Genomic DNA, 404,282 nt, shown 5'->3' with positions numbered 1-404,282 from the left:
CCGGCCAGACCAGCCTGGCCGGGATGGTGCCGTACTGCGAATACCACCACGTCATCAAAGACACCCCCACCTGGGGCTGGAACACCACCACCCACTCCGACGGCACAGTCACCCTCACCACCCCCACCGGCCACCGCTACACCACCGTCCCACCCGCCCGCGGCCCAATCGCCCACGACTCAACCACCGAAACACGCCGCCCTGCCCCAAGTGGCCGCATGATCCCCGCCGACCTGAAGCGTGATCCCACCCCCGCAGATCCGCGAACCACCCCGGAAACACCGCAATCAAAGGACATCTGCCAGCCTCCACCCGGACCCCCACCCACACCAGCCACGCGCCCAACCACCCGCCCAGTCACCGATCCCCGACAGCAACTCTCGCCGTCACCGCCGCCACAACGTTCTTCCCAACAGTCGACGGCCGGCCCACCACCGTTCTGAAACAACCGCGACCCCTGATCGGCGCGCACCGCCAATTCGAAGTGCTGATTACTCGGCATCGGGCTGCCAATGCTTGAGGGTGCTGATCGGGCCTGCTCAGCTCCAGCGCCCAACAGGCGAGGGTTCCTGCGTCGGACGGTGGTGCGTCGGCGCGACCACGCTCGCCACACGTTCCCGGCTGGAACCGGCGGCGCACACAAACACACCTCAGCCCGACTCACACCCGGCCCACGGCCGCACTCGAGCCCGTGCCACCCCACCCGCGCCCGCCCGTGCTCAGCCCACCCGCACTTGCCCCCCGCCCCTGCTCAGCCCACCCGCATTTAGTCGCACTCAGCCGCGCCCTCACCTACGCCTAAAGGCCCCGACGGTGCGCGAGCGTTGCCGGGGCTCGAGCGCTGCCGAGGACCGGGGCTCCATCCACGCTTGGGTAGCACCAGCATTCCGCTGCGTCTGGACAGGCTGCGGGGTGACTGCGGGTGGTCAGGCCTGGGTGATGGTGCTGATGCGCCAGGTGCCGCTAGGCGAGCTGGATGTGCTTGCCGGGTTGATGGTCAGGGTGATCAGACGAGTGGTTGGACGGCCCGGTGGGAGTGGGGTTCTGGTGCCGGTCTGGTCGACGATGTCGCCGTCGGTGAGGTGGTCGGTGGTTCGCAGAGTGATTGTGGTCGCCGTACGACGGGTGACGGTGGCGCTGTCGATCTTGATTCGGAGGCCTCGGATGCGGACGTTCTGGTTGCGGTAGTCGGACAGCAGAGCGCGATCGGCGGTCCACGGCGAGCTGCCCCGTACGTAGATGTTGTCGAGGGCATCCAAATCGAGAGTCCAGAACGCCTGCGCACGTTGGGCGTCCAGCGTCTGCAGGGTTCGAACCCAGGGTGTCGCATCCGTGGACGCGCTTGCGGGCCCGCCCGGTGGTCGCACACCTACAGTTGACGACTGCGTCGGCCGAACGGGCTGGGTCCGCGCCGCCTCGGTCGGGTTTGCCGGCTGCGTGGGCCGGGGCGATGTACCGGCCGTTCGCTCCGTCGATTCCTGGGAGGAGGGCTGCCCCGACGAAGGTTGCGTCGAGCTACCTGCGGAAGGCGACACAAACGTTGGTCGTTGCGAAGGCCCCGCGGAGGTTGGCTGTGTCGAGTGCCCTGCGGACGGAAGCGTGGAGGTCGGTTGCGTCGAGCCTTCCGTAGACGGCGACCCGGATGTGCGTTCCCTGGATGGCGTCGTGGATGTGGATTGCGCCGAGGCGCCGGAAGTCTGCCCTGTCGTTTGAGAGTAGATCGGCTCGGACTGTGCGGTCGGCGAGGTGTCGATGGTCCGAATGGTGGCGATTCCGAGAACGAGCACGATGATCGCGCCAAGGGCTACAGCGGCGAGAATGCCGTACGCCGGATGCGCGAAGCGACCGAACCTCCGACCGCCGACAGCAGCCCGCCCGCGACGACGGCCCCAGCCACCACGATCCCTGCCACGCCGCTCCCCGGCCCGCCGCTCCCCGCGCCGCCGTTCCCCGCGCCGCCGTTCCCCGCCCCGCCGTTCCCCGCGCCGACTGAGCCCACCGAATCGACCTCCGTCAAGCGGTATCCCTCGCCGAACGCGCTCAGTGAGCCGACCTTGGCCATGCGGCGTCCCCCGCCGAACGCGCGCGCTGATCCGACTCCGGCCGTGCGACCTGCCGCGTTGAACAAGCCGACTGAAGCTACTCTCGCCTTGCGGCATCCGGCGCAGACCGAGCTCGCCGGACTGACCTTCGCGATGCCGAATCGCGCGCCGAGGAAGCTCGTCAGAACGACGCTCTTCGTGCTGGAGCTCACGTGGACGAAGGCCCCCCGCACCGTCCACGTCATCGCCGACCTCGTGTCGGGGCTCGCCGGATCGATCCTCGTCATGCCAAATCCCGCGACGCCATACATCGCCCTGCCGTGCATCGCCACGTCCTGGATCGCCACGTCCTGGATCGCCACGTCCTGGATCGCCACGTCCTGGATCGCCACGTCCTGGATCGCCACGTCCTGGATCGTCGTCTCGGAACCAAGAGCTGCGTTTCAGAACGTCGTTGCGAAGACGCTCTCCTGGATGTCGTGGGGCCTGGGTAAGGCTGGCACTGTTGTTGGGCGTGTGTATCGGTTCGTCCGACTGGTTGTGCTGGCCGTCGGGTGTGGCGGTGACGTTGGTCGAAGGTCGCTCACTGCCCGGGGCATACCCGTCTACCGGCGACTCCTCGATGGCGTGTGGGTCGCGACGATCAGATGCATCACCCGCACCATGAACAGGTTCGGAATCAGCTGCGCTGCTCGGAGCGTCCATGTCCGCGGGAGACTTCGTGGTCGCAGGAGGCTTTGTGGTTGTTGGGTTTTGGGTGGTGTAGGTGCCGCGGGTGGAGTGGATGGTGCGGATTGTGTTGCCGGTGGGGGATCTTGTGTGCCGGGTGGTTCGGGGGCGGGGGGATGGTCGCATGGCGGGTGGGGTGGGTTCTGGGGTTGGGCGTTCCGGGTGGCGTGGTTGCGTTTTGGGAGACGTTGCGTCGGGCGGAGGTACCGGAGTGTCTGCGGGCGCGTCGGGATTGCCAGACGCGTCTTGGTTGCAGGAAGCGTCGTTGTGGCCGGGTGCGTTGGGAGGGTGGGGTGTGGGGAGCCAGGTGGGAGAAGTCGGTGTGGTTGGGGTGTTTGGGTCGGGTGGGGTGGGTAGCCAGCCGGGGTAGGTGGCGGTTGTGGGGTCGTTGGTGGCGGCGGGTGGTGGGGGCTTCGGGTTGTTCGGCGGGGATGTGCCTGCTGGGTGGATGGTCGCGTCGGAGCAGGTTGGGGGTGCGGTGGTGTTTGGGGGCCAGGGTGGAGGTAGTAGGCCTCCGGGTGGGATGGCTAGGTCTATCGGGGTTGGTGGGGAGATCGGTAGGAGGCGGGTGCGGAGTAGGTGGAGGGGCGTTGTTTCGAAGAGGGCTTGGGGGAAGGAGTTGGGGTCGGTGGCTGCTTGGCGGGCGATGGCTGTCAGGGAGTTTGCGTCGGCGGTGGCGGTGCTGGGGTGTAGTGCCGGGTCGGTCAGGATGGGGCGGCCGTCGGCGTCGAACATGATGTTGTTCGGGGTGACTCCGCCGTGGGTGAGGCCTGAGTCGTGTAGGTGGGAGAGGGCTTCGGCCAGGGGGATCAGGAGGGTGACTGTCTCGCCTTGGGTGAGTTTGCCTCGGCGGGTGAGGAGGGCTGCGAGGGTGCCGGCTACCAGGTGCTGGGTGATGAGGACCCAGCCGGCGTCGGTTTCTCGGTAGTCGATGAGGCGGGCGATGTGGGGGTGGCGGAGGCGGGACAGCATGCTGAGGTCTTCGCGGACGCGGCGGCGGTCGGGGAGGGCGCTGATCGGGATGTGTTTGAGCACGGCGTTGCGGCCGGTCGCGCGGTCCCGGACCTGCCAGACGGTGCCGGTCGGTCCGGACCCGAGTTGCCGGCGCAGGCTGTAGCCGTCGAGGTCTGCGAGGTCCATGCCCAAGAGGATGCACCGATCGTCACCTCAGCCGTGGAAGTTATCCACAGCCTCATCTCCTCGCTCGCGGTGTGACCGGAGGGAGGGGGTGGGTTGGGGGCGCATACACTCGGCTGTGTGAGTGCTATCGAGTATGTGGATGCCGGCGTTGTCGAGTACGAGACTGCGTGGGCTGAGCAGCGGCGGTTGCATGCGGAGGTTGCTGGGGGCACGGGCGGGGATACGGTGATTCTGCTGGAGCATCCGCCGGTTTATACGGCGGGGAAGCGGACTCAGCCTCATGAGCGGCCGGTGGACGGTACTCCGGTGGTGGATGTTGATCGGGGTGGGAAGATCACCTGGCACGGGCCGGGGCAGTTGGTCGGGTATCCGATTGTGAAGCTGGCCTCACATGTGTACGTCGTGGACTACGTGCGACGGCTCGAGGAGGCGCTGATCGGGGTTTGTGCCGAGCTCGGCGTGAAAACGGGTCGGGTCAAGGGGCGCAGCGGGGTTTGGGTCGCGGCTGATGATCGTGGGCGGGAGCGGAAGATCGCGGCGATCGGGATCCGGGTCGCGCAGGGTGTGACGATGCACGGGTTCGCGTTGAACTGCAACAATGATCTGGCGTGGTTCGACCGGATCGTTCCGTGCGGGATCTCCGACGCCGACGTGACCACGCTGTCGAAGGAGCTGGGGCGCGAGGTGACGGTCGCGGAGGTTCGCGAGCCGGTTCGCCGGCATCTCGACGTGCTCCTCGCGTGGAACGAGTACGAGCGCAGCCCGGACATCGACCACCACGAGGAGCCGCCGACGGCGATCACCTACGGGTTGACGGTCTGAGGGTCCAGCCCTACTTCGGCGCGCCAGTTGGTGTGCAGGGAACGTAGACGCTCGGCGATTTCCGGCTGGGCCGAGAGTTCGTTGCGGGACTCCCCTATGTCGTCGGTCAGGTTCGCGAGGAACCAGCCCTCCCCCATCGGTGCGTGTTCGTAGTCGCGTAGGTGGCGGGTGTTCTCGTCGTCGTCGACCCAGCTGAGCTTCCAGTCGCCGGAACGTACGGCCCATTGGAAGCCGCAGTCCCAGTGCAGGTTCTCGTGGGCGGCGTCGGCGGTTCCGGCCAGTACCGGCAAGATGTCGAGGCCGTCGACGCCTTCGACGGTTCCGCCCGCGGCGGCCGCCAATGTGGGCACCAGGTCCATGGTGCTGACAAGCGCATCAGTACGACGGCCGGCGGGTAGCTGTCCGGGCCAGCGCCAGAGCATCGGGATGCGGATGCCGCCGTCCCAGAGCGTGTACTTCGTACCGCGCAGTGGAGTGTTGTCGCCGAAATTGCAGGTGGATCCGCCGTTGTCGGTCACGTACACCACGATCGTGTCGTCGCCGGCCGCGTCCAGCAGGCGGCCGATCTCGGCGTCCATGAGCTCCAACTGAGCCAGGTAGTACTCGCGGCCGTGCGGGAGGTTCGGCACGATCACGTCGTCGTACCACTCCGTGAACGGGCCGTCCGCCTCCGGCGACCAGTCGCGGAACGTGGGCAGGCCGCGCTTCTTCAGCTCCTCCTCCGGCAGCTGCCAGCAGAAGTTGTGTACGGCGTTGAAGGCGACCATGCAGAAGTACGGCCGCCCGTCCTCCGCGCTCATGAACTCTGTTGCCCGCCGCCCGAACTCTGCCGTCAGGAACCCCTCGTGCTCGACGGGCTCGTCTCCTGAGAGAAGGGGCTGCACAGCCATGTGGTGCGCCGCAGGCTGGCCGTAGGACTCCACTGCGTCCTCAGAGTGGTGCAGGTAGTTCAGCCGGCCGAAGGACTGCCCTGCCAGCCCGTAGAGCGTCTCCTCGAAGCCGTGGTGCGGCGGACATGCCCTGTCACCAACGTCTTCCTTGCCGTAGTGCACCTTGCCGAAGTAGCCAGTGCGGTAGCCCTGGTCACGGAGGACCTCTGCCAGAGTCGGTACGTCGTCCGGCGGGAACTGGGCCGAGTCGAACCATTGGCCGCCCCACCGTTGCTGGTACCGGCCGGAGATGATCGACGCGCGGGAGGGGCTGCAGATCGGCGCCGTCACGTACGCGTCGGTGCAGGTCACCCCTTCCGCGGCCAGCCGGTCGAGGGCGGGTGTCAGTACGTCGGGGTGTACGCCGAGGCCGCCGCGATCGGCGTACCCGTGGTCGTCGGACACGATCAGGAGAATGTTCGGGGGACGGTCCATGGCAACAGCCTAGGCAAGCGATTGCCTATCTGTACGGTGCCGAAGTGTCTGCGGGGTGTGACGGCAGTTCGTCGCTACCTTGGGGGTGTGTCCAAATTTCTTGGGTTCTTGCTCGGCTTAGCCGTTGCTCTGGCCGGACCGGCCGTGTTCGGGGTGCTCGCGGCGCCGGGTGGTATGGAGCTGAACGCTAAGGGGATGGCGCTGGCCTTCGGCATCGGCGCGCTCGTCTTCTGGGCCGTCGTGTCGTACTTCTCCGGAGCCGGTGCGCTCGGGGCGTTCGTGGCCTTCGGCACCCTGGTCTACTGCTGGCTCTGGATCCCGAACCGGACCACGAACTTCCTGAACGACGTCCCCGGCGTCACGAACGGGATGATCGACGGGTCGAAGCAGTACACGCTGAACGGCGTCGTACCGATCCTCGGGGTGATCTCGCTGGTGTACGCCGTCCAGCTGATCGTCCGCGGGGTGCAGCGGCGGCGACGTGAGCGGGCCGAGGCCGAGCGGCTGCAGCGCGAGCAGGAGGCTGCGCAGGCGCAGCAGGAGGCGGACGTCGCGGCTGTCTACCCGGTTGCTGCGGGCACCTATCAGGCGCCTGCCGCGTACCAGAGGCACAGCTCGTACGACGATCTGTTCGACGAGCCGGAACCGGTACAGCCGGTGCAGCCGCGGAACCAGGCGGACGAGCGGACGCGGCAGTTCCCGGTGGGTGGGGACGACGAGTTCGAGCACACCCGGCCGTTCCCGGCGCCGGATGCCGAGAGCAACTACTCCGAGGAAACGGTCGTCGCACCGGCACCCGTCGCGGAGGAGCAGGAAGAGGAGCCGGTCCAGCAGGAGCCGGTAGCCGAGAAGCCGGCTGCGCCTGCGGAGGAGCCTGCGGCCCAGCAGGAGCCCGTCGAGGCGCCGACTCCCGCCGCGAAGCAGGACCAGGTCGCGGAACCTGAGCCGGTGGTGGAAGAGCCGACTGTTCCCATGAGCAAGCAAGAGTCACCCGCCGAGCCTGAGCCAGTTGCGGAGGAGCCAGCTGCTCCTGCTGCGAAGCCGGAGTCGGGTGTTGCGTCCGCGGTGGTGGTTGAGGAGCCCGAGGCTGTGGCGGCGAAGCCGGAGCCCGCGGCCGAGCAGACCAAGCCGATCGAGACCAAGCCGATCGAGTCCAAGCCGGACGAGTCCAAGCCGGACGAGACCAAGCCGATCGAGACCAAGCCGGGTGAGGCGCAGGTTGTGGAGGGTTCCAAGGTTTCGCCGAAGGAACAGATGGGGTCTCAGTACCGGGAGCGGATGGACAACCCGGAAGACACCGGTGAGTTCTTCATCGCGGCCTTCGAGAACCCGGCCGTCAAGCCCGTCTAAGTACGACTCACGCGACGTGCATGCGCTGCTGGTGGGCTGCTCCCCGGCGCGCATGCTCGGTGATCGCCTCGTCGTACGCCGCGGTCGTCATCGCGAGCACCTCCCGCGCTATCTGAGCCCGCGGTGAGTCGGTGCTCCAAGCAAGCACCAGCTTGCGGTGAATCGGATCTCCGGCCAGCGTCCGCGTGGTCACGTCCGACGAGAGCATCCGGTACGACGTAGGCGAGATCAACGCCACGCCCTGCCCACTGGTCACGAACCCCATCAGCACCGACGTATCAACGGAGTGATGCTCCACCCGAGGCTGGAACCCAGCCGCCTCACAAGCAGCCCGGAACAGGACGTGGAACCCGCTGTCGTCCGGCGGCTCCCCGATCCACTCCTCGTCGCACAGCGCCGCCAGCTCGATCTCGCCCCGCGTCCGCGACGCCACCGGGTGATCGGCGGACAAGGCGACGTACGCCGACTCCGACTCGACAACCGTCGTCGACTCCACCCCGGCAGGCAACCGCAGCTCGAACCCGGGAAACTCCCGCAGCAACGCGAAATCCAGCCGGCCGCTCTCGAGCTGCTGCAGCAACACGCTCGAGGACCACTCGACCTCGACGCTGACCTGCTCGATCTCGCCGTGGTCCCGCAACCGGGACGCGATCCCGGACATCGGCGCGGTCGGGAATCCTCCGAGCCGGACCGCCGATGACTCGACCGCGGTCATCGCGGACACCGTCGCCGCGAGATGGTCGACGTCGACGAGAATCGCCCGCGCGCGGTCGACGGCGTACCGCCCCAAGGGAGTCGGTGTCACGCCGGTCCGCGAACGTTCGAAGAGCTCTCCCCCGAACGCGGCCTCGATGCGCTTGAGCTGCGCCGTCAGGCTCGGCTGGCTGACCTTGAGCCAGCGGGCGGCCCGGCCGACGGACCCCGCTTCGGCCACCAGGACGACCACCCTCAGATGGCGCAGCTCGACGTTCATGCGTTGAGACCGTAGTCGAGGTCTACGCACAGCTCACAGGCGACCTACATTGCGGTTTCGTCACAGCCAGGCCCAGTCCTGTAACGCCGGACCCGGCTGTGACGATGTGCTACGACGCCTTGAGCGCCAACGCCTCGCGGTAACCGAGCCGGCGGCCTGTCTGCAGCAGAGTGCGCTCGTACAGCCGGGCGCCGACCCGGACGATCAGTACCGTCGCCGCCAGCAACAGTGCGATCGCGACGAGCGGCTGCCAGACCGGTACGTGCTCGGTGAGCATCCGCCCCGGCATCGACATCGACGACGCGATCGGGATGAACGACGCGACCGTCTTCGCCGACGACCCCGCGAACACCGAGAAGAAGAACGGGATCATCAGGATCATCTGCCCGGGCAGCGTGGTCGACCCGAGGTCCTCCTGCCGCGTCGCCAGCGATCCGGCGACCGCCCACAACCCGGCCAGTGCCACGAACCCGAGGACGAAGAACACCACGAACCACCCAGCGACCGGCGCCACCACTTCGAGGATGGCGGCCTGGTCCGTGGCCAGCAACCCGATCAGCGACGCCCCTGCGATCACGACGATCTGCGCGAGCGCCAGCGCCGTGTTGCCGAGCACCTTGCCCCACAGCAGCGACCGGATCGGTACCGCCGCCGCCAGGATCTCGACGACCCGGCTCTCCTTCTCCTGTACGACGCTCTGCGCGATCATCATGCCGAACCCGAGCGCGGTCATGTAGAACACCAGCGCGAGCCCGACGTTCACGAACTGCGAGACCATGTCAGGCAACGGACCGGGTTTCAGCAGGCTGACCGAGACCTTCGTACCGGCTTGCAACTCGGCCGGGGTGAGCCCCGCCTTGGCCGCGTTCGCCGCAGTACCCACCGACGCCGCGGCCTCTCGCAGCGCGCTCTCGATGCCGCTGTCGACCCGGTCCTTGCCGAGTACGACGTACCCGTTGTCGCCGGGCACCAGCGCCGCCTTCACATCGCCGCCGGTAACGGCCTTCTCGGCAGCCGGGCGGTCGGTCAGCCGGACGACGTCGTACCCCTTGCCGCCGGCAACGGTCGACGCCTGCTGTACGACCTTCACGCCCGCGTCATCGACGACCCCGATCTTCGAAGCACCGCTCTTGCCCACCAGTACCGTCGGCAGGATGGTCGCCGCCATCACGATCAGCAGCATCACCACGGTCGAGCCGAGGAACGTCTTGTCCCGCAGCTTCGTGCTGATCTCGCGCTCGGCGATCAGGACCCACGGCCGGTCGAGTGCGTTCATCGGGTCGCCTCCCGGAAGACGTCGCTCAGCGCCACCCGCTCCGGCCCGAACTCGAGCACCGGCCCGCGGCTGATCGCCTCCTGCAGGATCTTCTGCTCCATCGCGGTGTCGAGTACGTCGAACAGCGCCGTACCGCCGGCCACGTCCCGCACCTGGATTCCGCGCAGATCACGCAGCCAGCCCGCGTCGCCGTCGACCACCAGCCGGTAGGTCGACGCCGCGCCGGCGGACAGGTCCGCCACGGAGCCGGCCGCAACCACCTTGCCGCGGGCCAGTACGACGAGGTCGTCGCACAGCCGCTCCACCAGGTCGAGCTGATGGCTGGAGAACAGCACCGGTACCTCCGGCGTGACCTCCTCGCGCAGCAGGTCGACCATCGCGTCGACGGCCAGCGGGTCGAGGCCGCTGAACGGCTCGTCGAGTACCAGGGCGATCGGCTGATGGACCAGCGCGGCCGCGATCTGGACGCGCTGCTGGTTCCCCAGCGAGAGCGTCTCGAGGACGTCGGTGGCACGCTCGGCCAGCCCGAGCCGGTCGAGCAGCTTGTCGGTGCGCGCCAAAGCGCGCTCCGGGTCGAGCCCGTGCAGGCGGCCGAAGAACACCAGCTGGTCGCGGATCTTCATCTTCGGGTACAGCCCACGCTCCTCGGGCATGTAGCCGAAGTCGCGGCGGACGTCCTGCGTCAACGGCCCGTCCTGCCAGCGCACCTGACCGGCGTTCGCGGCCAGGACGCCGAGGATGATCCGCATCGTCGTCGTCTTCCCGGCCCCGTTGGCCCCGACAAATCCGGTCATCCGTCCCGGTACGACGTCGAAGGTCACGTCGTCCAGCGCCAGATGATCACCGAACCGCCGGGTGAGCCCACTCACCCTGAGCATGTGTCACCGTTCCCATCAGCCAGGCCGGACGCCCCTCGTCCGACCCTGCCCAAGTTAGTGAGCCGGCGCCTACCGGCACGTCGGCCGTGAGGGTGATCGCCGGGGTCATCCGCGCGGCGGACGGGGTCAGCTGGAGGCGTCGTCCCCTGGAGTGACCAGGCCGCACTCGTACGCGAACACGACCGCCTGGACGCGGTCGCGGAGGCCGAGTTTGAGCAGCACCCGGGAGACGTGGGTCTTCACGGTGGCCTCGCCGACGTACAGCTGGGAAGCGATCTCGGTGTTGGTCAGGCCGCGGGCGATCAGCCCGAGGACCTCCCGTTCGCGCTCGGTCAGCTCGGCGAGGAGGTCCGGCCGGTAGACGCGTTCGCCGCCGCCCGCGAAGCGCTTGATGACGCGGCGCGTGACCTCGGGGGCCAGCAGAGCGTGACCGGAGTGCACGATCTCGATCGCTTCGACCAGGTCCTCCGGCGCGGTGTTCTTGAGCAGGAACCCGCTCGCCCCGGCGCCCAGCGACTCGAACAGGTAGTCGTCGCGGTCGAACGTGGTCAGGATCACGACCTTCCCGGCGTCCTCGGCGACGATCCGCTGGGTCGCGGTGATCCCGTCCATCCCTGGCATCTGGACGTCCATCAGTACGACATCGGGCCGCAACGCGAGCGCCAGCTCGATCGCCTTCTCGCCGTCGGCCGCCTCACCGACCACCTCGATCTCCGGCTCCACCGACAGGATCATCCGGAACCCGGCCCGCACCAGATCCTGATCGTCCACCAGCAGCACCCGCATCGGGTCACTCACCTGCCACAACTCCAATAGCGCTCGTCAACGGGATCCTTACCCGGACCCGGAATCCTCCCACGGGGCGCGGGCCGATCTCGCTCTCGCCGCCGAGCAGCGCGACCCGCTCGCGGATCCCGACGTGGCCGAGCCGGCTGCCGACCGGTGCGTGCTTCGGCCGTCCGTCGTCGATTACCTCCAGCTCCACCGCGTCACCGAGATAACGCAGCGTGAGGTGGGCGCTGCGGGCCGTCGAGTGCTTGCGTACGTTGGACAGCGCCTCCTGGGCGATCCGGTACACCGACACCGACACGGTCTGCGGCAGCTCCGCCGGCGACCCGATCTGGTGGAACCCGACCTCCAGGCCGAGTCCGTTCACCTCCGAGATCAGCGCCGGCAACCGGTCGGCACCGGCCCGTGGCTCCTTCGGGTCCGGCGTACCGACGTCGAGGTCGGGATCGGCGGCCCGGAGCATGCCGAGCAGCTGGCGCATCTCGTTCACGGCGCTCCGGCTGGAGTCCTCGATCACGTTCAGCGCGTTCTTCGCCGCGTCCGGGTCGGTGTCCATCACCCGCCGCGCTCCCCCGGCCTGGATCCCGATGCTGCTGATGTGATGCGCGACCACGTCGTGCAGTTCGCGGGAGATCCGCAGCCGCTCGTCGATCACCGCGCGCCGGGCGTTCGCCTGCTGCTGCGCGGCGAGTTCGGCCGCCTGCTGTTCCAGTTCGTACCGCTGGCGCGCTGTGGCCCACGCCGTACGGCCCCAGAAGTACGCGCCGAAGAAGTACAGGACGTTCAGCGCGACGGTGATGATCACATTCGACACGTACGGCGAGAACAGCCCGTGGTTCGGGCCTTCGATCGAGTTCGCCTGCAGAGCCTTGACGAAGTTGATCGTCAGCCAGCCGAACATCCCGATGAAGACCAGCGCGACCGCGGCCTTCATCAGCCGCCGGTCCTTGGCCCAGGCGACGGCAGCGTAGATCGCCATGAACATCGTCGACTGGGTGACCAGGTTGCCCTGGAAGGCGAACAGCGCGCGCTCGCCGTTCACCACGAACAGGACCGCTACCGCCAGCAGCACCGGGATCGGCCAACGGCGCCGGAAGCACAGCGGCAGCGCGATGGCGGCGCTCAGCACGTACGGCTCGACACCGCCGATGCCGAGGCTGACGTGCTGCGGCCACCCGCCCCGGGCGAGCTCGGTACCGAAGACGCCGGCGGCCGCCATTCCGAGTCCGAGCAGGACGTCGTACCGCTGCTCACGGGCGTTCGGCGCCGGACGTGTCCACATTCTCATCAGCGTACGGGTGAAACGCCGCTGAACCGTGGCGCGTACCCTTGGAGTCGTGACCATCGCCCCAGAAGGACGGAAGCTGCTCAGGCTCGAGGTGCGCAACGCGGAGACCCCGATCGAGCGTAAACCCGAGTGGATCAAGACCCGCGCCAAGATGGGCCCGGAGTACCAGGCGCTGCAGAAGCTCGTGAAATCCGAGGGACTGCACACGGTGTGCCAGGAAGCCGGCTGCCCGAACATCTTCGAGTGCTGGGAGGACCGCGAGGCCACCTTCCTGATCGGTGGCGACCAGTGCACCCGGCGCTGTGACTTCTGCCAGATCGACACCGGCAAACCCGAGGCGCTGGACCGTGACGAGCCCCGCCGGGTCGCCGAGTCGGTCCGCAGCATGGGCCTGCGGTACGCGACCGTCACCGGCGTCGCCCGCGACGACCTGGACGACGGCGGCGCCTGGCTGTACGCCGAGACCATCCGGCAGATCCACGAGCTCAACCCGGGCACCGGCGTCGAGATGCTCGCGCCGGACTTCAACGCCGTACCCGAACAGCTGGCCGAGGTGTTCTCGTCGCGGCCCGAGGTGTTCGCGCACAACGTCGAGACGGTGCCGCGGATCTTCCGCCGGATCCGCCCCGGATTCCGGTACGAACGTTCGCTGGACGTCATCACCCAGGCGCGCGACTACGGCCTGGTCACCAAGTCGAACCTGATCCTCGGCATGGGCGAGACCCGCGACGAGGTCAGCCAGGCGCTGAAGGACCTGCACGCGGCCGGCTGCGAGATCATCACGATCACCCAGTACCTGCGTCCCTCGGTGCGGCACCACCCGGTCGAGCGCTGGGTCAGGCCCGAGGAGTTCGTCGAGCTGGACGCCGAGGCCCAGGAGATCGGATTCGCCGGAGTCATGTCCGGACCGCTGGTACGGTCCTCCTACCGCGCGGGCCGGCTGTACCGGCAGGCGGTCGAGTCACGTATGAACACCGCTCAGGCTTAGAAACAGGACAGGGTAGAGATGGCCAAGAACGACGCTCCCGCGGAGAAGACCGGCAGGCTGAAGCAGATCCTGCAGGCCTACCAGATGACCAAGAAGTCCGACCCGAAGGTCGGGCTGGTGCTGGCCGGGATCTTCCTCGGCATCGTCGCGGTGTTCGTCGTGCTCGCGCTGCTGGTCGGGCCGGTGCTGATCTGGCTGCCGCTCGGCGTCGCGATCGCGTTCCTGGTCACCACGATCATCTTCGGCCGCAAGGTCGAGAAGGCGGCCTACAGCCAGATCGAGGGCCAGACCGGTGCGGCCGCGTCCGCGCTGCAGACGCTGCGCCGCGGCTGGACCGTGACGCCCGCGGTCGCTGTGACGAAGAACTCCGACATCGTGCACCGGGTGGTCGGCCGGCCCGGCATCATCCTGGTCGGTGAGGGCCAGGCGAGCCGGGTGAAGAACCTGCTCACCGCCGAGGCGAAGAAGCACAACCGGGTCGCCGGCGGCGCGCCGGTGACGCAGATCATCGCCGGTCAGGGCGAGGGCGAGATCGACATCCGCAAGCTGACCAAGTACGTGGTGAAGCTGCCGGCCGTCCTGCAGCCGTCCGAGATCACCGACCTGCTGCAGCGGCTGAAGGCGCTGGACGCGGTCCGTCCGCAGGTCCCGATGCCCAAGGGCCCGGTGCCGACAAGCCTGAAGGGCGCCCGCCAGGCCATGCGCGGCCGCTGACGGTCCGGCCCCGCACGACGGGTTTCGCACCAGGAAATCCTCTCGATCGATCGTTTGCTTACGCTGTGACACTACCGCCACGGCAGGTCACTGGTATGTACCGCAATCGCCCGGCGGTGGTGATTGCGGCGGTAACCGATCGGGGTCAGGGACGTTTCTCTAGGGTGAGAGATTTCTGTGCCTGGTGTTGCGCCACTCGACGGCCGGATCGGCCTTACAGTGCAGCCAAGGGGGCAGCCAGGACAGAACGAGGGGTGGGGTAAACAGCGATGACGGACCTGATGCCACGGATGCAGCATCTCGTGCACGAGCCGGTGCACGAGACCTGGCCGACGTTGGCCCGTCCGCGTTCCAATCCGGTACGCCGGTACGGCGCCGCGACGGCGATCCGGCTGATCGCGAAGGATCTGCCCGCGACGATCCACCTGGACAGCAACCGCTCGTACGGGCTGGGTGGCCCGGCGATGCGGGTGCACCGGACGTCGGCGTTCCTGGACCGGCTCGGGCAGGACGCCGGGTCCGGGTTCGGAGAGGCGTACCTGGCCGGCGACTGGGACCCGGAACCCGGTACCGACCTGGCCGACCTGCTCGTCCCGTTCGCGGAACGGTTCAGCAACGAGGAGACCCGGCACCTGCTGCCGAAGTGGGCGCAGTCGCTGCGCTGGCTGGTGACCAGGTCGCAGCCGGGCGAGCAGGAGAACGACCGGGCCGGCGCCCGCGAGAACGTCAGCCGGCACTACGACCTGAGCAACGCGATGTTCGGCGAGTTCCTTGATCCCACGCTGACCTACTCGGCGGCGTATTTCGGGGACGCTGACGCGTCCGATCTCGCAACTGCAACGTACGAGGAACTCAACGATGCACAGTTGCGCAAGCTCGACTCGATCCTCGACGCGGCCGGGGTGCGGTCCGGGTCGCGGGTGCTCGACATCGGCTGCGGCTGGGCCAGCCTGGCGATCCGGGCCGCCCAGCGCGGCGCGTGGGTGACCGCGATCACGATCGCCTCGCAGCAGGCGTTGCTCGCCCAGCGCCGGATCGCCGAGGCCGGCGTCGGCGACCGGGTACAGGTCGCACTGCGCGACTACCGCGACCAGATCGGCGAGTTCGACGCGGTGCTGAGCGTGGAGATGATCGAGGCGGTCGGCGAGAAGTACTGGCCGGTGTACTTCGACGCGATCGAGCGCCGGCTGGCACCCGGCGGGATCGGCGTCGTGCAGGCGATCGTGATGCCGCACGAGCGGATGCTCGCCACCCGGAACACCTTCACCTGGGTACAGAAGTACATCTTCCCGGGCGGTCTGATCCCGTCGATCGAGGTGATCGAGGACGTCACCGCGCAGCACACCGGCCTGCGCGCCGAGGTGCTCCGGCACCTGGGCTCGGACTACGCTCGCACACTGCGGATCTGGCGGAACCGGTTCATCGAGCGCTGGCCGGCGATCGCGGACCTCGGCTTCGACGACACCTTCCGGCGGATGTGGGAGTTCTACCTGGCCTACTCCGAGGCAGGCTTCCGCACCGGGTACCTGGACGACGTGCAGCTGGTGCTGACCCGGCGTTAACGCCGTACGACGATGGTCTTGGCGGCTAGGTCGTGCAGGCCGCGGCGCTCGCGGTCGAAGATGACGGCCGGGATGAACAGGCAGATCAGCAGGCTGCGGATGATGCCCGCGATCAGTCCGGGCGGACCGTCGTACGTCTTGTTGTCGCGCACCGGAGCGACCCGCAGAGCACACAGACGGTGGCCGATCGTGCTGCCGGCCAGCCCGGCGAGGATCGCGGACATCGCGAAGAACGCGGCAGTGTGCATCAGGCTGTAGTTGTTCCCGCCCGCCCACATCGGCCGGCCGGTCAGCGCGGACGCGATCAGGCCGGCGATCAGCCAGTCGATCACCAGCGCGAGAACCCGGCGTCCCCAGGTCGCGACCGAGCCCGGACCGTCCTCCGGCAGCCCCAGCCGATTGCCCGGGTAACGGAATTCTTCGGAGGGTCCGGTTGCGGCTTCCGGGGATGATGCCATGATGTCTAGCCTACGGACATGCTCCGAGGCTGCCCCATGTGGGCTGCAATATCTCAGGGCGTAACCGCCGTACACCAGTGGGTCAGCGCGGACACGCTGGGCGTAACATCCGCGAAACATCAGGGTCACGACGGAGAAACCGGCGGGCCCTACGTTCAGATGAATCTCTGAGCCACCCTAGGAGTACGTATGTTTTCCAGCGCGGAGGAGCTGCTCGCCTACGTCAAGGACGAGGGCGTCGAGATCGTCGACATCCGGTTCTGCGACCTTCCGGGCATCATGCAGCACTTCACCGTCCCGGTGTCGTCGTTCGGTCCCGAGGTCTTCGAGGAGGGCCTGGCCTTCGACGGTTCGTCGGTGCGCGGGTTCCAGCAGATCCACGAATCGGACATGAAGCTGCTGCCGGACCCGACCAGCGCGTTCATCGACGAGTTCCGGACCGCCAAGACGCTGGTCGTGAACTTCTTCGTCCACGACCCGCTGACCGGTGAGGCGTACTCGCGGGACCCGCGCAACATCGCCCGGAAGGCCCAGGAGTACCTGAAGTCGACCGGGATCGCGGACACCGCGTTCTTCGCGCCGGAGGCCGAGTTCTACGTCTTCGACGACGTCCGGTTCGAGACCAAGTCGAACGGTGCGCACTACTCGATCGACTCGATCGCCGGCGCCTGGAACACCGGCCGGGTCGAGGACGGCGGCAACCGCGGCTACAAGGTCCGCTACAAGGGCGGCTACTTCCCGGTCGCGCCGACCGACCACTTCGGCGAGCTGCGCGACGACATCACGCTGGCGCTGGAGCGGTCCGGGCTGACCGTTGAGCGCGCCCACCACGAGGTCGGTACGGCGGGTCAGGCCGAGATCAACTTCCGCTTCGACGAGCTGCTCAAGGCCGCCGACGACGTGATGAAGTTCAAGTACATCGTCAAGAACACCGCCTGGAAGGCCGGCAAGACCGCGACCTTCATGCCGAAGCCGATCTTCGGCGACAACGGCTCGGGTATGCACTGCCACCAGTCCCTGTGGAGCAACGGCGACCCGCTGTTCTACGACGAGTCCGGGTACGGCGGCCTGTCCGACGTGGCCCGCTGGTACATCGGCGGCCTGCTCAAGCACGCCCCGTCGCTGCTGGCCTTCACCAACCCGACGGTGAACTCGTACCACCGTCTGGTGCCGGGCTTCGAGGCGCCGGTCAACCTGGTCTACTCGTCCCGGAACCGCTCGGCCTGCATCCGGATCCCGATCACCGGCTCGAACCCGAAGGCCAAGCGCATCGAGTTCCGCTGCCCGGACCCGTCGGCGAACCCGTACCTCGCCTTCTCGGCCCAGCTGCTGGCCGGCCTGGACGGCATCCGCAACAAGATCGAGCCGGCCGACCCGGTCGACAAGGACCTGTACGAGCTGCCGCCGGAGGAGCACGCGGGCATCGCCCAGGTGCCGACCTCGCTGCCGGCCGTGATCGACTCGCTCGAGGCCGACCACAGCTTCCTGCTCGAGGGCGACGTGTTCACGTCCGACCTGATCGAGACCTGGATCGACCTCAAGCGCGAGAACGAGATCGCCCCGATCCAGCTCCGCCCCCACCCGCACGAGTTCGAGCTGTACTACGACGTCTGAGTCGTCGCCGAGTTTCAACTGGAAGCCCCCGTCCGGATCCGTTCCGGACGGGGGCTTTCAGGCGTTAACCGAGCTTGTCGAGTTCGGCTAGGTCCGACTCGTCGAGCATGACGTCGGCCGTTCGGAGGTTGTCCTCCAGGTGTTCGACGCTGCGGGTGCCCGGGATCAGGGCGGTGTGGTTGTCGTGGGCAAGGATCCAGGCGAGGCAAACGGCGGCTGGTGTCGTGCTTCGGCGGTCGGCGATCCGGCGTACGGCGGGGTGCTCGGTCGGGGACGGGATGCGGTCGAAGGCCGAGCCGAGGGGGAAGTACGGGATCCAGGCGATGCCGTTCGCGGCGCAGAGCTGGAGTTGGTCCTCGGACGAGCGGTCGAGCACGCTGTAGGCGTTCTGGACGCAGACGATCCCGGCCGGCATCGCCTGTTCGAGCTGCGCGGTGCTGATGTTGCTGAGGCCGATCGCGCCGATCAGGCCTTCGTTGCGTAGGGCAATCAGTTCGGCGAGCTGGTCGTCGAGCGGGACGACCTGGTCCCCTTCGGCGATCAGGCCCGGGCCGTGGTCCGCCCGGCGGAGGTTGACGACCGGCACCTGTTCGAGGCCGAGCGACGTGAGGTCGAGGTGGATCTGCTCGCGCAGTTCGTGCGGCCGCTGAGCGAGTGTCAGCTGTGCGTCCACACGGCGGGCGCCGACCTTGCTGACGATCACCAGGTCGTCGGGGTACGGATGCAGGGCGGCCCGGATGTGCTGGTTCACGGTGGTGTGGCCGTAGAACGAGGCGGTGTCGAGGTGGTTGACGCCGAGCTCGACAGCGCGGCGCAGTACGGCACCGGCCGCGGCGGTGTCCACGTGTTCGAGCTGCATCGCGCCGTACCCGATCCGGCCGATCTCGTACTGGCCGAGTTTGACGTTGCCGCCTGGTCGTTGCGAGGTCATCAGCGTGTCCCCAGGTAGAGTAAGTGGAGGTTTCTCCAATTACCGTAGCACTAACTGGAGGTTTCTCCACTTATGCGGGCTGACGCGACGCGCAAGCGTGAGCAGGTGGTCGCGGCGGCCGTGGACGAGCTGTCCGAGCTCGCCGTGGCCGCTCGCGCGGGCGAGCCCGTCCGCCTCTCCCTCGACCGGATCGCTGCCCGAGCCGGTGTCGGCGTGGCCACGCTGTACCGGCACTTCCCGACCCGCGAGGCGCTCCTCGAGGCGGTCTATCGGCAGGAGCTCACCCGGTTGTGCGAGGCGGCCCCTTCCATGGCAGCAAAGGGTCCCGCCGACGACGCCCTGCTCGCCTGGATGCACCGCTACCTCGCCTGGGTCGATTCCAAGCGCGCGATGGGCGTCAGCCTGCGCACCATGGTGGCCTCCGGCGCCATCACGCAGACGGATACGCGCAGCAGGCTCACCGAGGCCGTCGCCCACTTCCTGGATACCGGCGGATCCATGTTCCGCCCCGGCATACCACCAGGCGACGTGGTAGCTGCTATGGCCGGCGCGGTGGTCGCCGCCGACCCCGACCAACAGCGTGCCCAAACCGAACGTCTCCTCGGCCTGCTACTGGATGGCCTCCGAGCGCGTTAGGCGAAGGGTCTGCGTACCGATGAAGCAGAGGACGTCGAGCTCGTCGCGAGCGGCGCGCCTTCGACTGGGAGAAGGCCCAGATCCAGAAGTCGGCCAGAGGCGGGAGGGTCTCGCAGGTCAGGCTTTGTAAGTCGGCACGGGATGCGGGACGTGTTTGCTACGGAACCGACGTACGGCCACCTCGTGACTGCGCCAGCGATCACAGAACTCCTCGCTGTGGGCGAGCAGCGCCTCGACGAAGTCGTACACGTCGGCACCATTCGCGATCAGCATCGCCGTCAGATAGTGCCGCAGGTCATGGAACGTTGACGGCCGTCCCAAGACGTGTCTGCGGCACGGGAACTCGTCCGGGGCAGCGACGGGTGGCCGATCGGCGTGCACGCCGTCTTCGCGAGCGCGGGCCGAATCCAGGACTGAAGCGGGAGCAGTCTGCGGGATCCCGTCACCTGGCTCGCAGCCACATAAGGCTCATGCAGCCCCAGAAAATCGCGGTGATATGTCTGTGGCGCGGGGTTACGCTCTATACATGAGCCTTCCAAACGCTTACCTCACGTCCTTCAAGAACACGTCGGCGATTCTGAAGGCCATACAGGCAGCACAGGCACCACCGCGTTTCACCCAGAAGTTCTTAGAAGGCCTGGGGTACCAGAACTCGAACGATCGGGCGATTATCAACGTCCTGAAGGCCCTTCGGTTCCTGGATGACTCGGGTGTCCCCCAGGCCCGATATCACCAATACCTCGACCAGACGCAGTCCGCCCTGGTGCTGGCCGAGGGGATCCGGGAGGCATACGAGGACTTGTTCCGCATCAATCGGAACGCGCACGAGATGTCCCAGGCCGACGTCAAGAACAAGTTGAAGACCCTCTCGGAGGGCGCGTTCACCGACCGTGTCCTCACGCAGATGGCCGGGACATTCACCACCTTGGTCAAGGCAGCTGATTTCTCAGCGGCCCCGACGTCGGCGGCCAGGCCGGATCCCCAGCCTCAAACAGACAAGCCCGATATCCCGCCTCCCTCTGATCTGAACACCCAGCCACTCGGACCAGCCTCACCGTTCGGCAGCCTCGCCTACAACATCAACATCCAGCTACCGGAATCCCGCGATCCGGCCGTATACAACGCGATCTTCAAGGCGCTGCGAGAGCACTTCCGATGAGCGCGTCATCACACGACCACGTTTACGACTTCGTCTACCGGGCGATGCTCGCCGAAGAGGCCCTCGACGCTGCAGGACGGGTGCGCCACGTCGACCTGGACGAGACAGAGGTCTCCGGTGCGCTCAGCTTCGAACTGTTTGACGAGGACCTGCTTCGTCAGGCCCGCCTGATGTCCACGGTGTACACCGCGATCGCAGCGTTCGAGATGTCAGTGAGGCGCTTCGTCAAGAAGGTGTTGATCGACACCTATGGCGAGGATTGGTGGGACAAGGGTGTCTCCGAAAAGATCCGCAAGTTCGTAGATACCAGGCGCAGTGACGAGGAGAAGGTCAAGTGGCACGGCGTCCGGGGCGAAGACCTCCTGAGTTACACCGAACTGGGCCACCTGCCTCAGATCATGCAGCAGAACTGGGAGCTCTTCGACGCGTACGTTCCGAGGGTGGACTGGGCAACCGCTCTCTTCTCCACCTTAGAACGGTCGCGGAACGTCATCATGCATAGCGGCTCGCTGGCCCTACCAGACGTGGAGCGGATCGGCATGCATATCCGCGACTGGAACAAGCAGGTGTCACTCTAGATCGAGACTGCACGGCCCTTGACGCCTTCTTCGTCCGAGTCACCGGGCCGGCCGAGCGGCGGAGAGATTCGGCCTGGTTACCGGTGCAGGCGGTCCCGCCGGACATCGATTCAGTTGGTAGCGTGGGTACACACGAAGGGCTCGGCACAGACAACCTGTCTGAGCAGCACAGCTAGGCGAAGCTCTGCGTGCCGATCACGCGGAGGAGATCCAGCTTCTCGCGGGCGTCGGTGCCTTCGACGGGCAGGAAGGCGCGCACGCGAAGGTCCGCGGCGGGGGTGAGCAAGGTTTCGCAGGTCAGGTCCAGGTTGCCGGCCTCGGTGTCCACGAAGCGTTTGCGGGGCAGGTGGACGGCGACGTCGTGGCGGGACCACAGCGTGCGGAACTCCTCGCTGTCGGCGGTGAGGGCATCGACCAGCTCGGTGACGTCCCGGTCGCCCATCCGGCGGGAGTAGGTCGCACGGAGATCGGCGACGTGGAAGGCGGAGTGAGCGTCCCAGTCCTCCGCGGGGAAGATCCGCCGGATCGCCGTGTCGGTGAACCAGAGCCAGGTCAGGTTTTGCCCGGTGCTGGGACCGATGACGACGTCGGCGAGCGCGTTCTGCCAGAGCACCTCGTCGAGGTCCGTGCAGATCACGACCGGAATGTCGGTGAGGCGGCTGACCAGTGCCATCAGGCCGGGTGGGATGTGGCGGCCGGCTCGGCGTAGCGGTGGCGTGAGGCCGGCCAGGTGGTACAGGTGGTCGCGTTCGTCCAGGTCGCAGCGGAGCGCGCGGGCGAGGCCGGCGATGATCGGCTCGGACGGGTTCGCGCCGCGGGACTGCTCCAGCCGCGAGTAGTAGTCCGTGGACATGCCGGCGAGTTGAGCGACCTCCTCGCGGCGCAGTCCCGGGGTACGGCGGCGTGCGCCGTCGGGAAGTCCCACGTCGGCCGGGCGCAGCACCTCCCGGCGCCGGCGGAGGAAGTCGGCCAGGCCGTCACGATCGATCACATGGTCCATCATCCGCGACGCCCCAAGGCCTATCCAGGGACAACCTGTCCGTGGATGAAGTGGGCCTTCTCCGCCACGCTCGGCCGGCAGAGGGTGAAGGAGAACCCCCAAGGAGGAACCCATGCACTACCGCACGCTGGGCCGGACCGGTATCAAGGTCAGCCCGTACGCCCTCGGCGCGATGATGTTCGGTGCCGTCGGCAACAACGACCGCGACGAGTCGCTCCGGATGATCGACAAGGCACTCGACGCCGGGATCAACTTCATCGACACAGCGGACTTCTACTCGCACGGCGAGTCCGAGGAGATCGTCGGCGCGGCGCTCAAGGGCCGTCGCGAGCATGTCGTACTGGCCACCAAATCGCACCTGCCGATGGGCGACGACCCCAACCAGCGGGGCAACTCGCGGCGCTGGATCATCACCGCGGTCGAGGACTCGCTGCGTCGCCTGCAGACCGACTACATCGACGTGTTCCAGATGCACCGGCCCGATCCGGACACCGACATCGAGGAAACCCTGTCCGCGCTGACCGACCTGATCCGGAGCGGGAAGGTTCGCGCGGTCGGTTCGTCGGCGACCCCTGCGAGCGAGATCGTCGAGGCGCAGTGGGTCGCCGAGCGTCGCGGCCTGGAGCGGTTCCGGACCGAGCAACCGCCGTACTCGATCCTCAATCGTGGGATCGAGCGCGAGGTGCTGCCGATGGTGCAGAAGTACGGGATGGGCGCCTTGGTTTGGAGCCCGCTCGCTCAGGGGCAGCTGACCGGGCGCGCGCCGGCCGACCTCCGGCGGACGGCGATCTTCAAGCACATGACCGACGAGCGGCGGCTCGAGGTGGTGGAGCAGCTGATCCCGGTCGCCGACGCGGCCGGGCTCAAGCTGACCCACCTGGCCATGGCCTTCGCGATCGCACACCCGGGCGTCACGTCGGCGATCATCGGCCCGCGGACCATGGAGCACCTCGACGACGCCCTGGCCGGGATGGACGTCACCCTCGATGACGCCATCCTCGACCAGATCGACAAGATCGTCCCCCCGGGCACCGATGTCGGCCGGCTCGACATGGACTACGACACCCCGGCCGTCCTCGACGCAGCGTTGCGCCGCAGGACGATCACCGATCGCGCTGCTGCTTAGTTGTACGTCGCGGTGACGTGGTAGACGCGACCGCCCCAGCCGTCGTTCGGGAACGAGTCGGAGATGCGGACGTAGCCGGCCTTGGTCGTGCCCAGATACGGCGTGAGGTCGAAGGTGCGGGTGGCCTTGTTCTGGCCGTCGTGGTACTGGTTCGTCTCGGTGGCGACGGTGGTCCAGTTCTGGCCGTCGCCGCTGAGCTGGACGACGAACTCGTTGTCGATTGTCAACAATACTGATGCCGACACTGTGTCGGACGGGAACGGGAACCGGTAGACGAAGTACGAGTTCCCGTCGGCGAAGCGGTTCTGTACGCCGTTGCTCTGCGACCCGTCGGCGTCGTACAGCCACGGGGTCTCGGCCGCAGTACCGGTGTCGAAGTCGGCCGTGTGCGCGATCAGGATGTCGGAACGGGTGGTGTACGACAGCTGCGATCCGGACGTCACTGTGGCGGTCACCGAGTGCAGGCCGTCCGCCGTACCGGCCGGGATCGTGACGTCGAGGTCGACGGACGTGTCGACCGGTACGGCGTTGCCGCGGGTCGTCAGCGTTACCGTCGAGCGGGCCGGTGTCACCGTCCAGCCCGAGGGCGCCGCGGCCTGGACGACCGCCGTGGTCAGGTCACCGACCGGGCCGGTCGCCTGGACGCCGACCGTGAGCTTCACGTGTGTCGCGCTGCCGGTCGCCGGCATGACCACGGGCAGGGCCGGGTCGGTTGTCGCGGACAACGAACGCACCGGTGGCGTCGCGGGTACGGCGGCGAGCAGGGCGCTCAGTGCGCTGGCTTGCGTACGCCAGTCGAAGACGTTCGGGGCCTGGCCGGACCACCGCTCCCCCAGCCGGTCCGATGCGTCGCGGTCGTTGTCCCACACCGTTGCGGCCTGCTGGGCGACGAAGGCGGTGTAGCGGCCGTCGTGCGTGGTGTCCGCGAGATCCATCCAGTACCGCATGAAGATGCCCTTGAACTGCTTGCCGTTGTCATCACACGTCCGGCCCGGCGCATCGCAGTACTCCGTGAGTACTCCGTCGGTGACGAGGCCGCCCGGGGCGATCGCGGCGTCGGCGAGCCGCCGTACGATTGTCAACAATGCAGGGTTGTGGGTCGCCCGCCACAGTTCGAGGCCCGCGCCGATCGCGAGACCCTGGTTGTAGGACCAGACCGTGTCGCCGTTGCTCTCGCAGTTGTCCTTGAGTCCGTCGTTCACCAGGCCGGCGGAGTTGATCATGCCGCTGTTCGTGAACCAGTTCCAGCCCTCCTGCGCGCGGCCGAGCCAGCGGGTGTCGTGCGGCATCCGGTTGTGCAGCTCCGCGGTCAGGCGGATCCAGAGGCCGTTGGTGACGGCGTTCTTGTACGTACGTTCGGCGTTCCACCAGACACCGCCGCCGCAGGTGCCCGGATCCCAGTAGCCCTCGACGTACTCCGCGATCTTCACCGCCATGTCGAGGTACTTCGGGTTCTTCGTCAGGTCGTACGCCTGGACCCAGGTGAGGCCCCACCACTCCGAGTCGTCGATCGCGCGGCTGGTGAAGTTGCCGAGCAGCTCGTCGCCGGACAGGTACCCGGCCGGGAACGCGCCCTTGTCCTTCTCGAACGTGTTGTCCAGCTGGGGGCAGGTAGCGGCGGTCGCCGGTGCGCTGCATGTAGTCGCCGATGGTTTGCAATGCGACAGCCGAGTTCCACCAGCTCGACGGGAACCAGGCCTTGTTCGGCTCGTACGAGCTCATCAACTGGTCGGCGGCGACCCGCGCACGGGCGACGGCAGTGGAACCGGACCCAGCCTGGTCAGGGCTGGCGCCGGCCGGCGGCGCCACCAGCCCGAGAGCCAGTGTCACCGCGCCGGCAACGAGCAAACGGAAGGTAGGACGACGAACGGACATGGGCGGATCTCCTCGAGCTTGGAAACGTTTCACCGAGCTTCGAGCAAGTATCGTCGTCCCGCCAGACAACGATGTCAATGCCTCACGATGCGGACCGTGCCGAAGTGCTTGGTCAGGCGTAGAGCGAAACCGCCGCGCCCACCGGAGCGTCGCCGTACGAGTCCACGACCTTGTTGAGCTCGCCTGGTAGTACAGCGTGCCGAGACCGAGCACGAACATCAGCAACAGCCCGACCCCGGCGCTACACGTCACCGGCAGACCCGCAACGCGCTGGCTCTCCGCGATCCGCGTACCGGCGCGGGCCGGCGCTCTGTGTTACAGGTTCAGACGCCGGTGCGGGCTTCTAGGCGGCCGGTTTGGGCTGCTTTGGTGAAGGTTTTGTGGTCTTGGGCGTTCAGGTCGGCGTAGGTGGTGGCGAAGGTGGTGATGGCTTCGTCGAAGCGGGTTGATTTGCCCAGGTACGCGGCGAGGGCGAAGCGGTCGCCGGAGCGGGCGTGGGCCCGGGCCAGGGTCCAGCCGCAGAGGCGGGCGTACAGCGTCATCGCTTCGGGGTCGAGGGTTTCAATGTCGGCGGAGAGTTTCCAGTCGCGGAGTTGGCGGACGTAGTAGTCCTGCTCTCCGTCGGCGGTGTCGGCGCGGAGCCAGCCGAGGAAGATGTCGCTGGCTGCCTGCATCAAGCGCTGGCCGGCGACCACCCGCTCGCCTTGGTTGGCATGCGTGGACGGGACGGCGTACGTCGACAACGCGGACGGACCGGCCTGCTTGGCCTGCAAGAGCAGCGCCTCGTCGGCGACCGTCGACTCGAGCAGCATGATCCACGCGCGCGTCCCGACACTGCCGACGCCGACGACCTTGTGCGCGATGTCGGTAAGCCGGTAGTTGTCGAGCAGATGCCGGCGATCCTGCTGCAGCGTCCCGCGGTACTCCTCCATCAGGTCCTGCAACTGCCCGAGCACCGCCGTACCGTCGAGGTCGGTGAGCTCGTTCATGGGGACGACCAACGGTGGGTTCGAGACGATCCGGCGACGCCCGTCGACCAGCGTGGTCAGCTTGCCGATCGCCTGCATGCTGTTCCGCGTGTACGCCTTCGCCAGCTTTCCCTCGGCCGCCTTCAGCTCCTTCCGCTTGCTGGACTTCACCGTCGCCTTGTACCGCCCGACGAGCTCCTCGATGTCCAACCGCGCGTACCAGACCGCAAGAATCGGCTGCGCGGCGAACTCCCGCATCGCCTCGCGATAGTGGCGTACGACGGTCCGCACCAGCTCACTGCAATGCGTGGCGTCGAACCCGTTGTCCCGCCCCGCCACCACGAAGCTCGCCGCCAGCCGCTTCACGTCCCACTCGAACGATCCCGGCAGCGTCTCGTCGAAGTCGTTGATGTCGAACACCAGCCGCCGATCGGGCGACGCGTACGCACCGAAGTTCGACAGATGCGCGTCACCGCACAGCTGCACCTCGAGCCCGGTCGGCGTCGTCCCGGCCAGATCGGCCGCCATCACCAGCGCCGCACCGCGGTAGAACGTGAACGGCGCCACCAGCATCCGCCCGTGCCGGATCGGCACCAGCGCGGGCACCCGCCCCTCGGCCTGCGTCAGCAGCAACCCGACCGGATCCCGCGTCGGGCTCAGCCGAACCTCCGCATGCGCCTCCAGCGGGACCTTCTTGCGCACAGCCTTGCCCCGCGCCGCCCGCTCCGCCGCCGTCGGTTGGCCGTCCATGAACTCAGCGTCCCACGATTTGCCGGCACCCGTCGCGACCACGACCCGAGACACTCAAAGTCGACTAATCAAATAGACTTACTCTGCTGATCATGACCTTCCTCTGGTACATCCCGAACCAGGTCGACCCCGGCCACCGCGGGGACGACACCGTCCAGGGACACAACAGCGTCGAGCGGCTGACCGAGCTGGCCCGGCTCACCGAGGACCACGGCTGGTCCGGCGCGCTGCTCGGCACCGGGTGGGGCCGGCCCGACACGTTCACAGTGGCGACCGCACTCGGTGCCCGTACGACGACCTTCCAGCCGCTGGCCGCGATCCGCCCCGGGTATTGGCACCCCGCGCACTTCGCGTCCGCGGCCGGCACGCTCGACCAGTTGATCGGCGGGCGGCTGCTGATCAACATCGTCTCCGGCCAGGACAACCTCGCCGCGTACGGCGACAGCGAGGGCGATCAGCCGCAGCGGTACGCCCGTACCAAGGAGTTTCTCCAACTGGTACGGCGGTTGTGGACCGAGGAGGACGTCACGTACGACGGCGAGTACTTCTCCGTCCGCGGATCCACCGTCGCCACGCGTCCGGTCGTACGGGAGGGCCGCCCGCATCCGACGCTGTACTTCGGCGGCGCGTCCGACGCGGCGCAGCGGGTCGCCGCGACGGATGCCGACGTACAACTCTTCTGGGGCGAACCACTCGACGGCGTCGCCGCCCGGATCGCCAAGCTGCGCGAATTGGAGACCGAACTCGGCCGCGAACACCCACCACTCGAGTTCGGCCTGCGGATCACCACACTCGTCCGCGACACCACCGACCAGGCCTGGGCCGACGCCGAGGCCAAGGTCGCCCAAATGGCCGAAAAACAAGGCTCCCGAGACCACCGCTGGTTCAAGGCCGTCGGCCAGCAACGCCTTCTGGACCTCACCGAACGCGGCGAGGTCCAGGACGACAACCTCTACACCGCTCCCGGAAAGTACGGCGGCGGAGGCGCCGGCACCACCTGGCTGGTCGGCTCCCCCGACGACGTGGCGAAGTCCCTCCGCCGCTACCGCGACCTCGGCATCACCCATTTCATCCTCTCCGACACCCCGTACCGCGAGGAGACCATCCGGATCGGCGACCAACTGCTCCCCCTAATCAACTGACTCGCACCCCTCGGACTGGTTGGATGTGATCATTGCTTGACGCCTGCTGCCTAGTGTGATCGGTTGATTACCGAGCGCCAACGGTGGGTATGTGGCGCTGTGAGGCATGTGAGGAGCGCTGATGGTCGTATATCTGCCCCGGTCCGCGTGGAACGCGCGGCCGCCGAGACCCGGGCCGGGCAACCTGATCCCGTCGCATGTCGTCGGCGAGGTCATCCATTGGCCGGGTACCGGCTCGACGAAGGTCATTCACACCCAGGCGGCGGTCGCGTCGGCACTGCGTGGGTGGCAGGACTACCACATGGACACCCGCGGCTGGTCGGACATCGCGTACCAGATCGCGGTCGACCAGGCAGGCCGGGCCTGGACGCTGCGCGGGATGCACACCAAGTCCGCCGCGAACGGCGACGCCGACGTGAACGACCGGTACGGCGCGATCCTGCTGGTGCTGGTCACCGGCGAGCAGCCGTCGGCCGCGATGAAGGCGACCACCCGCGCGGTGATCGCCGATTTCCGTAAGCTCTACCCCCGCGGTACGGCGATCCGGCCGCACTCCGCGGTCCGCCCGGAGCCGACCGACTGCCCCGGCGATCCCGCCCGCGCCGCGATCGCCCGCGGCGACTTCACCCCAGGTCACGTGGAGGACGATTTGCCGTACACACAAGCTCAGCTCAGGGCCATGATGCAGGCTGAGATCGAGGAGTACATGAAGCGGTTCTGGGCCGCGCCGACCGGCACCGGTACGGCGCTGCGCAAACAGCTGAACCGGATCGAGGCCGCCGTCACCCGCGCTGCCATCAGCGAGACCAACGGCCTCGACCAGCCCCTGGTTCCGGACGCACCACCGGTGGCCGACGCGGAGCAGCCGACGGACGGGCAGCCCGCTGCCCCACAGCCCGCGACTGACCAACCGTAACCTTCCGACACTGCCCCGCCGACAATCGTCGGCGGGGTCTGGTTGGGTCGGGCTGGTCTACGAGGTCTGACGTGAGCGGTCGGGGGCGGCGTTCTTGATCAGCAGGACCAGGACCGCCAGTTGGGCCAGCGCCAGCAGGATCGCTAGCGGGATGCCCAGCCAGAGCGGCATCGTGAAGCCGAGCGGCGTCATCGCGACGAAGTACACGAGGCCGAAGCCGAACGGCCAGACGAACGTGCCGGTCCACTTCTCGGCGCGCGTCCAGCGGTCCGAGGTCCAGAGCAGCACGACCCCGATGAGCCAGCCGAACAACAGGACGAACCCGCCGAGCTCCAGCAACGTCAGCGCCAGCACCTCCCGGCCGCGGAACGTCGGCCGGTACCGGTCGACCAGTACGAGCCCGTCCGTCGACGCCGCGACGAGTTCGTCCGGATCGCCCAGCCGCTGGAGCATCCGCCGTACGTCGTCCTCCGAGGTCACGCCGGCCGCGCGCGCCTCGGCGATGTGGGAGGTGACGTCGGCCAGCAGGTCGGTACGACGCGACTCGGGCAACGGCTCGGCCGCCTTCGTCAGGTACTTCACGTACGCATCGACCAGCCGGTCGGCGTCGTTCATACCCGGGCTTCCCTGATCAGCGCGACGTAGATCGCGATCTCGATCAGGCCGCCCACCAGCAACTCCAGCCAGACCGGCGGCTGGACGAACTCCATGCCGACCGCCACGGCGTAGCCCAACGGCCAGGCGACGGTACCGAGGATCTTCCAGACCGTGGTCCAGCGGTTCGAGGTCCACAGCAGCCAGACGCCGACGAGCCAGCCGATCACGACCACGAACGGCCCGAAGAACAGCAGCCCGACCGTGATCCAGTCGCGTGTCCGCATCCGGGGCTCGGAACCCTGCACCGCCGCGCCACCAGTCATTTCCATGTTCATCCCCGTCTCCCACTCTGCAAGATCTTGTCGACCGAGGCGCAGAACCGTTGCCAGTCCGCGGTGAACGCGGCCAGCGCCCGGCTGCCCTCGGGTGTCGAGGTGTAGTACCGCCGCGGCGGGCCCGCTTCGGACTCCTGCCAGGTCGTCTCGACCAGGCCTTCGCGGCGCAGCCTGGCCAGCAGTGGGTAGATCGTGCCCTCGGTCGTGACCATGCCGTCGACCTCACCCAGCGCCTTGACCAACTCGAAACCGTAACGGGGCTCTGCCTGCAACAGCGCCAGGACGCAGAACTCCAGCGTCCCGCGGCGCAGCTGCGTGAAGACCTTCTCCGCTACCATGCGAGACAAGGTACCTGTCCGTGCCAAGATCTGGCAAGAACGCCTGATCTATCAGGCAGTCTTCGGGCGGACGCTGAACATCAGCATCACCACGACGGCCGGGATCACCGTGACCCAGAGGCTGCTGAGGTTGAGCAGTACCGGCGCCAGGCAGAGCACCAGGAGGTCGAAGCCACGGGCCGGCTGCGAGAAGAGGCCGGGCGGGATCGCGCCCATCGGCGACGTGACGAGCGGCCCGGCGTACGACGGAGGCCGCGCGGACGCCTGCCGGACGGTGCCGGTGAGGATGCCGGCGGCAACGGCGAGGCTCGACGCCGCGCTGCCGATCGCCGGGTACGCGCAGGCCGCCCAGAGGATCGTGACGCCGGCCGGTACGACGGCCATCACCACCCGCAGCTCGCGGAGGTCCCAACCGAGCGCCCGCACCAACCCGGTCGAGCGGCACGCCGTACGGAGGCCGTCGAGCAGCGGCCGTACGGCGATGAACCCGGCGATCGCGGCGGCGATCGGTACGAGTACGTGGAACCCGGCGCCGTGCACGGCGTACGGAACGACGAGCAGGCCGAACGCGACCGCGAGCCGCCGGGGCCAGCGCAGGATCCGCCGGAACTCGCGCTGCACGATCGCGGCCCCGTTCGCACCACGGCCGCGATGCGACCGCACCCGCCCTTTCAGACGCCAGTGCCGCCCGGCGATCACGTCACCGAGCATGCTGATGTCCAAGCTGCTCGCCGCACCCGCCAGCCCGGCAAGCAACTCGCCGCCGGCGATCACACTGATCCGCCCAAGCTTGTCGAGCGTCCGCGACGCCAGGACGGCGAGCACCAGCGCGACAACCAGGAGCGCCATGCCGACGAGGAACACCCGCGTTTCCGTGTCGGTCACCAGCGCGACCAACCCGGTCGAATAGTCGGACGTCGTGTACACCGCAGTCGCGGTGATGACGTGGTTGGAGAACTGCTCACCACGCTGCCGGAAGGCCAGCAGGACGGTCGGGACCACGGCAATCACCAGCAACAGGTCAGCCACTCGCAGCGTCCACCAGGTACGTCGCTCGGTCTGCTGCGACCACGCCGTCACGACTGCGGCCAACACCAGGAGCGCCCCGATCAGCAGGGCCACCCCGAGAACGTCGACCAGCGCCGCTCCGAGCAAGGCCGCGACGAGGGCGCCGACGATCATGCCGATGATCGCGACGGTCGCGATCACCAAGCGGTAGGCGGGTCTCAGCAAGGAAGCGCGGCTGATCGGGGTGGCGAGCAGCCAGAAGCCGGTGGCTCGGGACGCCGACACCGGGCCGACGGCGAGGAGCACCCGGAGTGTTGTTGCCAGTAGCAACGGTATGACGATCCACGGGACCGACGACGTCAGTTGGCCACACGTCCACGACGTACAGCCGGCAGCGTTCGAGTTCAGGTGGCGTACGACGTTACCGGCGGTCGCGCCGGCCATCAGCAGCGTGAAGACGACCAGGTAGATGTCCTCGAAGATCTCCCAGAACGAGCGGTCCGCGTGCTGGCGCCGGGTGTTCCGCATCCACTGCCGGATCGACCGCGACGTCGGGATCGCGCCGAAGTCCGCCGGGTCGAACTGCACCGGTCCGTCCGCTGCGCTCATGGCAGCGGGGTGAGCGTGACGACGGAATCCGCGACGGTCTCGACGAGGCGCGGGTCGTGGCTCGCGAACAGGATCGCCGTACCGGACTTCTTCTCCTCGACCAGGCGCTCGGACAGCCACTGCACACCGCCGGTGTCGAGCCGGGCCTCGGGCTCGTCGAGCACCATGAGCTTGCGCGGGCGGACCAGGGCGGTCGCCAGCGCGAGCCGGCGGCGTTGCCCCGACGACAGCGACCCGGGCAGCTGGTCGGCGGCCGGGAGCAGGCCGATGTCGTCGAGGATGGTGTCGACCAGGTCCTCCGGCGCGGCGTTGCCGTGGGCACGCGCGAGCAGGTCCAGGTGTTCGGCCGCGGTCAGGTCCGGGAAGAAGTCGAGGTCGTCGAGCAGCGTGGCGACGTCCCGCCGTACCGTCTCGGCGCGCTCGTCGATCGGCTGGCCGTCGAGCAGGATCTTCCCGGCCGCCGGGACGGCCGCGCCGACGATGCACTTGAGCACGGTCGTCTTGCCGGCGCCGTTCGGCCCGACCAACGCGATCGCCTGCCCGGCGGCGAGGGTGAAGTTCAGCCCCTCGATCACCGGGCGGTCGCCGTACTTGTGCTGCAGCCCCGACACAGCGAGCCTGGGCGCCGCCTTCTTGCTCACTTCTTGCGGACCAGAGTCAGCCCGTCGCCGATGCCGAGCATGATGACGTCGACAGAGGCGTCCTGGGCGACGTGCGCGTTGAACTCCTTGCGGTCGGCCGGCCCGTCCGCGTCGATCACCCGGCCGCCGGCCAGCGTGTTGTCGAACAGCAGCAGGCCGTTCGGCCGGATCAGCGGCAGGACTGTCTCGTAGTACTTGATGTACCAGTCCTTGTCGGCGTCGACGAAGGCCAGGTCGAACGAGCCCTCGAGTTTCGTCACCGACTCGTGCGCGTCCCCGATCCGCAGGTCGATCTTGCCGGCCACCCCGGCGCGCTCCCAGTACTTGCGCCCGATCGACGTCCACTCGTCGCTCACGTCCAGGCAGATCAGCTCGCCGTCGTCCGGCAGCCCGCGCGAGATCGCGAGCGCCGAGAAGCCGGTGAACGTACCGATCTCGACCGCCCGGCGCGCTCCGATCAACCGGGTCAGGGTGGTCAGCAGGCCGGCCTGGTCGGCGGTGGTCAGCATGCCGGCCGGGCTGCCGAGCCGCTCGGTCTCGGCCCGCAGCTGGGTCGCGATCTCGTCCAGCGGCATCCCGTGGGCGAGCATGTAGTCGTGCAGTTCCTCGGTCACCGGCACCTGATGGCCCATGGGAATTCCGCCCTCCGTGTATTAAGTCGTCGCCTTGTAGTCTCTATGGGTTGTCGCAAGCCGCCGCACCCCACCCCACCCTAGGGAGCACCCAAGTATGCGTATCGCCATCGCGGGATCGATCGCGACCGACATCCTGATGACGTTCCCGGGCCGGTTCAAGGACCAGTTCCTCGAGGAACAGATGCACAAGGTGTCGCTGTCCTTCCTGGTCGACGAGCTGGTCGTGCACCGCGGCGGGGTCGGCGCGAACATCTGCTACGGCATGGCCCAGCTCGGATATCCGTCGCTGCTGGTCGGCTCGGTCGGCGCCGACTTCGCCGAGTACGGCGCCGCGCTGACGGAGGCCGGCGTCGACGTGTCGCATGTCCGCGTCTGCGAGAACGTACACACCGCGCGGTTCACCTGTACGACCGACCTGGACGCCAACCAGATCGCCTCGTTCTACACCGGCGCGATGGCCGAGGCGCGGGAGCTCGACCTCGGCGCGATCCACCGGGCCGCGGGTGGTGTCGACCTGGTGCTGATCGGCGCCGACGACCCGGACGCGATGCTCAAGCACACCGAGCTGGCCAAGCAGCACGGGATCGCGGTCGCGGCCGACCCGTCGCAGCAGCTCGCCCGGATGGAGGGCGACGCGATCCGCAGGCTCGTCGACGGGGCGGCGTACCTGTTCAGCAACGAGTACGAGTCCGGTCTGCTGGTACAGAAGACCGGCTGGAGCCACGACGAGATCCTCCACCGGGTCGGCGTCCGGATCACCACGCACGGCGGCGACGGCGTGGTGATCGAGGACGCGAGCGGGATCCTCGCCAAGGTTCCCGCGGTGCCGGCGCCGAACCTGGTCGACCCGACCGGCGGCGGCGACGCCTTCCGCGCCGGCTACCTCACCGGTCGCGCCACCGGTCTGGATCACGAGGCCGCCGCCCACCTCGGGTGCACGCTCGCGACCACGGTCCTCGAGACGGTCGGCACCCAGGAGTACACGCTGGACCACCCGACCTTCCTGGACCGGCTCACCAGCGCGTACGGCGCAGCCGCGGCCGCCACCGCGAAGCAGGCGCTCAAACAGGCCTAACCGAGGCGGGCCAGCGCGCCCGTCTGCGCGAGCAGCGCGAAGCGGTCCGGGTTGCCCCAGTGCTCGACGATCCGACCGTCCTGCACCCGCGCCTGCTCGAAGAGCGCGATGTCGATCGGCGCGTTGCTGGGCGGCCCGAAGAACGCGCCGGTCGCCGTACCGCGGGCCCGGCCGCGCGCCCAGACCAGGTCGCCGACGACGACCGAGTCCTCCAGCGTGTAGACGATGTCCGGCATCAGCGCGTGCACCTGCCGGATCGCGGCTTTCACCTGTTCCCGGGCCTGCTCCCCGCGGCCGGCCAGGCCGAACTGGTGCTCGATCAGGTCCGGTGCGCACACCTCGTCGACGATCGCGTCGTTCCCGGTGGCGAACCCCTCGTGCAGGATCCGTTCGAGAACCGCCAGTGGTCCTTCCATGACTCCCCCAATTCAGTAGTCGTGCACTCGATGCAGTATCACTGCACTGAACACAGTGATAGTGTGCCGACATGGCCGAACCTGTCAAGACCTACCGCCAGGTGCAGGCGGAGGAGACCCGGCTCCGGATCGCGCAGGCCGCGCGCCGGCTGTTCGGTGCGCAGGGGTACGGCGCCACCAGCATCGACGCGATCGCCAAGGAGGCCGGCGTCGCGACCCGCACCGTCTACTCGGCGTTCGGGACCAAGCGGGAGATCCTCTCGCTGATCTGCGACCAGTGGCTCACCGAGGCGAACGCCCGGGAACGCGCCCAGCAGGTGTTCGCGATCGCGGACCCGGTCGAGCGGCTGCGCGGTGCGGCCGGCTGGCTGACCAATCTGTACTCGGCCGGCTTCGACGTCGTGCTGATCTTCGAGGCGGCGACCGACGAGAGTCCCGAGACCAAGGCGCTGCTCCGGTCGAAGCTTGCCGGGCGCAACGAGGTGATGGACGCGATGATCGCCTCGCTGGAGCCCAACCTCCGGGTACCGCTGAAGCAGGCGCAGGCTGTGTACCGCGCGCTCGCGGCGCCCGGTGTCTACCAGGAGCTGGTCGACGAGTCGGGCTGGTCTCCGGAGGAGTTTCAGAGGTTCGTCGCCGACTCACTCCACCGTCAGCTGCTCTGAGAGCGGGCCCACAGGCCGCGGACATGACTGATGTGGCGGCGCATCAACTGCTCCGCGCCTTCGCCGTCGCCGGCTTCGACCAGGTCGAGCAGCTCGTGGTGTTCGGTCGCGGACGGGACCAGGCGGCCGCTCTCCAGCAGCGGGGTCAGCCCGAGCAGCCGGGTCTGGGAGCGCAGGTCGGACACGACGTCGACGAGCTTCTGGTTCCCGGAGTACGCGAGCAGCGTCACGTGGAAGACCCGGTCCGCCTCGATGTACGCGATCAGGTCGCCGGCCTCGGCCGCCACGACGATGTCCTCGGCCAGCCGGCGCAGCCGCGGGTAGTCCTTCGCGGGGATCACCGGGACCACGTCCCTGACCGTCGGCGGCTCGATCAGCTGCCGGACCGCCGCCACGTTGTCCAGGTCGTCGTCGGACACCTCGGTGACCCGGAAACCCTTGTTCCGCAGCGAGATCACCAGGCCCTCCCGGACCAGGTCGAGCATCGCCTCCCGGACCGGCGTCGCGGAGACGCCGAACCGCGCGCCGAGCGTCGGCGCCGAGTACACCTCCCCCGGCTTCAGCTCGCCGGAGATCACCGCCGCCCGCAAAGCGTTCGCGACGCTGTCGCGCAGGTTCTCGCGGTGTGCCAGCCGCCGTACGCTCGGCAGCGGCCCGATCGAATCGGCAGCCATCTCCTCACCTCCCTGGTGGCCTATTGTGAAACACACCGGTCACCGATCCCGGACGCCACCCCCGAGCGACGCGACCAGCTCGGCCAGCCGCTCGAACACCCGGTCCGCGCCGAGCCCGTCGTGTTCGTACTCGTTCGTCACCCAGGCCTGGACGTTCCCGACCCGGCTCGCGGTGTCCAGCTGCAGCCCGGAGTCGACGTACATGTCGTCGAAGTAGACCGCGGCGGCGACCGGTACGGCGTTCGCGGCGAGCCTCTCGAGGTCGTACAGAGCCGGCCAGTTCGGACGCTGCGCGAGCAACTCGACGGCGCCCTGGAACGGCCGCAGCCCGCGGATCTCCTCGAACATCCAGGGGTACATCATCTCCCCGGTGAAGAGCAGCGGCCGGGCGTCTTCAGCGAATTCCGGGTGCAGCGCCCGCTCCGCCTCGGCCGCCCATGCGGTCGCGCCGTCGCCGGATCCGTAGATGCTCTCCTGGAGCGCAGCGAACAGCGGATTCCCCAGGTACGACGACTGGGCCAGGACCTGGCCGAGAAAGGTGTCGCTCAGTTCGTCGCCGTCGAACGCTTCGTCGACCAGCCAGTGGATCCGCTCGTACCCGGGCTTCATCCCGAAGTCGATGCCCAGCGACTGGAACCGCCGTACGGTCAACCGGTCGCCGTCCGGCAGCCGTACGTCATCGGCCGCGAGCCGGTCGGCGATCCGCCCGATCCGCTCCACGTTGTGCGGGTAGCGCCGGTAGAACTCCCGGTTCTTGGCGGCGACCCGGGGATAGGTCCGTCGATAGACCTCGGCGGACGACGGGTCGATCGATGCCAGGCCGCCGGTCACATAACAGGCACTCAGACCTCCAGGTGCTTGCGACAGGTAGGTGAGTGTCAGGAAGCCACCGTAGCTCTGGCCGAGCGTCGACCAGCGCTTGCCGCCGAAGACGGTCTTCCGCAGGTGCTCGGCGTCCGCGACGATCGAGTCCGCCCGGAAGCAGGCGAGGTACGCAGCCCCCTCCTCGGCTGTCATCGATGCCAGCTTCCGGCCGGTCACCGGCGTACTGCGCCCGGTGCCGCGCTGATCCATCAGCACAACCCGATACGTCTTCAACGCCTGCCCGATCCACCCGTCCGCCGATGTCGGCCGTGGGCCTTTCCCGCCCGGTCCACCCTGCAAGAACAGCAAGACAGGCAGCTCGTCGTCCTTCCGCGTCGGATCCACCAACTCCCGCGCGAACAGGCTGATCGACTCCCCTGGGTTCTCCCAGTTCAACGGGACGTCGACGGTGTGCTCACGTACGTGCATCCGGGGAATCGTGTAGCTGATCATCGAACGCCCTTCTGCCGGCGCTTGGCGTCCCACTCGGGATTGATCCGCGGTACGGCCGCCAGCAAGGTCTTGGTGTAATCGTCCTGCGGCGCGCCGAACACCTGGTCCCGCGACCCCAGCTCCACGATTCTGCCCCGGTTCATCACCGCGACCCGCTGCGAGATCTGCCGGACCACGGCCAGGTCGTGCGCGATGAAGATGTAGCTGAACCCGCTCTCCCGCTGCAGCCGCATCAGCAGCTCCAGTACCTGCGCCTGGATCGACACGTCGAGCGCCGACACGGCCTCGTCGCAGATCACCAGCTTCGGGTTCACGGCCAGCGCCCGCGCGATCCCGATCCGCTGGGCCTGCCCGCCGGAGAACTGCGCCGGGTACCGCCGGCAGTGGTCCGGGTTGAGCCCGACCCGTTCCATCAGCTCCTGCGCATACGCGGTCCTGTTGGGGGTCGGCGTGATGCCCTGGTAGCTGAGCGGCGCGGTGATGATCCGCTCAACCGTGTACCGCGGGTTCAGCGACGAGAACGGGTCCTGGAACACCACCTGCACGTTGTTCCGGAACGCCGCGAGATCCTTGCCCTGGGCCCGGGTCACGTCCTGCCCGTCGAACACGACCGAACCGTCTGTGGGTTCGAGCAGCCGGGCCGCGATCCGCGCGGTGGTGGACTTCCCGCTGCCGGACTCCCCGACGATCGCCAGCGTCTCGCCGAGCTCGACCTCGAAGCTCACGTCGTCGACCGCGGTGAAGGTCGACTTCCGCGCCCGCGCGCCCTCGCCCCGGGTGACGAACTCCTTGGTCACACCCTTTACCTCGAGCAATGTCATGACGCTACCTCGTCATCGATTCTGGGTACTGCGTCCAGCAGCATCCGGGTGTACTGGTGCCGAGGGTCCGAGAACACCTGCTCGGCCGTCCCGTACTCGACCGGGTCGCCGGACTGCATCACCAGGACGCGTTGCGCGATCGAGCTGATCACCGCGAGGTCGTGGGTGATGAAGATCATCCCCGTACCGGTCGTCGACTGCAGCTCGGCGAGCAACTCCAGGATCTGGGCCTGCACGGTGACGTCGAGCGCGGTCGTCGGCTCGTCGGCGATCAGCATCGACGGCGAGCAGCACAACGCCATCGCGATCATCACCCGCTGCCGCTGACCGCCGGAGAACTGGTGCGGGTAGTGATCCACCCGGCGCGCCGGATCAGGAATCCCGACCCGCTCCAGTGCCTCGATCGCCACCTGCTTCGCCGCGCGGCGCGATCCACCCCGGTGCGTCTGGTACATCTCGGAGATCTGCAGACCCACTGTGTAGTAGGGATTGAGCGACGACAGCGGGTCCTGGAAGACCATCGAGATCGCGTTGCCCCGCACCGATCTGAGGTCCCGATCCGAGCGGCCGAGCAGCTCCTTGCCGTCGAGCTTCACGCTGCCCGACGTCCGGGCGCCGCGTGGCAGCAGTCCGAGTACGGCGAGCGCGGTCATCGACTTGCCCGATCCGGACTCGCCGACGATGCCGACGGTCTCGTCCCGGCCGACCGTGAACGACACGTTCTTCACCACGTCGACCGGCCCGCGGCTGGTCGGCAAGGTGACCGTCAGATTGTCAACAATAAACAGTTCGTCACTCACGACGACACCACCCGTACTCGCGGATCCAGAGCGGTGTACAGCAGGTCCACCACAACGTTGCCGATGACAACGAAGAAGGCGGCCAGCAGAGTCACCGCCATGATCACCGGCTGGTCGTTCTTGGCGATCGAGTCGGCGGCCATCTTGCCGATCCCGTTCAACCCGAACACGGTCTCGGTGATCAGCGCGCCGCCGAGCAGGCCGGCGAAGTCCATCCCGAAGATCGTCGTGATCGGCGTCAGCGCCGGGCGGAGCGCGTGCCGGCGCATGATCAGCGAACCGCTCAGCCCCTTCGCCCGGGCGGTCCGGTAGTAGTTCTCGGACAACGTGTCGATGACGTTGCTCCGGGTCAACCGCGCGTACAGGCAGGCGTAGCCGACCGCGAGCACGACCCACGGCATCAGGTACGACTCGAACCAGACCATCGGATTGTCAACAAAAGACACGGCGGACGGGAAGGGCAGCACCTGCAGCTTCACGACCAGGACGTACTGCAGCACGAGCGCGAGCACGTAGTTCGGGACGCTGACCCCGCCGAGCGCGAGCGCCATCGCGGACCGGTCCCACCAGGTGCCCTGCTTGACCGCGCTGATCAGTCCGCCGATCACGCCGGCGAGCAGCCACAGTACGGCGGCACCGACTGCGACCGTGATACTCACGGGCAGCCGCGCGGTGATCATGCTCCACACCGCCTCGTTGGTCTGGAAGCTGTACCCGAGACACGGCGCCGAGCAGTGCACCGACCCGTAGTCGCGGCCGGCGAAGATCCCGCTGACGAACTCCCAGAACTGGGTCAGGATCGGCTGGTTCAGCCCGAGCACGTTCCGGATCGAGTCGATGCGTTCCGGCGTACACGTCTTGCCGCAGATCATCACCGCCGGATCCGGCGACAGCTCGAAGAAGATCAGGTACGTGAACAGGCAGACGGCCAGCAGGATCAGTACGACGCCGCCGAGCCGGCCGAGAACATAACGCGTCATGCGGCCTCTCCCTGGTCGATGAGCGTGCGGATCTTGTCGCCGAGCACGGTCAGCGACAGCACCGTGAGGAACAGGAATGCACCGGGGATCGCGAAGAACATCGGGTCGACCGAGTACCAGCTCACCGAGCTCGAGATCATCTGGCCCCAGGACGCGGTCGGCGGTGAGACGCCGACGCCGAGGAACGACAGGCCGGCCTCGGTACCGATGTAGCCGGGGATCGCGAGCGTCGTCATCACCACGATCGAGCCGCGCAGGTTCGGCAGGATCTCCCGAAACACCACCTGGCTGTCCTTCGCCCCGGACGCCCGCGCGGCCTCGACGAACTCACGGTTGGCCAGCGTCATCGTCTGGCCGCGGATCACCCGGGCCAGGTACGGCCAGCCGAACGCGCTGATCACCACGACCAGCAGCACCGGCCGGTTCCCGGACGGCAACGACGACAGGATCGCGATCATGAAGATCAGCGCCGGGAACGCCATCAGGAAGTCCATCAGCCGGGAGATCACCTGGTCGACCCAGCCGCGGTAGAACCCGGCGAGCATGCCGAGCACGACCCCGAGGATCCCGGTCAGCAAGGTTGCAGACAATGAGATTGTTATCGATACGCGGGCGCCGTAGACGATCCGGGCGAACAGGTCGCGGCCGTTCTGCGGCTCGACACCGAACCAGTGCGAGCCGCTGATCCCGCCGAGCGCACCGTGCGGTACGCCGCCGAGGTCGGAGTTGATCGCGGCCGAGTCGAACTGGTACGGCCCCCAGCCGCTGAGCTTGGTGATCAGTGGCGCGGCGACCGCCATCAGCACGACGATCCCGAGGAACACCAGGCAGGCGAGCGCACCCTTGTCCCGGGTGATCGAGCTGAGCAGCCGCCTGCCCGAGGCCGGCGGCCCGGCGGCCGAAGCCGCCGGTGCCACCTCCTCGATCTCGGCGAGCGTCGGGCTCGTGGTCACTTGCTCGCGTCCTTCAGGCCGACCGACACCAGGTCGATACCGCCCGAGAACCCGTCATGAAGGTAGGCGCCACCAATGTTGCTGCCGACAAGCATCAGGACCTTTTCGTACAGCAGCGGGACGACCGGCGCGAGTGCCATGATCTGCTTGTCGAGTTCGCCGTACGCCTTGTTCGCCGCGGTCACGTCGGTGAGCTTGGAGATCTCGTCGATCTTCGCGTTCACGCCCGGGTCGTTCAGCTGCGACAGGTTGGAGTTGCCCTTCGGAGTGATGTTGCGGCCGTCGAACAGCGGCGGCAGGAAGGTCGCACCGGACGGCCAGTCCGGGCACCACCCGGTGATCGCGGCGTCGTGCTGCTGCGACGTCGTACCGATGACCTCGTAGTACGTCGAGGTGTCGATCGTGTTGATCTTCACGGTGATCTTCAACGGCTCGAGGGCCTGCTGGATCGCGACCGCCATCGCCTGCATCTTCGGTTGCGCGCGGATGTCGAGCGTCATCGTGAAGCCTCCTCCGAAGCCCGCCTCGGTGAGCAGCTTGCGGGCGCCGTCGACGTCGCCCTTGTGGTCCGGGCTCGGGTACGGGTCGTAGTCCACCCGGCCGGCGATCGTCGGCGGCTGGATGCTGGTGGCGATCTCGGCGAGGGTCGATCCGCCGACCGCGTCGCGGACGGTCTGCTTGTTCACCGCGAGGTTGATCGCCTGCCGGACCTTCACGTTGTCGAGCGGCTTCTTCGTGGTGTTCAGCCCCATGTACGTCGTACAACCGCCGAGACCGCTCATCGTGCGCTGCTTGAGCTGCGGGGTCTGGATCCGGGCCACGCTCGCGGCCTGGACCGTACCGGCGATCGCGTCCGCGTCGGTGCCCTGGCCGGCGATCATCCGCTCGTCGATCGTCGCCGGGTCGAGGCCGAAGGTCCACTGGAACGCGTCCGGGCTCGCGGTCCGTATGTCGTCGGTCTTCTTGTCCCACTTGTCGTTGCGGACCAGCTTGAGCGACGCGCCCGGCTTGTACTCGGCCAGCTTGTACGGACCGGACGCGATCGGCTTGCTGTCCAGCGTGTTGCCCGCGCCCTGTCCCTTCGGCACCGGGACGAACGTGTTCTGCGCGACCACGCTGCCGAAGTCCGCGAACGGCTTCTTCAGGTGGAAGACGATGGTCTTCGCGTCGGGTGTGAGGATTGTCGACAGGTCACCGGACTTGTACGGGCCCTGGTACGACGCGGGCGCCGCGATCAGCTGCTTCGCGTACGGCGAGCCGATCCCGATCTCCGGGTCCCAGGCACGCTCGACGCCCCACTTCACGTCCGCGCTGGTGATCGGCGCACCGGTCTCGAAGAACAGGCCGTCCTTCAGGGTGAACGTCCAGGTCTTGCCGCCGTCGGTTGGCTTGCCGGTGTCGGTCGCGAGGTCCGGAAGGATCTTCGTACCGTCCGCGCCCGGCGCCGCGCCCTGAGTGGTCAGCGTGCGGTAGATCAGCCGGTAGAAGTTGTTCACGCCGCCGTCGAACCCGCGCGCCGGGTCGAGGTGCGAGAACGCCGCGTTCGCGAGTACCTGCAGGGTTCCGCCCTTGACGGCCTTGGCGCCGGGGCCGGCTGCTTCGCTCTTGGTGCCGGACGTTCCGCCGCCGCCACACGCGGTGAGGGCGAGGGCGGCTGTCGCCACCAACCCGACCAGCTTGGAGGTTCTCTTCATCAGTCTTCTCTTTCGGTTCGCAGCCACACACGCATGGCCAGGGGCTGACGGTTTCCCCACAGGAAGTACGGCACGAACGTCACCGGCACGTGCCGCGAGGCGGTTTCCTTGGGCGTTTGGGTCATCACCGGGTACAGGTCCGGCGCCGGCTTCGGCGCGACACCACCGGTCAGTTCGAGTACGAGATGGTCGTCCTGCTCGCGCGCGACCGCCTTCTCGACGGCTGCCGGCGTCACCAGCAGGTCGTCCACCGGCGCATCGACATCTTGTTGCTCAACGCAATAAACCACCGGCCCGCGCGCGACTGCGATCGCGCCGCGGGTCGCGTCGAGGTACGGATGCGACCCGTGCGCCCTCGGTGCCATCGGCAACGTCAGCCTGATGACATCCCCCGGCACGAAGGCCCGGCGGACACGAACCCACCCGTCGTCCTTCGACTGTGGACCAACAGGTTCGGTCGCTCGGCCTGGTTCGGTGAGGGTCGGGTCGGTTGCCCAGCCCGGGATGCGGAGGGCGATCGTTCGATTGTCGACTGGTGCATTGTCGACAATCAGCGTGATCTCGCCGTCCCACGGGTAGTTGGTGGTGACGGTGACGGTGAGGTCTTCGGTGGTGATGCGGGCGTTCGCGTAGATGCCGATGTGGAGGGTGTCGTCTCGGACGGTTGCCACGTGGTCCTGGAGTTCGGACATCCAGCGGATGATGTTGGGTGGGCAGCACGGGCAGCCGAACCACGAGCGGCGGAGCAGTTCGCCGCCGTCCTCGGCGCCGGAACGCTGCTCGTGGTCGGGGCGGCGTTGCAGCGGGTTGTCGTAGAAGAACGCTGTACCGTCGACCGAAAGCCCAACGGCGTAAGCGTTGTAGAGCACCGTCTCGTAGACTTCCAGGTACTTCGCGGCACCGGTCGCGCGGAACATCCGCCACGCCCACTGCATCGTCGCGATCGCCGCGCACGTCTCGGCGTACGCGCGTTCGGACGGCAGTTCGTACCGGTCGCCGATCGCCTCGTCGGAGTGCCGGCTGCCCAGTCCGCCGGTGAGGTACAGCTTGGTCGCGGCCATGTCGTCCCAGAGCCGCTCGAGCGCGGCGAGCAACGTCGGGTCGCCGGTCTCCAGGTGTACGTCGGCCGCACCTGCTGCGAGGTACGCCATCCGTACGGCGTGCCCGGTAACGGACGGCAGCTCGCGGAAGGGCACGTGGTCCTGGAAGTACTCCCCCGGGAAGATCGTGTGCTTCAGCTTCCCGTGGCCGCGCCGGTCGACGAACAACCGCGCCTGGGTCAGGTAGTCCACCTCGCCCGTTTCACGATAAAGCTCGACCAGCGCCATCTCGACCTCGGGATGACCGTCGACCACCTCCGCGCCGTCCACCCCGTACTTCCGGACGACGAGATCCGCGAACCGCCGGGCGATTGTCAACAATCTGCTGTCCGACAATCTGCGCTGCGCCGCGACCGCCGCCTGGATGAGGTGGCCGAGGTTGTACAGCTCGTGTCCCCAGCCGAGGTCCGACCACGGTTGCTTCGGCTGATCCGGGTCCTGGAAGTACGAGTTCAGGTAGCCGTCGTCCGCCTGCGCCTCCTCGAGCAGCCCGACGACCTCGTCGTAGAACTCCCGCGCCCCGGCCGGGGCATCCTCACGACCGACCTCGTAGGCGAGTCCCTCGAGCGTCTTGTACAGGTCCGTGTCCAGGAACGGGTAACGCCCGCGGTACGGACCGACCGGCTGATCCTTCAGCCGGCGGAGGTTCTCCAGGTTCCCGGCCTTCCGCAGCTCGGCGATCGCGTGCGGGATCGTCGCCACCCGGTTCCGCTGCTGCCAACCGTGCAGCAGCCCACCGGTCAGCTCCACCTCAACCTCTGTACCGTGTGACATTGCACAGACCCTAAGTGCAATGTCACACCTTGCCAACCCCTGACGGAAGACGTTTACACGCCGGAAACCAACACACCGGAACCCGAGTGGCCCCTCTGAGCGCGATCGTGGTCCTCGTGACCGCCCCGCGTCTCAGTCTTCGTAGGCCGGTGGGCAAGCCCGCCGGCAACCTGTACCGCGTCACCGCCGCAGTGAGCTTCCTGACATTGGGCCTGTTCTGGGTGCTTCCGGTGCTGCTCCCGAAGGCGGATTCGCCGGACCCGTGCAAGGGTCTCGCGAACGGATCCGTCTGTGCTCCGGTCCCGGCCGTCGAGAACAGCGGATCGGTCGACAGCCTGCAGCTGTTCCTGTCAACGACAGGCGTCGAGCTGGCGGTGATCGCCTGCTACCTGGCCGTCGCAGTGGCGCGCCGGACGATCGAGCTGCGCGCCGCGCTCCGCTGGTCGCCGGCCGCGATCGCGGTTGTCACACTTGCCGTCGGCGGGTTCGGCTGGCTCCTCGACGACGGGGACCTGGCCGACCTCGGCCCTATCGGCCTCGGCTACCTCGTTCTGTTCGCCTGCTGGCTGCTCGCCCCGCTGGTCCTGTACGACGTTTATCGCGGCGATCGAGCGGCCGTCGTTCCAGTCGCTCTCGGCCTCGCACCGACAGCGACCGCAAACGCCCTGTTCTACGCGGACCCGCCGGCCACCGCTCTGCCTGCCGTCATGCTCGTCATCGCGACCGGGACAGTCGTCGTCGTGCACCTCCGCCGAGGGCAGTAGTCAGAGCCGTGGGTCGATCGGCTCCGATTCGAGGGCCAGCACGGCGAAGACGCATTCGTGGATGCGCCACAGGGGTTCACCGCGGGCGGCGCGGGCGAGGGACTCCAGGCCGAGGGCGTACTCGCGGAGGGCGAGCGAGCGTTTGTGGCCGAGGTTGCGGTCGCGGAGCCGGTTGAAGTTGGCCGGCTCGGTGTAGTCGGGGCCGTAGATGAGCCGCAGGTACTCCTGCCCGCGCACCTTCAGCCCCGGCTGCGCCAGCCCCTTCCCCGTCCGGGTCAGGTTCGCGGCCGGCTTCACGACCATGCCTTCCCCCTCACCCCGCCCCTCTCCCCCGGCGCCGGTCAGCTCCTCCCACCAGGCGATCCCGGCGTCCCAGTTGTCCGCGTCGACGAACAGCCGGCGGGTCGGCGTGATCAGCTCCGGGCCTTCGGCAACCATCCGGTCCGCGATCCCGAGGTGCCACGCGTGCGGCTGCTCCTCGTACGTCGCCCCCTCCGAGGCGAGCACCTGGAACGGCGCCACCCGCACCCCGTCGAGCCCGTCCGTCGGCCAGCAGTACCGCCGGTACGCCGCGGTGAACCGCTCAGCATTCGCCGTACGACGCTCCGTCGACGCCAGCAGCTCACCGACCTCCAGCCCGGCATCACGAGCGGCCCGTAGCGCAGCCGTTGCAGCGGGCAACGACGTACGCGCGGCCGCGCCGACGGCGGCGTACTGGTTCCGCAGCAGGTCTTCCGCCTTCGCGCTCCACGGCAGCAGTTCCGCATCGAGCAGCAGCCAGGACGTGTCGAGTTCGTCGAAGAGACCAGCTGCCGAGGCCACCGCACGGAGCCGGAGCAGAAGTTCGTCGGTCAGCTCCGCGTCGAAGAACGAGCGCCCGGTGCGCGTGTGGATCGCGCCGCGGCCGGCCAGCCCGAAGCGCTTCTCGGCCACGTCGTCGTCGCGGGTGAGCAGTACGACCGCCCGCGAGCCCATGTGCTTCTCCTCGCACACCAGCTCGGTCACGCCCTGACCGCGGTACGTCTCGAACGCCTGCCGCGGGTGCTCCAGCAGCCCCGGCTCGGGCGACGTCGCGACCGGGCTCATCGTCGGCGGCAGGTACAGCAGGAACCGCGGGTCGATCGCGAACCGGCTCATCACCTCCAGTGCTGCACCGGCCTGCTCGGCGCGGACGCTGAGCCGCCCGTGCGTCGCGGTCTCGATCACGCGGCGGCCGGTGACGTCGGTCAGCTCGAGTACGTCGGGTTCGCGCGCCGGAGCAGCTCCTGAAGTTGCCGAGTGCAACGGTTTCGCGGGCGCGTAGTACTCCTCGGCGGCCGGTACCGAGACCAGCTCCCGTTCCGGGTACCGCAGCGCGGTCAGCGACCCGCCGAACACGCACCCGGTGTCGAGGCAGATCGTGTTGTTGATCCACTCCGGCTCCGGCGTCGGCGTGTGGCCGTAGACGACCGTCGCCCGGCCGCGGTAGTCGTTCGCCCACGGGTAGCGCACCGGCAGCCCGAACTCGTCGGTCTCGCCGGTCGTCTCGCCGTACAGGCAGAACGAACGGACGCGTCCCGACGTACGGCCGTGCATCCGCTCGACCAGGCCGGCGTGCGAGACGACCAGGTTGCCGCCGTCGAAGACGTAGTGCGAGATCAGCCCGTCGATGAACGTGGCGACCTCGTCGCGGAACTCGGCCGGCTCCGCGGCGAGTTGTTCCAGAGTGGTCTCCAGGCCGTGGCTGATCTTGACGTTCTTGCCGCGGAGGGCGCGGAGCAGTTTGTCCTCGTGGTTGCCGGGTACGCAGTACGCGTTGCCCTGCGCAACCATTCCCATGACGAGCCGGAGTACGCCGGGCGTGTCCGGGCCGCGGTCGACCAGGTCGCCGACGAAGATCGCACGGCGGCCAGGCTGTCCGGCGTGGACGGCGTCGACCGGGCGGCCGGCGTCGTCGCGGATCAGCGTGTAGCCGAGGTCGGTGAGCAGGCGCTCGAGCTCGGGACGGCAACCGTGGACGTCACCAATGATGTCGAACGGGCCCGGCTGGTCGGTGAGGTCATTGTAGAGCCGGGTGCGTTCGATGCTGACGGCATCGATCTTCTCGACGGTGTCGAGGACGTGTACGGTGCGGAAGCCTTCGCGTTTCAGGCTGCGGAGGCCGCGCTTCAGCTGGGAGCGCTGGCGGACGATCACCTTGCTGCCGAACTGGCGGTCCGCGCGGTGCTCGTTCCGCTCGACGCAGACCCGCTCGGGTGGGTCGAGGACGATCGCGACCGGGAGTACGTCGTACTCGCGGGCCAGGTTGACGAGCTCCTTGCGGGCGTCCGGCTGGACGTTGGTCGCGTCGATGACGGTCAGGCGACCGGCGGCCAGGCGCTTCCCGGCGATGAAGTTCAGCACCTCGAAGGCGTCCTTCGTGGCCGCCTGGTCGTTCTCGTCGTCCGACACCAGCCCGCGGCAGAAGTCGCTCGAGATCACCTCGGTCGGCAGGAAGTGCTTCCGCGCGAACGTCGACTTCCCGGACCCACTAGCCCCGACAAGCACCACAAGACAAAGCTTGGGAATCTGCAGCTCAGTCATCAGCCCGCCACCTCGTCTACGGTCAGGTCGCGCGGCTGCGCCGCGCGGGTGGAGAGGGACTCGCGCGGCTGCGCCGCGGAGGTGGGGAGGGTGAAGAGGGCCAGCTGGGTTGGAGGGCCGACCTCGGGGTCGTCGGGACCGACGGGGCGGAACTCGACTGTGTATCCGTAGCGAGTGGCGACCTGGTTGCACCAGGTTCGGAACTGCGTGCGGGTCCACTCGAAGCGGTGGTCGGGGTGGCGGAAGTTGCCGGCGGGTAGGGATGGGAAGCGGATGTTGTACTCGCTGTTCGGGGTGGTCATCACGACCGCGGCCGGGTGGGCGGCGCGGAAGATCGAGTGCGCGAGGGCGGGCAGGCGGAGTGGGTCGACGTGTTCGACGACCTCCATCAGGACGACGGCGTCGAGGCCCGCGAGGCGTTCGTCGGCGTACGTCACCGAGGACTGCAGGAACGACAGCCGGTCGCGCTGGCGGTCGGGCAGGTCGTCGTAGTGCAGTCGGCGCTTGGCGGAGATCAGGGCGCGGGCCGACACGTCGGTCGCGATGAGCTCGCCGATCATCGGGTCCTTGAGCAGCTCGCCGACCAGCGCGCCTTCGCCGCAGCCGATGTCCGCGATCCGCCGCGCTCCGAGCTCCCGCAGTACGCCGGCCACCGTCGTACGTCGCTCGACCGCGAGCGACACCGTCCCCTCCTCGGACGACTCCTCCGCGAGCGCGATGCCGTCGGCTTCGGCGAGTCGTTCGAGGGCCGCGTCGGCCAGGTAGCGCCGGTGCGCGAGGTAGCGCCGCGAGATCAGGTCCTTGTCCGGGTGCGCCGCCAGCCAGCCCTCGCCGGCGCGGATCAGCTTGTCGACCTCGTCCGGTCCGACCCAGTAGTGCTTCGCGTCGTCGAGCACCGGGAGCATCACGTACAAGTGTTTGAGTGCGTCCGCCAGCCGCAGTACGCCGGTCAGCCGCAGGTCGACGTACCGGGAATCGCCCCACGCCGGGACCTCCGGGTCGAGCGGTACCGGGCGGGCGTCGACGGTCCAGCCGAGCGGCGCGAACAGCCGCTCCGCGAGGTCCGTACCGCCGTTGCAGGGTAGGGCCGGTACGTGCACGTCGAGCGGGATCGCCCGCGCGGCGAGTTCCGGACGGGCGTCGCAGCGGCCGTTCATCGCCGTACGGAAGAGTTTGCCGAGCGCGACCGCGAGCAGGCTGGAGGCAGCGTACGGGCGGTCGTTCACGTACTGCCCGAGCGTGAACCCCTCGGCGGCCTTGCCACGCCCGGCCTTGACCAGGCCGATCGGGTCGATCTCGAGCAGTACGGCCGCCGTACAGCGTTCGTCCGTGGCCTCCGGATAGAACACATGGGCCGATCCACCGGTGACGTCGATCGCCTGCGGTCGCGCCGGGTTCTTGTGCAACAGGAACCCGAAATCACTCGCGGGAGCGGCCACTCCGGACAGGTCGGTACCAAGCGTGAGGAACACCTGAGGTATTCGATCATGTGTCGCGGATCGAGACACGCGGATTAGGGTCTGGCGTGTACGGGCAGATTAGCTCTAGCTTGAATACAGAAGATGAGTCGCTACGGACCGTTCTTCCCCGCTGACATTCGGTAAACGTCCCCGGTTTGTGGCGAAAGCCCACCCACGCCACCACAACGGGGAAAGGACCATGGCAGCTTTATCGCTCCACACGGGGTACCGCCGGTGAAACCCCAGACGTTCGAACTCGTCCGCTACACCGATATCAGCGGGGTCTCCGGGACCGGCGTCGTCGCCGAAGGCTGTGTCTTCACCGACGGCTCGGTCGCGCTCCGCTGGCACGGAGCCAACCCCTCCACGGCCGTCTGGCCGGACCTGGACTCGATCCTCGCCGTCCATGGCCACCACGGCGCCACCGTCGTCCGCTGGCTCGACGTCTCCGAGATGGAACCAGTACCAGGCACCGACCTCCTGCCCGGCGAGCTCACGCACATCCTCGCCACCGGCCGGCGCACCCACCACCACCCACCAGCCGTCGCCTCGGCCTGACCGTACTTCGGCTGACTGCCCTTACGGGGTGAGGCCGGTCAGCGCGAAGAACTCGGCGCGCGAGCTGGGGTTGTTGCGAAGGGTTCCGTGGAGCGCTGACGTGACGGTCCTCGAGCCGGCCGCCCGGACGCCGCGCAACGACATGCACTGATGCTCGGCCTCGATCACGACGCCGACGCCCTTCGGCTCCAGGTGGTCCTGCAGCCAGTCCGCGACCTGCTTGGTCAGCCGCTCCTGCACCTGGAAGTCACGCGCGAACAGCTCCACGACCCGGGCCAGCTTCGACAGCCCGAGGATCCGGTCGCCGGGCAGGTACCCGACGTGGGCGACACCCTGGAACGGCAGCAGGTGGTGCTCGCACAACGACTGCACCGGGATGTCCTTGGCCAGGACGAGCTCGTCGTACCCCTCGTCGTTCGGGAACGTGGTCAGCTCGAACTCCCGCGGGGTGAGCATCTCCGCGTACGCGTTCGCGACCCGGCGCGGGGTGTCCGCGAGGTGGGCGCTGTGCGGGTCCCGCCCGAGCGCGGTCAGCAGGTCCGCGACGGCACGCTGCGCCGCCGGCAGGTCGATCTGCTCCCGGCGGGCGACGATATGGAGGGGGACGGACTCGAGGTCGGCCGAGATCGCCATGCGCTACTCCCTGAGGTATCAACGAACTGACATCATACTGTTTGACCAACCGAAGTTGTCGATAGAATCATCCCGTGGACAGCTCCTGGGACGCCGCCGTACAGGCCGTCGCCGTACTGGAGGAGCCGACGCGGCGCCGGCTCTACGAGTACGTCACGGGCCGCGCCGGGCCGGTCAGCCGGGACGACGCCGCCGCCGCGCTCGGGATCCCGCGGACGACGGCCGCGTTCCACCTGGACCGGCTGACCGACGAGGGGCTGCTCGACACCTGCTACGAGCGCCGGAGCGGGCGCACCGGACCAGGAGCCGGCCGGCCCGCGAAGCTGTACCACCGCTCCGACCGCGAGATCGAGATCACCCTCCCCGAACGCCAGTACGCCGTCGCCGGCCACCTCCTCGCCGCCGCTATCCAGGACGCCGAAACCACCGGCATGACCCCACGCGAGGCCGTCCACCGAAGAGCCCGCGAGTACGGCGAAACGCTCGGCCGCACAGCCCGCGAGCGCGGGGACCAACTGGAGGAGGTCCTGGAAGCGCACGGCTTCGAACCGCGGGTAGGTGCGAACGGGATGGCGTTGGGGAACTGTCCGTTCCGGCGGTTGGCCAAGGACCATCCGCAACTGGTGTGCGGGATGAATCTGCAGCTGGTCGCGGGGCTGTCGAGCGGGCTCGGCTCGCCGTTGCAGGCGGAACTCGCGCCCGCGCCGGGCTCCTGCTGCGTACGTCTCGTAAAGTCACCCCGTGGCGAAAGCTAAGCAAGGGCAGGGGACTCCGGCGACGGTCGCGTTGACGAAGGCGAAGGTCGAGTTCACGACGCACACGTACGAGCACGACCCTGCGGCGAAGTCGTACGGGCTGGAGGCGGCCGAGCTGCTCGGGCTCGCGCCGGAGCAGGTGTTCAAGACGCTGCTCGTCGAGGTGGACGGCAAGCTGACGGTCGGCGTCGTACCGGTCGACAAGCAGCTCGACCTGAAGGCGATCGCGGCCGCGGCGGGCGGGAAGAAGGCGGTGATGGCCGACCCGGCCGCCGCCGAGCGCACCACCGGATACGTCGTCGGCGGCATCAGCCCGATCGGCCAGAAACGTGCCCTGCCGACCGTCGTCGACAGCACCGCCACCGACCACCCGACGGTCTACGTGTCGGGCGGCCGGCGCGGTCTCGACATCGGCCTGTCCCCCGCCGATCTGATCACCGTGACCAAGGCCCGTACGGCGGCCATCGCCCGCTGATCCAGATCACTCGTCGAGCGCGTCGGTGGGGATCTCCTCGGCTCCGGTGATGAACGACACCACGTCACTCATCGACACCTTCTTCGGATCGACGACCCCGGTCCGCTTGCCCAACCGGTGCACGTGGATCCGGTCGGACACCTCGAACACGGCCGGCATGTCGTGCGAGATCAGTACCACGGGCAGCCCGCGATTGCTGATCCGCTTGATCAGTTCGAGGACGTGTGCGGTTTCCCGAACGCCGAGGGCGGCGGTCGGCTCGTCCATGATCACCACCTTGCTGCCGAACATCGCCGCGCGGGCGACCGCCACGGCCTGCCGCTGACCTCCCGACAGGCTCTCGACCGGTTGGGTGATGTCCTGGATCGTGGCGATACCCAGCGCGTCGAGCTGGTTGCGTGCCTCGGTGCGCATCGCCTTGCGGTCCAACATCCTGAGCTTGCCGAGAATGCCGTCGCGACGGATCTCCCGGCCGAGGAACAGGTTGGTGGTGATGTCGAGCGCGGGCGCCACCGCCAGTGTCTGGTACACGGTTTCGATACCGTTGCGCCGGGCATCGAGCGGCGAGTGGAAGTTCACCGGCTTGCCGTCCAGCTCGATGGTTCCGGCATCGGGCTGCAACGCACCGGTGAGCGCCTTGATCAGACTGGACTTGCCGGCGCCGTTGTCGCCGACGATCGCCAGTACCTCGCCCGGATAGAGGTCGAAGTCGGCGCCGTTGATCGCGGTGACATGGCCGTACCGCTTGACCAGACCGCGTGCGGTGAGCATCGGCGTACGAACAGCTGTGGCCTGTTTGCGTGCCTCGGTCTCGGTCATCGGCTCCTCCTCCGGGTCGCCTGGTCGAAGGCCACCGCGGCGATCACCAGGACGCCGGTGGCCAGGTTCTGGTAGTTCGAGTCGATGCCCATCTGGGTGAGGCCGCTGCGCAGTACGGCGACGATCAGCGCGCCGACGACCGTACCGACGACACCGCCGCGGCCACCGAACAGGCTGGTCCCGCCGATCACCACGGCAGTGATGCTGTCCAGGTTGCCGGTCTGGTACGCGTTCGGGTCGGCGGTCGGCGTACGTCCGAGTGCCATCCAGGCTGCGAACCCGTAGATGATCCCGGCCACGGCGTACACGCTGACCAGGGTCCGGTCGATGTGGATACCGGTCAGCCGCGCCGCCTCCGGTTCGTTGCCGACGGCATACACATGCCGGCCCCATCCGGTCTTGGCGAGGACGAACCACATCAGCACGAAGAGCACCGCCGCGACGACCATGCCCATCGTGAACTGGATGCGCCCGAACAGGTAGAGCGACGTACCGAGCCAGGTCAGCAGGCCGTTCGGCACCGGCCACGTGGTGCCCTTGCTGTAGAGGTTGGTGACCGCGGTCATCACCGCGAGCATGCCCAGCGTGACGATGAACGGCGGCAGTTTGATCCGGCTCACCAGGAGCCCGGACAGGGTCGCCACCACGGTGCACGCCACGATCCCCAGGATCAGCGCCAACGGGCCGGGCAGGTGACCGGTCGCGACCCGGGTGATCAGCAAGGTGCCGAAGACAGCGATCGAGGCGTTCGCCAGGTCGATGCCGCCGGTCAGGATCACCAGCGTCTGGCCGAGCGCGAGGGTCCCGACGACGATCGACTGCTGGACGATGAAGGAGAAGTTGTCGACGTTCGCGAACGTACTGGTGGCCAGCGAGAAGAAGACGACCGCGACGAGCAGCGCGGCGGTCGGGCCGAGCACCGGGTTGCGGGCGAACAGCACCCGCAACGAGTCGGTACGGCGGCCGTGGTCAACGGTGGTCGTTGCCGTGGACATCGATCGTCACCCCCAGCAGTTCTGTGCGCCCCAGGCGGTGTCCTTGGACGCCAGACCCGCGACGGGCTTGTCGGTGATCAGGGTGGCACCGGTGTCGATGAAGCCGGACGGCTTCTTGCCCGACTGCGCGTAGTCGAAGACCGCGTTCACGCCTTGCTCGGCCATCTTCTTCGGGAACTGCATCACGGTGCCGACGAACAGGCCGTTCTTCACATCCTGCACGCCTTGGCAGCCACCGTCGATGGCGCCGACCAGCACCTTGCCGGCCAGGCCCTTCTCCTTCAGCGCCTGGTACGCACCCCGGGCCGCAGGCTCGTTGATGTTGTAGACCGCGTTCACCTGACCGCCGACCCGCTGCAGCAGGTTCTCCATCGCCGCCTGGGCCTTGGTCTGGTCGCCCTGGGTGAGTGCGGTGCCGATGATGTCGGGCGTGTCCAGCGGCAGGCCCATGCCCTCGAGGAATCCGTTGTGCCGCTGCTTGCCGACACTGGCACTCGGGTCGAGGTCCATCATCACCAGCTGCGGCTTGGTGCTGCCGAGGCGGGCCTTGACGTACTGGCCGATCAGCTTGCCGGCGGTCTCGTTGTTGGTCGCGTACGTCGCGGCCACCGCATCCGCGGGGGTGGTCTGGGTGTCCAGCGCGATCACCACGACACCCTTGTCCTGCGCCTGCTTGATCGCTCCGAGCACACCGGCCGAGTTGCTCGGAGTGATCAGGATGCCCTTGACGCCTTGCTGGACGAGGTTCTCGATCGCGGTGACCTGTCCCTCGTTGTCACCGTCGAACTTGCCGGCCAGCGCGATCAGGCTGCCGCCCTTCGCCTCCGCGGCCGCCTTGGCCGATTCGCGCAACTTGACGAAGTACGGGTTGGTGTCGGTCTTCGTGACCAGGCCGACCTTCACCGGTCCCGAGCCGCCTCCCGAACTGGACCCCGGTCCCGAGGTCTTGGTCGTCGTACAGGCGCTCAGCGCCACCACGCCCGCACATACGAGTGCGGCCGCGGCGGCGGTCGATCGCCGGAATCCGGTGCGCATCATCGGGGGGACCTCCTGCTGTTCCTGGTCAAGTTACTGATCAACTCCTCACGACCGGACGGTCGCGCGGTGCAGCACAACCTAGGACCGCTCAGATGAGCACGGAATGATTTGCGCAAAAGATTGCGTTGCAGTTTCGCCGTCAGCGACGATGCCCGCATGGCCGGTCCACGTCGCGGAGCACGGCTGGTCGACGTGGCCAAGCTGGCCGAGGTGTCGATCAGCACCGTCTCCCATGTCCTGAACGGCACCCGGTACGTCGCGCCGGACACCAGGGAGCGCGTACGGCACGCCCTCGAGGCGCTGGACTACGCCCCGCCCGCGCCCGTCGTCGCGAAGAGTTCGGGGCGTGCGCTCGGGCTGGCGATCACCGGAGCATCCAATCCGTACTTCGGCGATCTGATCGCCGGCGTGGAGTCCGAGGCAAGCCGGGCCGGCTTCGCGCTGTTGCTGTGCGACACGCACGACGACACCCAACTGGAGGCGAAAGCGGTCGCCACGCTGCTCGCACACAACGTCGAGGCGGTGATCATCGCGCCGACCCCTGGCTGGCAGGAGACAACGTTGCCGGTGTTGCGCAAACACGCGACGCCGTTCGTGCTGGTCGACCGGATGAGTGACGTCCGGGCCGATCAGGTCGGCACCGAGAACGAATCGGTGTCCGCCGCTCTGGTCGACCACCTGATCGAGATCGGCCATCGGCGGATCGGCATGCTGGCCGGCCTGGCGGGCCTGTCGACCACGGACGAGCGCTGCGTCGGCTACCGGCGGGCCCACCAGGCCGCCGGGATCGCGATCGACGAGTCGTTGATCGTCGACGCCCACTCGACGGTGGCCGGCGGCCGCGCCGGCGTCCTGTCGCTGCTGCGCCTTCCGGATCCGCCGACCGCGATCTTCGGCGGCAACAACGCGATGACCATCGGTGCGTTGCTCGCACTGAAACAGACCCGGCGGCGGATCCCGGACGACATCGCGCTCGTCACGTTCGACGACTTCGAATGGGCCAGCGCGATCTCACCCGCGCTCACCGCCGCGTCGCAGCCGTTCCACGCGATGGGCGCCAGAGCGGTCCAGTTGCTGCTGCGCCGGCTCGCGGACCCGTTTGCGCCCCGCCGGATCGAACGGCTCCCGGCCGAGATCGAACACCGCGAGAGCTGCGGCTGCCGAGCGACTGAGGTCTTCAGATGACAGTGCGGTACGACGAGACGGCGGCCCGGCTCCGGGCGCTCGAACTGTTGAAGGGCAGCCGGCGGTCGATCCTCGGCGTTGCCGGATCACCGGGCGCCGGCAAGTCGACGTACGCCGAGCGCCTGGTGCGAGACCTGGCAGCCGAGGGCCATCCGGTCGCCCTGGTGCCGATGGACGGCTTCCACCTGGCGCACGCGCAACTCGTCGAGCTCGGCCTGACAACGGTGAAAGGCGCGCCGCAGACCTTCGACATCGACGGCTATCTCGCTCTGCTCCACCGGCTGCGGACCCCGTCCGGACGGACCGTCTGGGCGCCGCGGTTCGACCGGGATCTCGACGAGCCGATCGCCGCCGGCATACCGGTCGGCGACGAGACCCAACTGGTGGTGACCGAAGGCAACTACCTGCTGCTCGATCAGGGGCCCTGGGCAACTGTCCGGTCGCTGCTCGACGAATGCTGGTTCCTCGACCTGGACCCAGGGCTCCGGCGCGAACGGCTCACCGCCCGGCACATCCGGCACGGCCGCGCCCCCGAGGAGGCGCGGGCCCGGACTGCCGGCAGCGACGAGGCGAACGCCCGCCTCATCGAAGCCACCCGGACCCGCGCCGACGCGGTTCTGGACCTGTTCAGCCGGTGATGGTCGGCTTGCCCGTTTCCAGGTGACCGGACAGCCGGCGGCGGTACGTCGTGTCGTCGGGGGTGGTCACTTCGACGTCGTACCAGCCCTGGTCAGTCGGCCAGAACAGGGGGAGGGACTGCTTGCCGCGGAGTTCGACCGTCGTGGTCTTGCTGGTGTAGCCGCGGGCCTTCAGCTTGACCGTCAGCTGTTTGCGGGACGTGTTGACCAGGTGGAGTTGTAGGGCGCCGGCCCGGTTCTCGACCCGTACGTCGAGACCGGCTGCCTCGCCGTCGGATGAACCGGCTACCTCCGCCCAGAAGCGATTGGGGCCCTGGATCGCAAGTTCGAACGGTCCGTTGACCGGGATCTCCACCAGGCTCGGCGTGTCACCCGGGGTCCTGTTCGCCGCCGGGTGGTGGACGTCCAGGTGCGTCGGTGCGGGGAGTTCGCCGCCGTACGGGTAGATGGTGAAGTGTGCCGACTGGGCGCCGTGGTTGCTGAGGGCAAGCATGAGCTTGCCGTCGGCCACGGACCCCGAAACCGACGGTCCGTAAGGGAGTGCGCGCGCCGGACGGCGGCCGGGCTCCTGCGCCGGCAGGGCCTGGTCGACGGGCGGCGACGGGTGCCAGCGGTTGATCGGTGCCGGGATCGGGCCGGGCTTGTCGACCGACGGCTGCCGGTAACCGCGGTCGAAGTCGAACGTCGACGTGAGGTCGCCGCACGCGGTCCGGCGCCAGGTGCTGATGTTCGGTTCGCGGACACCGGTCCACTGCTCGAGGAACCGCAGCACCGACGTGTGGTCGAAGACCTGCGAGTTGACGTGGCCGCCGACCGACCACGGCGATACGACCGTCATCGGTACTCGCGGGCCGAGGCCGATCGGCTTACCGGCGTACCAGTCGTCACCGTCGCCCGAGCTGGGCTGGGGTGCGACCGGCGGCGGGACGTGGTCGAAGTACCCGTCGTTCTCGTCGAAGTTGATGAACAGCACGGTCTTCGACCAGGTCTCCGGATCGGAGGCGATCGCGTCGAGGACGTCGTAGATCAGGTTCGCGCTGCCGACCGGGGTGGACGAGCCGGGGTGTTCGGAGTCGACTGCCGACGGCACGAGCCAGCTCACCTGCGGCAGCGTGCCGGCCTTGATGTCGGCGCGCAGCCGCGGGACAAGCGACTCCGGCTCGGAGCGGTACATCGCCTTGCGGAACAGCTTCTGGTCCGCGGCGGACAGCTTCTCGACGGCGGCGCTGAACTGCTGCAGCGCGACAGTTCGCTCGGCATCCGTCTTCTCGAAAAGCTTGTCGTAGAACTCCTCGGTCGTGCGGTACCCGCCCGGAACGTTCGCGAGGATCCGGTGTCCGACGCCCTTGAACGTCTTGAAGTACTCGACCGCGTTGTCGGTGAAGTTGTCCCACTCCTGGTAGATCTGCCAGGAGACGCCGGCCTTCTCCAGCCGTTCCGGGTACGACGTCCAGTCGTAGCCCTTGTGGTCGTACGAGTACGCCGCGTTCGTCACCGCGCGCTGAGTCGTACCAGGCTCGTAGCCGACGGTGCCGGACCACAGGTAGTTGCGGTTGGGGTTGGTGGAGCCGTTGACCGAGCAGTGGTACGCGTCGCAGATCGTGAACGTCTCGGCGAGCTCGTACTGCAACGGGATGTCGCGGCGGTCGTAGTGGGTCATGGTGGCGGCGGTCTTCGCCTGGACCCAGTCGTCGTTCCAGCCGCCGGCCCAGGCCTGCGTGGCGTCGCTGAAGCCGTGCGCCAGCGCACCGAGGTACTGGATGTCGTCGGGGTTGCGGCCTTCGTCGGCGGCGGCCTTCCGGAGCGAGAACGGCAGCACCTCGCCACCACCGGATTTCGGCTGGTGGAACACGCTCTTGCCGTTTCGAAGGCGCAGGGGCTGGCGGTCGCCGTACCCGCGGACGCCGCGCAACGTCCCGAAGTAGTGGTCGAACGAGCGGTTCTCCTGCATCAGCACGATCACGTGCTCGATCGCGCGCAGACCACCACGCCTCACAGGTTGCGCCATCGCGGTGTGCAGTGACGGCGGGAGCAGCGAGACCGCTGCCCCACCCGCCACCGAACCGAGCACCAGACGCCGGGAGATCTCAGTCATGGTCCGGACCTTAAGAGGGTCCTGTAGCCGCTGTGAGACCTCCAGGTGAACAGCTATCCGCGTCGGGCGATTGCTGCGTCGCGCAGGTTCTCCAGCGTGCCGACCGTCGTATCCCAGCCCATGCAGGCGTCCGTGATCGACTGGCCGTAGGTCAGCTCCCGGGTCGGGTCCAGGTCCTGGCGGCCCTCCTGCAGGAACGACTCCAGCATCACGCCGACGATCGCCCGGTTCCCGGCCGCGACCTGCGCGCCGATCTCCCCCGCCACCACCGGCTGCCGCTTGTGGTCCTTGCGGCTGTTGCCGTGGCTCGCGTCGACGACGACCCGCTCGGCCAGGCCGCCCTTGCGGAGCAGTTCGACGGCGCCGGCGACCGACTCCGCGTCGTAGTTCGGCCCGCTGTCCGAGCCGCGCAGTACGAGATGGCAGTCCGGGTTGCCGCGGGTGTGCAGGATCGCCGGGGCGCCGTCGTGGTCGATACCGGTGAAGACGTGCGGTACGGCGGCCGCCTTGATCGCGTCGACCGCGGTGGCGATCGAACCGTCGGGGCGGTTCTTCATCCCGATCGGCATCGACAGGCCGGACGACAGCTGCCGGTGCACCTGGCTCTCGACGGTCCGCGCGCCGATCGCACCCCAGCTCACAACTTGTGAGATGTACTGCGGTGTGATCGGGTCCAGGAACTCGCAACCGACCGGCAGACCGAGCTCGGTGACCTGGGTGAGCAGCTGAAGGGCGATCCGCAGGCCGCGGTTCACGTCACCGGAACCGTCGAGCCCCGGGTCGTTGATCAGGCCCTTCCAGCCGAGCGTGGAGCGCGGCTTCTCGAAGTACACCCGCATGACGACCAGGAGGCCGTCGGACAGCCGGTCGGCGACCGGTGCGAGGCGTTCGGCGTACTCGAGGGCAGCGTCCGCGTCGTGCACCGAACACGGGCCGACGACAACCATCAGCCGGTTGTCGACGCCGTTCAGTACGTCGGCCACCGCCTGACGACCGTTCGTGACGGTACGGGCGAGCTCGTCGCTGAGCGGGTACTCGTCGTGCAGCGCGAGCGGTGTGACCAACGGGACGGTCTTCTCGATCCGCCGGTCGACCACAGCGGCCTGATCGCGGCTCTGCTGGGTCGGCTTCGGGAGGGTGTTCATCAGTGGGACCTTTCCGCCGGTCCGCTCGCGTTGCAGCGCAGGCAGCCGGCTGTGGATACGAGAAAAGGCAAGGACGATGTCCTTGCCTTCGTGCCGGCTCTGGTGTCTGCGGTGGGCGTCAGCGATCGGCTGAGTCGCCCGGCACCGAGGCCGGCCGCTCAAAAAATCGCCAATAGCAACGCTTCACGGAGACGACGATAGCACCACCACCCAGAACCACTGACCAGTAACCATCCGGGGCATGCCTTCGTTGACTGCTGCAAGACGGGTCGAGACATCGGGGAGTTGCTGACAGGTGGTGAGGCCGCGGACCTTCGAGTTGGTTCGGCATCGGGATCCCAGTGGTGTGTCGGGGACAGGCGTGGTGGCGGAAGGGTGTGAGTTCACCGATGGTTCGGTGGCCCTGCGCTGGCGCGGGGACAATCCGGCGACGGCCGTCTGGCCGGACGTCGAGTCCGTCCTGGCCGTGCACGGGCACCAGGGGGCGACCGAGATCCGCTGGATCGACACACCGAGGGCACCGGGCAACCTGTTCGAGGAACTCCACCAGATCCGGTCCGCGACAACCGCCAGCGATCCGCTCTCGCCGCCGCCCGGCCACCCCCGTGGATGGGCAGGGGCACGACATCTGAGGTAGAACGTGCCCGTGATCCAGATCCATCCGGAGCAACGCCGACGCCCGTGACGCAGATCTACCTGGTCCGGCACGGTGAGCCGGACTACGAGCCGATCGACTCCCGTGGTCTCCCGGGACCGGCAGCCGACTCCGCTCCGCTCACCGCCGTCGGCATGAAGCAGGCCGAGGAAGTCGCGGACCTGCTCGGCGGCATCCGCGCGACGTACCTGGTCAGCTCGCCGTACACCCGCGCCCTGCACAGCGCCGCGATCATCGGCCACCGGCTCGCCCTCGGCGTCAAGGTCGACCACGACCTGCGCGACTGGTCGCCGGACCACAACGGCCTCTGGCGCGGTGTCGCCGACGTCCGCGCCGCACGGGCCGAGTTCGACGCGTACGACGGTGAGTGGCCGGGCGGCGTCCAACGGCCCTGGGAACCACTGTCGCGGGTCCGTGAACGCGCGCTGGCCGCCCTCGCCCGGCACACCGCGAGTACCGACGGACCGGTCCTCGCGATCACCCACGCGACCGTGATCCAGGCCCTGACCGGCGAGCGGAACATCGCGCACGGCGCCCACGAGTACTACCGCTACGAGCCCTCCGAAGCAAGCTGATCGGGGCCATTGGCAAGGGCTTGAAACGGTGCCTGGGCATCTGCACGTGCAGACGACTTTGCACCGTAGAAGTGACCTATGTCACATCAATTGATGACGTGAACACGCTTTCCGCCTGAAAACCGCCGATTACGGCCCGCGACGGCGCTCTGCGGGAACTCTGCGATAACGATGCGCCCGAACTTCGAGACGACAAGGGTTGAACTACGTAAGAGATGAGCATAGTTTTCACCGAGCGCCCGTCCGCGCTTACGGTGAGTCAAGGAGGTTGCCATGTCGAGAGGGATGCCTCGCCTGCCCCGCCCGCTCATGGATCTGTGGGACTGGCAGTCGCAAGCCGCCTGCCGGGACGTCAATCCCGAGCTCTTCTTCTCACCCGAATCGGAGCGTGGCGTTCGCAAACGCGCTCGCGAGATGGTGGCCAAGTCGCTGTGCGGCACCTGCCCGGTCCAGCCCGAGTGCCGGCAGCACGCGCTGTCGGTCGGTGAGCCGTACGGCGTCTGGGGCGGCACGACCGAGTCCGAGCGCGACAACACGGTGCTCCCCGAGCACCGCAAGTCCGCGTAGGAGCCGCTGTCCCTGCTTGATCGCGTCCGACCGCAAGGCCTGTGGAAACTCAGGCCTTGCCGTCGTCGCTGTCGGGCGGGGAGTCGTCGGAACCCTTGGTGTCCTTGGGCTTCGGCTCGTCGTCGGGCGGCTTGATCGTCGTCCGCGGGTCCCGGTAGCGGTCCAGCGACTTGAGGAAGTCCGGATCGTCGTCGGGCGCCGTCGGCCGTGCGGCCGGTGGCGACGCGGGCCGTCGTACCACGGCCTCCTGCGGGTTGCCCTGGGCGCGCGACATCAGCAGCCAGACGATCGGCCCGGCGAACGGGACGAACACGATCAGGACGATCCACAGCAGCTTCGGCAGGTGCGGTACGTCCTCGTCGGGTGTCTGGATGCACGAGAACAGCGCGTACACGGTCAGGACCAGGCTGATCAGGAACGGCAGAAATCGGACCACGTTCCAACAGTACGGCTATGTGGGCGACAGGGTGCGTCAGCGTGCGGAGGCGGTGAGTCCCCGCGCGCGCAGCACGCTGTTCTCGAGCGGGCGGAAGACGAGCAGCTCGATGCCGACGCCGACCACGAAGATCAGCACGATGCCGGCGAACACGATCGAGATGTCGGACAGCGACATGCCGTTGTGCAGGAACTGGCCGAGGCCCTCGCCGAGCTCCGGTGAGGTCGCGATCAGCTCGGCCGCCATCAGCGACCGCCACGAGAACGCCCAGCCCTGCTTGAGCCCGCCGAGGAACCCGGGCAGCGCGGCCGGCAGCAGGATGTACCGGATCCCGCCCCAGCGCCCGGCGCCGAGCGCCTTGCCGACCCGCGGCAGGATCGGCGGCACCTGGTCGAGCCCGGACACCAGCCCGCTCGCGATCGACGGCACCGCGCCGAGCAGGACGACCCAGTAGATCGCCCGGTCGTTGATGCCGAACCACAGGATCGCGGCCGGTACCCACGCCACCGACGGCAGGCTCTGCAGTCCGGACACCAGCGGCCCGATCCCCCGCCGGACGACCTGGATGTTCGCGATGGCCAGCCCGAGCGGTACGGCGATCAGCAGCGAGAACGCGAACCCGATCACGGCCCGGTGCACCGACACCCAGAACAGCCCGAGGATGTCGCCGCTCGACACGACCTGCCAGATCTGGCTCCCTACCGCGGCCGGCGCGGGCAGCTTGTACTCAGGCCAGAACGCGGCCGCCCACAACACCTGCCAGATCGCCACGAACACCACGACCGCGCCGATCGGCGGGAGGACCCGGGCCGCGATCCGCCGCAGCCGCGAGCCCTCGACCGCGTGGACCGGGGTGTCGAGGGCATCGAGTCCGGCCTCGACCGCACCTTCTTCCTGCAGGTCAAGCTGCGGCATGGCTGCTGATCACCTTTCGCAGCGCGGTGTTGATCTCGTCCGCGGTGCTGCTGGCGTCGGGCGCGTCCTCGACATCCCACTCGCGGACGACACGTCCCGGACGCGAGGACAGCAGTACGACGCGTTGCCCGAGCCGCACGGCCTCGCGGACGTCGTGGGTGACGAAGAGGATCGCCGTACCGGTGGCTCGCCAGATCCGCAGCAGCTCGCCCTGCAGGACGTCCCGCGTGATCGCGTCGAGGGCGGAGAACGGCTCGTCCATCAAGAGCAAGGACGGCTTCCCTGCGTCGCCGCTGTCCGTCGTGGACGCGAGTGCTCGTGCCAGCGCAACTCGTTGCCTCATGCCACCGGACAGCTCGTGCGGGCGCTTGTCCCCGAGCCCCTTGAGGCGTACGAGTTCGAGCAGCTCGGCCGCCTTCGCCCGGCGCCGCGCCTTCGGTACGCCGGCCATCCGCAACGGGAGCTCGACGTTGCCGGCCGCCGTCAGCCACGGCATCAGCGCAGCCTCCTGGAAGACGACCGCCGGGCGCGACGAGTGCAGCTCGATCCGCCCGGCGGTCGGCCGGTCCAGACCCGCGACCAGGTTCAGCAGCGTGGTCTTGCCGCACCCGGACGCGCCGAGCAGGCAGACGAACTCCCCGGCCCGCACCTCGAGATCGACACCGTCCAGCGCGACCACCGACTTGCGGCCGCTCCCGAACGCCTTGCCTACTTGATGAAACCGCACCGGGCTCAGCTGGTCCGGCGGCGCGTCCACGGTCGCGGTCATGGTCTCTCCCCTGCTACTTCGAGTCCAAGCCGGCGGCGTCGACCGCGGGCTTGCCTGCCTTGGCGAGTACTTCGTTCAGCGGGCCGAGGTCCGCGAAGCCGGCCACGTTCGGCGCCTGCTTGGCGATGCCCGCGGTGACCTGGTCCTTGGCGAGCTGCGGGAACGTGCTCGCGATCGGGTCCGCGGTGAGCTTGATGTGCTCGAACGCCCGGTCGATGACGGCCGGCTTCAGCGCCTTGCCGGTCGCTTGCTTGAGCTGGTCGTTCACGATCGTCTTCGCGTCGGCTGTGTTCGTGCCGCTGTAGTCGATCGCCCCGAGGAGCCCGGACAGCAACGCCTTCACGGTCTCCGGGTGCTCCTGCAGGAACTGCGTACGGACGATCAGCACGGTGGTCGGGAACTGCCCGCCTGGCCACAGGGATGCCTCGTCCACCAGCACCTTCGCACCGGCGTCGAGGACGAGCCGCGACGACCACGGCTCGGGCAGCCAGGCCGCGTCGACGTCGCCCTTCTTGAACGCGTCGAGGGTCTGCGCGTTCTCGAGGTTGGTGACCTTCACCTTGCCGGTCAGGTTCTGGCCGGCGAGCCACTTCTTCAGCGCGACGTCCTGCGTGTTGCCGAGCTGCGGCGTGACCACGGTCTTGCCGATCAGGTCGGCGGGCTTGGTGATCGACGGCTTGACGACTAGCTGCGCGCCGCCGGACGTCGCACCGGCGATCAGCCGGACCGCTTCGCCGTTCGACTTCGCGTACGCATTGATCGCGGGACCGGAGCCGATGAAGCCGGCGTCCAGCGAACCGCCGAGCAACGCACCGACTTCCTCGGGGCCGGCGTTGAACTTGGTCGGGACGAGCTTGGTGTTGCCGAGTTCCTTGCTGAACAGGCCCTTGCCGAGACCGATCAGCGCGGCGGCGTGGGTGACGTTCGGGAAGTAGCCGAGCCGCAGCTCGGTCGCGGGACCCTTGTCGCTGGACGCGGCCTGGGTGTCGTCGCTGCCGCCGGCGCGGGAGCAACCCGCTGCGGCGACGGTGAGGGCCAAGGTGGCGGCGAGCAGGCGGAACGGACGGATGATGCTCACAGGAGACCTTTGTGTTTGTAGGAAAAGTCAGGAGACGAGCTCGAGCGCGCGGTCTTCGACAGGTACGGTGCGGCGCGTCGAGGTGCGGACGCCGTACGTGACGAGTGCGGCCCAGCCGAGGACGAGGGCCGCGTACACGGCGTACCGCGGGCCGGCGGCGACGTCGAGGCCGTGCAGTACGGTGCGGGCGTTGGTGAGGATCAGCACCAGGCCGACGCCGACACCGAGCCAGCGGGTCGCCAGCCGCGACACCAGCCAGGCGGCGAGTGGCGCGGCGATGACGCCGCCGACCAGCAGCGCGGCGACGATGCCGAACGGCAGGTGCTCCTTACCGAGACCGAACAGGAAGCCGATGCTGGCGGCGACCGAGACCAGGAACTCGGCCGCGTTCACCGACCCGACCGCGCGCCGCGGCTGCAGCTTGCCGCTGGTCAGCAGCGCCGAGTTCGCGACCGGGCCCCAGCCGCCACCGCCGGTGGCGTCGATGAAGCCGGCCACCAGACCGAGCGGGCCGAGGAACTTACCAGCCAACCGGCCCTCGACCACCGCGCGGACCTTCCCGGTGCCGAACCGGACCAGGATGTAGACGCCGAGCAGCAGCAACAGGCCGGCCACCCACAGCGAGGCCGACTCGGTCGACAGGCTGGACAGGAACGTCGCGCCGGCGAACGCCCCGACCGCGCCGGGACCACCGATCAGCGCGACCACGCGCCAGTCGACGTTCCCGAACCGCCAGTGCGACAGGCCGGAGGCGAGCGTCGTACCGACCTCGGCCAGGTGCACCGAGGCGGACGCGACCGCCGGGGTGATCCCGGTGATCAGCAAGGCCGTACTGGCGGTGACGCCGTACGCCATGCCGAGAGTGCCGTCGACGAGCTGGGCGATCGAGCCGAGCAAGGCGATCAGGACGAGACGACGCATGGAGCTGCTCCTGCGGGTCGGGAAGGAAACGGCCGGACGGATCTATGCCGTCGGTCGACAACCCGCGGAGTTCACGCGCAGCAGATCCACGTGCCGGCGCCGTGTCAGGGCGTCCCCGGGCGCGTTCGCGATGATCTGCATAGGTCTATGAAAGCGGACAAAGTCAAGCAACCTGCTCTGGTTTCGCGATGTGAGACGAGAAATCGAATGCCGGAAGCGGTCAGAAGGGTTGAACCCGTCGGGAGGACGCTCATACGGTCGTCAACGTGCTGATCCCCCGCTCTCTCAAGACCGAGTACGCCGTCCGGCCGCTGGGCGTCGACGTACCGCGCCCGCGTTTCAGCTGGGTCGCCGAGGCGCCCGGGTACGGCGCGACGCAGGCGGCGTACCAGGTGCTGGTCGCGACCGCGCCGGAGCTGCTGACGCCGGAAGGCGCGGACGTGTGGGACTCGGGCCAGGTCGAGTCGGCGCGGACGTTCGGGATCTCGTACGACGGGCCCGCGGCGCCGCGGACGCGGTACCACTGGACCGTACGGCTGTGGTCCGCGGACGAGGCCGGCGAGTGGGCCGAGCCGTCGTGGTTCGAGACGGGACTGCTCGACGAAGGGTTCGGGACCGCGCAGTGGATCGGCGGGGTGACCGACAGCGCTCCCCTGCTGCGGTGCGACTTCACCGTGGACGGGACCGTGCGGCGTGCTCGACTGTACGCAAGCGGCCTCGGCTACGCGGACCTGCGACTGAACGGGCAGGCCGTCAGCGATGCCGTCCTCGATCCCGGCTTCACCGCCTACGACCATACCGTACTGTATGGTACGCACGACGTGACGGCGCTGCTGCGCGCCGGGGACAACGCCGTGGGGGCCGAGCTCGGGCGGGGGTTCTTCGGGCTGACGTCGGTGAACGTCTGGCGCTGGCACGACACGCCGTGGACCGCCGACCCGCGCCTGATCGCGCGGCTGGTGATCGAGTACGACGACGGCCGCGTCGACGAGGTGGTCACGGACGAGACCTGGCGGATCACCGGCGGGCCGACGCTGTCCGACTCGCTGTACCTCGGCGAGACGTACGACGCCCGTCGCGCGCTGCCCGGCTGGGATACGGCCGGCTTCGACGACTCGGCGTGGGCCGCGGCATCGGTGGTCGAGGCACCTCGCGGGACGTTGAAGGCCCAGGCGCACGAGCCGATCCGGGTGATCGAGACGGTCGACCCGGTCGAGGTCACCGAGGTCCGCCCGGGTGTCTGGATCGCCGACTTCGGGCGAACCGTGGCCGGGTGGACAAAACTCACGGTCACCGCGGAGGCCGGGACCACGATCGGCCTCACGCACGGCGAGACAGTTGCTGATGGCAACGTGATCGCCTGGAACGCGCACGTCGACGGCGATCGGATCCAGCGCGACGAGTACATCGCCGCCGGCACCGGCACCGAGACCTGGGAACCGAAGTTCTCGTACAAGGGCTTTCGGTACGTGCAGATCGAGGGCGCCGCAGCCCAGGTGCAGATGCGGGTGGTGAACTCCGACGTCGCGTCGGCGACCACCTTCGCCTCGTCGCAGGCGACGTACGAGCAGTTCGAGCGGGCGATGCGGCGGACGATCCTGAGCAACCTGCACGGGATCCCCACCGACACGCCGTACTTCGAGAAGAACGGGTGGACCGGCGACGCACAGGTCGGCGCGCCGACGATGCTCGCGACGCTCGACCTGGCCCGGTTCTTCACCAAGTGGCTCGGCGACATCCGGGACAGCCAGGCGGACTCCGGGCAGCTGCCGGTGATCGTGCCGACCAGCGGGTGGGGCTTCACCGACCTCTCCCCCGCGACCGAGTGGCCGACCGTGTATCCGTTCCTGCTCCGCGAGATGTACCGCTGGTACGGCGACGACCGGCTGCTGCGCGAGCACTGGGACTCGCTCACCCGGTACCTGGCGTGGGAGCTCGACCGGGTCGAGGACGGGCTGTCGGTGAGCGTACTCGGCGACTGGTTGCCGCCCGGGTTCGGCAACGGTCCGGCACCGGAGGACCGGCGGCTGACCGGTACGGCGTACCTGTACCGGGCGCTGATGGTCGCGGCCGAGATCGGCGAGGTGATTGGACAGCCCAACGACTACCGGAAGGCCGCGGTCGAGCTCGCCGACGGGCTGAACCGGACCTTCCTCGATCGGGACGCCGCCCGCTACCGATCCGATGCCGATCCGGACTACCGGCAGACGTCGAACGCGATCCCACTCGCGTTCGGGATCGTGCCGGACGAGCTGGTCGACCGGGTGGCGGCGGGGCTGGCCGCGGATGTCGAGGCGCGCGGGTTCCACCTGAACACCGGTTGCCTGGGCGTCGGCGTACTGCTGCCGGTGCTGACCGCGCACGGATACGGCGACGTGGCAACGAAGGTCGCGCTGCAGCGGAGTTACCCGAGCTGGGGGTACTGGTTCGATCTCGGCGCGGACACCATGTGGGAGGCGTGGGAGGACGACTCGCGGTCGCGCAACCACTACTTCCAGGGCACCGTCGTGCAGTGGATCTTCGAGAACGTCGCCGGGCTCCGGGTGGTCGACGCCGGCTGCGAGCGGATCGTCGTACGGCCGGACGCCCGCGGCGAGGTGGGCTCGGCGAGCATCCGCACCGAGACGATCCGTGGACGGGTCGCGGTCTCGTGGAAGCAGGCGGGTCGCGTACTGGAGCTGGACGTGCAGGTCCCGGTCGGTACGACGGCCGAGGTACACGTCCCGTCGGCGCAGGCCTCGGACGTGGACGCCGTACCGCGGTCGTTCGCAGGCGAGTCGTCGTACGACCAGGGTTACACCGTCTACACCGTCGGCGCCGGGCGGTGGTCGTTCACGAGTCGGTCCGCTTCGTGAAGATGAGGTCGCGGACGTCCCGGCCTTCCGCCTGGGCGCGGGACTCGAACTTGGTGACGGGACGCCACTCCGGACGTGGCGCCCAGCCGTCATAGGAGTTGCGCAGCAACGGCTCGGCCTCGCACACCTCGAGCATCCGATCCGCGTAGTCCGCCCAGTCTGTTGCCAGGTGCACCGTTCCGCCGGGCCGCAGCCGGGACGCGATCAGCGCGACGAACGGTGGTGTGACCAATCGACGCTTGTGGTGCCGCTTCTTCGGCCACGGATCCGGGAAGTAGATGCGTACGCCGGACAGCGTCTCCGGAGCGACGTGGTCGCGGAGGAAGTCCACCGCGTCGCCCTGCAGCAGGCGGACGTTCTCGAGGTCGTACTTCTCCACCCACAGCATCAGCTGACCGAGACCGGCCGGATAGACCTCCGCGGCCAGGTGATTCACCTCCGGCGCGGCGACGGCCAGCTGCGCCGTCGCTTCACCCATCCCGGACCCGATCTCCAGCACGGTCGGCGCTTCCCGCCCGAACCAGCCGGCGAGGTCGAGTACGCCGGGCGGCAGATCCTCCTGCGTCCGCCCGAGCTCGGACCAGTGCGACTGCCAGACACGCGTCTGTCCCGCCGTCATCCGCACGCTGCGGCGGACGGTGCTGAACACACCCGCTTGCCTGACCTGATCCGTTGCTCCCACCAGGTGGATTCTAGGAGCTCTACAACTGGAGGGTGTGGCCGGTCTCCAGGTAGGTCTTCAGGTTGGCCAGGATCGGGCCCCAGCCGTTCCGCCAGCCCTCGACCGTGTCCTCGGCGATCTCGTCGTGGACGACCTCGAGCTTCACCACCGTCGTATTGCGCGGCTCGATCGTGAACGTGACGCGACCCGGGGCGGCGGGCGACTCCATGAACTCGTTCTTGAACGTGTACGCCAGCGTCTTCGGTTCGTCGTACACCAGGACCTCACCCGAGTCCGTCAGGCTGTCGTCGGCGCTGTCGTAGAACCGCACCGGCGCGCCGACCGTCCAGTCGGACTCGATCCGGCGGCCGAACCAGTACAGCTTGGTGAACGCACCCGAGGTGAGTGCCTCCCACAGCTTCTCCGGCGTGGTCTCGATGTAGGTCACATGAATCATGGCCGGCTTGCTCATTTGTCCTCCAAGGCTTCCTTCAGTGCGCTGAGGGCGCGGAGTTTGTCGCGCTCGTAGTTGCTCAGCCACCGTTCGGCGATCTCGTTGATCGGCACCGGGTTCAGGTAGTGGAGCTTGTGCCGGCCGCGCTTGACCGTGACGACGAGGTTCGCGTCCTCGAGGATCCGTAGGTGCTTGGTGACGCCTTGCCGGGTCAGCTCGGGCAGCAGTTCACACAGGTCCTGCAGGCTCTGCCCGTTCCGCTCCCGCAACGCGTCCAGCAACCGCCGCCGGCCCTCGTCGGCGAGCGCCTTGAACACCAACTCCACGCCTTCGACAATAGGCAACCAAAAAGTTGCCTGTCAAGCGGTCAGTCGTCCCAGAAAAGATGAGCGACGGTGTTGTGGGCGCGGCGCGTGGTGCGGAGGTAGTCGTCGGCGAAGCGGCCGGACTCGCCGGGTGGGTAGCCGCAGATGCGGGCGACCGCGGCCAGGTCGCGGGGGTCCTGCGGGAGCGAGTCGCCGGGCCGGCCACGGACCAGCATGATCGCGTTCCGGATCCGGCTGGCCATCTCCCAGGCGGCGCTGAGCGTGTCCGCCTCGGACGCGTCGACCAGGTTGGCCTCGACGCCCGCCCGGAGCGCGGCGAGCGTACGTGTCGTCCGGAGGCTCGGCACCCGGTGGGCCTCGCGAAGTTGCAGGAGCTGGACCGTCCACTCGATGTCGGCCAGCCCGCCACGGCCGAGCTTGGTGTGCGTCGCCGGGTCCGCGCCGCGTGGCAGGCGTTCGGCGTCGACGCGCGCCTTGATCCGGCGGATCTCCATCACATCCCGCTCGCTGATGCCTTTCTCCGGGTAGCGCAGCGGGTCGATCAGCTCGCGGAACGACTGGCACAGGCCGGTATCGCCGCACAGCGGGTCCGCGCGGAGCAGCGCCTGCGCTTCCCACACGGCGGACCAGCGGGCGTAGTACGAGGCGTACGAGGCGAGCGTACGGACGAGCGGTCCTTGCCGGCCTTCCGGGCGGAGGTCGGCGTCGATCGCCACCGCGGGGTCGGCGCCCGGCAACGCGAGCATGCGGCGGAGCTCGGTCGCCGCCTGGGTCGCGAAGTCGGTCGCCTTCTTCTCGTCGGCGCCGGGGAGCGGATCGTGGACGAACATCACGTCCGCGTCGCTGCCGTACCCGAGCTCGTGCCCGCCGAACCGGCCCATCGCGACGATCGACATCCGGGTCGGCGCCGGTTCGCCCTTGGCGACTGCTCTGCGGGCGACCTCGAGCGCAGTCGTCAGCGTGCCGACCGAGGTGATCGTGATCGCCTCCCCGACCGCCTCCACATCGAGCAGCCCGGACAGGTCGGCGGCCGCGATCCGGAACAGCTCACGGCGCCGGACCGCCCGGATCGCGGCGACGGCGGTCTCCGGCGTGTCCTGCCGGCCGGCGGCCGCGGACATCTCGGTCAGCAGCGCGTCGAGGGTCCGGGGCGTCAGCTCGCGTTCGTCGGCGAGCATCGCGGTCGCTTCCGGCGCGCGCTGCAGGAGGTCGACGGCGTACCGGCCGCTGGCGAGCAGGTGGGCGAGGCGCTCGGCCGAGGCGCCTTCGTCGCGGAGCTGGCGCAGGTACCAGGGAGTGGAGCCGAGCGCGTCGGAGATCGTCCGGAACGCGAGCAGGCCCGCGTCCGGGGCGGGCGACTCCGCGAACCAGCCGAGCATCGCGGGCAGCAGAGCCTTCTGGATCGACGACCGCCGGGACACGCCCTCGGACAGGGCCTCGATGTGGCGCAACGCCGACGCGGGATCGGCGTACCCGAGCGCGGTCAGCCGTTGCTTCGCGGCCTCGGGCGTCAGGCGTACCTCCTCGCCGGGGATCCGCGCGACGGCGGCGAGCAGCGGGCGGTAGAACAGCTTCTCGTGCAGGCGCCGTACCTCGAGCGCGTGCTTCTTCCAGGCCGCGGTCAGGTCGGCGACCGGGTTCTTCGTGAAGCCGAGCGAGCGGCCGAGGCGGCGCAGGTCGGCCTCGTCCTCGGGGACGTGGTGGGTACGGCGGAGGCGGTACAGCTGGATGCGATGCTCCATCGACCGGAGGAAGCGGTACGCGTCCGCGAGTACGGCGCCGTCCGTGCGGCCGACGTACCCGCTGGCGGTGAGGGCGCCCAGCGCGACCAGCGTCGTACCGCTGCGGACCGACTCGTCGCTGCGGCCGTGGACGAGCTGCAGGAGCTGTACGGCGAACTCGACGTCGCGCAGGCCGCCCGGGCCGAGCTTGAGCTGCCGGTCGACGTCGGCGGCCGGGATGTGGTCGATGACGCGGCGGCGCATCGCCTGGACGTCGTCGACGAAGCCCTCACGATCCGCGGCGGACCAGGCGAGTTGGCCGATCCTGTCGGAGTACTCGCGACCGAGTTCCGCATCGCCGGCGACCGGGCGGGCCTTGAGGAGAGCCTGGAACTCCCAGGTCTTTGCCCAGCGCTGGTAGTACGCGAGATGGCTGTCGAGGGTGCGGACGAGCGGGCCGGACTTGCCCTCCGGGCGGAGCGCGGCGTCCACCGGCCAGAGTGTTCCCTCGCCGGTGTGCGCCGAACAGATCCGCATCGCGGCCGCGGCCAGCTGGGTCGCGGTCTTCAGCGCCGGGGCCTCGGCGTCGCCGTCCAGCGGTTCGGCGACGAACAGTACGTCGACATCGCTGACATAGTTGAGTTCCCGGCCGCCACACTTGCCCATGGCAATGATCGCGAGGCGGCAGTCGGCGGCGCCGGGGTGGGCGGCGAAGTAGTCGTTGCGGGCGATGTGCAGAGCGGTTTCCAGCGCGCCGGCGGCGAGATCGGCGAGTACGACGGCCACCTCGTCGACCAGCAGACCCTCGGCCAGGTCGCGGGCCGCGAGCCGGAGCAGGAGCCGGCGGTACTCGATGCGCAGGGCATCGACCGGGTTGGGCGCGTCGATCGCGGTGGCGAGCTTGGCCGAGACGTCCTCGACGGACGGGCGCGCCCCGGCGAGCGACGGGTCGGCGAGGTCGTACCAGTGCCGTGGGTGGACGCTGAGGTGCCGTCCGAGCGCCTCGCTGGCGCCGAGCACGTACACGAGCCGGCGGCGGAAGCCGTCGTCCATCCCGAGCGTTCGGGCGAACGCGGAGACGTCGTGGCCGTTGCGGTGCAGCGCCTCGGCCATCGCGCACAGGCCGTGCAGGGCGAGGTCGGGATCGGCGGACTCGGACAGCGTCGTGATCAGCTGTTCGGTCGCCATCGGGGTGTACGAGTCGAGCGCGTCCAGCCCCTCGAGCATCCCCGCGGCCCGCCGCGGGTCCTCGAACCCGAGCCGGACCAGCCGTCCCTCCCACGATCCTCTCCGAGGTTCAGCCACCCCCGCAGGTTACCCAACGCCACTTCGCGTACCGGATCCGCACCCTGCAGCTCCCACAACGCGGATCCGGCGCCCGAAGTCGCGGCAGGATCTCAGCTGGATTGCGGTGAATACACGGTGTTGTGTAGCGGATCCATTGAGTAGTCGGGCATCATGACTGTTCATGGTCATGATGACGGGGTCGCTCGCGGTGAGCGGGATGATGGTCTGGTTGACGCCGCAGCAAGGCGGGCGGGTGTCCGGGCCGCCGGACCCTGACTACGACTACGACTACACGGCGACGGCGTACCTTCCGCCGCGTACTGCGGAGGACGGGCAGGCGGGGATCGCGCTGCGGCGGTTCGCGCCGGGTGCGTGGCGGACGCCGGCCGAGGGGATTCTCGTTCCTGGCAAGGGGAATCGCGCCCAGCAGGTGATCCCCGGCTGCATCGTCGTCATCACCGAGGGCGTCCGCCCGGTCGGCCTGCTGACCGTCGAAGAGGTCCACCTGCTGGCCGCCGACGGTACGCCGGTCGTACCACCCGCCGTTGTCCCCACGCCGCCTGCCCCCGCCGTCGTGCCGCCGGTCACCGCCGTCGCTGCGCCGCCGGTAGTCCCCGTGGCCGAGGATGCGCCGGCGCCTACTGAGCCGCCGTACAGGCACTCCACCGCGGCCGCCCGCTGGACGTCCCGTCACGCCTCGGACGACGTACCGTCAGAGCCTGCCGGGGTCTGACCGGCAGGAGATCTCCGAGGTAACCAACCGAGTAGACCAGGCCCGCCTCGACAAACTCCTCACCGAGCACGACCCCTTCCGGGTCGACAGCTGACTACAGGACAGGGAGGAGCTTGTTCAGTTCGAACGGGGTTACCTGGCGGCGGTAGTCCTGCCATTCGGCGCGCTTGTTGCGGAGGAAGAAGTCGAAGACGTGTTCGCCGAGGGTTTCGGCGACCAGCTCGCTGTCCTCCATGGCGCTGATGGCTTCGGCCAGGCTGCCGGGGAGAGGCTTGATGCCGAGGGCCTTGCGTTCGCGGGGCGTCAAGGACCAGATGTCCTCCTCGACCTCCGCGGGAAGCTCGTACCCCTCCTCGATCCCCTTCAGCCCTGCAGCGAGCATCAGAGCGAAGGCCAGGTACGGGTTGGCGGCCGAGTCCAGTGAGCGGAACTCGACCCGCGACGACTGCCCCTTGTGCGGCTTGTACATCGGCACCCGCACCAGCGCGGACCGGTTGTTGTGACCCCAGGAGATGAACGACGGCGCCTCGTCCCCGACGGCCAGCCGCTTGTACGAGTTCACCCACTGGTTCGTCACCGCGGTGATCTCCGAGGCGTGCTGCAGCAGCCCGGCGATGAACGCCCGCCCGGTCTTCGAGAGCTGGTATTGCGCACCGCCTTCGAAGAACGCGTTCCGGTCACCCTCGAACAGCGACATGTGCGTGTGCATGCCGGAGCCCGGCTGATCGGACAGCGGTTTCGGCATGAACGACGCGTAGATGCCCTGCGAGAGCGCGACCTCCTTCACCACGACGCGGAACGTCATGATGTTGTCGGCGGTCGACAGCGCGTCGGCGTACCGCAGGTCGATCTCCTGCTGACCCGGGCCGCCCTCGTGGTGGCTGAACTCGACCGAGATGCCCATCGACTCGAGCATCGTGATCGCCTCGCGGCGGAAGTCGTTGCCGATCCCCTGCGGCGTGTGGTCGAAGTACCCCGACGAGTCGACCGGTTCCGGGGTCGTGCCGGGAGCGCCGACCAGCGACTTGAACAGGTAGAACTCGATCTCCGGGTGCGTGTAGAACGTGAACCCGAGCTCGGCCGCCTTCGACAGGGTCCGCTTCAGCACGTGCCGCGGGTCCGCGAACGACGCCGACCCGTCCGGCATGTTGATGTCGCAGAACATCCGCGCGGTGCCCATCGTCTCGCCGCGCCACGGCAGGATCTGGAACGTCGACGGGTCCGGCTTGGCCAGCATGTCGGCCTCGGTGACCCGGGCGAACCCCTCGATCGCCGACCCGTCGAACCCGAGCCCTTCGGCGAACGCGCTCTCCAGTTCGGCCGGCGCCACCGCGACCGACTTCAGGAACCCGAGCACGTCGGTGAACCAGAGCCGCACGAAGCGTACGTCGCGCTCCTCCAGCGCGCGCAGCACGAACTCCTGCTGCTTGTCCATCAGTCCACCTCTCAACCGAGTCTGGAGACTCTCACAGTGTGCCTTGCCGTTGTTAACCAGACGTTACGTGGCGGCACCACGCGTCGTACGTTCAGGGCCTAGCGTGTCCTCTTGTGCAGACGATCTTCGACGCCGCCCTGATCGTGGCGGCGGTGCTCTGCCTGAGCGACCTGCTCGTCGGTACCGCGCGCTTCGTCCAGTCGCTGCGACGGAAGCGACCGGCCGAGCGGGACGTGCTCGGCCGCCGCTGGCTGCCGGTTCCGGAGCTCGGGTTCGGCATGGTCGCGTTCTGCTGCCCGGGCCTCGTCACGCTTGGCCTGACGCATCACGACGCGACCAACCTGCCGACCCGGCAGATCCTGCTGGCCGCTCTGGTTTTCGGGTACGCCGGTGCCGTCCTCTCCCGGGTCGTCCGGACACCCGGGCCCGGCGGGCGGCGGTTCAAGCTACGCGCCGGCCTGCTGCTCGGCCTGCCGGCCCTGTTCGGGCTGGTCTTCGGCCTTTCGGGAATCCCTGTCTGAACGGTCTGACCGGCGCGCGCGGTACCAGGGCACGATCCGTTCGAGGGGCGCGAAGGCCAGCCAGCAGACCACGGTGGGCAGGAAGTGGATCAACAGGATCGCCGTGTTCGCCGCGTGGAACCCGAGGAAGAACAGCGCCCCGAACAGTTGCCACCGGCCCTTCAGCCACAGGATCACAGGTGAACAGAACTCCCCGATGATGCCGACCCACTGCATCACGCGCAGGACCCACGGGTAGTTCAGCAGCCACTCCCCGACCGGGTGCGGCCGCCGCACGATCGCCCAGGTCAGTACGGCGCTCCCGGGCCACGTTAGCGCCCATCCGGCACTGCGCAGTTTCGCGATCGCGGACAGGAAGTACGTCGCGATCACGCAGAGCTGGATGCACCGGATCACCCAGCCGGCCGCCTCCGACTTGGTCTGGTCGCCGTACGACGCCCGCCCGACCGTGGGCAGCACCCACAGTGCGATGACGAGGGCGAGGTGGTCGTGGTCGACCTTGCCGTCGCTCATCCCGATCAGTACCCACCAGGTGAACGCCGGCGCGACCACCCAGCCGGCGATCCGCGGGAAGCGGTTCGTCGCGCCGATCAGGCAGGCGACGATCAGGACGACGTACAGCGTGGTCGTGTTCGCGACCGACGGCTTCGGGAGGTCGAGCAACCGGGCCAGCAGCAACGGTTGGTACAGCCCGGGGTGCTGCCCCTTGTCGAGCGTGTCGCGGACGAACGCGTGCATGTCGAGGATGACGAACAGATAGAGCACTGTCCGCAGCCAAGCGATCCGGCCCATGGCGATCGCGGGGGTGAACAAGCTCATCGCCGGACCTCCCAGGTCGCCAGTACCTGCGACGTCGGCGGTCCTTCGACCCGGCCCTTGACCAGCTGGGTCGTGTCGCGGATCAGTTCGAGCTTCACGTACTTCGGCTTGTCCGGGTGCTTGCGCGCCCACCCGTCGGCGACCTCCTGCAGCAGCGACGGGTCCTTCTGGATGTCCCCGGCGCGGGCCTCGATCTCGGCGCGGGCGACGCCGGCGCCCTCGATGTTCAGCGGTACGTCGACCGTCGTACCGGCGTCGGTGAGCGCGCTGATCCGGGTGTAGTCGATCTTCGCGTCGTCCGGTACCGACATCGCGTACTGCGACATCGGGCCGAACGGCCAGGCGTCGTCGCTGGCCCGGACCGATCCGTTGATCAGCAGACCGATACCGGCGACCGCGACCAGGACCCGCACCGCCTTGCCGGCCCGCCCCAACCGGACCACCCCGGTCCGCTCACCTTCAGTCACGTCGGCCATTAGATCATTCCGGTTTGGCGGCTCGGTTCGTAGGGAATTTTCTTATACATGACCGCCCCAGAAAGTATCCAACGTGCCCGGGTCACCCGGCGTACCCTGCTCGGCGCTTCCGCCGGCGGCGTACTGCTCGGCGGACTCACCGGCGCAGTCCTGCCGACAGCAGCGCACGCCGCTCCCGCGCCGCGCTGCTACACGCGCACCGAGTGGTCGGCGCGCCCGCCCAAGTCCCCCACCCAGGTGATCGGCAAGCCCGACCACATCGTCATCCACCACACCGCGAGCGCGAACGTCACCGACTACTCGCTGGCCGCGGCGTACAAGGTCCAGCACTGGATCCAGGACCTGCACATGGACACCAACGGCTGGATCGACATCGGCAACCAGCTGACGATCAGCCGCGGCGGGTTCCTGATGGAGGGCCGCAGCCAGTCGTTGCCGGCGATCAACAACGGCCAGAACGTACTCGGCGCCCAGACCGCGAACAACAACAGCCACACGATCGGGATCGAGCACGAGGGCATCTACGTCAGCGAGGACGTACCGGTCGCGCTGTTCGACATGTCCGTACTGACCTGCGCCTGGCTGTGCACGAAGTACGGGCTCGATCCGCAGGTCGCGATCGTCGGGCACCGGGACTACAACACGACCCAGTGCCCGGGTGACGTGTTCTACGCCCGGCTGCCGGAGCTGCGGGACCGGGTCGCGGCGGTTCTGCTCGGCTGATGTCAAGGTGACGGTGACTGCTCCGACTCCTGGGTGACAGCAGCCCTGGACGAAGAGGAGCAGTCCCATGTCACAGGTCCGGATTCACAACTTCGCGATCTCCCTGGACGGGTTCGGTACTGGCGAGGGCCAGTCCAGGGAGACGCCCTTCGGTCACGCCGGCGAACGGCTGCACGAGTGGTTCGTCGGTACGCAGTACTTCCATTCGATGGACGGGCTGCCCGGCGGCACGCAGGGCGTCGACAACGCGTTCGCCGAGCAGCACGAGCACGGGATCGGCGCCGAGATCATGGGCGCCAACAAGTTCGGCCCGCCCGGATGGCAGGACGACGCCGACTGGACGGGGTGGTGGGGTCCGAACCCGCCGTACCACAGCCCGGTGTTCGTCCTCACTCATCGCCCGCGGGCGTCGGTCGAGATGGAGGGCGGTACGACGTACCACTTCGTCGACGCGACACCGGAGGACGTACTGGCGCAAGCTCGCGCGGCGGCGGGCGACGGCGACGTACGGCTGGGTGGTGGAGCGACGGTGATCCGCGAGTTCCTGAAGGCGGGGCTCGTCGACTACATGCACGTGGCTGTGGTGCCGATCGTGCTCGGTCGCGGGGTTCGGTTGTGGGACGAGCAGGAGTCGCTCGAGCAGAGCTTCGACATCCAGAGCGTGTCCTCGCCGAGCGGTGTCACCCATCTGACCTTCACCCGGAAGCACTGACCCGCGCGGGGCGCCGATACGTGCTGCGGCGGATCAGGATTTCGAACGGGCCACGGTAGTTCGCGCGCCGCATCCGGTCGGCCAGCGCGATCGTCGCGAGCCAGGTCCCGATGGCAAGAAGCGCTGTCGTGGAGGTGGTGAGGGTGCTCGAAAGGTCGAGCAGGTACGGCGTGAACGCGACGGCCCAGACGACCGACTGCGACAGGTAGCACGTCAGCGAGCGCTGTCCGACGGCGGCGATCGCTGTCGTGATCGGGCGCGGGCCGAGCCGGTGGGCGATCAGCACCATCAGCGCGGCGTACCCGAAACCGCCGAACACACCGGTTGTGTCGTGCAACGGTCCGAGGATCGTCAGGGCGTGGTCGCTGGGCCGGGTGAGTACGCCGCCGACGACCAGCGACATCGGGAGCGCGCCGGCCGTCGCGATCGTGAGGCCGAGCAGGGCGGTCGTCCGGAGCAGGGTGAGGTGTTCGGCGGGGCGTTCGAGGATGCGGCGGCGGCCGGCCCAGAGGCCGAGCAGGAACGGAGTGACGAATCCGATCCAGCCGACGCCGGCGATGAACGGCTGCACGGTGATCCGCTCCGCGAACTGGCCGAGGAGGCTCGTCGGCAGCATCGACGGGTCGGGTCCGTCGGACAGACTCTGGTTGCTCGGCAGCGCGGTCAGGATCAGCACGAACGCCGCGACGACGAACAGCCAGCGGTCCTTCCAGCGCACGGCCCAGACGCCGAGGAAGAGCAGTACGCCGTACGCGGCGAGGATGTCGCCGATGTAGAGCAGCAGCGCGTGGGCGAAACCGAGCACAACGAGGACGAGGCTGCGGCGCCAGAGCAGCTTACGGATACCCCACCAGGTGTTGCCGGTCTCGCGCTGCCGACGGACGATCTGCGCCACGCCGTACCCGAACAGGACCCCGAACATCGGGAACGCCCGGCCGTCGACGAAGGTCGAGATCACCGTGCCGACGATCCGGTCGACGGTGCCGCCGTCGGTCGGGAAGCCCGCGAAGTAGGTGCCGCCGGAGATGAAGTAGTGCGAGTTCGCCAGCGCGATGAACAGCAACATGAACCCACGCGCAAGGTCCGGACCAAGCGCACGTTCACGGAGCCCGGTCGGGCCGCCCAGGGAGCTCATGCTCCCCAGTCAATCCGTCCTGGACCGGTGTCACATCCAACCAAAGTCCCCGCCGCGTGAACCTTCGTCGTTGCCCGAACACCTAAGGCGTTGGTAAGAGGTTGGTGACGGGCGTGGGGTCGGGCGGGGGGAACCAGTAATGTGCTCTCGTGCCTCAGCTTCGGGTTGCTCTTGCTCAGATCGATGTGACCGTGGGTGACATCGACGGGAACACCGACAAGATCGTCGCGTGGGCCCGGAACGCGGTCGAGCAGGGTGCGCATGTGGTGGCGTTTCCGGAGCTTGGGCTGACCGGTTATCCGGTCGAGGACCTGGCCCTGCGGGCGTCGTTCGTGGACGCGTCGCAGGCGCGGATCAGGAGTCTCGCGCAGCGGCTCGCCGACGAAGGGCTCGGCGAGATCGTGGTGGTCTGCGGGTACCTCGACCGGGCGAACGGTCTGGCGATGGGCGTCGACCGGCTGGGCCGCCCGAAGGGTTCGCCGACCAACTCGGCTGCGATCATCCACCAGGGTCGGGTCGTCACCAGCGCGGTCAAGCACCACCTGCCGAACTACGGCGTCTTCGACGAGTTCCGGCACTTCGTTCCCGGCAACACGCTGCAGGTCGTCCGCATCCACGGCGTCGACGTCGCGGTCGTGATCTGCGAGGACCTCTGGCAGGACGGCGGCCCGGTCGCGGTCACCCGTGAGGCCGGCGCCGGTCTGCTGCTGGTCGTGAACAGCTCGCCGTACGAGGCGAACAAGGACGACGTACGCGGAGATCTCGTACGGCGCCGCGCCCGCGAGGCGGGTTGCGCGCTCGCGTACGTGAACCTCGTCGGCGGCCAGGACGAACTCGTCTTCGACGGCGACTCACTCGTCGCGGATGCCGACGGCAAGATCTTCGCCCGCGCACCGCAGTTCGAGCAGGGCAGCATGATCGTCGACCTCGAACTCCCTTCCGCGACAGGCACTCCGGCCGGAACCCACGAGGGCATCGAGATCGTCCACACCGTGCTGCAGTCCGACGAGCTCCCGCCGTACGAACCGATCGCCCCGAACCTCGCGCCCCGGCTGTCCGACGAGGCCGAGATGTACGGCGCGATCGTCCTCGGGCTGCGCGACTACGTCCAGAAGAACGGGTTCAAGTCCGTGCTGCTCGGGCTGTCCGGCGGGATCGACTCGTCGCTGGTCGCCGCGATCGCCTGCGACGCGATCGGCGCCGAGCACGTGTTCGGTGTCTCCAACCCGAGCGTCTACTCCAGCGACCACTCGAAGGACGACGCGGCCGAGCTCGCCGCCCGGACCGGTCTGAACTACCGCGTCATCCCGATCCAGCCGATGGTGCAGCCGTTCCTCGAGACGCTCGGGCTGACCGGCCTGGCCGAGGAGAACCTGCAGGCCCGGGTCCGTGCGGTGATCTGGATGGGGCTGTCGAACTCCGACGGCCACCTGGTACTTGCCTGCGGCAACAAGTCGGAGCTGTCCGTCGGGTACTCGACGATCTACGGCGACGCCGTCGGCGGGTACGCGCCGCTGAAAGACCTGCCGAAGACCCTGGTCTGGCGACTGGCGAAGTGGCGCAACGAGGACGCGAAGGCGCGCGGGCAGCAGCCGCCGATCCCGGAGAACTCGATCGCGAAACCCCCGTCCGCCGAGCTCCGTCCGGGACAGCAGGACACCGACTCGCTGCCGCCGTACGACCTGCTCGACGACATGCTGGACGACTACGTCGAGCAGGACCGTGGCAGCGCCGAACTGGTCGCGGCCGGTTTCGACACCGAGCTGGTCACCAGGGTGATCCAGCTCGTCGACAAGGCGGAGTACAAGCGCCGGCAGTACCCACCGGGTCCGAAACTGACCCACAAGGCCTTCGGGCGGGACCGCCGGTTGCCGATTACTAACGCATGGCGTGAGGACGCACGGAAGGCAGCCGAGCACTGAGCGACTCATGGCGGTACCGCCCATCCCAGCCCGACGACCTGGGCCAAGATTCCCCGTGGGGTTCTCCGGAAGAGCCCTACGACCGTTCCGGCCTGCCCAACCAGGATGCGGGCTCGGCTACGGCCGGTGGCGCTCACCCTCCGCATCGGTGGGACGATGAGGCCATGGCTGACAGCTCGGAGTACGAGGACGACAACTGGCGGGACCGCGGTCTCGGTCTCGACCCGTCGCCGTCGCTGCCGAACGCGCCACGGACGTACGAGCGCGGCCCGGTGCCGCAGCAGCCGTACGTGCCGAAGCCGCCGTACCTGCCGAGTGCGCCACCACCTCCCGGCCAGCAGCCGTACTACGAGCCGCACCGCGATGAGCAGTACGGACGGGAACACCAGGAGCAGAACCCGTTCCGCCCACAGCAGCCGCCGCCGGCGGCACCGCCCGCGCAGGGCCGGCCGAGTCCGTTCGGCCCGGGATCGAACGGGAACGGCGCACCGCCACGCCCGGCCGCCGGGAACGGTACGCCGCCGCGCCCGCCGTCCAACTCCTCTTCCAACGGCTTGTCCAACGGCTCGTCCAATGGCAGTGGGAGCTGGAGCAGCCCCGCGCCGCAGCCGAACCCGTTCGTACCACCGCCGCCGCCACCGAGCAGCAACGGTCACGGCAGTAGTAGCAGTAATGGTGTGAGTAGCAACGGTTTGCCGCCGCAGCAGCCACCGCGTCCGCCGCAGCGTCTGCAGCCCCCGGATGCGCCGCGTGCACAGGAAGAACCACCCCGTCGGTACGAGCCGGGTCCCGGTCCCGAGCCGGTTTGGGGACACGAACGCCGCCCCGAGCCGCCGCAGCAGCGGCCGCGGGAGACGTCGCGGCTGAGTGATGCTGCGCAGGCTTACGGCGCGGGCCGCTCGCAGGAAGGTTCGCGGCCGGACGAGGCGGCGCGGCGCCGCGAGGCCGAGCAGCGCTACGAGGCACCGCCGCGGCAGGTGCAGCCGCAAGAACCAGCACCGTCGCGGGCGCAGGACGCGTGGCAGCGTGCGCAGGATCAGCCCGCTGCGAGTGAGGCTCCGGTTGAGGAGTCGACCCGGCCGCAGGAGATTCGGCTTCGGCCCGAAGGGCAGCCGCGGGAGTCCGGACGGCCGCGCGACAACGGATATCTGACCGATCCGAGCGCGGAGTACGAGATCCACGCGCCGGTGACCGAAGAACCGTCCGGTGAGCAGTCGCAGGCGACCGAAGCGTCCCGGCCGATGGGTGCGCGGCGCCGTGCGGACGTTCAGCAGGACGCGCCGAGCCAGGTGTCGTCCGAGCAGGTCACCTCGCACCGGGCCGGGCGGCGCGCGTTCGCCGCGGCGGCCGAGACCCGGGCGACCGCCCAGCCGCAGCCGGCCACCCCGAACACCAACGCCAACGCCGGCAACAACACGAGCAGCAACACCACGGACAGCACTGTGGGCGGCGAGGCCGAGGTTTCGCCGTACGGCGGGCCTTCGGCCAAGCCGGCCCAACCGGTCGCGCCGGGCCAACCGGCTCAGCCGGCCGGCGACCAGGCGAAGCGTCCGCGGCGTTACCGCGTCCATCACCTCCGCGACTTCAAGAGCCGCGGCGAGAAGTGGGCGATGCTGACGGCGTACGACCAGTACACCGCCGAGATCTTCGACCAGGCAGGCATCCCGGTGCTGCTGGTCGGCGACTCCGCCGCGAACAACGTGTACGGCTACGACACCACGCTCCGCGTCACCGTCGACGAGCTCATCCCGCTCGCCCGCGCGGTGGCGAACGCGGCCGAGCACGCGCTCGTCGTCGCGGACCTTCCGTTCGGTTCGTACCAGGCATCGCCGGAGCAGGCGTTCCACACAGCCGTACGGTTCATGAAGGAAGCCGGCGTGCACGCGGTGAAGCTCGAGGGCGGGCGCACCGTCGTACCGATGGTGGAGAAGCTGACGCAGTCGGGCATCCCGGTGATGGCGCACATCGGGTTCACGCCGCAGAGCGAGCACAGCATCGGCGGGTACCGCGTGCAGGGCCGGGGCGAACAGGCGGCCGGCCTGATCGACGACGCCGTCGCGCTCGCGGCGGCCGGGGCGTTCTCGCTGGTCCTCGAGATGGTCCCGGGTGACGTGGCGGCCGAGATCACCAAGCGGATCCCGATCCCGACCATCGGCATCGGCGCCGGCCGCGACACCGACGCCCAGGTGCTGGTGTGGCAGGACATGGCGGGCCTGCGGTCGGGCACCATGCCCCGCTTCGTCAAGCAGTACGCCGACCTACGCGGCATCCTCACCAGTGCGGCGACGAGCTACGCGGCGGAGGTCGCCAACGGCGCGTTCCCGGCGGACGAGCACACCTTCTGACCCGAGGTACAGATCTCGTAGCGCTGCGCCGAACCCTTGTCCGGCCAACCTCGGTGGTTCAGGATGTTGGGCGGCGAAGGGGAGGCCGATGATCATCCGTCGATTCGTTGTTGCCGCAGGGGTTTCGTTCGCACTGGTAGCCGGAGCGATGACGTCGCTTCCGGCGGCGACCGCCGTACCGGACCGGGCGAAACCGTCCAGCTACACACCACCGCCGATCACCTGGGGCGCGTGCGCGAGCCCTGGACTCGCGCGACGTGGTGCCCAGTGCGGATCCGTCTGGGTTCCGCTGGACTACAGCCATCCGAACGGGAACCTGATCAAGCTCGCGGTGTCGCGTATCAAGCACAAGACGCCCGACGCGCAGGCGCAGGGTCCGATGCTGGTGAACCCGGGCGGACCGGGTGGGTCCGGACTGACGCTCGCGGTGCTGGGCGAGTTCGTCCCGAACCACGGCGGCGACCCGTACGACTGGATCGGCTTCGATCCACGCGGTGTCGGTTCGAGTGTTCCGTCACTGCACTGCATCCCGGACTACTCCGGGTACAACCGCCCGTTCTACATCCCGGTGACGCGGCAGATCGAGCAGGTGTGGCTCAACCGCTCCAAGGCGTACGCCAACGCCTGTGACAACGCTCAGCACGCGCTGCTCCAGCACCTGACCACGCTGGACTCGGTGCGCGACATGGAGAGCATCCGCAAGGCGCTCGGCGCACCGCAGATCAACTACTACGGCTTCTCGTACGGCACGTACCTCGGCCAGGTGTACGGCACGCTGTACCCGAACCGTCTGCGTCGCGCGGTCTTCGACGGTGTCGTGGACGCGACCCGCGTCTGGTACCAGGCCAACCTCGATCAGGACATCGCGTTCAACAAGAGCGTCAAGGTGTTCTTCGCGTACGTCGCCGCGCACGACTCCACGTGGCACCTCGGGACCACCGAGGCCGCGGTCGAGAGACTGTACTACCAGCAGATGCTGAAGCTCGTCGGGCATCCCGCCGACGGCAAGATCGGCCCGGACGAGTGGACCGACATCTTCACGCAGGCGGCGTACTACGTGTACGGCTGGGTCGATGTCGCGGACGCGTTCGCGGCCTGGGTGCACAACGGCGACGCCGCTCCGCTCGAGTCGCTGTACGGCGGCCCGCCGTTCGACGACAACGGCCTCGCGGTGTACCTCGGGGTGTCCTGCACCGACGCCAAGTGGCCGACCAACTGGAACACCTGGCGTCACGACAACTGGAACTACTTCGCGAAGGCACCGTTCCTCACCTGGGCCAACGCGTGGTTCAACGCACCGTGCGCGTTCTGGCCCGCGAAGGCCGGCCACCCGGTCAAGGTCGACGGCAGGCGGGTCAAGAGCCTGCTGATGATCAACGAGACGCTCGACGCGGCAACGCCGTACTCGGGCGCGCTGCAGACCCGGAAGACGTTCCCGCACTCGGTCCTGATCGAAGGCGTCGGCGGTACGACGCATGCCGGCTCGCTGTCCGGTGTCTCGTGTACGGACGACCGCATCGCGGCGTACCTGCTGACCGGTGCGCTACCGGCACGGGTGCCGGGTAACCGGTCCGACGTACAGTGCGACCCGGTGCCCGCGCCGGAGCCGGCCGCCGCACTGAGTCCGGCCGCGAAAGCCGCAGGAAGTGTGGCGGCCCAGCGTCATGCGCTCACGCGGCTGCTAGATCCACGGCAGGGCTGATCGTTCGGTCCAGTACTCCTCGGGTTGCTGTACGAACTCGAGGAGCGGGCCGTCGACGTGGTACGCGAGATTGCTCTCGAGCTGTTCGGCCGTGGTGGCTCCACTGAGGACGACGTCCGCCCAAGGTTGGGCCACCGCGGCGCCGATCGCCAACGCGTCCGGCGCGACACCGTGCTGGCGGGCGAACTCGTTGAACGGCGTCTCGCCCGCACGCGCCGTCAATCGGCCGTTCGCAACGGCCTCCTTCACGACGACGAACCAGCCGGCGTCGTGTGCTTCGGCCAGTGCGCGGCCGACCGAGGTCTCCAGTACGTTCCAGGTCGCCTGCACTGCGGAGAACGGCGTACCTCCAGACAGCGCCTTGCGCAGCGTCTCTGCCTGCCGCGGTCCGCTCGTGGAGAGACCGACGCGTACGCCGGTGTCCGCCAGCTCCCGTAGACGATCCAGCAAGCGCTTGTCCTCGAGTGCGGGACTGTCGGCCGTCAGGCTGTGCACGAGGTAGAAGTCCGGCTGCCCGCGCAGTGCTTTCAAGGTCTCCGGCCACTGCCGTTCGAAGGTCGCGAGGTCGTGACTCTTCACCTCGTGCGTTTCGGCGTCGTGCCGCCAGCCGGCGACGTACGTGTAGCCCCACTTCGAGCCGACGGTCAGCTGGGTACGGCGTTCCGGTGTCAGCCATTCGCCGAGGAACTCTTCGGCAAGGCCGTACGAACGCGCGGCGTCGAAGTACCGAACACCTGCTTGCCAGGCCTGCTCGAGCAGCTCGTGCGTGCGCGTCCGCAGGTCCTCGACCGCACGCTGCGGCGGCAGGTCCTCGTCGTGCCCGAGATTGATGTACCCAGGACGCCCCAGCGCCGCAAGACCGAGCCCAATCGTTGCCATGTCCTCGATCGTAGGTGTGTGCGGCAACAACTGTGAGACGCGCCGCCTCGGGCAGCCTGCGGTCGCCTGTTTCGTCTAGCGTTTTGTGGTGTGACTGACTTGACGGTGAGGCGGCGGACGACAGCCCGCGTACTGCCGGTGCGCCCGGACGGCAGGGTATTGCTGCTGCACGGGTGGGACCCGCTGAAGCCGGGCACGACGTACTGGTTCACCGTCGGCGGCGGCGTCGAGGACGGCGAGACGATCGCCGAAGCGGCCTGCCGCGAGCTGCGCGAAGAGGTCGGTATCGAACTGCCGGCCGGCGACCTCGGTGTACCCGTCGCGACGAACACGATCGAGTTCGAGTACAGCGGCAGCCTGATCATCCAGCGGCAGACGTTCTTCGCGGTCGCGGTGGACAGCGTCGACGTGACGTTCGCCTACCAGGAGGAGATCGAGCAGCAGACGATCAGCGAACACGGCTGGTGGTACGGCGACGACCTCGAGGCAACCGGTCTCGCGGCCCACGTGACGATCCCCGGTCTGCTCCGTCAGGCCACGGACGCGATCACGTTGCGCCGGGCCTCCTGAGCTCTCAGCGCGCGCGGGCTTCCTTGAGGACCTTCTTCGGGATCTTCTTGTCCACCTTGTAGTGCACGCGATCGAGCCGCTCGGCGCACCCTGCCTTGGACAGGCGCATCAGGACCACCGGGCACTTCTTGCACCTCGGCTTGTCCTTGCAGCACTTCTTCTTCGCGGTCATCGACGGCACCCGGCGAGCGTAGGTGAGGCATACCTAACCCGTCCAGCCGCTGAGCGGTGATGGTGGCGGACATCACGCCAGCTGTCCGCTCAGCAATCCGCGTGCTTCGACGAGTGACGGTCCGTACCAGGTCAGATGGCGGCCCGATACGCACTTCGCGGGTTTGCCGAACGCCTCCGGTCCGTCGTTGTCGGAAAACGCATACGGCTCGTCCGGGAGTACTACGACGTCATACTCCGGTAAGGCGTCCGGATCGAATCGTGGATAGCGTTCGGCGGAATCTCTCAGGACGTTGTCGATACCGATCCGCTGCAGCAGATCACCGGCGAAGGTGTCGCGGCCGAGTGCCATCCATGGTCTACGCCAGATCGGTACGACGGCCCGCCGGCGGATTCCGTCGTACGGCGCACTCCACACCTCACGCGCTTCGTGCAGCCACGGTGGTTCGGTGCCGATGATCGCGGACAGCAGGCGGCCGAGCGAGTCGAGTGATTCGGGCACCGTCGTCGGTGCGGTCACCCAGACCGCGATTCCACTCGCACGCAACGCGTCGAGATCGGCCGCTTTGTTCTCTTCGGCGTTGGCGACGACGACGTCCGGTGCGAGTTCGCGGATGCGATCGAGATCGGGATTCTTGGTACCGCGAACGCGCACCACGTCGAGGTCCGCGGGATGCGTACACCAGTCGGTCGCACCAACGATTATGTCGGCGTCGGTGACCGCGATCGACTCCGTCAACGAGGGCACGATGCTGACCACCCGACGTACCTCGGGCGGTAGTTCGACGACGTCGTCCAGATCGTCGTACACGTGCTTCAGCTCCTCCGTGCGCAGGACGTTGCCGAGGACAACACTCGCCGATGCACCGGTTTTCGGGCAACGAGTGCCGCGTGTCGCGAAGAAAATATTCCGGGCATCCGGCATGCTCGGGGCGCGGCGGAATCCCTTCTGCACAAGGATTTTCGGCATTTGTGCCTGATCACGCCGCCGGTTCCCCTTAGCCTGGGTGTGTTTCCGGTGCTTTACGTAACGCACAAGTGTTGTCATCATCAGGACGACGAGGAATCCACCGTGGTTTTCCTCAGCCGCACCAAGGAGGCAGAGTGCCAGCCAAGAAGGCAGCCGCAGGGAAGGCGACAGCCAAAAAGGCTTCTCCCGCCAAGAAGACTGTCGCGAAGAAGGCCAGCGCCGCGAAGACGACAACCGCGCGCAAGGTCAGCGCAGCAAAGAAGACAGCGACGAAGAAGGTGAGTGCGGCCAAGAAGACCGCGACGAAGACGGTGGCGAAGAAGGCCCCGGCCAAGCGGGTTGTCGCAAAGAAGGCCACCGCCACGAAGGCCGTTGCGAAGAAGGCCCCGGCGAAGAAGGTGACCGCCAAGAAGACGGTCGCGAAGAAGGCGCCGGCCACGCGCACCACCGCTGCCAAGAAGACGACGGCTGCTGCGAAGAAGACGACGACGGCCGCGAAGCGGACCACCGCCGCCAAGAAGACCACGGCTCGCAAGACCGTGGCCAAGAAGGCCCCGGCGAAGAGGGCTCCGGCCAAGAAGGTCGCCGCCAAGAAGGCCCCGGCGAAGAAGACGGTCGCGAAGAAGGCGCCCGCGAAGCGCGTTGCCGCGAAGAAGGCCCCGGCACGCACCGCCGCGAAGAAGACCGCGGTGAAGCGGACCGCTGCGAAGAAGGCCCCGGCGCGCAAGGCTCCGGCCCGGAAGGCCGCTACCAAGCGGGTCGCTCGCTGACGTCAGCAACACACACCGAGGGGCACCACCGGAGTCGGTGGTGCCCCTCGGTACGTCGTACGGACGGACGTCAGTCGTCTTCCCACTTCGGGTCGTTGTCCCAGTCCTCGTTGCGTTCCTGGACCTTCTCCAGCGCGCGGGCGGCTTCCTCCGGTGAGCTGTACGGACCGAGCCGGTCGCCCGACTTCGCGCCCTGGTAGGGCTCCACCTTGCCGGTCTTGGTGTTGTAGTACCACTCGTTGCTGTGATCGTCGCTCATCTGGATGACCACCTCCCGGGGTCTTTGTCGAGGCGCACCTACAATGATCTCACCATGTCTGTCCTCACTTCTGGCGTCATTTCGCCGCGCCGCGACGTACCTGCTTCCATCACCCGGCCGGAATACGTCGACAAGCCCGCACCGACGCCGTTCGACGGTTCGTACGTGACGCCGCCGGAGCTGATCGAGAAGATGCGCGTCGCGAGCAAGCTCGCCGCGCAGGCGTTGCAGGCGGTCGGTGCGGCGGCGAAGCCGGGTGTGACGACGGACGAGCTGGACGCGGTCGGGCACCAGTACCTGATCGACCGTGGTGCGTACCCGTCGACGCTCGGCTATCGCGGGTACCCGAAGTCGTTGTGTACGTCGGTCAACGAGGTGATCTGCCACGGCATCCCCGACGACCGGCCGCTCGAGGACGGCGACATCGTCAACGTCGACATCACCGCGTACCTCGACGGCGTGCACGGCGACACGAACGCGACGTTCTTCGTCGGCGACGTCGACGAGGAGAGCCGGCTGCTGGTCGAGCGCACGCAGGAGGCGCTGAACCGCGGCATCAAGGCGGTCCGGCCCGGGCGGCGGGTGAGCATCATCGGGCGCGTGATCGAGTCGTACGCGAAGCGGTTCGGGTACGGCGTGGTCCGCGACTTCACCGGCCACGGCATCTCGACGTCGTTCCACTCCGGCCTGATCATCCCGCACTACGACGACGAGCGTTTCGACGACGTGATCGAGCCCGGTATGACGTTCACGATCGAGCCGATGCTCACCCTCGGCACGTACGAGTACGACCTCTGGGACGACGGCTGGACCGCCACCACGAAAGACAAGTCCCGCACCGCCCAGTTCGAACACACCCTGCTGGTCACCGACACCGCCGCCGAAATCCTCACCCTTCCGTGAACGCCGAACCGCACCTCGAAGGCGCGTCGGCCGGGCGGGTGTGGATCATCGGTTGGATGACGCGGTGATGAAGGTGCCGAGGTCGGTGGATTGTTGGATGCGGGACTGTTCGTGGACGTACATCATGTGGCCGGCGGGGTAGTACTTGGTTTCGATGTTGGTGGTGAGTTCCGCCGGGATCTGCAGGCGGGCGAGGGTGTGTTCGGTGGCGAAGTACGGTGTGGCGCCGTCGTAGTGGCCGGAGGCAACGTACACCTTCAGGTGCGGGTTGACGCGCATCGCCTCGGCGAGCTTCTCCGCGACCGTGATCTGCTGGCCCTCGAACTCCTTGTACGACCAGTTCTTCGCGGCGTCCATGTTCAGGATCTCGTACGGTACGTCGTTCTCGTAGCCGAGCTCGACCCGCACGTAGTGGTTCAGCGCGGCCGAGTACGGACCGGTGATCGCGTTCATCGACGGGTCGCGGTCCGGTTTCTCCGAACCGTAGTCGGCGCTCCAGCCGGTGAAGCGCCCGTCGATCCGGCCGACCGTACGGCGGCGCCCGCGCAGCAGCTCACCGAAGAAGCGCATGTGCTCGATCCGCAGGTTCACCCGGTCGATGTAGTCCTCACTGAGCCCGGTCAACGCGGCCAGCCGGCTGACCACCTCGGCCCGGTAGTCCGCCGGAATCCTGTTGCCCTGGGCAAGCGCATTCGGGTACCGCCCGGCCGCGAACCGTTCCGCGTCGGCGAGCAGTTCGTCCAGCTCCCGGTCCGGAACGAGTCCGTGGTAGTGCGCGATCGCGGCGTACGTCGGGAGGAACAACGTGTACGGCAGGTCGTTGCCCGGCGAGAAGTCCAGCGTCCCGAACTCGAGCACCATCGAGATCAGCATCACGCCGTTCAGGTACATCCCGTACCGCTCCTGCAGGTGCGCCGCGAGCCCGGCCGCGCGCGTCGTGCCGTACGACTCCCCCGCCAGGAACTTCGGCGACATCCACCGCCCGTTCCGCGACGTCCACAGCCGGATCACCTCGCCGACCGACTCCAGGTCGCGGGTGAAGCCGTGGTAGTCGGCCGGCTTCTCCCCCTCGGCAGCCCGCGAGAACCCAGTCGACACCGGGTCGATGAACACCACGTCGCTGTACTTCAGCAGCGTCTCCGCATTGTCGACAAGCTCGTACGGCGGCGGTGCGAGCTCACCGGCGTCGCCCGACACCACGCGGCGCGGCCCGAGCAGACCGAGGTGCAGCCAGATGCTCGACGACCCCGGCCCGCCGTTGAACGCGAACGTCACCGGCCGGTCGTTCGCGCCGGCATCGTCCAAGGTGTACGCCGTCAGGAACACCTCCGCCTTCGGCTTCCGTCCCTCGAACTTGCCGTCGGTGTACACGTCCTCGCGGAGCACGATCCGCCCGGTGGTCGCGGTGTACCGCAACTCCTGCCCGTCGACGGTCAGCGTGTGCTGAGTCGTGACCAGGTCGTCGGTGGGTTGCGCCGGCTTGGTCTCTTCGGCGTCGCTGTCCGTCTGCTCCTCGGTGGCCATGTCGAGCACCTTAATCCACCCGCGCAGGCACTAGCGTTGGGTTTATGGCGACGATCTTTCACATCGCGTTCCCGGAGCAGTGGGAGGCGGCGGTCGAGGCCGGGTGCTACCGGTGGTCGACGCGCGGCAAGAGCCTCGACGACGGCGCGACCTTCATCCACGCCTCGCGCCCCGAACAGGTCGCGATGGTGGCGAACTTCGCGTACGACGACGTCGACGTACCGCTCTGCCTGCTGGTGATCGACACGGCGCGGCTGGTGTCCGCCTTGTGCGACGAGGACCTGGACGGGACCGGGATGAGTTTCCCGCACATCTACGGCCCGTTGAACCTGGACGCGGTGGTCGACGTACGGCCGTACCACCGCGGACCGGACGGCCTGTGGCCGGAGGTGTCGGCCGAGGCCGTATCCTGAAGGTACGGAACGGGTCGGTCGGGCGATCGCGTCGTCCTGTTCAGCTTGCTGATCGGGGCGCCGAGGAAAGTCCGGACTCCACAGGGCAGCGTGGTGGGTAACGCCCACCCGGGGTAACCCGCGGGACAGTGCCACAGAGAACAGACCGCCAGCGGCTCCGGTGAACCCCGTGGTTCACCAGAGTGCGGGTGAGGGTGAAACGGTGGTGTAAGAGACCACCAGCTCCGCAGGTGACTGCGGAGGCTAGGTAAACCCCACGTGGAGCAAGGCCAAGAAGGGCGGCGGGAAACCATCGCCCGCGCGAGCGTTCGAGGGCGGCCCGCCCGAGCTCGCGGGTAGGCCGCTGGAGGTGCCCGGCAACGGTCACCGTAGATGGATGATCGCCTTCAACAGAATCCGGCTTACGCACCGACCCGTTCCCCCAACCCCACCCCACCCCACCCCACCTCCCGCGCGTCCGCCTCGCCGGCCCGAGTCACCGGGGCCGGAGGCGACGCCGAGTCGTGGGAACCGGCGCTCGCGGACGACCCGAATCCACGACTCGACGATCAGCCCGACAGCCGATCGCCACGACTCGGCGGCTGATGTATGCCGACGATGGACACACGGACGGGCGCGAAGCCGGATCGGTCATGAGCGATCGTCGGATACCGGCCTGCGCGACCGGTCGTACAGGCAAGCGCTGTTGGCGCCCGCATCGACTGGGGTCGGCGACGACATGGTCCCGTGCGCTTTAATCCGCCGGTGACGATCGGGTTCGGTGGTTCCGAGGTCGCGGGTGCCATGGGCTGCTCCTCGTCATCCCACGGATCGGGCGGAACCAGCGGTCCTGAACTGGTGCGCGGTGTGAGCACGTCATCGTCGCCCCACGACTCGTACGGGACCAGCGGCCGTGGGCTCGTACGTGGCGCAGGCAGGTCGTCGTCCGATCAGCCAGCCGACGCGGCCGGCGTAGGCAGCTCGTCATCGCCCCACAGGTCGAGCGGGATCAGCGGTCGTGGGCTGGTTCCCAGTGCAGGACAGCGCCGCAGACGTGGTCGTCTGGGACGCGGCCGGCAGCTGGAGCGCGGTGACCGTCGATCGTGGAGACGAGCGCGGCAAGGCGGAGATCGGTCGGCGATGCGAGCACTGCGGTCGGAGCGGGCACCGGGATCGTCGGTGCCGCAGTCGGCGAAGGTGGCGGCGAAGGACAGGCAGGCACCTCGTCGTCACTCCACGGCTCATGCGGGACCAGCGGTGGCGGGCTCGTACGTGGCGTACGCAGGTCGTCGTCGCCCCACGACTCGCACGGAACCAGCGGCCGTCGGCTCGTACGTGGCGCAGGCAGGTCGTCGTCCGATCAGCCAGCCGACGCGGCCGGCGTAGGCAGCTCGTCATCGCCCCACGGGTCGAGCGGGATCAGCGGTCGTCGGCTGGTTCGCAGTGCAGGCACCTCGTCGTCACCCCACGGCTCATGCGAGACCAGCGGTCGTGGGCTCGTACGTCGCGTACGCAAGTCGTCGTCCGATGTGGCTGTCGATGCGGGCGGCGCGGCCAACTCCTCCTCACCCCACGGATCGTCCGGGACCAGTGCTGGCGGGCTGGTGGACGGAGTAGGCACCTTGTCGTCGCCCCAGGGGTCGTGCGGGACAAGGGGTTGTGGGCTGGAGCGTGACGTCGGCACGTCGGCGTCACGCGGAGGGTGTGGGGGCGGCGGTGGGTTGGTGCGTGGGTTGGGTTGGTCGTCGTCCCAGGGGTTTATCGGGGTAAGTGGGGTGTGGACGATTTCTGCGGTGGGTGGTTGGTATTTGCCGGGTGGGATGTGGCTGGGGTTGGTCCAGGTGGGGCGGGTGACTTGGACGACGCCGTTGAGGATGCGGATCTGCCAGTGGCCGTCATGGACGGCTATGTGGTCGCGTTTGCAGAGCAGGGCCAGGTTGGTGATGGCGGTGGGGCCGCCGTCGGCCCAGTGGATGATGTGGTGGGCTTCGGTGCGGGCGGGTGGCGCTCCGCAGATGATGCAGCCTTTGTCGCGGGCGTTGAGGGCGCGGCGCATGGGGCGGGTGACGAGGCGTTGGGTGGTGCCGACGTCGAGGGGTTGTGACTTCGTGCCGAGGACGATGGGGAGTATTTCGGCGTCGCAGGCGAGCCGGCGGACGGTCGCGGCGGACAGGTCGTCGCCGAAGACCAGCGCCCCGGTTCCGTGGCCGCCGGCGTGGCTGGTCACGTTGGCGGTGGCGTTTGTGGTTGCGGCGATGAGGTCGTTGTAGTTGATGGTGACGCTGATGTGGGGCTTCGGGCCGTGGCCGGGTATGACGTCGTTGCGGGGATTCCAGTGGGCTCTTTCGGGCGCGTTGTTGTGGGCGTCCTCGACTGCGCCTGCAGGTGAACCTGGGTCGGTCCCGGTGGGTTGTTCGGGTCCACCTGGTTGGGCTGATCGGCTGGGCGGGAACGGTAGTACGTCGCAATAGCTGGAGGAGCAGGCTGTGCGAGTCTCGGTTGCGGCCGCGAGTCCGGCTTCGTCGCCATTCCCGTCCTGAGCCGTGTGGCCGGTCGTGTGGGTGATGGTCGTGCTCGTGGCGGTGGTGGGTGTACGGCCCGCGGGCGTCGGGGCGGATTGGCCCGAGGTGTTGAGGATGGTGGTCAGGGCGTCGGCTTGGCGTTTGGTGAGGGGGCGGGGGTCGAGTTCGCCGTCGAAGGTTTTGTGGGGACGGGCGTGGGCGTGGATCAGGGTGCGGAGGAGTTCGGCGTTCTCGTTGGCGAGGTAGCCGTGGAACTTCACGCCGCGGTCGGCGTTCTGGAGGCTGAGGGACTCGCGGTCGTAGGCGGCTTTCTCGTCGGGTTCGGGGCCGTCGGGGTCGAGGATGTCGCGGATCCGGCGCCCGGCGCGGCGCAGTTGTGCCGGGGTGTGGGTGGCGGCCAGACCGATCAGCTCCCGCTCCGCGACAGCGAGGTCTGCTGCCGGGACGGTGTTCGGGACCTGGTCGAGGACCGAGACGATCGCCGCCGCCTGGGCAGGGCTCACCCGCCAGCCACGGCCCGCAGCATCCGCGCCACCGGCATCCCCGGTATCGGCATCCCCGGTATCGGCACCGTCGTCGGCGTCATCCGCGGCACTGGCACCGGCATCCGTGTCGGTGGCACATGCATCAGGGGGATCGGCGGCGGGCTCGTCGGCGATGGCGTGCGCGGGGTTCTGGAATGGGACAGCCGGGTCGGGAAGGGCCGCGCCGGTGACCGTGTACGTCGTCAGGCGGTTGGCGAGGCGGACCTCTCGGCGGGCGTCTTTCAGGTCCAGGCGGTACCGGTCCGACAACAAGCGGGCGGTGTCGGTGGCACCCAGTTCCTTGGCGTTGCCGGTGGAGTCCAGCGAGGTCGTCAGTTGCCAGATCAGGGTCTGCATCCGGGCGTGCTCGGCGACGGCCGCATCGAGAGCCGACAACTTTTCGCTGTCGCTCATCGACCAGACGGGTCGTGCGCCGAGGATCTCCATGCCCACAACTCTAGACACGCCCTCCGACAGTTTTCCAACGCCAGAAGCCCTTGTTTTCAAGGATATCCAGAACAACCAGTTATCCACAGGCCGGTCCCGCTGTCCACAGCGGACCAGACGGTTGCCAATAGCAACAGCTCTCCAATGCGTGGCGGCGACCCCGCACGGACCCGCACAGTTGACGGCAGAAGACAAGCCCAGGTGGGCCGGATTTGATCGGTTATCACCTGATAAGAGGAGTGTTGCGGGCTCCAAGTCTTGTTCGCGCTCGCGGCCGCAGCCAAGCTCGGGGATGACGACGGGCGTCGCGCTGCGCTGGCCGCCGTGCCGCTGGTGGCGCGTACCGGTACGCACCTGTTCACGTTCGCGGGCTACCTGGAGCAATTTTGGTGGTGGGGTCGTGGTACGCGCCGCGCGATCGGCAACTGGTACGTCGGACCCAGTGTCGACGCGCTCGCCTACCAGGTGCTCAAGTACCGTCAGCGCAACGGCTGGTCGCACGCGGACCTGCTCCGGCTCTCGCACCCCAGGACGACGGAGCCCGTACGGCGTGAGCTCTTCGACTGGATCCATGGCCGACCCAACGACCTGTCGGCGCTCCCGCTCGTTGCGGCGTTCGAGCGGATCCAGGCCGCGACCGATGTCACCGCGGTCGCCGAGGTGATCGCGCTCAACCGGGCACTCCGCTCGGAGATGATCCCCGACCAGTTTCCTGAACGAGCCGCAGATCTGGGAAGCCCTGCTCGCCAACGGCCTCCCGCAGACCGCGCTGCTCCGGCAACTCCCCCGCCTCACCCCGGCTGGGCCTGTTGGAGCCGCTCGGCCCGTGGACACGGATCGTCGCGGACCAGCTCAGCGATCCTGCCCGGCTGCGGAAGGCATGCGTGCACCCGGTCGGCGTGCTCGTTGCCCAGCGCACCTATCCCGGCGGTCACGGTGCTCGTGGTGCCCAGACCTGGACGCCGTCGAGTCCGATCGTGGACGCGCTCGACGCCACGTTCTACAACGCGTAGGACGCGGTCGAGCCGACCGGCAAAGCGGACCCTGCTCGCGCTGGACGTGTCCGGCTCGATGGGCTCACCGGTGTCGGGTCTGCCGATCAGCTGCCGTGAGGCATCGGCGGCGCTCGCGCTCGTCACGGCCGCGACCGCGGCGTCGTACGAGATCGTTGGTTCACCAGCAAGCGGACGTTCAGCGACACCGAGCTCACGCGGCTCGCGATCAGTCCGCGGCAGCGGCTGGACGATGCGATCCGCACGGTGTCCGAACTGTCGTTCGGTGCAACGGACTGTGCGCTGCCGATGCTGTACGCGACCCGGCGGAAGCTGGCGATCGACACGCTCGTCATCTACACCGACACCGAGACCTGGTACGGCGATGTTCACCCGCACGACGCCCTGCGGCAGTACCGCCGGGTGATGGGGATCGACGCCCGGCTGATCGTGGTCGCGATGACTGCGAACGGCCGGACGATCGCCGACCCGTCCGATCCGGGGATGCTGGACGTGTCCGGTTTCGACAGCGCCGTACCCAGGCTGATCGCCGACTTCGCCCGCTGAGCCGGCGGGCGCGCTGCGCCACGCGCCCGCCGGCCGCTCAGTGACAGTGCTCGTCGTGCGGCGGCGGTACGGCGCGGCCGGCCGGTTTCTCCCAGGGCTCCTGGCGACCGAGGGCGGTGAGGTCCAGGGCGGTGACGGTGAAGGTCATTGCGTCGGGACCGCGTCCGTACGTCGAGTACGTGTGGTAGATCTGCTCGTCCACGCGCAGGAAGCAGCTCAGGCCGTGCAGGTCGAACGGCTGTTCCTGCTGGACGAAGTCGGCGTTCGGCCGCTTGTCCCACTCGGCCTTCGAGCGGTAGTTGTACTCGAACGGTACGACGGACTCGTCCAAGGTCACGTGGTAGTCGTAGTTGAAGTCGCTCTCGCTCGACGAGTACCACGGGTACTCCCACCCGCGGTCGGCCTTGTACGCGGCGAGCTTCTCGTACGGCGCTCGCGAGATCAGTGCGAACGTGGTGTCGGCCTCGCCCATGTATCGCGTCGACCCGATCTCGTCGACGAACCCGGTGCAGTTCGGGCAGGCAGCGTCCCACTCCGGCGGGTACATGATGTGGTACACGACCAGCTGATGCCTCCCCTCGAACATGTCCACCAGCTCGACCGGCCCGTCCGCGCCGGTGAACGCGTACGGCTTGTCCACCAGCACCATCGGCAACTCCCGCCGCCGCGAGTTCAACGCGTCCCGCTGCTTCGTGAACTCCTTCTCCGCAGCCAGCAACTCCCGCCGCGCCACCAGCCACTCGTCCCGCCCAACCACATCCGGCAAACCCATCCCAGTCCTCCTCAGTCAGAACTAACACCCGATACGTCGGAGCCGTCCCCCAAGGTTCGACATCGCCGTACCATCGAGGACGTGGCAACCGAGGAACTGCCGCGGCTGATCCTCCAGGAGCGCCCGGCCAAGAACCTGGCGGCCCGCCTCGAAGGAACGTTGACGGTGGACGAGGTGTCGAACTGTGTAGGCGTCATGTCAGGCGGGCGTCTCGTCGAGGTCGCCTGGCCGCCGGGCTGCACGGTGGCCCGACGTGATGCGTCGGTCGCGGTGCTCGACGGCAACGGCCGGACGGTGGGCGTCATGGGCGCTGTGGTGGTGCTGGGCGGCGGGCATGCGGGACCGGAGCGCGCGAAGGCCACCTCACCGACGGGCCGGGCAAGAGTGTTCGCAGTCGCGGGCGAGTGGGGACTTCGGACCGGATCTGTCCGAGGCTGAATGTTGGTCCTCGGGTGGACCCGATCGGAGTGAGAAGGTTGGGGTATGCGGAGGCGGGTGCGTACTGGGGTCGTGATCCTGCTGCTGATCTTGTTGCTGGGTGGGGCCGGGTATGTGGGCTGGGTGCTGGTGCAGCGGTCCGAGCCGGTTTCGTTGCCGGAGACGACCGGTGGGTTTCAGGTCGGGCGGCGGACGTTCGAGTGGACGGACGCGCGGCGCCGTGATCCGTACGCGGACGGTCCGCGCCGGCTCGCCGTCTGGGTCTGGTATCCGGTGGCGAAGACGACCACCGGCCAGCACGTGCAGTACGCGCCCGACGACTGGAACGGGCTGCACCTGAAGGCCCCGATCTCGGTCCTCCAGGGCCCGTTCGACACCCTCCAGGACCGCGCCCTCGACCGGGTCGCGATCGCGCCGGGCAAGTTCCCGGTCGTCGTACTGATGCCGGGCATGGGCCTGTCCGCCCCGATGTACGCCGCCCTCGCCGAGGACCTCGCCAGTCACGGCTACTTGGTCGCCGGCGTCACCCCGACGTACAGCGCGAACCTGACCGTGCTCGGCGGTCAGGTCGTGACGAGCAAGCCCGAGGCGAACCCGTCGAACCTCGGCGACAGCAGCGAGAGCTCGCAGCAGGTCGGTGACCATCTCGTCGGCGTCTGGGCCGCCGACGCCCGGTTCGCGGCCGGCATGGTCGCGAAGGAGCTGCCGAACTCGGTCGAGCCCGCGGTCGGTCCGGCGTACGTCGGCCACTCGTTCGGCGGCGCCGCGTCGCTGGAGGCCTGCCGTCTGGACGCACGCTGCGCGGGCGCGGTCGACCTGGACGGCAGCCAGTTCGGCGAGGTGGTGAAGAAGGGCGTGAAGGCACCGATCATGCTGCTCGGCGCCGACAACTCCTGTATCACCAGCGTCTGCGGCCCTGACGCCAAGGACGACACCGACCGCGACCGCGCCCTGTCGTTGCTGAAGGCAAGTACCGGTACGTCGTGGTGCGCCACGATCCCCGGCACCCGCCACTTCAACTTCACCGACTACGGCGTGTACTACCTCGCCTATCCGCTCCGGAGGTTCCTGCCGCTCGGCAGCGTCGACCCGCGGCACGCCCTGACCGTCACGAACGGCTACCTCAACACCTTCCTCTCCCACGTGATCTACAAGACTGCAGCACCCGGCGCACCGATGTGCAAGAGCTAGAGATCCAGCTCGTACGTCTGTCCCATCAGACGATCGCCCCACATCTCGTGTACTTCGGAACCCGTCAGCCGGAAGCCTCGCGACAGGTAGACGTGCCGCGCCGCGACCAGTGGATCGTTCGTCCACAGCACCATCCGCTTGTACCCGGCCGACCGTGCGAACTCCAGGCACGTGTCCACCAGCTCCGCACCGAGCCGCAGCCCGCGCGCCGCCGGCGTCACGAGCAGCAGCCGTAGCTGCGCCGTCGTCTCGTCCGGCCCCCGTACGCAGAAGATGCTCCCGGCCCGTTCCCCGTCGACCTCGGCGATCCAGGCGGCCTCGCGCTCGTCGTCGTGGTCGGTCGCGTACTGCGCCACGATCTGCGCGATCAGCGTCTCGTACGCAACGGCCCAGCCGTACTCCTGTGCATAGATCTCCGCGTGCGACTGCACGACCCAGCCGAGGTCTCCGGGCTGCCCCAGCTTCCTGATCAGTTTCGTCATCAACCCTACCCGATCTACTGACACGACTGTTTCAGTGAGCAATACTAGCCTTGTGCCGACCACAACGGAAGCTCCTCCTTCCGCGCGCAAGCAAGAACTGCTCGAGCGCGCGTACTCCTATTCGCTCACCCACGGGCTGGCCGACCTGTCGCTGCGCCCGCTGGCGAGCGCGATCGGCTCCAGCCCGCGCGTCCTGCTGTTCCTGTTCGGCAGCAAGGACGGCCTGATCCGGGCCCTGCTCGCCCGAGGTCGCGCCGAGCAGCTCGAACTCCTCCGCCAGACCGAGCAGCGGTACGACAACCCGCCCGGGCTGACCGTGATCGCCCGGGAACTGTGGATCTGGCTGGCCGCACCCGAACGCCGCCCGCTGATGACGTTCTGGGTCGAGGCGTACGGCCGCTCCCTGGTCGCACCCGGCGGACCGTGGGCAGACTTCGCCCGCTCGACCGTCGACGACTGGCTCGAACTCCTCAAGGCCAGCGAACCCGGCCAGACCGAGGCCCGCCGCACCGCCGTACTGGCCATGCTCCGCGGCGCCCTGATCGACCTGCTCGCGACAGGTGATCTGGAACGGACGACCGCCGCGGTCGAGGACTACCTAGCCAACTAATTCGAAGGCCACGGTCCGTTTGGCGATGTCGGCCTCGACGAGTTTGACGCGGACCTGCCGGCCGAGCGGGAGTGCCGTACCGGTGACGCGGCCCTCGATCGCGAGCGTGCTGAGCGCGACGATGCCGCGGTTGCGGTCCTTCTCGTCGACGTCGGTGATGACGCCGTCGAACGAGGCGCCGACGTGGTCCGCGACCAGGCCCGCTTCGACCATGCTGACGATCGACCGTTCGTACGCGTGTGCGCGCCGGTCGGCGTCGTCCATGATCTTCGGGATCTCCTCGATCGACTCGCGGACCCAGGCCGGTACCTCGACGTCGGCCGACAGCGCGACGCAGATCTCCCCGGCCCAGCGGTCCACCAGCCGGCGCAACGGCGCGGTGACGTGTGCGTACTCCGCCTTCATCGCGGCGTGCTGCGGCTTGTCCGGGACGGTGCCGTCGAAGGCGGTGTAGCCGGCGCCGCGGAACAGCACCGTGCAGGCCGCCAGCATCGCCGCGTGCGCGGGTACCTTCGGGTCGAGCCCGTGGATGAACTCGGCGTACGACAGGTCCGCGGGCCAGTCGATCCCGAGTGCCTTCGCGGTGTTGCCGAGTTTGCGGCGCAGGTCGTCGTGGGACTCGGGCAGCGTGCGCAGGATGCCGATCTTCCCTTTCATCATCAGCTGCGCGGCGGCCATCCCGGTGAGCAGCGAGATCTGCGCGTTCCAGCCCTCGACCGGCAGCGGCGCGCGGAACTCCAGTCCCCAGCCGCCGTCGGAGGTGACGACCTCCTGGTCCGGGATCGGCAGGTTCACGCCGCCGCGTTCGAGCTCACGCTGCTCGCGGAGCTGCCCGACCTCGCCGAGCAGTTGCAGCGACTCCGACGCCGTACCCGCGTCGAGGTCCTGCTGTACGCCCGCATAGTTGAGCTTCGCCCGCGACTTGACCCGCGCCCGTTGGCAGCTGACCCCGGTGATCTCCCCAGTCGCGTCGAGGGTGACGGTCCACAGCAGTGCGGGACGGACCTGGTCGGGTAGCAACGATGCGGCGCCCTCGGACAGCTCCGGCGGGTGCAGCGGGGTCCGCTTGTCCGGCGCGTACAACGTCTCGCCCCGGCGCCGCGCCTCGGTGTCGATCGGGTCGCCGGCCTGGACGTACGCCGCCACGTCCGCGATCGCGTAGTACACCGTGAAGCCGGTACCGTTGCCGCTGCCGTTGCGCTCGATGTGCAACGCCTGGTCGAGGTCCATCGAGTCCGGCGGGTCGATCGTGACGAACTCGAGGTCGGTCCGGTCCAGCTCCGGCAGCCGCGGGTTCTGGGCAGCCCGCACCGCCGCGGCGGTCACCTCCGGCGGGAACTCCGCCGGCACCTCCTGCTCCCGGCGGATGTCCTGCAACGACGCCCGGAAGACCTCCGGCACACCCTCGGCGAATCGAACCCTCTGCAGCGGCATGGGGTCAGACTAGCTGTGGCACCACATTGAAAGAGCGGAGCGACGCCAGGCCGTCGGCGTACCAGTGGGCTTCGGTGATGGTCGCCGGGCGGAGTTCCATCCGGAAGATGGAGGACATCGGGGCCTGGAGCACCGATCGGACCATCAGCTTGATCGGGGTGACGTGGGTGACCACGACGACCGTCTTGCCCGGGTGCCGCGCGAGCAGACCGTCGCGGGCCGCGCGGGCCCGCCGGGCGCACGCGTCGAACGACTCACCGCCGGGCGGTGCGACCGTCGTCGACTCCATCCAGGCGTTCAGCGCGTCCGGCCACTTCTCCTGCACCTCGGCGAACGTGTGCCCGTCCCAGTCGCCGAACGAACACTCGATCCAGCCGTCGTCGACGACGACGTCCAGCCCGAGCTCGGCCCCGACCACGGCCGCCGTCTCCTGTGCCCGCCGCATCGGAGACGTCACGATTGCGTCGATCCCGCCCAGCCGAGCCAGGTACGCCGCGGCAGCCGCCGCCTGCGCCCGGCCGTTCTCGCTCAGCGACGGGTCGTCGCCGCCGGAACCGGAGAACCGCTTTTCCGCGGTGTGCGGCGTCTCGCCGTGCCGCAGGAAGATCAGGTGCGTCGGCGGTTCCGCGGGGCCACCCCAACCACGCATCGCCTTCTGCTGATCGGTCGGCTGGGCGACCGGCTGCGCCGCGGGCACCTGCGCATCGGCCGGCTGCAGCGGGATCGGTACGCCGTCGAGCGCGTTGTTCGCCAGCGCATCCGCCGCGGCGTTCTGTGCGCGCGGCACCCACGTCCACTCGGTCCCGAACGGCGCGAGACCCTGAGCCTTGATCGCCAGCGGCTGCAGGTCCGGGTGCTTGATCTTCCACCGCCCGGCCATCTGCTCGATGACCAGCTTGGAGTCCATCCGTACTTCGATCGACGCGTCCGGCGCGTACTCTGCGGCGAGCTCGAGCCCCGCGATCAGGCCTGAGTACTCCGCGACGTTGTTGGTGGCGATCCCGATCGTCTTGCCCTGCTGGACGATGACCTTCCCGGTCACCGGATCCCGGACGAGGGCACCGTACGACGCCGGCCCCGGGTTCCCCCGCGATCCACCGTCAGCCTCGACGATGACGTGCTGATAGGTCATACCGCGCTGTCCGCCGTCCGGACCAGGATGCGGCCGCACTCCTCACACCGCAGTACCGCATCTGGTGCCGCGGCCTTGATCGCGTTCAGGTCGGACGGTGCGAGCTCCATCCGGCAGCCCATGCAGCGCTTGCCGACCAGCGGCGCGGCGCCGATGCCGCCGTTGTGTTCACGGAGCCGCTGGTACTGCGCGATCAGCCCCTCGGGCAACTCCGCCACGACCACGGCGCGCTTGTCCGCGAGCCCGGTGCGCTGCTCGTCGAGCTCCTTGATCGCGGCGTCGCGAGAGGTCTCCAGCTCGGTCTGCCGGCCGGCGAAGGCCTCGGCGCGAGCGCGCAGGTCGGCCTGCACGACCTCGGCGGCCTCGAGCTTCTCCATCACCTCGAGCTCGTTGTCCTCCAGGTCGGAGATCCGCCGGTCCAGCGAGCCGATCTCGTGCTGCAGGTTCTCCAGGTCGCGGGGTGAGGTGACCTGACCGGAGTCGAGCCGCTGCTGGTTCCGCGTCCGGCGCTGCCGGACCTGCTCGACATCGGTGTCGGCCTTCTTCTGCTCACGCTGCAGGTCGCTGACCTCGGTGTCGGCGGTGACCAGTTCGCGGTCGACCACGGACTTCTCGGCGGCCAGTTCCTTGAGCGCCTGGTGCTCCGGCAGCGACGCGCGCTTGTGCGCGACCTGATCGAGCTGCAGGTCGAGATCCTGCAGGTCCAGCAGCCGGCGTTGGACGGCGGGCTCGGCGTTCAGAGTCGGCTCCTTCACTCAGATCCGCAGCGTCCAGGCGTCCGTGCAGAGTGTTGAGATGTGAGTGTCCACGGTACTGCCTCGGGCCGCGAGACCTTCGAGCAGGAGGCGTTCCGCATCCTGCAGCCACGGCCATTCGCTGGCCCAGTGCGCCACGTCGACGAGCGCGGGGTCGCCGTACGCCTGTGCCTCGGTCGCCGGGTGGTGCCGCAGGTCGGCGGTCAGGTACGCGTCGACGCCGGCCGCGCGGACCCGGGCGAACTCGGAATCGCCCGCTCCCCCGACCACCGCGACGGTCCCGATCATCCGGTCCAGGTCACCGGCCACCCGCACCCCGTGCTCGGTCCGCGGCAGACTCTCCGCGACCAGCCGCGCGAACTCTCGGAGCGGCAACGGTTCCTCGAGTACGCCGACCCGCCCGCCGCCCCGCTCGCTCGGCGCGGGCGCCAGCTCGTAGATGTCGTACGCCGGTTCCTCGTAGGAATGAGCCGCGACCAGTGCCTCGACGACCGCGCGGCGCCGGCTCCGCGGGAGGATCATCTCGAGCCGGTTCTCCGGTACGACCTCGATGTCGCCGACGGTGCCGATCGTCGGGTTCGCGCCCGGCAGCGGGCGGAACGTGCCCTCACCGGTACCGCTCCAGGCGGCCCGTTCGTACTCGCCGATCCGGCCGGCGCCGGCCTTCGACAGTGTGTCGAGCATCGCCTGCGTCTCCGCGACCGGTACGAACACGACGACCTTGTCCATCGGCTCGGCCGGCATCGCCTTCAGCGGGCGGGTGTCGCGCAGCCCGATCGCGGCGGCGAGCGCGTCGCTCACACCCGGGTTCGCGTTGTCGGCGTTCGTGTGACAGACATGTAAAGCGACACCGGCGCGAATCAGGTCGGTAATCACCCGGCCCTTGGGCGTCGTCGCGGCGACGCTGTTCACGCCGCGCAGCAACAGCGGATGGTGCGTGACCAGCAGGTCGAACCCACCGGCGATCGCCTCGTCGACCACGGCCCGCATCGGATCCACGGCGAACAGCACCCGCCGTACCTCTTGCTCCGGGTCGCCGGTCACCAGACCGACGGCGTCCCACTCCTCCGCCCAGGCGGGGTCGTAGAGCCGATCGAGGACCGCGAGCACATCGCCTAGCGTCGTCACGACGCTTATCCTGACATTCCCTGCCAGCGCATGGATCGTGACGGGGGCAACCGCCCGGTGCCCCCGCCACGACCATGTCCGCCGGTACCGGTGTACGCGTGCTGGTGCGGCCGCCCCGCCGCATCCACCACAACACCCGCACCGGCGGGTACGCCCCGGTCACACAGGGGGAGGACCGTCTCGGGACGGCCGACCGGGGCGCGTTCGGTGGGCCTGGCTCAGATCAGCCAGGCCGTGGTGTCGCTCGGTAGCTTGTCGCCCTCGAGCGGCCCGCTGGACAGGACCACTGCGGCGTCGGGCAGCTCGACAGGGGCCGCGCCGAAGTTCGTCACGGACTGCCAGCCGCCGGAGCGGACGAAGTGCAGTACGTCCTCGGTGCCGTTGATCCAGGTCAGCGCGCTGCCGGTGCGGAGCCCACGCCGTACCGCAAGGGCCTTGCGGTACAGGCTGAGCGTCGACTCGGCGTCGTCCTGCTGCGCCTCGACCGAGTACGCCCCGAACCACTTCGGCTGCAGCAGGTGCGACCCGCCGGTACCGAAGCCGAACGACAGCCCGCCGACCGTCCACGGGATCGGGACGCGGCAACCGTCGCGGCCCTTCTCGGCACCCTTCGACCGGAAGTACGCCGGGTCCTGCAGGTTCGCGGCCGGCAGCTCGCCGACCTCCTGCAGCCCGAGCTCCTCACCTTGGTACAGGTACGCCGATCCCGGCAACGCGAGCATCAGCAGCGTCGCGGCGCGCGCCCGGCGCAGGCCGAGCGCGACGTCGACGGTCGGCTCGGTGCCGTTGCTGAGCAGCCAGTCCTTACCGTCCTGCCAGCCGCCCTTCGGGTTCTTCGGCAGGCCGTACCGGGTGGCGTGCCGGACGACGTCGTGGTTCGAGAACACCCAGGTGGACGACGACCCGTTCTGCTCGGCGAACGCCAGGTTCTCCTCGATCACCTTGCGGAACTTCTCGTACTCGAAGTCGGCCTGCAGCAGGTCGAAGTTGAACGCCTGGCCGAGCCCGTCGGCACTCGCGTACCGGTGCCGGCGGGCGGCCGGTACGAACGCCTCCGCGACCGCGGACCGCGGCGGGTCGTAGCTGTTCAGCAGCTTGCGCCAGTCCTGGTAGATCTCGTGCACGCCGTCCTGGTCCCAGAGCGGGTGCTTGCCGTACGACTCGGACTGCCGCGGCAGCGTGGCCTTCGACGGGAACGGCTCCGACAGGTCCTTCACCAGCGCGTGCGCGACGTCGACGCGGAAGCCGTCCACCCCGCGGTCCGACCAGAACTTCAGCGTCTCCAGGAAGTCCGCGCGGACCTCGGGGTGCTGCCAATTCAGGTCGGGCTGCTCGGCGGCGAACATGTGCAGGTACCACTGGCCGTCGTCGGTCTGCGCCCAGGCGGAGCCGCCGAACACCGAGTCCCAGTCCGACGGCGGCTGGTCGGGGGCGCCGTCCTTGCCGTCGCGGAAGATGTACCGGTCCCGGGCCGGGTGTCCCTTGGCCGCCTCCAGCGCCTCGACGAACCACTCGTGCCGGTCGGAGGTGTGGTTCGGGACGATGTCGACGATCAGCTTGATGCCCTCGGCGTGCAGCGCCTCGACCAGCTGGTCGAAGTCCGCCAGGGTGCCGAGCCGCGGGTCGACGTTGCGGTAGTCGTCGACGTCGTACCCGCCGTCGGCCAGCGCGGACGGGTAGAACGGGCTGAGCCAGACCGCGTCGATCCCCAGCGCCACCAGGTACGGGACTCGACTGATGATGCCCGGCAGGTCACCGACGCCGTCGCCGTTGGAGTCGGCGAAGCTGCGCGGATAGATCTGGTAGACGACGGCCTGCCGCCACCAGTCGGGGTCGGTCGTCTGCGGACTCGTCACGATCGCCTCACTCGGAATCTGCCGGTAACCCGGGGTTTATATATAGGCTCTAAATTTAGAATCTGCATGTATTCTGCGGTGGAAGAACGACGAGGTCAAGAGGCTTTCATGGCGAAACCACCGACTACCCCGCCGACGGCCACGCCGACGATGTTGCGCCGGGTGAACGCGAGCAAGGTGCTCGGCGTGCTGACCCGCGCCCGGGTGATGACAGGAACCGGCCTGATCGAGGCCACCGGTCTCACCCGCGCCACCGTGCACGCGGTCTGCAACGACCTGATCTCGATGGGCTGGGTGGTCGAGCTCGACCCGGGACGGACGTCGGTCGGGCGGCCGTCGCGGCGGTTCGAGTTCAACAGCCACGCGGGGTACGTGCTCGGCATCGACATCGGCGCGGCCCGGACGACCGTACTGGTCTCGGACCTGCGCGGCGAGACGGTCGCGAAGGCCGGCCGGTCGGTGGCCGGAGCGAGGACGCCCGGCGAGCGGACCGAGCTCGTCCACGAGACGGTGGTCGAGGCGCTGGCGTCCGCGGGGGTGTCGGACGCCCAGGTCCTCGCGGCCGGCGCCGGGGTCGCGGCTCCGGTCGACCGCGGCGGCAACCTGCTGGTCGACGACGAGTTCTGGCGGCGCTTCGACACCGGGTTGTCCGCGCGGCTGACCGAGCTGCACGGCTGGCCGGTGCTGCTCGAGAACGACGCGAACCTCGCGACGCTCGGCGAGCACTGGCGCGGCGAGGCGCGCAACGTCGACGATCTCGTCGTCCTGCTGGCCGGCGAGCGGTTCGGATCCGGGCTGATGGACTCCGGCCGGCTGTTGCACGGCAGTCGCGGCGGGGCCGGTGAGATGGTCTTCCTGAAGCTCGTCGAGGGCGTTGGAGACACCCACGGTATTGCCCGGATCGCGCGCGAGGACGGGACCGCGGCGGTCGCCGACGAGGGCGTGGAGACGTCACTGCGGGAGCTGGCCGGCGACGGTGAGGTGACTGCGGAACAGGTGTTCCGGGCGGCCGCGGCCGGCGATAAGGTTGCCCAGGGCATCCTTCACGGCATCGCCGACCGGACCGCCCGGGTGATCGCCACCCTCGGCACGCTGTTCAACCCGGAGCTCGTCGTCATCGGCGGCGCGGTCGCGCAGGCGGCCGGCGCCCTGCTCCCCGACATCGAGGAGCAACTCCCCCGCTACACCAGTACGCCCCTCCGGGTCGCCGTCTCCTCCCTGGGCGACGCGATCGTCTCGGTCGGCGCCGTCCGGCACGCCCTGAACTACGTCGAGCTACACGCCCTCGACCTCGAACTCAGCTGCCGCCCCACCTGACCTTCCTGCAGCTCGACAGGACGTATACGTCCACTACGCCTGCCCGCCCGCCCAGCTGCGCGTGGCCGGGAGCGTAGTGGCTGTATACGTCCTGTCGACCTGCAGCTCTCAGCGGGTCAGCTGCTTGGCGACGGCTTCCAGGACGACCAGGTTGCGGCCGGAGGTGGTTGCGGACGGGACACCGGCGGGGACGAGGGCCTGGTCCTCGGGGATGCCGGTGCAGAGTACGAAGACGTTGTCGGGGTGACCTTCGATCAGGTGGTTCAGCGCCGCGCGCATCCACGGTGTCCGGCCGGCGTCCTGGACGGCGATCACCAGCGGCCGGCCCTGCGCCGCCTTCGCCGCCTGGGCGATCGCGTCGTTCCGCGGCTCGCCGTTGTCGGTCAGGTGGTGCTCACCGCGCAGTACGACCCCGTCCGCCTGCGGCGCGACCCGCGTGAAGATCTCCGGAAGCCCTGAGAAATAAGGGTTCCACGCCGGGTGCAGCCCCTGCGTGAGATCGACGACGTACGGCGCCCCGCCTAGCGCCGGGAACGTCTGCCCGGCCACCACCCGCGCGGCCACCTCGCGGATCGGAGCACCGTCGAGACCCGGCTGCCGCGTGCGCTGCCCGAGCGAGGCGGCGAGCGTACGGACCCGGGCCGCGGCGTCGGCGACCCGTTCGGCCGGGAGCGTGCCGCTCCGGACGGCGTCGACCACGCGGTCGGTCAGCGCCTGCGCGTCCGCCGTACCGACCGCGATCATCGCCAGGTCCGCACCGGCGCCGATCGACGCGACCGCAGCGTCCTCGATCGAGCGGTTCTTGGTGATCGCTTGCATCTCCAGCGCGTCGGTGGTGATGACGCCGGTGAAGCCGAGCTCCTCGCGCAGCAGCCCGGTGAGGATCCGGTGCGACAGCGTTGCGGGCCGGTCGTCGTACGCGGAGAAGATGATGTGCGCGCTCATCACGACGTCGGCGCCCGCGGCGATGGTCGCGCGGAACGGCGCCAGCTCGACCGCCTGTACCTCCTCGATCGAGCGGTCAACCCGCGGCAGGTCGGTGTGCGAGTCGACGGAGACGTCACCGTGGCCCGGGAAGTGCTTCGGGCAGGCGGCGATCCCGGCGTCGTGGACACCCTCGACGAACGCGACACCGTGCCGGGAGACGACGTCCGCCGTACGGCCGAACGAGCGGGTGGAGATGATCGGGTTCGCCGGGTTGCTGTTCACGTCGACCGACGGCGCGAGCATCAGGTCGATACCGAGCGAGGCCAGGGTCGCGGCCGCGTCCCGGGCGGCGGCACGGGTCAGCTCGACGTCGTCCAGGTCACCCAGCAGTCGCGGCGACGCCAGCGGCCACGGGTTCGCCGGGGCGAGGTGGCTGAACTCGCCGCCCTCGTGGTCGATCGCCACGATCAGATCCGGGCGCTCGGCCCGGAGCGCGGCGGTCAGGGCGGCGACCTGTTCGGCGTCCGCGACGTTCCGGGTGAACAGGATGACGGCCCCGAGGCCGCCGGCCACCGCGCGGCGCAGGTCGTCAGGAGCCGTCGTCCCGGTGAAGCCGACGACCAGCGATCCGGCCGCGTCACGATCCAGTTGAGCACTCATCCCCCAACCCTCTCGCAGCCCGGGCGGCCCGCGCCAGCCAATCACGCAGCGCTGACGATTATCGGCCTGGACGCCCTCCCAGGGGCATCGTTGTCAGGCGCTGACACGACCGTTAGCGGCCATCTTCCTGCGGGTTTTCCGCGATTACCATCAATACCCCTGTCTGTTCGGCCCGACTACAGATAACGTTGTCTCTCGACCTTGACCGCCCTGACGGGGGGACGATGAGCGACGACACCGTAGACGACACGGGGGACGGCACAGCCGCGGCGCGGGAGTCCGTGCTGGGAATCGACATCGGCGGCACCAAGATGGCCGCCGCTCTGGTGTCCGCGGACGGCACGATTCTCACCGGCGACCGGATCCGGACCCCGTCCGGCGGCGCCGGCCAGGTGTTCGCCGCGCTCGCTGAGCTGATCGCCCGCGTCCGCGGCCAGGCTCCCGAGCTCACGCCGCTCGCCGTCGGGATCGGCTCGGCCGGTCCGCTCGACCAGAAGCACGGTCTGGTGTCGCCGGTGAACATCCCGGGCTGGCGCAACTTCCCGCTCGTCGACCGGGTCCGGGAGCTCACCGGCGACGTACCGGTCGCGCTCGCCCTGGACGGGCACTGTTTCGCGCTCGGCGAGTTCTGGAGCGGTGCCGGCCGGGGCGCCCACACCCTGCTCGGGATCGTCGTGTCGACCGGCGTCGGCGGCGGTCTGGTCGTCGACCGCAAGCCCTTGATCGGGCAGTCCGGGAACGCGGCCCACATCGGTCACGTCGTCGTCGACCAGGACGGCGAGGCGTGCGCCTGCGGTTCGTACGGGTGCGTCGAGGCGTACGCGAGCGGTCCGCGGATGGTTGCCCGGGCGCAGCGCAGCGGCTGGCGGGCGGACGAGGACGTGGACGCCGAGGTACTGGCCGCTGACGCCGCGGCCGGGGACGAGCTCGCGCTGGCCGCGTTCGACCACGGCGCGCAGGCGCTGGCCGCGGGGATCGTGGCGACGGCGGTCACCGTCGACCTGACCACGGTCGTGATCGGCGGCGGTGTCGCGAAGGCCGGGCCGGTGCTGTTCGACCCGGTCCAGGCGTGGGTCAAGCGGCTGGCGCAGCTGCCGTTCGTGACGGAGCTGACCGTCGAACCCGCTCAGCTCGACAACGCCGGGCTGCTCGGTGCCGCGCATCAGGCCTGGTCCACTATTTCCTGATCTGCACGTTGTGCTTTCGCGGTAAAGGTTCTCCCGCGCACCTTTGCGCAATTTTAACGAATCTCCCGGATCCGTGTAACGACTGCCCTACCCGTAGCGATTCAAGGGATGGATGGGGTGGGGGCACCGTCATCCACGACCGGCCGAGGGGGCTCGGGCCGGACGGCACAACGGGAGATCGAGGGGGGCCTTGGATCTACCGGAACACGCGAGCGGCGGGTGAGGAGACTCCCCCGCCGCAACCGTGTGCAGCACCGGTCGGGAACCAGCATGCCTTCGGCAACGTCCGACCGTTTCGCACGCGATCGATCCCGTGGAGGGACGGAATCGAGCGCGGGTTCTGCACCGTGAACGGCTGACGCTGGCGGCCGGAGGAGGCAGCCAGCGGCCTGAACCCCCGTCCACGGTGCAGAACTGACGCGGTCCTACGGCCGGAGCCACTCGGGCTCGGGGAGCCGGGCGCGGTCCAGGCGGCCGTTGTCGTCCAGCGGGAGTTCCTCGATCGGGATCAGGTCCGCCGGGACCAGGTAGATCGGGAGCTGCTTGCCGAGGTCAAGCATCAGCCGGGCCAGGACGGCCGGGTCGCTGTCCTCGAGGACGACGTACCCGATCAGGCAGGTCTCGCCGGCCGGGTCCTGCTGGGCGACCACGACCGCGTCGACCACGCCGGGCTGGTCGGCCAGTACGTGCTCTGTCTCGCCGGGCTCGACCCGGTGGCCGCGGATCTTCACCTGGTCGTCGGCGCGGCCCAGGTACTCCAAGGTGCCGTCGACGCGCCAGCGGCCGAGATCGCGGCTGCGGTACAGCCGCGCGCCCGGATGTCCCGGATCGCCGACGAACGCGCGCTCGGTCTCCTCCGGCCGGCCGAGGTAGCCCTGGGCAACGGCGGCGCCACCGAGGTGGATCTCGCCGACCGCGCCGACCGGTACCGGGCGCAGCGCCGCGTCCAGCAGCCGTACGGCGACCCCTTCGATCGGACGGCCGATCGACGGCCGGTCCTCGGCCGGGTCGACCTCGTGGATCGTGGTCACGATCGACGCCTCGGTCGGCCCGTACTCGTTGAACAGCCGGCACTGCGGGTGCGCGTCCAGGAACTCCCGCACCTTGTGCGTCAGCACCATCGCCTCACCACCCGCGACGATCTCCCGCAGCGCGGGCAGCTCGGGCAGCCGGCGCATCGTCGCCAGCAACGCCGTCAACGGGCTGAACGCCATGAACAGCCGCTGGACGCCGTGATCGCGGAGCGCCGCGACGACTGCGTCCGGGTCGTACCGGTCGTCCTCACCGATCAGCACCAGCGCGGCGCCCGACGCCAGCGTCGTGAACATCTCCTGTACGTGGACGTCGAACCCGAACGAGGTCCACTGCAGGGTCCGCAGCGACCGCCGCGTGCGCAGGTAGTGCCGGACCAGGTTGACCGGGCCGCGGTGCGGGACCACGACGCCCTTCGGGTTGCCGGACGAGCCGGAGGTGTAGATGCAGTACGCAACGTCGTCCGCCGCGGCCCGTACCGGCGGAGCCTGCCGCGAGCGCGCGTCGCCGTCGCCGGCCACCACCGGTACGAGGCGCAGGCCGAGCCGATCCGCCAGCGCCGCGTCGTCACCGACCAGCGTGACGGCGGCCGCGTCGTGGACCATGAACGCCCACCGGGACTCCGGTACGCCGGGGTCGAGCGGAAGGTACGCGGCGCCGGCCTTCAGCACCGCGAGCACGGCGACGACCATTTCGGTGCCGCGGGCAACGCGGACGGCGACGATCTCGCCGGGCTTCACGCCGAGGTCGGTGAGCTGCCAGGCGACGGCGTTCGAGCGGCGGTCGAGTTCGGCGTAGGTCAGCTCGCGATCGCCTTGTACCACAGCGATCGCGTCCGGGGTACGGGCGACCTGCTGCTCGAACAGGGTGTGCAGCCCGCTGAGTTCACCCGCGACCACGGCGTCGCGGCGTACCCGTCCGATGGGGCCGACCGGGCCTGCTGAATCAGTGTCGGACTCGAGTTCGCGGAGGAGTTCGCGGTCGGACTCGAGCGGGAGGACCAGCTCGGGCAGCCGCGACCGCGGGTTGGTCGTTGCCCTACGCAACACTTCGGCGAGGTAGTCGAGGAGGCGCTCGACGGTGCGCCGCTCGAAGAGGCCGGTGCGGTAGTCCGCCGTACAGGTGATGCCGGCGCCGTGGTGGGTGATGCGGAACCTGAGGTCGATCGACGGCGGGAGCTCGTCGTCGGCGTCCTCGAAGTCGACGAGGATCTGGAACAGCGGGTCCCGTTCGAAGAAGCCGAGGTCGGCGCCGGCGTGCTCGAACGCGGCCGTGGTGAGGTCGCGGATCCGCTCGGTCAGCTCGCCGAGCTCCGGCTCGCCGGACAGGTCGATGCGCAGCGGGAGCGCCGGACGGGGTTCGGTCGAGGTGTCGCCCTTCGGACGGGTCAACGCCGAGCCGATCGTTACGTCGTCCTGCGCGGCGAACCGGCCGAGCACGGTCGCGGTGGCGGCGAGCATCGTCATTACCGGACTGACCTTGCGATCCCGGCTGTACGCGAAGACGGCGTCGCCGAGCTCTTCCTCCAGCTCCCGCTTGACCGACGCGACCGCGTCGTCCCCGGCTCCGCGCACCCGGTCCACAGGGAGGACCAGAGGCTCGGCTCCTGCCAGTACCTGCTCCCAGTACGCGAGATCCCGCCGCATATCAGCGGTCTTCGGACCGACCGCCGGAGCGTCGTCCCACGACACGGAGTCCAGCACCCGAACCTGCAGGGCATTCACGTCCGGCGCTTCGTCCTCGGCACCGGCGTTCGCCGCTGCCTGGTCGGCTCGCGGAAGGTCTTCCGCACCGGTATCTGTTGGCTCGGTGAGGAGGGCCAGCTGTTCGCGCATCAGCTTGGTGACGCCGTCGACCAACTGGCCGGCCACGCGGAGCTGTTGGGACATGAGCGCGGCCATGCCGCTTCCGGGCAGGTCTGCCTCGCTGGTCGCCGCCGCGGCCTCGTCGACCTTGGCTGCCAACTCCGCGAGGCCCGAGCCGAGCACCGCGAGCGCCGCCCGCGGATCCGGCGCTGCACTCCCGGCCTCCTCCTCGTCGACCTCGGTCTCGTCGGTCTGGGATACGGCCGACTCGGGTTCCTCCGCGACCGGTTCTTCCGGCTCGGCCGTTTGTACGGCGACCGCGGTCGCCAGCTTGTGCGGCGTCGTGTACGTCAGGAACAGATCGTCCGGCACCAGCCCGGCCTCGAAGCGGCTGTTGAGTTCGTCGATCACCGGCGCCATCGACGCCGGCGTCGCGCCCAGCTCCGCGAACGTGTGGTCGACGGTCAGGTCGTAGGGATCGAGGCTGTGCACCTCACACGTCAGATCGAGGACGACGTTCAGCGACTCGCGGTACCGCTCCGCCGACATCTCGTTGCCGGACAGCGACCCGGCCTGAGCCAGGTAGTCGGCATCGATCGCATGCGTCTCCGCCGGCAACGCGAACGCGTCCGGCTCGTCGCGCTCCGGCTCGTCCTCGACCGGCTCGACCGGCTCCGGTGTCACCGGCGGGTCCAGCGGGATGCGCTTCACCGCGGCACTCGACGGCGGCTCGAACACCACCGACTGCGCCCGCGCGGCCCGTTCGAACGCGTTCAGCCGCGGCGCAGCGTTGTCCCCGGCAACGACCGCGGTCCCCGGACCGGCCAGCACCGTCACCGACGGATCGACCGGATGGTGCACCCGGCGGAACGGGTACGTCGGCAACGGCACCCGGCCGCCGTCGGCGTACACCTTCGCCCACGCGATCTCGGTACCCTGCTCGTACAGCTCCGCCAGCCCGTTCATCGTCGCGAGCACCGGGTCCTGCCCGAGCCGCTGCGCCGGGATCCACGTGCTGTTCGGCGCGATCCGGCGGCCGGCCGGGCTGAGTACGGCGTCCGGCCCCAGCTCCAGGAACCGCCGGCACCCGGCCGCGGTGACCGCCTCGACCGCATCCCCGAACAGCACCGGCTGCCGCAACTGACCGACCAGGTAGTCGCTGTCCAGTACCGTCCCGGACTCGAGCAGATCACCCGACCAGCTCGACACCATCGGCGTCCGCAGCGGCTTCAGCGTGATCTCGCGAACGATCTCCGCGAAGTCCGACAGTATTGGATCCACCAACGAACTGTGGAACGCCCGGTCCACGTCCAGCCGCTGCCAGGCAACCTGCAACTGATCCAGTCGCGCCGCCAGCTGCCCGACGATCACCTCGGACCCGGTCAGCACGAACGACTGCGGACCGTTGCCTGCAGCAACCTCCACGCCGGCGGTCCGCGCGATCTCCCGGACCCGGTCGGCGTCGGCCCGTACGGCGACCATCGCTCCGGGCACGGTCCCCCGCTGCATCAGCTCGCCACGCTTGGCGGTCAGGCGTACGCCGTCCGCCACCGACAGCGCGCCCGCGACACACAGAGCGGCGTACTCACCGACGCTGTGGCCCACGACCAGCGCGGGCTGTACGCCGAACGACTGCCACAACCGCGCCAGCGCGACCTCGAACGCGAACAGCGCGGGCTGCGCCGTCTCGGTCGGCCACACACCTTCCGCGCCACTGGCCGGGGTGAGGAGCAACTCGTTCAGGCTGCCGCCGGTCTCCTCGTGGTACACGCGGTCGCACTCGTCGAGCACCGACCGGAACACCGGGAACCGTGCCGCCAGCCCGGCGGCCATCCCGCGGCGCGCGGCGCCCTGTCCGGTGAACGCGTACCCGAGCGGACCCGGCCCGCCCCGCGGTACCTCGGTCGGCTGCGCGGACCCGAGCGCGCTGACGAGCTCCGCCTCGGAGGTACCCGCGACCGCGATCCGGTACCGGTGCGCGGGCCGGCCGAGTGCCGCCGTACCGGCGAGGTCGATCAGGCGGTGGCCGGTGCCGTGGCCGAGGTCGGAGCGGTACAGCTCGACCAGATCGGCCAGCGCGTCCGGGTCCGGGGCGGACAGCGGCAGTACGACGGCGCCGTCGTCGCCGCGGCGGATCTGGCGCGGCGCCTCCTCGAGGATCACGTGCGCGTTGGTGCCACTCGGGTCCAGGGCGCTGACACCGGCGCGCAGCGTCGTACCGCCGGACTGCAACGGTACGGTCCACTCGCGGACGTCGGTGCCGATCACGAACGGGCTGTCGGCGAGCGCCAGCGCCGGGTTGGGCCTGGTGAAGTTGATGGTCGGGACCAGCGTGCGGTGCTGCAGCATCAGGATCGTCTTGATCAGGCCGGCCATCCCCGCGGCGCTGTCCAGGTGGCCGATGTTCGGCTTCACCGACCCGAGCGTGCAGAACCCGACCTTGTCGGTGTGCCGGCGCAGCGCGGTGGTCAGCGCCTTCACCTCGGCGGCGTCCGCGGCCGCGCTGCCGATCCCGTTCGCCTCGATGTAGCTCAGCGAGTCCGCGTCGAACCCGGCGCGCTCGAGGGCACGCTCGATGAGCTCCGTTCCGGTCGGGGCGTCCTCGTTGCTGACCGCCGTACCGCGAATCACGGCGTACACCGTGTCGCCGTCGGTGAGGGCCTGGTCGAGACGCTTCAGCAGTACGGCCGCGACACCGTTCCCGCCGACCGTGCCGTCGGCGTCGTCGGCGAACGCGCGGACGTGCCCGCTCGGCGACAGGATCGAGTCCGGTGCCGGGTGGTAGGTCGTTGCCTGCGGCACCTGTACGGCGGCGGCACCGGCCAGCGCGAGATCCGCGTCACCGGACCGCAGCGCCTGGCAGGCCAGGTGCACCGCGACGAGCGACGACGAGGACGCCGACTGGACGCCGATCGCCGGGCCGGTCAGGCCGAGCCGGTACGCGACCCGGGTGGCGATCGAGTCACGGGACTGGTGCTGGCGGTTGTACAGGTTCATGCCGGAACCGGCGAAGACACCGACACGGTCCGACGTACCCGCGTACCCGCCGTGCTCCAGGGCCTGATGACAAACCTCGAGGAACAACCGCTGCGCCGGCTCCATCAACTCGGCTTCACGATCACTCAACCCGAAGAACTTGGCGTCGAACTCCTCCACGTGCTCCAACACACCGGAAACCGCAACAACCCCGTCGCCCTCCGGCCGGCCCCGCCGAACACTCTCCACACCCGCCACAAGGTTCTCCCAGAACCCCTCAAGCGTCTCCGCCCCCGGAAACCGCCCAGCCACCCCCACCACAGCCACCGGCTCCACAACCTCAGCCCGAGCCGCCTCCCCCACCCCACGCGCAGCAGCCTGGCCCACCGCAGCGCCCGTACCAACGCGCCCACCGGCGCCCGCGGCAACATCCGCACTCTGTACACCCGCACCCGCGACACCATCGTTGCCCTCAGCAACATCAACGCCGTCAGCATCATCAACCACACTGTCGAACTGCGCGCCGTCCTCAGCAGCGCCCGCGTCCGCGTGCTCCGTGGCTGCAGCTACCTGCGCCTCCGCCGCAACGTCCGCCTCCTCGGCAGGGGCGACATCTTCGCCGGCATCCGCATCCTCGACGGCATCCGAATCGCCGGCCCCATCGGCATCCGCGGCACCGACTGCGATTGCGTCGTCAGCGGCCTCTGCTTCATCGGCAGCGTCCACAGCACCTTGGACCTCGACGCCGGCGTTCGCACCCTCCGCGTCCTCGGGCACGCCCCCCGCTACCGGCGCCCCCGCCGCAACGTCCACGCCAGGGTCGTCGTCGGTGGAGTCCGCGTCCTCGAGCGCTGAATCAGATGTAGGTACGTCAGATCCACCGGAGTCGCCCTGGACCGAGTTCGCCTGCAATTGCTCAACTGGCGCGCTGTCTGCGTCACCATCAGCCGCGGAGTCATCCTCAGCGCGCGCCACAACCGCTTCTGCGGCGACCTCGCGTTCGGCGCTTTCACCCGCATCAGCCGAAGCGGCCGCGCCTTCCTGCGCACCACCCTCGTCCGACGCCGCGCCGACCTTCTCGACCGCTACGTCCTCGCGAGCAACATCCGCCCCCGGCTCCTCATCCGCAGAAACCGCGCCATCCCCGCCGGGTGCCTCCTCCTGCGCAGAGGCCGTGCCGCCCTGGTCGGGCTCCACGCCCTGGGCACGAGCCGCATCGACCTCGTCAGGCTCCGCCGCCTCCGGCGCTGAGGTCCTACGTTCCTCGCCCAGCTCCACCAGGTTCCGGGCTCGAGCCACACCGGTCTCATCAAGCTCCGCCGCATCCGGCGCAGCCACCGGGCCTACAGCAAGAGCCGCATCGACCTCGTCGGACTCTGCCTCGTCTCGCGCGCTCACCGCATCGCCCGCGGCCAGCGCCTCACCCTCCGCGGCCTCGTCCGGACCACCCGCGGCGGCATCCCCGTCGGCAGCCGCGGGCTCGGTCGCAGCGGCAGAGCCGTCCTCGCCAGCAACTACCTCGCGATCAGCAGCACCCGAGGCATCCTCACCAACAACCGCCTCGCGCTCGTCGGCGGCAACCTCCGGGTCGACGCCGGTCGCGTCCTGGGCAGCGGCCGGGTTGTCGTCAGCAACCATCTCCTGCTCGACGGCGGGCTCTTCCGCATCCTCAACCAGTACGTCTTCGCCAGCAGCCGGCGCATCTGCGCCGACAACTACCTCGTGCGCGGCGGCAGTGTCCGGGTCGACGCCAGTCACGTCCTGGGCAGCGGCCGGGTTGTCGTCAGCACCCGGCTCGCGCTCGGTGGCAGGCTGTTCCGCATCCTCAACCAGTACGCCTTCGGCCGCAGTCGAGGCATCCTCGCCAGCGACAGCCTCGTCGTTGGTGGCGGCGTCGTACTTGGTGTCGGCGGGCTTGTTGTCGCGAGGTGTTTCGGCTTCGCTGAGCGTCGGGTCGGCTTGGACAGGTGCCGGGATGGGGAGGCCGGCGGTTTCGTCGCGCTGGGCGGCGGTGGGTTCGTGCTCGGCGTCGGACTGAGCGTGCTCGGCGGTGGCTGTCTCGCCGTCGCGCGCGTCGGCGGAGTCGTCGGTGGCGGGTTCTGCGGTTCGTTCGGTGTTGGGCTCGTCTTCGTTGGTGTGGGCGAAGGCTGCCTGCTCGGAGCTGTCCGGTGCGTCGTCGGTCAGTTCTGCGTCCGCGGTTTGTCCATCGCCAACGTTCGAGTCGGTCGCCTCCGCAGAGTCCGCGTCGGGCGTAACCGCTCGTACGGAGTCGGCGTCCTCGGAGGCGGCGGCGTCCGTACGGTGCTCGTCGGACTGCGGGTCGGCGGCTGCGTCAGTGGGGTTGGGTACCTCGGCGGCGGCCGGGATCACGTCGGCGGCCGTGATCACGTCGTCGGCCGGGGTCGCGTCGTCGGCCGGGGTCGCGTCGTCGGTTGAGGTCGCGTCGTCGGTTGCGGTCGCGTCGTCGGTTGCGGTCGCGCCGTCGGTATGCGTTGCCTGGGTGTCGCGCTCCGCGTCGGGGGAGGTGAGCTCGGGGGCTGCGTGCGCGGATTCGGTCGGGGCGGTGATGCGGGTGAGTACCGCGGTTGCGGGCTCGTCGTCGGCGGGAGACGGCGCAGGGACGTCCGTCGCAGCGTCGGAGGTTGGGTCAGCGGGGTGCGGGAGGGGCGCGATGGCGGGGCCGTACGGAGACGTGGGTACGGCGGGGTGGGCCTCCGCGGTCGACGGGGCGCTCTCGGGAGCTGTGCTGGATGCGTCCTTGGGCAGGCGGTCCGCCTCGGGGACATCCGCCGCGGGGACGTAGGTGATGGACCCTGGGGTCTCCGGCTCGGCCGCACCTGAGGGCTCGGGGGATGGAGCGCCTAGCGTGGGGCGTTCGGGGGGTGTGGGGATGGATTGTTGGAGTTCGCGTTTCCACGCCAGGTGGACTACCGGGAGTTCTGTGGTGCGTTCGGACGGGTCCTCGTCGGCGTACGGGGTGGTCTCCGGCGTGGTTGACGGGCCCTGGCCGGAGGGGCCGCTGGACTGGGTGGCGCCGGCGGGTTCTACGTGCGGGTGGGAGGCCGGGTCGAGGGTGCCGTCGATCCAGCGTTGCTTGAGGAGGGGGCGGAGGATCTTGCCGCCGGGGGTGGTCGGGAAGTCGCGGCGCGGGACGCCCACCACCTGCGCGGACAGGCCCAGGCGGGTCTGGATCAGGCTGCGGATGGCCTGGTCCATGCCGGGGACCGAGTCGGGCGTCAGGGCGTAGAAGACGACCAGGCGGTCAGTGCCGGACTCCTCGTCGGCGATGCCGCAGGCGGCCACCAGGCCCGGTTCGGCGCCGACGACCGTGGCGGCGACGGACTCGATGTCATGGGCGTAATGGAGCTTGCCGGACATGATGATGCGTTCGCTGTCCCGGCCGGTGATGACGAGCTGGCCGCCGGTGATGAAGCCCTGGTCGCCGGTCGCGAGCCACTTGCGGGCGGGCCAGTTGCCGACCGGGAACGCGATCCGATCGGCCTCGAGGTTCCCGAGGTACCCCGGTGTCACCCGCGCCGACGCGACCTGCAGCTGACCGATCCGCCCTTCGGGCAGTACGGCGCCGTTGGGCGCGACGATGCGGACCGTCGTACCGGGTGCCGGCGCCCCCACCGACACCAGCGAGAGAACCCCGGGTGCCTCGACCCGCGGCGCGCCGGGACGGGCGACGGCGACCTTGCCGGAGGACGGGCGCTGGTCGACCCACTCGACGACGCCGGTCGGCGGGATCCGTACTCGATGCACGTTCGGCGTGAGACCCGGGCGCGCGAACGTGATCCCGGTGACCGTCTCGGTCATCCCCCAGGCCGCGACGAACGTCTCCGGTACGACGCCGAACCGGTTCGTCACGCGCAGGAACTCCGACATCACCGGCACCGTGATCTGCTCGCCGCAATTGACCAGGCTGCGCAGCGCCGACAGATCCCAGTGCCGGTCAGGCTCCCCCGCGACCGCCGCCGTCGCGAGCCGGTACCCGAAGTTCGGCGACCAGGAGTGGTTGACCCGGTGCTGTTCCATCAGGTCGAACCAGCGCAGCGGGTTGGCAAGCACCCAGTCGGTGTTGACGTGGACGTTCGTGCACCCGGTGAACACGGGCAGCAGGTGGTACAGCAGGAACGCCCCACTGCGATCCAGCGGCAGCCAGTTCAGCGTGGTCTGCCCCGGGCGGACCGGCAGCATCGCCGGCGTACCGGCGGCGAACTCGACCAGCCCGCGGTGCGTGAGCTGGACCATCTTCGGCGCACCGGTCGAACCGGACGACAGCATCAGTACGGCGACGTCATCCGCGGCCGGGCGGTGGAAGTCGGACGTCGGCTCGTGACCGGCCAGCGCGTCCGGGTCGAGGACCGGGAGGCCGAGGTCGTTCGGCAGGTCGGACGGACGGCCGATCAGTACCGTCCAGCCGAGCAGGTCGGTGATCCGGCGGAGCCGCTCGCGGCCCTCCTCGGTCCGGTCGCCACCGGGGTTCGGGGCGACCAGCAGCGGCCGGATACCGCCGAGCGTGCAGGCCCAGAACGCGGCGAAGAACCCGACCGGTTCGGTGCAGTGCACGACCGCCGGGTCACCGGCCCGTACGCCGTTCGCGCGCAGGCCGGCCAGGATCCGCGCGGCCAGCTCCAGCAGGGTCGGGAAGTCCAGCTTGGTCTCGCGGCCGTCGGGCCCGATCTCGACGACACCGGCGCCGGCGAAGTCACGCGCGGCCCGCAGCAGCGCACTCGGCAGGTCGCGCGGGTATCCGGCGGGAATCATCAACGCCGGCCCGGTGGAGATCGCCGGCCGGTCCGCACCACTTCTCACGCCGATGCCACCACCAGCAGGGCCTCACCAGCGGGTACGCCGGGACGCGGGAAGACGCCGGTCTGTTGGCGACCCACGGACACGTGCCTCCCCAACTGGACGGAGCGGGTCCGGGCAGACCCGCCTCACTTCTCACCGACTGCAGCCCCGTACTCCAGCAGCCGGAACCTATGCCGCGACCGGGTACACCCGGTGCTTCATCGCGCCGACCGACAGCCGTGAACCCTACCAGCCGTGACCCGCCCTGGAGGAGTCCGTTCTCAGCAGCCGATGGTTAAGAATCCCGCCAGATCCCTGGACCGGCCGACACGGGTTCCAACGAGTGACGCAGCGTTCCGGTACGCCCCGTACGAAAGCCGTGCACCGGTACTCCGCGTCAGCACGGTGGCGGTTCGGTGGCTGTCCCGTGTCAGGCCTGACCTGGATCGTCGTCGACGTACCGCACCACATCGACGAGGAGTTACGAATGTCCGTACAGGATCTGCAGCAGGCCGCCCAGGAGTTCGTCGACGCCGGCTTCGGCGGGCTCGAACTGCGGGTACACGACGAACACGGCGAGCAGACCGTCACCGCCGGGATCCGCGAGCTGGGCAGTACCGAAGCGCCGCCGGTGGGCGGCCAGTTCCGGATCGGCAGCGTGACGAAGACGTTCGTGTCGACGGTCGTCCTGCAACTGGTGGCCGAGGGCAAGCTCGAGCTCGACGGTCCGGTGGCCGAGCGGCTCCCGCGGTTCGAACTGGATCCGCGGATCACGGTGCGGATGCTGCTCGACCACACCAGCGGGCTGTTCAACTACACCGGGGAGTACTACCCCGACGGCACGGTCGTCGCGGGTCTGCCCGCGACCGGGAAGGAGTGGGCGGACAACCGGCTGCGCGGGTACACGCCGGACGAGCTGGTCGAATTCGCGCTGTCCAAGCCGGCTCGCTTCGAACCGGGTGCCGAGTGGAGCTACTCGAACACGAACTACTCGGTCGCCGCGCTGCTGATCGAGGCCGTCACCGGTCGTACGTTCGCCGAGGAACTGGACAGGCGGATAGTGAAGCCGCTCGGCCTGACCGGCACGATCGAGCCGGGCGACCGGACCGACATCCCGGGCCCGCACTCGCACGGGTACTTCCGCTACCAGGACGGTGAGGAGTGGAAGGTCGTCGACGTCACCGAGCAGAACCCGTCACTGCTGTTCGGAGCCGGCAGCATGCTCTCGACCACGGCCGATCTTCAGGTGTTCATGTCCGCCCTGCAGAGCGGCAAGCTGATCCCCGCGGACCTGCTCGCGCAGATGCGTACGCCCGAACCGAAGAGCGGACCGCTCAACTACGGCCTCGGCCTGTTCAAGCAGGACCTCGGCGCGCAGACCGTCTACCACCACAACGGCAGCGCCCCCGGCGGCTACGGCGCCCTCATGTACAGCACCCCCGACGGCACCAAAACCCTGACCGCCGCCATCACCATGGCCGACGCCGACGCCAACATCCTGGAGATCTTCCCCCCGGCCCTGGAACGCCTGGTCACGACGGTCTTCGCCGACTGACCTGAGCGAAGAGGGAATCGAACCGTTCCTGCACTGCCGACGAGTCCCGCTCGCCGAGCGACTCCGAACGGTGTTGAGTCGCCTGGTCGCCCGCGTACGACGTCCTGGCCGGTGGCACGGATCGCGTCCGTGGTCCGGATCCAGGTCGGCGGACTCCCTCGCGCCTCGGAGTCCCGGGTCCGGCCTGGGCGGTCCGATGCCCGGCAGCATCCATCTGGTGCTGCTGGGGCGGTGCTGCCTGTCGCCTGATCCGGTGCCCGAGGGCGCGCCTCCCGATCGCGATGGCTGCTGCCTCGTGTCGGGTGGTCTTCTGAGTGGGACTGCTGGTCGGCGTTCGCCAGTGCTCCGCGCCCCATCGACTCGTGTACGCGGGGTCGACCGCGATCACCGCGAATCCGGCTGCGGCAGCCATCGCGAGCAGCCGCGACCGAAGGCGGCTGGTAGGTATGCCGGACACCAAGTGTCGAAACCGCCTGCGGCCGCCATGATGCTCACGCGTTTTCGAGCCGGTGAAGTCCAGATCCTCGACTGCGATCGCCCTGACTCCGGTCTGAGCAGCCCAGCGCAGCAACCTGGTGAGTGCATGGCGGACCTGCGCATCGCGATGATCCGTGGTGCCGGACAGGTCGTAGGTGAAGGTACGAGGCCTGCCAACCGGATTGCCGTGGACATCAAGCCACCAGGCAGCGAGGTGGTCCGCGTTCAGGTCGATGCCGATCACCCCGCCTGCTCGCAGTACGACAGGTGAGGCGACGGCGACGTCCTCCAGCCGCCAGGTGGCATCCAGGTACCATCGCCTCCTGCTCGGGTCGTAGTGGATGCGGTATGCGACGGCCCGATTGGCTGCCACGCGGTCGCGCCACTCGCTCCCACGGTGGGCGAAGGCGATGCGCCCGCGCAGCTCGTATTGCCGGACTCCCCGTCCGCAGACAGGAACCAGCGCCGCGCTTCCCAGCCCTGCCGCCATTTCGCTTCGGTGGTTCCGGCAGCGGCGAGATTGTTCCGCTGCCTGAGCAAGGCCTTGCTGCCGCGTACCACTGAGACGTGCCCGTTCGCGCGGTCCTCCTCGACCGCTGCGAAACGTGCTTCCAGGACAGTCAGACGGCGAGACTTCGCGTGCCACTCCTTCGATGAGCGGTATCCACCAGGCCTGCCTCGACGGCCTGGCTCCCCGACCGGCACGCGCGAGCCTGTCCCGGACTACTCGAATACCCGCGGCGAGCGACTGCGTGTGATCCTGCTGGACGCGCCGGGCCAGGTTCCACTGGTCGTTGGTGGTCTTCGTGATCGACCCTGCCCATCGTGACGATGACGCACCAGTCAGATCGCGCTTGCGGGCTGCCCAGCTGGCGCTGTCATGATCGAGTCCGTCGCGAACACGACGAGCCAGGTCCCTGGACGCCAGCTGCCCCAGATGCTCGCCCACTGCGCGCAGTACGTCCTCGTCGGCCGAGGTGAGATCCCGGATTCGGTCGCGGATGCAGACGCCCGGCGGAGGTGCTGCCACGTACGGCGGTGCAATCGCGCGGAGGGCAGAAGTCACGCGTGACCACCTACCGGACGACACCTCGAAGGCGCCGCATCGCGCGCAAAGCGACCCATGCATTCATCGCTCCGCAGCGCACCGACAATTCCGTCGATGCTGCCGTCGGCGGAGCACGGCCGTTACGCATTGAGCCCGGTCAAGATGATACGGTCTAGCCTCGCGGGCTCCGGCGGGAGTTCTGCGGATCGGGGCTGTTAGCTCAGTTGGTTAGAGCACCTCGTTTACACCGAGGGGGTCGGGGGTTCGAGTCCCTCACAGCCCACCTAAGCCTGCACCACCTGTCGGGGATGGAGTCGCAGGACGACCTATCGAGCGGGGATCGTCAGCACAGCCTTCCCCCGGATCTCACGGCGGGACAAGGCACCGAGGCTGTCGGGGGTCTTCTCCCAATCGAGGAGCAGGCCGATGTGGGGCTTCAGGCGGCCGGTGGCTACCAGGTTGGTGAGGATTGTGAGGTCCTCGCCTTTGGTTTCCTCGGGGACGGGGCTGATGAAGCCGACGATGTGGGCGTTCCAGGCCTGGGCGTAGAAGTCGCCGAGGCGGAGTTCGGACGGGCCGCCGATGTTGCCGTACCACGCGAGGTGGCCGCCTGGGGCAATTCGGCGTACTGCCTGTGCTGTGAGCGGACCGCCGATGCCGTCCATGACGAGGTGGAACGGGCCGAGGCGCTCGTCCTCCAGGGAGGTGACGACCTCGGCGGCGCCCAGCGCGCGGGCTTCCGCCTCACGGGCGATGCTGCTGACCTGGGCGGTGACCTCGGCTCCGGCAGCTACCGCGAGCTGTACGGCGAACTGCCCGACGCCACCCGTCGCGCCGGTGACAAGGACCTTGCGCCCGAGCACGGCACCGCCGACGCGCAGGGCCCGCAGCGCGGTGAGGCCCGCGATCGGCAAGGTCGCCGCCTGCTCGAACGAAACCCGGTCGTCGAGCACCGCGACGCAGTGCGTCGGTACGGCGACGCGCTCCGCCCAGCCCTCCCACTCGAGGTAGCACGCGACCCGCGTACCGACGACCGGCCCACTGCCGTCCGGAGCGGCCTGTACGACAACACCCGCCACGTCCTGCCCGGGACGCCAGCCGTCCGGCCGCCGGGCGATCAGGTTCAGCTCGTCGTGGTTCGCGGCGTACGCGCGGACCTCCACGACCGCCTCGTTCGGCGCCGGAACGGGCTCCGGCAGGTCGTCGGCCAGCCGCAGCCCGGCCTGCCCGGCCGGGTCGGTGATGTATCCGCGCATATCCCGCCTAAGAACGAAGACTTGCCAGCGCGGCAGCGTACTCGTCGAGGTTGCGCGCCTCGGGGATCGGGTTGACGACGGACCAGCGCACGATCCCGGAGCGGTCCACCACGAAGGTGCCGCGGAGGGCGCAGCCGCGGTCGGCGTCGAACACGCCGTACGACGAGGCGATCGCGCCGTGGGGCCAGAAATCGGTCAGCAGGCCGAACGGGAGCTGTTGTGCGTCGGCGTAGGCGCGGAGCGTGAAGAGAGGGTCGCACGAGATCGCCAGGAATTCCGCCGCCGCCAGCAACGAAGGGCGGTCCCGGAGTGCGGTCAGCTCGCTCGTGCAGACCTGGCTGAAGGCGTACGGATAGAACACCAGTACGACGTCCCGCCGGCCGGCGTAGTCGCTCAGCCGGACGGGTTCGCCGTACTGGTTCTGGGTCTGGAAGTCGGGGGCCCGGCTGCCGGCAGCCGGGCCGGCAGCTGGGAAAGTCACCCGCGGCGACCGGACTTCGGGACCACCAGCTTGGTCGCGGACCAGTCGTCGGTCACGCTCAGCGTGCTCGTCGTGGCCAGGCCTGCCACCGGTGCGGCCTCGGCGATGTCGCTGGTCTCGACGTAGCCGTCGCGGCCGACCTTCGGAGTCATCAGCCAGACCACTCCACCGGCCTTGAGGTCGGTCAGGATGTCGAAGAACGAGTCGACCAGGTCGCCGTCGTCCTCACGGAACCAGAGCAGGACCGCGTCCACTACCTCATCGGTGTCGTCACCGACGAAGTCCTCACCGGTGACCTCCCGGATGGCGTCACGCAGGTCGTCGTCGCAGTCGTCGTCGTACCCGATCTCCTGCACCACCCAGCCGGCCTCCAGGCCGAGCCGGGAGGCGCCTGTGTTGGATGCACTGCTCGGGCCGCCGCTACCCTTGCCGTCCGCGTGATCCGCGGTCGCGCTCACGTGTCCTCCTCCGTGGTCCCCGCTTGCCCGGGGGTAGGTGTCATAGCTCTACTACTAGCGATACAGCTAGCGGTAGTCCATCGTGACGTACCGCGTCGCGCAAGTATGCACCAGGGTTCCGTGACGTGTCCGGTATCCGCGTGGCGGGTACCAGGCGTGTCCGCTGAGATCACGCCTGACCTGCCGGAATCGAGCCGGAAAGGAAGGCCAAGTAGAACGCATTCCGAACAGGTGACAGGATTGCGGTGAAGAGCAACCAGAGAGAACGGCAGGACACCGTGGCTTCCGGACACGAACCACCAGCCATCATCACCGAGGGGATGCCCACCCAGCTCCCCGACATCGACCCCGACGAGACGCGTGAATGGGTCGAATCGCTCGACGCCGTCCTGGACGAACGGGGCAAGGCGCGAGCGCGCTACCTGATGCTCAAACTGATCGAGCGAGCCCGGGAGCGACAGGTCGGCGTGCCCGCACTGCGGAGCACCGACTACATCAACTCGATTCCGCCCGAGCGCGAGCCGTGGTTCCCCGGCGACGAGCACATCGAGCGGCGGATCCGCGCCTTCATCCGGTGGAACGCCGCGGTGATGGTGAGCAAGGCGAACCGCAAGGGCCTGGAGGTCGGCGGCCACATCGCCACCTACCAGTCGGCCGCGAGCCTGTACGAGGTCGGCTTCAACCACTTCTTCCGGGGCAAGGATCACCCGGGCGGCGGCGACCAGATCTTCATCCAGGGCCACGCCTCCCCCGGTATGTACGCGCGTGCCTTCCTCGAGGGCCGGCTGTCGGCCGACGACCTGGACGGCTTCCGCCAGGAGGTCTCGCGCGGCCCGCACAAGGGTCTGTCGTCGTACCCGCACCCGCGGCTGATGCCGGAGTTCTGGGAGTTCCCGACCGTCTCGATGGGACTCGCCGCGCTGAACTCGATCTACCAGGCGCGCTTCAACCGGTACCTGCACAACCGCGGCATCAAGGACACCAGCCAGCAGCACGTCTGGGCGTTCCTCGGTGACGGCGAGATGGGTGAGCCGGAGTCGCTCGGCGCGATCGGCCTGGCCGCGCGCGAGGAGCTGGACAACCTCACCTTCGTGATCAACTGCAACCTGCAGCAGCTGGACGGCCCGGTCCGTGGCAACGGCAAGGTGATCCAGGAGCTGGAGGCGTTCTTCCGCGGTGCCGGGTGGAACGTGATCAAGGTGATCTGGGGCCGCGAGTGGGACAACCTGCTGGCCCAGGACCACGACGGCGCGCTGGTGAACAAGATGAACACCACGCCGGACGGTCAGTTCCAGACGTACTCGGTCGAGTCCGGTGAGTACATCCGGGAGAACTTCTTCGGCGGCGACCAGCGGCTGCGGCAGATGGTCAGCGGGCTGTCCGACGAGGACCTGCGCAAGCTGCCCCGTGGCGGTCACGACTACCGCAAGGTGTACGCCGCGTTCAAGAGCGCGACCGAGCACGTCGGGCAGCCGACCGTGATCCTCGCCCAGACCATCAAGGGCTGGACGATCGAGGCGCTGGAGGGCCGGAACGCGACCCACCAGATGAAGAAGCTGACCTCGGACGACCTGAAGGCGTTCCGCGACCGGCTCTACCTGCCGATCGAGGACAAGGACCTCGAGGACGCGTACAACCCGCCGTACTTCCACCCCGGCACCGACTCGCCGGAGTACCAGTACATGATGGACCGCCGCAAGCAGCTCGGCGGTTCGCTGCCGGAGCGCCGGGTGCAGCCGAAGACGCTGACGCTGCCGGGCGACGACGTGTACAAGCCGCTGTCCAAGGGATCGCACGCGCCGGTCGCGACCACGATGGCGCTGGTCCGGCTGTTCCGGGACCTGATGAAGGACCCGGAGATCGGCCACCGGATCGTCCCGATCGCCCCGGACGAGTACCGCACCTTCGGTATGGACTCGATGTTCCCGACCGCGAAGATCTACTCGCCGCACGGTCAGAACTACGAGGCCGTCGACCGCAACCTGCTGCTGTCGTGGAAGGAGTCCACGGCCGGTCAGCTGCTGCACGAGGGCATCAGCGAGGCCGGCGCGATGGGCTCGGTGCTCGCGGCGAGTACGGCGTACGCCACGCACGGTGAGCCGATGATCCCGTTCTACATCTTCTACTCGATGTTCGGGTTCCAGCGCACCGGCGACTGGATGTGGGCGCTCGGCGACCAGCTCGGCCGGGGCTTCCTGGTCGGCGCCACCGCCGGCCGGACGACGCTGACCGGTGAGGGTCTGCAGCACGCGGACGGGCACTCGCCGCTGCTGGCCTCGACCAACCCGGCCGCGGTGCACTACGACCCCGCGTTCGCGTACGAGATCCCGTACATCGTCAAGGACGGCCTGCGCCGGATGTACGGCTACGGGCTCGAGGCGGACAAGCCGTACGGCGAGGACGTGTTCTACTACCTGACCGTCTACAACGAGCCGGTGCACCAGCCGGCCGAGCCGGAGAACCTCGACGTCGCGGGCTTGCTGAAGGGCATGTACCGCTTCAACGTGGGTCAGGTCGCCGATGCCGAAGACGCTCCGCGGGTGCAGCTGCTCGCGTCCGGTGTCGGGCTGCCGTGGGTGCAGAAGGCTCAGCAGATCCTCGCCGACGAGTACTCCGTGGCGGCGGACATCTGGTCCGTGACCTCGTGGAACGAACTGCGCCGCGACGCGATCGCCGCCGAGCAGCACAACCTGCTGCACCCGGACGAGCCTGAGCAGGTGCCGTTCGTGACCGAGCAGCTCAAGGACACCAAGGGCCCGGTCGTCGCGGTCAGCGACTTCATGCGCGCGGTGCAGGACCAGATCTCCCGCTGGGTGCCGAACGACTACACCTCGCTCGGTACCGACGGCTGGGGTCTGGCCGACACCCGGGCCGCGGCCCGGCGCCACTTCCAGGTGGACGCCGAGTCGGTCGTGGTTGCCAGCCTGGAGATCCTCGCCAAGCGCGGTGACGTGAAGCCGGAGGTGGCCGCCGAGGCCGCTCGCAAGTACCGCATCGACGACCCGACCGCGGTCGCCGGCGTGAAGCAGGAGGGCGCCGGCGCCTGACGCCGTACCGCCTCGGCAACCGGGCCGCTCACCACTTGGTGAGCGGCCCGGTTTGCTACGGTCGTGGCCGACAGCAACGATCTTCCGGGGAGCGGTGCGAGATGGCCGAGACGAAGCAAGCCGAAGCGGAGAAGACGTTCTTCGGACATCCGCGGGGCTTGATGACGCTGTTCACCACCGAGTTGTGGGAGCGGTTCAGCTACTACGGGATGCGCGCGATCCTGCTGCTGTACCTGACCGACAAGGCGCACGGGCTCGGGCTCGGTCAGTCGCTCGGGCAGGCGGTGGTGTCGATCTACGGTGCCTCGGTCTACCTGCTGTCGGTGCTCGGCGGCTGGTTCGCGGATCGCGTCTTCGGCGCCCGCCGTACGGTGCTGTACGGCGGGAGCGTGATCGTCGCGGGACATCTCTGCCTGGCGCTGCCGTCGACCGGTCCGGCGTACGCCGGGATCGCACTGGTTGCCCTCGGCACCGGTCTGCTGAAGCCGAACGTGTCGGCGATGGTCGGGACGCTGTACGAGCAGGGCGATCCGCGGCGGGACTCGGCGTTCTCGATCTTCTACATGGGGATCAACATCGGCTCGTTCACGGCGCCGTTCGTGGTCGGGTTCCTGCGCCGCGAGTTCGGGTTCCACGTCGCGTTCGCGGCGGCCGCGGTCGGGATGACGCTGGCGCTGATCGCGTACCTGCTCGGCCGCCGGACGCTGCACGGGCGCGGTGACACCCCGCCGAACCCGCTGACCGCCGAGGACCGGCCGACGATGATCAAGGTGTCGATCGCGGTACTGGCGTTGCTCGCGGTCGTGTTCGCCTGGTCGGCCTGGCGTTCCGGCGGCATCGGACCGAAGCCGGTCGTCGACGCGATCTCGTACCTGTGCTTCCTGGCCCCGATCGCGTACTTCGTGATGCTGCTGCGCAGCCCGCTGGTGACGCCGGTGGAGCGGCAGCGGGTGCGCGCGTACATCCCGCTGTTCGTCGCGGCGATGCTGTTCTTCATGCTGTTCGAGCAGGCCGCGACCACGCTCACGTCGTTCGCCGCGGACCGGACCCAGCTGAAGCTGCTCGGTGCGGAGATCTCGCCGGAGTTCTTCCAGTCGGTGAACCCGTTCTCGATCATCGTGCTGGCGCCGGTGTTCGCGGTGATCTGGATCCGGCTCGCCGACCGCGGGCCGTCGATCGGGCAGAAGTTCGCCACCGGGCTGCTGCTGGCCGGGATCTCGTTCGCGGTCATGTCGCTCGCCTCGTCGGTTGCCGGGAGCAACCTCGCGTCGCCGTTCTGGCTGGTCGGCGTGTACGTGATCCAGACGCTCGGCGAGCTGTTCCTGTCCCCGGTCGGCCTGGCGGCGACGACCCGGCTGGCGCCGCGGGCGTTCCTCAGCCAGATGATGGCGCTGTGGTTCCTGGCTCCAGCGGCCGGCCAGGCGATCACGGCACAGCTCGTCCAGGCGACCCAGGGGGCGTCGGACACGGCGTACTTCGGTGGGCTGGCGGTGGTGACGATCGTGGTGGCGTTCGTCGTGTTCGCGCTTGCGCCGTGGATCCGCCGGCACACCGACGTGCGAGAAATGTCGTAGTCCGGGCCGCTGCGGGATTGGGTATTCCGTCCGACGCGGTGGGTGGGCCGGGATTCCTACCGTCGAGGCATGAACACGATCATCATCGGCGCGGGACAGGCCGGGCTCGCCACCGGTTACCACCTACAGCGGCTCGGTGAGCCGTTCACGATCCTCGACGGCAACGCACGGCTGGGCGACCAGTGGCGTTCGCACTGGGACAGCCTGCGGTTGTACTCGCCGGCGAAGTACGACGGGTTGCCCGGCCTCCCGTTCCCGGGTGAGCCGTGGCACTACCCGGGCAAGGACGAGGTCGCCGACTACCTCACGTCGTACGCCGGGCACTTCGGGCTGCCGATCCGGCACAACGCGCGGGTCGACCGGCTGGAGCGGCTCGACGACCAGTGGGTCGTCACGGTCGGACCGGATCGACTGATTGTCGACAATGTTGTTGTCGCCACCGGGACGTTCGGGCGTACGCCGTACCTGCCGGACTTCGCGGTCGACCTCGATCCGGCGATCCGGCAGCTGCACTCGTCGGAGTACCAGCGGCCGGGACAGCTCAAGGACGGGCCGGTACTGGTCGTCGGCGGGTCGCACTCGGGGACGGACATCGCGTACGAGGTCGCGGAGTCGCATCCGACGATCCTGTGCGGGCGTGATCCCGGGCAGGTGCCGTTCACACCGGGGCAGCCGAGTCAGGCGTTCTTCTGGCCGGTGTTGCTGTTCGTGTGGCGGCATGTGCTCACGCGGCGGACGCCGATGGGGCGCAAGGAGATGGGGAACGTCCGGCACCACGGTGGTCCGATGATCCGGGTCAAGCGGGCCGACCTGCTCGCCCGTGGGGTCGAGCGGGTGCCGGCGCGGGTCACCGGGACGCAGAACGGCCGGCCGATGCTCGCCGACGGGCGCGTGCTGGACGTCGCGAACGTGGTGTGGGCGACCGGGTTCCGGCAGGTGTTCGACTGGATCAAGCTGCCGGTGGTGGGTGCGGACGGGTGGCCGCGCGAGTACCGCGGGGTGGCTGAGGACGCGCCGGGGCTGTTCTTCTGCGGGTTGTCGTTCCAGTACGCGTTCAGCTCGATGGTGTTGCCAGGGGTCGGGCGGGACGCGGGGTACGTCGCGCGGCGGATCGCGGCGCGGTCCCACGCGGACCGGAGCCTTGCCGCCGCCTGATCCAGAGGCGCATGCTCCCACCAGGGGCATGCGATGGGGATTGTGGACGATCTGCGGCAGGCACGCCGGGCCTACGAGGAACGGGACTGGACAACGGCCGCCGACCGGTTGTCGGTGGCCGAGCCAGGCGCGTTGACCGCTGCTGATCTGCTCGCGCTCGCCACGGCGGCGTACCTGATCGGCGACAACGACGAGTGCATCCGCGCGCTACAACGCGGCTACCGGCTGCAACTTGCGGGCAATCACGCGCTCGGCGCAGCGCGGTTCGCCTTCTGGCTGGGCTTCGTGTTCAACATGCGCGGTGAAGCAACCATCGGGAACGGCTGGGCGGCCCGCGTCGAACGGTTGCTCGCCGATCAGACGGAGGACGTCGTGGAGCGCGGGTACCTGCGGATTCACGACTTCTTCGGCCGGCTGGCGCACGGCGACTTCGCCGGCGCGGTGCGGTCCGCGGACGAGATCGTCGAGGCCGGCCGGCGGTTCGGTGATCCGGACCTCCTCGCCCAGGGCCTCGTGTGCCGCGGGCGGATGCTGATGCACACCGGACACGTACCGGAGGGGCTGGCGATCCTGGACGAGGCGATGGTCAGCGTGGCCGCCGGCGAGCTGTCACCGATCTTCGCGGGCAGCGTCTACTGCGCGATGATCGAGGGTTGCCAGGAGGTCCAGGACTTCGCGCGGGCATCCGCGTGGACGACGGCCCTGACGCGCTGGTGCGACAGTCAGCCGGACCTGGTGCCGTTCACCGGGCAGTGCGCCGTACATCGTGGTCAGATCCTTCGGCTGCATGCGGCGTACCCGGAGGCGCTGGCGGAGTTCGACGACGCCTGCAGGCGGTATGCGGCGGACGGCGCCGACACCGCTGCTGGGCTCGCGATGGGTGAGCGCGGGGACGTGCTCCGGATCCGCGGCGACTATCCGGCGGCGGAGGCGTCGTACGACGAAGCGGCCAGGTACGGGTACGAGGCGCAGCCCGGGCGGGCGTTGCTGATGGTCGCGCGCGGGCGCATCCCCGGGGCCGTCGCCGCCGTCCGCCGGCTCCTCGCCGAGACCCCCGACCCGGTGCAATTGTCGCGGTTGCTGGCCGGTGCGGTCGAGGTACTGCTTGCCGGTGATGCAATGCCGGATGCAGACAATGCGGCAATCCAGTTGTCGACAATCGGCCAATCGTTCGGATGTGTGGGTCTGCGCGCGTCGGCGGCGTACTGCGTCGCCCTCGTGGCGCTCGCCAACGGCGACCCGGATCGTGCACTGCCCGCGGCCCGCACGGCGACCCGGCTGTGGGGTGAGCTGCGGGCGCCGTACGAGGTGGCTCGTGCGAAGGTCCTTGTCGGGCGGGCCGTCCGGCTACTCGGGGACGAGGACTCGGCGACGGCCGAGCTGATCGCAGCGTGCCGTACGTTCGCCGAACTCGGCGCGGTGCCGGCCAGGTTGGACGTCGAGCGGCTGGTCGGCCGCAGTACGGCCGGCGGACTCACCGGCCGCGAACTCGAGGTCCTCCGCTTGGTTGCTGCAGGCAACAGCAATACCGAGATCGCGCACCGGCTGGTGCTGAGCGACAAGACCGTCGCCCGGCACCTCACCAACATCTTCACGAAGCTGTCGGTACCGTCCCGCACCGCGGCCGCCGCCTACGCCCACGATCACGACCTGCTCTGACCCAGCCAGGTCGACAGCGCCTCGTCGAGTCCGGTCGTGGTGCCGTCCTCGGTGGCCCAGGCGACGTGGCCGTCCGGGCGGATCAGTACGCCGGTGAGCCGACCTGCGTACTTCGTGGTCAGCACCCGGACCCGCCCGGACGCCGCGTCGCGCAGCCGCGCCGAGTCCGCGAGGTCGAGCAGCAGGGCCTTTCCGTCGGACAGATGCTCGCCGAGCCGCGTACCGTCCGCGAACTCCAAGTCGGGAGCACTCGTGCCGACCAGCTCGTGCTCGCCGTCGATCGTGTACCGGTGCAGCACCCCGGACAACTTCTTCGCCAGGTACGTCGAACCGCTCGGCGTGTTGAGGAGGTCCGTCACGACGTCGCGCAGTGCCGCGGTACGGAAATCCGTACGCATCAAGGCGATCTGCGCCCGGGTCCAGTCGAGCACCCACTCGCCGACCGGGCGCCGTTCGGTGGTGTAGGTGTCGAGCAGACCGTCCGGCGCCGTGCCCTGGATCGTCGCGGCGAGCTTCCACCCGAGGTTGACCGCGTCGCCGATCCCGAGGTTCAACCCCTGGCCGCCGAACGGCGAGTGCACGTGCGCGGCATCGCCGGCGAGCAGCACCCGGCCCTTCCGGTACGACGTCGCCTGGCGCGCGTTGTCGGTGAATCTGGTCGCCGACAGCAGCTTCGTGACCGTGACGTCGACGCCGGTGACGCGGCGCAGGCTGCCTTGGATCTCCTCGGCGGTGATCGGGGCGTCCCGGTCCTCCGGCGGCCCGTCGAACTCGACGGTCAGGATCCGGCCCGGGACCGGTCCGTGGGCGTAGATGCCGGTCGCGGTGTAGTTCCAGCTGGGCTTGAGCCCCTCCGCGCCCTCCAGCTCGACCATCGCCTGCCGTCCGGTGATCGCCGGCTCGGTCCCCGGGAAGTCGAACCCGGCGAGCTTCCGTACCAGGCTCCGCCCGCCATCACAGCCAACGAGCCACCCGGCGCGGACCTGCGTATTGTCAACAATCCCATTGTCGACGCTGCCGACGCTGCCGGCGCGGCTGAGGCGAACGGTGACCCCTTCGTCGCCGGCGTCGAAGCCGGTGACCTCGACCCCACGCCGTACCTCGACACCCAGCTCCGCCGCCCACGCCCCCAGGACGGCCTCGAGCGCCTGCTGCCCGATCACGACGACCGAGGCCGCCGGACCGGCGTCCCGGAAGTCCGGGTCCTCGAAGTCGATCCCCGCGCCGCTGACCATGATCCCGGCGAAGTGCCCGGCCGGCCGCGGTCCGCTCGGCGCCTTGCCGCCGCGGAACGCCTTCATCTGCTCGAACGCCTGCCGCTGCACCTCCTGCAGGGCCGGCAACAGGCCGCGGCGGTACAGCGCCTCGGCGGTCGGCACGTTGATCGAACCCGCCTTGATCGTCGGGTCGATCTCGAGCAGCCGCTCGACCACGAGTACGTCCAGTCCGGCCAGCCGGAGTTCACCGGCGAGCATCAGGCCGACCGGCCCGCCCCCGGAGATGACTACGTCTTTGGTGTCCATGAACAGAATCTTAGACCGAGTACAAAATTTGGTCCAGTATAATTCTCGTCATGGCCGAGCAGGGACTGCGCGAGCGCAAGAAACAGGCGACCCGGCGGATGATCGCGGACATCGCCACCGGGCTGTTCGTGATGCGTGGGTTCGACGCCGTCACGGTCGCGGAGATCGCCGAGGCCGCCGGGGTGTCGAAGATGACGGTCTTCAACTACTTCCCGCGGAAAGAGGACCTGTACCTGGACCGGCACCTCGACCGGCTGCGTGAGCTCGAGTCGGTCGTTCGCGACCGTCCGGCCGGCGAGCCGGTGTCGGTTGCGATGCGCCGCTACCAGCACGAGCTACTGGCCGCCCGGCACCCGCTGTCCGGCGCGATCGAGGGAGTGCGCGGTTTCTGGAGCGTGCTGCGCGAGAGCCCGGCCCTGGTGAGCCGGATGGTCGAGCAGGAGCACGAGATCGCCGAACTGCTGGCCGGCCTGCTGATCGAGGAGACCGGCGACGAGTTCAGGTCCCGCCTGCTCGGCAACCTGCTGACCGCGACGATCACCACCATCTGGCACACCGCGGTCGGCCGGATCATCGCGGGCGACGACGTCGAGCAGGTTCGCCGCGACCAGGTGGCCGTCATCGACGACGCCTTCGACGTACTGGAACGGGGAATCGGTCGTCGGAGGGAGGAGCTTCACTCCGAGGGGTGAGGCGGCATGCGGCCGGTACGCCGATGCTCGGAACGTGAGTACAACAGAACGCCCCGTCCCCCGCTGGGCCTACCACCTCGCCCACGTGGTCCCGTTCCTCACGCTGCCGTCCGGGCTCTGGCGGCTCGGCCTGGTGTTCGGCTCGTCGATGGGCATGCTGGACGACCACGGGCAGCCCACCTACGCGGGCGGCATCGGCACCAAGGTGTACATCGTCTCGCTGACGATCTTCTCCGAACTGGTCGCACTGACCACCCTCGGCCTGGTCAGCCGCTGGGGCGAGGTCGCACCCCGCTGGATCCCGTTCATCGGCGGCCGCCGCGTGCACCCGTACGCCGCGATCGTGCCGGCTGTCCTCGGATCGCTGTCCCTGGTGGCGATCTGGACCTACGGCTTCCGCGGCGCCTACACCGGTCACTTCATCCCGTTCAGCAGCACGCCGTGGAAAGCGCTGATGCTCGCCCGCTACACGCCGCTCAACTTCTGGGGTCCGGCGCTGCTGGTCGTCACCTGGGCATACTACCGCCGACGGGTCAGCGCGCCCGCGGTCTCGGTCTGAGCGTGGTCGCGGGCAGCGGTGGCGCCGGCAGCGGATCGCCTTCGTAGCCCGGAACCATCGGGAAGCGAGGATCGCCGGTGGCGATGGCGGTCTGCCAGGCGTTGCGGGCAGCAACTATCTCTTCATGGGACCGGCCAATGAAGTTCCACCACATCACGAGCTCCTCCTCGAACGGTTCACCACCGAGCAGGAGGAAGCGCACACCGTTGTCGGAGGCAACCAGTTCGATCGAGTCGCGACCGGAGCCGAGGTACGTCATCTCGCCGAAGCCCGGCGACAACTCGCCAACTTTGAGCGATCCGTCGACCACCAGAACGGCGTACTCGTTGGACGGGGTGAGCGGGAGCTCCAGGGTGCGACCGGGGTCGACGGTGACGTCGGCGCCGACCAGCGGGGTGTATGCGGGCGCGGGCGACGTGACGCCGGCAACGGTGCCGACCATCACGGTCGCGTGCGCGCCGTCGAGGTCCAGCTCCGGGAGGTCGGCGTACGCGTCGAAGGCCGGCGGGGTCGTCGTACGGACGCCGTCCGGCAACGCGACCCACAGCTGCGCGCCGTGCAACGTCGGCGGAGCGTCGGGCGTCGAGACCTCGGAGTGCGCGATGCCGTTGCCGGCGGTCATGATGTTCAGCTCGCCGGGGCGGACGAAGGCGTGCGAGCCGACGCTGTCGCGGTGCTCGATCTCGCCCTCGAACAGCCAGCTCACCGTCTGCAGGCTGGTGTGCGGATGCGGCGGTACGTGCATGCCGCGCTCGCCCGGTACGTCGTACGGGTCGACGCGCTGTGTCAGGTCGTCCGGTCCGTAGTGGTCGACGAAGCACCACGCGCCGACCATCCGGCGGTTCTTGTTCGGGAGCAGGCGGCGTACCTTCGTGGTCCGGCCGAGCACCACCTCACGGGCTTCGAGCATCTCCAGCGCGGGGCCTTCGCAGTCGCCCGTACCGATCAGCTCAGCCGGATCCTTCTCGAGATCGCTCATGATGCTGTCCAATCCAACAGGACCTGCTGGTCCCACGTGTTGATGATGCGCTCCGGCGTGACCCCGCAGTCTTCGGCGCGTTCGCAGCCGTACACCTGCCAGTCCAGTTGCCCAGGCGCGTGCGCGTCGGTGTCGATCGAGAACAGGCAGCCCGTCTCGACCGCCATCGACAGCAGGCGTTTCGGCGGGTCCAGGCGTTCGGGGCGGGAGTTGATCTCCACCGCCGTACCGAACTGGCGGCACGCCTCGAACACCACCTCGGCGTCGAACTCCGACTCCGGCCGGGTACCTCGGCCGCCGGTGATCAGCCGGCCGGTGCAGTGTCCGAGGACGTCGACGTGCGGGTTCGCGATCGCGCGCACCATCCGTTCGGTCATCGGCTCGGACGGCATCCGCAGCTTCGAGTGCACGCTCGCCACCACGACGTCCAGCCGGGCCAGGATCTCCGAGTCGCAGTCCAGTGTGCCGTCCTCGTTGATGTCGACCTCGATCCCGTTCAGGATCGTGAACCCGTCCAGCTCGTCCTTCAGTTTCTTGTTGAGCTCGGCAACGACCTCGAGCTGCTGCAGGCGCCGTTCACGGGACAGGCCGTTGGCGACGGTGAGCCGTGGCGAGTGGTCGGTGAGCGCGATGTACGAGTGCCCGAGGCGGTGCGCCGTACGGGCCATCTCCTCGATCGGGCTGCCGCCGTCGGACCACTCCGAATGCAGGTGCAGGTCCGCCTTGAGGTCGGCGCGCAGCCGGTTGCCGGCTGTGGTCAGCTCGCCCGCCGCCTCCTCCAGCTTCACCAGGTACGACGGGGTGGCGCCGTCCATCGCCTCGACGATCACGGCCTCGGTCTTCGGGCCGATCCCGGGCAGTTCGGTCAGCGTGCCGGCCCGGCGGCGCGCCCGGATCTCGGTGGCCGGCAGCGCCGCGATCGTGTCCGCCGCCCGCCGGTACGCCTTCACCCGGTGCGTCGGCTGCCGGTCCCGCTCCAGGTAGTACCCGATCGCCCGCAACGCCGCGACCGCATCCTCGACCCCCGCCTTGTCCGTCATACGCCCATCTTCCGCCATTTGCCTGGCCAACCCACCCACTCGGGGGTTCCACAGCCCACAGCCCACTCCGGAACCCCGCATTTGCCTGGCTTACCCACCAAACCAGGGGTTCCACAGCCCTGACGCAGGTGTGCAACCCCCGACTTGGTGGGTCAGCCAGGCAAATGGGGCGAGCCGGGTGGGGTTAGGGTCTGAGCGTGGTGGAGCGGGCGGGTGCGGCGCACCTGGTGCGGGCGGACCGGTTGCAGGCGGCGACCGGGGCGCTCGCGACCGCGGCGATGGCGGCGATGGAGGCCAAGTTGCCGTGGTTCGCCAAGTTGTCGGCGCAGGACCGGTCCTGGATCGGGCTGGTCGCGCAGTCCGGGATCTCGGCGTTCGTCGACTGGTTCCGCGACCCTGAGGCGCACTCGTCGATGCCGACCCGGATCTTCGGCTCCGCGCCGCGCGAGTTCACCCGGGTGATCTCGCTGCACCAGACCGTCGACCTGGTGCGGACCACGATCGAGACCATCGAGACCACGATCGGCACCCTGCTGCCGCCGGCCGACGTACCGGTCGTGAACGAGGCCATCCAGCGGTACGCACGCGAGGTCGCCTTCGCCGCCGCCACCGTCTACGCGCAGGCTGCCGAGATGCGCGGCGCCTGGGACGCCCGGCTCGAGGCATTGCTGGTCGACTCGGTGATCCGCGGCGAGACCGACGAATCGGTCCGCTCCCGCGCCTCAGCCCTCGGCTGGACCGGCGGCATCGGTACGACGGGATCCGCGGAGGTGGCCGTCGTCGTCGGCCGCGCACCGGCCGCCGAGACCCCCGCCACCGGCAGCTCGAACGTCGTGGACATGGTCCGGCACGCCGCCCGCGAGGCCGGTGCCGACGCGCTGTGTGCGGTCCAGGGCGACCGGCTGGTGGTGGTCCTCGGCGGGACGAGCAAACCTGTCGAGATCGTACAAAAGCTCGCCCACTGGTTCGGTCCCGGCCCGATCGTCGTCGGACCCGTGGTCAAGGACCTGATGTCGGCGGTCACCTCGGCCCGCGCGGCGATTGCCGGACTTCGCGCGGTGGTCGCCTGGCCGGGTGCGCCGCGGCCCGTGTACGCGGACGAACTGCTGCCCGAACGGTCACTCTCCGGAGACGGCCACGCCCGCCGGCAACTCGCGAACGAGGTCTACGCCCCGCTCACCGCAGGCGACGGCGCGCTCCTCGACACGGTCTCGGCGTACCTGGACTCCGGCGGCTCGATCGAGGCGACGGCCCGGACGTTGTTCGTACATGCCAATACCGTCCGGTACCGGCTGAAGCGTGTGGCGGACCTCACGGGCTACAACCCGCTGAATCCCCGCGACAGTTTCACGTTGCGTGTCGCACTGACCTTGGGCCGCCTGCTCAGCCCGGAGCCTGGCCAGCCGGTTTTGTAGGATCTCCACAAAAGAGCCCCGGTAGAATTCGTGCTCGGCGTGCGGCTCGGGGCGGGCCCGGCTGAGGGAGAGTGGTGTCGTGCTCGTCATCGTCGCGCCCGGTCAGGGTGCCCAGACCCCAGGATTCCTCGAGCCGTGGCTGGCGGATCCCGTGTTCGAGAGCCGGCTGAACTGGCTCTCCGCGGTCGCCGGTCTCGACCTCGCCCACTACGGCACCGAAGCCGACGCGGACACGATCCGGGACACCGCGATCGCGCAGCCGCTGCTGGTCGCGTCCAGCATGCTCGCGGCGCTGGCAGTGTTCCCGCACCCGGGCGACGCGTTCGCCAAGGTCGGTGCGGTCGCCGGGCACAGCGTCGGTGAGCTCGCCGCCGCGGCCGGTACGGGCGTACTCACGGCCGAGCAGGCGATGGTCCTGGTCCGCGAGCGGGGCAAGGCGATGGCCGCCGCGGCCGCGCTGACGCCGACCTCGATGACCGCCGTACTGGGTGGCGACCGGGACGAGATCCTGGCCAAGCTCGCCGAGCACGGCCTGACCCCGGCGAACGACAACGGCCCCGGCCAGATCGTTGCCGCCGGCACCGTTGACGAGCTGGCCGCGCTGGCCGCCGACCCGCCCGCGAAGGCCCGGCTGATCCCGCTGTCGGTGGCCGGTGCGTTCCACACCCGGCACATGGAGCCCGCGGTCCAGACGCTGGCGAAGTACGCGACCGCGATCAGCACCCACGACCCGCGGACCCGGCTGATCTCGAACCGGGACGGTCACGTCGTCCACGACGGCCGGGGCGTTCTGCAGCGGCTCGTGCACCAGGTCAACGCGCCGGTCCGCTGGGATCTCTGCATGCAGACCATGTCCGACCTCGACGTGACGGGCATCCTCGAACTGCCGCCGGCGGGCACGCTGACCGGGATCGCGCGCCGCGCTCTCAAGGGTGTCGAGACGTTCGCGCTGAAGACCCCGGACCAGCTCGACGACGCCCGCGCGTTCGTCGAGAAGCACGGCAGCCCGTCCGAGATCGACGCCTCCCCCACCTGGCGCCTGCTGGTCGCCCCGATCAAGGGCACCTTCACCCGGGAGGCCGCCGTACGGCGGGAGTCCGGGGACACCGTCGCGGCCGGTGAGGTCGTGGCGAAGGTGGCGAGCCTGCGCGACGAGGTCGAGGTGACCGCGCCGCACGGCGGCATCGTGGTCGAGTGGCTCGCCGAGGAGGGTGACCCGGTCGCACCGGGCCAGCCGCTGCTCCGCCTGCACCCCGCCGGGTCGGCCTCATGATCACCGCGTCGACCGGCGCGCAGTACGCCGGCATCCTCGGGATCGGGTCCTACCGGCCGCGTCGCGTCGTACCGAACTCGGAGATCCTCGAGCAGATCGACTCCAGCGACGAATGGATCCAGACCCGGTCCGGGATCAAGGAACGCCGCTGGGCCGGCGACGACGAGACCGTGCTGATGATGTCGGTGAACGCCGCCAAGGACGCGATCGCCGAGTCCGGGATCGACCCGGCGCAGATCGGCTGCGTGATCGTCGCGACCGTCACGCACCTGTACCAGACACCCGCGATCGCGACCCGGGTCGCGGTCGAGGTGGGCGCCCCGACGGCCGCCGCGTTCGACATCTCGGCGGCCTGCGCGGGCTTCTGCTACGGCGTCGCGATGGCGAACGACCTGGTCCGCGGCGGCAGCGCGAAGTACGTGCTCGCGATCGGCGTCGAGCGGCTCAGCGACATCACCGACCGGACCGACCGCAGTACGGCGTTCATCTTCGCCGACGGCGCCGGTGCCGCGATCGTTGGCCCGGCCGACGAACCGGGGATCGGGCCGGTGGTGTGGGGCTCGGACGGTACGCAGCACCAGGTGATCAGCCAGAAGGAGTCCTGGCAGGAGGTGTTCGGCAGCTTCAACTGGCCGCACCTCACGATGGACGGCAATCCGGTGTTCCGCTGGGCGTCGTTCGAGATGGCCAAGACCGCGCAGCAGGCGCTGGACGTGGCCGGCGTGAAGGCCGAGCAGCTCGACCTCTTCGTACCGCACCAGGCGAACATGCGGATCACCGACGCGATGCGCCGGGCGCTCAAGCTGCCCGAGCACGTCAAGGTCGCGCGCGACATCGAACGGCAGGGCAACACGTCGGCCGCGTCGATCCCGCTCGCGATCACCGCGATGCGCGAGAACGGCGAGGCGAAGAGCGGCGACCTCGCGCTCATCATCGGCTTCGGGGCCGGGCTGGTCTACGCCGCCCAGGTCATCAGGCTGCCGTAGTCCATAGTTGTCCGGGGCGGCTCAGGTGGCCGAACCGGCAGTAAGTCAGCAGAAATCCGAAAGGGAAACCAAGAGATGGCCAGCACCGAAGAGATCCGTTCCAGCCTCGCCGAGATCGTGAACGAGATCGCCGGCATCCCGGTCGAGGACGTCCAGCTGGACAAGTCCTTCACCGACGACCTCGACGTCGACTCGCTCTCCATGGTGGAGGTCGTGGTGGCCGCCGAGGAGAAGTTCGACGTGAAGATCCCCGACGACGAGGTGAAGAACCTGAAGACCGTCGGCGACGCGGTCGCGTTCATCGAGCGCGCCCAGAACGGCTGACCTCCGCCGTCATCCGTTGCTGGCCGGGGTGCTCGTCGGACCCGTTCGATGAGCACCCGCACCGGCACTGCAGTAACCACCCCCTCGCTCCCCAACCGCACAACGCTCATGTGAAGGATGAGGTAACCATGCCGAAGACCCGAGTCGTCATCACCGGGCTCGGAGCCACGACGCCGCTCGGTGGCGACGTGGCCAGCTCCTGGGAAGGGTTGCTGGCCGGGCGTTCCGGCGCACGGCGGCTGACCGACGAGTGGGTGCAGAACCTGGCCGTGCAGATCGCGGCGCCGGCCGCGGTCGAGCCGACCGAGGTCATCGAGCGGGTCAAGGCGCGCCGCCTGGACCGGACCGCGCAGCTCGCTGTGGTCGCCGCTCGCGAGGCCTGGGCCGACTCCGGCCTGGCCGACTCCGGGCTGGACAAGGAGCGGCTCGGTGTCGCGGTCGCTTCCGGTATCGGCGGCCTGCACACCACGCTCTCGAACTACGACGCCCTCCAGCAGAACCCACGCCGGGTGTCGCCGCTGGCGATCCCGATGCTGATGCCGAACTCGTCGGCCGCGTACGTGAGCCTGGAGTTCGGCGCGCAGGCCGGCGTACACACCCCGGTCTCCGCCTGCGCCTCCGGCAACGAGGCGATCTGGCTCGGCCTGGACCAGATCCGGCTCGGCCGCGCGGACGTGGTGATCGCCGGTGGCGCCGAGGGCGCGATCATGGCGCTGCCGCTGGCCGCGTTCGGGATGATGCAGGCGCTCAGCAAGCGCAACGACGACCCGGAGCGGGCGTCCCGCCCGTGGGACGTGGACCGGGACGGCTTCCTGCTCGGTGAGGGCGCCGGCATCCTGATCCTGGAGTCGTACGAGCACGCCAAGGCGCGCGGCGCGAAGATCTACGCCGAGCTCGCCGGTGCCGGTATCTCCGCCGACGGCCACGACATCGCGCAGCCTGACCCGACCGGCTCGGGCGCCCGGCGGGCGATGCTGCGGGCGCTGTCCGAGGGCGACCTGACCCCGGCGGACATCTTCCACATCAACGCGCACGCCACCTCGACGCCGCAGGGCGACATCGCCGAGTCGATCGCGATCCGGCAGGCGCTCGGCAAGGACGCCGACCACGCGGTCGCGACCGCGCCGAAGTCGATGATCGGCCACCTGCTCGGCGGCGCCGGTGCGGTCGAGTCGATCGCCACCGTACTGGCCCTGCACCACCGGGTCTCGCCGCCGACGATCAACGTCGACAAGCTCGACGACCAGATCGAGCTGGACGTCGCGACCGAACAGCGCAAGCTGCCCGAGGGCGACATCGCGGCGCTGAACAACTCGTTCGGCTTCGGCGGCCACAACGCCGCCATCGCCTTCAAGTCGGTCTGACCGACTCGCCGCCCGGCGTCCACCGGCGCCGGGCAGCACCTCAGTTCCTCACCCACCCCCGGAGGACGCATGACGACCACCGCCGCAGCCAAGCCGGCCAAGCTCCCCCGGGAACTCGACCCACGCAACCCGATCAGCCGGCTGACCAACCTGCTCGATCCCGGCAGCCTGGAGCTGATCACGCCGGACAACCTGTCCGGGATGGTCGCGGCCCGCGGCACGGTCGAGGGTGCGGCCGTGGTCGCGTTCTGCTCCGACGCGACCGTGATGGGTGGCGCCATGGGCGACGAGGGCTGTGACGTCGTCGTGCGAGCGTACGAGGTCGCGCGTGCCGAAGAGGTGCCGATCATCGGGCTGTGGCACTCCGGTGGCGCCCGCCTCGCCGAGGGTGTGCTCAGCCTGCACGCCGTCGGCAAGATCTTCTACGCGATGACGCAGGCATCAGGGAAGATCCCGCAGCTGTCCGTCGTACTAGGACCGGCGGCCGGCGGAGCGGCGTACGGCCCTGCGCTCACCGACATCGTCATCCTCGGACCCGAGGGCCGGATCTTCGTCACCGGTCCGGACGTGGTCCGTTCGGTCACCGGCGAGGACGTCGACATGCTCCGGCTCGGCGGTCCGGAGCCGCACGGCCGGCGGTCCGGCGTCGTCCACATCACCACCGACTCCGAGGCGGCCGCCCTGGAGCAGGCCCGGCGGCTGACCGACCTGCTCGCGAACCAGTGCACGATCTCCACCGACATCCCCGACACCGACCTGTCCGGATACCTGCCGGAGTCGGCGAAACGCGCGTACGACGTGCACCCGCTGGTCGGCGGGGTGCTCGACGAGGACTCCCCCGTCGAGCTGCACCAGCGCTGGGCGCCGAACATCGTCACCACCCTCGGCCGGCTCGGCGGGCGTACCGTCGGTGTGATCGCGAACAACCCGCTCCGGCTCGGCGGCTGCCTGGACGCGCTGTCCGCCGAGAAGGCGTCCCGGTTCGTCCGGATGTGCGACTCCTTCGGCGTGCCGCTGGTCGTCCTGGTCGACGTACCGGGTTATCTGCCGGGTGTCGGTCAGGAGTGGGACGGCGTCGTACGACGGGGCGCGAAGCTGCTGCACGCGTTCGCGGAGGCCGTCGTACCGCGGGTGACGCTGGTGACCCGGAAGACGTACGGCGGGGCGTACATCGCGATGAACGCCCGGTCGCTGGGCGCGACCCGGGTGTTCGCGTGGCCGCGGGCCGAGGTCGCCGTGATGGGCGCGGTGGCCGCCGTCCGGGTGCTGCACCGGCGCCGGCTGGCCGAGGTGGACCCGGAGCTGCGGCCCCAGGTCGAGGCCGAGCTGGCGGCCGAACACGAGAAGATTGCCGGCGGCATCGACCGCGCCCGGGAGATCGGCGTCGTCGACGAGGTCGTGGAGCCGACGCGGACCCGTACGGCCCTGGCTACGGCGCTGGCGAAGGCCGAAGCGGGCGGCCCGATCCGCGGTGCCCACGGCAACATTCCGCTGTAGGACAAAGCCACGGTATTGAACAGCCTGAAGGGCGCGAACCCTGAGGTTCGCGCCCTTCACGTGGTGCGGCCGCTGTTGTTGACAACCACCGGGGGTGTCCCGACACCCGGTGGCCCAGCGGCCACGGCCCCTCCCACCCTTGTGCAACGTCAGATGCTCAGTTTCACCGAAAAGTTCGAGGAAAGCTCTGTACTTCACGGCTTTCTTCAGAAGTTCTCAGGATCTGCTTAGGTCCTGTCTGGTGATCCAGCGCCGTAGCGAGGAGGTGCTCGGTGCGGTGCATCGGCGCGCGGGGGCGAAGGTCTCGATGCGGAGCATCGTGGCCTTTGCACCCGTGCGGCGAGGTGCCGTGCCGAGTGCCCCGCAGTAGGCGATGGATTGCCAGACAGGGCCTAAACGACCTGGTGCAGCCAGCGCACCGGGGCGCCGTCGCCGGCGTACCGGAAGGGCTCGAGTTCGTCGTCCCAGGGGCGGCCGAGCAGGCGCTCGACCTCTTCGGTCAGGTCGGCCTCACCGGCGGCCGCCTTCAGCATCGCGGCCTTCAGCCGCTCCTCCGGGACCATGATGTCGCCGTGCACGCCGGTGGTCGCGTGGAAGACCCCGAGCTCGGGCGTGAACGAGTACCGCTCGCCCTCGACGCCGTTGCTCGGCTCCTCGGTGACCTCGAACCGCAGCTTCTGCCAGCCGCGCAGGGCGGACGCCAGCTTGGCCGCGGTACCGGCCTCGGCCTGCCAGGACAGCTCGGCCCGGTACGTGCCCTGGGCCGCTGGTTGCGGCGTCCAGTCCAGTTTCACGGGCACGCCAAGGATGCCGCCCGCGGCCCACTCGACATGCGGGCACAACGCTGACGGCACCGTGTGGACGTACAGAACGCCACGAGTCGTCGCCACCGGGACCTCCTGTGCTCGAGGGGCGCCTTCCCCAGCGTTCTCGAAGCAGCTCGTCGATCTCGGTGCTTGTTCAGTACTCAATCTCGCAGGGCACCACAAGATCACCCGCGAAACTCTGGACCATCTTGCACCACCGCCACCGCGAACACCAGTAACCTCGCCGTGTCAACCACATCACCATCGTGTCGCGACGACAGGTAGCGTGCGGGACGACCGAGCTACACACTGGGGCTCAGAACGGCCTGCCTGGGTACTGGAGTGGACATGGGTGAATTCCAAGCCGTCGGCGGCAAGCTCGAGCGCGGCCTCATCTGGGTTTTCATCGTGGTGCCGACGCTCGCACTCGCACCGGCGATCTTCTTCGCGTGGGGCGGCTGGATCGGCTGGCGCGACATCGTGCTGCTGGTCGCGTTCTACGTGATCACCACCACCGGTATCGGCGTCGGCTATCACCGGCACTTCACCCACGGATCCTTCAAGAGCACGCGTGGCCTCAAGATCGCCCTCGCGGTCGCCGGGAGTCTGGCGCTCGAAGGTCCGCTCATCCGCTGGGTAGCCGACCACCGCAAACACCACAAATTCTCCGATCGGGAGGGGGATCCGCACTCGCCCTGGCGCTACGGCACGACTGCGTGGGCGGTGACGAAGGGGTTTGTCTTCGCCCATGTCGGGTGGGTGCTGTGGGGGCAGGATCGTGCCGACCCCAAGCACTACGCCCCGGACCTGCTGTCGGACCGCGACCTGGTGTCGGTCTCGCGGCACTTCCGTCCGCTGGTTGCGATCTCGCTCCTGGCGCCGGCGCTCCTCGGTGGGCTGTGGGACAGGTCGTGGCACGGTGCGGCGACCGGATTCTTCTGGGGAACTCTCGTCCGGATCGCCCTGATGCACCACGTCACGTTCTCGATCAACTCGATCTGCCATGTGACGGGCCACAAACCCTTCGTCTCCCGCGACCGGGCGGGGAACGTCTGGTGGCTGGCGATCCTGAGCCAGGGCGAGTCCTGGCACAACCTCCATCACGCCGATCCCACCTGTGCACGCCACGGCGTACTCAAAGGTCAGATCGACATCAACGCGTGGATCATCAGGCAGTTCGAACGGTTCGGCTGGGCCTACGACGTCAGGTGGCCGAACCAGGAACGCCTCGAGCGAAAGCGCGCCGCTGCGTGACCGAGGCGTAGACTGCGCACCATCCGGAATCGATGACATCCCACGCCGAGGTGCCAGACGATGAGGCGATGCCCGATGACCATCCGACCACGGCCCAGCCTGCTCAACATCGAGCGGCGCACGTCAGCCGATCAGGATCTCCTACATCTGTACGGCGAGGTCACGTGCGCGCGCGAAGCCGATCGACTGGCTCGCAGTACGCCGCGTACGGACAGCATCTTCCGTCGCGACTCGCTGCGCATCGCCATCTCGCTCAACGCCTACGCCAGGGCACTGGAGCGGTACGGGTTGCCCGTACCGCAAGGAATCAGCGAGGAACTTCGCCTGCGCAGTGGCTTGGCGTCATGACCGGGTGACGGCAGACCGCATTTGAGCGCAGTCGGCCTACGGGAAGCGGGTGGCCAACGCGATGCAGGCGCCGGCCGCGGCCAGGGTCAGGAGCATCGCGATGCCGGCGAACCGGGCGGTGATCTCCTTGTCGACCTTGTCGTAGCCGACCGACGAGCCGATGTCCTTGTAGACGTCCTTCAGTTCGCCCGCGGATTCGGCCGTGTACGCCTCGCCGCCGCTGATCTCGGCGATGCTGCGCAGCTCGGTACGGTCCGGTGGGACGCGCTGCCGGATGCCGTCCATCTCGATGAAGCCGGAGTCGGTCCCGAAGCAGATCGTGTAGATCGGGGTGTTCTTCGCCTTCGCCGCCTGTGCGCCTTCCTGCGCGGTACGGCCGACGGTCCGCTTGCCGTCGGACAGCATCACGATCCGGGCCGGTGCCGGGTCGTTCGGGTGCGCCGGGTCCGCAGGAACCTGGGTGAGCGCCTGCAGCGACGTGAAGATGCCCTCACCGGTCGCGGTCGACTCGGCCAGTTCCAGCCCGTCGATCGACCGGTCGACCGTGGCCCGGTCGGTGGTCGGCGGCACGATGATGGACGCCGTACCGGCGAAGTTGACCAGTGCGACGTTGAACTTGGCCGGCAGCGAGTTCACGAACTCCTTGGCCGACTCCTTCGCCGCCTCCAGCCGGTTCGGCTCGATGTCGGTCGCCATCATCGACAGCGAGACGTCGATCGCGACCACGATCGTGGCCCGCTCGCGCGGCACCTTGACCTGGTCCTTCGGCTGCGCGAACGCGACGATGCAGGACAGCGCGGCCAGCAGCGCCAGCCCGACGGCCAGGTGCCGCCGCCACTGCGGCCGCCGCGGCGCGACCCGGTCCAGCAGCGCGATGTTGGTGAAGCGCAGCGCGTACTGGGAGCGACGGCGCTGGAGGAAGATGTACCCCGCGACGACCAGCGGGATGAGCAGCAGGAACCACAACCGCCCTGGAGACAGGAACTGCATCAGCGAGCCACTCCCTTCGGCGGTTGGTGCAGGCGGGGCGCGACCCTCCGGTACGCGAGCACGAACCGCACGGTGTCCGCGACCCAGTCCCGGTCGGTGCGCAGTACGAGATGTCCCGCACCTACCCTACGCAAGGCGGCCCTCGTTCGTTCCCGCTGCGCCAGCGCGGCCACCGCGAAGGCTTCGCGGACCTTGCGCCGGCGGGTGTCGATCTCGCGGACCTCGCCGGTCTCGGGGTCACCGATCGTGACCACGCCGATGTTCGGCAGCTCGAGCTCGCGCGGGTCGACGATCTCGACCGCGAGCACCTGGTGCTGGGCCGTCAGCTTGCGCATCGCCCGCTCCCAGGACGGCTCGATCTGGCTGGCCACCTCACCGTCCTGCGGGGTGAGGAAGTCGGAGACGATGACCCGCAGACCGCGCTTGCGCTGCGTCCGCGCCATCGACTCCAGCGCTGCGGCCAGGTCGCTGCGGTGCGCTTCCTGGTCGCCGTCGAACTGCTCGGCCAGCAGCGCGCGCAGCAGGCCGTACAGCGCCAGGCGACCGGAACGGGCCGGCCAGCGCCGGAGCGCCGAGTCGCGGAGCATCAGCCCGCCGAACCGGTCACCGAGCCGGTGCGTCAGGAACCCGACGGTGGCAACGGCCGCGACGGCGAGCTCGCGCTTCTCGAGGTTCGACGTACCGAAGTCCATCGAGGCGGACAGGTCGACCAGCGCCCAGGTCTCCAGCTCACGGTCCGCGATCAGGTCGCGGACGTGCGGGATCGTGGTTCGCGCGGTGACCGCCCAGTCCATCCGGCGGACGTCGTCGCCGACCTGGTACTCGCGGGCCTCGGCCAGCTCCGTACCGGGACCCGGCAGCAGGCCGAGGTGCTCGCCGTGCAGGTAGCCCTCCAGCCGCCGTACGACGGTCAGCTCCAGCCGCCGCAGCGCACGCTCGGGAGCGAGCTGCGAGATCGTCATCGCAGCTCGTGGATCGGGACGGTTCTGCACTAGACGAACTCCGGGCGGCCGGTGCCGTCGGCGCCGTCGCGCCAGACCGGCTGCGGCGGCGGGACGGTGGCCAGGATCCGCTCGATCACGGCCCGCGGGTCGATGTTGTCCGCGACCGCGTCGAAGGTCAGGCCGAGCCGGTGGCCCATCACGTCCAGCGCGACGGTCTGGATGTCGCTCGGCAGCAGGTAGTCGCGACCATGGATCAGGGCCAGCGCGCGGCCGGCCGCGATCAGGCCCAGGGTGGCGCGCGGGCTGACACCGAGCTCGATGATCGGCTCGAGGTCGGGCAGGTGGAAGTCGGTCGGCGTCCGGGTCGCCATCACCAGGCGGACGGCGTACTCCGCGACCAGGTTGTGTACGAACACCTGCTCCGCGGACCGCTGCAGCTCGAGGATCGTCTCCGGCTTCAGCACCTGCCGCGGCTCCGGCGGGTCGACGCTCATCCGGCGGAGGATCTCGAACTCCTCGTGCCCGCGCGGATGCGGTACGTCGATCTTCACCAGGAACCGGTCGCGCTGGGCCTCGGGCAGCGGGTAGACGCCCTCGGACTCGATCGGGTTCTGGGTGGCGATCACGATGAACGGCTTCGGCATCGGGAAGGTCTGGCCGCCGATCGACACCTGCCGCTCGGCCATCAGCTCCAGCATCGCCGACTGCACCTTGGCCGGCGCGCGGTTGACCTCGTCGGCGAGGACGAAGTTCACGAACGTCGGGCCGAGCTCGATGTCGAACGCCTCGCGGGTCTGCCGGTAGATCCGGGTGCCGACGATGTCGGAGGGGACCAGGTCCGGGGTGAACTGGATCCGGGCGAACGAACCGCCCACGACGCTGGAGAACGTCCGGACCGCGAGCGTCTTCGCGACACCCGGAACGCCCTCGAGCAGACAGTGACCCTTGGCCAGCAACGACACCATCAGGGTCTCGACCATGTGCTCCTGGCCGACGATCACCCGCTTGACCTCGCCGATGGCCTCACCGATCAGCCGGGACTGCTGGGCCACCGTTCCCGCCGGCACCGTGGTTTCGGTCATCCCTGTCCTTCCGGGGCCCGCGTACGGGCCTTGTCATTCCCCACTTGCAACACCGGCCATTCCATCAGATCCCCGGGGCCAGGGCCCGCAGCGCCCCGTCCCATCCTGCCCCCGCGACCCAAATCGGTCCTGTCGCGACAGTGCTACCAGGCATGTGGTGGGATTGGGGGTGATGACCGCGACCGAATCCCAGACCGAGGTGCAGCCGGCCGCCGAGCCGGAGCCGCAGCCTGCGCTGGAGATTCCGGAGGCGCTCCCGCTGCAGCCCGAGGACCCGCCGCGGGTCGGCGAGTTCTGGCTGCGCGGCCGGCTCGGCGCAAACGCGGCCGGTTACCTGTACACCGCCAGCACCGACGACGGCCGGGACGCGATCGTCGCGATGATGACCGAGGGCTCCGCCGACGACGCCGCCGCCCGGGAGCGGTTCGTGAACGCCGTCGACGACCTGCCCGAGGACGCCGTACTGGCACACAACGATGCCGACGACGACGATCTCGCGCTCTGGGCCGCGATCGGGCCGATCCGCGCCGACGACGGGTCCAGCGCGGCGTCCGACGAACGGCTGATCGCCGAACGTCGCGGCGAGGACATCCTGTCCGCGGTGCTGATGGACCGGCTCCCGCAGCCCGGCAAGCTCCGTGGCCCGGACTTCCGGCACTACTGGGAGAGCCGGCGGCGTCCCGGGCTGTTCCGGATCTGGCCACTCCCCTGGCCGGACGCCCTGCGGCCCGCCTCCCGCTGGGCGCTGGCGCTCGCGTTGCTGACCATGGCCGTGATCATGGCGCTCGCGGTGTTCCTGGCCTGGCTGCTGTTCCGGAACGCGCCGCCGCTGGAGCCGCCGCCCGTAGTACCGACCCCGACGAACACGGCGACCGTCACGGTCACGCCGACCACCCCGCCGCCGGGGAGCACGTCGCCGAGCGGCAGCCCGACGGTGTCGGTGACGCCGACGACCGGAGTTCCGACGCCAGGACCGACCGATTCACCGAGTGGTACGGCTACCGATCCCGGATCGAAGTTCTAGCTGAGGCTCTGGGATTCCTAGGTCAACAAGCGGATCAGGTCCGGATCCTTCCAGAGCCGCTCGGGTACGGGCTGGCGGACGAGCGCGGCATCGGCGCGGATCTCGGCCGGCGACGCGGCGGCGATCATTACGGACGTGACGGCCTGGTGCCTGCTCGGGAACGCGAGCGCGGCCTGCGGCAGCGAGACGCCGTACCGCTCGCAGACGGCGGAGATCCGCCGCGCGTGGACGGTCTCGGGTTGGAGCACGAGGGCGCCGGCGACGATCGCTGACACGCCCCGTGCCAGGCAGCGGTCGAGGAGCGGCTTGGCTTGCTGGTCGAGCAGTGAGTAGTAGCCGGTGAGGAGTACACAGTCCAGCTCGACGTCGCGGACCAGTTGGTCGAGTCGCTGCCAGTCGTCGGCGACCGCGCCGACCGCCTTGATCACGCCGTCGCGCTTGAGCCGGTCGAGGGCGGGGTACGTCGCTGGGTCTTCGGCTAGGACCAGATCCACCGCCAGGCCCAGCCGTTCGCTGCTCGTCCGAACGTCGGCTTCTGGGTCTTCGCCGAGGGTTCTGGTCGACAGCAGGTACTCGCCGCGCGGGCGCCGCTGGAGCGCTGTACCGAGGCGTGCTTCGGAGTCGCCGTACGCGGGGGACGTGTCGAAGAACCGGATGCCTGCCTGGTACGCCGCGTCGACGGTGGCGATCGCTGTCTGCTCGTCGGAATCACCGAGATGCGAGCCGCCAAGCCCGAACCGTGGCGGCCGGAAGCGGACCGTCGAGCGCGGCGCGAGCACCTGGCTGGGTACGGCCATCGCACTCACCTCCGCCGGTCGACTACCTCCAGGATCGGGTCTCGGCGCCTTCTTCGCATCTCGAACCCACCTGCCCGGTAACCAGCGGCCCGCCGCCGCTCGGCCACGTCGTGCTGTCGCGATCAAACGGCTCGCACCCACCAGCCTGCCGGACCGAGACGAGCGCCGCCGCGAGACCGAAGAGTGCGCCGCAGCCGACCATCACGAACCCACCGGAACGAGCGCCACCGTCACGCCCACCAGCACGCACCGCCCGACCATCACAAACCCACCCCGACAAGTACCACCGCCAGACCCACCAGCACGCAGCGGCCGACCATCACAAACCCACCGCGACCAGCACCATCGCGAGCCCGCACAGCACCCACCGACCCACCATCACAAACCCACCGCGACCAGCACCACCGCGAGCCCGCACAGCACCCACCGACCCACCATCACAAACCCACCCCGACCAGCACCACCGCGAGCCCGCACAGCACCCACCGACCCACCATCACAAACCCACCCCGACCAGCACCACCGCGAGCCCGCACAGCACGCCGCGCCCGACCATCACAAACCCACCGCGACGAGTGCCGCCGTGAGGCTGACCAGCACGCAGCGACCCACCATCATGAACCCACCGGGATGCTGATCGTCGACGGGTCGCCGGCCGGCGAGCTGAACGTCACCGTCGAACCGATCACGCTCCGGCCGAGGTATCGCGGATCGACCGTGTCGACCACGAGCACCAGGTTGTGGCCGGCCGGCACCTCCCAGCTCGTCGCCTCCAGCTGTACGTCGACCGTGACAGCCTTCCCCGGCGTTGCCCCGCGCAACGTGTACGGCTTGTGCGACATCAGCGACCCGACACCGAGCGCGTCCACGTCGTACAGATACGCGAACAGCGACGTATCCGGCGCCGACGGTTGCACGGTGAGATGCAACTTCGCCGCACCGTTGACGACCGCAGCCCGATCGAACGCCGGACCGGACCACACCCCCGCGAACGACCGATCGACGAGCGGCGTCGCGACACCTGTGGGGATTGTCAACAATCCTTGCAGCGCACCGGAAACCAGCGCCACACCACTGTCCGCCACCGTAGGCACACCGGCCCCGATCGCCCGGCTCCACCCCGTCGATTCCGTACCCTGCAGCGCACCCGCCTTCGTCAGGTACGACGTACGCGCCTGACCGACCGCCGCCCAGTCGGCGTACCCGCGCCAGGTCCCCCGCTGCGACTTGAGCTGCACCGGCGGTTCCCGGTCGGCCCCGTTGTCCGCGCCCGTCAGGTAGTGCCGCAGCCAGCCGGCGAGCTCGTCCCAGGTCTCATTGGGCAGACCCACCGCCCCACTCGCCTCCGGCGTGGCGTGGTCGCCGTGCGCGAGCAGCAACCGTTTCGGACCGGTCAGCCTGGTGAAGAAGTCCGTGTACTGCGACGGCGGGAAGATCGAGTCCTCGAACGCATTCGCCAGGAACACCGCCGGATTGTTCGCATTCAGATTGTCGACAACCGTCGCGGCCGACCGGACCGGCGAGAGTTGCTTCGCCTCCGCGATCGCCCCGTCGAAGTCGCCGGTGACGAACTTCGACTGCAGCGACGCCATCTCCGGCCCGGGCCGGCCGGTGACGTTGCCCAGGGCAAGCAGACCGGCGACGGCCTGGAGCGCAACCGTGTCGTTCGGGTCCAGCGAGCGGATCAGGTCGGCCCATCCGCTGAGCGCACCGACAGCCTTGATCCGCGGATCCTTCGCGGCCGCGAGCAACGCCGTACCGGCGCCGTACGAGATGCCGACGGCCGCGACACGGCTCGTGTCGGCGGGCGTGTGCTCACCGGCCCAGTCGATCACCTTGCTGACGTCGGCCACGGTCGGCGGCCCGGCGATGTCGATCCCGCCGCCGGTGTCCCAGAACCCGCGGCTCGAGTACGAGATCACCTGGAACCCTGCGGTCGCCAGCTTCGCGCCCTGGCCGACGTACTCGGCGTTCGGCACACCCCAACTCGACGGCATCACCACGAGCGGGAACGGGCCGTCGCCCTGCCCGGTCGGTGTCAGTACGACGGCGCCGATCGTGATCCCGTCGACGCCGGGGATCCGCTCGTACGCCGTCCCGAAGCCGACCGTCTGATTGTCTGCCGTCGGATTGTCTACAGCCTGACCAGCTGCCGTCCGAGCTGCAGCAGTCTGGCTCGCATCGGCCCGCGGGCCGACCGTGATCAGGGCCAGACCGACCGACAGGGCGGCAGCAAGAACGGCGGCAAGTCTGCGCACGAGGAACCTCCGGCATCGGGAATTACCGGAGGGTAACCAGAAAGCTGCCGCTGTGTCACTAGCTCGGCACGGTGAGTACGGGATTCACCCCGGTCGCCTCGACCGACCATGCCCACAGCCGCTGCGCCAACTCCGGGTCCTGAGCGGTCCGCGTCGGCAGCACGAGCTTCGGCGTACCGCGGTACTCGAAGAAACTCGGCCCCACGAACGATCCCGGACGCAGATCGACGTACGTCGCGGCGTACAGACTCGGCCACGCGCCGGCCGCGGCGGACTGCGCGACGAGCCGGGTCGCGGCGCCCACGAACTGCGCCTGCCGAGCGTGCCCGGCGAGCTCGGGACCAGCGGCCTGCAGGTGCGTCGACGCATACCCCGGGTGTGCGCCGACGCTCAGCAGATCGGCCCCGGCAGCGCGGGCGCGACGGTCCAGCTCGAGCATGAAGAGCAGGTTCGCCAGCTTCGACTTCCCGTACGCCTCCCACTTCCGGTACGTGTCGGCCGGCCGCCGCAGATCGCCCTCGCTGATGCCGCGGACGGTCTTGTGCATGAACGAGCTGACCGTCACGACCCGGCTGCCGTTGAGCAGCAACGGAAGCAGCCGGCCCGTCAGCGCGAAATGACCGAGATGGTTGGTCCCGACCTGCAGCTCGAAGCCGTCGGCAGTCTGCCGGTACGGCGGCCCCATCACGCCGGCGTTGTTGATCAGCAGATCCAGCCGGTCGTACTTCGCGAGGACCTCCTCGGCCGCCCGTTGCACACTCGCCAGATCGGCCAGGTCCAGCTCGAGCACCGTCGGCGCTCGGCCGCCCTTCTGGGTCAGCGTCTCCGCCGCCCGAGCGGCCTTCTCCGGGTTGCGCGCGGCAACTATCACCTCGGCGCCGTGCCTGAGCAACTCCAGCGCCGTCTCGTACCCGATTCCGCTGGTGGCGCCGGTGACCAGCGCCCGCCGCCCCGTGAGGTCAGGAATGTCCGCCGTACTCCAGGTCATGCGCCCACCCTAGTCGTGGGCGCACGGCCTGGTCTGCGCTACAGGATCTTGCGAGCCTTGAACGCGTCGGTCACAGTCTGCGCGGCGGCCTTCCCGTACATCAGCCGCGCGGCCTGAACGGTGTCCTGCGCCGCACCCGCGAACGACGTGTCAGGGTCGTAGAAGAACGTCGCTTCGAGGATCAACTTGTCCGCCTTGGCCCGACCGAGCGACTGCTGGATGTCCCACAGCGCCCGCGACCAGATCTCGCCGTCGTCGTGGACCTCGCCGTCGATGTCGTCGGTGGTCTTGGTCCCGTCGGTCCGGCGCAGGCAGTGTGGCTCGTCGCTCGTGTACGACGTCGCGTCCCAGTCCATCACGCACGGCAGGTTGAAGCCCTTGCTCACCGGCACCGAGTTCGTCACGGCCCAGTAGTCGCCGAAGCCCTCACCGATCGCGCCGGCCTGCTCCGACTCGCCGAAGCCCGGCACCACGTCGTCCTGGATCGCGTGCCCGTACTCGTGCCAGATCACCTCGGCGTCCTCGGCGTCGTCGACCCCACCCTCCCCAGTGGTGATCATGTCGGTCGACGGGTCGTAGAACGAGTTGTCCCCGGCGTACGTGTCGACGCTGAAGTCCTGCGACTCGTTGTTGACGTCGGTGAACCCGAGTTGCTGGATGTACTCCTGCGTCTGGTTGATGTGGTAGTACACCATCACCTGCTCGAACTTGTCGTTCGCGCGCTGGTAGACGAACGTGTTGGTCTTGCTCTGGGCGATTCCGCCCTTGGCCTCCTTGATGTTGACGTAGGGACCGTCGAGCTTGCCGGATCCGTCCAGGTTGCGCAGGATCACGTTCTTCTGGGCGAGGAACAGTACGTCCTGGTTCTTGTCGTTCATGTCGGTGAGCTTCTCGTTCTGCTCGCTCACCACCGGGTTCGGGTCGAACACGGACCCGCGGCCGTCGATGTTGTCGCTGATCACCTTCGACTCGACGACACTGCCGGTCTTCGCGTCGACCAGCGACCGGCTGACACCTTCGGTCGAACGGCTGGTCACGTTCCAGACCAGGCGCGCGTTCGGCCCGCCGATCACCGCGAGCTGCGCGGCACCACTGGTCGCGGCCGGTTGCTTCACCAGACTCTTGTTCGGCCCGGCGTCCCGCTGCGCGCGAGCGGTGACGGTCGCGTTCGCGGTCTGCGTCGCGGCGGCCGGCGCCACCTTCGCACTGACGTCGAGGTTCGCCGGTACGGCGTCCCGCCCGTCGGCCACCTCGACCGAGCCGTCCTTACCGACATGCTTCGCGTAGTACCCGTTGACCACCGGCAGACCCTTGAAGGTCTGCTCGTACCAGTAGTGCTTGCCGAGCAACGAAGTCTTCGTCTTGATCAGCTTGAGACCGTTCGGGTTCGTCGTCGGGGCCGCCCCCGCAGCACTGGTGAACGACAACCCAAGCGAAACAGAGGCCAGTCCGACGGTGACTGCCAGCAGCGCCTTACGGCGTCTCGTCATGCTTTCCCTCCCACGTTAATGCTGCGTAACGCAACCACTACGATCCGTCGACCCTAGTTCCGCGCAGTACCCACTGTGAAGCAGATCGTGACGAGCCCCACCCGCGGCAAGGGAAAACCTTGTCAGTCAAGCGGGAGCGGCTTGGCCGGGTACTCCCGAAGCACCAGAGAAGTGCTCACCGGCCCGAGCCGGCCGATGCTGTCGACCACCTGCTCGAGCCTTCCGGCGTCGGTCGTGTGGATGTCGAGCAGGAAGCAGTCCTCCCCGGTCAGCCGGTACGTTCTCGCGACCTCGGGCAACGACGCGAACAGCTCAAGCGCCTCCCGGATCCGTGCGTGCGTCGTACGGACGCGTACAGCAGCGTGAATGTTCAGCCCGATCCGCGCCGGGTCGACGACCGCCCGGTACCCGGCGATCACCCCGGAACGCTCCAGCCGCTGGATCCGCGCCGACACCGCCGGCTGCGACAACCCCACCTTCCGCCCGATGTCGGCCCCACTCAGCCGCCCGTCGGTCTGCAGGATCGCCAGGATCGCCCGGTCGATCGCATCCAATGAACCAGTCGTTGCCTCAGTCATCGACCTTCATTTCATCAGCTGACGCCGCCGTACGGCGATGACTCCTGCATCATGACAGCCATCCCACCCTCATGGAGGCTCGATGACCTACATCATCATCCCCGGCCTGGACGGCTCCGACGAACACCACTGGCAGTCCCACTGGGAAACCTCACTCCCCGGCGTACGAATCCAGCCCACCTCCTGGACCTCCCCCGACCTCACCGACTGGACCAACGCCATCACCCGAGCCGTCGAGGCAGCCCCCACCCCCATAACGTTCATAACCCACAGCCTCGGTTGCCACGCCCTCTCCCACTGGCTAACCACTCAGGCCTCTACTTCTGTCCGAGGCGCCTTCCTGGTAGCCCCTCCGGACCCCAGCGCCCCCACGTTCCCCGCCGACCGCCTACCAACCTTCGCCTCACTACCACCCCAGCCCCTAGGCGTCCCGGCCGTCCTGATAGCCAGCACCAACGACCCGTACTGCACAATCGACGCCGCCGCCCGCCTGTCCAAAGCCTGGAACGCACCACTGATCCCCCTGGACGACCTAGGCCACATCAACTCCGACAGCAACCTCGGCGACTGGCCCCTCGGCCGCCAGCTCCTAACCGCCTTCCAAGCCGGCCTACACGACCGCTAAAACACAACAGCCCGACCCCAAAGGGATCGAGCTGCTGTACCTCGCACTTACGAGCGCCGAACCTGCAAAAGCAGAGCCGACCCCGCAGCCACGAGCGGCAAAAGCCCCGGACAGAACACCCCGACCACGGCAACCACGATCAGGACAACCTGAGCAGCCCGCCAAAGCAGACCAATCAAACTCCCCATCAACAAAGTCAACGCAACCAGATTGGCATCCCAACGCTCAACTCTCTTTTCGAAAGCAGTGCGCGTACGGCGGGTGTTGGTAGTAACCATGGACTCGACTCCTGGTTAAGGTGACGAATCGCCAAGAGGTTGCACCAACAACCACACGGCGAATCGATCACAAGTGAACGAAAGCACCATGTGGTACTTCTGTCTTTGTCCTAGAGGCTAGCAAGTAAGCCGCCCGAATCGCCAGGCGGTGGGCAGTACCCCCCTCTGCTGATCAGGTAGGCTTCACACGTCGGAGGAGGCGCACCAACGCCGTTGATGCCGATGAGACCGCGGCGCATCTTTGGACTCGACTCCGTGCGCCGCGGTCTGCTTCATCCGCGCAGGTTGACCAGCACCGGTCCCACCCGCGCACCGTTCGAACGGGCGAGCGATATCAGGGCATGACCTGGTGGTACGCCGGTGATGATGTCGGAGACGGTCCAGCGGGCTCGCTCGATACGCCGCGCGCTGTACCCGGCGGTGTGGCTCTCGGTTCGGCCGCCGACCGATCCGTACTCGTCGTAACGGACACCCGAGGTCGAGCTTCGGTTGATGGTCGTCTCGGTGACGTACTGGTCGCCGAACCACCGCGAGAAGATGTCTGCGTCGGCCGGATCGATGCCGCCGAAGACCGCCTTGCAACCAGTCGATCCGAAGACCGTCGCACGCACGTCGATCGGAAAGTCCGACATCGTTTGCGTCAGCAACACCAAGCCCGCGTTGTTCGATCGAAGCTTCTGGACGCCCCGCGCGACATAGTCGTCAACGAACCGACCGGCCTCGTCGATGACGAGGCTCTTGAAGATCGACCGATCAGCTTCAGATGAGGACGTAATCTGCACGAATTGCGAAACGACCAGCCTCGCCAGGATCCTGGACGCGTCTGGATACTCCGCTTCCGGGAGCGAGACCCGGACTCGAACCGGGCGGTTGAGATCACGCATCTCGAACGTTGGCCCAGGATGATCCAGGAGCTTGCGAAGCGACGGCCGGTCGAGAAGTGCGAACCGTTCCACCAGACTCGCCGCCGGGTCAGCGGTCCTCTGCAGCTGCGCGCGGCGAGTATCCAGGAGAGCCTTCAGATCCTTGGCACCTGGGCCCTTGAGCCTCGACTTGACCGCATCCATCGCGCCTTGGTCGGCACGAAGGAGCCCCAGCAGCTCGGGCACCGTTGGCCATCGCTCGTACGCTGAGTGAAACGGCTGAAGACACGCGTACAGCGCGTTCTTCGAGGCATCGATGAAGTAAGCCTTGTCATCTGTGACGCGCGGTGGCAGCAAGGCCGATGCGAGCCGGTCGGCTGCAACATCAGCCGTCTTCGATCCGCCGAACAGGCTGAATCCACAAGTCGGGTTCAGCGGGTCGATCGTGACGTCGAACCAACCGTCGTACGCGAAGTCCGTCGCCTTCGGATCGACGACCACCATGCTCGCCTTGCCTGTCAACGCCGCCAGCGACAGATGCTCGACGATCGGGATCGCGATTCCTCGCGTCTTTCCAGAGCCCGGGGGACCGATCACGAGCAACGAGGTGCGGAGAACATCGAGGTCGAGTCCAAAGTCTCCCTCAACTTCGTAGTCACTACGGTGGTCCGGTATGACCTCGCCCAACCTGACCTGGCCGGCCAGCAGGTTGTGCATGGCAAAACGCCGGCCTGGAAGGTTCCGCTGCTGCGACGGATGGACCAAAGCCGCACCACGATCGAGTCGGATTGCCTGGGTCAATTGCTCAAGCTCCTCCGGGTCATGCTCTGATCGTCGGAGTGCGTGCGCAATTCGGGCGCGATCAACGTCGCCGAACTCTGCCGACGCCGCCAGTTCGTCCAAGTGCCTAGCCAGCTCGCTGTGAGACTTGCGGATAGCATCCCAAGGCTGGCTCGCAGGAGCCAGAGGCGCAGACCGCGGACTCGCCGCCTGCCCCTCACCGACTCCTGCAATAGCAGCGAGCTTCTTTTTCAGAGCCTCCAGTTGCTCGCGGCGCTTGGTCATGATCGAGCCGTCTGAACATAACGCTCAAGCGTCCGGATTCGATCGGCGAGGCTCGGGTGAGTCGCATACAGCGCGCCACGCCACCCCGCCGCTCGCCGAGCGACATCCTGACCTTGCGACTGCAGATCGTAGAGGAACGCGATTGTGTCTCGCGCATATCCCAGCTCGGCAGCCACTCGGTCCGCCATCGTCTCGGCGCGGCGGCTGAACCAGGCCAACGGTATTGGGACAAGGAAGGGCAGAACCGCATATCCGGCCCAGTCCCATTGGCCGAAGACCATCGAGTACAAGATCAGTCCGGCCAAGGACAGCGCGAAGAAGCCCACGATCAGGCACCCTAGTGCCGGCACTCGTCCGCCGAGACGGAACAGCGATTGCACGAACGAGACGACGAGCCGTCCGGGCTGGGCGTACCAGAACACGAGCAGCGTTGCCCATGGGTGACCTCCACGGTGGTGCCCGAGCTCATGAGCAAGCACTGCTTGTAACTGCCTCGGCGGCAGGTTGTTCACCGTCCATCGCGTGACAGCCACGGAATGGCCTGCGACGGCTGACCCGTTGATGCTGTCGGACTCCTCGATCCAAAGTTTGTAGTAGCTCGGATCGACACCCGCTCGGCCACAGACGGCACGCCATGAGATGTCCAGCTTCTGCTGCTCCATCAACGTCGGTCTGCGAAGACGGTAGAGGTACTTCACAATCAGGTCCTCGGTGCCTGGCCAGACGATCACCAGGCCGGACAGTACCCACGCGACGACGATCGTCAAGCTGAGCCAATCCTGCGAGAACCACGATGCGATCGACGACACGACACCGAAACTCCACAGCGCCCACGGAATGCCGAGCAGGAGCTCTGCGGCCGACGGCACTGATATCCGCACGCCTTGCGACGGCGATTGCGGCGGAGGAGCGGGACGGTCACCGAAGTTGAATACGCCGGGGGCTGTGTCCGGCGCATCAGGCGCTCCACCACCGACCGGGCCTTGTGGTCGCGGTTGCCAGTCGTCGGCGGAAAACGACCCTGGCCGGTCGTCGGGTCCGTCAGACGGACTCATACGACACCTCCCACGCCCTTCGGTGACCCACAGTCGAGAATCCCTTCGCATCTTTCTGTCACCGTCGCCCGGTTCCAGTCGACCTGCACGGCAGCAAACTCAATAGATGGAGACGTGCACGTGGTCATAGTGTCCACCGGTCGCGTCCGACGGGTTGTAAATGCCTCCGCCGTTGTAGGTCATCCATTGTCCAGTGCGAGCACTCCAGATCTTCCCGTACCAGATGACATAGTGCACACCAGTCCGGCCCGCGGTCTGAACCGCCCAGTTCGCATAGCGATCACCCTTCTCGCGAGCCGCCGGGATCTTGCGCGAGTCACCGCCGACGAAGACGTCGCACGCGAGACCCTTCGGATGATCGCTCGTCGGATTCCATGCGTGAGCGTCCCAGCAGGACATGCTCGGGTTGTCCAATGCAGCTCGAGCAGCGGCTACCCAAGCCGCTGTACGGGGAGTGACCAGACCACCGGTGCCGGTTGGGTCCGGCACTGTCTGGTCTTCCGGCGGCCACTTGCCTCCGACCGGCTTTCCGGTGATCAGACCACCGCCGCAATCCTGGTCAGGCTGCGGAGTCGACGAGACCCCGCTGGTGCCACCAGGCGAACCGCCTGCACGTCCCGCGTACGGATCACCTGACCGGTTCAGATCGATCCCGGCAGCGTCCGCGATCTCTCGTGCCTCCTGCTCCCGCTGCGCGTATCGATCAGGAAATTTCGACGCCTGGACCGCCTGGGCGGCATCTCCCAACGCCATCGACGGCCACCCGTTGATGTCCACGAGGCCAGGCGGATCAGGTGCATCCGATCCACCGAAGAAGGCGTTCGTTGCGTACTCGGGATCGAGGATGTGGTCACGATCCCCCCACCCTGCCCCGGGACGCTGCTGGAACAGGCCGACGGAGTCGGCGTCGCCGTACGTCAGGTTCTGCAGATCGGACTCGACCAACGCCGTCATCAAGGCGATCAGTGTCGCCTGCCCCGGCAACCCACGTTTGATCGCAACGCTGTCGATCAGCTTAGCGAATGCGAGCTGTGTGGTGCGCAATGATCCCTTGGAGTCCAGGTTCTGGGCTGCTCCTGGCACGCCGGGAGGACAAGCTGCATTGATTTGGTCGCCGCCGGCTCCGAACGGAGCGAGAATCACAACCGCCAGGATCGCTAGTATCGCCCCAACTCCAGCGATCTTCGGCCCGATGCTCTTGGCGCCGGCCAGTCCGGCTGCCTGAGCAAGATCTCGACCGCTAAACACTCTTGCCGTCCACGGACGCCGTCACGGTCCGGTCCCTCCATCGACCGAGCCAACAAGCCATCGCTCATCAGAGCGGACGACGGTCACGAGTAAGGGGACGTCGAACGTTCCTGCCTGCTTGCCGGTGGTCTGGACCTTGACAGTAACAAGGCGGGTGATCCTCGTGGGGGTATCGGTCGGCGCAGTGCCTGGCCGTGGGGTCGTAATTGTCACGGAGACCACCTTCGAGGTGCCCCCGGAGGTTCGGAGCGCGTCGTACGTCGGATCGCCGGCGCTCGCGAAACTCTGCGCGAGCTCAGGCGTCGTGAACTGAGTCGCACGGCCCACCAGCTCTTCATAGGTCTCGCTCGCCGGAGTGCGCTTGTAGAACAGATTGGCCCAACTCCGCGTGGTTGTATCGACAGCCGCGGTTGCTGCTGCCCCCGGCCGCTCCGTCTGCGGCGGCGGAGTCGTCAGGGGGGCCGTGGACGAAGGCGTCCCCTCAGGGTTGTTCGACTGCGTCTCGGTCACTGGCTGACTTGCTTCCGGTGCCGACTGTGTCAACAAGCCCACTGGACCGGAATCTGACTTACGCCCGAACAGGTGAGGCAAACCTCCCCCCACACCGAGAACGACGATCGCAAGCAGAACGATGACCACAATGACACCCATCGGACTCGCCGGCTCGCTGCGCCTGCGGTCACGGAGTTCCTGACGCTGACGTGCCGCATCCTCTCGGCGACGGTCTCGACGAGACTGCTTCTCCGCAGGGTCGTCGCTCACTCCTGAACCTGCCTCTGGTTCAAAACGCCCGTCTGGGTCTTCGCGCCTTGGCATAGGTCATCACCGTCCGCCGGACGGACGACCCACGGGAGCCCTGACGGCTGAGTACTCCCGGAAGTTCCTCGAGGTGGTCGCAGGCTGTTTGCGGATCTCACGTGCCCGTTTCGGAGGTCCTTCGCGCAGGCTTGCCGTGTGTATGACAGTCCTTCGCGGCTCGTAGCCACCGTTGCGCAACTGAACTGCAGTCGAGGACGGTTTTGCGTGGCGTCCTGTACTGCGGCCGTCGGATGAGGAGGATGAACCCGTGCTGACCGTCTTGGGCCGCTCGATCGAACCGCCCTGATAGATCGTCTCCTTGGCACCACGTCGCGAAGAGTCATCGCGCCTGCCCGGCCTTGGACCGGCCGACGACGGAAGCATGATTGCCGGCGACCGCTTCGATCCGGTGCGGCTGCTGCCTGGTCGACCGATGCTCGTCTCCCCACGAGATTGGCCACCTGCCACTGGGACCCGTGTGCCGTTTGGCGTTCGCTCTTCGTCGCCCTGCGGAGCACGGCTACCAGCCGGAGGCATGGTTCGGTAGTTCCGGTTTGTCTCGACGCGCTCATCAGGCGTGCCGCCGGACGGCCGCCGGCCCGCCTTGGGACGCTCTGTCTGGCTCGGCGAGGAACTCCGGCTGCGAAGAGCCGTCACCACGCGCCGAACTGCTTGAACCGCACCGCGACGCGCATATGACCCCATCACCATGCTGCCCAAGCCCGGCCGCATGCTCGATGTCACGCTTTCAAGCAGTCGCCGCAAGCGATACGCAGCAACCAGCACGACGAGTGCAAGACAAGTGACCGGCAACCAACCGAGAGTGTCGGTCATTGTGAAGACCGCGGTCAACATCGAGAGCGCTATGCCGAAAATGAGCATGGCAGCCACAGATTGCAGTATCAGCCCCAGAAGCGATTCAAGCCAATTCATTCCCCATTGTCGCGAGCGGCCTGGGATGATGAACAAGCAAGCGAAGATGACGCCGACGACCAGCAGAACAAGGCATCCAACGAACGCCATCAAAGCCGTGGCAGCCAGTCCGATGATGAGATATGCATAGATAGCGGCCGCGACCGCGGCGACCAACAGGACACCAACCCGGCCGAAGGCGTTCTCACCCTTGGCCCATTTAACAGTCGGCGCGTCTGAGCTACCTTCGCCCTTTGCTACCGTGTTGTTGATGTAGTCCAATCGCTTGTCGGAATCAACGCCGAGATCGAGCAAGCCCTTTCCATATTTCTCGCAGGCTTTGATCGAGCCAAACTCGGCGATACACCACGGCGTAGCCGCGAATCCTCGCCATGACGCGTCGCCCGATTTTCGGAGCATCGTGTCCCTGGAGCTTCCCGGGAACGCCGGCGCCGGCATTTCAATCGGAGTCTTCAGCGGCGGGCCGAGCACCTGATCCGACGCGCCCATCACGGTCTGCGCTCCGATTTGGCGGGCACCGTCGACGCCCTTGATCCAAGTCGACGCGCCAAATGCGAGGCTCACCGCTAGCAGTCCGGCGGCGAACACCCAAACCAGTTGACCGAACGCGGTTCCGGTCGAACGCCGAGACACGTACGCCGCGATGGCGCCGAAGGCGAGAGCCGACGGCAACAACCATGCGGTCAACTGTCCACTGATACCGCCGATCCCGCCCGAGGTCGCATTCATCAATGGATGGATGTCGGTAAACGAGAACAACCACCACCCGACCGAGATACCGGCTCTCGTCGCTGCCACAACGAACATCATCAGGAGTTGGGCGAACGAGTTGAAGATCGGCCGCAATGGGTCGCGCAAGCTCCCTTCGTAGTCCAGCGAGAACGCCATCGGGTTGTACTGCTCGAAGAGGGTCCGAGTGTCGCCGTGGGTCAGGTCAGGTGCCGGCAGCAGGTCCGCGAACCCGGCCGGGGTCGTCTGCTGATTCCCATCCGCCGCCAGTGCAACCTGGCTCGTGACGATCAAGGAGATTGCAAGAACGGTGACCGCGGTGCGAGCCCGCCGCTGCCACCTCATGCGACGTGTTCCTTGTTGCCGCCGGGACGGGGGGATTCTTTGTCTGACGCGTCGGAGCTCGGAGTGCCGTGGGCCGGGTACATTGCCTCGTTGTATGCCGCTTCGTCTGCTTCTTGGTCGTAGACCTCGTCTGGGCCTATCGGGGACTCGTAGCGGACCGGATGGCGGTGATCCTCGCCGTCGGCGGGGCCGGGGGTCGGCGGGTGGCCGTTTTGTTGGGCTACCGCCAGTTCGGGGGCAGTCGGCGTCGGCTGATTGACGGCATCGGCCGTCGCAGCGGGAGTCGAGGGGGCGGAGACTGAGGGTTTGGCCGGAGCTCCTGAGGGACCTGAAGAGGCTGTCGACGCGGTACCAAGATCGACCGAGGCAGCGGCAGGGCCTGCAGGTCCGGGCGCGGCTGACCCATTGCCGCTTCGGGCCAAGGACTCTCCCCCGTTGAGGACACCGCCGTAGCGAGCTGCAGAGGGCGCGCTGTTGGGAGGTGCGGGGCGTGCGTCGTCAGGCGCTGACGCGACGGCGTCGTTGGCTGCGGTGTCCGTGTATGTGGGCGCGTAGCGGTCTGCGTCGCTGTCGGACGCCGGCTGCCGAGAGGTGAAGGCCTCGGCCTGGGCGGTAGCAGCTGGTTCTGGCGTTACATCCTCGTCTTCTGCGAAGGGGTCTCCTTCGATATGGGATGGAACGACTGCCTGAGTGGGTTCGATGCTGTGTTCGGATTCCGGAGTTGTTTGGAGGAGCGCCGCCACCTGCTGGCTGGGGATGTCTATTTGGACGGTGGCTACTTCGTCCCAGCGGTCTCGCATGATGCAGTGGCCGTGGCGGATGGATTTGCCGTTGGCGGCGGTGTTGATGCCTCGGACGAGGGTTTGGTACGGGGCGGTTTGGGGGCGGCCGAGGAGTTCGAGGAGGGAGTCGACCTGTTCGCGGGAGCGGAGGCTGAAGGCGAACAGGGTGGTGATCTGCTCCACCAGGCCGGGCAGCTTCAGGATGCTGGCCGGGTCCTGGGTGTCGAGGACCAGGGAGGCTCCCAGGGCGCGGCCGACCCGGGCGATGTAGTCGAGGAACGAGGCGCCGTCCGGCGTCTTCGTCAGCAGGTGGACCTCGGGGACGATGACGACCTTGGAGCGGCCGCGGAACTCGCGGCGACCGGTCGTACGGATCATCCAGGCCAGGCAGCCGCGCAGGCAGGCCATACCGACGCGTTCGATCGGGGACCAGGACTCGGGGGCCGACTCGGGGGACGGCAGGGTGAGGCCGGGCATCTGGACCACCCAGAGGCCTGGGTTCGTGGTCAGGGAGGACAGGCCGGACGGCGGGCCGGCCACGACCGAGCCGAGGCCGGTTTCGACCAGGTCGCGGAGGGCGAAGCCGACCGTACGGACGGTCTCCTCCTCGGCGTTGCACAGTCGCTGGATGACGCCCCACGAGGACGGGTCCGGTGACTGGATCTCTGCGCGGGTGGCCGCGACGACGGGGGCCTCGGCGGCGCCACGCAGGTGCGGCGGGAGCAGCAGCATGAGCTGCGACGGCGCCTGCAGCAACGCGTCGTCGACCGGGAGTACGCGGAGGAGGTCCGCGGCGCCGGAGAACTGGGCCGTGATCTCGATGACGGCCGTCGGTACGCCGTACTCGGCGGCGACTGCCGATACGCCCGCGGCGTCGCCCTTCAGGTCCAGCAGCGGGACCCAGGCGCCGGCGAACGCGGAATCGAGGCCGCCCAGCATCGCGGCGGTCGTCTTGCCTCGACCGGACCGGCCGAGGAACAACGTCGTCGTCGCGTCGCCGAGCGCCGAACCGGCGGCCGCGTCGAAGCGGACCAGGCCCGGCGTGGAGCCGGTCAGGTACCCGATCGCGGGGCCGGTGGCGTCACCGATCGACGCACCGCCCCAGAACCAGGACCCGAAGAACGCGGTCGACTCGCGGACATGTCCCAGGTCCGGCACGCGGAGCTGGTCGCCGGGCAGCGACTCGAGCCAGAGGTCGCGCTGCTCGTCGGCGCCGACGGCGACCGTGATGCCACGGTCTGCGTAGTGCGCGATGACGGCGTCGACGTACGCCTCGAGGTCCTCCCGGGTGTCCGCGCTGACCAGCAGCCGCGGGTGGTCCTCGACCAAGGTCAGGCCGCTGCGGTTGATGTCGCGCTTGACCTCGCGCATCACCCGCTCGGTCTCGACGATCTCGTCGGCGGTCTCCTCCGCCGTACCCTTCGCGGCCGAGCGGCGCTGTTCCTTCGCGGACTTACGGGTCTCGTCGACCAGGTGCCGCGCGGTCTTCTTGGTCAGTACGCGGAACCGGACCGAGGCCTCGACGGTGACGTCGATCTCGTCGCCGTCGTCGTCGATCGCCTTGATCTCGGACAGCGTCCGCAGCCACTCCCCCGCGCCCGGCGTCTCGAGCTCCTCGGGGAAGTCGGTCATCGCCAGCACAGAGGTGTACGCCGCGATCTGACCGCGGGTGTCGTAGATCCGCAGGTGATCGGTGTACGGCACGACGCGGCCGGAGGTCAGCCGGGCCAGCGAGGCACCGGTGATCAGGCCACGACGCGGCGCCGCGACGGCGCCCCGGTGCATCTCGCGGCTGATCAGCCAGGAGATCACCTCGGCCGGCGCGGTGTGCGCCCGCCAGACGGTCGACCCGAGCTGACGAGCGAGCTTGCGCACCCGCTCGTCCAGGTGCGCGAGCTCCCGCGCACTCACCCGCCACGACGTCGTACCGAGGGCGTCGCTGATCGAACCGCGGACCTGCGCGGTGGCCCGCGGGTCCCGGTCGGACAGGTGGACGCCGAGGGCGACGTACCGCTCCGGCATCCGCATCTCGTCGATCCGGTCGGCCCGGGTCTGCGCCCAGGCCTCGTGGTCGCCGAGCCGGTAGTGGCCGGCCACCGAGTCGAGGTAGTCCTGGCCGGTCGAACGGCCCCAGACCACCTTCAGGTGGCTGAGCCGGTCACCGAGGATGGTCGCGGCCGCGCTGACCGCGGCGTCCAGGGCCGCGTCCTGCTCGGCCTCGGTCGCCAGGTCGGTGTTCGCGACCGAGATCAGGAACCACGCCTCGGCACTGCGTTCGGTCACCAGCAGGCCGTCGGCGATGGCGACCAGCCGCGGCGGTGGCAGGCCGCGCTCGCGACCGACCCCCACCAGGTTCAGGAGCTTGTCAGCGATCTTCATTCAGGCCTCTTCCTGACGACGTCCTGCGACTCACCCGTTGTACGTGTTCGGCTCCCAGCAGCCGGGCCCGCTGGTTGACGGTGATGTCCGCACCCGCGCGGACCCTCGGATCGGCCTCCACCACGACCTCGCGCTCCCACTCGGGCGTGATCCGGGCCTTGGCCAAGTCGGCGACCTTACGGGTCGAGACCCGCTCCCGCCAGGGCAGGTACTCCGACTTGTCGGCAGCCCGGGCGCCGAGGCCGATGATCGGCCGGTGCGCACGCAAGGCGTACCGGACGGCCAGCGCCCACTCGGTGACCCGGCGGCGGCGTTCGTGGAACCTGCCCGGCCGCCAGCCGAACGCGGTGATCACGAACGGCGGTACGACGTACAGGCTGACGGTGGGCTTCTGCGGTACGCCGATGAACGGGAACAGCAGCGCCACCCAGAGCAGGATGACGACCGCGCCGAAGATGATCATCCGGCGGCGCGCGCCTTCGCCGAGGTCGATGCCCAGCAGGTCGTACTGCCGGGTCTCGATCTCGAAGTGGTGGGTGAGGGTACGGCCGACGCGCATCAATTACCTCCGGACAGCAGTCCCCAGAAGCCCTTGAGCACGTTGATGGTCTGGTTGTTGGCGTAGATCAGACCACCGACCAGCACCCCCGCCGCGATGTGGCCGAACAGCTCGCCCCACTCGCGCTTGAAGTAGTGCCCGATCGCGCGCAGCACCAGGATGGCGATGAAGATGTTGCCCGCGATGACGAGGACCCAGTCCTTGAAATCCGCGCCGGTGGGGACGTTGGGGTCGGCCATGGGCACGGCAAGCTGAACCACGCTCGCAGCCAGTTCGTGCGTCATCATTGCGGTGTCTCCCTTGTTGCCTCGGTCGTCCGACGGCCAGTCGCTGGATTCATCCGACGGCAGCCACTTGCCATCTTTGTGCTCCGTCCGTGGCGACAGTACGCCTCAGCGTGAGCGTGTAGGTCTGGTCCAGCGTGGTATCGCCCACGCCGTTCCAGGTGACGGCGGCGGTCGCCTGCCGCTCGTCGTCGTTGCCGGCGTACACCTGCCAGTCCTTGAGTTCGCCGAACTTCACCGCACCGTTCAGGCTGCGGATGGTCGAGCCCGGGGCGGTCACCGCGGACACCTTGTTGTCGGACTCCGCGTACGCGCTGAAGAACGCCTCGGCGTCCTTCTCGGTCGCGGCGGTCAGGTCGTCGTCGGGCTTGCCCGCGTCGGGCATGTTGCTCGGCAACGGGGCGCGCTCGTCGGGTACGAACGTGGGCGGGCCGCTGGCCACCACCCGGCTCGAGGTCCGGGCGACCGGGACCGAGATGCGCTCCCAGACGATCGGGCCGGGGGTGAACGCGTTGCTGCCCTGCCGGGTGAACGTGTGCACCCGGACCCGGACGTCGACCACGGCGGTGACGCCGCTCGGGTCTGGGGTGACCTGACCCGGGTACGCCACGTCGGCGGTCTGCTTGCCGCGGCCGTTCCAGCCGGCCCGGCCGTCCAGCCCGGCGGCGAGGTCGAGCCCGACCTGGGCAGGGCGGGCGTCGGGGTTGTTCTCGTCCCAGGTCAGATAGGCGACGGAGTACCGCGTGGCGACCGCGCGGGCCTCGTCCGACGGGAAGCTGCTCTGCCCGCTGACCACGGTCTGCGGAGCCCGGTTCGGGGCGATCCAGGAGCGGATGCCACTGATCGCGGCCAGTAGCAGTACGACGACCACGAGGCCGCGGAAGAACCGCCGCGCCCAGGTGGAGAACGACGACTCGACCTCGGTCGACCACGGGGTCTGTCCGGGAGCCAGCACCTCGCGGGCCGGACCAGGCGCGGGCGCGGCGTGTGCACCGTGCGGCGAGCGCTGTTTCAAACGCTCGGGTGCGCGCGGGCCCTGGTTCTGCTGCGGTGTGTCCGGAGTACGCGCGGCCGGGCGGCGGGGCGGTGCGATCACGCCACCGTTCGGCGGCGGTGCCGGGTGCTGCGGAGCGGAGTACTGCGCGGCTACCCCCTGCGCCTGGCGAGGGGTAGGTGACACCGGCCCGCCGGGGTGGGCCCACCACTCCGGCGCGGTGCTCTGCGGGCGGCCCTTGCCGGGCTTCTTCGTCCGGCGCTGGTCCGACCAGTGCTCACCTTTTGGCGGCAGATTCAGTACTGTTCGCCACCAACTCATCCCTACCCGCCCCTCAGACAGCAGTTACGCGGACAGTAGCCGGGAGGATACGGCACGCAACCGCCCTCCGGGAGACCTGAGACCAGGATCCGGAAGGTCCATCGCTCCCCGCAGCCATACTGTTACCCCACACGCGGGCAGTGCCACCCTCACCGTCACTCATACCGGCCAAGCGTGACACCTTCGGTACCGTCGTCATAGCTCCTCTCTCATGCCCGCTCAGGTCGACCGGGCAGCGCACACCATGCCACACGCCGCGGACAGGTTCGAAAATCCGTGCGAACAACATGGTAAAGGCATCGGACCATCTGATCACAGATAGTAACCGATCTGGGCCTTGCCTGTGGAAAACTCTCCCGTGGCGAGGGGGTCAAAATCGCCTGTGGACAACCGCTTGCCAGCAGCGGCTCCGGGCATAAGGTCGGTGTGATCCCTGCTACCCCCTGGAGGACCAGGATGGAAACTCGCCGGCTGGGCCGACTCGGCCACCAGAGCTCGGTACTGATCTACGGCGCGGCATCGCTCGGCGGCGTCGACCAGGACCGCGCCGACGCCTCGATCCAGGAAGCTCTCGACGCCGGAATCAACCATTTCGACGTGGCCGCGGACTACGGCGACGCCGAGCTGCGGCTCGGCCCGCGGATGCCGGAGATCCGGGACCGCATCTTCCTCGCTACCAAGACCGGCCGCCGGACCTTCGAGGAGGCCTGGAGCGAGATCAACCGGTCGCTGGAGCGGCTGCAGACCGATCACGTGGATCTCATTCAGATGCACGCGGTCTGCGACCTGGAGAACCTCGATCTCGTCACCGGCAAGGGCGGTTCGCTGGAGGCGGCGATCCGGGCCAAGGACGAGCGTATGGCCCGGGCGATCGGTATCACCGGCCACACCGCGCAGGCGCCGTCGGTGCACACCGAGGGACTGCGCCGGTTCGACTTCGACAGCGTGCTCACGCCGCTCAACTACAAGCTGTCGACAGACCCGCAGTACGCCGCCGACTACGCGGCCCTGGTGGAGGCCGTGCAGGCGTCGGACGCGGCGCTGATGACGATCAAGATGATCGCCCGGCGGAACTGGGCCGACGGCGAGGAGAAGTCGTACGACACCTGGTACCGGCCGTTCGACGAGCAGCGCTACATCACCGCCGCGACCGCCTGGCTGCTGAACGGGCACCCGGAGATCACCGGGCTGGCGACCGCCGGCGAGACCCGGCTGCTACGGCAGATGATCGTCGCGGAGCGCGAGCGCGCGGACCTGACGCCGGAGGACGCCGCGTCGATCCTGGGCGAGGTCCAGGACTACGCGTCACCGTTCGTGGACATGCCGATCTGACAATTCATCAGAACGTGTCCCAGGTCACATACGAGACTCCGCATTCCGGTCAGGTCGTACGGCGCACGACAGCGCCGTGCGCCCCGGGGCCGGGGTGCGGGAACAAGTCGCGGGGCGGTCGGTGTTGACTCTGGCGTACTCATCTACTTTCGGAGGTCGTAGTGGCAACGGTCGAGCTGACCCAGGACAACTTCAACGAGGTGGTCGGTGGCGACGGTCTCGTGCTGGTGGATTTCTGGGCCGAGTGGTGTGGCCCGTGCAAGATGTTCGGACCGGTTTTCGAGAAGTCGTCCGAGCAGCACGCGGACATCACGTTCGGCAAGGTGGACACCGAGGCGCAGGGTGAGTTGGCGCAGGCCTTCCAGATCAGCTCCATCCCGACCCTGATGGCGGTCCGCGACGGCGTCGTCCTCTACTCCCAGGCCGGCGCGCTCCCCGCGGCCAGCCTGGAGGACCTGATCGGCCAGCTCCGCGCGGTCGACATGGACGAGGTCAAGGCCCAGATCGCCGCTCACGAGGCCGAGCACGGCTCCGAGCCGCACACCCACTGATCCACCCCAACCGATCCGGGAGCTCACACCGAGCTCCCGGATTTGTTGTGCCCGGCTCCGCCGGCAGGTCAGCTGTCGCGGGAGCTGAGGACGCAGAATTCGTTGCCTTCGGGGTCTGTCAGGACGGTGAAGGAGGCGTCTGCCGGTTGGCCGACGTCGGCTCGGTGGGCGCCCAGGGAGATCAGGCGGGCTATTTCGGCGTCGCGGTCCTGGGTGGTGTGGGGTGCGAAGTCGAGGTGCAGGCGGTTCTTGACCGTCTTGCCCTCCGGCACCGGGACGAAGACCATGCCGGGGCTGACGCGCTCCCAGGGCGTGTTCTTGACCGTGTCCTCGTCGACCCAGCCGGGGACGTTGACGCACTCGTCGTCGGAGACGTAGATCGTCTTCCAGCCGAAGGCTTCGGCCCACCAGGCCGCTTGCTTGCGTACGTCGTGACAGTCGACGACGACCGAGTACCACCTGAGCACCATGGGCGACACGATCGCACAGGGCACCGACAAAAAAGAAAGAGCGGGCCCTGGGCAGGAGAACGAAATCCAGGGCCCGCTCTTGTGGCTGACCGGAGCGGCGACGTGGTGGCCGGAGGAGGCGCGGGCAGATGAGGCGCTGCCCGAGTGAGGCTCACCGGGAGGGCTGCTCGAGGTGACGGTCAGCAGGATGGAGAGGCCACGTCGTTGGGGCCCCTCCAAGCAATCAGCGCAACGGGTTGAAGGGAAGCAGTTCCTGCGGGGTACGGCCGGTGGTGATGGTCTCGGCCAGCAGCTGACCGGTGATCGGGCCGAGGGTGATACCCCACATGCCGTGCCCGCCGGCCGCGAACACCCGCGGCGACGCGGTCGCGCCGATCAGCGGCAGGCCGTCCGGGGTGCAGGGCCGCGGGCCGACCCACTCGAATGTCCGCGCGTCCAGGTCGGCGTCGCGGAGCAGCGGCCGGGCGGCGTCGACGATCGCGTCGATCCGGCGCGGGTCGAGCTTCGCCTCGGGCTTGCGGAACTCCATCATCCCGGCCACCCGGAGCCGGTCGCCGAGCGGCGTGCAGGCGATCCGCTGCGCCGGGAAGTACACCGGGCCGGCCGGTACGTGCGCCATCGGCACGCTGAAGCTGTACCCGCGACCCGCCTGTACGACGGTCCGTACGCCGAACTGCCGCGCCAGGTCGCCCAGCCACGCGCCGGTCGCCATCACGACCGCGTCGAACGGGTCGGTCTCGCCGTCGGCGGTGACCAGCCGGACGCCGCGGATCTCGTCCACGATGTCCTTCACGACGACACCGCTGATGATCTGTCCGCCGCGGGCGATCACCGAGTCGGCCAGCTGGTTGACGTACTCGCCCGGGTTGATGAAGCGCTGGCCGTGCAGCCGGATCGCGGCGCCGATCTCGTCGGACAGCGACGGCTCGATCTCGCGGGCGTCGTCACCGGTGATCGCCTCGAACTCGATGCCCTGGCCGGCGGCGTGGATCTGCTCGATCTCCTCGAGCAGCACCTTGCGCTCCTCGACGGTGCGGTACGCGGCCAGGAACGACTTGGCCTCGTGGGTCTGCGCCTCGACCCCGGCCTTGGCCAGGAAGTCGAACGCGGTCAGAGCCTGCCGGTTGATCGGAACCAGCGCGTCCATCGCGGTCTTCCAGCGTCCGGCGGTGCTGTTGCGAGCGAAGCGGGTGAGGAACTTGAGGAGCCGCGGGCTCGCGGTGGGTGGCACGTACACAGGGGAGGACGGGCTCAGCACCGCACGGACGCCGTACTTGAGGACCGCTGGTTCCGGCAGCGGGGTGGCGAGGCCGGGGGTCAGCCAGCCGGCGTTGCCCCAGGACGCGCCTGCGGCGACACCCTCGCGGTCGAGCACTGTTACCTCGACGCCGGCTTCCTGGAGGAACCAGGCGGTCGCCAGGCCGACCATGCCCGCGCCGACGACGGCGACGCGATCCGGGACGAGGTGGGAGGAACCAGCTGTGGTCATGTATCGATGGTGCGGCCGCCGCAGGCGTCTGTCATGGTGCGATCACACCATTGCGGAGACAAATGACTGTGCTCAGCGCACAATAACCTGGTGATCTCCTCTTCCGATCTCATCGTCGCTGTCGGTCCCGCGCTCTTCGAGGTGGTGGTGCGCGGAAAGGGCGACAGCGAGGTACGCGACGTGTTCCTCGCCGACCCGCAGGAGCCTGCGACCGGTCAGCCGGGCGACCTGGTGCTAGGACTCGGTCTACGCGACGCGGAGGACTCTGTAGAGCTCGTAGAGCGCTGTGCCGCCGGTCACGCGTCAGGAGTGGTCCTTCGTACGGCGTTGGCGAACGAGCCGACCGTCGTCGCCGCGGCCGAGCGGGAGGCGCTCACACTGGTAGCGCTTCAGCCGAGCGTCACCTGGGCGCACGTGGTCTGGCTGCTGCGCGGTGTACTCGACCGTGCCGCCGCACCGGACTCCCCCGCCGCTGGCGACGCCGGCGTACACCAGGAGCTGTTCGCACTGGCTGACGCGGCCGCGGCGATCGTCGACGCACCTGTGACGATCGAGGACAATCAGTCGCGGGTACTGGCGTACTCCTCCGGCCAGGACTTCACCGACCCGACGCGGGTGTCCACCATCGTCGGACGCCGCGTACCGCCCGAGGTCATCGCGCACTTCCGGGCCAGGGGCATCTTCCGGCGGCTGGCCAGGTCCAGCGAGCCGTTCTTGGTACCGGACGGGCCGAACGGCATCCGCCCGCGTCTCGTCGTACCTGTACGAGCTGGTGGAGAGTGGCTGGGGTCTATCTGGGCTGTAGTGGACGGTCCGGTCAGCGAGGCGGTCACTACTGAGCTCAGCAATGCCGCCTCGGTCCTGGCGTTGCACCTGTTGCGGCTGCGAGCGCAGGCGGACGTAGCGCGTAGGAGTGCGATCGACAGGCTGCGGACGGTCCTGCGGCAGTTCTCGCCTGACCACCCGGTCGACGTACGTCTGCCGCGCCAGCCGTGGCGGGTGGTCGCACTGGGGTCTCCTGACGGGTACGACGTACCGCAGCAGCTCGACCTGTGGGAGTCGCTGGGGCGTCGTCACGGCTGGAGTGAACCGCAGCTGGCTGACCTTGACGGCACGGTTCTGGCTGTTGTCACGGACGCGGACGGACCTGGCTCTTGGCAATGGCTGCAGAAGCTGGTCGTGGAACAGTCCCCTGGTACCTACGCCGCTGCCGGCGGTCCTGCACGGGGCCCGGCTGATCTACCGAGTTCACGTGCGGAGGCGGTCGAGTTGCTGGGGCTGGTACGGCGGGGTGTCGCGCCGGGGCCGGCGTTACGGGTCGAACAGGCGTGGCACGTGCTGACGGTGCACCGGGCCGTGACGTCGCTTGATACCACCAAGATGGATGGTCCGCTCGCGACGCTGTTGCGGCACGACATCGAGCACGACACCGGGTACGTGGAAACGTTGCAGGCCTGGCTGGATTTTCCGGGTCAGCCGCAGCGGGCGGCGCGCGAACTGCACCTGCATACGAACACGTTGCGGCACCGGATGAAACGGATCGGCGAGATCGCGGAGCTCGATCTGTCCGATCCGCGGGAGCGGCTGGCGTTGCAGCTGCAGATTGCCGCGGTGCGGACCGAGCACTGAGATCTACACCACAGGGTCATGTAACAAGGCTTCACATTCCGGCAACTGCTGGGCAACATCCGCCTGACAGAGTCTTCCTTGTCAGCAGGTCCGACCTTTCACCAGGAGGCCGGAAAGGCTGCCCGGTCCGAGCTTTTCACCAGGAAGCTCGGGCCACCCGTAGGCCCGGCGATGTCTGAGCGACCGCCGGGCCTGCGGCATTTTCCCGGCCGGTCGAGGTTGCCTAGGACAACCGGTTGACGATGGTGCGGTAGACGGCCGGGAGGCGTGCGGCGGCCGGGACGATGTGCGGCGCGAGGAATGGGCGGTTGCGGGCCCAGAGCAACGATGCGGTGAGCAGGCGGCACTCCCAGGAGACCCGGCGCCAGGCTGCCTCGTAGTCCTGTGGGCGGTCGGCGCGGAGGCAGTCGACGAGTTCTGCGGAGGTGCGGAGGGCTACGGCGATGCCTTCGCCGGTGAGCGCGTCGACGTACCCGGCTGCGTCGCCGACGAGGAGGACCCGGCCGGCGGTGCGGACGCGGACGCGTTGGCGGAGCGGGCCGGCGCCCATTACGGCGCTGGCCGGTTCGGCTCCTTGGAGGCGGCGCTTCAGCTGTGGGAAGGCTTCCAGGTGCGAGTCGAAGGTGCCGCGGGCGGAGGTGAGCACGGCGACCCCGACCAGGTCGTCAGCCACCGGGGTCACGTACGCCTCACCCAGTGGGGACCAGTAGACCTCCACGAGGTCGCTCCAGGGCGGGACGTGGAAGTGCTGCCGCAGTCCCCTGCGTACCTCACCTGAGTTTTCTAGACAGAGGCCTAGTTGGCGGCGGGTGGGTGAGTGGAGGCCGTCGGCGGCGGCTAGGTAGCGGGCGGTTACGCCGACTGCGGTGACGGAGGTGGTGTTCTGGGTGATGGGGCCGACGCGGGCGCGGAGGACGGGGATGTCCAGCGCGGCCAAGCGGTCTGACAGGGCTGTTTGGAGAGTGGTACGGCGTACGCCGAGGCCAGGGCCGGCTACGAACCGAGCGTCGACGGAGTGGGTGCCGTCGAGGTAGCGGATCCCGTGGAACTCGCGGCCGGTCAGTTCCACGCCCAGGCGCTGCAGGTACGAGACCGCGCTGTGCGCGATGCCCTCACCGCAGGCCTTGTCGATCGGAGCGGCCCGTGGCTCGACGACCACAACCGACAGACCGGCCAGCGAGGCCCGGATCGCCGTGGCAGCACCGGCCGGACCCGCCCCGGCCACGAGCAGGTCGATCATCGAGTCAGCACGGTACCCAGCGCGGCTTCCTCGGTCCGGATCCGGACGGCGAGCAACGGAGCGTTGAGCAGCGTGAACACGATCGCGGTCACGTACGCCGAATGCACCAGCGGCAGCGCGATCCCTTCACCGATCACCGCGAGATAGTTCGGATGCCGGAGGAACCGGTACGGTCCGCGGGTGACCCGGCCGAGCCCCGGTACGACGATCACCCGGGTGTTCCACTGGTACCCGAGCACCGAGATGCACCACCACCGCAGTACCTGCATTGTCACAACGACCAGCAGCGCCGCCCAGCCGATGCGAGGAGCGAACGGCCGGCCGGACACGATCGCCTCCACCACGCAGCCGGCCAGCAATCCGGTGTGCAGCACCACCATGAACGGGTAGTGCCCCTTCCCGAACTCCACGCCACCGTGGGCGAAACTCCACTTCGCGTTCCGCAGCGACACGGCCAGTTCGGCGACCCGTTCGAAGCCGACCAGCACGACGAGAGCGACGTACCACCACAAGGAATTCGTCATCACCACTCCAGCAGGACGAGCTCGGAACAGAAACCGGGGCCCATCGCGAGCAGCAGACCCATACCTGAAGGATGCCGACCGAGCGTGTCACCGAGCACGTGCAGCACCGAGGACGACGACAGGTTGCCCACCGCATCGAGTGATTTCCACGTCAGGTCCAACGCCCCCGGCGGCAACGACAGTGTCTCCGACACCGCCTCCAGCACCTTCGGCCCGCCCGGATGACTCACCCAGGTCCCGATGTCGGCGATCGTCAACCCGTACGAGCCGAGGAACCCACGGACATCCCCACCCAGATAGGTCCGTACCACCTCCGGTACGTCCGCCCCGAGCACGATCCGGAACCCGCCCGCGCCGACGTCCCAGCCCATCACCCGCTCCGAGTCGGGGTACAGCCGCGAACGCGTCCCCACCACCGACGGCCCCGACGCCGAAGGATGCTCCGATCCCGTCAGCACCACCGCCGCCGCCCCGTCCCCGAACAACGCCCCACCGACGAGGTTCGGCAACGACGCGTCGTCGCGCTGCAAGGTCAGCGAACACAACTCCACCGACAGCAGTACGGCGACGTGCGACGGCCACGCCAGCAGGTAGTCGTGCAACCGGGCGATCCCGGCCGCTCCCCCGACACACCCCAGCCCGAACAACGGCAGCCGCTTCACGTCGTCCCGCAGGCCGAGCCGCATCGCCACCCGGGCATCGATCGACGGCGCCGCCACTCCGGTGACGGTGGTGAACATCAGTACGTCGACGTCGTCCAGCGTCAGCCCCGCGTCCTTCACCGCGCCCGCGACGGCCTCCGCGCCGAGGTCGACGGCCGACGCGATCCACGCGTCGTTCGCGGCGCCGAAGTCCTTGAGTGCGGCGTACTCCTCCAGCGGCAACGCCAGGTGCCGGTACGACACGCCCGCGTTCGCGTGCAGCCGCCGGAGCAGCGCCGTACCGGCGCCCTCGGGCAGGCAGATCGAGGCGAAGGCTTCGGTGAGCGAGGACTGCGGATACCGGTACGGAGGGAGCGCGGGGCGGACCGCTGCGATCCGCGTCATCGTGGCATCGTTACCCGGGTGAGGACCATCAAAGGTCTGGCGCTGGCGTGCCACCCCGGCCCGACCGTCGCCGTCACCGCTCTCGTCACGGCCGTCGCCTGGTCGGCCGGGCGAAGTCCGGCCGGGTGTTTCCTCGTCGCAGCAACGATCCTCACCGGCCACCTCTCGATCGGCTGGAGCAATGACGCGATTGATGCCGCCCGCGACACCATTGTGAACCGCCGGGACAAGCCGGTGGTGCGTGGACTGGTGAGTCGCCGGACACTCGCGATCGGCGCGGGCATCATGCTGGCGATCACCGTCCCCGTCTCCCTGGCCAACGGATTCCTGGCCGGGCTGGTTCATCTGCTGTTCGTCGGCTGCGCCTGGGCGTACAACCTCGGCCTCAAGTCGACCGCGATCTCGTGGCTCCCGTACGCCGTGGCGTTCGGCGGGCTGCCCTCGTTCGTGACACTCGGAACCGCACACGTCTGGGCGCCGTGGTGGGCGACCGCCGCGGGTGCACTTCTCGGTATCGGTGCCCATCTCGCAAACGTCGTGCCGGATCTCGCCGACGACCTGGCGACCGGCGTACGCGGCTGGCCGCAGCGGCTCGGCCGGTACGCGCGTCTGATCGCGCCACTCCCGCTCGCGGCGGCGACCGCGCTGCTGGTGATCGCGCCGGCCGGTGCGATCGGTGTCGTCGGCTGGATCGCGCTCGCGGTCGTTGCCGTGCTCCTCGGAACGATCCTGTTGTGGCGGAACGCGCCGTTCCTGGTCACGATCGCGATCGCTGCCGTCAGCATCGTTTCGCTGGTACTGCGTGGGGATGCGTTGACGTAGCCCGTCAGCCCGCGTCCGGCTTGAGCGGCGAGCTGCTGCCGAGGATCGCGGCCGTCAGCGCCTCGGCCGGCTCCTTCGCGGCGCGCGGGTTCGTGATCAGCACCAGGTCGATCGGCGGCAGCTCCGGTAGGCCGGCGCTCGGCGGCGGTTCGACCAGGTCCGCGGGCATCAGCGACCGGGCGAAGATCGCGATCCCGAGCCCGGCCCGGACCGCCGCGAGGACGCCGTTGACGCCGCGGACGATGCAGGTGATCCGGCAGGTACGGCCGGCCTGCTCGAGCGACTGCACACCGAGCGAGCGGCTCAACGACGGCGCCTGGTACGTGACCAGCGGGACCGGGCCGTCGGGCGCGATCCGGGTCCCGGCGATACCGGCCCAGACGAGCGAGTCCCGCCGGACCAGCCGGCCGTTCGGCTCGTAGCCGCCGCCTCCGTGCTTGACGTACGCGAGGTCGAGGTGGCCGGACTCGACCCGGCGGAGCAGGTTCGGGCTCTGTGCGACGGTCAGCTCCAGGTCGATCCGCGGATACAGCTGGCGGAAGTCGCGCAGGATCCTCGGCAGCGGCGTCAGCGCCAGGTCGTCGGTGACGCCGAACCGCAGCCGGCCGCGGAGCTCGGAGCCGGTGAAGTACCCGGCCGCCTCCTCGTGGGCGGCCAGGATGGTCCGGGCGAACCCGGCCATCGCCTCGCCGTCCGCGGTCAGCGTGACGCTGCGGGTGTCCCGGACGAACAGCGGCCGCCCGACGGCCGTCTCGAGTTTGCGGACGTGCTGACTCACCGTCGGCTGCCGGATCCCCAGCCGCTCGGCGGCCTGGGTGAAGCTGAGCGACTGCGCGACGGCCAGGAACGTCCGCAACTGGTCCGGGTCGTACATCGATGCACCTCCCATTACGTGACGCTATAAGACTAATAGGAGTAATTCGCTGTCGAGATCCAGTACCGAACCGTGAGGATGGTGGTGTCCTCCCCTGACCAGCCACTCGTGTAGGGATTACTCTTGACCACCCGGGCCACCGGTACTGTCCCGTCCACCGACTTCCACCTCCACCGCACCACCGATTCGACCGAGCTCCGGGAAACGCAGGCGCGCCGCCCGGGCTTCAAGGACACCTTCAGCGCGCTGCGGGTCCGTAACTTCCGCCTCCTGGTCAGCGGGCTCCTGGTGAGTTCGACCGGCGGCTGGATCCAGCGCATCGCGCAGGACTGGCTGGTGCTCACGCTCACCGGCAGTGCCACCGCGGTTGGTATCACCACCGCGCTGCAGTTTCTCCCCACCCTGGTGCTCGGCCTGTACGGCGGCGTGATCGCGGACCGCTTCCCCAAGCGGAAGATCCTGCTCGTCACGCAGATCACGATGGGCACCTGTGCCGGCACCCTCGCGCTGACCGCCTTCACCGGCAGCGTCCAGGTCTGGCACGTCTACACGATGGCGTTCGTCCTCGGTCTCGCGACCGCTGTCGACAATCCGACGAGGCAGTCGTTCGTCACCGAGCTCGTCCCCCGCGACACCGTCCGGAACGCGATCAGCATGGTGTCGTCGACGTTCCAGCTCGGCAGCCTGATCGGCCCGGCGCTGGGCGGCGTCCTGCTCGGCACGATTGGAGCCGGGTGGGCGTTCGCGCTCAACGGGCTGACGTTCTTCGCGTCGATCAGCGCGCTGCTGCGGATGCGCGAGAGCGAGATGCCCGGGTTCCACGCGGCGCGCAAGGCGAGCGCGGGGCTGCGGATCCGGGACGGGCTGCGCGACGGCGTGCGGTACGCGTTCCAAGAGCCGGCGGTGCGCTGGGCGATCGCGCTGGTCGGGATCTACGGCATGTTCTGTATCAGCCTCCCAGTGACGCTGACCGCGTTCGCCGACCGGGTGTTCCACACCGGCGCTTCGGGGTACGGCGTACTCAACTCGGTCGTCGCGTTCGGCGCGCTGGCAGGGGCGCTGCTGTCGGCGCGGCGCGTACGGCCGACACGGCTGCGGAACCTGATCGGGATCGCCGGTTTGTTGACAATCTCCGAAGTGCTCGCGGCGCTCCAGCCGTCGTTGTGGACGTTCATCCCGGTGCTCGCGTCGATGGGGATGGCGACGCTGATGTTCCTGACCGCGGCGCAGTCGATGGTCCAGCTGACGACGCCGGACGGTCTGCGCGGGCGGGTGTCGGGGATCTACAACCTGGTCTTCATCGGCGGCGGCGCGATCGGCGGTCCGCTGGTCGGGTTCCTCGCGCAGCACTTCGGTGCTCGCTCGGCTTTGCTGATCGCCGGCCTGGTTCCGGCGATCGCCACAGTCGCGATCGGACTGCGGTTGCGGCGGGACGGTCAGTTCCGGCTGGTCCTAGTGCGCACCCGGTCCCCGTGGCACCAGGTCCCGATCCGCGTCAACCTCCAGCAGAGCGACATCCAGTTGTCCGCGCCCAAGAGCACGCCGCTCCCCCGCACCTCTCGTCCCTTCACCCTGGGGCGGAGGCAACACGCACGGACGGACTCACACCTCCGCCCAGTACGCAGCCGCCGCCGTCGGCAGCACCACTAGAAACTCCTGGGGCGGGGCTGGGCATGCCTTCCACATCCCGGCCCTGCCTCAGGTCAGCGTGGGGCAAGTGAGATGTTGTCGAGGCGGAGCCACGTAGCGGCGTCCACGCCCCAGTAGCCGGTGAACACGGTCATCGTCGTGTTGGTGCCGGAGTTGAAGTCGACGGTGAGTTGCCGGTAACCGGGCGGCGCGGAGTAGTTCGTCTCGGCGTACGGCGTGCTGCCGGCGCGGATGCCGAAGTAGCCGCCGGTGAAGTTGCCCGAGCCCTCGACCCAGCCGGTCAACCGGTAGTTGGTGTTCGGCTGCACCGGAACCGTTTGTTTGAAGGCGTTCCAGGTCGCGTCCGACGCGTTGATCCAGCCGTTGTTGCGGCCCTGCTCCGCCCAGGCGCCCTTGTCGTGGTCGATCCCCTTCGTCCCGGTCCCCTCGGTCTGCCATGGCGCCCCGACGGCGGTCGTCGGTTGCGCCTCGAAGCTCGGGTCCGTGACGGCGGAGCCGTAGTACGCCTCGAGTTCACCGATCGACGTGAACGTCTGCGTACCTCCCGGCGTACCGATGATCCGCACTCCGTCGCCCGAGGTGAGGTCGAAGCTGAAGACGTACGTCGCGTTGGTCCCAGCTGCCGAGCTGGTCGGATACGCCGGCGTCGCGGTCTGCCCGGTGACGTCGGTCCACACGCCGTTGCGCCGTACCTGGACCCTCGGCGCGGACGCGAACCAGCCGCCGTCGCTGAACATCGTCCCGGTGGTGTAGACAACCTTGTTCAGGTTGTACGTGCGCGGCCAGGTGTAGCCCCACCAGCTGAGCGGTTTGCGTTCGTCGTTCCAGTCGTCCTCGTTCTGCGCGCGGACGCCGTCGTTGTAGCTCGACTGGCCGAAGTGCGTGGCGCGCTCGATCGGTACGGTGCCTGGTTCGCGCGCGAGGTTCCGGGTGCCGTCGAGGGTGTTGTCCGGAGTCGTCGGTGTGGACGGGGTGAGCGAGAGCTTGCGGAGCGAGAACGTGTACGCCCAGCGGTCGTTGAGGCCGCCGCCGCAGGTGCAGACGTTCGACTGCAGCCACATGTTGTTGCCGTCGGCACTGATGTACTTCGACGGGATCGTGGTCGCGTAGCCGCCGTGCTTCGCGTGCGTCCACGGGTAGCCGCCGAAGTCCTTCGGGGTGAAGTGCGTCCACGGGCCCCACGGCGTGGGTGATTCGTAGAACTCGAAGGTGTACTCGGTCCAGGACGTGTAGATGTAGCGGTTCAACGGCTTGTCGTAGACGACGCCGCCCTGGCTGATCGTGGTCAGGTCGTGAGCGCGTCCCGCCGTACCGACGTTCGTGTAGATGTGGCGGTCGTCGTGCAGTGCGGCGACCCGCGCGTTGATGTCCGCGGTCCACTGCGGTACGCCGTTCGTGGCACCGGCGTAGAACTGCCAGGCCGAGCGGTCCTGCACGCTCGTCGCGGGGACACGGGCGAGCCAGAGGTCGACGGGGTCCGGTACGCGGTTCGAGAACGAGTCGCGCCAGTTGTTGTCGAGGCCGTACGCGTAGACGTAGCCGTCCGGGGCGTTCGCGTAGTTCTTGCCGTAGTCGAGGAAGAAGATCGTGGTGAACCTCGACCCGCCGAACATTGGCGCGCTGGTGTCGAACGTCCAGGTGCGTCCGTGGTCCGTGGACTTCGCGATCGTCGCCGCGGGCGCGTCGTCGAAGTCGAAGGCAAGGTCCTGTACGGCGAGGTAGAGGTTGCCGCCGACGCAGGCCATCCCTGTCGGTTTGCGGCTGTGGTTTGCGGTCCACACCTTGCCGAGCTGATCGCCCTGGGCGAGCTGGGTGCCGGTCAACGATCCCGGCATCCCGGAGATCCGGGTCACGCCGATGTCGCTCGCGATCGACCCGAAACCGATGCCGTCGCCGTACGCCGCGTACACGTTGTCGTCGTCCGACCAGCAGTTGGGCCACAGGTCGCCGTGATCCTTGTCGTCTCCGATCGCGGGCGCCCCCACAGTAGCGCCGGCGTCGACGCCGACGGTCGAGAAGTACGTGCTCTCCGGCGGCGAGGCAGTGGTCGTCGCGCGGGCAGACCCCACGCCGGCCAACCCGAGAGCCAACACAACACAGGCGATCCTTCGCATGCCAACCTCCTGGACCCCGGTGCGGGCGGGGCGGGAGAAATCGATTTCCCGCACCGGGTGCCTCGAAGGTAGTCACCACAAGAACCGCGGTCAAGACCTCACATCACGGTGGTGAAAAGACCGGGGATCAGCCGACGGATCCACCCGATCCGGTGGACGTGGAGGCCGGGGCGCCCAGCGTGGCCAGGTCTGCTCGGGCGGGGTGCGTACGACCCATCGGTCCGGCGGCCATCGCGCGGATCAGGTTCAGCGTGACGGTGCGGGCGAACGCGACCTCCCGCGCGGTCACTGCGTGTTCGGAGTTCGGGCCGTGCAGGGACGGGACCCAATTCATCGAACCGGTGTCGAAGACACCCGCGCCTGACGGTGCCGTGTAGTAGGTGGCGTCGGAGTAGGTGTGGATCGACGGGCCGCAGGACACCGGTGAGTGCGCCACCACCTGGAGGTTCTTCGGTGTGCCCGCGATCGGGTAGGCGCGGTCGACCTCGGTGGCGGTGAGGCCCGGATACGTCGAGCCCTTCGTCGCGCCGGTTCCGGCGTACAGGAAGAAGCCCGGATCGCGGACGGTGAACGAGCCGACGGCCGGGAAGCACTCGTAGAGCATGCCGGTCAGCGAGTTCTCCGGCCGCGGGTACGGCTTGCTCCGCCACTTCGCGGTGGTGTCCGGGCGATTGCGAAGCGGGTCCAGGGTCGCGTCCTTGTAGCCGACCAGCACCCGGCCACCGGACTCGTAGCGCACCCGCCAGTATTCGGCGTTGGCACCGAGGAACGCGAGGTTCGTACCGGCGTCGCGCGCCTTCGTGGCAGCGGCGCGCATCGCGACGGTCCAGTACTCGTCGTGGCCGGGCGACACCATCCCGCGCGCGCCGGCGAGCGCGTTCGGGTCGGTCGCCAGGTCGACGCTGGTCAGGTACGCGAGCCGTACGCCGCTCCGCTCCGCCAGCTGGATCAGCGGCAGCTCGGACTGCACCAGGGTCCGCGCGCCGTTCCCGTCGTACGGGCGGTCGAAGCTGACCCGGTGCGCCCGCGACGCGAACGACTTGTCGGGGCCGTTGTAGAGCGAGTACCCACCCCACTGGTTGTAGGCCTCGTACGTGTTGACGGCGTCGACGATCACGACCGTGTCCCGCGCCGAGTCCGAACGGACGGTCAGCGGGACGTACTTCTGCTTTCCGTCGGCCGCCGTCAGCAGCAACAGATACGCACCGGCCGGCCAAGCGGTCGTCGGCACGGTCAACGACGGCCGCCAAGCGGTGCTGACGAGATGGTCGGACGGCCGTACCACGGCTGCGGGCTGCACCCGTCCCGGAACGCTCGCCGAAGTCCACACGAGCCGTCCGCCGGTCCCGCGGTACCAGCCGATCCGGAACGCCCGCACCGTGAAGGCACCTGCGGCCGACGTCACGAACAACCGGAACGGCTGACCGCTCCGGACGCTGACGTGATCGGCGTACCCGGCGAGTTCGAGCGGCCCGGCGATCCGCCGGGTGTCGATCCGCCAGGCCGTCGTACCGCGCTTCGCGTTCTCCGCCACGACAGCTGACCTGCGAACCTGCGGCTTTGCGGTTTGCAAGGAGGTCGGCGAGGCCGGGCGCTGGGACGCTGCTGCCGGATGTGCACTGCAAGCAGTTGCCAGCAGCAACAGACCGGCAGCCGGCCATCGTCGTACCGCGATCACCGATCCTCCTTCCGGTCACCTCGACGATAGGCAAGGCCCGCTTGGAACAAGCTGAGAGAGGCTCGCGCCCCCGGCTGGATCGTGGCCGGGGGCGCGAGCGTGCCGGCGGGCGGGCCGGCGGTGGCGGCATCAGGGGATGTTGATGACGCCGACCGGGAGCACCTTGACGGTGCGGTGGTGCAACGTGCCGCCGAGGATCACCTTGCGCAGCGCGACGTTGTTGGTCGTGCTGGACTCGTACAGCCGGTGCTCCGGGTTGGCGGTGACCTGGACGTAGTACGTGCCGTTGGCCAGGTTGGTGATGTCGAACGACTGGCCGGGCAGCGTCTGCTCGTACGTGTCGCCGGACCCGACATCGAGGACCTCACGGACCGACAGCGAGCCGTGGTCGCCGCACGCGGTGTGCAGATCGGTGTTGTACGGGTGCCAGTTCGCGTTCTTCACCGTGTAGTCGATCGAGTCCGTCGCGGCCAGGCAGAATGCTTCCTTCTGGCTACGGACGACCTCGGTCTGCTTCGCGTTCAGCAGGCTGTACCGCGCGAAGTCGGTGAAGTGCCAGTGGTTGTGGCCGGGCCGGCCATCCCACTCCAGGGTGCCGGTGTTGTGGTACCCGACCTGCTTGCCGTGCGTGTCGTAGAAGTACTGGTAGGCGTCCATCAGGTCCTTGCCCTGACGACGGAAACCGTCCAGCACGAGCGGCGACGGACCGGCGTTCCACACGGTCGCCGAGAACTGCAGGAAGTCCTTGTTCGCGTCCGGCGTACCCGCGTCGCCACGGGCGACCATGATCCCCCACGCGGGGACCGGCCGCAGGTCCGGCTTCGGCCCGTTCGGCACGCTCGCCTTGCCGGTCGGACGGGCCGCGTTCGGCTTCAGTACCACGGACTTCTCCGCCAGGTCCTTGGCCGCGGCGCACCCGCGGAGGCATTGCTGGGCCTTCTCGACAGTGAGGTTCAGCTTGACCGACGACTCCTTCGCGGGAATCTTGAAGAAGTCACGGTACGCCTTGTTCACTGTGACCGTCGCCTTGTACTTGCCGATGGCAAGCTTTACCGGCCCGCCGGTGTCGTCGTACGTCCGCGTCGACCACCCGGTCTGCAGTCCCCAGACCGCGCCGACCGTGAACGGGTTGGCCCCACAGCCGTCCGGGTACGGCGACGTGGCCGGCGCGTCCGGACGGGTCCGGGAACCCTCGCCGTTCAGGCAGAGGGTCTGGTCCTTCTCGAGCACCTTCTTGCCCTTGGCATCGGTGATCGTGACGTGCAGGAACTTCCCCAGACCGCCGAAGTTCGTGACGAGCCCCTTCGGCAGCCGCCGGGTCGCCTTGCCGTTCACGTACTGCGTCGCGACGACCGGTGACGCGTACGTCGCCCGGGTCGCGCGGATCTCGATCGGCCCGTTGCCGGCCACCAGATGCGTACCGAGATCCAGGTCGACGCCGTAGTCCGGGTCGCTGTCGAGTGTGACGTCGATGCTCCCGGCAACCAGCTTCAGCGGCGGCCGGGCCGCCGTAGCGGAACTCGAGGCCGCCGATGCGCCGGCGGCTGCGAGTGCGACCAGACCGGCCGCCCCGGCCGCGGCGACCGCCGTCCGGCCGAGTTTTCGTGCCTTCACTATGGAACCCCCTCTTGCGTCGGCCGGCGTCCTCACGAGCCGGCCTGCTGCTGGTACGACGCCCCGGAGCCGTCGTGAAGTTGATCAAGGTTCCATGGCAGTCCTGTCACAGGAAGTCACAGCGCTTGAATACTTGACTGCGTAAATTAAGCGCACCTAGGCTCGGCCGGGTCCGCTCACTCCTCCCCCGGAGGACGTTTTCATGTTCTTCAGACGTTCCACGATCGTGCTGGCTGCCGTCGCTCTGGTGACGACCGCAGCCGCAACCACCCCGGCCGACGCGGCCCGTGACCAGCAGAAGCCCACCTACCCGCAGATCGCCGCCAAGCCGTACCTGGGCTGGAGCAGCTGGAGTCTGCAGTCCACCAACTACCCAGGCGTGAACCCCGACGGCCCCGGCAGCTTCATCAGCGAGCAGAACATCCTCACTCAGGCTCAGGCGCTGGCGACCAAGCTGAAGCCGTACGGCTACGAGTACGTGAACGTCGACGCCGGGTGGCAGGACGGCGGTGACGAGTACGGCCGCCCGGTCGCGATGGCGAAACGGTTCCCGCGCGGGATGAAGGCGGTCGGCGACGACATCCACAAGCTCGGCCTGAAGTTCGGGATCTACACGACCGTCGGCCTCGGTACGGACGTGTACCGGGACGGCAACACGCCGATCTACGACGCGCCTGGGTGTTTCACCCGCGACATCGTCTACCCGGACCTGCGAAAGACGAACGGCTGGGACGCGGCGTACAAGATCAACTACGCGAGCCCGTGCGCGCAGAAGTACGCCGACTCGATCGTCGACCTCTTCGCGTCCTGGGGCGTGGACTTCATCAAGATGGACGGCGTCGGCCCAGGCTCGTGGAAGGGTGCGCCGGACGACCCGAACCACAACAACACCGCCGACGTCGAGGCGTGGTGGCGTGCGGTCCAGAACGCCGGCCGCCCGATGCAGTACACGCTGTCCTGGTCGCTCAGCCACCGCTACGTCGACGTCTGGAAGCAGAACTCGAACGGCTGGCGGATCGACACCGACGTCGAGTGCTACTGCGACTCGATCGTCAAGTGGGACAGCTCGGTGAGGCAGCGCTGGTGGGACGTCGCGCAATGGGTCGACGACGCCGGACCGGGGCACTGGAACAACCTCGACGCGCTGGACGTCGGCGTCGGCGCGATGGACGGCCTGACCGACGCGGAACGCCAGTCGTACATGACGTTCTGGGCGATCAACGCCGCGCCGTTGTTCTCCGGCGACGACCTGACCAAGCTGGACGCGTACGGCCTGAAGCTGCTGACGAACCGCGAGGTGATCGCGATCGACCAGTCCGGCAACCCGGCCCGGCCGCTGAACCAGGACCAGCTGCAGCAGGTCTGGTACGCACAGAACGTCGACGGCAGTACGACGGTTGCCCTGTTCAACCTTGCCGACTCCCCCGCCACGGTGACCGGCAGGTTCGACCAGCTCGGGATCGACGGCAAGGCCACCGTCCGCGACGTCTGGGCGGATCAGAACACCCGCGACGTGACCGGGGCGGTCACCGCGCAACTGCCCGCGCACGGGTCGAAGCTGTACAAGATCTGGCCCGCGAACGTGCCGGTCACGATCCCGGCGGACGTCACCGCCACAGATGTCAGCCGTACGACGGTGTCCCTGAACTGGCGGCCGAGCGCCGGCGCCACGTCGTACCAGGTGTTTGCCAACGGCAAGCAAGTGGCGACGCCGGCAACGCCGAACGTCGTGGTGACGGGACTGCTGCCGCAGACGGAGTACACGTTCACGGTCAAGGCCGTGAAGAGCGGCCGTCCGTCGACGGCGAGCGCCCCGGTGACGATGCTGACGTCGGCGTCCGACGGACCGGTGCGGTACGAGGCGGAGGCGCCGACCAGCACGCTGACCGGATCGGCGAGCGTCAACGGCTGCAGCCTGTGCTCGGGCGGCTCGAAGGTCGGCAACATCGGCTATTCGTCGACCGTCACGCTGAACGGCATCACGGTGCCGACGGCCGGTACGTACCTGGTGAAGATCGCCTACACCGACGGCGACACCAGCCGGCAGAGCATGCTCACCGTCAACGGCTCTGACAGCTACTGGGTCAACTACAGCGGACTCGGCGACAACGACTGGGGTACGCCGCAGACCACCTACCTGCCCGTCAGGCTCACCGCGGGCGCCAACTCGCTGAAGATCAGCAACCCGAACGGCTACATCGCCGACATCGACTGGATCACCGTTTAGGTCCACAAAGACCGCGGGGCCGGCACCACCAGGGCCGGCCTCGCGTTTTACTGGGTGCATGAGCGACTACCCCGAACCCCTGATCCCACCCGGCGGCACCGCACCCGTTCCGCGCCGGATCCGCGCACTGCTCGACGACCGCGTCGCCCTCGACACGACCGACGCGATCTACCTCTGGGAGTTCCCGCCGTACCCGCAGTACTACGTCCCGCTCGCGGACGTCGCCGACGGCGTCCTCACCGACACCGGCGAGACCAAGGAGTTCTCCCACGGGGTGGCCCGCGTCCACACGGCCGGGTCCGGGCACGCCTGGGTGTACGACGAGGGCGTCGCAAAGGACCGCGTCCGCTTCCAATGGGACGCCCTCGACAGCTGGTTCGAGGAGGACGAGGAAGTCTTCGTCCACCCCCGCAACCCGTACGCCCGCGTCGACGCGATCAAGTCCACCCGCCACCTGACGGTCTCCGCCGACGACCAGCTCCTGGCCGACTCGGCTTCGTGCGTCATCGTCTACGAGACCGGCCTGCCACCGCGGTACTACTTCCCGCGTACCTCCGTCCGCCTCGAACACCTGACGCCGAGCGACACCGTCACCGCCTGCCCGTACAAAGGCAAAACGAGCGCCTACTGGTCCATCCCGACGGTGAAGGACGTCGCCTGGTCGTACGACTTCCCGACCGCGACGCTCCTCCCCATCGCCGGCCACATCGCGTTCTTCGGCGAGAACGTCGACATCACCATCGACGGCGTACCGCAGGAGCGGCCGATCACGCCGTTCTCGAACCCGGCCCAGCGACCGACCGACGGGAACGTCAGATCGCCGCAGTCGACGCCCCGTCCATCGTGATGATCGAGGCGGTGACGTAGCTCGCCCGCGGAGACGCGAGGAAGATCGCCACGTCCGCGACCTCCTCCGGCTCGCCGACGCGGCCCATCGGAATGTCCTGAACCATCTCTGCGAGCAGCTCGTCCTTCGGCTTCCCGGTCGCGCGGACCGCGGCCTCGAGGCCCTCGTCGACGCGGCCGGTGCGGGTCGTACCGGGGTTGATCACGTTCACCCGCACGCCACGACCCGCGTACGCCTTCGCATACCCGACGGACGCGAGCATGAGCGCGGCGTTGGCCGCGCCGCCACCGATGTGCAGCGGGTTCGCCGCCCGGCCACCCTGACCGACGACGTTCACGACGGCACCGCTACCGCGCTCGGCCATCCCGCGGATGACCGCCTCGGTCGCGTGCATGTACGTGAAGTACTTGGCGTCCATCGTCGCGTGCAGCGCCGCACTGTCCAGCTCGTCCACCGGCGTCCGCCGGGCCGCGCCCGCGCAGTTGATCAGGATGTCCGGTACGCCGATCCGCTCGAACGCGGCCCGGGTCGCCTCCGGATCGGTCAGGTCGACCGCCTCCACCTGAAAGCTCAGGCCCTTCGCGGCAAGCTCCTCCTGCGCCTTCGCCAGGTTGCCCGGATCCCGCGAGATGCCGACGACCGTGGCACCCTCCCGGGCCAGGGCCTCGACACAGGCCAGACCGATTCCCTTGCTCGCCCCGGTGACCACAGCGGTCTTCCCGGCCAGTTCCAGCTCCACGTGTCTCCTCAGGTGTTGGCGTCGTACTCGTCGCGGGCCTGCGCGATCTCGTCCATGTGGTCGTACGCCCATGTCCGCAGGGTCCCGACCGCCACCGCCAGGCTCATCCCGAGCGGCGTCAGCGTATACGTCACGGTCACCGGCACCGTCGGCACGACCGTACGGCGGACCACCCCGTCCCGCTCGAGCTGCCGCAGGGTCTGGGTGAGCATCTTCTGGGTGATGCCTTCGACGATCAGCTTGAGCTGACCGGACCGCAGCTCGCCGTGTTTCTCCAGCGTGCTGATCACGAGCATCGTCCAGGTGTCACCGATCCGCCCGAGCACCTGACGTGTCGGACAGGCGCCCTTGGTGGCATCCCATCTGCTGCTGACCTGGTCTGTATCCATTTGGTGCCTATGGCAGTAATTAGTGCTGTCTTCCGGCCGCGACGAACGATTCGTAGCGTCGTCGGTGAGTCTACGCAAGGAAGGCAATCCCCATGAGAGCATTTCTGCCCACCGGACCGAACGTGATCGCGCTCACCGAGCTCGACGACGTGCAGCAAGGTCCCGGCGAGGTTCTGATCGACGTCGCGGCGTACTCGCTGAACCGCGGCGAGACGTTCCAGCTCGAGAACCCGCCGGCGGACTGGCGGCCGGGCAAGGACATCGCCGGCCGGGTACTGGCGACCGTCGACGGCGGGCCCGCCGTCGGATCCCGCGTGGTGGCACACGTACCGGACTCGGGTTGGGCCGAGTACGTCAGCGCCCCGCCGACCCAGGTCGCCGTACTCCCCGACGAGGTGTCGTACCAGCAAGCCGCCGCTCTGCCGCTCGCCGGTCTGACGGCCCTTCGCCTGCTCCGGCGGGCGGGCGCCGTGATCGGACAGCGCGTCCTGCTGACCGGAGCGTCCGGCGGAGTCGGCCACTACTTCACCGAACTCGCGGCCGCCGCCGGTGCCTCGCTGACCGCGGTCGTGTCGTCCCCCGCCCGCGGCGAGCGCCTCCGGGAACTCGGTGCCGACACGGTCGTGTACGACGTCGCGGACGCAGCCGGGCCGTACGACGTCGTACTGGATTCCGTCGGCGGCGACAGCCTCCCGGTCGCGCTGTCGAAGGTGAAGGCCGACGGGCAGCTGATCTGGTTCGGCCAGGCGAGCCGGAAGCCGGTCGCGCTCGACTTCTTCAGCCTCTTCGACGGACCCGAGAACGCCCGCCTGGAACACTTCCACTACACCGAAGGCGACGACGCGGCCGACCTCGCGACCCTCGTCCGCCTGGTCGCGACCGGCCGGCTGCACCCGGAGCTCGGCCGGGTCGAGGACTGGACCCGGACCCCCGAGGTCGTCGACGACCTCCGCAACCGCCGCATCCGCGGCAACGCCGTACTCACCCTGATCGAAGAGGAGAACACCCCGATGGATCCGAAGAGCGTCGTCACCCAGTACGTCGAGGCCGTCGCGGCCGGCGATCTACCGACGATCCGGGCGAGCTTCGCCCCGGACGTGGTGTGGACGTACCCGGGCGACCTGCCGTTGTCGGGTGACTGGAAGGGCCGGGACACGGTCGTCGACGAGTTCCTCGGCAAGGTCGCCGGGCAGCTGTTCGCACCGGACGCGCCGGTGACGATCAAGCTGACGAACGCGATCGCCGACGGCGAGCAGGTGTTCGCCGAGTGGACCGCCGAGGCGACGGCGCGGTCCGGTGCGGCCTACCGGAACAACTGCGGCGCCGTGTTCACCGTGCGGGACGGGGTGATCGTCGCGGTCCGCGAATACCTCGACACCGACCACGCGCGGCGGGTGCTGTTCGACTCGATGCCCTGAGCAATTTTCTGGATCCGTTGTTGGGGCTTGATCCGGTCAGTACAGTAGGTGATCAGATCGACACTATTAGTTTCGACGCCTGATGCCCATGTAGTTGCACTGAGCACCGACGCCGGAGGAATCCCTCGTGCCGACCACTTCCCATTCACCTCCCAGTGCCGGCCAACGCCTGCCCTGGAAGGACTTCCTGCACCATGATCTACCCGCTTCACTCGTCGTCTTCCTGATCGCAGTACCGCTCTCCCTGGGGATCGCCGCCGCGTCCGGCGCCCCGCTGATCGCCGGCCTGGTAGCCGCGGTGGTCGGCGGGGTGGTGGCCGGCGCGCTCGGCGGCTCCCCGCTCCAGGTCAGCGGCCCGGCCGCGGGCCTGACCGTTGTCGTCGCCGGCCTGGTCGACCAGTTCGGTTGGGCCGCGACCGCCGCCATCACCTGCGCGGCCGGCGCCCTGCAGATCCTGCTCGGTATCACCCGGATCGGACGGCTGGCGCTGTCCCTGTCACCCGCGGTCGTGCACGGTATGCTCGCCGGGATCGGCGTCACGATCGCCGTCCAGCAGTTGCACGTCGTCCTCGGCGGCAAGGCGCAGAGCTCGCTGATCGCGAACGTGACCGCGCTCCCCGCGCAACTCGTCGCGCATCACGGCCATTCGGTCGTGGTCGGCGTACTGACCGTCATCGTCGTGCTCGCCTGGCCGAAAGTGCCCAAATTAAAGTCGATTCCGGCACCGCTGGTCGCCGTCGTCGCGGTCACCGCGCTGGCCGCGTTCTTCATGCCGGACGTCACTCGGGTCGACCTGCCGGACAACCCGCTGCAGAGTCTGATCCTTCCGGCGATGCCCGAGGGTACGCCGCTCGAGATCGCGACCGCCGTACTCACGGTCGCCCTCGTCGCGAGTGTCGAGTCGTTGCTGTCGGCCGTTGCCGTTGACAAGCTTCATCGCGGCGCGCGGACCAACCTCGATCGCGAGCTGATCGGCCAGGGCGCCGCGAACGCGGTCTCCGGCGCGCTCGGCGGGATGCCCGTCACCGGCGTCATCGTGCGCTCGTCGACGAACGTCGCGGCTGGTGCGCGCACCCGCGCTTCCGCGATCATGCACGGGCTGTGGATCGCCGCATTCGTCCTCGCGGCCGGGGCGATGCTCGAACTCATCCCGATGGCCGCGCTGGCCGGCGTACTGCTCGTCACCGGCCTGCGTCTCGTACAACTCGCACACATCCGCACGCTGAAGCGGCACGACGAGCTGCTCGTGTACGTCGTGACCGCCGTCGGCGTCGGCGTACTGGGACTGGCCGAAGGCGTCCTGCTCGGACTGGTCCTCGCACTCGTCCGCGTGCTGTACCGCCTGGCGCGGGCGACCGTGACCGCGACCGAGACGGACGGCCTGTGGACGGTACGGATCCGTGGCGCGATGGTGTTCCTCGGGGTCTCCTCGCTGGTGCGTACGTTGCGCGCGATCCCTGTAGGAGCAGCTGTTCGCATCGAGCTGACCGTGGATCATCTCGACCACGCCGCGTACGAAGCGATCGAGGACTGGCGGCGCGGGCACGTCGCGCGCGGCGGTTCGGTCGAAGTCCATCGCGGCGGCGTCGCGGAACAGCTCGACGACGTACCACTGAAGGCATTGCTCGCGCGGCTGGCCGCCGAGGGACAGCAGCCGGCGCATCTGTTCATCACCTGTGCGGACTCGCGGATCGTGCCGACGATGATCACGACGAGCGGCCCGGGCGACCAATTCTGCGTCCGGAACATCGGGAATCTCGTTCCACCGAAGGGATCCAACAGCAGTTCGGTGGACGCCGCGATCGAGTACGCCGTCGACGTCCTCGGCGTGCGCTCGATCGTGGTCTGCGGTCATTCCTCGTGCGGTGCAGCCGCCGCCGCGCTCGCGGCCGACGTACCGGAAGGATCCGGGCTGGCGAGCTGGCTGCGGCACCTGGAGCCGTCGGTCCGCCGGGCGGTGACGTACCCGGACATCCTCGATCCGGCCACCGGAGTGAAGCTGTCGGCCGCGGACAAGCTGTCCGTCGCGAACGTCGCCGTACAGCTGGAGAACCTGCGTACGTTCCCGTCGGTCCGCCGGGCCGAGGCTCAGGGGCGGCTCGAGCTGATCGGGCTGTGGTTCGACATCGGCGCCGCGAGCGCGCGGTCGGTGGTGGACCGGGCGCCGTACCTGGAGCGGTGCGACGAGGAACTGTTGAAGATCAAGAGCAACGGGATGGCGAGCACGATCGCGACCAGGCCGTCCAGCCAGTAGTGGTTCGCCGTCACCACGACAACCGTGAACGTGAGCAGCGGGTGTGCGATCCACAACCAGCGCCATCGTGAACGGGTCGCGCGGATCATGAACAACGCGACCATCAACGCCCAGCCGACGTGCAGGCTCGGCATCGCGGCGAACTGGTTCGCGATCCCGGAGTGCGTGCTCGGTCCGTACACCGACTGACCGAGCAGCACGCCCGTGTCCACCCACCCCGGCATCATCCGGGGTGGTGCGAGCGGGAAGAACATGTGCCCGATCAGCGCCAGCCCGGTCAGCGACGCGAACGCCCAGCGCGCCTTCCCGTACTCGCCCGGGCGGCGGATCATCAGCCAGAGCAGTACGACCGCGGTGAGCGGGAAGTGCACGCCGGCGTAGAACAGGTTCGCGACCCGGGCGAGGCCGTCGATCCGCAGCGCGTGCTGCTGCAGCGCGGCCTCGCTCGGGAGGCCGAGCCACGCCTCCCAGCGAATCAGTTCGTGTGCGTGCCGGAACGCCGATCCCGAGTGCTCGGCGGACAGGAACCGGCCCAGGTTGTAGACACCGAACAGGGCCGCGAGCAACGCGATCTCCCGTACGATCCGCCAGCTCCCGCTCCGGTGCCTGCCGAGCTCCGGCAGTTCCGGTTGCCCCACCCGCTCCAGCGCCGCCTGTGCCATGCTGCCCCCAGCTCAAACCGAACGTTCGTTCTTTCCAAACTATCGCGATGTGCTGATAGTTGCGAAGAATATGAACCTCCTCACAGCGCCTTGAAAATCCGCTGGCAGCGGGTATGCCGACGCGGGGAGGATCGGCGTCATGCAGCAGGTCTTCATCCGGTGGACGTGGATGCGGGCCGTGCTGCACAACGGCTGGTGGCTGGTGACCAGCGTGTACCTGGTCGTCGACGCCGGGCTCTCCCCCGCGCAGCTGGTGCTGATCGGCTCGGTGCAGGGTGTGTTCGCGCTGGTGTTCGAAGTGCCGGCGGGTGTCGTCGCGGACACCGTCAGCCGCAAGTGGTCGCTGGTGCTCTCACAGGTGCTGATGGGTACGGCGATGCTCACGACCGGGCTGGTCACCGCGTTCCCAGCGCTGCTCGCGACGCAGGTGCTGTGGGGTGTCTCGTGGACGTTCGCGAGCGGATCGGACGTCGCGCTGATCACCGACGAACTCGACGACCCCGGCCGGATCAACTCTGTCCTCGCCCGCGCGGCCCGCGCGCAACTGACCGGTGCCGCGACCGGCCTGGTCGTCCTCGGCCTGGTCGCCTGGGCCACCCGGCGGGACCTCACGATCGTGGTCGCCGGCGCGGCGATGATGTCGCTCGCGGTCTACATCGCGGTCCGTTTCACCGAACACAACTTCGTCCCGACCCGGACCGCCCGCTGGTCGGCGTCCTGGACCACGTTCCGCCGCGGCGTCGCGCTGGTCCGGCGCAGCCGCGCGATCCTGCTGATCTTCGCCGCGACCTTCCTGGTGAACGGTGCCTCCGACGCGGCCGGACGGTTGACGCAGAAGCGGCTCCTCGACCTCGGCCTACCGACGGCGCCGGACCCGATCCTCTGGTTCACCGTGCTCGGCGTGGTGGGACTCGTCCTCGGTGCGGTCGTCCTGCGGCTCGTCAGCGGGCGGATCAACGGTTCGCACGCGGCGACGGACTACGCGCTGGCGTCGGTGGTCGGCGTACTGAGCATGCTGCTGCTCGCCGGTGCGCGCGATCCGGTGCTCGGCGGGGTTGCCGTCGTACTGCTGAACGGGATCGTCACGCCGCTCACGCGGGTGATCAGCACGATCTGGGTGAACGCCCGTACGACGGCCGACGTGCGCGCGACCACGCACTCGTTCCTCGCGCAGCTCGAGTACCTCGGGGAGATCGTCTGCGGTCTGACGATCTCCGCGATCGCCGGCCTCAGTACATTGCCGCTCGCGCTGGTCGCGTGTGCGGTCTTGTTCGCGGTGACCGCCCTACTGATGCGTCAGCATCCCTAGACGAGCTGCCGTCGCGAGGCGACGAGGTTGCCGGTCTCGTAGCCGTCGGCGCGGAGGAGCTGGCCGGGGGCGGCGTCCAGGATGTCGATGCTGAGTGGGCCGGTCACGTCCTCGGAGCTGATCGGCCGGCCCCCCAGGTACAGGTCGACCCGATCGATGCCTTGGGCATCGACCGCGACGGTGAGCGTCGTACCGCTGAGCGAGGTCTTCAGTTCGAGCCGCCGGACCGGCATCGCGGCGAGCAGCGCGCCCGCCTTGTTCAGCAGGTCGACGTTGCCGTCGAGCAGATCGGCCCTTGTCATCCGGTGCGTCTCGTGCGGTTGCACGCCGAGGTCCTCGACCGGCGTACCGGCGAGCTTGCCGACCCGGAGGGTGCGGCGGATCGCGACCCGGAGGTTCGCACCGTTCGGCAGCGCGACGTACGGCGAGGTCTCGTCAGGTGGCGGCGGTTCGTTCAGCAGGGAGGTCAGCAGGCCGTGCGTCCAGACGTTCGCGCCGCCCGCGCCGGTGTTGTCGTCGACGCCGAGGATGATGCCGATCTCGTGGTCGGCGAACCCGGCGGTGAAGATGTCGGTCGCCGAGTAGACCCGGGCGTCGGTGATCAGTACGACCGGTCCGTGGTACTGCTGCCCGATGTCGTTCGCGCCGTCCTCGGGCGTGATCGGCTTGGCCGCCGAGTACTGCGCGCCGGTCTCGATCGCCAGGTCGAGCGAGTCGAACCACGGGCCGAGGTCGATCCCGGACGGGTTGAGCCGGTGCCGCCGGCACAGCTTCAGGTTCAGCGGCGTACTGATGAACTGCACCGGCTCCGGCGCGATTTGCCGCGGCGTCATCGTCTGCAGGGTGAACTCGCTCGCGTAGATGTGCCCGCCGCCGTTGTCGCGGACGTCGACGATCAGCCCGTTCTGCGGCAGCACACCGGCCAGCCGGACGAACTCGTCCCGGAACGCGACCGGATCGGTGACGCTGAACGTGAAGATCCGCAGGTGCCCGAACATCCCGGACGGCGTACTGACCTCGCGAGCGCGGAACACGCCCGGCATCGTCGTCGGCAGGTCCGCGCCGGTGACCGCCGCGGGCGCCGGGAGTTCGGCCGAGCTCTGGCCGCGTTCGAGTTCGACGACGTCACGCACGTACAGCGTCTTCTTCGCGCGGGACTTCTCGTCGGAGTCGAGGTCGAGGCCCATCGCCGCGGAGGTCTCGCTGACCGCGTCCAGGTTCGTCATCGGCGGCAGGTTGCCGGTCACCTTCCACTGCTCGCGCAGTTCCTGGTTCGATCCGTCGAGGCCGACGTAGGTGAGGGTCACCCAGTCCTCGTCGGGCGGGGCCTGGATGACGAGAGGGCGCAACGTCAGCGATTCCAGACCGCGGGCGAGGTTGGCGGCCTGGTTGCTCCCGGCGAAGCGCTCGCCGTTGAGGGCGACGGCACGCGCGATCGGCGTACCGTTCCAGTGCGTCACCTCGGCACCCGAGCCGAACTGCGTCGCCTCGTAGCCGGTGACGGTCTGCGTGATCAGGTAGTGCTCCTCGCCGTCCGGGTCGTAGCACTTCTCGATCATGAACGGCAGGTACGCGATCTTCCCGGCGAACGGCGCCGGCAGCAGGTAGTTGGTGTGCAGGTCGCGGACCGAGTTGACGATGCCAGACATCTCCCGGTGGAACCTCCACTCGGGCTCCATCGTGCCGGCCGTCTGCCGCTCCATCCGGGCCCGCATCACCCGGAGGTGCTGTACCGGGTTGATGGCGTGCATCGCGATCTTCAGCGGCAGGTGGACGTAGTTCTCGCTGAGTAGCAGAAGCGCTTGATCCACAAGGATCTTGCGCTCGTCGAGGGTCAGAGTTCCGGCCGTGTCGAGGAAGTCCGCGAGCGGTACGACGGCTGTGTCCAGCACGGCCTGTGCCGTCCTGGCCCGGCGTCGCCGCGTGCCGGCGCGTTTGGCCGCGGGCCGTTTGATCGTGCGTGGTTGAGACATCTCGCCCCCAAAGTGCGGCAGCCCCTCCCCGGGCCACGATCCCTCCACCGTCGTCCGCGCTCGAACCGATGTCAACGGCGGGCAGTTGACCGTCTGCCTGTAAGGATGGGCGGGTGAAGGAGTTCTGGAGCAACATCACATCGGTGCAGCCGGACCCGTCGTTGCGGCTGGTGATCGGGACGGGCGTGGTTGCGCTGCTGCTGATCGCGTGGCGGCCGATCTGGAAGTACACGCGGCAGGTCGTGACGATCGCGCACGAAGGCGCGCACGGACTGATCGCGGCGCTCGTCGGACGGAAGCTGTCGGGAATCCGGCTGCATTCGGACACCTCCGGTGTGACGGTGTCGCGGGGCAAGCCGACCGGCGGCGGGATGATCGCCGTACTGCTGGCGGGTTATCCCGGGCCGGCGTTGTTCGGGCTGGCTGCTGCGTTCGTACTCAGTCGCGGGTACGCCGTTGCGCTGCTGTGGGGGTTGTTGCTCGCTCTGGTGATTCTGCTGCTCCAGATCCGGAATCTGTTCGGCCTGTGGTCCGTACTGGTGTTCGGTGCGGTTGTGTTCGGCGTTACGTGGTGGGGTTCTACTTCGGTCCAGACTGCGTTCGCTCACCTGCTCACGTGGTTCTTGTTGCTGGCTGCGCCACGGGCAGTGCTGGAGTTGCAGCACTCGCGACGGCGCGGGCAGGGGCGTAGTTCGGACGCTGACCAGCTGCGGCGGCTGACGGGCGTACCGGCGTTGATGTGGGTCGGGGTGTTCGGGATCGTCACTCTGGCGTGCCTGGCGATCGGTGTGATCTGGTCGGGCGTGTTGCCGAGCTAGACCGGCGGGAGCGTTACGCCGAAGCCTGTGACTGCTAGGCGTAGTAGTACCTGGCCTGGTCGTAAGAGGTCGGCTACCTTCGCTGCGCTGAGCACCTCCAACTCAGCAAGCCGTTTCTCGTAGGAGCCGTCCAGACGTGCTTGCTGGAGTTCAAAGGTGTTGTGCCAGACCTTCTGGCGTGACTCACGCAAGAAGCGCTGCGAGGAGAGGCGGTTGAGTGGAGTCAGCACGCGGTCCAGCAGACTCTTCGCGCTACTTGCTGCGAGCTCGTCGTCCTCAGCACCCACCCGCTCCGCCAGCACCCCGTCGATCCGCTCGTGATCCCGTCGCCGCCGATCCATCAGCTGCTTGTCCAGGAAGTCGTCATCACTGATCACTGCGAGCAGAGCCTGCGGCAGGTCGTAGTTCACGTGCGCATTGATGCCGAGCAACACATGCGCCAGCGCAGGAAGGCTGGGAGACGCATCGAACGCCAACCGCCAAGGGCGCGGCGGCGCCGCGGCCTTGTTCTCCTCCGACCGTACTGCGCGATCCGCGTCGTGGGCTTGGAGGTAGAGCTCGGCGAACTTGACGTCCCAGCGCTCGACCCACTCCGGGTCCTCGAAGCGTGCCTGCTCGATCGCCCGGCCCACCGCCTCGGTCGTACGTAGGTAAGTACCGAGGAAGAATCGCCGGTGGGCAAGCTCGTCGGGCAGCACGTCGAGCCGTCGCTGCATCCGCGCGACAACGTCCGCGATCGGACTACCATCGGTCATCGGATCTCCTCAGGGGGAGGGATCATGCGAACAGGACCACTGTCCTTCGACCCGGTGCTCGTCGGCAACCGCGAGACCGACGCCTGGGCCGCGTACTACCGCCACGAATGGCCCAAGTTCCTCACCGCCGCCGTCGGCATGGTCGCAGCCGGCTTCGGCATGCCACCGCACCGGACCCTCGCCGCAGCCTGGTACGTACTACGCGCCAACCAAGCCTGGGCGCCGTACCCGGACAACCACCCGGACGAGGCCCGCGCCTACATGCGCCACTTCTACGAACTGGTCGCCCACACCCTGTCCCTGGAACCGGTCGAGGCCGCCCGCCTTGAGGTGGAATGGTGGCGGGTCCACCGGGCCCACCAACACTCGGAAGAGGTCACCGAAGAAGAACTCGTCACAGCCCTCGTAGACCTCTACGCGTACGTCTACTGCGCCGACCGCGACGCCGTCCGGCCAGCTGCACAGAAGCGGGTCGAAGCGATGGACCTGTCCGACCGCTGGGTCCGCGCGGGGTGCGACCGCGACGACCCGCTGCTCGCGGCTGAGCGGCGTACGTTGGTCGCCTCGTACACCGCCCTCCGAGCTGCTGTCGAGCGTTAGTCGCGACCGCCCGCGATCAGCCGTCCGCGCTGCTCCACGCCCGGGGCGCCGTACGGGTAGTCCGCCGCGCCCGGGTCACTCGCCTCGTCGAGCTTCGCCGTCTCCTCCGCCGTGAGGTGCAGGTCCGCGGCCGCGAGGTTGTCGTCGAGCTGCTCGATCGTCCGCGCGCCGAGGATCACCGACGTCATCGCGGGCCGGTCGACCAGCCAGGCGAGTGCGACCTGCGCCATCGAGATCCCGCGCGCCTCGGCGATCTCGCGGACCGCGTCCACCACGTCCCGGACCCGCTGGTTGCGGCTGCGGCGGTACCACGACTCGACACCGCGATCCGGATTCTCTCCGAGCCGTGTGCTCCCGGTCGGCTCCTCGTCGAACGAGTACTTGCCGGTCAGCCAGCCACCACCGAGCGGCGACCACGGCAGCAGACCGAGCCCGTTCTCCTGCGCGGCCGGCACGATCTCCCACTCGATCTCACGGACGAGCAGGTTGTACTGCGGCTGCAGCGTCACCAGCGGCGACCACCCGCGGTACGCGATCAGGTCACATGCCTTCTGCAGCTGCCACCCGGTGAAGTTCGACAGGCCGCAGTACAGGATCTTGCCGGACCGTACGGCGTCCTCGAGGAAGCTGAGCGTCTCCTCGAGCGGCGTGACCGGATCCCACGCGTGCAACTGGTACAGGTCGACGTGGTCGACGCCGAGCCTTCGCAGCGACGCGTCCAGAGCCTTGCGGAGGTGCCGGCGGGACGTGCCGACGTCGTTCGGCCCGTCACCCATCGGGAACCGGCCCTTGGTGGCCAGTACGACGTCGCTGCTCGTCTTCGCCAGCCAGCGGCCGATGATCTCCTCGGACACGCCGGCCGAGTACACGTCCGCGGTGTCGACGAAGTTCCCGCCGGCCTCGACGTACCGGTCCAGCTGAGCGTGTGCACCGGCCTCGTCGGTCTCGTTGCCGAACGTCATGGTGCCGAGCGCGTACGTCGAGACGACGGCGCCGCTCGCGCCGAGAGTGCGATATTCCACGATGGCTCCCTCTCGTCAGAACTGTCTGAACCGAAGACTACGGTGGCCGGTATGAAGACAAGCGAAGTGCTCCTCGACGGCCACAGCCGGATCCAGGAGGTCCTGCACGACATCGTGACCGGCCTGGACGACAAGACGCTCGCGACCCGGCCCGGGGACGCGGCCAACTCGATCGCTTGGCTGGTCTGGCACCTGACCCGGGTGCAGGACGACCATCTGGCGCACGCGGGCGGATATGAGCAGGTCTACACCTCCGACGGCTGGTTCGAGCGGCTCGGCCTGCCTCTCGACGCCGCCGACACCGGCTACGCCCACACCTCGGAGCAGGTCGGCCTGGTCAAGCTCTCCGCGGACCAGCTCCTGGGGTACTACGACGCAGTCCACGCGCGCACGGTCGAGTTCCTGAAGACCGTGACCGACGAGGGCCTGGACCGGATCGTCGACCGCCGGTGGAACCCGCCGGTCACGCTCGGGGTGCGGCTGGTGAGCGTGATCGACGACTGCGCCCAGCACGCGGGTCAGGCGGCGTACGTGACGGGTCTGCTCGGTTGAGCCTCAGGTGAGCGTCGTCTGCCAGAGCGAGGTGCCTGCGATCAGGTAGAGCTTGTGGTCCGGCAGCAGTACGGCGGCGGTCGGCGTCCCGTCCGGACCTTGTGAGTCCTGCACGGTCCAGTGCCCGTCCTGACCAGTCACCAGTTCCACTTTGTTGTCCTGGGCAATCACTTGGACGATCTTGCCGTCGCTGATCACCGGCGGCGGCAGCTTGTCCTTGTCCCCGACCGGGATCGACGGCACGCCCTGCAGGCGCTTCGCCGTACCGGACGCGTCGAGTTGCCAGAGCGCGAGCTGACCGTCGACGTACCCGGAGATCACGCAGTCCTTCGTGCAGGTCGCGCTGATCGCCTGGCTCCGTCCGCCCGGATCCGGCAGCACGATCCGCTTCCAGCCGGTGTTGAGCTTGGTCGACCGCCACACCGCGGCTTCCTGCGCGACCACACCTGGCGCGAGCCGGACCTGTGAGCCGACGAGCACGATGCTGTCGCCGAGCGTCGTCCCGGAGCTGGGACCGACCAGGAGCGACGGCGTGCTCTGCAGGACGGTCTTCGCCGGGCTTTGCCGCGTCCACTTGCCGTCGCTCTGCGGCAGCCAGACCATCGCGTCGTTGCCCGTCTCCACACCGCCCCACGAGCCGAGGAGTGCGCTGCCGCTCGGGGTGATGACCGCGCTGTACAGGTCGCCGGCGTCCTGGCCGCCGAACGTGAAGAAGTTCTGCGGGTGTTCGGTCAGACCGGTCTGCGGCGTGCCGGTCCACACGGTCCAGCGGGTGTTGGAGTGCGCGCCGCCGGGCGCCCCACCAAGCGCAAGGAGCTGCGTGCCGTCGTACGCGATCGAGTACCAGATCGCTGGGAACGAGTACGGGCTGGCCGGGTTGGGCCTGACCGCGATCGGCGTACGGGTGCCGTTCTCGAGGAGCTGGAGCTCGGGGACGACCTTGGCGCCGCGGTGCCGCAGCCCGATCAGCAACTGGTTGTCGTGTGCCGTGAGGGTCACCGGCTCGGCTTGGCCGACGTCGATCTTCGTCCACGCGACAGGCTCCGGTGCCTTCTTCTCGCTGCAGGCGGCGACAGTCGCGAGGAGCAGCATCGCGACCACGGTCAGGCGGCGCATGTCAGCGGCTCTGCGGCAGCTTGGTCGTCCGCTTCCGGCCGGTACGCGGCGCGGACGGCGGCGGGACGACCGGGCCGATGTCGCCGTCCGGTGCGGTGTCGAGGTCGACGATCACCGGCGCGTGGTCGCTCGGTCCGGTGCCCTTGCGGGCCTTGCGGTCGATCCACGCGGCCTGCACCCGCTCGGAGACGCCGCTCGTGGCGAGCATCAGGTCGATGCGCATGCCGAGGTCCTGGTGGAACATGCCGGCGCGGTAGTCCCAGTAGCTGAAGATGCGGTTGTCCGGCCAGCGGTCACGGACCACGTCGTGCAGGTCCTTCGCGGCCATCAGCTCCACGAGCGCCTGCCGCTCCGGCGGGGTCACGTGCGTCTGGCCGACGTACGCCTCGGGGTCGAAGACATCGGCGTCCGTCGGGGCGATGTTCATGTCACCACAGACGATCTGGTCGTCCGGGCCCGCCGCCACGACCTCGGCCAGAGCGGCCAGCCAGGCGAGCTTGTAGTGGTAGTGGTCGGAGTCCGGCACGCGGCCGTTCGGTACGTAGAGCGAGTGGATCCGGATACCGCCACAGGTCGCGGCGACGGCCCGGGCCTCCGGGTGCGGGAAGCCCGGCGCGCCGGCGACGCCGGTCACCACGTCGTCCAGCCCGACCTTCGAGAGCAGGGCGACGCCGTTCCACTGGGGTTCGCCGGACAGGCCGAACTCGTAGCCGCGGCCGGTCAGCTCGTCACCGAGCAGCGCGGTGAAGGCGTCGTCCGCGAGCTTCGTCTCCTGCAGGCACACGACGTCCGGCTGCCGCTCGTCCAGCCAGTCCAGCAACCGCGGCATCCGCTGCTTGACCGAATTCACGTTCCACGTCGCCACTCGCATCCGACCAAGGTAGCGGGAGCCAGTGTCCTGAGTCGGCAGTTCGGCGAGTGATTTCGGTGGTCAGGTGCGTGCATCGGGGTGCTTGATCAGTGGCCTCGATGCGGAGCATCGTGGGCGCTGGGCAAGTGCCGCGAGGTGCGTGCCTGGGCGCCGAAAGCGCCGTCGAACTGCCGACTCAGGACACTAAGGGACCATTTTCAGTCGAGCACGGGCGCCCGCCAGACCAAAGTGTGCAGAAGGTCGGTGTCCGGCCGTTCCACGCTGTTGTTGTGCTTGGGTTTGTCCTTACGTCCCCAGGCGTCGTTGCCCAGCCACGGCGGTACGCCGAACGGCAGGTCACGGGCCGGGATCGGCGCATAGTCGGCCTCGGCGAACTTCGTACCGTAGTTGGGTCCGGTGTTGTCCCCGTCCGGATCCGGCGTCACGAGCCCACGCAGCTCGGTGATCGCCGCCCGCCAGCTGTCGAGCAGCACCTTCGGACTGCGACTCGACGGATGCGGTACCTCGAACACCGGTACGTCCGGCTTGCCGCTCCACAGATGGACGGCCGCCTTGGCCTGAACGCCGAACGCGACGACCGCCTGCAGCGACGGACCGGTGATCAGTTCGAGCAGCGTGTTGCGCCAGGCCAGCTGATCGGGCTGCGACAACAACGGCATCGCCTGCTGCGCGCGGGCCGGGATGAGCGCGTACGAGTACGCGTTGACCAGCGTGTAGCTCCGGGTCAGGCCGAGCTTCGCCAGGAACCCCTGCACGCGTTGACCGGCGTCGCCGACCAGCGTCCGCCCGGCGACCCGTTCGGTCGGCCCGGGATCGGACGCCACCGCCAGCAGCCGGGCCGTGCCGTCGAGCCGGCCACGGTAGAAAACCGGGCCCCAGTCGTACCAGAAGAATTGCCGGAAGCCCGTGTAACCGGGGACATTCCCGAAGTGCTCCGCCACCGCAACCGGTGGTCCGGGATCGAATTCAGCCATCGAACTACCTCCCCCTCGGCGATACGCTCGTGAACAAAAGGGGCGGCAACGGGGATTCTACGGGAGGGTGGGCCATGTTCGTACTGCGTGGAACCGTGGTCACGATGGCGTACGACGGGGCGGTTCTTCCCGGTGGTGCGGTGTATGTCGGCGACGACGGGCTGATTGCGGCGGTCACGCCGTTGGACCCGGTTCCGGCCGGGTTCGAGAATGCGCCACGGATCACCGCCGGCGGATTGATCTACCCCGGGCTGATCGATTTGCACAATCATTTGATGTACAACAGCCTGCCGTTGTGGACCGAGCCGGCGCGCAAGATTCCGTGGACGTCGCACAACCAGTGGGGCGGCGCGCCGACGTACAGTTCCCGGATCAGCCAGCCCGCCCGGTTGCTCGGCGCGGCCGCGGGGCGGGCGCTGCTGAGGTACGTCGAGACCCGCGCGATCGTCGGCGGTACGACGTCGATCCAGGGGAACCCGCGGGGCGCCGTACCGCCGGACAACGACCTGGTACGGAACGTCGACTCGGAGAAACTCGGAACGCACGAGGATTTCATCCGGGTCAGCACGCTGGTCGCCGACAACGCGGCCGCACTCGCGCCGTACGCCGGTGCGGTCGCGGCGGGGCACGGATTCATCGCGCATTCGGCGGAAGGGTCGGATCCGAAACTACGCTCGGAGTTCCGGCTGCTGGAAGAGGTCGGCGTGGTGCGGCCGCAACTGGTCGCGATTCACGGAACGGCTTTGAATGCGGACGACTTCACCGCGATGCAGGCAGGAAATTCCAGCCTGGTCTGGTCGCCGTTCTCGAACCTCTGGTTGTACGGCGCGACCGCGGACGTGAAGACCGCGCACGCGATCGGCGTACGGTTGTGCCTCGGTTCGGACTGGGGTCCGTCCGGGACGCGGAATGTCCTGTGGGAGCTGAAGGTCGCCGACCTGTGGAACAAGTCCGAAGGTGTTTTCACCGACGAGGACCTGGTCCGGATGCTCACCTCGAACCCCGGCGAAGCGCTGACCGAGGTGTGGCCGCGCGCGATCGGCCGGCTGGAGCGCGGCGCCCTCGCCGACCTGATCGTCGTACGGCGATCCGCCCCCGACCCGTACCGCAGCCTGATCGAGGCAACCGAGGCCGACATCCGCCTGGTCGTCGTCGGCGGGCGCGCACGCTACGGCCTGCGTTCGCTGATGACACCACTCACCCCGGCCGCCACGCCGATCACGGTCGGCCGGCTCTCCCGCGCGATCGACTACGGCGACCCGGCCGTCACCTGGAAGACCGTCCTGGCGGACCTGGAGAAGGTGCGCGCCGATCCGGACGGCGCAGCGATGCAGGCCGCCGACACCTTCGCCGCACTCGCCGCTTCGGGGGCGAACGGCCGACCCGTCCCCGCCGACTCGTTCGTCCTGCTGCCGGACATGCCCGCCCCTGAGCTGTCTGGCGGCGCTCTGACCCGCGAAGCCGCTCCAGGCCCGGTCGTCGTTCCACCTCTCGAGCCGCTGACCACCGGTTCTGTCTGGTTCGACGCGGTCGACGCCAACCCCTTCCACCACGGCCTGCTCAGCGGACTCCGCGCGTACGCCTCGTAGTTATCCACATACTCGAAGTCACCGGTTCTGGGACGCCGGAATCACGGCACTCTCTTGGGTAGGAGATTTCCGGAGAGAGGGACGATGGCTGATCTCGACTGTGATCCGGCGGACGTGACCGCGCTGGTGGCGTACCTGCGCGACATCGGGCAGCACGAACTACTGACCTTGGAGGAGGTGAACGAGCACTCGTACTGGATCGAGGCCGGACTGCTGGCGGCGTCGCGGCTGAGCGGCGATCCGGGGCGCTACGACCAGGACGAGCTACGCCAGGTGGTCACGCTCGGGCAGCGGTCGTGGCAGGCGATGGTCGAGGGCAACCTGCGGCTCGTAGTCTCACTCGCCCGGCGGTACGGCGGGAAGGGCATCTCGCTGCTCGACCTGATCCAGGAGGGCAACATCGGGCTGATGCGGGCGGTCGAGCGGTTCGACCACCGGCTCGGCAACAGGTTCTCGACGTACGCGATCTGGTGGATCCGGCAGGCGATCGGACGGGCGATCTCGGACCGGTCGCGGCTGGTGCGAATGCCCGCCCAGGCGTACGCCGACGCCTCCCGGGTCGGTACGGCCCGGCACGACCTGACCCAGGAGCTCGGGCACGAGCCGAGTACGCCGGAGCTCGCGCGGGCGACCGGCCTCAGCATCGCGCGGATCGAGCGGGCGCAGGCGTGGCGGGTGCAGCCGGAGACGCTGGACGTGGACGAGTCCGAGCCGGTGATCGACGACGACCCGATCGTGCTCCGGGCCGCGCTCCGGCGGGATCTCGCGTACCACCTGGAGTTCCTCGACGACCTGCACCAGTCCGTCCTGCACCACCGCTACGGCCTGCACGGCCACCTCCCGTCGACCCCGGAGGAGACTGCCGCCCAACTCGACCTGAACCCCACCAAGGTCCGCGCCCTGGAACGCGAGGCCTTGCGCCAGCTCCGCCGCCGCGCGCTCCCACAGCTGCGTGACTATGTCGCGTGAGAGCTAGAGGTCGCGCGGAGGGGTGATGCCGTCGCGAGCGTCGTCCCGCGGAGTGCTGGGCAAGGCGGAGGAGGGAGGCAGGACGGAGTCCTGTCGACCGACGACAACGCCGCCCAGTGCCCGCGGGGCGGCGCGCAGCAGGCAGCACCCCTCCGCGGGACCTCCTACTTGGAGGGGCTGGAATGATGTCAGTGTGAGACTTCTGCGTAGCGCCTGGCCCCGGGAGCTGGCGACAGCTGTGTCGGCGGCTGCTCGCGAGTCGACCGGGAGCAAGGAAGACGTCCTCGCCGCCGTGCAGCTGGCGAACGGTCGCTGGGTGGCCGGCACGCGGGCGGCCGTCTACCTGCCGTCGGACTCCGCGGACGCGGACCGCCGGGTCGGCTGGGAGCAGATCGAGCGCGCGAACTGGGACTCCGAGGCGTCGGTCCTGCACATCTACGAGACCACCGACTTCGGTACGCCGCTGCGCGCGACCGAGCTGAAGGTCCAGGACCCGGGCCGGTTCGGCCAACTGCTGCGCGAACGGGTCGACGCGAGCATCGTCGTACAGCGTCACGTCCCGCTGTCCGGCAAGCGCGGCGTACGTATCGTCGGCCGCCGGAATCCGGCCGCGACCGACACCGAGATCAGCTGGAACCTCGTTCTGGACAAGGGCTTGGAGCCGTCCCAGCCCGGTGTGGTGGATGCCGCGGAGGCGGCCCTCCGGGAGGTCCGCGACGAGTTCGGCGTCTGACCCGGCAGCGACCCGAATCCCGTTTTTGTAGTTCGCCGCCCGCCTGCTAACCTACTCAGGTCCTCGGGTTCGGGGCGAAGCAACACCGTGATCCCGCCTAGCTCAATTGGCAGAGCAGCCGGCTGTTAACCGGCAGGTTACTGGTTCGAGTCCAGTGGCGGGAGCAACCTCCTCCAGCCGGGTCCTGCTCCACAGGCACCCGGCCTTCTACTTTCCACACCAGCCACGGGCCACTCAGCCGACAGTTGCCCACGGCATCTCGCACCCGCCGATCACCCCCGGCGCCTGAAGGTCCCGAGACCGCACACCTTCAGCTATTGGCCTAGACCACACCCCCGAGGGCGTACTTTCCTGTAAGGACCTGGGCAAGGTTGGTGTGACCAAGCTTTTCGCCGCCGTGCCCATCGCCAAGATCGGTAGCTCGTTCAAGACCAACAACCCGCTCGTCGGCAACTTCACCCCGCAGCCAGGCACCTGGCTCGCCAACACCACCGCGTTCTCCGCCCCGCACCACCGCCGGCGCGTCCGACACCCGACCCGAACTCGCGCCGACCCGGAACAAGTGAACACGAGGCCCTGGCCGTTCGGGCGGTCAGGGCCTCGTGATGCTCTGGGGAGGAAGTACTACTTCCCCTTCTTCCGGTCGATTGCTCGCTGGATTCGGTGCTGTGGCTGACCGAGGATCTTCGCCAGCAGCGGCACGCGGTACTTGTACGCCGCGATCGCGCCCACCACGATCACCAGAAAAATAAACCAGCCCATCAGCGTTCCCTTCATAGGACCTGCCCCCATCATGCCCGCTCCCCGGTAACCATCCCCTCCGTAAAACCCCTGACCACCCCCTGGTTCTCCGCATGCCTCCCCCGCCCCGACCCTCGACAGGCACGACGCAACCCCCACCAGATACGATCACCCGCACACGGGGCGGTAGCTCAGCTGGTTAGAGCAGGGGACTCATAATCCCTGGGTCACGGGTTCGAGTCCCGTCCGCCCTACTCGGCAGCTGTATGGCCTCGGTTGATGGACGACAGATCGTCCTCGGCTGAGGCTTTACATGTTTTCGGTAGATGCTTGACGGTGGCTTCGGTTGTTTCTTGACACTCGACTCATGTTGCAGGAGTTGAGCGTGCAGGAGCAGAAGTACCGGGCAGTCCTTGCGGTGCTGTCCGACGGCCGGTCGGTGAGCGAGGTGGCCGAGCAGTGGGGCGTGTCGCACCAGTCGTGCATACCTGGCTGCGGCGCTACGCAGACGAGGGCCTGGCCTCTTAATCCAGGCGTCCCTGCGCCCGGAGGTGTAGCGAGTGGCTGCGCCTTTGACCACAAGGCCCTCCGCACGCATCGCGTCGGGCCGGACCTCGAACCATTCGCGGGCCTCGTCCAGGTCCGCGGTCACGGGCGTCAGCTGCATCGGCGGCACCCACGAGCCAGCGATCTGCTCAAGTCGTCTTGTGCGGACGATCCATCGCTGGGTCCGCAGATCCACTCCCCCGATCGCGAGCAGGTCGAAGGCCGCACAGGCGGCGGCGCCTGAACGCCCGGCTGCGAGCTTTCGCCGGCCTGGTCACGAGACGCTGCTGGAGGGGCACCGAAACTCAGCCGGCCATCTGCGCCTAGAACGACGAGCTCGCCATCCAGAACAATGCCGACGACCAACTGCTGCACGGCGGCGGCCACGACGTCAGGGAAGCGGTCGCTGATGTCGTTGCGGTTGCGGGTCCACAACCGCGCACCGTCACCGTCACGGACAATCGCGACGCGGCCAGTTGACTGAACTCGTTCAGCGCACGTTGTTGGGGCCGGTCATGACATCGGGACAGGCCGTCGGTGATCGTCTGTCGGCTGCGGTCAGTAACGAGTGCAGTATGCTGCGTGTTGACTCGACTGGGTCCGCACGGGGGCGGCCGATCATCGGCGCGCCAGATGATTGAGGTGTTATTGGTGCGTCGTCCTGTTGTTGTTGGTCTGCTTGGTCTGGCCCTTCTGGTGATCGCTGGCCCTCCCCCAGCCGCGACCGCAGTGGCTGGGCAACCTGCTGATTTTTACCAGGCGCCGGCACCGCTGCCCCTTGGCCGGCCTGGCACGATCATCCGTACTCAACCCGCGACGGTCGTCGCCACCGCGCTCACGGCCAAGACCACGACGATCATGTACCACTCTCGTGACGCGCAGAACGCGGACATCGCGGTGACCGGCACGGTCTTCACGCCGACGCTGCCCTGGCTTGGGCGGGGCTCGCGGCCGTGGGTCAACCTGGCCGTCGGCACTCAGGGCCCGGCGCAGCAATGCGCGCCCTCGAAGCAGTTCGTCGCCATGACCGAGCAGGAGCTCGAACCCGTCGAGCTCCTGCTCGCCGAGGGATGGGGTGTCGTCGTCAGCGACTACGAGGGCTACACCACCGGTTCCACCGCTACGTATGTCGCAGGAGTCTCCGAGGCGCACACAGTCCTCGACATGGCCCGTGCGGCCGCTTCCCTCCCGGGAACGGGCGTCTCCGCGGCGACGCGGTGGGCCACGATGGGTTACTCGCAAGGCGGCGGAGCATCGAGCTGGGCGGCTTCACTCGCTCCGTCGTACGCGCCTGAACTCAACCTCATCACAGACGTCTCCGGTGGCGTACCGGCCGACGTACGCAATGTCGCCGAATCCTTGGACGGCAGCCTCATCGGCGAAGGCCTGCAGTTGTACGCGCTGATCGGCCTGCAGCAGGCGTACCCCGGCCAATTCCCCCTGAACGAAGCCCTCAGCGCCGAAGGCAAAGCCACCGTGGCGTCGGTCAAAAACCAGTGCGTCGTGCAGACCCTTGCCAGCTTCCCGTTGAAGAGGTTCAGCGATTACTCCACCGGCCAGACGATCCAGCAGTTCAACGCACGGCCCAACGTCGCCGCCGTGTACGCAGAGAACAACTTGATCACGCGGCCCGCGCCCACCGTGCCCGTGTTCCAGTACCACGCTGCACTCGACGAGATCGTTCCCATCGACCAAGCACAAGCCCTCAACCGCACCTGGTGCGCCAAAGGCACACAAACGGTCTTCGCCGTCGTCGCTGGAGACCACATCACCGGTGAAACCACCGGTCTGCCCGGCGCGATCGCCTGGCTCTCCGACCGCTTCGCCGAGCGGCCGCTGTACACCGCCTGCTAACAGCACGTCGAAACGCCAGCCGTGACGGGCGGCAGACATGCCTATGCTCGACCCAGGCTGAGCGTTGCCAGGCCAACCTGAGCTAACGCTCGGGAGTTCAGCGAAGGTAGCCATCCCATTCACTTCGTAGCGTGCTACACCGTTGGCTCGCGGAGGGCTGCGAGGAGTTTGGCCAGGGCGGAGGCGGCAGCGGCTGATCTGTAGGGGCCGATCGCCGTGAGGGCGGCGATCAGAGCTGCGGTCTCGGCCAGGCTCAGGGCGAACTCGGGGCGTTGCCGCGCGACAACGAACCGGTATCCGCCTTGTGGTCCGCGAGTGATCTCGACCGGGATGCCGGCCGCGATGAGTCGCGCGATGTCGCGTTCGACCGTTCGGGTGCTGACTCCCAGCCGTCGGGCGAGGACTGGCCCGGACATGGGGCGGGAGGTGTGCGCGGCGAGATGCTCGATGAGGGCGTGGAGTCGCTCGACCAGTGGGGTCGCTTGGTGCAGTTGCTGCACCCCAGAGGTGCCGGTTGGTCCAGTGACCTTGCGAGGCGGGGGCTGGTTCATGCCGGCCTTCCTTTCGATCCCCGACACGGCGCTGTCGGTGATGTCTTCTTACGGTGATGCCTAACCCCGTGATCGTGCATGGCACGGGATGAAGACGCCTTCGAGGAGCGACATGGAGCCACTGCATGCCGAGCGCATCACCCCCGAGAACGTGCGTGAAGTGTGCGCGATCTCCGTCCGGCCGAGTCAGGAACGCTACGTGGCCTCAGTCGCGCAATCCCTGGCCGAAGCGTATGCACAACCTCAGCATCTCTGGCCGCGGGCCGTGTACGTCGGCGCACAACCGGCGGGTTTCGTGATGGGCGGATTCATCCCCGACCACCCGTTGATGACCTCGACGATCTGGCGCCTGGCGGTCCGGGCGGACGCGCAAGGACAAGGCATCGGGAGGTTCGCTGTTCAAACCGTTGCGGCCGAGGCTGCGCGCCGCGGTCACGACGTCCTCACCACGGCGTACCTCCGCGGCACCGGCTCACCGGAAGGCTTCTACCTGCGCCTGGGGTTCAAGCCCACTGGCCGCTCGGACAAGGACATGTTCGAGGCCGCCATCGAGATCAAGAAGCTCGTCGGCAACCGGAGCATCGAGAACGCGCGGTGGCCGGGGCGCCGCCGATGACATCGCTGCCTCCGCTCCGTTGTCGTGGCGCTACATCGGCGGAGGTGTTGTGCGAATCGTCATTCGTTCGCCGGGGCGGTTGAAAATACTGAGGATTTCCGCGGGCTGGTTGCCTGTGCTGCCGAACCAATGTGGTACCTGGGTGCTGAATTCGGCGATCTCGCCCGGTGCCAGCACCCAGTCCCGATCGCCGAGAACGAGACGCACGCGACCGGAGAGGACGTAGATCCATTCATGGCCGTCGTGTGCCCGTGGTTCCGGGGTGAGGTTGCCGGCCGGGACGACGATCTTCCACGCCTGGGCGCCGCCCGGCTGCCGGGTCAGCGGGATGGCTGTTCTGCCTTTGACGCGATCAGGCTTCAGCCAGATCCGCGGATCACCTTCCTCCGGCGCCGCGACGAGGTCGTCCAGCGGCACCCGGTAGACATGTGACAACGCGAGCAGCAGTTCCAGAGTGGGCCGCCGCTGCCCGGTCTCGAGCCGCGACATCGTGCTCTTCGAGATACCGGTCGCCGTCGCAACATCGGCGAGGGTCATTCGGCGCAGTGTGCGGAGTCGCTTGAGCCGGGCACCGACCCGGCTGAGCACGGCGACGATCTCTGCCCCTGCAGCGTCCTCCACGGAACTCATCTGACGCCCATTTCCCACAAACAGCAACTTTCGTAGGGAAATAGCCCGCGCGCCTCCAGCCTTGAGCCATGAGTCAAAACAAAATAGCGGTCAAGAAATCAAGGTGCTCGCCATGAGCGCGCCAGACAACATCACCATTCGCACCGCATCCCGGACCGTCGACGTCGCGGCGGTCGCCGATCAGTTGCCCATTCGCCGGCTGAACGTCATGCGCTTCGGTTACGCCTTCATGGGAGTGGGACTGGCCATCGTCAAGTGGCCGATTCTCCTCCACGACGTTCAATCCCTGCCGGTGATGGAAGGTGTCGTCACCTGCCTGCTGACGGGAATGTCGCTGCTGGCCTTCCTCGGACTCCGGTACCCCGTCCGGATGCTGCCGATCCTGCTGTTCGAGGTGATCTGGAAGGTCATCTGGGTCGCAGCGGTCGCCGTACCGCACCTGGTCTCGAACGACTTGAACGCCGCAACCGGCGAGGTCCTGTTCAAATGCTCCTTCGACGTCGTCATCATCGCCGTCATCCCTTGGCGATATGTCTGGAAGCAGTACGTCCGGGCCCCCGGAAACGGCTGGCGCTGACCCACCACCGCCTCGGCAGATCGCCACTCTCCTCTCCCACAAATACGTCCGGCTCGCTCTGCAAAGCTCATTCGGCCGCAACGAGCAGTGTCACGAGATCTGCTTCGCCACGCTCGCGACGGTGCGGGCGGCCGATCGTGATGCCGACGCGTCTGATCAGTAGCGCTGCGCGTACCACGTCGGGGGCTCGCCGAACATGGTCTTGAAGTCGCGGATTAAGTGGCCCTGGTCGGCGTAGCTGAGGTCGGCTGCCAGCGCGGCCCAGTCGATCGGGTCGCCGGCGGTCATGCGGGCGGTCACCTCGTGCAGGCGGTAACGGCGGATCACCCACTTGGGTCCGATGCCGACGTACTCCGCGAACAGCCGTTGCAGCCCGCGCGTACTCAGACCCAGCTCACCCGCGAGGCGCTCGACCCTGGTGACCGCCTTGTCCTTGGCGATCAGCTCGACCGCGGCGGCTGCTTGGCGCACCCGAGTGTCGTCGTCCGGCAGGTGTTTCAGCAGGAACGCATCCACAGTTGGCACGTCAAGTGTCGTCGGCGGCTCCTGGCCGAACACCTCGGTCACTGGGACGACGCGGTCGGTGATCGTCGAGACGGAGGCACCGAGGAACGGGCGGAAGCAGCCCGGCCGGAACGCGACGCCGAAGACGTGATCACGGCCCTCGAGGACCTTGATCCGGTAGCGGCTGCACACGCCGTTGACATCCGCGCGCCCGCCGCCGAACGACAGGTGCACGTTCGGGTACGGCACGATCTTCTGCCGGTAGGGCTCGGCGTAGTCCCAGCGAGCCTCCCAGTAGTGCTCCACCCACGGCGCGAGCGCCGGCGAGGGACCGTGAAACGCGTGGCGCTGGTACCGGCTCCACGCACTCGCCAGCTCACGAACGTCCCGTCCCACGCGGCAGAGTGTATGTCGTCTTTGTTCAATACTCCCTCGGCCGATGCTGCCTAGCATCGCCGCCATGTCACACCTTTCCAAGGCGGCCGACGCAATGGCCGCAGTCGCCCGCAACATCACCGACGACCAACTCGCCAACAAGACGCCATGCACGGAGTACGACGTGCGGGCCTTGGTCAACCACCTGCTGTTCTGGGGTCCGTCGCTCGCCGGCGCCGGCCGCAAGGAGTCCGTTCCGCAGCCGGCGACCGCCGAGTCCGAGGTGGACCTGGCGGCCGGCGACTGGCGCGGCCGTCTGCTCGCCGTGCTGGACGACATCGGGTCGTCATGGGCGCCGTCGATCGCCTGGGATGGCGAAACGAGCATGGGCACGCCGCAGATGCTGCCCGCGCCCGTCATGGGCGACATGATTCTCGGCGAGATGGCCGTACACGGCTGGGACCTGGCGGTCGCGACCGGGCAGCGGCTGGAACTGCCCGCCGACCTGCTGGCGCATCTACACGAGTCGATCATCGCCGGCGTGGAGCAGGGGCGGGCGATGGGCATGTACGGACCCCCGATCGCGGTGCCGGCCGACGCACCCACCCTGAACCGCATCCTCGGCCTGACCGGCCGTGATCCCGCCTGGGCGTAGTCCCGGCTCCGGCCGCGCAGCGGCGCAGCGGCAGTCCTGCCGCGTGGTTCTTCCCACCCGAGTATCACGGCGCGCGGATCATCCAACGGGGCCGGCGTGCGATCGATGGGTTGGGCTGAAGCTGAGGGCGTGCACAGTTTCGCTGGGCTGTGGTTGGTCAATTGAAGGGTGTTGGACACCTGGGCTTCAGTTAGGGGCTGTACCGGGCGCATAGGCATGAGGTCGCGCGGACATTGGTTCGCGCCATTCCGATTCCTGGAGAGCCCATGTCGAAGTACACCCGGTCGTTGGTGGTCGGAGTCGCGGCGGCGTCGGTCGTCGCGTTGTGTGGCCTTCCGCTCATCGGTACGAGCGCTCAGGCCGTTCACGCGCCGAGCGTTGGGCGGAGCAAGCATGTGTTGTTGATTTCGGTCGACGGGATGCACCAGAGCGACCTCGACTGGTACGTCGCGACTCATCCGGCGTCGGCGCTTGCGAGGCTGACGCACAGCGGGCGCGAGTACACCAACGCGTCGACATCGAACCCGTCGGACTCCGACCCGGGTGGTACTGCGCTGATGACCGGCGGCAACCCGAGGTCGACCGGCGTCTACTACGACGTCGAGTACAGCCACAACGTGGATGAATCGGGGGCGGCCTGCACCCCGGGTCACGCGGCCACCGGCGGCGACGTCGTCTACGACTCGCCCGATGACGCGCTCCCGGGTGTCCCGGACCTGAGCACCGGTGCGGCCAACGCGTTCCCGTCGTTCGACGAGAACGGCTCGATCTACGGCGCCAACGGTGTCGACCACAACCCGGCGCTGATCATGAACCTGAAGAATGACGCCTCGTCGTTCGACAAGTCGACCTTCCCGGTCGACCCCGCGACCTGCGAGAACGTCATGCCGTGGGACTACCTGGGCGACAACTCGATCTTCCAGGTCATCCACGCCGCCGGGATGCGTACTGCCTGGTCGGACAAGCACGCCGTCTACCTGTCGTTCAACGGTCCGGGATCGCAGGGCAAGAGCATCGACGACTTCTTCGGCCCGGAGATCGACTCGCAGGCAGTGATGCCGGACGGCAAGCCGTACCCGCAGGACGACGACTGGGCGCACATCGACGCCGCCACCAAGCAGTACGACGGCTACAAGGTCCAGGCGATGCTCAACGAGATCGACGGTCTCGACCACTCGGGCAAGGTCCACGTCGGCACACCGGCGATCTTCGGCATGAACTTCCAGACCGTCTCGGTCGCGCAGAAGCTCCGCTCGACCGCGGCGAACCTGATCCCGGACGGTCATGGTGGCTACACCACCAGTGCGCCGCAGCCCGGCGGCTACCAGTGGGTCAACGGCGCCCTGGTTCCCGGTCCGGTGCTCTCGAGTGCCTTCGACTCGGTTGACGTCCAACTCGGCCGCATGGTCGCCGAGCTCGCGAAGCAGCGGCTGGCGAGCTCGACGACGATCATCGTCACCGCGAAGCACGGCCAGTCCCCGCAGGATCCCACCAAGCTCGTCACGGTGCAGGACGGTCCGATCGTCGACGCGATCAACGCCGAGTGGGCCAAGACGCACCCAGGCAAGACGCTGATCGTCGCGGGTACGAACGACGACCTGTGGCAGTCGTACCTGTCGGACAACTCGCAGGCCGCCGGCAACTTCGTCAAGAGCTACCTGTGGAACCACACCGCCCAGGGTTTCGACGTCGACAAGAAGCCCGTCACCGTACAGCACTCAGGTCTGACGCACCTCTGGGCCGGCGCTGAGGCTGCACGGTTCTTCGGCGTTCCCGTCGGCGACGGCCGCTACCCCGATGTCTTCGGCAAGGTCCAGGAAGGCATCGTGTACGCGAAGCCGTCCAAGCTCGCCGAGCACGGCGGCATGAACAGCAGCGATCGCCACGTCCTGATGATCGTCAGCGGTGCAGGCATCAGGCCTCAGGTCGTGCGCGCCCCTGTCGGGACCACCCAGGTGGCCCCGACGGTTCTCGCTCTCCTCGGGCTCAACCCCAACAGCCTGCGGGCCGTTCGGGTCGAGGGCACGCGGGTCCTGCCGGGCGCCGCGCCCTCCGCGCACCGGTGATCGGTCAGCAATAGCTCCGGAGGCTGGGCCTCGGCGAGTAATCGAGGCCCAGCCAATGCGCTTGCAAGTAGGTCAGCTCGTTGGGGCGTTCTTGGGAGGTGGCGCCACGTTGGAGTGGCCGGTGCCGGGCCTGGGGGCGTTGAAGACCTGCGTGTCGTAGGCCATGTGGCCGACCATGTTGGCGAAGGTCTTCGACATCCAGGTCAGTACCTCGGGGTCGTTGTTACTGAGGTTGTCGCACCAGCGGAACGGGTTGTCCACGCAGCCACCGTCGGTACCTGGCACCGTGCCCTCGAAGTTGCCCTCGTAGCCGCCGAACAGGGCGACGTCCGACGCCAGCTTGCAGCAGTCCTGGCCGGTGAGTACGCCACTGGCCGGTACGCCGGCCTGCTGGAACTCGAAGGCATCCGTACCGTCGGCCGAGAACAGGATGTGGTTCTTCCCGATCGAGTTCAGGTAGTCGATGCCGAAGTCACGTCCGATCGCCGACGGAGCGAAGATGCTCGGCGGCATCGGGGTACCAGGGTTGCGCCCGAACAGCGTGACCCCGTCCTTCGGGTCGAGAACACCGGCCACGTAGTTCGGTGTGGCGGTGACGTCGGCGTCGAGATCGAACTTGATCTTGGCGAGCTCCGCGGCCGGGAGCGTGCTGACGTAGTGCTGCGAGCCGAACAGGCCGAGCTCCTCGCCGCCGAACCAGATGAAGCGCAGCTTGTTGCGGGTGCTGGTGTTCTTCAGCTGCTGAGCGATGTCGAGGATCGTCGCCGAACCCGACGCGTTGTCAAGCATCCCGGCGCCGAAGATCGCGTCCAGGTGCGCGTCGATGACCAGGATGTTGTTCGGGTCGCCGCCCTTGGAGTCGGCGATCACGTTCCAGTCGGAGCGGTTCGGGTCCTCGATGGTCTTCACATCGACGGTCATCACCGGGCCGGTGTCCGGCACATACTGCGCGAAGAGTTGCCGGCCCACGTCGTACGACGTGAACAGCACGGGGATGTGCTCGTTGCCGGACAGGCTGCCGTTGAAGACTCCCGTACGGCCCGGGTTGCCCTCGTTGAAGATCACCGCTGCGGTGGCGCCGGCAGCCTCGGCGTTGGCCACCTTCGTGGCGAAGGTGCAGAAACCCCGCTGGATCAAGGCGATATTGCCCGCCTTGAACCCGGCGAAGTCGGCCGCCGTACAGCCGCTGGTCGAGCTGGGCGTGGGGTTCGGGGGTATGACAATCCCGAGCACGGGCTGGAGTTTTGCGGTCGTCGTACCGACGACCGTTGCCGGGTCGAAGTCCGTGCCGACCACGAACGAGTGCGGCGTCGGTGATTCCTCCCGCAGTACCGGGGTGCCGACGAAGCTGAAGTAGTCGAACTTGTACTCCTGCAGCGTCACGTTGTAGCCCGCGGCGCGCATGACGTTCGCGACGTAGTCGGCCGACGCCCGGTAGCCGGGCTCCCCCGAGTTCCGCGACGGGTGACCGTCCGTACCCGGGTTGGCGTCCGCGATCTGCTGGAACTTGACCATGTGCGCCCAGAGGTCGGCCTTGTTCACACAGTCGACCAGCTTCTGCGGGCTGTCGTTGACCCGTACGGAACACGCCGTCGGACTGGTGTCGGTGGCCACTGTCGTACCACTGGCGCTCGACGCCACCGGCGACAAGGCCCCTGCCATCGCGACGGCGGCCGCGGCGGCCATCGCGAGACTCCAACCCCGGTGCCGTCCTAGTCGTGGGCTCATCGTGATTCTCCTCCCCTGACCACGAAACCCGCCGACGTCGTCGTCGACGAGCCTTCAACATCACTGCTGTTGTTGATACGCCCGGTCGGCCGCCGGATGAAGACCTCGCACGACAAATGCCGCCTCGGCGGCAACAACGTCATCTCTCCGCTGTCGAACGAGCCGGATGCGTGACCGTCTACCCTGTCGGATCCGGAACTGCAGGAGCGGCTCAGGCTGGGATCGAGACGTTGAACAGGCGTTCCGCGTTGTGCAGGGACTCGGTGACGATTGCCTGGCCGTTGGTGACGACGTCCTTCTGGTAGGTCGCGAGGTCTTCGCCTGACGTCAGCGCGCGCGTCAGCCGGGCTGCGTCCCACAGGGCGGTGTTCGCGCCGGCGCCTGCGGCTGGGGTCATCGGGTGCACAGCGTCGCCGAGCATCGTTACCCGCGGCGACGACCAGGTCGGCACCGTGAGGCACGTCCGCAGTGTGATCGGGAACGCCGCCTCCGGCTCACCCGCGTCGATGAGAGCACGGATCGACGGATGCCAATCGGCCACCGACCGCTGTACGAGCGCCCACAGGTCGACGGGATCCATCGCGAACAGGTCCTCGTCGGAGGCGCCGAGCACCGCGTTCGTCCCGGTCAGCACCGCCATCAGGTAGTCGCCGTACTCCGCCGGCGGCTCCCGGAACAGCACCGGACCGAACGCAGTACCGAGCCCGGCCCCGTCACTCGCGAAGCAGAACCCACGAAGGAACGCCTCCGGCGCCAACGATCGAACGGCCGGCGTCAGCGGCACCTTCCCGTAGATGCACCGCACCCCGATGTCGATCACGTCCTGCGACGGCACCAACTGCGCCCGCACCCGCGACCCCACCCCGTCCGCTCCGACGAGTACGTCGGCCATCACAGTGGTGCCGTCAGAGAAGGCGATCTCGACCCCGTCGTCCAGCTCGCGATACGACGAGAACCGCTTGCCGAAGCGCAGAACGTGGTCCAGCCCGGTCATCAACGCGCGACGAAACGCATACCGATCCACCGACGTCACGGCGTCCGGTCCGGCGACCGGGAACACCTGCTCGAACTGCGGACTCAGCTGCGCGTCGAACCCCGCCACCAGATCTCCCGGATGAGTAGCGGTCGCGATCACGCGCCGCCGGACCGCGTCCGGCAGCGTCGCCGCGAGCGCCTCCTCCCCCACGTTGCTGATGTGGATCCGGTACCCCTGCTTGCGGTACTGCGGCGACGGGTCCCGCTCGTACACCGCGACCTCCATCCCCGCCTTGCGCAGCCCCTGCGCGAGCGTCAGCCCGCCGATCCCGGCACCCATGATCGCGACCTTCATCACCGACTCCAATCATCCGTCCATCAAACTTTGTCATCCATCTGGATGATTAAGTTAGCACGCCGGATGGCAGTCCGCTAGGATGATTTCGTGCGGAGATCACCCGGCCCCGACGAGCGGCAGCGCGACCCCGAGCGCACCAAGCAGCAGCTGCTGGACGCGGCGGTGATCGAGTTCGGCCTGCACGGGTTCAGCGGCGCCCGGGTCGGCGAGATCGCAGCCCGGGCCGGCGTCAACAAACAGCTGATCTCGTACTACTTCGGCGGCAAGGAAGGCCTGTACCGCGCGGTCGCCGACCGCTGGCGGGCCAATGAGCCGGCCATCGCCGCGGATGCCGAAACACTCGGCGAGGTGGTGGCCGCGTACGCGCGGACGTCGATCGCAAAGCCCGACCTGCTCCGGTTGCTGGTCCGCGAGGCCGTCGACGTGAACACCGGCGCGCTCGACCCGGAAGGGCAGCGTGGCCGGTTCCAGGCGATGATCGACGACTTCCGTCACCGGCAGGCCGACGGTGAGCTCGCCACCGATCTGGACGTCGCCTACACCGGCCTGGCGCTGTTCGGCCTGGCCTCGGCGCCGGTCGTGTTCCCGCAGATCGCCCGCGCGCTCGGTCTCGATCCGGAGGCGGAGGACTTCACCGAGAAGTACGCCGCCGAGGTCACGCGGCTGGTGTCACACCTAAAGGGCCCCTGAGATCGCCCGGTTGCGGAGCTCGGCCTTGTAGGCCTCGAGGGCGATGAGTTCGCCGAACATCCGGTTGTACTCGTCCGCGCGGTCGATCGGGTTGGTGCGCTGCAGCTTCGACTTCAGGTCCGCGATCCGGCGCGCGCAGGTCAGCTCCTGGAGACGGGCCAGCAGCGCGAGGGCGTACGGCTCGTCAGGGTCGCGGCCGAGGCGGAGCGGATCCACGGCGAGCGCGCCGACGACCGCGGCGGCCGGGTCGTTGCCGATCGCGTCGCGGACGGCAACCACCCAGGCCTCGCCCGCGGGTGCGGCGGCCGGGCCGCCGGCCTTCGCCATCGCGGCGCGGATCGCGGCCAGCCACGGGTGGGTGAAGTCGTGGTCGTCGAGCTCGTCGAACGCCTGTCCGACGAGCGCCGGGTGCTGCATGGCGACCTTCAGGACGTCCCACTCGATCACGAACCGCTGATCCCGCGGCGACGGAATCTCGGCGCGTGGAGCGGGAGCACCGGCGGGTACGTCGGGCGCCGCCGGGCCGGACGCGGAGCGACCGCGCACCTCCGGCGAACCGGAGCCGGCGGGGCCACGCGACGCGGCTCGGTACACCTCGGAGCGGACCTGGTCGACCTCCATGCCCAGGTGGCCGGCCAGCTCGCGGGTGAAGGCGTCCACCTTCGACCGGTCGCGGATGCTGATCACCAGCCGCGCCGCGTCCCGCAGCGCGTCGATCCGGGTGTCCGCACGATCCAGGTCGTACTTCGACAGCACGTTCCGCAGTACGAACCGGTACAGCGGGACGCGCCGCCCGATCAGCTCCCGGACCGCTGCGTCGCCCTTCTGCAGCCGCAGGTCGCACGGATCCAGCCCGTCCGGCTCGATGGCGACGTACGTCTGCGCGGCGAACGCCTGGTCCCCCGCGAACGCCTTGAGCGCCGCGCGCTGACCCGCCTCGTCACCGTCGAAGGTGAAGATCACCTCGCCGCGGAACTGGTCGTGGTCGAGCAGGAGCTGCCGCAGCACCCGCGCGTGGTCGTCGCCGAACGACGTACCGCAGGTGGCGACCGCGGTCTGTACGCCGGCCAGGTGGCACGCCATCACGTCGGTGTAGCCCTCGACCACCACCGCCTGGCGACCCTTGGCGATCTCGCGCCGGGCCAGGTCCACGCCGTACAGCACCTTGGACTTCTTGTAGATCGGCGTCTCGGGGGTGTTCAGGTACTTCGCTTCGATCCGGTCGTCGTCGAACAACCGGCGCGCGCCGAACCCGATCACGTCCGACGACGCGTCCCGGATCGGCCACATCAGCCGGCCGCGGAAGCGGTCGTACAGCCCGCGCTGCCCGTCGGCGACCAGGCCGGACGCGACCAGCTCGGCGTTCGTGAAACCGCGGCCGCGGAGGTGGCTGACGAGCGCCTCACCACCGCGCGGCGAGAACCCGACCCCGAACTGCACCGCGGCGTCCTTGTCGAAGCCGCGCTTGTCCAGGAACTGCCGCCCGAGCGACGCCTCGGCCGCGCCGAACAGCTGGTCGACGTAGAACTCGGCGGCCACCTTGTGCGCCTCGACGAGCCGCGGCCGCTGGTTGCCCGGGCCGCGCTGCACCGGCGCGCCGGAGTCCTCGTACCGGAGCTGGATGCCGACCTTGGCGGCCAGCGTCTCGACCGCCTCGGAGAAGGTGATCTGGTCGACCTTCTGGATGAAGTCGATCACGTCGCCGCCCTCTTGGCAGCCGAAGCAGTAGAAGAATCCGCGGGCCGGGGTGACGTTGAACGAGGGCGACTTCTCGTCGTGGAACGGGCAGAGACCCTTCAGGTTGCCTCCACCGGCGTTCTTCAAGGTCACGTACGAACCCACGACGTCGTCGATCCGGGCCCGCTCGCGCACCAGCGCGATGTCCTCTTCCTTGATCCGGCCTGCCACCCCGCGAGTCTAGCCGGGCCGATCACGTAGGTTGACGGGTATGCCACGTACCCTTCGCCAAGGTCAGCGGTCCGAGCTGTACGTCGTCGACGTCACGCGGAACGAGCACCGGCTGGTGTTCAGTTCCGAGGAGGTCCTGTTCGAGGCGCCGAACTGGCTCCCCGACGGCAGGTTGGTTGTCAACGGCAACGGGCTCCTGTACCGGGTGGCCGACGGGCTCGAGGAGATCGAGCTCGGCGGGGTGCCGCCGATCAACAACGACCACGTGGTGAGCCCGGACGGGCGGACGGTCTACGCATCGGCCGGCGACGGGCACATCTACGCCGTCCCGATCGAGGGCGGCGCCGGGCGGCGGGTGACGAACGACCGGGGGGAAGGCTTCCACCACTACCTGCACGGGGTGTCCCCGGACGGTACGACGCTCGCGTACATCGGGCTGGAGTGGGTGGGCGACCGGCGGATCACCAACGTGTGGACGATCCCGGCCGCGGGCGGCGCCGACGTCCAGGTGACCGACGACGAGTATGCCGACGACGGGTCGGAGTACGGTCCGGACGGCGAGTGGATCTACTTCAACTCCGAGCGCGCCGGGCACGCCCAGCTGTTCCGGATCAAGGACGGCGCGGCGGAACAGCTGACGGACGACGAGCGGGTGAACTGGTTCCCGCACCCCGCCCCGGACGGCTCCGCGATCGCGTACGTGAGCTTCCCGCCCGGCACGGAGGGACATCCGGCCGACATCGACGACGTACGGCTGCGGCTGCTGATGCGTGACGGCGAGATCCGCGAACTGACGAGCCTGTTCGGCGGCCAGGGCACGATGAACGTCCCCAGCTGGTCCCCGGACAGCGCGTCGTTCGCGTACGTCACCTACCCGTTCTCATGAATCGCTTCGTGCTCAAGCCGGACTACTCGGTCCGGGCGCTCAAACGGCTCGCCTGGGACCTGGACTGGGACGTGCTGGATTTCCGCCGTGCGGAGGCCGGCGCCTTCGTGGATTCCTGGGTCACGTATGACCAGCGAACCGAGATCCATCACGTCGACGACGAGCCGATCGGTCTTCGGTACCTCACCGTGCGGGGTGATGGGCGCGCCGAGGTCGAGGCGGAGATCGTGGAGCGCTGCGACCTGTGGACGCACGAGGAGGCGCGGGATTCCCTGCGGTCCGCGACGACCAGGGATGAGCGGCTCGTCGGCCTGTACGCCGCGACGCTGACCGCTCCGGCCGAACCGGTCGAGGGTTTCGTCGAGCAGGTCCGCGTGGTGGCGCGGGATGACGACCCGGGTGTGCGCCAGGCCGTGGTCATCGCGACCGGGTATCTGCCCTGGCCGCAGCTGGTGGGTCTCGTCGAGGAGGAGCTCTTGCACGATCCCGTGGAGCACGTCCGGCGGAACGCCGAGCTCCTCCTCGAGGGACTTCGGGTGGGTTAGACCTCGGACAGCTCGACCGAGGTGTCGGCCAGGCGGGTCGGGTCGACCTGTTTGCCGGAGCGGACCAGGTCGCGGATCGGGTCGGTGGCGCCCCAGGTGTTGACGTGCATGCCGGCCAGGACGTGGTGGTCGTCGTCGATCCAGAACGCCACGTAGGCGCCGGACTTCGGGTCGCCGCGCAGGACGACCTGGTACGACGTGCCGCGCGGGACGTCGCCGACGTACTCCATGCCGAGGTCGAACTGGTCGGTGAAGAAGAACGGGATCGCGTCGTGCGAGACGTCCTGGCCGAGCATCGACTTCGCGGCCGCGGCGCCGGTGTCCTTCGCGTTCTGCCAGTGCTCGACCCGGACCGAGCGACCGAACAGCGGGTGGTCCCAGCGGACCACGTCGCCGGCCGCGTACACGTCGGCGACCTTCGTCTGCAGGTCCGGGCCGGTGACGATGCCGGAACCATTGTCCGGGGTCGCGACCTCGATGCCGGCTGCCTCGGCGAGCTCGGTGTTCGGCCGGACGCCGACGCCGACGATCGCCAGGTCCGCCGGAATCACCTCGCCGCCGGTCACCTTCACGCCGGTGACCTTGTCGGTCCCCTCAAAACCTTCCACCCCGGTCCCGAACCGGAACTGCACCCCGTGCTTCCGGTGGAACTCGGCGAACAGCTCACCGACCTCTTCCCCGAGTACGGCGGCCAGTGCGGTCGCCTGCGGCTCGACGACCGTCACCTCGCAGCCACGCTGGCGCGCCGCAGACGCGGCCTCCAGGCCGATCCAGCCGGCGCCGACGACAACCACGCGCGGCTTCGCGGCGTACGCCTCGTTCAGCGCCTGCGACTCCTCGGCCGTGCGCAGGTAGTGCACGCCGGGCAGGTCGGCGCCCGGTACGTCGAGCTCGCGGACGCGGCTGCCCGTCGCGATCAGGAGCTTGCCGTACGACACCTGGGAGCCGTCGTCGAGCGTGACCGTGTGCGCGGCCGGGTCGATCGCGGTCACTGTCGTCCCGAGGCGGAGTTCGATCGTGTTGTCGTCGTACCACTGCTGGTCGTGGAGCTGCGCCGAACCGGTCTCGGCCTTGCCGAGCAGGACGTCCTTGGACAGCGGTGGTCGCTCGTACGGCAAGGACGGCTCCGTGCCGATCAAGACGACGCCGCCCGTCCAGCCGTTCTTCCGAAGGGTCTCGGCCGCGGTCGCACCCGCAAGGCTCGCTCCGACGATCACGATCTGTTCATCAGCCATGCTCGCACTTTAGTCCTCGTCGAACTCTTGTCGGGGACGGTCCACCTGACTACGTTGTCGCAGGACATCAGACGTCCTATGTCCTCCTGGGAGAGTCATGCGCGTACTCACACCGGGCCGTCTCGCGACCGCCGCCCTGCTCGTGTTCGTCAGTCTGACCGCTCCATCTGCTCAGGCCTCGGAAGCCGCTGCTCCGGGGAGCGGGTCCGTCCCGTTCGTCGAGGACAGCGTGCTGTTCCAGCAGAAGACCGAGGGGTACTCGTGCTTCCGGATCCCGGCGATCGTGCACGCGAAGAACGGCGACGTCCTCGCGTTCGCGGAGGGCCGCGTCGCGGACTGCGGTGACGACGGCGACATCGACATCGTGCTCCGCCGCTCGTCCGACGGCGGCAAGTCCTGGGGACCGCTGCAGGTGGTCTCCGAGGGCAACGGCAGTACGAACGGCAACCCCGTTCCGATTGTTGACAATCGGACAGGCCGGATCGTCCTGGTGTCGACCCACAACGGCCCGGACCCGTGCCCGAACGGCTGCGACCGCGACCCGTACGTCCAGACCAGCGACGACAACGGCGCCACCTGGACCGCGCCGCGCGAACTCACCGACGCGAAGCTGCCGAGCTGGAACTTCTGGTACGCGACCGGCCCGATGCACGGCATCCAGCTCGAACACGGACCGCACGCGGGCCGGCTGATCGTCGGCGCGAATTTCGAGGCCGTGGCTGATGGTCCAGCGCCGTCGCGAGGAGGTGCTCGGTGCGGTGCATCGGCGTGCGGGGGCGAAGGATTCGATGCGGAGCATCGTGGCCTTTGCACCCGTGCGGCGAGGTGCCGTGCCGAGTGCCCCGCAGTAGGCGCTGGACCATCAGCCACGGCCTGCACGTACGACGGGGTCGGGCCGCACGTCTACGGCGCCCACCTGCTGTACTCCGACGACTCGGGCGAGACGTGGCACATCGGCGCGACCACCTCGCGGGACGACGGGAAGGTGATCGCCCAGGAGGTCACGGTCGTCGAGCTGCGGGACGGGCGGATCTACGCCCTCGCCCGGGAACGCGGGACGGATCCGGGCAACCGCGCGTACGCGATCAGCAGCGACGGCGGGGAGACGTTCGACCAGCCGTTCAGGACGATTCCGCGGCTGGTGATGCCGGACGTGCAGGGGTCGTTGCTGCGGTTCGACTCGCACCGGATCCTGTTCTCGGCTCCGGCGCATCCGGCCGCGCGCGAGGTGATGACGGTGCGGTCGTCGTACGACGAGGCGCGCACGTTCGGGACCTGGCAACAGGGCAAGGTGTTCTGGTGGGGTCCCTCGGCGTACTCCGACCTGGTGCGGCTGGACGGGGGCCAGGCCGGGTTGCTGTACGAGGCAGGCGTGGCGACGCCGTACGAGTCGATCCGCTGGGCGCGGTTCAACGAGGCGTACCTGTCGACACCGAACGGGACGCCGCCGGGCATTCCGGCTCCGCCCGCACCGGGGCCGCTGACCCCTGATGTTGGACCGGCCCACAATCCGGCGTACGTCCGCGGTGGCGCGACTGTTGCCGAGGGCAAGTTCGGGAACGGGCTCGCGCTGGACGGGGTGGACGACTACGTCGAGGTGCCGTTCGACCGCTCGATCGACCTCGGCGCGGACGACTTCACGATGATGACGTGGATCAAGTACGGGTCGACCACCGGGTCGCACGCGATTCTGTGGGCCTATCGGACCGGGTCCGGGAGTACGCCGCAGGTGTGGTTGCGGGCGGAGCCGGAGAGCAAGCGGATCCGCGCACTGCTGTCGGTCGATCGGTTCAACGTGACTGTGCAGTCCACGTCGGCGTACAACGACAACCAGTGGCATCACGTCGTACTCCAACGCGCGAACGGCAAGCTCCGTCTGCTGGTCGACGGCGTCGAGGTCGGATCGGCGACGGCTCCCGCCGGATCGGTCACCGCGGGCAAGGAATTCGGCGTTCAGGGCATTCATGTCGGCGAACGCGTCGACGGCGCCAACCGCTTCCAGGGCACCGTCGACGAGGTCCGCGTCTACCGCCGAGCGCTCACCGGCAGCGAGCTGCAGCAGATCCGCCTCTACAACGAGCCCAACTACAACCGCCTGGGCCTGGACCTGCCCTTCACCACCATCCACTAACCCAACCCGTCCCGCTGCAGGGGCCGTTGCACAGGAGCTGGCGGCCGGGCGGGGTCAGGTATGGGTGTGGACGAGGTGGGCGTGCCAGGTCTGGGCTGAGGGGTCTGTCAGGGAGGCGACCTGGTCGATGACGACGCGGAGCCTTGCGTCGTCATCGACGGCTTCGGCGAAGTCGGAGCGGAAGGGAGCGTCCAGGTGTTGGGGAGCGGTTTTCCAGAGGGCTTCCACCAACTCGGTGAGGAGTTCGCGCTGGATGGCTCGGCGGGCCTGGCGTTCACCGGAGTTCAGGACGTGGTGCATGCCGATGCCTTTGAGGAGGCCTATTTCGATGCGGATCCCGGCAGGTACCACCAGGTCAGCCTCGTAGCGGATCAGGCGAGCGCGCCCGAAGACGTCGTGGGTTGCCTGTTCGGCGGCGGTCGCGAAGCGGCCGATCAACTGGCTGGTGAGGTCCTTCAGCCCGCCCAGCGCCCGCCGGCTGTCGTCGAACGCGGCGCCCGGCCAGTAGTTGAGTGCCTTCAGCCGGGACCAGCCTTCGTCCAGCTCGGCGTCTGTTGCTTCCGGCAAGTACATCTGCCGGACCGTCTGCCAGTACGGCGCCCGCTCGGCGTCCACGTCCTCGAGGTCGATGTGGTGGGCAACGATTCCGTCCTCGACGTCGTGGACGGAGTACGCCACGTCGTCGGCGAAGTCCATCACCTGCGCCTCGAGGCAGCGCCGCTCCCCCACCCCCGGTCGCAACCAGGTGAACACCGCGAGGTCGTCGTCGTACACCCCGAACTTCCGCTCGCCAGCACGTCGCGCCCACGGGTACTTCGTCGCGGCGTCGAGGGTCGCCCGACTCAGATTCAGCCCGACGCTGCGCCCCTCGGTGTCGAACGTCTTGGACTCCAGGCGGGTCAGCAGGCGCAATGTCTGCGCGTTCCCCTCGAAGCCGCCGATGTCCGCGGCGACCTGGTCCAGTGCGCGTTCGCCGTTGTGCCCGAACGGCGGATGCCCGAGATCGTGCGCCAGGCAGGCCGCGTCCACGATGTCGGGATCGCAGCCGAGCGTCGCCGCCAGCTCGCGCCCGATCTGCGCGACCTCCAGGCTGTGGGTCAACCGGTTCCGCACGAAGTCGTCGCTGCCGGCCGTCACCACCTGGGTCTTCGCCGCCAGTCGCCGCAACGCCGCGCTGTGCAGCACCCGCGCCCGATCACGCGCGAACGCCGTCCGCCCCGGCCGCTTCACCGGCTCGGCGACCCAACGCTCCGCGTCGTGCTCGTCGTACCCCTCGTGCTGCTTCCTCATCACCGCCGACACTAACGGCAACCACCGACAGTTCCGCGACCTTCAGGTGGCTACGCAGTAACGGATCCAGATCACGCCGTCCTTGAAGACTTCGGTGCCGGCGTGCTGGAGGTGGAGACGGTGGGTGTCGTACCAGGGTTCGCCGCCGGTCAGCACCGGATGGACGAGCAGGGCGAGCTCGTCCACCAGCTCTTCGTCCAAACACGTTCTGAGTAGTGCCGGCGAATCCACACGCACGGTCCGAACACCCCGTCGGCCGAGGACGGTGAGGACTTCGAGGAGGTCGACCTCGTCGTAACCCGTGACCAGTTCGCGGGTGGTCGCGTCCGGTGGACGGGCGGGGGTTCGGTCCGCATAGAGGGCCAGCACGTCGGACCAGTAGCCGAGCTCTCGTAGCGCGTTCCAGGTGTGGACGCGGGCGCGGTCGTCGACCACCGCGAGCAGCGGGCCGTCGGCGCGGGTGCCGCGGCTCGGAGCGGCGCGTACTTCGTTCTCCTGGGCAACGATCGTGGCCGCGTCGATCAGCGTCACGTCCTCCTGCCACAGCGTCGCCAGCGCATAGAACCGCGCGAGGTCGACGTCGAATCCCGACGTCGCCCCGTCCAGCGAGACCGCCAGCTGAGCCACCACATGAGGCCGCATACGCCCAACCTAGGGACGGCCACCGACAGAATCATATTGCAGAGACTCCTCTGCAGAGATTACTCTGCAACAATGCGACGTATCGACGCCCGGAGTCTGCGCGGACTCGCCCACCCGCTCCGGATGCGGATCCTGGAGGCGATCGAGCTCGACGGACCGGCCACGTCGAGCACTCTCGCGACGCAGCTCGGCGAGAACACCGGAACGATCAGCTGGCATCTGCGGCTGCTCGCCGAGCACGGGTATCTCGAGGAGGATCCCGACCGCGGTACGAAGCGCGAGCGCTGGTGGCGGCTTCCTCACGGGCCGACCGTCCTCGACCCGGCCGAGTTCCTCGACGACCCGGAGACGCGGCGCGCACTCGACGTGTACCTGCGGGATCTCGTGGAGCGCTACTACAACCGGGTTCGCGCGTACGTCGACGAGGACTGGCCCGCGGAGTGGCAGCACGCGGCCGGCCTGTCGGACTGGCGGCACCTCCGTCTGACTCCGGAGCAACTGCACAATCTCAACGAGGAGATCGGAGCGGTCGTCGACCGGTACGCCGCCGGCGATGCGGCTTCCGGTGCCGAGCGGGTGATCATCCAGCTGCAGTCGTTCCCGCGCCGCTCATGAGTCTGCTGCGGACGCACCGCGACTTCCGGCTGTTCTGGGTCGGCGAGACCGTCAACCGGTTCGGCAGCGCGACGTCGTCGGTCGCGCTGCCGCTGGTCGCGATTTCGATGCTCGATGCAACGACTTTCGAGGTCGGCCTGCTGACCGCGGCGGCGTGGGCGCCGTGGCTCCTGATCGGCTTGCCCACCGGCGCCTGGATCGATCGGGTACGGCGGCGTCCGGTGATGCTCGTGTCCTCGGCCGTCTCGGCCGCCCTGTTCGCGTCGATCCCGCTCGCGGCGGGCGGCCGGCTGTTGAGCATCCACCTGCTGCTCGCGGTCGCCGTCGCCGCCGGAGCATCGACAGTTGTCTTCCAGACGGCGTACACCGCTTATCTCCCGACGCTGCTCGAACCGATGGATCACGCCGAGGGCAACGCGAAACTTCACGGCAGCGCCTCGGCCGCACAGATCGCCGGACTGGGATGCGGCGGTCTCCTCGTCCAATTCGTGGGCGCTGCCAACACTCTCCTGATCGATGCGTCGAGCTTCCTGGTCGCGCTGGCGTGTCTCGCCGCGGTCCGTTTCCGCGAACGCCGTACGACGAGCTCGTCGCGGGTCGGCGCGATCCGGGAGGGCATCGGGCTGGTCGCCCACGACGTCTGGCTCCGAACGTTGACGATCTTCGGCGCGGTCTCGAACCTCGCATTGATGGGGTACCAGGCGATCGTTGTGGTCTTTCTGGTGCGCGAGGGCGGGCTCAGTGCGGGCACGGTCGGCGTCCTGGTCGCGGCGGCCTCGAGCGGCGGCGTCCTCGGTGCGATCGTCGGGCGACGGACGATGCGGTTCGGTACGGCGAGGGCGTTGCTGTTGTGCGAGCTCGGGCTGCCGACACTTGCCCTGCTCATCCCGCTCGCGGCCGCTAGTCAGTGGTTCTATCTGGCCGGTGGATTCGGCGTTAGCCTCGGCGTGGTTGGTGGGAATGTCGTCAAGGCGACCTTCCTACAATCCTATTGTCCACAACAGCTGTTCGGCCGGGTCACCGCGACGACGGCGTTCGTCAACTACGGCACGATCCCGCTCGGCGCCCTCCTCGGCGGCACACTCGGCCAGGCCCTCGGCCTGACACCCGCCCTCTGGATCACCACCGCCGGCGTACCACTCGCCGGCCTGGTCCTCCTCGCCTCCCCCATCCGCCGGAACCGCAACCTCCCAACCCACCAACTGCTGCACGTCCCGGCTTGACCCGGCACAACTCACCAGGGCAGCGGCGTACCGGGGACGACGGCTGATTCCAGCCGGGTGCGTACTGCTTGGCGGGCGCGGTCGTAGCCGTTCTCGTCGTTGTGCAGGATCGACGCCAGGTTGGCGGCCTCGTAGTACGCGTTCAGGTCGAACGCGAGCTGCCGTGCGTCGCCGGCCAGTTCGCCCCGCTCGATGGCCTCGGCGACCGCGAGCTCGATCAGGTCCATCCATTCGTGGTGTACGGCGGCCAGGTACTCGTGGACCGCACCGTCGCGCGCCGAGAACTCGTGCGACACCTTCTGGAAGAAGCAGCCGCCCGGGAACACCCGGCTCCGCGAGTAGTCGAGCCAGTGCTTGCTCAGCGCCCACACCCGGCCGAGACCGGGCTCGATCTCGTACGCCGGGACCACCACGTTGTCCGCGTAGATCCGCCGCGCCGCCCGGACGGTCGCGAGCTGCAACTCCTCCTTGGAGCCGAAGTGTGCGAACAATCCGCTCTTGCTGATCCCGAGCTCGGTCGCGAGCCGGCCGATCGACAGCCCTTCGAGTCCGTCGACCGACGCGATGTCGACGGCACGGCGCAGTACGGCGCGGCGGGTCTGGTCACCGCGCGCCAGCCGTCCGTCGACTTTCTCCACGAGCACTGATCCTAAGTCCGTTGACTGCTACGCTGCCGCAAACTAATAATACGACCGTTCGTATACTTTGGTGAAGGGGTCATCATGCAGAAGCTGGTCAGTGTCGGATTGCAGACAATCGGAACGTTGTCACCGCGGCTCGGCGGACGGCTCGCGTTCAACCTGTGGCGCCGGCCCCTCGCCCGCGGCCGCGTCCGTGTCGACGAGCAGATTGTTCACAATGCTGCGAAGATCGACGTCCTCGAGCTCGACGACGCCGGCGTGGTCGCCGGGGCGCGGATCGGTGCGGCGGTCCGTACGTACGCGTGGGGTGACGGGCAGCGGCCGGTGTTGCTCGTGCACGGGTGGCGGTCGCGGGCCTCGCGATTCGCCGGGTTCGTCACGCGGCTGCTCGAGCTCGGGTACAGCCCGGTGTCGTACGACGCTCCGGCGCACGGGGACTCCGACGGTGAGGTGACGTCGATCCTCGGGCACCAGCGGATCATTCGCGCCCTGGAGGAGCGGCACGGGCCGTTCGAGGGTGTGATCGCGCATTCCCTCGGCGTACCGTTCGCGCTCTACGCGGTCCGCGAGGGCGTGGCCGCGAAGCGGATGGTGATGATCAGTGGGGTCGCGGACTTCGGCTATCTCGCCGACGCGTTCTGCGCCGAACTCGGGCTCGGCCCGAAGCTCAACCGCGAGCTCCGCCGGTCGATCGAACGCGGGTACTTCGACGGCGACGACGACATCTGGACCCGGTTCTCGGTGAGCACCGGCAAGGCCGAACTGCTGGTGATCCACAACGACGAGGACGACATCGTCGACCCCCGGCAGGCGCAGGTTCTACTGCGGAACTACGGCCCCCGCGCACACTTCCTGCCGACGACCGGCCTCGGCCACCGCAAGATCCTCTCGGACCCCGCGGTGATCGCCGAAGCAGTCGCCTTCCTGCAGGACGCCGAACCGAACGCCACGCAGGACACCGCGCAGGGTGCCGAGCAGGGCGCCGCGTAAGACCCGGGCCAGGACCTTGGGCCGGGCTCAGATGTCGCGGAAGGTCTCGATCTGAGCGCCTAGCGAGTTCAGCCGGGTCGCCAGGTCCTCGTACCCGCGGTTGATCACGTAGATGCTGCGCAGCACCGACGTACCCTTCGCGGCCAGCATCGCGATCAGCGCGACGACAGCTGGGCGGAGCGCCGGCGGGCACATCATCTCGGCGCCGGAGAAGTGCGTCGGACCCTCGACCATCACCCGGTGCGGGTCGAGCAGCTTGACCCGGCCGCCGAGCTTGTTCAGGTCGGCCAGGTAGATCGCGCGGTTCTCGTACACCCAGTCGTGGATCAGCGTCTGCCCGGTCGCGGTCGCCGCGATCACCGCGAAGAACGGCAGGTTGTCGATGTTCAGCCCCGGGAACGGCATCGGGTGGATCTTGTCGATCGGCGCGTGCAGCTTCGACGGGCGGGTGGTCAGGTCGACCAGCCGGGTCCGGCCGTTCTCGGCCAGGTACTCCGTACTGCGGTCGTAGTCGAGGCCCATCTCCTCGAGCAGCGCGAGCTCGATCTCGAGGAACTCCACCGGCGCCCGGCGGATGGTGATCTCGGACTTGGTCACGATCGCTGCGGTGAGCAGGCTCATCGCCTCGATCGGGTCCTCGGACGGCGCGTAGTCGACGTCCACGTCGATGTCGGCCTTGCCGTGCACCGTCACGGTCGTCGTACCGATGCCGTCGATCTTCACGCCGAGCAGATCCAGGTAGAAGCACAGGTCCTGGACCATGTAGTTCGGGCTGGCGTTGCGGATCACGGTGACGCCGTCGAAGCGGGCCGCGGCCATGATCGCGTTCTCGGTCACGGTGTCGCCGCGCTCCGTCAGCACGATCGGCTTGCCCGGCGTGATCGCCCGGTTGACCAGCGCGTGGTACTGCCCGCCGGTCGCCTTCACTTCGAGGCCGAACGGGCGGAGCGCGGTCATGTGCGGCTCGACGGTACGCGTACCGAGGTCGCAGCCACCGGCGTACGGCAGCTCGAACGCGTCCTCGCGGTGCAGCAGCGGGCCGAGGAACATGATGATCGAGCGGGTCCGGCGGGCCGCATCGGCGTCCATCGACGCCAGGTCGAGCTGCGCCGGCGGGACGATCTCCAGGTCACCGGCGTCGTTCAGCCAGGTGGTCTTCACGCCGATCGAGTTCAGCACCTCGAGCAGCCGGTTGACCTCCTCGATCCGCGCGACCTTGCGCAGCGTCGTCCGGCCCTTGTTCAGGAGCGAGGCGCAGAGCAGCGCGACGCCGGCGTTCTTGCTGGACTTGACGTCGATCGAACCGGAAAGTTGCCGGCCGCCGACGACACGGAGGTGGACCGGACCGCCACCGAGAGAGACAATTTCGGAGTCGAGTGCCTCGCCGATCCGGGCGAGCATCTCGAGGGTGAGGTTCTGATGACCCTTCTCGATCCTGTTCACCGCACTCTGGCTGGTGTTCAGTACTTCCGCGAGCTGCGTCTGCGTCCAGCCGCGGTGCTTGCGGGCGTCCCGGATGAGGTTTCCGATCCGGCTCAGGTAGTCATCGGTCATGTCCGGGACCTTATCTCACATGTGAGATACACCTGCACCGACCCGCCGGTACCAGGGTAGCGAATCTCACTCGACTCCTTCGCTGTACCCCAGAAGGACCCACCCGACCTGCTGAAACGCCCGCAGCCTACAGTTACCCCCAACTCCCGCCGCCACCCGGAGAGGATCCACCAGATGCCCGACGACAGGTCCGCCGCGGTGGTCAACGAGTTCGAGGCGGAGTCCTGGCCGCTGGACGCGGCCGCGGACAGCCTGCACCAGGTGATCGACGGGTTCTACAACGGCGACACCCGGCCGCTGGTGATCGGCGACGGCGACCAGCCGGTGCTGGTGGTGCTGGCGATCGCGGACCTGGCCGACTTCCGCGCCCGGATCGCGGAGCTGCTCGGCAACCCGGTCGACGCCGGCTGGCTGCGGTACTACCTGCGTTCCAACTTCGACATGAGCTCCGAGCGCCTCGTCGAGCTGCTCGGCGTGGACGCCGACCACGGGCTGTCCTCGCTGGCCAGCCAGGTCAACGTCGAGCAGGCCGCGACGCTGATGCAGGACCACGTACGCCGTACCGAGGCCGGCGGCAACCCGCTGATGCTGATCGGCGACGGCACGATGGCGACCGCCGCGCTCGTGTCGTTCCAGGCGTTCCAGGTGCTGCTGGCGATGGAGGGCGACGGGAAGAACGACGACGACTCCTGCGCTCACGACGACGAGGAGAAGCCGACCACGCCGCTCGAGGTGCTCGCCGAGCGGATCGGGCCGGTGTCGACGCAGCTCGTCGCGCAGATCAACGCGGGCCGCGAACCCGGTCTCCCGCGGTACGAGCTCCACTTCGAGGACGACCTGGTCGAGCACCTGCGGGACCTGGAGGCCCGCGCGCAGAAGGCGCCGGGCGGTGGCGCGTACGACGAGCTGAACGAGCTGCTCCACCAGTTCGACCAGATGCGCAGCGGGCTCGTGCAGGCCGAGGAAGACGCCGAGCCGGACGAGGCGCCGTACCTCGAAGCGACCGATCTGAAGGCGGCGCTGCCGGACATCCGGGATGCGTTCCGCGAAGGCACCGACGACCCGTACCTGGTCGGCCTGGACGGGCGGCCACTCGCGGGGCTGATCTCCTTCGACCTGTACGAGGAGCTGCAGAAGGTCTCGGTCGAGCTGGACGGGACCGACGAGGCCCCGGTGCTCCCGCTGCCCGAGCCGCGCTGGGAGAACGGTCCGCGAGTGGTGCCGTTCGAGCTCGCGCTGGAGCTGTGCGAAGCGGTCTGCGAGGACATCACGAACGGCGAAGGCTCGATGCTGTTCATCGCCGACGAGGACGACGAACCCGAACTCGTCCTCGCTCCGCTGGTCTGGCTCTGGGCCTACGTCGACCACCTCGACCTGGAAGCCGCCGACGTCTGACGTTCGCCGACCGCCCTACTGGCGTCGGTGCAGGATCAGCTGCTGAACGGGAAGAGCGGCTGCCATTCGGCGAAGGTGGCGATCTCGTAGACGTCGGCCGGGGTGTACGGGTCCTTGGCGAGGATGTCGCGGAGCTCGGCTTCGTCAGCCACGTCGTAGACGAGGAGGGCGCCGGTGCCGTCGGCGAACGGCCCGGCAGCGACGAGTTTGCCCGCTTCGTTGAGCTCCGCGAGGTACTCACGGTGCGCCGGCCGGACCTCCAGCCGGCGGTCGGTGTCGGAGGTGTCGAAGCGCAGCTGTACGACGAATTGGGCCATGGCCAGAAGACTACATTGCCTTTGAGACAAAGAGATTTGGTGCGGGTAAGGGAGTCACGAGCCGCCACAGCGGCTGGTTCAGGTCAGACCCGAAAGTCGACGAGTGAACTCCCTTCCCGCCCGGATATTCTGACCAACCGACGCACCGCTATGCAAGGGTTTGGTGAAGAGTAATTCCTACAGACAGTTGATTGAGATAACGCTTCGTGACCGAACCACCCGCCGCGTCGATCGTTGCGCCGATGCAGTCGTACAGACCGTCACGCCGCTCCGTTGTCAAGGCCCGGTGACCGGAATACGACGACAAAAGTTCGAGGTATTCGGCGGTCGTGTAGCTCGCGTCTCAAACGTATCGCCGGCCCTCGCCGAAGGTGCTGAGGAGGGACTCGCGGCTCATCGCGGCAGGCTAGCGGACCTGCACCACTCATCAACCTCCCGCCGGTGCCGCTCCGGAGGCTCGAGTGAGCGTGCGAGGCGGCAGCAGCCGTCGGTTGATGAGTGGTGGGCGTCCGCTTCGGGTTTCAGTCGAGGGCTGCCCGGCCGGCTTCGAGGCGGGCTACTGGGATTCGGAAGGGGGAGCAGGAGACGTAGTCGAGGCCGGCTTCGTGGAAGAAGTGGATGCTGTCGGGGTCGCCGCCGTGTTCGCCGCAGATGCCGAGTTTGAGGTCGGGCTTGGTGGCCCGTCCGCGCTCGACGCCGGTACGGACCAGGGCGCCGACGCCCTCGCGGTCGATCGATTCGAACGGCGACACCGCGAAGATCCCCTTCTCCAGGTAGCTGGAGAAGAACGCGCCCTCGACGTCGTCGCGGCTGAAGCCCCAGGTGGTCTGCGTCAGGTCGTTGGTACCGAACGAGAAGAAGTCCGCCGCCTCCGCGATCTGGTCCGCGATCACCGCGGCCCGCGGCAGCTCGATCATCGTCCCGATCGGCAGCTCGACACCGACGTCCGCGAGCACCCGCTCCACCTCGTCCCGCACCAGGTGCAGCTCCTGTACGGCGCCCACCAGCGGAATCATGATCTCCGGCCGCGGGTCCTTCCCGCGCGCCCGCAGCTCAACGGCCGCCGAGGCGATCGCCCGTACCTGCATCGCGAACAGCCCCGGAACGACCAGCCCGAGCCGCACTCCGCGCAGCCCGAGCATCGGGTTCTCCTCGTGCAGCCGCTCGACCGCCGCCAGCAGCTTCACGTCGTGCTCGGACTCCTCGCCCCGCTCGCGCGCCACCGCGACCTTGACCGCGAGGTCCTCCATCGACGGCAGGAACTCGTGCAGCGGCGGGTCGATCAGCCGGATCGTCACCGGCAGCCCGTCCATCGCGTCCAGCAACTCGAGGAAGTCCCCACGCTGCAACGGCTCCAACTCACCAAGCGCCGCATTCAGGTCCTCGTCGTTGTCGGCGAGGATCAGCCGCTCGACGGATTCCCGCCGCTCACCGAGGAACATGTGCTCGGTCCGGCACAGCCCGATCCCCTCGGCCCCGAACCGGCGCGCCCGCGCCGCATCGTCCGCGGTGTCCGCGTTGGTCCGTACGCCCAGCCGCCGTACGGAGTCGGCGTGCGTGATCAACCGGTGCACCGACGCCACCAACTCGTCCCCCGCCGACGGGTCCAGCGTGCCCTCGAAGTACTGCACGACCGGCGACGGTACGACCGGTACCTCGCCGCGGAACACCTCGCCGGTGGTGCCGTCGATCGAGAGCAGCTCTCCCGCCCGCAGCACCGTACCCCGGACCGTAATGGTGCCCTGGGCAACATTCACGTCGAGCTCCTCCGCACCGCAGACACAGGTCTTGCCCATGCCGCGGGCAACCACCGCCGCATGCGAGGTCTTGCCGCCGCGGCTGGTCAGGATGCCCTGTGCCGCGATCATTCCGTGCAGGTCGTCCGGGTTCGTCTCGCGCCGTACCAGGATCACCTTCTCGCCGCGCTCGGCGGCTTCGACCGCGGCGGCCGACGTGAACACGACCTTGCCCGACGCCGCACCCGGCGACGCCCCGATCGCCTTCGTCACAAGATCCTTCGCGGCCGAAGCGTCGAAGCGCGGGAACATCAGCTGCGCCAGCTGCGCACCCTTCACCCGCTGCAGAGCCTCGTCGGTGTCGATCACACCTTCGTCGACCAGGCTGGTGGCGATCCGGAACGCCGCCGCCGCGGTCCGCTTGCCGACCCGGGTCTGCAGCATCCACAGCTTCCCGCGTTCGACGGTGAACTCGATGTCGCACAGGTCGCGGTAGTGGCCTTCGAGCGTCGCCATGATGTTCATCAGGTCGTCGTACGACGTCTTGTCGAGCTGCTCGAGGTCCGCCAGCGGGACCGTGTTGCGGATGCCCGCGACGACGTCCTCACCCTGCGCGTTCTGCAGGTAGTCGCCGTACACACCGGGCTGGCCGCTCGACGGGTCGCGAGTGAAGGCGACGCCCGTACCGGAGTCCATACCGAGGTTGCCGAACACCATCGAGCAGATGTTCACCGCGGTCCCGAGGTCGGACGCGATCCGCTCCTGGCGGCGGTACAGGATCGCGCGGTCCGCGTTCCAGGACCGGAACACGGCCTCGATCGCGAGCTCCATCTGGGTCCGCGGGTCCTGCGGGAACTCGCGGCCGGTGTGCTCCAGCACCGCCTGCTTGAAGGTCTCGACGAGCGTGCGAAGGTCGGCGGCGTCCAGGTCGAGGTCGTTGCGCGTCCCCTTCGCCTGTTTCGACGCCTCGATCGCGTCCTCGAACACGTCGCCGTCCATGCCGAGAACGGTCTTGCCGAACATCTGGATCAGCCGGCGGTACGCGTCCCAGGCGAACCGCGGGTTGCCCGAGTGGTGCGCGAGCCCGTTCACCGAGTCGTCGTTGAGGCCGACGTTCAGCACCGTCTCCATCATCCCGGGCATCGACACGGCGGCGCCGGAACGGACCGAGACCAGCAGCGGGTCGTCCGCCTGGCCGAGCTTCTTGCCCATCTTCCGCTCGAGCAGGTGTACGTGGTGGTCGATCTCGTCGGCGAGGTCGCCCGGCACCGCACCGGTCTTCAGGTACGCGCGGCAGGCGTCGGCTGTGATGGTGAATCCGGGTGGTACCGGCAGGCCGAGGTTGGTCATCTCGGCCAGGTTCGCCCCCTTGCCACCGAGCAGCTCCAACATGTCCTTGTTGCCTTCGGCGAAGTCGTAGACGAGTTTCGGCACGGTCACTCCCTGGGTTGCAGGTGGGTGTGTTTCAGGCGCGGGAAAGTAGCCCGCTGGCCCGTCGGCAACGGCGGCGGGGGCGTGCTTTCAGAGTAAGCCAGAAAACCAGTCCAGTTGAACACTGGTCTCACGATGCCGACGTGACGCTGCCCACAGGCCGAAGGCCGGAAAACCCTTACAGCGTTGACAACGCGAGACAATCGAACACCTCTCCAACGATTCCCAGCCAACCAGCATCCGGACGCCGACGGACCGGTCGAAAGGACCGCGCCACCGCGCCGAAGGTCCCTTCCGCGGCGCTCCGGACAGCAGAACGGGACCTCCGACACCTGACCGATGTCCGAGGTCCCGCTGGGGTGTTGCGAGGTGCTACAGCTTGCGCCGGGTGCGGAGGTAGTCGCCGACCACCGCGGCGCCGAGGCCGTCCGCATCGGGGGCCAGGACCCGGCCGCCGCTGCGGCGGGCGAGCAGGTCGACGAACGCGTTCAGCCGTGGGTCGTCGCCGAGCCGGAAGACGGTCAGCGAGGCGCCGAGCTTGGCGAGCCGGTCGACCTCGAAGATCGTCTTGCGCAGCGTGGCCGGCTCCGGTGGGTACGAGAACTCGGCCGTCCCGTCCGGCTCGAGGTGGGCGGTCGGCTCGCCGTCGGTCACCATCAGTACGACGGGTTGCGCGTCCGGGTGCCGCCGGAGATGCCGGCCCGCGAGCAGCAGCGCGTGGTGCGCGTTGGTGCCCTGTTCCCAGGTGCCTTCCATCCCGATCAGCTGCGGCAGCTCCACTACCCCGGCGTACCGGCCGAAGGTGATCAGCTGCAGCGCGTCATTGCGGTACCGCGTCGAGATCAGCTGGTGCAGCGCGAGCGCCGTCCGCTTCATCGGCAGCCAGCGGCCCTCCTGCACCATCGACCAGGACGTGTCGACGAGCAACGCGACCGCGGCCCGCGCCCGGTGCTCGGTCTCCGCGATCTCCACGTCCGCCACGTCCAGCTTGACTCCACCACCGCCGCGATGGGCGGTCCGCAGTACGGCGTTCCGCACCGTGCGCGGGACGTCCCACGGCTGGGTGTCGCCGAACTGCCACTGCCGGGTCGAACCGCTCAGCTCTCCGGCCGCCCCGGCGTTGGCGGCGTCGCGCTCTCCGGATCCGCGCGCGGTCCGCAGTACGTCGGCCAGCGCCGTCTGACCGAGCTGCCGCAGCGCCTTCGGCGACAGCTGCAGCGAACCGTCCGGCGCCCGCTCGATCAGGCCCTGGTCACGCAACTGCCGTTCCAGCTCGCTCAGCCGTCGGGCGTCGACCGTGGCCTCGTCACCCAGTTGCCGGGTGAGTGCGTCCAGGTCGATGTCCTCGAGCCGGGCGCCCGGATACGACTGCGCCAACTGCTCGGCCAGCGCATCCAGCTCGGCCAGGTCGGACATCGCCTGCGCGCCCTCGGCGAGGCCGAGCGGATCGTCACCGCTCATCCGCTCCGACGAGTACCAGTCCTCGCCCGGCCGCAACGCCTGCAGCTGCGCGTCCAGCTGGGACAGCTGCTGCGACAACTGCGCGTTGCCGAACGCCTGCTGCGACAGCTCCATCAGCTCAGCGCGCTGCTCGGGAGTCATCGAGTTCAGCATCCGCTGCGCCGCGGCCGCCCGCTGCGCGAGTGCGTCGATCAGTTCCTCGACGTTCTGCGGATTCTCCGGGAAGAACTCGCCGTGCTTGGCCATGAACTCGTCGAACAGCTGCGGTACGTCGGGACGCCCTTGCGCATGCGCCGCGAGCAGCGCGTTGAGGTCCGTGAGCATCTCGTTGATCCGCTCGACGTCCTCGGGTGTGGTCTGTTGCAGCGCCTCCTTCATGCCCTCGAACCGCGACCCGAGCAGTTCACGCCCGAGCAGCTCACGGATCTCCTCGTACTTCTGCCGGGCCTCCGGCGACTCCCACTGGTAGTTGGCCAGCTCCCGTACGGCGGCCGCCGTACCGGACGGAAGCGCGTCGAGCTCGGCCTCCTTGAAGCGGGCGTCGTCCGACGGGTTCGGGAACAGCTCACGCCGTTCGGCCTCGAGCGCCTCGTCGAGCAGCCGCTGGACGTCCTGGAGCGTGCCGTCGAGGTTGTGCCGCCGCTGGATCTCGCGGCGGCGCTCCCACAACCGGCGGGTCAGGTCGTCCAGCCCCTGGGTGTTCCGGGTGCCGCGCCGGAGCATCTCCTCCAGCGCGGACCGCGGCGACGACCCGTTCATCACGTCCCGGCCGATCTCGTCCAGCGCGTCCCGCAGGTCGACCGGCGCCTGGAGCGGATCCGGCCCGTCGTGCCACGGCCCGTACGACCAACCTTCCGGAATCGAAGCCGACATGTCAGGCCCCGTAGACCGTCGTGTCGTTGTCGGCGTCCTTTGCCACCCGTTTCGAGAGGTAGAGCATCTCCAGGGCGAGTTCGACGGCGGCTGCGATCCGTCCGGGTGAGTCGTTGGCGTCCACGCCGGCGCGCGCGGCGACGTCGTGCAGGACCGGCAGTTCGGGCAGCGCCGACAGCACCTCGCGGCCGGGCACCCGCTCCCCGGTGGTCACAAGGTTGCCGTCGGCAACAGCATGGGCCAGCGGGCTCAGGTCGAGACCGGCGAACCGCTCCCGCGCGGTGTCCGCCACCGACCGGCGCAGCAGGTACTCGAGCAGCTCGATCTCGCGTCCTTCCTCACCCGGCTCGAACTCGAGCTTGCCCCGCAGTACGGCGGGCACCGCCTCGAGGTCGACCGGCCGGGCGACGGCCGGCTCCTCGCCGGTGATCGCGGAACGGCGCAACGCGGCGGCGGCGATCGTCTCTGCCGCGGCGACCGCGAACCGCGCGGACACGCCGGAGCGCTGGTCGATCGACGTCGACTCCCGCAGGTGCCGGACGAACCGGGCCAGCACCTCCAGCAACGGTTCGCCGACCTCGGCGGTGAACTCGGCCTCCTGCCGGATCACGTCCACCTCGGCGTCGATGTCGAGCGGGTAGTGGGTCCGGACCTCGGCGCCGAAGCGGTCCTTCAGCGGCGTGATGATCCGGCCGCGGTTGGTGTAGTCCTCGGGGTTGGCCGTTGCCACCAGCAACACGTCGAGCGGCAGCCGGAGCGTGTACCCGCGGACCTGGATGTCGCGCTCCTCCATCACGTTCAGCAACGCGACCTGGATCCGCTCGGCCAGGTCGGGCAGCTCGTTGATCGCGACGATGCCGCGATGCGCCCGCGGGACCAGCCCGAAGTGGATGGTCTCGGGATCGCCGAGACTGCGGCCCTCGGCGACCTTCACCGGGTCCACGTCGCCGATCAGGTCACCGACGGAGGTGTCCGGGGTGGCGAGCTTCTCGGCGTACCGCAACGAGCGGTGCAGCCAGGCGACCGGGAGGTCGTCGCCGAGCTCGGCGGCGCGGCGGCGCGAGGCCGGCGTGATCGGGTCGAGCGGGTGCTCGGGGAGTTCCGCGCCCTCGATGACCGGGGTCCACTCGTCGAGCAGGCCGACCAGGGTGCGGAGCAGCCGGGTCTTGCCCTGACCGCGCTCACCGAGCAGTACGACGTCGTGGCCCGCGAGCAGGGCACGTTCGAGCTGCGGAATCACCGTCCGGGTGAATCCGACGATGCCGGGCCAGGGATCACGCCCGGCCCGGAGCTCTTTCAGCAGGTTGTCACGGATCTCGGCCTTGATCGACCGAGGAAGGAATCCGGCGGCCCGGAGGTCACCGGCTTTACGGGGCAGTTCAGCAGGTGCACTAGTCACCCTGACGACGTTAGCTCGCTGGCCCCAAATCGCACCCCGTTTATCTCACCGCCTGGGCGTGACCCGTCCGGACGTGAAGACATGGGTCGGGGTGAACGTGACCGGGACCCACGGGTGCTGTGGCGACTCGCGGGTGACGAAATGGTTGCCGTCGGCCGGTTCCGTCGGGCGCAGCTCGTACTCGTGCACCGGGTCTTCCGAGAACAGCAGCCGGTCGCCTGTCGCGGTGTAGACCATGACCAGTTCGTCGTCACGCTTTGCGACGTCGAGCCGGACGCTGGCGCGTTCGTACCGTCCCACGTGCCGGTCGTCGACGGGTACGTCGATCGGCTGCGGGGCCGGCGGATGCGCGACCCCGGCGTACTCGGTGAAGACCTCGGAGGCGAGCGGTTCGAACAGGCGGGTGCCGTTGCCGGAGTTCGTCAGCAGGCACATGATCAGCCGCGCCTCCGGGTCGATCCGCAGGAACGCGAGCTGCGAGATCGTCGACCCGTCGTGCCCGAACAGCCGGCGCCCGCCCCAGTCGTAGATCCGCCAGGTCAGGCCTAGGTCGACGAAACCGCCGATGCCGGCCGCGTACGGTACCTGCGGCTCCTGCATCACGGCGTACGTCGGGTCGGTCAGGTGCATCCGCGCGAACTCCAGGACGTCGCCGGCGCTCGAGGTGATCGTCCCCGCGGGCCCGATGCTGCGTGGCAGTTGCCACGTCTTCACCCGCGACCCGTCAGTCGCGGTATGGCCGACCGCGGCGTTGTGCAGGATCGCTTCCTCGGGGAGCGTGACGGTGTGGGTCAGGCCGAGCGGCTCGATCAGGCGGGCCTTCAGCGATTCGTCCCAGGTGCGGTTGTCGAGTACTTCGATCAGGCGGCCGAGCAGGACAAAGCCGGCGTTGCAGTACGAGTACGCCGTACCTGGTTCGAAGAGCTGGTCGACGTCGGCGAGCAGTTCGACGTACCGCTCCAGACAGTCGTCGCCACGGCCGGTGTCGGTGAACAGGTCGCCGTCGATGCCGCTCGTGTGGGTGAGCAGGTGACGGACGGTGACCGTGCTGTCGACAGGTGCCTTGGGCAACAGTTCGACGATCGGGTCGTCGAGTTGCAGGCGGCCCTCGGCGGCGAGCTGGACGATCATCGACGCGGTCCAGGTCTTGCTGATCGAGCCGATCTGGAACAGCGAGTCGGCGGTGGTCGGCACCCCGGTCGTCGCGTTCAGGACGCCGTACGGCGTGATCGTCATCTCGCCGTCGTGCCAGATCCCTAGCACCGCCCCGGTGACGTCACCCGCCACCGCCAACTCGTTCAACCGCGCAGACCAGTCAGGCATGCGCCCAACTTACTTGCCGAAGCCCTCCAGGGCCGCACGGATGTCCTTCCAGGCGGCTGCTTCGTCCAGGCCCTGGTCGAGCAGGATCTTGGTCGCGATACCTGCCTGGTCGCGGTAGAAGGCGAGCAGGAGGTGCTCGGTGCCGACGTAGTTGTGGCCCAGCGTCAGCGCCTCACCGGCCGCGCCCTGCAGGACGTGCGCCGCGCGCCGCGTGTACGGCGGGTTCGCGGCGTTGAGGCTCAGCGGCTCCCCGGTCCGTTCCCGGGCCGGGCTCTGCGTGTCGACGGCGGCCCGCACCGAGTCCTCGGTGATGCCGTGCGCGATCAGGATCTTGGTCGCGATCGAGTCGGGCTGCCGGTACATCGCGAGCAGCAGGTGCTCGGTGCCGACGAAGTCGTGGTTGCGCTCGGCGGCGGCACCGGCAGCTGCCTGCACGACGGCGCGGGCGCGCTGGGTGTAGCGCTCGAAGGCGGGACGCGCGGTCCAGGAGTCGGCGAAGCGCTTGTGGGCGGCTTGTTTGCTGACGCCGAGGACGTTGCTGATCTCCACCCAGGACTTGCCGGCGCCGCGGGCACGGTCGACGAAGAAGCCGAGCGCGGCGTCGCCGGTGCTGGTGAGTTCGCTGATCGTCGCCGCCGCGGTCGCGAGCTGCTCGAGCTCGTCGTCGCTGCCGGCGTCGGTCTTGATGGTGTTGATGAGCTGCTGCAGATCCGGTCCGGGAGTCATGCCGTCAACCTTAGGTTGACAACCTTGCAGCGTCAACCTTGGGTTGACGCTCGAGGTGCGCGTCTAGGGTGTGGGGCGTGGACGGGATTGCGGATGTGATCGGGCCTGGACTGCGGGTGTTGTTCTGCGGGATCAATCCGGGGCTGATGTCCGCGGCGACCGGGCATCACTTCGCGCGACCGGGGAACCGGTTCTGGCCGGCCTTGCACCTCAGCGGGTTCACCCCGCGTCAGCTGAAGCCGGCCGAACAGCAGGAGCTGCTGACGTTCCGGCTCGGGATCACCAACGTCGTCGACCGTCCGTCCGCGAAGGCGGCCGAGTTGTCCCGAGCGGAGTTCCTGGCCGGCGGGGAGAACCTGGTGAAGAAGGTGCTCGACGTACAGCCGGAGTGGCTGGCCGTCCTCGGCGTCACGGCGTACCGGGATGCCTTCGGCGAACGTACGGCGGCCGTGGGCAAGCAGGACCACACCATCGGAGCCACCCGCGTCTGGGTGCTACCGAACCCGAGCGGCCTCAATGCCCACTACACGTTGCCGAAACTCACCGCGGCGTTCGCCGAACTGGAACGGGCCAGCCTCGAACGGGTCAGCTGAGCGCGGCGGAGTAGGTCAGTCGGCCTGCTTCTTCTCGGCGGCTTCGCGGGCGCGTTTGCGGCGTTTGCCTTCGTGCATGGCGGCGACCCGGGCGACCGGGATCGCGCGGCCCTCCTCCAGTACGTCCTCGGGAATCTCCTGCGGTGTCGGCAGCGCGTCCGCCCACGGGTCGCGGTCGCCGAGCAGTTCAGGTGCCGTACGTACCGTGAAGTCCCGCGGTGACACGCTCTCCAAGTCGGTCCAGCTCACCGGGAACGACACCGTCGTACCGGGCCGGACCCGCGGACTGTACGCCGCGACAACCGTCGCCCCGCCTGAACGCGTGGAGTCGACGAACACCTTCCCGTGCCGGTCCTCCTTGATGTACGCCGTGGTCGCGACTGCCGGATCGAGCTTCTCGGCCCGCGCCGCGATCGCCCGCGTGGCCGCCGCCGCATCCTCGATCGTCACATTGTCGACAATCGGAACGATGACATGCACGCCCTTCGCGCCACTCGTCTTCACCGCACCCGCCAGCCCGGAGTCGGTCAGCGCCTGCCGTACGAGCAACGCCGCCTGCACGGCCATCGCGAACGTCTCCCCCTCCGGCGGATCGAGGTCGAGCACCAGATGGGTCACCCGGTCCCACCGGTCGGCACGCATCAGCGTCGGGTGGTACTCGACCGCGCGCTGGTTGGCGAACCACAGCAGCGTCCGCCGGTCGTCGCACAACGCGTAGGACACCTCGCGCTTCGACGCCTCCGCCCAGACCTGCACCGTCTTCACCCACTCCGGGGTGTACTTCGGAACGTTCTTCTGCATGAACTTCGGCTGCCCCGGGCGGATCCGCACCACCGACAACGGCCGCTCCCGCAACTCCGGCAGGATCCGCTCGTGCCCGGCGTCCAGGTAGTCGACCAGATCCCGCTTGGTCGCATCCGCCCCGTCGAACAACGGCTGATCCAGATTGGTCAGCTCGACCCCGTCCCGCACCTCGTCCGGCTTCCTCGCCATCCCCCGAGCTTAAAGGGTCCCTCGGCAACTCCCATCCGCCGGACGGTCGCCGAGAGCACCTGCCACGAACTTCCGGCGTTGGACGCTAGCGAGGCGGGGTCAGGAGCTTCAGCAGGGCGTCGAGGACCAGTTCGCCTTCCCCCGGTTGGACGGTCTGGGGGTTGAGTGCGATCGCGTCTTCGGGCAGGCCGAACGTGCCGACCGAGATGCGCGGGTCGCCGTCGAACAGCGCCTGCACCACCTCGTCACGGTTTCTGGTGAGCCGGAGTACGGCGCGACTGTGCGGCTGCCCGGCCTCACTCGGATGGCCACGCTCCACGACCACGCCCGGGATGTCCCGCAGGCCGGCAATCCAGTTGTCGACAATCTGCTCGTAGCTCGCCAGCAGTGCCTCCTCGTCCTGCGCGAGCGTCCACTCGACCGCCGCGAGCAGGCCCATCAGCTCCTCCTTCCCTACCTTCATCCCGCGTCCGACCTCATGCAGCGGCGAGGTGTGCACCCGGAGCCGGTCGATCAGCCACTGCTTCCCGAGCACCAGCCCGCTCGCCTGCGGTCCACGCAATCCCTTGCCGCCGCTGACAATCACCGCATCCGCACCGACGTCCCGCGTGAACCGCCACAGGCTCGCAACCGGCGGAATCTGCGCCGCGGCATCCACCAGCACGGGTACGCGGGCCCCGCGAGCAACCCGAACAACATCCTCGATCTCCAGCGCACCCGCGGCGTAATGCGCCCCGGCAAACCACAACACACACGCAGGTTTGCGGGCGAGTGCTGTGCGGAGTTCGTGTTCGGAGGGGCCGATCTCGGTGATGTGGGCGCCGAGGAAGCGGGCTGAGTAGTCGTAGCCGTTGCGTTGGCCGGCGAACATGACGACCGCAGCATCAGCAGGGAATGCCTGCGACTCGGTGGTGATGCACGCGGCAACGGCCAGTGTGATCGCGGCCGCTGCGCCGGAGGTCACGTACGCCGCCTCGTTGTGCGTCAGCTCCGCGAGCCGCTCCCCCACCCGCTTGTTCAACTCCGGCAGGTCGACGAACTGGCCGGCCGCGTCCACCATCGCCTGGAGAACCGGCGCCGGCATCAACGAACCGCCCAGCACCGTCACGGTCGCGTTCGCGTTGATGACAGGCCGGAGACCCAGTGGATTCGTCATGCGACGAACTTCGACGTCGCCGGTACGCCGGAACGCTCCGCCAGCCACGCATCGAGGAAGTCGTTGTCGGTGCCGTCGAGATGCGTCACCTGGTAGACCTCGGGATCCGGCAACGCCGTACGCAAGGTTGCACACCATTCCACGTCGTCGACGGACAGCAAAGTACGGCCCGCCACCGAAGGCGCATGCCGTGCCGGATCGTAGTACGACAGGGTTGTCGACAATCCGGCTGTCGACGATCCGCTCCGCAGCTGATCGTTCAGTTCCTCGAGCGGATACAGGCACGATTTCAGCCGAGCCTCCATCGCCCGGTAGAACAGCAGGTCCGTCACCCGTACCGAGCTGAACCCGGGCCGGCGCGCAGCCGTCAGCACGGCGAGATCGTCGCCACTCACCGCGACCCGCATGCGATCGACCTCTGCCAGCCCGAACAAGAACTCGGCTGCTCGAAGGCAGTCGGCGGCGATTCCGCGATAGATGTACGTCGACGGGTCGTCGATGCCCATTGTCAACAATCCCGGGTACGCCGCCGCGAAGCCCTCGTCGGCGAGCCGCTGGCCGCGGTGCATCAGGCTGAGGACGACGTACCGGCTCCGATCGTTCGGATGCGGGACGTTGTTGACACTCCCGTACCGCGGCGTGATCAGCAGGCCGGGGAACGGCCCGTCGCCGCGCGGGATGCTGAGGTTGCCGTACACGCGGTACGGCCCGGTGCTCGTGATCCGCAGCGCGTAGAACGTCGCCTCTTCGGTCGTTCGGGCCGGTACGGCGTCCAGCACCGGGCGGCCGGGGATCGCCGCGAGTTCTTCGTCGACCGCGGCCCAGTACGCGTCGAAGTCCAGCTCGGAGTCCATCAGGTCACCGTCCCGGGGTGAGGTGTTCGGCAAGGAAGTCCTCCACGATCCGCATCACGTCCGGCAGCCCTGCGTGGTGCGCGCAGTGCGGGTACGTGTGCAAGGTCTTCTCGCACGTCAGCACGCGGTGCAGCGCGAACCCGGTCTCCGGCGGGCAGACGTCGTCCTCGAGTCCGAGGTACAGCAACGTCGGCGCCTGGACCTTCGGGGCGAAGTTCAGGCCGTCGTAGTACGCGACCGTCTCGCGGACCCGGTCCACGTCCTTCGGGTGGATCCGCAGGTACTCGTTGATCTCCTCGTACGGGTACGACCTGGTCAGCGTCGGCGCGGTCATGATCCCGCACAGGTACGGCGCACCGGCCGCGACGCAGCGGATCACGTCAGGCATCAGCGCGGCCGTGGAGATCCCGAGCCCGCCGCCCTGGCTCGATCCCTGGAGTCCGATCCGCTGATTGTCGACATCCGGACGATCCAGCAATACCTCGACCGCGCGGACCACGTCCAGGTAGAACCCGCGGTACCCGTAGGTGTTGTGGTCGACGATGTTGTGCGTCAGCAGGCCTGGGTAGCCGGGGTTGAACACGTCGTTCGACCGGAGCTTCCCGCGCGGGGCGATCGCAAGCGTCGCGTAGCCGAGCGCGGCCCACTCCTTCGGGACGGTGGGCTCGGAGATGTACCCAGGGATCGTCACCAGTCCCGGCAGCGGACCGGGCCGGTCACGCGGCACGGCGTACCAGCCGGCGATCCGGAGTCCGCCGTAGCTGGTGAAGCGCAGATCGTAGACAATCGCAGTGTCTGTGGACAGCGCCGGAACCTCGGTGAGCACCGGGTCGAGCGGGTACGACGCGCAGTCGGCGAGGCCGGCCGCCCAGAAGTCGTCGAAATCTTCCGGCAGGTCGACCTCGACGGTCGCGTTCGCGGGGTCTCTCAAGAGCGTTCCTTTCACCGGGTCAGCAGGGGCGGGGCGTGTCAGGCCGAGGCTCGGAGGGTGGGTGCGTGGAGGGCGGTGCCGTCGGTGGCGTTGAACAGGTGCAGGCGGTCGGGGTTGAACCCGACGTACACCGTGCTGTCGTGGCCGAGGCGGAACGGGGTGGGGACTCGGGCTTTCAGCAGTTCGCCTTCGATGTTCACCGTGACCAGGACGTCGGGTCCGAGCGGCTCGGAGACGAAGACCTTCCCGGGGTGAAGGCCCGGGACCGGCGTGGTCGACAGGGTGATGTCCTCAGGCCGGATTCCGAGTACCACAGCTCGCTCCGCGGCCTCGACGCGTGAGCCGGCGGATGCAGCGGTGGGCGAGTTGGCGGACGGAGTGGACGGGGTGAGTGGTTGGGTCAGAGCTTGGGAGCGGAAGGTTCGGGTGCCGGCTACATCGGCGAGTTCGCCGGTGAGGAAGTTCATCGGGGGTGAGCCCATGAACGCGGCGACGAAGCGGTTCGCCGGGCGTTCGTAGATCTCCTCGGGGGTGGCGCACTGCTGGACGACGCCGTCGCGCATGACCGCGATCCGGTCCGACATCGTCATCGCCTCGACCTGGTCGTGCGTGACATAGATGAACGTGCGCGCCACGTCGACATGCAGACGCTTGATCTCGGCACGCATCAGGACGCGGAGCTGGGCGTCGAGGTTCGACAGCGGTTCGTCGAGCAGGTACGCGCCGGCTTGGCGGACGATCGCCCGGCCGAGGGCGACCCGCTGGCGCTGGCCGCCGGACAGTTCGCGGGGTTTGCGGTCGAGCAGGTCCTCGATGTCCAGCGTACGCGCGGCCCGCAGCACCTGCTCGGCGATCGTTGCCTTGGGCACCCGCATCATCTTCAGCGCGAACCCGATGTTCTGCCGCACGGTCTTGTGCGGGTAGAGCGCGTAGCTCTGGAACACCATCGACACGTCCCGTTTGTTCGCCGGCAGCCAGCTGACCGGCTTGCCGTCGAAGAAGATGTTTCCCTCGGTCATCCGCTCCAGCCCGCAGATCATTCGTAGGGTTGTCGACTTTCCACAACCGGACGGTCCGACCAGCGTGAGGAACTCCTGGTCCTCGATGGTGAGACTGAGGTCGTTCACGGCGACCTTGCCGCCGAACGACTTGCTGACATTCTCCAAACGCACTTCCGCCATCGGTTCAGCCCTTCACGGATCCGGCGGCCATGCCCTGCACCAGCTTGCGCTGGAAGAGCAGGGCCAGCGCCAGGGGTGGGACGACCGCGAGCACACCGGCCGCGGCCATCACGGTGAACTGGGTGTTGAAGTCGGTGGCGAAGTTCGCCGCCACCACCGGGATTGTTTTCGCCGCCTTCGTACTGGTCAGGAACAGTGCGAACATGAACTCGTTCCACGCCGTCATGAACGCGAACACCGCGGCCGCGACCAGGCCGGGCGCCGCGACCGGCAGGAACACCGTCCACATCGTCCGGAACCAGCCGCAGCGGTCGACGCGCGCCGCTTCCTCGAGCTCGCGCGGTACCGACCGGAAGAAGTCCTTCAGGATCCAGATCGTGATCGGCAACGCGAACGTCGTGTACGACAGCATCAGCGCCAGGTAGGTGTCCAGCAGCCCGAACGACCGCATCAGCAGGTAGAACGGGATGATGATCGCGATCCCCGGCACCATCCGGGTGAGCAGGTACAGCATGAGCAGCACCTGACTCCCGCGGAACTTCAGCCGCGAGAACGAGTACGCCGCGAACGTCGCCAGCGCAAGGTTCAGTACGGCGGTGGACGTCGCCACGACGAGGCTGTTGCGCAACGAGTACGGCGTTTCCGACACGGCCCGCCCGCCGACCAGCTGCTGTGCCACGTCCGGCCGGACGAACCCGAGGTAGTTCTGCAACGTCGGATGCGTCGGGATCCAGTGCGGCGGCACCGAGATCGCGTCCACCTCGTGCATGAAACTCATCGCGACGATCCAGTAGAACGGCAGCACGAGGTACAGGCCGAATCCGGCCGCCAGCACGTAGAGCACGATCTTCTTCCACGGAATCCGGTAGCGCAGGGGAACGCGAACAACGACCGGCGCAGGGGCTGTCGTGGCCGGAGGCGAGGTCTTCGTTGCAGTCGTCATACGTCGAAGTTCCCCTTTCGGTACAGCAGGCCGATATAGCCGACCGAGATCAGCAGGGTGATCGCGGTGATCACCCAGGCGTAGGCGCTACCAAGGCCGAAGTCGGTGAAGGTGAGGACGGTCTGGACGTCCAGTAAGGCGATCGTCGTGGTGGCGTCGCCGGGACCGCCGCCGGTGAGGACGTAGATCGTGTCGAAGGCCCGGAAGGCGTTCATGGTTTCGAGGATCAGCACGATCAGCAGCGGATGCATGAGCCACGGCACCGTCACCTCGGTGAAGCGCCGCCACGCGCCGGCGCGGTCGACGGTTGCCGCGTCGTACAGCTCCGAGGGGATTGTCGACAATCCGGCGAGCAGAATGATGACCGAGAACGGCAACGTGTTCCACACCTGGGCGAGCGCGGTGAACAGGAACGCACCGGTCCCCGAGGTCAGCCAGGCGTGATAGCTGTCGATCAGCCCGAGTTGCTGGAGCAGGCCGTTCAGCGCGCCGGTCTTCGCGTCGAAGATCGTCCGCCACATCAGTCCGTTCACCACCCCGGGCATTGCCCAGGGCAACAAAGCGAGACTGAGCAGCAGCCCGCGACCGCGGAACCGCTCGTTGAGCACCAGCGCCAGGATCAGCGCCAGTGCGACGGTGAGCCCGAGCACCACGAGGACGAACAGAGCCGACACCTTCAGCGCCGACAGGAACGCGTGGTCGGTGAGTAGTGCCTTGTAGTTGTCGAAGCCGATGAATCGCTTGGCTCGTGGGCGTTTCAGGTTGTTCTTCTGCAAGCTGACGTAGAACGAGTACCCGATCGGGTAGGCGACCAGCAGGGCGATCACCACCATGGCCGGGGCGTTCAGCGCCCAGGCCTTGGCGTTGTCGCCAAGTGGCCGGCGTTCGGTGAAGCTGCTCGGTGCAGCCATGCTCAGGAGTACTTCTTCTTCAACGTACCGACGGTCTGTGCGAGTGAGTCGACCGCGGCGGACGGCTGCGTCTGATTGCTCAGTACGCCCTGCACGACTTTGTGCATCTCGGTTTCGAACTCGGTGTACCACGGCACCCCGAGGACGTTGCGCGGCTTGGCGATCTCCGCCAGGTGCGTGTAGATCGCCGGATCGGCGAACTTCTTCAACGCCGCGGTGATCGTCGGATCGTCGACCATCTTCTTGTAGGCAAACCCGAGTCCGCGCTGCAGGAACCAGAACTTCGCGGTGTACGGCTGCTTCTGGTCGTCGTAGCCGCCGAGATAGGTCAGCAGCTTGAACGCGTTGTCCTTGACGTCGGTGTCCTTGGCCAGGCTGTACATCCGGGTATTGCTGACCGTCGCGTGCTCCTTGCCGTCCAGGCTCGGCACCAGTGCCATCCGGATCTTCCCGGCCGCCTTGGACTTGGCCGGGTCGTTGTAGTCCCGGCTCGGGTACCGCGCGCCGATCGTGTACGCGTACCGATTGGCTTTCATCGCGTTGTCGACAGGCACCGGCAGCAGTTGCAGCGACGCCGGGTCGATCACCTTCGACTTGGTCGCGGCCTGCTGCAACCAGGCGAACACGTCCTTGGTCACTGTGTCCGACGTGTTCATGACCGGGTTCTGCTGATCGTCGAACATGTTCCCGCCGCTGCCGAAGACGAGCGCCCACACCCACGACCACCAGGTGTCGGACAACTGCGCGGGCAGGCCGATCGGATACTGCAACAGGCCGGCGTTCTTGATCTTCAGCGCCTGCGCCTCGAGTTCTTCGAGACTCGCCGGCGGCTTCGAGATCCCTGCCTGGGCAAGGATTCCGGCGTTGTACGTCAGGCAGTTGGCGTCGGTGTAGTACGGCAGGCCGTACCGCTTGCCGTCGTACGTCATCGCCTGGGCGTTACCGGGATAGATGGCGGCGTAGACCTCGTCGACGCCGGCCATCCCGTCGAGCGGTTGCAGGTAGTCGCCGTCGACCCAGGCCGCGAGCGAGTCGTCGTACACGTAGAGCGCGTCCGGACCGCCACCGCCGGTGAACTCGGCGACGACCTTCTGGACGTACTGCGCACTCGTGATCGGGGTGTAGTCGACCTTGATGTTGCTGGTCTTGGTGAACCGGTCGAGGTTCTGCTGGACGAGGGCGGCCTCGTAGTCCCAGCCCTCGAACTTCACACTGCCGTCCCCGGAACCGCCTCCGGAGGAGGACGATCCGTTCGAACAGGCGGCAAGTGCCGGGGCGGCCAGTCCGAGACCGGTCAGCTTGAGGATGTGGCGGCGGGTGAGCTCCATGGTTGTGCCTCCAACGCTTGGGCGATGCGCAGTCGGTACAGACGCGTCGGGCGTCCTTTGGGGTGGTGCTGGGCGGTACCTTCGACGCTCACCAGGCCGCCTGCGTCGAGGGTCCGGATCAGGCGGCGCCCGCTCTGGTCCGTGATTCCGAGGTGACCGGCAAGCTCTCCAGGCGAGAGCGTGCGGCCTTGTAGTTCCTGGTCCAGCGCGGCCAGCCGCGAGACGGTGACGGCACTCAGACCGACGTACTTCGCGAGGTGTTCGACATCGTCGCCGTGCGAACGGTACGAGAAGCGCAGTGCCTCGCCGGCCGGTCCCATCGGGCCGATCACGACGCCGCTGTCCTCGAACAGGTACGCGCACGGTTCGCCGGCCAGCTCTGCCCGCGCGGCGGCCTGCTCGGCGAGCACGACGCAGTTGCGGGCCGACACACCGACGCCGAACCCGGCCGAGAGCTGCGCGCCGAGCGCCGCGGCGGCCTCGGCCAACGCCGGTACGGCGACCCAGTTGCGGGTAATGCGTTCGAACAACGCCTTGTGGGCGAAGACGACGACACCACGGCGCCCGCGGTTCTCGATCCAGGCGCCGGCGAACTCTGGGGTGTTGTGCAAGTGGTTCATCAGCCCGATCCGGGCCCGCTCCTCGTCCGGCGCGTCCGAGATCAGGAAGACGCCGGCCGCGAACCGCTGGGCGCTGGCCCGCTCGGACTCGATCCGCAGCGCGAGCTCGTGCAGTTCGGTCCGGATCGTGGCCGGCACCGGCATCCCGCTCATGATCGGGATCTGCCCGGACAGTTGCTCGCGGACGGCGGCGCGCACGCTGATCACGTAGCTGCGCTCCCCGAACCGCGCGAACGCGTCCCGGTGGAACGCCGCGATCTCGTCGACGCTCTGGGTCGGTGCATAGGGCAAGCAGTCGATCTGGTCCTGATCGAGGTCCAGTGCGGTGGCCACCGCTTCGACTGCTTCGGCCGGAAACGTGTCGATGCTGACCGGCGTACGGCCCCAGCCGCGTTCCTGTGCGCTGTAGAGCGCCAGCGTCAGGTCGAGCGCCGACGAACGGATCACGCCGACCGGGAGTCCGGGCGGGAGCAGCTCCTGGCTCGCGGTGTACGGCACCGGCCCGGCCAGGAAGCCGTCGAGTCGCGTCGTACTCAGGAAGTCCGCGACCCGGTCGCGGATCTCGTCCTCGTGGTCGTAGCTGACCCACTCGAGATCGACGCCGCTCAGCGTCCGCGCGGCGTCGTGGAACAGCTCGTCGTGGGTCGCGTGCGTGACGACTCCGATCACGATGCCCACGGCGCTCCTTCCGCGAACCGGATTCGACGGTATTTATGAACCATGTTCGGAAGTGATTCGTAAATCCATTGCCGTCAAAGGTCCCCTGCCGGACGGGTTCAGGTCAAGGGATCGTGCGGGATTCGTTCAAGCCGCGGCCGCCCTACGGCTCGTAACGTCGCGGCATGATTCTTGTTACCGGTGGGCTCGGGATGATCGGTGCCCATACCGCTCGCGCGCTCCTCGACCTCGGCCAGGAAGTCGTCGTCACGTCGCACCGTCGGAGTGACGTGCCATCGTTCCTCGACGGCAAGGTCACAGTGGAGTCCTTGGACGTCACCGACCGGGACGCGTTCCTCGCCCTCGGGAAGCGCTACACCATCAGCGACATCGTGCACCTCGCCGGCACCATCCCCGGCGCGGACCCGGTCGCGTACTTTCGCACCGACATCACTGGCCTGTTGAACGCACTCGACGCAGCCCGCGCCTGGGGTGTACGCCGGTTCGCGGTCGCGAGCAGTATCGGCGTGTATATCGGCCAGACCGAGAGCCCCTGGCACGAGGGGCTCGCGCTACCGGAAGCGGACCTGCCGCACCTGATCGTCGCGTTCAAGAAGGCGGTCGAACCGCTCACCACCCACGCACTGCAGGGTTCCGGCGTACAGCCGGTCATCCTCCGGATCGGGTCGACGTGGGGACCGCTGATGGATCCCGAGTCGGTGTTCAACTTCATCCCGCCGTACGTCAGCGCCCTGCAGCGAGGCGAACAGCCCGCTCCGTTGCGCGCCGAGGACGGCGGCGACTCGTGCTACGCGCCGGACGCGGGACGTGCCATCGCCTTGCTGACGACAGCGGAGACGCTGAACCACACCACTTACAACGTCTCCAGCGGGCGCCCCGCGATGAACCGCGAATTCGCTGACGCTCTGAACGTCGGAACTGTGCCCGGCGGGCAACTGACCCCGCACCTCGACATCAGCCGGCTCACCACGGACACCGGATACACGCCGGAGTACGACCCCGGCGAAGCAGTCGCCCACTACCTTGCCTGGCGTTCCGAGAACGCCCGCTGAATGGAGGCATCATGCTCGAGCCGAGAGTACGCAGTGTCCTCGACGCCGCGTCGTACGCACATCTCGCGACCGTCCTGCCGGACGGTTCGCCGCACAGCACGCCGGTGTACGCCGGCACCCGCGGGGATCAGATCGTCTTCTTCACCGGACCCTCGATGCGCAAGGCGCGGAACCTGCGGCGGGATCCCCGGCTGGCGCTGTCGATCGTCCCCGCCGACAACCCGTTCGAGCCCGTCGTCGTCCGCGGCCGGGTGGTCGAGTAGATCGAAGGCGACGAGGCATGGGAGATCATCGACCGCCTGGTAGCGAAGTACATCGACCAGAAGTACCCCCGCGACCACGAACGAGTAGTCCTGGTCATCGAACCCGACCACCAAAAGGTCGGCATGAGCTGACCTGCTGCAGCTGGGTCAGGTGTGGAGGTCAGCCGCCGGAGATGCCTAGTTCGGCTTCGGTTAGGTCTGTGGTTAGGCCGTCGGTGTCGTCCAGCCAGCCTTCGGGGAGGGTGATGTGGTCTCGGGGGCTGCCCTGGCGGCCTCGGGGGGCGCCGAGTTCGGCGACCGGGAAGGGGACCGTCGGGTCCAGTTGCGACAGGAGCTCGTCCAGGTGGGCGAGGGTGTCGACCATGCCGAGCGCGGCGCGGAGTTCGCCGCCGGCGGGGAAGCCCTTCAGGTACCACGAGACGTGCTTGCGGAAGTCGCGCAACCCGCGCTGCTCCCCCATCAGCTCAGCCAGCAACTCACCGTGCCGGCGCATCACCGCGGCGACCTCGCCGAGCGTCGGCAACTCCAGGACCTCGTCCCCGGCGAACGCTGCCGCCAGGTCGCGGAACAACCACGGCCGTCCGAGGCACCCGCGCCCGACAATCACCCCGGCGCACCCGGTCTCGGCGACCATCCGCAGCGCGTCGCCCGCCTCCCAGATGTCCCCGTTCCCGAGCACCGGGATCGAGACCTGCGAGACCAGCTCCGCGATCGTCGACCAGTCCGCCTGACCGGAGTACGCCTGCGCCGCCGTACGGCCGTGCAGCCCGATCGCCGCGGCACCCGACTCCTCGGCGATCCGCCCCGCGTCCAGGAAGGTCTGGTGCGAGGCGTCGATCCCGATCCGGGTCTTCATCGTCACCGGTACGCCGTACGGGGTCGCCGCGTGCACCGCGGACCGCAGGATCGCGCCGAGCAGGTTCCGCTTCCACGGGAGCGCCGCACCGCCGCCCTTGCGGGTCACCTTCGGCACCGGGCACCCGAAGTTCAGGTCGACATGCGCGACCCCGTACGAATCGCAAAGGATCTGCACCGCGCGCCCGACGTAAACAGGGTCCACCCCGTACAACTGCACCGACCGCACGGTCTCGCTCTCGGCGAAGGTCAGCATGTCGAGCGACTTCTGGTCGCCCTCGACGATGCCGCGCGACGTGATCATCTCGCACACGTACAGCCCGGCGCCCTGCTCCGCGCACAGCTGCCGGTACGCCGCGTTCGTGATGCCGGCCATCGGCGCCAGCACCACCGGCGTCTCGATGGTCAGATTGCCCAGCTTCAGCACGTCCAGTGTCCCGTCGGCGATGTAGCTTGAACGATAGCGGTGTCCAGGTGCGTGCATCGGGGTGCTTGGTCAGTGGCCTCGATGCGGAGCATCGTGGGCGCTGGCCAAGTGCGCCGAGGTGCGTGCCTGGGCGCCGATAGCGTCAAGTTACATCGCCGACGGGACACTCAAGCCTTCTCCACCTGGACCTGGCCGTTGCCCGTGACCGAGGCCTTGTACGGCTGTACGGCGTTCGCGGTCGTGGTCACGTCGCACCCGATCGGCGGCCCGTCGTGGACGACGATACCGATCTCGTCCATGTCGCAGGTCACCTTCGAGGCGCCGGCGGCGGACCGGAGCACCGCGTCGATCACCTTCGCGCGGACGATCGCGACCTGCGCCGAGGTGAACTTGTACGACGCGCTGTACTGCTTCGCGTCGACCGTCAGCTTCCCGGTGAACGACTTCCCGGAGTACGTGACCGTGCAGTCCAGCGTGTGCTGCCCGGCGGTCTCGACCTTGTCGATGCCGGGGCACGTCACGGACGTCTTCGCGGCCCGGCCGGCCGCGATCTGGGTCTGCTCGGAGATCGCGAACGTGATCCGCTCGGCGAGCGGCGCGTCGTCGGCGGGCGCGCCGGTGACCTTCGGCGTCGGCCACGGCTTGCCCGGCGTCGGCAGCGGGGTCAGCGACGGCGTCGACGCGGTAGGAATGGAGGACTCCCCCACGGTCGGCGCACTGGAGCTCGGGGACGGCGAGCCTTCGGGTTTGCTGTCCGAGCACGCGCTCAGCGCGAACACGGCCAGCCCCGCGAGCAGCCCCCGGGCGACCTTCATCCTCAGCAGCCCACCAGGTGCTGGGCGAGGTACCCGGTGACCTCGGTGAGCGCGACCCGCTCCTGCTTCATCGAGTCCCGCTCGCGGATCGTCACCGCGTGGTCCTCGAGGGTGTCGAAGTCGACGGTGATGCAGTACGGCGTACCGATCTCGTCCTGGCGGCGGTACCGGCGGCCGATCGCGCCGGCGTCGTCGAAGTCGACGTTCCAGTTCTTCCGCAGCTCGCCGGCCAGGTCGCGGGCCTTCGGCGACAGGTCGGCGTTGCGGGACAGCGGCAGGACGGCGGCCTTGACCGGCGCGAGCCGCGGGTCGAAGCGCAGTACGGTCCGCTTGTCGACGCCGCCCTTCGCGTTCGGCGCCTCGTCCTCGGTGTACGCGTCGAGCAGGAACGCCAGCACGTTCCGGGTCAGGCCGGCCGCCGGCTCGATCACGTACGGCGTCCAGCGCTCGCCCTTCTCCTGGTCGAAGTACGACAGGTCGGCGCCGGAGTGCTTGGAGTGCGTGGTCAGGTCGAAGTCGGTACGGTTCGCGATGCCCTCGAGCTCGTCGAACTCCTTGCCGCCGAAGTTGAACCGGTACTCGATGTCGACGGTGCGCTTCGAGTAGTGGCTGAGCTTCTCCTTCGGGTGCTCGTAGAACCGCATGTTGTCCGGGTTCAGCCCGAGGCCGATGTACCAGTCCCAGCGCGCCTTCAGCCAGTACTCGTGCCAGTCCTCGTCGGTGCCGGGCTCGACGAAGAACTCCATCTCCATCTGCTCGAACTCGCGGGTCCGGAAGATGAAGTTGCCCGGGGTGATCTCGTTCCGGAAGCTCTTGCCGACCTGCGCGATGCCGAACGGCGGCTTCTTCCGCGCGGTGCCCATCACGTTCGCGAAGTTGACGAAGATGCCCTGCGCGGTCTCCGGGCGGAGGTAGTGCAGGCCTTCCTCGGACTCGACCGGGCCGAGGTACGTCTTCAGCAGGCCGTTGAACATCCGCGGCTCGGTGAAGGTGCCCTTGTTGCCACAGTTCGGGCAGGCGATCTCGGCCAGCTGGACGGTCTCGGGGTCCTTGTTCTTGCGGCGCGCGAAGTCCTCGCGGAGGTGGTCGTCGCGGAAGCGCTTGTGGCAGGACTGGCACTCGGTCAGCGGGTCGACGAACTCGGCCAGGTGGCCGGAGGCCTCCCAGACCTGGGTCGGCAGGATCACCGACGAGTCCAGGCCGACGATGTCGTCGCGGCCGGTGACCATCGTCCGCCACCACTGGGTGCGGACGTTGTTCTTCAGCTCGACGCCGAGCGGACCGTAGTCCCAGGCCGACTTGGTACCGCCGTAGATCTCGCCGCACGGGTACACGAAGCCTCTCCGCTTGCTGAGGCTGACGACGGCATCGACGGTTTCCACGGGCACTTTTGGACTCCAGAACGGGTACAGACAGATCTTTGGAAGGAACCAGGCTATCGGTCCCCGGCGGCCTCTATCGAATCCGTGCTAACTCAGCAAGTCAACGTAGGCCGTCGGCTCGTCGATCGCCTGCGACAGCAGCGGCACCGCGGTCAGCTTCACGTCGTACGGCGAGAGCGCGCGCCGGTAGCTCCCGACGTTCTCGAACTCGAGCGTCAGCGCGAGCAGCTCCGGGTCGTCGACGTTCCGCCCGGTCCGGGCCGCGACGAACCCCTGCTGCCGCGCGAGCACGTCGACGGCGGCCTGCAACCGCTCTCCGAACCCGGCCTGCTCGGACTCCCCCACCCGGAACCTGATCACCACGAACACCCGGTTCACCTTACGGTAAGCGATCAGGACTTCCCTCCGTGGCCGGGGCCGCCGCACAGTGGCGGTATGCCCGAGCGAGTGGTCGGCCGGACGCGGGAGCTCAGCACTCTGACCGGTCTGCTGGACGAGGTCGAGCGCGGCCGTGGTCAGGGCGCGCTCGTGATCGGCGACGCCGGGATCGGCAAGTCGACCACGGCGGCGGTCCTCGCGGACACGGCGCGCGGTCGCGGGTACGCCGTCGCGTGGGGCCGCTGCCCGGAGACCGAGACCCTGCCGTACTGGCCGTGGCGGCAGGTGTTCCGTGCATTGGGGCTGTCGATCGAGCCGGGCGACGGGGCTCGGACGAGCATGTTCGCCGCAGTCGCCGATCAGCTCGGTACGGCGACCGCCGCGCAACCGGTGGTCATCATCATCGAGGACATCCACCTGGCCGACGGGTCGACGCTCGCGCTGCTCCGGTTCGTCGTCGGGCTGCTGCCGGAGCTGCGCTGTCTCTTGGTCGTCACCAGTCGTGACAACGCGGTCGACGTACCTGAGCCGGCTGCGGAGGCGCTTCGTGCGTTGCCGACTTCCTTCGTACGGGTGCCGCTTGCTGGGCTGGACCGTGCTGCTACAGGCTCACTGGTTGCACAGGTCGTGGGGAGCGCGGACTCCGGCTACGTAGACGCCGTGCATACAAGGACCGGTGGGAACCCGTTCTTCGTGCAGGAGCTCGCACGGTGGCATGCGGCACGCGGTACGACGTCTACGGAGACACCTGTTGGTGTACGACAGGTGCTGGAGCGGCGGCTTGCACGTCTGGGGCAGCACACGTACGACGTACTCGCTGCAGCGGCTGTACTGGGTGAGGACGTGGACCTACGGCTGCTCGCTGCGGTTGCAGATACGGGCGATGTGCTTGCAGTGCTTGGTGATGCGGTGGCTGCTCGCCTGGCCTCTGTCTCGGCGGACCGTCTGCGGTTTGCGCACTCGCTGGTGCGTGAAGTCGTTTATGGCGGTCTTGGCGTGCACCGACGGTCGGAGCTACATCTGAGGGCGGCTGAGTTGCTGGCGGGTCAGAACGATGCTGGGCAGGTCGCTGCGCACTACAGGAGTGCGGGGGCGGTTGAGCGCTCGCAGGAGTTCGCGTTGGTGGCGGCTCGGGCTGCGCGGGGGCAGTCGGCGTACGAACAGGCTGTGCGGTTCTACGGGTGGGCCGATCTGGACGATCCTCTTGTGCAGGTGGAGCTTGGGGCAGCACAGGTACTGGCTGGTGAGCTGACGGCCGGGCGGGACACCCTGCGGCGCGTGGCTCGCTCCAGTGGCGATCCGGAGACTGTGGCGCGGGCCGTGCTGGCGATGGGCGGCGGAGTTGGCGGCTTCGAGGTAGACCTTCGCGATGAGGAGCCAACGGCTCTGCTGGAGCAAGTAGTGCCGCGGCTGCCAGACGGGGCGCTGAAGGCCGCGGCTGTTGCACGGCTTGCTCTTGGGCGGCTGCAGACGGACCAGGGTGAGGGACCACGACACTTGGCCAACGAGGCAGTGCGGTTGGCTCGGGCGACACGCGACGCCGCGGCCGAGGTCGCTGCGTTGGCGGTGTGGTGTGACGTCTTCTCCGGTCCCGATCACGTCGCAGAACGGGTAGCTGCCGCCAACCGAATGCTCACGATCGCAACTGGCGATCTGGGGTCGGTGCTGCTGGCTCGGCGGTTGCTTGTGGTGGGGCTGCTCGAGCAGGGGCGGTTTGTCGAGGCTGATGTGCAGATCGCCGCGTATGCGCGGGCCGTGCTGCCGTTGCGGCTTCCGCTGTACGGGTGGTTGGTACCTGTCTGGCGTGGGATGCGGGCGTTGATGGCAGGGCGGATGGACGAGGTGGTGCTCTGTATCGACGAGGCGACCCAGCTTGCTGACGATGCCGACAGCCCGAACGGGCGGTTGATGGTGTTCGCGCTGCGTGCGGCCCATGCCGACGTGACCGGGGTGATCCCGGAGCTGGGTGCGTACGTGGAAAGTGTGATGGGTCCGTTTGTCGGCAATCCGATTGTTGACGGTCCTTCGTCGTACTACTACGCGCGGACCGGGGCGACCGACCTGGCGCGGACGATCGTGCGACGGCGAGTGCGCGACGGGCTGGACGCGATCCCGCGGGACGCCGAGTGGCTGGAGTCCGTGGCGTTCCTCGGCGAGGCCGGCCGGGTGCTGGGCGAGGACGCGGTCGCGCGGATTGTCTACAACGCGCTCATGCCGTACGCCGACCTGTGGGTGATCGACGGGATCGGCGGGGCTTGTCTGGGCAAGGTGTCGTTGTTCCTCGGCCGCCTCGCCGCCCAGCTCGGCCGACCGGAAGCCCAACAGCTGCTGGAGAACGCACTCGAAGCACATCGCGCAGCCCGCGCCGAAACCCTCGTCGCCGAAACCGAGAAAGCCCTCGCAGAACTGGGCGCGGGACCTGCGCAGGTAGAGGTCGGTGCGGGTGCCGTGGCGCTGGTTGGTTTGGAACGTGAGGTGGGGGTGTTGCGGCGGCTCGGGGTGGGGTGGGAGGCGACCTGGCGGGGAGTTACCGCGCAGGTGGCTGATTCCAAGGGGGTTCGGGATCTTGCGGTGCTGCTTGTGCGGCCGGGGACTCCGGTGAGTGTGCTCGAGCTGTCGGGGCCGGGTCGGGTGCAGGGCGGCGACCTTGGGCCGGTGCTGGACGAGCAGGCGCGTACGGCTTACCGCGAGCGGCTGCGGGAGTTGGAAGAGGACCTGGCCGAGGCGGAGGACGGCAACGATCTCGGGCGGATGGAGAAGCTGCGGACAGAGCAGGAATTCCTGGTGCGGGAGCTGGCCGGTGCGCTTGGGCTCGGCGGGCGGGCGCGGTCCGCGGGCGATCCGGTGGAACGCAGCCGCAAGGCGGTCTCGCTGCGGATCGGCGTTGCGGTGAAGGCGATCGAGCGCGTACACCCGGCGCTCGGGCGGCACCTGCGGGTGTCCGTCCGCACCGGCCGCCACTGCGTGTACTTACCGGAGGACGACGTCACCTGGCATTGCCAGTCCACACCTGGCGCCTCAGGGGTGAAAGCAACTACAACGGGAGGGGCACCATGACCACCATCGACACCAACGCCGGCACCGCGGCAGACGCCGGGGCCGGCGCGGCGGACACGACGGCCGACACCACGGCGGGTACGCCGGACACGGCGGTGGACGGCGTCGCCGGCGCGGCAGCAGAAACAGAAGCAGAGGCGGCCGGAGCGCTGATGGGGCGGATGTTCGGGGCTGCGCTCGGCGCGGCCGAACTGTTCACGATCTACCTTGGCGACGTCCACGGGATCTACCGGGCGATCGACGAGAGCGGGCCGATCACCGCGAGCAAGTTGGCCGACCGGACCGGGCTCGATCACCGGTACCTGGTCGAATGGCTGCAGTCGCAGGCGATCAGTGGATTGTTGACAATCGACGGCACCGACGTGTGGACCGACAAGTTCGATCTGGCGCCCGGGGTCCGGGTGGCGCTGCTCGAGCCGACCAGCCCGGTGTACGCGGGCGGCCTGGCCGCCATCGTGCCCGCGGTCGGCCGGGCCTTCCCCCAGTTGGTCGACGCGTTCAAGAGCGGCGCCGGCGTGCCCTACCCGGCGTATGGCGAAGAGGCCGTCGCGGCGCAGGAGATGCTGAACCGGCCCGCGTACGTGAACGAGCTGGCCGCCGAGTGGATCCCGAACATCCCCGGCCTGCACGACCTGCTCACCAACGGCGCGCGCGTCGCGGACCTCGGTACCGGCGCAGGCTGGTCGGCGATCGAGCTGGCGAAGGCCTACCCCGCGGTCCGCGTCGACGGGTACGACAACGACGAGGACTCGATCAGCCGGGCACGCCGGAACGCCGCCGAACAAGGCGTCGCGGACCGCGTCGGCTTCGAGGTGCGCGACATCAGCGAGGTCGTCGCAGACGGTACGCAGTACGACCTGGTCACGTTCTTCGAGTGCGTGCACGACTTCGCGCACCCCGTCGAGGCGCTGATCGCAGCCCGCACCGCCCTCGCGCCAGGCGGCCGCGTGCTCGTGATGGACGAACGAGCCGACGAGCAGCTCGCCGCACCGGGTGACGAAGTACAACGGTTCCTGGCCGCGGCCAGCACCATCTGGTGCACGCCGCAAGGCCGGGTGGACGAGGACTCGGACGTCGTCGGCGCGATCATGCGACCGCACCAGCTACGTCACCTGGCCGACCACGCCGGCTTCAGCAAGGTCGACGTACTCCCGATCGACCACCCGTTCTGGCGGTTCTACCAACTGACCCCCTGACGGCACCTGGAACAATGGGCGCATGAGCACCCCCAGCAGCCCGTTGCGGCAGCGGATCACGAAGGTCAGTTATCCGTACGTCGCCAGGCTGCACGCCGCGCCGAAGCTGACTCTGCCGGGCATCACCCTGGTGCTGGCGCTGGCGGGGGTGTTCGCGCCGGTCGTGGTCGGCGTACCGGCGCTGGTGCTGCTGGCCCTGCTGCTGGGGTGGCTCGCGTTCCTGTCGTGGCCCGCGGTGACCCGCGGGCCCAAGTTCCTGCGAATCTTCTCGATCGTACTGATCCTGCTCTTCGCGGTGTCCAGGATCGCCAACGGCTAAGGACGCCCCAGGCTGTCGTACGCCGCCTCCACGGCAGCCTCGCGCAACTCCGACACCGGCGTGTGCTCGATCATCACCGCACAGTCGGACAACCCACCGAGCGCGACCATGCAGCGAACCACGTCCTGCAACGACGGCGACGTACCGATCAGGAGCTCGGCGACCGTCCCGCGCCACTCGATGAACCGATCGGCGAGCTTCAGTTCGTGCAGCACCGACAGGTCCCGGATCGCCAGCTGAATCAGCGCGCGATGCCGGTACGCGAGGTCGAAGTACGACCCGAGCAGTTCCCGCGCCGGCACCGGAGCGGCCGCGCGCTGCGCCGCGGCGTACGCCTCGAAGTCGGCGATCATCGGCTCGACCAGGCTGTTCAGCAGATCCTCGCGCGACGCGAAGTGGTAGTACAGCGCCGGTTTGGTGACGCCGAGCCGGTCGGCGATGTCGCGCAGGCTGGTCTGCTGCATCCCCTGGGTGGCGAACAGCTCCAGCGCGGCCTGCTGGATCCGCGCCCGGGTGTCACCGGTCCGTTGTCTCGGCATACCGGCAAGATTATCTGACCTTCCGTTAAGTAAGGCATTGACAACGCCGCACCCGTTTACTTACCTTCCGATAAGTAAACAAATCTCAGGGGGTTGCGATGAAGGTCCTGATCTCGGGCGCGAGCGTGGCCGGCCCGGTGCTCGCCCACTGGCTGCACCGGTACGGAATCGAGCCGACGGTCGTCGAACGCACCCCGGCCGCGCGGCACGGACTCGGCGGGCACGCCGTCGACCTGTTCAGCTCGGCCACCGAGGTCACCCGCCGGATGGGCTGCTGGGACGAGATCGAGGCAGCCCGTACCCGGCTCGACGCGATGACCATCGAGCGGTTCGGCAAACGCCCGGTCGAGCTCGACCTGAGCCGGATGTACGCGGGCATCTCCAGCCGGCACGTGGAGATCCTCCGCGGCGAGCTGACCAGGATCCTGTACGGCGCGAGCCGCGACAGCGCGGAGTACGTGTTCGGCGACTCGATCGCGAGCATGGACGACGACAGCACCGGGGTCGACGTCACGTTCGACTCCGGGCTGGAGCGCCGCTTCGACCTGGTGATCGGCGCGGACGGCCTGCACTCGAACGTCCGCCGGCTCGCGTTCGGTCCCGAGGAGCAACTGACCCGCCCGCTCGGCGGCTACCTCGCGGTGTTCTCGATGCCCGACATCTTCGGCCTCGGCAACCACACGCTCGCGCACCTCTCGGTCGGCAAACTCGTCGGCATCTACGGCGTGCACCAGACCGGCCAGGTCCGCGCGGGCTTCCTGTTCCGGGGCGACTTCCAGTACGACTACCGCAACAAGGACGAGCAGAAAGCCCTGCTGGGCAAGGAGTTCGGCGACTACGGCTGGAAGGCGCCGCAACTGCTGGAGCACCTGCAGCACGCAGAGGACTTCTACTTCGACTCGATCGCCCAGGTCACCCTGGACACCTGGCACCGCGGCCGGATCGCACTGGTCGGTGACGCCGGGTACTGCCCGGGGCCGGCCGTCGGCGGCGGTACGAGCCTCGCGGTCGTCACGGCGTACATCCTGGCGGGTGAACTAGCAAGAGGGGGCACCGACGGACTGAGGAACTACGAGCGCATCATCCGGCCAGTCGTCGACCAGAGCCGCAAGCTCAGCCCGAAGGTGATGGGTACGATCATCCCCAACAGCCCACTGGCGTTGCGGCTGATGCCGGCTGCCGCAGCCGCCCTACCGAAGCTCCCCACAGCAGTGCAGCGCTTCATCTGGTCCCAGAACGCGGTAGGCAAGGCACTGAGCTCCGTACCACTCCCCGACTACTCAGACCTCGTTCAGCCCGAGAGCAGTCAGCCGATCGCGTAGCCACGACAGCTCCTTGGTGATCCGTTTCGCCAACGCCTGCTGGGTTTTGGGCACCCGTGGCCAGACATAGACCTCCGACTCCAAGTGGTGGGTCAGCGGATGGCCCCCGCCGACAAGTCGAGCCAGGCAGTCGTCCAGTACTCCAGTAGTCGCGCTGAGCGGGTCCGGCGGCGCAGCGTGTGCGGCCAGGTGCGCATGCATCCGCCAGGCCGCGTGACCGGACAACAACGAAGCCTGTGCCACGTCGTCCACCCCAGGCCCGCCCCACTCACGTACCTGCCTCAGATACCGAGGTACGCCGAGCTGACCGAACACGTACCGCCCGGAAGCATCACCCGGATCCACCAGCGTCGGAGCGACCGACAGCTGAGCCTTGACCACATCCACGCCGGCTCGCCACAGCAGCTCGAAAGACTCGGCAGGGTCCTCGAACTGCACGGCGAGATGGCATGCGTCGAGCCCCAGCCCGATCGGCGACGTACCGCCGTACGGACTCGAATAGCGATCCAGCCACGCCGCGGCCTGACCGATCATCTCGAGTACGCAGCCAGGCTCGGTCTCGACGGCAATCCGGATCCGCCGGCCGGTACGGGCCTCCGTACGGGCCAAGTGCTGCTCGACCCGATCGAACGCCTCCCGCGCGGCCAGGTTCCGCGCCTTCGACCACGGCACCCGCCACGCGAGCGGAACGGTCGAGATCGAGCCGTACGGCGCATCGCCCGGCAACAGGTCCGCGAGTACGTCGATCAGGTCCAGGGTGTACCGGAGCCGCTCGGGATCGGTCCAGTCCGGGCAGTACAGGCTGGTCCCGGTCAACCCCCCGGCATGCGGGATGCCGTTCAGGGTGACGACCTCCAGCCGGTTGCGATGCAGCGCGCGGCGGAGCCTGCCGAGCGACGCCGGCGAGTTCGCCAGCCGATCGGCCAGCCGGTGCGGGAACCACAGCCCGACCCCGAGCACCGGTACGTCGAGTGCGGACCGGACCGCGCTCGCGCATCCGTCGAGCCCCGCGACGAGCTCGTCCAGTTCGGCGGCCGGATGCACGGTCGTGCAGTACCCCAGATGGACGGTCGAACCGTCCCGATGACGGAACCTCATCAGCACTCCTCACCCCGTGTGGCCACGGACGGTGAGTACGGGCGGACGGTCCGTGACCTAGCTGAAGAGTACCTACGCGGAAGGTGCGGCGACCAGATCGCGCGAGCGGTCCGCGACCGCCATCGCCGCGAGCGCGGTCGTCAGCGGGACCGCGGCGATGATGCCGAGGCTGCCGACCAGGCCGCGGACGATTTCGATCGCGACCTGCTCGGTGGAGATGACCGACAGCATCGGCAGGTCCTGGATGGCGAACACGAGCAGCACCGGCATTGCTGCGCCCGCGTATGCGAGGACCAGCGTGTTCACCACCGAGGCGACGTGCGTACGGCCGATCCGAAGCCCGGCCGACATCAGCTCACGCCGGCTCGCGGCTGGGTTGGCGGCGGACAGCTCCCACACCGCAGCCGCCTGCGTGACCGTGACGTCGTCGAGGACTCCGAGCGCGCCGACCACCATCCCGGCCACCAGCAGCCCGGCCAGGTCGAGGTGCGGCGAGAACTGTTGCGCCTGGGACGCCCCCTCGGCCGCCAGGCCGCTCAGCTGCGACAGGTCGGTGAAGAACCAGCCGAGCACTACGGTCAACCCGAGCGCGGCGATCGTCCCGGCGAGCGCGATCGAGGACTCCGCATTGATCCCATGAGTCAGGAAGACCGCGATCGTCATGATCACCGCGCCGCCGACGACCGCGACGAGCAGCGGGTTCGACCCCCGCAGGATCGCCGGCAGGATGAACTGGGTGAGCATCACCGCGGTCACCGCGAGCGCGATCAGCGCCGCGAAGCCACGCCACCGGGACAACGCGACGACCGCGATCGCGAAAATCACCGAGAGGATCAGCAGCGGCTTGATCCGGTCGTGGTCGACGTACTGGTACTTCTGGTCCGGCGGCGCGTCCTTCTCGATGGCGAGCATCACCATCTGACCCACCTTGACGGGGATGGGGGTGCCACCAGCCTTCGGCACCTGGACCGGGACCGACTCCCCCTTGTCCGCGGTGTTGCTCAGCTTCACCGTGGCCAGGTTGCACTTGTCCTGCTTGCTCGGACAGGGTTTCAGCGCGGTGATCTGGCCGCGCGCCGTGCTGGTCTGGTACGAGTCGACCTTCACGTCACCGCCCGGCCACAGCACGATCAGCGACACCACCGCGGCCACGATCAACGGGACGAGGACGGCGGCGACCACGATCCGGACGCGGCGGGCGACGATCGCATCGTCGTTCACCACCGACGTGTCGACGACATGATCCCCGTGCCCATGGCCGTGCCCGTGACCGTGCCCGGACGGAATTTCCACCGCGCGGCGGCGGTTGCCCTTACGGTCGGCACGCCGTCGACCGACGTTGCGGCTGGCCATCGTGAACTCCCTGTTTTGACAATCAGTTCCAACTAAGATGAAAATGATTGTCATGAGAACTGGTCTTCGAGCAATTATCGCCGGTGCCACCGCCACGGCCGCCGTCGCCCTGGCCGGATGCAGCGGCTCCGTCGCCAACGGCGCAGCCAACGGCAAGCTCGACGTCGTCGCATCGTTCTACCCGCTCGAGTTCATCGCCCGCAGCGTCGGGGGCGACGCGGTGAACGTGACCACCCTGACCGCCCCTGGCGTCGAACCGCACGACCTCGAGCTGACCCCGAAGCAGGTCGGCACGATCGCCGAGGCCAAGGTCGTCGTCTACGAGAAGAGCCTGCAGCCCGCCGTCGACGAGGCCGTCGCGCAGAACGCGAAAGACGCCGGCTTCGACGTCGCCCCGGCCGCCCAACTCGAGGCCACCGGCGCGAACTTCGAGGAGCACAGCGACGAGGCGGCGCACAAGGACAACGCGCTCGACCCGCACTTCTGGCTCGACCCGGTGCGGTACGCCGCGGTCGTCAAGGCCGTCGAGGAGAAGCTCGCGAGCGTCGACAGCAAGAACGCGGCCGGCTACCACGAGCGCGCGCAGGCGCTGCTCGACCAGGTCGGCAAGCTCGACACGGAGTACAAGACCGGTCTCGCGAACTGCAAGCTGAAGACGTTCGTGACCAGCCACGAGGCGTTCGCCTACATGGCCAAGCGGTACGGTCTGACGATGGTCGGGATCGCCGGGTTCACGCCGGACGCCGAGCCGACGCCGACCCGGATCAAGGAGGTCCAGGACATCGTGAAGGCCCAGCACGTGACCACGATCTTCTACGAGGAGCTGGTCAGTCCGAAGGTGGCCGACACGATCGCCCACGACGTCGGCGTCAAGACCGCCGTCCTGAGCCCGATCGAAGGGCTGTCGAACGCCAACTCCAAGGAAACCTACCTGACGCTCATGCAGGAGAACCTGCAGGAGCTCCGGACAGCGAATGGTTGCTCGTGACAACTGAAGAAGCCAGGGCCGTCCAGGTCGACGATCTCTCCGTCGACCTGGGCGGCCGCCTGGTGCTCCGCGGGATCGACCTGCGGGTCCGCCAGGGTGAGGTGGTCGCCGTACTCGGTACCAACGGGTCCGGCAAGTCCACACTGATCAAGACCGTCGTCGGTCTGTTGCCCGCGGCCCGCGGCGAGGTCCGCCTGTTCGGTACGGCGGTCCCCCGGTTCCGCGACTGGCGCCGGATCGGGTACGTCCCGCAGCGCATCACCGCGGCCGGTGGCGTACCGGCGACCGTGTACGAGGTGGTCTCGTCCGGACTGCTCTCGAAGCGGCGGCTGTTCGCGCCACTGGGTGCCGCCGGCAAGCAAGCGATCGAGGACGCGCTCCAGGTGGTGGACATGGCCGACCGGCGCAAGGACGCGGTCGCCGAGCTGTCCGGCGGGCAGCAGCAGCGCGTACTGATCGCGCGGGCGCTGGTGTCCGACCCGGACCTGCTGATCCTCGACGAGCCGACCGCCGGCGTCGACCTGGCCAGCCAGCAGATCTTCGCCGACGCGATCCGCGAACGGGTCCAGCGCGGCACGACCGTGGTGATGGTGAGCCACGACCTCGGCCCGATGGACGCGCTGATCGACCGCTCGGTGGTGATGCGCCGCGGCCGGATCGTGTACGACGGCCCGCCGCACGCCTCCCAGACCCACGCCCACGTCCACCACTCACACACCAGCGACGACGAACCGGGATGGCTGCCGTCATGACCATCTTCCAGCTGGAATTCATGCAGCGCGCGCTGATCGCGGGACTGCTCACCGGGCTGTCGGCGCCCGCGATCGGGACGTACCTGGTGCAGCGCCGGTTGTCGCTGATGGGTGACGGGATCGGGCACATCGCGATCACGGGTGTCGCACTCGGCCTGCTGACCGGGAGCGCTCCGGTACTGACCGCGGTGATCGTGTCGATCGCCGGCGCGACCGCGATCGAGCTCGTCCGCGCCCGCGGCAAGGCCACCGGCGACGTAGCACTTGCCCTGCTCTTCTACGGCGGTATCGCCGGCGGCGTGCTGCTCATAGGACTGGCCGGGCAGGGCGCAGCGACGTTGAACACGTACCTGTTCGGTTCACTCACCACGGTCTCCCAGAGCGACCTGTACGTCGTGGTCGGCCTGGCCGTCGGCGTGCTGGTCGTAGCGATCGGCCTGGGCCCGCAGCTGTTCGCGGTGTGCCAGGACGAGGAGTTCGCCCGTACGACGGGGCTCCGGGTCCAACTGCTCAACCTGGTGATCGCCGTGATGGCTGCGGTCACCGTGACGGTAGCGATGCGTACTGTCGGGCTCCTGCTCGTCAGCGCGCTCATGGTCGTACCCGTGGCGACGGCGCAGCAGATAACCCGGTCCTTCCGCAGTACGTTCGTCACCGCGTGCATCATCGGCGTACTGGCCTGCCTGGCCGGCATCGTCACCTCCTACAACGCCAACGTCGCTCCGGGCGCGACCATCGTCGTACTGGCACTGGCCGGGTTCGTCGTGGCTGCAACCGTCGGGACACTGCTCCGGCGACGGGCCGGGCGTCCGCTGGCAGACGAGGAGCCGGAGGTCGGCGTACCGGCGCCAGAGCCGCATGTGGTGAGTGCCGGGCATCCGCACGCGCACAGCCAGGCCTGTGGTCACAAGAAGGTCGAGCACGGGGACCACGTCGACTACGTGCACGACGGCCACCTCCATGCGGCACACGGCGATCATTGGGACGAGCACTAGCTTGCTGACTTCTGAGAGACTGGAGGGCGGTATGGAGACGACAGGAGGAACGGTGGCTATCGGAACACGCTCGACCCGTCAGCGCGCGGCGGTCGCACACGCGCTCGACAAGATCGACGAATTCCGGACCGCCCAGGAGATCCACCTGGAGCTCCGGTCCGCCGGTGAGGCCGTCGGCCTGACCACGGTCTACCGGACGCTGCAGGCGCTCGCCGACTCGCGTGAGGTCGACGTACTGCGTACCGCCGACGGCGAGACGGCGTACCGGCGCTGTTCGAAGGGGCATCACCACCACCTGGTCTGCCGCAACTGCGGACGCACCGTCGAGGTCGAAGGCCCCGCCGTCGAGCGCTGGGCCGACAAGGTCGCCGCTGAGCACGGCTACGCCGACATCAGTCACACGCTGGAGATCTTCGGCACCTGCGCCGAGTGCCAGAGTAAGTGACCTAGCTCACCTTTGCCTTTGAGAGCACTCGAAGGCATACCGTCGTACTCATGAACACGACCGAGCTGCTGGACCGCCGCGCTGCGATCGCCGCGTACCACCCGGCGCTGGAGCCGGTGGACCCCGAACTGCTCTGTCTACTGGAGCTTCCGGACGACCTGCCCGACGACCTGTCGATCGCGGAGGCCGCCGAGCTCACCGGCCTGACCGCTCACACCCTGCGGTACTACGAGCGCATCGGGCTCGTCGACGTACGCCGGGACGCGGCCGGGTACCGCAGCTACGGCCGGCAGGCGATGGCGCGGATCGCGTTCATCAGCAGGCTGCGCGCCTCCGGGATGTCGATCGGCACGATCAGCCACTACCTGGAGCTCGTGGCCGAGGGCGACGACACCGAACCCAAGCGGCTCGCCCTCATGCAGGAACACCGCGAACGCATCCAGCGGCAGCTGCGTGAGTTGCAGCTCGCTCTTGCGGTGACCGACTACAAGATCGCCACGTACGGCGGCACTGCCGCTCCGTAACAACCAATCCGGCTCAGCCGACCGTCCGTCGTGGCGCTCGGCCGGCGGAGCCATGCCTCGAGTAATAGGAGAAGTCATGAAACTGGGTAGCCAAGGCGCCGAGGTCAGCCGGCTCGGACTCGGCTGTATGGGAATGAGCTTCGCGTACGGCGCCGCCGACGACAACGAGTCGATCGCGACCCTGCACCGCGCCCTAGATCTCGGCGTCACGTTCCTCGACACCGCCGACATGTACGGCTTCGGCGCGAACGAGGAACTGGTCGGGCGGACCATCGCCGACCGTCGCGACGAGGTGTTCCTCGCAACCAAGTTCGGCATCGTCGGCGACCCGCGGAACTCAGCGGTGCGCGGCGTGAACGGTTCGCCGGAGTACGTCCGATCCGCGATCGACGCGTCGCTCGGGCGGCTGGGCGTCGACCACGTGGACCTGTACTACCAGCACCGGGCGGATCCGAACGTACCGATCGAGGAGACGGTCGGCGCGATGGCGGAGCTCGTCCAGGCCGGGAAGGTCCGGTACCTCGGTCTGTCCGAGCCGTCGGCGGAGACGATCCGCCGGGCGCACGCCGTCCACCCGATCACCGCTGTCCAGTCCGAGTGGTCGCTGTTCAGCCGGGACATCGAGGAGTCGGTGCTGCCGGTGCTCCGCGAGCTCGGCATCGGCGTGGTGCCGTACTCGCCGCTCGGGCGCGGCATGCTCACCGGTGCGTTGCCGGCGGAGCTCGCGGCCGACGACTTCCGCCGTACCCTGCCGCGGTTCGCCGAGGACAACCTCGACGCGAACCTGAAGCTGGTCGAGGAGATCCGCGCGGTCGCCGGCCGGTACGGCGCCACGCCCGGGCAGATCGCACTCGCCTGGGTGCTTGCGCAGGGCAACGATGTGGCGCCGATCCCGGGGACCAAGCGGCGCAAGTACCTCGAGGAGAACTGGGGGGCGCTCGGCGTCGAGCTGTCCGCGGCCGACGTCGAGGCACTGTCGAAGCTGACCCCGGTCGGTACCCGGTACCCCGACATGGCCTGGGTCGCCGGGCAGACCGCACCGCAGAACTGATAAACTGTTCGCAGTAAGCCTTCCACCGGACTTCCGGCGGGAGGCTTTTCTGCGTTCATATTTCCTTTGTGAGGAGACCGATGTCCGATCTGCTGGTACGCCGGGTGCAGCCGTCCGACCGTGTCCTGATGGAGCGGCTGTGGCTGATGTTCCGGCACGACCTGTCCGAGTTCCAGGGTCAGCTCCCCCGTCCTGACGGCAGCTACCGCAGCGAGTGGCTGGAGAACGCGCTCACGGGTCACCCGGAGTGGGCCGGGTACGTGATCTCGCTGGGCGAGGTCCCGATCGGCTTCTGCCTCATGCGGGCGCTGCAGCAACCGGTACACGTACTGAATGCGTTCTTCCTGGTACGGCCGGCCAGGCGCCGCGGCTACGGGCTGCAGGCGGTCCAGGAGGTGCTGTCGCACCACCCCGGTCCGTGCGACGTCGCGTTCCAGCGGAACAACGAGAAGGCGGTCCGGTTCTGGCAGCGGGTCGCGACCGAGGTGTCCGGGGACGTGTGGACGCAGGAGGAGCGCCCGATCGTCGGCAGCCCGGACGCCACGCCGGACCTGTGGATCTCATTCAAGGTCTAGCGGCAACTCGAAGTATGCGAAGAGTTCCTGGCCGAAGAAGACCACGTTGTGCGTGATGCCGGCCTTGGTGACCGTGAACACCTGCAGGCTGTGCGCGTGGAAGCGTCCGTCGTCCCCGCGGACGTAGGCGCCGATGGCCGGCTGGTCGTTCGCCACCGTCGGCAGCAGTCGCCAGTCCGGTCCGCGCAGCGCGTACACGCGGGCGATGAACTCGCCGTACGCGTCCCGCCCGACGTACCACAGCGGCGCGGGCGGCATCTCGAGGACGACCTGGTCGGTGAGCAGCCGGGTCAGGCCGCTGACGTCGGCGGCCTCGAACGCCCGGATGTAGTCCTCGATGACGGACTTGACCTCCCGGTCGTCGGGCTCGTCGACGTCGTCCTCGGTGAGGCCGATCTCGGCGAGCTTGGCCCGCGCCCGCTGCAGCGCGCTGTTCACACTCGCGGACGTCGTCTCCAGCGCCTCGGCGATGTCGGCGACCGGCCAGTCGAGGACGTCCCGCAGTACGAGCACGGCGCGTTGCCTGGCCGGGAGGTACTGCATCGCGGCGATCAGAGCGAGCCGCAGACTCCCCTGCGCGACCATCGCCGACGCGGGATCGGTCGGGAACGGCTGCAGCCACGGCACGTCCGTCGACAGCTCGATCGGCGCCTGGGCGTCCTCGGTCGGACTCACCAGCCCCGAGGGCAGGGCCCGCCGGGCTCGGCCCTTGAGGGCAGTCAGGCAGGCGTTCGTGGCGATCCGGTAGAGCCAGGTCCGCATCGACGCCCGCTGCTCGTCGTACGTGCCGGAGGCCCGCCACGCCCGCAGCAGAGTCTCCTGCACCAGGTCTTCCGCGTCGTGGATCGAACCGAGCATGCGGTAGCAGTGCACCAGCAGCTCGTGCCGGTGCGGCTCGGTCAGCCGGTCGAACTCGTCACGGTCCATCGTCGTCACCCTTCCAGAGGTCGCGAGTACATACTGCGCAACCTCGCGAGAATCATCGGTCCGCCACCGATGAATCCAGCAAGCCGGTCAGGTATACACCCACGTCCCGTGCAGACGAGGGAGAACCCGATGACCGCTGTAATCACCGACCGCGCCACCGAAACCCGGCGTGGGCTGATGCTCGCCGTACTGCTGCTCGGCCAGTTCATGGCGTTGCTCGACACGTCGATCGTGAACGTCGCGATGCCGGCCATCGGCGCCGGCTTCCACGCTTCCGGCGCGTGGCTGCAACTGGTTGTCGGCGGCTACCTGGTCGCCTACGCGATGACGCTGATCACCGGCGCCCGGCTCGGCGACCTGTACGGCCGCCGCCGGATGTACCTGACCGGCGCGGTCCTGTTCACGCTCGCGTCGCTCGCCTGCGGGCTGGCGCCGGCGATCCTGCCGCTGGTGCTGTTCAGGTTCGTCCAGGGCGTGGCCGCGGCGATCATGGTGCCGCAGATCATGAGCCTGATCCAGGCCCACTTCTCCGGCCCGGCCCGCGCCAAGGCGTTGTCGGCGTACGGCGTGACGCTGTCCGCCGGCCAGGTCGCCGGGCTGATCGCGGGCGGCCTGCTCGTCGGCGCGAACCTGCTCGGCTCCGGCTGGCGCCCGGTGTTCCTGGTCAACGTCCCGGTCGGTATCTGCCTGGCGATCCTGGTTCCGCGGGCGATGCCGGCGGACCGGCCGGCCGCGACGCGCCGCCTCGACGTGACCGGGCTCGCGTTGTCGACCTGCGCAGTACTGCTGATGGTGTTGCCCGCGGTGGTCGGTCACGAGATCGGGTGGCCGCTGTGGACGTTCGGTTGCATGGCCGCCGGTGTGGTGCTCGCTGCGGTCTTCGTCCGGTTCGAACGCCGTACCGCGGATCCGCTGCTCAACCTGGAGGTTCTGCGCGCTCGTGGGCTGCCCGCGGGGCTGTTGACGATGGCGTTCACGATCCTCGCGCTCGGTGGGTTCCTGTTCGCGTTCACCCTGCATCTGCAGGTCGAGCTCGGTGAGTCGGCGATGCGGGCCGGACTGACCTGGCTCCCGTTCGCGGTGACGTTCGGCCTGGTCGGATACTTCTGGCGGGCCGTCCCCGACCGGTTCCACCACCTTGTCGTACCGGTCGGTCTCGCGCTGTGCGCCATCGGCTATGCGGGCGTCGGAGCGTTCGTCTGGCCCGCCATGGTCGTGGCCGGCGCAGGCATGGGGCTGTCGGCGAGCCCGCTCGTCACCCAGGCCCTGGTCCACGTACCACTTCCGCGTGCCGCCGACGCGAGCGGCATCCTCACCACCGCGATGCAGCTGAGCCAGGTCGGCGGCGTCACCATCTTCGGCACCTTGTACCTGTCGGTGCACTCGTTCCACACCACGAGCGTGGCGGTCGCGGTGACGGCGGCGATCGGTATCGTCGCCGCCGCGTTCCTCGCTAGAGCAGGACGACCGACCGCAGTACGTCTCCCTGGTGCATCTTCGTGAACGCGGCCTCGACGTCCTCCAGTGCGATCGTCTCCGACACGAACCGGTCCAGCGGCAGCCGGCCCTGACGGTGCAGGTCGATCAGCATCGGGAAGTCACGGGTCGGGAGGCAGTCGCCGTACCAGCTGGACTTCAGCGAGCCGCCGCGGCCGAAGAAGTCCAGCAACGGCATCTCGAGGCGCATGTCCGGCGTCGGTACGCCGACCAGTACGACGGTCCCGGCCAGGTCGCGGGCGTAGAACGCCTGCTTCCAGGTCTCCGGCCGCCCGACCGCGTCGATCACGACATCGGCCCCGAACCCATCGGTCAGCTCCTGCACCGCCTCAACGAGGCCGTCGTGGTCGAGGTCCTTCGAGTTGATCGCGTGGGTCGCGCCGAGCTCTCGCGCGGTGGCCAGCTTGCGTTCGTCGAGGTCGATCGCGATCACCTTCGCGGCTCCGGCGAGGCGGGCGCCGACGACGGCCGCCGTACCGACACCGCCCGATCCGATCACCGCGACCGTGTCACCGCGGCCGACGTTGCCGGTGTTGAGCGCGGCGCCCAGGCCGGCCATCACGCCACACCCGAGCAGGCCGGCGACCTCGGGCTTCGCCGCCGGGTCGACCTTCGTGCACTGCCCGGCCGCGACCAGGGTCTTCTCCGCGAACGCCCCGATGCCGAGCGCCGGGCTCAGCTCGGTACCGTCCGCCAGCGTCATCTTCTGCTGGGCGTTGTGCGTGTTGAAGCAGTACCACGGCCGGCCGCGCAAGCAGGCCCGACAGTTGCCGCAGACCGCCCGCCAGTTCAGTACGACGAAGTCACCCGGCTGTACGTCGGTGACGCCGGCGCCGACCGCCTCCACGATCCCCGCCGCCTCGTGCCCGAGCAGGAACGGGAACTCGTCGTTGATCCCGCCCTCCCGGTAGTGCAGGTCCGTGTGGCAGACCCCGCAGGCCCGCACCTTCACGACCGCCTCCCCGGGACCGGGGTCCGGGACCGTGATCTGCTCGATCGTCACCGGCGCACCCTTGGCCGCCGCCACCACACCCCGCACCGTCTGAGCCATACGCCCGACGCTAACCGCCGTACCACCCCCACGCCATCCCCCTGCGCGTGCCCCCACCCCACACCCCATCTTTGAGAAGCCACCAACCGTTTTTCCGCCGGCGAAATGATCGGTGGCTTCTCAAAGACGGGTTCAAGGGAAGGGATGGGATGTCCACCGGTCGGGGGACAGGGGGTCCGTCGGGTTGTGGTCCCGGGGGACGGTGCCGCGGCGGGAGAGTTGGGGCATGGAGAACGACAACGCAGTGAGGGTGCGCGGCCTGGTCAAGCGGTACCCCGACAAGGTCGCGGTCGACGGGGTCGATCTGGACATCCACCGGGGTGAGGTGTTCGCCCTGCTCGGCCCGAACGGGGCCGGTAAGACGACGACCGTGGAGATACTGGAGGGGTATCGCCACGCCGACGAAGGTGAGATCGACGTCCTCGGGTCCGACCCGGCGCGCGCCGATCGGGTCTGGCGGTCCCGGATCGGGATCGTCGCCCAGACCACCCGGGACGAGGCCGTGCTGTCGGTCGCCGAGATGGTGACCCACTTCGCCGGCTACTACCCGAACCCGCGCGACCCGGATCAGGTGATCGCCTCGGTCGGTCTGCAGGACAAGCGCAAGGCCCGGGTCCGCAGCCTGTCCGGCGGCCAGCGCCGCCGGCTGGACGTCGCGCTCGGCGTGATCGGCAACCCGGAACTGCTGTTCCTGGACGAGCCGACCACCGGGTTCGACCCCGAGGCGCGCCGCCAGTTCTGGACGCTGATCGAGGAGCTCCGGACCGAGGGCACCACGATCCTGCTCACCACCCACTACCTGGACGAGGCCGAGCACCTGGCCGACCGGGTCGGCGTGATCGCCGACGGCCGGATGCTCGAGGTCGCGACGCCGGAAACGCTCGGTGGCCGCGGCGCCCGCACCGCGCGGGTCTCCTGGCTGGCCGCCGACGGCATGCGCGAAGTACGTACCGACCAGCCGACGGCCGAGGTCGCCCGGCTGATGGCCGAGTACGGCGGCGCCGAGGTGCCCGAGCTCGAAGTACGCCGCCCGAGTCTGGAAGACATCTACCTGGAACTCATCGGGTCGGTCGCGGCCCCGGTACTGGAAGGAGCGCGTCAGTGAGCGCCGTACTGCCGTCCCCGTTGAAGGTCGGACTCTCGCGAACGGGAATCGAGGTCAAGGAGTTCTTCCGCGAACGCGAGCAGCTGATCTTCACGTTCTTCTTCCCGATCATCTTCCTCGGCATCTTCTCCGCGGTGTTCAGCGGTACCGACTTCTCCGGCGGCGTCACCGCCGCCACCTATTTCACCCCGGGAATGATTGCCTCCGGCATCTTCCTGACCAGCTTCCAGTCACTGGCGATCGCGATCGCGATCGAGCGCGACCAGGACGTACTGAAACGGCTCCGCGGTACGCCGATGTCGCCGCAGTCGTACTTCATCGGCAAGATCGGCATGGTCCTGATCACCTCGGTCCTGCAGTTCGCGCTGCTGCTCGCGATCGCGGGGCTGGCACTCGGCGTCGACATCCCGACCTCGCCGGCCAAGTGGCTGAACTTCCTGTGGATCTTCGTCCTCGGTACGGCCTCCGGCTCGGTCCTCGGCATCGCGTTCTCGGTCGTACCGAAGTCCGGGCGGGCCGCGTCCGCGGTCGTCACCCCGGTCGTCCTGCTGCTGCAGTTCATCTCCGGCGTGTACTTCGTGTACAGCAGCCTGCCGTCGTGGATGCGGACGGTCGCGGAGTTCTTCCCGCTGAAATGGCTGGCGCAGGGTATGCGGTCGGTGTTCCTGCCGGACGGGTTCGAGGTGCACGAGCCGGGCGGGTCCTGGCAGCTCGGTACCGGCGCGATCGTGCTCGGCGTCTGGCTGGTGGTCGGCCTGTTCCTCGCGCAGCGGGTGTTCCGCTGGACCCGGCGGGACGCGGGCTGATGAGCGGGCTCCTGCGGCGAGTCGCTGAGGAGCCCGCCTGGAGCGGGCCTCGTCTGTGGATCCTCCTGTGGAGGAAGATGGGGTCCGTGCAGAACTCACGCGGTGGCGCCGGGCAGCCGGTCTGGACCCGGACGCTGATCGGCTGGCACATCGTGTTCTGGGTGCTGCTCGGGATGACGCTCGCGCTGTCGTTCCTCGGTCATCTCGGTACTGTCCGGCAGGTCGCGTTCGCCGGTACGGTTGTGGTGCTCGGGGCGGCGTACCAGTTCATCGGCCTGCCGGCGATCCGGTCCCGCCGGGCGCTTCCGTCGTACGCCTACCGGCTGGTGCTGATCGGGTGCCTGATCGCCCTGATCGGTATCTATCCGCAGTCGGTGTTCCTGATGTTCATCGCGTCGGCGCAGATCTGGCTGCTTTGCGAGGACGTCCGCGAAGGCATCGGCCTCAGTCTGCTGCTGGTGGTCGGCGTCGGTACCGCGCAGTTGTGGAGCGCGGGGTGGGGCTGGACCGCGTTCTGGGAGATCCTGCCGTGGATGCTGGTCAGCCTCGTGGTGAGCCTGCTGTTCGGGATCTGGATCGAGAAGGTGATCACGCAGAGTCAGCAGCGGGCCGACCTGATCGAGCAGCTCGAGTCGGCACGGGACGAGCTCGCCGAGGCGCATCACAGCGCCGGCGTGATGGCCGAGCGGGAGCGGATGGCGCGCGAGATCCACGACACGCTCGCGCAGGGGATGACCTCGATCGTGATGCTGACCCAGACCGCCGCGGCCGAGCTCGCCCAGGGTGGTGGGGCCGGTGTGGCGGCTCGGCTCGCCGCGATCGAGGACACCGCGCGGGAGAACCTGGCCGAGGCTCGTGCGTTGGTTGCCGCGTTCACCCCGGTTGCGTTGTCGGAGGCAACGTTGACCGAAGTACTGCGGCGGCAGGCGGAGCGATTCGCCGCGGAGACAGGGGTGGACGTACAGGTGTCGCTCGACCTGCCCGACGACGAGGTGGCGGCGCTGCCGCAGGCGCAGCAGGTGGTGCTGCTGCGGTCGGCCCAGGAGGCGCTGGCCAACGTACGCAAGCATGCGGCCGCGACGCAGGTGCTGATCACGCTCGGGTTGTCCGACGGCGGCGTGTGGATCGAGATCCGGGACGACGGGTCCGGGTTCACTCCTGGATCGTCGGACGCCGGTTTCGGCCTGAACGCGATGCGCGGGCGGGTCGAGGAGTCCGGTGGATCGGTCGAGGTCGAGAGCGCACCCGGTCGTGGTACACGTGTGCAGGTGCTGATCCCGGCTGTCCAGGAGGACGTGTGATTCGGGTACTCGTCGTCGACGACCATCCGGTGGTGCGGTCGGGGCTGTCCGGCATGTTGTCGGTGACCGAGGACATCACGGTGGTCGGCGAGGCCGGGGACGGCCTGGAGGCGCTGGCGCTCGTCGACTCGACGTCGCCGGACGTCGTACTCATGGACCTGCGGATGCCGCGGATGGACGGGGTGGCGGCGACCGGGGCGATCGTGTCCTCGTACCCGTCGACGCGCGTCCTGGTGCTGACGACGTACGACACCGACACCGACATCCTGCACGCCGTCGAGGCGGGCGCCGCGGGCTACCTGCTCAAGGACACCCCGCACGCCGAACTGCTGAACGGCATCCGCGCCGCCGCGCGTGGCGAGACCGTTCTCGCGCCACCCGTCGCAGCCCGGCTGATGTCGCGCCTCCGTACGCCGCCGCCACCGGCCGCCGCGCAGCCGTCCCCGCGCGAACTCCAAGTACTGGCCGCCGTCGCCCGTGGGCTCAGCAACGCCGAAATCGGCCGCGAACTCTTCATCGGCGAAGCCACCGTGAAGACCCACCTGCAACGCCTGTTCGCCAAACTGGACGTCGACGACCGCACCCGCGCCGTCACCGTAGCAATCGAACGCGGCCTGCTCCCCTCGCCCGGCCGCTAGAGGCTCTGGCCACTGTCCTGGGCCGGGCCGTCGAGTCGGCGGCTGAGGTCTGACGCCCCCTGCTGCGCGACGGCGTGCTGGTCGCTCCGCGAGGTCGGGTTCGCACCGGCTTCCATCGCCTTGGCCAGGTCGGAAGCCTCCTTGTCCGCCGCTGCGCGCGCGTCGTTGGCGAGGTCGACGCCGAACTGGGCCACGGTGGTGAATCCCGCGCTGTGCGGCGTGACTTCCTCCCGCAGGGCGGTCGTCCTCGCCTTCGTCAGAGCGAGCGAGTCCTCGACCTGGCCGGTGAACCTGCCGAACTCGGCGGAGAGGTTCTGCATGCCGTCGACGTTCGGTGCATGGTCGGCCAACGCGCGCGTCGCAGCCCGGGCTGGTTCGAGGTCGCCCGCTATGGGCTCCAGCCGCTGATGGACCACGCCCACGACTGCCTGGAAGTACTCGACACCCTCGCGGAGCGTCTGGACCTCCGCGGTTCGACGATCGGGCAGCTGCTCGATCCGTTCCAGATCCCTGATGGCGTCCTCGAGGGACTCCGCTCGCTCTGTCAACGCCTGACGGTGATCGGCCAGGTTCTTCCGGGTCCCCCCGATGTGGTTCGACAGGATTCCCGCCTCGGCCTGGTACAAGCGGTAGGTGGTGTAGACATCCTGCCTCGCCGGCTCGATCGCGGCACCCTGCGCGGCGGCGAACGTCTCCTCGGCCACCGCCACGCCGCTGATGCCCCGCTTCAGCGCGTCGAGATTTTCCACATGGCGGTCCAACGTGCGCCCGATCTGCTCCTCGCGGAGGTAGTTCGTCAACGCCTGCAGCGACTGCTCCGTGTCGACCAGCACCTCCGAGATCCGGCCGGTCCAGCTGGCGAATTCCTGCTCGTCGGCCATCAGTGCTCGCCCTTCGTTCCGTCTTCGGTCCCGTCTTCGGTCCCGTCTTCGGTCCCGTCTTCGGTCCCGTCTTCGGTCCCGTCCGGTGACTCGGCCGCCGGCCGGTCGTCCTCCGCCAGCGCGGCGCGAAGCCGTTCGGATACTCTCCGGACCTGCTCCTGCGCGGCGCGTAGCTCCCGCTCCACGATCTGTTGCGGAGTCTCCTCGGTCGGCTGGTCCGGCACGCTGCATCACCCGTTCATGTCGTTGACACTTGCAACGAGCGTAGACGCCGCGGGGTCGAGATCCGTTCCCTGTAAGGGGTCACCTGAGAGGCGGCTCAGGTATCTCGTTCGGCACCGCGCCGCCGTACCGCCGGTCGCGCTGCGCGTAGATCTCGATCGCCCGCCACAGGTCCCGCCGGTCGAAGTCCGGCCACAGCGTGTCCAGGAACACCATCTCGGCGTACGCCAGCTGCCACACCAGGAAGTTGCTGGTCCGCTGCTCGCCCGACGACCGGACGAACAGGTCCACCTCGGGGATGTCCGGCGCGTAGAGATGCCGCGCGATCGTCTTCTCGGTGATCCGGTCCGGCTTGAGCTTGCCTGCGGCAACCTCTGCGGCGATCGACTTCATCGCGTCGGCAATCTCCGCCTGACCGCCGTAGTTCACGCAGAACTGCAGGGTGATCGTGTCGTTGTGCTTGGTCCGCTCCTGCGCGTACTCGAGTTCGTCGATCACGCTCTTCCACAGCCGCGGCCGCCGCCCGGACCACACCACCCGCACGCCCATCGCGTCGAGTTCGTCCCGCCGCCGGTGGATGACCTCCCGGTTGAACCCCATCAGGAACCGCACCTCTTCCGGCGACCGCGCCCAGTTCTCCGTCGAGAACGCGTACGCCGAGATGTACTTCACCCCGATCTCGATCCCACCCTTGATCACATCCAGCAGACTCGCCTCGCCCGCCTTGTGCCCCTCGGTACGGGGCAGCCCCCGCTGCTTGGCCCACCGCCCGTTCCCGTCCATCACGATCGCCACATGCCTCGGCACCAACTCCTTCGGCACCACCGGCACCCGAGCCCCCGAAGGATGCGCCTCCGGCGCCACCACCACCTTCTCCCGGCGCCCCCCAGACCTGTCCCCGAGCCCGCCGACCTTCGTCTCCCCGCGAGCCGACCCGTCCTCCCCCCGCGACCCCAATCCCCGACCCCGACGACGACCAATAGGCGACATACCCCGCAGTCTCCCATCCCCCCTGCAACAACCTGCAACCTGTGGATAACCCACCCCCACGAACACCCTCCGTATGCAACCCTTAACCCACCACCACCCAAGAACGGAGCCCCCACCCCATGCCCCGCCGACCGCTACTCGCAGCCGCCACCACGCTCAGCACCCTCCTCCTGCTGACCGCCTGCAACGGCTCCCCCGAAGCCGGCCGGCCCAACACAGCACCTACCTCGACGTCCACCACACCAAGCCCGACGCCATCACCTACGCCCACAGGGCCCCAATGGACACCGCAGGAGCAGACAGCGATCGCAGCCGCCAAGAAGCAGTACTCAGTCGCTCGGGCCGCTATCGACGCCGCCATGGCGACACCAGTGACCGCGACTCGAGAGAAGCTCGAGCAGGCTGGCAACGGGGGCAAATGGATCTACACGGTCCTCGAGGATCTGATCAACTTCCGTGACTACGGTTGGTACGCAAGCGGAGCTACGAAGGTCACCAACATCCAGGTGTCAACCGTAAACCTCAAGTTGCAGCAGCCCGAGGTTCGCCTGATCAACTGCGTCGACAGCTCGGCGGTCGTGCTTCGTTTCCAGAAGGATGGCAAGCCGGTGCCGGTCGGTCCTGGAACCAGCAAGCGACAGAAAGTCTCATCCCAGATCGTCTACGCCCCATCCGTGACCGGCGGCGGAAAACGCTGGTGGCTGATCGCGGAGCAGGAGCTAGGGGCATGCTAGGACGCCCAACCAGATTCGCCCTCATCCTGGCCGTCATCGTCGTCGTTGTGGTGCCGACCGCTCAGGCGGGCACAAGTGAGACGCGACCGCCAAAACCAGGGCCTGACTACGTGTGGGCATGCGTCAAGCTCTTGCATAGATGCGACTGGTTCCTCAAGTCGCTCCTTCAGAAGCCAGGCACGACGACCAGCGGCGGCGACAAGCCGACCAAATCGACGAACAAGAATCCGAAGCATGTTTGCGAATTTCAAGGCGCCGCTCAGGCGTGCACGACTGAGCTCGGGAACTGGTCGAACAGGGAGCAGTGCTACCTGCAGAGCGTTGAGCCGCAACCGCCGTACAGCGATCCCGTCTGGAAGGGACATACCGATGGGAGAATCTGGGCCTGCGTGCGGGAGCAGGGATACGACGAGGGAAAGCATCTCGTCACCAAGTGGGTGTGGATACCAGGTAAGCCGGATACCGTCGTAGTCGATCCAGTAACACTGGCGTATCAAGCGATTGCAGAAATGCAATTGGCCCCGCCGACGATCAAGACTGCCCCCGCTGCAGGTCAGATCGGGCTCGTCAATATGCCTGTCTGGCTGTGGGTCACGAAGAGTGAGAACACGTGGGGTCCGATCGTGCGGAGTGCGAGTGTGCCTGGGTTGACCGTAACCGCGACCGCCCAGGTCAAGGCGATCAATTGGGCCATGGGGGACGGAAATACGGTGCGGTGTGAAGGGCCGGGGACGCCGTACGACACATCGATGGGTACGAAGAACTCGCCCACTTGCGGGCATCGGTACGTGAAGACCTCGCACAAGCTGCCGAACTGCAAGTATCTGGTGACTGCTGTGGCGCAGTGGGACATCACCTGGCAGAGCACGCTTGGGGACAGCGGGCAGATCTCGATGACCCAGCAGGCCACCACACAGCTGCGCATCGGCGAGGCCGTTCCGGTGATTGTGGATCCGGGTGCTGGGGAGGCTACTGCGCCGGCTGTGGCGGGTTGCTGACGGGCGGAGTGCAGCTGGGGAGGGCGGGTTGACGAGTTGGCCTTCGGTCGGGGAGGTTCGGGGGATTTGGCGGGGGTGCTTGCGCGGTTTCGGGTGGGCGGACGTTCGCGTTCAGCTGCGCCGCAGGCTGTTGTACTCACGTACGACGAGTTCGAGAACGTGGGTGGTGAAGCGAAGTTCACCGTCCCGGACGAGGTGATCGGGGTCGCCGAGGCCGCCGAGCGGCTTCAGGAGTTCGTGGAGGCCGCGCGGACCGGCGACAGCGTGCCGGTGGTGTGGGGCGAGGACGGCGAACCGGAGGCCGTGCTGTTGTCGACGGCGCAGTACCGCGATCTGCGCGGTGACGACCAATCCGCCGACCGGCGTGATCGACGTAGCACCTGATCGCCGGACTCGAGAAGGTCTCTTAGGACCCGCACTTCCCCGGTCGGCGACCAATAGGCGTCCCACCTGGCGTCTGCCATCACTCTCCTGCAACAACCTGCAGCCCTGTGGATAACCGACCCCGCGAACACCCTCCGTATGCAACCCTTAACCCACCACTCAAGAAACGGAGCCCCACCGCATGCCCCGCCGACCGCTACTTGCAGCCGCCGCCACGCTCAGCACCTTTCTGATGCTGACCGCCTGCAACGGCTCCCCCGAAGCCGGCCGGCCCAACACGACCCCGACCTCACCATCGGCCAGTCGTACTCCGACGCCAACGGCCCCATCGACGCCGACCTGGACTCCGGAACAGCAGGGCGCGATCACTGCCGCCAAAGCGCGGTATGCCATCGCCACCGCCGCCATAGATCGGACCTTCACGAATCCGTCGGAGCTGGATCGACCGACGCTCGAGAAGGCCGGGCTGAGCGGCCAGCGGATCATCACCATCGTTGATCAGGCGAGAACGTTGGTGAGCAACGAGTTGTACGTGACCGGCAACGTACAGATTGCCAAGACAACCGTGGTCTCGGTCGAGCTGAAACAGGCCCAGCCGGAGGTCGTTCTCCTGAACTGCCTCGACAGTTCGAAGCAAGTCGTGAGATTCAAGAGCAACGGCAAGCCAGTGCCATCCGGCCCTAGCGCGGGAACGCGCCGACAAGTCACCTCCCATCTGCGTTTTGCTCCCGGCGCAGACGGCCAGAAGTTGTGGTTTCTCATCTCCGATGAGGACAAGGGACCATGCTGAGCAAGGCTAGGCTCGGTTTGCTTGTCGCCGCGGCATCGCTCCTCAGCGCAGTTCTTTGCACGGACAGCGCAATGGGGTACCCGCCGGACACCCCTCCGCCAGGACCGGGCTACAAGTGGATTTGCATCGGCAACTTTTGCCAATGGAAACTCGTGGGCAACAAGACCACCACGGCCACGCCTACCGTGCCCGGAACGCCCGGTACGCACGGCAAGACAACAAGCGTTGAATGCAAGTTTCACGGAGCACTGATGCCGTGCGTTGATCCGGCACTCGGCAGTTGGTCCAACAGCCACCAGTGCTACATGAAGCGTGAGGAACCTCAGCCGCCGCCAGGCGACGAGCGATGGCAAGGGCACACCGACGGGAGCATCTGGGCGTGTACCCGCGAACAGGGTTACGACCAGGGCAGGCACATCGTGACCGAGTGGGTATGGCTGCCCGGCAAACCGGACACTGTCGTCATCGATCCAGTGACGCTCGCGTACGAAGCGATTGCTGAGATGAAGCTTGCCCCGCCGCAGATCAAGACGGCGCCGGCCGCCGGTCAAATCGGGCTCGTCAACATGCCTGTCTGGCTGTGGGTGACGAAGAGCGAGAACACATGGGGTCCGATTGTTCGGAGTGCGAGTGTGCCCGGTTTGTCGGTTACGGCGATCGCGAAGGTCAAGGCGGTCGACTGGTCGATGGGAGACGGTAAGACGATTCGCTGTGACGGGCCGGGGACGCCGTACGACAAGTCGATGGGTGTGAAAGGGTCGCCGACCTGCGGCCATCGGTACGCGAAGACGTCCCACAAGCTTCCGAACTGCAAGTACGCGGTCACTGCAGTAGCACAGTGGGATATCACCTGGCAGAGCACTCTCGGAGACAATGGCCAGATCACGATGACCCAGCAGGCCGCCACCCAGTTGCGCATCGGTGAAGCAGTCCCGGTCCTCGTCGACCCCGGCGGCGGCGACGCCAGCGGGCCGGCGGCGGCCGGCTGCTGACTGGGGCGGGGTGCTGGTGGAAGGAATAGGTTCGGGGCTATGACGAGTTGGCCTTCTGTTGGTGAGGTTCGGGGGGATTTGGCGGGGGTGCTTGCGCGGTTTCGGGGTGGACGGACGTTCGCGTTCAGCTTCGGGGACGGGGTGCCGGAGGCTGTTGTGCTCACGTACGACGAGTTCGAGGATCTGGGTGGTGAAGGGAAGTTCACGGTCCCGGACGAGGTGATCGGGGTCGCCGAGGTCGCCGAGCGGCTTCAGGAGTTCGTGGAGGCCGCGCGGACCGGCGACAGCGTGCCGGTGGTGTGGGGCGAGGACGGCGAACCGGAGGCGGTGCTGCTGTCGACGGCGCAGTACCGCGATCTGCGCGGTGACGACCATCCGCCGACCGGCGTGATCGACGACCCCACCGTGCGTGTTTACGCGTCTGAGCCGTTGCCCGGGAGCCGACCGCTGGATCTGGACGAGTGGGCTGCCGACGATCCGCTGACCCGCGAGCTCCTCGACGAGATCCGCGCCGAGAAGAGATCCGAGGCTGAGCAGAGGTCCGAGGGCGATGACCGATGACGGGAAGTACCTCGTCGTCGGTCTCGAGAAGTTCCATCAGGACCTGCTTTTCCTACGCCGTCAGGCCAATGCGTCTCCAGCTGCGTACCGTCACCTGTACCGCGAGGTCCTGCGAGAGATCGAGAACCTTCGCGACGGGGCCACCGACGGACATCATGCACTCGGGTACGAGCGGGGCTAGGGCGACCTTCGCGACTGCGTGACGGCGTACGTCCGGTCGAATCCCTCTCGCAAACCGGACTACCGCCTGGTGTTCCGTGAGGTCGGACCGGCGGCGCCCGATGATCGGCCGAGGCGCGAACTGCTGGCTATCAAACCCCGTCGCGGGCGGAACAACATCTATGCGCACGTCTGCGCGCGGCTCAGCCGGCACCCGGACGACCGGCAGCCCGGCCTCGATCGCTTCGGTGAGAGGCGACCGGATGCGCGCGGCAGCCAGTCGGCCCGGCAGGCCGAGCTCGACGCCAAGCGCGCGGTCGCGCATGCTTTGACCGGGCAGCAGCCACTGAGCTCGACCCGCCCGCTCACCGGATCGCGCAGCACAAAGGACCGGCCGCCAGACCCGAGCGTGCCGGGAATCGCGTACGCCGACCAGACCAAAGGCCCGGGAGGGTCGAGCAGTCCCGCTGGGACACGCAATCCCAGCCAACCGCCGAACGGATATCCGCGCCTACGGCGCACGCGATCGGAACCGACCGGCTGGCCGCGACAGGATCGCCAGTAAGCCGTCCTGGTCGTTGCGTTCAAGGATCGGTCAGGCCGGTGTGTCGCACTGACTCGGATTTTCCGGGGGCCTTCGTACGACTTCTGCCGATCGTTGGCCAACTAGGATGCGGAGCCGTCAGTGGCGTTCTTCTGGGGTGCGTTGGTGGGTCCTGGGGTTTTGGTTGGCGGTGGTGGCGGTCGGGCTCGTTGGGTCTGGCGCTGGGATGGTGGCGGCGTTGGCTACACCTTGTGTTGTTAGGCGGAGGGAGTGTTGGGTGTCCTGGCGGGCCGGGGTTTCGGGGAGCGGTTCGATGCATTCGGCCAGGGCCTCGCGGACGGGTTCGGCGCCGACGCCGAACGCCTCTGCCATGACTTCGTTCTGGCGGTCGGCGATTCGGGTCCAGTTGATGCGGTAGCCGGCGGCTTCGGCGACGTGGTCGAGGAAGATGCGCTGCGTGCGGCCGTTGCCTTCGACGAAGGGATGGAGCACGTTGATTCCGGCGTACGTCCTGGCGAGGACGTCGACGACCTCAGACGTCGGCCGGTTTCGCAGGTCGGCCGGGTCGCCGAGTTGCGAGAAGACGATGGGAGCCAGCCGTTCGATGTCCTCGGGTTTGACGAACTCGTTCGGGGGCGCGTTGGGATCTTCGGAGGGCCGGACCAGATCTGTCGTACGCAATTCTCCGGCCCAGTCGTACACGTCCTGGAACAGCTGCCGGTGGATCGCCCGTAGATGCTCGAGGTCGAACGTCCGCGGAATCTCGACGTCACCCGCGATGATCTCGGCCGCGCGTTCAGCGCTGCGGAGGCGTTCTTCGTCCTCCAGGCGGGTGGCGTCGTGGATGCCCAGCTTGTTGATCTTGCAGTCGTCGATCTGACCGGGCCAGAAGTAGTCGCCCCAGTTCTCGAAGGTCGGCATCAGCGCAGGTCGTCCAGCAGGCGGCGGCGTTCGTCGGCGGTGATCTCACCCAGGAGATAGCGGGCCAGGATGTCGATTTCCGGGGCGGTGAGGGGGAGGTTCTCCATGCGCCAGGATGCGATCAGGTTGTCGAGTTGGTGGCGCTTCTCGGGGTCGAGACGATCTATGGCGCTGGGCATCAAGTGGCTCCGGTGGTCAGGTCCAGGTGGGGTAGGGAGCGGAGTTGGTGTTCTTGGTGGTAGGTGAAGAAGGCGGCTATCAGGCCGGTGGATTCTCGGCGGGTTCTGGGGTCGGCTTGGAGGGCGGTGGGCCAGTCGCCGGTGAGGAGGGCGGCCAGGTGGGCGACGGTGGCGGGGCTGGGCATGGCTGAGGCTGGGGGGCGGCAGTTGGTGCAGACCATGCCACCGGAGGCGGGGTTGAAGGCTCGGTGCGGGCCTGGTTCGCCGCAGCGGGCGCAGTCGTCGAAGGAGGGGGCGTAGCCGGAGATCGCCAACGATCTCAACAGGAACGAGTCGAGGACCAGGGCGGGTTCGCGTTCGCCGGTCGAGAGGACCCGAAGAGCGCCCGCCAGCAGGAGGTGTTGCTGGGTGGCGGGTTCCTTTTCCTCGACGACGAGGCGGTCGGCGGTCTCCAGCAGCACGGTGCCCGCGGTGTACCGGGCGTAGTCGCCGACGATTCCCTCGCCGTACGCCGCGATCGACTCGGCCTGGGTGACGACGTCGAGGGTACGTCCGGTCGCGAGCTGCAGATCGACATGGCTGAACGGTTCCAGCCGGGCGCCGAAGCGCGACGACGTCCGCCGGACGCCCTTGGCGACCGCGCGGACCTTGCCGTTGGCGCGGGTCAGCAGCGTGGCGATCCGGTCCGCCTCACCCAGCTTCTGGGTGCGCAGTACGATCGCCTGATCCCGGTAGAGCGGCACCCCACCAGTCTCTCACCCGCGACGGACATACTCCTCGAGGCTGATCGGCTCGTGCCCGGTGAGGTCCTTCACGGCGGTGGAGACGTGGCCCATCTCACCGCTGGCGATGGCGGCGTACGACGTCACCCAGCCGGCCACCTCCCATGCCGCGGCGCCGTACGACTCCCGCGACCGGTAGGCCTCGTCCAGCGTCTCCGCCTCGTACCGCACCTTGCGCCCCAAAGACTCGGTCAGTACCGCGGCCGCTTCCGCCAACGTGAACGCCGACGGCCCGGTGAGGTCGTACGTCTCCCCCGAATGCCCCGACGACACCAGCACAGACGCGGCCACCGAGGCGATGTCGTCCCGCGCGACGGCGGCCACCCGCCCGTCCCCCGCCGGCCCGCGGATCACGCCGTCCGCACCGACGAACCCGGGAACGAAGTCGAGGTACATGTTGTCCCGCAGGAACGTGAAGTCGACGCCGGTCGACCGGATGTGCTGCTCGGTGTGCCAGTGGTCCCGCGCGAACGTGAACGTCGCCCCAGGCGCGGCCCCGACGAACGACGTGTACACGATCCGCTGCACCCCGGCCGCCACCGCCGCGTCGACGGTTGCCTTGTGCAACGCGACCCGGTCCGCCGACTCGCTTGCGCTGAGCAACATCAGTACGTCGACCCCGTCCAACGCGGACACCAGCGCGGCATGTTCGCCGTACGCCGCCCGCGCGACCGACGCGCCCGGTACCGACGGCGCCCGTGCGGGATCCCGCACGATCAGCCGCAGCGGTACGCCGGCCAGCCGGGAGACGATCCGCGACCCGAGCTGCCCGGTCGCGCCGGTGATGCCGATCACTTGCCCACCAGGTCCATCCCGCCCGAAGCGTACCGTTGCCCGGCCACCGCGTCCGGCGGGAACGCCGCGTCCAGAGCGGCCAGGTCGTCAGCGGTCAGCTCAACGTCCAAAGCGCCCAGGTTCTCCGCGAGGTACGTCTGCCGCTTCGTCCCCGGGATCGGCGCCACGTCATTGCCCTGAGCAAGCAACCAGGCGAGCGCCAGCTGGCTCGGCGTCACGCCCTTGGCCGCGGCCAGCGACTGCACCTGCGCGACCAGGTCGAGGTTGCGCTGGAAGTTCTCGCCCTGGAAGCGCGGCAACGCCCGCCGCATGTCATCTGAAGGGAAGTCGTCCGGCGACTTGATCTGCCCGGTCAGGAACCCGCGCCCGAGCGGGCTGAACGGTACGAACCCGATGCCGAGCTCCCGCAGCGCGGGCAGTACGACGGTCTCCGGGTCGCGCGTCCACAGCGACCACTCGCTCTGGACGGCGCTGATCGGGTGTACGGCGTGGGCCGCGCGCACCGTGTGGCCGTTCACCTCGGACAGCCCGAGGTACCGCACCTTGCCCGCCTCGACCGCCGCCGCCATCGCGCCGACCGTCTCCTCGATCGGTACCTGCGGGTCGCGCCGGTGCAGGTACCAGAGGTCGACGTGGTCCACCCCGAGCCGCCGCAGCGACGCGTCGAGGGCCTGGGCGGCGTACTCCGGGGAGCCGTCGACGACCGTCGGTACGTCGGAGGCCCCGGCCGGGCGCTTGAACCCGAACTTGGTGGCGAGCACGACCTCGTCGCGGCGGCCGGCCAGTGCGCGGCCGACGAGCTCCTCGTTCGCGCCGTCGCCGTAGACGTCGGCGGTGTCGATGAACGTGCAGCCGGCGTCGATCGCCGCATGGATGGTCGCGATCGACTCGGTGTCGTCGGCGCGGACGCCGTACGACTGGGACATCCCCATGCAGCCGAGGCCGAGGCTGGAAACGGTCAGATCACCGAGCTGAGAAGAACGCATGCCCCGAACCTACCGCCGCGACCGTGCAAAGAGGCAGGGCCCCCGCCTCTCGCAGCCTTCGCGCGGACCTCTCACGCCGGGCAAAATGGTCCAAATGGCGGGCGCGACGGCCAGGACCTGGGCTGATCTCAGAGGGTCAAGGGTCTGGCCGGTGGGCCAGAATGCAGGACTTGGCGGAGTAGTTCCGGCAGGTTGCGGGGAGCGAAGCGGCCGTCGTAGGCCTCGAGCTCGTCCAGCGTCCACCAGCGCAGGGCGTGTACGTTCTCCGCGCGGAGTTCGTCCGCGGACAGGGTGCCGGCCGGTTCGAAATGGTCCGTACGGATCAGGAAGTAGTCGTTGAGCACCCCGTCGTACCCCGTGGCGTGGCCCGCGGCAACCATTTCCTCGTGCCAGAGGTGGACCGGGTCGGCGAAGTCCGCGAGACCGACCTCTTCGATCAGTTCCCGGCGGAGCCCGTCGACCACACTTTCGCCCGCCTCCAGACCGCCGCCGGGGGTCGCCCACAGCGGGCCGTCGGAGAACTCGAAGCGGACCAGCAACACTCGGTCGGAGGGGTCCACGATCACGCCGCGGGCGGCGGGGCGGAGCAGAGGTAGACGGAGTTCGAGTTCGCGGTGTTGTTCGACGGTGCGGAAGCCGAGGCGGGTGTTGACCTTGCGCATCGGGGTGTTGGTCAGGGCGGTCCAGGTGTGCAGATAGCGTTGGGTCGTACGGTGTTTCGCCAGCTGTTCCAGGTTCGCCAGCTTCATGAACGTACCCAGGTTGTGCCCGCGGTGCTCCCGCAGTACGAGCGTGTCGTCCTGCTGCGCGTTGGCCAGATCCGCGCGCGGCAAGTAGATCAGCGTGTACCCGGCCGGCTCGTCGTCGAGGGTGTGGGCCATCGTCACCAGGGCGAGGTAGTTGCGGTCGATCCGCGCCTCGCTGGCCTCGAGTTTCTCGACCGTCCACGGCACGAGCTCGCGCGTCATGCCGCCGGTCGGTACGTCGAGGTCCATCGCGCTGTGCAGATCCGCGTACGCCTGCTGATGCTCCGGCGGGCACACCCCCGCCCACGACGTCAGCCGGTACCCGTCCAGCCGGCCCAGAGATGAACGCAGGTCCTCCAGCAACAGCTCGTCGTACGGCAGCGGTACGACGAGATGCTCCTCGACATGCTCGACGGCGAACCCGAGCCGCTCGGCGAACAACGCAGCCGGCCACGGATCGGCCGGTACGGCGACCTCGGCCTGGACGATGGTCCGCCCGAGCTGCGCGGCCCGGGTGACCGCCCACTGCCACAGGGCAGTACCGATCCCCCGCCGCCGATGCTCCGGCGGTACGTCGATCTCGGCCTCGACCGTGTCGAGGTTGTCGGTCAGCCGGTACTCGAACAGCATCCCGCCGAGCACCCGGTCGTCCTCGAACGCACCGACAGCGATCCGCTGCTTCAACGGCCCCGGATTCCGCAGCGAGTACGCCAGCGCGGAACGGGCCTCGACCAGCGCCGCCTCCCGCCCCGCGACCGCGCCGGCCCGGAAGGCGTCGTACCACTCGTCGAACAGGGCCAGGTCGGCCGGGTCGATCTCACGTACGCAGATCACCCGGCCGACCCAATCAAACAACCAGGTCAGACGCCAGTCAGTATCTTCTTTAGACCGGCGCGACCTTGCCCTGGTACATGTACATGATCACGAAGTTGTCCGCGTACGGCGCGTTCTTCAGGATCGGGTCGTCGTCGGCCGGGAACTTCGCCACCCGCTTGCCCTCGAGCGCCGGGTTGTTACCGTAGCGCTCCCAGAGCGGGATGATCGGCAGCAGTTCGTTGAACGCCAGCGCCGCGGCGGTGACGTTCTTCTTCTGCTCGTCGAGGTTCAGGCCCTGCGCGGACTTGTCCACCACGGACTGCAGGTCGATCGGACCGGCCGAGGTGGTCTGCTTGAGCGGGAAGTTCATTCCCTTGCCGCCGGAGTTCGCCGCGGTCACGTAGTTGAACGTGTACAGGTCCTGGACGAACGAGAAGTACGGGTGCGGGTGGCTCGACGCGCCCCAGCTCTGGATCGCGATGTCGAACTTGCCGGCCAGTACGTCGGGGCTCAGCTGGGTGAAGGTGATACCCCGCTTGGTGATGTTGAAGCCGAACTTGTTCAGCTGGTCGGCCGCGTTGGTGGCGGCCGGGTTCCAGTCGGCGAACTCGGTCGGGAACTTGATGTCGTAGGCGGCCGGCTTGCCGTTCGGCAGCGTCCACTTGCCACCGTTCTTCTTCCAGCCGGCGGCCTGCAGCAGCGACGTGGCCTTGGCCTCGTCCTTCTCGTACGCCTGCAGTTTCTTCTGGTCGGCGTCCGACACCCAGTCCGGGACCGCGATGTCGGAGAAGCCGGCCATGAACTTGCACGGCTTGCCGGAGTCGCCGAGCGCGACGGTGCCGTTCTCGTTGCGGTCCAGGATGTAGGCGATCGCCTGCCGGACCTTGACGTCGGCGAACTCCGGGTGCGCGGTGTAGTTGAACACCAGCGCGGGACCCGAGTACACCGGCGGCCGGAGGATCCGGAAGCCGCTGGACAGCAGGGTCTTCTCGGTCGCCACCGCGAAACCGTGGGTGGCGTAGTCGATGTCCTTGTTCAGTACGACCGGCGAGATGTCGGACGTCTCACCGTTGTACAGGACGACCTTGGTGAAGCCGATCTTGTCGGCGAACAGACCCTTGTCGTTCTTGACCAGCGCCATCTGCGAGTTGGTCATGTTCTTCGCGTCGAAGTTGAACGGGCCGGAGACGACCGGGTTCTGCGGACGGAACTTCTGGAAGTCGCCGTTCAGCTGCTTGCCCTCGGCACTGTCCAGGCTGGTCTTGGCCTTGCGCATGGTCTCGGCCTTGGTCGCCCACTCACCGTAGACCGAGTCCGGCATGATCGGCGCCCGCAGGATGTAGCGCTCCAGCACGGTGGACGGCGTACCGATGGTGAAGGTCACCGTGGTGTCGTCCTTGGCGGCGACGTCGGACAGGAACGTCCAGGACTGCTGGCGCATCAGCCAGTGCAGGTTGAACGTCGACACGACGTCCTTCGCGGTGACCGGCTTGCCGTCGCTCCAGGTCAGGCCCGACCGGAGCTTCATCGTGTACGTCTTGGTCGCCTCGTCCAGCGTGCCGGACTCGGCCATCATCCATTCCCACTTCTTGTCGGCCCAGTAGTACAGGCCGCCGCTGGGGTAGATGAGATCCAGGTAGGGGCTGTCCACCTGGATGCCGTCGGTAACACCCTTCACGAGGTTGAAGTGACCCTTGGGGGGCAGCTGGTACGGGTACGCGCCGTGGAACTCCTTGCTGGCGTTGCTGCCGCCGCCACCACTGGCGTTCGGCTTGCTCGGGGAGCAGGCCTCCAGTGATCCGATGCCGGCCACGCCGACACCGGCGATGCCGAACAGCTGGAGCACGTTGCGGCGGGAGATGGCGTTGGTCCGGGCGTTGCCCGTTCCGTTGGTGCCGGAATCGCCGGAATCGATGTTGCCGGTGGGACTCATCCTTCGTCCTTTCTGGACTGACCACACGCCCATGTGGGTCAGGTACTACTTACTGGTGGGGACTAACTACCGCCCTCGCGTTTTTCCCGGCGCCGGGTGATCAGCACCCCGACGACAACCACCAGGCCCAGTAGCAGGCCCAAACACAAGGTGAACAAGGTGACGACGAACTCCGCGGTGCCCGGCGTCAGGGTGAGCAACAGAACTCCGCTGGCCAGCACCAGGAATGCCGCCCAGCCGAGCGCCGCCCGGCCGATCTGAGGTGTCATCAGCTCCCCGGCTCATCCGGACGCTGGTCCGGTACGCCGTCGCGCGCCACCACGTGACACGCAGCCGACTGACCGGAGCGGATCTCGACCAGCTCGGGGACCTTTCCGTCGCACAGCCCGCTCTCGAACTGCGGGCAGCGCGGGTGGAACGAGCACCCGGGCGGCAGATCCGCCAGGCTCGGGATCTCCAGGCTGCGCAGGGATTCCCGGCCCTTGGTCTTGGTCAGGTCCGGGTCCGGCTCCGGGATCGCGTCGATCAGCGCCCGGGTGTACGGGTGCGTCGGCGCGTTGATGATCTTCGGGGTCGGGCCGAACTCGACGATCCGGCCGAGGTACATCACCGCGGTCTTGCCGTGCCAGCCGAAGTACTTCGCGATCGCCAGGTCGTGGGTGATGAACAGGAACCCGACCCCGAGGTCGTCGCGCAGCCGGCCGAGCATCGCCAGGACGCTGATCCGGATCGACACGTCCAGCATCGACGTCGACTCGTCCGCGATGATCAGCTTCGGGTCCAGGGTCAGCGCCCGGGCCACCGAAACTCGTTGCCGCTGGCCACCGGACAACTGGTGCGGGAACTTCGTCAGGTAGTTCTCCGGTGGCGTCAGGTCGACCTTCGTGAGCAGCTCGGCCGCCTTCTCTGCGGCCTCCTTCTTGTTCTTCACGATGCCGTGCTTGAGCAGCGGCGCGGTGATCGTCTGCTGGATCGTCCGGGTCGGGTTCAGCGACGCGTACGGGTCCTGGTGCACGTACTGCACGCTGCGCCGGAAAGTGTTGAAGTCGTTGCGCTTCATCGACCAGATGTCGGTGCCGTCGAACGCGACCTGACCGCTCGTCGGCCGGGCCAGGCCGGCCGCCATCCGGGCCGCCGTGGTCTTGCCCGAGCCGCTCTCGCCGACCAGGCAGAGCACCTCGCCGGGGTTGATCGACAGGTTGATCTTGTCGACCGCCCGGATCGGCCCGGCCTTGGTGTCGAACACCTGGCTGACCCCGCCGAGCGAGATCAGCGGCGTCCGGCCCGCGGTCTCAGGGGTCTCCGGGGACTTCTCGAGCGCGCTCATGATGCCGTCCCCAAGTTCTCGCTCGGCACCTCACGGTCGAGGTGCACGTCCTTCCAGTGGATACACGCGGCCTCGTGCGCGTCGCCCGGCACGTCGGAGATCGGGAGCAGCGGCGGGTCGGCCTCCTTGCACTCCTCGGTCGCGAACTTGCAGCGCGGGCTGAACGTACAGCCCTGGGGCAGCGCCGCCAGGCTCGGCGGGCCGCCCGGGATCGACTCCATGTCCGGCAGGTCGCCGACGATCGGCGGGACCGCCTTGATCAGGCCGAGGGTGTACGGGTGCCGCGGCCGGTAGAACATGTCCCGGACGCCACCGGTCTCGATGATGCGCCCGGCGTACATGGTGGCCACCCGGTCCGCGAGCTCGGCGGCCAGCGACAGGTCGTGCGAGATGAAGATCATCGAGAACCCGAGCCGCTCGCGGACCTCGTGCAGGACGTCGACCACGGACCGCTGGGTGAGGATGTCGAGCGCGGTGGTCGGCTCGTCCAGGATCAGTACCTCGGGTTCCAGCAGCAGGCTCATCGCGATCAGTACGCGCTGCCGCATACCGCCGGAGAGCTCGTGCGGGTAGCTGTCCATCACCCGCGTCGGTTCGAGCCGGACCAGGCGGAGCAGTTCGCCGGCCCGGTCCTCGATCTCCTGCTTGGTCGCCTTGGTGTGCGCGCGCATCGTGTCGTGCATGTGCGCGCGGATCTTCAGCACCGGGTTGAACGCGTTCATCGCGCCCTGGAAGACCATCGCCGCGTCCCGCCACCGGAACTGCCGCAGGTCACGGCCGTCCAGCCCGAGGACGTCGATCTCGGTACCGTCGCCGCGGTTGAACTGGACCTTGCCGCTGGCGTGCCCGAGCCGCGGCAGCAACCGCAGCAGTCCGAGGCCGAACGTCGTCTTGCCGCAGCCGCTCTCGCCGACCAGGGCCAGGCTCTCGCCCGGGAACAGGTCGAGGTCGACGCCGCGGACCGCCTGCACGACCGAGCCGGAGCCGGTCCGGTACTCGACCTTGAAGTCGCGGATCGACAGCAGCGGCTTGCCCTCGCCGCCGCGCTTGGCGCGAGTACTCGAAGAAGTGGTCGTCATCGCGCGATCACCGGTCCCGGAGCCGCGGGTTGAGGATCTCTTCGAGGGATCGTGTCATCATCACCAGTCCGAGCAGCAGCAGGATGATCGCGACCACCGGGCTGAGGATCCAGGCCAGGCTCGCGTCGTTGAAGATCGCGCCGGCGATCCAGGCGCGGTTGAGCATGATGCCCCAGTTGGATCCGGTCAGCGGGGCCAGACCGAGCAGGTACAGACCGACCAGCTGGTAGATCGCGTTGGTGACGCCGATCATGAAGTTCATCAGGATGAAGCTGGCCATGTTCGGCAGGATCTCGACGAACACCACCCGGATCGTGCCGAGATCGAGCAGCCGGGCCGCCTCGACGAACTCGCGCTCCTTCAGCGAGAACACCTGGGCCCGGACCGCCCGGGTCAGCACCGGCCAGGACAGGCCGCCGACCAGCAGCGCCAGCAGGATCGGCGAGTCCAGCTTGAAGAACGCGCCCATCACCGCGAGCAGCACGATCTGCGGGACGGTCAGGAAGACGTCGGCCAGCGTGACCACAACCGAGTCGACCCAGCCGCCGAGGTAGGCGGCCAGCGACCCGAGCACGATCGCCAGCGCGGTCGAGATGGCCGCGGCGAAGAAGCCGACGAAGATCACCGTCCGGCCGCCGCCGATCATCTGGATCAGGACGTCCTTGCCCTCGTTGTCGGTACCGAGCAGGTGCCCGGGCGAACCGGCCGGGAGCAGGATCTCCTTGACGTTCGGCGCGACGTCGGGGAGGAAGAACGGCACGATCGCGGTGATCAGCACCAGCAGCGCGACGATCACGAACCCGATGAAGCCGGCCGGGCTGCGGCGCAGGGAGCTGAGGATGCCGGCGAAGCGGGACACGCTGGTGGTGCCGACCGCGGAGACGGGAATGGTGGCCTCGGTCATGTCGTCACCCCTTGCCCTGGACGCGGATCCGCGGATCCAGCCGGCTGTACAGCAGGTCGGCCAGCAGGTTGGCGACCACGACCGAGATCGTCACGACCAGGAAGATGCCCTGCAGGACGGCGTAGTCGCGGCCGTTGACGGCGTTGTACAGGCTGAAGCCGATGCCCTGGTAGCCGAAGATCTTCTCCACGAAGATCGAGCCGCCGACGACGAACCCGAGCGACACCGCGAGCTGGCTGAACAGCGGCAGGACGGCGTTCCGCCCGACGTACCCGGAGCGGATCCGGGAGTCCGACAGGCCGCGCGCCCGGGCCACCGTCACGTAGTCCTCGCCGAGCGTCTCCACGGTGGACGACTTCATCACCAGCGCCCAGGAGCCGACCGTGGTCAGCGCGTAGGCCAGGATCGGCAGCGTCGCGTGGTAGAAGATGTCGTTCAGGAAGCTGAAACTGAACGACGGTGTCACGCCGGGCGTGTACGAGCCACGGGCCGCGGTGAGGTCGAACAACTGCAGCTTCACACCCAGGAAGACCACGATCAGGATCGCCAGGATGTAGTTCGGGATCGCGTGCAGCAGCGAGCCGATCGACGTCAGCAGATGGTCGATCCAGGTCTCCCGGCGGTACGCCATGATCATCCCGGCGATGATGCCGATGATGAAGCTGAAGACCGTCGCCACCCCGACCGAGAACAGCGTCCAGGGCAGATAGGTCTTGATCACCTGCGCGACCGTCGTTCCGGGCGACAGCACCGAGTTGCCGAAGTCGCCGTGCAGGATGTTGACCATGTAGTGGAAGTACTGCGCGATCAACGGCTCGTTCGGGTCGAGCGAGAACAGGTTCTTCGCCTGCGCGGCCGCCGCCTCGTACGAGATACCGGTCTGCGCGATCTGCGTCTGGATATAGGTGTCGACCGGGTTACCGGGCAACAATCGGACCAGGAAGAACGTGCCCGTCGTGACGATGAAGACCGTCAGGACCGCTTTGAACAGTCTTCGCACCAGCCAGGCGTTGAAGAACCGCCGTACGGCCGAAGGTCTCGGTTCGACGGCGGGACCTTCGATCAGTTCCGCCGCGGACGTATCGACCGCACCGCTCACTGCTCACCTCCACGCGACTACCAGGGAAAGTCGGTGGCGCAGACCCTCATCCGCAGGACTTAGGAACACTGTCTTGCAAGGATCTGCGCATAGTGACGCTAGTGTGCGCAACCTCAGTCACCGAGTCAACGACTTGAGGCAACGTTGAGACAACGTTGCGGACGGTGACGCAACGGTACCGGCGCGTACAGGAATTGCCCGCCTCCGACACGGAGACGGGCAACTCGGTGAACAGATTCGAACGTATTTCAGCGCGTGGCGCGATTGACAGCCGAAACGACCGCCTTCAGCGAAGCAGTGAGAATGTTGGCGTCCCGGCCGACCCCCCAGAACACCTCGTCGCCGACCTCGCACTCCACGTACGCGGCGGCCAGCGCGTCGCCACCGGCGGAAAGCGCGTGCTCGTGGTAGTCCAGCACGCGGACGTCGTACTTCAGCGGCTGCAACGCGTCCACGAACGCCGACACCGGACCGTTGCCCTCGCCAACCAACTCGTGGGGGACACCATTGGCATAGACCTGAACCCGGAGCTGGTCGCCCTGGCCCTCGCCGGAGGTCGAGTTCACGCTCAGCAGCGACAGCTTGCCGGGGGCAAGGTACTCGGCCGCGAAGATGTCCCACATCACCTGCGGGCCGACCTCGCCGCCCTCGGTGTCGGTGTGCTGCTGGATCACCCGGCTGAACTCGATCTGCAGCCGGCGCGGCAGGTCGAGCCGGTGCTCGGACTTCATGATGTACGCGACGCCGCCCTTGCCGGACTGCGAGTTGACCCGGATCACGGCCTCGTACGACCGGCCGACGTCCTTCGGGTCGATCGGCAGGTACGGGGCCTCCCAGGCGATCTCGCCGACCGGACGGCCCTCAGCCGCGGCCTGCTTGTCGAGCGCCTCCAGGCCCTTCTTGATCGCGTCCTGGTGGGATCCGGAGAAGGCGGTGTAGACCAGGTCGCCGGCGTACGGCTGCCGCTCCGGAACGCGCATCTGCGTGCAGTACTCGACCGTACGGCGGATCTCGTCGATGTCGGAGAAGTCGATCTGCGGGTCGATGCCCTGGCTGAACAGGTTCATCCCCAGCGTCACCAGGTCGACGTTGCCGGTCCGCTCGCCGTGGCCGAACAGGCAGCCCTCGACCCGGTCGGCGCCGGCCATCAGCGCCAGCTCGGTCGCGGCCACCGCCGTACCGCGGTCGTTGTGCGGGTGCAGGCTGATCGTGCTGTGCTCGCGGCGGGTCAGGTTCCGGCCGAACCACTCGATCTGGTCGGCGTACACGTTCGGGGTGCACATCTCGACGGTGGCCGGCAGGTTCAGGATGATCTCGCGGCCCTCGGCGGGCTGCCAGACGTCGCTGACCGCCTCGCACACCTCGAGCGCGAACTCCAGCTCGGTGCCGGTGAAGATCTCCGGGCTGTACTGGTACCCGAACTCGCAGTCGCCGAGCATCTCGTCGGCGTACTTCATCACGGTCTCGGTGCCGCGTACGGCGATGTTGCGGCACTCGGCCTTGTCGACGTTGAACACCACCCGGCGGAACAGCGGCGCGGTCGCGTTGTACAGGTGGATGGTCGCCTTCGGCGAGCCCTGCAGCGACTGCACGGTGCGCTCGATCAGCTCCTCGCGCGCCTGGGTCAGCACCGAGATCGTCACGTCGTCGGGGATGACGTCGTCCTCGATCAGGCTGCGGACGAAGTCGAAGTCGTACTGGCTGGCGCTCGGGAAACCGACCTCGATCTCCTTGTAGCCCATCTTCACCAGCAGGTCGAACATCCGCCGCTTGCGGGCCGGCGACATCGGCTCGACCAGCGCCTGGTTGCCGTCCCGGAGGTCCGTGGACAGCCAGCGCGGCGTCCGGTCGACGGACTTGGCCGGCCAGGTGCGGTCCGGCAGGTCGATCGGCGGGAACGCGCGGTAGCGGTGGATCGGCATACCGGACGACTGCTGAACAGGCTTGGGCTGGTTCTTCGGTGCCACGGGGTTCTCCTCGGGAAGTACGGGTGTCGTGAGGGACGACCGGCGTACGTCAGGACTCCGCGGCGAGGGAACCGGCCTTGTCAGGCCTCGCCGCGGCAGCGAAGGAGGAGAAGCTGGTGCCGCATGATGCCTGCGAGTTTATGCACAACTCCCCCCGCCCGTCGAACCGGGGTCCCGCTCACCGAGACACGGAGCGTGACTTGCCCTCAAGAGCGCTTGAATTTTTAGGCTTCAGTTATGAATCTTCTCGAGCGGATCGGGACTCACGGTCTAGGCGTGCTGGTGACGATCAAGCGGGACGGGCGGCCGCAGCTGTCCAACGTCACCTATGTGTTCGACGGGACCCGCATCAGGGTCTCGCTGACGGACGGGCGGGCCAAGACGAAGAACCTGCGGCGTGATCCGCGGGCGAGCCTGTACATCAACGGACCGCGTGGACGCTCGTACCTCGTGCTCGAAGGTAAGGCGGAGCTCAGCCCGGTCGCCGCCGATCCGCACGATGCGGTGGTTGAGGATCTGGTCGACTACTACCGGACCGCGTCGGGTGAGCACCCGGACTGGGACGAGTACCGGGCGGTCATGGTGCAGGACAAGCGGTTGATGTTCTCGATGACCGTCGAGCACGCGTACGGAATGCCAACACCTGACCTCGGATAAACCAGATGCGGTAACCCCGCGCACCAGTGGACGCTGGTGAGCGTGAACATCATCAAGCTGTCGCCCGACGACGAGGCCGGATGTGCGGACGCGGTCGCCGTGGACTCGGCCGGCTGGAAGCTGGACTGCCCGGAGATCGTCCAGCACACACCACGGAGTTTCGCGAACATGCTGCGGTACGGATGGGACCTGGAGCCCCCGCAGGCGTACCTGGCGCGCCTGGACGACGGTACCGCCGTCGGCCTGCTGGTCGTCGAGGTGTCGCAGTACGAGAACACCGACAAGACCTGGCTCGACGTCAAGGTGCACCCCGACCACCGCGGTCGCGGCATCGGGTCGGAGCTGTTCGAGTACGGCGAGCAGGTGACCCGCGAGCTGGGCCGGATCGGGACCGGCCTCGGCGGGATTGATCTGCCGAAGGCGCAGGCGTTCGCGGCGCGGCACGGGCTGGAGCAGAAGTCGGTCGAGGTGAACCGCCGTCAGGACCTGACCGGCCTCGACGGGGACCTGGTCCAGCGGATGTACGACGGGTCGCTCGCGGCCGCGTCGGCGTACGAGCTGGTGAAGGTCGTCGGGGCGCTGCCGGACGACATGCTCGAGGGCATGGTCGCGGTGGTCGAGTCGATCAACGACGCCCCGAAGGACGACCTCGACCTGGAGGACGACGTCTTCACCCCGGAGCGGCTGCGCGCGTACGAAGAGGCGCAGCTGAAGAGCGACCGGACCGTCTACCGGGTGATCGCCCGCGCGAAGGACACCGGCGAGCTGGCCGGCCATACGGTCGTGGCGGTCGAGCGCGAACGTCCGCACCTCGGCGAGCAGCACGACACCGCCGTCTCTCGCGACCATCGTGGTCACCGCCTGGGCGCCCTGCTGAAGTCCGCGATGCTGCTGTGGCTGCGCGAGGAGGAGCCGGCGCTGACCCAGATCGACACCTGGAACGCCGAGTCCAACGACCACATGATCAGCATCAACGAGCAGCTCAACTACAAGATCGTCGCCCGCTTCCTGGACTACCAGAAGAGCCTCTGAAACGGACCGGGGGCGCCGCATCAAGCGGCGCCCCCGGCTCTGCACTACTGCGGGATCACTCCCCCACCAGCTGGTTCCAGTGTCCGGTGACCGAGAAGATGCCGGTGCCCGGGATGGTGCCGCCGGTGACCCGGCCGTAGGACGTGACCGCGGTCTTCGAGCCGTTGAACTTGCTCATCGCGTACTGGTAGACCGAGTCGGTGTCGTTGTCGAAACCGGTCACCAGCGTGCCGCCCTTGGTGCCGCACTCCACGGCGGCCAGCGACTCGTACGCCGCGAAGCCTGAGCTTCGGACCAGCTTCAGGATCGGCTTGGTCGAGGCCGCGGCCGGGATCCGGACCGTCCAGAGCGCGCCCGCCTTGGTGGTCATCAGCAGCGTGTCGTAGGTCGGGGTCTCGGAGATCACGGTCATCGCCTTGAAGCCCTTGAAGCCCGGGAAGTGGCCGAGCGCCCGGAAGGTGGCACCCGACGCCGCGTAGCGGTACAGGCTGCCGTTGGTGCTCAGCCCGTACAGGTACGAGCGGTTCGGCGCGGTGATGGCGTAGTTCGACGTCACGAGCTGGGTGAAGCTGGTCCAGCCGGAGCCGATCCGCGCGTACGTCGGGCGCGCGTTGTCGGTGTCGAAGTAGGTGACACCGCGGTACAGCGTGCCGTTCTGCACGAACAGGCTGTGGTAGTAGAAGTGCGTGTCGGTCTGCACGCCGTACCACGTCGTGTTGAGACGGGTGCCGACGAACTTGAACTCCGCGTAGAACTGACCGCGCGGCGGCTTGGCCGGCGTGATCAGGACGTCGTTGATCCCCGGCGTCGGGGTGTTGAAGCCCACGTCCTGCACGCATCCCCCGGAGGCGAGCTTGGTGTTCGGCGTGGTCTTCAGGTTGCCCTTGGCCGGGTGGGCGATCGCGGGCGTCGGGTCGGACCGGACGGCGGCGGTGGCCGGGCCGGCGGCGGCCGTGGCGGCGAGCATGCCGACGCCGGCCAGGGCGAGCGCGAAGCGCTGCAGTTTCATACTGGGAGTCCCCCCTCAGGACATGAATGACCTCGATGGGCCTCGAGATCGTGCGCGAGCATAACGCGCGCAGGGGACGAATGGGCCGCGGTTGCAGCTTGTTGCAACGATTCCAGGCTAGACCGCCTCGACCACTGTGACCTTCATCTCGTTGGAGAGGGTGAAACCCAGCGAGCTGTAGAGCCGGATCGCGGTGGTGTTGCTGCCGCCTGTGTGCAGGAACGGGGTCCGGCCGGTCGCCGTGATGTGTGCGGCGACCGCGCGGATCAGGCGGCTGCCCAGACCTTGGCCCTGGTACACCGGGTGGGTGCAGACCGCGCTGATCTCGGTGTGCCCGGGGAGTGGGAAACGGGTGCCGGCCATCGCGATCAGGTCGCCGTCGCGGCGGATGCCGAGGAACGTCCCGAGCTCGATGGTGCGGCTCCGGAACGGGCCCGGGTCGGTCAGTGCGACGAGAGCGAGCATGTCGGGTACGTCGTCCGGCCCGAGGACGACAGCCTCCGCGTCCGCGGCCGGCAGCGACTCCGGCGCGACGAACTGGACCAGGTCGATCTCCACCTCGACCTTGAAGCTGTCCGGCACCGCAAGGGCCGGACGCATCAGTGCCGCGGTCTCGCCGGAGCCGACGAGGGCCGCCGCGTCGGCCCAGTCCTGGTCGGTCGGCACGTCGGGCAGGGCGAAGAACGGCGCAACGGCCGACGGATAGCGGCGGGCGTTGCCGCGGATCTCGGCGAAGGTGGAGTGCCCGCCGGTCAGGGCGGCGTACACAGGGTTCCGGAGGTTCATCAGAATCCCAGTTTGCGGAGATTCTTCGCGTCTGTCTGCCAGTTTTTCGCGATCTTGACGTGCAGGTCGAGGTACACCGGCGTACCGAGCAGGGCCTCGATCTGCTGGCGGGCCGCCGCGCCGACCTCGCGCAGCCGGGCGCCCTTGTGCCCGATCACGATGCCTTTCTGGCTCTCCCGCTCGAGGAAGATGTTCGCGTAGATGTCCAGCAGCGGCTTGTCCGCCGGCCGGTCCTCGCGCAGGTTCATCTCGTCGATGGTGACCGCGATCGAGTGCGGCAGCTCGTCCCGGACACCCTCCAACGCGGCCTCGCGGATCAGCTCCGCGACCAGCGTCTCCTCGGGCTCGTCGGTGATGTCGCCGTCCGGGTACAGCGCGAAGCCGTCCGGGAGCAGTTTCACCAGCTCGTCGGCGACCACGTCGACCTGGAAACCGGACGTCGCCGACACCGGGATCACCGCGGCCCACTCGATCCCGACCGACTCCCCCAGCGCCTGGATCTCGGCGAGGTGCTCGACCATCCGGTCCGGCGCGACCAGGTCGGCCTTGGTGGCCAGCGCCACCTTCGGGGTCTTCGCGACCTTCGCCGCCTCGCTGACCAGGAACCGGTCGCCAGGGCCGATCTTGTCGCTGGCGGGCAGGCAGACCGCGATCACGTCGACCTCGGCCCAGGTGGTCTTCACCAGGTCGTTCAGCCGCTCGCCGAGCAGCGTACGCGGCTTGTGCAGCCCGGGCGTGTCGACCAGGATCAGCTGCGCGTCCGGCCGGTGCACGATGCCCCGGACCGCGTGCCGCGTGGTCTGCGGCTTCGACGAGGTGATCACGATCTTCTGGCCGACCAGGGCGTTCGTCAGCGTGGACTTGCCGGCGTTGGGGCGCCCGACGAAGCAGGCGAACCCTGCCTTGAAGTTCTCAGGTGTGGACGACATCGCGGACCTCTCCGGTGCCCAGGGCAAGTACTACGGGAATGTTGGCGCCCGCGAAGTGCCGGACGACATTGACGTCCGGCGACCCGCCGTCCGTGACCACCGCGGCGGCTTCCAGACCCTTCACGCCGGATGCGAGCGCCATCGCCACCGCCAGCTGCAATGCGGTCAGCTCGACGGTGTCGAGCGCGACCGTGCAGGCCGCGTACGTCCGTCCGTCGGAGTCGCGGACGGCGGCTCCTTCGGCGGCCCGGGTCCGGGCTCGGGCAGCGCGGGCGAGGGTGACGAGCTTGGCGTCCTCCGCCGAGAGGTCAGACAACAAGGGGCTCCAAAACGTAACCGCCGGTCCGTGGACCGGGCGGGTGGACAGGTCAGGCGTGCTGGTGGTTCTGGTCGTGCGGCGCGGGCGCCGGGTCCTCGCGCCGTACCAGAACGGTACCTACCTGGTTGCGGCGGCCGGACGGGCGTTCCGCGGTCAGCGACAGACCTTCGATCACGACCTCGGCGCCGGGGATCGGGACCTTGCCGAGCAGCTTCGCCATCAGGCCGCCGACGGTGTCGACGTCGTCGTCGTCCAGCGGTACGCCGAACAGCTCGCCGAGCTCGTCGATCGGCAGCCGGGCCGACACCCGGTACGCCCCGTCGGACAGTTGCTGCACCGAGTCCGGGTCCTCGTCGTACTCGTCGGTGATCTCGCCGACGATCTCCTCCAGGATGTCCTCGATCGCCACCAGTCCGGCCGTACCGCCGTACTCGTCGACGACGATCGCCAGGTGCATCCGGGCCGCCTGCATCTCGCGCAGCAGCTCGTCGACGGGCTTGGAGTCCGGGACGTACATACACGGCCGCATCACCGACTCGACCCGCTCGGTCGACTCGGCCTGGGCGTTGTCGTACACCCGGCGCATCACGTCCTTGAGGTAGACGACACCGACGATGTCGTCGAGCGACTCGCCGATCACCGGGATCCGGGAGAACCCCGAACGCAGCGCCAGCGAGGTGAGCTGACGGAGCTTCTTGTGCTTCTCGATGAACACCATGTCGGTCCGCGGCACCATCACCTCGCGGACGATGGTGTCGCCGAGCTCGAACACCGAGTGGATCATCTGCCGCTCGCCGGACTCGATCACCGCGGACTTCTCCGCGTAGTCGACGAGCGCGCGCAGCTCGGCCTCGGTCGCGAACGGGCCTTCGGCGAACCCCTTGCCCGGGGTGAGCGCGTTGCCGAGCATGATCAGCACCTTCGGCAGCGGGCCGAGGATCCGGGTCAGCGCCATCACCGGGCCGGCCGAGACGATCGCGAACCGGTCCGAGTGCTGCCGGCCCAGGGTGCGCGGCGCGACCCCGATGATCACGTACGAGACCAGGACCATCACCACGGCGGTGATCAGGATGTGCTCCCACGTGACCGACAGGAGCCCGGACAGCGCCTGCGCGACCAGCACGATCGCGGTGATCTCGCAGATCAGCCGGAGCAGGAGCAGCGAGTTCAGGTACCGCGGGGCGTCGGAGAGCAGGTCGCGCAGCCGGACCGCGCGCAGGTTGCCCTGCTCGACCTGCTCGTTCGCGCGCACCTTCGAGTACGACGACAGCGCCGCCTCCGCACCGGCGAACAGCCCGGCCAGCAGAACGAGCACCGCAGCCACAACCAGCAGAACCAGGTCGTGGTAGGTCATGGGGTGATCACGCCTCTAGCCGGTTACCAGGTGCGCGCCATGCTTCCAGCAGGCGGCCCTGGACGTCCCACATCTCGGCTTTCTCGGCGGGTTCCGCGTGGTCGTAGCCGAGCAGGTGCAGGATGCCGTGGACGGTGAGCAGCTCCAGCTCGGCCCACGTACCGTGGCCCGCCTTCGCGCCCTGGGCGGCGGCCACCGTCGGGCACAGGGCGATGTCGCCCAGGTGCCCGAGCGGCAGGTCGTCGTCCGCCTCGCCGTCCGAACCCGGCCGCAGCTCGTCCATCGGCCAGGACATCACATCGGTCGGACCCGGCAGGTCCAGGAACTCGACGTGGTACCGCGCCATCGTGTCCTCGTCGACCAGCTTGATCGACAGCTCACACTCCGGGTGCAGCCGCAGCGACGACATCACGAACCGGCTGAGCCGCATCAGTCCGTGCGCGTCGATCTCCACGCCGGACTCGTTGTTGACCTCGACGTTCATCGGTGGGAATCAGCACTGCCTTCGTAGTTTTCGTACGCCGACACGATCCGGCCGACCAGCTTGTGCCGGACCACGTCATGCGATGTCAACCGGCAGAATGCCAGATCCTGCACGCCTTCGAGAATTCCTTGGACGACCCGGAGCCCGGAGTTGGTGCCGTTCGGCAGGTCGACCTGGGTGACGTCGCCGGTGACGACCATCTTCGAGCCGAACCCGAGCCGGGTGAGGAACATCTTCATCTGCTCCGGCGAGGTGTTCTGCGCCTCGTCCAGGATGATGTAGGCGTCGTTCAGCGTCCGGCCGCGCATGTAGGCCAGCGGCGCGATCTCGATCGTGCCGGCGGTCATCAGCCGCGGGATGGACTCCGGGTCGAGCATGTCGTGCAGCGCGTCGTACAGCGGCCGCAGGTACGGGTCGATCTTCTCCGACAGGGTGCCGGGCAGGAAACCGAGCCGCTCGCCGGCCTCGACGGCCGGCCGGGTCAGGATGATCCGGTTGACCTCCTTGGCCTGCAGCGCCTGGACCGCCTTCGCGACCGCCAGGTAGGTCTTGCCGGTACCGGCCGGGCCGATGCCGAACACGATCGTGTTCTTGTCGATCGCGTCGACGTACCGCTTCTGGTTCAGCGTCTTCGGCCGGATGGTGCGGCCGCGGCTGGACAGGATGTTCTGGGTCAGCACGTCGGCCGGGCTCTCGGCCGTCGCCTGCTTGATCATCGCGATGCTGCGCTCGACCGAGTCCGCGGTCAGCCCGTGCCCGGTGCGCACGACCGCGATCAGCTCGTCGATCAGCCGCTCGGCCAGCGCCAGCTCGGCGGGCTCACCGACCAGCGTGATCTCGTTGCCGCGGACCATGATGTCGGCGGCGAACTCCTTCTCGACGATGCGGAGGAACTCGTCCCGGGCTCCGAGCAGGGCCACCATGTCGATGCTGTTCGGCACGACGATCTTGTGCGACGCCTGCGTGCTGGTGCCTGCACCTGGAATCGCACCGTTCGGGTGCGCCTCCGGTTCGATACTGCGTGGCCTGGACAGGCTCTTCCTCCTGAGTACTGGTGATGGGAGCTTCCATGCTAGCCGTCGCGTCCGACACCCTCACGTGTAATTCCCCGCGGCACGGTTCCGGGTGGCCGTTTGCCCAGGTTCGTCGCGGCCGGTCCGGTGGTCCGGTTCGGCGCCAGGACGCCGGCGAGGCGGGCGATCTCGTCGGTCTCCGGACCGGACCGGAGCACTCCGTGTTCGAGCGCGAGCCGGCGGTTACGTTCGGCGGTCCATTTGCGGTCCGGGCGCAGGCTGACGGTGACTCCGGAGGCCGACGGTCGCAGCATCGGCCCCAGGTCGGCGCGCCGCGCCCGGTCGGCCACGTCCGGCGCCGAGTTCCGGTGGAGTTCGTAGCTGCGCAGCATCCGGTACGTCGCCTCGATCGCGGCCCGGGTGGACCCGGAGTTCACCGGCGGCTCGTCGAACTCGTCCGAGTGCGTGTTCTTGCCGTCCTCGCCGCCGACGGCATGCAGCGGCGTGAACACGTGCAGCGATTGGACAGGCGCGTTCACGTCACCGTCGTACACCGAGTCCTCGCGCCAGGCGTGTGCGCCGGAATAGCTGTCCTGCAAGGCGTGCGCGGCCGCCCCGAGGTACCTGAACTCGTCGGCGGCCGACCCGTGCGCGGCGGCCAGCTGCTCGTGTACGTACTCGGTGTTGCGCTGCAGGTTGTCCCAGCCCTTGCGGTACGGGTCCGCCATGAAGTGCTCGCGCTGAACGCCGGGATTCGCGTACGCCGAGTGCATCGTCGGGCCGGGACCCGCGTACGGGAACGAGAGTCCGGTGCCGCTGAAGTTCTTGATCACGCCGGCGCCCAGCGGCCGGTCCTGGTGCGCCTGGGCGCGGTCGAGCGCTTCGGCGTACTGCTCGCGCGGAACGCCGTGGATCGTGCCGTCGGGCGCGGCCAGGTGCTGGTACAGCCGGGCGACGGCCGCGTAGGTGATGTCGTGATGGCCCGACCACTGATCGTCACCGACCTGCCTCATTCCTTCAGAATCGCATCGGATCGGTCCACGCTGTTGTCAACCTGGGACGAGGTCTTTGCGTCGTCTTTTCGTGGCACAACCGGCCGTGGTGTACGAAGAGTGCGTGACACATGAGTCCTCGTGGGATGCCGACGAGGCGCTGACGGCTGTCTACACCGCGCACTACACCTCGCTCGTCCGCCTCGGCAGCTTGCTGCTGCGCGACACCGGCACGGCCGAAGAGATCGTGCAGGACGCGTTCGTCGCGATGCACGCCCGGTGGAACCGTCTGCGCGACCCCCACAAGGCACTCGCGTACCTGCGGACCGCGGTGGTGAACCGCTGCCGGTCCCGCCAGCGCCACCTGGTGGTGGTCGACAAACACACCCCTCGGACCCTGCCGGACGAGCCGAGCGCAGAGCAGGCAGTACTGCGGACCGAAGAGACCGACCGGGTGATCGAGGCGATGCGGACCCTGCCGGAGAAACAACGCACCGTGATGGTTCTGCGGTACTACGGCGACCTGTCGGAGGCGGAGATCGCCGACACGATGGGCATCAGCCGGGGTTCCGTGAAGAGCCACGCCGCGCGCGCGACCAAGTCGCTGCGCCAGCTCCTGGAGCAGAACGTATGAACGACCACGACAAAGACCCGTTCGACGAGTTGATGCGGCGGGCGCTCCACGAGGAGGCGGACCGGATCGAGCCGGCCGACGCGCTGCCGGAGATCCGCGCCCGCGCGCACGCCCAGCGACCGTCCGTCCGGCGCGCCTGGTTCCTGACCGCCGGCGTGGCCGCGGTCGGTACCGCCGCGGCGATCGGCGCCTTCACCGTGTTCAACGGCTCGGACCTCACCGCGAACGACGGCGACAAGGTCGCGGGCCAGGGTACGACCACCAGCGCGACCACGCTGCCGGAGAGCCGGACGCCGTCGGTGCTGACCACCTCGCCGGTCCCCAGCCCCGTGAAGACCGCCGCGCCGACGGTGCGCGGCGTACCGGAGGAGACGGTCACGGACCAGCTCGTCCCGGTGTACTGGCTCGGCCCACAGGTTGGCGTACCGAGGAAGACGTCCGCCCGGCTGTACCGCACCTGGACGAAGGTGAGTGGGCACCCGGCGGAGCAGGCGGTCCGGATCATGACGACGAAGGAGCCGGCCGACCCGGACTACTTCTCGGTCTGGCGTGGCGCCGCGGTGAACACCGTGACGCGCTCGGACGACGCGGTCACGGTCGACTTCAAACAGTTGCCGAAGGCCACGTTGGACCCGGACGTCGCGCGAGTGGCGGCGCAGCAGCTCGTGTACACCGTTCAGGGCGCGTTGAAGGACGACCAGACGCCGATCCGGGTTACGCAGGGCGGGCAGACCGTGCCGCGGTTGTTCGGCCAGATCGACTCGAGTGAGCCGCTGGACCGCGCGCAGGCGGCCGACGTCCAGGCGCTGGTGTGGATCGACTCGCCGTACGAGGACGAGGCGCTGGATCCGATCGTCACGGTGCAGGGTGTCGCGGCGGCCTTCGAGGCCACGGTCAACTACCAGGCGGTCAACCTGAAGACGCGTGAGGTCAGGAAGAGCTTCACGAACACGAAGGAGGGGCAGACGTTCGCGTCGTACTCCTTCCAGCTGAAGCTCACCCCCGGATCGTGGCAGATCAGCGTGTACCTGGTCTCGCCGGCCGACGGGAGCATCACCGACACCGACACCAAGTCGATCGTGGTCAAGTAGCCGGAAGCGTGATCGTGAACGCGGCGCCGCCTTCCGGCGCCGGCCCAGCGGCGAGGGTGCCACCCAGCCGGGTGACGAGCCCGTTGGCCAGTGCGAGACCGATGCCGGAACCGACCGGGCGGCGACCACGGTACTTCTGGTTCAGTACGCCGGGCTGGAACGCGACCGCGTAGTCCTCCGGCGCCAGTCCGGGACCGCTGTCGCGGACCTGGAGCTGTACGGCGTCGTGGAGGCGCCTCAACGACAGGGTGAGCCGCGCACCGGCGGGCGTGACGCGGAGCGCGTTCTCGGCCAGCCCGTCCAGGACCTGCCGGATCCTGCGCGGGTCGGTGGTCACGACCGCCGGCACCGGCGGCAGCTCGAGCCGGAACTGAACACCTTGCCGTTCGCAGCGCACCCGCCAGACCTCGGCGCACGCGGTCAGGGTCTCGCGGAGGTCCACCCGGGCGAGGTCGAGCTGGAACTGGTCCGCACCGATCCGCGCGAGGTCGAGCAGGTCGCTGACCAGCCGCTCCAGACGCTGGGACTCCTGCTGGATCACCTGGCCGGCGTGCCGCGGATCGGTGGCGACGCCGTCCGCGAGCGACTCGGCGAACCCGTGCACCGCGGCCAGCGGCGTCCGGAGCTCGTGCGAGACCGACAGCAGGAACTCGCGCTGCCGCGCCTCGCTGTGCTGCAGCGCGACCGAGAGTTCGTTGACCGCGGCAGCCACCTCGGCGACCTCGGCCGGTCCCTCGACCGGTGCGCGGAGATCGCGCCGCCCCTGGCGCAGCGCAGCCGCGACATCCGCCGTACGGCGCAACGGACGACCGAGCAGCCGGCCGAGGAGCGCCCCGGCGAGTGCGGCGACGAGCAGACCGGCGCCGAGCGCGACCAGGACGTTGCGCAGCAGGATCCGCCAGGTGCCCGCGGTCAGATGCACCGGTTCGACCAGCGCGAACCCGGAACCGTCCGGGAGTGCCCTGGCTTCGACCAGGTAGTCGTTGCCGTCGACCCGCACCTGTGCCGAGATCCGTTCCGGGCTGCCGGCCGCACCGAGCCCCGCCGCGGTCGCGGCCTGGGTGGACCGCGGATCGGGCGACTGGACCCCCCGCCGGGGAAGGTCGAGCACGACCACGATGCCCTGTCCTCGCACGACCTGTGCCGCCTTGCCGAGACCTGCCGCCCGCGGCCCCAGCCCGCGGTCGTCCACTTGGCCGGCGATCACGTCGGCCTGCGCGGCCAGCGACTGCTGCAGCACGTTCCGGGCGGACTGCCTGGCGAGGCCCGCCATCACCACACCTGCCACGAGCACGGCCACTCCGGCCACAGCAACACACGTCAACACAATCCGCGTGGCCAACGACCCGCGTCCCGCCTCGCCCGGCGTCCCGCTCGCGTCCGACCGCCCGCCCGCAACCTCGCCCGGCGTCCCGCTCGCGTCCGACCGCCCGCCCACGACGTCGCCCGGCACCTCACGCCACGCCCCGCCCGGCACCCCGCGGCCGGCCCCGCCCGGCGTCTCGCGGCCCGTCATCAGTCGCGATCGGCGGCGTAACCGACGCCGCGTACCGTCCGGATCGGGCTGGCCGCGCCGAGCTTCGCCCGCAACTGGGCGATGTGTACGTCGACCGTCCGGGTACCGGCCACGGACTGGTAGCCCCAGACCGAGCTCAACAGCTCAGCCCGTTCGAACACCCGCCCCGGGCGCCGGAACAACTGCGCGAGCAGGTCGAACTCGGTCGACGTCAGACTCACCTCGGCCTCACCCGCCCAGGCTCGCCGGCGACCGACATCGACCCGGACCGCTCCGACCGACAGCACCTCACCGACCGGGGCCACGCCCGCAGGCGCCCCACCGACCGCCCCTGCGGTGGCCGGCCCTCCGCCGACGGCCCCTCCGGCGGCCGATCCTGCAGCGGCCGATCCTCCGGTGGCCCATCCTCCGGTGGCGGTTCCTCCAGGGGCCGGTCCTCCGCCGACCGACCCTCCGGTCACCGGTCCTCCGCCGGCCGGGCTCCCGTCGGCCGGGCCCCCTCCGACCGGGCCCCCGGCGGCCGGGGCGACGCCCGCGGTGCGCCGGAGGACGGTCCGGACGCGGGCGGCCAGCTCGCGCGGGCTGAACGGCTTCGTCACGTAGTCGTCGGCGCCGAGCTCCAGCCCGAGCAGGCGATCGACCTCGTCGTCGCGGGCCGTGACGAACAGGACCGGCGTCCAGTCGCCGGCGGCCCGCATGGTCCGGCACACGTCCGCGCCGTCGCGCCCCGGTAACCCGATGTCCAGGATCACCGCGACCGGCTGCTCCCGCTGCCACGCCGTCAGCGCCGCCTCGCCGTCGGACTCGATCCGGACGTCGAATCCGTCCCGGCGCAGGTACAGCTCGATCACCTCGGCGATCGCCGCCTCGTCCTCGACCACCAGAACCAGCCCGCGACCGGCTCCGGCCATCTTCAGCTCCCGGGGATTCTCGGTCAGGGTGCGTCGTCCCCGGCCAGCTCGCGATCGATCGCGTCCAGCGTAGCCCCGACCTGATCCAGCTCCTGCTCCGGCGACCCCACCTGTTGGGTCGCCGGAGCCTGCCGGCCGGCCTTCTCCCCACTCGGCCCACCGGCGGAGCTGCCACACGCGGTCAGTCCGGCGACCGCGGCCGCCGTACCGACCAGCACGATCAGTACGCCCTTGATCCGTCGCATCACTTGGCCACCTGGCAGTGCGCGGTCTTGAACGCCTCCAGCTTCGTCTTGGCGGCAGCGAGGTCGGTCGCCCGCTCGGAGCGGCGGTCGGCACGCTTCTCCAACCGCTCGGCGATCTTCGTGTGTCCCTTCGCCTTCTGCTCGGCGGCGCGTGCCCTCAGCCACGCGACCGAACCCTTCACGTCGGCGCCTCCGTTGATCCTGGCAGCCAGCTTGTCCCGCCGCGCGATCATCTTCGGCAGCCGTTCGGCACAAAGCTTCTGCGACTCCTCCGGGCTGAGCGTCACCTGCTTGTACGTCGGTGCCGGGGTCGGCGTCGGGTCGGCCGATGCGACCGTCGTACCGGCGACGATCCCACCCGCCAGGACGACGACCGACGTACCGGCCGCCAGGGTTCCGCGGACAGACCTGCGCATCTTCGTTCTCCTCGTCATCTCCCGAACGGACGAGTCCAACTCTCGCCGACGGTTGTTCGAGGACGGCCGGAGCTGTGTTCGGGGTTTGTAAGAGTTCCGGCTGTGGTCAGTCAGCGCGGTCGATGGTGGCCGCGAGCAGCCCCGGGAAGACAGCGTCGAACTCGGACCGGCGGAGGCGGTTGAGGCGGCGGGCGCCCTCGTCGCGTTGCTCGATCAGGCCGGCGGAGCGCAGTACGGCGAAGTGGTGGCTGGCGGTCGCCTTCTTCACGGGCAGGTCGAACGTGCCGCAGGCGCGGGTCCAGTCGTCGTGCGACGCGAGATCGCGCAGGATCGAACGCCGGACCGGGTCCGCGAGCGCGTCGAGGGCCGCCTGCAACGGCACCCCGGCCGGGTCAGCATGCGTGAGCGTCCGGGCTCTGGCGGACTCGACGGCCATAGTGTTCGATCCTTGTCGTACAGTTGTGTTCGGTCTCTGTCTAACAGCCTAGCGAGGTGCTGGTGATGATCGAACTGGTCGACTACAACTTCGGACCGGATGCCCGCCCACGGCCGGCGGAGGCGCGGGCGCCGGGGCGGGAGGGAGCGCTGGCCGCGTTGGAGACGTTCTACTACGCCCTGAACCACAAGGACTTGGACGTCCTGGTCGACGGCTGGGCGGACGATCCGCTGGTGCAGTTGAACAATCCCGTCGGCGGGATCCTGCGGGGCCGGGACGCGGTACGGGACCTGTACGAGCGGGTGTTCGCGGGGAGCTTGAACATCCAGGTGACGTTCGGCGACGCGGCAACGTACTGGCTGCGCGATTCGGTGGTGTTCGCGGGACGCGAGACGGGCACCTACCTGGGCGACCGCCCGCTGCGGATCCGTACCACGAGAATCTTCAGGTACGACGGCCTCTGGCAGCAGGTGCACCACCACGGCAGCATCGACGACGCGAACATGCTGGCCGCATACCAGCAAGCTGTCCGCGGCTAGCGCCAGCGGGAGCGGGACAGGAGAGCTGCGGCGGCAGCCACGCCGGCGGTTGAGGTTCGCAGGACTGTGTCGCCCAGTCGGATCGGGGTGGCGGCGAAGGACTTCAGCTCGGTGGGGGTGATGCCACCCTCTGGGCCCACGACCAGGACGAGGTCGCCTGTGGTGGGGACGTCGAGAGCGGCCAGCGGAACGGTGGCTTCCTCGTGGAGGACTACCGGGAGGGCAGCGGTCGCCAGGAGCTTGGTGACGTCGGCGGTGGAGGCCAGTGGGGCGATCTCGGTGAACCAGGTGCGGCGGGATTGTTTGCTCGCCTCGAAGGACCAGGACCGCCACTTGGCGAGCAGCTTCTCGACCCGTTCCGGGTTGGCGCGGAACTGGCTGCGGTCGGCGTTCCACGGGACGATCACGTCGACGCCGACCTCGGTCAGCATCTCCACCGCGAGCTCGGCCCGCTCCCCCTTCGGTACGGCCTGCACCACAACCACCCGCGGGTCCGCCGCCGGCGTACTCCCCCGCTCGTCGACGGCGACCGTCACGCCGGCCTTGGACGCAGCGACCACAGGCCCCTCGGCCCAGGCGCCGCGCCCGTCCGTCAACCGGACCCGCTCTCCAGGCCCGATCCGCCGTACGACAGCCGCATGCCGCCCCTCGGCTCCGTCGAGCACCAGTTCTTCCCCGCCCAGCTCGGCGAGGAAGAACACCGCGACACCCACGGCCGTCAGTGGGCGCCGAAGGCGTCGCGGAGGCGGCCGAAGACGGTCTTGTGGGTGGCTTGGACCTGGCCCTGGGGGCGTTCCTCGTCGCGGGCGACGGCCAGCTGGCGGAGCAGGTCGGCCTGGCTGTCGTCGAGCTTGGTAGGAGTCTCGACGATGACCTGGACGATCAGGTCGCCGCGGCCGGCGTGGCGTAGGCGCGGCACCCCGCGGGCCGACAGGGTCTGCGTCGTACCGGACTGCGTACCCGGGCGGATCTCCAGCGGAGTGGTCTCGCCTTCGAGCGTCGGCAGGTCGATCGTCGTACCGAGCGCGGCCGCCGTCATCGGGAGCGTGACCGTGCAGTGCAGGTCGTCGCCGTTGCGGGTGAAGATGTCGTGCGGCTCGACCTCGATCTCGACGTACAGGTCACCGGCCGGGCCGCCGCCCGGGCCGACCTCGCCCTGACCGGACAGCTGCACGCGCGTCCCGGTGTCGACGCCGCCGGGGATCTTGACGGTGACGGTACGGCGGGACCGCACCCGTCCGTCGCCGGAGCACTCGACGCACGGGTTCGGGATGGTGGTCCCGTAGCCGCGGCAGTTCGGGCAGGGACGCATCGTCCGCACCTCGCCGAGGAACGACCGCTGCGTGTGCGTCACCTCGCCGCGTCCGTGGCAGATCTCGCAGGTCACCGGCTCGGACCCGGCCGCCGCGCCGGACCCGCTACAGGTCGGGCACAGTACGGCGGTGTCGACCTTGAGCTCCCGCGTCGTACCGAAGGCGGCCTCGGCCAGGTCGATCCGCAACGGGATCAGCGCGTCCTGGCCGCGCCGGGTCCGCGGCCGCGGCCCGCGGGTCGCGCCGCCGGTCTGCCCGAAGAACGCGTCCATGATGTCGGTGAACGTGAACGCCTGCCCGAACCCGGCACCGCCCGGCCCGGCGCCAGCGGTCGCGAACGGATCGCCGCCGAGGTCGTGCATCTGCCGCTTCTGCGGGTCGCTGAGCACCTGGAACGCGCGCCCGATCTCCTGGAACTTCTGGTGCGCGTCCTCGGAGTCGTTCACGTCCGGGTGGTACTGACGTGCCAGTTTGCGGTACGCCTTCTTGATCTCGTCCGGTGACGCGTCACGGGTGACACCTAGGACGGCGTAGTAATCGGTGCTCATACTCCAGACCAGGGGGTTGTCTTCATCAGGATTCAGCCAGTATCTGGCTCACATAACGCGCGACGGCCCGTACTGCGCCCATCGTGCTCGGGTAGTCCATGTGGGTCGGCCCGACGATGCCGAGGGTGGCGAGCACCTCCGACTTCGACCCGTACCCGGTCGCGACCACCGAGGTGGTGGCCAGTTCCTCGTACGGGTTCTCGTGGCCGATCCGAACGGTCAGCGTCTGCGGGTTGGTCGCCTCGCCGAGCAGCTTCAGCAGGATGACGTGCTCCTCGAGCGCCTCCAGCACGGGCTTCACGTTCCGCTCGAAGTCGTCGCCGTACCGGGTCAGGTTGGCGGCGCCGCCGACCGCGATCCGCTGCTCGCCGACCTCGTCGGTGAACGCCTCGAACAGCGTGGTGACGATCGACGAGACCAGCGACCGGTCGGCCGGCGCGAACAGGTCGGGCACACTCGCCAGGGAGGCGGCCGCGTCGGTCAGCCGCTGGCCGGCGAGCGCCGTGTTCAGCCGCGACCGCAGGTCCGCGATCAGTTGCTCGTCGACGTCCTGCGGGTGTTCGACGATCCGCTGCTCGACCCGGCCGTTGCTGGTGATCAGTACGAGCAGGAGCCGGCGCGGGCTCATCGTGACGACCTCGATGTGCCGCACGCTCGACCGGTTCAGCGACGGGTACTGCACGATGGCGACCTGGCGGGTGATCTGGGCAAGCAACCGCACCGTCCGGCGGACCACGTCGTCCAGGTCGACCGCACCGGCCAGGAACGACGTGATCGCCTTCTTCTCCGCCACCGACAGCGTCTTGACCGTGCTCAGCTTGTCGACGAACAGCCGGTACCCGGCGTCGGTCGGGATCCGGCCGGCGCTGGTGTGCGGCTGGGTGATGTACCCCTCCTCCTCCAGCGCGGCCATGTCGTTCCGCACGGTGGCCGGGGAGACACCGAGGTTGTGCCGGTCGACGAGCGCCTTCGACCCGATCGGTTCGTGGGTCGCGACGTAGTCCTCGACGATGGCGCGGAGCACATCCAGCTTGCGGTCGTCCAGCACGCCCACCACCCTCTCCGGCTCCTGGCACTCCGTGGTTCGGAGTGCCAGTCTAGGCGGTCTCGGGCGAGGCTCCCAACGGAACGGGCGCCGGACGCGTCACTGTACTGACCACATCAAGCGGCTGATCCTGGACCGCGGAGTCGACGAACGACTCCAGTACGTCGAGCACGTGGTACGCCAGCTCCCCGGTCGCGCGGTGCGGTTCACCGTTCCGGATCGCCCGGGCCATGTCCGCGACTCCGACCCCGCGACCGGCCCCGGCGTATCCACCGGCGACCGGCACCTCGGTCCACTCGCGGCGCTCCGGCGTCACGATCTCGACGGTCCCGTCGAACCCGTTCGGGTCCGGCACCGACAGGCTGCCGTCCGTCCCGTGGACCTCGATCCGGGGCAGCCGCCCGGCCCAGACGTCGAACGACATCAGCACGGTGGTCAATGCGCCGGACTCGTGCTCCAGTACGCCAGTGACGTGCGTCGGCACCTCCACGTCGAACACGGTCCCGGCGCGTGGCCCGGTGTGGATCTTCCGCTGCTGTTTCGCCCGGCCCGCGCGGGCCGTCACCCGGACGACCGGCCCGAGCAGGGTGACCAAGCTGGTCACGTAGTACGGGCCCATGTCGAGGACCGGGCCGCCGCCGGGCTGGTAGTAGAACTCCGGCGCCGGGTGCCACAGCTCGTGGCCGGGGGTCACCATGAACGCGGTCGCCGCGTGCGGGGTACCGATGTCACCGCGATCGATCACCGCACGAGCCGTCTGGGTGCCGGTGCCGAGGACCGTGTCCGGCGCACAGCCGATCCGCAGGTCGTTGGCAGCGGCGTACTTCAGCAGCGGCTCCGCCTCGGTACGGTCCATGGCCAGCGGCTTCTCGCCGTACACGTGCTTGCCCGCGGCCAGCGCGGCCTGGTGCACCGCGGCGTGGGCCGCCGGGATGGTGAGGTTGAGGACGATGTCGACGTCGTCGGCCGCGTACAGCTCCTCCGGTGACAACGCGCGGATGCCCGGGTGCTTGTCGGCGATCGCCTGCGCGCGCGAAACGTCCAGGTCCGCGACGGCGACCACGTCGACGCCGGAGAGCTTCGCCAGGTGGTCCAGGTACGTGCCGGAGATGACGCCCGTACCGACGATGCCGACGCCGGTCACTTGCTCGCCCACAGCAGCCCCCGCTCGATGATCGTCCGGACCTCGGGCGTCTCCAGGTCGTCCAGCTTGTGGCCGACCGTGCAGACGAAGACCTTGCCCTCGCCCCAGGTCCGGGTCCAGATCGCCGGCATCACGGCGCCCTCGATCCACGGGTAGTCCGGGTGCGACTCGAACGTCGTCGTCGCGAGCACGGTGTTCGTCGGGTCGTAGTGGATGTAGTACTGCTCGGTGTGTACGTCGAAGTGCTTGATGCCCTCGACGATGGGGTGGTCGGCAATGATGTCCACCCGGTAGTCGGTGTACCCGTGCGGGTGCGAGATGAACTGCCCGCCGGTGATGAAGCTGTAGTCGACGTTCTTCCGGAACGAGTCCGCGATCCCGCCGTGCCAGCCGGCGAACCCGGTACCGCGCCGGATCGCCGCCTCCAGGCCCTTGAAGTGGTCGTCCTCGATCTCGCTCATCGTCACGCACTGCACGACGAGGTCGACGCCGTCCAGGTCGAGGTAGGCCGCGGTGGTGTCGGAGACCGTCACCTCGTAGCCGTTCTCCTTCAGATGCGGGATGAACAAGTCCGTCGCCTCGACCGGGGAGTGCCCTTCCCAGCCACCCCGGACCACAACCGCACGTCGTGTCGTCACACCGGCCACCCTTCGAAAGTTTCGGAGTTCCGATCGGAACACTTGCGACCTTAAGTCGGGAGGAGAGGGCTTGCCAACAGTTACTCTCACCACATGGGCTCATCAATGCGCTGGGCAAGTAGGGTCGGGCCCATGAGTTGGACGGAGCTCGGCGACCGTACGTGGGTCCGCCGGTACGACGAATGGGACCTCAACGTCGGCCTGGTCGTCGGCGCCGACGGCGCACTGGTGATCGATACCCGCGCGACCGCCGAGGAGGCCGAGCAGCTCCGCGAACACATCCGCGAGCTCACCGACCTCCCGGTGAAGTGGGTCGTCAACACCCACGCCCACTTCGACCACGTCAACGGCAACAGCGTCTTCAGCGAGGCCGAGGTCTACCTGCACGAGAACGCCGCCGCCGAGGAGAACCTGGCCGGTACGACGTTCGCCGCCGCGAAGGTCGTCGACCTCGGCGACCGCCGGGTCGAGCTGCTGTGGGTCGGCAACGCGCACACCTCCGGCGACACCGTGGTCGCCGTACCCGACGTGAACGTGTTCTTCGTCGGCGACCTGCTCGAGGAGTCGGCGCCACCGTCGTACGGCAGCGACTCGTTCCCGCTGGAGTGGCCGGACACGATCCAGGCCGTCGTCGGCATGATGCCGAAGGACGTCCGGATCGTCCCGGGTCACGGCGCGGTCGTCGACCTGGAGTTCGCGCACGACCAGGCGATCGACGTGGGCAAGGTCGCGAACACGATCTCGACCCTGCACCACGCCGGCACCTCGCTCGAGGACGCCCTCGCGCACACCGACGACTGGCCGTGGCCGGTCGACAAGCTGCAGGACGCGATCCGCCGCGGCTACGCGGTCCTCGGTACGCCGCAACGCCCGAGCCTCCCCCTCCTCGGGCCTGGATAAGTAGGGCCCGGATAAGTAATTGTCCGTTGACATCACGTCACCTGGTCCCGCAACTTGTTCGGAACGGACATCGCCCGACCGGATGGGGTGGGACTCATGGCCACGACGATCCAACAGACGGTTCATCCCGACGGTCGCGTCGAGCTAGCGGATCCCGAGGCGCTCCAGGGCAGTCCGTACGCGAACGCCGAGCTCGCGCCGACGCGGTTGCCCGAGCGGACCTGGACGACGTACAACTACGCCGCGCTGTGGATGGGGATGGCGCACAACATCCCGAGCTACCTGCTCGCGTCCGGGCTGGTGGCGCTCGGGATGAACTGGCTGCAGGCGTTCCTCACGATCACGCTCGGGAACCTGATCGTCCTGGTCCCGCTGCTGCTGAACAGTCACGCGGGCACGAAGTACGGCATCCCGTTCCCGGTGTTCGCGCGGGCGTTCTACGGCGTCCGCGGCGCGAACTTCCCGGCTTTGCTGCGGGCGTTCATCGCGTGCGGCTGGTTCGGCATCCAGACCTGGATCGGCGGGCAGGCGATCTACGTGATCGTCGGCGAGCTGTTCGGCAAGGGCTGGACGAACGCGTCGGCGATCGGCGGGCACCCGTGGACGATGTGGCTGAGCTTCGCGTTCTTCTGGGTGCTGCAGATGGTGCTGATCTTCCGCGGTATCGAGGGCCTGCGCCGGTTCGAGAACTGGGCGGCGCCGCTGGTCACGATCGCGTTCGTCGCGCTGATGGTGGCGATCCTGGTGAAGGCCGGCGGCTTCGGGCCGATCCTGTCGCAGCCGTCCAAGCTCGGCTGGGACGCCGACTTCTGGAAGATCTTCGCGCCCTCGCTGATGGGCATGATCGCGTTCTGGGCGACGCTGTCGTTGAACATGCCGGACTTCACCCGGTTCGGTAAGGGCCAGCGGGCGCAGGTCTGGGGCCAGATCATCGGCCTGCCGACCACGATGTCGTTCATCGCGCTGGTCTCGATCATCACCACGTCCGGCACGGTCGTGCTCTACGGTTCGGCGATCTGGGACCCGGTCGAGCTGACCCGCCGGTTCCAGAACCCGGTGATCGTCACGATCGGCCTGATCATGGCGATCCTCGCGACGATGTCCTGCAACGTCGCGGCCAACGTGGTGAGTCCGTCGTACGACTTCGCGAACGCGTTGCCGCGCTGGCTGAACTTCAAGACCGCGGGCCTGCTGACCGGCGTGGTCGGGATCGTCATCCAGCCGTGGCGGCTGATCTCGGACCCGTCGATCTACATCTTCGTGTGGCTCTCGTTCTACGGCGGCCTGCTCGCGTCGGTGGCCGGCGTACTGATCGCGGGGTACTGGCTGATCGACCGCACCAACCTGCAGCTCGCGGAGCTGTACAAACCGGGCGGCCGCTACTGGTACTCGGCCGGCTGGAACTGGCGCGGTGTGACCGCGACGCTGTTCGGCTCGCTGCTCGCGGCCGGCGGCGCGTACTCGAATCCCGGCGCCGGCCCGTTCCCGCACAACGGCCTGATCCCGTTCCTGAAGCCGCTGTACGACTACTCGTGGGCGGTCGGTCTGGTCGTCGGATTCGTCGCGTTCTTCGTTCTCACGCTGGCCGCGCCGAGCCGCCAGTCAACGGCGTCTCACGCGGCTCCGAGTTACTAGAGTTGGCGCGTGGCTGACAGGTATGGGAACGACGTACTCGCGGGTGACTGGCGGAAGCCGAAGAACGGGCGGACCGTCGAGGTCGAGATCGAGAAGGGCATGGTCGTCGAGGAGCCCAGCTCGGGGTTCGTCGGCGCGATCGTGCGCTGGGAGCACGGCGTCGTCGACCTCGAGGACCGGCACGGCAAGATCCGTACGTACCCGCTCGGCCCGGGGTTCTGGCTGGACGGCAAACCGGTCAGCCTGAAGCCGCCGAAGAAGGCCGGGCCGGCGAAGAAGACGCGTACGGCGTCTGGGTCTGTCGCGGTGGACAACGTCCGGGCGAAGGTCGCCCGGGCCAGCCGGATCTACGTCGAGGGCCGGCACGACGCCGAACTGGTCGAGAAGGTGTGGGGCGACGACCTGCGGATCGAGGGGGTCGTGGTCGAGTACCTCGAAGGCGTCGACGACCTGGTCGAGATCGTCAACCGGTTCCAGCCCGGGCCCGGCCGGCGGCTCGGCGTACTGGTCGACCACCTGGTCGAGGGCTCGAAGGAGTCGAAGATCGCCGCACAGGTGAACAACCGGTACGTGCTGGTGGTCGGGCACCCGTTCATCGACATCTGGGAGGCGGTCAAGCCGTCGGCGGTCGGGATCAAGGCGTGGCCGAAGGTGCCGCACGGGCAGGACTGGAAGAAGGGCGTGCTGCAGGCGTTCGGCTGGCCGGCCACCGACCAGGCCGACGTCGCCGCGGCCTGGAAGCACATCCTGTCGAAGGTGAACAGCTTCGCCGACCTCGACCCGGCGCTGCTCGGCCGGGTCGAGGAACTCATCGATTTCGCGACGCTGGACTGATCTCGGGCATCCGGTTCTCCAGCCAGATACGGATGCGGCGGCGGGCGCGGCGTACGTACCAGATGATCACGCCGAGGACGGCGCTGAGCGCGAGGATCGCGCCGGCCAGGACAGCAGCGATCAGGGAATCCGCCGCACCCGCGACGATCACCAGCACCACACCGACAGCTGCTGTTGCCGCGGGCAACCATGGCTCGAAGATCGTGGGCCGCCCGGCAGGCGTCAGTTTGGCGCCACGTACCATCCGGTCCCACACCGTCTGCCGTGCCGGCTCGGTGAACCAGCGGGCGGTACGCAGCAGCCACGAGCCGGGCTGGTGCTTGCGGCCCGCGGCCGCCTTCACCCAGTTGCCGACCTGCGGACCGAGACCGCTCGACACGTCGACCATCCGGTCCGCGAGCCCCTTGGTGATCGCGCGGCCCTCCGGCGACTGGTTCAGCTCGTCCCGCATCGTCAGCAGCGCGCTGATCCCGGCGTCGACCGGGAAGTCCTTGGCCAGCCGTTCGATCCGCTCGGCGACCGCGTCCAGGGCCCAGCCCTCGGCCTGCAGCACCTGACGCTGGGTCTCGCGGATCCAGTTCGCGTCCGCGCCGAGCATCGCGCCGAGATGCGCGACGCAGTGCAGGCGGCCCATCAGCCAGTCCCAGCGCCGCCAGTCGGCCGCACCGAACGCGCCGAAGTGCCCGACCTGGCTGCCGTACAGGATGCGGTCGTTGAGCTGGTTCGCGACCGACCCTTCCTGCAGCTCGTCGAGTACGGCGAGCGGGATGTCCGGACCGAGCCGCAGGAACTGGAACGGCGCACTGCGCTGCTCGGGCGTGCGGGCCGACGTACACCGCGACACGATCTCCACTTCGAGCCCGGTCTCGACGAGGTCCCACCCGATGACCGCGACCAGCGCGGCGAACGCGTCGCCGAGCGTCCGCTGGATCTGCAACTGCTCGAAGATGTCGTTCAGCCCGACCGCCACCGCCTCGGCGCCACCGGCCGGCCGCAGGTCGAGATGAGCAGCGGCCAGCTGTAGGTCGAGAGCGTCCCGAACGGCCTGCACCTTCATCAGGCAGTCGCTCGCCGCCGTCAGCCGCTTCTCCAGCTCGGCGCGGTCCTCGTGCGCCGCGGCGCTGACCCGATTGCGCAACGAACGCAGGATCAACCGGACGATCCGCTCGGCCGCACCGGTCCCCCACAGCCAGCTCGGGTTGCCCTCGGCATCGTCGTGCAGAGCCGCCGTCGAGCCGTCCGGGTCGGGTACCCACGGGTGGTCGTTACGCAGGATCTCGTCGATCTCGTGCTCCGACAGCGCGGTCGCGGCGTCCAGCACAGTCGACTGGTCGTGGCTCGCGATCGTCACCGCCTCCCACACGCCACCAGCCGCACGGCCCCGCGAGTACGCCGGTTGCAACGCCTTCGCCGCGGCGGTCAGCCGTTCTCGTTCTTCTGGTTGCGCCAGGCAACGATCGAACAGCCGCTGGGTGTCGGACCAGGACGCGTCCGCCTCCAGCAGCAGGCGTTCGAGCTGCTCGACGTCGGACCGGAAGTCGACCTCGCGCGGGAACTGCACCGCGGACAGCGCCGCCACCCGCCAGCTCGGCTGCTGAGCGGCCGGCAACGCCGTCGACGCGTGCCCGATCCCCGCGGACGGTACGACGTACAGCACGTACCGGGTGGCCTTGCCGTTGACGGGACGCCGGGCGACGACCTCGAGCACCGGGCCGAACGGCGCATTGTCCAGGACGCCGCCGTCGATCAGCCAGGCGCCGGACTCGGCCGGCTGCGGCCGCATCCGGGGCGGTTCCGCGGCCAGCTCCGGCGTCTCCAGGACCGGACCGAACGCGGCCGGGAACGACGCGGACGCCCGCGCCGCGCGGGCCAGCAGTTCGGTGTCCTTCAGCCCGTTCTTCTCCTCGGTGGTGAACTTCCGGTGCACGCCGTCGTACGTCGGCGCGTCCTCGCTGGTGAAGCCGTACAGGTACCGGTGGTCGGGTACGACGAACGACTGCCCGGCCGCGTCCTTCGCCTCGAACTGCTGCACGCCCAGACCGGACGCGGTCACGAACAACGTGACAGGTTCCTCCGCATCGCTCTCACCCGCGTCGGCAACGCCCTTGAGCAGTTCCTCGACCTGCTGCAGGAAGTACTTGCCGTCGAGCACCGACGACGACTTCACGCCGGCCGACGGCACCAGCTTGCCGACGTCGAGCGAACCGAGCGCGACCCACTTCTGCCGCAACCAGGGCCCGTCGTCGCCGTTCGGGTCGAGCGTCGATCCGTTCGCGATCGCGGTCGCGAGCAACGACCCGTTCAGGCCGCCGGCACTGGTTCCGGCGATCACGTCGACGACGATCCGCCGCCGTTCCTCACCACGCCGGCACAGTTCGCGCCAGCGGTCCGCGATCACCGCGTCGTACGGCTGTGGCTTCGGGGCGCCCGATCCGCCCGACGCGCGGCGGATCAGGTCCAGCTCGTGGGTCACGCCGCCCATCCAGACCGCGAGGCTGACGCCGCCGTTCAGTACCAGCGCGATCCGGATCTCGTGGTCGCTCATCCGACAGATTTACCACGGTTGGGCGGTCGTCGCAGCGGAGAGTGAACAAAAGGTTGTGGTGTTCTGTACGCAGGGTCATCCTGTTCGTGGGGGTGGTCGTCATGCGCTGCTGGGCTGTGACGGTTTCCGTACTGGTCCTGCTGGTCCAGGGGTGCTCCGGCACGTCCGGTGACGCCGGCGGTACGGCCCCGCCGACGGTGACGCCCGCGGACACCGGCGAGCCGGTCCCGGAGCCGACCAGCGTCGAGCCCACGCAGACCCGCGACGGCAAGCCGTCCATCGAGATTGCCTCGCTCCCGATCGGTGGCGTCCCCGAGGACGGTTCGAACTGCAACCCGATCAGCTGGCTGGCCGGCGACATCCCGAACGGCGTCACGATCAAGCTCGGTACGCCGACGTTCGACCCGCCCGGTGTCTTCGCGTTGGACCAGAGCGGCTGCCCGGCGAGCTCCCAGTCCTGCGAAGGCCTGCTGTGGACAGCGCAGGATCTCCCGCAGTGCTGGGTCGGCTTCAAACAGGTCGGCACCGAGGGCACCGTCACGCTGGTCGTCCCGGCCGTCGCGACCTGCGAGACCTCGGGCCAGTGCGAGAAGCTAAAGTCGCTCGGCGGCAGCCAGATCACGCTCACGGCCCAGCCGCCCGAAACGACGACCGAGCCGCTGCCTGACACCGAGACGCCGACGAGTTGAGTGATGGCGGACGACCGGTCGCAGCTCGAGCGGTGGGTGAGCTTCGCCGCCGGGATCGTCGCGCCGGTGACGCTGCTGAGCGCGTTGCTGTTCTACTTCGGGTACGTGTCCGCGCGCTCGCAGTACGAGTACTTCGGGATCGACGTCGACACGATCGGGCTGAGTACCCAGGACTACGTGATGCGCAGCCCGCAGCCGTTGCTCGTCCCGCTGCTGGTGATCACCTTGCTCGCGGTCGCGGCACTCCTGCTGCACAACGCGATCCACCCGACGCCTGTCGCCGTACGACGGGCCGCGCGGATCGCCGTACTGGTACTGATCGTCGGTGTGATCGGCCTGCTCGCGTACCCGTTGATCGGCGGCATCCCGTACTACGCGCTGATCGTGCCCGCGGTCATCGGCCTGGCCGCCGCGGCGCTCGCGTACCTCACCTATCTGCGCCGCAAGGCCGATCCGACGGTCGGCCCGCAACGTGTCCTGATCGCGCTGCTGGCGATCGCCACGATCACGTGCGCGTTCTGGGCGACGGCGACCACCGCGCAGTACTCCGGTCGGGGTCTCGCCAAGTCCGACGCGCGGCACCTGAACCGCTTCCCGGTCGTCATCCTCGACACCAAGGAACGCCTGGCCCTCCGCTCGCCCGGCATCGAGGAAACCGCCCTCCGCGCGGGCGCGGGCCAGACGTTCAACTACCGCTACCGCGGCCTGCGTCTCCTGGTCGTCGGCCAGAACCGCCTCTTCCTCGTCCCGCAAGCCTGGACCGCCTCCAACACCACGGTCGTCCTCCCCCTCGACGACTCCGTCCGCGTGCAGTTCCAGTTCCAGAACGACCCGCCCTAGCAGGAAATGTCGGACCTCCGAACGACGATGTCGCTCATGAGTGCTCAAAGTCCTGGGACCCGGCCGGTACTTCGTAGTGTCGACGCGGTCACCCTCACTGTTCCCGATCTGGACACAGGCCTCCGGTTCTACCGGGACGGACTCGGTCACGAGCTGCTGTGGCGCAACGACGACCTCGGTCAGGCAGGCCTGCGCTGCCCGGAGTCGGCGACCGAGATCGTGCTCTCGACGCGTCTGCCCGCCGAGCCGAACTGGCTGGTGGAATCGGTGGACGAAGCGGCCGAAACGATCAGCGCAGCCGGCGGTCACCTACTGAGCGGACCAACTGACATTCCCGTGGGCCGGGTCGCGGCGGTGTCCGACCCGTTCGGCAACCGGCTCGTTCTGGTCGATCTCAGCACCGGGCGCTACACCACCGACCAACACGGTCAGGTCACCGGTGTCGCTCCAGAGCATTGGTAGTAAGGGCTCGTCGACGCGACGGTGCCGCGATCGTCAGGCGCTGTCGCGAATGACCAGTTCGGTGTCGTAGATCTCCGCGGTGGTGTGGTCGGCGCCGCCGATCTTCGCCAGCACGATCTCGGCCAGCCGTGCGCCCAGCTGCTCGACGGGCTGCCGGACCGTGGTCAGTCTCGGCGTGGTCGTGGTGGCCAGGACCGAGTCGTCGAAGCCGACCACCGCGACGTCCGCTGGGACCCGCCGGCCACGTTCGGACAGCACCCGCAGCGCGGCCGTCGCCATCAAGTCCGACGCGACGAATAGGCCGTCGAGGTCCGGGTGCTCGTCCAGCAGCCGCAGCGTCGCGACTTCACCACCGTCCGCGGTGAAGTCGCCGTACCCGATCATCGCGGGCAGCCCGGCCTCCTGCATCACTTCCTGGTAGCCGGTCAGCCGGTCGATCCCCGCGGTCATGTCGAGCGGACCGGCCACGGTCGCGACCCTCCGCCGGCCGATCGCGAGCAGATGCTGTACGCCGGTCCGGGCACCGGCCACGTTGTCGACGTCCACGCTCGCCACCGGTACGTCGACCCCGAGCGGCCGGGCGCTGAACACGATCGGCACCGGCAACTGCGCCAGCTCCTGGAGGATGTTGTCGCGGCCGTGGTGGCTGATCACGATCGCGCCGTCCACGTGGCCGCCGCGCAGGTACCGCAGCAGCCGCTGGTCGTCGGCCTCGACCGGTTCGATCAGCAGCACCAGCTGCGACGACGTCGGCGCGAGCGTCCGGCTGACCCCGCTGAGCATGCGGGCGAAGAACGGGTCCGAGAACACCCGGCTGTCCGGTTCGGGTACGACGATCGCGATCGAGTCGGTCCGCCGGGTGACCAGCGCGCGGGCCGCCCGGTTCGGTACGTACCCGAGCTGCCGGATCGCCTGCTCGACCGCGGCGACGGTGTCCGGGAGCACCTTCGGCGACCCGTTCACCACCCGCGAGACGGTCGCCCGCGACACCCCGGCGAGCGCCGCGACCTGCTCGAGAGTCGGAGAACCAGACCCGTTCATCGGCCCTCCTCATGACTCGATCGGCTCGCGTTCACACCGTAGTACCTCACCGGCCGATCGCACGTCAGTCGCCGGCGAGGGCGTGTTGGGCTCAGTTTCCGACGCGGGTGTTCGCCACCTTGTACGCCTCGGCCAGGGCCTGTTTCCAGGCCGCGTCCGGATCCTGTTTGCCGGCGTCGACCCGGGCCAGCGCGGCACTGAAGATCTGGTTGATCTCGCCGTCCCGCGGGCCCTTGTGCTGCTTGAGGATCACGCTGCGTGCGCGGTTCACGAAGATCTGCCCGACCGGCGCGTTGTTGAAGTAGGGGTTCACCTGCGACTTCACCTGCGGGTCGTCGTACGCCTCGAGGGTCGACGGGAACGAGCCGATCTGCTTGAACACCTTCACCTGCTGCTCCGGCGCGGTCAGCCAGGCGGCCAGCTTCGCGGCCTCCTCCGGATGCGGCGACTGGACCGGGACGGTCAGGTACGAACCACCCCAGTTGCCACCGCCGCCGGGGAACACGTCCGCGACGTCCCACTTGCCCTTGCCGTACGATCCGGCGTTGTCCTGGATCACGCCGAGCAGCCAGCCGGGGCAGGCCATGGTCGCGAACTTGTCGGTCCGGAAGGACGCGTTCCAGGCGTCGCTCCAGGCGGGGAGCCCCGCGGACAGCCCGTCCTTGCTGCCGGCCACGACCTGGTCCCAGGTGCGCTTCAGCCGCGGGTTCTCGTCGGCGAGGAAGCGGTCCTGGTTCGAGTAGTACGCCTGGATCAGCTGGTTCCGCATCGCTTCCCAGGTCAGTACGGCGGAGTCGTACCAGGCCGAGCCCGGCACCCGCTGCTTGAACTTCCGGCCGGTGGCGAAGTACGACGGCCAGTCCTGGAACAGCTTCGCGACCCCGGCCCGGTCCGTGGGCAGGCCGGCCTTCGCGAACAGGTCCCGGCGGTAGCAGATCGCCTCCGGGCCGATGTCGGTGCCGTACCCGATGATCTTGCCGTCCGGCGTGGTCGCCCCGGCCAGTTTCCAGTCCAGCCAGCGGTCCTTCAGGTCGTCCGCGCCGTACTTGCGCAGGTCGACGAACTTGTCCGACTTGGCCAGGTACTTGTAGATCCAGCTGACCTCCATCGCCTCGATGTCGGCCAGGCCGGTGCCGCGGGCCAGGTTCGCGTCCAGGTTCTTCACGTGGTCGTCGACGGTCTTCGCGTGCTCCTCGACGATCGTGATGTTCGGGTGCTGGGCCTCGTACTCGGCGTACAGGTCGGCGTACCCGAACTCGTTGAAGGTGGCAACGGTCAGCTCGATCTTCGGCTCGTCGGCCTTCACGGCACCTGGTGAGTCGGACCCACCCGCACAAGCAGTGACGAGCAGAAATACAGCACCGGCCAACAGGCCGGCTACGGGGCGACGCATTGGGAAAGCTCCCTGGAACTCGGACGGGGTTGAGAGCGCTCTCGGATCGCGAAAGTGAGCTGAGTCTCAAGCGTCCGCAGTGGATATGTCAAGCACCGCTCACGGCAGCAGGTCGCGGACCACCGCGTCGGCGAGCAACCGTCCGCGATCCGTGAGCACCAGCCGCCCGCCGGACACCACCGCCAGGCCGTCCGCAACCACCTGGTCGACAGCCGCTCGCCCCGGACCGTCGAGCACCTCCAGCGGCAGCCCTGCCGACAACCGCACCTCGAGCAGCACCCGCTCGACCCGCCGGGTCTCCTCGTCGAGCATCTCCCGCGCGTACGCCGGACTCTGCCCGGCATCGATCCGCTCGGCGTACGCGCTCGGATGCTTCACGTTCCACCACCGCACGCCCCCGACATGGCTGTGTGCGCCGGGCCCGATCCCCCACCAGGTGTCCCCACGCCAGTACAGCTCGTTGTGCCGGCAGCGCGCCGCCGTACTGCGCGCCCAGTTGGACACCTCGTACCACCCCAGCCCGGAAGCGGTCAGCAGCTCGTCGGCCAGCACGTACTTGTCCGCAAGATCGTCGTCGTCCGGCATCGGCAGCTCACCACGCCGGATCCGCCGGGCCAGCTGCGTCCCGTCCTCGACGATCAACGCGTACGCGCTCACGTGGTCGGGCTGTGCCGACAACGCCGACTCCAGCGACGCCCGCCAGTCGTCCAACGACTCACCAGGTGTCCCGTAGATCAGGTCGAGGTTCACGTGCTCGAAGCCCGCGGCGGTCGCTTCGCGGGCAGCCTCCAGTGCCCGGCCAGGGCTGTGCTGCCGGTCGAGGATCTTCAGCACGTGGGACGACGAGCTCTGCATGCCGAAGCTGACCCGGTTGAAGCCACCTTCGAGCAGCGCCTCGAGATAGGCCGGGTCGACGGACTCGGGGTTCGCCTCGGTCGTCACCTCCGCGTCCGGCGCGAGCCCGAACTCGTCGCGGACCGCCGCGAGCATCAGCCCGAGATCGGCCGCCGGCAACAGGGTCGGCGTACCGCCTCCGAAGAACACCGTGTCGACGGGCCGATCCAGGTCCCCCAGCACCCGCCGCGCGAGCCGCACCTCGGCGACCGCGTTGCCGGCGTACGACGCCTGCGACCCGCCACCGCCCAACTCGCGCGCGGTGTAGGTGTTGAAGTCGCAGTACCCGCAGCGCGATGCGCAGAACGGCACATGCAGGTAGAACCCGAACGGCCGCGCGGCAGCCTCCAGCAGAGCAGAGTCCGGCAACGCCCCGTCCCGGGGCGCAACCTCCCCCTCGGGCAATGTCGACGGCACCCACCCATCTTACGGACCGATTCTCCACCCGATCTCCCTCACTGCTTTCAAACGCGCGTTGCCCGTCTGAACCGTTGCGCCGATGCTTGGGGGGTGGATGTCGTCGCTGCGGTCGCTCGAAGCACCCTCGGCGGGTTGCCGGCGGAACTGATTGCGCGCCTGGTTGCGGCCGGACGGCAGGTCGATTACCCGGCCGGCAGCACGCTGTACCGCGAGCGGTCCGCGCCGCAGGCGGTACTGGTACTGCGCGGGCTGCTTCGGGTCTACATGTCCTCACCTGAAGGACGCCAGGTCACCGTGCGGTACGCGCGGGCCTACGACGTACTCGGGATCGCCGTACTCGTGGGCGGTCCGGCCGACGTCGGCGTACAGACGCTGGCCGACTGCAGCCTGTTCCGGATCGACGCCGGCCTGCTGACGTCCGCCGCGCACAGCGACAGCCGGGTCGCGTGGATCCTGGCGGAGGAGCTCAGCCGGCGCCTGTACGAGAATCTGCACCAGACCGCGGTCAACGCGTTCGGAACGGTCCGGCAGCGGGTCGCCGCCCATCTGCTGGACCTCGCGTCGGACCAGCAAGGTCCGCGCGGCGAGCTCGTCGCGCACGTGTCCCAGCAGGAGCTCGCGGACGCCGTCGGCTCGGTGCGCGAGGTGGTTGCCCGGGTACTGCGGGAGTTCCGGCTGGCCGAGTTGGTCGCCACCGTGGCCGACAGCGTGCACATCCTCGACCCCACCGGACTCCACGACCAGACCTGGAATCCGGTGGAGGCGTGACCGCGGTAACTCCGGCCGACGACAAAAGTCACAGACACCCTGCGGACGGGCGCGAAGACTGATGCCATCGGCCCCGAACCCGTCGGGCCGATCGGTACGTCAGGAGCCTCAGATGTCCATGGAAACAAGGAAACTGTCCGCCCGCGGCGGCGCTACGGAAGGCCCGGTCCGTGCGGTGTCGGTGATCAGCACCGGCAGCGTCGAGATCCACCCTGAACACGCCCTCGGTACGCGGAAACCGGTGTACTGGTGGCTGATGACCTCTCGCCGATGGTTGCCACCACGCCCGATCAACGTGTACGTCGTTGAGCACACCAACGGATTGGTGTTGTTCGACACCGGGCAGGACCGCGCCTCGGTGACGGATCCGTCGTACTTCCCGGGTGGGCTGACCGGCGTCATGTACGACCGGCTCGCTCGGTTCGACATCGCCGCGGACGAGACGCTCGACGCCCAACTGGGCACGCTCGGCTACTCGGCCGATGACGTCGACGCTGCAGTCATCTCGCACCTGCATCAGGACCACATCGGCGGGATCTCCCAGCTCCGCGGCGAGTTGCTGATCCATCCGGCCGAGTGGGCCGAGCTGTCCGGCTTCGCACCGGAATCGCGCGGGTTCCTGCGTTCCCACATCGACGTACCCGGCCGACGCTGGAAGCACGTCGAGTTCACACCCATCGACGACCTGGCACCGTTCACCGAAGGCTTCGACGTGATGGGCGACGGATCGATCGTGCTGCTGCCGACGCCCGGGCACACCCCCGGTTCGATGTCGATGCTGATCCGGCGCCGCGACCTGCCGCCGCTGCTGATGGTCGGCGACCTCACGTACGAGGCCGCGCTGCTCGAACGCCGGCAACTCCCGGGCGTCGGCGTGCGCGCCGAACTGGGCCGCACCACCGACAAGGTTCTCGCCCTCGCCGAACGCCTCCCCGGCCTCGTGATCCTCCCCGCCCACGACCCGACAGCCGCCCACCGCCTGATCAACGCCTCCCGGCGGCCGGTATGAGATTCACCAATACGATCACCGTCCAGCGTCCGCCGTCCGAGGTGTTCGCGTACCTGGCCGACCTCTCACATCTCGCGGAGTGGAACTACGCAATCACCGACACCCGGTTGGTCACGCCGGGTCCGGTCGGGGTCGGCAGCCGCTACCACCAACGCCGTACCGTCCCCGTCCACACCGAGGAGACGCTGGAGATCACGGAGTTCGTCCCCGACGAGAAGCTCACCGTTCGCAGCACCCTCAACTCGTTCCCCGCGGAGCTGACCTACTCCCTGCACCCGACCGGCAACGGCACCACCGTCGTCAACACCGTCACCCTGCACGTATCAGGCCTCCGCAACCTGTTCGCTGCCCCCATCAAATCCGCCGTCGCTGCCAACCTCGCAGTCCTCGCCCAAGTCCTCGCCCCATAGCCAACCTCGGCTTGCCGCTCAGAGGTTGCGGAGCCACCGTTCCAGAGCGCCCAGGTCGTGGGGCGTGCGCCGACGTGCTCGACCAGCCGGCCGCCGAACGGCAGGAGTGTCCCGTCGACGTCGAGGAACACGATCGGGTACCCACTGCTCACGGACATCTCCCCCAGGTGTGCAGCAAGTCCACCACGCCGGCGGGGCGCGCGTATGCTCGCCGGCATGTTGCATGAGGGTCAACGAGGAAGAGCCGCGCGCTACGTCGACACGATCCGGAAGTTCCTCAGCCGATGACCGCCTGGAAGTCCCCGGAGTACCCGGGCCGCGGCCTCGCGATCGGGCGTGATGCCGACGGCGTTCCGTTCTTCGCGTACTGGCTGACCGGCCGCTCCCCGGCGTCCCAGTCCCGCGAACTCGTCGTACAGCAACGCGAAATCGTCGTCCGCGACCTTTCCGGCGCGACCACCGACGACCTCCGCCACTACACCGCGGCAGTCCGTGGCGCCGACTGGTTCATCGTCGGCAACGGCACCCAGGTCGGCGAACTGGTCGCCGCCCGCGCGCACCAGCCGGACCTCCAGCTGGCTCTGCGACACCTCACCTACGAACCCGATCCACCCATCCGCACACCCCGCATCACCGCCGGCGCGACAATCCAGGGCAACGAACTCACCAACGCCGTCATCGGTTCCGCGATCCCGTACGGCGACCTCACCGCGCACCCGTCCCTGTACGCGGCCCGCCTGGCACCAGGGACAGCCCTGACGACAACCACCTACGCCGGCACGGCCACGAACGTCACCGCCAACGGCCATCCGGAACTGATCGCCGTACCGCTCCCCTGGTCGGCCGTCACCGACACCATCTGGCAGTCCCTGCAACCATCCCTCCGCGTCGCCGCGATCACCGTCCCACTCGACGAAGACGACTTCAGCAACGCAATCGCGCAGGCCTAGCGGCTACTCGTACATCTTGTCGAGAACGTCGGCGTACTCGGTTTCCACGTGCTTGCGCTTGAGTTTGAGGCTGGGGGTCATTTCGCCGGACTCGACCGTCAGGTCGCGGTCGAGGATGGTGAACTTCTTGATGGTTTCCCAGCGGTTGAGGCCGGCGTTGAGTTCGTCCACGTAGGTCTGGACCATCGCCCGGGCGGCGTCCGAGGTGACGATCTCGGCGTAGGGCTTGCCTGCGAGGCCGTTGGCGGCGGCCCAGCCCTCGATCGCGTCGGGGTCCAGGGTGACCAGCGCGGAGACGAAGTTGCGCAGGTTGCCGTGGACGATGAACTGGCTCGCGTACGGGCAGATGGTCTTGAAGCGGCCCTCGATCACCTGCGGGGCGACGTACTTGCCGCCGGAGGTCTTGAACAGGTCCTTCTTGCGGTCGGTGATGTAGAGGAACTCGTCCTCGAAGTGGCCGATGTCGCCGGTGTGGAACCAGCCGTCGGCGTCGATCACCTCGGCGGTCTGCGTGGGCTGGTTGTGATAGCCGCTCATCACGCCGTCGCCCTTGATCAGCACCTCGCCGTCCTCGGCGATCTTGAAGGACGTACCCGGGAAGGCCGGGCCGACGCTGCCGAGCCGGTACTGCGCCGGCCGGTTCAGCGTCGACCCTGCTGACGTCTCCGACAACCCGTAGCCCTCGAGGATCAGCAGACCGGCGGCGTGGAACCACTGCGCGAGCTTCTTGTCCAACGCGGCCGAACCGGACACGAAGAACCGGATCCGTCCACCGAACCGCGCGCGGATCTTCGACAATACGAGCCGGTCCGCGGCCGCGAACTGCGCGCCGAGCAGACCCGACGGCTCACGCCCGGCCTGCCGCAACTCCGAAACCCGCGCACCCACCCCGAAGGCCCAGTCGAACAACCGCGCCCGGGCCCCGCCCTCGGACTGGATCATCGTCACGATCCGGGCGTGCGCCTTCTCGAAGATCCGCGGCGCCGCCGCCATGAACGTCGGTTGTACGATCGCCGCATTGTCGACAATCTTGTCGATCCGCCCGTCGACCGCGGTGGCGAACCCGATCTGGCACTGGACGGCGAGCAGCACCTGGCCGAACACGTGCGACAACGGCAGCCACAGGAACTGCAGGTCGTCCGGAGACAGCACCCGCATCCCCTCGACCGCGGCGCCCTCGTACGTCCACGCCGAGTGCGGCAACCGGACCCCCTTCGGGCGTCCCGTCGTACCGGACGTGTAGATCAACGTGCACAAGGTGTCCGGCTTGATGCCGACAATCCGATCGTCGACAATCGACGGATGTTCGGCGAGGTACTCGTCGCCGAGCAGGTCCAGCTGGCCGAGCCCGATCACCCAGTCGCCGTCGCGCTCCTCCGGTGTCCCGTCCAGCAGCACGATCTTCCGCAGCGACGGCGTCTCCGACCGGTGCTCGCGCAGCTTGTCGACCTGCCCAGCGTCCTCTGCGAACACGACCTGTACGTCGGCGTCCGCCACGATGAACGCCACGTCCGCGGAGATCGTCGACGGGTAGATCGTCGTCGTCGCGGCGGCCGCGAGGACGGTGGCCAGATAGCACTCGATCCACTCGATCCGGGTGTTCGCGGCGATCCCGACCCGCTGCTCCGGCTCCACCCCGAGCGCGATCAGCCCGGCCGCGCGCCGGCGGGCCAGCGCCTCGGTCTCCCGCCAGGTCACCGACGTCCACGCGTCCCCGCGCGGGAACCGGAACGCCTCGCGCTCAGGCGTCGCCGCCACCCGGTCCAGGAACATCTGGGCCATGGTGCCCTTGCGGTTGCTGAGCAGTGCGAGCTGGCCGGAATCGGCGACAGGCATCATGACTGGCCTCCATCGGGGGTCAAGTTAACCGGAGGGTAATAGCAATCCTCACCGGTGACCATGCCACTCGCTTGCCCGCCTGAACCTTCTCGATTACGTTTCCGCAACATGCGCATACGGTCGGTGGTAACCGCCTCACTATCCGTCCTGCTCCTCGCGATCGGCGTCCCGGCCCGGGCGGTGACCCCGCCGCCGGAGTTCGGCACCGACTACGACGATCCGCGGACGCCCGCCCCAGCGGTCGCCGTACCGCACACTCGGCACTGCGAAGTGCAGATTGTCAACAATCAGTTCAAGAACTTCGATCCGTACAAGTCGACCTACACACCGCCGGCCGGCTGCCAGGGCCCGTGGTCGAAGGTCGTCCTACGGATGCACGGCGCGGTGAAGGGCGTGCAGTACGACCGCCTCGGGCACATCACGATCGGCGGCGTCGGCGTGTTCCGGACCTCGACCCCGGAGCCGAGCGCCGACGGCATCGAGTGGAACGTGGAGAAGGACGTCACGTCGTACAGCCCACTGCTGAGGTCACCGCAGCCGGTCGTGATGGAGCTCGGCAACGTCGTCGACAACACCTACACCGGTGTGCTCGACATCACGGTCACGCTCGACTTCTACATGACCGATCGCCACACACCCGCGGCGAAGACAGCCGACGAAGTCCTCCCGCTGCAGGACCAGACCCGTGACGGCGCCGACCTCCGAGGTACGGCGACCCTCCCGAAGAACACGACCCGCGTCCTCGGTGAGGTCTACGTCACCGGATCCGGCGGCGGGTGCGAGGAGTTCTGGGACACGTCCGCGCCGGCCGAGACCGGGTACTCCTGCCCCGACGGTTCGCCGTACCGCGAGGTCGACGTGAGCATCGACGGCAAGCTCGCGGGCATCGCCCTGCCGTACCCGTACATCTACACCGGCGGCTGGTCGAACCCGTACGAGTGGCGCCCGTCTCCCGCCCCGCGCGCCTTCGACATCAAGCCGGTGATGTACGACCTCACGCCGTTCGCCGGGCTGCTCGCGGACGGCAAGCCGCACGAGTTCCGCATCCACGTCGACGGCGTACCGGCGGGCCAGTCCGGCTGGTTCACCGTCCCGAACCTGCACGTCTGGACGGACGCTCACCGCGCGCAAACCACCGGCGGCCTCACGTCGTACGCCGTCACTCCGCTCGCGAAGACCGACGACGTCACCGGCGCCCCGAACGAGGCCGGCTCGGTCAACACGACCGCGTTCCGCACACTGAAGATCAGCGGGTACGTCGACACCTCGGCCGGCCGGATCCACACGACCGTCCAGCGCGACCTGAGCAACCTCTCCAAGCACACCTGGGACGCCGGCGAATCGCGCGACGTCCTCGACGCGAGCTGGCGCGACACCGAGACCACGATCAGCAACGGCCGGGTCAGCCGCACCAACCTCGACTACGGCAAGAACGGCGTCCTCACATTCTTGCCCAACGCAACGATCCCCGGTGCGTACGACGTGGTCACCGACCTCAAGATCCACGACACGATCCGTACGCCCGGACTCACCACGACCGAGACGTACGACGGCCGCGCGTCCTGGATCTACGGCGTACCGCGAGACCAGCGGCATGCCACCGGCAACCAGACCGTGCGGTACCGCTCGATCGGCCACGGCTGCTTCGACCACACCCTCACCGCGATCAACGGCGTTTACACAAAGGACTTCTACCGCTGTTGATGTTTCTGCGCGACCACCCGACGGATCGTACGGCCTGAGCTTGCGCTGGTGACCTGCTCGTCGAGGAGCAGGTCGCACGCGCTCAGCACATCCAGCACAACCGCCGGGTCGACGAACGCGTACAGCCGGCCGGCGTCGTCGCGCTGGTCGGCGGCGGAAACGCGCCACGTCAGGTAGAGGACGCCACCGGGCTTCAGGATGTCGGCGAGTCGTCGTACGGCCGGGCCGACCGCAGCCGGCTCGAGGTGCATGATCACGGTCTCGCACAGCACGTTGGTGAAGCTGTTCGCGGCGACGCCTTCGAGCTCGGGCAGCGCGGCGGCGTGGAACTCGACGTCCGGGTGCCGGCGGGCGGCCTCGGCGCGCAGGCCGGCGGACGGTTCGATCCCGATCGCGTCGAATCCGTTCGCGACCAGCCAGGCGGTGTCGCGGCCGCTGCCGGAGCCGACGTCAGCGGTGCGCCCGAGCTTGAAGTACGTGCGAACCGCAGTCTGGAGATCGGTACCGGCGGGCTGGGTTTCCCAGTCGTCGGCGTACCCGACGGCACCGGTGTCGTAGGCGTGCAGCGTCTTGGAGTCCACGGATCTATCGTGGACTGCACGTTCTCTCGATGTCAATCTTCTTGACGTCGAGAGATCATCGCAGTGCGAGCAGTTCCGCGATCTGCACGGCGTTGAGCGCGGCGCCCTTGCGGAGGTTGTCGTTCGACACGAACAGCACGAGACCGCGGTTGCCCGGCACCGACTGGTCCTGGCGGATGCGGCCGACGTACGACGGGTCCTGTCCGGCCGCGAGCAGCGGCGTCGGCAGGTCGGCGAGCGCGACCCCAGGGGCCTCGCGGAGCAGCTCAGTCGCTTGCGCCGGCGTGATCGGCTGCGCGAACTCGGCGTGGATGCTCAGCGAGTGACCGGTGAAGACCGGCACCCGGACGCAGGTGCCGGCAACCGGCAGGTCCGGGAGGTGCAGGATCTTGCGGCTCTCGTTGCGGAGCTTCTGCTCCTCGTCGGTCTCTCCGGTGCCGTCGGCAACGATCGACCCGGCCAGCGGGAGCACGTTGAACGCGATCGGCCCGGCGTACACCTTGGGCTCGGGCAGCGTGATGCCGTCGGTACCGCGGGCGAGCTTGCCGCCGGCAACGGACAGTTCGCGGGCCTGGTCCTCGAGCTCGCTGACGCCGACGCCGCCGGACCCGGAGACAGCCTGGTACGTCGAGACGACCAGCCGGGTGAGGCCGGCCGTACGGTGCAGCGGCGCGAGCACGGGCATCGCGGCCATCGTCGTACAGTTCGGGTTCGCGACGATGCCCTTGGGGATGCTGTTCAGGTCGTCCGGGTTCACCTCGGAGACGACCAGCGGTACGTCGGGGTCCATCCGCCAGCCGGACGAGTTGTCCACGACGACCGCACCGGCCGCGGCAACCTTCGGGGCGAGTTCCTTGGAAGCGGTCTTCCCGTTCGAGAACAGGGCCAGTTCGAGCCCGGCGAAGTCCGCCGTTGCGGAGTCCTCGACGACGATCTCCCGGTCACCGAAAGGCAGCGTCGTACCCGCCGACCGCGCCGAGGCGAAGTACCGCACCTCGTCGACCGGGAAGCCGCGCTCGAGCAGCAACTCCCGCATGACCCCACCGACCTGACCTGTCGCACCGAACACACCAACTCGCATACGACCGAGAGTAGTAGGCGCCCGCGGCTCCGGCCCCCACGTTTCAGCGGGCGGACGCCCAGCACCCACCAAGCACCGGCGCCCGGGCCTCGCACGCACATCGCAGGCGGGGCGTGAGCCCCTGCGCAGTGGTTGGTGAGTGGCTGAGGTCCGGTCAGGCGCGGGTCAGGCGTCGGCGGCCAGGGTGCCGCCGTTGGCGACGTCGGTTTTCTCGATCTCGGTGAAGACGATCCGGACGGACTCGCGCTTGGCGCCGAGGATGGCGATCGCGGAGTCGGTGACGGCGGCGACGAACTCGCGGCGCTGGTCGAGGGTGCGACCGGAGAGCAGTTCGACGGTGATGTTCGGCATCTTGCGATGTTCCACTGAACAGAACATGGTGTCAAGGAGCGGAACTACCTGCTGGCACGATGGGAGTGGCAGGATGTCCGACATGAGCTCGCCTTCGGCCATCGACAAGACGTTGATGGTGCTGGACGCCGTACTGGAGCACTCGCGGTTCACGGACGTGGTGAACGCGACCGGCCTGGCCAAGTCGACCGTGCACCGGATCATGGCGTCGCTGGTCGAGCACCAGTTCGTCGCTCAGGCCGAGGACGGGTCGTACCATCCCGGCCCGAAGGCGCTGCGGCTCGCCGGGCACGCGCTGACGAACGTCGACCTCGCAACCGTGGCACGCCCCGTGCTCGCGGACCTGGTCGCGCAGACGCGCTGCACCGTCCACGTCGGACTGCTGAACGGCGACGAGGCGATCTACGTCGCCCGCCTGGACGGCCCCAAGCCGTACCGGATGCCCTCCCGCGTCGGCAAGGCGATCTGGCTGCACTGCACCGGCATCGGCAAAGCCCTGCTCGCCGAGAAGGACGACGAGTCCCTCGACGTCCACATCACCCGCACCGGCCTGCCCGCCCGTACGCCGCTGACCCACACCACGGCCGCCGCGCTGAAGGCCGATCTCGCGCAGACCCGCGCCCGCGGCTACGCCCTCGACGACGAGGAGAACGAACCAGGTATCCGCTGCGTGGCGGCCGTCATCCACGACCACACCGGCGCCGCAACAGCCGCCGTCAGCATCTCCACCCTGTCGCTGGAACAGTCCATCGCCCAGGTAGCACTGATGGCCCCTGCCGCCATCGAGGCCGCCCGCAAGATCTCAGCGGCTCTCGGCTACCGCGAGCCGACGCCCTGATCGATGGACCGACCATCGAACTGACACCCTCAGCCGCGGGCCACGATCCGTTCGGCGTTCTCGCGGATCTCGTCCATCAGGTCGACGCCCGAGTCGAGCATCCGTTGCATCTTGCGCGGGTCCTGGTCGCCGAACATGTGCGCGACCGTGACCTCGTGATCCGGGCGGCCGATGATCTCGATCGGGTCGCCGGCGCCGATCGTGCCCTCGCGGAGCACCTTCAGGTACGCACCGGGCCGGCCGGCCTGGTGGAACCGTTTGACCCAGTGCGGAATCTGCATCCGGTGCTGGAAGGTGACGCACGGGATGCGCGGCGCGCGCACCATGACCTCGACCTCGTCGCCGATCCGCCACACCTCACCGAGCAGCGCGCCGTTCACGTCCAGGCCTCCGGTGCGCAGGTTCTCACCGAACAGGCCGGTGGGGATGTCGCGGTCGAGTTCTCCGGCCCACCAGTTCGCGTCCTCGTCGGCGTACACGTAGAGCGCTTGGTCCGGGCCGCCGTGGTTGGCGGTGTCGCAGACCCGGTCGCCTTCCAGCCCGAGCGGGCGGACGCCGACCCGGCCGGGCTGCGGCCGCTTGTCGATCGCGGTGAACCCCGTGTCCTTCGGACCCGGAATCAGCCTCTCCACCACGTTGACCGTCAGCAACCGCATGCCTTTATCCTCCCCCGCTGTGGTGGCCGTTTCCACCGGTTTACTGACGCTTCAGGGGCAGTACGGCGATGATCAGCAACGTCGCCGCGGTCACGGCCGCGCCGATCCAGGCGGCCGCGCCGTACCCGGACTCGCGTGGGAAGACGCTGGTGGTGTGCGCGGCGAGGATCAGGCCGCCGAGCGCGCTGCCGGTGGAGAAGCCGACACTGCGGACGACCGCGTTCACGCTCATCGCGCTGGCGGTCTCGGCCTTCGGGGTGACCGCGAGGATCACGCCGGGCATCGCGGCCGAGAACGCGCCGACACCGAAGCCGAGGAGGCCGTTCGCAACGATCGGTTCGAGCAGGTGCGAGCGGGCGGTGGCGAACAGTACGAACGCGACCAGCACCGTCGCCGTACTTGCCGTCAGCAACATTCGCGGACCGAGTCGGACGCGCCAGCCGGGGACCAGGCGACCGGCCACGAAACCGAGCAGCGAGAACGGGACCAGTACCAGGCCGGCCTGGAAGGTGTTGAGACCGAAGCCGTAGCCGGCCGCCGAGGGGGTCTGTACGTAGCGGGTGACCATGCTGAACAGCAGGTACATGCCGATTCCGCCGGTGAACATCACGACGTTGGCTGCGGTGACCGCGGGGTGTCGCAGGAGCCTGATGTCGACGAGTGGGTTCTCGGTACGGACCTCGAGGAACGTCCAGCCTGCCAACACCAGCAGAGCAGCGATGAGCACGCCCAGGGCGAACCCGGTGTGGTGTTGCCACAGGCTCGTCTGACCGATCACCAGGAGCAGCGCAGGCAGCGCGATCGCGAGCAGGATCGCGCCACGTACGTCGAGCCGGACAGCCGGCCGGTCCGGAGCGTGCGGCAGTACGAAGACAGCGACGGCGAAGGCGGCCGCCGTGACGACGAGGCCGAGCCCGTAGGCGGCGCGCACACCGGCGACGTCGGTGATCAACCCGGACAGCGGGTAACCGATCCCGATCCCCGCAGTCGATGCCACTGACAACAATGCGATGGTCTTCGCGGCCCGGTGCTCGTCGAGGTGATCCCGGGCGACCGCCATCATCAGCACGAGCAGGCCGAGTCCGGAGCCCTGCAGCGCGCGGCCGATCAGCAGGAACGCGAACGGCAGCGGAAGCACGGTCAGCAGGCTGCCGACAGCTTCCGTCGCCAGCATCGCGAGCATGACCGTACGTCGACGTGGGCCCGATCCGAGGCGCCCGAGGACCGGCGTCGCGACGGCTCCCGCCAGTAGCGCGAGCGTCAACGTCCACTGCGATGCGGCGAGCGAGACGTCGTACTGCTCCGCGACCGCGGTGATCAACGGAGCTCCGAGGCTGCCGATCACGACCGACAGGATCACCCCGACGGACACCAGGAAACCCATCAGTACACGCGGCCTGGCAACCACCTGCGTCGTCCTCATCGGTTCGTCTCGGTCGTGATGTGGTTGAAGAGACCTGGTTTGATGCGAGTTCTCGCCTGGTGGGACCAGGGTTCGTCCACCTGGGGCAGGTCCAGGGCGGCACTGGTGTTGAGAAGCATGCCGAAGGCAAGGAACGCCTTGACGGTGACCGGGTCCAGCTGGGCGGTGTCAGCCACCGACTGCCACAAGCGGGCGAAGCTTGCTCGTACGGCGTCCCGCACCTCGCCGTCGCCGGCGGCCGCGGCGGCTGTGCCTTGGAGCTGGAGGAGCAGTGTCGTCCGGTCGGCGAGCATGTCGTTGTACTCCTGGCCCATCGCCGTCAGCGCCTCGATACCGCTGGTCCCGCCGGCCGCGGCGACCATCGCGAGCCGCATCCGCTCGAACGCCGCGTCCACGCACTCCAGGAACAGCAGCTTCTTCGTCCCGAACATCCGGAACACGTACGCCTGGGTGATCCCCGCGCGGCGCGCGATCGTCTCGGTCGAGGCGCCGGACAACCCGGCCCCGGCGAACTCCTGCTCGGCGATCCCGAGTACCTGTTCGCGCCGTTCCTGCCCGCTCATCCGTGTCGCCACGCCTCGAAGTTAGTAGGTAGTAACTACTAACCGCAATGTCTCCTGCATTACGTTTACGAGTGTATATTTACACTCGTAAACCAAGAGAGGAAGTGGGAGATGACAGACCAGCGATTCACCCGGCGCCGGGTGATTACCACCGGCGCCGTGACCGGTGTCGCCGCCGCGGCAGCCGGAGCGGCCGCGGGCGTGGCGTTCGCCCAGAGCGACACCCCGCCGACGATGCAGGCCTCGCCCCGCAGGCGTTTCGAGAACAAGGTCGTACTGATCACCGGCGCCACCAGCGGGATCGGCCGCGCGGCGGCACTGCTGTTCGCGGCCGAGGGCGGCAAGGTCGGGTTCTGCGGGCGCCGCGAGCAGCTCGGGAGGCAGGTCGAGGCGGAGATCCGGTCCGCCGGCGGCGAGGCGACGTACGTCAAGGCCGATGTCCGCGTCGAGGACGACGTCCGCACGTTCGTCGACGCGATCGCGACGAAGTACGGCGGGCTCGACGTCTGCTTCAACAACGCCGGGATCAGCATCGAGCGGCCGCTGCATGAATACACGACCGCCGAGTGGGACGACGTGACGAACACCAACCTGCGCGGCAATTTCCTCGCCCTCAAGTACGAGGTGCCGCACCTGCTGAAGCGCGGCGGCGGGACGGTCGTCGTGACCTCGTCGTCGAACGCGATCGCGACCACCGAGAAGCGGTCCGCGTACACCGCGACGAAACGCGGACTGGTCGGCCTGGTCCAGTCGGCCGCCCACGACTACGCGGCCCGCGGCATCCGGATCAACACGCTGATCCCGGGCACCACGAACACCGAGCTCGTCCGCCGGCTGGCCGGCATGATGAACGTCCCCGACCCGGTCTGGAACGCGCTCGCCGCCAACTGGGGCAAGACCCACGTCCACGGCCTGCAACGGATGGCGACCCCGAACGAGATCGCCGTCTTCGCGCTGGCGCTCGCATCCGACGACTTTCCGTACCTGACCGCGTCCCAGCTCGTCATCGACGGCGGCAAGACCGCCTACGCGGGCTGACCGAGGAGCTGCCGGACGAGGCGGTCGACGTACCGGTCCTCGTCCGGCAGCACGAACCACGGCATCGACACGCTCAGCTGCGCGCGCCCGTGCAGCGCGAGCCACAGCTCGAGGGAGGTCTCGCGGACCTCGTCGTCCGAGGCGTCCGGGAGTACGGCGCGGACCGCGGCGATCAGCGGTTCGAACGCGGCCCACCCGAGCTCGACCAGGTCCGCGGCGGGCGTGGCCAGGGCGTCGGTACGGCGGTGCGCGTGGAACATCACGGCGTACCGGCCTTCGTGCTCGCGCGCGTACCGCAGATAGGCCTTCGCGAGCGAGCGAACGTCGCCGTCGGCCGCGAGCAGGCTGTCGCGGAGCTCGCCGAAGAAGCGTGCCTTGACCGCGCGCAGCAGCTCCTGGAGGTCGGCGAAGTGCAGGTACAGGGCGGTCGGGCTGACGCCGGTCGCGGAGGTGACCGTACGCACCGACAACGAGTTCAAGTCCTGCGTCTCGAGCAACTCAGCCGTCGCCGTCACCAGCGCTTCCCGCAGGTCCTCCCCCGACCCACGCGGGCTGCGGGCTCTGCGGTTCGTCACGGTCACCTTGTGGAGTTTAGTCCTGGATGGCCTTGACGATCGCGATGTTGCGGGTCAGCCAGTCCTGTGGGAGAGACTCGTCGGTGCCGGTGGATTCGAGGGTCCACAGTACGTTCAGCATCTGCCGGACGATCACCCAGGCGCGGGCACGATCCTCGTCGAACCCGGCCGCGTCGACCGTCGTCCAGAACCGTTGCTGGACGGCGAACCGCAGGTCGTGCGCCTTCGCGACCTCGTCCCAGCGGTTCCAGATCAGCGGCGCGACCTCGAAGTGCGGGTCACCGGACAGCGGTTTCGGGTCGATCACCAGCCAGGGTTCGCGCTCCGCGGCGAGCATGTTCTCGTAGTGCAGATCGGTATGGATCAGCCGTCCGTCGGTGGCCGGGTCCGCGACGAAGTCGTCGGCCAGCGAGATCGCCTGCTCGACGTAGCGGTGCGGGACCGGCGCGGACGCCGGCAGCTGCCGGAACCGCTCGACCCACCGCTTCAGCTCCCCCGACAGCGTCCGGTACTGCGGTCCGGCCGGGACATGCAGCCGCTTGTAGGTCGCGCCAACGATCTCACAGGCGTCGAGCGCATCGACCGTGGTCAGGTCCCGCGACTCGAGCCGTTCCAGCAGCAGCGCGAACCGGCGCGGGTCGGCGCGCAGGAGTTGTACGGCGCCGTTGCCGGCCCAGTCGCGCAACGCCAGGTGCTCGGTCTCGGCCTCCCAGTGCGGGAACTGCACCTTCAGGACCGCGCGCTTGCCCTCGGCAACCACCGGCACGACGAGCGCGCAGTTCCCGTACGTCGCCGTACCGTCGATCTGCAACGACCACTCGCCGAGCAGGTCGCGGGTCAGCCGCGGCAGCCGGTCCAGCCAGTCCGCCCAGTCCTGACCGCGCGAGGCGACGACCAGCAGACCTTCGGGGATCTGGATCGACAACCTACTTCTTGCCCGCCTTCTCGGCTGGTTCGGAGGTGCGGAGGGCGGCGATGAAGGCCTCCTGCGGGACCTCGACACGGCCGACCATCTTCATCCGCTTCTTGCCTTCCTTCTGCTTCTCGAGCAGCTTGCGCTTCCGGGTGATGTCACCGCCGTAGCACTTCGCCAGGACGTCCTTGCGCATCGCGCGGATCGACTCGCGGGCGATGATCCGGGACCCGATCGCGGCCTGGATCGGCACCTCGAACTGCTGCCTCGGGATCAGTTCCTTCAGCTTGCCGGCCAGCGCGACCCCGTACGCATAGGCGTTGTCGCGGTGCACGATCGCGGAGAACGCGTCCACCGTCTCGCCCTGCAGCAGGATGTCGACCTTGACCAGCGCGGCCGACTGCTCACCGGTCGGCTCGTAGTCCAGCGATGCGTAGCCCTTGGTCTTCGACTTGAGCTGGTCGAAGAAGTCGAAGACGATCTCGGCCAGCGGCAGCGTGTAGCGCAGCTCGACCCGGTCCTCGGACAGGTACTCCATCCCGAGCAGGTTGCCCCGCTTGGACTGGCAGAGCTCCATGATGACGCCGATGAAGTCCTTCGGGCTCAGGATCGTCGCGCGGACGACCGGCTCGTAGATGTCGGCGATCTTGCCTTCGGGGAACTCGCTCGGGTTCGTGACGACGAACTCCTTGCCGTCCTCCATCTCGACCCGGTAGACCACGTTCGGCGCGGTCGAGATCAGGTCCAGGTCGAACTCGCGCTCGAGCCGCTCGCGGACGATCTCCATGTGCAGCAGCCCGAGGAACCCGCAGCGGAAGCCGAACCCGAGCGCGCCCGAGGTCTCCGGCTCGTACTGCAGGGCCGCGTCGTTCAGCTGCAGGCGCTCGAGGGCGTCGCGCAGCGTCGGGTAGTCGTCACCGTCGATCGGGAACAGGCCCGAGTACACCATCGGCTGGGGGTGCTTGTAGCCGCCGAGCGGCTCGGTCGCGCCGTGCACGGCCGCCGTGACCGTGTCACCGACCCGGGACTGGCGGACGTCCTTCACGCCGGTGATCAGGTAGCCGACCTCGCCGACGCCGATGCTCGGCGACTTCGCCGGCTCCGGGGAGATGACGCCGACCTCGAGCATCTCGTGCACCGCACCGGTCGACATCATCTTGATCCGGTCCCGATGGGTCAGCTCGCCGTCCACGACCCGGACGTAGGTGACCACGCCGCGGTAGGTGTCGTAGACGGAGTCGAAGATCAGCGCCCGGGGCGGAGCATCCTTGATGCCCTTCGGCGGGTCGATCTGCGCGACGATCTCGCTGAGCAGGTCCTCGACGCCCTCACCGGTCTTCGCGGAGACCTTGAGCACGTCGGACGGGTCGCAGCCGATGATGTGTGCCAGCTCGGCCGCGTACTTCTCCGGCTGGGCGCTCGGCAGGTCGATCTTGTTCAGCACCGGGATGATGTGCAGGTCCGCGTTCAGCGCGAGGTACAGGTTCGCCAGGGTCTGCGCCTCGATCCCCTGCGCGGCGTCGACCAGCAGTACGGCGCCCTCGCAAGCCTCCAGCGACCGGGACACCTCGTAGGTGAAGTCGACGTGGCCGGGCGTGTCGATCATGTTCAGGATGTACGTCGTACCGTCCGGGGCCAGCAGGCCGCCCGGGGAGTCCGGGCTCGGTGCGAACGGCAGCCGGACCGCCTGCGACTTGATCGTGATCCCGCGCTCGCGCTCGATGTCCATCCGGTCGAGGTACTGCGCCCGCATCGAGCGGTCGTCGACCACCCCGGTGATCTGCAGCATCCGGTCGGCCAGCGTCGACTTGCCGTGGTCGATGTGGGCGATGATGCAGAAGTTCCGGATCAGCGACGGGTCGGTACGACCCGGCTGCGGCACGTTCGTGGAGCCAGCGGGCACGGAGGGGTCCAAATCTCGTCTGGTACGTGGATATCCGCTCAATCATCCCATGGGGGTCCAGCGGATTCGAAAATCAGTAGCGACAGGCCGCTAGCGTGGTGACGTATGGCGCATGCTGCTGGGGTCCGGTTGCCCTACTTCGAACTGCCGTCCGCCGTGCGGGCGTGGGTGGAGCGAGAGCTCGGGTCGGTAGTGGTGTCGGCCACGACTCAGCAGGGCGGCTTCTCCCCCGGCGCCGCCGCCCGCCTGGAGGCCGCCTCCGGCCGCCGGGCGTTCGTGAAGGCCGTCGGTACTTCGTTGAACCCCAAGACGCCGGAGCTGTTCCGGCTGGAGATCATGGCGATGCAGGCGATCGGCCGGCTCCCGATGGCGCCGGAGCTGTACGCCGTGTACGACGACGGTGACTGGGTGGGCATGCTCTTCGAGGACATCGCTGGGCGTCTTCCCGCGCATCCGTGGGAGCAGCCGGACGCGGACCGGGTGCTGGACGCGCTGGCAGAGCTGACCGACGTACTGGACCCGTCGCCATGGCCGGACGCGCCGGTGATCGCCGTACGCAGCCATGACTTCCTGAGCCGCTGGGAGAACGTACTGGCGGACGGTCTCGCCGTACCGTCGTTCGTCGACCCCGAGGTGTTCGCCGAACTGGCGCGCACCGGGATCAGGGCGCTGGCCGAGGGCAAGGCGCTGGCGCACTACGACCTGCGCGCCGACAACATCATCCTGACCGACGACCGGGTGGTGTTCATCGACTGGGCGCACCCGGGGCTGGCGCCGCGCTGGGCGGACACAGTGATCCTGCACGCCGAGATGCGCGGTTCGGTGACGCTGCCGCCGCTCCCTGACGACGATGGGATCACGGGCTTCATCGCAGCGATCGCGGGCGGGCTGTGGTGGGGTTCGGCGCAGCCGGCGCCGCCTGGGATCCCGACGATGCGGCCCTGGCAGCGGGAGCATGCCTTGGTGCATCTGGAGTGGGTCCGCGATCGGATGCAGCGTTTCTGAGGCACAGGCGTCTGTAGCGGTGTGACGAATCCAATGGTGAGCGTCAGCCGCCCGGAACCTGTGGACACACAGGGGGCTGTTTCGGCGCTCTACGAACAGCACTGGGTCGGTCTACTCCGGCTCGCGGTGCTGATGGTGGACGACCGGCAGGCGGCCGAGGACGTCGTACAGGAGGCTTTTGCCGAGCTGTACCGGCACTGGCCGCTGCGGGAGCCCGATGCGGCCCTGTCCTACCTGCGTACTGCTGTGGTGAACCGCAGCCGGTCCGTACTGCGACGGCGCAAGGTAGCGCGGCTGTACATCCCACCTCACCAAGCCCCGAACGCCTCCGCCGAGAGCGACGCCGTAGTGGGCGAGGAACGCTCGCAGGTACAGCAGGCGCTCCAGGCGCTGCCACGACGTGCCCGCGAGGTGCTCGTGCTCCGGTACTACCTCGATCTTCCGTTCGCGGAGATCGCCCAGACTCTCGGGATCAGCGAATCCTCCGCCCGCGCCACCTCCTCGCGTGGCATCGCCGTCCTGACCGAACGCCTGAAGGAACTGCGATGACCGACACCGAGACCCGCCTCCGTGACTACCTCCACACCCAGGCCGCCGCCGTCCCTGACACCGCCCGAGGCCCTGGCTTCGAGCCACCCGTACGCCGCCGCCACTGGCCGGTCCTGGTCGCTGCCGCCACGATCGCCGTGGTCCTGGTCGTCACCGTGACCTTCCTGACCCGCACCTCGCCCGACAGCTCGGTCCCGGTTCCGGCCGGTCCGCCCCCGGGGCCGGTGTCCCATGCGGCTCCTGAAGTGCCGTACACGGTCATGACCGGCGACACTTGGACCGACCTCCACGCGACGCTGCACGACGGCGATCAGACGGTCCAGCTCCCCACCGGGGTCGGCGGTTTCGGCGGCCGGGTCGACGGTGGCTGGTTCGGCACGAAGCTGGTCAGGGGCAAGGGTGCGCAGGCAGGCGTCCTGAAGCCGGACGGCACGTTCCGGACGATCGGGCCGGACGGGATCGAGCTGGCGGTTCTCTCACCGGACCACCGGCAGGTCGCCGTCATCCTGCACCTCGACGAGAAGGGCGCGATCGCGATCTTCGACGTCAAGTCCGGCAAAGAGGTGTCACGCACTCCGGTGCTGCCGGTCCCGCCGGCCAATCTCGCCTGGAACCAGAGCGGGATCTGGGTGCGTGTCGACCAGTCGGCCCAGAACCAGCCCACCACCTACGAGCTGTACAACTGGCGGCCGAAGTCCGGCAAGGTCACCCGCGTGCCACTCCCGCAGTACAACGGCGGTCTGGCGGCTCCTGGGCCGTCCGACGTCGTCTCGGTGACGACGAGACGGGGCAACAACCGCTGCCTGAAGGCCGGCGTGTTGCGCAACGGGCAGTTCGACACGACCCGCGAGTACTGCGACGTCGCTCCCGCCGCCACGTACCCGGTGGTGTCGCAGGACGGGCGGACCATGGTGAGCAGCGACGTGAAGCTTGCCATCGACATCGAGTCCGGGAAGCAGACGAAGCTGCAACTGCCGGCCAACATCGAGGTGACGTCGTTCCCGGAGCCGGTGTTCGAGAACGTGAGCCAAGTGCTGCTGGTCACCCGTCCGGCGCGCAAGAACGGCCTCGCGGTCAAGGAGAGGGTCTACCGCTGTGACGTCCGGAGCGGTGAGTGTGCGGTCGCGCTGAGCACGACCGGCGGTGTGACGCTTCACCAGCCGTGACAGTACGAAGAGGGCGGCCCGGGTCTGCCGGGCCGCCCTCGCCGTTGTTCAGCTGTCTACGCGCACGAGGGTGTTGCCGGAGCCGTCTGCGCCGTCGGAGTACCGGAGCTGTCCGAGGTAGCGACTGCCGGCGGTCAGTCCGGTCCAGCTGGCTGTTACAGCGGCCTGTCCTGCCACCTGCACCGGCTGACTGGCTGGGGCGACGGTCAGGCTGCCTGCGGTGTTCTGCAGCTCCCAGTGGTTGAGCTTCACTTGTTGCTGGTTCGCTCCGGCGTACAGGTCGACGTACACATCCACCGGACCACCTGCGGGCCGGTCGAGGTTGACCTCCTCCTCTGCTGACCCGCCAGTGCTGCTGCCGAGCAGCGTCGTCGTTCCGGCCTTGTAGACAAAGACATCCAGGTCGGTACCGGCCGGGTAGTCCGCGTCGAACGTGGAGAACCTGGCGTACGTCGAACCCACCGGGACGTTCGCTGTGAACTTGGCGACGTGGTCGTTGGCCTTCGGCGCCGTGGTCGGGAACGACACACCACCCGGGGTCTTCAGCGTGGCGTCGGCGACCGTCGCCGCGTTCAGGCCCAGCGCGGTCGTGTTGAGCGTCCCGGCGTACCCGGAGGTGAGCGGGACCTGCACGGAGCCCGCCGTACCGGTGCCGTTGACCTGGACCGGCGCCTTCACTGTGAGCGGCTTGATCGCGAGCGTGCTGGCGACCGAGTGCTTCGCCGACTTCCACACCAGCTTGCCGAACGAGTACTGCTCGAGCGGCGCGCCGTTGTTCTCGATGGTGACCTTGTAGGTCGTAGTGCGGCCGGGGATCGTCACCAGCAGCTTCGGCGACACCGTCACCTTCAGGCCCTTCACACCTTCGACCTTCGGGAAGTACACCTCGGGGATCCGGCCGACGTTCGTGACGGTCCGGGTCACGGTCTGCTTACCGGCCAGGTCGCCGATCGCGATCGTCGGGTAGTTGAGGTCGCTCAGGTCGATCCTGCCGTTCGCGCACAGCTCGTGCGTACTCGGCACCTGCCCGGAACCGCAGACGAACTTCGCCCAGTCCGTGTACGTCGAGTCGTAGACCAGGCCGGGATCCATGCCGTACTTCGGCTGCACCTCGCCCGCGCCGTACCCGAACGGATTCGCCGCCGACCCGCTGTCGTTCTGGATCGGCTTGCCGCTCGTGTCCTTGTCGGTGGCGCTGGTCATCATCGCGGACTTGATCGCCATCGGGGACCAGGTCGGGTGCTTGCCCTTCAGCACCGCCGCGATCCCGGCAATGTGCGGCGTGGCCATCGACGTACCACTCATGAACGCGTACTCACCACCGGCCGCACTGAACGCGGTCGTCGCGGCGAGGACGTTCGTACCCGGCGCCATGATGTCGGGCTTGAGGAGGTCGCCGTTGCCGGCCGGGGACGGGCCGCGGCTCGAGGAACTCGCGACCATCGGGGCGTTCACGCGGACCGGGGTACCGGCGCCGATCGTCGCGGTCGGGTTCGCGGTGCCGCCGACGTACGCCTTGACCTCCGGCGCCTTCGTGTCGTCCAGGTGGACGGTCGGGACCGAATGCAGGTCGGCGTCCAGGGTGCCCGGGGTGAGGTTGAGCAGGATCATGCCGATGCCGCCGGCGTTCTTCACCTGCAGGCTCTTGTCGACGCGGGCGTTCACACCGCGGTCGCAGACCACGATCTTGCCCTTCACCTTGGCCGGGTCGAGCGTGCCGGCCTGGCAGAGCGTCAGGTTCGCCGGGTCGGCGTTGGGCAGACCCGCGTCCTTGGCCAGGACCACGGGCGCTTCCGGCGTACCTGCGCCGATCCCCGCGCCGGTGTAGGACTTGCCGTTGCCGAGCGTCACCGTGCTCTGGATGTCGCGGTCATGGGTGCCGTTGGCAACGGTCGTCACCCAGGGGTACGTCTTGCCGACGGTCGCGTCGCCCGGACCGGTGTTGCCGGCGCTGGTCGCGACGAACACGCCCGCCTTCGCCGCCCGCAGGAACGCGAGGCCGGTCGCGTTCACGTACGTCGACCCACTGCCGGAGACCGAGTAGTTGATCACGTCGACGCCGTCCGACACGGCGGCGTCGATCGCGGCCACGATGTCGGCGTCCGTACCGCTGCCACCACCGGTCGCGTCGACCGCCCACAACGCCTTGTAGATCGCCAGCCGGGCGTGCGGCGCCATCCCGGAACCCTTGCCGTAGTCGCGACCCATCACCGACATGTCGACGCCATAGTCACCGGCGGCCGTACTCGCGGTGTGCGTGCCGTGGCCGCCGTAGTCACGCGGCGACTTGAACTCCGCCGGGATCGGGCGGCTGCCGATGCCCTTGTCGAAGTACCGCGCGCCGATCACCTTGTTGTTGCAGGTGACGGGCGCCTCCTCGCCGGCCTGGCAGGTACCCTTCCACTTCTTCGCGACCAGAGCGTCGGACTGCTTGGTCGTCTTCATCGGCGCGAAGCTCGGCCGTTCCGGGACGAAACCGGAGTCGATCATTCCGATGATCACGCCGTCACCGGCCTGGTCGACCCCGCCCGCCTGCTGCCACGCGCCGCCCTTGCCGGACAGGCCCAGGAAGCGCGGCGTGTCGACGGTGTCGGCATGCTGGATCTCGCTCGGCTCGACGCTCTTCACGCCGGACGACTTCGCCAGCTTCACGGCGTCGTCGTACGACATCTCGGCCGAGAACCCGGCGTACGTGTAGTTGTAGTCGTAGAGCTTCTTGACGCCGGGGACCGTGTTCAGTACGTCGGTGCGCTCGTTGGCGAGGTGTTTGACGTAGTCGACCACGGGCGCGGCGGTCTTCAGCAGCTTCGCGCCGGGCAGCACCTTCGTCGCGGCCAGGCCGGTGATGTCACCGTCGTACTCCGCGACGGGTGAGTCGTCGAGCTGGACGATGTACGACCCGGTGCTGGAGCGCTTGACGTCGGGGTCGGTCGATTGTGTTGCTGGTTGGCCGGCGTTCGCGGCGTTTGCGGCGTTCACCAGCACTGGTATGCCGGCCGCGGCGGCGATCAGTGCGGTGGCGACCAAGATCGCCGGTCGTTTGCGGGTCACGGAGTTCCTCCAGGGCTTGGCGGAGCGATGGCGGAGCTTGGGGGCTCGCGGGGCCCTGAGTATGCCGTTGACCGCCGACAGTGTCACCCTCAGCACACACAGCGACCGCGGACCGAAGGGAAAACCCGATGCCCGACCTGACCGAATCCATCACAGTGCAGTCGACCGCTGACACACTGTACCGATTGGTCAGCGACCTACCGCGAATGCCCGAGTGGAGCCCGGAATGCACCCGAGTCACCTGGTCACACTCCCCAGCCCAGCCTTCAGCCGGTCCGACGGCGCCTGGCGCTCCCGGCGGTCCGGCGGCCTCGGGCAGTCCGGCGGCTTCGGACGGTCCCAGCGGTCCGGCGGCTTCGGACGGTTCGGTGGCGGATGGGCCGGCGGCTTCGGACGGTTCGGTGGTGGGTGGTCCGGTGGTGGGTGGTCCGGTGGTGGGTGGTCCGGTGGTGGGTGGTCCGGTGGTGGGTGGTCCGGTGGTGGGTGGTCCGGTGGTGGGGGCTCGGTTTGTGGGGCATAACCGGGCCGGGGGTGTCCGGTGGTTCACGTTCGGGCGGGTGGTGACTGCTGATCCGGGTCGCCGGTTCAGCTTCGATGTCACATTCGGCCCGATTCCGATCTCGCGGTGGGACTACTCCTTCGTCGGTACTACCGAGGGCTGCACAGTCACCGAATCCTGGACCGACCACCGCCCACGTATCCTGAAGAAGCTCCTCCGCCCCATCTTCGGCAACCGCACCCCGCGGAACGCCGACGGCATCCACACCACGCTGGCCCGGCTGAAGTCGGCCGCGGAGGCCGCGACCCACGCCTGAGCCCGGGTAGTCGGCCTGTCGCCGGTTTGGAGCTGGGGACGGCTTGTTGGTAATCTGGCTCTTCGCGCGCCCACGGGTGGTTGTTCAGTCGTGCGCCGCAACATCTTCCGTAATGACCGCACACACCTGATCGAGGCTCTGCTCCGTGGCGAACATCAAGTCCCAGATCAAGCGCAACCGCCAGAACGAGGCTGCGCGACTTCGCAACAAGTCCGTGAAGTCGACCCTCAAGACGGCTGTTCGTCGCTTCCACGAGGCCGTCGAGGCCGGCGAGGCCGAGAAGGCCAACGAGACCGCCCGCAAGGCCGGCCGCCTGCTCGACAAGGCCGTCAGCAAGGGCGTCATCCACGCCAACCAGGCCGCGAACCGCAAGTCGGCCATCTTCAAGAAGGCCGCCTCCCTCTGAGGCCCCGGTCGGGTCCCTGACCCGACCCCAACGATCGGCCCGTCCCCAGGACCGGCCGATCGTTTACGCATGCCCAAAACCACCACCCCACCCGCACAGAGCACACCTCGCCAGCCGGGGTCAGCGGCGGCGGGACCGGGTGGTCGGTGGGGTGGTTAGCGGCGGCCGTGGGAGCGGGTTACTGTCAGGACCATGCGCTCGAGGGCGTAGCCGGCGTCGCCGGAGGCGCCTTTGACGTCGGCGTCGGCCTGGGCTACGGCCTTGATCGCGGCGGCCAGGCCGCCCGGCGTCCAGCCCCGGACCTGTTGCTTGAGCTGCTTGAGCTTCCACGGAGGTACGCCGACCTCGCGCGCCAGATCCGCGTCCCGCATCCCACCGGCCGCGCTCGCGTACTTCGCCAGCCCGCGCAACCCGCCCGCCATCGCACTCGTCACCAGCACCGGCGCGACCCCGCAGTCCAACGCCCACCGCAGCTGCTCCAACGCCGGCTCCGTCCGCCCGGCGATCGCCGCATCCGCGACCGCGAAGCTCGTCACTTCAGCACGCCCACCGAAGTACTGCCCGATCAGCTCAGCGGTCACCGCCTGCCCGCCCGAGTCCGACACCAGCTGCGAACAAGCCCCGGCCAACGCCCGCAGATCGTGCCCGACCGCATCGACCAGCGCCGACGCCGCCCCCTCGTCCACGGTCCCGCCGAGCAGCCGGATCTCTCCCGCCACGAACTGCGGCAGCTCCCACGCCTTCGGCGCCGTCGCGACAAGCTCGTTGACCGATGCCTTCCGCAACTTGTCGAGGACGCCCTTGCCCTTCTGCCCACCGGAATGCACCAGCACCACCAGTACGTCGTCCGACGAGGCGCCGGCGTACTCGATCAGATGCGGCGCCATCTCACTCGGCAGGTTCTCCAGCGCGCGCAGCACCAGCACCCGCTCGCTCGCGAACAGCGACGGCCCGGTCAGCTCCGCGAACACACCGACGTCCAGCGCCGCCGCCTCCAGGTCCGTCACCTCGACGTCCGCGCTGGTCTTCGAGACCGCCGCGATCGCCGACCGCACCGCCCTATCCGCCAGGAACGACTCGGTCCCGGTCACCAGCAGAACGTCACCGAGCTTCGGCGCAGAACCTTTACGAGCAGCCACGACGCCAGCATCCCACGCCGCGCGGACAATCCCGGTGCGCGCCCTGGGCAAACCGGCGAGGATGACGCCATGACCTCAGCTGTCGACGCGTTGGTAGTCGTGGATGTACAGACCGCGTTCGTCTCCGGCCCAGACCCGGTACCAGGCGCCGCACAACTCCTGGAACGCATCGGCGAGCTGCTCGACCGCGCGCGTGAAGCCGACGCGCTCGTCGTACATCTACAGAACGACGGCCCGCCCGGCGCCGACGACGAACCCGGCACGCCGGGATGGGAGCTGTACCTACCGGTGAAGCCCGGCCCCCGTGAACAGGTGATCCGCAAGCCGAGGGACGACGGCTTCGACGCGACTCCCCTCGGGGAGCTCCTGGTGTCGGCCGGCGTCCGGTCGCTGGCGATCTGCGGGGTGATGTCGGAGATGTGCGTCCACGCCACCGCCAAGACCGCACTAGCCCGCGGTTACCACGTCGTCCTTCCGTACGACGCTCACGGCACCTACGACATCCCCGCCGTGCCAGGCGTCTCCGAAACAGTCCCGGCCCACATAGCCTCCCGAGTAGCCGCCTGGTCCCTCGGCAACCAGACCCACAACACGATCCCCAGCTCGGCGATTGGCTTCTAACCGACCAGCTCCTGGGGTTGGGTGGTGAGGGACAGGTGGTTGTTGGTGTTGGTGATGACGAGGGTTCCGCTGGTGTTGGTCGTGGCGGTGCGGACTGTGGTGTGGGACAGGAGGTCGAGGGTTCTCGGAGCCGGGTGGCCGTAGTCGTTGTTGCGACCAGCTGAGACCACCGCGAGGCGGGCGTTGGCGGCCGCGATGAACGCCGGCTCCTGCTGAGCCGACCCGTGGTGCGGGACCTTCAGCACGTCGGCACGTAGATCAACCCCGGTCGCGAGCACAGCCCGCTGCGACTCCGGCTCGAGGTCCCCGGTGAGCAGGATCCGTAGCCCGGAAACCTCGACCATCATCGCGATACTGGCGTTGTTCTCCGGCGACCCCTCGTCCGTCGACGTCGCCGACGACGTACCCGGCGGAGGAAGCGCCGGCACCTTCGCCGGCCACAAGGTCGTCCAACTCACCCCGCCAACGGACCGCTGCTCATGGAACGTCACAGTACGCACCCCCACTCGATGCTGCCCCGCAAGCTCAACCACCCGCGCGTACTCGGCCCGCGGCGAGAAGTACGGCGTCACCTCGATCTCGTCCACCTTCCGCCCGTTCAACACACCTGCCAAGCCGCCGACGTGATCGGCGTGGAAGTGAGTCAGCACGACCACCGGGATGTACCTCACCCCTAACTCCTTGAGACACCGATCCATCGCCGCCGGCTCCGGCCCGGTGTCGACGACAACCGCCGCACCGTCACCCGCTCGCAGTACCAACCCGTCGCCCTGCCCGACGTCACACACGACGAACACCCAATCGCCCGGCGGCCACCCGAACGATCCGACAGGCCGCAGTACGACGACCGCCAGCACGACCACCGCCACAACCATCGCGATCGGCCGGGCCAGGACGCGGTGCATGCCGACGACGAGCACGACGCAGAGCAACGTCAGTACCGCGACGCCGATCACCGTTGCAGGCCAGTCGTTCGCAGCGCCGGGCAGGTTCGCGCCTTCGCGGGCAACCAGAATGATCCAGCGAGCCGGCCAGCCCGCAACCCACCCGACGAACTGCGCCAGGCCCGTACTCACCAACGCGACACCGGCCGCGACGAAGCCGAGGATCGTCGCCGGACCAACTGTTGGACCCGCCAACAGATTCGCCGCGACCGCGACCAGCGACACCTGCCCCGACAGCCACGCGACGATCGGCGTACACGCAAGCTGAGCGGCAAGCGGGCACGAGATCGCCTCCGCCAGCCACCCGGGAAGCCACCGCGCCATGGCATCCCGCCAGCCAGGCCCGAGCAGTACGATCCCCGCGGTCGCGAGCACCGACAACGCGAATCCGGCCGACCGCGCGAGCGACGTGTCGAGCAGCAGGAGCATGATCACCGCGACCGACAGACTGCGTACGGCACGGCGCTGCCCTCCCCCGCTGGTCATCGCAGCCAAGGCAATCAAGCCCATCGCGGCCGCACGCAGCACGCTCGGCTGCGGCCGGGCGAGTACGACGAAGACGACAACCGTCAGCACACCGACCACGGTCAGACCGCGCGCACGTACGCCGATCCCTCGCGCCAGCGGGAGTACGAACGCAAGCAACAACGTCAGATTCGTCCCCGAAACCGCCGAAAGGTGTGTGAGGCCGGTCGTCTGGAAGTCCGCGTTCAGCTCGGTGGACACACCCGAGACGTCGCCCATCACAAGTGCCGGGACGAGACCGCGGACATCGTCTGGCTGGTCCGCTACCGCATCGCGCAAGCCAGCACGGACCTTCTCGGCCGCCCGCAACCACCACGCCGGCGCGTCTATCACCCGTGGTGGTGAGCGGGTCGAGAACATCGCGGCGACACCCGCGCCACCGTCGACCTCCTCGAGCCGGCCGGTGGCGTCGACGTGCTGCCCGTACCGGACGTTCTGCCACCTAGCGGTCCCCACAACGAAGACCGGAGTATGAAGCCGAACAGTGCCAATGGTCGCGGAGCCTGGGCCGGTGCCGCGTGCACGGATCTCCTCGATGGTTGCTTTGACGACGACGTAAGGCGGACGGTGGGTGGTTGTGCTTTGACGCAGGGACGGGTCTCCCTCGATCTTCAGGCGGGCGTTGACAGTCGCGGAGCCGGTCGCGAGCTCGCGCACCGGTCCCGCAAGCAGAGAGGCTGACTGGAGCGCGGCCGCGATTCCCAACCCCGCAACGACAACCAGCGAGCCCACCGCCGCCCAACCGAAGGTCTTCCAAGCTCCGGCCTGCCGCTGGTGGGGCGTCTGCCTGCGGAGAAGCAGCGTGACAGCGGCGCCGGCAGCGAGGGCGAGCGTCGCGACAAGGAAGCCGGTGAGTGGGCAGTGGCCGACCAGGAGCGCCGCAGCAAGCCAACCGGTGGCGGATGGGATGAGTAGGCGGGCGTCGAGTGGCTCCTCCGGCGGGGCGGGAGCCGCGACGTCCGGCTCCGTCTCCGTCTCCGTCTGACGGTCGAGATCACGCTCGGGCCCGGTTCGGTCCGGCAGCGGCGTGGGTGGTTGGGCGGCGGGGTCAGAGGCGGACATGAGGTTTGAAGGAGTCGAACTTCTCGGGGCCTACGCCAGGGAACTCCTGGAGCTGGACGATCGTGGTGAAGAGTCCGTTCTGGGCGCGGTAGTCAACCATGCACTGAGCGAGCACGGGGCCGACGCCGGAGAGCGCGTCCAGTTGGTCGAGCGTGGCGGCGTTGAGGTTGACGGGGGCACTGGGCGCTGTGGTTGGGGCCGATGTGGCGATGGCCGGTGGGTTCGTGGGTGGGGGCTGGTTGAGCCGGCCGACGATGATCTGTTCGCCGTCGGTGACCTGGCGAGCGAGGTTGAGGGTGGTGAGGTCGACGCCCGGGAGTTGACCGTCGGCGAGGGCAAGGACGTCGGCCGCACGAGACCCGGCCGGGGCTCTGACCAGGCCCGGGTAGCGGACCGTGCCGACGACGTACACGACGACGAGCGGTTGATCTGGCGAACCTTCGGCGCCACGCGATTGGTTCGTGCCGGGTGACTGGTTCAGGCCAGGTGACTGGCTGGTTGCGGGCTGAGTCTGGCTCGCACCCGATGGGCGTTGGCTGGGGATTTGGACCCGTTCGGGAATCCGTCCACCGCGCACTTCGTCATCACGCTCCTCCTGCTGTCCGGTGTGATCGTGCGGGTCTTCGTCGAGCGCGCGGATTGCGGGGACATGCGTGTTCGGCCGAACGGCGAGGCGGGCCAGGGCTCGCTCTCGGGCATCCGGGGGGTGGGTTGGGAGCGCGACGGAAGACCTTCACGCCCAGAGAAAGTACGAGTTCGCGAACTCCTCGAACCGACAACTTGGCATCTGTGGAGAACAGCGCACCCCAGAGCGACATCGACCCGAAAGCCTGGGCTCCTGCTCGTGCTGGCCTCGTTCCGGGTTGGTACTACCTGCGGCTGATGAGGCCTCTTCGGGCCGGACGAGGTTGGCTGGGCTGAACGAGCTGCCGGAGATCGTGTCGGTGGGCGCACCGACGACTGGAACGGCTGTTCTGGTCGTGGTGCTGGTGCCGCGGCGCATGAATCCCTGGACGCTTGACGAGACCGTCGTCCCAACCCTCGCCCCTAGTCGCCCTCAATGCCACTTGATCTCCCGCCACTGCACGCCTCGCGTCTCTTGCGTCCCAAAGAGTTCGACACGTCTCGTCGCGCCTTGGTCACTGGCGCCGGCCCCGACCTCGCGTGCGCTGACCCAAGCGGCATGCCGCCCGCTGCGACCATCCAGCCGGATTTGGCGAGCCTGAAATTCCATCGCGTACTCGCTGCGCGATCCCTTGTGAATCTCCACGACCACGTTGACCGAATTCACTCGTCGTCCTCAGCTCAGAAGGACCATGAGCCCCAGCGGCGGTTGCGGCCAGCGCATGGGCGGTCGGGGTAGGCCCATCCCCGAACAGACGTTTGCCAGACAGGTCCATGATGGGTTGGGACTCACGGTGGTAGTTGTGAGCTTTGTCGTGCTGCCCCGTCGGCCGGGTCGTCCCCCCTCTGACCGGAAGGATCCTCGGCGCCCGAATCGACGGAGCAACCCCGTCCGCAGGGACATCGGTTATGAGCGACTGTTCCGCCGCAACTAGGCGACTCGAGGAGGGACTGACGATGGGTGGCAATGATGAGAGTGTGACAGCAGCTGACGCTTTCGTGTTCTTCGGCGCAACCGGTGATCTCGCCCACAAGATGATCTTTCCGGCGCTCTACCGGATGGTGAAGCGAGGAGGTTGAACGTCCCGTGATCGGGGTCGCGTACTCACACTGGGGCCTGTCCCAGCTGCGCGACCACGTGCGGGACAGCATCGCCCAGGCCGACGGAGGGGTCGACGACACCGCGGCCCTCGACCGGCTGCTGTCGATGCTGTCCTACGTCGACCGCGACTACGGCGACCCGGCCACTTTCGCCGCGCTACGAAAGACGCTCGGTGATGCCCGCCGCCCGGCGCACTACCTGGCCACACCGCCTTCGTTGTTCGCCACGGTGATCGAGGGCCTCCAGGCCGCGGGACTGACCCAGGACGCGCGGGTGATTGTGGAGAAGCCGTTCGGGCGTGACCTGGACTGGGCGAGGGAACTCAACGGGGTTGTGCGGTCGGCGTTCCCGGACTCTGCGATCTTCCGCATCGATCACTTCCTTGGCAGGGAGGAGATCATGAAACCGGATCAAAGAGGCCAGCCAAGTGCTACGTCGCTTTGTCGCGACAGTGGTCGTGTACGACCCGGCAACCACGGGCGCCGGCTTCTCCTGCACTGACATCGGCGTACTCGCCGCCTGGGCCTCGGCGCAACCGGCCTCGCCCTGCTCTTCTTCCGCTGGACCCCGTCAACCGAGTGACCCGCGGTCAGGTTTGAAACGGCTGGTACGGGTGACGGTCAGGGCTCTTGGTGTGTGAGGGGGCCCAGGGCTTGGGCCGTCTGTGCGAAGTCCTGGATTGCGTCGGACTGGGCGTTCGTGCGCCAGATCAGGGCCCACTGCGCCAGCGGTGCGTCGTGGATGGGTATGTACGCGATGTCGGGACGTGCGAAGTACCGGGTGCCGTGTGCGAATGCCATTGAGACGGCTTCGCAGTTCGACAGGAGGGGAAGCATGTCCGCGAGGCTCGTGACGGAGGGGCCGAGCGGAATGGGACGGCCGCTGGGGGTGCGGCGGGGGATGAGCCCTTCGCGCCAGTAGTCCGGCTTGGCGCCGCCCATGACGACTTCGTCGGCTAGGACCTCGTACGAGACCGACTGGCGTTCGGCCAGCCGATGGGCCGCGCCGACGGCCAGGACAACGGGCTCGATGTAGACGACGGGGCCGACGGTGAGGTCAGGTTCCCTGACGGGGAGCCAGAGGATCTGGAGGTCGACCTCCCCGGTGCGGAGCGGCCCGAAGGGGTCGCCGAACCCGCAGTGCCGGATCTGCACGTCGCTGGTGGGATATCGGGTGCGGAAGGCGTCCAGCAGCGGGCGTAGATCGTGGTGATTGCCGCCGACCATGCCGATGCGCAGTACGCGCGTCATGCCGCGCGCGGCGCGGACGGCGCGGTCGATGGCTGCGCGCATGCCGCGGTACATCGGGTCCAGATCGTCGAAGAGTTGCTGGCCGTTCGGGGTCAGCTTCACGCGCCGGCTGGTGCGTTCGAACAGAGCGGCGCCGATCTGACGTTCCTGCTTCCTGATCGACTGACTGACCCGGGACGGGGTGACGTGCAGACGCTCCGCGGTCCGGCCGAAATGCAGCTCCTCGGCGAGGACCAAGAAGATCTCGATGTCCCGAAGCTCCATCAGCGCCTCCCGATCGTGAACCTGTCGCTCAACAGTGCGTTGCCCAGATCGGCGTTGTTCGCGATTGCCGACATCGCGGACGCTAGCAGGGCACCCTGTCCAAAGGAGCCCTGATGAAGATCCTGATTTCCGGCGCCAGTGTCGCCGGTCCCGCACTCGCCTACTGGCTGCGCCGCTACGGGTTCACGCCCACCGTGGTCGAGCAAGCTCCCGCCCTGCGTGCCGGCGGCTACAAGGTCGACCTGCGCGGGGTTGCGATGGAGGTTGTCACACGGATGGGCCTGCTGTCCGCCGTTCGTGAGTCCAGCACCAAGATCCGCGGCGGCGCCTGGGTCAACGACTCCGGCAAGGCGCTGGCGACCCTTGGCCCGGATCTGATCGGCATGCGCGCGCCCGGGGACGACGAGGTCATGCGCGGTGACCTGTCCAACCTGCTGTACCAGACCACGAAAGCCGACGTGGAGTATCTGTTCAGCGACTCGATCACGAGCCTCACCGACGGCCCCGACGGCGTCGCGGTCACCTTCCGGCACGCGGCGCCCCGCCTGTTCGATCTGGTCATCGGCGCCGACGGGCTGCACTCGGCCGTGCGCCAATTGGCATTCGGCGAGGAGGATCGTTTCGTCCGCCCGCTGGGCATGCATGCGTGCGTCGTCACCGTTCCCAACACCTTCGGGCTGGATCACTGGGAACTGCTCTACCCGACCCCCGGCCGGGTGGTCAACGTGTACAGCACCCGCCCGGACCTCGCCAAGGCTCAGTTCGTCTTTCCCACTCCCGCAACCCTGCCCGGCCGTTCCGACCGCGCGGCGCAGGAACGCGTGGTCGCGGACTCCTTCGCCGGGATCGGCTGGAAGACCCAGACCCTGCTGCGGGCCATGCCCGCCTCGCCGGACTTCTACTTCACCTCCATCAGCCAGGTCCACCTCGAGCAGTGGTGGACCGGCCGGATCGCGCTGGTCGGCGATGCAGCGTACAGCCCCTCGCCCCTGTCCGGTCAGGGCACCAGCCTCGCGGTCGTGGGAGCCTATGTCCTGGCCGGCGAACTCAAGGCCGCAGCGGGCGACCACCGCCGCGCCTACGCCAACTATCAGCAGGCCATGAGCGAGTACGTCGAGACGAATCTGACCCTCGGCGCGAGCAACGCCGGCCAGATGGTTGCGGGCAGCGCCCGGCAGATCCGCCTGCAGACCACGATGATGCGGCTGGTCAGCCACCTGCCGTGGAAGGACCTGGCCATGCGGCCGATCATGAAGCCCCTCAACCACGCCGCGAACGCCATCACTCTCGAGACGTACGACGAATCTCCCGACGGCGTCGCCGCGTAACGAGCTTAGAACTTGCTGCTCCTCCTCTTCACGACCGCACCGACCGTCGCGGCCTCGCGACGACCGGGCACCCGAGGATTGCGAGTGCATGGCGGCCCTTTCACGACGTGACTTTGGACCCTGGGTGCCCGAGCTTCGCCTGACGACGAAGACGTGACGCAGGCGGTGCAACACACAGCGAATGTCACGGCGCCTGGCCGGACTCGCCCGGCGACGAGTTCGGGCCACGGTCGAAGACGACCCTCCGCCTGTCTGAGGGGTTACAGACGGTAGTTGCCATCGACAACTTTACCCTCGGTCCCGCGGTCGGTGGCATCCGGATGCGACCGGAGGTGAGACCGGCTGCGGTGGTCCGGCCGGCGCGCAGAATGACGCTGTCGCGGGACCACAAATGGACCGGGACTGGTCTGGGTCCAATCCCGGTACCATCGACGGCGCTATCTCGTCTGCGTCGCGGCCGCTGCCGGGTCCTCCCGGAGCTGAGGGCACATTGGGGGCCGTGCAAGGTTCCGACCTCGCCGCAACTGTCTACATAGCACGCCTGCAGGACGTATGCCACGAGACCACGAAAGGACCAAGACAGATCTGGGTCCGTCCCAGTCCTATCGACGGCGCTACCTCGTCTCCCTCGTGGTCGCTGCCGGGCGCCAAAGATCCCTTGGCCGGTTCGGGGCTGCACAGACGCCACATAGAGCCCTCGCTGGCTGACCGCTCGGAATCAAGGTGCGCTCGAGGGTGGAGAGCATCGCGGCAACCTCGCCGCCGGTGTCAGCGCGATCGAGTCTCCCGTTCGCCTCGACATGCTGTCCGAATCTGACGGTCTGCCATTTCGCGTTCCCGATCACCAGTACTGGCGTACGGACCCGAACCGTCTTCGTTCGTTGACTGCGCACCTCCTCGATAGTTGCTTTCACCACCACGTACGGCGGGCGCCTGCTGGTAGTGCTCTGCCGCAACGACGGATCCCCGTCGATCCGCAACCGCACCTTCACCGTCCCCGCCCCACCGGCCAACTCGTACACAGGCCCCGCCCGCAACCCCGCGACCTGCAGCCCCGCCGCGATCGCAAGTCCCCCGACGACCACCAACACCCCCACAGCGGCCCAGCCCCGCCGAGCGCCAACAGCACTCCAACGATTCGCGGCGCGCGACGACGGATCCGGGTCCCTCGCCGGCGAGGGCGTCCGACGCTGCCGACGTACCAGCAGCAGGCCGACAACCGCCGCCATGACCAGCGCCCCGCCACCGACGACGCCACCCACCAAGGGCGCCTGCCCCACCAGCACCGCCGCGGCCAACCACCCGGCAGCCGCCGGCGTCAGCAAGCGCAGGTCGACCGGCTCGACCTCCGCCGGGTCGTCCGCCGGCTCGTCTGCCGGGTCGGGGTCCGGGGCTGGGGTGGGGTCAGATGCGGACATGGGATTTGAGGGAGTCGAACTTCTTGGGGCCTACGCCGGGGACCTCCTGGAGTTGGTCGATGGTGGTGAAGGGGCCGTTCTGGGTTCGGTAGTCGAGGATGCGTTGGGCCAGGACGGGGCCTACGCCGGGGAGGGCGTCCAGTTGCTCGACGGTGGCGGTGTTGAGGTCCACGGGGGTGTTCGGGGCCGTCGTGGGGGTGGTGGGTTGGGTTGATGGTTGGGGTGGGCCCGTGGGTTGGGGCTGGTTGGGTTGGCCGACGATGATCTGTTCGCCGTCGGTCACTTGGCGGGCGAGGTTGAGGGTGGTCAGGTCTACGCCGCGCAGTGCGCCGCCGGCGAGGGTGAGGACGTCGGCCACGCGCGCGCCGAGCGGGGCGCGGACCAGGCCGGGTCGGCGTACCTTGCCTGCCACGTAGACGACTACGAGCTGCTGGTTCGGTGTCGTGCCGGCGCCGGGTAGCTGGCCGGGGCCGAGCTGGGTCTGGTTGGCGGCCGGCTGGGTGGAAGCAGGCTGGCCGGTGCCCGGCTGGGTCTGGCCGGTGCCTGGTTGGGTCGAGGAGGCGGAGGGTTGGCCTGTGCTCGGACACGGCTGGGTTGTCGTGGGTGCGAGCTGAGTGGGGCAGGGTTGGGCGACTGAGCTGCCAGTAGTTGTGGTGATGGGGTGGTTCTCGGAGATGGGGGTGGGGCGCGCGCGGAGGAAGGTCCACGTGGCCCAGGTGAGGCCGACGGCGAGGACTGCCAGGAGGACGAGGACGTGGCGCGGGGTGAGCGTCCAGCGGGCGTCACGCAGCCGGTCGACGATCCGATCGGGTCGGTGGTTCTGGTGGTCAGGCTGCCCGGGTGGACGGCGGTCCGGGTGGTGGCGTTCGGGTTGCTCGGGTGGGCGGCGGTTGGGGTGGTGGTGTTCGGGATGCTCGGGTGGGCGGCGGTCGGAGTGGTCGCGTTCGGAGTGGCGTTCGGTGGGGTCGTGTTCGGAGTGGTCGTCGGGGTTGGGTTGTTGGTTGGGGGTCCATCCGCCGCGCACCTCATCACGCTCCTCCTGGTATTCGGGGTGTTCGTCGGGGGTGTGGAGGTCGGCGTGCGTGGGCGGCCGGGCGGTGAGGCGCGCGAGGGCGCGGGCTCGGGCGTCCGGGGTCGAGGGGTCGGTACGGCGGAAGACCTTCACAGCCAGAGAAAGTACGAGTTCTCGGCAGGATCACACCGGCGACTTCAAACCTGTGGAGAACAGGAAGCAGGCGGGCAGGTGCTCAGAGGGGGCTTACCACTACGGCTAGGAGGCCCGGGCCCACGTGGGCTCCGATTACGGCGCCCACTTCGCGGACGACCAGCTCTTTCGTTTGGGGGAGGCGGGCGGTGAGGGTGTCGGCCAGGGTCTGGGCTTTTTCCAGGTTGGACAGGTGGTGGACCGCCAGGTCCACTGGGGTGTCGCCGGCTCGTTGAATGGCTATGTCGGCCAGGCGGGCGATGGCTCGGCTCGAGGTGCGGACCTTCTCCAATGGGACTATCCGGCCGCCGTTGATGGTGAGCAGCGGCTTCACGGCCAGGGCGGTGCCGAAGAGGGCCTGGGCGGCACCTATGCGGCCGCCACGGCGGAGGTATTCGAGGGTGTCCACGTAGAAGTAGGACGAGATCGTCTTCATCCGGGCCCGGGCGGCGGCCTCGACCGTGGCGGCGTCCTCGCCGGCGGCGGCCGCGGTGGCTGCGGCCAGGACCGGGAAGCCGAGGCCCATCCCCAGGGAGCGCGAGTCGACGACGTGGACCGGGATCGGGGACTCCTTCGCGCCGATCATCGCGGCTTCGAAGGTGCCGGACATGTCGCCGGAGAGGTGGATCGAGACGACCGCCTCGGCGCCGTCGGCGGCGCAGGCCGCGTACGTGTCGGCGAAGGTCTGCGGCGCCGGCCGGCTCGTGGAGACCGGCGTGAACGTCTTCAGCGCCTCCGCGACCGCGTCCGCGGAGGTGGCGCCGTCGTCGTACGACGTGCCGCCGATCACGACCTGCAGCGGTACGACGGTCACCGGGAGGCGGAGGAGCTCGTGCGTGGACAGACCGGCCGTGGAGTCGGTGACGACCTGCACGCGGGCTGCCATGCAGCGAGGTTACCGGACGGTTAAGCAACCAGTAACGTCCCAGCGCAGTGCCGAACTCCACAAGCTGAGTGAGACAGCGCACCAGAGCAGCGAGGTGAAGGCCACCCCTCCGGGGCCTTCACCTCGCTTCGGGAACTCTGCCGGGCTCCTGGCGTCCCCTGTGCGTCAACAGCCCGGCGTGTTCGGCTGACTCCCCCTGGCTGTCAGCTGACGTTGATCGGGCCCCGACGAGCTACTCCCCGTATCCGGCTCCGCATGAACCGGCCTGACCGCGAGCTCGCCGAGGTCCCGGGAGGTCCCAGCGGCCGGCCGACCGGCGGGTGACCAAACCCGCCGGTTTACCCGCGCCAACCGGGCCGCGACACTCGTCCCCTGTGTCGTGTGCCTGACCCCGTGCTGGGACCCCGCCCCGGAAGCAGTGCGTGTAAGGTGCACCGCGCCGGGTACAGGCAGGACAGATCCACACTCGACAGCACTCCGGAGCTCTCGGCCGCCGGTCGGCGCCCCCACCAACCAGCCACCGGAGGCCCTCCGCGTCGCCTTCGCCGAGCCATGCGGTCGGGCGCTGTGCCATGGCCTCTTCATGGTCCACCGCCTTTCCCGCCGCTTTCCGGTGTCGGACTCTGCTTCGTGGAACCTGCCCTACGGCTGTAATTCTTTGCCGCCCGGCCATGTCAGGACGAGGCAGAACTACCGGCAGTTACCCGGCAGCTTCGGCGGATCCGCGTCAGGAAAGGGCGGCGAGTACGTCGTTGGCCAGCCGCTGTACCGCGGCCGCCGGATCGGGCTGCGGCCACCCGTCAGCGGCCGTGGCGGTCTGGCACGACTCCTGCAGCACCGCCCACGCAGTCGGCAGCATCGGCGGGTCCATGGTGCGCTGCCACGCCAGCAGCTCCCCGCAGACCGCATCTCCCGCTTCAGAACGACCGAGCGCATGCAGCACCGCCACAGCTTCCGGCAGTACTTCGAGCAGGTACACGACCCGCCCTTCGAGCAGCAGCCGGTTCAGCGCATCCAGCACCGCCAGACGAGCCTGCTCCACCTCACCGGCAGCACGGGCCAGCCGCGACCGGTAGAGCATCACCAAGTAGTCGAAGTACCCACGGTGAGCCCGGATGTCCGCGTCGGCCTGGTCGAGCAGGGCGCGCGCTTCGTCGTACCGGCCGTCGTGGTACTCGACCATGGCCAGGCAGCCGGCCACCTTCGTACGCTCAGGGTCGTCGGACGCCTGGCTGTCGCGGGCGAGCAGGGCCCAGTGACGAGCACCGGCCAGGTTCCCCAGCTCGAGGTCGACTCGGCTGAGGGCCATGTACGCGATCTCGTCCGGGTAGACGCCCGGGTTCACCAGCGCGGCCTCCCAAGCGAGCAGGAGGTCACGCGCCTCCGCCAAACGACCCCAGCGCAGCAGAGCCAGCCCACAGGTCGCCTGTACGGTCGCAGACCGCTGCAGGTCGCCGTGCTTCCGAGCGTCGTCCACCAGCGCAGGAACCTCGGCCAGGCTCTGCGTATCGAGTAGATGCGAGCCGGACGACACCCAGCCGCCCCGAGCGACCAGACCCATCTCGGTCTCGCCCGGGATGAGCTTGCGCGCCTCCTCGTAGTGCCGCCGCGCCCCGTGGATGTCACCGGTCAGACTGGACAGCCGTCCCGCGATGGCGAGCAGACGACCGCTCGTCTCCTGGTCAGAGACATTGGAAGAGCACAGGGTTGCCCAGCGGATCCCGCTCTCAGCCACGCTCGCCTGGTACTGCCACGCGACCCGGAACCCGAGCACGATCCGCGCCGCCGTGTCCCACTCCCCCAGCTCCGCGGCCCGCGCCAGCGCCACCTCGAACAGCGCCGAGTTCGCATGCGCCGCCCGGTACCGCCGGTCGCGGTCCGGCGACGACCACGCGCCCTCCAGCCCGGACACGTACGTCGTACACCACTTGACGGCCCGGTTGCGGAACTCGGTGAGGTCGTCCCCCTGCGACGACAGCCCGCCGTACGCGTGCTCCCGGATCGTCTCCAGCAGCTTGTACCGCGCGCCGTACAGCTGCTCGAACTCGTGGACCGGCTGCAGCAGCGACTTCTCGACCAGCTCCGCCAGCAGCATCGGTACGTCGAGCTCGTCGATCGGCATACCCGTACAGACGCCTGCAACGGCCTCGAGCGTGAAGGGCGACCCGAGCACCGAGGTCCGGTACAGCAGCTGCCGTGCAGGATCCGACAGTCCGTCGACGCTCCACGCGATCGTGTCGGCCAGCGTGCGCTGATGTGGTGCACCGAACCGCCGCGGCCCGGACAGCAACCGGAAGCGGTCGTCGAGCGCGGCCAGGATCGTCTCCACCGACAAGGACCCGGCCCGCGCCGCCGCCAGCTCCAGCGCGAGCGGCAGCCCGTCCAACCGCCGGCAAAGCCGAGCCACGGTCGGCGCGTTTGCCTCAGTCAGCTTGAAGTCCGGACGCACCCGGGCGACCCGGCGGCAGAACATCTCGACGGCCGGCGAGGCCACGATCTCGTCGAAGTTCTCGTCGTTCGCCGGTACGCCGAGCACCTGTACGCGTCGTACCACCTCGTCCGGCAGCCCGAGCGGGATCCGGGACGTGACGAGCACGCCGATGCCCGGGAAACTCCGCACCATCCGGTTCGCGACCGTGGCGACGCCGTCGAGCACGTGCTCAGCGTTGTCCTCGACGATCACCAGATCACCAGGACGGCGGCCGGACAGTACGTCGTCCAGGTCCGACGTACCGGGAGCTGTGCCGAAGGCATCGAGGATGGCCGACGGTACGGCGGCGTCGCGCTGCACGGTCGTCAGGTCGACGACCACGACCGTCGTGTCCGCGCCGGAGAACCGGTCCGCCGCCGCCAGCGCGAGCTCGGTCTTCCCGACGCCGCCCGGACCCACCAGCGTGACGAGCCGGTTCTGCCCCAGTAGCGCCTCGAGCTCGTCCAGCTCCTGCTCACGTCCGACGAGTCCGTCCGGGATCGGCCGCGTACCGCGCCAGCGCAGACCGGTCGGAGCCGCATCCGCCACCGAGACGGTCGGCGCGGTGGGACGTACGACAGGGCGCCCCGAGCCGTGTCCCGCGGCCTGCAGGAACTCGGCCACGTCCTCGAGCCCCAAAGCGGACGCGAGCAACCGGACCGAGTCCTTCCGCGGGCGCGCGACCCGGCCGGCCTCCATCTCCCGGATCGAGCGCACACTCAGCCCGGCCCGGTCGGCCAGCTCCTCCTGCGAAAGGCCTGCCTGGACCCTCAAGTCGAGCAGCAACTCGGCGAACCCTCGCCGACCGCCCACCCGGCCATCCCTGTCCGACACAGCCCGTCACCCCTCTGAAGGCCTCACGTACCTGACACAACATAGCGTCATGGGTACGTTTCCGCCGGGGCTACCCGGTGTGCGGGATGCGGTCTGGGTCACACGGAAATCGCGCCTAATGAATTCCTGCGGGCTCAGAAATACATGTTTCAAGCAGTCGCGCGAACCGACCGGGATTCGTTTTCTCCGGCATAGAGGGAAAGCACACCGGCCCAGTCGTCGATCCGCGCGTGGGTGTCGGCGCGGCCGGTGTCGGCATTCAGCAGACTGCCATCGGAAATGCCCCGGGTGGCGCGAACCAGGAGCTCAACGGTGACGTCGCGCAGGGTTTCCAGGGCAGCCATACGGCAATTCAAGCGGAGTCGTGTTTCGCAAACGTAACGCGACCGGCAACATCACGATAAGTCACCAAAAACCGGAAAAGGTTGTTACCCGGTGGTCCGTTAACCGGCCAGCCAGGAAAGCCGGACCTGCCGGTGCGGATTGTCCACATTCGTGTCGACCAGGCAGATCGATTGCCAGGTACCGAGCATCAGCCGCCCGTCCAGCACCGGGACCGACGCGTACGGCGGGATCAGCGCGGGCAGGACGTGGTCACGTCCGTGCCCGGGCGTGCCGTGCCGGTGCCGCCAGCCGAAATCGCGCGGCAGCAGCTCCGCCAGCATCGCGAGCAGATCGGTGTCGCTGCCCGCGCCCGTCTCGAGGATCGCGATCCCCGCGGTCGCGTGCGGCACGAACACGTGCAGCAGCCCGTCGCCCTGGGCCTGGTGGGCCTCAGCGGCGACGAACTGCTCGCACGCGCTCGTCAGGTCGTACACGACCTCGGAACCGCCGGTCGTGACGTCGATCAGCTCGGAACGCATCCAAGCAGCGTAGTCCTACGCCGGGACGATGTTGACCAGCTTCGGTGCCCGCACGATCACCTTGCGGGTACCACGACCGTCCAGTGCCTTCTGGATCGCCTCGGACGACAGCGCCAGCTGCTCCAGGTCGGCGTCGGAGATGTCCGGCGCGACCTCCAGCCGGTCCTTGACCTTGCCGGCCACCTGGATCACGCAGGTCACGGTGTCCTGGACCAGCAGCGCCTGGTCGACCTTCGGCCAGCCGACCTTCGCGACCGTCGGCTCGTGGCCCAGCTCCTCCCACATCTCCTCGGCCGTGTACGGCGCGACCAGGCTCAGCAGGATCGCCACCGTCTCGACCGCCTCGCGGACCGCCGGGTCGGCCGCGCCCGGTCCGGCGTCGATCGCCTTCCGGGTCGCGTTCACCAACTCCATGATCCGCGCGACCATCACGTTGAAGCGGTGCGAGTCGATCAGCTCGGCCGCGTCGGCCACGGTCCGGTGGGTCAGTTTGCGCAGCTCCCGGTCGCCCGTCGACGGGTCGGCGCCGACCGGCGACTCGACCGCGCCGGCCAGCCGCCACGCGCGCTGCAGGAACTTCAGCGAACCACCCGGCGACATGTCGGCCCAGTCGATGTCGTCCGCCGGGGGCCCGGCGAACACCATGGTCAGCCGGACGGCGTCGACACCGTACTCGTCGATCATATCGCCCAGGTTCACGCCGTTGCCCAGGGACTTGCTCATCGCCTTGCCCTGGTTGATGACCTGTCCCTGGTTCAGCAGCCGGGTGAACGGCTCCACCACGTTCAGCAGGCCCATGTCGTACAGCGCCTTCACGAAGAAGCGCGCGTACATGAGATGCAGTACGGCGTGCTCCTTGCCGCCGACGTACTGGTAGACCGACATCCACCGCTCCGCCGTGGCCTGGTCGAACGGCCCGTCGGTGTACTCCGGCGACAGGTAGCGCAGGAAGTACCACGAGGAGTCGACGAACGTGTCCATCGTGTCGGTGTCGCGCTCGGCCTTGCCGCCGCACTTCGGGCAGTCGACCTCGACCCACTCGCGGGCCGCGGCCAGCGGGGACACGCCCTTCGGCTGCAGGTCGGCGCCGCGCAGGTCGGGCAGCTCCATCGGCAGCTGGTCGTCCGGTACCGGCACCTCACCGCAGGCCGGGCAGTGGACGATCGGGATCGGGCAGCCCCAGTAGCGCTGACGGCTCAGCAGCCAGTCGCGCAGCCGGTAGTTGATCGTGCGCTCGCCCAGGCCCTTGTCCTGCAGCCAGTCGATGATCCGCGTCTTAGCCTCGGCGATGTCCAGGCCGTCCAGGCTGATCTCGTCGTTCGCGCTGTTGATCGCCGGACCCTCGCCGGTGAAGGCCTTGCCCTCGAAACCTTCGGTCGGCTGCACGGTACGGACGATCGGCAGGCCGAACTTCTCCGCGAACTCCCAGTCCCGGGTGTCCTGTCCGGGGACCGCCATGATCGCGCCGGTGCCGTAGTCGGCCAGTACGTAGTCGGCCGCCCAGATCGGGATCCGCTGCCCGGTCACCGGGTTGATCGCGTACGAGCCCAGGAAGACACCGGTCTTCTCGCGCTCGGTGCTCTGCCGCTCGATCTCGGTGGTTGCCTTGACCTTGGTCAGGTACTCGTCGAAGGCGGTCTGCTGCTCCGGCGTGACCAGCTCGGCGGCCAGCTTCGCGTCCGGCGCGACCACCATGAAGGTGGCGCCGAACAGCGTGTCCGGGCGCGTCGTGAACACCCGGATCGGCTCGGAGCGACCCTCGACCTGGAAGTCCGCGAAGGCACCCTCGGAGCGGCCGATCCAGTTCCGCTGCATCAGCAGGATCTCTTCCGGCCACTGCAGCTGGTCCATGTCGTCCAGCAGGCGCTGCGCGTAGTCAGTGGTCTTGAAGTACCACTGGGTCAGCTCCCGCTTGGTGACCTCCCAGCCGCACCGCTCACAGCGTCCTTGGACGACCTGCTCGTTCGCCAGCACGGTCTGGTCGTTGGGGCACCAGTTGACGTACGACGCCTTGCGGTACGCCAGGCCGCGCTCGTACAGCCGCAGGAACAGCCACTGCGTCCAGCGGTAGTACTCCGGGTCGGACGTGTGCAGCCGGCGCGACCAGTCGAAGCTCAGCGCGTACCGCCGGATCGACTCCGCCTGGGTCTCGATGTTCGCGTACGTGTACGTCGCGGGGTGCTCGTTGCGCTTGATCGCGGCGTTCTCCGCGGGCAGGCCGAACGAGTCCCAGCCGATCGGGTTCAGTACGTCGTACCCCTGCTGGAACCAGTAGCGCGCCAGGACGTCGTGCAGCGCGAACACCTCGGCGTGACCCATGTGCAGGTCGCCGGACGGGTAGGAGAACATCGTGAGCGCATAGCGACGCTCCGCCGAGCCGTCGTCCTTCGCCTTGAACGGGTCCAGCTTCTCCCACACCGGACGCCACTTGGCCTGCATGGCGTTGAAGTCGTAGCCGCCCCTGTCGATCTGGGCGTCATCTACCTGCTCGCTCACGGTCCTACTCCTGCTTCGTGGTCTTGTTGAGCCTAAATCTGCCAGAAATGAAAAATCCCCTCACACAGGAGGGGGTGCCGTACCGGTCCGGCGCTCAGATTGCGCCTGGATGCCAGTACGGCTACGTAAGGAGCAGGCTCACTCGCATGCGGTCAGGATAGCACTAGAGGAACTCCGTCCCGCCGGTACGACGGTGGTCGCCAGGCGTGCGGCCGTACTTGCGTTTGAACGCGGTCGAGAACGGCCGTACGTCTGAGTAGCCACAGGCGCGTGCCACGTCTGTCACAGACAACGTTTGATCCAGCAGCAGCTGAGCGGCCAACTCAAGGCGTAGGCGCCGCAGGGTGGACATGATGGTGTCGCCGGTTTGCTGGGTGAAGAGGCGTTCTGCGTGGCGCTCCGAGAGGTGGGCTGCCGCTGCCACGTCTCTGACGGTGATGGGGCGGGAGAGGTTGTCTCTGAGGTGCCTTTGCATCGCCTCTACTACTAGGGGACCTCTGTCTCGGCGGACAGGCTCAACAGCTAGGTCCTCGGCGAGGGCGAATGCTCGTGCGGTCTCCATCACGAGCGTGGATCCCAGGGCTGTCAGAGCAGTTTCGTAGCCGGACACCGGAGCTGCAGCTTCCCCGGCCAGCGCTGTGACGAGGGCTGGGAGCGCACCCGTTCTCGTCGACATGACTGGGCCATCAGTGCGAGTCAGGCCGGACCACCAGCCGTGCTCGTCCGAGCCTGGGCGAAAGGTAAAGCCCCAGAAGGCGATCCCGAGCGGCTCAGTGCGGGAGGACTCGATCTCGTGGACGTCACCGGGGCGTGCGAGGAACACCGAGCTCGGCACGACGTCGTACTGTACGGAGCCGTTGTTGAAGCGTCCCTCCCCCGAGTACGCCAGGCAGACCTCGTGGAACGAGTGGCTGTGCCAGTAGTTGCGCCAGTACTCCGGCCGGTAGTGCCCCCAGCTGAGGAAGTCCGCGTGGAAGCCGTCGACCTCACAGGACTCCAACAGCCCCGCGAGGTCGACGAACCGGTCAGCACCGGCCAGATCAGAGAGGGTCAAACAGCACTCCTGCCAGTGGGGTCGACTCCTCGCAGCATCATGCCCTGGCCGAGCGACCAGTCGTGGGTCTTCACCGTCGGCGGGTCCGCCGGGTCGCGGTACTGGATCAACCACGTCGTACGGGCCTCGTCGCTGGTGTTCACGCCGGACCCGTGCACGGTCAGGTACGTGAAGAACAGTACGTCTCCCGCCTCGGCCGGCTGCGGTGTCGCCGCGTCGAACGACGGCTCCAGCAGGTGGTACGACCCTTCCGGGCTGTGCTCGCGCGGCCCGTCCTTGTGGCTGCCCGGGATGACCCGTACGCAGCCCTTCTCGACCGGCGCGTCGTCGAAGTGGAAGATCGCCGCCCCGACCCGGTGGTAGGTGTGCGGGAAGAACGGGTAGTCCTGGTGCAGCGGGAACGGCGAACCGTTCTCCGGCGGCTTCACGAACAGCTTGGTGTGGTGCAACTGGACGTTGTCCACCCCCATCACCGCGGCGGCCACGTCGGTGAACCGTGGGTCCACCAGCAGCTTCGCGAACTCGGCGTCGTAGAACTGCGCGTCGTGCAGGTGCTGCAGCTTGGTGGGTGCGTCCGCCATGTCGCGAGCGGCCCCCCAGGTGGGGTCGTCGGACCGGTTCAGCCGCGCCAGCAGGTCGTGGCTACGGGTGCGGTAGTACGCCGCTTCTTCCTTGCTGAGCAGGCCTTTCACCAGTACGAAGCCGTCGTCGGCGTACTGCTGCGCGAGCGACGACAGCTCGGGCCGCTCGGATGTGATCGTCATCTCGGAGTACCTCCTGATCGGGTACTTCGAGCCTACGAACGCCGGCGTCCGGGCGGGAGGATCCGACCGGACGCCGATGTTCGTCAAACGGACATGCTCACTCCTCGTCCGGTACCGCGATCGGCCGCAGCCGCGCCCACAGCACGAACAGGGCGGCGAACACGAGCATCCCGATGCCACCCCACAGGTTGATGTTGATCCCGGCCGCCTTGTCGGTCTCGGCCTGGCTCCCGGTGATCCCGAGGACCGTCAGGACCACGCCGTAGATGCCGACCAGCAGCGCGATCACCATCCGGATGTCGAACGCTCCGGCCTTCTTCTTCTCCGCCATCACAGTGCTCCTAAACCGGGTCAGCTGAAGATGATGTTCAGGGCGATGGTCATCGCCAGCGAGATCCCGGCCAGCAACACCGGCTTGCGGTACCAGCCACCGTCGCCGGCGACCGCGACCTCGGTGCGCTGTTCCTTCGGCGTCAGCGAGTAGACCAGGCCGATCAGCTCGGTCTCCCGCTTCGGCGTCGTCAGCATGCTGACCAGCAGGCTGATCAGGATGTCGACCACGAACGCCGCGCCGGCGCCGACGAAGCTGGCGCCTTGACCGGGCAAGTTGATGACGCCGTTCTCGGACAGTACGAAGACCAGGATCGCGGTCGCCGTACCGCTGACCAGACCGACCCATCCGGCCGTCGCGGTCATCCGCTTCCAGAACATACCAAGGATGAACGTCGCGAACAGCGGTGCGTTGAAGAACGAGAACAACTGCTGCAGGTAGTCCATCAGGTTGCTGTAGCCGGAGGCGATCGCGGCGGTGCCGATCGCGATCAGCGTGCCCGCGACGGTCGCCCAGCGGCCGGTCCGCAGGTAGAACTCGTCCGGCCGGTCCTTGAGCACGTACCGCTCGATGATGTCGTACGACATGACCGTGTTGAACGAGCTCAGGTTGGCCGCCATCCCGGCCATGAACGACGCCAGCAGGCCGGTGATCGCGAGGCCGAGCATGCCGTTCGGCAGCAGGTCGCGCATCAGCAGCAGGATCGCGTCGTTGTAGTCGACCTCGCCCTTGCCGGTGGCCTTGAACTGGGCCAGTTCGGGCACGATCACCGCGGCGATGATGCCGGGGATGATCACGATGAACGGGACGAACATCTTCGGGAACGAGCCGATGATCGGGGTCCGCCGGGCCGCCGACATGTTCTTCGACGCCATCGCGCGCTGCACCTCGACGAAGTTCGTCGTCCAGTACCCGAACGAGAGCACGAAGCCGAGGCCGAACACGATCCCGATCACCGACAGGAAGCTGTTGCCGAACCCGCTCAGCGCGTTGCCCGGCCAGGCCGACATCTGCTCACCGCCGCCCGGCGACGCGGTCACCTTGTCGACCAGGCCCTGCCAGCCGCCGACCTTGTGCAGGCCGACCAGCGTGAGCGGCAGCAGCGCGGCGACGATCACGAAGAACTGCAGCACCTCGTTGTAGATCGCCGCGGACAGCCCGCCGAGGGTGATGTAGCTCAGCACGATCACGGCGGCGACGATCACCGACACCCAGATCGGCCAGCCGAGCAGTACGTTGACGATGGTCGCGAGCAGGAACAGGTTCACGCCCGCGATCAGTACCTGCGCCAGCGCGAAGCTGATCGCGTTCACCAGGTGCGCGGGTTTCCCGAACCGGCGGAGCATGAACTCCGGCACGCTGCGGACCTTCGAGCCGTAGTAGAACGGCATCATCACGACACCGAGGAACAGCATCGCCGGGACCGCGCCGATCCAGAAGTAGTGCACGGTCGGCATGCCGTACTGGGCACCGTTCGCCGACATGCCCATGATCTCGATCGCGCCGAGGTTGGCCGAGATGAACGCCAGGCCGGTCACCCACGCGGGCAGCGAGCGCCCGGACAGGAAGAAGTCGAGGCTGCTCGACACCGCCCGTCTGGCCAGGTACCCGATGCCCAGTACGAAGACGAAGTACAGCGCGATGATGACGTAGTCGATCGCCGTGGCATCCAGTCTGAGGATGGATTGTTGCGGGAGCATCAGCCCTCCGGATCGCCTGAGTGTGACAGCTCGTGTTGTTACCGCTCAGGAACGTTACTACTTCTTTCAACTACGTGGCACGCGACACCTGTTCTCCACCCGGATCTCCACCCGTGGTCTGTCCTCACCGAGTGCAGTCCCGGCCTACCGTCCGTGACATGAGCTTCGGAACCGTGCCCAACGCATTCGTCGTGATCGCCGTCGTGATCGCCGTCATCGCCCGGCGGCTGTCCTGGTCCGAGCTGGAGAACTCCGACACCGACGTCTGGCGCGGTCCGGTCGTGCTGATCGGGGTCGGCGTCTACCAGCTGTACGCCAAGCACGTGCAGCTCGGCGTCGCCGACGTGACCCTGCTGGTGATCGGAGCGGCTGTGGCCCTGGTCGCCGGCGTCGCCGGCGGACGGGTCGCCCAGGTCGAGCGACGCGCCGGGAAGGTGTTCTACCGGCTCGGTCTGCCCGGACTGGGCATCATGGTGGCCTACCTGATCATCCGGCTCGGCCTGGCGGGCGTCGGCCATCTGCTCGGCGTACCGGTCGCCGAGGGCGGTGCGCTGATGGTCTCGCTCGGTGCGAACCTGTTGACGCAGTCGATGATCATCCAGGGCAAGGCGAGCCGCATGGCCGAGGAGTACACCAACCAGTGAAGCTGAAGGCGCTGCTGCCGTCCCGTCCGCACGGCGAGAGCGGCTGGGTCGGCCGGGTGCTCACCGCCGGCGTTGCGATCGCCGTACTGGCCACTGCGCGTCCTGCGGACAGCTGGGTGTGGGTAGTACTTGGCGTGACGTTCGGCGTCTTCCTGCTCGGGTCTCTGCTGATGGCCGCCCGGCCCTACGTCGCCTTCGTCCTGCTGTCGGCTGTTGCCGTCAGCAACGCCTTGATCGCGGGGTACTCGCAGTCGAACGCCCTGGTACTCGTACTGGTCGCCATTACCGACATCGCTGTGATCGACTTCCGACGGCACGGCAACCGGCCCATCGTGGCCGCCGGCATCGGCGTGGCGGTCGCGTATGCCGGCTCGGCGTGGCTGTTCGACCAGTCGGACACCTGGTACTTCACGCAGTTGCTGTGGACCGCAGTACTCATCGCGTTCGGGTTGAACCGGCGGCAGTACGAGGTGCAGGCTCGGCAGACCGAGCAGCTGCTGGAGCAGACCCAGTTGGCACAGAGCGAGCATGCGCGGGCTGCGGCGCTGGAGGAGCGCGGGCGGATCGCCCGCGACCTGCACGACGTACTGGCGCACTCGCTGGGCGCGCTGAGCGTTCAGCTCGAGGTGGCCGAGGCCCTGCTCGAGGAGCGCCGTGACACGGCCGGGGCGCTGGAGCGCGTACGTCGTTCGCGCAGGCTCGCCGTACAAGGGCTGACCGAGGCGCGTTCCGCTGTGGCAGCGCTACGGGCGGACGAGGTACCTGAGCTTCCTGCCGCGCTGGCTGCGCTGGCAGAGCAGCACATCGCGGATCACGGGACTGCTGTGCGGCTGACGGTTACCGGCCGGCGGAAGTTGGAGTCCGGGGTCACCGTCGCGCTGCTCGGTGCGGCTCGTGAAGCGCTGACGAATGCGGCGAAGCACGCGCCTGGTCAGATTGTTGACATGCGGCTTGTTTACAACGACGGCGGCGTCCAGGTGTCGGTGCGGAACAAGGGCGTCACGAACGGCGAAGGGTTCGGGTTGACGGGAATGCGGGAGCGGTTGGCCCTGGTGGGCGGCACGTTGACGGCAGGTCCGGACCCGAGTAGTCCAGACGACTGGTTGGTGGTGGCGGAGGTTGACTGACGTGATCCGGGTGGTCGTCGCGGACGACCAGCAGGTCGTACGGGAAGGACTGGTCGCGCTGCTCGGGCTGATCGACGGCGTCGAGGTCGCCGGCGCGGCCGCGAACGGCGTGCAGGCCGTCGACCTGGTTGCCCAGGGCAACGTGGACGTCGTACTGATGGATCTGCGGATGCCGGTGCTTGACGGTACTCAGGCGACTGCGCGGATCACCGCCGACTTCCCGGACGTCGCCGTACTCGTACTGACCACGTACGCCGACGACGTGTCGATCGCGAACGCGCTCCGCGCCGGGGCGCGCGGGTACCTCACCAAGGACGCGGGTCGCGCCGAGATCGGCGCCGCGCTGCGATCCACCGCGGCCGGGCAGTCGACGTTCGACCCCGAGGTCAGCAAACGGCTGGTCGCCGGGCTGACGCCCGCGAGTGATCCCGGCAGCGACGGTCTGACGGCCCGCGAGACCGAGGTGCTGCGGTTGATCGCGCGCGGGCTGAGCAACCCGGAGATCGCCGGGCGACTGTTCATCAGCGAGGCGACCGTGAAGACGCACATCAACAACACGTTCGCGAAGATCGGCGCCCGCCACCGCGCCGAAGCCGTCCGCTACGCCTACCGCAACGGAATCGCCTCAGAGACGTAGCTCGGCCACGACCGGGCGGTGGTCGCTGCCGGTGGAGCTCATCACCCAGGCCTTCGTCGGGGTGAGGCCGCGGACCAGGATGTGGTCGATCCGCGCCATCGGGAACGCCGACGGCCAGGTGAAGCCGAACCCGGTACCGGCCGCACCCTGCGCCGAGCGCAGACCGGACGTCAGCGGCGCGAGGCTGCGGTCGTTGATCGTGCCGTTGAAGTCGCCCATCACGATCACCGCCGACGACTTGTCCGCCGCGATCTGCTGCCCGAGCTCCTTGATCGTGTTGTTGCGCTGGTCGGACGTGAACCCGCTGGTCCCGACCCGCACCGACGCCAGGTGCGCGACGTACACTGCGACCGTCCCCTTCGGCGTCCGCACCTCGGCCCGCAGCGCCCGCGTCCATGCGAAGCCGACGTCGACCGACTTCGTCTCGACGACCGGGTACTTCGACCACAGGGCGACCGTGTCGCGCGTCACCTCGTACGGATAGGTCTTGGCGAGCTCCGCCTTGTAGATCTTCAGGTCCGCCGGAGTGAGCTCCTCCAGCGCGACGACGTCCGCGTCGGCGCCGAGCAGGTCCTCGGCGGTCTGCTTCGGTGCCGGGTTCGCGGCGTCGACGTTGTGGGTCAGCACGCGCAGGTCGTACGGGCCGCCGGGTGCCTTCCCCGGCAGCAACAGGTGCCCGAACATCAGGCCCCAGATCACCGCGGGCAGCAGCAGCGCGACACCGGCCGTCGCGGACCGCCGTACGAGCGCCGCGATGCCCAGCACCAGTACGGCGACGCCGACCCAGGGCAGGAAGGTGTCGAGCAGGCTGCCGAGGTTGCCGATCGAGTTCGGCACGCTGCGATGGAAGATCAGCACCATCGCCGTCAGCACCGCGAGCACCGCGATCACCCAGCCGCGCCGCCACATGCCCCCGGACTTCTTCCGCCGGCGCGCTGCACTGCGCGTCGGCGGTCGCGAACGGGCGGCGACTGCGGTTTGGCGGTCGGACATGCAGCGATTGTTGCGGACTGCCGGGCCGGACCAAAGTCCGTGCGCGCTCAGGTACGGCGATTTCATCCGTACGGACGAGCGGTCCGCACCGGAATGATGAGGAATCGGTGAGAACCCTGGTGCCTTCGGCGGACATTGCCCACAATGCCGGTATGTCAGCGCAGACCACCGAGCCGTTCGTCGTGAAGCGCCACGGCCTCGGTACGACGAAGACCGCGCTCGCGCTCGGCACCGCGGTGTTCGGCGCGATGGTGCTGCTGACGCTGGGGATCGTTGTGGTGCAGACGATCCGCGGCGCCTCGATCCGCGGACCACTCGAAGCCGTCTGGCTGAGCTGGGGCGGAACGCCGCTGATCTTCGCCGTCGGCCTGCCGATCCTGCTCCTGGTCGGCGCGATCACCGCGCTCGAGGAACGCCACGAGGAGGACGCCGACGACGTATTGTTGACAGTTGACAATACTGGGATCTACCTCGGCGGCGATCAGCCGCGCACGATCCCGTGGAGCGAGGTCCGCGGCGTGTGCCGCGTGGAACGCCACGAGGTCGACGACGCCGGCGAGGAGACCTGGGAGCCACGGCTGGTCGTGATGCTGCTCGACGAGGCCGCCCTCCCCCGCAGTACGAAGGCCTGGGGCCCGTCCTGCCCGTGGCCCGGCACCCACGAGATTCTCGGCCGCACCCTGCCGTACGACGAACTCGCCACCGCGGTCGCCCGCTGCGCGCCGCACGTCCCGGTCACGAACCGCGGCCGGGTGGAGGACTGAAACATTCGACCATGACCACCGGTTGGGGCCTGGTCAAGGCCGATACGGCCGGGACGAACGGTTCGCTACCGCTGGACGTCTCCGACCCGCTCCCGCGTTAGCGTCGCGGGTATGGCAGCTCCTGATATCAACAGCCCGGCGGAACAGGCGCGGTACGAGCGCGGCATCGAGGTACTGAACAGCATCGACGGCGGCGGCGCCCCCGCGGTCATGGACAGCCTCGGCGACATCGCGCCGGCGCTCGCGCACCACATCGTCGCGTTCGGCTTCGGCGACATCTACTCCCGGCCGGCCCTCGTCCCGCAGCAACGGCAACTGATCACCCTCGGCATCCTCGCCGCACTAGGCGGTTGCGAACCCGAACTGGAGGTCCACGTGCGGACCTCTCTCAACGTTGGCCTCACCCCCGAACAGATCGTCGAGACGTTCATCCACACCCTCGGATACGCCGGGTTCCCCCGCGCGATCAACGCGATCGCCGTGGCAAAGAAGGTCTTCGCCGAACGAGGCCTGCTCCCGGTGTCATGAGCAAGCCAGGCTCGACCGCCCGGCTGATACTTGAAGGATGTCGGTGATGGATCTACCGGAGTTCGAGCGCGCGCAGCTGCACGCGATCGAGGTGCTGCGTGGCGGTGGGGCTGTCGTCGTGACCAACCCCAGTCCGATGACGTACGGCGTGGTGGCCCGCGATGCCCGAGCGGTGAATCTCCTGAAGGGCCGCCCCATCGACCGGCCGGTCGGGATCTCGGTCCACAGCGAAGCGGCACACGACCAGCTGTTCAGGTACCTCGAGCTGCGGACCGACGCCCTCGCCATGGTCGACTTCGCTCTCGCCGAGCGGATCTCCGTACTGGCGCCGATCCGGTCGGACCAGACGATGCCGGAGTGGCTGGCGCCGGCAATCGATGACGGCTGGGTGCTGTTCTTCGACGGATTCTGGGTTGCACTGGGGTTCTTGTGGGAGAGCCACCCCTTCCTGTACGGAAGTAGCGCCAACCGAACCGGCGAAGTTCCGGCCGCCTCGGCCGCCGAAGCCCGTGCGCAGTTCCCGGGCGACACGGTGATCATCGATGCCGACGACCGACGTACGCCGGTCGCCGCCTACGGAGCCAGCACGATCATCCGCGTCGACCGGGACGGCAGCCTGACGCTGCATCGATCGGGTATCCAGGACCAGGCGGCGGGCGGACCGGACGTACTCCTGGACCGACTCCGCGAGTTCAAATCCGAGATCGCGGTGCTGGACGGATCCACCGTCGAGCCGCTGGGCAAGGCGTACGTGTCCACCGCAGTCACTGAGGACGGCCAAGCCAAGGAGCTGGTACCGAACACGCGCATCCGGCTCGAGTTCGCGCGAGTGCCCAACGAGAACGAGGGCGAGCCGCGGGTGTGGGACGTCGTGCGAGCGCATTGTGGTTGTAACCGCATGGGCGCGGCCGTCGCGGCCGGCGAACTGCTGACCGACGGGACCCTGTCGATCACCGGGCTCGGCAGCACCGCGGTCGGCTGCCGGCCGCCGCTCCGGGACCAGGAGGACTGGTTGACGACGTTCCTGACGAGCCGACCGTCCTGGCGGCTGGACGGCGACGAGCTCACTCTTACCTCAGGTGGTACGACGATCACACTGCTGGACCAGAAGATCGCCGAACCGGACTTCCCGCTCGACCGGATCCGGTGGAAAGTCGTCACCATGATCAGCAACGCCGACATGCGGCAAGGCTTCCAGCTCGCCGGGCGGGCGTGGATCAGCTTCGACGGCGGACGCCTCACCGGCTGGACCGGATGCAACGAACTCTCGGGCAGCTTCACCCGCAACAACACCGAACTGACCTTCACCGACGTCACCATCACCGACCGCCCCTGCTCAGCCGAAATCGCTCCGCTGCAGTCGGCAATCCTCGCCACTCTCGGGCCCGCGGTCGCCTACACCATCGACCACGACCAGCTGACCCTTCTCACCCCATCCGGCATCGGCCTCGACCTCAAAGCCGGTACGTCAGCCCTTGGGGCCTAGGAGTTTTTCCAGGTCGGAGAGGACGTCCATGGCGCCGATGGGGCCGAGGCCGAGGAACCAGACCTCGTCGTCCACGCGTGCGGACTTGCCTGCCTTCACGGCGGGTAGTGACTTCCACAGGGCGCCGTTGACGACCTTGTTCTCGTCGGTGGTGTCGGGTTTGCCGTAGCTGGAGTAGAAGATCCAGTCGCCGGCGGCCTGGCCGATGTTCTCCTGGGAGACCCCGACGGCGAGGTCCTGGACGTCCTGGATCTTCGGGCGGGGCAGTCCGATGTCCTTCAGGATGACGCCGATGAACGACAGGTTCCCGTACAGCCGGATCTCCCCCGGACGGAACCGCACGAGCGAGATCGTCGGCGAGCCTTCCACCTTCTTCTTCACGTCGTTCGCCCGCGCCTGGTAGCCGTTCAGGATCGACGTCGCCTTGGTCTCCTCGCCGACCGCGTCCGCGACCAGCAGGAAGTTCTCCTTCCACGGGAACCCGGGCCGGATGCTGAAAACGGTCGGCGCGATCGCGCTGAGTTTCGCGTACAGGTCGTTCGCGCGCAGTTTGCTGCCGAGGATCAGGTCGGGCTTGAGCGCGGCGATCGCCTCGAGGTTGAGTTCGCTGATCCCGCCGACGGTCTTGATGCCCTGCGCCTTGTCGGCGAGATACGACGGTACGCCGTTCTGCCCTGCGGTCGTCGCCATTCCGACCGGCGTGATGCCGAGCGCGAGTACGTCGTCCAGCTCGCCGCTGTCGAGTACGACGATCCGCGACGGCTTCTTCTCGAGCTGTACCGAGCCGAGCGCGCCCTTCACGGTCCGCGGGAACACGCCGGGTGCGGCATCCGAACCGAGCTTGGCGGTCTCGGCGTCGGCGGTCTTGAACAATCGCCCGCCGGTCGCGACTTCCTTGTCACCGACGCCGGTGTCCGCGCTCTTGGTGTCTCCACCACCACATCCGGCCAGCACAAGTAGGGTGGCCGAGGCAACAATCCCGATCAGCTTCCTCACAACCGCAGACCCTACACAAGATTAGTTAGGGTCACCTAACCAGGTCCAGCTGCTGGCCCGCCGCGAGCGTGACGATCCGCTCCCCGGACGGCAGCGCGATCCGGTACGTCCCGGCGTGTGTCGCCCGTACGACGGCCTCAGTCAGCTTCCCTTCGCGCCAGGACACGTCGAACGTCAGGCCGCCCCGCGCCCGGAGCCCGCGGAACGACCCGTCCGGCCACTCGGCCGGCAGCGCGGGCAGTACGCGGATCACGTCGGTGTGGCTCTGCAGCAGCAACTCCGGAAGACATCCGGTCATCCCGAAGTTCGCGTCGATCTGGAAGATGTCGCCGTCCCGCGACATCAGGTTGTCCGACACCAAGCGGCTCAGGTAGTCCTGGATCACCGCGACCGCCCGCGACGGCTCGAGCAGCCGCGCCCACAACGCCACCAACCACGCCGCGGTCCACCCGCCGTTCACAGCACCGTCCGTACGGCGTACCAGCGAAGCGCGAGCCGCCGCGGCCCACGACGGCGTACGCACCGGATCGATCTCCGCGCCCGGATACAACCCGTACAGATGCGACTGATGCCGATGATGTACTTCGGACGGCTCCCAGTCCGTCGGCCATTCGTACAACCGCCCGTCCGGCGTCACCGGCACCGCCGGCAACCGATCGCGAGCAGCCGAGGCCCGCGCGGCCAGCTCCGACGACAGCCCGAGCACGGACTCCGCCTCGGCCAGGTTCGCGAACAGCTCGCGGATCAGCCAGATGTCGTACGTCGACGTGAGATCGACCGACGCCTTCGCACCCGACGGCAGGACGAAGTGATGTTCCGGCGCGGTGGAAGGAATGAACTGCAGTACGCCGTCCCGGTCCTCGACCAGCATCGACAGCATGAACTCGGCGGCGCCCGCGATCAGCGGATACGCCCGTTCGCGCAGGAACTCGGCGTCCAGCGTGAACCGGTAGTGCTCCATCAGATGCGCCGTCAGCCACACGCCGCACGTCGCGCACATCGCCCAGACCGGGTCGTCGCCGCCTTCGCCGACGGGCCAGGTCGCGCGCCAGATGTCGGCGTTGTGGTGTGCGACCCATCCCGGTGCGTCGTACAGGATCCGTGCCGTCTCCGCGCCGGATTCGGCCAGTCCTTCGAGCAGGTCGGTCAGCGGGTCGAAGCACTCGCTCAGCCCGGTGAGGTCGGCGAGCCAGTAGTTCATCTGGGTGTTGATGTTGTTGGTCCAGTCGCTCGCCCACATCGGGCGCCGGTCCTGGTTCCAGATGCCCTGCAGGTTGGCGGCCTGCGTCCCCGGGCGCGAGGACGCCATCAGCAGGTACCTCCCGTGGTTGAACATCAGCGCGACCAGATCCGGGTCACTGGCCCCGGCGGCGACCGCGCGCAGCCGTTCGTCCGTCGGATTGTCGACAATCCTCCCGAGCTCCAGCGACGCCCGGTCGTACAACGACACGTGGTCCTCCACATGCCGCGTCCGAACCTTGTCCACGGCAACCGAATCCGGCCCGGCCGCCGCGGGCGCGCCAACCGCATCCAACGTGGCAACCGAATCCAGGGTGGCGACCGCTTCGTCGAACGCGACGTGGGGATCGCGGCCCGGTGGCACGGACCACCCGGCGAACGTACTCGCCGCCGCGAGCACCACCGTCACCCGCGACGCCCCACGCACCTCAACGCCCGCGACGGACGTCGTCACCGCCCCGTCGGCGAAGACCCGCAACGCGACGCCGAACCCGATCCCCCGCCCCTCCTCGTACCGCACCGGATCAGGCGACTGCCGGTACTCGATCGTCAGCTCCGAAGGCGCCCGCCCAACGACCCGATAGGTGCCCTCAGCAACCACAGGACGCACCGGATGCTGACTCTCCAACCCGATCAGAAGGTCAACAACAGGATTGTCGGCAATCATCGTCCAGACCAGCACCTGGTCCGGCGCCGACACGTACGCCTCGCGCCGGAACCGCACGCCGTCGACGGTGTAGTCGACGGCGGCGATCCCAGTCCGCAGATCCAAACTCCTCCTGTAGTCGACAGCCTGACCAGCCCCGGCAGAGATCACCAGATCCGCCAACGGCTGGTACGACTCGACCAACGGCCCCTGCAGCGCCCGCGTCCGCTCGGTCGCCGCCAGCCGATCACCGTCGTCCAGCAGCAACCGCCGTACGTCGGCCAGCACCGCCGGCCCGTCCGGGACGGTCAACGTCTGCGGCCCGTCTCCGGACCACACATCGTCGAGGTTCAGGGCAATCCGCTCGTCAAGAACCCGGCCGTACACCTTTGCGCCGAGGTGCCCGTTGCCCAACGGCAACGCCTCGAACCAGTCCGGTGCGGGGCTGCGGAACCACAGGAGGTCGGACACTACTTCGACCCGCTCTTGTACTTGTCGTACGCCTGCTGGTTGATCTGCAGGTACCGCGGCATGCCGGTACTGTCGAGCCCCTTCACGTACGCGTCCCAGTCGGTGTCGATGTTCTTCGACCCGGTGATGAAGGCCAGCTGGTTCTGGTTCACGTACGTGTTCAGGTTGGTCTGCAGCGTGGCGATCTCACCGCTCAGGCTCGGGTCCGGCCACATGAACGACTGTGGGAACCACTGCGACTTGTCGACATGCCCTTCGTACTGCTTGGTCGCCTCCCACAGCCGTCGCTCCAGGCCGGCGCCGGTGTAGATGTCCTTCGGCGTCACCTGCGCGTTCCGGAAGGCGAGCGTGTTGTTGTACTGACCGAGCGCGCCCCAGCTGATGTTCTTCGGCGCGTTCTGGACCGGCTTGTACAGCGGCTTGGTGCTGGCGTCGAGCGCGACGTCACCGGGGCCCGGCTTGGTCCAGCCGACGCCCTCCGGACCCATGTTCGTGATCTCCTGGCCCTCGTCGGTGTAGATCCAGTCGAGCATCTTGATCGCCGCGACCTGGGCCTCCTTGCTGGCCTTGTTGGTCAGCATGAACGTGTACCCGGTCGAGGTCGGGTGGTTGTACCCGGTGTAGCTCTTACCCTCCGGACCGGTCAGCGGCGGCACGGAGTCGTACTGCTTGTCCCGCCCGTCCTTCGAATCCAGCTGGACGAAGATGCCCGGCCACAGCACCGGGACGGAGCCCAGTACGACGGCCTTCGGATTGTTGCCCTGGGCCTGCAACGCCTGCGCGTTCTGGGTGAACGCGGCCTGGTCGATCAGCCCGTCCTTGTACAGGCCGTGGATGTACTTCAGGCCTTCCTTCCACTGGTCCGACGTCACCGGCGTGACGACCTTGTCGCCGTTCAGCGTGAGCAGCGACCGTACGCCGTTGTTGGCGCCGACCGGGTCGTACGCGAACGCGTTCATCAGGTACGCGATCAGGCTGCTGTCCTGGACGTCGGTGGTCATCGGGATCTCGTCGGCCTTGCCGTTGCCGTTCGGGTCCTTGGTCTTGAACGCCTCGAGCACCTTGCGCAGGTCGTCGGTGGTCTTCGGCACCTGCAGGCCGAGCTTCTTCAGCCAGGCGCTGTTGATCCACAGCTTGTCCGGGTACGTGCAGTGGAAGCAGTCCGCCCACTGCGGGAGCGCGTAGATGTGACCGTCGGGCGCGGTCGCCATCTCCTTGTACTCCTTCTTGGAGTCCAGCACCTTCTGGATGTTCGGCGCGTTCTGCTTGATCAGGTCCTCGAGCGGTACGGCGACGCCCTGCTGGCCGAGCTTCAGCACCTCGGCCTGGGTGAACGCGTCGACCCACGGGATCAGGAAGAACAGGTCCGGGTAGTCGCCGCTGGCCAGTGCGATCTGGCGCTTCTCCTTGGCCGGGCCGGCGTCGTACGTCGTGGTCTGCCAGCGGAACTGGATCTTGAACTTGTCGCTGATGATCTTGGTGACCGCGTTGGTCTCCAGGTTGGTGCTCTGGTCCGACGGCGTAAAGGTGTCGATGACCACCTTGCCGTCGGACGTGGTCTCGTTCGCCGCACCTTTGGACGACTTGTCCGAGCTGCAGGCTGCCAGGGCGAGCGCGCCGGCTGCTGCCAGTGCGACGACCTTGCTCACGGATGAGCGCATTGCTGTTTCCCTTCTGAAAAGGCTGACTAGCCCTTGACCGCGCCGACCATCACGCCCTTGGTGAAGTGGCGGGCGACGAACGGGTAGATGACGAGTACGGGCAGGCTCGAGATGACGATGAGCGCGTACTTGAGGACGTTGGCCAGCTGTTGCTGTTCGAGCTGCTGGGCCAGATTCGTCGTGGTGGTGGACCCGGTGAGGGTGTTCAGGATCAGTACGTTCCGCAGCACGATCTGCAGCGGGTACAGGCCGGGGTCCTTCAGGTAGATCAGTGCGTCGAAGTAGCTGTTCCACTGGAAGATCGCGTACATCAGCGCGATCACCGCGATCACCGGCTTGGACAGCGGCAGCACGATCGACCACAGGAACCGCAGGTCGCTCGCGCCGTCGATCGTCGCCGCCTCGTAGAGCTCGTCCGGGATCGTCGAGCGGAAGAACGTCCGCGCGATGATCACCTGCCAGACCCCGATCGCGCTCGGGATCACCATCGCCCAGCGAGTGTTCAGCATCCCGAGGTCCTGGACCACCAGGTACGTCGGGATCAGGCCGCCGGAGAACAGCATCGTGAAGATCAGCACGCTCATGATCACGTTCCGGCCGAAGAACGTCCGGCGCGACAGCGGGTACGCGATCGCGATCGTCAGCGTGACGCTGATCAGGGTGCCGCTGATCGCGTAGATGAACGAGTTCAGGTAGCCCTTCATGATCAGCGGATCACTGAAGGCCTCCTTGTACGCCTTGATGCTCGGCTCGACCGGCCAGAGCAGCACCTTGCCGGCGCTCACCGCGGACGGGCTGCTGAACGAGTTCGCGACGATGTAGATCAGCGGGACCGCGACCATGATCAGCGCCAGCCAGAGCATGATCTTCACGCCGGTCAGGAAGATCTTGTCGGTCCGTGTCTCCTCGATCGTGGTGCGTTCCGACCTGGGCGCGGTGGTACGCCGGAATCCTTGCAAGGTAACGCTCATGACCAGAGTCCGTTTCCGGTGATGCGCTTGGCGGCGAAGTTCACGCCGAGCAGCAGGAAGAGGTTGATCACCGAGTTGAACAGCCCGATCGCTGTCGCCATGCTGAAGTCGGCGTTCAGCAGACCGGTCTTGTACACGTAGGTGGCGATGATCTCGGACTGCGCGGTGTTCAGCGGGTTCTGCAGCAGGAACGCCTTCTCGAACCCGATCGACATGATGTTGCCGACGCCGAGCACCAGGATGATCACCGCTGTCGGCATGATGCCCGGCAGGTCGACGTGCCGGATCCGCTGCAGCCGACTGGCGCCGTCGATCCGGGCCGACTCGTGCAGCGCCGGGTCGATCCCGGCCAGCGCGGCCAGGTAGATCACCGCGGAGTATCCGGTGGTCTGCCAGACGTCCGACCAGACGTAGATGTGCCGGAAGTAGTTGGGGTTACCCAGGAAGTCGATCTGCGGTACGCCGAACAGCCCGATCGCGTCGTTGACGAACCCGAGCCGCGGCGACAGCACCAGGATCGTCATCGAGACCACGACCACGGTGGAGATGAAGTACGGCGCGTACGTGACCAGCTGGACGGTCTTCTTGAACCGGCCGTTGCGGATCTCGTTCAGCGCGATCGCCAGCACGATCGGGATCGGGAAGCTCGCCAGCACGGTGTAGACCGAGAGCAGGAACGTGTTCTTCACCAGGGTCCAGAACACCGGGTTCTGGAAGAACAGTTCGAAGTTCTTGAACCCGACCCACGGGCTCCCCCACGGGCCTCGTACTGGGCTGTAGTCCTTGAACGCGATCACCGCGTTCGCGATCGGGATGTACTTGAAGATCACGAAGTACGCGAGCGGTAGGACGACCAGCAGGTAGAGCTGCCAGTGCCGCCGCAGACTGCGCCGGGCCTGCGTCCGGCGAGACGTTCGCGGTGGTTTCCGGGCCGCTTCCGCCGCCCGTGGTGCCGGCGACGGTGGCGCCTGTTTCACCTCGAAGGTTGCGCTCACTCCGCTTCCTTTCCCTCACGCGCTGGAGTGGAACCGATATCCGATAGGATCTCGGGTTTCGCTATCCCGGAGGATGACACACAACCCTGGCGGAGCGGAAGAGTTCTCCCCGGTGTCGATACCGGAAGGTGACCGAGGTGCTCAGATCCCTTGCAGGCAAGGGGTTTTCGAGGTTGCTGCTAGCAACGATGGGCCACCCAACGCCGAATGATCCGATGGCCTGCGATCGGATCCGGGCGTACCTCAGCAGAGCCCGGGGTCGTTCTGAGCCGCCGGCACCGGGCCTCTGCCGAATTTATTTCTTCGGTTAACTATATGGAAGTCAACCCGGCCTCGACGGCCTGTGTCAAGACCCGGCCGCGGTCAGGTGCCGGGTGATCATCGCCTCGTCGAAGCGGCCGCTCTGCTGCCCGTCCCAGAGCCCGGCCATCACCATCAGCACGTGCAGCACAACCTGCAACGGCGCGATCGCAGCCAGCTCCCGGTCGGTCAGCGGGTACGGCGTCGCGCGCTGGTAACCGTCGACGAGTCCGGGCGCCCGATGCACCCGCGCGATGACGAACTCCCAGGCGCGGCTGTCCGGGTGCGCCAGGTCGAAGTCGATCACGCCAGCGAACGTCCCGTCGTCGTCGAAGTGCACGTTCCAGCTCGCGAAGTCGCCGTGCACGATCGTCTGCGGGAGGTTGAGCAGGTCGTGCTCGATCACGAGCTGCTTGGTCTGCTCCATCGCGTGCACCGCTCGGTCCGCCAGATCGGGGCGCCGTTCGCGGAGCAGCTGGACGCCGCGGTCCCAGCCCTGGAACTCCCCCATCGCGTCGAGGTCCGCAGTACGGAAGAAGCCGGGACGGGCTCCGACGTCGACGCCGGAGAGGTCGGAGAGGTCGGTGTGCAACCGCGCCAGCAGCTCACCCCGCTCGACCTGCTGCTGCACCGTCTCATCCGTATGCGGTCGCCCCGGCACGAACCGCGTGACCGCCCACAACCGCCCGTCGTACCGCACCGGCCCCGCAACCTGAGCCGGCACCGTCCACCCACGCGCCGTCAGATGGTCGAGCAACTGCGTCTCGAAGGTCAGGTCCGCCTCGGTGCGGAGCACGTGGTACCGCCGGAGGATGTAATGCTCCCCACTCCGCGTCCAGAGATGCCAGTTCCCGTTCCCCAACGAGTCGTCATCACCAGCACGCGTCGGCTCCAGCCGATCGAGGTCGAGTCCGAACGCGTCGATCGGCGGCGTACTGAGCATCCCCGCATCGTGGCAGCTCCGAAGAGTGGTCGCCACAAGAAAAACCTGACCCGACCATCACGGGGGAACGGCCGGGCCAGGCATTATCGATAGTACCTCCGATTCGGAGGTGGAGGCGGCTTATCGGCAGGCGGACGCGCCGCGACTGCCCTACCCTGATCGCCATGCGAACCCGCTCCTGAGAAAGCGCACCGCCGCGGCCCGTCACCGGGTCGCCGTCGTGCGTCACGTCAAGCGTCCGACCTTCGGGTCGCGCTTCGTCATGCCCACGCACGCTTTCGGGGGCACCGCATGTCCTTCTACCGGTCCGCCGACCCTGTGCGGACGTACTACGTCTACCAGACCACCTCGTCGTTCCTGTTCGAACTCTTCCTCACGCTGAGCGCCGTGTACTACGTCCGGGACGCCGGACTGAACCCGCTCCAGCTCGTCCTGATCGGGACCACCCTCGAGCTCACCTGCTTCCTGCTCGAGATCCCCACAGGCATCGTCGCGGACCTGTACAGCCGCCGGCTCTCGATCGTGATCGGCTACGTCCTGATCGGCTCCGGGCTGCTGCTCCAGGCGCTGTCCCCCACCTTCCTCGCACTCGTGGTGGCCCAGGTCGTGTGGGGCGCCGGCTACACCTTCACCTCCGGCGCCGACCAGGCCTGGATCACCGACGAGATCGGCGCCGAACGGGCCGGCCAGGTGTTCGTACGGACGCAGCAGATCAGGATCGGCGGACGGCTCGCCGGTACGGTCAGCGCGGGCGCGCTCGGCCTGATCAGCGTGCCGTTGCCGATGGTGATCTCCGCCGGCGGGATGATCCTGCTCGCGGTCGCGCTGTCCGTGTTCATGCGGGAGGAAAACTTCCACCGCACGCCGCGGGCGGAGCGGGAGACGTTCCGGCAGTTCGCGGAGTTGCTCAAGCACGGCGTCGCCGTCGCCCGGCAGCGTCCCGTCGTTCGGACTCTGGTGCTGATCAGCCTGATCGCCGGACTGTCCAGCGAGGCGTTCGACCGGTTGTGGCCGGTGAAGCTGCTCGCGTTCAGCTTCCCGACCGCGTTCGGTACGTCGGACCCGGCGTTCTGGTTCACGGTCCTGGCGCTCGCCGGGCAGTTGCTGTCACTGATCGCGTCGCTCGCTCTCACCCGGTTGTTCCCCGGCCGGCTGCTGGCGTCGCATCCGGCCGGCATCCTGGCGACGCTCGCCGTTCTGCACCTCGTCGCGGTCTTCCTGTGTGCCCTCACCGGCCGCTTCTGGCTCGTGCTCGCGGCGATGTGGCTGCGCACCGTCGCCGACGTGGTGACGTTCCCGATCGAGTCCGGCTGGCTCAATCGGCAGATCGACTCGCGCTCCCGGGCGACCGTACTCTCGATGGTGTCGCAGGCGAACGCGATCGGTCAGGTCGTCGGCGGTCCCCCGCTCGGCGCCCTCGGCCGTACGTCCCTGCGCGGCGCGCTGCTCGCGTCCGGGCTGATCTGGCTGCCGATCCCGGCGCTGTACCTGCGCCTGCGCGCCCCGGCCGAGGTTTCCGGAAAGAATCCTGCGCCAGACGCCGTTTAGTTTCCGGAAAGGCGGCCTGGTCAGTCGTCGAACTTGACGTGGACGGCCTCTCGGCGGTGGTCGCGGGCGGTTTTGAGGAGGCTGACGACCGTGGTGACGAACAGCGTGCCGACGATGAAGCCGAGCGAGGTCAGGATGCCGATGTCCGGCAGGTGGATCGCGCCGATGTCGTCGATGTGCGAGCCGTGCAGCGCTTCGATGATCAGCTTCACGCCGATGAACGCGAGGATCACCGACAGGCCGACGTTCAGGTAGACGATCCGCTGCAGCAGGCCGCCGATCAGGAAGTACAGCTGCCGCAGACCCATCAGCGCGAACGCGTTCGCGGTCAGCACGATGTACGCGTCCTGGGTGAGCCCGAAGATCGCCGGGATCGAGTCGAGCGCGAAGATCACGTTCGCCATCCCGATCGCGGAGATCACGATCACCAGCGGCGTCAGTTGCGGCTTGCCGCTCGTCCGGGTGACCAGGTTCGCCCCGTCGTAGTCGTGCGAGAGCGGAAGCACCCGGCGCAGTCCCCGCAGTACGACGTTCTCCTGGAAGTCGGACTCGTCGTTCTCGCCCTCGAGCGCCAGGCGGACGGCGGTATAGACCAGGAACGCGCCGAAGATGTAGAACACCCAGCTCGCCGCCGAGATCGCGGCCGCGCCGGCCAGGATGAAGATCGCCCGGAGCAGCATCGACACCACGATGCCGATGTACAGCACCTTGTCCTGCGCGAGGCTCGGTACGGCGAACCGCGCCATGATGATCACGAACACGAACAGGTTGTCGACGCTGAGGCTGTACTCCGTGATGTACCCCGCGACGAACTCGCTCCCCGACTGCCCCGGGCTGAACACGAACAGCCCGACCGCGAACAGCCCGGCGAGGCCGACGTAGAACAGCACCCAGCGGGTGGCGTCCTTGATCGACACGGTGTGGTTCCGGCGGGCGATCACGACCAGGTCGAACGCGACGATCGCGAGCAACCCGGCGATCGTCAGCACCCAGACAACGGGTGGCATGACCGAAACCATGACAAACCTCCGGACGTCGGCAGACAGCAGCGTGGTCCGGAGGTCTCTCCCACCCGGAGGAACTCCGGGCCGGCAGCACCGGTTCGGCCGTCCAGGCCTCCCGTGATGACGACGCTGCCGCTTCGGACCGGCGCCACGCGGGCCCGGTCCGAGAGGGATACTCCCCTCCTCAAACGACGCCAGTCTACCGCCCTGAGAGATACCACCGTGCAGCAGGTCACATCCGGCGAGATGGCAGGCTGTGCGGATGATCGGTGGATGGGAGACGCTCGCGGTGGCGTCGGCGGCGGCGTTCGTCCTGGCGATGGTGTCCGCGGTGGCAGGCTTCGGCGGAGGTGTACTGCTCCTACCGGTCTTCACCGCGCTCTTCGGGCTGCGGGTCGCGGTGCCGATGCTCACGCTCACCCAACTGACCAGCAACGTCTCGCGCGTCTGGCTCAACTGGCACGAGATCCGCTGGCGCCTGGTCGGCTGGTTCGCGGCGGGCGCGGTTCCCCTCGCGATCGCAGGAGGTCTGCTGCTCGCACATGCGCCACTGACGGCACTCAAGCGTGGTCTCGGCGTGTTCCTCATCATCGTGGTGATCTGGCGGCACCTGCGGCGCACCCCGCACAAACCCAGCGACCGAACGTTCACCGTTGTCGGCGCGGCATCCGGTCTCGGGTCCGCGTTGCTCGGTTCGGTCGGGCCGCTCACCGCGCCGTTCTTCCTGGCGTACGGGCTGACCAGGGCGGCGTACATCGGGACCGAGGCCGCGAGTGCCGTGACCATGCACCTGTCGAAGATCGCCGCGTACGGGGCAGGCGATCTGCTGACCCGGCAGGTCCTCGTGTACGGCGCCGCACTGACCCCGGCGACGCTGGCCGGAGCCTGGCTCGGCAAACGGATCGTCGGCCGGATCAGCGACCGCGTCTTCGTCGTACTGGTCGAACTGGGTCTGCTCGCCGCCGGAGTGCTCTTCCTGCTCGGATTCTGACTCCGGTGTCGGTGCGGTCGTACTGCTCGCGACCGCGGTGGCCGCCTGGTTCCTGCTGCGTGGGCAGCGGCTCAGCACCGAACAGTAGGCAAAAAGTTTCCGTTTCCTCGATTACCTCTGGGAGATTCCGCCCAATCGGAGTACAAAGAGTTTCTGTAGGTCTTTGTCCGCCCCCTAGGCCTAGGAGGAACTGTCATGGCCGGATTCAACGGCGAAGCATCGTGGTTCTGTTGCGGAAACGCATGGGGACCCTGCGCGAGCACCGGGCACGGTGCCTGCGGCACCTGTAACTCGGGGAACTTCCAGCACGCCTGGCCGAACACGTCGGACGCGTGTTACGCCATCACCCATCCGGACACCTGCGGATTCACCGGGATGAGCCGGCGGACCTGCGGGTTCCGGCACGCCACCACCAACCTGTGCAACGGAAACCGGGTCGTCACCTCGATCGCGGACTGCGGTCCGCAGACCGACCTGTTCTGCGGTGAACGTGCCTGCTGCGGCGGTACGTGCGCCGCGAACCGCCTCCTCGACCTCACTCCGGCCGCGTTCTCGTCGATCGCGAGCCTGAGTGCCGGTCTGATCCCCGCGAACATCGACGTCGGCTGAGGAGTGAGCTGAGATGACCGCAACGATGGACCGCCGCTCACTCCTGTCCCGCGCCGCCCTCGGCGCGACCGGACTCGTCGCCGCCAGCGCGATGGGTTCGCTCGCTCCCGAGGCCGCGTTCGCGGCGGCGACGCAGTACCCCGACCCCGGTCAGCCGGATCCGAACTTCGCCGAAGGCGTGGTAACCGGCCGGAACCAGGATCTCCTGCAGGTCCACGGATCCGACGGCCGGCTGCACCGGATCCAGCTGACCACCGCCACCAGTGTCTGGAAGCTCCACCCGACCACGATCGACCAGGCGAAGATCGGCGACGGCCTGTACGCCCGCGGCGTACTGCTGCCGAACGGGATCCTCGCCGCCGAGTCGGTCTGGGTGAACATCGTCAACCTGACCGTCGCGATCACGTCGATCAGCCGCAGCGGCGTGCAGTTCGACCACCACGGGCAGAAGGTCGTCGGGCACGTACAACCCGGTACGACGGCCGCCGTGTACAACGGCACGCCCGCGGTGACGGACCTGTCGATGCTCAAGGTCGGCCGGCACGCCCAGGTGATCGGCGCCTGGCGTCCTGGCACCAACGAGATCGACATCGCCACCATCTACACGTCGCACTGACATGGAAGAGCTAGCGGCTGCTCAGCCGCTCCTGATCGCCTTGATCCTGGCGTGGTCCGCGTACGGCAAACTAACCTCCCCCGACCATGCCACCCGCACAGCCCTACCTCACCTACTCGGCTCCGACGGCGCAGCCGGCGAGTCGCGGGCGGTCACGGCATACCGGACCGTTGCCGTGCTCGAGATCCTGATCGCCCTTCTCCTGTTGGCTTCCTGGACTATCGGGGCAGCGGCTGCTGTCGCATTGTCCGTCGGGTTCGTCGGCTTTCTGATCTACTCGAAGGTCGTCGTACCGGAGGCGTCCTGCGGCTGCGCCGGCAAGTCCGCGAGACCCGTCGGCAACAGAGCGATCGCCCGCGCCTTGTTGCTCCTGGCAACTTCCACGCTGGCGACCTTCGCAACAACCAACTGGTGGTCGGCGGGCGCGGGATTGCTGATGCTGGTGTTCGAGGCAGCAGCGTTCGCCATGTTGTCCGCCGAGCTCGACCGCTACTGGCTCCTCCCGATCCGGCGGTTGAAGATCCGGCTCAGCCACCCGTACGCCGGTACCGCCTCCGACCACGTCCCACTCGCCGCAACCCAGCGGCGCGTGCTGCTCAGCCCGGCGTACCGCGCGGTCGACGGGTTGCTGCGTTCCGACATCCACGACTACTGGGACGAGGACGGCTGGCGGTTCGTGAGCTACGCCGCCCGGTACGACGGCCGCCGCGCGACTGCGGTGTTCGCCGTACCGCACCAGGACTCCACGCCGGAGTCCGTCCGGGTCGCCCTCGTCGACGACGACGGCCTGACCGTGTACCGCCCGACCGTCCTCGCGACTGCATAGGCCTGGCGGTCCGTGCTGTTGACAGACGAGATGATCGTTAGGAAGCTTTCCTAATAGTTAGTCCCCTGCACCTCCTCCGCCCCGGAATCCAGGAGACCCGCATGACATCCCGTCTGTTCGCGGCGGCGCTCGCGCTCGCCGCCGGCGCGCTCTCGCTGACCGCGCTCCCCTCCGCCACCGCTGCCTCCACCGACTACCAGGCCGAGGACGCGACCGTCTCCCAAGGCGTGGTCGAGTCCAACCACACCGGCTACACCGGCAGCGGTTTCGTCAACTACGACAACCTGGCCGGCAGCTACGTCGAATGGACCGTCACCGCCCCGGCTGGTCCAGCCGACGTCACCCTCCGGTACGCGAACGGTACGGCCGCGACCCGCCCGATGGACTTCACCGTCAACGGCCAGCCCGGCGCAGTCGGCATCACGTTCCCGGGAACCGGCGCGTGGACGACCTGGAAGACCAAGACCGTCCGCCTGCAACTCACCGCCGGTACGAACAAGATCCGCGCCCGCGCGACCAGCGCCGACGGCGGCCCGAACGCCGACAAACTCACCGTCACGCCGACCACCGACGACACGACTCCTCCATCGGCGCCGGGCAATCTGACCGTCAGCGACCTCAAGTCGAACGCCGCGACGTTCACGTGGACGGCGGCGACCGACAACGTCGGCGTGGTGCGGTACGAGCTCAACCGCGGCGGCAACGTCCTGAAGGTTGTCGACGGCAACACTCTGTCCGCGACCGTGGACACCTTGACACCGAACACGTCGTACGACATCTCGGTCGGCGCGTTCGATGCCGCAGGCAACGCTTCGCAACAGAGCAACGTGGTCACGTTCACCACTCCGGGCAGCGGCGACACGCAACCGCCGACGGTACCGGGGAACCTGCACTCGACCGGCGTCACCGCGAGCAGCGTTTCGCTGGCGTGGAACGCGTCCACGGACAACAGCGGCAGTATCGCCGGGTACGACGTGTACCAGGGCTCGACGAAGGTGGCGACGACCGACTCTCTCACCGCGACCGCGACCGGGCTGACGGCGAACACGCAGTACACCTTCACCGTCAAGGCGCGTGACCCTGACGGCAATGCATCCGCCGCGAGCAACGCGGTGACGGTGAAGACCTCGGCGACCGGCACCGGCGGCATCCCCTCATACGACAAGGACATCGCGAAGGTCGACCTCGGCTGGAGCGTGGCGTTCCTGCCGGACGGGTCCGCGCTGGTGACCGAACGGGACCGGTTCGAGGTACTGCGGGTGACACCGAGCGGGCAGAAGACCACGCTCGGGAAGGTGCCGGGCGTGGTCACGACCAGCGGTGAGGGCGGTTTGCTCGGCGTCGCGCTGTCGCCGAACTTCGACAGCGACCACTGGGTGTACTTCTACCACACGGCATCCGGCGACAACCGGATCGTACGGATGAAGTACGAGAACGGGAAGCTCGGTTCCACGTCCTCGCCGGTGCTCACCGGACTCGCGAAGAACCGGTACCACAACGGCGGGCGGATCGCGTTCGGTCCGGACGGGAAGTTGTACGCGACCGTTGGTGACGCCAAGAATTCCGGGAACGCGCAGAACAAGAACTCGCTGAACGGAAAGATCCTGCGGATGAACCCTGACGGTACGCCGCCGTCCGACAACCCGTTCTACAGCAGCGGCGGCAACGCGCGGTACGTGTGGAGCTGGGGGCACCGCAACCCGCAAGGGCTGGCGTGGGACTCGCGTGGGCAACTGTGGGCGTCGGAGTTCGGTGAGAACAGCCAGGACGAGCTGAACCTGATCCAGAAGGGCGGCAACTACGGCTGGCCGTCGTGCGAGGGCACGATCGGCGACTGCGGCGGGTACGTCGC

Annotated in this window: 370 protein-coding genes, 3 tRNA genes, 1 other RNA gene and 5 pseudogenes (1 of these 379 cut by a window edge); 161 read left to right on the top strand and 218 right to left on the bottom strand. The window is 68.4% G+C overall.

Features of this window, described 5'->3' with window-relative positions; all coding sequences use genetic code 11:
* Positions 1–926: 926 nt before the first annotated feature.
* From ACZ5BU_RS32465 to ACZ5BU_RS32455, 3 genes and pseudogenes are all read right to left on the bottom strand, one after another.
* Positions 927–1,259, bottom strand: a complete 333-nt coding sequence (locus ACZ5BU_RS32465; RefSeq protein ID WP_465704269.1) for a hypothetical protein — start codon at positions 1,257–1,259, stop codon at positions 927–929.
* A 545-nt stretch (positions 1,260–1,804) separates the two neighbouring features.
* Positions 1,805–2,449 carry a hypothetical protein gene (locus ACZ5BU_RS32460; RefSeq protein ID WP_465704268.1) on the bottom strand — a complete coding sequence of 215 codons (645 nt, stop codon included), beginning with the start codon at positions 2,447–2,449 and terminating at the stop codon, positions 1,805–1,807.
* A 1,048-nt stretch (positions 2,450–3,497) separates the two neighbouring features.
* Positions 3,498–3,911, bottom strand: a pseudogene (locus ACZ5BU_RS32455) (protein kinase domain-containing protein); the annotation flags it as partial.
* A 117-nt stretch (positions 3,912–4,028) separates the two neighbouring features.
* Between ACZ5BU_RS32455 and lipB the strand changes: the two are divergent.
* Positions 4,029–4,733, top strand: coding sequence for a lipoyl(octanoyl) transferase LipB (gene lipB / locus ACZ5BU_RS32450; protein WP_465704248.1), 705 nt, complete (start codon positions 4,029–4,031; stop codon positions 4,731–4,733).
* Here lipB and ACZ5BU_RS32445 read toward each other — a convergent pair.
* The gene (locus tag ACZ5BU_RS32445; RefSeq protein WP_465704247.1) at positions 4,715–6,097 is read right to left on the bottom strand and encodes a sulfatase family protein; all 1,383 of its coding nucleotides are present in this window, start codon (positions 6,095–6,097) and stop codon (positions 4,715–4,717) included. The two genes, lipB and ACZ5BU_RS32445, sit on opposite strands and share 19 nt — an antisense overlap.
* An 87-nt stretch (positions 6,098–6,184) precedes the next feature.
* On the opposite strand from ACZ5BU_RS32445, the gene ACZ5BU_RS32440 reads away from it, so the two are divergent.
* A complete protein-coding gene (locus ACZ5BU_RS32440; protein ID WP_465704246.1) occupies positions 6,185–7,447 on the top strand; it encodes an MFS transporter in 1,263 nt (420 codons plus the stop codon).
* 7 nt (positions 7,448–7,454) lie between these two features.
* Here the strand turns inward: ACZ5BU_RS32440 and ACZ5BU_RS32435 are convergent, their stop codons facing one another.
* The 5 genes from ACZ5BU_RS32435 to ACZ5BU_RS32415 all read right to left on the bottom strand — a co-directional run bounded on the left by ACZ5BU_RS32435 (position 7,455) and on the right by ACZ5BU_RS32415 (position 12,645).
* A complete protein-coding gene (locus tag ACZ5BU_RS32435) occupies positions 7,455–8,420 on the bottom strand; it encodes a LysR family transcriptional regulator (protein ID WP_465704245.1) in 966 nt (321 codons plus the stop codon).
* A gap of 109 nt (positions 8,421–8,529) precedes the next feature.
* Positions 8,530–9,696 carry an ABC transporter permease gene (locus tag ACZ5BU_RS32430; RefSeq protein WP_465704244.1) on the bottom strand — a complete coding sequence of 389 codons (1,167 nt, stop codon included), beginning with the start codon at positions 9,694–9,696 and terminating at the stop codon, positions 8,530–8,532.
* Positions 9,693–10,574 carry an ABC transporter ATP-binding protein gene (locus ACZ5BU_RS32425; RefSeq protein ID WP_465704243.1) on the bottom strand — a complete coding sequence of 294 codons (882 nt, stop codon included), beginning with the start codon at positions 10,572–10,574 and terminating at the stop codon, positions 9,693–9,695. Before ACZ5BU_RS32425 ends, ACZ5BU_RS32430 begins: the two co-directional genes overlap by 4 nt.
* Before the next feature lie 126 nt (positions 10,575–10,700).
* A complete protein-coding gene (locus tag ACZ5BU_RS32420) occupies positions 10,701–11,360 on the bottom strand; it encodes a response regulator (protein ID WP_465704265.1) in 660 nt (219 codons plus the stop codon).
* A 4-nt stretch (positions 11,361–11,364) separates the two neighbouring features.
* Positions 11,365–12,645, bottom strand: coding sequence for a sensor histidine kinase (locus ACZ5BU_RS32415; RefSeq protein ID WP_465704242.1), 1,281 nt, complete (start codon positions 12,643–12,645; stop codon positions 11,365–11,367).
* A 55-nt stretch (positions 12,646–12,700) separates the two neighbouring features.
* Between ACZ5BU_RS32415 and lipA the strand changes: the two genes are divergently transcribed.
* The 3 genes from lipA (at position 12,701) to ACZ5BU_RS32400 (ending at position 15,915) form a co-directional block, all read left to right on the top strand.
* Entirely contained in the window at positions 12,701–13,639 is a 939-nt protein-coding gene (gene lipA / locus ACZ5BU_RS32410; RefSeq protein ID WP_465704241.1) for a lipoyl synthase, read from the top strand.
* Positions 13,640–13,657: 18 nt separating this feature from the next.
* Entirely contained in the window at positions 13,658–14,353 is a 696-nt protein-coding gene (locus tag ACZ5BU_RS32405; RefSeq protein WP_465704240.1) for a DUF4191 domain-containing protein, read from the top strand.
* Positions 14,354–14,622: 269 nt separating this feature from the next.
* Positions 14,623–15,915, top strand: coding sequence for a class I SAM-dependent methyltransferase (locus ACZ5BU_RS32400; RefSeq protein WP_465704239.1), 1,293 nt, complete (start codon positions 14,623–14,625; stop codon positions 15,913–15,915).
* Here ACZ5BU_RS32400 and ACZ5BU_RS32395 read toward each other — a convergent pair.
* Entirely contained in the window at positions 15,912–16,373 is a 462-nt protein-coding gene (locus ACZ5BU_RS32395) for an RDD family protein (RefSeq protein WP_465704238.1), read from the bottom strand. The two genes, ACZ5BU_RS32400 and ACZ5BU_RS32395, sit on opposite strands and share 4 nt — an antisense overlap.
* Before the next feature lie 189 nt (positions 16,374–16,562).
* On the opposite strand from ACZ5BU_RS32395, the gene glnA (ACZ5BU_RS32390) reads away from it, so the two are divergent.
* Complete coding sequence (gene glnA, locus ACZ5BU_RS32390; RefSeq protein ID WP_465704237.1) at positions 16,563–17,987, top strand: type I glutamate--ammonia ligase; 1,425 nt, start codon at positions 16,563–16,565, stop codon at positions 17,985–17,987.
* Between the two features lie 64 nt (positions 17,988–18,051).
* Here glnA (ACZ5BU_RS32390) and ACZ5BU_RS32385 read toward each other — a convergent pair whose 3' ends face one another.
* Positions 18,052–18,918, bottom strand: coding sequence for an aldo/keto reductase (locus ACZ5BU_RS32385; protein ID WP_465704236.1), 867 nt, complete (start codon positions 18,916–18,918; stop codon positions 18,052–18,054).
* 72 nt (positions 18,919–18,990) lie between these two features.
* On the opposite strand from ACZ5BU_RS32385, the gene ACZ5BU_RS32380 reads away from it, so the two are divergent.
* The gene (locus tag ACZ5BU_RS32380; RefSeq protein ID WP_465704235.1) at positions 18,991–19,554 is read left to right on the top strand and encodes a TetR/AcrR family transcriptional regulator; all 564 of its coding nucleotides are present in this window, start codon (positions 18,991–18,993) and stop codon (positions 19,552–19,554) included.
* A 117-nt stretch (positions 19,555–19,671) separates the two neighbouring features.
* On the opposite strand, the gene ACZ5BU_RS32375 is transcribed toward ACZ5BU_RS32380, so the two are convergent.
* Entirely contained in the window at positions 19,672–19,827 is a 156-nt protein-coding gene (locus ACZ5BU_RS32375) for an MmyB family transcriptional regulator (RefSeq protein WP_465704234.1), read from the bottom strand.
* Positions 19,828–20,080: 253 nt separating this feature from the next.
* On the opposite strand from ACZ5BU_RS32375, the gene ACZ5BU_RS32370 reads away from it, so the two are divergent.
* Together ACZ5BU_RS32370 and ACZ5BU_RS32365 are read left to right on the top strand one after the other, a co-directional pair.
* Positions 20,081–20,713: a DUF5343 domain-containing protein gene (locus tag ACZ5BU_RS32370; RefSeq protein WP_465704233.1), complete on the top strand. Its 633-nt coding sequence runs from the start codon at positions 20,081–20,083 to the stop codon at positions 20,711–20,713.
* A complete protein-coding gene (locus ACZ5BU_RS32365) occupies positions 20,710–21,291 on the top strand; it encodes a Swt1 family HEPN domain-containing protein (RefSeq protein WP_465704232.1) in 582 nt (193 codons plus the stop codon). Before ACZ5BU_RS32370 ends, ACZ5BU_RS32365 begins: the two co-directional genes overlap by 4 nt.
* Positions 21,292–21,463: 172 nt before the next feature.
* On the opposite strand, the gene ACZ5BU_RS32360 is transcribed toward ACZ5BU_RS32365, so the two are convergent.
* Positions 21,464–22,291: a helix-turn-helix transcriptional regulator gene (locus ACZ5BU_RS32360; protein WP_465704264.1), complete on the bottom strand. Its 828-nt coding sequence runs from the start codon at positions 22,289–22,291 to the stop codon at positions 21,464–21,466.
* A gap of 112 nt (positions 22,292–22,403) precedes the next feature.
* Between ACZ5BU_RS32360 and ACZ5BU_RS32355 the strand changes: the two genes are divergently transcribed.
* Positions 22,404–23,417, top strand: coding sequence for an aldo/keto reductase (locus tag ACZ5BU_RS32355; protein WP_465704231.1), 1,014 nt, complete (start codon positions 22,404–22,406; stop codon positions 23,415–23,417).
* Here ACZ5BU_RS32355 and ACZ5BU_RS32350 read toward each other — a convergent pair.
* Together ACZ5BU_RS32350 and ACZ5BU_RS32345 are read right to left on the bottom strand one after the other, a co-directional pair.
* Complete coding sequence (locus tag ACZ5BU_RS32350; RefSeq protein ID WP_465704263.1) at positions 23,414–24,880, bottom strand: glycoside hydrolase family 76 protein; 1,467 nt, start codon at positions 24,878–24,880, stop codon at positions 23,414–23,416. The two genes, ACZ5BU_RS32355 and ACZ5BU_RS32350, sit on opposite strands and share 4 nt — an antisense overlap.
* A 735-nt stretch (positions 24,881–25,615) precedes the next feature.
* A complete protein-coding gene (locus ACZ5BU_RS32345) occupies positions 25,616–27,010 on the bottom strand; it encodes a DUF2252 domain-containing protein (protein ID WP_465704230.1) in 1,395 nt (464 codons plus the stop codon).
* A 92-nt stretch (positions 27,011–27,102) separates the two neighbouring features.
* Here ACZ5BU_RS32345 and ACZ5BU_RS32340 point away from each other — a divergent pair, with 92 nt between their 5' ends.
* Complete coding sequence (locus ACZ5BU_RS32340) at positions 27,103–28,152, top strand: LLM class flavin-dependent oxidoreductase (protein WP_465704229.1); 1,050 nt, start codon at positions 27,103–27,105, stop codon at positions 28,150–28,152.
* Between the two features lie 121 nt (positions 28,153–28,273).
* On the top strand, positions 28,274–29,068 hold the full coding sequence (locus ACZ5BU_RS32335) for a peptidoglycan recognition protein family protein (protein WP_465704228.1): 795 nt from the start codon (positions 28,274–28,276) through the stop codon (positions 29,066–29,068).
* Between the two features lie 57 nt (positions 29,069–29,125).
* On the opposite strand, the gene ACZ5BU_RS32330 is transcribed toward ACZ5BU_RS32335, so the two are convergent.
* From ACZ5BU_RS32330 to ACZ5BU_RS32305, 6 genes are read right to left on the bottom strand one after another with little or no spacing between them, the layout of a single operon-like run.
* Complete coding sequence (locus ACZ5BU_RS32330) at positions 29,126–29,683, bottom strand: HAAS signaling domain-containing protein (protein ID WP_465704227.1); 558 nt, start codon at positions 29,681–29,683, stop codon at positions 29,126–29,128.
* The gene (locus ACZ5BU_RS32325; RefSeq protein WP_465704226.1) at positions 29,680–30,000 is read right to left on the bottom strand and encodes a hypothetical protein; all 321 of its coding nucleotides are present in this window, start codon (positions 29,998–30,000) and stop codon (positions 29,680–29,682) included. The genes ACZ5BU_RS32330 and ACZ5BU_RS32325 overlap by 4 nt, the downstream gene beginning before the upstream one ends.
* Positions 29,997–30,338 (bottom strand): PadR family transcriptional regulator, encoded by a 342-nt coding sequence (locus tag ACZ5BU_RS32320; RefSeq protein WP_465704225.1) that lies wholly within the window; start codon positions 30,336–30,338, stop codon positions 29,997–29,999. Before ACZ5BU_RS32320 ends, ACZ5BU_RS32325 begins: the two co-directional genes overlap by 4 nt.
* 51 nt (positions 30,339–30,389) lie before the next feature.
* Positions 30,390–31,955 carry a DUF6297 family protein gene (locus ACZ5BU_RS32315; protein WP_465704224.1) on the bottom strand — a complete coding sequence of 522 codons (1,566 nt, stop codon included), beginning with the start codon at positions 31,953–31,955 and terminating at the stop codon, positions 30,390–30,392.
* Positions 31,952–32,596 carry an ABC transporter ATP-binding protein gene (locus ACZ5BU_RS32310; RefSeq protein ID WP_465704223.1) on the bottom strand — a complete coding sequence of 215 codons (645 nt, stop codon included), beginning with the start codon at positions 32,594–32,596 and terminating at the stop codon, positions 31,952–31,954. The genes ACZ5BU_RS32315 and ACZ5BU_RS32310 overlap by 4 nt, the downstream gene beginning before the upstream one ends.
* Positions 32,593–33,228 carry an O-methyltransferase gene (locus ACZ5BU_RS32305; RefSeq protein WP_465704222.1) on the bottom strand — a complete coding sequence of 212 codons (636 nt, stop codon included), beginning with the start codon at positions 33,226–33,228 and terminating at the stop codon, positions 32,593–32,595. The genes ACZ5BU_RS32310 and ACZ5BU_RS32305 overlap by 4 nt, the downstream gene beginning before the upstream one ends.
* Before the next feature lie 97 nt (positions 33,229–33,325).
* Between ACZ5BU_RS32305 and ACZ5BU_RS32300 the strand changes: the two genes are divergently transcribed.
* Positions 33,326–34,306: a carbohydrate kinase family protein gene (locus ACZ5BU_RS32300; RefSeq protein ID WP_465704221.1), complete on the top strand. Its 981-nt coding sequence runs from the start codon at positions 33,326–33,328 to the stop codon at positions 34,304–34,306.
* Here the strand turns inward: ACZ5BU_RS32300 and ACZ5BU_RS32295 are convergent.
* On the bottom strand, positions 34,303–34,722 hold the full coding sequence (locus ACZ5BU_RS32295) for an ester cyclase (protein ID WP_465704220.1): 420 nt from the start codon (positions 34,720–34,722) through the stop codon (positions 34,303–34,305). The genes ACZ5BU_RS32300 and ACZ5BU_RS32295 overlap by 4 nt on opposite strands.
* Positions 34,723–34,793: 71 nt before the next feature.
* Here ACZ5BU_RS32295 and ACZ5BU_RS32290 point away from each other — a divergent pair, with 71 nt between their 5' ends.
* Entirely contained in the window at positions 34,794–35,387 is a 594-nt protein-coding gene (locus tag ACZ5BU_RS32290) for a TetR/AcrR family transcriptional regulator (RefSeq protein ID WP_465704219.1), read from the top strand.
* Here the strand turns inward: ACZ5BU_RS32290 and ACZ5BU_RS32285 are convergent.
* The 8 genes from ACZ5BU_RS32285 to ACZ5BU_RS32250 are packed head-to-tail and all read right to left on the bottom strand — an operon-like array spanning position 35,375 to position 44,500.
* Positions 35,375–36,061 (bottom strand): GntR family transcriptional regulator, encoded by a 687-nt coding sequence (locus ACZ5BU_RS32285; RefSeq protein WP_465704218.1) that lies wholly within the window; start codon positions 36,059–36,061, stop codon positions 35,375–35,377. The genes ACZ5BU_RS32290 and ACZ5BU_RS32285 overlap by 13 nt on opposite strands.
* Positions 36,062–36,100: 39 nt before the next feature.
* Positions 36,101–37,354 (bottom strand): alpha/beta fold hydrolase, encoded by a 1,254-nt coding sequence (locus tag ACZ5BU_RS32280; RefSeq protein ID WP_465704217.1) that lies wholly within the window; start codon positions 37,352–37,354, stop codon positions 36,101–36,103.
* Positions 37,355–37,374: 20 nt separating this feature from the next.
* On the bottom strand, positions 37,375–38,199 hold the full coding sequence (locus ACZ5BU_RS32275) for an ATP-binding cassette domain-containing protein (RefSeq protein WP_465704216.1): 825 nt from the start codon (positions 38,197–38,199) through the stop codon (positions 37,375–37,377).
* Positions 38,196–38,999 carry an ABC transporter ATP-binding protein gene (locus ACZ5BU_RS32270; protein ID WP_465704215.1) on the bottom strand — a complete coding sequence of 268 codons (804 nt, stop codon included), beginning with the start codon at positions 38,997–38,999 and terminating at the stop codon, positions 38,196–38,198. The genes ACZ5BU_RS32275 and ACZ5BU_RS32270 overlap by 4 nt, the downstream gene beginning before the upstream one ends.
* Entirely contained in the window at positions 38,996–39,979 is a 984-nt protein-coding gene (locus ACZ5BU_RS32265; RefSeq protein ID WP_465704214.1) for an ABC transporter permease, read from the bottom strand. The genes ACZ5BU_RS32270 and ACZ5BU_RS32265 overlap by 4 nt, the downstream gene beginning before the upstream one ends.
* Positions 39,976–40,932, bottom strand: coding sequence for an ABC transporter permease (locus ACZ5BU_RS32260; protein ID WP_465704213.1), 957 nt, complete (start codon positions 40,930–40,932; stop codon positions 39,976–39,978). Before ACZ5BU_RS32260 ends, ACZ5BU_RS32265 begins: the two co-directional genes overlap by 4 nt.
* Positions 40,929–42,626, bottom strand: coding sequence for an ABC transporter substrate-binding protein (locus ACZ5BU_RS32255; protein WP_465704212.1), 1,698 nt, complete (start codon positions 42,624–42,626; stop codon positions 40,929–40,931). Before ACZ5BU_RS32255 ends, ACZ5BU_RS32260 begins: the two co-directional genes overlap by 4 nt.
* The gene (locus tag ACZ5BU_RS32250) at positions 42,626–44,500 is read right to left on the bottom strand and encodes a glycoside hydrolase family 127 protein (protein WP_465704211.1); all 1,875 of its coding nucleotides are present in this window, start codon (positions 44,498–44,500) and stop codon (positions 42,626–42,628) included. The genes ACZ5BU_RS32255 and ACZ5BU_RS32250 overlap by 1 nt, the downstream gene beginning before the upstream one ends.
* A gap of 116 nt (positions 44,501–44,616) precedes the next feature.
* Between ACZ5BU_RS32250 and ACZ5BU_RS32245 the strand changes: the two genes are divergently transcribed.
* Positions 44,617–45,264: a hypothetical protein gene (locus tag ACZ5BU_RS32245; RefSeq protein WP_465704210.1), complete on the top strand. Its 648-nt coding sequence runs from the start codon at positions 44,617–44,619 to the stop codon at positions 45,262–45,264.
* Here the strand turns inward: ACZ5BU_RS32245 and ACZ5BU_RS32240 are convergent, their stop codons facing one another.
* Together ACZ5BU_RS32240 and ACZ5BU_RS32235 are read right to left on the bottom strand one after the other, a co-directional pair.
* The gene (locus ACZ5BU_RS32240; protein WP_465704209.1) at positions 45,265–47,826 is read right to left on the bottom strand and encodes a polynucleotide kinase-phosphatase; all 2,562 of its coding nucleotides are present in this window, start codon (positions 47,824–47,826) and stop codon (positions 45,265–45,267) included.
* Complete coding sequence (locus tag ACZ5BU_RS32235; protein WP_465704208.1) at positions 47,826–49,298, bottom strand: 3' terminal RNA ribose 2'-O-methyltransferase Hen1; 1,473 nt, start codon at positions 49,296–49,298, stop codon at positions 47,826–47,828. The genes ACZ5BU_RS32240 and ACZ5BU_RS32235 overlap by 1 nt, the downstream gene beginning before the upstream one ends.
* Positions 49,299–49,520: 222 nt before the next feature.
* On the opposite strand from ACZ5BU_RS32235, the gene ACZ5BU_RS32230 reads away from it, so the two are divergent.
* Positions 49,521–49,844 carry a hypothetical protein gene (locus ACZ5BU_RS32230; protein WP_465704207.1) on the top strand — a complete coding sequence of 108 codons (324 nt, stop codon included), beginning with the start codon at positions 49,521–49,523 and terminating at the stop codon, positions 49,842–49,844.
* Between the two features lie 21 nt (positions 49,845–49,865).
* Here ACZ5BU_RS32230 and folE read toward each other — a convergent pair whose 3' ends face one another.
* Positions 49,866–50,477: a GTP cyclohydrolase I FolE gene (gene folE, locus ACZ5BU_RS32225; protein WP_465704206.1), complete on the bottom strand. Its 612-nt coding sequence runs from the start codon at positions 50,475–50,477 to the stop codon at positions 49,866–49,868.
* Positions 50,478–50,551: 74 nt separating this feature from the next.
* On the opposite strand from folE, the gene ACZ5BU_RS32220 reads away from it, so the two are divergent.
* A complete protein-coding gene (locus tag ACZ5BU_RS32220; protein ID WP_465704205.1) occupies positions 50,552–51,232 on the top strand; it encodes a helix-turn-helix transcriptional regulator in 681 nt (226 codons plus the stop codon).
* Positions 51,219–51,707 (top strand): Cys-tRNA(Pro) deacylase, encoded by a 489-nt coding sequence (ybaK, locus tag ACZ5BU_RS32215; RefSeq protein WP_465704204.1) that lies wholly within the window; start codon positions 51,219–51,221, stop codon positions 51,705–51,707. Before ACZ5BU_RS32220 ends, ybaK begins: the two co-directional genes overlap by 14 nt.
* Positions 51,708–51,713: 6 nt before the next feature.
* On the opposite strand, the gene ACZ5BU_RS32210 is transcribed toward ybaK, so the two are convergent.
* From ACZ5BU_RS32210 to ACZ5BU_RS32200, 3 genes are read right to left on the bottom strand one after another with little or no spacing between them, the layout of a single operon-like run.
* On the bottom strand, positions 51,714–52,526 hold the full coding sequence (locus ACZ5BU_RS32210) for an ATP-binding cassette domain-containing protein (RefSeq protein WP_465704203.1): 813 nt from the start codon (positions 52,524–52,526) through the stop codon (positions 51,714–51,716).
* Positions 52,523–53,521 carry an ABC transporter permease gene (locus tag ACZ5BU_RS32205; RefSeq protein WP_465704202.1) on the bottom strand — a complete coding sequence of 333 codons (999 nt, stop codon included), beginning with the start codon at positions 53,519–53,521 and terminating at the stop codon, positions 52,523–52,525. The genes ACZ5BU_RS32210 and ACZ5BU_RS32205 overlap by 4 nt, the downstream gene beginning before the upstream one ends.
* 6 nt (positions 53,522–53,527) lie before the next feature.
* Positions 53,528–54,559 carry a substrate-binding domain-containing protein gene (locus ACZ5BU_RS32200; protein ID WP_465704201.1) on the bottom strand — a complete coding sequence of 344 codons (1,032 nt, stop codon included), beginning with the start codon at positions 54,557–54,559 and terminating at the stop codon, positions 53,528–53,530.
* A 156-nt stretch (positions 54,560–54,715) separates the two neighbouring features.
* Here ACZ5BU_RS32200 and ACZ5BU_RS32195 point away from each other — a divergent pair, with 156 nt between their 5' ends.
* Both ACZ5BU_RS32195 and ACZ5BU_RS32190 read left to right on the top strand, forming a co-directional pair.
* Complete coding sequence (locus tag ACZ5BU_RS32195; RefSeq protein ID WP_465704200.1) at positions 54,716–55,744, top strand: LacI family DNA-binding transcriptional regulator; 1,029 nt, start codon at positions 54,716–54,718, stop codon at positions 55,742–55,744.
* On the top strand, positions 55,741–56,382 hold the full coding sequence (locus ACZ5BU_RS32190; protein WP_465704199.1) for a nucleoside/nucleotide kinase family protein: 642 nt from the start codon (positions 55,741–55,743) through the stop codon (positions 56,380–56,382). Before ACZ5BU_RS32195 ends, ACZ5BU_RS32190 begins: the two co-directional genes overlap by 4 nt.
* Here the strand turns inward: ACZ5BU_RS32190 and ACZ5BU_RS32185 are convergent.
* Both ACZ5BU_RS32185 and ACZ5BU_RS32180 read right to left on the bottom strand, forming a co-directional pair.
* Positions 56,372–58,477 (bottom strand): phosphocholine-specific phospholipase C, encoded by a 2,106-nt coding sequence (locus ACZ5BU_RS32185; RefSeq protein ID WP_465704198.1) that lies wholly within the window; start codon positions 58,475–58,477, stop codon positions 56,372–56,374. The genes ACZ5BU_RS32190 and ACZ5BU_RS32185 overlap by 11 nt on opposite strands.
* A 53-nt stretch (positions 58,478–58,530) precedes the next feature.
* Complete coding sequence (locus ACZ5BU_RS32180) at positions 58,531–59,622, bottom strand: 3-deoxy-7-phosphoheptulonate synthase (RefSeq protein WP_465704197.1); 1,092 nt, start codon at positions 59,620–59,622, stop codon at positions 58,531–58,533.
* 364 nt (positions 59,623–59,986) lie between these two features.
* On the opposite strand from ACZ5BU_RS32180, the gene ACZ5BU_RS32175 reads away from it, so the two are divergent.
* The 3 genes from ACZ5BU_RS32175 (at position 59,987) to ACZ5BU_RS32165 (ending at position 61,419) form a co-directional block, all read left to right on the top strand.
* Complete coding sequence (locus ACZ5BU_RS32175; RefSeq protein ID WP_465704196.1) at positions 59,987–60,259, top strand: hypothetical protein; 273 nt, start codon at positions 59,987–59,989, stop codon at positions 60,257–60,259.
* A 44-nt stretch (positions 60,260–60,303) separates the two neighbouring features.
* Positions 60,304–60,852: a histidine phosphatase family protein gene (locus ACZ5BU_RS32170; RefSeq protein ID WP_465704195.1), complete on the top strand. Its 549-nt coding sequence runs from the start codon at positions 60,304–60,306 to the stop codon at positions 60,850–60,852.
* 273 nt (positions 60,853–61,125) lie between these two features.
* The gene (locus ACZ5BU_RS32165) at positions 61,126–61,419 is read left to right on the top strand and encodes a WhiB family transcriptional regulator (protein ID WP_134097793.1); all 294 of its coding nucleotides are present in this window, start codon (positions 61,126–61,128) and stop codon (positions 61,417–61,419) included.
* 49 nt (positions 61,420–61,468) lie between these two features.
* On the opposite strand, the gene ACZ5BU_RS32160 is transcribed toward ACZ5BU_RS32165, so the two are convergent.
* From ACZ5BU_RS32160 to ACZ5BU_RS32135, 6 genes are read right to left on the bottom strand one after another with little or no spacing between them, the layout of a single operon-like run.
* Positions 61,469–61,855 (bottom strand): PLD nuclease N-terminal domain-containing protein, encoded by a 387-nt coding sequence (locus ACZ5BU_RS32160; RefSeq protein WP_465704194.1) that lies wholly within the window; start codon positions 61,853–61,855, stop codon positions 61,469–61,471.
* A 36-nt stretch (positions 61,856–61,891) separates the two neighbouring features.
* On the bottom strand, positions 61,892–62,770 hold the full coding sequence (locus ACZ5BU_RS32155) for an ABC transporter permease (RefSeq protein ID WP_465704193.1): 879 nt from the start codon (positions 62,768–62,770) through the stop codon (positions 61,892–61,894).
* Positions 62,757–63,539, bottom strand: coding sequence for an ABC transporter ATP-binding protein (locus tag ACZ5BU_RS32150; protein WP_465704192.1), 783 nt, complete (start codon positions 63,537–63,539; stop codon positions 62,757–62,759). The genes ACZ5BU_RS32155 and ACZ5BU_RS32150 overlap by 14 nt, the downstream gene beginning before the upstream one ends.
* 13 nt (positions 63,540–63,552) lie before the next feature.
* Positions 63,553–64,617: an ABC transporter substrate-binding protein gene (locus ACZ5BU_RS32145; RefSeq protein WP_465704191.1), complete on the bottom strand. Its 1,065-nt coding sequence runs from the start codon at positions 64,615–64,617 to the stop codon at positions 63,553–63,555.
* 27 nt (positions 64,618–64,644) lie between these two features.
* Entirely contained in the window at positions 64,645–65,538 is an 894-nt protein-coding gene (locus ACZ5BU_RS32140) for a sulfite exporter TauE/SafE family protein (RefSeq protein WP_465704190.1), read from the bottom strand.
* A 42-nt stretch (positions 65,539–65,580) separates the two neighbouring features.
* Positions 65,581–65,679, bottom strand: coding sequence for a putative leader peptide (locus ACZ5BU_RS32135; protein ID WP_465704189.1), 99 nt, complete (start codon positions 65,677–65,679; stop codon positions 65,581–65,583).
* A 125-nt stretch (positions 65,680–65,804) separates the two neighbouring features.
* Between ACZ5BU_RS32135 and ACZ5BU_RS32130 the strand changes: the two genes are divergently transcribed.
* Complete coding sequence (locus ACZ5BU_RS32130; protein WP_465704188.1) at positions 65,805–68,393, top strand: family 78 glycoside hydrolase catalytic domain; 2,589 nt, start codon at positions 65,805–65,807, stop codon at positions 68,391–68,393.
* On the opposite strand, the gene trmB is transcribed toward ACZ5BU_RS32130, so the two are convergent.
* Genes trmB through ACZ5BU_RS32110 form a run of 4 tightly spaced genes read right to left on the bottom strand, consistent with a single transcriptional unit; the run spans position 68,371 to position 72,860 of the window.
* The gene (trmB, locus tag ACZ5BU_RS32125; protein ID WP_465704187.1) at positions 68,371–69,075 is read right to left on the bottom strand and encodes a tRNA (guanosine(46)-N7)-methyltransferase TrmB; all 705 of its coding nucleotides are present in this window, start codon (positions 69,073–69,075) and stop codon (positions 68,371–68,373) included. The genes ACZ5BU_RS32130 and trmB overlap by 23 nt on opposite strands.
* Before the next feature lie 19 nt (positions 69,076–69,094).
* The gene (locus ACZ5BU_RS32120) at positions 69,095–69,526 is read right to left on the bottom strand and encodes an SRPBCC domain-containing protein (RefSeq protein WP_465704186.1); all 432 of its coding nucleotides are present in this window, start codon (positions 69,524–69,526) and stop codon (positions 69,095–69,097) included.
* Positions 69,523–69,834, bottom strand: coding sequence for an ArsR/SmtB family transcription factor (locus tag ACZ5BU_RS32115; protein WP_465704185.1), 312 nt, complete (start codon positions 69,832–69,834; stop codon positions 69,523–69,525). Before ACZ5BU_RS32115 ends, ACZ5BU_RS32120 begins: the two co-directional genes overlap by 4 nt.
* 41 nt (positions 69,835–69,875) lie before the next feature.
* On the bottom strand, positions 69,876–72,860 hold the full coding sequence (locus ACZ5BU_RS32110; protein ID WP_465704184.1) for a bifunctional [glutamine synthetase] adenylyltransferase/[glutamine synthetase]-adenylyl-L-tyrosine phosphorylase: 2,985 nt from the start codon (positions 72,858–72,860) through the stop codon (positions 69,876–69,878).
* 163 nt (positions 72,861–73,023) lie between these two features.
* On the opposite strand from ACZ5BU_RS32110, the gene ACZ5BU_RS32105 reads away from it, so the two are divergent.
* Positions 73,024–73,575, top strand: a complete 552-nt coding sequence (locus ACZ5BU_RS32105) for a hypothetical protein (RefSeq protein ID WP_465704183.1) — start codon at positions 73,024–73,026, stop codon at positions 73,573–73,575.
* A 94-nt stretch (positions 73,576–73,669) separates the two neighbouring features.
* Here ACZ5BU_RS32105 and glnA (ACZ5BU_RS32100) read toward each other — a convergent pair whose 3' ends face one another.
* A complete protein-coding gene (gene glnA, locus ACZ5BU_RS32100; protein WP_465704182.1) occupies positions 73,670–75,010 on the bottom strand; it encodes a type I glutamate--ammonia ligase in 1,341 nt (446 codons plus the stop codon).
* Between the two features lie 113 nt (positions 75,011–75,123).
* Here glnA (ACZ5BU_RS32100) and ACZ5BU_RS32095 point away from each other — a divergent pair, with 113 nt between their 5' ends.
* Positions 75,124–75,531, top strand: a complete 408-nt coding sequence (locus ACZ5BU_RS32095) for a hypothetical protein (RefSeq protein WP_465704181.1) — start codon at positions 75,124–75,126, stop codon at positions 75,529–75,531.
* Here ACZ5BU_RS32095 and ACZ5BU_RS32090 read toward each other — a convergent pair.
* Entirely contained in the window at positions 75,457–76,350 is an 894-nt protein-coding gene (locus ACZ5BU_RS32090) for a hypothetical protein (protein WP_465704180.1), read from the bottom strand. The two genes, ACZ5BU_RS32095 and ACZ5BU_RS32090, sit on opposite strands and share 75 nt — an antisense overlap.
* The gene (locus ACZ5BU_RS32085) at positions 76,347–76,826 is read right to left on the bottom strand and encodes a hypothetical protein (protein ID WP_465704179.1); all 480 of its coding nucleotides are present in this window, start codon (positions 76,824–76,826) and stop codon (positions 76,347–76,349) included. The genes ACZ5BU_RS32090 and ACZ5BU_RS32085 overlap by 4 nt, the downstream gene beginning before the upstream one ends.
* 48 nt (positions 76,827–76,874) lie before the next feature.
* Here ACZ5BU_RS32085 and ACZ5BU_RS32080 point away from each other — a divergent pair, with 48 nt between their 5' ends.
* Together ACZ5BU_RS32080 and ACZ5BU_RS32075 are read left to right on the top strand one after the other, a co-directional pair.
* Entirely contained in the window at positions 76,875–77,549 is a 675-nt protein-coding gene (locus tag ACZ5BU_RS32080; RefSeq protein WP_465704178.1) for a peptidoglycan recognition protein family protein, read from the top strand.
* A gap of 67 nt (positions 77,550–77,616) precedes the next feature.
* A complete protein-coding gene (locus tag ACZ5BU_RS32075) occupies positions 77,617–78,261 on the top strand; it encodes a dihydrofolate reductase family protein (protein ID WP_465704177.1) in 645 nt (214 codons plus the stop codon).
* Here the strand turns inward: ACZ5BU_RS32075 and ACZ5BU_RS32070 are convergent.
* Positions 78,245–79,396, bottom strand: a complete 1,152-nt coding sequence (locus ACZ5BU_RS32070) for a DUF418 domain-containing protein (protein WP_465704176.1) — start codon at positions 79,394–79,396, stop codon at positions 78,245–78,247. The genes ACZ5BU_RS32075 and ACZ5BU_RS32070 overlap by 17 nt on opposite strands.
* Before the next feature lie 149 nt (positions 79,397–79,545).
* Here ACZ5BU_RS32070 and ACZ5BU_RS32065 point away from each other — a divergent pair, with 149 nt between their 5' ends.
* The 3 genes from ACZ5BU_RS32065 to ACZ5BU_RS32055 all read left to right on the top strand — a co-directional run bounded on the left by ACZ5BU_RS32065 (position 79,546) and on the right by ACZ5BU_RS32055 (position 85,365).
* The gene (locus ACZ5BU_RS32065) at positions 79,546–81,318 is read left to right on the top strand and encodes an NAD+ synthase (RefSeq protein ID WP_465704175.1); all 1,773 of its coding nucleotides are present in this window, start codon (positions 79,546–79,548) and stop codon (positions 81,316–81,318) included.
* A 164-nt stretch (positions 81,319–81,482) separates the two neighbouring features.
* Positions 81,483–83,663 carry a 3-methyl-2-oxobutanoate hydroxymethyltransferase gene (gene panB, locus ACZ5BU_RS32060; protein WP_465704174.1) on the top strand — a complete coding sequence of 727 codons (2,181 nt, stop codon included), beginning with the start codon at positions 81,483–81,485 and terminating at the stop codon, positions 83,661–83,663.
* Between the two features lie 88 nt (positions 83,664–83,751).
* Positions 83,752–85,365: an alpha/beta fold hydrolase gene (locus tag ACZ5BU_RS32055; RefSeq protein ID WP_465704173.1), complete on the top strand. Its 1,614-nt coding sequence runs from the start codon at positions 83,752–83,754 to the stop codon at positions 85,363–85,365.
* On the opposite strand, the gene ACZ5BU_RS32050 is transcribed toward ACZ5BU_RS32055, so the two are convergent.
* Complete coding sequence (locus ACZ5BU_RS32050) at positions 85,345–86,244, bottom strand: aldo/keto reductase (protein WP_465704172.1); 900 nt, start codon at positions 86,242–86,244, stop codon at positions 85,345–85,347. The two genes, ACZ5BU_RS32055 and ACZ5BU_RS32050, sit on opposite strands and share 21 nt — an antisense overlap.
* Positions 86,245–86,334: 90 nt before the next feature.
* On the opposite strand from ACZ5BU_RS32050, the gene ACZ5BU_RS32045 reads away from it, so the two are divergent.
* Complete coding sequence (locus ACZ5BU_RS32045; RefSeq protein ID WP_465704171.1) at positions 86,335–86,814, top strand: NUDIX hydrolase; 480 nt, start codon at positions 86,335–86,337, stop codon at positions 86,812–86,814.
* Between the two features lie 4 nt (positions 86,815–86,818).
* Here ACZ5BU_RS32045 and ACZ5BU_RS32040 read toward each other — a convergent pair whose 3' ends face one another.
* Complete coding sequence (locus ACZ5BU_RS32040) at positions 86,819–86,995, bottom strand: hypothetical protein (RefSeq protein ID WP_427896693.1); 177 nt, start codon at positions 86,993–86,995, stop codon at positions 86,819–86,821.
* A 63-nt stretch (positions 86,996–87,058) separates the two neighbouring features.
* The gene (locus ACZ5BU_RS32035; protein ID WP_465704170.1) at positions 87,059–87,955 is read right to left on the bottom strand and encodes a helical backbone metal receptor; all 897 of its coding nucleotides are present in this window, start codon (positions 87,953–87,955) and stop codon (positions 87,059–87,061) included.
* 134 nt (positions 87,956–88,089) lie between these two features.
* On the opposite strand from ACZ5BU_RS32035, the gene ACZ5BU_RS32030 reads away from it, so the two are divergent.
* Complete coding sequence (locus ACZ5BU_RS32030) at positions 88,090–88,725, top strand: histone H1-like repetitive region-containing protein (RefSeq protein WP_465704169.1); 636 nt, start codon at positions 88,090–88,092, stop codon at positions 88,723–88,725.
* Between the two features lie 70 nt (positions 88,726–88,795).
* Here the strand turns inward: ACZ5BU_RS32030 and ACZ5BU_RS32025 are convergent, their stop codons facing one another.
* Entirely contained in the window at positions 88,796–88,984 is a 189-nt protein-coding gene (locus ACZ5BU_RS32025; protein ID WP_465704168.1) for a hypothetical protein, read from the bottom strand.
* A gap of 54 nt (positions 88,985–89,038) precedes the next feature.
* Here ACZ5BU_RS32025 and map point away from each other — a divergent pair, with 54 nt between their 5' ends.
* The gene (gene map / locus ACZ5BU_RS32020) at positions 89,039–89,887 is read left to right on the top strand and encodes a type I methionyl aminopeptidase (protein ID WP_465704167.1); all 849 of its coding nucleotides are present in this window, start codon (positions 89,039–89,041) and stop codon (positions 89,885–89,887) included.
* Between the two features lie 45 nt (positions 89,888–89,932).
* On the opposite strand, the gene ACZ5BU_RS32015 is transcribed toward map, so the two are convergent.
* The gene (locus ACZ5BU_RS32015) at positions 89,933–91,411 is read right to left on the bottom strand and encodes a S10 family peptidase (protein WP_465704166.1); all 1,479 of its coding nucleotides are present in this window, start codon (positions 91,409–91,411) and stop codon (positions 89,933–89,935) included.
* 44 nt (positions 91,412–91,455) lie between these two features.
* On the opposite strand from ACZ5BU_RS32015, the gene ACZ5BU_RS32010 reads away from it, so the two are divergent.
* The gene (locus ACZ5BU_RS32010; RefSeq protein ID WP_465704165.1) at positions 91,456–91,824 is read left to right on the top strand and encodes a DUF952 domain-containing protein; all 369 of its coding nucleotides are present in this window, start codon (positions 91,456–91,458) and stop codon (positions 91,822–91,824) included.
* 10 nt (positions 91,825–91,834) lie between these two features.
* Positions 91,835–92,244, top strand: an RNA gene (rnpB, locus tag ACZ5BU_RS32005) — RNase P RNA component class A.
* A 919-nt stretch (positions 92,245–93,163) separates the two neighbouring features.
* Here the strand turns inward: rnpB and ACZ5BU_RS32000 are convergent.
* Entirely contained in the window at positions 93,164–95,296 is a 2,133-nt protein-coding gene (locus ACZ5BU_RS32000) for an HNH endonuclease signature motif containing protein (RefSeq protein ID WP_465704164.1), read from the bottom strand.
* A 258-nt stretch (positions 95,297–95,554) separates the two neighbouring features.
* Here ACZ5BU_RS32000 and ACZ5BU_RS31995 point away from each other — a divergent pair.
* The 4 genes and pseudogenes from ACZ5BU_RS31995 to ACZ5BU_RS31980 all read left to right on the top strand — a co-directional run.
* Positions 95,555–95,836, top strand: a pseudogene (locus ACZ5BU_RS31995) (TROVE domain-containing protein); the annotation flags it as partial.
* Positions 95,837–96,105: 269 nt separating this feature from the next.
* Positions 96,106–96,309: a hypothetical protein gene (locus ACZ5BU_RS31990; protein WP_465704267.1), complete on the top strand. Its 204-nt coding sequence runs from the start codon at positions 96,106–96,108 to the stop codon at positions 96,307–96,309.
* A pseudogene (locus tag ACZ5BU_RS31985) lies at positions 96,233–96,457 on the top strand (hypothetical protein); the annotation flags it as partial. The gene ACZ5BU_RS31990 and the pseudogene ACZ5BU_RS31985, both read left to right, overlap by 77 nt.
* Positions 96,412–96,855 (top strand): hypothetical protein, encoded by a 444-nt coding sequence (locus ACZ5BU_RS31980; protein ID WP_465704262.1) that lies wholly within the window; start codon positions 96,412–96,414, stop codon positions 96,853–96,855. The pseudogene ACZ5BU_RS31985 and the gene ACZ5BU_RS31980, both read left to right, overlap by 46 nt.
* A gap of 37 nt (positions 96,856–96,892) precedes the next feature.
* Here the strand turns inward: ACZ5BU_RS31980 and ACZ5BU_RS31975 are convergent, their stop codons facing one another.
* A complete protein-coding gene (locus ACZ5BU_RS31975; protein ID WP_465704163.1) occupies positions 96,893–97,627 on the bottom strand; it encodes a DUF899 domain-containing protein in 735 nt (244 codons plus the stop codon).
* A gap of 81 nt (positions 97,628–97,708) precedes the next feature.
* On the opposite strand from ACZ5BU_RS31975, the gene ACZ5BU_RS31970 reads away from it, so the two are divergent.
* Both ACZ5BU_RS31970 and ACZ5BU_RS31965 read left to right on the top strand, forming a co-directional pair.
* Positions 97,709–98,065 carry a hypothetical protein gene (locus tag ACZ5BU_RS31970; protein ID WP_465704162.1) on the top strand — a complete coding sequence of 119 codons (357 nt, stop codon included), beginning with the start codon at positions 97,709–97,711 and terminating at the stop codon, positions 98,063–98,065.
* 45 nt (positions 98,066–98,110) lie between these two features.
* Positions 98,111–99,256 (top strand): alpha/beta hydrolase, encoded by a 1,146-nt coding sequence (locus ACZ5BU_RS31965; RefSeq protein WP_465704161.1) that lies wholly within the window; start codon positions 98,111–98,113, stop codon positions 99,254–99,256.
* Here the strand turns inward: ACZ5BU_RS31965 and ACZ5BU_RS31960 are convergent.
* The gene (locus tag ACZ5BU_RS31960; RefSeq protein WP_465704160.1) at positions 99,253–99,738 is read right to left on the bottom strand and encodes a GNAT family N-acetyltransferase; all 486 of its coding nucleotides are present in this window, start codon (positions 99,736–99,738) and stop codon (positions 99,253–99,255) included. The two genes, ACZ5BU_RS31965 and ACZ5BU_RS31960, sit on opposite strands and share 4 nt — an antisense overlap.
* Before the next feature lie 52 nt (positions 99,739–99,790).
* Here ACZ5BU_RS31960 and ACZ5BU_RS31955 point away from each other — a divergent pair, with 52 nt between their 5' ends.
* Complete coding sequence (locus ACZ5BU_RS31955; protein ID WP_465704159.1) at positions 99,791–100,348, top strand: TetR/AcrR family transcriptional regulator; 558 nt, start codon at positions 99,791–99,793, stop codon at positions 100,346–100,348.
* Here ACZ5BU_RS31955 and ACZ5BU_RS31950 read toward each other — a convergent pair.
* The 5 genes from ACZ5BU_RS31950 to ACZ5BU_RS31930 form a co-directional block, all read right to left on the bottom strand.
* Complete coding sequence (locus tag ACZ5BU_RS31950) at positions 100,337–101,782, bottom strand: RNB domain-containing ribonuclease (RefSeq protein ID WP_465704158.1); 1,446 nt, start codon at positions 101,780–101,782, stop codon at positions 100,337–100,339. The two genes, ACZ5BU_RS31955 and ACZ5BU_RS31950, sit on opposite strands and share 12 nt — an antisense overlap.
* A 4-nt stretch (positions 101,783–101,786) precedes the next feature.
* On the bottom strand, positions 101,787–102,914 hold the full coding sequence (locus ACZ5BU_RS31945) for a bifunctional RNase H/acid phosphatase (protein WP_465704157.1): 1,128 nt from the start codon (positions 102,912–102,914) through the stop codon (positions 101,787–101,789).
* Positions 102,911–103,669 carry a zinc ribbon domain-containing protein gene (locus ACZ5BU_RS31940; protein WP_465704156.1) on the bottom strand — a complete coding sequence of 253 codons (759 nt, stop codon included), beginning with the start codon at positions 103,667–103,669 and terminating at the stop codon, positions 102,911–102,913. The genes ACZ5BU_RS31945 and ACZ5BU_RS31940 overlap by 4 nt, the downstream gene beginning before the upstream one ends.
* Complete coding sequence (locus tag ACZ5BU_RS31935) at positions 103,670–104,797, bottom strand: Nif3-like dinuclear metal center hexameric protein (protein ID WP_465704155.1); 1,128 nt, start codon at positions 104,795–104,797, stop codon at positions 103,670–103,672.
* A gap of 218 nt (positions 104,798–105,015) precedes the next feature.
* Entirely contained in the window at positions 105,016–106,653 is a 1,638-nt protein-coding gene (locus tag ACZ5BU_RS31930) for a glycoside hydrolase family 13 protein (protein ID WP_465704154.1), read from the bottom strand.
* Between the two features lie 108 nt (positions 106,654–106,761).
* Between ACZ5BU_RS31930 and ACZ5BU_RS31925 the strand changes: the two genes are divergently transcribed.
* Complete coding sequence (locus ACZ5BU_RS31925; protein WP_465704153.1) at positions 106,762–107,970, top strand: ROK family protein; 1,209 nt, start codon at positions 106,762–106,764, stop codon at positions 107,968–107,970.
* Between the two features lie 108 nt (positions 107,971–108,078).
* Here the strand turns inward: ACZ5BU_RS31925 and nagZ are convergent, their stop codons facing one another.
* Positions 108,079–109,557 (bottom strand): beta-N-acetylhexosaminidase, encoded by a 1,479-nt coding sequence (gene nagZ / locus ACZ5BU_RS31920; RefSeq protein ID WP_465704152.1) that lies wholly within the window; start codon positions 109,555–109,557, stop codon positions 108,079–108,081.
* Positions 109,558–109,781: 224 nt separating this feature from the next.
* On the opposite strand from nagZ, the gene ACZ5BU_RS31915 reads away from it, so the two are divergent.
* Positions 109,782–110,744: an ROK family protein gene (locus ACZ5BU_RS31915; RefSeq protein WP_465704151.1), complete on the top strand. Its 963-nt coding sequence runs from the start codon at positions 109,782–109,784 to the stop codon at positions 110,742–110,744.
* Positions 110,745–111,169: 425 nt separating this feature from the next.
* Here the strand turns inward: ACZ5BU_RS31915 and ACZ5BU_RS31910 are convergent, their stop codons facing one another.
* Entirely contained in the window at positions 111,170–121,375 is a 10,206-nt protein-coding gene (locus ACZ5BU_RS31910; RefSeq protein ID WP_465704150.1) for an amino acid adenylation domain-containing protein, read from the bottom strand.
* Between the two features lie 406 nt (positions 121,376–121,781).
* Here ACZ5BU_RS31910 and ACZ5BU_RS31905 point away from each other — a divergent pair, with 406 nt between their 5' ends.
* From ACZ5BU_RS31905 to ACZ5BU_RS31895, 3 genes are all read left to right on the top strand, one after another.
* A complete protein-coding gene (locus ACZ5BU_RS31905; protein ID WP_465704149.1) occupies positions 121,782–122,909 on the top strand; it encodes a serine hydrolase domain-containing protein in 1,128 nt (375 codons plus the stop codon).
* Positions 122,910–123,492: 583 nt separating this feature from the next.
* Positions 123,493–123,657 (top strand): hypothetical protein, encoded by a 165-nt coding sequence (locus tag ACZ5BU_RS31900; RefSeq protein WP_465704148.1) that lies wholly within the window; start codon positions 123,493–123,495, stop codon positions 123,655–123,657.
* Between the two features lie 986 nt (positions 123,658–124,643).
* Positions 124,644–124,717 (top strand) — tRNA-Val (locus ACZ5BU_RS31895).
* A gap of 43 nt (positions 124,718–124,760) precedes the next feature.
* Here the strand turns inward: ACZ5BU_RS31895 and ACZ5BU_RS31890 are convergent.
* From ACZ5BU_RS31890 to ACZ5BU_RS31880, 3 genes are read right to left on the bottom strand one after another with little or no spacing between them, the layout of a single operon-like run.
* A complete protein-coding gene (locus tag ACZ5BU_RS31890; protein WP_465704147.1) occupies positions 124,761–125,690 on the bottom strand; it encodes a zinc-binding dehydrogenase in 930 nt (309 codons plus the stop codon).
* Between the two features lie 7 nt (positions 125,691–125,697).
* Entirely contained in the window at positions 125,698–126,171 is a 474-nt protein-coding gene (locus ACZ5BU_RS31885) for a peroxiredoxin (RefSeq protein WP_465704146.1), read from the bottom strand.
* Positions 126,168–126,629: a DUF3052 domain-containing protein gene (locus tag ACZ5BU_RS31880; protein WP_465704145.1), complete on the bottom strand. Its 462-nt coding sequence runs from the start codon at positions 126,627–126,629 to the stop codon at positions 126,168–126,170. Before ACZ5BU_RS31880 ends, ACZ5BU_RS31885 begins: the two co-directional genes overlap by 4 nt.
* Positions 126,630–126,907: 278 nt before the next feature.
* On the opposite strand from ACZ5BU_RS31880, the gene aceE reads away from it, so the two are divergent.
* From aceE to ACZ5BU_RS31860, 4 genes are all read left to right on the top strand, one after another.
* Positions 126,908–129,676, top strand: coding sequence for a pyruvate dehydrogenase (acetyl-transferring), homodimeric type (aceE, locus tag ACZ5BU_RS31875; RefSeq protein ID WP_465704144.1), 2,769 nt, complete (start codon positions 126,908–126,910; stop codon positions 129,674–129,676).
* 101 nt (positions 129,677–129,777) lie between these two features.
* The gene (locus ACZ5BU_RS31870) at positions 129,778–131,250 is read left to right on the top strand and encodes a peptide MFS transporter (RefSeq protein ID WP_465704143.1); all 1,473 of its coding nucleotides are present in this window, start codon (positions 129,778–129,780) and stop codon (positions 131,248–131,250) included.
* Positions 131,251–131,319: 69 nt separating this feature from the next.
* A complete protein-coding gene (locus ACZ5BU_RS31865) occupies positions 131,320–132,405 on the top strand; it encodes a flavin-containing monooxygenase (RefSeq protein WP_465704142.1) in 1,086 nt (361 codons plus the stop codon).
* Positions 132,406–132,438: 33 nt separating this feature from the next.
* Positions 132,439–134,064, top strand: coding sequence for a LuxR C-terminal-related transcriptional regulator (locus ACZ5BU_RS31860; RefSeq protein ID WP_465704141.1), 1,626 nt, complete (start codon positions 132,439–132,441; stop codon positions 134,062–134,064).
* On the opposite strand, the gene ACZ5BU_RS31855 is transcribed toward ACZ5BU_RS31860, so the two are convergent.
* On the bottom strand, positions 134,049–135,587 hold the full coding sequence (locus ACZ5BU_RS31855) for an FAD-dependent monooxygenase (RefSeq protein WP_465704140.1): 1,539 nt from the start codon (positions 135,585–135,587) through the stop codon (positions 134,049–134,051). The two genes, ACZ5BU_RS31860 and ACZ5BU_RS31855, sit on opposite strands and share 16 nt — an antisense overlap.
* Before the next feature lie 50 nt (positions 135,588–135,637).
* Between ACZ5BU_RS31855 and ACZ5BU_RS31850 the strand changes: the two genes are divergently transcribed.
* Both ACZ5BU_RS31850 and ACZ5BU_RS31845 read left to right on the top strand, forming a co-directional pair.
* Positions 135,638–136,279 carry a TetR family transcriptional regulator gene (locus ACZ5BU_RS31850; protein ID WP_465704139.1) on the top strand — a complete coding sequence of 214 codons (642 nt, stop codon included), beginning with the start codon at positions 135,638–135,640 and terminating at the stop codon, positions 136,277–136,279.
* 34 nt (positions 136,280–136,313) lie between these two features.
* On the top strand, positions 136,314–136,838 hold the full coding sequence (locus ACZ5BU_RS31845; protein WP_465704138.1) for a hypothetical protein: 525 nt from the start codon (positions 136,314–136,316) through the stop codon (positions 136,836–136,838).
* Here the strand turns inward: ACZ5BU_RS31845 and ACZ5BU_RS31840 are convergent.
* Both ACZ5BU_RS31840 and ACZ5BU_RS31835 read right to left on the bottom strand, forming a co-directional pair.
* On the bottom strand, positions 136,813–137,817 hold the full coding sequence (locus ACZ5BU_RS31840; protein ID WP_465704137.1) for a pirin family protein: 1,005 nt from the start codon (positions 137,815–137,817) through the stop codon (positions 136,813–136,815). The two genes, ACZ5BU_RS31845 and ACZ5BU_RS31840, sit on opposite strands and share 26 nt — an antisense overlap.
* The gene (locus ACZ5BU_RS31835) at positions 137,814–138,857 is read right to left on the bottom strand and encodes a PHP domain-containing protein (protein WP_465704136.1); all 1,044 of its coding nucleotides are present in this window, start codon (positions 138,855–138,857) and stop codon (positions 137,814–137,816) included. Before ACZ5BU_RS31835 ends, ACZ5BU_RS31840 begins: the two co-directional genes overlap by 4 nt.
* 197 nt (positions 138,858–139,054) lie before the next feature.
* Between ACZ5BU_RS31835 and ACZ5BU_RS31830 the strand changes: the two genes are divergently transcribed.
* The 6 genes from ACZ5BU_RS31830 to ACZ5BU_RS31805 all read left to right on the top strand — a co-directional run bounded on the left by ACZ5BU_RS31830 (position 139,055) and on the right by ACZ5BU_RS31805 (position 145,716).
* Complete coding sequence (locus ACZ5BU_RS31830; RefSeq protein WP_465704135.1) at positions 139,055–140,272, top strand: PucR family transcriptional regulator; 1,218 nt, start codon at positions 139,055–139,057, stop codon at positions 140,270–140,272.
* Between the two features lie 79 nt (positions 140,273–140,351).
* A complete protein-coding gene (locus tag ACZ5BU_RS31825; protein WP_465704134.1) occupies positions 140,352–141,545 on the top strand; it encodes an acyltransferase domain-containing protein in 1,194 nt (397 codons plus the stop codon).
* Complete coding sequence (locus tag ACZ5BU_RS31820) at positions 141,542–142,531, top strand: beta-ketoacyl-ACP synthase III (protein WP_465704133.1); 990 nt, start codon at positions 141,542–141,544, stop codon at positions 142,529–142,531. The genes ACZ5BU_RS31825 and ACZ5BU_RS31820 overlap by 4 nt, the downstream gene beginning before the upstream one ends.
* Positions 142,532–142,606: 75 nt before the next feature.
* A complete protein-coding gene (locus ACZ5BU_RS31815) occupies positions 142,607–142,855 on the top strand; it encodes an acyl carrier protein (RefSeq protein ID WP_130380551.1) in 249 nt (82 codons plus the stop codon).
* 128 nt (positions 142,856–142,983) lie between these two features.
* Entirely contained in the window at positions 142,984–144,219 is a 1,236-nt protein-coding gene (locus ACZ5BU_RS31810; RefSeq protein ID WP_465704132.1) for a beta-ketoacyl-[acyl-carrier-protein] synthase family protein, read from the top strand.
* A 69-nt stretch (positions 144,220–144,288) separates the two neighbouring features.
* Entirely contained in the window at positions 144,289–145,716 is a 1,428-nt protein-coding gene (locus ACZ5BU_RS31805) for a carboxyl transferase domain-containing protein (RefSeq protein ID WP_465704131.1), read from the top strand.
* A gap of 392 nt (positions 145,717–146,108) precedes the next feature.
* On the opposite strand, the gene ACZ5BU_RS31800 is transcribed toward ACZ5BU_RS31805, so the two are convergent.
* On the bottom strand, positions 146,109–146,606 hold the full coding sequence (locus tag ACZ5BU_RS31800; RefSeq protein WP_350850966.1) for a DUF3145 domain-containing protein: 498 nt from the start codon (positions 146,604–146,606) through the stop codon (positions 146,109–146,111).
* Between the two features lie 264 nt (positions 146,607–146,870).
* On the opposite strand from ACZ5BU_RS31800, the gene ACZ5BU_RS31795 reads away from it, so the two are divergent.
* Both ACZ5BU_RS31795 and ACZ5BU_RS31790 read left to right on the top strand, forming a co-directional pair.
* Complete coding sequence (locus ACZ5BU_RS31795) at positions 146,871–147,776, top strand: acyl-CoA desaturase (protein WP_465704130.1); 906 nt, start codon at positions 146,871–146,873, stop codon at positions 147,774–147,776.
* A 75-nt stretch (positions 147,777–147,851) separates the two neighbouring features.
* Complete coding sequence (locus tag ACZ5BU_RS31790; protein ID WP_465704129.1) at positions 147,852–148,124, top strand: hypothetical protein; 273 nt, start codon at positions 147,852–147,854, stop codon at positions 148,122–148,124.
* A gap of 36 nt (positions 148,125–148,160) precedes the next feature.
* Here the strand turns inward: ACZ5BU_RS31790 and ACZ5BU_RS31785 are convergent, their stop codons facing one another.
* The 3 genes from ACZ5BU_RS31785 to ACZ5BU_RS31775 are packed head-to-tail and all read right to left on the bottom strand — an operon-like array spanning position 148,161 to position 151,140.
* Positions 148,161–149,114 (bottom strand): VWA domain-containing protein, encoded by a 954-nt coding sequence (locus tag ACZ5BU_RS31785; protein ID WP_465704128.1) that lies wholly within the window; start codon positions 149,112–149,114, stop codon positions 148,161–148,163.
* Positions 149,114–150,076 (bottom strand): DUF58 domain-containing protein, encoded by a 963-nt coding sequence (locus ACZ5BU_RS31780; RefSeq protein WP_465704127.1) that lies wholly within the window; start codon positions 150,074–150,076, stop codon positions 149,114–149,116. Before ACZ5BU_RS31780 ends, ACZ5BU_RS31785 begins: the two co-directional genes overlap by 1 nt.
* Positions 150,077–150,105: 29 nt before the next feature.
* Complete coding sequence (locus tag ACZ5BU_RS31775; protein ID WP_465704126.1) at positions 150,106–151,140, bottom strand: AAA family ATPase; 1,035 nt, start codon at positions 151,138–151,140, stop codon at positions 150,106–150,108.
* Between the two features lie 172 nt (positions 151,141–151,312).
* On the opposite strand from ACZ5BU_RS31775, the gene ACZ5BU_RS31770 reads away from it, so the two are divergent.
* On the top strand, positions 151,313–152,164 hold the full coding sequence (locus ACZ5BU_RS31770; RefSeq protein ID WP_465704125.1) for a hypothetical protein: 852 nt from the start codon (positions 151,313–151,315) through the stop codon (positions 152,162–152,164).
* A 17-nt stretch (positions 152,165–152,181) separates the two neighbouring features.
* Here the strand turns inward: ACZ5BU_RS31770 and ACZ5BU_RS31765 are convergent, their stop codons facing one another.
* From ACZ5BU_RS31765 to ACZ5BU_RS31745, 5 genes are all read right to left on the bottom strand, one after another.
* The gene (locus ACZ5BU_RS31765) at positions 152,182–152,961 is read right to left on the bottom strand and encodes an aldo/keto reductase (protein WP_465704124.1); all 780 of its coding nucleotides are present in this window, start codon (positions 152,959–152,961) and stop codon (positions 152,182–152,184) included.
* A gap of 614 nt (positions 152,962–153,575) precedes the next feature.
* Entirely contained in the window at positions 153,576–155,219 is a 1,644-nt protein-coding gene (locus ACZ5BU_RS31760; protein WP_465704123.1) for an alpha/beta fold hydrolase, read from the bottom strand.
* A 58-nt stretch (positions 155,220–155,277) separates the two neighbouring features.
* Positions 155,278–156,207: an oxidoreductase gene (locus tag ACZ5BU_RS31755; protein WP_465704122.1), complete on the bottom strand. Its 930-nt coding sequence runs from the start codon at positions 156,205–156,207 to the stop codon at positions 155,278–155,280.
* A 38-nt stretch (positions 156,208–156,245) separates the two neighbouring features.
* On the bottom strand, positions 156,246–157,697 hold the full coding sequence (locus ACZ5BU_RS31750) for a M4 family metallopeptidase (RefSeq protein ID WP_465704121.1): 1,452 nt from the start codon (positions 157,695–157,697) through the stop codon (positions 156,246–156,248).
* 122 nt (positions 157,698–157,819) lie between these two features.
* Positions 157,820–158,275 (bottom strand): Lrp/AsnC family transcriptional regulator, encoded by a 456-nt coding sequence (locus tag ACZ5BU_RS31745; protein WP_465704120.1) that lies wholly within the window; start codon positions 158,273–158,275, stop codon positions 157,820–157,822.
* Positions 158,276–158,357: 82 nt separating this feature from the next.
* On the opposite strand from ACZ5BU_RS31745, the gene ACZ5BU_RS31740 reads away from it, so the two are divergent.
* On the top strand, positions 158,358–158,900 hold the full coding sequence (locus ACZ5BU_RS31740) for an RBBP9/YdeN family alpha/beta hydrolase (RefSeq protein WP_465704119.1): 543 nt from the start codon (positions 158,358–158,360) through the stop codon (positions 158,898–158,900).
* Positions 158,901–158,947: 47 nt separating this feature from the next.
* Here ACZ5BU_RS31740 and ACZ5BU_RS31735 read toward each other — a convergent pair whose 3' ends face one another.
* The 9 genes from ACZ5BU_RS31735 to ACZ5BU_RS31695 all read right to left on the bottom strand — a co-directional run bounded on the left by ACZ5BU_RS31735 (position 158,948) and on the right by ACZ5BU_RS31695 (position 171,533).
* A complete protein-coding gene (locus ACZ5BU_RS31735; RefSeq protein ID WP_465704118.1) occupies positions 158,948–159,178 on the bottom strand; it encodes a hypothetical protein in 231 nt (76 codons plus the stop codon).
* 272 nt (positions 159,179–159,450) lie between these two features.
* Entirely contained in the window at positions 159,451–161,106 is a 1,656-nt protein-coding gene (locus tag ACZ5BU_RS31730) for a type IV secretory system conjugative DNA transfer family protein (protein WP_465704117.1), read from the bottom strand.
* A complete protein-coding gene (locus ACZ5BU_RS31725; protein WP_465704116.1) occupies positions 161,103–162,161 on the bottom strand; it encodes a M48 family metalloprotease in 1,059 nt (352 codons plus the stop codon). Before ACZ5BU_RS31725 ends, ACZ5BU_RS31730 begins: the two co-directional genes overlap by 4 nt.
* Positions 162,162–162,260: 99 nt before the next feature.
* Entirely contained in the window at positions 162,261–163,304 is a 1,044-nt protein-coding gene (locus tag ACZ5BU_RS31720) for a VldE C-terminal domain-containing protein (RefSeq protein ID WP_465704115.1), read from the bottom strand.
* Between the two features lie 927 nt (positions 163,305–164,231).
* Complete coding sequence (locus ACZ5BU_RS31715; protein WP_465704114.1) at positions 164,232–166,214, bottom strand: type IV secretion system protein; 1,983 nt, start codon at positions 166,212–166,214, stop codon at positions 164,232–164,234.
* A complete protein-coding gene (locus ACZ5BU_RS31710; RefSeq protein WP_465704113.1) occupies positions 166,211–169,375 on the bottom strand; it encodes an ATP-binding protein in 3,165 nt (1,054 codons plus the stop codon). Before ACZ5BU_RS31710 ends, ACZ5BU_RS31715 begins: the two co-directional genes overlap by 4 nt.
* Entirely contained in the window at positions 169,362–169,934 is a 573-nt protein-coding gene (locus tag ACZ5BU_RS31705; protein WP_465704112.1) for a hypothetical protein, read from the bottom strand. The genes ACZ5BU_RS31710 and ACZ5BU_RS31705 overlap by 14 nt, the downstream gene beginning before the upstream one ends.
* Complete coding sequence (locus ACZ5BU_RS31700; protein WP_130446998.1) at positions 169,934–170,221, bottom strand: hypothetical protein; 288 nt, start codon at positions 170,219–170,221, stop codon at positions 169,934–169,936. The genes ACZ5BU_RS31705 and ACZ5BU_RS31700 overlap by 1 nt, the downstream gene beginning before the upstream one ends.
* A 49-nt stretch (positions 170,222–170,270) precedes the next feature.
* Positions 170,271–171,533, bottom strand: a complete 1,263-nt coding sequence (locus ACZ5BU_RS31695; protein WP_465704111.1) for a conjugal transfer protein — start codon at positions 171,531–171,533, stop codon at positions 170,271–170,273.
* A gap of 456 nt (positions 171,534–171,989) precedes the next feature.
* On the opposite strand from ACZ5BU_RS31695, the gene ACZ5BU_RS31690 reads away from it, so the two are divergent.
* Both ACZ5BU_RS31690 and trxA read left to right on the top strand, forming a co-directional pair.
* A complete protein-coding gene (locus ACZ5BU_RS31690) occupies positions 171,990–172,865 on the top strand; it encodes an aldo/keto reductase (protein WP_465704110.1) in 876 nt (291 codons plus the stop codon).
* Between the two features lie 161 nt (positions 172,866–173,026).
* On the top strand, positions 173,027–173,416 hold the full coding sequence (gene trxA, locus ACZ5BU_RS31685) for a thioredoxin (protein ID WP_465704109.1): 390 nt from the start codon (positions 173,027–173,029) through the stop codon (positions 173,414–173,416).
* A gap of 68 nt (positions 173,417–173,484) precedes the next feature.
* Here trxA and ACZ5BU_RS31680 read toward each other — a convergent pair whose 3' ends face one another.
* On the bottom strand, positions 173,485–173,886 hold the full coding sequence (locus ACZ5BU_RS31680) for a VOC family protein (protein ID WP_465704108.1): 402 nt from the start codon (positions 173,884–173,886) through the stop codon (positions 173,485–173,487).
* Here ACZ5BU_RS31680 and ACZ5BU_RS31675 point away from each other — a divergent pair.
* Positions 173,885–174,034: a hypothetical protein gene (locus ACZ5BU_RS31675; protein ID WP_465704107.1), complete on the top strand. Its 150-nt coding sequence runs from the start codon at positions 173,885–173,887 to the stop codon at positions 174,032–174,034. The two genes, ACZ5BU_RS31680 and ACZ5BU_RS31675, sit on opposite strands and share 2 nt — an antisense overlap.
* 75 nt (positions 174,035–174,109) lie before the next feature.
* Here ACZ5BU_RS31675 and ACZ5BU_RS31670 read toward each other — a convergent pair whose 3' ends face one another.
* On the bottom strand, positions 174,110–175,375 hold the full coding sequence (locus ACZ5BU_RS31670; RefSeq protein ID WP_465704106.1) for an NAD(P)/FAD-dependent oxidoreductase: 1,266 nt from the start codon (positions 175,373–175,375) through the stop codon (positions 174,110–174,112).
* Between the two features lie 90 nt (positions 175,376–175,465).
* Between ACZ5BU_RS31670 and ACZ5BU_RS31665 the strand changes: the two genes are divergently transcribed.
* Positions 175,466–177,004 carry a PucR family transcriptional regulator gene (locus tag ACZ5BU_RS31665; protein ID WP_465704105.1) on the top strand — a complete coding sequence of 513 codons (1,539 nt, stop codon included), beginning with the start codon at positions 175,466–175,468 and terminating at the stop codon, positions 177,002–177,004.
* A 223-nt stretch (positions 177,005–177,227) separates the two neighbouring features.
* Here ACZ5BU_RS31665 and ACZ5BU_RS31660 read toward each other — a convergent pair whose 3' ends face one another.
* The 3 genes from ACZ5BU_RS31660 to ACZ5BU_RS31650 are packed head-to-tail and all read right to left on the bottom strand — an operon-like array spanning position 177,228 to position 179,814.
* On the bottom strand, positions 177,228–178,244 hold the full coding sequence (locus ACZ5BU_RS31660; protein WP_465704104.1) for an NAD(P)/FAD-dependent oxidoreductase: 1,017 nt from the start codon (positions 178,242–178,244) through the stop codon (positions 177,228–177,230).
* A complete protein-coding gene (locus ACZ5BU_RS31655) occupies positions 178,241–178,768 on the bottom strand; it encodes an isoprenylcysteine carboxyl methyltransferase family protein (RefSeq protein WP_465704103.1) in 528 nt (175 codons plus the stop codon). The genes ACZ5BU_RS31660 and ACZ5BU_RS31655 overlap by 4 nt, the downstream gene beginning before the upstream one ends.
* Entirely contained in the window at positions 178,768–179,814 is a 1,047-nt protein-coding gene (locus ACZ5BU_RS31650) for a type III polyketide synthase (protein WP_465704102.1), read from the bottom strand. Before ACZ5BU_RS31650 ends, ACZ5BU_RS31655 begins: the two co-directional genes overlap by 1 nt.
* Positions 179,815–179,832: 18 nt before the next feature.
* On the opposite strand from ACZ5BU_RS31650, the gene ACZ5BU_RS31645 reads away from it, so the two are divergent.
* On the top strand, positions 179,833–180,636 hold the full coding sequence (locus tag ACZ5BU_RS31645; RefSeq protein ID WP_465704101.1) for a UbiA family prenyltransferase: 804 nt from the start codon (positions 179,833–179,835) through the stop codon (positions 180,634–180,636).
* A gap of 4 nt (positions 180,637–180,640) precedes the next feature.
* Here ACZ5BU_RS31645 and ACZ5BU_RS31640 read toward each other — a convergent pair whose 3' ends face one another.
* Positions 180,641–181,525: a LysR substrate-binding domain-containing protein gene (locus ACZ5BU_RS31640; protein ID WP_465704100.1), complete on the bottom strand. Its 885-nt coding sequence runs from the start codon at positions 181,523–181,525 to the stop codon at positions 180,641–180,643.
* Positions 181,526–181,633: 108 nt separating this feature from the next.
* Here ACZ5BU_RS31640 and ACZ5BU_RS31635 point away from each other — a divergent pair, with 108 nt between their 5' ends.
* Entirely contained in the window at positions 181,634–183,160 is a 1,527-nt protein-coding gene (locus ACZ5BU_RS31635) for an MFS transporter (RefSeq protein ID WP_465704099.1), read from the top strand.
* A gap of 53 nt (positions 183,161–183,213) precedes the next feature.
* On the opposite strand, the gene ACZ5BU_RS31630 is transcribed toward ACZ5BU_RS31635, so the two are convergent.
* The 3 genes from ACZ5BU_RS31630 to ACZ5BU_RS31620 all read right to left on the bottom strand — a co-directional run bounded on the left by ACZ5BU_RS31630 (position 183,214) and on the right by ACZ5BU_RS31620 (position 188,566).
* Positions 183,214–185,274: a hypothetical protein gene (locus ACZ5BU_RS31630; protein ID WP_465704098.1), complete on the bottom strand. Its 2,061-nt coding sequence runs from the start codon at positions 185,272–185,274 to the stop codon at positions 183,214–183,216.
* 127 nt (positions 185,275–185,401) lie between these two features.
* Positions 185,402–186,808, bottom strand: coding sequence for a N,N-dimethylformamidase beta subunit family domain-containing protein (locus tag ACZ5BU_RS31625; RefSeq protein WP_465704097.1), 1,407 nt, complete (start codon positions 186,806–186,808; stop codon positions 185,402–185,404).
* Positions 186,809–187,081: 273 nt separating this feature from the next.
* On the bottom strand, positions 187,082–188,566 hold the full coding sequence (locus tag ACZ5BU_RS31620; protein WP_465704096.1) for a lysyl oxidase family protein: 1,485 nt from the start codon (positions 188,564–188,566) through the stop codon (positions 187,082–187,084).
* Positions 188,567–188,768: 202 nt separating this feature from the next.
* On the opposite strand from ACZ5BU_RS31620, the gene ACZ5BU_RS31615 reads away from it, so the two are divergent.
* Together ACZ5BU_RS31615 and ACZ5BU_RS31610 are read left to right on the top strand one after the other, a co-directional pair.
* Positions 188,769–190,793: a fibronectin type III domain-containing protein gene (locus ACZ5BU_RS31615; RefSeq protein ID WP_465704095.1), complete on the top strand. Its 2,025-nt coding sequence runs from the start codon at positions 188,769–188,771 to the stop codon at positions 190,791–190,793.
* A gap of 58 nt (positions 190,794–190,851) precedes the next feature.
* Positions 190,852–191,640, top strand: coding sequence for a DUF427 domain-containing protein (locus ACZ5BU_RS31610; protein WP_465704094.1), 789 nt, complete (start codon positions 190,852–190,854; stop codon positions 191,638–191,640).
* Here ACZ5BU_RS31610 and ACZ5BU_RS31605 read toward each other — a convergent pair.
* The gene (locus ACZ5BU_RS31605; RefSeq protein ID WP_465704093.1) at positions 191,606–192,379 is read right to left on the bottom strand and encodes an SDR family NAD(P)-dependent oxidoreductase; all 774 of its coding nucleotides are present in this window, start codon (positions 192,377–192,379) and stop codon (positions 191,606–191,608) included. The genes ACZ5BU_RS31610 and ACZ5BU_RS31605 overlap by 35 nt on opposite strands.
* 8 nt (positions 192,380–192,387) lie before the next feature.
* The gene (locus ACZ5BU_RS31600) at positions 192,388–192,768 is read right to left on the bottom strand and encodes a winged helix-turn-helix transcriptional regulator (protein ID WP_465704092.1); all 381 of its coding nucleotides are present in this window, start codon (positions 192,766–192,768) and stop codon (positions 192,388–192,390) included.
* A gap of 92 nt (positions 192,769–192,860) precedes the next feature.
* Between ACZ5BU_RS31600 and ACZ5BU_RS31595 the strand changes: the two genes are divergently transcribed.
* Complete coding sequence (locus ACZ5BU_RS31595; RefSeq protein WP_465704091.1) at positions 192,861–194,186, top strand: nuclear transport factor 2 family protein; 1,326 nt, start codon at positions 192,861–192,863, stop codon at positions 194,184–194,186.
* A gap of 127 nt (positions 194,187–194,313) precedes the next feature.
* A pseudogene (locus ACZ5BU_RS31590) lies at positions 194,314–196,260 on the top strand (bifunctional SulP family inorganic anion transporter/carbonic anhydrase); the annotation flags it as partial.
* Between the two features lie 14 nt (positions 196,261–196,274).
* On the opposite strand, the gene ACZ5BU_RS31585 reads toward ACZ5BU_RS31590, so the two are convergent.
* Positions 196,275–197,102 carry a phosphatase PAP2 family protein gene (locus ACZ5BU_RS31585; protein ID WP_465704090.1) on the bottom strand — a complete coding sequence of 276 codons (828 nt, stop codon included), beginning with the start codon at positions 197,100–197,102 and terminating at the stop codon, positions 196,275–196,277.
* Between the two features lie 139 nt (positions 197,103–197,241).
* On the opposite strand from ACZ5BU_RS31585, the gene ACZ5BU_RS31580 reads away from it, so the two are divergent.
* Complete coding sequence (locus ACZ5BU_RS31580) at positions 197,242–198,411, top strand: MFS transporter (RefSeq protein WP_465704089.1); 1,170 nt, start codon at positions 197,242–197,244, stop codon at positions 198,409–198,411.
* Here the strand turns inward: ACZ5BU_RS31580 and ACZ5BU_RS31575 are convergent.
* Positions 198,408–200,303 carry a S41 family peptidase gene (locus ACZ5BU_RS31575; RefSeq protein WP_465704088.1) on the bottom strand — a complete coding sequence of 632 codons (1,896 nt, stop codon included), beginning with the start codon at positions 200,301–200,303 and terminating at the stop codon, positions 198,408–198,410. The two genes, ACZ5BU_RS31580 and ACZ5BU_RS31575, sit on opposite strands and share 4 nt — an antisense overlap.
* Positions 200,304–200,497: 194 nt before the next feature.
* Here ACZ5BU_RS31575 and ACZ5BU_RS31570 point away from each other — a divergent pair, with 194 nt between their 5' ends.
* Positions 200,498–201,202 carry a M50 family metallopeptidase gene (locus ACZ5BU_RS31570; protein ID WP_465704087.1) on the top strand — a complete coding sequence of 235 codons (705 nt, stop codon included), beginning with the start codon at positions 200,498–200,500 and terminating at the stop codon, positions 201,200–201,202.
* Here the strand turns inward: ACZ5BU_RS31570 and ACZ5BU_RS31565 are convergent.
* Positions 201,199–201,957: a DUF5995 family protein gene (locus ACZ5BU_RS31565; RefSeq protein WP_465704086.1), complete on the bottom strand. Its 759-nt coding sequence runs from the start codon at positions 201,955–201,957 to the stop codon at positions 201,199–201,201. The genes ACZ5BU_RS31570 and ACZ5BU_RS31565 overlap by 4 nt on opposite strands.
* Positions 201,958–201,981: 24 nt before the next feature.
* On the opposite strand from ACZ5BU_RS31565, the gene ACZ5BU_RS31560 reads away from it, so the two are divergent.
* Positions 201,982–202,557: a hypothetical protein gene (locus tag ACZ5BU_RS31560; protein ID WP_465704085.1), complete on the top strand. Its 576-nt coding sequence runs from the start codon at positions 201,982–201,984 to the stop codon at positions 202,555–202,557.
* Here ACZ5BU_RS31560 and ACZ5BU_RS31555 read toward each other — a convergent pair.
* Positions 202,554–203,579: an aldo/keto reductase gene (locus tag ACZ5BU_RS31555; RefSeq protein WP_465704084.1), complete on the bottom strand. Its 1,026-nt coding sequence runs from the start codon at positions 203,577–203,579 to the stop codon at positions 202,554–202,556. The two genes, ACZ5BU_RS31560 and ACZ5BU_RS31555, sit on opposite strands and share 4 nt — an antisense overlap.
* 51 nt (positions 203,580–203,630) lie before the next feature.
* On the opposite strand from ACZ5BU_RS31555, the gene ACZ5BU_RS31550 reads away from it, so the two are divergent.
* Complete coding sequence (locus ACZ5BU_RS31550; RefSeq protein WP_465704083.1) at positions 203,631–204,131, top strand: mycothiol transferase; 501 nt, start codon at positions 203,631–203,633, stop codon at positions 204,129–204,131.
* Between the two features lie 3 nt (positions 204,132–204,134).
* Here ACZ5BU_RS31550 and ACZ5BU_RS31545 read toward each other — a convergent pair whose 3' ends face one another.
* The 3 genes from ACZ5BU_RS31545 to ACZ5BU_RS31535 form a co-directional block, all read right to left on the bottom strand.
* The gene (locus tag ACZ5BU_RS31545) at positions 204,135–205,247 is read right to left on the bottom strand and encodes a hypothetical protein (protein WP_465704082.1); all 1,113 of its coding nucleotides are present in this window, start codon (positions 205,245–205,247) and stop codon (positions 204,135–204,137) included.
* A gap of 1 nt (position 205,248) precedes the next feature.
* The gene (locus tag ACZ5BU_RS31540; protein WP_465704081.1) at positions 205,249–206,118 is read right to left on the bottom strand and encodes an exodeoxyribonuclease III; all 870 of its coding nucleotides are present in this window, start codon (positions 206,116–206,118) and stop codon (positions 205,249–205,251) included.
* Positions 206,119–206,315: 197 nt separating this feature from the next.
* Positions 206,316–207,092, bottom strand: coding sequence for a uracil-DNA glycosylase family protein (locus ACZ5BU_RS31535; protein ID WP_465704080.1), 777 nt, complete (start codon positions 207,090–207,092; stop codon positions 206,316–206,318).
* Positions 207,093–207,166: 74 nt separating this feature from the next.
* Between ACZ5BU_RS31535 and ACZ5BU_RS31530 the strand changes: the two genes are divergently transcribed.
* From ACZ5BU_RS31530 to ACZ5BU_RS31515, 4 genes are all read left to right on the top strand, one after another.
* On the top strand, positions 207,167–208,681 hold the full coding sequence (locus tag ACZ5BU_RS31530) for an amidohydrolase family protein (protein WP_465704079.1): 1,515 nt from the start codon (positions 207,167–207,169) through the stop codon (positions 208,679–208,681).
* Between the two features lie 84 nt (positions 208,682–208,765).
* Positions 208,766–209,650 carry a sigma-70 family RNA polymerase sigma factor gene (locus tag ACZ5BU_RS31525; protein ID WP_465704078.1) on the top strand — a complete coding sequence of 295 codons (885 nt, stop codon included), beginning with the start codon at positions 208,766–208,768 and terminating at the stop codon, positions 209,648–209,650.
* A 193-nt stretch (positions 209,651–209,843) separates the two neighbouring features.
* Complete coding sequence (locus ACZ5BU_RS31520) at positions 209,844–210,383, top strand: hypothetical protein (RefSeq protein ID WP_465704077.1); 540 nt, start codon at positions 209,844–209,846, stop codon at positions 210,381–210,383.
* Positions 210,384–210,474: 91 nt separating this feature from the next.
* Positions 210,475–210,547: transfer RNA gene (locus ACZ5BU_RS31515), tRNA-Asn, on the top strand.
* Between the two features lie 460 nt (positions 210,548–211,007).
* On the opposite strand, the gene ACZ5BU_RS31510 is transcribed toward ACZ5BU_RS31515, so the two are convergent.
* Positions 211,008–211,160, bottom strand: coding sequence for a hypothetical protein (locus tag ACZ5BU_RS31510; RefSeq protein WP_465704076.1), 153 nt, complete (start codon positions 211,158–211,160; stop codon positions 211,008–211,010).
* A gap of 144 nt (positions 211,161–211,304) precedes the next feature.
* Here ACZ5BU_RS31510 and ACZ5BU_RS31505 point away from each other — a divergent pair.
* Positions 211,305–211,378 (top strand) — tRNA-Ile (locus tag ACZ5BU_RS31505).
* Positions 211,379–211,659: 281 nt separating this feature from the next.
* On the opposite strand, the pseudogene ACZ5BU_RS31500 reads toward ACZ5BU_RS31505, so the two are convergent.
* Positions 211,660–211,896 (bottom strand): annotated as a pseudogene (locus ACZ5BU_RS31500) (ATP-dependent DNA ligase); the annotation flags it as partial.
* A 407-nt stretch (positions 211,897–212,303) separates the two neighbouring features.
* On the opposite strand from ACZ5BU_RS31500, the gene ACZ5BU_RS31495 reads away from it, so the two are divergent.
* A complete protein-coding gene (locus tag ACZ5BU_RS31495; RefSeq protein ID WP_465704075.1) occupies positions 212,304–213,524 on the top strand; it encodes a lipase family protein in 1,221 nt (406 codons plus the stop codon).
* A 134-nt stretch (positions 213,525–213,658) separates the two neighbouring features.
* On the opposite strand, the gene ACZ5BU_RS31490 is transcribed toward ACZ5BU_RS31495, so the two are convergent.
* The gene (locus ACZ5BU_RS31490; protein WP_465704074.1) at positions 213,659–214,075 is read right to left on the bottom strand and encodes a helix-turn-helix transcriptional regulator; all 417 of its coding nucleotides are present in this window, start codon (positions 214,073–214,075) and stop codon (positions 213,659–213,661) included.
* A gap of 112 nt (positions 214,076–214,187) precedes the next feature.
* On the opposite strand from ACZ5BU_RS31490, the gene ACZ5BU_RS31485 reads away from it, so the two are divergent.
* A complete protein-coding gene (locus ACZ5BU_RS31485) occupies positions 214,188–214,691 on the top strand; it encodes a GNAT family N-acetyltransferase (protein ID WP_465704073.1) in 504 nt (167 codons plus the stop codon).
* A gap of 30 nt (positions 214,692–214,721) precedes the next feature.
* Here the strand turns inward: ACZ5BU_RS31485 and ACZ5BU_RS31480 are convergent, their stop codons facing one another.
* Positions 214,722–215,321: a helix-turn-helix domain-containing protein gene (locus tag ACZ5BU_RS31480; RefSeq protein ID WP_465704072.1), complete on the bottom strand. Its 600-nt coding sequence runs from the start codon at positions 215,319–215,321 to the stop codon at positions 214,722–214,724.
* A gap of 112 nt (positions 215,322–215,433) precedes the next feature.
* Between ACZ5BU_RS31480 and ACZ5BU_RS31475 the strand changes: the two genes are divergently transcribed.
* Positions 215,434–215,898 carry a hypothetical protein gene (locus ACZ5BU_RS31475; protein ID WP_465704071.1) on the top strand — a complete coding sequence of 155 codons (465 nt, stop codon included), beginning with the start codon at positions 215,434–215,436 and terminating at the stop codon, positions 215,896–215,898.
* Positions 215,899–216,054: 156 nt separating this feature from the next.
* Here ACZ5BU_RS31475 and ACZ5BU_RS31470 read toward each other — a convergent pair whose 3' ends face one another.
* The gene (locus ACZ5BU_RS31470; protein ID WP_465704070.1) at positions 216,055–216,798 is read right to left on the bottom strand and encodes a DUF6597 domain-containing transcriptional factor; all 744 of its coding nucleotides are present in this window, start codon (positions 216,796–216,798) and stop codon (positions 216,055–216,057) included.
* A 64-nt stretch (positions 216,799–216,862) separates the two neighbouring features.
* Between ACZ5BU_RS31470 and ACZ5BU_RS31465 the strand changes: the two genes are divergently transcribed.
* Positions 216,863–217,432 (top strand): TIGR03086 family metal-binding protein, encoded by a 570-nt coding sequence (locus ACZ5BU_RS31465; RefSeq protein WP_465704069.1) that lies wholly within the window; start codon positions 216,863–216,865, stop codon positions 217,430–217,432.
* 266 nt (positions 217,433–217,698) lie between these two features.
* Positions 217,699–219,498 carry an alkaline phosphatase family protein gene (locus ACZ5BU_RS31460; protein WP_465704068.1) on the top strand — a complete coding sequence of 600 codons (1,800 nt, stop codon included), beginning with the start codon at positions 217,699–217,701 and terminating at the stop codon, positions 219,496–219,498.
* A gap of 72 nt (positions 219,499–219,570) precedes the next feature.
* Here ACZ5BU_RS31460 and ACZ5BU_RS31455 read toward each other — a convergent pair whose 3' ends face one another.
* Positions 219,571–221,226 (bottom strand): M28 family peptidase, encoded by a 1,656-nt coding sequence (locus tag ACZ5BU_RS31455; RefSeq protein ID WP_465704067.1) that lies wholly within the window; start codon positions 221,224–221,226, stop codon positions 219,571–219,573.
* 211 nt (positions 221,227–221,437) lie between these two features.
* Positions 221,438–222,556 carry an FAD-dependent oxidoreductase gene (locus tag ACZ5BU_RS31450; RefSeq protein WP_465704066.1) on the bottom strand — a complete coding sequence of 373 codons (1,119 nt, stop codon included), beginning with the start codon at positions 222,554–222,556 and terminating at the stop codon, positions 221,438–221,440.
* A gap of 90 nt (positions 222,557–222,646) precedes the next feature.
* Here ACZ5BU_RS31450 and ACZ5BU_RS31445 point away from each other — a divergent pair, with 90 nt between their 5' ends.
* Positions 222,647–223,249, top strand: a complete 603-nt coding sequence (locus ACZ5BU_RS31445; protein ID WP_465704065.1) for a TetR/AcrR family transcriptional regulator — start codon at positions 222,647–222,649, stop codon at positions 223,247–223,249.
* Here ACZ5BU_RS31445 and dnaG read toward each other — a convergent pair.
* Positions 223,235–225,157: a DNA primase gene (dnaG, locus tag ACZ5BU_RS31440; protein ID WP_465704064.1), complete on the bottom strand. Its 1,923-nt coding sequence runs from the start codon at positions 225,155–225,157 to the stop codon at positions 223,235–223,237. The genes ACZ5BU_RS31445 and dnaG overlap by 15 nt on opposite strands.
* Positions 225,158–225,197: 40 nt before the next feature.
* Between dnaG and ACZ5BU_RS31435 the strand changes: the two genes are divergently transcribed.
* On the top strand, positions 225,198–226,043 hold the full coding sequence (locus tag ACZ5BU_RS31435; RefSeq protein WP_465704063.1) for a TolB family protein: 846 nt from the start codon (positions 225,198–225,200) through the stop codon (positions 226,041–226,043).
* Entirely contained in the window at positions 226,040–226,588 is a 549-nt protein-coding gene (locus ACZ5BU_RS31430; RefSeq protein ID WP_465704062.1) for a hypothetical protein, read from the top strand. The genes ACZ5BU_RS31435 and ACZ5BU_RS31430 overlap by 4 nt, the downstream gene beginning before the upstream one ends.
* On the opposite strand, the gene ACZ5BU_RS31425 is transcribed toward ACZ5BU_RS31430, so the two are convergent.
* Complete coding sequence (locus ACZ5BU_RS31425; RefSeq protein ID WP_465704061.1) at positions 226,585–227,823, bottom strand: NAD(P)/FAD-dependent oxidoreductase; 1,239 nt, start codon at positions 227,821–227,823, stop codon at positions 226,585–226,587. The two genes, ACZ5BU_RS31430 and ACZ5BU_RS31425, sit on opposite strands and share 4 nt — an antisense overlap.
* 97 nt (positions 227,824–227,920) lie before the next feature.
* On the opposite strand from ACZ5BU_RS31425, the gene ACZ5BU_RS31420 reads away from it, so the two are divergent.
* Positions 227,921–229,954, top strand: a complete 2,034-nt coding sequence (locus ACZ5BU_RS31420) for an exo-alpha-sialidase (protein WP_465704060.1) — start codon at positions 227,921–227,923, stop codon at positions 229,952–229,954.
* Between the two features lie 54 nt (positions 229,955–230,008).
* Here ACZ5BU_RS31420 and ACZ5BU_RS31415 read toward each other — a convergent pair whose 3' ends face one another.
* Both ACZ5BU_RS31415 and ACZ5BU_RS31410 read right to left on the bottom strand, forming a co-directional pair.
* A complete protein-coding gene (locus tag ACZ5BU_RS31415; protein WP_465704059.1) occupies positions 230,009–231,244 on the bottom strand; it encodes a deoxyguanosinetriphosphate triphosphohydrolase in 1,236 nt (411 codons plus the stop codon).
* A gap of 42 nt (positions 231,245–231,286) precedes the next feature.
* Positions 231,287–231,886: a dihydrofolate reductase family protein gene (locus tag ACZ5BU_RS31410; RefSeq protein WP_465704058.1), complete on the bottom strand. Its 600-nt coding sequence runs from the start codon at positions 231,884–231,886 to the stop codon at positions 231,287–231,289.
* Between the two features lie 72 nt (positions 231,887–231,958).
* On the opposite strand from ACZ5BU_RS31410, the gene ACZ5BU_RS31405 reads away from it, so the two are divergent.
* Positions 231,959–232,501, top strand: coding sequence for a winged helix-turn-helix domain-containing protein (locus tag ACZ5BU_RS31405; RefSeq protein WP_465704057.1), 543 nt, complete (start codon positions 231,959–231,961; stop codon positions 232,499–232,501).
* A complete protein-coding gene (locus ACZ5BU_RS31400) occupies positions 232,498–233,724 on the top strand; it encodes an MFS transporter (RefSeq protein ID WP_465704056.1) in 1,227 nt (408 codons plus the stop codon). Before ACZ5BU_RS31405 ends, ACZ5BU_RS31400 begins: the two co-directional genes overlap by 4 nt.
* A gap of 11 nt (positions 233,725–233,735) precedes the next feature.
* On the opposite strand, the gene ACZ5BU_RS31395 is transcribed toward ACZ5BU_RS31400, so the two are convergent.
* A complete protein-coding gene (locus ACZ5BU_RS31395; RefSeq protein ID WP_465704055.1) occupies positions 233,736–234,362 on the bottom strand; it encodes a TetR/AcrR family transcriptional regulator in 627 nt (208 codons plus the stop codon).
* Between the two features lie 84 nt (positions 234,363–234,446).
* Between ACZ5BU_RS31395 and ACZ5BU_RS31390 the strand changes: the two genes are divergently transcribed.
* Positions 234,447–235,355 carry an alpha/beta hydrolase gene (locus ACZ5BU_RS31390; protein WP_465704054.1) on the top strand — a complete coding sequence of 303 codons (909 nt, stop codon included), beginning with the start codon at positions 234,447–234,449 and terminating at the stop codon, positions 235,353–235,355.
* Between the two features lie 27 nt (positions 235,356–235,382).
* Here ACZ5BU_RS31390 and ACZ5BU_RS31385 read toward each other — a convergent pair whose 3' ends face one another.
* Positions 235,383–236,909: a helix-turn-helix domain-containing protein gene (locus ACZ5BU_RS31385; protein ID WP_465704053.1), complete on the bottom strand. Its 1,527-nt coding sequence runs from the start codon at positions 236,907–236,909 to the stop codon at positions 235,383–235,385.
* 174 nt (positions 236,910–237,083) lie between these two features.
* Here ACZ5BU_RS31385 and ACZ5BU_RS31380 point away from each other — a divergent pair, with 174 nt between their 5' ends.
* The gene (locus ACZ5BU_RS31380) at positions 237,084–238,304 is read left to right on the top strand and encodes a type II toxin-antitoxin system Phd/YefM family antitoxin (protein ID WP_465704052.1); all 1,221 of its coding nucleotides are present in this window, start codon (positions 237,084–237,086) and stop codon (positions 238,302–238,304) included.
* 35 nt (positions 238,305–238,339) lie between these two features.
* On the opposite strand, the gene ACZ5BU_RS31375 is transcribed toward ACZ5BU_RS31380, so the two are convergent.
* The 6 genes from ACZ5BU_RS31375 to ACZ5BU_RS31350 form a co-directional block, all read right to left on the bottom strand.
* The gene (locus tag ACZ5BU_RS31375) at positions 238,340–238,621 is read right to left on the bottom strand and encodes a YciI family protein (RefSeq protein WP_465704051.1); all 282 of its coding nucleotides are present in this window, start codon (positions 238,619–238,621) and stop codon (positions 238,340–238,342) included.
* Positions 238,622–239,142: 521 nt separating this feature from the next.
* Positions 239,143–241,791, bottom strand: coding sequence for a pyruvate, phosphate dikinase (gene ppdK / locus ACZ5BU_RS31370; RefSeq protein ID WP_465704050.1), 2,649 nt, complete (start codon positions 241,789–241,791; stop codon positions 239,143–239,145).
* Between the two features lie 369 nt (positions 241,792–242,160).
* Entirely contained in the window at positions 242,161–244,122 is a 1,962-nt protein-coding gene (locus tag ACZ5BU_RS31365) for a vWA domain-containing protein (RefSeq protein ID WP_465704049.1), read from the bottom strand.
* Between the two features lies 1 nt (position 244,123).
* Positions 244,124–245,521, bottom strand: a complete 1,398-nt coding sequence (locus tag ACZ5BU_RS31360; RefSeq protein ID WP_465704048.1) for an ATP-binding protein — start codon at positions 245,519–245,521, stop codon at positions 244,124–244,126.
* A 45-nt stretch (positions 245,522–245,566) separates the two neighbouring features.
* Entirely contained in the window at positions 245,567–246,844 is a 1,278-nt protein-coding gene (locus tag ACZ5BU_RS31355; protein WP_465704047.1) for a serine hydrolase domain-containing protein, read from the bottom strand.
* Positions 246,845–246,853: 9 nt separating this feature from the next.
* Positions 246,854–247,570 (bottom strand): Clp protease N-terminal domain-containing protein, encoded by a 717-nt coding sequence (locus ACZ5BU_RS31350; RefSeq protein WP_465704046.1) that lies wholly within the window; start codon positions 247,568–247,570, stop codon positions 246,854–246,856.
* Between the two features lie 77 nt (positions 247,571–247,647).
* Between ACZ5BU_RS31350 and mug the strand changes: the two genes are divergently transcribed.
* On the top strand, positions 247,648–248,163 hold the full coding sequence (gene mug / locus ACZ5BU_RS31345; protein WP_465704045.1) for a G/U mismatch-specific DNA glycosylase: 516 nt from the start codon (positions 247,648–247,650) through the stop codon (positions 248,161–248,163).
* A gap of 15 nt (positions 248,164–248,178) precedes the next feature.
* On the opposite strand, the gene ligD is transcribed toward mug, so the two are convergent.
* The 9 genes from ligD to ACZ5BU_RS31300 form a co-directional block, all read right to left on the bottom strand.
* Positions 248,179–249,156 (bottom strand): non-homologous end-joining DNA ligase, encoded by a 978-nt coding sequence (gene ligD / locus ACZ5BU_RS31340; protein WP_465704044.1) that lies wholly within the window; start codon positions 249,154–249,156, stop codon positions 248,179–248,181.
* A gap of 85 nt (positions 249,157–249,241) precedes the next feature.
* Positions 249,242–250,312 (bottom strand): hypothetical protein, encoded by a 1,071-nt coding sequence (locus tag ACZ5BU_RS31335; protein ID WP_465704043.1) that lies wholly within the window; start codon positions 250,310–250,312, stop codon positions 249,242–249,244.
* On the bottom strand, positions 250,309–251,166 hold the full coding sequence (locus ACZ5BU_RS31330) for an acetylxylan esterase (RefSeq protein WP_465704042.1): 858 nt from the start codon (positions 251,164–251,166) through the stop codon (positions 250,309–250,311). The genes ACZ5BU_RS31335 and ACZ5BU_RS31330 overlap by 4 nt, the downstream gene beginning before the upstream one ends.
* 4 nt (positions 251,167–251,170) lie before the next feature.
* A complete protein-coding gene (locus ACZ5BU_RS31325; protein WP_465704041.1) occupies positions 251,171–252,097 on the bottom strand; it encodes an acetylxylan esterase in 927 nt (308 codons plus the stop codon).
* 38 nt (positions 252,098–252,135) lie between these two features.
* Complete coding sequence (locus ACZ5BU_RS31320; RefSeq protein WP_465704040.1) at positions 252,136–253,278, bottom strand: ABC transporter ATP-binding protein; 1,143 nt, start codon at positions 253,276–253,278, stop codon at positions 252,136–252,138.
* Positions 253,279–253,282: 4 nt separating this feature from the next.
* The gene (locus ACZ5BU_RS31315; protein ID WP_465704039.1) at positions 253,283–254,221 is read right to left on the bottom strand and encodes a carbohydrate ABC transporter permease; all 939 of its coding nucleotides are present in this window, start codon (positions 254,219–254,221) and stop codon (positions 253,283–253,285) included.
* Positions 254,218–255,132 carry a carbohydrate ABC transporter permease gene (locus tag ACZ5BU_RS31310; protein ID WP_465704038.1) on the bottom strand — a complete coding sequence of 305 codons (915 nt, stop codon included), beginning with the start codon at positions 255,130–255,132 and terminating at the stop codon, positions 254,218–254,220. Before ACZ5BU_RS31310 ends, ACZ5BU_RS31315 begins: the two co-directional genes overlap by 4 nt.
* 2 nt (positions 255,133–255,134) lie before the next feature.
* Complete coding sequence (locus tag ACZ5BU_RS31305) at positions 255,135–256,460, bottom strand: extracellular solute-binding protein (RefSeq protein ID WP_465704037.1); 1,326 nt, start codon at positions 256,458–256,460, stop codon at positions 255,135–255,137.
* Positions 256,427–257,758 carry a hypothetical protein gene (locus ACZ5BU_RS31300; protein WP_465704036.1) on the bottom strand — a complete coding sequence of 444 codons (1,332 nt, stop codon included), beginning with the start codon at positions 257,756–257,758 and terminating at the stop codon, positions 256,427–256,429. Before ACZ5BU_RS31300 ends, ACZ5BU_RS31305 begins: the two co-directional genes overlap by 34 nt.
* 164 nt (positions 257,759–257,922) lie before the next feature.
* On the opposite strand from ACZ5BU_RS31300, the gene ACZ5BU_RS31295 reads away from it, so the two are divergent.
* The gene (locus ACZ5BU_RS31295; protein WP_465704035.1) at positions 257,923–258,810 is read left to right on the top strand and encodes an NAD-dependent epimerase/dehydratase family protein; all 888 of its coding nucleotides are present in this window, start codon (positions 257,923–257,925) and stop codon (positions 258,808–258,810) included.
* Positions 258,811–258,821: 11 nt separating this feature from the next.
* A complete protein-coding gene (locus ACZ5BU_RS31290) occupies positions 258,822–259,073 on the top strand; it encodes a pyridoxamine 5'-phosphate oxidase family protein (RefSeq protein WP_465704034.1) in 252 nt (83 codons plus the stop codon).
* A 160-nt stretch (positions 259,074–259,233) separates the two neighbouring features.
* Here ACZ5BU_RS31290 and dusB read toward each other — a convergent pair whose 3' ends face one another.
* The 4 genes from dusB to ACZ5BU_RS31270 all read right to left on the bottom strand — a co-directional run bounded on the left by dusB (position 259,234) and on the right by ACZ5BU_RS31270 (position 262,921).
* Positions 259,234–260,412, bottom strand: a complete 1,179-nt coding sequence (gene dusB, locus ACZ5BU_RS31285) for a tRNA dihydrouridine synthase DusB (RefSeq protein WP_465704033.1) — start codon at positions 260,410–260,412, stop codon at positions 259,234–259,236.
* A gap of 110 nt (positions 260,413–260,522) precedes the next feature.
* On the bottom strand, positions 260,523–261,170 hold the full coding sequence (locus ACZ5BU_RS31280) for a hypothetical protein (protein ID WP_465704032.1): 648 nt from the start codon (positions 261,168–261,170) through the stop codon (positions 260,523–260,525).
* Between the two features lie 2 nt (positions 261,171–261,172).
* Complete coding sequence (locus ACZ5BU_RS31275) at positions 261,173–262,558, bottom strand: glycine--tRNA ligase (protein WP_465704031.1); 1,386 nt, start codon at positions 262,556–262,558, stop codon at positions 261,173–261,175.
* An 81-nt stretch (positions 262,559–262,639) separates the two neighbouring features.
* A complete protein-coding gene (locus ACZ5BU_RS31270; RefSeq protein WP_465704030.1) occupies positions 262,640–262,921 on the bottom strand; it encodes an antibiotic biosynthesis monooxygenase family protein in 282 nt (93 codons plus the stop codon).
* A 66-nt stretch (positions 262,922–262,987) separates the two neighbouring features.
* Here ACZ5BU_RS31270 and ACZ5BU_RS31265 point away from each other — a divergent pair, with 66 nt between their 5' ends.
* From ACZ5BU_RS31265 to ACZ5BU_RS31255, 3 genes are read left to right on the top strand one after another with little or no spacing between them, the layout of a single operon-like run.
* Positions 262,988–265,987 (top strand): ATP-binding protein, encoded by a 3,000-nt coding sequence (locus tag ACZ5BU_RS31265; protein WP_465704029.1) that lies wholly within the window; start codon positions 262,988–262,990, stop codon positions 265,985–265,987.
* Positions 265,984–267,183: a class I SAM-dependent methyltransferase gene (locus ACZ5BU_RS31260; protein WP_465704028.1), complete on the top strand. Its 1,200-nt coding sequence runs from the start codon at positions 265,984–265,986 to the stop codon at positions 267,181–267,183. The genes ACZ5BU_RS31265 and ACZ5BU_RS31260 overlap by 4 nt, the downstream gene beginning before the upstream one ends.
* 22 nt (positions 267,184–267,205) lie before the next feature.
* Complete coding sequence (locus ACZ5BU_RS31255) at positions 267,206–267,502, top strand: DUF6703 family protein (protein WP_465704027.1); 297 nt, start codon at positions 267,206–267,208, stop codon at positions 267,500–267,502.
* Here ACZ5BU_RS31255 and ACZ5BU_RS31250 read toward each other — a convergent pair.
* Positions 267,499–268,041 (bottom strand): TetR/AcrR family transcriptional regulator, encoded by a 543-nt coding sequence (locus ACZ5BU_RS31250; RefSeq protein WP_465704026.1) that lies wholly within the window; start codon positions 268,039–268,041, stop codon positions 267,499–267,501. The genes ACZ5BU_RS31255 and ACZ5BU_RS31250 overlap by 4 nt on opposite strands.
* Before the next feature lie 98 nt (positions 268,042–268,139).
* On the opposite strand from ACZ5BU_RS31250, the gene ACZ5BU_RS31245 reads away from it, so the two are divergent.
* Entirely contained in the window at positions 268,140–269,363 is a 1,224-nt protein-coding gene (locus tag ACZ5BU_RS31245) for an FAD-dependent monooxygenase (protein ID WP_465704025.1), read from the top strand.
* Here ACZ5BU_RS31245 and eboE read toward each other — a convergent pair.
* Both eboE and ACZ5BU_RS31235 read right to left on the bottom strand, forming a co-directional pair.
* Entirely contained in the window at positions 269,322–270,461 is a 1,140-nt protein-coding gene (gene eboE, locus ACZ5BU_RS31240; protein WP_465704024.1) for a metabolite traffic protein EboE, read from the bottom strand. The genes ACZ5BU_RS31245 and eboE overlap by 42 nt on opposite strands.
* A 72-nt stretch (positions 270,462–270,533) precedes the next feature.
* Positions 270,534–271,814, bottom strand: coding sequence for a YibE/F family protein (locus ACZ5BU_RS31235; RefSeq protein ID WP_465704023.1), 1,281 nt, complete (start codon positions 271,812–271,814; stop codon positions 270,534–270,536).
* Between the two features lie 52 nt (positions 271,815–271,866).
* Here ACZ5BU_RS31235 and ACZ5BU_RS31230 point away from each other — a divergent pair, with 52 nt between their 5' ends.
* The 7 genes from ACZ5BU_RS31230 to ACZ5BU_RS31200 all read left to right on the top strand — a co-directional run bounded on the left by ACZ5BU_RS31230 (position 271,867) and on the right by ACZ5BU_RS31200 (position 277,144).
* Positions 271,867–272,802 (top strand): metal ABC transporter substrate-binding protein, encoded by a 936-nt coding sequence (locus ACZ5BU_RS31230; protein ID WP_465704022.1) that lies wholly within the window; start codon positions 271,867–271,869, stop codon positions 272,800–272,802.
* Complete coding sequence (locus tag ACZ5BU_RS31225; protein ID WP_465704021.1) at positions 272,799–273,554, top strand: metal ABC transporter ATP-binding protein; 756 nt, start codon at positions 272,799–272,801, stop codon at positions 273,552–273,554. The genes ACZ5BU_RS31230 and ACZ5BU_RS31225 overlap by 4 nt, the downstream gene beginning before the upstream one ends.
* Positions 273,551–274,549, top strand: a complete 999-nt coding sequence (locus tag ACZ5BU_RS31220) for a metal ABC transporter permease (protein ID WP_465704020.1) — start codon at positions 273,551–273,553, stop codon at positions 274,547–274,549. The genes ACZ5BU_RS31225 and ACZ5BU_RS31220 overlap by 4 nt, the downstream gene beginning before the upstream one ends.
* Before the next feature lie 52 nt (positions 274,550–274,601).
* Positions 274,602–274,994, top strand: a complete 393-nt coding sequence (locus tag ACZ5BU_RS31215) for a Fur family transcriptional regulator (RefSeq protein WP_465704019.1) — start codon at positions 274,602–274,604, stop codon at positions 274,992–274,994.
* Positions 274,995–275,044: 50 nt separating this feature from the next.
* Complete coding sequence (locus ACZ5BU_RS31210; protein ID WP_465704018.1) at positions 275,045–275,518, top strand: MerR family transcriptional regulator; 474 nt, start codon at positions 275,045–275,047, stop codon at positions 275,516–275,518.
* A gap of 76 nt (positions 275,519–275,594) precedes the next feature.
* Entirely contained in the window at positions 275,595–276,569 is a 975-nt protein-coding gene (locus ACZ5BU_RS31205; RefSeq protein ID WP_465704017.1) for an aldo/keto reductase, read from the top strand.
* An 80-nt stretch (positions 276,570–276,649) separates the two neighbouring features.
* Positions 276,650–277,144, top strand: a complete 495-nt coding sequence (locus ACZ5BU_RS31200; RefSeq protein ID WP_465704016.1) for a GNAT family N-acetyltransferase — start codon at positions 276,650–276,652, stop codon at positions 277,142–277,144.
* On the opposite strand, the gene ACZ5BU_RS31195 is transcribed toward ACZ5BU_RS31200, so the two are convergent.
* The gene (locus tag ACZ5BU_RS31195; protein WP_465704015.1) at positions 277,130–278,071 is read right to left on the bottom strand and encodes a sigma-70 family RNA polymerase sigma factor; all 942 of its coding nucleotides are present in this window, start codon (positions 278,069–278,071) and stop codon (positions 277,130–277,132) included. The genes ACZ5BU_RS31200 and ACZ5BU_RS31195 overlap by 15 nt on opposite strands.
* A gap of 129 nt (positions 278,072–278,200) precedes the next feature.
* On the opposite strand from ACZ5BU_RS31195, the gene ACZ5BU_RS31190 reads away from it, so the two are divergent.
* A complete protein-coding gene (locus tag ACZ5BU_RS31190; protein ID WP_465704014.1) occupies positions 278,201–279,574 on the top strand; it encodes an MFS transporter in 1,374 nt (457 codons plus the stop codon).
* Here the strand turns inward: ACZ5BU_RS31190 and ACZ5BU_RS31185 are convergent.
* Complete coding sequence (locus ACZ5BU_RS31185; RefSeq protein WP_465704013.1) at positions 279,525–280,619, bottom strand: S-(hydroxymethyl)mycothiol dehydrogenase; 1,095 nt, start codon at positions 280,617–280,619, stop codon at positions 279,525–279,527. The genes ACZ5BU_RS31190 and ACZ5BU_RS31185 overlap by 50 nt on opposite strands.
* 226 nt (positions 280,620–280,845) lie before the next feature.
* Here ACZ5BU_RS31185 and ACZ5BU_RS31180 point away from each other — a divergent pair, with 226 nt between their 5' ends.
* The 4 genes from ACZ5BU_RS31180 (at position 280,846) to ACZ5BU_RS31165 (ending at position 284,469) form a co-directional block, all read left to right on the top strand.
* The gene (locus tag ACZ5BU_RS31180) at positions 280,846–281,724 is read left to right on the top strand and encodes an ABC transporter ATP-binding protein (RefSeq protein WP_465704012.1); all 879 of its coding nucleotides are present in this window, start codon (positions 280,846–280,848) and stop codon (positions 281,722–281,724) included.
* A complete protein-coding gene (locus ACZ5BU_RS31175) occupies positions 281,721–282,530 on the top strand; it encodes an ABC transporter permease (RefSeq protein ID WP_465704011.1) in 810 nt (269 codons plus the stop codon). Before ACZ5BU_RS31180 ends, ACZ5BU_RS31175 begins: the two co-directional genes overlap by 4 nt.
* Before the next feature lie 86 nt (positions 282,531–282,616).
* Positions 282,617–283,831 carry a sensor histidine kinase gene (locus ACZ5BU_RS31170; protein ID WP_465704010.1) on the top strand — a complete coding sequence of 405 codons (1,215 nt, stop codon included), beginning with the start codon at positions 282,617–282,619 and terminating at the stop codon, positions 283,829–283,831.
* Entirely contained in the window at positions 283,828–284,469 is a 642-nt protein-coding gene (locus ACZ5BU_RS31165; RefSeq protein WP_465704009.1) for a response regulator transcription factor, read from the top strand. Before ACZ5BU_RS31170 ends, ACZ5BU_RS31165 begins: the two co-directional genes overlap by 4 nt.
* Here ACZ5BU_RS31165 and ACZ5BU_RS31160 read toward each other — a convergent pair.
* From ACZ5BU_RS31160 to ACZ5BU_RS31150, 3 genes are all read right to left on the bottom strand, one after another.
* On the bottom strand, positions 284,466–285,350 hold the full coding sequence (locus ACZ5BU_RS31160) for a hypothetical protein (protein WP_465704008.1): 885 nt from the start codon (positions 285,348–285,350) through the stop codon (positions 284,466–284,468). The two genes, ACZ5BU_RS31165 and ACZ5BU_RS31160, sit on opposite strands and share 4 nt — an antisense overlap.
* On the bottom strand, positions 285,350–285,574 hold the full coding sequence (locus ACZ5BU_RS31155) for a hypothetical protein (RefSeq protein ID WP_465704007.1): 225 nt from the start codon (positions 285,572–285,574) through the stop codon (positions 285,350–285,352). Before ACZ5BU_RS31155 ends, ACZ5BU_RS31160 begins: the two co-directional genes overlap by 1 nt.
* Before the next feature lie 79 nt (positions 285,575–285,653).
* Complete coding sequence (locus tag ACZ5BU_RS31150; protein ID WP_465704006.1) at positions 285,654–286,562, bottom strand: isoprenyl transferase; 909 nt, start codon at positions 286,560–286,562, stop codon at positions 285,654–285,656.
* A 359-nt stretch (positions 286,563–286,921) separates the two neighbouring features.
* Here ACZ5BU_RS31150 and ACZ5BU_RS31145 point away from each other — a divergent pair, with 359 nt between their 5' ends.
* The 7 genes from ACZ5BU_RS31145 (at position 286,922) to ACZ5BU_RS31115 (ending at position 291,202) form a co-directional block, all read left to right on the top strand.
* On the top strand, positions 286,922–287,296 hold the full coding sequence (locus ACZ5BU_RS31145; RefSeq protein WP_465704005.1) for a hypothetical protein: 375 nt from the start codon (positions 286,922–286,924) through the stop codon (positions 287,294–287,296).
* Positions 287,290–288,294, top strand: coding sequence for a hypothetical protein (locus ACZ5BU_RS31140; protein WP_465704004.1), 1,005 nt, complete (start codon positions 287,290–287,292; stop codon positions 288,292–288,294). Before ACZ5BU_RS31145 ends, ACZ5BU_RS31140 begins: the two co-directional genes overlap by 7 nt.
* Before the next feature lie 93 nt (positions 288,295–288,387).
* Complete coding sequence (locus tag ACZ5BU_RS31135) at positions 288,388–288,678, top strand: hypothetical protein (RefSeq protein ID WP_465704003.1); 291 nt, start codon at positions 288,388–288,390, stop codon at positions 288,676–288,678.
* A 181-nt stretch (positions 288,679–288,859) separates the two neighbouring features.
* On the top strand, positions 288,860–289,468 hold the full coding sequence (locus ACZ5BU_RS31130; RefSeq protein ID WP_465704002.1) for a hypothetical protein: 609 nt from the start codon (positions 288,860–288,862) through the stop codon (positions 289,466–289,468).
* Entirely contained in the window at positions 289,462–290,460 is a 999-nt protein-coding gene (locus ACZ5BU_RS31125; protein ID WP_465704001.1) for a hypothetical protein, read from the top strand. Before ACZ5BU_RS31130 ends, ACZ5BU_RS31125 begins: the two co-directional genes overlap by 7 nt.
* Before the next feature lie 87 nt (positions 290,461–290,547).
* Complete coding sequence (locus ACZ5BU_RS31120) at positions 290,548–291,021, top strand: hypothetical protein (protein ID WP_465704000.1); 474 nt, start codon at positions 290,548–290,550, stop codon at positions 291,019–291,021.
* The gene (locus tag ACZ5BU_RS31115) at positions 291,011–291,202 is read left to right on the top strand and encodes a hypothetical protein (protein ID WP_465703999.1); all 192 of its coding nucleotides are present in this window, start codon (positions 291,011–291,013) and stop codon (positions 291,200–291,202) included. The genes ACZ5BU_RS31120 and ACZ5BU_RS31115 overlap by 11 nt, the downstream gene beginning before the upstream one ends.
* A gap of 660 nt (positions 291,203–291,862) precedes the next feature.
* Here ACZ5BU_RS31115 and ACZ5BU_RS31110 read toward each other — a convergent pair.
* The 13 genes from ACZ5BU_RS31110 to leuA all read right to left on the bottom strand — a co-directional run bounded on the left by ACZ5BU_RS31110 (position 291,863) and on the right by leuA (position 305,213).
* The gene (locus ACZ5BU_RS31110) at positions 291,863–292,645 is read right to left on the bottom strand and encodes a Fic/DOC family protein (RefSeq protein ID WP_465703998.1); all 783 of its coding nucleotides are present in this window, start codon (positions 292,643–292,645) and stop codon (positions 291,863–291,865) included.
* Entirely contained in the window at positions 292,645–292,824 is a 180-nt protein-coding gene (locus ACZ5BU_RS31105) for an antitoxin VbhA family protein (protein ID WP_465703997.1), read from the bottom strand. The genes ACZ5BU_RS31110 and ACZ5BU_RS31105 overlap by 1 nt, the downstream gene beginning before the upstream one ends.
* Positions 292,824–293,567 (bottom strand): DNA repair protein RecO, encoded by a 744-nt coding sequence (recO, locus tag ACZ5BU_RS31100; RefSeq protein WP_465703996.1) that lies wholly within the window; start codon positions 293,565–293,567, stop codon positions 292,824–292,826. Before recO ends, ACZ5BU_RS31105 begins: the two co-directional genes overlap by 1 nt.
* A 12-nt stretch (positions 293,568–293,579) precedes the next feature.
* Positions 293,580–294,401: an SDR family oxidoreductase gene (locus ACZ5BU_RS31095; RefSeq protein WP_465703995.1), complete on the bottom strand. Its 822-nt coding sequence runs from the start codon at positions 294,399–294,401 to the stop codon at positions 293,580–293,582.
* The gene (locus ACZ5BU_RS31090; protein WP_465703994.1) at positions 294,398–295,387 is read right to left on the bottom strand and encodes an aldo/keto reductase; all 990 of its coding nucleotides are present in this window, start codon (positions 295,385–295,387) and stop codon (positions 294,398–294,400) included. Before ACZ5BU_RS31090 ends, ACZ5BU_RS31095 begins: the two co-directional genes overlap by 4 nt.
* A 128-nt stretch (positions 295,388–295,515) precedes the next feature.
* Positions 295,516–296,967: a GNAT family N-acetyltransferase gene (locus tag ACZ5BU_RS31085; RefSeq protein ID WP_465703993.1), complete on the bottom strand. Its 1,452-nt coding sequence runs from the start codon at positions 296,965–296,967 to the stop codon at positions 295,516–295,518.
* 49 nt (positions 296,968–297,016) lie between these two features.
* Positions 297,017–298,882, bottom strand: coding sequence for an ABC transporter substrate-binding protein (locus ACZ5BU_RS31080; RefSeq protein WP_465703992.1), 1,866 nt, complete (start codon positions 298,880–298,882; stop codon positions 297,017–297,019).
* A gap of 62 nt (positions 298,883–298,944) precedes the next feature.
* Complete coding sequence (locus tag ACZ5BU_RS31075; RefSeq protein WP_141859434.1) at positions 298,945–299,151, bottom strand: hypothetical protein; 207 nt, start codon at positions 299,149–299,151, stop codon at positions 298,945–298,947.
* Entirely contained in the window at positions 299,151–300,209 is a 1,059-nt protein-coding gene (locus ACZ5BU_RS31070; protein WP_465703991.1) for an ABC transporter ATP-binding protein, read from the bottom strand. Before ACZ5BU_RS31070 ends, ACZ5BU_RS31075 begins: the two co-directional genes overlap by 1 nt.
* Entirely contained in the window at positions 300,206–301,288 is a 1,083-nt protein-coding gene (locus ACZ5BU_RS31065) for an ABC transporter ATP-binding protein (RefSeq protein WP_465703990.1), read from the bottom strand. Before ACZ5BU_RS31065 ends, ACZ5BU_RS31070 begins: the two co-directional genes overlap by 4 nt.
* A 7-nt stretch (positions 301,289–301,295) precedes the next feature.
* Positions 301,296–302,192 (bottom strand): ABC transporter permease, encoded by an 897-nt coding sequence (locus tag ACZ5BU_RS31060; RefSeq protein ID WP_465703989.1) that lies wholly within the window; start codon positions 302,190–302,192, stop codon positions 301,296–301,298.
* Between the two features lie 4 nt (positions 302,193–302,196).
* Positions 302,197–303,291 (bottom strand): ABC transporter permease, encoded by a 1,095-nt coding sequence (locus tag ACZ5BU_RS31055; RefSeq protein WP_465703988.1) that lies wholly within the window; start codon positions 303,289–303,291, stop codon positions 302,197–302,199.
* 248 nt (positions 303,292–303,539) lie between these two features.
* Positions 303,540–305,213 carry a 2-isopropylmalate synthase gene (gene leuA / locus ACZ5BU_RS31050; protein WP_465704261.1) on the bottom strand — a complete coding sequence of 558 codons (1,674 nt, stop codon included), beginning with the start codon at positions 305,211–305,213 and terminating at the stop codon, positions 303,540–303,542.
* 282 nt (positions 305,214–305,495) lie between these two features.
* Between leuA and ACZ5BU_RS31045 the strand changes: the two genes are divergently transcribed.
* Positions 305,496–305,915 (top strand): PPOX class F420-dependent oxidoreductase, encoded by a 420-nt coding sequence (locus tag ACZ5BU_RS31045; protein ID WP_465703987.1) that lies wholly within the window; start codon positions 305,496–305,498, stop codon positions 305,913–305,915.
* Between the two features lie 42 nt (positions 305,916–305,957).
* Positions 305,958–306,947 (top strand): GNAT family N-acetyltransferase, encoded by a 990-nt coding sequence (locus ACZ5BU_RS31040; protein ID WP_465703986.1) that lies wholly within the window; start codon positions 305,958–305,960, stop codon positions 306,945–306,947.
* Between the two features lie 55 nt (positions 306,948–307,002).
* On the opposite strand, the gene ACZ5BU_RS31035 is transcribed toward ACZ5BU_RS31040, so the two are convergent.
* The 8 genes from ACZ5BU_RS31035 to ACZ5BU_RS31000 all read right to left on the bottom strand — a co-directional run bounded on the left by ACZ5BU_RS31035 (position 307,003) and on the right by ACZ5BU_RS31000 (position 313,854).
* On the bottom strand, positions 307,003–307,956 hold the full coding sequence (locus ACZ5BU_RS31035) for a hypothetical protein (RefSeq protein WP_465703985.1): 954 nt from the start codon (positions 307,954–307,956) through the stop codon (positions 307,003–307,005).
* A 117-nt stretch (positions 307,957–308,073) separates the two neighbouring features.
* Positions 308,074–308,742, bottom strand: coding sequence for a GNAT family N-acetyltransferase (locus tag ACZ5BU_RS31030; RefSeq protein WP_465703984.1), 669 nt, complete (start codon positions 308,740–308,742; stop codon positions 308,074–308,076).
* Complete coding sequence (gene era / locus ACZ5BU_RS31025) at positions 308,742–309,671, bottom strand: GTPase Era (protein WP_465703983.1); 930 nt, start codon at positions 309,669–309,671, stop codon at positions 308,742–308,744. Before era ends, ACZ5BU_RS31030 begins: the two co-directional genes overlap by 1 nt.
* Positions 309,655–309,990 carry a cytidine deaminase gene (locus ACZ5BU_RS31020; RefSeq protein ID WP_465703982.1) on the bottom strand — a complete coding sequence of 112 codons (336 nt, stop codon included), beginning with the start codon at positions 309,988–309,990 and terminating at the stop codon, positions 309,655–309,657. The genes era and ACZ5BU_RS31020 overlap by 17 nt, the downstream gene beginning before the upstream one ends.
* A 49-nt stretch (positions 309,991–310,039) precedes the next feature.
* On the bottom strand, positions 310,040–311,344 hold the full coding sequence (locus ACZ5BU_RS31015) for a hemolysin family protein (protein WP_465703981.1): 1,305 nt from the start codon (positions 311,342–311,344) through the stop codon (positions 310,040–310,042).
* A gap of 7 nt (positions 311,345–311,351) precedes the next feature.
* Positions 311,352–311,828, bottom strand: coding sequence for an rRNA maturation RNase YbeY (ybeY, locus tag ACZ5BU_RS31010; RefSeq protein ID WP_387665730.1), 477 nt, complete (start codon positions 311,826–311,828; stop codon positions 311,352–311,354).
* On the bottom strand, positions 311,825–312,751 hold the full coding sequence (locus ACZ5BU_RS31005; RefSeq protein WP_465704260.1) for a PhoH family protein: 927 nt from the start codon (positions 312,749–312,751) through the stop codon (positions 311,825–311,827). The genes ybeY and ACZ5BU_RS31005 overlap by 4 nt, the downstream gene beginning before the upstream one ends.
* Before the next feature lie 149 nt (positions 312,752–312,900).
* Positions 312,901–313,854 (bottom strand): hypothetical protein, encoded by a 954-nt coding sequence (locus ACZ5BU_RS31000; RefSeq protein WP_465703980.1) that lies wholly within the window; start codon positions 313,852–313,854, stop codon positions 312,901–312,903.
* A gap of 103 nt (positions 313,855–313,957) precedes the next feature.
* Here ACZ5BU_RS31000 and ACZ5BU_RS30995 point away from each other — a divergent pair, with 103 nt between their 5' ends.
* A complete protein-coding gene (locus ACZ5BU_RS30995) occupies positions 313,958–314,467 on the top strand; it encodes a SigE family RNA polymerase sigma factor (protein ID WP_465703979.1) in 510 nt (169 codons plus the stop codon).
* Entirely contained in the window at positions 314,464–315,558 is a 1,095-nt protein-coding gene (locus tag ACZ5BU_RS30990; RefSeq protein ID WP_465703978.1) for a Gmad2 immunoglobulin-like domain-containing protein, read from the top strand. The genes ACZ5BU_RS30995 and ACZ5BU_RS30990 overlap by 4 nt, the downstream gene beginning before the upstream one ends.
* Here the strand turns inward: ACZ5BU_RS30990 and ACZ5BU_RS30985 are convergent.
* The 5 genes from ACZ5BU_RS30985 to ACZ5BU_RS30965 all read right to left on the bottom strand — a co-directional run bounded on the left by ACZ5BU_RS30985 (position 315,551) and on the right by ACZ5BU_RS30965 (position 319,082).
* On the bottom strand, positions 315,551–317,074 hold the full coding sequence (locus ACZ5BU_RS30985) for a sensor histidine kinase (RefSeq protein WP_465703977.1): 1,524 nt from the start codon (positions 317,072–317,074) through the stop codon (positions 315,551–315,553). The two genes, ACZ5BU_RS30990 and ACZ5BU_RS30985, sit on opposite strands and share 8 nt — an antisense overlap.
* On the bottom strand, positions 317,074–317,985 hold the full coding sequence (locus tag ACZ5BU_RS30980; RefSeq protein ID WP_465703976.1) for a response regulator transcription factor: 912 nt from the start codon (positions 317,983–317,985) through the stop codon (positions 317,074–317,076). Before ACZ5BU_RS30980 ends, ACZ5BU_RS30985 begins: the two co-directional genes overlap by 1 nt.
* A 23-nt stretch (positions 317,986–318,008) precedes the next feature.
* Complete coding sequence (locus ACZ5BU_RS30975) at positions 318,009–318,230, bottom strand: hypothetical protein (RefSeq protein ID WP_465703975.1); 222 nt, start codon at positions 318,228–318,230, stop codon at positions 318,009–318,011.
* On the bottom strand, positions 318,230–318,646 hold the full coding sequence (locus ACZ5BU_RS30970; protein ID WP_465703974.1) for a hypothetical protein: 417 nt from the start codon (positions 318,644–318,646) through the stop codon (positions 318,230–318,232). The genes ACZ5BU_RS30975 and ACZ5BU_RS30970 overlap by 1 nt, the downstream gene beginning before the upstream one ends.
* Before the next feature lie 106 nt (positions 318,647–318,752).
* The gene (locus ACZ5BU_RS30965; RefSeq protein ID WP_465703973.1) at positions 318,753–319,082 is read right to left on the bottom strand and encodes an ArsR/SmtB family transcription factor; all 330 of its coding nucleotides are present in this window, start codon (positions 319,080–319,082) and stop codon (positions 318,753–318,755) included.
* Between the two features lie 65 nt (positions 319,083–319,147).
* Between ACZ5BU_RS30965 and ACZ5BU_RS30960 the strand changes: the two genes are divergently transcribed.
* Positions 319,148–319,621, top strand: coding sequence for a YybH family protein (locus ACZ5BU_RS30960; RefSeq protein WP_465703972.1), 474 nt, complete (start codon positions 319,148–319,150; stop codon positions 319,619–319,621).
* On the opposite strand, the gene ACZ5BU_RS30955 is transcribed toward ACZ5BU_RS30960, so the two are convergent.
* The 5 genes from ACZ5BU_RS30955 to ACZ5BU_RS30935 are packed head-to-tail and all read right to left on the bottom strand — an operon-like array spanning position 319,618 to position 324,309.
* A complete protein-coding gene (locus tag ACZ5BU_RS30955; RefSeq protein ID WP_465703971.1) occupies positions 319,618–320,334 on the bottom strand; it encodes a 16S rRNA (uracil(1498)-N(3))-methyltransferase in 717 nt (238 codons plus the stop codon). The two genes, ACZ5BU_RS30960 and ACZ5BU_RS30955, sit on opposite strands and share 4 nt — an antisense overlap.
* Before the next feature lie 5 nt (positions 320,335–320,339).
* Entirely contained in the window at positions 320,340–321,482 is a 1,143-nt protein-coding gene (gene dnaJ / locus ACZ5BU_RS30950; RefSeq protein WP_465703970.1) for a molecular chaperone DnaJ, read from the bottom strand.
* Positions 321,483–321,507: 25 nt separating this feature from the next.
* Complete coding sequence (gene hrcA, locus ACZ5BU_RS30945) at positions 321,508–322,530, bottom strand: heat-inducible transcriptional repressor HrcA (RefSeq protein ID WP_465703969.1); 1,023 nt, start codon at positions 322,528–322,530, stop codon at positions 321,508–321,510.
* A 49-nt stretch (positions 322,531–322,579) separates the two neighbouring features.
* Positions 322,580–323,683, bottom strand: coding sequence for a Gfo/Idh/MocA family protein (locus tag ACZ5BU_RS30940; RefSeq protein ID WP_465703968.1), 1,104 nt, complete (start codon positions 323,681–323,683; stop codon positions 322,580–322,582).
* On the bottom strand, positions 323,668–324,309 hold the full coding sequence (locus ACZ5BU_RS30935) for a ThuA domain-containing protein (protein ID WP_465703967.1): 642 nt from the start codon (positions 324,307–324,309) through the stop codon (positions 323,668–323,670). The genes ACZ5BU_RS30940 and ACZ5BU_RS30935 overlap by 16 nt, the downstream gene beginning before the upstream one ends.
* Before the next feature lie 132 nt (positions 324,310–324,441).
* On the opposite strand from ACZ5BU_RS30935, the gene ACZ5BU_RS30930 reads away from it, so the two are divergent.
* The 3 genes from ACZ5BU_RS30930 (at position 324,442) to ACZ5BU_RS30920 (ending at position 327,678) form a co-directional block, all read left to right on the top strand.
* The gene (locus tag ACZ5BU_RS30930) at positions 324,442–325,209 is read left to right on the top strand and encodes an MBL fold metallo-hydrolase (protein WP_465703966.1); all 768 of its coding nucleotides are present in this window, start codon (positions 324,442–324,444) and stop codon (positions 325,207–325,209) included.
* A gap of 96 nt (positions 325,210–325,305) precedes the next feature.
* Entirely contained in the window at positions 325,306–326,844 is a 1,539-nt protein-coding gene (locus ACZ5BU_RS30925) for an NCS1 family nucleobase:cation symporter-1 (protein ID WP_465703965.1), read from the top strand.
* 9 nt (positions 326,845–326,853) lie between these two features.
* A complete protein-coding gene (locus ACZ5BU_RS30920; protein ID WP_465703964.1) occupies positions 326,854–327,678 on the top strand; it encodes a DUF3097 domain-containing protein in 825 nt (274 codons plus the stop codon).
* Here ACZ5BU_RS30920 and ACZ5BU_RS30915 read toward each other — a convergent pair.
* Positions 327,653–330,223, bottom strand: coding sequence for a DUF3376 domain-containing protein (locus tag ACZ5BU_RS30915; RefSeq protein WP_465703963.1), 2,571 nt, complete (start codon positions 330,221–330,223; stop codon positions 327,653–327,655). The two genes, ACZ5BU_RS30920 and ACZ5BU_RS30915, sit on opposite strands and share 26 nt — an antisense overlap.
* A gap of 101 nt (positions 330,224–330,324) precedes the next feature.
* On the opposite strand from ACZ5BU_RS30915, the gene ACZ5BU_RS30910 reads away from it, so the two are divergent.
* The 3 genes from ACZ5BU_RS30910 to ACZ5BU_RS30900 are packed head-to-tail and all read left to right on the top strand — an operon-like array spanning position 330,325 to position 332,214.
* Positions 330,325–330,912, top strand: coding sequence for a hypothetical protein (locus ACZ5BU_RS30910; protein ID WP_465703962.1), 588 nt, complete (start codon positions 330,325–330,327; stop codon positions 330,910–330,912).
* A gap of 3 nt (positions 330,913–330,915) precedes the next feature.
* Positions 330,916–331,752 (top strand): hypothetical protein, encoded by an 837-nt coding sequence (locus ACZ5BU_RS30905; protein WP_465703961.1) that lies wholly within the window; start codon positions 330,916–330,918, stop codon positions 331,750–331,752.
* 36 nt (positions 331,753–331,788) lie between these two features.
* The gene (locus ACZ5BU_RS30900) at positions 331,789–332,214 is read left to right on the top strand and encodes a VOC family protein (protein WP_465703960.1); all 426 of its coding nucleotides are present in this window, start codon (positions 331,789–331,791) and stop codon (positions 332,212–332,214) included.
* Between the two features lie 33 nt (positions 332,215–332,247).
* Here the strand turns inward: ACZ5BU_RS30900 and ACZ5BU_RS30895 are convergent, their stop codons facing one another.
* The 3 genes from ACZ5BU_RS30895 to hemW all read right to left on the bottom strand — a co-directional run bounded on the left by ACZ5BU_RS30895 (position 332,248) and on the right by hemW (position 335,959).
* On the bottom strand, positions 332,248–333,255 hold the full coding sequence (locus tag ACZ5BU_RS30895; RefSeq protein ID WP_465703959.1) for a LacI family DNA-binding transcriptional regulator: 1,008 nt from the start codon (positions 333,253–333,255) through the stop codon (positions 332,248–332,250).
* Between the two features lie 91 nt (positions 333,256–333,346).
* Positions 333,347–334,648, bottom strand: coding sequence for an ABC transporter substrate-binding protein (locus tag ACZ5BU_RS30890; protein ID WP_465703958.1), 1,302 nt, complete (start codon positions 334,646–334,648; stop codon positions 333,347–333,349).
* Positions 334,649–334,747: 99 nt separating this feature from the next.
* Complete coding sequence (gene hemW / locus ACZ5BU_RS30885) at positions 334,748–335,959, bottom strand: radical SAM family heme chaperone HemW (RefSeq protein ID WP_465703957.1); 1,212 nt, start codon at positions 335,957–335,959, stop codon at positions 334,748–334,750.
* 93 nt (positions 335,960–336,052) lie between these two features.
* Between hemW and ACZ5BU_RS30880 the strand changes: the two genes are divergently transcribed.
* The 4 genes from ACZ5BU_RS30880 (at position 336,053) to ACZ5BU_RS30865 (ending at position 339,099) form a co-directional block, all read left to right on the top strand.
* Positions 336,053–336,730: a Crp/Fnr family transcriptional regulator gene (locus tag ACZ5BU_RS30880; protein ID WP_465703956.1), complete on the top strand. Its 678-nt coding sequence runs from the start codon at positions 336,053–336,055 to the stop codon at positions 336,728–336,730.
* A 112-nt stretch (positions 336,731–336,842) separates the two neighbouring features.
* On the top strand, positions 336,843–337,739 hold the full coding sequence (locus tag ACZ5BU_RS30875; protein WP_465703955.1) for an N-acyl homoserine lactonase family protein: 897 nt from the start codon (positions 336,843–336,845) through the stop codon (positions 337,737–337,739).
* Complete coding sequence (locus ACZ5BU_RS30870; protein ID WP_465703954.1) at positions 337,736–338,149, top strand: SRPBCC family protein; 414 nt, start codon at positions 337,736–337,738, stop codon at positions 338,147–338,149. Before ACZ5BU_RS30875 ends, ACZ5BU_RS30870 begins: the two co-directional genes overlap by 4 nt.
* A 284-nt stretch (positions 338,150–338,433) precedes the next feature.
* Positions 338,434–339,099 carry an IMP cyclohydrolase gene (locus tag ACZ5BU_RS30865; RefSeq protein ID WP_465703953.1) on the top strand — a complete coding sequence of 222 codons (666 nt, stop codon included), beginning with the start codon at positions 338,434–338,436 and terminating at the stop codon, positions 339,097–339,099.
* Positions 339,100–339,102: 3 nt separating this feature from the next.
* Here the strand turns inward: ACZ5BU_RS30865 and ACZ5BU_RS30860 are convergent, their stop codons facing one another.
* Positions 339,103–340,938: an AMP-dependent synthetase/ligase gene (locus tag ACZ5BU_RS30860; protein WP_465703952.1), complete on the bottom strand. Its 1,836-nt coding sequence runs from the start codon at positions 340,936–340,938 to the stop codon at positions 339,103–339,105.
* Positions 340,939–341,046: 108 nt separating this feature from the next.
* Here ACZ5BU_RS30860 and ACZ5BU_RS30855 point away from each other — a divergent pair, with 108 nt between their 5' ends.
* Positions 341,047–342,642, top strand: a complete 1,596-nt coding sequence (locus ACZ5BU_RS30855) for a peptide-N4-asparagine amidase (RefSeq protein ID WP_465703951.1) — start codon at positions 341,047–341,049, stop codon at positions 342,640–342,642.
* Here ACZ5BU_RS30855 and ACZ5BU_RS30850 read toward each other — a convergent pair.
* The 3 genes from ACZ5BU_RS30850 to ACZ5BU_RS30840 form a co-directional block, all read right to left on the bottom strand.
* Positions 342,630–343,223: a class I SAM-dependent methyltransferase gene (locus ACZ5BU_RS30850; protein WP_465703950.1), complete on the bottom strand. Its 594-nt coding sequence runs from the start codon at positions 343,221–343,223 to the stop codon at positions 342,630–342,632. The genes ACZ5BU_RS30855 and ACZ5BU_RS30850 overlap by 13 nt on opposite strands.
* Positions 343,224–343,278: 55 nt before the next feature.
* Positions 343,279–344,304 (bottom strand): aspartate-semialdehyde dehydrogenase, encoded by a 1,026-nt coding sequence (locus ACZ5BU_RS30845; RefSeq protein WP_465703949.1) that lies wholly within the window; start codon positions 344,302–344,304, stop codon positions 343,279–343,281.
* Positions 344,305–344,469: 165 nt separating this feature from the next.
* Positions 344,470–344,670, bottom strand: a complete 201-nt coding sequence (locus tag ACZ5BU_RS30840) for a tautomerase family protein (RefSeq protein ID WP_465703948.1) — start codon at positions 344,668–344,670, stop codon at positions 344,470–344,472.
* Positions 344,671–344,737: 67 nt separating this feature from the next.
* Here ACZ5BU_RS30840 and ACZ5BU_RS30835 point away from each other — a divergent pair, with 67 nt between their 5' ends.
* On the top strand, positions 344,738–345,493 hold the full coding sequence (locus tag ACZ5BU_RS30835; RefSeq protein ID WP_465703947.1) for an IclR family transcriptional regulator: 756 nt from the start codon (positions 344,738–344,740) through the stop codon (positions 345,491–345,493).
* 29 nt (positions 345,494–345,522) lie between these two features.
* On the opposite strand, the gene ACZ5BU_RS30830 is transcribed toward ACZ5BU_RS30835, so the two are convergent.
* The 3 genes from ACZ5BU_RS30830 to ACZ5BU_RS30820 are packed head-to-tail and all read right to left on the bottom strand — an operon-like array spanning position 345,523 to position 348,147.
* Positions 345,523–346,149, bottom strand: coding sequence for an MOSC domain-containing protein (locus ACZ5BU_RS30830; RefSeq protein WP_465703946.1), 627 nt, complete (start codon positions 346,147–346,149; stop codon positions 345,523–345,525).
* A gap of 40 nt (positions 346,150–346,189) precedes the next feature.
* The gene (locus ACZ5BU_RS30825) at positions 346,190–347,572 is read right to left on the bottom strand and encodes an MFS transporter (RefSeq protein WP_465703945.1); all 1,383 of its coding nucleotides are present in this window, start codon (positions 347,570–347,572) and stop codon (positions 346,190–346,192) included.
* A complete protein-coding gene (locus ACZ5BU_RS30820; RefSeq protein WP_465703944.1) occupies positions 347,569–348,147 on the bottom strand; it encodes a TetR/AcrR family transcriptional regulator in 579 nt (192 codons plus the stop codon). The genes ACZ5BU_RS30825 and ACZ5BU_RS30820 overlap by 4 nt, the downstream gene beginning before the upstream one ends.
* A gap of 99 nt (positions 348,148–348,246) precedes the next feature.
* Between ACZ5BU_RS30820 and ACZ5BU_RS30815 the strand changes: the two genes are divergently transcribed.
* A complete protein-coding gene (locus ACZ5BU_RS30815; RefSeq protein ID WP_465703943.1) occupies positions 348,247–349,173 on the top strand; it encodes an SDR family NAD(P)-dependent oxidoreductase in 927 nt (308 codons plus the stop codon).
* On the opposite strand, the gene ACZ5BU_RS30810 is transcribed toward ACZ5BU_RS30815, so the two are convergent.
* The 3 genes from ACZ5BU_RS30810 to lepA are packed head-to-tail and all read right to left on the bottom strand — an operon-like array spanning position 349,161 to position 352,564.
* The gene (locus tag ACZ5BU_RS30810; RefSeq protein ID WP_465703942.1) at positions 349,161–349,754 is read right to left on the bottom strand and encodes a TetR/AcrR family transcriptional regulator; all 594 of its coding nucleotides are present in this window, start codon (positions 349,752–349,754) and stop codon (positions 349,161–349,163) included. The two genes, ACZ5BU_RS30815 and ACZ5BU_RS30810, sit on opposite strands and share 13 nt — an antisense overlap.
* A gap of 10 nt (positions 349,755–349,764) precedes the next feature.
* Positions 349,765–350,673, bottom strand: coding sequence for an aminoglycoside phosphotransferase family protein (locus ACZ5BU_RS30805; RefSeq protein ID WP_465703941.1), 909 nt, complete (start codon positions 350,671–350,673; stop codon positions 349,765–349,767).
* Position 350,674: 1 nt separating this feature from the next.
* Positions 350,675–352,564, bottom strand: coding sequence for a translation elongation factor 4 (gene lepA / locus ACZ5BU_RS30800; protein WP_465703940.1), 1,890 nt, complete (start codon positions 352,562–352,564; stop codon positions 350,675–350,677).
* A gap of 105 nt (positions 352,565–352,669) precedes the next feature.
* On the opposite strand from lepA, the gene ACZ5BU_RS30795 reads away from it, so the two are divergent.
* From ACZ5BU_RS30795 to ACZ5BU_RS30785, 3 genes are read left to right on the top strand one after another with little or no spacing between them, the layout of a single operon-like run.
* Positions 352,670–353,569 carry a protein kinase family protein gene (locus ACZ5BU_RS30795; protein WP_465703939.1) on the top strand — a complete coding sequence of 300 codons (900 nt, stop codon included), beginning with the start codon at positions 352,670–352,672 and terminating at the stop codon, positions 353,567–353,569.
* Between the two features lie 21 nt (positions 353,570–353,590).
* Positions 353,591–354,118, top strand: a complete 528-nt coding sequence (locus ACZ5BU_RS30790; protein ID WP_465703938.1) for a SigE family RNA polymerase sigma factor — start codon at positions 353,591–353,593, stop codon at positions 354,116–354,118.
* On the top strand, positions 354,115–355,284 hold the full coding sequence (locus tag ACZ5BU_RS30785) for a hypothetical protein (protein WP_465703937.1): 1,170 nt from the start codon (positions 354,115–354,117) through the stop codon (positions 355,282–355,284). Before ACZ5BU_RS30790 ends, ACZ5BU_RS30785 begins: the two co-directional genes overlap by 4 nt.
* A gap of 48 nt (positions 355,285–355,332) precedes the next feature.
* Here the strand turns inward: ACZ5BU_RS30785 and ACZ5BU_RS30780 are convergent, their stop codons facing one another.
* Positions 355,333–358,335 (bottom strand): S8 family serine peptidase, encoded by a 3,003-nt coding sequence (locus ACZ5BU_RS30780; RefSeq protein ID WP_465703936.1) that lies wholly within the window; start codon positions 358,333–358,335, stop codon positions 355,333–355,335.
* Positions 358,336–358,463: 128 nt separating this feature from the next.
* Here ACZ5BU_RS30780 and ACZ5BU_RS30775 point away from each other — a divergent pair, with 128 nt between their 5' ends.
* Both ACZ5BU_RS30775 and rpsT read left to right on the top strand, forming a co-directional pair.
* Positions 358,464–359,150, top strand: a complete 687-nt coding sequence (locus tag ACZ5BU_RS30775) for an SRPBCC family protein (protein ID WP_465703935.1) — start codon at positions 358,464–358,466, stop codon at positions 359,148–359,150.
* 145 nt (positions 359,151–359,295) lie between these two features.
* Positions 359,296–359,556 (top strand): 30S ribosomal protein S20, encoded by a 261-nt coding sequence (rpsT, locus tag ACZ5BU_RS30770; protein WP_141859325.1) that lies wholly within the window; start codon positions 359,296–359,298, stop codon positions 359,554–359,556.
* A 155-nt stretch (positions 359,557–359,711) separates the two neighbouring features.
* On the opposite strand, the gene holA is transcribed toward rpsT, so the two are convergent.
* Positions 359,712–360,695 (bottom strand): DNA polymerase III subunit delta, encoded by a 984-nt coding sequence (gene holA, locus ACZ5BU_RS30765; protein WP_465703934.1) that lies wholly within the window; start codon positions 360,693–360,695, stop codon positions 359,712–359,714.
* Between the two features lie 69 nt (positions 360,696–360,764).
* On the opposite strand from holA, the gene ACZ5BU_RS30760 reads away from it, so the two are divergent.
* Positions 360,765–361,316 carry an isochorismatase family protein gene (locus ACZ5BU_RS30760; RefSeq protein ID WP_465703933.1) on the top strand — a complete coding sequence of 184 codons (552 nt, stop codon included), beginning with the start codon at positions 360,765–360,767 and terminating at the stop codon, positions 361,314–361,316.
* Here ACZ5BU_RS30760 and ACZ5BU_RS30755 read toward each other — a convergent pair.
* Together ACZ5BU_RS30755 and ACZ5BU_RS30750 are read right to left on the bottom strand one after the other, a co-directional pair.
* On the bottom strand, positions 361,313–363,847 hold the full coding sequence (locus tag ACZ5BU_RS30755) for a ComEC/Rec2 family competence protein (RefSeq protein ID WP_465703932.1): 2,535 nt from the start codon (positions 363,845–363,847) through the stop codon (positions 361,313–361,315). The genes ACZ5BU_RS30760 and ACZ5BU_RS30755 overlap by 4 nt on opposite strands.
* A complete protein-coding gene (locus ACZ5BU_RS30750; RefSeq protein ID WP_465703931.1) occupies positions 363,834–364,259 on the bottom strand; it encodes a helix-hairpin-helix domain-containing protein in 426 nt (141 codons plus the stop codon). Before ACZ5BU_RS30750 ends, ACZ5BU_RS30755 begins: the two co-directional genes overlap by 14 nt.
* Positions 364,260–365,449: 1,190 nt before the next feature.
* Between ACZ5BU_RS30750 and ACZ5BU_RS30745 the strand changes: the two genes are divergently transcribed.
* Together ACZ5BU_RS30745 and ACZ5BU_RS30740 are read left to right on the top strand one after the other, a co-directional pair.
* On the top strand, positions 365,450–365,551 hold the full coding sequence (locus tag ACZ5BU_RS30745) for a hypothetical protein (protein ID WP_465703930.1): 102 nt from the start codon (positions 365,450–365,452) through the stop codon (positions 365,549–365,551).
* Positions 365,552–365,558: 7 nt separating this feature from the next.
* Positions 365,559–366,074 (top strand): hypothetical protein, encoded by a 516-nt coding sequence (locus tag ACZ5BU_RS30740; RefSeq protein WP_465703929.1) that lies wholly within the window; start codon positions 365,559–365,561, stop codon positions 366,072–366,074.
* Positions 366,075–366,193: 119 nt separating this feature from the next.
* Here ACZ5BU_RS30740 and ACZ5BU_RS30735 read toward each other — a convergent pair whose 3' ends face one another.
* Positions 366,194–367,087, bottom strand: coding sequence for a LysR family transcriptional regulator (locus ACZ5BU_RS30735; protein ID WP_465703928.1), 894 nt, complete (start codon positions 367,085–367,087; stop codon positions 366,194–366,196).
* Between the two features lie 113 nt (positions 367,088–367,200).
* Here ACZ5BU_RS30735 and ACZ5BU_RS30730 point away from each other — a divergent pair, with 113 nt between their 5' ends.
* Complete coding sequence (locus ACZ5BU_RS30730; RefSeq protein ID WP_465703927.1) at positions 367,201–368,415, top strand: FAD-dependent monooxygenase; 1,215 nt, start codon at positions 367,201–367,203, stop codon at positions 368,413–368,415.
* 614 nt (positions 368,416–369,029) lie between these two features.
* On the opposite strand, the gene ACZ5BU_RS30725 is transcribed toward ACZ5BU_RS30730, so the two are convergent.
* The 11 genes from ACZ5BU_RS30725 to ACZ5BU_RS30675 form a co-directional block, all read right to left on the bottom strand.
* Complete coding sequence (locus tag ACZ5BU_RS30725; protein WP_465703926.1) at positions 369,030–369,833, bottom strand: hypothetical protein; 804 nt, start codon at positions 369,831–369,833, stop codon at positions 369,030–369,032.
* Positions 369,820–370,998 carry a ComEA family DNA-binding protein gene (locus ACZ5BU_RS30720; RefSeq protein ID WP_465703925.1) on the bottom strand — a complete coding sequence of 393 codons (1,179 nt, stop codon included), beginning with the start codon at positions 370,996–370,998 and terminating at the stop codon, positions 369,820–369,822. Before ACZ5BU_RS30720 ends, ACZ5BU_RS30725 begins: the two co-directional genes overlap by 14 nt.
* Before the next feature lie 82 nt (positions 370,999–371,080).
* Positions 371,081–371,923 (bottom strand): DegV family protein, encoded by an 843-nt coding sequence (locus ACZ5BU_RS30715; RefSeq protein ID WP_465703924.1) that lies wholly within the window; start codon positions 371,921–371,923, stop codon positions 371,081–371,083.
* A gap of 727 nt (positions 371,924–372,650) precedes the next feature.
* A complete protein-coding gene (locus ACZ5BU_RS30710; protein ID WP_465703923.1) occupies positions 372,651–375,206 on the bottom strand; it encodes an ATP-binding protein in 2,556 nt (851 codons plus the stop codon).
* 170 nt (positions 375,207–375,376) lie between these two features.
* A complete protein-coding gene (locus tag ACZ5BU_RS30705; RefSeq protein WP_465703922.1) occupies positions 375,377–375,571 on the bottom strand; it encodes a hypothetical protein in 195 nt (64 codons plus the stop codon).
* 99 nt (positions 375,572–375,670) lie between these two features.
* Entirely contained in the window at positions 375,671–376,090 is a 420-nt protein-coding gene (locus ACZ5BU_RS30700) for a YjbQ family protein (RefSeq protein ID WP_465703921.1), read from the bottom strand.
* Between the two features lie 15 nt (positions 376,091–376,105).
* Positions 376,106–378,586: a leucine--tRNA ligase gene (gene leuS, locus ACZ5BU_RS30695; RefSeq protein ID WP_465703920.1), complete on the bottom strand. Its 2,481-nt coding sequence runs from the start codon at positions 378,584–378,586 to the stop codon at positions 376,106–376,108.
* A gap of 163 nt (positions 378,587–378,749) precedes the next feature.
* Entirely contained in the window at positions 378,750–379,640 is an 891-nt protein-coding gene (locus tag ACZ5BU_RS30690) for a helix-turn-helix domain-containing protein (protein ID WP_465703919.1), read from the bottom strand.
* Positions 379,637–380,404: a phytanoyl-CoA dioxygenase family protein gene (locus ACZ5BU_RS30685; RefSeq protein WP_465703918.1), complete on the bottom strand. Its 768-nt coding sequence runs from the start codon at positions 380,402–380,404 to the stop codon at positions 379,637–379,639. The genes ACZ5BU_RS30690 and ACZ5BU_RS30685 overlap by 4 nt, the downstream gene beginning before the upstream one ends.
* Positions 380,405–380,501: 97 nt before the next feature.
* On the bottom strand, positions 380,502–380,735 hold the full coding sequence (locus tag ACZ5BU_RS30680) for a hypothetical protein (RefSeq protein WP_465703917.1): 234 nt from the start codon (positions 380,733–380,735) through the stop codon (positions 380,502–380,504).
* Between the two features lie 20 nt (positions 380,736–380,755).
* Positions 380,756–382,435: a sodium:solute symporter family protein gene (locus tag ACZ5BU_RS30675; protein ID WP_465703916.1), complete on the bottom strand. Its 1,680-nt coding sequence runs from the start codon at positions 382,433–382,435 to the stop codon at positions 380,756–380,758.
* Between the two features lie 158 nt (positions 382,436–382,593).
* On the opposite strand from ACZ5BU_RS30675, the gene ACZ5BU_RS30670 reads away from it, so the two are divergent.
* Genes ACZ5BU_RS30670 through ACZ5BU_RS30660 form a run of 3 tightly spaced genes read left to right on the top strand, consistent with a single transcriptional unit; the run spans position 382,594 to position 384,843 of the window.
* The gene (locus tag ACZ5BU_RS30670) at positions 382,594–383,079 is read left to right on the top strand and encodes a hypothetical protein (RefSeq protein ID WP_465703915.1); all 486 of its coding nucleotides are present in this window, start codon (positions 382,594–382,596) and stop codon (positions 383,077–383,079) included.
* The gene (locus ACZ5BU_RS30665) at positions 383,076–384,206 is read left to right on the top strand and encodes a sensor histidine kinase (protein ID WP_465703914.1); all 1,131 of its coding nucleotides are present in this window, start codon (positions 383,076–383,078) and stop codon (positions 384,204–384,206) included. Before ACZ5BU_RS30670 ends, ACZ5BU_RS30665 begins: the two co-directional genes overlap by 4 nt.
* A 1-nt stretch (position 384,207) precedes the next feature.
* Entirely contained in the window at positions 384,208–384,843 is a 636-nt protein-coding gene (locus ACZ5BU_RS30660) for a response regulator (protein ID WP_465704259.1), read from the top strand.
* Here the strand turns inward: ACZ5BU_RS30660 and ACZ5BU_RS30655 are convergent.
* Positions 384,832–385,836, bottom strand: coding sequence for an endonuclease/exonuclease/phosphatase family protein (locus ACZ5BU_RS30655; protein WP_465703913.1), 1,005 nt, complete (start codon positions 385,834–385,836; stop codon positions 384,832–384,834). The two genes, ACZ5BU_RS30660 and ACZ5BU_RS30655, sit on opposite strands and share 12 nt — an antisense overlap.
* 152 nt (positions 385,837–385,988) lie before the next feature.
* Here ACZ5BU_RS30655 and ACZ5BU_RS30650 point away from each other — a divergent pair, with 152 nt between their 5' ends.
* The 3 genes from ACZ5BU_RS30650 to ACZ5BU_RS30640 all read left to right on the top strand — a co-directional run bounded on the left by ACZ5BU_RS30650 (position 385,989) and on the right by ACZ5BU_RS30640 (position 388,614).
* Positions 385,989–386,600, top strand: coding sequence for a hypothetical protein (locus tag ACZ5BU_RS30650; RefSeq protein ID WP_465703912.1), 612 nt, complete (start codon positions 385,989–385,991; stop codon positions 386,598–386,600).
* 111 nt (positions 386,601–386,711) lie between these two features.
* On the top strand, positions 386,712–387,128 hold the full coding sequence (locus tag ACZ5BU_RS30645) for a carboxymuconolactone decarboxylase family protein (protein ID WP_465703911.1): 417 nt from the start codon (positions 386,712–386,714) through the stop codon (positions 387,126–387,128).
* A 46-nt stretch (positions 387,129–387,174) separates the two neighbouring features.
* The gene (locus ACZ5BU_RS30640; protein WP_465703910.1) at positions 387,175–388,614 is read left to right on the top strand and encodes an META domain-containing protein; all 1,440 of its coding nucleotides are present in this window, start codon (positions 387,175–387,177) and stop codon (positions 388,612–388,614) included.
* Here ACZ5BU_RS30640 and ACZ5BU_RS30635 read toward each other — a convergent pair.
* The 6 genes from ACZ5BU_RS30635 to ACZ5BU_RS30610 form a co-directional block, all read right to left on the bottom strand.
* The gene (locus tag ACZ5BU_RS30635; protein ID WP_465703909.1) at positions 388,597–389,610 is read right to left on the bottom strand and encodes an ABC transporter substrate-binding protein; all 1,014 of its coding nucleotides are present in this window, start codon (positions 389,608–389,610) and stop codon (positions 388,597–388,599) included. The two genes, ACZ5BU_RS30640 and ACZ5BU_RS30635, sit on opposite strands and share 18 nt — an antisense overlap.
* A 31-nt stretch (positions 389,611–389,641) precedes the next feature.
* Complete coding sequence (locus tag ACZ5BU_RS30630) at positions 389,642–391,966, bottom strand: glycoside hydrolase family 95 protein (protein ID WP_465703908.1); 2,325 nt, start codon at positions 391,964–391,966, stop codon at positions 389,642–389,644.
* Positions 391,966–393,627, bottom strand: coding sequence for a type 2 periplasmic-binding domain-containing protein (locus ACZ5BU_RS30625; RefSeq protein ID WP_465703907.1), 1,662 nt, complete (start codon positions 393,625–393,627; stop codon positions 391,966–391,968). Before ACZ5BU_RS30625 ends, ACZ5BU_RS30630 begins: the two co-directional genes overlap by 1 nt.
* Positions 393,628–393,653: 26 nt before the next feature.
* Positions 393,654–394,598, bottom strand: coding sequence for a carbohydrate ABC transporter permease (locus ACZ5BU_RS30620; RefSeq protein WP_465703906.1), 945 nt, complete (start codon positions 394,596–394,598; stop codon positions 393,654–393,656).
* Positions 394,595–395,593: an ABC transporter permease gene (locus tag ACZ5BU_RS30615; RefSeq protein WP_465703905.1), complete on the bottom strand. Its 999-nt coding sequence runs from the start codon at positions 395,591–395,593 to the stop codon at positions 394,595–394,597. Before ACZ5BU_RS30615 ends, ACZ5BU_RS30620 begins: the two co-directional genes overlap by 4 nt.
* A gap of 346 nt (positions 395,594–395,939) precedes the next feature.
* Positions 395,940–396,836, bottom strand: coding sequence for a phosphotransferase enzyme family protein (locus ACZ5BU_RS30610; protein WP_465703904.1), 897 nt, complete (start codon positions 396,834–396,836; stop codon positions 395,940–395,942).
* Between the two features lie 291 nt (positions 396,837–397,127).
* Between ACZ5BU_RS30610 and ACZ5BU_RS30605 the strand changes: the two genes are divergently transcribed.
* Positions 397,128–398,384, top strand: coding sequence for an MFS transporter (locus ACZ5BU_RS30605; protein WP_465703903.1), 1,257 nt, complete (start codon positions 397,128–397,130; stop codon positions 398,382–398,384).
* 20 nt (positions 398,385–398,404) lie between these two features.
* Here the strand turns inward: ACZ5BU_RS30605 and ACZ5BU_RS30600 are convergent, their stop codons facing one another.
* Positions 398,405–399,391, bottom strand: coding sequence for a TerC/Alx family metal homeostasis membrane protein (locus ACZ5BU_RS30600; RefSeq protein WP_465703902.1), 987 nt, complete (start codon positions 399,389–399,391; stop codon positions 398,405–398,407).
* A 259-nt stretch (positions 399,392–399,650) separates the two neighbouring features.
* On the opposite strand from ACZ5BU_RS30600, the gene ACZ5BU_RS30595 reads away from it, so the two are divergent.
* The 5 genes from ACZ5BU_RS30595 to ACZ5BU_RS30575 all read left to right on the top strand — a co-directional run.
* A complete protein-coding gene (locus ACZ5BU_RS30595; RefSeq protein WP_465703901.1) occupies positions 399,651–400,379 on the top strand; it encodes a sulfite exporter TauE/SafE family protein in 729 nt (242 codons plus the stop codon).
* Positions 400,380–400,574: 195 nt separating this feature from the next.
* Positions 400,575–400,988 carry an RlpA-like double-psi beta-barrel domain-containing protein gene (locus ACZ5BU_RS30590; protein WP_465703900.1) on the top strand — a complete coding sequence of 138 codons (414 nt, stop codon included), beginning with the start codon at positions 400,575–400,577 and terminating at the stop codon, positions 400,986–400,988.
* Between the two features lie 13 nt (positions 400,989–401,001).
* Positions 401,002–401,604: a cell wall protein gene (locus ACZ5BU_RS30585; RefSeq protein ID WP_465703899.1), complete on the top strand. Its 603-nt coding sequence runs from the start codon at positions 401,002–401,004 to the stop codon at positions 401,602–401,604.
* A gap of 1 nt (position 401,605) precedes the next feature.
* Positions 401,606–402,430, top strand: a complete 825-nt coding sequence (locus tag ACZ5BU_RS30580; RefSeq protein ID WP_465703898.1) for a MauE/DoxX family redox-associated membrane protein — start codon at positions 401,606–401,608, stop codon at positions 402,428–402,430.
* Positions 402,431–402,531: 101 nt separating this feature from the next.
* Positions 402,532–404,282, top strand: the 5' portion of a protein-coding gene (locus tag ACZ5BU_RS30575; RefSeq protein ID WP_465703897.1) for a PQQ-dependent sugar dehydrogenase. Its footprint extends 292 nt past the window's final position; the window shows 1,751 of its 2,043 coding nt (coding positions 1–1,751); it begins with the start codon at positions 402,532–402,534; its stop codon lies off the right edge, out of view.

The organism is Kribbella sp. NPDC031520 (genome assembly GCF_055580825.1).
Note: the sequence above shows the minus strand (reverse complement) of the source record. Positions and strands in the feature narration are given on the sequence as shown.

Excerpts from the sequence above, each read along its gene's own strand:
- ACZ5BU_RS32445 (WP_465704247.1), bottom strand. The coding sequence starts at position 6,097 with ATGGACCGTCCCCCGAACATTCTCCTGATCGTGTCCGACGACCACGGG.
- ACZ5BU_RS32435 (WP_465704245.1), bottom strand. The coding sequence starts at position 8,420 with ATGAACGTCGAGCTGCGCCATCTGAGGGTGGTCGTCCTGGTGGCCGAA.
- ACZ5BU_RS32430 (WP_465704244.1), bottom strand. The coding sequence starts at position 9,696 with ATGAACGCACTCGACCGGCCGTGGGTCCTGATCGCCGAGCGCGAGATC.
- ACZ5BU_RS32425 (WP_465704243.1), bottom strand. The coding sequence starts at position 10,574 with ATGCTCAGGGTGAGTGGGCTCACCCGGCGGTTCGGTGATCATCTGGCG.
- ACZ5BU_RS32420 (WP_465704265.1), bottom strand. The coding sequence starts at position 11,360 with ATGCGGGTGCTGCTGGTGGACGATCAGGATCTGGTGCGGGCCGGGTTC.
- ACZ5BU_RS32415 (WP_465704242.1), bottom strand. The coding sequence starts at position 12,645 with ATGTGGACACGTCCGGCGCCGAACGCCCGTGAGCAGCGGTACGACGTC.
- ACZ5BU_RS32405 (WP_465704240.1), top strand. The coding sequence starts at position 13,658 with ATGGCCAAGAACGACGCTCCCGCGGAGAAGACCGGCAGGCTGAAGCAG.
- ACZ5BU_RS32400 (WP_465704239.1), top strand. The coding sequence starts at position 14,623 with ATGACGGACCTGATGCCACGGATGCAGCATCTCGTGCACGAGCCGGTG.
- ACZ5BU_RS32395 (WP_465704238.1), bottom strand. The coding sequence starts at position 16,373 with ATGGCATCATCCCCGGAAGCCGCAACCGGACCCTCCGAAGAATTCCGT.
- glnA (WP_465704237.1), top strand. The coding sequence starts at position 16,563 with ATGTTTTCCAGCGCGGAGGAGCTGCTCGCCTACGTCAAGGACGAGGGC.
- ACZ5BU_RS32385 (WP_465704236.1), bottom strand. The coding sequence starts at position 18,918 with ATGACCTCGCAACGACCAGGCGGCAACGTCAAACTCGGCCAGTACGAG.
- ACZ5BU_RS32380 (WP_465704235.1), top strand. The coding sequence starts at position 18,991 with ATGCGGGCTGACGCGACGCGCAAGCGTGAGCAGGTGGTCGCGGCGGCC.
- ACZ5BU_RS32375 (WP_465704234.1), bottom strand. The coding sequence starts at position 19,827 with ATGCTGATCGCGAATGGTGCCGACGTGTACGACTTCGTCGAGGCGCTG.
- ACZ5BU_RS32370 (WP_465704233.1), top strand. The coding sequence starts at position 20,081 with ATGAGCCTTCCAAACGCTTACCTCACGTCCTTCAAGAACACGTCGGCG.
- ACZ5BU_RS32365 (WP_465704232.1), top strand. The coding sequence starts at position 20,710 with ATGAGCGCGTCATCACACGACCACGTTTACGACTTCGTCTACCGGGCG.
- ACZ5BU_RS32360 (WP_465704264.1), bottom strand. The coding sequence starts at position 22,291 with ATGGACCATGTGATCGATCGTGACGGCCTGGCCGACTTCCTCCGCCGG.
- ACZ5BU_RS32355 (WP_465704231.1), top strand. The coding sequence starts at position 22,404 with ATGCACTACCGCACGCTGGGCCGGACCGGTATCAAGGTCAGCCCGTAC.
- ACZ5BU_RS32345 (WP_465704230.1), bottom strand. The coding sequence starts at position 27,010 with ATGGACGGCCAACCGACGGCGGCGGAGCGGGCGGCGCGGGGCAAGGCT.
- ACZ5BU_RS32340 (WP_465704229.1), top strand. The coding sequence starts at position 27,103 with ATGACCTTCCTCTGGTACATCCCGAACCAGGTCGACCCCGGCCACCGC.
- ACZ5BU_RS32335 (WP_465704228.1), top strand. The coding sequence starts at position 28,274 with ATGGTCGTATATCTGCCCCGGTCCGCGTGGAACGCGCGGCCGCCGAGA.
- ACZ5BU_RS32330 (WP_465704227.1), bottom strand. The coding sequence starts at position 29,683 with ATGAACGACGCCGACCGGCTGGTCGATGCGTACGTGAAGTACCTGACG.
- ACZ5BU_RS32325 (WP_465704226.1), bottom strand. The coding sequence starts at position 30,000 with ATGAACATGGAAATGACTGGTGGCGCGGCGGTGCAGGGTTCCGAGCCC.
- ACZ5BU_RS32320 (WP_465704225.1), bottom strand. The coding sequence starts at position 30,338 with ATGGTAGCGGAGAAGGTCTTCACGCAGCTGCGCCGCGGGACGCTGGAG.
- ACZ5BU_RS32315 (WP_465704224.1), bottom strand. The coding sequence starts at position 31,955 with ATGAGCGCAGCGGACGGACCGGTGCAGTTCGACCCGGCGGACTTCGGC.
- ACZ5BU_RS32305 (WP_465704222.1), bottom strand. The coding sequence starts at position 33,228 with ATGGGCCATCAGGTGCCGGTGACCGAGGAACTGCACGACTACATGCTC.
- ACZ5BU_RS32300 (WP_465704221.1), top strand. The coding sequence starts at position 33,326 with ATGCGTATCGCCATCGCGGGATCGATCGCGACCGACATCCTGATGACG.
- ACZ5BU_RS32295 (WP_465704220.1), bottom strand. The coding sequence starts at position 34,722 with ATGGAAGGACCACTGGCGGTTCTCGAACGGATCCTGCACGAGGGGTTC.
- ACZ5BU_RS32290 (WP_465704219.1), top strand. The coding sequence starts at position 34,794 with ATGGCCGAACCTGTCAAGACCTACCGCCAGGTGCAGGCGGAGGAGACC.
- ACZ5BU_RS32285 (WP_465704218.1), bottom strand. The coding sequence starts at position 36,061 with ATGGCTGCCGATTCGATCGGGCCGCTGCCGAGCGTACGGCGGCTGGCA.
- ACZ5BU_RS32280 (WP_465704217.1), bottom strand. The coding sequence starts at position 37,354 with ATGCACGTACGTGAGCACACCGTCGACGTCCCGTTGAACTGGGAGAAC.
- ACZ5BU_RS32275 (WP_465704216.1), bottom strand. The coding sequence starts at position 38,199 with ATGACATTGCTCGAGGTAAAGGGTGTGACCAAGGAGTTCGTCACCCGG.
- ACZ5BU_RS32265 (WP_465704214.1), bottom strand. The coding sequence starts at position 39,979 with ATGACGCGTTATGTTCTCGGCCGGCTCGGCGGCGTCGTACTGATCCTG.
- ACZ5BU_RS32255 (WP_465704212.1), bottom strand. The coding sequence starts at position 42,626 with ATGAAGAGAACCTCCAAGCTGGTCGGGTTGGTGGCGACAGCCGCCCTC.
- ACZ5BU_RS32250 (WP_465704211.1), bottom strand. The coding sequence starts at position 44,500 with ATGTCACACGGTACAGAGGTTGAGGTGGAGCTGACCGGTGGGCTGCTG.
- ACZ5BU_RS32240 (WP_465704209.1), bottom strand. The coding sequence starts at position 47,826 with ATGACTGAGCTGCAGATTCCCAAGCTTTGTCTTGTGGTGCTTGTCGGG.
- folE (WP_465704206.1), bottom strand. The coding sequence starts at position 50,477 with ATGGCGATCTCGGCCGACCTCGAGTCCGTCCCCCTCCATATCGTCGCC.
- ACZ5BU_RS32210 (WP_465704203.1), bottom strand. The coding sequence starts at position 52,526 with ATGACCGAGACCGAGGCACGCAAACAGGCCACAGCTGTTCGTACGCCG.
- ACZ5BU_RS32205 (WP_465704202.1), bottom strand. The coding sequence starts at position 53,521 with ATGTCCACGGCAACGACCACCGTTGACCACGGCCGCCGTACCGACTCG.
- ACZ5BU_RS32200 (WP_465704201.1), bottom strand. The coding sequence starts at position 54,559 with ATGATGCGCACCGGATTCCGGCGATCGACCGCCGCCGCGGCCGCACTC.
- ACZ5BU_RS32195 (WP_465704200.1), top strand. The coding sequence starts at position 54,716 with ATGGCCGGTCCACGTCGCGGAGCACGGCTGGTCGACGTGGCCAAGCTG.
- ACZ5BU_RS32190 (WP_465704199.1), top strand. The coding sequence starts at position 55,741 with ATGACAGTGCGGTACGACGAGACGGCGGCCCGGCTCCGGGCGCTCGAA.
- ACZ5BU_RS32185 (WP_465704198.1), bottom strand. The coding sequence starts at position 58,477 with ATGACTGAGATCTCCCGGCGTCTGGTGCTCGGTTCGGTGGCGGGTGGG.
- ACZ5BU_RS32180 (WP_465704197.1), bottom strand. The coding sequence starts at position 59,622 with ATGAACACCCTCCCGAAGCCGACCCAGCAGAGCCGCGATCAGGCCGCT.
- ACZ5BU_RS32165 (WP_134097793.1), top strand. The coding sequence starts at position 61,126 with ATGTCGAGAGGGATGCCTCGCCTGCCCCGCCCGCTCATGGATCTGTGG.
- ACZ5BU_RS32155 (WP_465704193.1), bottom strand. The coding sequence starts at position 62,770 with ATGCCGCAGCTTGACCTGCAGGAAGAAGGTGCGGTCGAGGCCGGACTC.
- ACZ5BU_RS32150 (WP_465704192.1), bottom strand. The coding sequence starts at position 63,539 with ATGACCGCGACCGTGGACGCGCCGCCGGACCAGCTGAGCCCGGTGCGG.
- ACZ5BU_RS32140 (WP_465704190.1), bottom strand. The coding sequence starts at position 65,538 with ATGCGTCGTCTCGTCCTGATCGCCTTGCTCGGCTCGATCGCCCAGCTC.
- ACZ5BU_RS32135 (WP_465704189.1), bottom strand. The coding sequence starts at position 65,679 with ATGCAGATCATCGCGAACGCGCCCGGGGACGCCCTGACACGGCGCCGG.
- ACZ5BU_RS32120 (WP_465704186.1), bottom strand. The coding sequence starts at position 69,526 with ATGAGCAAGCCGGCCATGATTCATGTGACCTACATCGAGACCACGCCG.
- ACZ5BU_RS32105 (WP_465704183.1), top strand. The coding sequence starts at position 73,024 with ATGGTCATGATGACGGGGTCGCTCGCGGTGAGCGGGATGATGGTCTGG.
- glnA (WP_465704182.1), bottom strand. The coding sequence starts at position 75,010 with ATGGACAAGCAGCAGGAGTTCGTGCTGCGCGCGCTGGAGGAGCGCGAC.
- ACZ5BU_RS32090 (WP_465704180.1), bottom strand. The coding sequence starts at position 76,350 with ATGAGCTTGTTCACCCCCGCGATCGCCATGGGCCGGATCGCTTGGCTG.
- ACZ5BU_RS32085 (WP_465704179.1), bottom strand. The coding sequence starts at position 76,826 with ATGGCCGACGTGACTGAAGGTGAGCGGACCGGGGTGGTCCGGTTGGGG.
- ACZ5BU_RS32080 (WP_465704178.1), top strand. The coding sequence starts at position 76,875 with ATGACCGCCCCAGAAAGTATCCAACGTGCCCGGGTCACCCGGCGTACC.
- ACZ5BU_RS32075 (WP_465704177.1), top strand. The coding sequence starts at position 77,617 with ATGTCACAGGTCCGGATTCACAACTTCGCGATCTCCCTGGACGGGTTC.
- ACZ5BU_RS32070 (WP_465704176.1), bottom strand. The coding sequence starts at position 79,396 with ATGAGCTCCCTGGGCGGCCCGACCGGGCTCCGTGAACGTGCGCTTGGT.
- panB (WP_465704174.1), top strand. The coding sequence starts at position 81,483 with ATGGCTGACAGCTCGGAGTACGAGGACGACAACTGGCGGGACCGCGGT.
- ACZ5BU_RS32055 (WP_465704173.1), top strand. The coding sequence starts at position 83,752 with ATGATCATCCGTCGATTCGTTGTTGCCGCAGGGGTTTCGTTCGCACTG.
- ACZ5BU_RS32050 (WP_465704172.1), bottom strand. The coding sequence starts at position 86,244 with ATGGCAACGATTGGGCTCGGTCTTGCGGCGCTGGGGCGTCCTGGGTAC.
- ACZ5BU_RS32035 (WP_465704170.1), bottom strand. The coding sequence starts at position 87,955 with ATGCCGAAAATCCTTGTGCAGAAGGGATTCCGCCGCGCCCCGAGCATG.
- ACZ5BU_RS32025 (WP_465704168.1), bottom strand. The coding sequence starts at position 88,984 with ATGAGCGACGATCACAGCAACGAGTGGTACTACAACACCAAGACCGGC.
- map (WP_465704167.1), top strand. The coding sequence starts at position 89,039 with ATGTCTGTCCTCACTTCTGGCGTCATTTCGCCGCGCCGCGACGTACCT.
- ACZ5BU_RS32015 (WP_465704166.1), bottom strand. The coding sequence starts at position 91,411 with ATGGCCACCGAGGAGCAGACGGACAGCGACGCCGAAGAGACCAAGCCG.
- ACZ5BU_RS32010 (WP_465704165.1), top strand. The coding sequence starts at position 91,456 with ATGGCGACGATCTTTCACATCGCGTTCCCGGAGCAGTGGGAGGCGGCG.
- ACZ5BU_RS32000 (WP_465704164.1), bottom strand. The coding sequence starts at position 95,296 with ATGGAGATCCTCGGCGCACGACCCGTCTGGTCGATGAGCGACAGCGAA.
- ACZ5BU_RS31975 (WP_465704163.1), bottom strand. The coding sequence starts at position 97,627 with ATGGGTTTGCCGGATGTGGTTGGGCGGGACGAGTGGCTGGTGGCGCGG.
- ACZ5BU_RS31965 (WP_465704161.1), top strand. The coding sequence starts at position 98,111 with ATGCGGAGGCGGGTGCGTACTGGGGTCGTGATCCTGCTGCTGATCTTG.
- ACZ5BU_RS31960 (WP_465704160.1), bottom strand. The coding sequence starts at position 99,738 with ATGACGAAACTGATCAGGAAGCTGGGGCAGCCCGGAGACCTCGGCTGG.
- ACZ5BU_RS31950 (WP_465704158.1), bottom strand. The coding sequence starts at position 101,782 with ATGCCGCTGCAGAGGGTTCGATTCGCCGAGGGTGTGCCGGAGGTCTTC.
- ACZ5BU_RS31945 (WP_465704157.1), bottom strand. The coding sequence starts at position 102,914 with ATGACCTATCAGCACGTCATCGTCGAGGCTGACGGTGGATCGCGGGGG.
- ACZ5BU_RS31925 (WP_465704153.1), top strand. The coding sequence starts at position 106,762 with ATGGCGAAACCACCGACTACCCCGCCGACGGCCACGCCGACGATGTTG.
- nagZ (WP_465704152.1), bottom strand. The coding sequence starts at position 109,557 with ATGAGTGCTCAACTGGATCGTGACGCGGCCGGATCGCTGGTCGTCGGC.
- ACZ5BU_RS31915 (WP_465704151.1), top strand. The coding sequence starts at position 109,782 with ATGAGCGACGACACCGTAGACGACACGGGGGACGGCACAGCCGCGGCG.
- ACZ5BU_RS31900 (WP_465704148.1), top strand. The coding sequence starts at position 123,493 with ATGGCGGACCTGCGCATCGCGATGATCCGTGGTGCCGGACAGGTCGTA.
- ACZ5BU_RS31890 (WP_465704147.1), bottom strand. The coding sequence starts at position 125,690 with ATGCGCGGATACATCACCGACCCGGCCGGGCAGGCCGGGCTGCGGCTG.
- ACZ5BU_RS31870 (WP_465704143.1), top strand. The coding sequence starts at position 129,778 with ATGGCCGAGACGAAGCAAGCCGAAGCGGAGAAGACGTTCTTCGGACAT.
- ACZ5BU_RS31865 (WP_465704142.1), top strand. The coding sequence starts at position 131,320 with ATGAACACGATCATCATCGGCGCGGGACAGGCCGGGCTCGCCACCGGT.
- ACZ5BU_RS31860 (WP_465704141.1), top strand. The coding sequence starts at position 132,439 with ATGGGGATTGTGGACGATCTGCGGCAGGCACGCCGGGCCTACGAGGAA.
- ACZ5BU_RS31855 (WP_465704140.1), bottom strand. The coding sequence starts at position 135,587 with ATGGACACCAAAGACGTAGTCATCTCCGGGGGCGGGCCGGTCGGCCTG.
- ACZ5BU_RS31850 (WP_465704139.1), top strand. The coding sequence starts at position 135,638 with ATGGCCGAGCAGGGACTGCGCGAGCGCAAGAAACAGGCGACCCGGCGG.
- ACZ5BU_RS31840 (WP_465704137.1), bottom strand. The coding sequence starts at position 137,817 with ATGAGCGATCTCGAGAAGGATCCGGCTGAGCTGATCGGTACGGGCGAC.
- ACZ5BU_RS31835 (WP_465704136.1), bottom strand. The coding sequence starts at position 138,857 with ATGACGGACAAGGCGGGGGTCGAGGATGCGGTCGCGGCGTTGCGGGCG.
- ACZ5BU_RS31820 (WP_465704133.1), top strand. The coding sequence starts at position 141,542 with ATGATCACCGCGTCGACCGGCGCGCAGTACGCCGGCATCCTCGGGATC.
- ACZ5BU_RS31815 (WP_130380551.1), top strand. The coding sequence starts at position 142,607 with ATGGCCAGCACCGAAGAGATCCGTTCCAGCCTCGCCGAGATCGTGAAC.
- ACZ5BU_RS31810 (WP_465704132.1), top strand. The coding sequence starts at position 142,984 with ATGCCGAAGACCCGAGTCGTCATCACCGGGCTCGGAGCCACGACGCCG.
- ACZ5BU_RS31805 (WP_465704131.1), top strand. The coding sequence starts at position 144,289 with ATGACGACCACCGCCGCAGCCAAGCCGGCCAAGCTCCCCCGGGAACTC.
- ACZ5BU_RS31795 (WP_465704130.1), top strand. The coding sequence starts at position 146,871 with ATGGGTGAATTCCAAGCCGTCGGCGGCAAGCTCGAGCGCGGCCTCATC.
- ACZ5BU_RS31790 (WP_465704129.1), top strand. The coding sequence starts at position 147,852 with ATGACCATCCGACCACGGCCCAGCCTGCTCAACATCGAGCGGCGCACG.
- ACZ5BU_RS31785 (WP_465704128.1), bottom strand. The coding sequence starts at position 149,114 with ATGCAGTTCCTGTCTCCAGGGCGGTTGTGGTTCCTGCTGCTCATCCCG.
- ACZ5BU_RS31780 (WP_465704127.1), bottom strand. The coding sequence starts at position 150,076 with ATGACGATCTCGCAGCTCGCTCCCGAGCGTGCGCTGCGGCGGCTGGAG.
- ACZ5BU_RS31775 (WP_465704126.1), bottom strand. The coding sequence starts at position 151,140 with ATGACCGAAACCACGGTGCCGGCGGGAACGGTGGCCCAGCAGTCCCGG.
- ACZ5BU_RS31770 (WP_465704125.1), top strand. The coding sequence starts at position 151,313 with ATGACCGCGACCGAATCCCAGACCGAGGTGCAGCCGGCCGCCGAGCCG.
- ACZ5BU_RS31765 (WP_465704124.1), bottom strand. The coding sequence starts at position 152,961 with ATGGCCGTACCCAGCCAGGTGCTCGCGCCGCGCTCGACGGTCCGCTTC.
- ACZ5BU_RS31755 (WP_465704122.1), bottom strand. The coding sequence starts at position 156,207 with ATGACCTGGAGTACGGCGGACATTCCTGACCTCACGGGGCGGCGGGCG.
- ACZ5BU_RS31750 (WP_465704121.1), bottom strand. The coding sequence starts at position 157,697 with ATGACGAGACGCCGTAAGGCGCTGCTGGCAGTCACCGTCGGACTGGCC.
- ACZ5BU_RS31745 (WP_465704120.1), bottom strand. The coding sequence starts at position 158,275 with ATGACTGAGGCAACGACTGGTTCATTGGATGCGATCGACCGGGCGATC.
- ACZ5BU_RS31740 (WP_465704119.1), top strand. The coding sequence starts at position 158,358 with ATGACCTACATCATCATCCCCGGCCTGGACGGCTCCGACGAACACCAC.
- ACZ5BU_RS31735 (WP_465704118.1), bottom strand. The coding sequence starts at position 159,178 with ATGGTTACTACCAACACCCGCCGTACGCGCACTGCTTTCGAAAAGAGA.
- ACZ5BU_RS31730 (WP_465704117.1), bottom strand. The coding sequence starts at position 161,106 with ATGACCAAGCGCCGCGAGCAACTGGAGGCTCTGAAAAAGAAGCTCGCT.
- ACZ5BU_RS31725 (WP_465704116.1), bottom strand. The coding sequence starts at position 162,161 with ATGAGTCCGTCTGACGGACCCGACGACCGGCCAGGGTCGTTTTCCGCC.
- ACZ5BU_RS31715 (WP_465704114.1), bottom strand. The coding sequence starts at position 166,214 with ATGAGGTGGCAGCGGCGGGCTCGCACCGCGGTCACCGTTCTTGCAATC.
- ACZ5BU_RS31710 (WP_465704113.1), bottom strand. The coding sequence starts at position 169,375 with ATGAAGATCGCTGACAAGCTCCTGAACCTGGTGGGGGTCGGTCGCGAG.
- ACZ5BU_RS31705 (WP_465704112.1), bottom strand. The coding sequence starts at position 169,934 with ATGCGCGTCGGCCGTACCCTCACCCACCACTTCGAGATCGAGACCCGG.
- ACZ5BU_RS31700 (WP_130446998.1), bottom strand. The coding sequence starts at position 170,221 with ATGATGACGCACGAACTGGCTGCGAGCGTGGTTCAGCTTGCCGTGCCC.
- ACZ5BU_RS31695 (WP_465704111.1), bottom strand. The coding sequence starts at position 171,533 with ATGAGTTGGTGGCGAACAGTACTGAATCTGCCGCCAAAAGGTGAGCAC.
- ACZ5BU_RS31690 (WP_465704110.1), top strand. The coding sequence starts at position 171,990 with ATGGAAACTCGCCGGCTGGGCCGACTCGGCCACCAGAGCTCGGTACTG.
- ACZ5BU_RS31675 (WP_465704107.1), top strand. The coding sequence starts at position 173,885 with ATGGGCGACACGATCGCACAGGGCACCGACAAAAAAGAAAGAGCGGGC.
- ACZ5BU_RS31680 (WP_465704108.1), bottom strand. The coding sequence starts at position 173,886 with ATGGTGCTCAGGTGGTACTCGGTCGTCGTCGACTGTCACGACGTACGC.
- ACZ5BU_RS31670 (WP_465704106.1), bottom strand. The coding sequence starts at position 175,375 with ATGACCACAGCTGGTTCCTCCCACCTCGTCCCGGATCGCGTCGCCGTC.
- ACZ5BU_RS31660 (WP_465704104.1), bottom strand. The coding sequence starts at position 178,244 with ATGATCGACCTGCTCGTGGCCGGGGCGGGTCCGGCCGGTGCTGCCACG.
- ACZ5BU_RS31655 (WP_465704103.1), bottom strand. The coding sequence starts at position 178,768 with ATGACGAATTCCTTGTGGTGGTACGTCGCTCTCGTCGTGCTGGTCGGC.
- ACZ5BU_RS31650 (WP_465704102.1), bottom strand. The coding sequence starts at position 179,814 with ATGACGCGGATCGCAGCGGTCCGCCCCGCGCTCCCTCCGTACCGGTAT.
- ACZ5BU_RS31640 (WP_465704100.1), bottom strand. The coding sequence starts at position 181,525 with ATGGGAGGTGCATCGATGTACGACCCGGACCAGTTGCGGACGTTCCTG.
- ACZ5BU_RS31630 (WP_465704098.1), bottom strand. The coding sequence starts at position 185,274 with ATGCGAAGGATCGCCTGTGTTGTGTTGGCTCTCGGGTTGGCCGGCGTG.
- ACZ5BU_RS31615 (WP_465704095.1), top strand. The coding sequence starts at position 188,769 with ATGTTCTTCAGACGTTCCACGATCGTGCTGGCTGCCGTCGCTCTGGTG.
- ACZ5BU_RS31610 (WP_465704094.1), top strand. The coding sequence starts at position 190,852 with ATGAGCGACTACCCCGAACCCCTGATCCCACCCGGCGGCACCGCACCC.
- ACZ5BU_RS31600 (WP_465704092.1), bottom strand. The coding sequence starts at position 192,768 with ATGGATACAGACCAGGTCAGCAGCAGATGGGATGCCACCAAGGGCGCC.
- ACZ5BU_RS31595 (WP_465704091.1), top strand. The coding sequence starts at position 192,861 with ATGAGAGCATTTCTGCCCACCGGACCGAACGTGATCGCGCTCACCGAG.
- ACZ5BU_RS31585 (WP_465704090.1), bottom strand. The coding sequence starts at position 197,102 with ATGGCACAGGCGGCGCTGGAGCGGGTGGGGCAACCGGAACTGCCGGAG.
- ACZ5BU_RS31580 (WP_465704089.1), top strand. The coding sequence starts at position 197,242 with ATGCAGCAGGTCTTCATCCGGTGGACGTGGATGCGGGCCGTGCTGCAC.
- ACZ5BU_RS31565 (WP_465704086.1), bottom strand. The coding sequence starts at position 201,957 with ATGACCGATGGTAGTCCGATCGCGGACGTTGTCGCGCGGATGCAGCGA.
- ACZ5BU_RS31560 (WP_465704085.1), top strand. The coding sequence starts at position 201,982 with ATGCGAACAGGACCACTGTCCTTCGACCCGGTGCTCGTCGGCAACCGC.
- ACZ5BU_RS31550 (WP_465704083.1), top strand. The coding sequence starts at position 203,631 with ATGAAGACAAGCGAAGTGCTCCTCGACGGCCACAGCCGGATCCAGGAG.
- ACZ5BU_RS31545 (WP_465704082.1), bottom strand. The coding sequence starts at position 205,247 with ATGCGCCGCCTGACCGTGGTCGCGATGCTGCTCCTCGCGACTGTCGCC.
- ACZ5BU_RS31540 (WP_465704081.1), bottom strand. The coding sequence starts at position 206,118 with ATGCGAGTGGCGACGTGGAACGTGAATTCGGTCAAGCAGCGGATGCCG.
- ACZ5BU_RS31535 (WP_465704080.1), bottom strand. The coding sequence starts at position 207,092 with ATGGCTGAATTCGATCCCGGACCACCGGTTGCGGTGGCGGAGCACTTC.
- ACZ5BU_RS31530 (WP_465704079.1), top strand. The coding sequence starts at position 207,167 with ATGTTCGTACTGCGTGGAACCGTGGTCACGATGGCGTACGACGGGGCG.
- ACZ5BU_RS31525 (WP_465704078.1), top strand. The coding sequence starts at position 208,766 with ATGGCTGATCTCGACTGTGATCCGGCGGACGTGACCGCGCTGGTGGCG.
- ACZ5BU_RS31510 (WP_465704076.1), bottom strand. The coding sequence starts at position 211,160 with ATGAAGGGAACGCTGATGGGCTGGTTTATTTTTCTGGTGATCGTGGTG.
- ACZ5BU_RS31495 (WP_465704075.1), top strand. The coding sequence starts at position 212,304 with ATGATTGAGGTGTTATTGGTGCGTCGTCCTGTTGTTGTTGGTCTGCTT.
- ACZ5BU_RS31490 (WP_465704074.1), bottom strand. The coding sequence starts at position 214,075 with ATGAACCAGCCCCCGCCTCGCAAGGTCACTGGACCAACCGGCACCTCT.
- ACZ5BU_RS31485 (WP_465704073.1), top strand. The coding sequence starts at position 214,188 with ATGGAGCCACTGCATGCCGAGCGCATCACCCCCGAGAACGTGCGTGAA.
- ACZ5BU_RS31480 (WP_465704072.1), bottom strand. The coding sequence starts at position 215,321 with ATGAGTTCCGTGGAGGACGCTGCAGGGGCAGAGATCGTCGCCGTGCTC.
- ACZ5BU_RS31475 (WP_465704071.1), top strand. The coding sequence starts at position 215,434 with ATGAGCGCGCCAGACAACATCACCATTCGCACCGCATCCCGGACCGTC.
- ACZ5BU_RS31465 (WP_465704069.1), top strand. The coding sequence starts at position 216,863 with ATGTCACACCTTTCCAAGGCGGCCGACGCAATGGCCGCAGTCGCCCGC.
- ACZ5BU_RS31460 (WP_465704068.1), top strand. The coding sequence starts at position 217,699 with ATGTCGAAGTACACCCGGTCGTTGGTGGTCGGAGTCGCGGCGGCGTCG.
- ACZ5BU_RS31455 (WP_465704067.1), bottom strand. The coding sequence starts at position 221,226 with ATGAGCCCACGACTAGGACGGCACCGGGGTTGGAGTCTCGCGATGGCC.
- ACZ5BU_RS31450 (WP_465704066.1), bottom strand. The coding sequence starts at position 222,556 with ATGAAGGTCGCGATCATGGGTGCCGGGATCGGCGGGCTGACGCTCGCG.
- ACZ5BU_RS31435 (WP_465704063.1), top strand. The coding sequence starts at position 225,198 with ATGCCACGTACCCTTCGCCAAGGTCAGCGGTCCGAGCTGTACGTCGTC.
- ACZ5BU_RS31430 (WP_465704062.1), top strand. The coding sequence starts at position 226,040 with ATGAATCGCTTCGTGCTCAAGCCGGACTACTCGGTCCGGGCGCTCAAA.
- ACZ5BU_RS31425 (WP_465704061.1), bottom strand. The coding sequence starts at position 227,823 with ATGGCTGATGAACAGATCGTGATCGTCGGAGCGAGCCTTGCGGGTGCG.
- ACZ5BU_RS31420 (WP_465704060.1), top strand. The coding sequence starts at position 227,921 with ATGCGCGTACTCACACCGGGCCGTCTCGCGACCGCCGCCCTGCTCGTG.
- ACZ5BU_RS31415 (WP_465704059.1), bottom strand. The coding sequence starts at position 231,244 with ATGAGGAAGCAGCACGAGGGGTACGACGAGCACGACGCGGAGCGTTGG.
- ACZ5BU_RS31410 (WP_465704058.1), bottom strand. The coding sequence starts at position 231,886 with ATGCGGCCTCATGTGGTGGCTCAGCTGGCGGTCTCGCTGGACGGGGCG.
- ACZ5BU_RS31405 (WP_465704057.1), top strand. The coding sequence starts at position 231,959 with ATGCGACGTATCGACGCCCGGAGTCTGCGCGGACTCGCCCACCCGCTC.
- ACZ5BU_RS31400 (WP_465704056.1), top strand. The coding sequence starts at position 232,498 with ATGAGTCTGCTGCGGACGCACCGCGACTTCCGGCTGTTCTGGGTCGGC.
- ACZ5BU_RS31390 (WP_465704054.1), top strand. The coding sequence starts at position 234,447 with ATGCAGAAGCTGGTCAGTGTCGGATTGCAGACAATCGGAACGTTGTCA.
- ACZ5BU_RS31385 (WP_465704053.1), bottom strand. The coding sequence starts at position 236,909 with ATGACCGATGACTACCTGAGCCGGATCGGAAACCTCATCCGGGACGCC.
- ACZ5BU_RS31380 (WP_465704052.1), top strand. The coding sequence starts at position 237,084 with ATGCCCGACGACAGGTCCGCCGCGGTGGTCAACGAGTTCGAGGCGGAG.
- ACZ5BU_RS31375 (WP_465704051.1), bottom strand. The coding sequence starts at position 238,621 with ATGGCCCAATTCGTCGTACAGCTGCGCTTCGACACCTCCGACACCGAC.
- ACZ5BU_RS31365 (WP_465704049.1), bottom strand. The coding sequence starts at position 244,122 with ATGTCGGCTTCGATTCCGGAAGGTTGGTCGTACGGGCCGTGGCACGAC.
- ACZ5BU_RS31355 (WP_465704047.1), bottom strand. The coding sequence starts at position 246,844 with ATGCCTGACTGGTCTGCGCGGTTGAACGAGTTGGCGGTGGCGGGTGAC.
- ACZ5BU_RS31350 (WP_465704046.1), bottom strand. The coding sequence starts at position 247,570 with ATGACTCCCGGACCGGATCTGCAGCAGCTCATCAACACCATCAAGACC.
- ligD (WP_465704044.1), bottom strand. The coding sequence starts at position 249,156 with ATGGCGAGGAAGCCGGACGAGGTGCGGGACGGGGTCGAGCTGACCAAT.
- ACZ5BU_RS31335 (WP_465704043.1), bottom strand. The coding sequence starts at position 250,312 with ATGACGAATCCACTGGGTCTCCGGCCTGTCATCAACGCGAACGCGACC.
- ACZ5BU_RS31330 (WP_465704042.1), bottom strand. The coding sequence starts at position 251,166 with ATGGACTCCGAGCTGGACTTCGACGCGTACTGGGCCGCGGTCGACGAA.
- ACZ5BU_RS31320 (WP_465704040.1), bottom strand. The coding sequence starts at position 253,278 with ATGGCGGAAGTGCGTTTGGAGAATGTCAGCAAGTCGTTCGGCGGCAAG.
- ACZ5BU_RS31315 (WP_465704039.1), bottom strand. The coding sequence starts at position 254,221 with ATGACGACTGCAACGAAGACCTCGCCTCCGGCCACGACAGCCCCTGCG.
- ACZ5BU_RS31310 (WP_465704038.1), bottom strand. The coding sequence starts at position 255,132 with ATGGCTGCACCGAGCAGCTTCACCGAACGCCGGCCACTTGGCGACAAC.
- ACZ5BU_RS31305 (WP_465704037.1), bottom strand. The coding sequence starts at position 256,460 with ATGGAGCTCACCCGCCGCCACATCCTCAAGCTGACCGGTCTCGGACTG.
- ACZ5BU_RS31295 (WP_465704035.1), top strand. The coding sequence starts at position 257,923 with ATGATTCTTGTTACCGGTGGGCTCGGGATGATCGGTGCCCATACCGCT.
- ACZ5BU_RS31290 (WP_465704034.1), top strand. The coding sequence starts at position 258,822 with ATGCTCGAGCCGAGAGTACGCAGTGTCCTCGACGCCGCGTCGTACGCA.
- dusB (WP_465704033.1), bottom strand. The coding sequence starts at position 260,412 with ATGCACGCACCTGGACACCGCTATCGTTCAAGCTACATCGCCGACGGG.
- ACZ5BU_RS31280 (WP_465704032.1), bottom strand. The coding sequence starts at position 261,170 with ATGAAGGTCGCCCGGGGGCTGCTCGCGGGGCTGGCCGTGTTCGCGCTG.
- ACZ5BU_RS31265 (WP_465704029.1), top strand. The coding sequence starts at position 262,988 with ATGCCCGAGCGAGTGGTCGGCCGGACGCGGGAGCTCAGCACTCTGACC.
- ACZ5BU_RS31260 (WP_465704028.1), top strand. The coding sequence starts at position 265,984 with ATGACCACCATCGACACCAACGCCGGCACCGCGGCAGACGCCGGGGCC.
- ACZ5BU_RS31255 (WP_465704027.1), top strand. The coding sequence starts at position 267,206 with ATGAGCACCCCCAGCAGCCCGTTGCGGCAGCGGATCACGAAGGTCAGT.
- ACZ5BU_RS31250 (WP_465704026.1), bottom strand. The coding sequence starts at position 268,041 with ATGCCGAGACAACGGACCGGTGACACCCGGGCGCGGATCCAGCAGGCC.
- ACZ5BU_RS31245 (WP_465704025.1), top strand. The coding sequence starts at position 268,140 with ATGAAGGTCCTGATCTCGGGCGCGAGCGTGGCCGGCCCGGTGCTCGCC.
- eboE (WP_465704024.1), bottom strand. The coding sequence starts at position 270,461 with ATGAGGTTCCGTCATCGGGACGGTTCGACCGTCCATCTGGGGTACTGC.
- ACZ5BU_RS31235 (WP_465704023.1), bottom strand. The coding sequence starts at position 271,814 with ATGGCCAGCCGCAACGTCGGTCGACGGCGTGCCGACCGTAAGGGCAAC.
- ACZ5BU_RS31230 (WP_465704022.1), top strand. The coding sequence starts at position 271,867 with ATGAGAACTGGTCTTCGAGCAATTATCGCCGGTGCCACCGCCACGGCC.
- ACZ5BU_RS31220 (WP_465704020.1), top strand. The coding sequence starts at position 273,551 with ATGACCATCTTCCAGCTGGAATTCATGCAGCGCGCGCTGATCGCGGGA.
- ACZ5BU_RS31210 (WP_465704018.1), top strand. The coding sequence starts at position 275,045 with ATGAACACGACCGAGCTGCTGGACCGCCGCGCTGCGATCGCCGCGTAC.
- ACZ5BU_RS31205 (WP_465704017.1), top strand. The coding sequence starts at position 275,595 with ATGAAACTGGGTAGCCAAGGCGCCGAGGTCAGCCGGCTCGGACTCGGC.
- ACZ5BU_RS31200 (WP_465704016.1), top strand. The coding sequence starts at position 276,650 with ATGTCCGATCTGCTGGTACGCCGGGTGCAGCCGTCCGACCGTGTCCTG.
- ACZ5BU_RS31195 (WP_465704015.1), bottom strand. The coding sequence starts at position 278,071 with ATGGACCGTGACGAGTTCGACCGGCTGACCGAGCCGCACCGGCACGAG.
- ACZ5BU_RS31190 (WP_465704014.1), top strand. The coding sequence starts at position 278,201 with ATGACCGCTGTAATCACCGACCGCGCCACCGAAACCCGGCGTGGGCTG.
- ACZ5BU_RS31185 (WP_465704013.1), bottom strand. The coding sequence starts at position 280,619 with ATGGCTCAGACGGTGCGGGGTGTGGTGGCGGCGGCCAAGGGTGCGCCG.
- ACZ5BU_RS31180 (WP_465704012.1), top strand. The coding sequence starts at position 280,846 with ATGGAGAACGACAACGCAGTGAGGGTGCGCGGCCTGGTCAAGCGGTAC.
- ACZ5BU_RS31160 (WP_465704008.1), bottom strand. The coding sequence starts at position 285,350 with ATGGCCGACGAGCAGGAATTCGCCAGCTGGACCGGCCGGATCTCGGAG.
- ACZ5BU_RS31150 (WP_465704006.1), bottom strand. The coding sequence starts at position 286,562 with ATGTCGCCTATTGGTCGTCGTCGGGGTCGGGGATTGGGGTCGCGGGGG.
- ACZ5BU_RS31145 (WP_465704005.1), top strand. The coding sequence starts at position 286,922 with ATGGCGACACCAGTGACCGCGACTCGAGAGAAGCTCGAGCAGGCTGGC.
- ACZ5BU_RS31140 (WP_465704004.1), top strand. The coding sequence starts at position 287,290 with ATGCTAGGACGCCCAACCAGATTCGCCCTCATCCTGGCCGTCATCGTC.
- ACZ5BU_RS31130 (WP_465704002.1), top strand. The coding sequence starts at position 288,860 with ATGCCCCGCCGACCGCTACTTGCAGCCGCCGCCACGCTCAGCACCTTT.
- ACZ5BU_RS31125 (WP_465704001.1), top strand. The coding sequence starts at position 289,462 with ATGCTGAGCAAGGCTAGGCTCGGTTTGCTTGTCGCCGCGGCATCGCTC.
- ACZ5BU_RS31115 (WP_465703999.1), top strand. The coding sequence starts at position 291,011 with ATGACCGATGACGGGAAGTACCTCGTCGTCGGTCTCGAGAAGTTCCAT.
- ACZ5BU_RS31110 (WP_465703998.1), bottom strand. The coding sequence starts at position 292,645 with ATGCCGACCTTCGAGAACTGGGGCGACTACTTCTGGCCCGGTCAGATC.
- ACZ5BU_RS31105 (WP_465703997.1), bottom strand. The coding sequence starts at position 292,824 with ATGCCCAGCGCCATAGATCGTCTCGACCCCGAGAAGCGCCACCAACTC.
- ACZ5BU_RS31090 (WP_465703994.1), bottom strand. The coding sequence starts at position 295,387 with ATGCGTTCTTCTCAGCTCGGTGATCTGACCGTTTCCAGCCTCGGCCTC.
- ACZ5BU_RS31080 (WP_465703992.1), bottom strand. The coding sequence starts at position 298,882 with ATGAGTCCCACCGGCAACATCGATTCCGGCGATTCCGGCACCAACGGA.
- ACZ5BU_RS31075 (WP_141859434.1), bottom strand. The coding sequence starts at position 299,151 with ATGACACCTCAGATCGGCCGGGCGGCGCTCGGCTGGGCGGCATTCCTG.
- ACZ5BU_RS31070 (WP_465703991.1), bottom strand. The coding sequence starts at position 300,209 with ATGAGCGCGCTCGAGAAGTCCCCGGAGACCCCTGAGACCGCGGGCCGG.
- ACZ5BU_RS31065 (WP_465703990.1), bottom strand. The coding sequence starts at position 301,288 with ATGACGACCACTTCTTCGAGTACTCGCGCCAAGCGCGGCGGCGAGGGC.
- ACZ5BU_RS31060 (WP_465703989.1), bottom strand. The coding sequence starts at position 302,192 with ATGACCGAGGCCACCATTCCCGTCTCCGCGGTCGGCACCACCAGCGTG.
- leuA (WP_465704261.1), bottom strand. The coding sequence starts at position 305,213 with ATGCCGATCCACCGCTACCGCGCGTTCCCGCCGATCGACCTGCCGGAC.
- ACZ5BU_RS31045 (WP_465703987.1), top strand. The coding sequence starts at position 305,496 with ATGAATCTTCTCGAGCGGATCGGGACTCACGGTCTAGGCGTGCTGGTG.
- ACZ5BU_RS31035 (WP_465703985.1), bottom strand. The coding sequence starts at position 307,956 with ATGAAACTGCAGCGCTTCGCGCTCGCCCTGGCCGGCGTCGGCATGCTC.
- ACZ5BU_RS31030 (WP_465703984.1), bottom strand. The coding sequence starts at position 308,742 with ATGAACCTCCGGAACCCTGTGTACGCCGCCCTGACCGGCGGGCACTCC.
- era (WP_465703983.1), bottom strand. The coding sequence starts at position 309,671 with ATGTCGTCCACACCTGAGAACTTCAAGGCAGGGTTCGCCTGCTTCGTC.
- ACZ5BU_RS31015 (WP_465703981.1), bottom strand. The coding sequence starts at position 311,344 with ATGACCTACCACGACCTGGTTCTGCTGGTTGTGGCTGCGGTGCTCGTT.
- ybeY (WP_387665730.1), bottom strand. The coding sequence starts at position 311,828 with ATGAACGTCGAGGTCAACAACGAGTCCGGCGTGGAGATCGACGCGCAC.
- ACZ5BU_RS31005 (WP_465704260.1), bottom strand. The coding sequence starts at position 312,751 with ATGGTGGCCCTGCTCGGAGCCCGGGACGAGTTCCTCCGCATCGTCGAG.
- ACZ5BU_RS31000 (WP_465703980.1), bottom strand. The coding sequence starts at position 313,854 with ATGAGGCAGGTCGGTGACGATCAGTGGTCGGGCCATCACGACATCACC.
- ACZ5BU_RS30990 (WP_465703978.1), top strand. The coding sequence starts at position 314,464 with ATGAACGACCACGACAAAGACCCGTTCGACGAGTTGATGCGGCGGGCG.
- ACZ5BU_RS30985 (WP_465703977.1), bottom strand. The coding sequence starts at position 317,074 with ATGACGGGCCGCGAGACGCCGGGCGGGGCCGGCCGCGGGGTGCCGGGC.
- ACZ5BU_RS30980 (WP_465703976.1), bottom strand. The coding sequence starts at position 317,985 with ATGGCCGGAGCCGGTCGCGGGCTGGTTCTGGTGGTCGAGGACGAGGCG.
- ACZ5BU_RS30975 (WP_465703975.1), bottom strand. The coding sequence starts at position 318,230 with ATGCGACGGATCAAGGGCGTACTGATCGTGCTGGTCGGTACGGCGGCC.
- ACZ5BU_RS30970 (WP_465703974.1), bottom strand. The coding sequence starts at position 318,646 with ATGCGCAGGTCTGTCCGCGGAACCCTGGCGGCCGGTACGTCGGTCGTC.
- ACZ5BU_RS30965 (WP_465703973.1), bottom strand. The coding sequence starts at position 319,082 with ATGGCCGTCGAGTCCGCCAGAGCCCGGACGCTCACGCATGCTGACCCG.
- ACZ5BU_RS30960 (WP_465703972.1), top strand. The coding sequence starts at position 319,148 with ATGATCGAACTGGTCGACTACAACTTCGGACCGGATGCCCGCCCACGG.
- dnaJ (WP_465703970.1), bottom strand. The coding sequence starts at position 321,482 with ATGAGCACCGATTACTACGCCGTCCTAGGTGTCACCCGTGACGCGTCA.
- ACZ5BU_RS30930 (WP_465703966.1), top strand. The coding sequence starts at position 324,442 with ATGAGTTGGACGGAGCTCGGCGACCGTACGTGGGTCCGCCGGTACGAC.
- ACZ5BU_RS30925 (WP_465703965.1), top strand. The coding sequence starts at position 325,306 with ATGGCCACGACGATCCAACAGACGGTTCATCCCGACGGTCGCGTCGAG.
- ACZ5BU_RS30915 (WP_465703963.1), bottom strand. The coding sequence starts at position 330,223 with ATGAGCGACCACGAGATCCGGATCGCGCTGGTACTGAACGGCGGCGTC.
- ACZ5BU_RS30910 (WP_465703962.1), top strand. The coding sequence starts at position 330,325 with ATGCGCTGCTGGGCTGTGACGGTTTCCGTACTGGTCCTGCTGGTCCAG.
- ACZ5BU_RS30905 (WP_465703961.1), top strand. The coding sequence starts at position 330,916 with ATGGCGGACGACCGGTCGCAGCTCGAGCGGTGGGTGAGCTTCGCCGCC.
- ACZ5BU_RS30900 (WP_465703960.1), top strand. The coding sequence starts at position 331,789 with ATGAGTGCTCAAAGTCCTGGGACCCGGCCGGTACTTCGTAGTGTCGAC.
- ACZ5BU_RS30895 (WP_465703959.1), bottom strand. The coding sequence starts at position 333,255 with ATGAACGGGTCTGGTTCTCCGACTCTCGAGCAGGTCGCGGCGCTCGCC.
- ACZ5BU_RS30890 (WP_465703958.1), bottom strand. The coding sequence starts at position 334,648 with ATGCGTCGCCCCGTAGCCGGCCTGTTGGCCGGTGCTGTATTTCTGCTC.
- ACZ5BU_RS30875 (WP_465703955.1), top strand. The coding sequence starts at position 336,843 with ATGTCCATGGAAACAAGGAAACTGTCCGCCCGCGGCGGCGCTACGGAA.
- ACZ5BU_RS30870 (WP_465703954.1), top strand. The coding sequence starts at position 337,736 with ATGAGATTCACCAATACGATCACCGTCCAGCGTCCGCCGTCCGAGGTG.
- ACZ5BU_RS30865 (WP_465703953.1), top strand. The coding sequence starts at position 338,434 with ATGACCGCCTGGAAGTCCCCGGAGTACCCGGGCCGCGGCCTCGCGATC.
- ACZ5BU_RS30860 (WP_465703952.1), bottom strand. The coding sequence starts at position 340,938 with ATGATGCCTGTCGCCGATTCCGGCCAGCTCGCACTGCTCAGCAACCGC.
- ACZ5BU_RS30855 (WP_465703951.1), top strand. The coding sequence starts at position 341,047 with ATGCGCATACGGTCGGTGGTAACCGCCTCACTATCCGTCCTGCTCCTC.
- ACZ5BU_RS30845 (WP_465703949.1), bottom strand. The coding sequence starts at position 344,304 with ATGCGAGTTGGTGTGTTCGGTGCGACAGGTCAGGTCGGTGGGGTCATG.
- ACZ5BU_RS30835 (WP_465703947.1), top strand. The coding sequence starts at position 344,738 with ATGAGCTCGCCTTCGGCCATCGACAAGACGTTGATGGTGCTGGACGCC.
- ACZ5BU_RS30830 (WP_465703946.1), bottom strand. The coding sequence starts at position 346,149 with ATGCGGTTGCTGACGGTCAACGTGGTGGAGAGGCTGATTCCGGGTCCG.
- ACZ5BU_RS30825 (WP_465703945.1), bottom strand. The coding sequence starts at position 347,572 with ATGAGGACGACGCAGGTGGTTGCCAGGCCGCGTGTACTGATGGGTTTC.
- ACZ5BU_RS30815 (WP_465703943.1), top strand. The coding sequence starts at position 348,247 with ATGACAGACCAGCGATTCACCCGGCGCCGGGTGATTACCACCGGCGCC.
- ACZ5BU_RS30795 (WP_465703939.1), top strand. The coding sequence starts at position 352,670 with ATGGCGCATGCTGCTGGGGTCCGGTTGCCCTACTTCGAACTGCCGTCC.
- ACZ5BU_RS30785 (WP_465703937.1), top strand. The coding sequence starts at position 354,115 with ATGACCGACACCGAGACCCGCCTCCGTGACTACCTCCACACCCAGGCC.
- ACZ5BU_RS30775 (WP_465703935.1), top strand. The coding sequence starts at position 358,464 with ATGCCCGACCTGACCGAATCCATCACAGTGCAGTCGACCGCTGACACA.
- ACZ5BU_RS30760 (WP_465703933.1), top strand. The coding sequence starts at position 360,765 with ATGACCTCAGCTGTCGACGCGTTGGTAGTCGTGGATGTACAGACCGCG.
- ACZ5BU_RS30755 (WP_465703932.1), bottom strand. The coding sequence starts at position 363,847 with ATGTCCGCCTCTGACCCCGCCGCCCAACCACCCACGCCGCTGCCGGAC.
- ACZ5BU_RS30735 (WP_465703928.1), bottom strand. The coding sequence starts at position 367,087 with ATGGAGCTTCGGGACATCGAGATCTTCTTGGTCCTCGCCGAGGAGCTG.
- ACZ5BU_RS30730 (WP_465703927.1), top strand. The coding sequence starts at position 367,201 with ATGAAGATCCTGATTTCCGGCGCCAGTGTCGCCGGTCCCGCACTCGCC.
- ACZ5BU_RS30725 (WP_465703926.1), bottom strand. The coding sequence starts at position 369,833 with ATGTCCGCATCTGACCCCACCCCAGCCCCGGACCCCGACCCGGCAGAC.
- ACZ5BU_RS30715 (WP_465703924.1), bottom strand. The coding sequence starts at position 371,923 with ATGGCAGCCCGCGTGCAGGTCGTCACCGACTCCACGGCCGGTCTGTCC.
- ACZ5BU_RS30705 (WP_465703922.1), bottom strand. The coding sequence starts at position 375,571 with ATGGCTGCCCTGGAAACCCTGCGCGACGTCACCGTTGAGCTCCTGGTT.
- ACZ5BU_RS30700 (WP_465703921.1), bottom strand. The coding sequence starts at position 376,090 with ATGCGTTCCGAGCTGATCGACGTCACGACCGGCGGTTCCGAGGTCGTG.
- ACZ5BU_RS30685 (WP_465703918.1), bottom strand. The coding sequence starts at position 380,404 with ATGACGATCACATCCGAGCGGCCCGAGCTGTCGTCGCTCGCGCAGCAG.
- ACZ5BU_RS30680 (WP_465703917.1), bottom strand. The coding sequence starts at position 380,735 with ATGGCGGAGAAGAAGAAGGCCGGAGCGTTCGACATCCGGATGGTGATC.
- ACZ5BU_RS30675 (WP_465703916.1), bottom strand. The coding sequence starts at position 382,435 with ATGCTCCCGCAACAATCCATCCTCAGACTGGATGCCACGGCGATCGAC.
- ACZ5BU_RS30670 (WP_465703915.1), top strand. The coding sequence starts at position 382,594 with ATGAGCTTCGGAACCGTGCCCAACGCATTCGTCGTGATCGCCGTCGTG.
- ACZ5BU_RS30655 (WP_465703913.1), bottom strand. The coding sequence starts at position 385,836 with ATGTCCGACCGCCAAACCGCAGTCGCCGCCCGTTCGCGACCGCCGACG.
- ACZ5BU_RS30650 (WP_465703912.1), top strand. The coding sequence starts at position 385,989 with ATGTCAGCGCAGACCACCGAGCCGTTCGTCGTGAAGCGCCACGGCCTC.
- ACZ5BU_RS30645 (WP_465703911.1), top strand. The coding sequence starts at position 386,712 with ATGGCAGCTCCTGATATCAACAGCCCGGCGGAACAGGCGCGGTACGAG.
- ACZ5BU_RS30640 (WP_465703910.1), top strand. The coding sequence starts at position 387,175 with ATGGATCTACCGGAGTTCGAGCGCGCGCAGCTGCACGCGATCGAGGTG.
- ACZ5BU_RS30625 (WP_465703907.1), bottom strand. The coding sequence starts at position 393,627 with ATGCGCTCATCCGTGAGCAAGGTCGTCGCACTGGCAGCAGCCGGCGCG.
- ACZ5BU_RS30620 (WP_465703906.1), bottom strand. The coding sequence starts at position 394,598 with ATGAGCGTTACCTTGCAAGGATTCCGGCGTACCACCGCGCCCAGGTCG.
- ACZ5BU_RS30610 (WP_465703904.1), bottom strand. The coding sequence starts at position 396,836 with ATGCTCAGTACGCCGCCGATCGACGCGTTCGGACTCGACCTCGATCGG.
- ACZ5BU_RS30605 (WP_465703903.1), top strand. The coding sequence starts at position 397,128 with ATGTCCTTCTACCGGTCCGCCGACCCTGTGCGGACGTACTACGTCTAC.
- ACZ5BU_RS30600 (WP_465703902.1), bottom strand. The coding sequence starts at position 399,391 with ATGCCACCCGTTGTCTGGGTGCTGACGATCGCCGGGTTGCTCGCGATC.
- ACZ5BU_RS30595 (WP_465703901.1), top strand. The coding sequence starts at position 399,651 with ATGATCGGTGGATGGGAGACGCTCGCGGTGGCGTCGGCGGCGGCGTTC.
- ACZ5BU_RS30590 (WP_465703900.1), top strand. The coding sequence starts at position 400,575 with ATGGCCGGATTCAACGGCGAAGCATCGTGGTTCTGTTGCGGAAACGCA.
- ACZ5BU_RS30585 (WP_465703899.1), top strand. The coding sequence starts at position 401,002 with ATGACCGCAACGATGGACCGCCGCTCACTCCTGTCCCGCGCCGCCCTC.
- ACZ5BU_RS30580 (WP_465703898.1), top strand. The coding sequence starts at position 401,606 with ATGGAAGAGCTAGCGGCTGCTCAGCCGCTCCTGATCGCCTTGATCCTG.